Origin of the sequence: Wolbachia endosymbiont of Diaphorina citri (genome assembly GCF_013096535.2) — a bacterium.
GTDB lineage: Bacteria > Pseudomonadota > Alphaproteobacteria > Rickettsiales > Anaplasmataceae > Wolbachia.
Genome location: NZ_CP051265.2, coordinates 865,073 through 1,326,445 on the forward strand (window position 1 = coordinate 865,073; position 461,373 = coordinate 1,326,445).

The 461,373-nt window shown below is 34.1% G+C and carries 434 protein-coding genes, 17 tRNA genes, 3 rRNA genes, 1 other RNA gene, 25 pseudogenes and 1 riboswitch (2 of these 481 only partly in view); of the genes and pseudogenes, 276 read left to right on the forward strand and 204 right to left on the reverse strand.

All coding sequences use genetic code 11. The features are described from left to right. The 9 genes from dapA to elbB all read right to left on the reverse strand — a co-directional run. Positions 1–587 carry the 5' portion of a 4-hydroxy-tetrahydrodipicolinate synthase gene (gene dapA, locus HGO49_RS03895; protein WP_026092622.1) on the reverse strand. 301 nt of this gene lie to the left of the window's left edge, so the window shows 587 of its 888 coding nt (coding positions 1–587); it begins with the start codon at positions 585–587; its stop codon lies beyond the left edge, outside the window. A gap of 9 nt (positions 588–596) precedes the next feature. Beyond that, complete coding sequence (gene ssb / locus HGO49_RS03900) at positions 597–1,079, reverse strand: single-stranded DNA-binding protein (RefSeq protein WP_017531924.1); 483 nt, start codon at positions 1,077–1,079, stop codon at positions 597–599. A gap of 68 nt (positions 1,080–1,147) precedes the next feature. After that, positions 1,148–1,221, reverse strand: a tRNA-Arg gene (locus HGO49_RS03905). Between the two features lie 12 nt (positions 1,222–1,233). Further along, the gene (locus HGO49_RS03910) at positions 1,234–2,022 is read right to left on the reverse strand and encodes a hypothetical protein (protein WP_010407002.1); all 789 of its coding nucleotides are present in this window, start codon (positions 2,020–2,022) and stop codon (positions 1,234–1,236) included. Next, on the reverse strand, positions 2,019–2,627 hold the full coding sequence (locus tag HGO49_RS03915; protein WP_017531923.1) for a hypothetical protein: 609 nt from the start codon (positions 2,625–2,627) through the stop codon (positions 2,019–2,021). The genes HGO49_RS03910 and HGO49_RS03915 overlap by 4 nt, the downstream gene beginning before the upstream one ends. Before the next feature lie 4 nt (positions 2,628–2,631). Next, the gene (locus tag HGO49_RS03920; protein ID WP_017531922.1) at positions 2,632–4,071 is read right to left on the reverse strand and encodes a hypothetical protein; all 1,440 of its coding nucleotides are present in this window, start codon (positions 4,069–4,071) and stop codon (positions 2,632–2,634) included. 270 nt (positions 4,072–4,341) lie between these two features. Continuing rightward, positions 4,342–5,268 (reverse strand): 4-hydroxy-3-methylbut-2-enyl diphosphate reductase, encoded by a 927-nt coding sequence (gene ispH, locus HGO49_RS03925; RefSeq protein ID WP_015588050.1) that lies wholly within the window; start codon positions 5,266–5,268, stop codon positions 4,342–4,344. A gap of 58 nt (positions 5,269–5,326) precedes the next feature. Next, positions 5,327–5,635, reverse strand: coding sequence for a hypothetical protein (locus HGO49_RS03930; protein WP_015588049.1), 309 nt, complete (start codon positions 5,633–5,635; stop codon positions 5,327–5,329). Between the two features lie 137 nt (positions 5,636–5,772). After that, a complete protein-coding gene (gene elbB / locus HGO49_RS03935; RefSeq protein WP_017531921.1) occupies positions 5,773–6,471 on the reverse strand; it encodes an isoprenoid biosynthesis glyoxalase ElbB in 699 nt (232 codons plus the stop codon). 141 nt (positions 6,472–6,612) lie between these two features. Here elbB and HGO49_RS03940 point away from each other — a divergent pair, with 141 nt between their 5' ends. Next, on the forward strand, positions 6,613–7,617 hold the full coding sequence (locus tag HGO49_RS03940; protein WP_017531920.1) for a glycine zipper family protein: 1,005 nt from the start codon (positions 6,613–6,615) through the stop codon (positions 7,615–7,617). Positions 7,618–7,698: 81 nt separating this feature from the next. On the opposite strand, the pseudogene HGO49_RS03945 reads toward HGO49_RS03940, so the two are convergent. The 7 genes and pseudogenes from HGO49_RS03945 to HGO49_RS03975 form a co-directional block, all read right to left on the reverse strand. After that, a pseudogene (locus HGO49_RS03945) lies at positions 7,699–8,183 on the reverse strand (transposase); the annotation flags it as partial. A 360-nt stretch (positions 8,184–8,543) separates the two neighbouring features. Beyond that, a complete protein-coding gene (gene petA, locus HGO49_RS03950; protein WP_017531918.1) occupies positions 8,544–9,143 on the reverse strand; it encodes a ubiquinol-cytochrome c reductase iron-sulfur subunit in 600 nt (199 codons plus the stop codon). A gap of 94 nt (positions 9,144–9,237) precedes the next feature. Further along, positions 9,238–11,940, reverse strand: a complete 2,703-nt coding sequence (gyrA, locus tag HGO49_RS03955) for a DNA topoisomerase (ATP-hydrolyzing) subunit A (protein WP_017531917.1) — start codon at positions 11,938–11,940, stop codon at positions 9,238–9,240. 43 nt (positions 11,941–11,983) lie between these two features. Beyond that, positions 11,984–12,056, reverse strand: a tRNA-Val gene (locus tag HGO49_RS03960). Positions 12,057–12,120: 64 nt separating this feature from the next. Then, a complete protein-coding gene (locus tag HGO49_RS03965; protein ID WP_026092620.1) occupies positions 12,121–12,987 on the reverse strand; it encodes a tetratricopeptide repeat protein in 867 nt (288 codons plus the stop codon). Positions 12,988–13,059: 72 nt separating this feature from the next. Continuing rightward, on the reverse strand, positions 13,060–13,419 hold the full coding sequence (locus HGO49_RS03970; protein ID WP_237398614.1) for a DUF1284 domain-containing protein: 360 nt from the start codon (positions 13,417–13,419) through the stop codon (positions 13,060–13,062). Between the two features lie 23 nt (positions 13,420–13,442). Beyond that, complete coding sequence (locus tag HGO49_RS03975; protein WP_017531914.1) at positions 13,443–13,970, reverse strand: biotin transporter BioY; 528 nt, start codon at positions 13,968–13,970, stop codon at positions 13,443–13,445. Positions 13,971–14,082: 112 nt separating this feature from the next. On the opposite strand from HGO49_RS03975, the gene HGO49_RS03980 reads away from it, so the two are divergent. Then, positions 14,083–14,640, forward strand: a complete 558-nt coding sequence (locus HGO49_RS03980; protein ID WP_160142694.1) for a nitroreductase family protein — start codon at positions 14,083–14,085, stop codon at positions 14,638–14,640. Here HGO49_RS03980 and HGO49_RS03985 read toward each other — a convergent pair. Continuing rightward, positions 14,616–15,815 carry a glycoside hydrolase family 5 protein gene (locus tag HGO49_RS03985; protein ID WP_237398534.1) on the reverse strand — a complete coding sequence of 400 codons (1,200 nt, stop codon included), beginning with the start codon at positions 15,813–15,815 and terminating at the stop codon, positions 14,616–14,618. The genes HGO49_RS03980 and HGO49_RS03985 overlap by 25 nt on opposite strands. Positions 15,816–15,834: 19 nt before the next feature. On the opposite strand from HGO49_RS03985, the gene dapF reads away from it, so the two are divergent. After that, positions 15,835–16,629, forward strand: a complete 795-nt coding sequence (gene dapF / locus HGO49_RS03990; RefSeq protein WP_026092618.1) for a diaminopimelate epimerase — start codon at positions 15,835–15,837, stop codon at positions 16,627–16,629. 6 nt (positions 16,630–16,635) lie between these two features. On the opposite strand, the gene sucD is transcribed toward dapF, so the two are convergent. From sucD to hemF, 9 genes are all read right to left on the reverse strand, one after another. Beyond that, on the reverse strand, positions 16,636–17,517 hold the full coding sequence (gene sucD / locus HGO49_RS03995) for a succinate--CoA ligase subunit alpha (RefSeq protein WP_017531910.1): 882 nt from the start codon (positions 17,515–17,517) through the stop codon (positions 16,636–16,638). 3 nt (positions 17,518–17,520) lie between these two features. Beyond that, positions 17,521–18,681, reverse strand: coding sequence for an ADP-forming succinate--CoA ligase subunit beta (sucC, locus tag HGO49_RS04000; RefSeq protein WP_017531909.1), 1,161 nt, complete (start codon positions 18,679–18,681; stop codon positions 17,521–17,523). A 30-nt stretch (positions 18,682–18,711) separates the two neighbouring features. Beyond that, complete coding sequence (rpsU, locus tag HGO49_RS04005) at positions 18,712–18,912, reverse strand: 30S ribosomal protein S21 (RefSeq protein ID WP_015588134.1); 201 nt, start codon at positions 18,910–18,912, stop codon at positions 18,712–18,714. A 198-nt stretch (positions 18,913–19,110) separates the two neighbouring features. Continuing rightward, positions 19,111–19,184 (reverse strand) — tRNA-Pro (locus HGO49_RS04010). A gap of 122 nt (positions 19,185–19,306) precedes the next feature. Next, positions 19,307–20,002, reverse strand: a complete 696-nt coding sequence (locus HGO49_RS04015; protein WP_017531908.1) for a 16S rRNA (uracil(1498)-N(3))-methyltransferase — start codon at positions 20,000–20,002, stop codon at positions 19,307–19,309. A 32-nt stretch (positions 20,003–20,034) separates the two neighbouring features. Next, positions 20,035–20,106: transfer RNA gene (locus HGO49_RS04020), tRNA-Glu, on the reverse strand. Between the two features lie 60 nt (positions 20,107–20,166). Continuing rightward, a complete protein-coding gene (locus HGO49_RS07310) occupies positions 20,167–20,397 on the reverse strand; it encodes a hypothetical protein (RefSeq protein WP_237398535.1) in 231 nt (76 codons plus the stop codon). 46 nt (positions 20,398–20,443) lie between these two features. Further along, the gene (locus HGO49_RS07315; protein ID WP_017531906.1) at positions 20,444–21,298 is read right to left on the reverse strand and encodes a hypothetical protein; all 855 of its coding nucleotides are present in this window, start codon (positions 21,296–21,298) and stop codon (positions 20,444–20,446) included. Positions 21,299–21,380: 82 nt separating this feature from the next. Next, positions 21,381–22,205, reverse strand: coding sequence for an oxygen-dependent coproporphyrinogen oxidase (gene hemF / locus HGO49_RS04035; RefSeq protein ID WP_017531905.1), 825 nt, complete (start codon positions 22,203–22,205; stop codon positions 21,381–21,383). Between the two features lie 159 nt (positions 22,206–22,364). Between hemF and HGO49_RS04040 the strand changes: the two genes are divergently transcribed. From HGO49_RS04040 to HGO49_RS04050, 3 genes are all read left to right on the forward strand, one after another. After that, complete coding sequence (locus tag HGO49_RS04040) at positions 22,365–24,845, forward strand: response regulator (RefSeq protein WP_017531904.1); 2,481 nt, start codon at positions 22,365–22,367, stop codon at positions 24,843–24,845. An 85-nt stretch (positions 24,846–24,930) separates the two neighbouring features. Next, the gene (locus HGO49_RS04045; protein ID WP_017531903.1) at positions 24,931–25,773 is read left to right on the forward strand and encodes a ParA family protein; all 843 of its coding nucleotides are present in this window, start codon (positions 24,931–24,933) and stop codon (positions 25,771–25,773) included. After that, entirely contained in the window at positions 25,770–26,645 is an 876-nt protein-coding gene (locus HGO49_RS04050) for a ParB/RepB/Spo0J family partition protein (protein WP_017531902.1), read from the forward strand. Before HGO49_RS04045 ends, HGO49_RS04050 begins: the two co-directional genes overlap by 4 nt. A gap of 84 nt (positions 26,646–26,729) precedes the next feature. Here the strand turns inward: HGO49_RS04050 and ispD are convergent, their stop codons facing one another. Continuing rightward, positions 26,730–27,935: a 2-C-methyl-D-erythritol 4-phosphate cytidylyltransferase gene (ispD, locus tag HGO49_RS04055; RefSeq protein ID WP_017531901.1), complete on the reverse strand. Its 1,206-nt coding sequence runs from the start codon at positions 27,933–27,935 to the stop codon at positions 26,730–26,732. Between the two features lie 101 nt (positions 27,936–28,036). Between ispD and HGO49_RS07570 the strand changes: the two are divergent. From HGO49_RS07570 to HGO49_RS04090, 7 genes and pseudogenes are all read left to right on the forward strand, one after another. Continuing rightward, positions 28,037–28,924: pseudogene (locus tag HGO49_RS07570) on the forward strand (alpha/beta hydrolase family protein). Positions 28,925–28,973: 49 nt separating this feature from the next. Then, positions 28,974–30,047 carry an AI-2E family transporter gene (locus tag HGO49_RS04065; RefSeq protein WP_026092617.1) on the forward strand — a complete coding sequence of 358 codons (1,074 nt, stop codon included), beginning with the start codon at positions 28,974–28,976 and terminating at the stop codon, positions 30,045–30,047. Between the two features lie 105 nt (positions 30,048–30,152). Further along, a complete protein-coding gene (locus tag HGO49_RS04070) occupies positions 30,153–30,788 on the forward strand; it encodes an HdaA/DnaA family protein (protein WP_017531897.1) in 636 nt (211 codons plus the stop codon). Positions 30,789–31,159: 371 nt separating this feature from the next. Further along, complete coding sequence (locus HGO49_RS04075; RefSeq protein ID WP_017531895.1) at positions 31,160–32,146, forward strand: tyrosine-type recombinase/integrase; 987 nt, start codon at positions 31,160–31,162, stop codon at positions 32,144–32,146. Between the two features lie 56 nt (positions 32,147–32,202). Beyond that, positions 32,203–32,928, forward strand: coding sequence for a lysophospholipid acyltransferase family protein (locus HGO49_RS04080; RefSeq protein ID WP_026092616.1), 726 nt, complete (start codon positions 32,203–32,205; stop codon positions 32,926–32,928). Positions 32,929–32,979: 51 nt separating this feature from the next. After that, positions 32,980–33,249 (forward strand): 30S ribosomal protein S20, encoded by a 270-nt coding sequence (rpsT, locus tag HGO49_RS04085; protein WP_017531893.1) that lies wholly within the window; start codon positions 32,980–32,982, stop codon positions 33,247–33,249. An 80-nt stretch (positions 33,250–33,329) separates the two neighbouring features. Next, a complete protein-coding gene (locus HGO49_RS04090; protein WP_017531892.1) occupies positions 33,330–34,571 on the forward strand; it encodes a citrate synthase in 1,242 nt (413 codons plus the stop codon). 44 nt (positions 34,572–34,615) lie between these two features. On the opposite strand, the gene HGO49_RS07325 is transcribed toward HGO49_RS04090, so the two are convergent. From HGO49_RS07325 to HGO49_RS04100, 3 genes are all read right to left on the reverse strand, one after another. After that, positions 34,616–35,158, reverse strand: a complete 543-nt coding sequence (locus HGO49_RS07325; protein WP_237398538.1) for a hypothetical protein — start codon at positions 35,156–35,158, stop codon at positions 34,616–34,618. Then, positions 35,115–35,900, reverse strand: coding sequence for a hypothetical protein (locus HGO49_RS07330; RefSeq protein ID WP_237398619.1), 786 nt, complete (start codon positions 35,898–35,900; stop codon positions 35,115–35,117). Before HGO49_RS07330 ends, HGO49_RS07325 begins: the two co-directional genes overlap by 44 nt. Positions 35,901–36,077: 177 nt before the next feature. Continuing rightward, positions 36,078–36,257 carry a hypothetical protein gene (locus HGO49_RS04100; RefSeq protein WP_172758385.1) on the reverse strand — a complete coding sequence of 60 codons (180 nt, stop codon included), beginning with the start codon at positions 36,255–36,257 and terminating at the stop codon, positions 36,078–36,080. Positions 36,258–36,555: 298 nt separating this feature from the next. Between HGO49_RS04100 and HGO49_RS04105 the strand changes: the two are divergent. Next, positions 36,556–37,415, forward strand: a pseudogene (locus HGO49_RS04105) (IS982 family transposase). A gap of 37 nt (positions 37,416–37,452) precedes the next feature. Here HGO49_RS04105 and virB9 (HGO49_RS04110) read toward each other — a convergent pair. Further along, on the reverse strand, positions 37,453–38,238 hold the full coding sequence (virB9, locus tag HGO49_RS04110) for a P-type conjugative transfer protein VirB9 (protein WP_017531859.1): 786 nt from the start codon (positions 38,236–38,238) through the stop codon (positions 37,453–37,455). 93 nt (positions 38,239–38,331) lie between these two features. Further along, the gene (locus tag HGO49_RS04115; RefSeq protein WP_409350570.1) at positions 38,332–39,144 is read right to left on the reverse strand and encodes a transposase family protein; all 813 of its coding nucleotides are present in this window, start codon (positions 39,142–39,144) and stop codon (positions 38,332–38,334) included. A gap of 241 nt (positions 39,145–39,385) precedes the next feature. Here HGO49_RS04115 and HGO49_RS04120 point away from each other — a divergent pair, with 241 nt between their 5' ends. From HGO49_RS04120 to HGO49_RS04135, 4 genes are all read left to right on the forward strand, one after another. Further along, positions 39,386–39,814, forward strand: a complete 429-nt coding sequence (locus HGO49_RS04120; protein WP_017531959.1) for an ankyrin repeat domain-containing protein — start codon at positions 39,386–39,388, stop codon at positions 39,812–39,814. Beyond that, positions 39,763–40,152, forward strand: coding sequence for an ankyrin repeat domain-containing protein (locus tag HGO49_RS04125; RefSeq protein ID WP_083852047.1), 390 nt, complete (start codon positions 39,763–39,765; stop codon positions 40,150–40,152). Before HGO49_RS04120 ends, HGO49_RS04125 begins: the two co-directional genes overlap by 52 nt. A 36-nt stretch (positions 40,153–40,188) precedes the next feature. Beyond that, entirely contained in the window at positions 40,189–40,473 is a 285-nt protein-coding gene (locus tag HGO49_RS04130; protein ID WP_017531961.1) for a hypothetical protein, read from the forward strand. A 76-nt stretch (positions 40,474–40,549) separates the two neighbouring features. Further along, positions 40,550–40,696: a hypothetical protein gene (locus HGO49_RS04135; RefSeq protein WP_017531962.1), complete on the forward strand. Its 147-nt coding sequence runs from the start codon at positions 40,550–40,552 to the stop codon at positions 40,694–40,696. A 37-nt stretch (positions 40,697–40,733) separates the two neighbouring features. On the opposite strand, the gene mlaD is transcribed toward HGO49_RS04135, so the two are convergent. After that, the gene (mlaD, locus tag HGO49_RS04140; RefSeq protein ID WP_017531963.1) at positions 40,734–41,189 is read right to left on the reverse strand and encodes an outer membrane lipid asymmetry maintenance protein MlaD; all 456 of its coding nucleotides are present in this window, start codon (positions 41,187–41,189) and stop codon (positions 40,734–40,736) included. A gap of 2 nt (positions 41,190–41,191) precedes the next feature. After that, complete coding sequence (locus HGO49_RS04145; protein WP_017531964.1) at positions 41,192–41,497, reverse strand: NADH-ubiquinone oxidoreductase subunit NDUFA12 family protein; 306 nt, start codon at positions 41,495–41,497, stop codon at positions 41,192–41,194. Between the two features lie 64 nt (positions 41,498–41,561). Between HGO49_RS04145 and HGO49_RS04150 the strand changes: the two genes are divergently transcribed. Then, a complete protein-coding gene (locus tag HGO49_RS04150; RefSeq protein ID WP_026092623.1) occupies positions 41,562–43,010 on the forward strand; it encodes a proton-conducting transporter transmembrane domain-containing protein in 1,449 nt (482 codons plus the stop codon). Between the two features lie 45 nt (positions 43,011–43,055). Beyond that, positions 43,056–44,159: a rod shape-determining protein RodA gene (rodA, locus tag HGO49_RS04155; protein WP_017531966.1), complete on the forward strand. Its 1,104-nt coding sequence runs from the start codon at positions 43,056–43,058 to the stop codon at positions 44,157–44,159. Between the two features lie 43 nt (positions 44,160–44,202). On the opposite strand, the gene HGO49_RS04160 is transcribed toward rodA, so the two are convergent. The 8 genes from HGO49_RS04160 to mnmE form a co-directional block, all read right to left on the reverse strand. Next, entirely contained in the window at positions 44,203–45,444 is a 1,242-nt protein-coding gene (locus HGO49_RS04160; RefSeq protein WP_017531967.1) for an IscS subfamily cysteine desulfurase, read from the reverse strand. Between the two features lie 171 nt (positions 45,445–45,615). Then, positions 45,616–46,173 (reverse strand): ankyrin repeat domain-containing protein, encoded by a 558-nt coding sequence (locus HGO49_RS04165; RefSeq protein WP_017531968.1) that lies wholly within the window; start codon positions 46,171–46,173, stop codon positions 45,616–45,618. Positions 46,174–46,406: 233 nt separating this feature from the next. Then, positions 46,407–47,351, reverse strand: coding sequence for an IS110 family RNA-guided transposase (locus HGO49_RS04170; protein ID WP_017531969.1), 945 nt, complete (start codon positions 47,349–47,351; stop codon positions 46,407–46,409). Between the two features lie 89 nt (positions 47,352–47,440). After that, positions 47,441–47,935, reverse strand: coding sequence for an ankyrin repeat domain-containing protein (locus HGO49_RS04175; protein WP_172758383.1), 495 nt, complete (start codon positions 47,933–47,935; stop codon positions 47,441–47,443). A gap of 176 nt (positions 47,936–48,111) precedes the next feature. Beyond that, positions 48,112–49,488 (reverse strand): phage terminase large subunit, encoded by a 1,377-nt coding sequence (gene terL / locus HGO49_RS04180; protein WP_017531971.1) that lies wholly within the window; start codon positions 49,486–49,488, stop codon positions 48,112–48,114. A gap of 644 nt (positions 49,489–50,132) precedes the next feature. Continuing rightward, entirely contained in the window at positions 50,133–51,137 is a 1,005-nt protein-coding gene (locus HGO49_RS04185) for an NAD(P)/FAD-dependent oxidoreductase (protein ID WP_017531972.1), read from the reverse strand. A 168-nt stretch (positions 51,138–51,305) separates the two neighbouring features. Continuing rightward, positions 51,306–51,393, reverse strand: a tRNA-Ser gene (locus tag HGO49_RS04190). A gap of 47 nt (positions 51,394–51,440) precedes the next feature. Continuing rightward, positions 51,441–52,769, reverse strand: a complete 1,329-nt coding sequence (gene mnmE, locus HGO49_RS04195) for a tRNA uridine-5-carboxymethylaminomethyl(34) synthesis GTPase MnmE (RefSeq protein ID WP_017531973.1) — start codon at positions 52,767–52,769, stop codon at positions 51,441–51,443. A 124-nt stretch (positions 52,770–52,893) separates the two neighbouring features. Here mnmE and nuoI point away from each other — a divergent pair, with 124 nt between their 5' ends. The 3 genes from nuoI to infC are packed head-to-tail and all read left to right on the forward strand — an operon-like array spanning position 52,894 to position 55,864. After that, entirely contained in the window at positions 52,894–53,376 is a 483-nt protein-coding gene (gene nuoI / locus HGO49_RS04200; protein ID WP_026092624.1) for an NADH-quinone oxidoreductase subunit NuoI, read from the forward strand. Between the two features lie 55 nt (positions 53,377–53,431). Beyond that, positions 53,432–55,333 (forward strand): threonine--tRNA ligase, encoded by a 1,902-nt coding sequence (gene thrS / locus HGO49_RS04205; protein WP_017531975.1) that lies wholly within the window; start codon positions 53,432–53,434, stop codon positions 55,331–55,333. Between the two features lie 12 nt (positions 55,334–55,345). Beyond that, positions 55,346–55,864, forward strand: a complete 519-nt coding sequence (infC, locus tag HGO49_RS04210; RefSeq protein WP_017531976.1) for a translation initiation factor IF-3 — start codon at positions 55,346–55,348, stop codon at positions 55,862–55,864. Between the two features lie 5 nt (positions 55,865–55,869). Here infC and nuoF read toward each other — a convergent pair whose 3' ends face one another. Both nuoF and HGO49_RS04220 read right to left on the reverse strand, forming a co-directional pair. After that, positions 55,870–57,135 carry an NADH-quinone oxidoreductase subunit NuoF gene (gene nuoF, locus HGO49_RS04215; RefSeq protein ID WP_017531977.1) on the reverse strand — a complete coding sequence of 422 codons (1,266 nt, stop codon included), beginning with the start codon at positions 57,133–57,135 and terminating at the stop codon, positions 55,870–55,872. A 17-nt stretch (positions 57,136–57,152) separates the two neighbouring features. Further along, positions 57,153–57,225 (reverse strand) — tRNA-Lys (locus HGO49_RS04220). Between the two features lie 294 nt (positions 57,226–57,519). Here HGO49_RS04220 and HGO49_RS04225 point away from each other — a divergent pair. The 4 genes from HGO49_RS04225 (at position 57,520) to HGO49_RS04240 (ending at position 60,220) form a co-directional block, all read left to right on the forward strand. Continuing rightward, a tRNA-Ala gene (locus HGO49_RS04225) sits at positions 57,520–57,595 on the forward strand. A gap of 164 nt (positions 57,596–57,759) precedes the next feature. After that, complete coding sequence (locus HGO49_RS04230; protein WP_017531978.1) at positions 57,760–59,226, forward strand: magnesium transporter MgtE N-terminal domain-containing protein; 1,467 nt, start codon at positions 57,760–57,762, stop codon at positions 59,224–59,226. A gap of 81 nt (positions 59,227–59,307) precedes the next feature. After that, positions 59,308–59,661, forward strand: a complete 354-nt coding sequence (locus tag HGO49_RS04235; RefSeq protein WP_017531979.1) for a hypothetical protein — start codon at positions 59,308–59,310, stop codon at positions 59,659–59,661. An 85-nt stretch (positions 59,662–59,746) separates the two neighbouring features. Further along, positions 59,747–60,220: a hypothetical protein gene (locus tag HGO49_RS04240; RefSeq protein WP_017531980.1), complete on the forward strand. Its 474-nt coding sequence runs from the start codon at positions 59,747–59,749 to the stop codon at positions 60,218–60,220. Between the two features lie 78 nt (positions 60,221–60,298). On the opposite strand, the gene ccmE is transcribed toward HGO49_RS04240, so the two are convergent. From ccmE to HGO49_RS04280, 8 genes are read right to left on the reverse strand one after another with little or no spacing between them, the layout of a single operon-like run. Then, positions 60,299–60,691, reverse strand: a complete 393-nt coding sequence (ccmE, locus tag HGO49_RS04245) for a cytochrome c maturation protein CcmE (protein ID WP_017531981.1) — start codon at positions 60,689–60,691, stop codon at positions 60,299–60,301. Next, positions 60,675–60,812 carry a CcmD-like small membrane protein gene (locus HGO49_RS04250; protein WP_017531982.1) on the reverse strand — a complete coding sequence of 46 codons (138 nt, stop codon included), beginning with the start codon at positions 60,810–60,812 and terminating at the stop codon, positions 60,675–60,677. Before HGO49_RS04250 ends, ccmE begins: the two co-directional genes overlap by 17 nt. Further along, positions 60,809–61,531, reverse strand: coding sequence for a biotin--[acetyl-CoA-carboxylase] ligase (locus HGO49_RS04255; RefSeq protein WP_017531983.1), 723 nt, complete (start codon positions 61,529–61,531; stop codon positions 60,809–60,811). The genes HGO49_RS04250 and HGO49_RS04255 overlap by 4 nt, the downstream gene beginning before the upstream one ends. Before the next feature lie 4 nt (positions 61,532–61,535). Then, entirely contained in the window at positions 61,536–62,921 is a 1,386-nt protein-coding gene (locus tag HGO49_RS04260) for an NADH-quinone oxidoreductase subunit N (RefSeq protein WP_017531984.1), read from the reverse strand. Beyond that, positions 62,918–64,360, reverse strand: coding sequence for a complex I subunit 4 family protein (locus tag HGO49_RS04265; RefSeq protein ID WP_026092625.1), 1,443 nt, complete (start codon positions 64,358–64,360; stop codon positions 62,918–62,920). The genes HGO49_RS04260 and HGO49_RS04265 overlap by 4 nt, the downstream gene beginning before the upstream one ends. 3 nt (positions 64,361–64,363) lie before the next feature. Continuing rightward, complete coding sequence (nuoL, locus tag HGO49_RS04270) at positions 64,364–66,211, reverse strand: NADH-quinone oxidoreductase subunit L (RefSeq protein ID WP_017531986.1); 1,848 nt, start codon at positions 66,209–66,211, stop codon at positions 64,364–64,366. A 4-nt stretch (positions 66,212–66,215) separates the two neighbouring features. Then, on the reverse strand, positions 66,216–66,524 hold the full coding sequence (nuoK, locus tag HGO49_RS04275; protein ID WP_017531987.1) for an NADH-quinone oxidoreductase subunit NuoK: 309 nt from the start codon (positions 66,522–66,524) through the stop codon (positions 66,216–66,218). Continuing rightward, the gene (locus HGO49_RS04280) at positions 66,515–67,102 is read right to left on the reverse strand and encodes an NADH-quinone oxidoreductase subunit J (protein WP_017531988.1); all 588 of its coding nucleotides are present in this window, start codon (positions 67,100–67,102) and stop codon (positions 66,515–66,517) included. Before HGO49_RS04280 ends, nuoK begins: the two co-directional genes overlap by 10 nt. A 232-nt stretch (positions 67,103–67,334) precedes the next feature. On the opposite strand from HGO49_RS04280, the gene HGO49_RS04285 reads away from it, so the two are divergent. Then, positions 67,335–67,571 carry a WD_0964 family protein gene (locus HGO49_RS04285; protein WP_017531989.1) on the forward strand — a complete coding sequence of 79 codons (237 nt, stop codon included), beginning with the start codon at positions 67,335–67,337 and terminating at the stop codon, positions 67,569–67,571. 222 nt (positions 67,572–67,793) lie between these two features. After that, on the forward strand, positions 67,794–69,710 hold the full coding sequence (locus HGO49_RS04290; protein WP_017531990.1) for an ATP-dependent helicase: 1,917 nt from the start codon (positions 67,794–67,796) through the stop codon (positions 69,708–69,710). Positions 69,711–69,753: 43 nt separating this feature from the next. Here the strand turns inward: HGO49_RS04290 and HGO49_RS04295 are convergent, their stop codons facing one another. Next, positions 69,754–70,509 (reverse strand): alpha/beta hydrolase, encoded by a 756-nt coding sequence (locus HGO49_RS04295; RefSeq protein WP_017531991.1) that lies wholly within the window; start codon positions 70,507–70,509, stop codon positions 69,754–69,756. A gap of 1 nt (position 70,510) precedes the next feature. After that, positions 70,511–71,035, reverse strand: a complete 525-nt coding sequence (locus tag HGO49_RS04300; RefSeq protein ID WP_017531992.1) for a c-type cytochrome — start codon at positions 71,033–71,035, stop codon at positions 70,511–70,513. A 292-nt stretch (positions 71,036–71,327) separates the two neighbouring features. On the opposite strand from HGO49_RS04300, the gene ruvA reads away from it, so the two are divergent. From ruvA to HGO49_RS04325, 5 genes are all read left to right on the forward strand, one after another. Continuing rightward, a complete protein-coding gene (ruvA, locus tag HGO49_RS04305; RefSeq protein WP_017531993.1) occupies positions 71,328–71,900 on the forward strand; it encodes a Holliday junction branch migration protein RuvA in 573 nt (190 codons plus the stop codon). Next, the gene (gene ruvB, locus HGO49_RS04310; RefSeq protein WP_017531994.1) at positions 71,897–72,886 is read left to right on the forward strand and encodes a Holliday junction branch migration DNA helicase RuvB; all 990 of its coding nucleotides are present in this window, start codon (positions 71,897–71,899) and stop codon (positions 72,884–72,886) included. Before ruvA ends, ruvB begins: the two co-directional genes overlap by 4 nt. 267 nt (positions 72,887–73,153) lie before the next feature. Next, positions 73,154–74,353 carry a hypothetical protein gene (locus tag HGO49_RS04315; RefSeq protein ID WP_172758382.1) on the forward strand — a complete coding sequence of 400 codons (1,200 nt, stop codon included), beginning with the start codon at positions 73,154–73,156 and terminating at the stop codon, positions 74,351–74,353. A 324-nt stretch (positions 74,354–74,677) separates the two neighbouring features. Then, positions 74,678–74,851 (forward strand): hypothetical protein, encoded by a 174-nt coding sequence (locus HGO49_RS04320; protein WP_017531996.1) that lies wholly within the window; start codon positions 74,678–74,680, stop codon positions 74,849–74,851. Positions 74,852–74,877: 26 nt separating this feature from the next. Further along, on the forward strand, positions 74,878–76,287 hold the full coding sequence (locus tag HGO49_RS04325) for a hypothetical protein (protein ID WP_172758381.1): 1,410 nt from the start codon (positions 74,878–74,880) through the stop codon (positions 76,285–76,287). Positions 76,288–76,514: 227 nt separating this feature from the next. Here HGO49_RS04325 and HGO49_RS04330 read toward each other — a convergent pair whose 3' ends face one another. From HGO49_RS04330 to mraY, 4 genes and pseudogenes are all read right to left on the reverse strand, one after another. Continuing rightward, complete coding sequence (locus tag HGO49_RS04330; protein WP_172758380.1) at positions 76,515–76,781, reverse strand: GIY-YIG nuclease family protein; 267 nt, start codon at positions 76,779–76,781, stop codon at positions 76,515–76,517. Further along, positions 76,774–77,633, reverse strand: a pseudogene (locus tag HGO49_RS04335) (IS982 family transposase). Before HGO49_RS04335 ends, HGO49_RS04330 begins: the two are co-directional and overlap by 8 nt. Positions 77,634–77,704: 71 nt before the next feature. Next, positions 77,705–78,307 (reverse strand): ribonuclease HII, encoded by a 603-nt coding sequence (locus tag HGO49_RS04340; protein ID WP_017532356.1) that lies wholly within the window; start codon positions 78,305–78,307, stop codon positions 77,705–77,707. A 5-nt stretch (positions 78,308–78,312) separates the two neighbouring features. Next, positions 78,313–79,293 (reverse strand): phospho-N-acetylmuramoyl-pentapeptide-transferase, encoded by a 981-nt coding sequence (mraY, locus tag HGO49_RS04345; RefSeq protein ID WP_026092679.1) that lies wholly within the window; start codon positions 79,291–79,293, stop codon positions 78,313–78,315. Between the two features lie 155 nt (positions 79,294–79,448). On the opposite strand from mraY, the gene HGO49_RS04350 reads away from it, so the two are divergent. Both HGO49_RS04350 and HGO49_RS04355 read left to right on the forward strand, forming a co-directional pair. Then, positions 79,449–80,444 carry a hypothetical protein gene (locus tag HGO49_RS04350; protein ID WP_017532358.1) on the forward strand — a complete coding sequence of 332 codons (996 nt, stop codon included), beginning with the start codon at positions 79,449–79,451 and terminating at the stop codon, positions 80,442–80,444. A 60-nt stretch (positions 80,445–80,504) separates the two neighbouring features. Beyond that, positions 80,505–81,056: a DNA-3-methyladenine glycosylase gene (locus HGO49_RS04355; RefSeq protein WP_017532359.1), complete on the forward strand. Its 552-nt coding sequence runs from the start codon at positions 80,505–80,507 to the stop codon at positions 81,054–81,056. A gap of 207 nt (positions 81,057–81,263) precedes the next feature. Here the strand turns inward: HGO49_RS04355 and HGO49_RS07335 are convergent. Together HGO49_RS07335 and HGO49_RS04365 are read right to left on the reverse strand one after the other, a co-directional pair. Beyond that, positions 81,264–81,500 (reverse strand): annotated as a pseudogene (locus tag HGO49_RS07335) (helix-turn-helix domain-containing protein); the annotation flags it as partial. A 148-nt stretch (positions 81,501–81,648) separates the two neighbouring features. Next, on the reverse strand, positions 81,649–82,647 hold the full coding sequence (locus HGO49_RS04365) for an Mrp/NBP35 family ATP-binding protein (RefSeq protein ID WP_017532360.1): 999 nt from the start codon (positions 82,645–82,647) through the stop codon (positions 81,649–81,651). A gap of 360 nt (positions 82,648–83,007) precedes the next feature. Here HGO49_RS04365 and HGO49_RS04370 point away from each other — a divergent pair, with 360 nt between their 5' ends. Then, complete coding sequence (locus HGO49_RS04370) at positions 83,008–83,163, forward strand: hypothetical protein (RefSeq protein ID WP_017532361.1); 156 nt, start codon at positions 83,008–83,010, stop codon at positions 83,161–83,163. A gap of 43 nt (positions 83,164–83,206) precedes the next feature. Here the strand turns inward: HGO49_RS04370 and HGO49_RS07550 are convergent. Beyond that, a pseudogene (locus tag HGO49_RS07550) lies at positions 83,207–83,296 on the reverse strand (hypothetical protein); the annotation flags it as partial. A 95-nt stretch (positions 83,297–83,391) separates the two neighbouring features. On the opposite strand from HGO49_RS07550, the gene HGO49_RS07340 reads away from it, so the two are divergent. Then, on the forward strand, positions 83,392–84,255 hold the full coding sequence (locus HGO49_RS07340) for a WD_0033/WD_0034 family tandem repeat-containing protein (RefSeq protein WP_017532362.1): 864 nt from the start codon (positions 83,392–83,394) through the stop codon (positions 84,253–84,255). Positions 84,256–84,334: 79 nt separating this feature from the next. On the opposite strand, the pseudogene HGO49_RS04380 reads toward HGO49_RS07340, so the two are convergent. Then, positions 84,335–84,717: pseudogene (locus HGO49_RS04380) on the reverse strand (IS4-like element ISWosp8 family transposase); the annotation flags it as partial. 504 nt (positions 84,718–85,221) lie between these two features. Here HGO49_RS04380 and HGO49_RS04385 point away from each other — a divergent pair. Next, the gene (locus HGO49_RS04385; RefSeq protein ID WP_017532364.1) at positions 85,222–86,076 is read left to right on the forward strand and encodes an ankyrin repeat domain-containing protein; all 855 of its coding nucleotides are present in this window, start codon (positions 85,222–85,224) and stop codon (positions 86,074–86,076) included. Between the two features lie 174 nt (positions 86,077–86,250). On the opposite strand, the gene tyrS is transcribed toward HGO49_RS04385, so the two are convergent. Both tyrS and rsfS read right to left on the reverse strand, forming a co-directional pair. Next, positions 86,251–87,513 carry a tyrosine--tRNA ligase gene (tyrS, locus tag HGO49_RS04390; RefSeq protein ID WP_017532365.1) on the reverse strand — a complete coding sequence of 421 codons (1,263 nt, stop codon included), beginning with the start codon at positions 87,511–87,513 and terminating at the stop codon, positions 86,251–86,253. Between the two features lie 230 nt (positions 87,514–87,743). Beyond that, entirely contained in the window at positions 87,744–88,061 is a 318-nt protein-coding gene (gene rsfS, locus HGO49_RS04395) for a ribosome silencing factor (protein ID WP_007302263.1), read from the reverse strand. Positions 88,062–88,189: 128 nt separating this feature from the next. Between rsfS and HGO49_RS07345 the strand changes: the two genes are divergently transcribed. From HGO49_RS07345 to HGO49_RS04410, 3 genes are all read left to right on the forward strand, one after another. Then, positions 88,190–88,351 carry a hypothetical protein gene (locus tag HGO49_RS07345; RefSeq protein ID WP_017532367.1) on the forward strand — a complete coding sequence of 54 codons (162 nt, stop codon included), beginning with the start codon at positions 88,190–88,192 and terminating at the stop codon, positions 88,349–88,351. A gap of 170 nt (positions 88,352–88,521) precedes the next feature. Next, positions 88,522–89,010: an RNA pyrophosphohydrolase gene (locus tag HGO49_RS04405; RefSeq protein WP_007302261.1), complete on the forward strand. Its 489-nt coding sequence runs from the start codon at positions 88,522–88,524 to the stop codon at positions 89,008–89,010. Beyond that, on the forward strand, positions 89,000–89,788 hold the full coding sequence (locus HGO49_RS04410) for a TatD family hydrolase (protein ID WP_017532369.1): 789 nt from the start codon (positions 89,000–89,002) through the stop codon (positions 89,786–89,788). The genes HGO49_RS04405 and HGO49_RS04410 overlap by 11 nt, the downstream gene beginning before the upstream one ends. 5 nt (positions 89,789–89,793) lie before the next feature. Here HGO49_RS04410 and mdh read toward each other — a convergent pair whose 3' ends face one another. From mdh to HGO49_RS04445, 7 genes are read right to left on the reverse strand one after another with little or no spacing between them, the layout of a single operon-like run. Continuing rightward, the gene (gene mdh, locus HGO49_RS04415) at positions 89,794–90,738 is read right to left on the reverse strand and encodes a malate dehydrogenase (RefSeq protein ID WP_017532370.1); all 945 of its coding nucleotides are present in this window, start codon (positions 90,736–90,738) and stop codon (positions 89,794–89,796) included. Positions 90,739–90,741: 3 nt separating this feature from the next. Beyond that, positions 90,742–91,317: an NADH-quinone oxidoreductase subunit C gene (locus tag HGO49_RS04420; protein WP_017532371.1), complete on the reverse strand. Its 576-nt coding sequence runs from the start codon at positions 91,315–91,317 to the stop codon at positions 90,742–90,744. Between the two features lies 1 nt (position 91,318). After that, positions 91,319–91,822 (reverse strand): NuoB/complex I 20 kDa subunit family protein, encoded by a 504-nt coding sequence (locus HGO49_RS04425; RefSeq protein ID WP_017532372.1) that lies wholly within the window; start codon positions 91,820–91,822, stop codon positions 91,319–91,321. Further along, entirely contained in the window at positions 91,813–92,166 is a 354-nt protein-coding gene (locus HGO49_RS04430; protein ID WP_026092682.1) for an NADH-quinone oxidoreductase subunit A, read from the reverse strand. Before HGO49_RS04430 ends, HGO49_RS04425 begins: the two co-directional genes overlap by 10 nt. A 17-nt stretch (positions 92,167–92,183) precedes the next feature. Beyond that, positions 92,184–92,552: an HIT domain-containing protein gene (locus HGO49_RS04435; RefSeq protein WP_017532374.1), complete on the reverse strand. Its 369-nt coding sequence runs from the start codon at positions 92,550–92,552 to the stop codon at positions 92,184–92,186. Positions 92,553–92,558: 6 nt separating this feature from the next. Then, entirely contained in the window at positions 92,559–92,840 is a 282-nt protein-coding gene (locus HGO49_RS04440) for a hypothetical protein (protein ID WP_017532375.1), read from the reverse strand. Between the two features lie 3 nt (positions 92,841–92,843). Then, positions 92,844–93,578, reverse strand: a complete 735-nt coding sequence (locus tag HGO49_RS04445) for a hypothetical protein (protein ID WP_017532376.1) — start codon at positions 93,576–93,578, stop codon at positions 92,844–92,846. 184 nt (positions 93,579–93,762) lie between these two features. Between HGO49_RS04445 and HGO49_RS04450 the strand changes: the two genes are divergently transcribed. Continuing rightward, positions 93,763–95,139, forward strand: a complete 1,377-nt coding sequence (locus tag HGO49_RS04450) for a UDP-N-acetylmuramoyl-tripeptide--D-alanyl-D-alanine ligase (protein ID WP_017532377.1) — start codon at positions 93,763–93,765, stop codon at positions 95,137–95,139. 48 nt (positions 95,140–95,187) lie between these two features. Continuing rightward, a complete protein-coding gene (locus HGO49_RS04455) occupies positions 95,188–96,138 on the forward strand; it encodes a complex I NDUFA9 subunit family protein (protein ID WP_026092683.1) in 951 nt (316 codons plus the stop codon). An 8-nt stretch (positions 96,139–96,146) separates the two neighbouring features. On the opposite strand, the gene HGO49_RS04460 is transcribed toward HGO49_RS04455, so the two are convergent. The 4 genes from HGO49_RS04460 to rpmF all read right to left on the reverse strand — a co-directional run bounded on the left by HGO49_RS04460 (position 96,147) and on the right by rpmF (position 98,540). Continuing rightward, positions 96,147–96,220 (reverse strand) — tRNA-Arg (locus HGO49_RS04460). A gap of 142 nt (positions 96,221–96,362) precedes the next feature. Next, on the reverse strand, positions 96,363–97,319 hold the full coding sequence (locus HGO49_RS04465) for a beta-ketoacyl-ACP synthase III (RefSeq protein WP_017532379.1): 957 nt from the start codon (positions 97,317–97,319) through the stop codon (positions 96,363–96,365). Further along, a complete protein-coding gene (gene plsX / locus HGO49_RS04470) occupies positions 97,312–98,349 on the reverse strand; it encodes a phosphate acyltransferase PlsX (RefSeq protein ID WP_017532380.1) in 1,038 nt (345 codons plus the stop codon). Before plsX ends, HGO49_RS04465 begins: the two co-directional genes overlap by 8 nt. An 8-nt stretch (positions 98,350–98,357) precedes the next feature. Continuing rightward, a complete protein-coding gene (gene rpmF, locus HGO49_RS04475; RefSeq protein ID WP_017532381.1) occupies positions 98,358–98,540 on the reverse strand; it encodes a 50S ribosomal protein L32 in 183 nt (60 codons plus the stop codon). A gap of 231 nt (positions 98,541–98,771) precedes the next feature. Here rpmF and HGO49_RS04480 point away from each other — a divergent pair, with 231 nt between their 5' ends. Continuing rightward, a complete protein-coding gene (locus HGO49_RS04480) occupies positions 98,772–99,554 on the forward strand; it encodes an MlaE family ABC transporter permease (RefSeq protein ID WP_017532382.1) in 783 nt (260 codons plus the stop codon). Next, positions 99,547–100,248 (forward strand): ABC transporter ATP-binding protein, encoded by a 702-nt coding sequence (locus tag HGO49_RS04485; protein ID WP_017532383.1) that lies wholly within the window; start codon positions 99,547–99,549, stop codon positions 100,246–100,248. Before HGO49_RS04480 ends, HGO49_RS04485 begins: the two co-directional genes overlap by 8 nt. Before the next feature lie 279 nt (positions 100,249–100,527). Here HGO49_RS04485 and ffh read toward each other — a convergent pair whose 3' ends face one another. The 3 genes from ffh to HGO49_RS04500 all read right to left on the reverse strand — a co-directional run bounded on the left by ffh (position 100,528) and on the right by HGO49_RS04500 (position 104,269). Next, complete coding sequence (ffh, locus tag HGO49_RS04490; protein WP_017532384.1) at positions 100,528–101,871, reverse strand: signal recognition particle protein; 1,344 nt, start codon at positions 101,869–101,871, stop codon at positions 100,528–100,530. Continuing rightward, on the reverse strand, positions 101,856–103,415 hold the full coding sequence (locus HGO49_RS04495; RefSeq protein WP_017532385.1) for a proton-conducting transporter transmembrane domain-containing protein: 1,560 nt from the start codon (positions 103,413–103,415) through the stop codon (positions 101,856–101,858). The genes ffh and HGO49_RS04495 overlap by 16 nt, the downstream gene beginning before the upstream one ends. Before the next feature lie 614 nt (positions 103,416–104,029). Continuing rightward, positions 104,030–104,269, reverse strand: coding sequence for a hypothetical protein (locus tag HGO49_RS04500; protein ID WP_017532386.1), 240 nt, complete (start codon positions 104,267–104,269; stop codon positions 104,030–104,032). Positions 104,270–104,490: 221 nt separating this feature from the next. Between HGO49_RS04500 and HGO49_RS04505 the strand changes: the two are divergent. Next, positions 104,491–105,350: pseudogene (locus HGO49_RS04505) on the forward strand (IS982 family transposase). A gap of 132 nt (positions 105,351–105,482) precedes the next feature. On the opposite strand, the gene HGO49_RS04510 reads toward HGO49_RS04505, so the two are convergent. From HGO49_RS04510 to rseP, 5 genes are read right to left on the reverse strand one after another with little or no spacing between them, the layout of a single operon-like run. Continuing rightward, on the reverse strand, positions 105,483–108,263 hold the full coding sequence (locus tag HGO49_RS04510; RefSeq protein WP_017532387.1) for an FAD-dependent oxidoreductase: 2,781 nt from the start codon (positions 108,261–108,263) through the stop codon (positions 105,483–105,485). A 45-nt stretch (positions 108,264–108,308) separates the two neighbouring features. Next, positions 108,309–108,740, reverse strand: coding sequence for a 3-hydroxyacyl-ACP dehydratase FabZ (gene fabZ, locus HGO49_RS04515; RefSeq protein WP_017532388.1), 432 nt, complete (start codon positions 108,738–108,740; stop codon positions 108,309–108,311). Between the two features lie 4 nt (positions 108,741–108,744). Next, positions 108,745–109,296 (reverse strand): OmpH family outer membrane protein, encoded by a 552-nt coding sequence (locus HGO49_RS04520; RefSeq protein WP_017532389.1) that lies wholly within the window; start codon positions 109,294–109,296, stop codon positions 108,745–108,747. Continuing rightward, a complete protein-coding gene (bamA, locus tag HGO49_RS04525) occupies positions 109,297–111,630 on the reverse strand; it encodes an outer membrane protein assembly factor BamA (protein WP_026092684.1) in 2,334 nt (777 codons plus the stop codon). A 7-nt stretch (positions 111,631–111,637) separates the two neighbouring features. Beyond that, on the reverse strand, positions 111,638–112,753 hold the full coding sequence (rseP, locus tag HGO49_RS04530; RefSeq protein ID WP_017532391.1) for an RIP metalloprotease RseP: 1,116 nt from the start codon (positions 112,751–112,753) through the stop codon (positions 111,638–111,640). A 98-nt stretch (positions 112,754–112,851) separates the two neighbouring features. Between rseP and HGO49_RS04535 the strand changes: the two genes are divergently transcribed. After that, positions 112,852–113,118: an FAD assembly factor SdhE gene (locus HGO49_RS04535; protein ID WP_017532392.1), complete on the forward strand. Its 267-nt coding sequence runs from the start codon at positions 112,852–112,854 to the stop codon at positions 113,116–113,118. Here the strand turns inward: HGO49_RS04535 and HGO49_RS04540 are convergent. From HGO49_RS04540 to HGO49_RS04550, 3 genes are read right to left on the reverse strand one after another with little or no spacing between them, the layout of a single operon-like run. Continuing rightward, the gene (locus HGO49_RS04540) at positions 113,096–113,413 is read right to left on the reverse strand and encodes a cell division protein ZapA (protein ID WP_017532393.1); all 318 of its coding nucleotides are present in this window, start codon (positions 113,411–113,413) and stop codon (positions 113,096–113,098) included. The two genes, HGO49_RS04535 and HGO49_RS04540, sit on opposite strands and share 23 nt — an antisense overlap. A gap of 43 nt (positions 113,414–113,456) precedes the next feature. After that, complete coding sequence (locus HGO49_RS04545; protein WP_017532394.1) at positions 113,457–113,735, reverse strand: HU family DNA-binding protein; 279 nt, start codon at positions 113,733–113,735, stop codon at positions 113,457–113,459. Between the two features lie 19 nt (positions 113,736–113,754). Then, positions 113,755–115,407: a 30S ribosomal protein S1 gene (locus HGO49_RS04550; RefSeq protein WP_017532395.1), complete on the reverse strand. Its 1,653-nt coding sequence runs from the start codon at positions 115,405–115,407 to the stop codon at positions 113,755–113,757. Between the two features lie 103 nt (positions 115,408–115,510). Here HGO49_RS04550 and trmB point away from each other — a divergent pair, with 103 nt between their 5' ends. Then, positions 115,511–116,155: a tRNA (guanosine(46)-N7)-methyltransferase TrmB gene (gene trmB / locus HGO49_RS04555; protein WP_026092685.1), complete on the forward strand. Its 645-nt coding sequence runs from the start codon at positions 115,511–115,513 to the stop codon at positions 116,153–116,155. 208 nt (positions 116,156–116,363) lie between these two features. On the opposite strand, the gene HGO49_RS04560 is transcribed toward trmB, so the two are convergent. Beyond that, positions 116,364–116,885, reverse strand: a complete 522-nt coding sequence (locus HGO49_RS04560; RefSeq protein ID WP_006013204.1) for a pyrimidine dimer DNA glycosylase/endonuclease V — start codon at positions 116,883–116,885, stop codon at positions 116,364–116,366. Positions 116,886–117,015: 130 nt separating this feature from the next. Further along, the gene (terL, locus tag HGO49_RS04565; protein WP_017532397.1) at positions 117,016–118,413 is read right to left on the reverse strand and encodes a phage terminase large subunit; all 1,398 of its coding nucleotides are present in this window, start codon (positions 118,411–118,413) and stop codon (positions 117,016–117,018) included. A 61-nt stretch (positions 118,414–118,474) separates the two neighbouring features. Here terL (HGO49_RS04565) and HGO49_RS04570 point away from each other — a divergent pair, with 61 nt between their 5' ends. After that, the gene (locus tag HGO49_RS04570; protein ID WP_017532398.1) at positions 118,475–119,566 is read left to right on the forward strand and encodes an alpha/beta hydrolase family protein; all 1,092 of its coding nucleotides are present in this window, start codon (positions 118,475–118,477) and stop codon (positions 119,564–119,566) included. Between the two features lie 38 nt (positions 119,567–119,604). On the opposite strand, the gene HGO49_RS04575 is transcribed toward HGO49_RS04570, so the two are convergent. The 15 genes and pseudogenes from HGO49_RS04575 to HGO49_RS04645 all read right to left on the reverse strand — a co-directional run bounded on the left by HGO49_RS04575 (position 119,605) and on the right by HGO49_RS04645 (position 130,097). Continuing rightward, positions 119,605–120,843 carry an IS256 family transposase gene (locus HGO49_RS04575; RefSeq protein ID WP_172758362.1) on the reverse strand — a complete coding sequence of 413 codons (1,239 nt, stop codon included), beginning with the start codon at positions 120,841–120,843 and terminating at the stop codon, positions 119,605–119,607. Between the two features lie 490 nt (positions 120,844–121,333). After that, positions 121,334–122,023, reverse strand: coding sequence for an ATP-binding protein (locus HGO49_RS04580; RefSeq protein WP_237398541.1), 690 nt, complete (start codon positions 122,021–122,023; stop codon positions 121,334–121,336). After that, complete coding sequence (locus HGO49_RS04585; RefSeq protein WP_172758531.1) at positions 122,014–123,480, reverse strand: IS4 family transposase; 1,467 nt, start codon at positions 123,478–123,480, stop codon at positions 122,014–122,016. Before HGO49_RS04585 ends, HGO49_RS04580 begins: the two co-directional genes overlap by 10 nt. A gap of 119 nt (positions 123,481–123,599) precedes the next feature. Continuing rightward, positions 123,600–124,459, reverse strand: a pseudogene (locus HGO49_RS04590) (IS982 family transposase). 112 nt (positions 124,460–124,571) lie between these two features. After that, a complete protein-coding gene (locus HGO49_RS04595) occupies positions 124,572–124,730 on the reverse strand; it encodes a hypothetical protein (RefSeq protein ID WP_017532017.1) in 159 nt (52 codons plus the stop codon). Between the two features lie 17 nt (positions 124,731–124,747). Next, complete coding sequence (locus HGO49_RS04600; protein ID WP_237398542.1) at positions 124,748–124,891, reverse strand: GDSL family lipase; 144 nt, start codon at positions 124,889–124,891, stop codon at positions 124,748–124,750. Positions 124,892–125,207: 316 nt separating this feature from the next. After that, a complete protein-coding gene (locus HGO49_RS04605) occupies positions 125,208–125,396 on the reverse strand; it encodes a hypothetical protein (RefSeq protein WP_017532015.1) in 189 nt (62 codons plus the stop codon). Between the two features lie 112 nt (positions 125,397–125,508). Then, entirely contained in the window at positions 125,509–127,407 is a 1,899-nt protein-coding gene (rpoD, locus tag HGO49_RS04610) for an RNA polymerase sigma factor RpoD (RefSeq protein ID WP_017532014.1), read from the reverse strand. 139 nt (positions 127,408–127,546) lie between these two features. Further along, complete coding sequence (locus HGO49_RS04615; protein ID WP_026092627.1) at positions 127,547–127,849, reverse strand: cation:proton antiporter subunit C; 303 nt, start codon at positions 127,847–127,849, stop codon at positions 127,547–127,549. Next, positions 127,846–128,265 carry a Na(+)/H(+) antiporter subunit B gene (locus HGO49_RS04620; protein WP_017532012.1) on the reverse strand — a complete coding sequence of 140 codons (420 nt, stop codon included), beginning with the start codon at positions 128,263–128,265 and terminating at the stop codon, positions 127,846–127,848. The genes HGO49_RS04615 and HGO49_RS04620 overlap by 4 nt, the downstream gene beginning before the upstream one ends. Then, entirely contained in the window at positions 128,258–128,782 is a 525-nt protein-coding gene (locus HGO49_RS04625) for a DUF4040 domain-containing protein (protein WP_017532011.1), read from the reverse strand. Before HGO49_RS04625 ends, HGO49_RS04620 begins: the two co-directional genes overlap by 8 nt. A gap of 11 nt (positions 128,783–128,793) precedes the next feature. Then, positions 128,794–129,066 (reverse strand): monovalent cation/H(+) antiporter subunit G, encoded by a 273-nt coding sequence (locus HGO49_RS04630; RefSeq protein ID WP_017532010.1) that lies wholly within the window; start codon positions 129,064–129,066, stop codon positions 128,794–128,796. 6 nt (positions 129,067–129,072) lie between these two features. Then, the gene (locus HGO49_RS04635) at positions 129,073–129,318 is read right to left on the reverse strand and encodes a monovalent cation/H+ antiporter complex subunit F (protein ID WP_017532009.1); all 246 of its coding nucleotides are present in this window, start codon (positions 129,316–129,318) and stop codon (positions 129,073–129,075) included. Between the two features lie 29 nt (positions 129,319–129,347). Further along, positions 129,348–129,740, reverse strand: a complete 393-nt coding sequence (gene rpoZ, locus HGO49_RS04640) for a DNA-directed RNA polymerase subunit omega (protein ID WP_017532008.1) — start codon at positions 129,738–129,740, stop codon at positions 129,348–129,350. Between the two features lie 60 nt (positions 129,741–129,800). Next, positions 129,801–130,097, reverse strand: coding sequence for a helix-turn-helix domain-containing protein (locus HGO49_RS04645; RefSeq protein WP_017532007.1), 297 nt, complete (start codon positions 130,095–130,097; stop codon positions 129,801–129,803). A gap of 881 nt (positions 130,098–130,978) precedes the next feature. Here HGO49_RS04645 and purE point away from each other — a divergent pair. From purE to HGO49_RS04685, 8 genes are all read left to right on the forward strand, one after another. Next, the gene (purE, locus tag HGO49_RS04650) at positions 130,979–131,479 is read left to right on the forward strand and encodes a 5-(carboxyamino)imidazole ribonucleotide mutase (RefSeq protein ID WP_017532006.1); all 501 of its coding nucleotides are present in this window, start codon (positions 130,979–130,981) and stop codon (positions 131,477–131,479) included. Continuing rightward, positions 131,479–133,296, forward strand: coding sequence for a DNA mismatch repair endonuclease MutL (gene mutL / locus HGO49_RS04655; RefSeq protein WP_017532005.1), 1,818 nt, complete (start codon positions 131,479–131,481; stop codon positions 133,294–133,296). Before purE ends, mutL begins: the two co-directional genes overlap by 1 nt. Before the next feature lie 414 nt (positions 133,297–133,710). Then, positions 133,711–134,736 carry an FtsH protease activity modulator HflK gene (gene hflK / locus HGO49_RS04660; RefSeq protein WP_017532004.1) on the forward strand — a complete coding sequence of 342 codons (1,026 nt, stop codon included), beginning with the start codon at positions 133,711–133,713 and terminating at the stop codon, positions 134,734–134,736. 2 nt (positions 134,737–134,738) lie between these two features. After that, positions 134,739–135,611 carry a protease modulator HflC gene (gene hflC, locus HGO49_RS04665; RefSeq protein WP_017532003.1) on the forward strand — a complete coding sequence of 291 codons (873 nt, stop codon included), beginning with the start codon at positions 134,739–134,741 and terminating at the stop codon, positions 135,609–135,611. Positions 135,612–135,614: 3 nt separating this feature from the next. Then, positions 135,615–137,072 carry a DegQ family serine endoprotease gene (locus tag HGO49_RS04670; protein WP_017532002.1) on the forward strand — a complete coding sequence of 486 codons (1,458 nt, stop codon included), beginning with the start codon at positions 135,615–135,617 and terminating at the stop codon, positions 137,070–137,072. A 372-nt stretch (positions 137,073–137,444) separates the two neighbouring features. Beyond that, complete coding sequence (locus HGO49_RS04675; protein ID WP_017532001.1) at positions 137,445–138,509, forward strand: collagen-like triple helix repeat-containing protein; 1,065 nt, start codon at positions 137,445–137,447, stop codon at positions 138,507–138,509. Between the two features lie 81 nt (positions 138,510–138,590). Then, positions 138,591–140,057 carry an IS4 family transposase gene (locus tag HGO49_RS04680; RefSeq protein WP_172758531.1) on the forward strand — a complete coding sequence of 489 codons (1,467 nt, stop codon included), beginning with the start codon at positions 138,591–138,593 and terminating at the stop codon, positions 140,055–140,057. Beyond that, the gene (locus tag HGO49_RS04685; protein WP_017532400.1) at positions 140,048–140,257 is read left to right on the forward strand and encodes a hypothetical protein; all 210 of its coding nucleotides are present in this window, start codon (positions 140,048–140,050) and stop codon (positions 140,255–140,257) included. Before HGO49_RS04680 ends, HGO49_RS04685 begins: the two co-directional genes overlap by 10 nt. A gap of 476 nt (positions 140,258–140,733) precedes the next feature. Here the strand turns inward: HGO49_RS04685 and HGO49_RS04690 are convergent, their stop codons facing one another. Continuing rightward, the gene (locus HGO49_RS04690; RefSeq protein ID WP_026092687.1) at positions 140,734–141,351 is read right to left on the reverse strand and encodes a hypothetical protein; all 618 of its coding nucleotides are present in this window, start codon (positions 141,349–141,351) and stop codon (positions 140,734–140,736) included. Between the two features lie 153 nt (positions 141,352–141,504). Between HGO49_RS04690 and HGO49_RS04695 the strand changes: the two genes are divergently transcribed. The 19 genes from HGO49_RS04695 to rnc all read left to right on the forward strand — a co-directional run bounded on the left by HGO49_RS04695 (position 141,505) and on the right by rnc (position 161,466). Then, positions 141,505–143,008 (forward strand): 16S ribosomal RNA (locus HGO49_RS04695). Positions 143,009–143,110: 102 nt separating this feature from the next. Beyond that, positions 143,111–143,488, forward strand: coding sequence for a succinate dehydrogenase, cytochrome b556 subunit (sdhC, locus tag HGO49_RS04700; RefSeq protein ID WP_017532402.1), 378 nt, complete (start codon positions 143,111–143,113; stop codon positions 143,486–143,488). Then, complete coding sequence (sdhD, locus tag HGO49_RS04705) at positions 143,485–143,850, forward strand: succinate dehydrogenase, hydrophobic membrane anchor protein (RefSeq protein ID WP_083852057.1); 366 nt, start codon at positions 143,485–143,487, stop codon at positions 143,848–143,850. The genes sdhC and sdhD overlap by 4 nt, the downstream gene beginning before the upstream one ends. Positions 143,851–143,926: 76 nt before the next feature. Continuing rightward, entirely contained in the window at positions 143,927–145,159 is a 1,233-nt protein-coding gene (locus HGO49_RS04710; RefSeq protein ID WP_017532403.1) for a hypothetical protein, read from the forward strand. A gap of 99 nt (positions 145,160–145,258) precedes the next feature. Continuing rightward, positions 145,259–146,560 (forward strand): sugar phosphate nucleotidyltransferase, encoded by a 1,302-nt coding sequence (locus HGO49_RS04715; protein ID WP_017532404.1) that lies wholly within the window; start codon positions 145,259–145,261, stop codon positions 146,558–146,560. A gap of 116 nt (positions 146,561–146,676) precedes the next feature. Continuing rightward, positions 146,677–147,906 carry a lipoprotein-releasing ABC transporter permease subunit gene (locus tag HGO49_RS04720; protein WP_017532405.1) on the forward strand — a complete coding sequence of 410 codons (1,230 nt, stop codon included), beginning with the start codon at positions 146,677–146,679 and terminating at the stop codon, positions 147,904–147,906. Beyond that, positions 147,899–148,630 carry a hypothetical protein gene (locus HGO49_RS04725; protein ID WP_017532406.1) on the forward strand — a complete coding sequence of 244 codons (732 nt, stop codon included), beginning with the start codon at positions 147,899–147,901 and terminating at the stop codon, positions 148,628–148,630. The genes HGO49_RS04720 and HGO49_RS04725 overlap by 8 nt, the downstream gene beginning before the upstream one ends. Then, positions 148,627–149,847, forward strand: coding sequence for a heme biosynthesis protein HemY (locus HGO49_RS04730; RefSeq protein WP_017532407.1), 1,221 nt, complete (start codon positions 148,627–148,629; stop codon positions 149,845–149,847). Before HGO49_RS04725 ends, HGO49_RS04730 begins: the two co-directional genes overlap by 4 nt. Positions 149,848–150,066: 219 nt before the next feature. Continuing rightward, positions 150,067–150,939 (forward strand): ATP synthase F1 subunit gamma, encoded by an 873-nt coding sequence (atpG, locus tag HGO49_RS04735; RefSeq protein WP_017532408.1) that lies wholly within the window; start codon positions 150,067–150,069, stop codon positions 150,937–150,939. A gap of 18 nt (positions 150,940–150,957) precedes the next feature. Then, a complete protein-coding gene (locus HGO49_RS04740) occupies positions 150,958–152,292 on the forward strand; it encodes a TldD/PmbA family protein (protein ID WP_017532409.1) in 1,335 nt (444 codons plus the stop codon). Positions 152,293–152,465: 173 nt separating this feature from the next. Continuing rightward, positions 152,466–152,717: a cold-shock protein gene (locus HGO49_RS04745; RefSeq protein ID WP_017532410.1), complete on the forward strand. Its 252-nt coding sequence runs from the start codon at positions 152,466–152,468 to the stop codon at positions 152,715–152,717. A 34-nt stretch (positions 152,718–152,751) separates the two neighbouring features. Then, positions 152,752–153,978 (forward strand): DEAD/DEAH box helicase, encoded by a 1,227-nt coding sequence (locus tag HGO49_RS04750; protein WP_026092688.1) that lies wholly within the window; start codon positions 152,752–152,754, stop codon positions 153,976–153,978. A 297-nt stretch (positions 153,979–154,275) separates the two neighbouring features. Beyond that, positions 154,276–156,555 (forward strand): AAA family ATPase, encoded by a 2,280-nt coding sequence (locus tag HGO49_RS04755; RefSeq protein WP_017532412.1) that lies wholly within the window; start codon positions 154,276–154,278, stop codon positions 156,553–156,555. A gap of 56 nt (positions 156,556–156,611) precedes the next feature. After that, entirely contained in the window at positions 156,612–157,610 is a 999-nt protein-coding gene (locus tag HGO49_RS04760; protein ID WP_007302459.1) for a hypothetical protein, read from the forward strand. Positions 157,611–157,668: 58 nt separating this feature from the next. After that, complete coding sequence (locus HGO49_RS04765) at positions 157,669–158,559, forward strand: class I fructose-bisphosphate aldolase (RefSeq protein ID WP_007302460.1); 891 nt, start codon at positions 157,669–157,671, stop codon at positions 158,557–158,559. A gap of 5 nt (positions 158,560–158,564) precedes the next feature. Beyond that, positions 158,565–158,636, forward strand: a tRNA-Cys gene (locus tag HGO49_RS04770). A 107-nt stretch (positions 158,637–158,743) separates the two neighbouring features. Continuing rightward, a complete protein-coding gene (locus HGO49_RS04775; RefSeq protein WP_007302461.1) occupies positions 158,744–159,541 on the forward strand; it encodes a hypothetical protein in 798 nt (265 codons plus the stop codon). A gap of 72 nt (positions 159,542–159,613) precedes the next feature. Continuing rightward, positions 159,614–160,681: a quinone-dependent dihydroorotate dehydrogenase gene (locus HGO49_RS04780; RefSeq protein WP_017532414.1), complete on the forward strand. Its 1,068-nt coding sequence runs from the start codon at positions 159,614–159,616 to the stop codon at positions 160,679–160,681. A 92-nt stretch (positions 160,682–160,773) separates the two neighbouring features. Then, the gene (gene rnc, locus HGO49_RS04785; protein WP_026092689.1) at positions 160,774–161,466 is read left to right on the forward strand and encodes a ribonuclease III; all 693 of its coding nucleotides are present in this window, start codon (positions 160,774–160,776) and stop codon (positions 161,464–161,466) included. 52 nt (positions 161,467–161,518) lie between these two features. Here the strand turns inward: rnc and HGO49_RS04790 are convergent, their stop codons facing one another. Genes HGO49_RS04790 through HGO49_RS04800 form a run of 3 tightly spaced genes read right to left on the reverse strand, consistent with a single transcriptional unit; the run spans position 161,519 to position 163,532 of the window. Continuing rightward, complete coding sequence (locus tag HGO49_RS04790; protein WP_017532416.1) at positions 161,519–162,118, reverse strand: SCO family protein; 600 nt, start codon at positions 162,116–162,118, stop codon at positions 161,519–161,521. A gap of 35 nt (positions 162,119–162,153) precedes the next feature. Further along, on the reverse strand, positions 162,154–162,858 hold the full coding sequence (gene dnaQ, locus HGO49_RS04795) for a DNA polymerase III subunit epsilon (RefSeq protein WP_017532417.1): 705 nt from the start codon (positions 162,856–162,858) through the stop codon (positions 162,154–162,156). A gap of 14 nt (positions 162,859–162,872) precedes the next feature. Further along, on the reverse strand, positions 162,873–163,532 hold the full coding sequence (locus tag HGO49_RS04800) for a Tim44/TimA family putative adaptor protein (protein ID WP_017532418.1): 660 nt from the start codon (positions 163,530–163,532) through the stop codon (positions 162,873–162,875). Positions 163,533–163,697: 165 nt separating this feature from the next. On the opposite strand from HGO49_RS04800, the gene secB reads away from it, so the two are divergent. The 14 genes and pseudogenes from secB to uvrC all read left to right on the forward strand — a co-directional run bounded on the left by secB (position 163,698) and on the right by uvrC (position 184,191). Then, positions 163,698–164,201: a protein-export chaperone SecB gene (gene secB / locus HGO49_RS04805; protein WP_017532419.1), complete on the forward strand. Its 504-nt coding sequence runs from the start codon at positions 163,698–163,700 to the stop codon at positions 164,199–164,201. 6 nt (positions 164,202–164,207) lie between these two features. Further along, positions 164,208–166,811: an aconitate hydratase AcnA gene (acnA, locus tag HGO49_RS04810; protein ID WP_017532420.1), complete on the forward strand. Its 2,604-nt coding sequence runs from the start codon at positions 164,208–164,210 to the stop codon at positions 166,809–166,811. Positions 166,812–166,938: 127 nt separating this feature from the next. Then, complete coding sequence (putA, locus tag HGO49_RS04815; RefSeq protein ID WP_017532421.1) at positions 166,939–170,079, forward strand: bifunctional proline dehydrogenase/L-glutamate gamma-semialdehyde dehydrogenase PutA; 3,141 nt, start codon at positions 166,939–166,941, stop codon at positions 170,077–170,079. Positions 170,080–170,241: 162 nt separating this feature from the next. Beyond that, positions 170,242–170,883: a protocatechuate 3,4-dioxygenase gene (locus HGO49_RS04820; protein ID WP_017532422.1), complete on the forward strand. Its 642-nt coding sequence runs from the start codon at positions 170,242–170,244 to the stop codon at positions 170,881–170,883. Between the two features lie 124 nt (positions 170,884–171,007). Then, positions 171,008–172,465 carry a leucyl aminopeptidase gene (locus HGO49_RS04825; protein WP_017532423.1) on the forward strand — a complete coding sequence of 486 codons (1,458 nt, stop codon included), beginning with the start codon at positions 171,008–171,010 and terminating at the stop codon, positions 172,463–172,465. A 245-nt stretch (positions 172,466–172,710) separates the two neighbouring features. Continuing rightward, entirely contained in the window at positions 172,711–172,923 is a 213-nt protein-coding gene (locus HGO49_RS04830) for a hypothetical protein (protein ID WP_017532424.1), read from the forward strand. 5 nt (positions 172,924–172,928) lie between these two features. Then, positions 172,929–174,977: an NADH-quinone oxidoreductase subunit NuoG gene (nuoG, locus tag HGO49_RS04835; protein ID WP_026092690.1), complete on the forward strand. Its 2,049-nt coding sequence runs from the start codon at positions 172,929–172,931 to the stop codon at positions 174,975–174,977. Further along, positions 174,961–175,986: an NADH-quinone oxidoreductase subunit NuoH gene (nuoH, locus tag HGO49_RS04840; protein ID WP_017532426.1), complete on the forward strand. Its 1,026-nt coding sequence runs from the start codon at positions 174,961–174,963 to the stop codon at positions 175,984–175,986. The genes nuoG and nuoH overlap by 17 nt, the downstream gene beginning before the upstream one ends. Beyond that, positions 175,979–176,977, forward strand: coding sequence for a porphobilinogen synthase (hemB, locus tag HGO49_RS04845; RefSeq protein ID WP_017532427.1), 999 nt, complete (start codon positions 175,979–175,981; stop codon positions 176,975–176,977). The genes nuoH and hemB overlap by 8 nt, the downstream gene beginning before the upstream one ends. 476 nt (positions 176,978–177,453) lie before the next feature. Next, a pseudogene (locus HGO49_RS04850) lies at positions 177,454–178,313 on the forward strand (IS982 family transposase). A gap of 322 nt (positions 178,314–178,635) precedes the next feature. Continuing rightward, positions 178,636–179,394, forward strand: a complete 759-nt coding sequence (locus tag HGO49_RS04855) for a hypothetical protein (RefSeq protein ID WP_017532429.1) — start codon at positions 178,636–178,638, stop codon at positions 179,392–179,394. Between the two features lie 44 nt (positions 179,395–179,438). Beyond that, on the forward strand, positions 179,439–180,278 hold the full coding sequence (locus HGO49_RS04860) for a glycine--tRNA ligase subunit alpha (RefSeq protein WP_017532430.1): 840 nt from the start codon (positions 179,439–179,441) through the stop codon (positions 180,276–180,278). A gap of 3 nt (positions 180,279–180,281) precedes the next feature. Beyond that, entirely contained in the window at positions 180,282–182,390 is a 2,109-nt protein-coding gene (gene glyS, locus HGO49_RS04865; protein ID WP_017532431.1) for a glycine--tRNA ligase subunit beta, read from the forward strand. After that, the gene (gene uvrC / locus HGO49_RS04870; RefSeq protein ID WP_012481994.1) at positions 182,374–184,191 is read left to right on the forward strand and encodes an excinuclease ABC subunit UvrC; all 1,818 of its coding nucleotides are present in this window, start codon (positions 182,374–182,376) and stop codon (positions 184,189–184,191) included. Before glyS ends, uvrC begins: the two co-directional genes overlap by 17 nt. A gap of 11 nt (positions 184,192–184,202) precedes the next feature. On the opposite strand, the gene HGO49_RS04875 is transcribed toward uvrC, so the two are convergent. Continuing rightward, on the reverse strand, positions 184,203–184,694 hold the full coding sequence (locus HGO49_RS04875; protein ID WP_017532432.1) for a Smr/MutS family protein: 492 nt from the start codon (positions 184,692–184,694) through the stop codon (positions 184,203–184,205). Between the two features lie 92 nt (positions 184,695–184,786). Between HGO49_RS04875 and rlmB the strand changes: the two genes are divergently transcribed. Beyond that, positions 184,787–185,554 carry a 23S rRNA (guanosine(2251)-2'-O)-methyltransferase RlmB gene (rlmB, locus tag HGO49_RS04880; protein ID WP_007302490.1) on the forward strand — a complete coding sequence of 256 codons (768 nt, stop codon included), beginning with the start codon at positions 184,787–184,789 and terminating at the stop codon, positions 185,552–185,554. Positions 185,555–185,644: 90 nt separating this feature from the next. Here rlmB and HGO49_RS04885 read toward each other — a convergent pair whose 3' ends face one another. Together HGO49_RS04885 and HGO49_RS04890 are read right to left on the reverse strand one after the other, a co-directional pair. Further along, positions 185,645–187,186, reverse strand: coding sequence for a hypothetical protein (locus tag HGO49_RS04885; protein ID WP_172758379.1), 1,542 nt, complete (start codon positions 187,184–187,186; stop codon positions 185,645–185,647). A gap of 569 nt (positions 187,187–187,755) precedes the next feature. Beyond that, complete coding sequence (locus tag HGO49_RS04890; protein ID WP_017532436.1) at positions 187,756–191,148, reverse strand: peptidase M2; 3,393 nt, start codon at positions 191,146–191,148, stop codon at positions 187,756–187,758. Between the two features lie 512 nt (positions 191,149–191,660). Between HGO49_RS04890 and HGO49_RS04895 the strand changes: the two genes are divergently transcribed. The 3 genes from HGO49_RS04895 (at position 191,661) to HGO49_RS04905 (ending at position 194,593) form a co-directional block, all read left to right on the forward strand. Then, positions 191,661–191,733, forward strand: a tRNA-Val gene (locus HGO49_RS04895). Positions 191,734–191,760: 27 nt separating this feature from the next. Next, complete coding sequence (locus HGO49_RS04900) at positions 191,761–192,657, forward strand: cation diffusion facilitator family transporter (RefSeq protein ID WP_017532437.1); 897 nt, start codon at positions 191,761–191,763, stop codon at positions 192,655–192,657. A 55-nt stretch (positions 192,658–192,712) separates the two neighbouring features. After that, positions 192,713–194,593 carry a hypothetical protein gene (locus tag HGO49_RS04905; protein WP_017532438.1) on the forward strand — a complete coding sequence of 627 codons (1,881 nt, stop codon included), beginning with the start codon at positions 192,713–192,715 and terminating at the stop codon, positions 194,591–194,593. Here HGO49_RS04905 and plsY read toward each other — a convergent pair. Genes plsY through HGO49_RS04930 form a run of 5 tightly spaced genes read right to left on the reverse strand, consistent with a single transcriptional unit; the run spans position 194,588 to position 199,455 of the window. Continuing rightward, complete coding sequence (gene plsY, locus HGO49_RS04910; protein ID WP_017532439.1) at positions 194,588–195,166, reverse strand: glycerol-3-phosphate 1-O-acyltransferase PlsY; 579 nt, start codon at positions 195,164–195,166, stop codon at positions 194,588–194,590. The two genes, HGO49_RS04905 and plsY, sit on opposite strands and share 6 nt — an antisense overlap. A 9-nt stretch (positions 195,167–195,175) precedes the next feature. Next, on the reverse strand, positions 195,176–196,642 hold the full coding sequence (locus HGO49_RS04915) for an alanine/glycine:cation symporter family protein (RefSeq protein WP_017532440.1): 1,467 nt from the start codon (positions 196,640–196,642) through the stop codon (positions 195,176–195,178). Beyond that, entirely contained in the window at positions 196,632–197,981 is a 1,350-nt protein-coding gene (locus tag HGO49_RS04920; protein WP_017532441.1) for an alanine/glycine:cation symporter family protein, read from the reverse strand. The genes HGO49_RS04915 and HGO49_RS04920 overlap by 11 nt, the downstream gene beginning before the upstream one ends. An 8-nt stretch (positions 197,982–197,989) precedes the next feature. Next, positions 197,990–198,775 (reverse strand): CDP-alcohol phosphatidyltransferase family protein, encoded by a 786-nt coding sequence (locus HGO49_RS04925; protein WP_017532442.1) that lies wholly within the window; start codon positions 198,773–198,775, stop codon positions 197,990–197,992. After that, positions 198,772–199,455, reverse strand: coding sequence for a phosphatidylserine decarboxylase (locus HGO49_RS04930; RefSeq protein ID WP_017532443.1), 684 nt, complete (start codon positions 199,453–199,455; stop codon positions 198,772–198,774). Before HGO49_RS04930 ends, HGO49_RS04925 begins: the two co-directional genes overlap by 4 nt. A 233-nt stretch (positions 199,456–199,688) precedes the next feature. On the opposite strand from HGO49_RS04930, the gene HGO49_RS04935 reads away from it, so the two are divergent. From HGO49_RS04935 to HGO49_RS04960, 7 genes are all read left to right on the forward strand, one after another. After that, complete coding sequence (locus tag HGO49_RS04935; protein ID WP_017532444.1) at positions 199,689–200,555, forward strand: ankyrin repeat domain-containing protein; 867 nt, start codon at positions 199,689–199,691, stop codon at positions 200,553–200,555. 70 nt (positions 200,556–200,625) lie between these two features. Further along, on the forward strand, positions 200,626–200,979 hold the full coding sequence (locus HGO49_RS07350) for a hypothetical protein (protein WP_017532445.1): 354 nt from the start codon (positions 200,626–200,628) through the stop codon (positions 200,977–200,979). Then, on the forward strand, positions 200,957–201,862 hold the full coding sequence (locus HGO49_RS04940; protein WP_017532446.1) for a hypothetical protein: 906 nt from the start codon (positions 200,957–200,959) through the stop codon (positions 201,860–201,862). Before HGO49_RS07350 ends, HGO49_RS04940 begins: the two co-directional genes overlap by 23 nt. A gap of 226 nt (positions 201,863–202,088) precedes the next feature. Continuing rightward, positions 202,089–204,461 (forward strand): DNA topoisomerase (ATP-hydrolyzing) subunit B, encoded by a 2,373-nt coding sequence (gene gyrB, locus HGO49_RS04945; protein ID WP_017532447.1) that lies wholly within the window; start codon positions 202,089–202,091, stop codon positions 204,459–204,461. A 189-nt stretch (positions 204,462–204,650) separates the two neighbouring features. After that, the gene (gatA, locus tag HGO49_RS04950; protein ID WP_017532448.1) at positions 204,651–206,117 is read left to right on the forward strand and encodes an Asp-tRNA(Asn)/Glu-tRNA(Gln) amidotransferase subunit GatA; all 1,467 of its coding nucleotides are present in this window, start codon (positions 204,651–204,653) and stop codon (positions 206,115–206,117) included. Positions 206,118–206,228: 111 nt separating this feature from the next. Then, entirely contained in the window at positions 206,229–208,757 is a 2,529-nt protein-coding gene (polA, locus tag HGO49_RS04955; protein WP_017532449.1) for a DNA polymerase I, read from the forward strand. A gap of 617 nt (positions 208,758–209,374) precedes the next feature. Further along, entirely contained in the window at positions 209,375–210,355 is a 981-nt protein-coding gene (locus HGO49_RS04960; protein ID WP_017532451.1) for a hypothetical protein, read from the forward strand. Between the two features lie 8 nt (positions 210,356–210,363). Here the strand turns inward: HGO49_RS04960 and HGO49_RS04965 are convergent, their stop codons facing one another. The 4 genes from HGO49_RS04965 to HGO49_RS04980 form a co-directional block, all read right to left on the reverse strand. Then, positions 210,364–211,146 (reverse strand): exodeoxyribonuclease III, encoded by a 783-nt coding sequence (locus HGO49_RS04965; protein ID WP_017532452.1) that lies wholly within the window; start codon positions 211,144–211,146, stop codon positions 210,364–210,366. Continuing rightward, entirely contained in the window at positions 211,146–211,853 is a 708-nt protein-coding gene (locus HGO49_RS04970) for a uroporphyrinogen-III synthase (RefSeq protein ID WP_017532453.1), read from the reverse strand. Before HGO49_RS04970 ends, HGO49_RS04965 begins: the two co-directional genes overlap by 1 nt. A 227-nt stretch (positions 211,854–212,080) precedes the next feature. Continuing rightward, positions 212,081–213,646 (reverse strand): actin-bundling T4SS effector WalE1 family protein, encoded by a 1,566-nt coding sequence (locus HGO49_RS04975; protein ID WP_172758378.1) that lies wholly within the window; start codon positions 213,644–213,646, stop codon positions 212,081–212,083. A gap of 198 nt (positions 213,647–213,844) precedes the next feature. Continuing rightward, positions 213,845–215,908: a hypothetical protein gene (locus HGO49_RS04980; protein ID WP_017532456.1), complete on the reverse strand. Its 2,064-nt coding sequence runs from the start codon at positions 215,906–215,908 to the stop codon at positions 213,845–213,847. A gap of 129 nt (positions 215,909–216,037) precedes the next feature. Between HGO49_RS04980 and HGO49_RS04985 the strand changes: the two genes are divergently transcribed. After that, complete coding sequence (locus tag HGO49_RS04985; RefSeq protein ID WP_017532457.1) at positions 216,038–217,363, forward strand: phosphomannomutase/phosphoglucomutase; 1,326 nt, start codon at positions 216,038–216,040, stop codon at positions 217,361–217,363. 131 nt (positions 217,364–217,494) lie between these two features. Here the strand turns inward: HGO49_RS04985 and HGO49_RS04990 are convergent, their stop codons facing one another. The 3 genes from HGO49_RS04990 to HGO49_RS05000 are packed head-to-tail and all read right to left on the reverse strand — an operon-like array spanning position 217,495 to position 220,131. Then, positions 217,495–218,082 carry a CvpA family protein gene (locus HGO49_RS04990; protein ID WP_026092693.1) on the reverse strand — a complete coding sequence of 196 codons (588 nt, stop codon included), beginning with the start codon at positions 218,080–218,082 and terminating at the stop codon, positions 217,495–217,497. Between the two features lie 57 nt (positions 218,083–218,139). Further along, a complete protein-coding gene (locus HGO49_RS04995; protein ID WP_017532459.1) occupies positions 218,140–218,736 on the reverse strand; it encodes a riboflavin synthase in 597 nt (198 codons plus the stop codon). A 33-nt stretch (positions 218,737–218,769) separates the two neighbouring features. Next, entirely contained in the window at positions 218,770–220,131 is a 1,362-nt protein-coding gene (locus HGO49_RS05000) for a hypothetical protein (RefSeq protein WP_017532460.1), read from the reverse strand. Between the two features lie 682 nt (positions 220,132–220,813). Here HGO49_RS05000 and pheS point away from each other — a divergent pair. The 13 genes from pheS (at position 220,814) to ruvC (ending at position 230,033) form a co-directional block, all read left to right on the forward strand. Then, positions 220,814–221,857 (forward strand): phenylalanine--tRNA ligase subunit alpha, encoded by a 1,044-nt coding sequence (pheS, locus tag HGO49_RS05005; protein ID WP_015588323.1) that lies wholly within the window; start codon positions 220,814–220,816, stop codon positions 221,855–221,857. After that, complete coding sequence (locus HGO49_RS05010; RefSeq protein WP_017532461.1) at positions 221,858–223,084, forward strand: NTP transferase domain-containing protein; 1,227 nt, start codon at positions 221,858–221,860, stop codon at positions 223,082–223,084. 78 nt (positions 223,085–223,162) lie between these two features. Next, positions 223,163–223,723, forward strand: a complete 561-nt coding sequence (locus HGO49_RS05015) for a porin family protein (protein WP_026092694.1) — start codon at positions 223,163–223,165, stop codon at positions 223,721–223,723. Positions 223,724–223,958: 235 nt separating this feature from the next. After that, positions 223,959–224,429 (forward strand): P44/Msp2 family outer membrane protein, encoded by a 471-nt coding sequence (locus HGO49_RS05020; protein WP_017532463.1) that lies wholly within the window; start codon positions 223,959–223,961, stop codon positions 224,427–224,429. Between the two features lie 235 nt (positions 224,430–224,664). After that, a complete protein-coding gene (locus HGO49_RS05025) occupies positions 224,665–225,144 on the forward strand; it encodes an outer membrane protein (protein ID WP_017532464.1) in 480 nt (159 codons plus the stop codon). A 217-nt stretch (positions 225,145–225,361) separates the two neighbouring features. After that, the gene (gene rplU / locus HGO49_RS05030; RefSeq protein WP_015588327.1) at positions 225,362–225,664 is read left to right on the forward strand and encodes a 50S ribosomal protein L21; all 303 of its coding nucleotides are present in this window, start codon (positions 225,362–225,364) and stop codon (positions 225,662–225,664) included. Between the two features lie 10 nt (positions 225,665–225,674). After that, positions 225,675–225,944: a 50S ribosomal protein L27 gene (rpmA, locus tag HGO49_RS05035; protein ID WP_017532465.1), complete on the forward strand. Its 270-nt coding sequence runs from the start codon at positions 225,675–225,677 to the stop codon at positions 225,942–225,944. 8 nt (positions 225,945–225,952) lie between these two features. Beyond that, positions 225,953–226,029: transfer RNA gene (locus HGO49_RS05040), tRNA-Ile, on the forward strand. Positions 226,030–226,060: 31 nt separating this feature from the next. Continuing rightward, a complete protein-coding gene (metK, locus tag HGO49_RS05045; protein ID WP_017532466.1) occupies positions 226,061–227,239 on the forward strand; it encodes a methionine adenosyltransferase in 1,179 nt (392 codons plus the stop codon). Between the two features lie 65 nt (positions 227,240–227,304). Continuing rightward, the gene (locus HGO49_RS05050; RefSeq protein WP_017532467.1) at positions 227,305–227,970 is read left to right on the forward strand and encodes a TenA family protein; all 666 of its coding nucleotides are present in this window, start codon (positions 227,305–227,307) and stop codon (positions 227,968–227,970) included. Positions 227,971–228,009: 39 nt separating this feature from the next. After that, positions 228,010–228,669, forward strand: a complete 660-nt coding sequence (locus HGO49_RS05055; protein ID WP_017532468.1) for a TenA family protein — start codon at positions 228,010–228,012, stop codon at positions 228,667–228,669. Between the two features lie 47 nt (positions 228,670–228,716). After that, a complete protein-coding gene (locus HGO49_RS05060; RefSeq protein ID WP_026092695.1) occupies positions 228,717–229,544 on the forward strand; it encodes a cytochrome c oxidase subunit 3 in 828 nt (275 codons plus the stop codon). Continuing rightward, on the forward strand, positions 229,545–230,033 hold the full coding sequence (gene ruvC / locus HGO49_RS05065) for a crossover junction endodeoxyribonuclease RuvC (protein WP_017532470.1): 489 nt from the start codon (positions 229,545–229,547) through the stop codon (positions 230,031–230,033). Between the two features lie 12 nt (positions 230,034–230,045). Here ruvC and ruvX read toward each other — a convergent pair whose 3' ends face one another. From ruvX to HGO49_RS05080, 3 genes are all read right to left on the reverse strand, one after another. After that, positions 230,046–230,513: a Holliday junction resolvase RuvX gene (ruvX, locus tag HGO49_RS05070; protein ID WP_026092696.1), complete on the reverse strand. Its 468-nt coding sequence runs from the start codon at positions 230,511–230,513 to the stop codon at positions 230,046–230,048. A 65-nt stretch (positions 230,514–230,578) separates the two neighbouring features. Continuing rightward, a complete protein-coding gene (locus tag HGO49_RS05075; protein WP_017532472.1) occupies positions 230,579–232,363 on the reverse strand; it encodes a ribonucleoside-diphosphate reductase subunit alpha in 1,785 nt (594 codons plus the stop codon). 48 nt (positions 232,364–232,411) lie between these two features. Further along, positions 232,412–233,482, reverse strand: coding sequence for a methyltransferase domain-containing protein (locus HGO49_RS05080; protein ID WP_017532473.1), 1,071 nt, complete (start codon positions 233,480–233,482; stop codon positions 232,412–232,414). Between the two features lie 331 nt (positions 233,483–233,813). On the opposite strand from HGO49_RS05080, the gene HGO49_RS05085 reads away from it, so the two are divergent. The 3 genes and pseudogenes from HGO49_RS05085 to HGO49_RS07355 form a co-directional block, all read left to right on the forward strand. Next, positions 233,814–236,578 (forward strand): 23S ribosomal RNA (locus tag HGO49_RS05085). A gap of 67 nt (positions 236,579–236,645) precedes the next feature. Beyond that, positions 236,646–236,752, forward strand: a 5S ribosomal RNA gene (rrf, locus tag HGO49_RS05090). A 181-nt stretch (positions 236,753–236,933) separates the two neighbouring features. Beyond that, positions 236,934–237,729, forward strand: a pseudogene (locus HGO49_RS07355) (IS66 family transposase); the annotation flags it as partial. 123 nt (positions 237,730–237,852) lie between these two features. Here the strand turns inward: HGO49_RS07355 and HGO49_RS05095 are convergent. The 3 genes from HGO49_RS05095 to rpmH form a co-directional block, all read right to left on the reverse strand. Further along, positions 237,853–238,062 carry a hypothetical protein gene (locus tag HGO49_RS05095; RefSeq protein ID WP_017532474.1) on the reverse strand — a complete coding sequence of 70 codons (210 nt, stop codon included), beginning with the start codon at positions 238,060–238,062 and terminating at the stop codon, positions 237,853–237,855. A gap of 73 nt (positions 238,063–238,135) precedes the next feature. Continuing rightward, positions 238,136–238,513, reverse strand: a complete 378-nt coding sequence (gene rnpA / locus HGO49_RS05100) for a ribonuclease P protein component (protein ID WP_083852059.1) — start codon at positions 238,511–238,513, stop codon at positions 238,136–238,138. After that, positions 238,497–238,631 carry a 50S ribosomal protein L34 gene (gene rpmH, locus HGO49_RS05105; RefSeq protein ID WP_015588337.1) on the reverse strand — a complete coding sequence of 45 codons (135 nt, stop codon included), beginning with the start codon at positions 238,629–238,631 and terminating at the stop codon, positions 238,497–238,499. The genes rnpA and rpmH overlap by 17 nt, the downstream gene beginning before the upstream one ends. Before the next feature lie 107 nt (positions 238,632–238,738). Here rpmH and pstC point away from each other — a divergent pair, with 107 nt between their 5' ends. The 3 genes from pstC to HGO49_RS05120 all read left to right on the forward strand — a co-directional run bounded on the left by pstC (position 238,739) and on the right by HGO49_RS05120 (position 241,707). Beyond that, positions 238,739–239,827, forward strand: a complete 1,089-nt coding sequence (gene pstC / locus HGO49_RS05110) for a phosphate ABC transporter permease subunit PstC (RefSeq protein ID WP_026092697.1) — start codon at positions 238,739–238,741, stop codon at positions 239,825–239,827. Positions 239,828–239,923: 96 nt separating this feature from the next. Next, positions 239,924–241,360, forward strand: coding sequence for a F0F1 ATP synthase subunit beta (gene atpD / locus HGO49_RS05115; protein WP_026092698.1), 1,437 nt, complete (start codon positions 239,924–239,926; stop codon positions 241,358–241,360). A 5-nt stretch (positions 241,361–241,365) separates the two neighbouring features. Next, positions 241,366–241,707: a F0F1 ATP synthase subunit epsilon gene (locus HGO49_RS05120; RefSeq protein ID WP_017532478.1), complete on the forward strand. Its 342-nt coding sequence runs from the start codon at positions 241,366–241,368 to the stop codon at positions 241,705–241,707. A gap of 401 nt (positions 241,708–242,108) precedes the next feature. Here the strand turns inward: HGO49_RS05120 and HGO49_RS05125 are convergent, their stop codons facing one another. Then, a complete protein-coding gene (locus tag HGO49_RS05125) occupies positions 242,109–245,309 on the reverse strand; it encodes a hypothetical protein (protein ID WP_017532479.1) in 3,201 nt (1,066 codons plus the stop codon). Positions 245,310–245,718: 409 nt separating this feature from the next. Between HGO49_RS05125 and fsa the strand changes: the two genes are divergently transcribed. Continuing rightward, the gene (gene fsa, locus HGO49_RS05130; RefSeq protein WP_017532480.1) at positions 245,719–246,363 is read left to right on the forward strand and encodes a fructose-6-phosphate aldolase; all 645 of its coding nucleotides are present in this window, start codon (positions 245,719–245,721) and stop codon (positions 246,361–246,363) included. A 540-nt stretch (positions 246,364–246,903) separates the two neighbouring features. Here the strand turns inward: fsa and HGO49_RS05135 are convergent. Next, complete coding sequence (locus HGO49_RS05135; protein WP_017532481.1) at positions 246,904–247,371, reverse strand: hypothetical protein; 468 nt, start codon at positions 247,369–247,371, stop codon at positions 246,904–246,906. A 149-nt stretch (positions 247,372–247,520) separates the two neighbouring features. On the opposite strand from HGO49_RS05135, the gene carA reads away from it, so the two are divergent. The 36 genes from carA to HGO49_RS05315 all read left to right on the forward strand — a co-directional run bounded on the left by carA (position 247,521) and on the right by HGO49_RS05315 (position 268,346). Next, positions 247,521–248,609 (forward strand): glutamine-hydrolyzing carbamoyl-phosphate synthase small subunit, encoded by a 1,089-nt coding sequence (gene carA, locus HGO49_RS05140; RefSeq protein WP_017532482.1) that lies wholly within the window; start codon positions 247,521–247,523, stop codon positions 248,607–248,609. Between the two features lie 109 nt (positions 248,610–248,718). Then, positions 248,719–248,801, forward strand: a tRNA-Tyr gene (locus HGO49_RS05145). 4 nt (positions 248,802–248,805) lie between these two features. Continuing rightward, positions 248,806–248,876 (forward strand) — tRNA-Gly (locus HGO49_RS05150). Positions 248,877–248,954: 78 nt separating this feature from the next. Next, positions 248,955–250,127, forward strand: a complete 1,173-nt coding sequence (tuf, locus tag HGO49_RS05155; protein WP_017532483.1) for an elongation factor Tu — start codon at positions 248,955–248,957, stop codon at positions 250,125–250,127. Positions 250,128–250,141: 14 nt separating this feature from the next. Next, a complete protein-coding gene (gene rpsJ, locus HGO49_RS05160) occupies positions 250,142–250,462 on the forward strand; it encodes a 30S ribosomal protein S10 (RefSeq protein ID WP_017532484.1) in 321 nt (106 codons plus the stop codon). 9 nt (positions 250,463–250,471) lie between these two features. Beyond that, a complete protein-coding gene (gene rplC, locus HGO49_RS05165) occupies positions 250,472–251,194 on the forward strand; it encodes a 50S ribosomal protein L3 (protein WP_017532485.1) in 723 nt (240 codons plus the stop codon). A gap of 2 nt (positions 251,195–251,196) precedes the next feature. Then, entirely contained in the window at positions 251,197–251,811 is a 615-nt protein-coding gene (gene rplD, locus HGO49_RS05170) for a 50S ribosomal protein L4 (RefSeq protein ID WP_017532486.1), read from the forward strand. Further along, positions 251,808–252,095: a 50S ribosomal protein L23 gene (locus HGO49_RS05175; protein ID WP_017532487.1), complete on the forward strand. Its 288-nt coding sequence runs from the start codon at positions 251,808–251,810 to the stop codon at positions 252,093–252,095. The genes rplD and HGO49_RS05175 overlap by 4 nt, the downstream gene beginning before the upstream one ends. A gap of 1 nt (position 252,096) precedes the next feature. Beyond that, positions 252,097–252,921, forward strand: a complete 825-nt coding sequence (gene rplB, locus HGO49_RS05180; RefSeq protein ID WP_017532488.1) for a 50S ribosomal protein L2 — start codon at positions 252,097–252,099, stop codon at positions 252,919–252,921. A 3-nt stretch (positions 252,922–252,924) separates the two neighbouring features. Then, the gene (gene rpsS / locus HGO49_RS05185; protein ID WP_017532489.1) at positions 252,925–253,209 is read left to right on the forward strand and encodes a 30S ribosomal protein S19; all 285 of its coding nucleotides are present in this window, start codon (positions 252,925–252,927) and stop codon (positions 253,207–253,209) included. 9 nt (positions 253,210–253,218) lie between these two features. Beyond that, positions 253,219–253,569: a 50S ribosomal protein L22 gene (gene rplV, locus HGO49_RS05190; RefSeq protein WP_017532490.1), complete on the forward strand. Its 351-nt coding sequence runs from the start codon at positions 253,219–253,221 to the stop codon at positions 253,567–253,569. A 39-nt stretch (positions 253,570–253,608) separates the two neighbouring features. Further along, positions 253,609–254,229 carry a 30S ribosomal protein S3 gene (gene rpsC, locus HGO49_RS05195; protein ID WP_017532491.1) on the forward strand — a complete coding sequence of 207 codons (621 nt, stop codon included), beginning with the start codon at positions 253,609–253,611 and terminating at the stop codon, positions 254,227–254,229. An 11-nt stretch (positions 254,230–254,240) separates the two neighbouring features. Further along, positions 254,241–254,654, forward strand: a complete 414-nt coding sequence (rplP, locus tag HGO49_RS05200; protein ID WP_006012233.1) for a 50S ribosomal protein L16 — start codon at positions 254,241–254,243, stop codon at positions 254,652–254,654. Positions 254,655–254,665: 11 nt separating this feature from the next. Beyond that, entirely contained in the window at positions 254,666–254,869 is a 204-nt protein-coding gene (gene rpmC / locus HGO49_RS05205) for a 50S ribosomal protein L29 (RefSeq protein ID WP_040754783.1), read from the forward strand. Then, complete coding sequence (rpsQ, locus tag HGO49_RS05210; protein WP_010404696.1) at positions 254,862–255,092, forward strand: 30S ribosomal protein S17; 231 nt, start codon at positions 254,862–254,864, stop codon at positions 255,090–255,092. The genes rpmC and rpsQ overlap by 8 nt, the downstream gene beginning before the upstream one ends. Positions 255,093–255,110: 18 nt before the next feature. Continuing rightward, positions 255,111–255,470, forward strand: a complete 360-nt coding sequence (rplN, locus tag HGO49_RS05215; RefSeq protein ID WP_007302542.1) for a 50S ribosomal protein L14 — start codon at positions 255,111–255,113, stop codon at positions 255,468–255,470. Next, on the forward strand, positions 255,470–255,787 hold the full coding sequence (gene rplX, locus HGO49_RS05220) for a 50S ribosomal protein L24 (RefSeq protein ID WP_010404700.1): 318 nt from the start codon (positions 255,470–255,472) through the stop codon (positions 255,785–255,787). The genes rplN and rplX overlap by 1 nt, the downstream gene beginning before the upstream one ends. 6 nt (positions 255,788–255,793) lie before the next feature. Further along, positions 255,794–256,330 (forward strand): 50S ribosomal protein L5, encoded by a 537-nt coding sequence (rplE, locus tag HGO49_RS05225; RefSeq protein WP_017532493.1) that lies wholly within the window; start codon positions 255,794–255,796, stop codon positions 256,328–256,330. Positions 256,331–256,342: 12 nt separating this feature from the next. Further along, entirely contained in the window at positions 256,343–256,651 is a 309-nt protein-coding gene (gene rpsN, locus HGO49_RS05230) for a 30S ribosomal protein S14 (RefSeq protein WP_017532494.1), read from the forward strand. 22 nt (positions 256,652–256,673) lie between these two features. Then, positions 256,674–257,069, forward strand: a complete 396-nt coding sequence (gene rpsH / locus HGO49_RS05235) for a 30S ribosomal protein S8 (protein WP_006012252.1) — start codon at positions 256,674–256,676, stop codon at positions 257,067–257,069. Between the two features lie 16 nt (positions 257,070–257,085). Beyond that, the gene (gene rplF / locus HGO49_RS05240) at positions 257,086–257,631 is read left to right on the forward strand and encodes a 50S ribosomal protein L6 (protein WP_017532495.1); all 546 of its coding nucleotides are present in this window, start codon (positions 257,086–257,088) and stop codon (positions 257,629–257,631) included. A 5-nt stretch (positions 257,632–257,636) separates the two neighbouring features. Then, positions 257,637–258,008 (forward strand): 50S ribosomal protein L18, encoded by a 372-nt coding sequence (gene rplR, locus HGO49_RS05245; protein WP_006012258.1) that lies wholly within the window; start codon positions 257,637–257,639, stop codon positions 258,006–258,008. 12 nt (positions 258,009–258,020) lie between these two features. Next, a complete protein-coding gene (rpsE, locus tag HGO49_RS05250) occupies positions 258,021–258,533 on the forward strand; it encodes a 30S ribosomal protein S5 (protein ID WP_010404712.1) in 513 nt (170 codons plus the stop codon). Between the two features lie 3 nt (positions 258,534–258,536). After that, complete coding sequence (gene rplO, locus HGO49_RS05255; protein WP_006012263.1) at positions 258,537–259,007, forward strand: 50S ribosomal protein L15; 471 nt, start codon at positions 258,537–258,539, stop codon at positions 259,005–259,007. 3 nt (positions 259,008–259,010) lie between these two features. Further along, positions 259,011–260,339, forward strand: a complete 1,329-nt coding sequence (secY, locus tag HGO49_RS05260; RefSeq protein WP_017532496.1) for a preprotein translocase subunit SecY — start codon at positions 259,011–259,013, stop codon at positions 260,337–260,339. Continuing rightward, entirely contained in the window at positions 260,336–260,977 is a 642-nt protein-coding gene (locus HGO49_RS05265) for an adenylate kinase family protein (RefSeq protein ID WP_017532497.1), read from the forward strand. Before secY ends, HGO49_RS05265 begins: the two co-directional genes overlap by 4 nt. 59 nt (positions 260,978–261,036) lie before the next feature. Then, on the forward strand, positions 261,037–261,405 hold the full coding sequence (gene rpsM / locus HGO49_RS05270) for a 30S ribosomal protein S13 (protein WP_017532498.1): 369 nt from the start codon (positions 261,037–261,039) through the stop codon (positions 261,403–261,405). Positions 261,406–261,429: 24 nt separating this feature from the next. Further along, positions 261,430–261,816, forward strand: a complete 387-nt coding sequence (gene rpsK / locus HGO49_RS05275; RefSeq protein WP_017532499.1) for a 30S ribosomal protein S11 — start codon at positions 261,430–261,432, stop codon at positions 261,814–261,816. 20 nt (positions 261,817–261,836) lie between these two features. After that, positions 261,837–262,904: a DNA-directed RNA polymerase subunit alpha gene (locus HGO49_RS05280; RefSeq protein ID WP_017532500.1), complete on the forward strand. Its 1,068-nt coding sequence runs from the start codon at positions 261,837–261,839 to the stop codon at positions 262,902–262,904. A 7-nt stretch (positions 262,905–262,911) separates the two neighbouring features. Beyond that, a complete protein-coding gene (gene rplQ, locus HGO49_RS05285) occupies positions 262,912–263,340 on the forward strand; it encodes a 50S ribosomal protein L17 (protein ID WP_010404731.1) in 429 nt (142 codons plus the stop codon). An 11-nt stretch (positions 263,341–263,351) separates the two neighbouring features. Beyond that, on the forward strand, positions 263,352–263,705 hold the full coding sequence (locus HGO49_RS05290; protein WP_017532501.1) for a YraN family protein: 354 nt from the start codon (positions 263,352–263,354) through the stop codon (positions 263,703–263,705). Positions 263,706–263,743: 38 nt separating this feature from the next. After that, positions 263,744–264,295 (forward strand): ATP synthase F1 subunit delta, encoded by a 552-nt coding sequence (gene atpH, locus HGO49_RS05295; protein WP_017532502.1) that lies wholly within the window; start codon positions 263,744–263,746, stop codon positions 264,293–264,295. Continuing rightward, the gene (gene atpA, locus HGO49_RS05300; protein WP_017532503.1) at positions 264,292–265,833 is read left to right on the forward strand and encodes a F0F1 ATP synthase subunit alpha; all 1,542 of its coding nucleotides are present in this window, start codon (positions 264,292–264,294) and stop codon (positions 265,831–265,833) included. Before atpH ends, atpA begins: the two co-directional genes overlap by 4 nt. A gap of 9 nt (positions 265,834–265,842) precedes the next feature. Then, positions 265,843–266,337 (forward strand): transcription elongation factor GreA, encoded by a 495-nt coding sequence (gene greA / locus HGO49_RS05305; RefSeq protein WP_007302559.1) that lies wholly within the window; start codon positions 265,843–265,845, stop codon positions 266,335–266,337. 3 nt (positions 266,338–266,340) lie between these two features. Then, the gene (gene ribB, locus HGO49_RS05310) at positions 266,341–266,985 is read left to right on the forward strand and encodes a 3,4-dihydroxy-2-butanone-4-phosphate synthase (protein WP_007302560.1); all 645 of its coding nucleotides are present in this window, start codon (positions 266,341–266,343) and stop codon (positions 266,983–266,985) included. Between the two features lie 71 nt (positions 266,986–267,056). Continuing rightward, positions 267,057–268,346: a M48 family metalloprotease gene (locus tag HGO49_RS05315; RefSeq protein WP_017532504.1), complete on the forward strand. Its 1,290-nt coding sequence runs from the start codon at positions 267,057–267,059 to the stop codon at positions 268,344–268,346. A gap of 1 nt (position 268,347) precedes the next feature. On the opposite strand, the gene HGO49_RS05320 is transcribed toward HGO49_RS05315, so the two are convergent. Beyond that, on the reverse strand, positions 268,348–268,683 hold the full coding sequence (locus HGO49_RS05320; protein WP_017532505.1) for a TrbC/VirB2 family protein: 336 nt from the start codon (positions 268,681–268,683) through the stop codon (positions 268,348–268,350). 97 nt (positions 268,684–268,780) lie between these two features. Next, positions 268,781–269,515 (reverse strand): 3-oxoacyl-[acyl-carrier-protein] reductase, encoded by a 735-nt coding sequence (gene fabG / locus HGO49_RS05325; protein ID WP_017532506.1) that lies wholly within the window; start codon positions 269,513–269,515, stop codon positions 268,781–268,783. A gap of 460 nt (positions 269,516–269,975) precedes the next feature. Between fabG and HGO49_RS05330 the strand changes: the two genes are divergently transcribed. From HGO49_RS05330 to HGO49_RS05340, 3 genes are all read left to right on the forward strand, one after another. Beyond that, positions 269,976–270,119, forward strand: coding sequence for a hypothetical protein (locus tag HGO49_RS05330; RefSeq protein WP_017532507.1), 144 nt, complete (start codon positions 269,976–269,978; stop codon positions 270,117–270,119). 93 nt (positions 270,120–270,212) lie between these two features. After that, positions 270,213–272,855 (forward strand): pyruvate, phosphate dikinase, encoded by a 2,643-nt coding sequence (ppdK, locus tag HGO49_RS05335; RefSeq protein WP_017532508.1) that lies wholly within the window; start codon positions 270,213–270,215, stop codon positions 272,853–272,855. A gap of 142 nt (positions 272,856–272,997) precedes the next feature. Next, entirely contained in the window at positions 272,998–274,395 is a 1,398-nt protein-coding gene (locus HGO49_RS05340; protein ID WP_017532509.1) for a hypothetical protein, read from the forward strand. A gap of 420 nt (positions 274,396–274,815) precedes the next feature. Here HGO49_RS05340 and HGO49_RS05345 read toward each other — a convergent pair whose 3' ends face one another. Further along, positions 274,816–275,079, reverse strand: a complete 264-nt coding sequence (locus HGO49_RS05345) for a hypothetical protein (RefSeq protein ID WP_017532510.1) — start codon at positions 275,077–275,079, stop codon at positions 274,816–274,818. 216 nt (positions 275,080–275,295) lie between these two features. On the opposite strand from HGO49_RS05345, the gene HGO49_RS05350 reads away from it, so the two are divergent. Continuing rightward, positions 275,296–276,378, forward strand: a complete 1,083-nt coding sequence (locus HGO49_RS05350; protein ID WP_026092699.1) for an efflux RND transporter periplasmic adaptor subunit — start codon at positions 275,296–275,298, stop codon at positions 276,376–276,378. Positions 276,379–276,505: 127 nt separating this feature from the next. Here HGO49_RS05350 and grxD read toward each other — a convergent pair whose 3' ends face one another. Genes grxD through HGO49_RS05365 form a run of 3 tightly spaced genes read right to left on the reverse strand, consistent with a single transcriptional unit; the run spans position 276,506 to position 278,422 of the window. Beyond that, a complete protein-coding gene (grxD, locus tag HGO49_RS05355; protein WP_017532512.1) occupies positions 276,506–276,829 on the reverse strand; it encodes a Grx4 family monothiol glutaredoxin in 324 nt (107 codons plus the stop codon). A 16-nt stretch (positions 276,830–276,845) separates the two neighbouring features. Further along, positions 276,846–277,064 carry a BolA/IbaG family iron-sulfur metabolism protein gene (locus HGO49_RS05360; protein ID WP_006012412.1) on the reverse strand — a complete coding sequence of 73 codons (219 nt, stop codon included), beginning with the start codon at positions 277,062–277,064 and terminating at the stop codon, positions 276,846–276,848. 38 nt (positions 277,065–277,102) lie between these two features. After that, positions 277,103–278,422, reverse strand: a complete 1,320-nt coding sequence (locus HGO49_RS05365) for a malic enzyme-like NAD(P)-binding protein (RefSeq protein WP_017532513.1) — start codon at positions 278,420–278,422, stop codon at positions 277,103–277,105. Between the two features lie 121 nt (positions 278,423–278,543). On the opposite strand from HGO49_RS05365, the gene pgsA reads away from it, so the two are divergent. The 8 genes from pgsA to HGO49_RS05405 all read left to right on the forward strand — a co-directional run bounded on the left by pgsA (position 278,544) and on the right by HGO49_RS05405 (position 284,609). Beyond that, positions 278,544–279,086, forward strand: a complete 543-nt coding sequence (pgsA, locus tag HGO49_RS05370) for a CDP-diacylglycerol--glycerol-3-phosphate 3-phosphatidyltransferase (protein WP_017532514.1) — start codon at positions 278,544–278,546, stop codon at positions 279,084–279,086. Positions 279,087–279,185: 99 nt separating this feature from the next. Beyond that, positions 279,186–280,142 (forward strand): hypothetical protein, encoded by a 957-nt coding sequence (locus HGO49_RS05375; protein WP_017532515.1) that lies wholly within the window; start codon positions 279,186–279,188, stop codon positions 280,140–280,142. Between the two features lie 67 nt (positions 280,143–280,209). Continuing rightward, positions 280,210–280,896, forward strand: coding sequence for an outer membrane protein assembly factor BamD (bamD, locus tag HGO49_RS05380; protein WP_007302577.1), 687 nt, complete (start codon positions 280,210–280,212; stop codon positions 280,894–280,896). Positions 280,897–280,903: 7 nt separating this feature from the next. Beyond that, positions 280,904–281,644 (forward strand): YebC/PmpR family DNA-binding transcriptional regulator, encoded by a 741-nt coding sequence (locus HGO49_RS05385; RefSeq protein WP_017532516.1) that lies wholly within the window; start codon positions 280,904–280,906, stop codon positions 281,642–281,644. A gap of 3 nt (positions 281,645–281,647) precedes the next feature. Beyond that, complete coding sequence (locus HGO49_RS05390; RefSeq protein ID WP_026092700.1) at positions 281,648–282,586, forward strand: M23 family metallopeptidase; 939 nt, start codon at positions 281,648–281,650, stop codon at positions 282,584–282,586. A 7-nt stretch (positions 282,587–282,593) separates the two neighbouring features. Next, a complete protein-coding gene (locus HGO49_RS05395) occupies positions 282,594–283,505 on the forward strand; it encodes an SPFH domain-containing protein (protein WP_026092701.1) in 912 nt (303 codons plus the stop codon). A gap of 76 nt (positions 283,506–283,581) precedes the next feature. Further along, a riboswitch (TPP riboswitch) is annotated at positions 283,582–283,684 on the forward strand. Then, the gene (locus HGO49_RS05400) at positions 283,673–283,957 is read left to right on the forward strand and encodes a SemiSWEET family sugar transporter (RefSeq protein WP_017532519.1); all 285 of its coding nucleotides are present in this window, start codon (positions 283,673–283,675) and stop codon (positions 283,955–283,957) included. It overlaps the preceding riboswitch by 12 nt. Next, positions 283,929–284,609, forward strand: coding sequence for a thiamine diphosphokinase (locus HGO49_RS05405; protein WP_040754787.1), 681 nt, complete (start codon positions 283,929–283,931; stop codon positions 284,607–284,609). The genes HGO49_RS05400 and HGO49_RS05405 overlap by 29 nt, the downstream gene beginning before the upstream one ends. A gap of 725 nt (positions 284,610–285,334) precedes the next feature. Here HGO49_RS05405 and HGO49_RS05415 read toward each other — a convergent pair. The 3 genes from HGO49_RS05415 to HGO49_RS05425 all read right to left on the reverse strand — a co-directional run bounded on the left by HGO49_RS05415 (position 285,335) and on the right by HGO49_RS05425 (position 287,952). Next, the gene (locus HGO49_RS05415; protein ID WP_017532521.1) at positions 285,335–286,318 is read right to left on the reverse strand and encodes an ankyrin repeat domain-containing protein; all 984 of its coding nucleotides are present in this window, start codon (positions 286,316–286,318) and stop codon (positions 285,335–285,337) included. Further along, positions 286,267–286,725 carry an ankyrin repeat domain-containing protein gene (locus tag HGO49_RS05420; protein WP_017532522.1) on the reverse strand — a complete coding sequence of 153 codons (459 nt, stop codon included), beginning with the start codon at positions 286,723–286,725 and terminating at the stop codon, positions 286,267–286,269. The genes HGO49_RS05415 and HGO49_RS05420 overlap by 52 nt, the downstream gene beginning before the upstream one ends. A gap of 78 nt (positions 286,726–286,803) precedes the next feature. Then, positions 286,804–287,952: a Bcr/CflA family efflux MFS transporter gene (locus tag HGO49_RS05425; protein ID WP_017532523.1), complete on the reverse strand. Its 1,149-nt coding sequence runs from the start codon at positions 287,950–287,952 to the stop codon at positions 286,804–286,806. 149 nt (positions 287,953–288,101) lie between these two features. Between HGO49_RS05425 and ubiE the strand changes: the two genes are divergently transcribed. The 4 genes from ubiE (at position 288,102) to argS (ending at position 292,940) form a co-directional block, all read left to right on the forward strand. Beyond that, entirely contained in the window at positions 288,102–288,800 is a 699-nt protein-coding gene (gene ubiE / locus HGO49_RS05430; RefSeq protein WP_017532524.1) for a bifunctional demethylmenaquinone methyltransferase/2-methoxy-6-polyprenyl-1,4-benzoquinol methylase UbiE, read from the forward strand. Positions 288,801–288,966: 166 nt separating this feature from the next. Then, a complete protein-coding gene (locus HGO49_RS05435; RefSeq protein WP_017532525.1) occupies positions 288,967–290,667 on the forward strand; it encodes an ABC transporter ATP-binding protein in 1,701 nt (566 codons plus the stop codon). Between the two features lie 234 nt (positions 290,668–290,901). Beyond that, the gene (locus HGO49_RS05440) at positions 290,902–291,120 is read left to right on the forward strand and encodes a hypothetical protein (RefSeq protein ID WP_017532526.1); all 219 of its coding nucleotides are present in this window, start codon (positions 290,902–290,904) and stop codon (positions 291,118–291,120) included. A gap of 113 nt (positions 291,121–291,233) precedes the next feature. Then, positions 291,234–292,940, forward strand: coding sequence for an arginine--tRNA ligase (gene argS, locus HGO49_RS05445; RefSeq protein WP_017532527.1), 1,707 nt, complete (start codon positions 291,234–291,236; stop codon positions 292,938–292,940). Positions 292,941–293,002: 62 nt separating this feature from the next. Here the strand turns inward: argS and ccmA are convergent, their stop codons facing one another. The 6 genes from ccmA to secG all read right to left on the reverse strand — a co-directional run bounded on the left by ccmA (position 293,003) and on the right by secG (position 297,185). Next, positions 293,003–293,626: a heme ABC exporter ATP-binding protein CcmA gene (gene ccmA / locus HGO49_RS05450; RefSeq protein WP_017532528.1), complete on the reverse strand. Its 624-nt coding sequence runs from the start codon at positions 293,624–293,626 to the stop codon at positions 293,003–293,005. Positions 293,627–293,825: 199 nt separating this feature from the next. Continuing rightward, positions 293,826–294,257: a hypothetical protein gene (locus tag HGO49_RS05455; protein WP_017532529.1), complete on the reverse strand. Its 432-nt coding sequence runs from the start codon at positions 294,255–294,257 to the stop codon at positions 293,826–293,828. A gap of 242 nt (positions 294,258–294,499) precedes the next feature. After that, a complete protein-coding gene (locus HGO49_RS05460; RefSeq protein ID WP_010404879.1) occupies positions 294,500–294,907 on the reverse strand; it encodes a nucleoside deaminase in 408 nt (135 codons plus the stop codon). 17 nt (positions 294,908–294,924) lie between these two features. Then, on the reverse strand, positions 294,925–295,218 hold the full coding sequence (locus HGO49_RS05465; protein WP_007302591.1) for a hypothetical protein: 294 nt from the start codon (positions 295,216–295,218) through the stop codon (positions 294,925–294,927). 39 nt (positions 295,219–295,257) lie between these two features. Next, the gene (locus HGO49_RS05470; RefSeq protein WP_017532530.1) at positions 295,258–296,865 is read right to left on the reverse strand and encodes a CTP synthase; all 1,608 of its coding nucleotides are present in this window, start codon (positions 296,863–296,865) and stop codon (positions 295,258–295,260) included. After that, on the reverse strand, positions 296,865–297,185 hold the full coding sequence (gene secG, locus HGO49_RS05475) for a preprotein translocase subunit SecG (protein ID WP_007302593.1): 321 nt from the start codon (positions 297,183–297,185) through the stop codon (positions 296,865–296,867). The genes HGO49_RS05470 and secG overlap by 1 nt, the downstream gene beginning before the upstream one ends. A 116-nt stretch (positions 297,186–297,301) precedes the next feature. On the opposite strand from secG, the gene HGO49_RS05480 reads away from it, so the two are divergent. Further along, a complete protein-coding gene (locus tag HGO49_RS05480; RefSeq protein ID WP_017532531.1) occupies positions 297,302–297,826 on the forward strand; it encodes a gamma carbonic anhydrase family protein in 525 nt (174 codons plus the stop codon). On the opposite strand, the gene HGO49_RS05485 is transcribed toward HGO49_RS05480, so the two are convergent. Continuing rightward, on the reverse strand, positions 297,816–298,868 hold the full coding sequence (locus HGO49_RS05485) for a hypothetical protein (protein ID WP_017532532.1): 1,053 nt from the start codon (positions 298,866–298,868) through the stop codon (positions 297,816–297,818). The genes HGO49_RS05480 and HGO49_RS05485 overlap by 11 nt on opposite strands. A gap of 228 nt (positions 298,869–299,096) precedes the next feature. Further along, entirely contained in the window at positions 299,097–299,840 is a 744-nt protein-coding gene (locus tag HGO49_RS05490) for a hypothetical protein (RefSeq protein WP_017532533.1), read from the reverse strand. 213 nt (positions 299,841–300,053) lie between these two features. On the opposite strand from HGO49_RS05490, the pseudogene HGO49_RS05495 reads away from it, so the two are divergent. Then, positions 300,054–300,207: pseudogene (locus HGO49_RS05495) on the forward strand (IS481 family transposase); the annotation flags it as partial. A 255-nt stretch (positions 300,208–300,462) separates the two neighbouring features. Here the strand turns inward: HGO49_RS05495 and glmS are convergent. The 3 genes from glmS to HGO49_RS05510 form a co-directional block, all read right to left on the reverse strand. Further along, complete coding sequence (gene glmS / locus HGO49_RS05500; protein WP_010407205.1) at positions 300,463–302,274, reverse strand: glutamine--fructose-6-phosphate transaminase (isomerizing); 1,812 nt, start codon at positions 302,272–302,274, stop codon at positions 300,463–300,465. Positions 302,275–302,282: 8 nt separating this feature from the next. Beyond that, positions 302,283–302,696, reverse strand: a complete 414-nt coding sequence (gene yajC / locus HGO49_RS05505; RefSeq protein WP_006012489.1) for a preprotein translocase subunit YajC — start codon at positions 302,694–302,696, stop codon at positions 302,283–302,285. A 130-nt stretch (positions 302,697–302,826) separates the two neighbouring features. Continuing rightward, a tRNA-Asp gene (locus tag HGO49_RS05510) sits at positions 302,827–302,903 on the reverse strand. Between the two features lie 181 nt (positions 302,904–303,084). On the opposite strand from HGO49_RS05510, the gene rpsB reads away from it, so the two are divergent. The 5 genes from rpsB to HGO49_RS05535 all read left to right on the forward strand — a co-directional run bounded on the left by rpsB (position 303,085) and on the right by HGO49_RS05535 (position 307,244). Continuing rightward, positions 303,085–303,900 carry a 30S ribosomal protein S2 gene (gene rpsB, locus HGO49_RS05515; protein WP_026092703.1) on the forward strand — a complete coding sequence of 272 codons (816 nt, stop codon included), beginning with the start codon at positions 303,085–303,087 and terminating at the stop codon, positions 303,898–303,900. After that, positions 303,897–304,742 carry a translation elongation factor Ts gene (gene tsf, locus HGO49_RS05520; RefSeq protein ID WP_017532535.1) on the forward strand — a complete coding sequence of 282 codons (846 nt, stop codon included), beginning with the start codon at positions 303,897–303,899 and terminating at the stop codon, positions 304,740–304,742. Before rpsB ends, tsf begins: the two co-directional genes overlap by 4 nt. After that, a complete protein-coding gene (gene pyrH, locus HGO49_RS05525; RefSeq protein ID WP_017532536.1) occupies positions 304,726–305,469 on the forward strand; it encodes a UMP kinase in 744 nt (247 codons plus the stop codon). The genes tsf and pyrH overlap by 17 nt, the downstream gene beginning before the upstream one ends. Before the next feature lie 7 nt (positions 305,470–305,476). Next, the gene (gene frr / locus HGO49_RS05530; protein ID WP_017532537.1) at positions 305,477–306,034 is read left to right on the forward strand and encodes a ribosome recycling factor; all 558 of its coding nucleotides are present in this window, start codon (positions 305,477–305,479) and stop codon (positions 306,032–306,034) included. Between the two features lie 193 nt (positions 306,035–306,227). Further along, positions 306,228–307,244 carry a substrate-binding domain-containing protein gene (locus tag HGO49_RS05535; RefSeq protein ID WP_017532538.1) on the forward strand — a complete coding sequence of 339 codons (1,017 nt, stop codon included), beginning with the start codon at positions 306,228–306,230 and terminating at the stop codon, positions 307,242–307,244. A gap of 102 nt (positions 307,245–307,346) precedes the next feature. Here the strand turns inward: HGO49_RS05535 and HGO49_RS05540 are convergent, their stop codons facing one another. Then, positions 307,347–307,937 carry a hypothetical protein gene (locus tag HGO49_RS05540; protein WP_237398620.1) on the reverse strand — a complete coding sequence of 197 codons (591 nt, stop codon included), beginning with the start codon at positions 307,935–307,937 and terminating at the stop codon, positions 307,347–307,349. Between the two features lie 47 nt (positions 307,938–307,984). Then, on the reverse strand, positions 307,985–308,587 hold the full coding sequence (locus tag HGO49_RS05545) for a hypothetical protein (RefSeq protein ID WP_017532540.1): 603 nt from the start codon (positions 308,585–308,587) through the stop codon (positions 307,985–307,987). Positions 308,588–308,765: 178 nt separating this feature from the next. On the opposite strand from HGO49_RS05545, the gene HGO49_RS05550 reads away from it, so the two are divergent. Beyond that, positions 308,766–310,223: a TrkH family potassium uptake protein gene (locus HGO49_RS05550; protein WP_017532541.1), complete on the forward strand. Its 1,458-nt coding sequence runs from the start codon at positions 308,766–308,768 to the stop codon at positions 310,221–310,223. 71 nt (positions 310,224–310,294) lie between these two features. Beyond that, positions 310,295–310,852, forward strand: coding sequence for a dCTP deaminase (gene dcd / locus HGO49_RS05555; protein WP_017532542.1), 558 nt, complete (start codon positions 310,295–310,297; stop codon positions 310,850–310,852). Between the two features lie 155 nt (positions 310,853–311,007). Here the strand turns inward: dcd and HGO49_RS07360 are convergent. Both HGO49_RS07360 and HGO49_RS05560 read right to left on the reverse strand, forming a co-directional pair. Next, positions 311,008–311,348 (reverse strand): annotated as a pseudogene (locus HGO49_RS07360) (transposase); the annotation flags it as partial. Positions 311,349–311,363: 15 nt separating this feature from the next. Beyond that, positions 311,364–312,599: a metallophosphoesterase family protein gene (locus tag HGO49_RS05560; protein WP_017532543.1), complete on the reverse strand. Its 1,236-nt coding sequence runs from the start codon at positions 312,597–312,599 to the stop codon at positions 311,364–311,366. Between the two features lie 190 nt (positions 312,600–312,789). Here HGO49_RS05560 and HGO49_RS05565 point away from each other — a divergent pair. From HGO49_RS05565 to HGO49_RS05600, 8 genes are all read left to right on the forward strand, one after another. Beyond that, positions 312,790–312,877 (forward strand) — tRNA-Leu (locus tag HGO49_RS05565). Between the two features lie 20 nt (positions 312,878–312,897). Then, positions 312,898–313,983 (forward strand): GTP cyclohydrolase II, encoded by a 1,086-nt coding sequence (locus tag HGO49_RS05570; protein WP_026092704.1) that lies wholly within the window; start codon positions 312,898–312,900, stop codon positions 313,981–313,983. Between the two features lie 72 nt (positions 313,984–314,055). Then, a complete protein-coding gene (locus HGO49_RS05575) occupies positions 314,056–314,736 on the forward strand; it encodes a VirB8 family type IV secretion system protein (protein ID WP_017532544.1) in 681 nt (226 codons plus the stop codon). After that, the gene (virB9, locus tag HGO49_RS05580; protein ID WP_017532545.1) at positions 314,723–315,514 is read left to right on the forward strand and encodes a P-type conjugative transfer protein VirB9; all 792 of its coding nucleotides are present in this window, start codon (positions 314,723–314,725) and stop codon (positions 315,512–315,514) included. The genes HGO49_RS05575 and virB9 (HGO49_RS05580) overlap by 14 nt, the downstream gene beginning before the upstream one ends. A 16-nt stretch (positions 315,515–315,530) precedes the next feature. Continuing rightward, positions 315,531–316,991 carry a TraB/TrbI/VirB10 family type IV secretion system protein gene (locus tag HGO49_RS05585; protein ID WP_017532546.1) on the forward strand — a complete coding sequence of 487 codons (1,461 nt, stop codon included), beginning with the start codon at positions 315,531–315,533 and terminating at the stop codon, positions 316,989–316,991. Position 316,992: 1 nt separating this feature from the next. Further along, the gene (virB11, locus tag HGO49_RS05590) at positions 316,993–317,985 is read left to right on the forward strand and encodes a P-type DNA transfer ATPase VirB11 (RefSeq protein ID WP_017532547.1); all 993 of its coding nucleotides are present in this window, start codon (positions 316,993–316,995) and stop codon (positions 317,983–317,985) included. 30 nt (positions 317,986–318,015) lie between these two features. Next, entirely contained in the window at positions 318,016–320,007 is a 1,992-nt protein-coding gene (locus HGO49_RS05595; RefSeq protein ID WP_017532548.1) for a type IV secretory system conjugative DNA transfer family protein, read from the forward strand. A 100-nt stretch (positions 320,008–320,107) separates the two neighbouring features. Beyond that, positions 320,108–320,920 carry a P44/Msp2 family outer membrane protein gene (locus HGO49_RS05600; protein WP_017532549.1) on the forward strand — a complete coding sequence of 271 codons (813 nt, stop codon included), beginning with the start codon at positions 320,108–320,110 and terminating at the stop codon, positions 320,918–320,920. A gap of 174 nt (positions 320,921–321,094) precedes the next feature. On the opposite strand, the gene topA is transcribed toward HGO49_RS05600, so the two are convergent. Then, positions 321,095–323,545 carry a type I DNA topoisomerase gene (gene topA, locus HGO49_RS05605; RefSeq protein WP_017532550.1) on the reverse strand — a complete coding sequence of 817 codons (2,451 nt, stop codon included), beginning with the start codon at positions 323,543–323,545 and terminating at the stop codon, positions 321,095–321,097. 553 nt (positions 323,546–324,098) lie between these two features. Between topA and HGO49_RS05610 the strand changes: the two genes are divergently transcribed. Both HGO49_RS05610 and radA read left to right on the forward strand, forming a co-directional pair. Further along, the gene (locus HGO49_RS05610) at positions 324,099–325,370 is read left to right on the forward strand and encodes an MFS transporter (RefSeq protein WP_017532551.1); all 1,272 of its coding nucleotides are present in this window, start codon (positions 324,099–324,101) and stop codon (positions 325,368–325,370) included. Between the two features lie 66 nt (positions 325,371–325,436). Further along, a complete protein-coding gene (radA, locus tag HGO49_RS05615) occupies positions 325,437–326,780 on the forward strand; it encodes a DNA repair protein RadA (RefSeq protein WP_006012557.1) in 1,344 nt (447 codons plus the stop codon). Between the two features lie 770 nt (positions 326,781–327,550). Here the strand turns inward: radA and ftsY are convergent. After that, positions 327,551–328,462: a signal recognition particle-docking protein FtsY gene (gene ftsY, locus HGO49_RS05620; RefSeq protein ID WP_017532552.1), complete on the reverse strand. Its 912-nt coding sequence runs from the start codon at positions 328,460–328,462 to the stop codon at positions 327,551–327,553. Positions 328,463–328,639: 177 nt separating this feature from the next. Between ftsY and iscU the strand changes: the two genes are divergently transcribed. From iscU to hscA, 4 genes are read left to right on the forward strand one after another with little or no spacing between them, the layout of a single operon-like run. After that, entirely contained in the window at positions 328,640–329,023 is a 384-nt protein-coding gene (gene iscU, locus HGO49_RS05625; RefSeq protein ID WP_007302620.1) for a Fe-S cluster assembly scaffold IscU, read from the forward strand. A gap of 5 nt (positions 329,024–329,028) precedes the next feature. Then, the gene (locus tag HGO49_RS05630; RefSeq protein ID WP_006012614.1) at positions 329,029–329,415 is read left to right on the forward strand and encodes a HesB/IscA family protein; all 387 of its coding nucleotides are present in this window, start codon (positions 329,029–329,031) and stop codon (positions 329,413–329,415) included. Then, positions 329,408–329,866: an iron-sulfur cluster co-chaperone HscB C-terminal domain-containing protein gene (locus HGO49_RS05635; RefSeq protein WP_017532553.1), complete on the forward strand. Its 459-nt coding sequence runs from the start codon at positions 329,408–329,410 to the stop codon at positions 329,864–329,866. The genes HGO49_RS05630 and HGO49_RS05635 overlap by 8 nt, the downstream gene beginning before the upstream one ends. Further along, complete coding sequence (hscA, locus tag HGO49_RS05640; RefSeq protein ID WP_017532554.1) at positions 329,844–331,616, forward strand: Fe-S protein assembly chaperone HscA; 1,773 nt, start codon at positions 329,844–329,846, stop codon at positions 331,614–331,616. Before HGO49_RS05635 ends, hscA begins: the two co-directional genes overlap by 23 nt. A 3-nt stretch (positions 331,617–331,619) precedes the next feature. Here hscA and lepB read toward each other — a convergent pair whose 3' ends face one another. Next, the gene (lepB, locus tag HGO49_RS05645) at positions 331,620–332,342 is read right to left on the reverse strand and encodes a signal peptidase I (protein ID WP_409350571.1); all 723 of its coding nucleotides are present in this window, start codon (positions 332,340–332,342) and stop codon (positions 331,620–331,622) included. Positions 332,343–332,601: 259 nt separating this feature from the next. Between lepB and HGO49_RS05650 the strand changes: the two genes are divergently transcribed. Next, entirely contained in the window at positions 332,602–332,955 is a 354-nt protein-coding gene (locus HGO49_RS05650; protein WP_017532556.1) for a TrbC/VirB2 family protein, read from the forward strand. A 5-nt stretch (positions 332,956–332,960) separates the two neighbouring features. Here HGO49_RS05650 and HGO49_RS05655 read toward each other — a convergent pair whose 3' ends face one another. From HGO49_RS05655 to HGO49_RS05665, 3 genes and pseudogenes are all read right to left on the reverse strand, one after another. Beyond that, complete coding sequence (locus tag HGO49_RS05655) at positions 332,961–333,959, reverse strand: pyruvate dehydrogenase complex E1 component subunit beta (RefSeq protein WP_017532557.1); 999 nt, start codon at positions 333,957–333,959, stop codon at positions 332,961–332,963. Positions 333,960–334,020: 61 nt separating this feature from the next. After that, positions 334,021–335,343, reverse strand: a complete 1,323-nt coding sequence (locus HGO49_RS05660) for an ankyrin repeat domain-containing protein (protein ID WP_017532558.1) — start codon at positions 335,341–335,343, stop codon at positions 334,021–334,023. A gap of 96 nt (positions 335,344–335,439) precedes the next feature. Beyond that, a pseudogene (locus tag HGO49_RS05665) lies at positions 335,440–336,299 on the reverse strand (IS982 family transposase). Between the two features lie 340 nt (positions 336,300–336,639). On the opposite strand from HGO49_RS05665, the gene uvrA reads away from it, so the two are divergent. Together uvrA and HGO49_RS05675 are read left to right on the forward strand one after the other, a co-directional pair. After that, positions 336,640–339,453 carry an excinuclease ABC subunit UvrA gene (gene uvrA / locus HGO49_RS05670; protein WP_017532559.1) on the forward strand — a complete coding sequence of 938 codons (2,814 nt, stop codon included), beginning with the start codon at positions 336,640–336,642 and terminating at the stop codon, positions 339,451–339,453. Between the two features lie 51 nt (positions 339,454–339,504). Then, positions 339,505–340,209 carry a ComF family protein gene (locus HGO49_RS05675; protein ID WP_017532560.1) on the forward strand — a complete coding sequence of 235 codons (705 nt, stop codon included), beginning with the start codon at positions 339,505–339,507 and terminating at the stop codon, positions 340,207–340,209. 115 nt (positions 340,210–340,324) lie between these two features. On the opposite strand, the pseudogene HGO49_RS07365 reads toward HGO49_RS05675, so the two are convergent. Continuing rightward, positions 340,325–340,606 (reverse strand): annotated as a pseudogene (locus HGO49_RS07365) (transposase); the annotation flags it as partial. A 482-nt stretch (positions 340,607–341,088) separates the two neighbouring features. Here HGO49_RS07365 and HGO49_RS05680 point away from each other — a divergent pair. The 8 genes from HGO49_RS05680 to HGO49_RS05710 all read left to right on the forward strand — a co-directional run bounded on the left by HGO49_RS05680 (position 341,089) and on the right by HGO49_RS05710 (position 351,756). After that, the gene (locus HGO49_RS05680) at positions 341,089–342,147 is read left to right on the forward strand and encodes an ankyrin repeat domain-containing protein (protein ID WP_017532562.1); all 1,059 of its coding nucleotides are present in this window, start codon (positions 341,089–341,091) and stop codon (positions 342,145–342,147) included. A gap of 317 nt (positions 342,148–342,464) precedes the next feature. After that, positions 342,465–343,799: an AAA family ATPase gene (locus HGO49_RS05685; protein WP_172758377.1), complete on the forward strand. Its 1,335-nt coding sequence runs from the start codon at positions 342,465–342,467 to the stop codon at positions 343,797–343,799. 480 nt (positions 343,800–344,279) lie between these two features. After that, positions 344,280–347,492 (forward strand): glycoside hydrolase/phage tail family protein, encoded by a 3,213-nt coding sequence (locus tag HGO49_RS05690; RefSeq protein WP_017532564.1) that lies wholly within the window; start codon positions 344,280–344,282, stop codon positions 347,490–347,492. A 50-nt stretch (positions 347,493–347,542) separates the two neighbouring features. Beyond that, positions 347,543–348,433: a hypothetical protein gene (locus HGO49_RS05695; RefSeq protein WP_017532565.1), complete on the forward strand. Its 891-nt coding sequence runs from the start codon at positions 347,543–347,545 to the stop codon at positions 348,431–348,433. Positions 348,434–348,734: 301 nt separating this feature from the next. Then, positions 348,735–349,883: a hypothetical protein gene (locus HGO49_RS05700; RefSeq protein WP_017532566.1), complete on the forward strand. Its 1,149-nt coding sequence runs from the start codon at positions 348,735–348,737 to the stop codon at positions 349,881–349,883. A gap of 105 nt (positions 349,884–349,988) precedes the next feature. Next, a complete protein-coding gene (locus tag HGO49_RS05705; protein ID WP_322742803.1) occupies positions 349,989–350,573 on the forward strand; it encodes a hypothetical protein in 585 nt (194 codons plus the stop codon). Beyond that, entirely contained in the window at positions 350,563–350,799 is a 237-nt protein-coding gene (locus HGO49_RS07515) for a hypothetical protein (protein WP_322742804.1), read from the forward strand. Before HGO49_RS05705 ends, HGO49_RS07515 begins: the two co-directional genes overlap by 11 nt. Positions 350,800–350,919: 120 nt before the next feature. Beyond that, positions 350,920–351,756: a hypothetical protein gene (locus HGO49_RS05710; RefSeq protein ID WP_017532567.1), complete on the forward strand. Its 837-nt coding sequence runs from the start codon at positions 350,920–350,922 to the stop codon at positions 351,754–351,756. Positions 351,757–351,836: 80 nt separating this feature from the next. On the opposite strand, the gene dnaQ (HGO49_RS05715) is transcribed toward HGO49_RS05710, so the two are convergent. The 8 genes from dnaQ (HGO49_RS05715) to rpsD form a co-directional block, all read right to left on the reverse strand. Continuing rightward, positions 351,837–352,454, reverse strand: coding sequence for a DNA polymerase III subunit epsilon (gene dnaQ / locus HGO49_RS05715; RefSeq protein WP_026092705.1), 618 nt, complete (start codon positions 352,452–352,454; stop codon positions 351,837–351,839). A gap of 809 nt (positions 352,455–353,263) precedes the next feature. Continuing rightward, a complete protein-coding gene (locus tag HGO49_RS05720; RefSeq protein ID WP_017532569.1) occupies positions 353,264–353,719 on the reverse strand; it encodes a hypothetical protein in 456 nt (151 codons plus the stop codon). A 98-nt stretch (positions 353,720–353,817) separates the two neighbouring features. Next, a complete protein-coding gene (gene lipA, locus HGO49_RS05725) occupies positions 353,818–354,681 on the reverse strand; it encodes a lipoyl synthase (RefSeq protein WP_017532570.1) in 864 nt (287 codons plus the stop codon). Continuing rightward, a complete protein-coding gene (gene rpmB / locus HGO49_RS05730; protein ID WP_006012685.1) occupies positions 354,674–354,988 on the reverse strand; it encodes a 50S ribosomal protein L28 in 315 nt (104 codons plus the stop codon). The genes lipA and rpmB overlap by 8 nt, the downstream gene beginning before the upstream one ends. Before the next feature lie 54 nt (positions 354,989–355,042). Beyond that, positions 355,043–355,366 (reverse strand): DUF721 domain-containing protein, encoded by a 324-nt coding sequence (locus HGO49_RS05735; protein WP_017532571.1) that lies wholly within the window; start codon positions 355,364–355,366, stop codon positions 355,043–355,045. A gap of 267 nt (positions 355,367–355,633) precedes the next feature. Beyond that, on the reverse strand, positions 355,634–355,828 hold the full coding sequence (gene iscX / locus HGO49_RS05740) for a Fe-S cluster assembly protein IscX (RefSeq protein WP_006012689.1): 195 nt from the start codon (positions 355,826–355,828) through the stop codon (positions 355,634–355,636). Between the two features lie 20 nt (positions 355,829–355,848). Continuing rightward, a tRNA-Leu gene (locus HGO49_RS05745) sits at positions 355,849–355,935 on the reverse strand. Positions 355,936–355,945: 10 nt separating this feature from the next. Continuing rightward, complete coding sequence (gene rpsD / locus HGO49_RS05750) at positions 355,946–356,560, reverse strand: 30S ribosomal protein S4 (RefSeq protein ID WP_006012690.1); 615 nt, start codon at positions 356,558–356,560, stop codon at positions 355,946–355,948. A 113-nt stretch (positions 356,561–356,673) separates the two neighbouring features. Here rpsD and tkt point away from each other — a divergent pair, with 113 nt between their 5' ends. Further along, positions 356,674–358,638, forward strand: coding sequence for a transketolase (gene tkt, locus HGO49_RS05755; RefSeq protein WP_017532572.1), 1,965 nt, complete (start codon positions 356,674–356,676; stop codon positions 358,636–358,638). Positions 358,639–359,222: 584 nt separating this feature from the next. Here the strand turns inward: tkt and HGO49_RS05760 are convergent. Next, on the reverse strand, positions 359,223–360,605 hold the full coding sequence (locus HGO49_RS05760) for a hypothetical protein (RefSeq protein ID WP_237398544.1): 1,383 nt from the start codon (positions 360,603–360,605) through the stop codon (positions 359,223–359,225). Between the two features lie 20 nt (positions 360,606–360,625). Further along, a complete protein-coding gene (locus HGO49_RS07370; protein WP_237398545.1) occupies positions 360,626–361,315 on the reverse strand; it encodes a hypothetical protein in 690 nt (229 codons plus the stop codon). 334 nt (positions 361,316–361,649) lie between these two features. On the opposite strand from HGO49_RS07370, the gene HGO49_RS05765 reads away from it, so the two are divergent. Further along, complete coding sequence (locus HGO49_RS05765; protein ID WP_017532573.1) at positions 361,650–362,615, forward strand: IS110 family RNA-guided transposase; 966 nt, start codon at positions 361,650–361,652, stop codon at positions 362,613–362,615. 137 nt (positions 362,616–362,752) lie between these two features. On the opposite strand, the gene HGO49_RS05770 is transcribed toward HGO49_RS05765, so the two are convergent. The 9 genes and pseudogenes from HGO49_RS05770 to HGO49_RS05810 form a co-directional block, all read right to left on the reverse strand. Then, positions 362,753–363,259 carry a phage major tail tube protein gene (locus HGO49_RS05770; RefSeq protein WP_017532574.1) on the reverse strand — a complete coding sequence of 169 codons (507 nt, stop codon included), beginning with the start codon at positions 363,257–363,259 and terminating at the stop codon, positions 362,753–362,755. A gap of 278 nt (positions 363,260–363,537) precedes the next feature. Next, positions 363,538–363,810, reverse strand: a pseudogene (locus HGO49_RS07375) (phage major tail tube protein); the annotation flags it as partial. 20 nt (positions 363,811–363,830) lie between these two features. Next, positions 363,831–365,015 carry a phage tail sheath subtilisin-like domain-containing protein gene (locus HGO49_RS05780; RefSeq protein ID WP_017532576.1) on the reverse strand — a complete coding sequence of 395 codons (1,185 nt, stop codon included), beginning with the start codon at positions 365,013–365,015 and terminating at the stop codon, positions 363,831–363,833. Further along, positions 365,008–365,559: a hypothetical protein gene (locus HGO49_RS05785; protein WP_017532577.1), complete on the reverse strand. Its 552-nt coding sequence runs from the start codon at positions 365,557–365,559 to the stop codon at positions 365,008–365,010. The genes HGO49_RS05780 and HGO49_RS05785 overlap by 8 nt, the downstream gene beginning before the upstream one ends. 10 nt (positions 365,560–365,569) lie before the next feature. After that, a complete protein-coding gene (locus HGO49_RS05790) occupies positions 365,570–367,003 on the reverse strand; it encodes a hypothetical protein (protein WP_017532578.1) in 1,434 nt (477 codons plus the stop codon). Then, positions 367,000–367,194, reverse strand: coding sequence for a hypothetical protein (locus HGO49_RS05795; RefSeq protein ID WP_017532579.1), 195 nt, complete (start codon positions 367,192–367,194; stop codon positions 367,000–367,002). Before HGO49_RS05795 ends, HGO49_RS05790 begins: the two co-directional genes overlap by 4 nt. Positions 367,195–367,199: 5 nt before the next feature. After that, positions 367,200–368,384, reverse strand: coding sequence for a hypothetical protein (locus HGO49_RS05800; protein ID WP_017532580.1), 1,185 nt, complete (start codon positions 368,382–368,384; stop codon positions 367,200–367,202). Between the two features lie 12 nt (positions 368,385–368,396). Further along, positions 368,397–370,331 (reverse strand): DUF4815 domain-containing protein, encoded by a 1,935-nt coding sequence (locus HGO49_RS05805; RefSeq protein ID WP_017532581.1) that lies wholly within the window; start codon positions 370,329–370,331, stop codon positions 368,397–368,399. A gap of 6 nt (positions 370,332–370,337) precedes the next feature. Next, positions 370,338–371,021: a hypothetical protein gene (locus HGO49_RS05810; RefSeq protein WP_172758376.1), complete on the reverse strand. Its 684-nt coding sequence runs from the start codon at positions 371,019–371,021 to the stop codon at positions 370,338–370,340. A gap of 251 nt (positions 371,022–371,272) precedes the next feature. On the opposite strand from HGO49_RS05810, the gene HGO49_RS05815 reads away from it, so the two are divergent. From HGO49_RS05815 to HGO49_RS05840, 6 genes are read left to right on the forward strand one after another with little or no spacing between them, the layout of a single operon-like run. Next, entirely contained in the window at positions 371,273–371,761 is a 489-nt protein-coding gene (locus HGO49_RS05815) for a sigma-70 family RNA polymerase sigma factor (RefSeq protein ID WP_017532023.1), read from the forward strand. Positions 371,762–371,813: 52 nt separating this feature from the next. Further along, on the forward strand, positions 371,814–372,626 hold the full coding sequence (locus HGO49_RS05820; protein WP_017532024.1) for an ATP-binding protein: 813 nt from the start codon (positions 371,814–371,816) through the stop codon (positions 372,624–372,626). A 23-nt stretch (positions 372,627–372,649) separates the two neighbouring features. Beyond that, complete coding sequence (locus tag HGO49_RS05825; protein ID WP_017532025.1) at positions 372,650–373,456, forward strand: AAA family ATPase; 807 nt, start codon at positions 372,650–372,652, stop codon at positions 373,454–373,456. 33 nt (positions 373,457–373,489) lie between these two features. Then, positions 373,490–373,981, forward strand: coding sequence for a hypothetical protein (locus HGO49_RS05830; protein ID WP_017532026.1), 492 nt, complete (start codon positions 373,490–373,492; stop codon positions 373,979–373,981). After that, positions 373,978–375,153 (forward strand): AAA family ATPase, encoded by a 1,176-nt coding sequence (locus tag HGO49_RS05835; protein WP_017532027.1) that lies wholly within the window; start codon positions 373,978–373,980, stop codon positions 375,151–375,153. The genes HGO49_RS05830 and HGO49_RS05835 overlap by 4 nt, the downstream gene beginning before the upstream one ends. Before the next feature lie 35 nt (positions 375,154–375,188). Further along, positions 375,189–377,330: an AAA family ATPase gene (locus tag HGO49_RS05840; protein ID WP_172758375.1), complete on the forward strand. Its 2,142-nt coding sequence runs from the start codon at positions 375,189–375,191 to the stop codon at positions 377,328–377,330. Positions 377,331–377,960: 630 nt separating this feature from the next. Here the strand turns inward: HGO49_RS05840 and HGO49_RS05845 are convergent. After that, the gene (locus HGO49_RS05845; RefSeq protein WP_172758374.1) at positions 377,961–379,076 is read right to left on the reverse strand and encodes a hypothetical protein; all 1,116 of its coding nucleotides are present in this window, start codon (positions 379,074–379,076) and stop codon (positions 377,961–377,963) included. Next, complete coding sequence (locus HGO49_RS05850) at positions 379,042–380,274, reverse strand: hypothetical protein (RefSeq protein WP_172758373.1); 1,233 nt, start codon at positions 380,272–380,274, stop codon at positions 379,042–379,044. The genes HGO49_RS05845 and HGO49_RS05850 overlap by 35 nt, the downstream gene beginning before the upstream one ends. Before the next feature lie 217 nt (positions 380,275–380,491). On the opposite strand from HGO49_RS05850, the gene HGO49_RS05855 reads away from it, so the two are divergent. From HGO49_RS05855 to HGO49_RS05950, 21 genes and pseudogenes are all read left to right on the forward strand, one after another. Beyond that, positions 380,492–380,950: a crossover junction endodeoxyribonuclease RuvC gene (locus HGO49_RS05855; RefSeq protein ID WP_172758372.1), complete on the forward strand. Its 459-nt coding sequence runs from the start codon at positions 380,492–380,494 to the stop codon at positions 380,948–380,950. 103 nt (positions 380,951–381,053) lie between these two features. After that, positions 381,054–382,268 (forward strand): DNA modification methylase, encoded by a 1,215-nt coding sequence (locus HGO49_RS05860; RefSeq protein WP_010405490.1) that lies wholly within the window; start codon positions 381,054–381,056, stop codon positions 382,266–382,268. A gap of 35 nt (positions 382,269–382,303) precedes the next feature. Next, positions 382,304–382,786 (forward strand): hypothetical protein, encoded by a 483-nt coding sequence (locus HGO49_RS05865; RefSeq protein WP_017532591.1) that lies wholly within the window; start codon positions 382,304–382,306, stop codon positions 382,784–382,786. Positions 382,787–382,805: 19 nt separating this feature from the next. Beyond that, positions 382,806–384,272: an ankyrin repeat domain-containing protein gene (locus HGO49_RS05870; protein WP_017532592.1), complete on the forward strand. Its 1,467-nt coding sequence runs from the start codon at positions 382,806–382,808 to the stop codon at positions 384,270–384,272. Next, a pseudogene (locus HGO49_RS05875) lies at positions 384,269–386,087 on the forward strand (phage terminase large subunit family protein). Before HGO49_RS05870 ends, HGO49_RS05875 begins: the two are co-directional and overlap by 4 nt. Continuing rightward, positions 386,080–386,304 carry a gpW family head-tail joining protein gene (locus HGO49_RS05880; protein ID WP_172758371.1) on the forward strand — a complete coding sequence of 75 codons (225 nt, stop codon included), beginning with the start codon at positions 386,080–386,082 and terminating at the stop codon, positions 386,302–386,304. Before HGO49_RS05875 ends, HGO49_RS05880 begins: the two are co-directional and overlap by 8 nt. A gap of 1 nt (position 386,305) precedes the next feature. Beyond that, positions 386,306–386,431 (forward strand): hypothetical protein, encoded by a 126-nt coding sequence (locus HGO49_RS07465; RefSeq protein WP_255419729.1) that lies wholly within the window; start codon positions 386,306–386,308, stop codon positions 386,429–386,431. A gap of 205 nt (positions 386,432–386,636) precedes the next feature. Continuing rightward, a complete protein-coding gene (locus tag HGO49_RS05885; protein ID WP_017532054.1) occupies positions 386,637–387,608 on the forward strand; it encodes an IS110 family RNA-guided transposase in 972 nt (323 codons plus the stop codon). Between the two features lie 179 nt (positions 387,609–387,787). After that, the gene (locus HGO49_RS05890; RefSeq protein ID WP_338116486.1) at positions 387,788–388,321 is read left to right on the forward strand and encodes a glycoside hydrolase family 25 protein; all 534 of its coding nucleotides are present in this window, start codon (positions 387,788–387,790) and stop codon (positions 388,319–388,321) included. Then, a complete protein-coding gene (locus tag HGO49_RS05895) occupies positions 388,318–389,730 on the forward strand; it encodes a phage portal protein (RefSeq protein WP_172758533.1) in 1,413 nt (470 codons plus the stop codon). The genes HGO49_RS05890 and HGO49_RS05895 overlap by 4 nt, the downstream gene beginning before the upstream one ends. A 14-nt stretch (positions 389,731–389,744) precedes the next feature. Continuing rightward, entirely contained in the window at positions 389,745–390,806 is a 1,062-nt protein-coding gene (locus HGO49_RS05900; RefSeq protein WP_172758370.1) for a S49 family peptidase, read from the forward strand. 46 nt (positions 390,807–390,852) lie between these two features. Then, complete coding sequence (locus HGO49_RS05905) at positions 390,853–391,221, forward strand: head decoration protein (protein WP_172758369.1); 369 nt, start codon at positions 390,853–390,855, stop codon at positions 391,219–391,221. Between the two features lie 24 nt (positions 391,222–391,245). Next, positions 391,246–392,250: a major capsid protein gene (locus tag HGO49_RS05910; RefSeq protein WP_172758368.1), complete on the forward strand. Its 1,005-nt coding sequence runs from the start codon at positions 391,246–391,248 to the stop codon at positions 392,248–392,250. A 96-nt stretch (positions 392,251–392,346) separates the two neighbouring features. Next, a complete protein-coding gene (locus HGO49_RS05915) occupies positions 392,347–392,652 on the forward strand; it encodes a head-tail joining protein (RefSeq protein ID WP_172758367.1) in 306 nt (101 codons plus the stop codon). 11 nt (positions 392,653–392,663) lie between these two features. Beyond that, a complete protein-coding gene (locus HGO49_RS05920; protein ID WP_409350574.1) occupies positions 392,664–393,152 on the forward strand; it encodes a phage tail protein in 489 nt (162 codons plus the stop codon). Further along, a complete protein-coding gene (locus tag HGO49_RS05925; RefSeq protein ID WP_172758366.1) occupies positions 393,149–393,622 on the forward strand; it encodes a hypothetical protein in 474 nt (157 codons plus the stop codon). The genes HGO49_RS05920 and HGO49_RS05925 overlap by 4 nt, the downstream gene beginning before the upstream one ends. Further along, positions 393,609–394,073 carry a phage baseplate assembly protein V gene (locus tag HGO49_RS05930; protein ID WP_172758365.1) on the forward strand — a complete coding sequence of 155 codons (465 nt, stop codon included), beginning with the start codon at positions 393,609–393,611 and terminating at the stop codon, positions 394,071–394,073. The genes HGO49_RS05925 and HGO49_RS05930 overlap by 14 nt, the downstream gene beginning before the upstream one ends. Then, a complete protein-coding gene (locus HGO49_RS05935; RefSeq protein WP_026092586.1) occupies positions 394,070–394,324 on the forward strand; it encodes a PAAR domain-containing protein in 255 nt (84 codons plus the stop codon). The genes HGO49_RS05930 and HGO49_RS05935 overlap by 4 nt, the downstream gene beginning before the upstream one ends. 2 nt (positions 394,325–394,326) lie before the next feature. Then, complete coding sequence (locus HGO49_RS05940; RefSeq protein WP_172758364.1) at positions 394,327–394,662, forward strand: GPW/gp25 family protein; 336 nt, start codon at positions 394,327–394,329, stop codon at positions 394,660–394,662. Between the two features lie 2 nt (positions 394,663–394,664). Continuing rightward, entirely contained in the window at positions 394,665–395,456 is a 792-nt protein-coding gene (locus tag HGO49_RS05945) for a baseplate assembly protein (RefSeq protein ID WP_172758363.1), read from the forward strand. Further along, positions 395,441–396,207 (forward strand): annotated as a pseudogene (locus tag HGO49_RS05950) (phage tail protein); the annotation flags it as partial. The gene HGO49_RS05945 and the pseudogene HGO49_RS05950, both read left to right, overlap by 16 nt. Before the next feature lie 31 nt (positions 396,208–396,238). On the opposite strand, the gene HGO49_RS05955 reads toward HGO49_RS05950, so the two are convergent. Further along, positions 396,239–397,477 carry an IS256 family transposase gene (locus HGO49_RS05955; RefSeq protein WP_172758362.1) on the reverse strand — a complete coding sequence of 413 codons (1,239 nt, stop codon included), beginning with the start codon at positions 397,475–397,477 and terminating at the stop codon, positions 396,239–396,241. Between the two features lie 346 nt (positions 397,478–397,823). Then, entirely contained in the window at positions 397,824–398,768 is a 945-nt protein-coding gene (locus HGO49_RS05960; protein WP_017532282.1) for an IS110 family RNA-guided transposase, read from the reverse strand. A gap of 221 nt (positions 398,769–398,989) precedes the next feature. On the opposite strand from HGO49_RS05960, the pseudogene HGO49_RS05965 reads away from it, so the two are divergent. From HGO49_RS05965 to HGO49_RS05975, 3 genes and pseudogenes are all read left to right on the forward strand, one after another. Further along, positions 398,990–399,364 (forward strand): annotated as a pseudogene (locus tag HGO49_RS05965) (phage tail protein); the annotation flags it as partial. Positions 399,365–399,532: 168 nt separating this feature from the next. Then, complete coding sequence (locus HGO49_RS05970) at positions 399,533–400,237, forward strand: ankyrin repeat domain-containing protein (RefSeq protein WP_172758361.1); 705 nt, start codon at positions 399,533–399,535, stop codon at positions 400,235–400,237. A 25-nt stretch (positions 400,238–400,262) separates the two neighbouring features. Then, positions 400,263–400,427, forward strand: a pseudogene (locus HGO49_RS05975) (ankyrin repeat domain-containing protein); the annotation flags it as partial. 90 nt (positions 400,428–400,517) lie between these two features. Here the strand turns inward: HGO49_RS05975 and HGO49_RS05980 are convergent. The 4 genes and pseudogenes from HGO49_RS05980 to HGO49_RS05995 form a co-directional block, all read right to left on the reverse strand. Beyond that, the gene (locus HGO49_RS05980; RefSeq protein ID WP_096616077.1) at positions 400,518–401,606 is read right to left on the reverse strand and encodes an IS481 family transposase; all 1,089 of its coding nucleotides are present in this window, start codon (positions 401,604–401,606) and stop codon (positions 400,518–400,520) included. 49 nt (positions 401,607–401,655) lie between these two features. Next, positions 401,656–402,345, reverse strand: a pseudogene (locus HGO49_RS05985) (integrase core domain-containing protein); the annotation flags it as partial. A gap of 7 nt (positions 402,346–402,352) precedes the next feature. Continuing rightward, positions 402,353–403,145, reverse strand: a protein-coding gene (locus HGO49_RS05990; protein ID WP_160142696.1) for an IS5 family transposase whose coding sequence is annotated in 2 segments (ribosomal slippage) — positions 402,353–402,880 and positions 402,882–403,145 — 792 coding nt in all. Because the reading frame shifts where the segments join, the coding sequence is not laid out codon by codon here. Between the two features lie 62 nt (positions 403,146–403,207). Continuing rightward, positions 403,208–403,618, reverse strand: a pseudogene (locus HGO49_RS05995) (helix-turn-helix domain-containing protein); the annotation flags it as partial. Positions 403,619–403,692: 74 nt separating this feature from the next. Between HGO49_RS05995 and HGO49_RS06000 the strand changes: the two are divergent. The 5 genes and pseudogenes from HGO49_RS06000 to gatC all read left to right on the forward strand — a co-directional run. Beyond that, positions 403,693–403,995 (forward strand): annotated as a pseudogene (locus HGO49_RS06000) (ankyrin repeat domain-containing protein); the annotation flags it as partial. 106 nt (positions 403,996–404,101) lie between these two features. Continuing rightward, positions 404,102–404,377, forward strand: a complete 276-nt coding sequence (locus HGO49_RS06005) for a hypothetical protein (RefSeq protein ID WP_017532679.1) — start codon at positions 404,102–404,104, stop codon at positions 404,375–404,377. After that, entirely contained in the window at positions 404,286–405,935 is a 1,650-nt protein-coding gene (locus HGO49_RS06010) for a recombinase family protein (RefSeq protein WP_083852060.1), read from the forward strand. Before HGO49_RS06005 ends, HGO49_RS06010 begins: the two co-directional genes overlap by 92 nt. Positions 405,936–406,009: 74 nt before the next feature. Further along, a complete protein-coding gene (locus tag HGO49_RS06015; protein ID WP_017532677.1) occupies positions 406,010–406,930 on the forward strand; it encodes a ribose-phosphate diphosphokinase in 921 nt (306 codons plus the stop codon). Continuing rightward, entirely contained in the window at positions 406,920–407,273 is a 354-nt protein-coding gene (gene gatC / locus HGO49_RS06020; RefSeq protein ID WP_007302647.1) for an Asp-tRNA(Asn)/Glu-tRNA(Gln) amidotransferase subunit GatC, read from the forward strand. Before HGO49_RS06015 ends, gatC begins: the two co-directional genes overlap by 11 nt. Before the next feature lie 38 nt (positions 407,274–407,311). On the opposite strand, the gene HGO49_RS06025 is transcribed toward gatC, so the two are convergent. The 6 genes from HGO49_RS06025 to HGO49_RS06050 form a co-directional block, all read right to left on the reverse strand. Continuing rightward, on the reverse strand, positions 407,312–408,568 hold the full coding sequence (locus tag HGO49_RS06025) for a Tol-Pal system protein TolB (protein ID WP_026092717.1): 1,257 nt from the start codon (positions 408,566–408,568) through the stop codon (positions 407,312–407,314). Positions 408,569–409,014: 446 nt separating this feature from the next. Beyond that, positions 409,015–410,649 (reverse strand): ribonuclease J, encoded by a 1,635-nt coding sequence (locus HGO49_RS06030; RefSeq protein WP_017532675.1) that lies wholly within the window; start codon positions 410,647–410,649, stop codon positions 409,015–409,017. Between the two features lie 169 nt (positions 410,650–410,818). Further along, a complete protein-coding gene (dnaJ, locus tag HGO49_RS06035; protein ID WP_017532674.1) occupies positions 410,819–411,937 on the reverse strand; it encodes a molecular chaperone DnaJ in 1,119 nt (372 codons plus the stop codon). Between the two features lie 82 nt (positions 411,938–412,019). Next, positions 412,020–412,097, reverse strand: a tRNA-Arg gene (locus HGO49_RS06040). A gap of 254 nt (positions 412,098–412,351) precedes the next feature. Beyond that, complete coding sequence (locus HGO49_RS07380; protein ID WP_237398546.1) at positions 412,352–412,660, reverse strand: hypothetical protein; 309 nt, start codon at positions 412,658–412,660, stop codon at positions 412,352–412,354. 281 nt (positions 412,661–412,941) lie between these two features. Next, complete coding sequence (locus HGO49_RS06050) at positions 412,942–416,031, reverse strand: phosphoribosylformylglycinamidine synthase subunit PurL (protein WP_017532672.1); 3,090 nt, start codon at positions 416,029–416,031, stop codon at positions 412,942–412,944. Between the two features lie 107 nt (positions 416,032–416,138). Here HGO49_RS06050 and HGO49_RS06055 point away from each other — a divergent pair, with 107 nt between their 5' ends. The 3 genes from HGO49_RS06055 to fumC all read left to right on the forward strand — a co-directional run bounded on the left by HGO49_RS06055 (position 416,139) and on the right by fumC (position 422,176). Beyond that, positions 416,139–418,970: a PD-(D/E)XK nuclease family protein gene (locus tag HGO49_RS06055; RefSeq protein WP_026092716.1), complete on the forward strand. Its 2,832-nt coding sequence runs from the start codon at positions 416,139–416,141 to the stop codon at positions 418,968–418,970. A 311-nt stretch (positions 418,971–419,281) separates the two neighbouring features. Then, entirely contained in the window at positions 419,282–420,595 is a 1,314-nt protein-coding gene (locus HGO49_RS06060) for an ankyrin repeat domain-containing protein (RefSeq protein ID WP_017532670.1), read from the forward strand. A gap of 192 nt (positions 420,596–420,787) precedes the next feature. After that, complete coding sequence (fumC, locus tag HGO49_RS06065; RefSeq protein ID WP_017532669.1) at positions 420,788–422,176, forward strand: class II fumarate hydratase; 1,389 nt, start codon at positions 420,788–420,790, stop codon at positions 422,174–422,176. 25 nt (positions 422,177–422,201) lie between these two features. On the opposite strand, the gene HGO49_RS07385 is transcribed toward fumC, so the two are convergent. Both HGO49_RS07385 and HGO49_RS06075 read right to left on the reverse strand, forming a co-directional pair. Then, positions 422,202–424,931, reverse strand: a complete 2,730-nt coding sequence (locus HGO49_RS07385) for a hypothetical protein (RefSeq protein WP_237398547.1) — start codon at positions 424,929–424,931, stop codon at positions 422,202–422,204. A gap of 278 nt (positions 424,932–425,209) precedes the next feature. Further along, positions 425,210–426,385: a hypothetical protein gene (locus HGO49_RS06075; protein ID WP_017532667.1), complete on the reverse strand. Its 1,176-nt coding sequence runs from the start codon at positions 426,383–426,385 to the stop codon at positions 425,210–425,212. A 143-nt stretch (positions 426,386–426,528) separates the two neighbouring features. Between HGO49_RS06075 and HGO49_RS06080 the strand changes: the two genes are divergently transcribed. From HGO49_RS06080 to cgtA, 7 genes are all read left to right on the forward strand, one after another. Continuing rightward, positions 426,529–427,170 (forward strand): HAD family hydrolase, encoded by a 642-nt coding sequence (locus HGO49_RS06080; protein ID WP_007302658.1) that lies wholly within the window; start codon positions 426,529–426,531, stop codon positions 427,168–427,170. Further along, positions 427,170–427,643: an RDD family protein gene (locus HGO49_RS06085; protein ID WP_017532666.1), complete on the forward strand. Its 474-nt coding sequence runs from the start codon at positions 427,170–427,172 to the stop codon at positions 427,641–427,643. Before HGO49_RS06080 ends, HGO49_RS06085 begins: the two co-directional genes overlap by 1 nt. Positions 427,644–427,696: 53 nt before the next feature. Beyond that, positions 427,697–428,173, forward strand: a complete 477-nt coding sequence (bfr, locus tag HGO49_RS06090; RefSeq protein ID WP_017532665.1) for a bacterioferritin — start codon at positions 427,697–427,699, stop codon at positions 428,171–428,173. A gap of 1 nt (position 428,174) precedes the next feature. Further along, on the forward strand, positions 428,175–428,786 hold the full coding sequence (locus HGO49_RS06095) for an SURF1 family protein (protein ID WP_026092715.1): 612 nt from the start codon (positions 428,175–428,177) through the stop codon (positions 428,784–428,786). A gap of 9 nt (positions 428,787–428,795) precedes the next feature. Then, positions 428,796–429,794 (forward strand): recombinase zinc beta ribbon domain-containing protein, encoded by a 999-nt coding sequence (locus tag HGO49_RS06100; RefSeq protein WP_017532663.1) that lies wholly within the window; start codon positions 428,796–428,798, stop codon positions 429,792–429,794. 320 nt (positions 429,795–430,114) lie between these two features. Beyond that, a complete protein-coding gene (gene eno / locus HGO49_RS06110) occupies positions 430,115–431,389 on the forward strand; it encodes a phosphopyruvate hydratase (protein ID WP_017532661.1) in 1,275 nt (424 codons plus the stop codon). After that, positions 431,377–432,390 (forward strand): Obg family GTPase CgtA, encoded by a 1,014-nt coding sequence (cgtA, locus tag HGO49_RS06115; RefSeq protein WP_017532660.1) that lies wholly within the window; start codon positions 431,377–431,379, stop codon positions 432,388–432,390. The genes eno and cgtA overlap by 13 nt, the downstream gene beginning before the upstream one ends. A 52-nt stretch (positions 432,391–432,442) precedes the next feature. Here cgtA and HGO49_RS06120 read toward each other — a convergent pair whose 3' ends face one another. Beyond that, positions 432,443–433,336, reverse strand: a complete 894-nt coding sequence (locus tag HGO49_RS06120; RefSeq protein ID WP_017532659.1) for a hypothetical protein — start codon at positions 433,334–433,336, stop codon at positions 432,443–432,445. Between the two features lie 552 nt (positions 433,337–433,888). On the opposite strand from HGO49_RS06120, the gene ssrA reads away from it, so the two are divergent. The 9 genes and pseudogenes from ssrA to HGO49_RS06165 form a co-directional block, all read left to right on the forward strand. After that, positions 433,889–434,226: a transfer-messenger RNA gene (gene ssrA / locus HGO49_RS06125) on the forward strand. Between the two features lie 16 nt (positions 434,227–434,242). Further along, the gene (locus HGO49_RS06130; RefSeq protein WP_017532657.1) at positions 434,243–434,671 is read left to right on the forward strand and encodes a ClpXP protease specificity-enhancing factor SspB; all 429 of its coding nucleotides are present in this window, start codon (positions 434,243–434,245) and stop codon (positions 434,669–434,671) included. Positions 434,672–435,161: 490 nt separating this feature from the next. Further along, positions 435,162–435,440, forward strand: coding sequence for a YggT family protein (locus HGO49_RS06135; protein WP_010401649.1), 279 nt, complete (start codon positions 435,162–435,164; stop codon positions 435,438–435,440). Next, complete coding sequence (locus HGO49_RS06140) at positions 435,441–437,552, forward strand: DNA translocase FtsK (RefSeq protein ID WP_017532656.1); 2,112 nt, start codon at positions 435,441–435,443, stop codon at positions 437,550–437,552. Positions 437,553–437,733: 181 nt separating this feature from the next. Beyond that, on the forward strand, positions 437,734–438,291 hold the full coding sequence (locus tag HGO49_RS06145; RefSeq protein ID WP_017532655.1) for a hypothetical protein: 558 nt from the start codon (positions 437,734–437,736) through the stop codon (positions 438,289–438,291). 176 nt (positions 438,292–438,467) lie between these two features. Then, positions 438,468–439,112 carry a TRP75-related protein gene (locus HGO49_RS06150; protein ID WP_017532654.1) on the forward strand — a complete coding sequence of 215 codons (645 nt, stop codon included), beginning with the start codon at positions 438,468–438,470 and terminating at the stop codon, positions 439,110–439,112. A gap of 16 nt (positions 439,113–439,128) precedes the next feature. Next, positions 439,129–440,409: a flavodoxin-dependent (E)-4-hydroxy-3-methylbut-2-enyl-diphosphate synthase gene (gene ispG / locus HGO49_RS06155; RefSeq protein ID WP_017532653.1), complete on the forward strand. Its 1,281-nt coding sequence runs from the start codon at positions 439,129–439,131 to the stop codon at positions 440,407–440,409. A gap of 155 nt (positions 440,410–440,564) precedes the next feature. Beyond that, on the forward strand, positions 440,565–441,779 hold the full coding sequence (locus HGO49_RS06160; RefSeq protein WP_017532652.1) for an ankyrin repeat domain-containing protein: 1,215 nt from the start codon (positions 440,565–440,567) through the stop codon (positions 441,777–441,779). Between the two features lie 68 nt (positions 441,780–441,847). Further along, positions 441,848–442,214 (forward strand): annotated as a pseudogene (locus HGO49_RS06165) (transposase family protein); the annotation flags it as partial. Between the two features lie 53 nt (positions 442,215–442,267). Here HGO49_RS06165 and HGO49_RS06170 read toward each other — a convergent pair. Together HGO49_RS06170 and HGO49_RS06175 are read right to left on the reverse strand one after the other, a co-directional pair. Next, positions 442,268–443,356, reverse strand: a complete 1,089-nt coding sequence (locus HGO49_RS06170; protein WP_096616077.1) for an IS481 family transposase — start codon at positions 443,354–443,356, stop codon at positions 442,268–442,270. Positions 443,357–443,452: 96 nt separating this feature from the next. Then, a complete protein-coding gene (locus HGO49_RS06175) occupies positions 443,453–443,830 on the reverse strand; it encodes a TraR/DksA family transcriptional regulator (protein ID WP_017532649.1) in 378 nt (125 codons plus the stop codon). A gap of 107 nt (positions 443,831–443,937) precedes the next feature. Between HGO49_RS06175 and HGO49_RS06180 the strand changes: the two genes are divergently transcribed. Further along, positions 443,938–444,585, forward strand: a complete 648-nt coding sequence (locus HGO49_RS06180; RefSeq protein WP_026092714.1) for a heme exporter protein CcmB — start codon at positions 443,938–443,940, stop codon at positions 444,583–444,585. Between the two features lie 175 nt (positions 444,586–444,760). Here the strand turns inward: HGO49_RS06180 and HGO49_RS06185 are convergent, their stop codons facing one another. Next, the gene (locus HGO49_RS06185) at positions 444,761–445,471 is read right to left on the reverse strand and encodes a class II aldolase/adducin family protein (protein ID WP_017532647.1); all 711 of its coding nucleotides are present in this window, start codon (positions 445,469–445,471) and stop codon (positions 444,761–444,763) included. 235 nt (positions 445,472–445,706) lie between these two features. On the opposite strand from HGO49_RS06185, the gene HGO49_RS06190 reads away from it, so the two are divergent. Then, complete coding sequence (locus HGO49_RS06190; protein ID WP_017532646.1) at positions 445,707–446,291, forward strand: adenylate kinase family protein; 585 nt, start codon at positions 445,707–445,709, stop codon at positions 446,289–446,291. Here HGO49_RS06190 and tsaB read toward each other — a convergent pair. The 3 genes from tsaB to ubiG all read right to left on the reverse strand — a co-directional run bounded on the left by tsaB (position 446,261) and on the right by ubiG (position 449,270). After that, entirely contained in the window at positions 446,261–446,866 is a 606-nt protein-coding gene (gene tsaB, locus HGO49_RS06195; RefSeq protein ID WP_017532645.1) for a tRNA (adenosine(37)-N6)-threonylcarbamoyltransferase complex dimerization subunit type 1 TsaB, read from the reverse strand. The genes HGO49_RS06190 and tsaB overlap by 31 nt on opposite strands. Further along, entirely contained in the window at positions 446,866–447,996 is a 1,131-nt protein-coding gene (locus HGO49_RS06200; RefSeq protein ID WP_017532644.1) for a cation:dicarboxylate symporter family transporter, read from the reverse strand. Before HGO49_RS06200 ends, tsaB begins: the two co-directional genes overlap by 1 nt. A 107-nt stretch (positions 447,997–448,103) precedes the next feature. Continuing rightward, positions 448,104–449,270: a bifunctional 2-polyprenyl-6-hydroxyphenol methylase/3-demethylubiquinol 3-O-methyltransferase UbiG gene (ubiG, locus tag HGO49_RS06205; RefSeq protein ID WP_017532643.1), complete on the reverse strand. Its 1,167-nt coding sequence runs from the start codon at positions 449,268–449,270 to the stop codon at positions 448,104–448,106. 144 nt (positions 449,271–449,414) lie between these two features. Here ubiG and dnaG point away from each other — a divergent pair, with 144 nt between their 5' ends. The 7 genes and pseudogenes from dnaG to HGO49_RS06235 all read left to right on the forward strand — a co-directional run bounded on the left by dnaG (position 449,415) and on the right by HGO49_RS06235 (position 457,057). Next, on the forward strand, positions 449,415–451,166 hold the full coding sequence (gene dnaG / locus HGO49_RS06210) for a DNA primase (protein ID WP_017532642.1): 1,752 nt from the start codon (positions 449,415–449,417) through the stop codon (positions 451,164–451,166). Positions 451,167–451,264: 98 nt separating this feature from the next. Beyond that, a complete protein-coding gene (locus tag HGO49_RS06215) occupies positions 451,265–452,563 on the forward strand; it encodes a Na+/H+ antiporter NhaC family protein (RefSeq protein ID WP_017532641.1) in 1,299 nt (432 codons plus the stop codon). A 259-nt stretch (positions 452,564–452,822) separates the two neighbouring features. Beyond that, positions 452,823–453,104 (forward strand): annotated as a pseudogene (locus HGO49_RS07390) (DnaJ domain-containing protein); the annotation flags it as partial. A 138-nt stretch (positions 453,105–453,242) separates the two neighbouring features. Further along, the gene (locus HGO49_RS06220; RefSeq protein WP_237398591.1) at positions 453,243–455,063 is read left to right on the forward strand and encodes an ankyrin repeat domain-containing protein; all 1,821 of its coding nucleotides are present in this window, start codon (positions 453,243–453,245) and stop codon (positions 455,061–455,063) included. A 240-nt stretch (positions 455,064–455,303) separates the two neighbouring features. Beyond that, complete coding sequence (locus tag HGO49_RS06225) at positions 455,304–455,651, forward strand: ferredoxin family 2Fe-2S iron-sulfur cluster binding protein (RefSeq protein WP_017532639.1); 348 nt, start codon at positions 455,304–455,306, stop codon at positions 455,649–455,651. Positions 455,652–455,658: 7 nt separating this feature from the next. Then, on the forward strand, positions 455,659–456,672 hold the full coding sequence (locus HGO49_RS06230; protein ID WP_017532638.1) for a hypothetical protein: 1,014 nt from the start codon (positions 455,659–455,661) through the stop codon (positions 456,670–456,672). Then, complete coding sequence (locus HGO49_RS06235) at positions 456,656–457,057, forward strand: cytochrome c-type biogenesis protein (RefSeq protein WP_010401557.1); 402 nt, start codon at positions 456,656–456,658, stop codon at positions 457,055–457,057. Before HGO49_RS06230 ends, HGO49_RS06235 begins: the two co-directional genes overlap by 17 nt. 59 nt (positions 457,058–457,116) lie before the next feature. Here HGO49_RS06235 and HGO49_RS06240 read toward each other — a convergent pair whose 3' ends face one another. Beyond that, a complete protein-coding gene (locus HGO49_RS06240; protein ID WP_017532637.1) occupies positions 457,117–460,389 on the reverse strand; it encodes a UvrD-helicase domain-containing protein in 3,273 nt (1,090 codons plus the stop codon). A 74-nt stretch (positions 460,390–460,463) separates the two neighbouring features. On the opposite strand from HGO49_RS06240, the gene HGO49_RS06245 reads away from it, so the two are divergent. After that, the gene (locus tag HGO49_RS06245; RefSeq protein ID WP_017532636.1) at positions 460,464–461,330 is read left to right on the forward strand and encodes a 4-(cytidine 5'-diphospho)-2-C-methyl-D-erythritol kinase; all 867 of its coding nucleotides are present in this window, start codon (positions 460,464–460,466) and stop codon (positions 461,328–461,330) included. Positions 461,331–461,333: 3 nt separating this feature from the next. After that, positions 461,334–461,373, forward strand: partial view of an Mth938-like domain-containing protein gene (locus HGO49_RS06250; protein ID WP_017532635.1) — the 5' portion only. The gene runs 308 nt beyond the window's last position; the window shows 40 of its 348 coding nt (coding positions 1–40); its start codon is at positions 461,334–461,336; its stop codon lies beyond the right edge, outside the window.

The following is a 461,373-nucleotide window of genomic DNA, read 5'->3' on the forward strand; positions in this document are numbered from 1 at the left end:
TTAGCAGCCATATCAAATATCATATTATCGTCCCCACAAAACACCTCAATATTTGGTGCAACTTTCTTATACTGAGTTAAAGTATCAACGGTGCCACTTGAATCTTTGATAGCCCAAAATTTTTCGTGGCTGGATAAGTTGCGTACAGTTTCAGCGTGAAGACTCACTCCTGCTCTTGATGGAATATTGTAAAGCATGGCTGGCACATGTGCTTTTTCAAGCAGCTTTTCAAACCATAAAGTTTGCCCCATGATTCCAGGCTTTGCATAAATGGGAGTTGTCATTAGATAGCCATGAATAGGCATACCCTTGCAAAAATCAAGCCATTCAAGAGTCTGATATAGATTCACTCCTGGTACACCAATTATAATTTTCGTATTTAATTTTAGCTCACATACAAATTCAACTAATGTGCGCTTTTCAGAATCAGTAAGTGATAAGCTTTCACCTGTGCTACCTAGCAACACTACACCATTTTCAGCTTCAGCTTGCATTGTTAGTAAACGCTGCAAGCTTTGGTAATCTATACTATCTCCACTGCAATTAAAAGGAGTAACACAAGCAGTCCATAAAAATGTAGATTTCAATTGAAGTTATTAAAATGGTATTTCATCATCGATTAGTTCGTCTTTTATATCGTTGTCAAAACTTCCGTGTTTATCTTTTTGTTCTGTTTCATTTTGTTTGTATTCACTTGGCTTGTAATCAGAGTTTGACATACTGTTTCGTGAATCTAAAAGGGTAAGGGCACTATTAAAGTTATACAGCACCACCTCTGTCGTATGCCTTTCGCTACCATTTTGGTCAGTCCATTTTCTAGTTCTCAGAGAACCTTCAACGTAAACTTTACTACCTTTGCGCGCAAAATCCTTAACAATTTTTACTAATCCTTCACTAAAAATTACAATATTATGCCATTCTGTCTTTTCAGAGCGCGTACCAGAAAATTTGTCAGTCCAACTTTCAGATGTGGCTATCGAAAAACTTGCCATCTCTTTTCCATTTTGTGTAGTCCTAATTTCAGGATCTTTTCCTAAATTACCAACTAATATGACTTTATTTATAGTACCACTAGACATAATTATGCTTTAAAATAAATCCCTTTATTATCTTACGTGAGAGTATTATTGTCAAATTTAATTAAAAACGCGCTTGGAGGGATTCGAACCCACGACCTTTGCCTCCGGAGGGCAACGCTCTATCCAACTGAGCTACAAGCGCAGATGTATTAGATTATTTAATAGATAAACTATCTAAATCAAATTTTTGTTCTGGATAAAGCGTAAACATAATACCTCCATGTCCAAAATGTACATTTTTAGAATTGCTTATCCGTTCTTTTGTTATCTTTTGGTTTACAGCCCATGAAAAAGTTACATAATTTTCAGTTACTGAGTGCACTTTTAAATCCTTAGTATTTATAAACAACTTTCCATTTACCCATATTTTCCATGTATCGGGGGAAAAGTATAAAATTGAATCTAAACTGACTACTTTACAATTGAAATTTTCTTCCTCTGTAACTCCTGAAGACTGTAAGTTAAACTTTTCCATCTCACTAACTATTCTATTAACCTGCTCTTCATCAAAAAAAATGCTTTTTATGCTACCATATTGCGATAAAGTACTCTCTGCTGCCTCTTTTATTATATCGTCTCGATCTATATAATAATTGTTGATAAAAAAACACTCCTTCGCACGCAAATTTGCTATATCAATGAAGTCATTTATTTCTTGATTTCCAACTTTTAAAATACTTTTTAAGTACTTCTTTTCTATAATCATTCCATCATTAGAATGATGACAGACCATTTCATCATTGCCTTGTCTTTCTATATATACACATAAATTTTCACTATTTAACCCTAATATTTTATGCTCAATAAAATCTTCATTACTAATATGCTGTTGGCAAGAATATTTTTTACAAATCCCTATATTTTCTACAAGATCTTCGCAATTGCAATATGCACTAAAATTAAAAAATAGCAGCGTAAAAATAAAAAACAACTTTATATTCATCTACTTAATATGGTATACCAATCAAAAACTATACTAGCTCTCACTATCTCTATCATATTACCACTTAAAATCTGGTTTATAACTTTAGCATCTATATTTCTCTGCTTATTCAAGGTAAGAGATCTGATCATAACATAACCAGGAAGATTTGGAATAGACTGTAGAAATAAAAAAATATGCTTATCGCTAATTGAGCTTAAACTTAGAACCACTTCACTTCTTATTACTTTTGTATGTTCACTTTTATTGTGGAGTTCAGCTTCTTCAGGTATAGAAATTGATATTTCAGGTTCTAACATGTAGTGTTTTTTATATAGCTTGTTAAGCTCAAAATTTAAATTTGTAATGTATCTGCTACTATGTAAGTTTGAAGAAGAAATTCTTTTCCATAAATCTAGGTTTTTATTTAGAACGACTTCTTTATTTTGAATTTCAATGATCTGTAAATTAATAGAGCGTATTTCCTCAGCTGCAGTTTGATTTTTATTATAAACCTTTTTGTTATAGATAATAAAACACGTTGATAACCCTATTAATACAATAGATAACAATAAGTAATATATGCACTGAATTGTAGCTTTTCTTTTTAGTTGAGAGATAGTCATCAATCTACATTGCCTCTCCTATTTCAACATCAATAGATAGATTTTTCTCTTTAGTAGTAGGTAAGCTAGAAATACTAATATCATGAGTACGGAAATTATCGTTTAAATTTTTCTGTAGTTTCTCATATTGATAAGAAATGTCTTTACCAGATTGAAAATTAAACCTTAAAGTTGTGGTAATATAACTTTTTGCCTCATTATAATTCCACTCAAATAATTGAAGCTCTACATCTGGTACTTTTAGCTTTTCTACATACTTAACTTGTGTGAGAGGAGAGTACTCTATTTTTGATAAAATATTATTGATATTAATAAAATCGTAAACTTCATCTATCTTTTTTACATTATAGCTTTGGCTAAGTTTTATTAGTTTGTTATTTAAAGCACTCCGCTTTGCAGATAAATTATCAGCAATATTAAAATTCGAATACAAATTCCGCAAACAAAAGGTGTTAATTACAATTAAAGTCAAAAGGAGGTATAGAAAAATCCGAGGAGAGTTTAAATAAAGGTAATTGAATAGATAAAATTCTTTAGTTTCTTTTGTATTAAAAACATCTGTTGGCTTATTCTTAAAGCTATGGAACAAAATTATGGTATCACAAAAGCTATCTTTTTCGCTTATAGCTAATTCTGCTACCAATAGTTTACCTAGCTCATATGGAGTCAATATGTTCACACTATTCTCTGAAAAATTTATAACTGATAAACTAGATTTAATAGCTTCTGATACTATGATGCAAAGGTCGATAGGGTCATTTTTTTCAAATCCAAACTTAGTTAAAGATTGAATTGTATTTTTCACTTCTTGATATATTTCACCAGCAATGATTCCTGGTAAATTATCATCAGTAAATGGTATTAAACGTGTAAATATCATTTTGTTCTCTTTAAGAACCACTTGTCTATAGCCACCTGTTTTAGTTGCAGCAACTATAATTTTCCAGTTACTAGGATCTTTGTGTAGAATCTTTTTTGCTATACTGACTAGTTCTATAGGAAACATTAATATTCCTTTAAAGTTAGAGCCTATTTCAACAAACACGTCCAACCAATATTCTATTAAATGATTTGCTTTTGATGAAACAAATAGATACCACCAGTTTTGATTAAATTTATTCGGCTTTTCGACCAAGAGAATAGAATTTATATCGTTATTATGAGCAAAATGCTCTACTTTTGTTTTTGCTGATAGATAAGCACTAATCCTATTTACTCTTGGGATAGACTGTAGCAAATAGTTCTGATCAGTGTGATTGAGAACCAGATATAAGGGTGCTTTTTTATCTGATGAGAGACATGAAATTAAATCAGAAACAACTTTATTATTTTTGTCCTTAGCAAAATATCTTTTATTTAAAGTATCATTTTTAAAATATAGTAACATTGTGCCTTCTTTTCCTATAGAAAGCATAAACTTACTTTTGGGTTTTGACCCAAACATATTAACAAAGTGTATACTCATCTAGAATTAAAAAGGTAATTTATTGAAATTCATTAAACATTAGATGACAATATTACTTATATTATAAGTTTTTGATAAAATTAGTAGTAATATTAACCCTTTTGTATGATGAAGGTTTTTTATATTTGTGCTAGACACAACTTAACCTGACAAACGAGGATTAATTATATCTCAGCTTGATATTTTATTCTCCAACAGACTGAAAATTGAATTGAGCTAAAGACTTGATTTGACGCACGTTGTTGCACATTACCATTTAGTATACTTGAACTGAACATTTTCAGTGAATCCATCTGGCATGACTGAAACTTTTGTATTCATATTTATTTTTAAGTAATTTACTAGCTCATCAACTAATATATCAGGAGCAGAAGCACCTGCAGTAATTCCTATTTTTTCTGCGCCCTGCAACCAATTTTTGTTCATACATTTATAATTATCAATCAAATAGGCTCTTTTTCCTCTGGAAATACACAGGTCTAATAAACGGTTTGAATTTGAACTGTTTTTGCTTCCTACAATTAACACTACGTCTGTAATTTTAGCCAATTTTTTAACAGCGTTCTGCCTATTTTGTGTTGCATAGCATATATCTTTTAAGTCGGGGCCTGTAATGCTTGGAAATCTGAGCTTCAGTGTAGCAATAATTTCTTTGGTATCGTCAATACTTAACGTGGTTTGTGTTACATAAGATAAATTATCTGGATCTTTGATTTGTAAATTGTATACGTCTTGCATAGTTTGCACTAGAGATATAGGATTACTTACTCTTCCCATAATTCCTTTAACTTCTGGATGATTTTCATGTCCAATTAGAATTAATTCTTTACCACTATCCTCATACCTTTTTGCCTCTTTATGTACTTTGCTAACTAATGGACATGTTGCATCAATCACTTGAACACCCTTTCTTTTTGCCTCATCCTCTATACTTTTCGACACTCCATGTGCGCTAAAGATCAATATCCCTCTATTGTCTTTAATGTCTTCTATGCTGCTTACAAAAACCACTCCTTGTTTCTTGAAGTCCTCTACTATATACTTATTATGAACGATTTCGTGTAGTACATAAACTTGGCGTTCATTTTTGTATTTCTCTAAAGTGATTGCTAATATGTCTACAGCTCTTTTAACCCCTGCACAGAAACCGCGTGGTTCAGCTAAGATAATCTCCATTTTTTAAGTAAGTATGCAAACATTGCTAAAAAGTAAGCTCCGCTCACTATGTTTCATATCATGACTGCTTTACTATAATTTCAAATTTATCATTACCAAGATTCTTATTAATATACCAGGAACCGTCATCTTTAATTACAAATTCAGGACCCTTGAGGTCTCTTGTTATTGTCCTTCCATTTTGGTCATCCATGGCAATATGGATATCGAATGTAGCGATGTCTAGATTTATTATAGCTTTTTTCCCACTGTATGAATTTAGACTAAACTTGCCCAACATGACATCATTAATACTCACTTCTCCTGCATAAGTATCACACTGACCATCTACACAACACTCACTTTCAATATAAAAAAGGTCTGACATATTTATATCTATAAAAAAAAGAACTAAACTTACATACTAAATATAGCTTAGCGTTAATAAGCAATTACAGATTACTTTGGCTACAACAATAATGCAACTGAAAGTATAACATAATTAATTGTATAAGAAACTACACTTTAGAGAAATGGTTGTTTGGTTTTTTTATTAATTTTTTTCACCATACTGTCAATCATGTGTTTTATTCCTTGATATACAGAGTGTGTACTTTCATCACTACGCATATAAGCAGAGCAGGAAAATATATTATGCTTTTCGTCTTCTATTGATAGCTTTGTATCGCATGTTATATGTTCGCCGCCGAGCTTCTCTATCAACTGGTCTTTGTCGTCTCCTATAGTTACCTTAATCTTACTTTCTTCTTTACCTATCTTGCTACTTAAAATTAAAACAATAATGGCTGGAGATATACATATAGTTCCTATTGGCTTTTTTGCAACAAAGAACTCTGAGACTAATCTTTCAAACTCAGGCATTACTGTTTTATTTTCAGCCAAGTCAGATAAATTTTTTGCAACTCCATATCCACCAGGTACGACTAGCATGTCAAAATTTTCAGCTTTAGCTTCTCTTAAATCATTTATCTCACCTCTTGCAACTCTTGCTGCTTCTACAAGTACATTCCTTTTTTCTTTTACTGCTTCTTTTGTTTTGTGATTCATAACTTGTGTAATATCAATGTTAGGAGCAAAACATGTGACTTCAACTTCCTGCTGATCAAGCACAAGCAGAGTTAAGACCGCTTCTCTCACTTCTGTGCCGTCGAGGTGGCCGCATCCTGATAAAACCACAGCGGCTCTTAATTTTTTCTCACCCATAAAATACCTTGATTTCATATAATCTAGGTATTGTAATACAAATTCCATATTTGGAAAGGAGTAATTATTTTATGTTAATTATAATATAATTAATAATTAGTATATATAATTAGGCATATTTATAATTGATGCGAGTTAAATATGGTACAAGGTGGTACAACACATCCAACCAATTTGGATGTGTTAATTGAAGATGTAGTAAGATATATTAGTGGAAAAAAAGATTTGTTGCAAGCATTCAAGACTCTATTACAAGCAAATGAATTTGTAAAAAGCGGTGAAATTTTTAATGAATCAACCATCAAACATGTGTTTCAATTGCTGATGCAAAATCCAGATCTTTTGAAGAGCACAATAGATATTGTAAAGGAGCATCTTGAGAAAGACGATAATCAATTAAAAACACTTCTTGAACAAGTAAATAAAGTAAAAGGCATGGAGAAAGAGCTTGAAACTTTAGGCAATCAACTGTTAGCTCAAGGATTGATAAGTGGAGCAGCAGTGACAACACTAACAGGTGCACTAGCAGGTTTATTAACAGTAGGAGGAGTGACCGGTGCATTAATTGTTGGTGTAGCAGCATTCGTAGGGTTTGTAGCACTAGTTGCTATAGCTGCTATCGGTTATGCTATATATCAGCATAGAGGTGAGATAAAAGAAGGTGCGATTGCAGTAGGGAAAGCAGTGAAAAGTTTTGTGAAAGATTTTATCGATAAATTCCCTACAATTCAAGCAAGAGAGAATAATTTTGGAAAGTTAATAAGCAATTTGAGAAAACAGGTTCTTAAAGCTAATGACGAAGAAAGAACAATCCTTAAGAATAAAGTACAAATAATAGAAATGCTTCAAAATGAAGGGCAGCGATCTGCTATACAAGAGTTAGTAAAGGATAGAGAAATTAAAGAATTTTCAAAACAGAATATGAACAAACTTCTGGAAAAGGGCATCAGTACTCATGAGGAAGATAGGGAGAAACTTGTAGGTTTTATGAGTGAATTTCAACCTGCAATTATGGCCATTGGTGATAATGACATAGAGAAGGTAAGAGAAAAAGTTAATGAGAAAGTTAAACAAATGAAGCCAAGTCCTGAAGTGAAGAATCCAAGTTCTGAACGAGTGAGTGAAGAAGGGAAAGAAATGAATTGATACATTTGAAGAGCATTTTGATGTGAAAATTACTATCGAAAGGGTGGCACGCTACTTTTTGGGAGTGTTCAAACCGGATTTTTAGTTCAACTCAATTTTTAATCTATTAGGAAAGAAAATATTGAGCTGAGAGATAGTTAAAAGGCAAAGCTGTAGTCCATTTTTGCTCTGTCTTTTTATAGCACAATATACCAACTTGTACAAGCTGGTAAATGAACCTTTGGTTTTAGCAAATTTTCTTCCTCGATAGAATTAGTGGAGCCGCCTAACTGGCCCTGAATACTAGACAAATTTTTCCAATTGTTTTGCCACGATTTTATGACCAAAGGATATTTTTTACCCATCAGCTCAAGCAAATAATTTTCAGCGATTTCTTTACTTGAAGCACGATATATTTTTTTTAATCATTCATGAAAGTTTTTGCTACTTCAGTGAATTTCTTATCTGATGTACAATACATTTCTGCTTTAGCTATTTATAGCTGCAGGAAAACTTTTTAACACATGCAATCAGAATATCCTCTATTCCTCTCTCTCTTTTAGGTCGTTTAACACTTCTAACCAGAACCTCACTTTCAGCTTTTTCTTGCTTTACCATATCTCTTCCCCTCTTGTCTCTATCTTTATGTATTAAGCTATATAACTCAAAATCTTGATAAAATGCAGAAAAGTTTTTTTAATTTCAGCTCCATCCTCGAAGAGTTAGAAAATAACTTTAAGCAAGTTAGTCAGAATTTTTCTGACGCAAAGGAACAAGTTTTAAATTTAGCTGTCAACTCTGAAGATTTGGCAGGCAAGTTTCTTAATTATCACCCGAATATGTGCATAGTATAAAATTAGCTTGATAGACCTCAAGAGCTTTGCCCATGAAACCAGTGTGCTTCTTAAAATACAATATACTTTCGTTACTTTAATTATGAAAATCCGTTAAGCCTTCTTGCCAATTACTACAATATTTTCACTTGGAAAAAAGTAGTCAGGTATAGCCATGTTTTTTGGTGCAGGACCGCCAATTACTCGGCCTGATGTGTCATAATATGAACCGTGACAAGGGCAGAACCAACCGTTGCCGTCTTTTGTAGCGTGATCAACTGGTACACATCCAAGATGAGTGCATATTCCAATCATAATTAACCATTCATCTTTCCCTTTGTATACTCTTTTTTCATCTGATTCAGGATCTCTCAAATTTTCTGCATTTATGGCTCTTGCAGCCTCAATCTCTTGTTTTGTGCGCTTGCGGATAAATACTGGCTTACCTTGCCATTTTACTTTTTTTCCTTGTCCTTCTTGAATGTCAGATAGATTAACCTCAACCGTAGACATTGCTAAAACCTCAGCAGAAGGATTCATAGACTTAACCAATGGCCAAAAACCGCTTGCAGCTCCTATACCTGCCATGGCACACGTAGTTAATGTGATAAAATCTCTTCTACTCTTATTTTTGGCAAAATCTTTAACAAGAGATGTTTTTTTATTCTTCTCATTCGTCAATGATTTTTTATTTTTAGTTAACTTCTTATCCATCAATCTCTACTTGAACATAGACATATATTTTAATTTAAATATTATAGATTAATCAATAGAAATTTGCACTGTTTGCTTAGCCTTTGCTACATAATTAAGAAGAAGTAGCACTTTCAACCTCAGGCATATTCTCTTCAGTGGAGCTAGGATCTTCAATTTTTGCTACCGATACCACCTTTTCTTTATTTTCTGTTTTAAACAGAGTAACTCCCTGAGTGCTGCGTCCTGCAATTCTAATTTCATTAACCGAAATGCGAATTAACTTTCCTTTATCTGTAATAAGCATTATGTTGTCATCCTGCTCAACTGGAAAACTAGCAACAACATTGCCATTTCTACTAGTAGTAAGGATATTTGTAATACCAACACCACCTCTACCTGTTACCCTATATTCATATGCAGAAGTTCTTTTACCAAAGCCATTTTCAGTAATAGTTAATATGAATTCCTCATTAAGTGCGAGTTTTGAGAATAATTCGTTCTTTATTCCTAAATCATTCAAAGTTTTTTCTGATTTAGAATCAATTGAGTTATTGGTTGCAGCTTCCATCCTTTTTGCAAGCGGAACTCTTAAGTAAAGTTCTTTTGTTTCTGTTGCAATACCTATGCCGTTTAGTATGGTCGTGGATATCACGCTGTCATTTTTTGCAAGTTTGATACCTCTTACTCCATCTGAATTGCGACTCTTAAATTGACGCACATCGCTTACAACAAATCTAATGCTTTTTCCAAGCGTTGTTGAAAGTAGAACGTGATCAATTTCGCTACATACTTTAACTGACACTAATTTATCCCCTTCATCGAGCTTTATTGCTATTTTTCCATTGCTTGGAATATAGTGAAAATCCGCTAAGGAGTTACGCCTTATGTTCCCATGAGCAGTAGCAAAAACTATATTTTGATTTTCGTCATTCTCACTTGGAAGCGGCATGATGTTAGTTATAGTTTCACCATCGCTAAGCGGGAATATATTAACAAGCGCTCTTCCACGTGCAGTTGGCTCTGCAAGAGGCAGTTTGTAAACTTTTAATCTGTAAACTCGACCGATATTAGAAAAGAATAAAAGGCTAGTATGAGTATTTCCAACAAATAATTTTGTGATTACGTCCTCCTCTTTTAATCCCTGTCCTAGCTTTCCTTTTCCACCACGATGCTGGGTTCTATAGTGAGAGAGCTTCACACGTTTGATGTAACCATTCATAGTTACGGTCACTACCATATCTTCTTGTGGAATTAGATCTTCAGCTTCAATGTCCATGTCTGATTCTTCTATTGAAGTTCTTCGAGGTACGGCAAATCTATTCTTTATTTCTTGTAAATTGTTTTTTATTTCTTGCATCAATTTCTCTTCTGAGCCAAGAAAAGCGATATATTCTTTTATCAGGCTAAGCATTGAATTTAACTCATTTTCTAATTTGCTTTTTTCAAGGCCTGTTAAGCGTTGCAATTTCATATCAAGAATAGCTTTTGTTTGCAGCTCAGTTAATCTATACACTCCATCTTTCAAAAAGCTCATACTGTCTGAGATTAATTCAATAATCGTGTTTATTTCAGCTGAGGTTTTCCATTCCTTGTTTAAAAGCTCTCTGCTTGCTTCTTCAGGATCTTTTGCACCACGGATGATTTTTATCACTTCATCTATGCTGAGGACCGCAATGTAGAGCCCTATGTATATATGAGCTTTTTCTCTCGTCTTTTTTAGACGAAACTCTGTTCTCCTGATTAGTACTTCTTTTCTAAAGTCAATAAAAGCAGCTATGATTTCTTTCAATGACATCAAAGCAGGCCTGTTGTTGTTCAGAACTAAAGTATTAACACTAAAGCTACTTCTCAGAGGAGTAAGTCCTAGTATTTGATTCAATATAAAATCTGCTTCAGTGTTTTTTTTGAGATCAATTACTACTCTAATACCAGACTTATCAGACTCATCCCTAATCTCTGTTATGCCCTCAATTCTTTTTTCTTTTGCGAGCTCGCCTATTTTCTCAATTAATTTTACTTTATTTACTTGGTAAGGTATTTCATCAATAACTATTGCTTGTCTATCTTGTGGCAGATTTTCTATATGAGTTTTACCCTGAACGACAATTGAACCTCGGCCTTTAGCAAACGCTGATCTTATTCCAGATCTGCCAAGAATTATTCCTCCCGTTGGAAAATCCGGCCCTGGTATTACTTCAAGCAACTCATCTAGAGTAACTTCAGGGTTATCTATATATAACATGCAAGCATCAATTATCTCACCAAGATTATGAGAAGGAATATTGGTTGCCATACCAACTGCAACACCACTTCCACCGTTTACCAACAGATTAGGAAATTCTGCCGGCAATACGACAGGCTCCGTTTCATTTCCGTCGTAGTTTGCCCTAAAATCAACTGTATCTTCATCAATATCATTCAGTAAAAAATGCGACACCCTGTGGAGCCTTGCTTCTGTATATCGCATTGAAGCTGGCGGATCTCCATCTATCGAACCAAAGTTACCTTGCCCATCAATAAGTGGTAAAAGAAGAGAAAAATCTTGAGCCATCCTGACCAAGGAATCGTAAATAGCTGCATCACCATGTGGGTGATATTTTCCCATTACATCTCCAACTATACGAGCTGCCTTTTTATATGGCTTACCTGCATCGAACCCAGCTCTTGACATTGCATATAATATACGCCTATGTACAGGTTTAAATCCATCTCGCACGTCAGGTATAGCTCGGCTTATGATTACACTCATTGCGTAGGAGAGATAAGAATCTTCTAGCTCTTTTACTATCGAAACTGGTACTATATTGTCTTGCATTTTCTATACTTTGATTGAAGATATTAACATTTAGTTAGACAAATGGGCAATGACAGACTTGAACTGCCGACCTCCTCGGTGTAAACGAGATGCTCTACCAGCTGAGCTAATTGCCCCTCTAGATATAATTCTATAGTTCAATGTTGTTATTGTAAACAAAAATAGCTATGAAAGTAGCTCTTATGAAATTGCTGGGTGCGCACTATGGAGTTGTATAAATTTTAGTCTTGCTGCTACCTTATATAAAGGTATTCTTTCACTTGCATTTTTTGACATGTTCAACAACTTTAAATAAAATGCTGTAGCATTTTTAAAATCTGAGAGTTTATCTAAAATAACAGCTAAATTATAGATATAAAAAATATTGTTTTGATCTAGAGAAATTGCCTCTGTCATATACTCTCTAGCTTTTACGTAGTCTCCTTTTTTCATATAGGTCAAACCCAAATTTGCTGATAAAGGGGCGTAATTTTTGTGTATATCATACAATTTCAACATTTCACTTAATGCCAAATCAGGATCATATTGTGAGATTATCGTCAGAAAATTTTTAAATATATAGGGGTTATTAGAGTATTCTTTTAACAGTTTTGTGTAAATCTCTATAGCCTTTTTAATTTCTTTATTAGCGTAATAGATATTCCCTAGTCCAATTAAAGCACTTTCATGATAAGGAAATTTTGCGATAATCTGATTAAGGAGAGAAGTAGCTGTCTCATTATCTCCTGATTCAAAGGAGTCTTTTGCTTTTTTTAAAATAGAGTATATATCAAGATTCTTGCCAGAATTCTGCGAAATTTTGATATTAAATTTGTCACTTTTTCTCTCAATCACATCAAGATCTTTATATTTTTTATCAGCTTTTATATGCTTGACAACATTATCGAAGGCCTTTTGTATCTCTAAATTTTTGCTAGCATAGGTAATAGAAGACCTACATAAAATCACAACGCAAATTAACATGCAGATAAACATAGGTCCTAGTGTTGTGGGATTAGTTGCAGCGCGTAACCAGTAAATCTTATTTCTTTGAACTATACGCAACACATTACAAATTCATAAATGCTAAATTACTTATCTAATATAATAATAAAGATATTATTAATTGGCAGACACTATTTAGAATGAGTTCAAAAGAGCGCTTCTGCACATTCCATATTTCTGCCAATTACACCCCTCACATGCGTAGTCGAATTTTTCTAAAGACATTTTCTCTCTAATTCTTTTTACTGCTTCATTCCAGGTTAAAGTCTCTCCAATTTTTATTCCTAAAATTTCCATATGCCTTCTATCTAGCTCTAAAACTTTAGCTTGTGTAGTGCACTCACCTTGTTTTGTCTGATTTGGGCAGGCACTACAGATACTATCAAGATTGCCGACTACTTCGATTTGAGTGCTAATTACTTTACTTGCTATCTTTTTATAATTTTCTACAAAACCCTGAGAATACCCATATCCCCGAAACGCGAGGGTGCACATGAAATGATGAGGGCGGAATTTTATCATTTTTTCAAATATTGCAAAACTGCCACAAGTAGAAAAATTTTTACCAAACCAGGAAGGATAAATGGTAAAACACCTACCATTATTGCTTGTTCCAGACCCAAGTAAACAGCAAGCCAACTAACACCACAAATAAAGATTACAACTGTACCAGCCAGACAACTTAAAGAATTACACACAAATGATTTATACTTAGAGTTCAGTAATTCATTTACTTTGCTCATTACCATAACAGCAGCTGAACAGCCAATTAAATATCCACCTGTTGGCCCTAGAAAAATGTGATAACCACCAGAAAAACTTGCAAGAATAGGCAATCCTGCTGCACCAAGTGATAGATATGTAAGTACAGAATAGAATGCTGTTCTGCAGTTAAATTTAAGCCCAATAAGCATTACCCCCAAAGTTTGCAATGTGATGGGTACAGGCTGCAATGGTACGTTTATTTGAGCCATCAAGAATAAAAGTAAAACGCAAGACAGTATTTCAGCCAGTGTTGATCTACTGCTAGATTGTGTTATAAACATACCTTTCCAATAAAAATAACTTATTAGATTTAATGTATGTCTATAGGTTTTGCAATTTAAATTTTGCTTATATTGTGCTACAATAAATTATTTATGCGCTATTAAAAGTGAAATGACAAGTAAACAAGATCTATTATCGTTGATGAAAGAAAGACACAGCGGACGTTTATACGATCCTACAAGAGCAATATCTCAGAAAGAAATGGATATTTTAATAGAAGCTGTAAGGCTGACTCCCTCATGTTTTGGTGATGAACCTTGGAGATATGTAATATGCAACAAACAGAACAATCAAAGCGCATGGAAAAAATTGCTCGATTGTCTTGATGAATCTAATCAAAAGTGGGCAAAAGATGCACAAGTGTTAATCATATCTTTAAGTGCTAAAAACTTCCGAAAGCCAGACAAAGGGGGAAATTTTTGGGCTAAGCATGATACTGGTGCAGCAAATTATGCACTTATGCTGCAGGCTGCAGCTATGAACTTAATGGCTCATCAAATGGGTGGATTTAATAGAAATAAAATAGTTGAGAGATTCAATATACCTGATGATTTTAATGTAATGTCAGTGATAGCAGTTGGTTACGAAAAAGAGGGTGCTGAAGTCAAAGAAAAACAAAGAAGATCAATAAAAGAAATATTCTTTTATGACGGATGGCCAGCGAGCTGACTTGACCATTCTTCTCTTAATATCTTAAAAATTGGATTATCTGGTAAGTAATACTTTTTCATCCTATCCTCTTCAATTGCTTGCCAATCTTTCCCTGGTAATTTCTTACTTCCAAGTTCATAGTCCATGCTATCCAACGTATCTTCTCGAAAGCCATAAACAGCAAAGTGCCAATTATATTCATTAAAAATAGAAGTAAGATCTTGAAAATAGTGCTCTAATCCTTTTGAACAGCGATGCCCGCCAAACTCTCCAGCAAGGATCTTATAATCTGGTATATTATATCTCTCTTGGAAAATTTTTACGGGTTCTATGTATGATCTTAACTTACCCTTATTCCAGTACTCTACTTTTTTCGCATCAAAAGATTGAATATGCCCAGGGTAGGAAAAGTTACCCTGGTTTAATTTTAAGTTTGTATAAGCAAAAGGCTCATACATGTGAAAAGAATAAAGAGTATTAGAATCACCAACTGGTTTGAATTTATCAAAAGTATTAGAGTCAGCATAACTGCTGCTATCAAGTATTATTGGGGTCTCTGAGTCAACTTGGCGGATACTGTTCACCACGCTGCTATAAAAGCCAAATAGATTCTTTTGAACTTTGCTTTGCTCTACATTATAAATAGCCGAATTTGTGTTATTATAAAGTCTTTCTGGATGTGGTTCATTTAAGATATTATATCCAACAATAGCAGGATGATCTTTAAGCTCTTTCGCAAGATCTTGCCAAAATTTTGCTGCTTGTTTTTGAAAAGCTTGATCTGACCATAAACGTAAATCATCTTTATCGTTATTATTTTGCTTCCATCTAGATCCAGGTAAGCTAAGCATCGTTAATATTACTGGTATTTTTTGTTGATGAAAAGCATCTAAAACATCTTTAAGAACTTTCAGGTCTTTGGAAATCAGGCCCGGATAATTGTCTGCATTGCCTAAGAGGAAGTCACGTTGCGTAGTTTCAAATTTGTCAGGAGCAAGACGAATAAAACCGATTTTGTATTCCTTTGCTGCTTTGATTAAGTCACTATCAACTTTTCTATTGAAAACATTTGCTCCCTTTCTAACTCCAGTTTGCCAAAAGAGCATTTTGCTATTCTCCGGTATTGACTTAGCACTCACATTACAGAAAACTATAGAATACAAAACAGCTGTAATTAGAAGAAAAATTTTCACTTATATAATTTTTACTATAATGATGAGCAACTTAACGGATAAAATTCCTTTTGTAAAGATGCACGGAACTGGTAACAACTTCGTTATCATAGACTCACGTTCAACAGATGATTTAAATTGGAACTATAAAAAAATTGCTAACCAAGATAGTTACGATCAAGTTATAGTGATAACAAACTCCAGTTTAGCCGATTGCTTTATGCATATCTATAATGCTGATGGTAGAAAAGTTGAAATGTGCGGAAACGCGGCACGCTGTGTTGGGTATTTGATAATGTCAGAAAAAGGTGCTGAATATATCACTATTGAGTTGGTAAATAATCGTATCTTAGAATGTTTTAAAGTAGGTGATAAATCCATAAAGGTTAACATGGGTAAACCTTTGCTAAAATGGTATGAAATTCCCTTATCTACTGAGTGCAACACTCTTCACTTACCCATAGAGATTGAAATGCTAAAAGAGCCAGTTGCAGTAAATATTGGTAATCCTCACATAGTTTTTTTTGTTGATAACATAAGCGAAATACCATTGCAGAATTTAGGACCAAAGCTAGAAAATCACGAATTATTTCCTCAGAAAACAAATGTTAGTATTGCACAAATAGAAAAATCTGGAGAAATAAACTTAAGAGTTTGGGAAAGAGGAACAGGTATTACTGCTTCATGCGGTAGTGCGGCTTGTGCAGCATTTGTTGCATCTATACTTCGTAAGTGTTTGACTACTAAACAAACTTCAGTACATTTACCAGGAGGTCAGTTACTGATTGAGTGGTCAAAAAATATACTGATGACTGGGGATATAGGGTTTTTATGACTTAGACTAGGCACTGACACTCATTACTTCTAATACCTTTTTACCAATCACAGCAGGGGTTTCTGCAATCGCAACCCCAGCACTGCGCATAACCTCTAACTTTGTACCAGCACTTCCGCCACTAGAGGAGATAATAGCACCAGCGTGCCCCATACGTCTCCCTGGAGGTGCTGTTTGGCCAGCTACAAATCCAACAATTGGTTTTTTAGTTTTTTCCGCCTTTATAAAATGCGATACATCCTCTTCTTCATTTCCACCTATTTCACCAATAACTACAATACCATGAGTATCATCGTCTTTTAAAAATAACTCCATACAGTCAACAAACGTCATACCGTGAACAGGATCACCTCCAATTCCTATACATGTTGACTGACCAAAACCAACAGCGGTTGTTTGTGCTACTGCCTCGTAAGTTAAAGTTCCGGAGCGAGACATAATTCCTATGTGTCCACGCTTATGGATATGGCCAGGCATAATTCCTATTTTGCATTCTTCAGGTGTAATAATTCCCGGGCAGTTGGGACCAATCAATCGGCTTTTTGAGCCAGTAAGTGTATTCTTCACTTTCACCATATCAAGTATAGGAATGCCCTCTGTAATACAAATTATCAATTCTATTTTTGCATCTATTGCTTCAAGTATTGCAGCAGCAGCAAATTTAGCAGGTACATATATAACTGTAGCATTTGCACCGGTTTTTTCTTTGGCTTCTGCTACAGTATTAAAAACCGGTAAATTAAGGTGAGTGCTACCACCCTTTCCAGGAGTTACACCTCCCACCATTTTCGTTCCGTAATCAATTGCTTGCTCTGAATGAAATGTGCCTTGTGCACCAGTAAAACCCTGGCATATTAATCTTGTATCTTTATTTACTAAAATGGACATGCTCTACTTCACCTCTTGTACTATTTTCTGTGCAGCCTCGTCAAGTTCATCTGCAGCAATAATATTTAGCCCTGACTCTTCTAAAATTCTTTTTCCTTCTTTGAAGTTAGTGCCTGATAATCTAACCACTAGAGGAACTTTAATGCTCATTTCTTTTGCAGCCGCAACAATTCCACTTGCAATAATATCGCAACGCATTATACCACCAAATATGTTAACCAGAATTCCTTTTACGTTGCTATCAGACAATATGATTTTGAATGCTTCAGTTACAGTTTCTTTACTCGCTCCACCACCAACATCCAAAAAGTTAGCAGGCTCTGCTCCGTAGTATTTTATTATATCCATTGTTGCCATAGCAAGACCTGCACCGTTTACCATGCAACCAATACTGCCATCCATTTTGATGTAACTGAGCCCATACTTTGAAGCCTCTATCTCTTCTTTCACTTCTTCATCATAATCACGAAGTTCCATAATTTTTGGGTGACGATATAAAGCATTGTCATCGAAATTAATTTTCGCATCGAGCGCAATGAAATCTCCAGAACTTGTTTCAACCAGTGGATTAACTTCAATTTGGCTCGCGTCAGTTGTAATAAACGCATCATATATATTTTTTGCAATATTCGTTATCTTTCCTATTTGTTCTGAACTCAGATTAAAGCTATTACAAAGCTTATTGTTATCAAGACTTGTAAAACCAGTAGCAGGGTCAATATCAAACTTCACAATTTTTGTAGGAGAATTTTTTGCCACTTCTTCGATATCCATTCCACCTTCTGAAGAAAATATAAATACTAGCCTGCTAAGCTTTGGATCGACTACTAGACTCAAATAGTACTCTTTCTTAATGCTTGAGCCTTCTTCAATGTACACTTTTCTTACTTGCTGCCCGCTTGGCCCTGTTTGATGAGTAACTAAAGTCATACCAATCATGTCCTCTACAAACTGTTGAGTTTCTTCAACTGACTTTGCTAGCTTTACGCCACCGGCTTTACCCCTACCACCTGCATGAATTTGAGCTTTAACCACAAACACATCAGATTTTAGTTGATTTATTTGAGTTTCTACTCCTTCTGCAGATGTAGCAACAAAACCCTTTGGTACCGGGACATTAAACTTGTGTAAAATTTCCTTTGCTTGATATTCGTGAATATTCATAAGATAACTAATTATTAACCTTAGTAAAAACTACCAACCATAACGCTGTCTTCTGCATTCTTGCTGATACCTCTTTTTCCTTGCTTCAGCTTTTTTTTTAGCTGTTTTCTCTGATTTCTTTTCGTGATATTTTTTTTTCATTTTGAGCCCTCTTCCTTCCTTTTGAATTATTTTTTTCAACACTGGAAGAGCTCTATCTACATCACCATAATGGACTGATACTTCAATCAAACTCTATACCTCCTTCGGTAATCACTTCAAAATCCATTTATAAATTAGAAAATTAACATTGTCAATTATTTTATAAACTTGAGCGATAGAATATGATATGCAGTGATTCATATGAAAAAAGCTTCATTCTGCTGTCAATCATTTACTTGCTGATAAAAATTGCTCTTAGGTTACAGTGCTCTTGTAATTTTTCTAATCTCGGGGCGGAGAGATTTGAACTCCCGACCCTTTGGTCCCAAACCAAATGCGCTACCAGGCTGCGCTACGCCCCGACTTCTTTACTAAGAGTATCGATAGTTCGGAAAAATGCAAGTTTCATTTATTTCTTTTAGGAAAAATATAATGCAGATTTCTTTATATAGAGTGTCAAGTTGCACTAGCCATATTAAAAAATCTAGCTATACCAATTGGTGAAGGTTAATGCAGCAACTACAGCAGTATCAACTCTCAAAATTCTTTTTCCTAGACTCAGTTTCTGACAAAATTTATTGGCAGAATCAAGTTCGTAGGATGAAAAACCACCTTCGGGGCCAACAATAATAGCAACGTTTTTCTTGCCTTTTAGAACTTTATTAGGAGGTTGTCCTTCACCTGTTTCATCACACAAAACAAAATTTTTATTCTGAGAATCGTATAATTCACAAAAATTAATAGGAAAAAAAACCTGTGGTATACTTGTCCTACCGGATTGTTCCGCAGCTTCAATTGCCTGTAATTTCGCTCTACTTAGGTTAATGTTTTTTACTACTGTACGTTCTGTTGAAATAAATTGAATGCAGGTTACTCCCATTTCAGTTGCTTGTCTTACTATGTTGCTTAAGGCGCCGCTTTTTACCAGAGCACAATACAAATATAGATTTTTTTCATGTTGTTGTTGTTTAGTGCGTTCTTTTATTATAATTTTTGTCGATTTACTTGATATATTCACTACTTCTCCTAACCATTCTCCATCCTTTCCATTAAAAAGATAGAGGTTATCATGCTTCTTAAGCCGCATTACATTGTAAATATAGTGACTTTGTCGTGGATGAAGCGCCAAACTTACATTTTGTGATAAAGCTTCTTCAACATAAAGCCTAATTTTTTTCATTCAAAACTTTAGTTATTTTCATTCTGTTTGAGTGACTCTTACGGGATTTGAACCCGTGTTACCACCGTGAAAGGGTGGTGTCCTAACCACTAGACGAAAGAGTCGACTTGAATCTAACTGAATTATATCGATTATACATATAAAGTCAATTCAATTATTTTGAATCACACAGTTAGAGTAGTGATTTTATATCGACAGCCTCCTATTACTCCATGTTCAATGTTTACTGAACCTATCTCAGATTTAGGAGCTTTAGATCCTAATTCTAATTTTTGTTCAACTTTTGTATCTGAATCATAGCCAGAATCGTATCCAGAATCTCTACGCTCAAAATTTTGCCTTATTTCTTTTTCGTTAAAGCCAGCCTTGGTCTTGACTCGTTGGCTTATTAGCACTTTGCTCATTTAGTTTTACTTGCAAATTATTCACTTTATCCTGCACTCATCCATGATAAGTCCCAGAATTATCTTTTATATGTTTTGCTTGTCTTTCTGATCTCTTTTTCGATAAATCTACCTTAGCATAAATAGGCTCTGGTTGCTCTTTATGATTTAAGCTAGTGGGCTTTTTTTGCTCTGAGAAATCATCTACATCTTCATAAATAGGTTCTCCTGATATACTAGAACAACCACTATCTTTCAATGATAAATTTTCAGTAGATCTTTTATGCGAATCATATACTTCAGCATAAATGGATTCTTCCGATACGCTCAACTCTTCTAATGAGTTACTAACCTTAGCGTCATATACCTCATCATAAATGGGCTCTTTTAAAAGTAAAATATCATCATGCTCAAAAATTATAGGAGGTTTTTTAGGTGAGTTGGCCTTAAATTTTAGCTCTACTTCCTCTTTAAGCTTGTCACAACTTTCCGTTTGTTTCAAAATCTCCAATATTTCTTTTCTTTCTTTTTTTATTAGCTCACCAAGCACTAAACAACATTTTTCTTTACGATCTTTGAGACTGTCCTTATCTCCGTAATGCATAGCTTCTGATGCTATTTTGTATTGAAGGATTACATTTCCTATACTATTATTTATTTCATTAATATTTGCTCCAGCACTAATAAGTAACGTAATTACATTATGATCAAGATTTGTTACTGCATACTCTAAAGCTCGATTTAAAGTTTGATCATTATTCAAGTCAAATGACCCCTTGTTCCTAAAAGGATTAATTCTAGAAAAGAGTTTTTCAAAGATGTTTACTATATTATGAAGACTTAAAGCTAGCCTCACGCCTCTTATATTGCTATTTCTAGCAGATTTAATTAAAAAACTATCTACTATACCCATGATTGTACCCCTCTATACAAAAGCTCACCATTGTGGTACAATTTAAAACTATAACGATTTATTTTATATTAATAACCGCTTTTCACACCCACTTAACAAGAGGCGGCATCGACATCATAATTGCATCGGGGTTACCATTAGTCATTAAACCAAACCTTGTACCACGATCATAAAGAAGATTGAACTCTACATATCTGCCACGTTTTATCAATTGTTCTTCTCGTTGTTCTTTTGTCCAAGATTTTTGCATATGTTTGTGTATGATGTGTAAGTAAATTTCTAAAAAGGCTTCACCTACTGCTTTTGTGAACTCAAAATTATTTTTCCAATCGTCAGAAGTTAGATTGTCATAAAAAATTCCACCAATACCACGTGGCTCTTTTCTATGTTGTAAAAAAAAGTAATCATCACATTGCTTTTTAAATTTCGGATAATATTCGATGTTGAACTCATCGCAAGTTGCTTTAATTGATTCGTGAATATACTTGCAATCTCCCTCATCTTTATAAATTGGAGTAAAGTCCATTCCTCCACCAAACCATTGTTTTGAGGTATATATCAGCCTTGTGTTCATATGTGCTGCAGGGATAAGGGGAGATTGCATGTGAGACACTAAAGATATACCGCTTGCCCAAAACTCTCCATTGCTTTCACTTGCACCAGGAATTTCATTAATGGCTGAGTCTGCGAGCTTTCCGTATACTCTTGAAACGTTTACTCCAACTTTTTCAAAAATATTACCAAAGATAATTGTAGATTCACCACTTCCTCCACCTGGTCGGTTCCACTTTCTTTTTTCGATCTTTGGCTCTGCGGATGGTTGTTTTTCAATTAATAAGAAAGATTCTATGATCTTATCTCTTAGTGCGCAGAACCATTCAAATGCTTGTGTCCTTTCTTTTTCCATAATGCCTTCTGTTGGCTTATTAATATTATTGTACTCTATATTTACAGGACTTAATTAGATTGGGATAGTAACTACCCATCAAGGATGTTAATAAATCTATAATAATTAAATCAATATAGTAGAATATTTTTATATGTGCAAGGATGCCAAGCAATAATAATGAGTAAAAGATACATAGATAACAAAAAAGAGAACAGAGTTGACTTCATACTAAGAAATTATGGGGTGTCAATTATTGTGATGGCAGTCATTATGTTCTTACCTCCAATAGCAATATCAGTACTCTATTTTTCTAATGTATATAGTCAGCATGTTAATATAGAGATTAATTTATTAATTAGCATTCTAATGACTCTCTTTGTGGTATATAGTATAAAACGTTACAAGTATCTACTTAATATCATAGAATTTCAAAATGCAATATTTGCAAATGCGCTGAATCATAATACAGAGTTTTGTCTCATTTTACATAAAGATGAGGGTATTATTTATGCTGATGCAAGGTTCTATGAAAGGTTTAAAGATCACATAAACGATGATGTTACGCTAGATAAAATTCTTGAAGCAGGAGATGTTTCAGAAAAAGACAGAAAATCACTCTATCATGCGTTAAGAAATAACACTTCTGTAAAAGTATGCATTTCCTTAAGCAAGAAGAGTAGAATATCTAACTTTCTTTTGCTCTCTGAACCAATACCGGATAATCCACAAATTGCTATAAATAGTAATAAGACTTTAAATTTATCATTAGCCCCAATAGCAAGACCGAATGGGTATTTTGTACTGAAGGCAACACAGGTAAACAAAGAGCAGGTATATGAAGAGTTGATAGAGAAACACAATATAGCAACTTACGTTGCAAATACAAAAGGAGGTATCTTATCTGTAAATAAAAGATTTTTAGACATGTTTGAACTAAAAAAATTGGAAAAAGGTAGCTCAATCAATGATTTTATATCTCAATCTAAGTATGACGATACAATAACCAAAAATGAAATTATGTTTTTTACTATAAGCGGTGCTCCATTTAAGGCTTATATGAGTACTGCTATATTTTGTGATAAATACAATCATAGCTATATACACGGCTTTATAACACCAACTGAATCAAATATTGTTGATTATCAACTACACCCTTGTTTTACAAATTCGTCAATTGCTATTGCACAATGCGACATAAATGGCAATTTTATAAAGAAAAATATAGCATTAGTAAAACTTGCGGGGTCAAATAATGGTTCTATCTTTGCATTGATATCAGATGGTTATCATATGAAAGTGCGTGAATATTTTTCAAGTAATAGGATAAATAATGCGTCCTTTGATGTGCAGCTCAATAGCGGTAATAACATGAAAATATATTTTAATAAGTTTCTTCATAATAAAGTGATGTTCATACTTTGTTATTTTATTGATAATACTGAACGTAAAAAACTAGAGATAAAACTTGAGCATTATCAAAAGGTGCAAGCTATAGGGCAGTTAGCAGGTGGTATTGCACATGATTTCAATAATATATTAACCGGAATAATAGGGTTTTGTGATTTGCTTTTACTCCAGCACTCAGCTAGCGATCCATCTTTTGGAGATATAATACAGATACAGCAAAATGCAAAACGTGGATCAAATTTAGTAAGACAACTGCTTGCTTTTTCAAGAAGACAGACTTTGCAGCCAAAGATTATTAATGTAAATGGTACGATAGCTAATCTTTATGAAATGATCAAAAGATTAATAGGTGAAAATATAAAATTTAATATTTATTATGGTAGCGATTTGGGTGCTGTTAGGGCTGACCAAGGACAATTAGAGCAAGTTATGCTTAACTTAGCAGTTAATGCTAGTGCTGCTATGGAAAAGGGGGGAGAGTTAACTATACGAACCTTTAATCAAAAGGTTGATTCATTAAATTCTACACCTCAGGATATGTTTTCTCCAGATAAGGAAACGATTGAACATGGGAATTATGTTGTGATCGAAGTGATTGATACTGGATGTGGAATGACGAGTGATATAATTGAAAAGGCATTTGATCCATTTTTTTCTACCAAAGATATTACTTCTGGTACAGGTCTTGGCCTCTCTACTGTATATGGCATTATTAAACAAACCGAAGGATACATCTATGTTGCTAGCAAAGTGAATCATGGAGCTAAATTTAGCATATTTTTGCCCGTAGTTTACATATCGGATGAAAATGATAAAGAAGAAGATAGTAAAGAAATAGAGAAACCAGTAGAGATTAAAGGTAATGGTATAATTTTATTAATTGAAGATGAAGATTCAGTAAGGGAATTTACTGCTAAGGCTCTTACAAGAAAAGGATTTAATGTAATAGAAGCGAGTATAGGCAGCGAGGCACTAGAGATCATTAGAAAAAAAAATCAACACATAGATCTAATAATCACTGATGTAATCATGCCAGAGGTGAGTGGTCCAGAAATAGTTAAAGAAACATTGATACATAGACCAAACATCAAAGTTATTTTTATTTCTGGATATGCAGAGGATGCTTTTTTAAAGAGCGATGAAATCAATATAGAAGACTTCCATTTTTTACCCAAACCATTTACTCTGAATGAGCTAGGAAATAAGGTTCAAAGTGTGTTACACAAGACAAAAAAAGGCAGTTTACTTTGATCATTATTGGCAACAAAAAAAAATTCTAATGCAAAAATTTCTTGCATATATACAATAGAGTTATTTTATACATAAGATAAAAGGCGTGAGCAAGATCATTGCAATAGTAAATCAAAAGGGTGGAGTTGGTAAAACTACAACTAGTATAAATTTATCAACAGCCTTTGCTGCTGTGGGAAAAAGTACTTTACTGGTAGATCTTGACCCTCAAGGAAATGCTAGTACAGGACTTGGGATTTCTTATCGTAGCAGGGAAGAAAAAAATATATATAAAATACTGCTGAGCAGCGAAAGTGAATTGGTGGAATCTGCAATTTTCAATATAAAGGAAATTCCAAATCTATCGCTGATTTCATCAGTGGTTGACTTATCAGCTGCAGAAATTGAGCTATCACAACTTGAGCAGGGAAAATTCGTACTAAAAGATACGCTGGAGAAAGTACGTAATAATTATGAGTACATAATCATCGACTGTCCTCCATCACTTGGTCTGCTTACTATCAATGCCCTGACCGCTGCTGACTCTATTATTGTTCCTCTCCAGTGTGAATTTTTCGCTCTGGAAGGATTGAGCCATTTAGTTAAAACTGTAGAGCTAATAAAAAGAAATAACCTAAACCCTTTCCTGTTAATAGAAGGAATATTGCTCACAATGTATGACAGACGCAACAAACTTAGTGAGCAGATTAAAAATGATATTTGCCAGTATTTAAGTGATAAAGTATATAAAACTATTATCCCATTGTATGAGACCATTATTCCACGTAATGTACGGTTATCAGAAGCGCCTTCTCATGGAAAACCTGCTATTGTATATGATCTTAAGTGTCCTGGTGCACAAGCATATATAAGTTTGGCAAAAGAAATTTTAAAGAAACATATGAGCATCTGTAAAGAGAAAAAGCTGATAAGTGAAGGTGCAGCGTGAAGGACAGTAGGCGTTTAGGTAGAGGTCTTGCTGGCCTCATAGGCAATAATTATGATAATAAAGAAGATCGACAAGAGTATTTGCCTATTTCATTACTGCACCCAAGCAAATTTCAACCGAGAAAACATTTTGACGAGGAGTCATTAAGAGAACTTGCAAATTCGATAAAGAAAAGTGGCATTATACAGCCTATCGTGGTACGCAAAGATTCAAATGATGATGGTTACGAAATAATAGCTGGGGAACGTCGTTGGCGAGCAAGCAAGATTGCAAATCTTGATAGTGCACCCGTTATCATAAAAGATCTGAGCAACAAGGAATGCTTGGAAGTATCCATTATTGAAAACATACAAAGGCAAGATATTAATCCAATAGAAGAAGGTGAAGCATATAGTAGACTAATAGATGAATTCTCCTATAAACATGAAGAATTAGCCTTAATTTTAGGCAAAAGCCGCAGTCACATAACCAATATGATTCGAATGTTATCACTTCCTGATGGAGTAAAAACAATGATCAACGAGAAAAAATTGTCTATGGGCCATGCAAGAGCGCTGGTTAATGTTAAAAATGCGGAAAGTATTGCAAAGAGAATAGTTTCTCAGGGCCTGAGCGTTAGACGAACTGAAAAATTGATAAAAGACTTACAACAAAATAATGATCAAAAAGAGCATAAGTGTACTAAAAATCAAGATATGGCAGTACTAGAAGGAGCTATATATTCTCAGCTTGGGTTAAAGATCAAAATTAATGACAGTAATTCTAAGGGTAAAGTCATGATACGTTATAACAACTCAAATGAATTGGATTTTATATTGAAAATTTTGAATAGAAAACTTGAATCAGCTATTAATGTCGAAAGTAGCTCATAGGAATTTCTTGACAAACCTTTCCACTTTCCTTGTAATGAAAGTGAAATAGTGGAGTTTGTCAAGTAAGTTATTTCTTTTCTACCTTCAATAAAAATTTGCATGCAATAGCACAGAAGCATACGTTGCTATTCCCTCATTTCTTCCAATAGAACCTAATTTTTCTGCTGTGGTTGCTTTGATATTTACGAATTCATCATTAATTTCTAATATTTTTGATATGAATTCCTTCATTCCTGCTTTGTAAGGCGATATTTTAGGCTCTTCACAAACTATAGTAATATCTAAATTAGACACGCTATATCCTTTTTCCTGTGCTTTTTTAGCAGCAAAGTCAAGAAAGTGAGATGAATTGCAATCTTTCCATTCAGAAGCATTGGAAGGAAAATGTTCTCCTATATCCCCACATCCCAGCGCTCCAAGTATTGCATCAACGATCGCATGTATTGCAACATCACCATCGGAATGTGCTTCTATTACCATGTTGTGCTCAATTTCTACACCACAAATCTTTATAAAACTCTTAGCATCATTTTGAACTTTAACAAATTTATGTATATCATAACCAGCGCCAGCGCGAAATTTTGGCTCTTCAAAGAGAAGTTTTGCCATATTGATATCCTCTTTTGTAGTTAACTTAAAATTGTTTTTCTCACCTTTAATAATCTTAACATGTTTTTTGTACTCCACCATTATTGATGAATCATCAGTAAATTCTTTGACTGACTGATGGCACGATAATAATTCTCTGAAATTAAAAATTTGAGGGGTTTGTATGGCTCTAAGTTTTTCTCTTGAAATCGTAGATTCAACGAAATTATTACTCACCAACGATATAGTATCCTCGACTTCTATTGCTGGAACTACTCCTGTATATTGACCATTAATCATAGATTCAATCAAGTTATCTATTAGAATATTTGACACAAAAGGCCTACAAGCATCGTGTATAACGACGAAATCTGGATTGATCTTCTGCAAACTCTCCAGTCCGAGTTTAACTGAACTCTGCCTACTTTCTCCTCCGTATATTGGACTTAGTAATTTAGTATCTATAGTTGATGACGTAACTTCTTTATAGAAATCTTTTTGACTTTCATTTACTACCACTCTTATGTAACTTATGTACTGATTAGCTAAGAATTTTCTAATTGTGTGAAATAAAACAGACTTACCTGCCAGTTTTATATACTGTTTAGGGATTTTGGCATTGCATCTACTGCCTACTCCTGCTGCAACTATTAATGCTGCTATCTTGTATTCCTCAAGTCTGTTAGTGTGCATTCTTATCATTTTCGTTGTTAATACAAGTTATCTAGCATTTTAAAAAAGTTGATCCAATTCTCAAAAAAGAATATTCTTTTACTAGGTGTAATATATGCTAGAGGGAAATAATGCACGTTGCTAAGTATAATAAAGAAAATAAGATACATCTTATATTTTTTCATGGAATAGTGATAATTATAAAAATGCATCCAGGTATATACAAGATAGATCTACATATCTCCATAGGTCTAATTTCTACACTCATGCACATAAATACCCAATTGCATTTCAAAACTATATAACTTACGCAATAGCTAGTTTCTTGTTTTTAGGAACATCAATACTATTACCAACTTTAATGTTACTTACTAATCCAATGACATCTAGGACAGCAAGTTTAGCCATCTTAGCAGCTTTAACTTGACCTTTTTATCTGTACCACCACTCATGATTCCGTTTATAAATAAGAATCAAAGCTTGTCTCAGCTTTCAATAAAAGAAATCAGTAAATTAATTGACAATGGTGTGAAGCCTGAAAACATTATCTTCTCGGCCATTCCTTTGGAGGAGCAATTGCATCAGAAGTGCTGAAATATTTTATAGACAGAGATATTAAACTTGGAGGTATTATTTTTACCAGTACTTTCAGCTCTTTTCACAATGCAATAAAGCATTTTCGAATTCCTCAGACAAAAATTCTAAGCATACTACCCTCTTGTTTGTTAAAAAAAATGCTTAAGGTCCTAAATTTAGATTTTGATATAGTAAGCAATATACAAAGGCTACAAAATGATAATATATCAATAGTGGTCATTAATCATGAAAGAGATACCTTAATACCATATCCTGCACAATTAGCAAAAGGACTAGAAGATAATCAATCGTTAAATAGAAATTTGACCAAAATCGTTAATTTGAAAAGCTTTGAATATGACCCGCACAACGGGGTTTTATCTGGTTGGGAATTGGATGAAAATTTAGCTGATCTAATACTTAATAAAACAATGAATAGATAGTATTTACAAAAAACTGTATATTTTTTGGTAAATCGGCTATGTTAAACATATGCAAAAACGTCATATAACTATTTGTTGTGTAATACTTTTTATAATAGGGGCATTATTTTTGATGCGTCCTATGATTGTTCCGTGTCTAATATCCCTTTTTGTTGCACATTTGTTTAACCCGCTAGTAACCAAGTTTGAAAAATATAGAATACCGCGTTCATGTTCTGTAGTTTTTATAACACTTGCCTTATTGATAGCTTTTATATTAGTTATTACATTTGTTTTACCTATTATATATTTTCAAATTACTTTAATATTAAATTTCTTAGTGAATAAGATACCTTCATTAAAGCTTAAAGTGATTCCTTCTGTATTAGAATTTCTTAATATAAAAACTGAAGATAGTTTATTTGATCACTTGTCTAAAAATCTAGTAGAAAATTACAGTGATTATATATCTTATTTTATCAATGCTCTTAGCATGGGCAGCAATCTTATAATTCAAGTGTTAAGTTCAAGCTTTAGTCTGATTTACATTACATCATTAATATCTATTACGCTTGTGGTGTTTTTCTATGTATTACGTGATTGGCCTTTAATTGTAGAAAAAGCTAGTAAACTAATTCCCATTAGTTACAGAGAAAAAGCTGCAGATTATTTTTTCAAAGTAGATTTCATTATATCTAATTACCTAAAGGGACAGTTAAACGTATGTATATTCATGATGATCTTTTATTCCGTAGGCCTTAGCATAATCGGGCTGAAGCATTCTGTATCTATTGGAATTTTATCAGGAACATTAACATTTATACCTTACATAGGGCCATTATTATACACTATTATCGGATTTTTGAGCGCCATTACTCAATTTAGTGGATGGTTTGAAAGTGCTGCTGTCTTGCTATTATTTAGTGTTGGACAATTAATAGACTCAAGCATATTAGTTCCTTTATTAATAGGAAAAAAAGTTCATATACATCCAACTATCATTATTTTGGGAGTTGTCATATGTACCTCATATTTTGGGTTTATAGGTATATTATTTTTTATTCCAATAATAGCAATGTTCAGTGTATTAGTAGAATATGCAGTCAATAAATATTTTGAAAGTGAGCTTTATAAAAATGGCTAATTAGTTCACGATAAAAAGAAAAAGGATCTCTGATACATTTGAGAAATGCAAGTAAATTCTTATGCAAAAATTATTATCAAAAAGTAGAGATGTTAGAGGCTTTACGTGCAATTAAATTTATTTAACAATAATCAAGTTGATTATTGCTGGCAAAACTATATCACCTTAGACGAAAATAAGCACGTATATAACTCAATAGTTAATGATTTATCTTGGAAATGCCTGATTCTTTTTGGACCTAACAGCTCTGGAAAAACTCACCTTGCTCATATTTGGCAATCAATAAACAATGCAATTTTTATCAATGTGAATAATTTTGTAAGCGAGATTAGGTATAGCAATGCGTTTATTTTAGAAGATGTACAAAACATAAAAGATGAGGCAATGTTGTTACATTGTTACAATTATATGAAAGAAAATGATAAGAGATTGCTAATCACTTCTTCAATTTCACCAAAAAAGCTTAACTTCAAACTCAAAGATTTAAGCTCTCGAATATTGTCAACTATCAGCGTAAAAATTTTACCTGCAAGCGAGGAATTATTAAGAATTATGCTAATAAAACAATTTTCAGATAAACAATTAAAAATTGATCTAAAGGTAATTAATTATATTCTAGCAAGGATAGAACGTTCTTTCCACAGCATTAATAAAATTATAGAAAAAATAGATAGTGAATCTATAGGATCAAATGTAACCATTCCTTTTATTAACACTTTATTAAAAAAAAGTCCCAAGTGATTCCTTTTGCTGCAAGACATTTGTTATATATATTAAAAATTTATTAATACCCATACAATAATGAAGTTGAAATCACTATTTCTTTATGTTAAAATTATAATAAATACTATGATGTAATAAGAATGAACAGACATAGCTAAGGGATATTTTATATGATAGTAAAACTTACTTTACAGGATGTTTTTTATAGATTTGATGTTATAATTAAAATATGGTAAAAATAAGATCAAATTTGAAAAAAAGGTTAAAACAAAGGTTTGTAGTACTTACTTTATTGGTAAATGTTTTATTTATCTCATATTTTCTTATAAAAAATACAAAAAATACTTTTAATCAAATTATAGTCAAAGAAATAAATATAGGAGATGATAATGAAAAATAAACAACCACAAAATAAAAAAGAGGATCTTTACATAACGTATTACATAGATACTTTGGTTTCCGAAAAATCTTCTACACAAAATACTTGGGAAAGTTATCGCTCAGATTTACATCAACTTGAAAAATTTTTATTAGAAGTAGGCACTACCTTAGTTGGTGCAAGTAAAGCTAATATTAAAGATTATGTAAACTTTTTACGTACACAAAAGAAATATAAAACTAGCTCTATATCAAGAAAAATATCTGCTATCAAAAATTTCTATAAGTGCCTATTTAATGATGGAATAATAGATTTTAATCCAGCACCGGCTAATGATAATGAATTAAGAAATCCAAAGGTTTCCCGTCCTTTGCCTAAGTATTTAAGTGTTCAAGAAATATTTTTGCTCATGGAAACAGTAAAAAAATCAGCAAGCGGATCGAATAAAGAGATAAGCAGTAAAAGGCTATGTGCAATTTTAGATATTCTTTACTCTTCCGGGATGCGTGTTTCTGAACTAACCAATATGAAGTTATGTGAAGTATCACATTTAGTAAACAGTAATGGTAAGGAAGGCTACATAATAATAAAGGGAAAAAGTGGCAGAGAAAGGCAAATCTTTTTTAATGAGCAAGCATTGCAAAGCCTTAAAGATTATTTATCACTTCGTGACAATCTGCTCCCTAACAACAAAAAATCTGATTGGCTATTCCCAGGTGATAAACCTAATAAACCAATTACAAGGCAAAGAGTTGGTCAATTAATAAAGGAATTAGCAAGAAAATGCAATATTGATGAAAATAAAATCTCTCCACATGTGATTAGGCATTCTCTTGCTACCCATCTACTGAATAGCGGAGCAAATATTGTGCTGATACAAAAAATTCTTGGCCATACTAATCTTTCTACAACACAAATATATACTCATATTGCTAACGAAAAGTTAAAGGACAAATTAGCTGATTCTCATCCTATTACTCAGATGATCAATAATTAAACTTATTGCTTTTAGTTTTGTAGTAAAGTTAAATTCAAATAAGTTTACGTGTGTTTGTGATTGCAAGTTTATTGTTTAATTTACTCCTTATATTATGGGAAGTATTCTATACTTTAATTACTCTCCCTGTAATTTTCTTTCCTGAGTGTGTAATAACCATTTTCCTTGTTTGCTCGGTGAGAGTTGTATTATTCATGTTGCGTTTATTATGTGGCATTAAATATGAAGTGAGGGGAATGGAAAACATTCCTAAGCAACCTTTTATAATTGCATCTAAACACCAATCTCCATTTGAAACATTTATTTTTATACTACTCTTTAGAAAAGCAGTTTTTATTTTAAAACGTGAATTGAAATGGATTCCATTCATTGGTTTGCATCTTATGGCATTAAAAATGATTTTTATTAACCGCTCAGATGGTATTAGTTCTATGCGTCATATCGTTAAATTAGCAAAAATGCGTATAAAAGAAAATAGAAGCATAATAATATTTCCTGAAGGCACAAGAACGACTATAAACCAAAATATAAAATATCAACCAGGTATTGCTGCTTTATATAGCATATTATCTGTTCCTGTGTTACCGGTTGCTTTAAACACAGGTTTGTTTTGGCCAAAAAGCATACTTTCTCTGAGAAAAAATTCCGGGAAGGCAATAATAGAGATATTGCCTCCAATACATCCTGGGTTAAACAAAGATGAATTTTTGCAAAATTTAGAAAAAACTATTGAAGAGAGAAGCAGTAGATTAACCATAGAAAAAACTGATATTGCAAATTAACAAAAAAACTTTATAATTAAAAGAAAAGTATAGTATTTTGGGTATTAATATATGGCAAATCATAAGAGTGCTAAAAAAATGATAAAGGTAATAGCAAAGCGCACTTTAATAAATAAGATGCGGAAAAGTAAAACTCGCACTGCTATTAGAAAATTGGTTGATATAATCAAGTCTGGCGACAAAGAAAATGTTGTTCTGGCATTTCAAAACGCTGAATCCAATTTACATAGATGTGTAAATAAAGGTGTTATTCATAGGAATACTGCTGCGCGTAAAATAAGTCGCTTAAATGCAAGAGTAAAAGCATTGATGACAGCATAATATGGTTAATGTAAGGTTAACCGGATTAATGTATACTCTTCAATTTGTATACCTTGTATAAAATTTAAATAGCTCAAGTGATGGATGAAAAAGCATTATTGGAACTAAGTAATGGGTTAAAAATTGATCTGACCGTATCAAGTGTAAAAGAAGGTCCTGGTGTGTTAAATGTTCAGGATTTATATAAGAAGACAGGATTATTCACTTACGATCCAGGATTTGTTTCCACAGCTTCATGTTCTTCTTCGATTACATTTATTGATGGAGATGCAGGAGTTCTTAAATATAGGGGACATAATATAGCTGATTTGGCAAAGAATAATAATTTTACTGCTGTGATTTATTTATTGCTCTATGGTGAATTACCCAATTCAGAACAACACAAAAAATTTATTCTCAAAATACAAGAATTGTCCAAAGTATCAGAGCAAGTTACAAATGTAATCAAAGCATTTCCAAAAACTGCTCACCCTATGTCGATTTTGATTGCATGTTTTGCAAATTTGTCAGCATCTTACCATGAAACACATGGCAACAATGTCAATGGTGAAGATTTAGATTTTGGAATTTCTGCAATAGCACAAGTTCCTGCAATTGTTGCAATGATTTATAGACATATCAACAATCAGGAATTCATAAATGCTAATAATAAATTAAGTTATAGTGAGAATTTCTTAAATATGATATTTGGCAGTGCTGTTAATAATACCCTTTTTGTAAAAACTCTGGATAAAATATTTACTCTCCATGCTGATCATGAACAGAATGCTTCTACGGCAGCTGTCAGATTGGTAGGGTCAGCTGGTTCTAATATATTTGCAAGCCTGTCTGCAGGAGTTGCTACACTTTGGGGTCCAGCACACGGTGGAGCTAATGAGGCAGTTATAAATATGCTAAAAGAGATAGAGCAAAGTGGAGATGTAGATAGATTTATTGAGAAAGCTAAAGATGATAAAGATCCATTTAAGCTAATGGGATTTGGACATCGTGTTTATAAAAACTATGATCCGCGCGCGCTTATATTAAAGGATGCTTGTCATGAGATTTTAAGCAAATTAGAACAAAACAATGAATTACTTGAAATTGCAAAAAAACTTGAAGAAATAGCTTTAAAGGATGAGTATTTTATTACACGTAAGTTGTATCCAAATGTTGATTTTTACTCAGGTATAATAATGAATGCTATCGGTATCCCTTCAAGTATGTTTACACCCATTTTTGCACTTGCAAGAACCACTGGTTGGGTTGCCCAGTGGTATGAAATGGTAAACGATAAAGAAACCAAGATTTGTAGGCCAAGGCAGCTCTACATTGGCAAATAAACTTTCATTCACAATTCGTCCTCAAATAGTCTAATTTCCTTTAGCTATAAAATACAGCAAGATGATTTTGTACGCGGTTCTGCGGAAGACTGTTCAAGCTTTGTTTTGGGCTTATTAAAAGAAGATCGTGCTGAAGAAGGGACAAAGCCACTATCTTTAGCCGAGGCACCATCCCCACCTTTATCTTCACCACAGTAGTTGGGACTAAGGAATTTGCTTAAGTTTCCAGCACGTGATTTACCTATAGTTAAATTCTTAGGTGAACCACCAAAACCACTATCTACACTTGGTTCATCCATCCCTACTTCTTCTTCAGAAGGGTCAAGAGTTTGTGGTTTCATAGCTCGCACACGCGCAGGATCAATAGATAGCTTATGATCCTCATTGATTACAGAGCTCTCTATGATCTTATCCATCACACAGTAAGCAATGTCTGGGTTAGCAAAATCTATTCCGTACAATCCTTTACTATCACTATTCAATAGAGACTCCTGCGAAGTATGACCCTCAATATTATTTAATATATCCATACCAAACATATTATTAACGTGATTCACTTCTTCTCTTGTTGAAATATCCCTCCTCATTATTATAACTTACAATAGGAATTAAAATTGAATCTTCGTCACTGTTCAAGTAAGAGTCACGCAATATACGATCAACTGGTATGTTTGCTTTACAAAACAAATTAACCACTGAAAACTTCAGAATCTCATTCACTTTATCCTCGGCACTTGGAATATCAAAACAACGGCATGTCAGAAATACTTTATGCTTTACTATGTCTTTAATAAGCTTAGGATTATCAAAAATGCTTTTCTTTAGATATACATAATTTCCTTTCTCTTCTAAAAAATCCTTAGTTTTTTTAGGACCATTTTCATAACCTGTTATCCTTGATGAGAGCAAATCTACAAAAGAACGTTGCAAATTTCTATCAACACACTCCGCACCATATAGATAAGATCCCTTATCAAAAACTTCATCGATTATATTATAATCTACATACTCTCCTATCTCCTGCTCTATATCATCTGGTAGATCCTCACAACCTAGTTCCAATTTTTTGTCTTCTGTTTTTTGCTCTATAATACTAGAGCTTGCAAATCGCGCAATTTCATTAGCTAGTAAAAACTTTAGATTAGAAACCACCTCTTTCCTAATTGGCATCAAAAATTTATTATCTTCAGCCCATTTCCCTTGATCAAAGCTAAAAGGAAAAAATTTTGTATAAAAAATATCATCAAGAATACTTTGATCCGGACAAAATCTTTCTATTACTTTTTCTTTCATACTCTTCAAGTACTCTCTGTGCTGATCAATAGTCATATTTTTATCAAACAAGATAATAATATGATCTTCTTTGTAAGAAAAAGTACCGTCTACAGTACAATTAGTAAAAACATCATCACTAAAACGAAGAATACTATTAAATGCTTTTACTAATTCTCAATTTATTTCACTTTTATTAGGCATAACGCCACCCCCGCAATCAAATTAACATAATTACTTACTACTGCCCTGACCACTCTTACTACTACTGGATTGATTTTGCTTCATTCGTTCTTGTTCACGCTTAATCATGTCTCTAAAATCATCTATTTTCTTTGGATTTATTTTACTCAGATCAATCTTTACTCTCCCTGAATCAGGTGCTTTTTTATTTGGATCATTATTACCATGCATATCAACCTCTAAATTAAAATATTATGTAATTAGCATATTAAGGATCAATTATCAGCACAAGCAGTTTTTTTGCATAAACTTTATTTATCATTTTTATACTCCTGGATCCCAGTGCTTGCACTGGGATGACACTGAAGGAGCTACTCGCATAACACCAAAGAAACTACTCACATGACACGAAGGGGCTACTTGCATTACAGCCTTTTAAAACCCCAGTTGGGGATTAGAAGTCAGTGAAAAAGCCGGGAAAATAGGGTAAACTCCGGAAACATATTATCAAAAAATAGAGAGGTTACCCATGAATAAAAATGTAACAGAATTATTTTGCTTTGTAGACGATTTTTGCAAGGCTATAAACAAAAATTTCGCAGAAAAACTCCTGCCAAACAGTAAAAAACCTACCAGAACGCCAGGGATTACGCATTCTGAAATTCTTACTATAATTTTACTTTATCAACAATCTAGATGTGAGGACTTTAAATCTTTCTATACATATTATTTGAAAGCACTACATGGATCTGAGTTTCAAAATTTGCCAACATATAGTAGATTTATTAGGCTAAAAGGTATTTAGTGCTCTTGTTAAAGTGGCTTTGTGAGCAGTCAAAAATGACCGGAATTTCGTACATAGATGCAACTTCTATCGCTGTTTGCCATCCAAAAAGAATCTCAAGAAACAAAGTTTTCAAAGGATTGGCAAAGCTTGGAAAGACTACATATGGCTGGTTTTTGGGTTTTAAATTGCATATGGTAATTAATGAAAAAGGTGAAATTCAAGGAGTTACAATGACTAAAGGTAACGTTGACGACAGAAAACCAGTACCAAAATTAACTGAAAAACTGACTGGTCTTTTGTTTGGTGATAAGGGCTATATAAAGAAAGAGCTCTTTGCAAAACTCTTCGATAGAGGAATAAAACTCGTTACCAAAGTAAAAAAAGGTATGAAAAATACATTAATGCTTCTTGAAGAAAAGATTTTTTTAAGAAAAAGGTCGATTATTGAAACAGTTTTTGGTTACCTCAAAAACAGACTTGATCTTGAGCATTCAAGACACAGGTCTCCAATAAATTTCTTGGTGCACATCTTTTCCACATTAGTTTCATATTCTATGAAGCCTAAAAAGCCCTCTATTTCTACATTTTACTGTATTGATTAATCCGCAACTGGGGTTATAAGAATACTATAGCCTTTAATCACTTACCTTTTTTGAAAGGTATGTTTTCATTAAACAGGCAGACTGTGCTTGATCCGTTTCTTAAGGTAAATACCGAGCTTACTCTTTCAATTATCAGGTAGTCATCAACTGTACGAAAATTTATCAAGGATTCATATCCTGCAGAATCAACCATAAAAACTGCCGGGAAATCAGAGTTTATTTTATTAAATTGTAGATATGTAAATTTTCCGTCATCAAAAACCTTAATTGGTATTATTGATTGACTGCCTTTAACGTGCGAGATGGAATAGTTAAAATTCAAGCCTTTCTTTATAACCTCAATATCACTTATATCAGGGATAGTGGTATGAATAGCTTGCTCTAGAATATCACCGTTACTCGTTGAATAAATTTCATCACTGTTGAACAGTGGATAAAGAAACCTTACTTCATATGCTAACCTTGGATCATCTAGCCCGTTTGCTTCTTCAGCATGAAATTCGAAATAATAAACTCTTTTATTGGTAATTATAGTTGCATTAGTATCGGCAATATCATCTATAGGCTTAATAAATAATCTATTACCTTGAGGAAGGAGTTGCCAACCGGTTGCATCACCCATTGAAAGACTCTCTATTACCTCCCCTGGCTCAAACAATATGCTGGATTGATAACCATAAAAGCCCGTGTACTTATGTATAGCCTGTGGATTATAATTCATTACCTTTATGTGGTTATCACCAGCTATTGGTCTTGGTTCCTGTTTTGCAAGTGCATAACCACCACAAAAAAATAATAGTGTAACAAAGAGTACCCTAATCATAGTATCAAAATAAACTGATTTTCATTTTATCATTAGACCTGCTGCGAATCAAGGGATAAAAAAAGGAAGGAGAGTAGCTAAAATCAAGATTAACTAAAAGGCGTGCTTAAGATTCACAATACCAGCAATAATATTGAACCTCAGGTTGTATTTTTTCTGAAAATTGCGGTAAACATGGGACATAATCTTAAATATCTTTACCTCACGGATCTTATTTTCTACTCTCATTCTAAATGATGCTAATCGTCTATTATGCTCTTTTTGCTCTGAAGTTAATGGCTTTTTACGATACTTTTTATATGGAATTATAACATTGCTTTGCAATTTTTGCCAACCTTGATATCCAGAATCGGCATGTTTTATGCTGTTAATTGGTAAATATTTTTCTTGTTTCCTTATGCGAAAATCACTAATTCTACCACGATATGACTTTGACACTGATAAAATTCTTCCATCTTCTTCGATAACAATCTCAGTTTTCATAGTGTTGGTTCTTTTTTTTCCTGAATATGATTTCTTCCGTTTTTTACTATCTTCTGGCCTCTGTATTTGCTGTTCTGTAACATCAGCCAGAATCTTTAGTATTTTTTCTGATGTCATACTTCTATCTTTTGTTATAGTAACTTTCTTGGCAAGTAATGGCTCTATTTTCTTCAGTAACCTACATACATTTGCGTTGTGCATATTGAACAGGCACCCTAAAAATCTATGTGTTATGTAAGTGCGATAGTACAAAATTACGCAAAATAACTTATCTTCCAGAGTTGGTAGTTGTGATCTTCTACCATGGCACTTTTTCTGTTTTTCAAGTTTTTTCCACTCAGACCTCACTTTTTCCACCACCTTTTCAAACTCCTCTATAGTTAAACCTGTTATACTACGAAAGTTTCTTGGGTGCTTCTTCATTTTATAGTAACTAAAGCTCATTTTTTACCTTACTCAATCTCCTTATTCTTCTTCTATCTCTTTCACATCATTTTTTCAATCACTTTTCGCAGCAGGTCTATTGATAGACATGCACTGCAACTGTTAAGCTATCCCAGTAGTAAGCGACAGAAAATGCAAGCTTCATAATAATTCATTACTGCAGGAAAAAATTCTTTAAACATTATTTTCATATATGTTAAAATAGGTTGTGAGGTAAATTATGAATGGAATACAACAAGTGAAGTTGAATGAGCAGCTTTTCAGTGCTGTTCTTAGTAATAATATAGAAGAAGCTGAAAGATTAATAAACGCTGGAGCGAGTGTATATTCAGTAGATAAGCATGGGAGGACCCCTTTACATCATGCTGCTCAGCGTGGCTATGTAGATCTAGCAGAGTATTTGATAAAAATAGGAACAGATGTCAACTCAGTAGATAATTTTAGAAATACTTCTTTGCATTTAACTGCGCATAGCGGTTATATAAAAGATAATGGTGTGTGGGTCAATATAGAAGAGACTGCTAAATTCCGTCATAAAAATACAGTGGAGTTGTTGCTTAAAAAAAAAGGGCAAATATTAATGCAGCGAACCATCAGATGCAGACTCCTTTACATATTGCAGCAGAAGGAGGACATAGTTATTTGTTAGAGGCGCTGCTTAAAAAGGGAGCTGCTGTTAACTTAGCAGATGATGAGAGAAATACTCCACTTCATTGCGTTGGTGGTATGGGCGGCGGTGAAGACGATAAAGAAGTAATAAAACTTTTACTTAAAGCAGGGGCAGATATTAATTTAGTTAATGCAGAAGGAGATACTCCTTTAAGTAGTTATGATTTAAGAAGTAGTCATCTTAGTACAGATATGAAATTGATGATAGTTCACATTACAAAACTAAAAGCTGCTGGATTGTTTATCAATCAGCAAAATATTCAATTTACGGATGAGTTAGTGAGGTTCTGGAGAGGAAGAAATAACAATTTCTTGTAGAATTTACCAAGGTGGTTTTCAAAATTTAGTAAAGAAGTGTCAAAGCTCAAGAAAGAGAATAGTGTGCTATATACCTTTCTGAAAGAAAGTAACATTAATGTGCTAGTTAAAATGTGGGAAGAAAGCGAATATATAAGAAACCAATTTATTGGTAGAGATTTAAATAAGGAATTAAAAGAGGTTTTAAAAGAACGGTATTCAAAATATGCTGACATTCTAATCAATAAAGCTGATGGAGTGAGAAAAGAAATATCTCTATATAATAATAAGCTGCTACTTGACCCTTTGTCAGAACATTACAATATAACTTCAAAGATATGACGTTTACTGATATCAGAAATTTTTTTGACGTTCATAAAGAGGATTTTAGAAAAAATCACAAATATCTCTAATTGACTTGATAGATCTAAGTGATGTAAGAAAAAACACTCTTATACTGAAAGTACAAGTATTTGTTGAGATTATTAGGAATGTAGAACCTAGCAGAAATCTTGATAATTCAAACGCTGAACAACTTCAAGCTATTGATAGAAAAATCCCTTAATTGTACATAGGTCAAGTTGGCTTATGTGTTCTTATTCTCACTTTGTAAACATGCCAATAATTTTATCCACTATTCCACCCATATTTGCTTCAGCTTGAGTATGCGCTATTTTACCACCGTGTGAAATTAATTTAGGATCTGCACCAGGTGATATATTAACAAACTTACTACCAACAACTCCACTGCTAGCGATTAGAGCTGAGCTATCAATTGGCAACTTTATTTGTCTGCTTATGCACATATCGATTCGTGCTATGTAGGTAGCTTTGTCAAGCGATACACCAGTTATGCTTCCGATTTCTACACCAGAGATCTTGACACTATCACCAACCCCTACACCGTTAGCATCAGTAAAAAGGCCATGTATTTTATAGCAATCCTTATAGTTTCTCTTTATGTAAGATAGCTTATTAATAGCGAAGAAGACAAGAAAAATAGTGAAAATTAATACAAATGATCCAGCAATTATTTCAAATATATTTGACCTTCGCATCTTTAATAATTAGGATTCCAGCTTTCATAGTAGTTTTTCACCTTTTGATTTGGGTAGTATGCACCTTTCTTACCTGTTAAGTTAGGAGTTTTTCTTTTGTTATTATTAACTGGTACTTCATTATTAGTATAATGCAGCCATATATGCCATTCTGGAGGAATTGTTGTGGGCTCAGAAACATTACCATGTATTACCCATCTTTTCCCTTTACTTGACTCATAGTAAGAATTTCCGTTTTCATCCCTACCTATAAATTTACCTTTTCTCCTTAATAAGTTTGTTACTGCATTATAAATTTTAGATAACATAAAGGTATTAAAACAAAAAGTATTATATATACTAATACTTTAACGATGTATTAACAACAGTTTAATGCAATTACCAATTCTACAAGTTATTATACCAATAATTGCATCGATGTTCTGCTTTCTTACCAGGAAACATAGGGTGTCCTGGTTTATCTCTTTTTTTACAACGGCAGCTACTTTCTTTATTTCATTAACGTTGCTAGTGAAAACATACAATGGTGAAATTATAACTTATTATCTTGGAGATTGGACTCCTCCATACGGAATAGAATTGAGAATCGACATATTGAACTCCTTGATTCTAACTTTGGTGAATTTTATAGCGCTGATTAGCGTGCTTTATAGCTTTTATATTAACGAAAAAGAAATTAGCAAAAACAAGATCACTGGTTTTTACTCTCTATTTCTACTGTGCTTAAGCGGACTACTCGGGATTCTAGTAACAAACGACATATTCAATCTTTATGTTTTTCTGGAAATTTCATCTCTTTCTTCTTATGTATTAGTTTCAATGGGAAGGGACAAAAAAGCCCTGATGGCAGCATTTGAATACCTCATTAGTGGTACTGTAGGAGCAACATTTTACTTGTTTGGCATCGGCCTTTTATACTCTATGACCGGAACGCTCAACATGTCTGACATGGCTGAAAGAATAGTACCATTATACGATAATAACATCATAAGACTTGGTACATTATTCATTTTTGTTGGTCTCTCAATCAAAATGGCACTGTTTCCACTCAGTAGATGGCTGGTTAACGCATATAGTGAAGCACCTAGCTTCATTAGCGTATTCTTTTCAGGCACAGTGACAAAAGTGATGATATATGTTTTTATCAGAATCTTTTATACTGTTTTTCAGCAAAATTTTTTCTTACCACTGCATAATGTGATAATTATCCTCGCACTTTGCGCTATTGTATTTGGATCAATATCTGCAATAATCGAAAAAGATATAAAAAGACTGTTTGCTCACTCCAGTATCAGTCAGATTGGCTATATAATTTTAATGCTGGGTTTAAATTCAAAATCAGGTTTGTTTTCAGCAGTTCTCCACATAGTAAATCATAGCATGATAAAAACGTCTTTATTCATGGTTGCAGGGTGTATTTCTTATAAGGTTGGTATGACAAAAATAGAAAATTTATCAGGACTAAAAAAGTCAATGCCCTATACAACACTCGCATTTACTCTACTTAGTTTAGCATTAATCGGTGTACCCTTGACAAATGGCTTTGTAAGTAAGTGGTATATGATGCAAGCAATTCTTGAATCTCATGCATGGGTCTCTCTGATGGTTTTTGCTGTTAGCTCTTTTTTTGCATTAGTATACATTTGGAAAATGGTTGAGAAAATGTATTTTGAAAACAGTACAGCATCAAACGCTGGAATGACACTTAATGAGGTACCATTGCTTATGCTCTTTTGTCTATTATTTATGGCAATTTTAACGGTAATAACTGGGATATATAGCAGTCCAATTCGGTTGGTAATTAATAAATTTGCTTTTTGATTTTCTTATGTTTTATTGTATCTCAAAGTCTGTAAAGTTTTCGCTGTGGATAAGCTGAAGAAAATTCACTTATTATTAGTCATTAACGTAATAGCTCTGTTTTGCGTTGGCATTGTTGTGCAATATTCTTCTGCTGGAGGAAAGTGGGCTCCATTTGCAATTCACCAATTGGTCATATTCTCTTTCTTCCTTTTGCTTGCTATAGCTATGTCATTTATAGAGATAGATTTTTATTTGAAGCACGCTTATTTTTTTTACATAGCAGCAGTAATTGCGCTGTTAGCAGTAAATTTTTTTGGCTCGCATATAATGGGTGCAACGAGATGGATAAGAATTGGGTCAATTAGTTTACAACCATCAGAATTTGTAAAAGTGGGCTTAATACTTGCACTTGCTCGTTATTTTAATAAACAAAGTGTGTATAAAATGATGAAATTTCAAAGTTTATTTAAGCCACTTATAATTATTTTCTTACCTGTATTCCTTGTATTGAAGCAACCTAATTTAGGAACAGCTGTAATAATATTGTTTATAGGAGCATCAATTATATTCACAGCAATAATGGAGAGACCTCATTTAATAATTTTTGGAACGCTTGGTATTTTCGCAATACCAGCTATTTGGCCTTTTTTGCGCCCTTATCACAAGCAAAGGATATTATCATTTTTGGATTCATCAGTAGATCCACTTGGAATAGGTTATAATGCACAGCAATCTCAAATAGCTATTGGTTCAGGAGGTTTGTTTGGTAAGGGATTTGTTAATGGGAGTCAAACTCAACTTGGATTTTTGCCAGAGAAACGCACAGATTTTGCTTTTGCGGTACTTAGTGAGGAATGGGGGTTCTTAGGCAGCATGGCTTTGATTTTACTCTATACCACATTGCTTGCTATAATATTCTCCATTGCTTACAGGTCAAAAAATTACTTTTCTAAGTTAATATCTATCGGGGTTTTCGCCTTTTTTGGTGCTCATTTCTTTATAAACATTGGAATGACAATAGGCCTATTACCTATAATAGGTGACCCACTTCCATTTCTATCCTATGGCGGAAGCACAACTGCTGCGAGCTTAATATGTATAGGATTGCTACTTAGTTCCGTGGCATCTACAAAGAACTTAAAGCTAAGTTTCCGATTTCACCCATAGAAAGAGCTTAGACAACCATCACTCTGCTAATGGTTAACGTTCTTCAATGAGAATCCCATTTTACGGTGCTTAAATCTATTCCTTCTTGTACCATTTCCAAAAGTGGGCTCATCTCTCTTAGCCGTCCAACATTTTTAGTAACAAGATCTGCTGCGTATAGAACTTCATCTTTAGTTGTAAATCGGCCAAGGCCAAATCTAATTGATGAATGCTCAAGATCGTGGCCATTGTTTAGTGATCTTATAACATAAGAAGGCTCAAGGGATGCAGATGTGCATGCAGAACCAGAGCTTACTGCTAAATCCTTGATTGCCATGATAAGAGACTCACCCTCAACATAAGGAAAACTTAAGTTAAGGTTACCTGGAATCCTATTTTCGTAGTCACCATTTAAAACAACATCAGGAAATGCCTCTTTTATTTTGTTGTACAAAACATCTCTCAACTCTTCTAATTTGCTTGCTTCTATTTCCATTTCTTTTTTAGCGATACGTGCTGCTTCACCAAAACCAACTGCAAGGGGAGTAGGAACTGTTCCAGAGCGCATGCCTCTCTCCTGTCCACCACCACTAATTAGTGGCGTCAACCTAACACGAGGATTTTTTCTACGGACATATAATGCGCCTATTCCCATAGGTCCATAAATTTTATGGCTAGAAAGGCTCATAAGATCAATGTTCATTTCATTTACGTCTATTGGAACTTTTCCAAAGCTTTGGGCAGCGTCTGTATGAAAAAATATATTATGCTTTCTACACATTGCACCAATTTCTTTGACAGGTTGCATTACTCCGATTTCATTATTTGCCATCATCACTGAAATCAGAATTGTTTTATCAGTGATTGCCTTCTCAAGTTTCAACAAATCTATAATTCCGTTTTGCTTAACGGACAAATATGTAACTTTAAAGCCTTCATTTTCCAGATGTCGACAAGAATCTAAAACGCACTTATGCTCCGTGCAGACAGTTATTATATGATTTCCCTTATTCTTATAAAAATGAGCAACACCTTTGATAGCCATGTTATTTGATTCGGTTGCACCCGAGGTAAAGACGATTTCTTTGCTGTCTGCATTCACTAAATCAGCAATGTGCTTCCTTGCTTTTTCTACTGCTTCCTCAGCTGTCCAACCAAATGAATGGCTACGAGAGTGTGCATTACTAAACTCACCAAAATAAGGTATCATCACCTCCAAAACACGAGGATCTACTTTAGTAGTAGATTGATAATCGAGAAATATTGGTAATTTTATTTTAGCATTGCGTATTTTTTCCACATTCATAGTCAGATTCCAGCATAGAAGTTACTACATTTAGTAGCACTAAGGCTTAATTTTTTCAAGATATAATCTTGCCTAAACGAAAGTTGTCAGCGCTCTCTCCTACGTTATTCCAGTGCCCCTGTAATGTCATTCCCTATGGTCAGTGTTTGACACTGGTAGGTCGAATACGCGCTAGGCAAACCTAGCAGCGCTAGCAGCTTCTTGACGCCCATCCATTAAGACTGCTACTCCATCAACTTTAGTACTGGGCTTTAACATCATATATGTAGCACCACCAACTGCTAGTGCTACTGCTATAACTGCAACCACTGCTATAGCTATAGGTATTGCAATTGTTTCAGTTGCAAAAAGTACCGCTGCTATAGCAGTGCCTAATAATGCAGTTTTTACAGCGGTAGCAATCCCTTTATTAAATGCTTTCACAAAAGAACGTCCTCCTGCCTTTAATAGAACTTCTACGTTTTGACCCTTGGCATAATCTAAAGGGGTCATTCCATGTGTATTTACTGCATTAACATTTGCTCCTTTTTCGAGTAAAACATCTACTGTCTCTTTGTGACAATAAGAAACAGCATAATGTAAAGGAGTTCCATACAAATGTTGCGCATCAACATTTGCTCCTGCTTGGAGTAAAACCTCTACTATCTCTTTGTGATCTTTATGAACAGCATTGTGTAATGGGGTAAACCCATGTTCATTCCTTTCATCAATTTTAATTCCTTCGATCAACTATGTTTTTTGAATTTAGTCTCATTACAACTCTTGTTTATAATTTTGCATTCTTATTCAATTAAAAAATGTATTTTTGGCAATAAAAATCCTAGTTTATTACGGAAAGAAATTTATACCAAACAACTACCACTGCTTAGATCTTGTGGTTAACGAATATGTGCATAAGTACTTAAAGTGTGTGGTGACGTACTTACACACATATTCGTTAACCTATTTTCTATGCAGATTTTTTAATTCATATTGACTGCTTCTTTAAGCCTTGCATTAGCAATCACTATAATTTTTCGCATTAGAGCTGTTATAGCTACCATCTTCTTTTTACCTCTACCAATGAGATCAGAGTAAAAAACACCAAGTGAAGATTTAGACCTTGCAGCAGTCATCGCAGCTGTAAAAAGCTTTGCACGAACATTGCTTCTACCACCTGTTATACTTCGGTAACCAATAGATTTTCCACTTTCTTTTGGATGAGGGGCAACTCCAGCAAGACTAGCAACTTCTTTTTTGTTTAAGTAGCCAAGTTCTGGCATCAAGCATACAAAATCTTGAGATAACTTTTTACCTATTCCTGGTACTGTTTTAAGGATTTTTTGGCGTTTTTGTAACTCTATACTTTCATCAATAATTTTTTGTATAGCATTATTGAGCTCATTTATCTGACTGTTAAAAAAGTCGATGGTTTTTTGGCAACTTTCTTTTATATAGTCATTTTCAGGTGCTTTCAGTCTACATTTCTCTTGAGCTCTCATTTGCGTAATGTCATCACGACGTTGACAGAATGCAACTAAGGCTGTTTGTTCTTTTGACATAGGCACAAATGGAGATAGGGTACTATAACGTTCAAATCCATATTGAGCAAGGGCTCTTGCATCTGATTGATCAGACTTTGCTAAAGTTCCATGAGATAGGATAAAGCTTTTTACTTTACGAGTATTAGCTCGATGTACAGCAACATTTTTATCAACAAGAAAATGTGCTAAACCAAGCTCATATTTTCCTGTATTTTCCAAAGTTACAAAAGAATTAGGTAGAATATTTGAAAAATTTTGAAACAATTGTTGCCAACCAGCAGTATCATTATCAAACTTGATAGTGTTCTTTTGGTTGTGCACTGCAGCAACATTTTTAAATTTTCCGATATCGATGCCAATAAAATTTTGATAAGATATAATCATAATAACCTCGATAGTTTAATTAATTTAAGATTGTAAACGGACGCATACATATGTTCCATGCAACTATTCAAACGTATCGAGGGATAGGGCTAGTGTACCTTGATCGAAGCGGTTGTAATACCAATCTTTAGTCGGTCGCACACGCCCGTGATAGCCCTATTCCTATAGTGAGTAGGGTTATCTTTCCCTCTTGTTTTTTTTATATCATATTTTTGACTTACAATCTTTAATAGAGCTTCTACTGTTCCTATATGGCCATGTTTAGCTGCTAAATTTAATACAGGAGTCCAACCTTTTCTACTCTTATCGCTAATGTTTGATCCTGATGATATTAGAGCATCCAACACATTTGCATAGCCTGCCTCAGCAGCTATCCTTGATAACGTAAACTTTAAATATTTAGGATGATCTGAGGTAAATTCATGATTTATATCGAATTTCTCATCAATCCACTCTTTATGTAAATCTTGATCCTGCCTCTCTAGTTCTTCTTGTATTTTCTCAATTATGTTATCTTTATTAAAATCTTGCTTATCGTTAATTACATTCAATACTTTTTTCAGTGTTTCATATCCTTTTGCCATAACTTTACCTTTAAACTAGAGTAAAATATCTAACTATCACATATTATACTAGAAAAGCAATATTTATTTTAAATGAGCTTATAATCGAAATTGTGGGTAGCAAATTATTGCCTCTTGAATCACAATGTTCGTATAGCTGCAACCCTGAAGCTACTATCTCTCATCCACTGAAGGTATTACACAGTGCTGTCTACTTGATCGTCGTGGCGGGTTTCTGGGAACATTAAAATTTCATACTCAAAATCGCTGAGCCATATTGCTTGATGCGGCAGAAAAACCTTGCCGGATTCTATTATCGGAACAATCTGGTGGAATCGAGCGATTTTACTGTTATGCGGCACTATCTCAATAACAGGTATTGTCTTTAGCTCTTGAATCAATTGTTGACCGCTTGTTTTTGCTTCGATTAAAATTGCGTGTGGCTTCCACCTTGCAGCTAGTGATAGAACTTGTTCTTTAAGTTTTGGATACTCAAGCTTCGCACGGTATACATCGAGTAAATAAAACTTATTATTCACCTTTGTCCAGGTGGTGCAGACACTAAAGCCGCTAGAATCGTTTTTTGAAACTGCAGTATCCCAGCTCTGAGTTATATGTAAGAGATTGTCAGGAAAATTTCTATAGCGTTTCAACCATTCTTGCTTAATTATACCACTTGAAAGTGGCAGAGGATTTTGTTGATATTGAGCAGCAAAAGCGTAACTCCCAAGTTCAGCCTTTATCATTTCAATTTCTCCTCCATCTAGGGGATATAGCAGCTGACCTTCCTTTTTTAAGTATAAAATCCTTGAAGATGTAGCGCCTGTTGAGCTTTTGCACTCATTTGTAGTTACTTGAATAATAGGAACAGGAGAAGGGAGAATTGATCTTTTGATTGAATAGATAATTTCCTTATTTTCAGAGATCATTGGCAAACAAATATGATGCCATATATTTCTTGGTTTGGAGAGAAGATGCGCAGTCAAATCCTCTTGATGTAGTCTGTGCATTACAACAACGATAACTCCTTTTTTCCTATCATTGAGCCTGGTTATTAGAGTCTGATCGAACCAGTTTGTGGCACGTTTTCTAAACGTCTCGCTCAAAGCTTGAGAGGAACTCAGTGGATCATCCACGACGATAAAATCTCCACCTTCACCAGTCAGTGTTCCACCAACAGATGTTGCAATCCTACATCCTCTCTGCACTGTTTGAAATTTATATTTAGTGTTCTGGTCTTTGCATAGTTCTACCTCTGGAAATAGCACTCTATACCAACTAGACTGCATCACGCACCTGGTGTCAAGCGAATGCTTTTCGCTAAGCCGCTGAGAATAGCTTGCAACTATTATTCTTGCGGTTGGCTGATTACCAAGTATCCATGCGGGCCATGCAACACTCACGCACATAGACTTCATCGAGCGCGGAGGCATATTGAATATTATTCGCTTCACTTCACCAGTGCTTGCTGCTTCAAGCCTGTCTGCTATAATTTTTATATACTGATAATTGTTATACTCACATCCCGGCATCACCGTTTGAAAGCATAGTTCGATAAATTTTAAAAAGTTCATGTTAGTCTCCTATAGTGTTAGTGGAATTTACTTTATGGTGGTGTCAGCCTCTTTGGTGTCATATCAGCGTCCTTTTTCTTGTCATCCAAGTAGCCCTTTCCTTGTCATTCCAGTGCTTGACACTGGTTCACCTTATGATGGTGTTATTCAAGTAGCCTCTATCCAAGGGCCCCTTTGGTGTCATCCGAGTAGCTGACACTGGTTTCTTACCAACAAAACCTAGCATAACTTTTGTGCTCAAAAGATTTCTGGATTCCAGCATCAAGTGCTGGCCTGAAGCTTTAGTTACAAGTATTAAGAAATTCACCAAATGAAGAAAAAAGGCAAAAGAATCCCCGTATAACGAGTTTTGACCCTATAATAATGTAAATTGGCATTGTAATAATGTGCTAACGCTTATTTAAAGCGCATTTTGGCTGAATGTAGAAAAAATAAAAAAGACATGCAGCCGCTATAATTTTATGTAATCTGCCAATATATACCTGAGTTTTTTACTGAATTTTGTTGTTAAATCTGCAGAGATTAAAAACAAGGATAAATACTCTTATTGATATGATAAGGGAGTTGGGGAAATTTGTAAAGTAATCTTTTTCGTTTGTATTCCCTTATGCTTGAGATAACTCCATGTAGGTTCATGTTACTCTTTAATTTCCATGAATTCCCTTTGAAGTTGAATATTGAAAATTAACTGGAGAATTGTGAATTACTTTGTATATGTCATAACAAGCCATGGCGCTCTCAGCAAAACCATTTAGTATCAATTTTAGTTTGCCTGGATAAGTAGCTATATCTCCGATTGCATATATTCTATCTCTACTAGTTCTAAGCGTAGCTGAATTAACAACTATGCGGCTATGTTCTAACTGTATACCCCAATTGTTTATTGGACCAAGATTCATTGACAGTCCAAAAAATGGCAGCAAAAAATTAGCGGATATTTCTTTTTCTTCCTTAGAGACAATGTTTTTTACTATCACTGCTCTCAACTGCCCATTACCTCCTGCTAGTTCGTGTAATTGATATGGCACTACCAGTTCTATCTTTCCATCATTTTCAAGTGATTCTAATTTATTTCTAGTTTCAGGAGTGCAGCGAAATTCCTTTCTCCTATGTATCACATAAATTTTCTTCGCAACCTTAGAAAGTTCTACAGTCCAATCAGCCGCAGAATCACCCCCCCCTGCAATGACTATAGTTTTGTCCTGAAAATCAGAAATTTTATTTACACTATAAAATACAGATTTATTTTCATATTCTAATATACCACTTAAGGGTGGACGGTTAGGTTCAAACATTCCATTACCTGCAGCAATGATAACGGCTTTGCATTTTACCTCTGTACCTATGTTAGTTATGATAGTAAAGTTTTCACCTTCGTTATTTGAAATCTTTTCCACTTTTTGACTTAAATGGTAAACAGGCTCAAATGGTGAAGCTTGCTCCATTAGTCGCTCAATTAATTTTTGGGCAGTAATTACAGGATAACCAGGTATATCATATATTGGCTTTTCTGGGTAAAGAGCTGTGCATTGTCCTCCTGCTTGATCCAAAACATCTATTATATGACATCTCATATCAAGCATTCCCGCTTGAAAAGCAGTGAATATTGCAACAGGCCCTGCACCTATTATTACGATATCGGTTTCCATATTCAGATGGTGATCTATTTATAGATGTTAGCTTTCTTTGCTAACAAGGTCAATTTACAAAGGGATGTATTTTTAAAAGATGTGGCTGGATTAGATAAGATTTCCAGCGTTATGAACCACATAGTCCAAATAAACTCTAAAAATCAGCTATCATAGTGAGATGCTGTGCGGACGGAATGGGATTCGAACCCATGGTACGCTCATCACGTACGTCAGTTTTCAAGACTGGTGCCTTAAACCGCTCGGCCATCCGTCCATTTCTTTTCTATCACAATATTTGATTTTAAGCAATCTATAAAAGCTTTACTTGCCCACGCAAAAGTTGCTAAATATACTGTCCAATATTTCCTCAACATTAATAATTCCAATCACTGCACCAAATTCAAATGCAGCAAGCCTCAAGTCTTCAGACATCAACTCAATTGGATTATTGATATTAAAACGCTGTAAATGTTCCAGTGCTTTCTGCATGTGATTCCTATGTCTTTGCCGAGTAATCACAGGAGTGTCTCTATCATGCCCAAAATTTTCCTTTGCCTTCTCTTTTATGAGAGAGATCAATTTGTTTGTACCTATTTCCTTTAGAATAGAAATGGGTAAAAGATCTATGCCATTAATTTTTATATTGTGATTATTGATAACATCATCAGCTTTGCTCAATACATAAATAGTATCGCTATTTACAACGTTGCAATTGATATTATGACGCTGTTCAAAAGGAAATAGTTCTATTCTTAAATCAGCTTCAAAAGACCTTTTTTTCGCTCGACTTATACCTTCTGATTCTATTGGATCTGAACTCTCACGAATTCCAGCAGTATCAGAGAGAATGATTGGGTATCCGCCAATGTCAATATGAGCTTCAAGTATATCTCTTGTTGTGCCTGCATATTCAGAAACAATAGCAATATCACGCTTGGCTAAGAAATTAAACAGAGTTGATTTACCGACATTTGGTTCACCAGTTATTACAATATGTAAACCCTCACGCAACCTTTCGCCCCGTCTATTATCATTTAAATGCTCTTGTATCAACTGCACGAGAGATTGCACTTCATTATTAATTTTTTCCAATTCACTTTTTTCTGCCCAAATGTCCTCTGGAAAGTCTATATATGCTTCGATTTTGGATTGTATCGTTATTAATCTTTGCCTCCAATTGCTGTATAGTCTCTCCAATTCTCCTGATATCTGCTTAATCGCTTGTTTAGCTTGCATTTTCGTCTCAGCATCAATTAAGTCTGCAATCCCTTCTATTTGCGTTAAGTCAAATTTACCATTTAGAAAAGCTCTAAGTGAGAATTCTCCAGGCCTGGCCATAACGAAAATTTTTGATAATTCCTCCAAGAGGATTTTTATGACGGCCTTGCTTCCATGCACTTGTAACTCTATAACATCCTCGCCAGTGAAACTGTTTGGAGCAGGGAAATAGATGATTATTCCATTATCTATCAATTGACTGGAATCATCATATAGATCAACTAAAGTAGCAAATCTTGGTTTAATTTTTTTCTTAATATGAAAATGATTTAAAGCTTTAAGCGCGTAGTTGCCTGAAATTCTGATTATTGCAACTCCTGACTTACCAAATACGGTCGACAAAGCGAAAATAGTTTCATTTGTGTTTGTCATTATTTATATAAACTACTTAGCAATTTAAGAAACCAAAATACCTAAAAAGTCACCCAGGTGAAAATATTTATTTTGAAAACTGATAATATGATTTATAATGACTGACACAAGTTTTAAATATTTTATGCTCAAGAAATTAGCTTGGTACTGGTCTTTTGTAGAGTTAATTAAAGGGTTTGTTATTACATTAAAATATATGTTTAAGCCAAAGGTTACTTTGAGGTATCCTATGGAGAAGGGCCCTTTAAGTCCAAGGTTTCGTGGTGAGCATGCATTGCGTAGGTATCCAAACGGTGAAGAACGATGCATAGCTTGTAAGTTATGCGAAGTTATCTGCCCTGCTCAAGCAATAGTTATTGAAGCAGAGGAAAGAGAAGACGGTAGTCGCCGCACCACACGCTATGATATTGATATGACAAAATGCATATACTGCGGACTTTGCCAAGAGGCATGTCCAGTTGATGCAATTGTGGAGGGTCCTAACTTTGAATTTGCTACTGAAACAAGAGAGGAGCTAATGTACAATAAAGAAAAGTTATTGCATAATGGTGAAGTTTGGGAAGACGCAATTGCACTCAGGTTAAAAAAGAATAGGCCGTATTACTAATGTTTCAAACTTATAGCAAACCACCTTCAAGCTACATATCTGTATAGGTCTATTCATGATTAGGATTACTTTTTCAACCGAACAAAAAGTAAAAGAATACAGTGGTAGAGTCACTGGCTTTGATATATTACAACCGGATGCTTTGAAAGAAGCAGTTGCATTGAAAGTAAACGGTGAGTTGTATGATCTCTCACGTGAAATTGAATCTGATGCAGAGATAGAGGTGATACAACTGAGTGACGAAGTGGGTTTGGACATAATAAGGCACGATGCTGCTCACATAATGGCACAGGCAGTGAAAGAGCTATTTCCTAATACTCAGATTACTATCGGCCCAACAATTCAGGACGGTTTTTACTATGATTTTGCTACAGATCGTACCTTCACTACGGACGATCTTACCGCAATAGAAAAGAAAATGAAAGAGATTGTAAAAAGTAACCACAGATTTGTTCGAGAAGTTTGGACTCGCAAGCAGGTAATTGATTTCTTTAGTGGTATAGGCGAAAAATATAAGGTTGATATTATCTCATCCATACCAGAGGGTGAAAATCTAACTGTTTATAGGCAAGGTGATTTTGTTGACCTATGCCGTGGTCCGCACTCACCATCAACTGGCAGAGTTAAAGCGTTTAAACTTATGAAAGTAGCAGGTGCATACTGGCGTGGCGATTCTAAGGGCCCAATGTTGCAAAGAATATATGGCACCGCGTGGAGAAATAAGGATGAATTAAATATTTATCTTAAACGTCTGGAGGAAGCAGAAAAACGCGACCACCGCAAAATTGCTAAGGATATGGATTTATTTCACATTCAAGAGGAAGCTGTTGGGCAGGTTTTTTGGCATGAACAAGGATATACTTTATATAATGTTCTTGAGTCTTACATCAGAAAGAAGCTAATAAATAATGGCTATTTTGAGGTAAAAACTCCTATTTTAGTAAGTAAAGAGCTGTGGGAAAAATCGGGACATTGGGATAAGTTTCGTGAAAATATGTTTATTGTTGATGAATCTGAAAGCAAAAAGCTAGCAATAAAACCCATGAATTGTCCTTGCCATGTGCAGATTTTTAATTATCACACCAGAAGTTATCGTGATCTACCAATACGTATGGCAGAATTTGGCACGTGCCATAGGAATGAAAGCTCAGGCTCATTGCACGGACTGATGCGAGTGCGTGGTTTTACGCAAGACGATGCACACATTTTTTGTATGGCAAAACAAGTGAATTCTGAAACTGTAAAGTTTTGCGGCCTTTTAAAAGAAGTATATTCAGAGCTTGGATTCAATGAAATTTCTGTGAAATTTTCAGATCGTCCAGATACTAGATCAGGTAATGATGAAGTGTGGAATAGAGCTGAAAAAGCTCTGCTTGAAGCAGTTAAAGAAGCAGGGCTTAGTTATGAACTTAATCCTGGTGAAGGTGCATTTTATGGTCCAAAGTTAGAGTTTGTTTTAAAAGATGCAATAGGCAGAAATTGGCAATGTGGAACATTACAAGTTGATTTCATTTTACCAGAACGTCTGGGAGCTTTTTATATAGGGGCAGATGGGCACAAGCATCACCCTGTCATGTTACATAGGGCAATTCTTGGGACTTTTGAGCGTTTTATCGGAATTTTGATAGAAAATTATGCAGGAAAATTTCCAGTTTGGCTTGCTCCAACGCAACTTGCTATTCTGACCATTACAAATGAAGCTGACGGTTATGCTACAGAAATCAGCAACGTTTTAAAAGCACAAGGTGTGAGAATCAAAACTGATTTGACCAATGAAAAAATTAGTTATAAGATACGTTTGCATAGTTCAAACAAGGTTCCTATATTGTGGATTGTAGGCAAAAATGAAGTTACAAGTAAAACTGTGTCAGTGAGAAATTTAGGGTCAGAAGAACAAGAGTCTTTTCCTTTGGAGAAAGCTACTGAATTGCTGTTAAAAAGTATTAATTTGAATTAATGGAGATAAAATTTGCAAGTCAAAAAGAACAATAAAAACAGAATTAATGAATTCATCACAGCTAAGGAGGTACGCTTAGTTGATCATAGTGGTGAAATGGTCGGAATTGTGCCAATAGAACAAGCTTTAGAAGTTGCACAAAGTGTCAATTTAGACTTGGTAGAAATCGCACCTGATTCAACTCCTCCAGTATGTAAGATTCTGGACTATAGCAAACAAAAGTATGATATAAAAAAGAAGGCAAGTGAAGCAAAAAAGAAACAAAAAACATTAACTATAAAAGAAATTAAACTGGGTCCTAATATTGGTGATCACGACTACGAAACAAAATTGCGTCAAACAAGGGATTTTCTTGTGAATGGACATAGAATTAAAGTCACAATGAGATTTAGAGGAAGAGAGCTTATAAACACTGAAGTTGGACTGGAAAAATTAGAACGGCTAATTAGAGATGCTGAAGATATTGCGAAAGTAGAATTAGCACCTAAAAGGGAAGGAAATCAATATTCTTTAACTTTAGCTGCTAAGTAGTAAAATCACTTAAAAGTATAAGTTACTATCCTCTCTTCAATTATATGACGAAAATGTCTGATTAATCCTTGAACTGGCCAAGCTGCAGCATCGCCAAGTGCACAAATTGTATGCCCTTCTATTTGAGTTGTAAGGTCAAGTAGCTTATCTACTTCACCAGGTTTAATATTTCCTGCTACCATTCTTCTCATAATTCTCCACATCCATCCAGTGCCTTCACGGCATGGTGTACATTGTCCGCAGGACTCATGCATATAGAAATGTGATAATCTTTCTATTGCAGCTATTATGTCAGTTGATTTATCCATCACTATTACAGCAGCAGTACCAAGCCCTGATTTTGCAGCCCTTAATGAATCAAAATCCATTTCAATAGTATCGCATATAGATTTTGGAATTAATGGTACTGAAGACCCACCAGGTATTACAGCAAGTAAGTTATCCCAACCTCCTCGCACTCCACCTGCGTATTTTTCAATTAATTCACGCAGTGAAATTCCGAGCTCTTCTTCAACATTACATGGATTATTTACATGCCCTGAAATGCAAAAGACCTTAGTGCCAGTATTATTTGGTTTACCCAGAGATGCAAACCACTCTCCTCCGCGATTTAGAATATCTGGAACCATGGCTATAGTTTCAACGTTGTTTATTGTGGTTGGGCAGCCAAAAAGTCCAACACCCGCAGGGAATGGAGGTTTCATTCGAGGAAAGCCCTTTTTTCCTTCAATTGATTCAAGTTGAGCTGTTTCTTCTCCACATATGTAAGCTCCTGCACCCCTATGAATAAACACATCAAGATCATAACCTGATTTGCAGGCATTTTTTCCAATTAAGTTTTCTTTATAGGCTTCCTCAAGTGCTTTTTTTAGAACTAAATATTCATTATAAAATTCACCCCTGATATAAATATACGCAGCTGACGCATTGATTGCTCTTCCAGCCAGGAGAATTCCCTCAAGTAACTTATGTGGCTCATATCGCAATATATCTCTATCTTTACACGTACCAGGTTCTGACTCATCTGCATTGACTACCAAGTATGCTTTTATAGAATTTTTTGGCATAAAGCTCCACTTAAGGCCAGTAGAAAATCCTGCACCCCCTCGACCTCTCAAGCCAGATTTCTTTACTTCATCAATGATTTTTTCTGATCCTAAATCCAGTAATTCCTTTGTTTTTTGCCAACTACCACGTTTTTTTGCACCTTCAAGTAGTGGTGTTTCTCTACCATTTAAGTTTATGAATATTTTATCCTGTTCTTTTAGCATGCTTTTAAGATTCTAAGTGATCCCGACGCGATTCGAACGCGTGACCCACTGATTAAAAGTCAGTTGCTCTACCGGCTGAGCTACGGGATCATTTTATTTTTCAGCTACACTAAACAGTAATATAGTTTTTATCTGTTTTAATCAAACTAAAATTTTCATGCGTGATTAAATAAATTATATAATGTACTGCGTTAGTGATAATTTAGTTAAAAATTTTTGAAGACTTCTTATTAATTTTCAATTCACAGATTCATTTGGCAAAGCTGACGTACAACTCTAAAAAGATAGAGAATTTTACATAACTGCAGAATTTGTGAACTATTTAGCAATAGATAAATATTTCTTGCATTTCAGCCTGAGTGATTTATGCTTTAAGCAAGAATTGGGGGCATAGCTCAGCTGGTAGAGCATCTGTTTTGCACGCAGAAGGTCAGCGGTTCGATCCCGCTTGCCTCCACCAATATAGGTTTCAACATACCATAAAGCCAGCCTATCTATTCTATCGGGGTTTTATACTAATTCTCTAGTGATATTTGTTATTATGACTCCAATACATGCTAATTTAATTATAAATTAATCAGTAAATGCTATAATAGCTATAATTAAATTAATTAGGTAATACTTATGAGTGGAAAAAAACATGTCTTTAAGATGGTACCCGGAGAGGAATTATCAAAAGGATTTGGTAGCAGCGTCTGCTGGCCTGACTTTGTTCGTTTTCAATCTGTTAAAAAAGTTAAGCTTATGCAACTGGGAAAAGAAGATGAAGCAATAGAATTACCAATAAGATTATGTGGCAATAACATCTCTAGAGGTGGGTTTTATTGCATAAGGGACGAAGAGGGGAATACCCTGAAAAGTACTCTTTCTAGAGATAAACCAGGTTATTCAGAAAACAATTGTGCATTTGTATATTACGGTGATATGTTGGTCAAGCTATCAATGGAATCGAAGCTTATAAGTAGAGAAGATGGTGGTCTCAGGTTGCGTAATAATGTTAAATCTGAGAGATCGGAACATGGTTATGTAACACAGGAAGAGTTGGATGATACTTACAAATATTATTTCTCAGATTATCAAGGAAATATTATTAATTCACCTGACAATCAGGCATTACAATATATTGGACTGGATGTCAGTGAAGAAACAATAAAAGATATATTATCTAAAATACCAGAGAATATAGTGCTATCAAAGATGTTTGCTAAAATTTTTGTTGAGGAACTAACAGAAGATCAGTTAGCAACTCTTGCCAATACTCTTCGTCCAGACCAAATAGAGTATTTAGTAGAGCACTTAACAGATAATCAATGGCAAGCTTTGATGAGTCATTTTACCAACCACCAATTACGTATTCTTGTTCATGAATTAAATCAAGAAAAGTTAGGAATAATAGTCCCCTTATTAAATAAGGATCAGGTTGTGAACTTAGTAAAAGACTTAAATCTAGATCAAGTAAAAGAAATTTTCCCTCACCTTAAAATGGATCAGTTTATGGAGGTCATCAAGACAATAAGCGATGATCAGTTTGTAAAATTAATAAAAGATGCAGACGAGAAAACTTTAAACACTCTTTTTAATGAAGCATTAACAGATCGACTTCCAACTCTAGTAAAAACTTTAGAAGAAGATACATTACATAATTTAATTAATAAGCTAGACCATGAGAAACTTGCAATAGTAGCTCGAGAGTTAACTGATGATTCTGATAAGATTCAGATGGTTGTTAAGTCTTTAGCTAACAACCCAGAAAAACTTCAAGCTTTTGCTCGCAATATGTCTAATGAGCAGTTTAAAGAACTTTTGGACAATTTAGGTGCAGAAGAGCTGAAAGATATTATTCACAAGTTGCCTCATGAGAAAGTTATATCTGTGATTGGTGATCTTGATAGTAAAGATCAGTCTAATGCTATTATTGATGCATTGAAGGAGAAATTTAACGAGCAAAATGAAAAAATGAAAGACCTTATGAGTAAGGTTGACCGAATGCTTCCTGAGGAGAGTGAAGCAAATTGGAATGATGCACATCCATCAACTTACGTTCTTCAAGATGTTAATGCTGAGTTTGCAGTAATAGATAATTTATTGTGAACTTGGATATTGATAAATCAACAGTGTGCATGTGAAACTAAAAAATAATTTAAACTTTAATAATTTATGGAGGTAATTTATATGAGTAAGAACTCGCAAAACCTTTTACAAAATGCGGATAATGTTAAACAACTTATAAGAGATCTTGATTTTATTACAATTAAGGGAGTTAGTGGTAGCGATATAACGAACCTTAACCAAATGGTTACTGGTAATACTCTTAAAACAACAGTTGATCAATTAGTTAACAATATTAATGAACAGCTTATTAGTAGCTTGAATACTAAGTTAGGAGAAGAGCAAGCTAAAGTTGTAAGTTTGCAAGAGATTATAGGCAACGAAAGTAAAGGATTACAAAAAGATCTAATAGATTTAGCAGCTAAATTAAATAATATGTTACCTGAGGAGGCACCACCCTATTATGACATGTTGTAAAGTGTAAGAAAGTAACAGCCTCATATCAGTCTGTACATACCATTTCATATGACTGAGTTAATTTTAAAATTTTATAGGAGTTAATATGAGTAACAACAGTAAACAAGAAAGTGAAAATAACTTTGAAGTAACAAGAGAAATGAGCGATTTCAAATTTAAAGAAATAGACAATATAGAAGTTGAAGTTAAGCCTACAAACTTTGAGGATATTGCAGATAAAATTGCAACAATTCATTACGTCGATCAAGTTATGGATAAGTTAATCTATGATTTAAACGAGAAGTTTGTCGTTGATTTAAATGCCTCGTTTATGGAAAATATAGTACAACTTCGAGAAGGGTTTCTTGATATGAGCCAAAAATTAACTCGGGGTTTATCTCATTTGAGTGAATTAATTCATAACAATCCACGGGATGGATTTATTGATAATAATCAAAATTATAAAACATGGACAGAAGAACTTGATCACCTAAGGGGAGAAGTTGAAGGATTAAAAGCAGCAATAATTGACCATAATGACGTAAAATGGGAAGAGCCAGCCAGCTCTGATATATTGTAGTAGTTAAGAAAGTAGCAGTTTGCTAGCAGGCTGTTGCTTTCTTTCACATACTATTTCAATACAGCTGAATTAGGGAATCTATTTTAAAACTTTCGGCATATAGTTCTCATCATGTTTTGCAAACACCGTATTTGCAAGAAAGGTATTATTATCAGACATTTTACCTTGCACAACAACACCACTTTTTTCTGAAAACATCGGTGGAAGTATTCCCTGATATTTCACCATAACGCTCTTGTTAAAATCTGTCATTTGAAAAACTACTTCACTTTCGCTCCGTATCACGCTCTTTTCAACAACCATTCCACCAACACGGATTGGCTTTTGATTATTTGGCAAGACTATGGCTTCACTTACTGTATAGAAAAATGAGATATTTTCTTTGAGCGTTGTTAAAATAAAAAAAACTGCACAACTTAAAAAGCAGAAAATTCCTGAAGTTATAAGTAATCGCTTATGTTTCTTCTTCATTATTATCTTTCAGGCTTTCTAGAATTTTTTTACTTTTAATATAGCAAGAAATGGTAAGAATCAGTTCTCCGGTAATCAACGTAAAACTAATAAGGTAAGCAAAAATTACATATGTATTCATAATGCATTATCAATAAATAACTCACCTGCATCAAAATAAATTAAGCTTCCATCCTTTTGCTGCAACACCAATTTACCACTGTTATCTATATCAGCAAAAATTCCTTCATACAATTTGTCAGCTAGCTTTACACTGATTTGCTCGTTCATTTTGAATGCTTTTTTTAACCACATTTCTCTTATAGCATAAAACCCATCAAATAGCCATTGCTTTCTTAGCTTATTAAAATTTATTATTAATTCCTTTAACAGATCCATGTTAGACACAGATTCACCGTAATTGCTAATGCACGTTGTGCCTGGAAGTGGCGCATGATTGACATTAATTCCAATTCCTATAACAAGCCAATGCGAATTGGACTTTCTTTCAAGCAATATTCCACTGATTTTTTTATCATCAATCAAAACATCATTTGGCCATTTATATTGAACATTACTATCAGCTATAAATGACAGTAATATGTTGCCAACAGCAACAGCAGTCACAAAAGTCAGTTCTGTTAATTTGCCAATATCTGTGACTTGATTTATCACCAAACTCGCATAGAGATTACCTTCTGGAGAAACCCAACTTTTTCTAGTGCGTCCCCTACCTTCTGTTTGTTTATCAGCAATAATAACGGTTTCATTTGATATTCCTTTATTAATTAAATCCAATGCTTCCGTATTAGTGCTTGAAACTTCTTTGTAATGATAAATACGAAAACCTTCGAGGATCACCTTGTCAGCCCTTTAGTTTAATGAGTGAGTCAAGATCTTCTGCGTACAAGAAAAGAACGAGGTTGATCAGTGAAGCCACTGAAGTGATAATGAATAGACTCTTAGAATAAGCAACCTTATTACCACTAGCTTTATCAAAATACATAACTTTCATGATATTTAAATAATAGTAGCATGATATCACACTCGCTATTACAAGGATCAAAGACAGGCTGATAAAGCCAGAATTTATTAAACTTTTGAATATAAAAAATTTAGCGATAAAACCTGCAAGTGGAGGTATTCCCGACATCGAGAGTAACAGTACAGAAAGATGAAATGCTACAATTGGGTGTTTCTTCCCTATACCAGATAAATTTGCAATATCACAATCGTCATCGTCAATTTGTACGAGATATGAGAATAGCCCTATGCTTGTGATGATATATATCACCAAATACATTAAGGCACTATCTGTTCCTGCTTGTGTAAAAATAGAAAGTGAAGCAAATATAAAACCAATGTGACCAATTGAACTGTAAGCAAGCAGCCTTTTTAAGTTTTGCTGACGCAAGGCCCCAAAAGCTGAGATAAGCACAGACAATGCTGAAACGTATAAGAAAATAGGCTGAACATAACTTTTTACATTTACTAACTCTTCATTCATCAATCGAATTAAAAATGTTACAAGTGCAGCTTTTGGAGCTGTAGAAAAAAAAGCAGTTACTATGGTAGGTGCGCCTTGATAGACATCTGGAGCCCACATATGAAAAGGAGCAATAGCAAGCTTGAAACACAAACCAATAAGGATAAAAACTAACCCAAAAACTATTCCATAAGTTATCTGATGGTTTTGCAAGAATGAACCGAGCTCAGAGAAATTAACTTGTCCTGTATATCCATAAAGCAGCGACATTCCATATAGCATAATGCAGGAAGATAGTGCACTAAGTGTAAAATATTTCACTCCTGCTTCACATGAATAAGCTGAATCTTTATTAAAGCTCGCAAGAACATACAAAGATATACTCATCAACTCAAAAGCTAAATAAAAAGAAATCAGACTATTTGCTGAAACCAAAGTTATCATGCCAAATAGCGCAAAAAGAATCAGTATTGAAAATTCATATTTATAGTCATATTTTGATAAATTCAGCATCAAAAGTATTAAAATTCCTGTGCTGAGAATTAACCCTTGGGCTGACCTGATGTATAAGTTGAGTTTTAACAACGAATTAAAGAGAAAAATTTCATTGTTTTCTGCCGAAATAATTAAAATAATCAAAGTTACCACTGTGCAGCCAAGTGCTAATAAGTTGATAGTTCGGCGGTTAAATATAATTCCAAGCAGTAGCAACACTAACGAGGAGATAATAGAGAACATTTCCGGCAATATCTGTATATAATTCATAGCGCATTATATTTGACTAACAAATTTGCCATACATGGCTTCAAATAGTTCAGTGCAAGGATTGGGTAAAATCCAAGCAAAATAACAAACACTGCAAGCAGAATTAAGACAGAAAATTCTATGTTATCCAGGTGATGATTTAACAATTTAGAATCACTAACTCCCCATATTATTTGCTTACATAAATTCAGCATATAAACTGCGCTTAAAATAGTGCCAAGTGCGATAAATCCTGTAAAAAAACCTATGCTCTTAAACATTCCAACCATAGCCAAGAACTCACCTATGAATCCAGATGTTCCGGGTAAACCTATTGAAGCCATTGAAAATAAAATGAACATGAAACCAAATTTTGGCATTGTGTTTACTATGCCAAAATATTTTGCAATCTCCAAAGTCCCAGTTCGAGTATATAGCATTCCAACACATAAAAATAAAGCAGCAGAAATAAGGCCATGACTAATCATTTGAAATATACTACCCAGTACTCCTTCCTCACAAAGTGAAAAGAGGCCAGCGGTAACGATCCCCATATGTGCTATTGAAGAATAAGCTATTAACTTCTTTATATCATCTTGAGCAAACGCAACTAGCGAAGCATATATCACCGCAATAATGCTCAGCACAACAACGAAATTTGAAAAATACAAACTTGCCTGAGGAAGCATTGGAATAGAAAACCTTAAAAATCCATATCCCCCCATTTTAATAAGCAAGCCAGCTAAAATCACAGATCCAGAAGTTGGTGATTGCACATGTGCATCAGGAAGCCAAGTGTGAAATGGAAACATTGGAACTTTTATTGCAAAGGAAATAAAAAATGCAATCCACAGCAATGACTGCACTTTAAGATCAAGGCTTGGCACTAATGTAGCTAATTTTTGTATATTAAACGTTCCAAAAATGTTATAGATGTACACCAATCCAAGTAGGAATAATAATGAGCCAGTTAATGTATAAAGAAACAGCTTAAACGTCGCATATACCCTTTGCTTCCCTCCCCAAATGCCAATAATAAAGAACATTGGTATTAAAACAGCTTCGAAAAACACATAAAAGCTTATAGCATTCAGTGAAACGAAAAAACCGACTACAAAACTCTCAAGCAGTAGAAATAATGCCATATATGGCTTGAGAGTCGTATAACTCATTTTGCAATTATAGAGCATACAAATAACAAACAAGAAGGTCGTAAGTAGAAGGAAAAGCAACGATATACCATCTATCCCTATACCAACATTTCTAATTGGGTAGCTGACAAACTGAAAGTCCGCATCGTTATAATCAAATTCTATACAAGCTACAATGCTAAGCAAAAATGGAAGTACAGCAAAAAATAGAGCAAGGAATCTTAAGTGTATAGATTGATGATTAATCCTGATTAAGGATAAAATCAATGCTCCTATCAGTGGAAGCAAGAATATACTAAGTAACAACACCTTCTATTTAATTCCAATAATATATAAAGCACCGATTATTAGAGTAACAAACATAATAAATGCATAATCAAATATATAACCAGTTTGCAACTTTATAGAACTTTTTGAACATTCATTAACCAACCTTACAACACCATTTGGCCCAAATGAATCAATAGCCTTAACATCAAATTTCCATAAAAGCCTAGACATAAACCTTATCGGTGCAATGATAACAAACTCATACACCTCATCAAAGTACCATTTATTCTGCAAAAACTTAAGTAAAAATTTACTCTTAATTTGCCTAATTACTTGATATTGGTAAATTAGGTACGCAAGTGCTATTCCACTTAGGCTTGCTAAGGTTGGCAGTAGTTTTATAAAGAAATTATGAACTCCATGCTCATCAATAACTACTAAACTTGATTTCCAAAACGCATTACTAGTTATGTTCAAAATATTTGCTCCCCACACTCCAGAAAATACCGAACCAAAAGCAAGTATCAGTAATGGTATAAGCATAATCTTTGGTGCCTCATGTACATTAATTTTACTTTGTTTTTGGCTGTGGAACACAAGAAGCAATAACCTCCAAGAGTAAAACGCTGTGAAGAATGCAACAACTAAGCTTATTACAAAAGCAAAGCTATCCGTGCTATAAGCATGTTCAATTATCAAGTCTTTTGAGTAAAAACCTGCAAATGGAAATATTCCAGAAAGTGCAAGAGACCCAATCCACATGAGAGTGTAAGTGCAAGGGATTTTCTTCCAGCAATTTCCCATTTTCTGAATATTTTGCTCATGATGCATTGCATGAATCACATTGCCAGCACCAAGAAATAGTAGAGCTTTAAAAAAAGCGTGTGTCATTAAATGAAAAATAGCAACATTGTAAGCAGAAAGCCCACATGCCATGAACATATAACCAAGTTGACTGCAGGTTGAATAAGCAATTATTTTCTTTATATCGTTCTGAGTAATTGCAACGGTGGCTGCAAAAAAAGCAGTGAGTGCTCCAACGATAACTATTAATTCTCGTGCCACATTTGATAACTCAAACAATGGAGAACACTTTGCTACTAAAAATATACCTGCTGTTACCATCGTTGCTGCGTGAATGAGTGCAGAAACAGGTGTTGGCCCTTCCATTGCATCTGGCAACCAAACATGTAAACCAAGCTGTGCAGATTTACCCATACAGCCAATAAAAAGTAATATGCATATTATATGAATTATTTTAAATTCACAGCAGAATGCTCTAATGTTCTGCGTGCCAAGAAAATCAGCTGTGTCAAAAATTTCAGTAAATTTCAAAGAGTGAAATGTATAATAAATGAGAAAGATCCCAATCAATAGTGCAAAGTCTCCTACCCTATTCACAACAAATGCTTTAATTGCCGCATTATTTGCAGAATATTTTTGGAACCAAAATCCTATGAGTAAATAAGAACATAGGCCAACCCCTTCCCAGCCCAAAAAAAGCTGCACGAAATTATCGCTTACAACCAGCACAATCATGCAAAACGTAAATAGCGATAGGTAAGAAAAAAACCTCGACTTCCCTTTGTCATGCTCCATATAACCGATAGAATAGAGGTGGACTACTAGTGAAACGGTGGTAATAACAATAAGCATTAAGGATGAGAGAGCATCCACACTAATTGCCCAATTTACTTTTAATACACTTAATGAAAATAGAGGAAATAAACTCAAGTGATAATTTTCAGAGAAGGTGAGAAAAACATACCAAGATAAAACTGCAGATATTCCAATCCCTGCCGTTGTAACTAACTGACTTTTTCTAAAAAATGCTCCAAACAATGAACCAAAAAGTGGCAGAAATACTATTAATTTCAGTATATCCATCATACTTTCATTCTTTCATTAAATTTGCTTGTTCAACTTCTATATTGCCACGGCTTCTATAATATACAACCAATATTGCAAGCCCAACTCCTGACTCTGCTGCCGCAACAGTCAACACAAACATCACAAAAATTTGCCCAACTATATCATTCATAAAGGCAGAAAAAGCAACTAAATTGATGTTAATCGCCAGCAATAATATTTCTATTGATAACAGTATGTTGATTATGCTCTTACGGTTAATGAAAATACCACACACTCCAATAGTGAACAAAAGAGCAGCAATTATCAAAAAGTGATTTAATCCTATTTCCATTCCACTCCTTTTCCAAATTTAGCCTTAATCAATTTTACAGATGAAGATTGTGTCAATTGCTTTAACACGTTCTGTTTTCTAACTCCTTTTTTCTTTTCCTGCAAAGTAAGAGCAATTGCACCAACAATTGCAACAAGCAGCAGAATACCAGAAAGATGAAAAGCGTACATGTAGTCAGTGTAGAGCAAATTACCGATAGCTTTCACGTTATTGGTATTATAGTTTATAACATTACTTATATTCGGTGCTGAGCTGCGAATTACAAAGCTGATGATTAGAAAAAACACAACACATAATATAGCACCAAGAGTGAAATGCTTTGCAAAACCCTGATGCAATCTTATGTAGTCGATATCGAGCATCATAACTACAAAGAGGAATAACACTGCAACTGCACCGATATATACTATTAGCACCATCATAGCAATGAATTCAGCTCCAAGGAGAATAAAAAGCACTGCAGAGTTAACGAAAGTGAAAATTAAAAATAACACTGCATGCACAGGATTCCTTACGCTAATTACACAAACAGCAGATAAGATGCTTAGAATTGCAAAAGAATAAAAGAAAAAAGGCATTGATACTTTAACTGCAACAATAGTTACTAATTTAAAGTGACTATTGTTGTGAAGTCAATATTATATTAAACGTTTGAAAACATTGTACTATAAAACCCTAGCTCCATTTTAAGTGATTATATAGAGCGTTTCCTAAGCGTTTCATCAATACAATAAACACTTAACTTACTCTTGACCATTTTAATTTATTAACATATAATATATGTATATTAATAATCAGCGGTAGCTCAAAATGTACAACATATTTGGTTATTTAAAAAACAACAATAGTTCTAACACACAAAGTAGCAGACTAGATGGAGAAAGTTATCAATACACTACAAGAGACTATATGACAATTTACTTTAATAACACACTAGCAAGTTTCAGTAGATCATTGAGAGAATTTAAAGAAAAAGCGTATGGATTTATGTATGATATCGGAACTTGGTTGAAAGAAACAAATGAAGGAACTAAATCGTACATATAAGCCATTCCAAACTCCACCTACTCACCCAACAAGCAGAAGTTTTGGTGCCAATAACTCAAATCAAGTTGTTGTTACTCGACATACACCTGAAGCTACTAAAACAAGATAGATCTACGCTTAAATATCTAGTACTTGAATAAGTTGAATGTTATGTTCAATAAGACCTTTACAATATTTGGATCATAGGTTTAACTTTATGAAGTTATAATCTATAGAGCTTCAATGAACGATTATCTCTCACTGTTAAATCCAGAGCAACAATTAGCTGTAACTAACGTGAATGGACCAGTTTTGATACTAGCAGGAGCCGGAACCGGAAAAACAAGAACGATCACTTCAAGAATAGCGCACATAATTAGGAACGGTCACGCTTATTCTGATGAAATATTAGCAGTTACATTTACAAATAAAGCAGCAAATGAGATGGTATCAAGGGTACTTGAGCTAACAGGAACAAACATACCATCGCTTGGCACTTTCCATGCAATTGCAGCAAAAATTCTACGTCATCATGCTGAAGTCGTGGGGCTGAATTCCAATTTTACAATTATTGGTGTGGATGATCAATTACAGGTAATAAAAAACATCATGAATGAAATCAGCCCTGATTACCTATCAGAAAAATGTAAGACCATTATGAATATTATTCAGCAATGGAAAGAGAAGTGTTTGTTGCCGTCTGAAGTAGAAGACGTTCAATCATTTAGGCCAGTGTACGTAACTGCACTCAAAGTCTATTACCAGTATCAGGAAAGGTTAAAGTTCCTTAACTCTGTCGATTTCGGTGACCTACTGCTATACAATATACAACTTTTTAATCAAAAGACCGAAATTTTGTCCTACTACCAAAACAAGTTTAAATATATCATGGTAGATGAATATCAAGACACAAATGCAATACAATATCTTTGGCTAAAATACCTTGCAAAAGAGCACTCAAATATTTGTTGTGTAGGAGATGATGATCAATCGATATACAGTTGGCGTGGTGCAGAAGTTGAAAATATTTTGAAGTTTTCTGATGATTTTAAAAATGCAAAAATCGTAAAATTAGAATGTAACTACAGGTCAACATCACATATACTTGCAACTGCATCATATATTATCAATCACAATAAGACTCGATTAGAGAAAAAGTTGTGGACAACAAATATTGAAGGAGAAAAGGTAAGTCTAATAAAATTGTGGGACGGAAAAGCTGAAGCAAGGTTTATAAGCGAACAGATATTAAAGCTCAATAAATACAGATTTAGTGACATTGCAGTGCTTGTAAGAGCTACTTTTCAAACTAGAGTCATGGAAGAGTATTTTATAAAGTATTCAATTCCCTATAAGATTATAAGTGGCGTAAAATTCTACGAACGTCAAGAAGTAAGGGATATAATCACATATTTAAGGCTTGTTACAAATAATAACGATGACCTTGCCTTTGAAAGGATCGTAAATCGTCCAAAAAGAAGTATAGGAGCTACAACTCTCAAGAAGATATACACAACTGCCCAAGATAACAAGACTTCTTTTTTTGAAGCAGCAAAAATATTAGTTGATGGTAATCAGGTGACTGAGAGAATAAAACTCTCACTAAATGATTTTTTAAATAAAATAAAAGCTTGGGAAGAAATGGTAAATGTGAAACCACTCTATGAGTTTGTAAAAAATATAGCAAGTCAATCAGGGTATATTGAAATGCTTGAAGATGAAGGAGTAACAGGTTTAGCACGAATAGAAAATGTCAAAGAGCTTATTTCATCTTTGAAGAATTTTGACAACGCTACAACCTTCTTGGAGCACATAAGTTTAGTGATGGAAGTGGATAATATGAATAGCGATGACACTGTATATGTTATGACTCTTCACGCATCTAAAGGGCTAGAATTCCCTTGTGTGTTTTTACCTGGCTGGGAAGAAGGATTATTCCCTCATCAAAGATCTTTTGAGGATAAAAGCGGTAAAGCTTTAGAAGAAGAAAGAAGACTTGCATATGTTGGCATAACCAGAGCAAAGGAAAGGTTGATCATTTCATGTGCAGACAGAAGGGAAATGAATAACCAATGGCAACCAATGTACACTTCTCGATTCATCAAAGAGTTACCAAGGGAAAATGTTGAAGTCATTAAGAGTAACATTGCTTACTGCTGAAGCTATAATTCCAGATAAACATACCTTGCAAATCTGAGCTACCTCAATTATATATTTCTTCTGGTAAAAATTCTCTGATGGTCTTAAATAAAATTTTCAGTGAATGATTATCAGACATATTGTGCTCTGCTGATTTTATTAAGTGTACTGCAACGTCTGTTGATTTGATTTTTTTAGCTAAATTTAATGAAATTTGATAAGGAATATCTCTATCGTTAATGCTATGCAATAAACGCACAGGACAGTTTATATCTATTGTTTCTTGATTTAAAAGGAGATTCTTTCTGCCATCCTCGATCAAATTTTTAGTTATTTTGTATGCGCAGTGCCCTGAAGTAAAATCTATTACACCTTTAGAACATAGCTCTTCTTTTTGCCTACCCGACAATTGATTAAATATTAAATCTTCAGTGAAGTCAGGAGCAGACGATATACCAATTAGCGCTGCAGTTTTTTCTGGAAATTGAAGAGCAGTGAGCAACATCAGCCATCCCCCCATACTTGAGCCTATAATTATTTGTTTGCTGCTAGTTAATTCGCTTATCACTTTAGCACAATTTTTTTGCCAATCACTTATTGTATAATCAGCGAAGTCACCGCTTGAATTACCGTGGCCAAAATAATCAAAGAGCACAAGTGCTACATCATTTTCTTGGCAAAATTTGTAAATGGCAGTTGCTTTAGTTCCATCCATATTGGATGCAAAACCACCAAAAAAAACTATGGAAGCTTTCTTTCCTTGTAGCTTTCGATATGCTATATGGTCATTACTTCCATTAAGTAATTTACAATAATCCATACTACTTTGGCAAGGCAACCGGACTATCGCTCACCGAACGCAAATAGCTGACTAGATCTGCAATTTCTTGTGGATTGGAAATGCCTGCAAATGCCATACGTGTACCTTTTATATAGGCTTTTGGATTTTTTAAAAAAGTAAATAATTCTTCATATCCCCATATTCCACCTTTTTCAAGCAGTGCTTTTGAGTAATTGAACGAATTGCCAAGATGGGCCTTTTTATTTCCAACTACGTTCCACAAGTTTGGTCCTACTTTATTCATTCCACCTTTCTCAAAACTGTGGCAAGCTATACATTTTTTTGCTGCTGACTTCCCCTTTTCAAAGCTAGCATTTTGCATGAGCTCCCCAATATCAAATGCCACTTGTTCAATCTTTTGCTGAGGCTCATTGCTGGCTGCTACTATTGTTTGGTGTTCAATTTTATAATCCTCTGGGTTATAGAGCATATCAACTACATTACTAACTATCATAATTATTAATCCAGAAAGTAAAATCGATGCTGCAATCTTATTAAGCTCCATAGTTAATTCTTATCAAGTAATGTTACTTAAATTATGCAAATATTTTCGCGAACAGCAAACAATTACCTTTATTCCACCAAAGATAGAAATTTCTATTACTTAGTTAATAGATCGCAATTCTGATGCTAAAGTAACTCCGTGGTCCAGTCACATACTGGTCCGGAATAATATATTCAAATAGATTTCCTGCAAACCTGTCTGCAATGATTGAAACTGGAACCACTGCTATAATGTTCGTTTGCTTGACCTAAGATTCAGGAGCATTTAAACTGAACTTTATAAAGTACTAAAAATGATAGGAAATCTAAGTGGAATAATTGATGAAGTATGCAGCGATCACATAATACTGAATGTGAATGATGTTGGCTATATAGTATATCTTTCAGCCAAAATTTTAAGTACTTGTTCGATTGGAAGTAGAGTAAAATTACTTATCGACACTTATGCAAATAGCAGAGAAAACGTTGCTCAGCTATATGGCTTTATAAGTAAAGAAGAACAGCAGTGTCTGCGTTTATTAGTTAAAGTGAGCGGTGTCAGCTATAAAACCGCAATGTCAATTTTGAGCAAATTAACTCCAGAGCAACTGTTTTTGGCAATTATAAACGAGGATAAACTAGCACTTAAGGTGAGTGGACTTGGCCTGAAACTCATAAATCGAATTATTACTGAGCTGAATGGCAAAGTAAGTAAATTAGAGATAAATAACGATCATTTTCACTCAATTAGTGAAGATGCTCTTTCAGCTTTGATCAATCTTGGATATGAAAGAACAAAAGCTTATGATACAATAAAAAAAATAGAAGATGAATCACCAAACTTGGACACTAAAGATATTATTCGTATGGCGCTTAAAACAATATGAAGTCAATATCATGTAGTAAGGAATACTCTGAAGATGTACGTAATTTAAATATCAGGCCTGAGCAACTTGATGATTTTGTCGGGCAAAAAGACTTAATACAAAATTTAAAAGTGTTTATAAATGCTGCACAGACGAGAGCTGAAGCTTTGGATCACGTATTGCTCTATGGTCCTCCAGGGCTTGGCAAAACAACTTTAGCACAAATTGTTTCTAAGGAGTTAAGGGTTAGCTTTCGTGCAACTTCTGGTCCATTGCTTAGTAAAGCTGGGGACTTAGCTGCAGTTCTCACTACTTTAAATGCAAAAGATGTTCTATTTATCGATGAGATCCATAGATTAAATCGTAGCATTGAGGAAGTTTTATATACTGCTATGGAAGATTTTTGCCTAGATATACTAGTAGGTGAGGGCACATCTACCAGAACTTTAAGAATAGATTTACCACCATTTACACTGATTGGGGCAACAACACGGCTTGGACTGCTTTCTGCACCGCTGAGGGATCGTTTTGGTATTCCCCTGCATCTTGAGTTTTATTCTTTTGAGGAACTGGTTGATATTATAAAAAGAGGTGCAAGAGTTCTTTGTGCTGAAATCGAAAAGGATGCTGTGCAGGAAATTGCTTGCCGTGCCCGCGGTACTCCAAGAATTGCTTTGAGATTACTCAGAAGAATAAGAGATTTTGTTGAAGTCAAAGATGATAAAAAAATTACCTGTGAAATTGCCGGTTCTGCACTATCAAAATTGGGTATAGATAAAATGGGACTAAATAAATTAGATATGGATTATCTGAGATTTTTGTTTAACACCTCAGGACCTGTTGGAATTGACACCATATCTATTGCACTATCTGAAGATGTTGGCAATATTGAAGAAACAGTAGAACCTTATTTAATCAAGGTCAGTTTTGTAAAGCGCACACCAAGAGGACGTGTTTTAACTGATCAAGCAAAGGAATATCTCAGCATCAATTCAGTAGTATGCTAGCATTATAATATATTTTATACATTGTATAATATTACACTCAACATTATAATATTCTCTTATTATATGATTTGTAGGTGTTTTTGAGGCAAATAAGAAAGTCTTCTATTATAGTGAATATGTTCTTGAAATATTACATAATATATGATAGTCTTTATATGGCATAAATGTAAAAATCTCAATAATTTGTTGATATTTTTTAAGATTAATACTTATTAAATACTTCATATTGTAAGATTGAGTTATTGCGTTTTATAGACTTAAGATAAAATGGTAAAAAGCTTTGTAAACAATTATAGAAACAGTAATTCAATTAATGGAGAAAAAGCAATAGAAAATTTTTTAATCAATAACAACGAGGAAGACGGTAGCTCAATCTTCATTAATCGAATCAGGGAGCAAGATCTCTCTGCAGAGCAGAAGCTCAATGAATTAAAAGGATTCATTGAGGAGCTTGCTAGGAAAGCTGAGTTCAAGAAAATAGAGCTTGAGCGTCAGGCTGCGAGTTGCATTGATGAAACATTATCTCAAGTAGAGCTACAGATAAAAGATAATGAGGATTACTTTACTGATAATAATCAAGGGGTATTCGCAAATTTCTTTGAATCCCTCTTTAATCTTTTTGAAGTAAATGTAGATCCGAGAGTCTACAAAATGCTCAAGGAGAAGAAAGAGAAAAATCTGCTTCTTTCGATAATTAAGTTTTTGCGTGATAAGTTTAAGGAATTAGTCAAAAAGATCTTCAAAAAAGATTTAAGTTGGGATAAAAGGCTAGACAAAGAGATAAAAGAATTGCAGGAGAAATTACTCAGTGGTGGGTTATCTCCGGAAGAGGAAATAGCAATACTCGAACGTTTGCAAGCGTTGCAAAATTTAAAATTGAAGCTTCAAACTTTCTTTGTTGGCTTTGTTATTGCAATGTTTGCAGAAATTTTTGCAGTTGATTTAGCAGCAGTAGTAGAGCAAGATGCAACCGAGAAAAAGGAAAACAAAAAAGCAGAAAAAACAGAATCAAAAGAAGTTCGTAAAGAAGTAGAAACAAAAGTGAATGAAATCACACCAATTTCCCTATTTGATTTTTCATCTCAAGTTCCAATGCCAATCACTCTGAGTAAGCAAGAACGTGCTCTTTTACCAAAGCCTATAGAAAAATTAGTGAACATTCCGCCTAAACCTGTTATAAATCACAAAAATAGTGAAGTACAAAAACAGGAAAAAGTGAATAAAAAAGAAGAGAAAACTGAAAAACCAAAGCTAGCTGTCTGTCCACCTGCTCCACAGCAAAAGGAACACAGGAGAATTAGAAGAAATAACAAAGAGAGGGATACTTATGGGACGAAACGAATAAAAGAGCCTTCTGCTAAGAGTCAGCAAAAAGCTGCTAATGCTGCTGTGGAACTGCCAGGAGGATTAACTGGTGGTGTAAGAGTTGAAAACCACGCTTCTTCAGTCAAAGAGAGAGGTGTGTAAAGGTTCTCTTTAATTTGCGTGTGATTTCGGAGTGCTTTTTTTTAGTGTGTGCTGCTCATCTTTATTGTCATGCCAATTTTAAAAGGGTGTCATTTAAGTAGCCCTTTGATGTCATCCCAGTGCGTGACACTGGTTTTTATCTGGATTCCAGCATCAAGTGCTGGAATGACATTCATCCCATTACCTACTCTCTTGTCATCCCAGTGCAAGCACTGGGATCCAGAAATATAAAAATGATAAATAAAGTTTATGCAAAAAAACTGCTTGTGCTGATAATTGATTCTTAATATACTCATTACATAATATTTTAATTTAGAGGTTGATATGCATGGTAACAATGGTTCAGACAAAAGAGTATTTGATAATACTGCTCCAGGAGGAGGAAGGGTTGATCTGAGTAAAATAAATCCAAAGAAAATAGATGATTTTAGAGACATGATTAGACGTGAAGAGGAAAGAAAGAAAAATCAATCTAGTGGTCAGGGCAGCAGTAAATAATTATATTAGTTTAGGGGGGTGGCGTTATGCCTAATAAAAGTAAAATAAATCGAGAATTAGTAAAAGCGTTTAATAGTGTTCTTCTTTCTGATAATACTGCTATTACTAATCTCACTATAGAAAAAGATCATGTTGTTCTCTCATTTGATAAAAATATGAATATTGATCAGCGCAGAGAGTACTTGAGCAATATGAGAGAGAGCATAGTAGAAAAGTTTTGTGGAGATGAAAGTGCTGCCAATGATCTCTTTTATACAGACTCTTTTCCTTTTAACTTTAATCAAGGAAAATGGACTACAGATAATAGCAGACATAGGTTTTCAGTGCCAATTGAAAAAGAGGTAGTTTGTAATCTAAAATATTTGCTAGCTAATGAACTTATACGATTTACAATAGCACGTATTATAGACGATCATCCTGATGAAGATTATGTGAATGACAATGTATTCGATGTGAGCTTTGACAGAAAATCTTATTTATACTGTAAGGGCTTTGATGATCAAGAATTACAAGACTCTTTTGTAAAATCATTCTTATTGAGAATGGAAAGTTATGAAAATAGTCCTAAAAGATTTAAGGATTTTTTAGAAGAGAAGGGGAATTATGTATATCTAAAGAAAGGCGTTTTTGATGATCTTAAATTCATCAAAGACATAGTAAGGCATGAAGCACACTTGACAGGTCGTTGTTTTGATACTCCACAAGGCGAGATTGGAGTTAATGACATGATGAAATTTACAGTGGTTGATTTGTTTCGTAAAGCAAACATACAAGTTGATTTTATGGTGCGTAATTCTTACTTAGGGGGTGATGAAGATTCAGTTTTAACTCCTATTGTAAATGATAGTAATGGTACTAGATATTTAACAAGAGAAGAAGTGAATCATGTTAATAATATGTTTGGTATGGATGTATTAAATAATGTTGAAGCTTATACTTCGCAGAAGTCTCTATTGAATAGTGATAGTAAAGGATTGTACGGAATAGATTTTGCTAACCCAGACATTGCTTACTGTGTGATGGATAAGATCATAGAGAGCTCTGTAATCAATGAGGATTATAAACTATCCATTGATCCTGCGCGTGTGCGAGCTATGAAACCACAAACTCTTGACCCTTCTGAAGAAGAAGCAGAGATAGATGTACCAAGTGTAGATAGTGGCTTTGATGATTCACCTAAGAAATCACATGCTGGAAACTTAAGCAAATTCCTTAGTCCCAACTACTGTGGTGAAGATAAAGGTGGGGATGGTGCTTCGGGTAAAGATAGTGGCTTTGGCGCTTCTTCAGCACGATCTTCAGCACGATCTTCAACACGATCTTTTTTTAATAAGCCCAAAACAACATTTGACCAACCGTCTGTATCACAGTCTGACCAGTGTTCTGCAAAAAAGCGTACATCAATTAGTAAAAAATCATCTTGCTGTATTTCATAGCTAAAGGAAATTAGACTATTTGAGGACGAATTGTGAATGAAAGTTTATGTATCCGTTCAGATGTATGTCAGACCATTGCTTTCTTGTCATTAAAGTAGCTTCGTCATCCCAGTACTGGAATCCAGGAGAAAAAAGAAGAGTGGATGTCGGCAGTGTTAGCTACTTTTATGACATCTTTCCTGGTCTGTTTGATTACAGTATTCATAAAGTTGTGTACTCAGACACTGTCATCCAGATAAGATTTCATCATATAAATCTTTCCATTCTTGATTTGTTTTTTCAATTAAGTTTATTTTCCATTTTCTCTGCCAGCTTTTTAGGAGTTTTTCTCTACTAATTGCTAAATTTATGTCTTGAAATTCTTCAAAATAGACTAATTTACAAATATTGTACTTTGACGTAAAACCAGAGATGGCTTTGCTTTTGTGTTCCCAAATTCGTTTAGTCAAATTTGACGTTATACCTGTATATAACCCCAGTTGCGGATTAATCAATACAGTAAAATGTAGAAATAGAGGGCTTTTTAGGCTTCATAGAATATGAAACTAATGTGGAAAAGATGTGCACCAAGAAATTTATTGGAGACCTGTGTCTTGAATGCTCAAGATCAAGTCTGTTTTTGAGGTAACCAAAAACTGTTTCAATAATCGACCTTTTTCTTAAAAAAATCTTTTCTTCAAGAAGCATTAATGTATTTTTCATACCTTTTTTTACTTTGGTAACGAGTTTTATTCCTCTATCGAAGAGTTTTGCAAAGAGCTCTTTCTTTATATAGCCCTTATCACCAAACAAAAGACCAGTCAGTTTTTCAGTTAATTTTGGTACTGGTTTTCTGTCGTCAACGTTACCTTTAGTCATTGTAACTCCTTGAATTTCACCTTTTTCATTAATTACCATATGCAATTTAAAACCCAAAAACCAGCCATATGTAGTCTTTCCAAGCTTTGCCAATCCTTTGAAAACTTTGTTTCTTGAGATTCTTTTTGGATGGCAAACAGCGATAGAAGTTGCATCTATGTACGAAATTCCGGTCATTTTTGACTGCTCACAAAGCCACTTTAACAAGAGCACTAAATACCTTTTAGCCTAATAAATCTACTATATGTTGGCAAATTTTGAAACTCAGATCCATGTAGTGCTTTCAAATAATATGTATAGAAAGATTTAAAGTCCTCACATCTAGATTGTTGATAAAGTAAAATTATAGTAAGAATTTCAGAATGCGTAATCCCTGGCGTTCTGGTAGGTTTTTTACTGTTTGGCAGGAGTTTTTCTGCGAAATTTTTGTTTATAGCCTTGCAAAAATCGTCTACAAAGCAAAATAATTCTGTTACATTTTTATTCATGGGTAACCTCTCTATTTTTTGATAATATGTTTCCGGAGTTTACCCTATTTTCCTGGCTTTTTCACTGACTTCTAATCCTCAACTGGGGTTCTTATAGGTGCAAAATTCTTTCTATGGTGCTTCGTAATTCCATGAAGGCCAATAGCGCTGAGGTGTTCTTTTGTTCCATATCCCTTATTTTTATGCCAATTATATTGAGGATGTTTATTATGCAATTCTTCCATAAGCCGATCTCTTGTAACTTTTGCAACGATTGAAGCAGCTGCGATTGATATACTTAAGCTATCACCATTCACTATAGATTTTACTTGCCATTTTACTTCAGGTGGTTGATTACCATCAACTAGCACATAATCTAGTTCTAGATTCAAGTTTGCCAATGCACGTTTCATTGAAAGCTTTGTTGCTTGCAAAATATTGTATGAGTTTATTTCTTCTACGCTTGCCATTCCTATACCAAATTTTGCAACAGACGTTATTTTTTCGTATAGAACTTGCCTACACTTAGGGGTTAGCTTTTTTGAGTCGTTTATTCCATCAATAACCGTATCTCTATCAGTAAATATTACAGCTGCAGATATCACTGGACCGGCAAGCGGACCTCTTCCTACTTCATCTACTCCTGCTATAATTCCTGATAATGTATTTTCTAATGAAAAGTCTGGATATTTCATAATTCCTATAATAAGAAAGTTAAAGCAAAAATCGAACAAGCAATAGAAATTATCCAAAATTTTATAACTATTGTATTTTCTGACCACCCTTTCTTTTCAAAGTGATGATGTATTGGTGTCATAAGGAAAATTCTTCTTCCTGCTCCATATCTAAATTTTGTATATTTAAAATATGATACCTGAATAATCACAGATAAAGTCTCTATTACAAAGATTATTCCAATAACGGCAAAAAGCATTTCTTTTTTAATTAGAACACTAGTGAGTCCTAAAGCTGCACCGATTGATAGGCTTCCAACATCACCCATAAATATTTTTGCTGGATGTGTGTTAAACCACAAGAAACTTAAAATAGCTCCTATAAATGCAATGCAGAATAAAGTAATGTTTACATCTGTCTGAGTGATGTATGCAATTAGCCCCAAAGAAGCAAAAGAAGTAATGACTTGAGTTGCAGCAAGGCCATCTAGGCCATCTGTGAGATTCACAGCATTAGCAGAGCCGACAATTACAAATGCAGCAAACGGAAGATATAGATAGCCAAGGTCGATTACTATTTCTTGAAATAAGGAAGTTTTTGTGAAACCTTCAGCAGTTTGTAGCTTAAGTATAAACATACCGACCAGAGCAACGGCAAACTGAACGAGTATTTTGGTTTTCGCACTTAAACCTCGGTGGTGATTTGTCTTCAATTTTAAACAGTCATCAATAAATCCAAGCAGAGCAAAAAATAGAGTTATAAATATCAGCAATGAAATTTCTGGTGTTAATTGAATCCAAAACAGAATTGGTAGTAGAGCAGAAGTGAGTATTATTATTCCACCCATAGGTGGTATATTCTTTTTTGTTATTAAATGACTTTCTGGTCCATATGATCTGATTGGTTGTCCATCTTTACTTATCTTTTTTAGAAGTTTTATAAAATAGGGAAAGAGAATAAACCCAAAAATAAATGAGATAAAGAACGTCTTTGTAGCTAAGATCACTTGCCTATCCAAATTGACTAGGTATTATACCAAAAGCTTTACCTAACCTCAATTTATACCTTTTTAGCAGCTCATTTTATTTATGATAAATTAGTTGTTGATGAATTATGACAAAATTTGTATGCTAATATTTTGTTAATGGTAAGAGGTGGCATATGTTAGATCATATTAAAAAGCTTTTGTGGGCTACTACAGTACTTGATAATGAGAGTAGAGTTAAAAATTCTTACACGCATATAGTAGAGAAACCTTCTTTTGGTGATGCAGCTTCAAAGTTGAGTAAGGAAGAAAGGTCAGAAGAGCATCTTGTTCTTCTAAAAGGTAAAAGCAATAGCTCTGGTACAACTGTAACAGAAGGATCATCTAGTATTCAGAATGCAGCATCAGGCAAGAATAAGCGTGGATATATCAAATTAGACAATGATGAAGAATGGGATGAATTCTTTGAGTTACAGAATGATCCAGACACTAATACTACGAACAAAGAGCCTTTTTCTCCGAAGAAAGGAGAATCTTACTATCATGGCAAAGAGATCATAGGTAAAATTGCTGACCAAATTAAAGCAGAGATATCTGAAGGTATGAAAAATCATACTATAGGATCCATAATGATAAAAGAAGGCAAAAGGGAAGGTAATATTGTTTACCCCACCGTGAGAGTTGTGCTACATACCAATAAAGAAGGAGTAGATATAGCTAAACTTCTAGGCGGTAGTATATGTAAAGAGTATGGTGTAAGAACAATTACATTTTGTCATCCTAATCAAGAAAAAAAGAGAGGGGCATGTTGCTATATTAATAATGATAGTGATAATGAGGAAAGAGTTTATGAAATAATTAGTGGGTTATATGAAATGACTTTAAAGTGGTATGTTGATGGAAGAGAATGCAAAGTTAAAGTTAACATTGATGGTAAGAATGGTGTAACTCTCCTTGAAGGCAACGGTGTTACTGCAGAGCAGTTGCGTGCAAATAAAGAAGTCAAAATAGGTAAGAGACGTGAACCAAAATCTTTATATGAAGCGTTAGCACCACAACTGCAACAAAGAAGCTCTGAATCAGTTAAAGTTCTGCAGCAGCCTACAACAAGTATGGAAAATGCAACAATAACACCAACTTCTACTTCTCAAGATGTATTTTTGACTAGATAAATGAGAAAAAGCAAAAATAGTATAAGTTGCTTACAAATGTAAGTAACTTATACTTCTATGATGAACAACACAATACTACCAAGAAATTTCTATGAACGACCAACTTTAACCGTAGCTGGGGAGCTTTTAGGAAAAACGCTAAAATTCTTTAATTTTAGGGGAATAATAACTGAAGTTGAAGCATATATAGGAATGGATGATCCAGCTTGTCACGCAGCAAGAGGATATACTAGTCGAACTTCAGTAATGTTTGGTACGCCAGGGTTTTCATACGTATATTTTATATATGGAATGTATTATTGTCTAAATATTGTAACAGAAGCAGAAGGATTTCCAGCAGCAGTATTAATACGAGGATTAAAGCTCACTGAACCACTTGAAGAAAACTTAGGAGGACCAGGAATACTGTGCAAAAGACTAAACATTACAAAAGAACATAATAAACAAGACCTTACTGTAAGTCATGAATTTTGTCTCTATGAATATCACCTCAAACCAGATTATGTGTGCACTCCAAGAATCGGAATTAGTAAAGGTAAGGAGAAATTTTGGCGATTTAAAAGTTGCGTTTTAGCAGAAATGCCTAAAATCACACTCGACAATAAATATTAGACCTCCTATATAACCTAGATAAAAAGGCAAATAGCCTTTATGTTTACCAACAATAGACTTCTTGGATAACCTAAGGATATTTTTTGATCTTCTATGGGGGAGTTGAACATTTTTATAAAACTTTTGCATACCCCTATTTAACTTTAATAGCTCTTTATCTTCCTGAAATCTGGATGTTTTATCAATGCATCTTCTATTCAGCCGTTAGCAAGCACTTTCACTTATTCCATAGCTTTGCGCTATATGGAAATATGTACGGTATTTACACAAATATTCGAGTGCTATTAATAAATATGCATTGTTTATTTGGTTTTCCTCCTTTTGCCTTTTTCTTGGCCTCTTCCTCTATTAAAATTTCTATTATTTTTCCAATGTTTTTCTTTTTACTCCTCTTAGTCTTCGAAGCTTCTCTTCATCAAGTTTATTTACCTGCTCAAAATTCATACCTTCCCTAATATTGCTTCTACTACTTGTTTCTTAAGTTATCCAAGAAGTTTATTGTCTGTTCAGATACGAGGTAGCTGCTGCCATTTGAAATATTTTATTCACCTAAAATTACATTCTACCTGTTTTAAAAGTAGTTAAACAAACTTTATGGACTGCATACACAAGACCTAACATCTTTAGCAATGCCTTCATAAATCCTTACTAAATCCTCACTTAGCATTGAAGGGTCTCCACAATCAGAAGCACGACATATTTGTGAATCCAGGGGAATTCTGCCCAAGAGTTTGATTTCTAACTCTTCAGACATTTTTTTTGTACCATCTTTTCCAAATATGTATATTTTTGAACTGTCTTGAACAAAATAGCTCATATTTTCCACAATGCCGATAATTGGCACGCTGAGCTTTTTGAACATATCATAAATTTTTCGTGCATCAATTAAAGCAACCTCCTGTGGAGTGGAAACTATTATTGCCCCAGTTAAGCTAAAATTCTCCATCAGACTTAAATGCACATCACCGGTTCCAGGTGGTGTATCAATGATTAAATATTCTATATCAGACCACCTTGTTCCCATTAGCAAATTGTAAAGTGCTTTTGTGATCATAGGTCCACGCCATATTGCTGCGCAGCCCTTATCAATAAAATAGCCAATTGAAATAGTATAGAGGCCATAATTCTCTATAGGCGTTGCTTTTCCATTCTGTATTTCTGGTTTTAATTTTTCAGTACCAAGCATTTTAGGAATCGAAGGACCATATATATCTGCATCAACTAGCGCAACTTTATGCTTTAATTTTGCGAGTGAAAGAGCAAGATTTAGCGCAACTGTAGACTTGCCCACACCTCCTTTACCAGAGGCAACGACAATTATATTTTTTACTCCTTCGATGTGAAGTTTAGCTTTTTGCTGCCTAGTTTGTTTTTGGCCAGTAGAGACTACAGTAACCTTTCCTACTCCCGGTATCGCCTTAACAGCTTCCTCACAATTTCTTCTTAATTCTTCATTTGCTTCAGTAACCTCAAGTGCGAAGCTAACATCTTTGCCCTTAATAACAATTGAGGATACTATGCCAACATCTTTGTCATTTTCTCGTTCTATGACCTTTGCTAAGCTCTTTCTTACAACTTCTTCGTTAATCATTGTGTATTTTTCTAGAACATGAATATACCCATTATAAAACTTCTTTAATATTAATATGCAATAATTAAACCACATTTATTTTGAAGTGAGGTTATAAAAAATATGTTGAACAATCAAAACTTAACACAAGAGCAACATAATTTGTATTATCAATTGAAAAATGCAATACAGATTAGAAAGAACATTAGTGATATCTTGTAAGCAACTTCAGTCGATAATTTATTAGCAGTTTTTACTACTACATATACTCAACAACATGGAGATCTGATACATACCTTCACACCACTTGTCTATGCTATATACGAAAATTATGATCAATACATTGATCCTATTTTAACAAAAGCTCAAGAAGGTGGTATAATGAAAGACATCCTTGTTGCTGAAAATACTCTTGATACAGATACTTTAAGTACTTCTGGGCTATATAAAACTATAAATAGGGATAAAGCTGATATTAACAGTAGATTAGTTAATGCATCTATTTTTCCTAGACTGCAAGAAAATAGCAGAATTTAATTAAATTATTAAGTAGTACTTGTAAACAAGCACTACTTTCTGATTACTCCTTATTCTTCTTCCTTCCTGCACGCTTGCGCAGACGTATAGATTTCGGCGTTACTTCCACCAATTCATTATCGTCTATATACGCTCTCTACAAAAACCCTTTAATATTACTCCAGTGTATATTGACACATTAATTTTAATAATTAAACTACATTAACTTTAAAGCGGGGTTACAAAAATATGCTAAATCAACAAAACTTAACACAAGAACAAAAATATTTATATTTTCAGCTAAAAAAGTCCATATGGAATAGAAGGAGCATCAGCGATATCTTGAAAGCAGTTTCAGGAAATGATTTACTAAAAGTTCTTATCACTGGATATACTACACGATTTCCAAGAGGTGGAGGACGCACTTTAACACTGCTTAGCCTAGCTATACATAGAGACAATAATGAATGTGTTAATTCTATTTTAGAACAGGCTCAAAACAATGGTATACTACAAGATATTCTTACTGCTGCAAATATTATAAACTATCAAAATGGTTCGATGTACACCTTAACATCACTTGGCTTTGCCATACATCACAATAAGCCAAGATATATTAATGATATTTTAACAAAAGCCCAGGAAAATGGTATATTACAAGATATCCTTGATTCTAGAAATATTGTACAGTATTTAGGTATTAGAGTGTGTGCTTTAACGCCACTTAACTTTGCTATATATAAAGGCAATAACGAATGTATCAATTCTATTTTAATACGGGCTCAAAATAGTGATACACTGCGAAATATCCTTACTTCTAAAGATATTGTGCAGCTTCCAGGTATGATGTATGTCATCAAACCAATTGCCCTTGCTATATATAAAGGTAATAATGAATGTGTCAATTCTATTTTAATACGAGCTCGAAATAGTGGCATGATACAAGATGCATTTACTGAAGTAAGTACTGTACTGTTTCCATATGGTAGATGTACTTTGAATGCTTTTGAGCTAGCTGTAGTTGTTAATGAGAACAATTCTAGTATTAGGACTGCATTAGATAATGTATCTATTTCTTCTAGATATGTTAGAGAAAATAGCAAAATTAATTAATTTCTTAGGTAACTCTTTCTTGCAAGTACTACTTTTTTATGTATCTGTTCAGGCAATGGCGTTAACTTAAGAGAATAAATTAGCAAGCTCTCCTAAAGACATGATGGCGTTTAGGCTTATCTACTTTATTGCAGCTATACAATCTTCACGTTAACTTTAGTGCTTATACTTAAAAAGGGCTTGAAAATTTTTTGGTTCCAACAAGCACCTGATAAAGTTTTTGTTTCATTATACCAAATAAAACTGAAAAATTTAAACGATACTCAGCAATTTGATCTGGGTTCCAAGGCCCTTGTGAATAACACATATGAAATATTGCGCATGACCAAGTTTGCACAAAATTCTTGTTTCTAAATTTATCCCAGAAAAATTCTCTAATTCTGCTTCTACTTTGGGTCGTTTATAGCACTCCTCTATGTGACACCTTAATAGATAAGCTTTACTGATATCTTCTTTATTGAAATAAAATAGAAACCAAAGGTCCTATTTTTTACAGTATTTTACTCCTTAACATCTTTCCTTAAGTTGACGCTATTGGACTTTGTTGCATCGCTATCTACGATGGATAAAAGATAAAAATGTAGAATATCAATAGCTTATTATTCTAGCATTTATAGTAAGGACAGTCAGTAAATATCTAAATTTAAGTAAAAGAAGTTTTACTATTATTCACTAATCTAGCTAGAATTCAAGAATTTCAATGCTTTAGCTATTTTAAGTAGAATTAAATTTACTAGTACAAATAATAAATTACTATTCTTAAATTTGGTCAGATTGATTGCAAAAAATAAGATTTTCAATAAGCTGCTTGTATAGTTAGCCTTTCATAGATAGTGATGCAACAAAGCCCGCTGGAATCTAGTTCATATTATATATTTATCTGATAAGTTCCATGTATGTGTAATTTATTCAAATTGACTTCTTATCATATAATTAAATATATTATTGAAAATTAAAGGTAAGGTTATGGCAATGGAAATTTCAAATTGGCACGAATTATTGAGTTTAGTTAATGTTGACAAAGATTTAAGCAAAGATAACGTAGTTGAAAAAATACAAAATGAGCTGAAAAGATATTCAAAGGAATATGAAGAGTGGGAAAAGTCTGGCTTTGATATAAATTATGTGTTTAAAGATGGTGAAAAAGTAACTCTTTTGCATTTAGCTGCTTCCTGTGACCTAGAAAATATAGTGAACGCTCTCATAGAAAAAGGTGCAAATGTTAATGAAAAAGGTGCAGGAGGAGAGACTCCTTTACATGAGATTACTCATCTTAAAAGTATAAACATAGCAAATATTCTAATAAAAAAAGGTGCCGATGTTAATTCAATAGATATGTGGGGAGAGACTCCTTTATGTGGTGCTGTTTTATGTGACAACATGGTCATGGTAGATGTTCTAATAAAAGAAGGTGCCGATGTTAATGTAGTAGATACATTTAGAAGAACTCCTTTACATTGGGCTGCTTTACGTGGCAATATGGTCATGGTAGATGCTCTAATAAAAAAAGGTGCCGATGTTAATTCAGTAGATATGTGTGGAGAGACTCCTTTACACTATCTTAATCGTCCAGCAATTAAGAAAGGGCAGATTGCTGCTGGAGCAGCTACATTATTAGGTGCTGCTATATCAGTAGCACTTTTTGCAGCTCGAACAGTGACAGCTGAGTTCATACCTATAGTTATAGCAGTGGTTGCAATTACAGTAGCAGCACTAACGGTTGGCAGTGTAACATATAAACTGTTAAAGCCTAATACTAAAGTTGATGGAGTAGCAGTCTTAACAAATGTGCATGAAGAAAGTGCTAGCATTACTTTATAGTAAGGTTTCCTAGTGTTGAGATTTTAGATCAGGTACTAAGTTGATAAATACGAAAGCTCTTTACAATATTTTTGTGCGAAAGGAAGTATCAGCTACTCGTATAATACCCATTTGTTCCTGTAGTTGTCTTTTTCCGCCTACCTTATTTTACCACTCTGCTGAACAGATACAAATTTACTTTCTTACTTCATCCAGCACAACTTTTATATGACGTTTCTTTCCTGCAGATAATTTGATAAATGGCTGACCTTTAAAGCTTTCAGAGTTTATTGTATAGTTAACATCGTTTATAGTATTATCATTAACTTTACATCCATTTCCCTGTATTAAACGCTTTGCTGCACCTTTTGAAGGTTCAAAACTGGTGTCATACAGCAGGTCTATCAAGGGTATACCATTTGCGATTTGTTCTTTTGTAATAGTGTAACTAGAAAGCAATGAACTGTCTTCATTTTCAAAAGCAGAGATTGCAGCAGATCGTGCAAGTTCAGCTTCTTTGCAACCATGACATATTTTTGTCACTTCTGTTGCCAAGACCTTTTTTGCTTCATTTATTTCTTGATCCTTCAAGGACTCTAGTTTTTTAATTTCATCAGTTGGTAAATCAGTGAAAAGTCTCAAGAAACGACCAACATCTTGATCATCAACATTGCGAAAATATTGCCAGTAGTCATAAGGCTTTAACATACTGCCATCAAGCCATAATGCCCCACTTTCAGTTTTGCCCATCTTTTTTCCTTGTGCGTTTAATAAAAGAGGTGTGGTAAGACCAAACAGCTCAGATAAATTCAACTTTTTGCCAAGTTCAATTCCGTTTACTATATTTCCCCATTGGTCTGACCCTCCAATCTGGAGACGACAGCCATACTTTTTATTCAACTCGACAAAATCATAGGCTTGTAACAACATGTAGTTAAACTCGAGAAAGCTTAGATTTTGCTCCCTGTCTAGCCTAATTTTCACACTATCAAAGCCTAACATGCGATTTACAGAAAAATGTGCCCCTATATCACGCAAAAAGTCTATATATTTTATGTTATCTAACCAATCTGCGTTGTTTACTATGATTGCACCGGTTTTTCCATCATTGAAAGATATCATCTTCTCGAGGGTTTTCTTTATACCAAGTATATTTTGATTGATATCTTCTATCGGCAAGACGCTTCTTGCTTTGTCTTTACCAGATGGGTCACCAATTTTTGTTGTGCCACCTCCAAGTAGAACTATTGGCTTATAACCGAATTTTTGTAGGTGACGGAGCATCATGATTTGAATGAGACTGCCAATATGCAAACTTGGTGCCGTACAATCAAACCCAATGTATGCAATTATATAATTATCTTGTGATAATAGCTGGTCTAACCCGTCAATGTTTGTACATTGATATAGGTATCCTCTTTCTTGAATGAAGTTTAAAAACTCAGATTTATGTTTCATAATATGTTATTTTGTGTGTAAATGGTGTTGTTAACGATGGCGTCATTCCAGTGCTTGACGCTGAAATCCAGTTTATTATGAAATTTCATCAAAAATGTTGTATAGTGTGCTCGTTTATGATTAAGTTTTCTAGATTCCAGTGTCAAGCACTGGAATGACACCACCAACTTCATAAGGGTTGCCTTCAAAATTACAACATTTGAGCAAGTGTATACCAGCTACCTGGATAATCAATTCCATAACTCTTCTATCTTATAATATTCTCTTACTTCTGGCCTGAATAGGTGAACCATTATACCTTGAAAATTCACAATCACCCAGTTACCTTCATCCATACCTTCTACATCTATTTTATCATATTGCTTGAGATTTTTCATCACGTGCTCAGCTAATGCTTTTACATGGCGGCTCGAATCACCGGATGCAATGATCATATATTTTGCAATGACAGTTTTATTCTGTACATCAAAAGTAACTATATCTTGACCTTTGTTTTGATCTATTACATCTACAATTGTATTTTTTATTGATTCTGTATCACCATTCATTATTCTAAATTATATAATTTATCTGTAATGATACACTCAAAATTTCTGAATATGAACTATTTTTGATATGCTTCTAGTGTAACGTTTATAATACATATATTTGTAATATATGATAGTTTTCTGATGGTATGATCATTTACTTAATCGGATTTTCGGGTAATGGCAAACTTACGATTGCAAAAGAGCTGTGTAATATTATTGATGGAGTGATAGTAGACAATAACCTGTTTAATAATAGCATATTTGATATGATTGATTTCAGAAAAACTGAGGTTACAAGTGAAATATGAGAAAAAATTTTTGTGATTAGAGAGAATATGTTAGCAATATTGGAAAAATACCATAAAGCATTATATATTTACAAATGAAAGGAAGTTGCAAAAAAAAATTGTTGAAAAAATGAATAGTAAAAAAGTAGTTGGAACTTCTATGATAGATAATTTAGCAATAGAGAGTATTTGTGATTAGTGAGGAGAAAGAGTATCGCCCTTGTGTTGGCATAATGTTATTTAACAAACAGGGAAATATTTTTATTGGAAAACGTTTTGATAGTGACTCTTATTGGCAGATGCCACAAGGAGGAGTTGATGAAGGTGAAGAGCTAGAGCAGGCAGCGCTACGTGAGCTATTGGAGGAAGTTGGTACTGATGAAGCAGAAGTTGTGGCTCAAAATAAAGAGTGGATATATTACAACTTACCCGAGGAAGTTATACCGATATGTTGGAATGGGAGATATTCTGGCCAAAAGCAAAGGTGGTTCTTAATGAAATTTTGTGGGAAGGATAAGGATATTAATATTAACTATACTGATCATCCAGAGTTCAAAGAGTGGCGTTGGCAAAATGTGGATGATTTGGTAGCCAGTGCCATACCGTTCAAAAAAGAAGTTTATAAAAAAGTGATAGAAGAGTTTTCTTCTATCATAAAAGGATCTATTTATGATAGTTGATTCTCATTGTCATCTAATTTATTTTTCTGATGATGAAATACCAAAGGTAATTTCAAGAGCAGAGCAAAATGGTGTGAGAATTTTGCATAACATATGTATAAGCATTAATGATATCCCTAAATTATTAAAAATCTCTTCATCCTATGATCAAGTCTACTGCTCCGTTGGTATACATCCGCTTGATACTAATGTGGAAAAAGGTGAATATATAAATGCTGATGAATTGATTGAATTTACTAAGGGCAAAAAGGTAATTAGTATCGGTGAAACCGGATTAGATTTTTATAAATCTGATAATAAAAGCAATCAAAAAAAAAGTTTTGCATCACATATAGAAGCGGCAAAAGTAACAGGATTACCTTTAGTTATTCACACTAGAAATGCTGATAGTGAGATGATTGATATGTTAAATTCAGAAATGAAGAAGGACGCTTTTAGTGGAGTAATGCATTGCTTTGCTTCTTCTAAAGAGCTTGCTTATAAGGCTATGGACTTGGGATTATACATTTCATTTTCTGGAATTATTACTTTTAAAAATGCGAACTTACTAAGAGAAATTGCACAAAATGTGCCACGTGAGCGTGTTTTAGTTGAAACTGATGCACCTTATCTATCTCCTGAGCCTTACAGAGGAAGAAAAAATGAACCGGCAATGGTGAAATATGTTGTGAATTGTTTAGCAGAATTATGGAATGAATCGCCGAAACAAGTAGCAAAAATAACTACAAATAATTTTTTTAGACTGTTTTCGAAGCTTGAGCTCAAAGAAATTCTATAGGGCAATTAATTTAGCTGACAGAGCTCTTTTACTGCACTTACAGATTTATAAAACATCTCTTGTTCACTATCGTTGATTTGAACTTCTAGAACTTTCTCAACTCCATTTTTGCCAATAATAGTAGGAACACCAATGAATAAGTCTTTCACATCATATTCACCATTAAGATAAGCAGCGCATGGTAATATACGCCTTTTATCTTTTAAGTATGATTCTAGCATGCTTATGGCTGAAGATGCAGGAGCATAGTATGCAGATCCAGATTTAAGTAGATCAACTATTTCTTTTCCACCATTACGAGTGCGCTCAACTATTTCATCAACTTTTCCTCGCGTAATCAAACCCATCTCAATGATTTGGGTAAGTGGAATGCCAGCAATTGAAGCATAATTGATTAGTGGTACCATAGTGTCACCATGTCCTCCAAGCACAAAAGCAGATACATCTTCGACAGAAATATTTAACTCACTTGCAAGAAAATAACGAAAACGAGCAGAGTCAAGCACTCCTGCCATACCAACAATCATATTAGTTGGCAGACTTGAAGATTTGTATACTACTGAAACCATAGCATCTAAAGGATTGGTAACCACTATTACAAATGCGTTTGGAGAATGTTTTTTAATATTTTCCCCAACCTCTTTCATTACTGCAGCATTAGTTTGCAGAAGGTCATCTCTGCTCATTCCAGGTTTTCTGGCAATGCCAGCAGTTATTATAATTGCGTCAGAGTTTTTTATATCTTCATACCTATTTGTACCAGTAATATTGATATTATATCGATCAATAGGAGATGATTCTGTAATGTCAAGCGCTTTACCTTGTGGTATTCCATCGCTTACATCAAGCAAAATAACATCTCCTAGCTCTCTTAGTGCAATCACATGGGCAAGAGTCCCACCGATATTTCCTGCACCAATCAAAGATATTTTTTTTCTTTGTGCTGTCATTTTCTACTCCTTTATATTTACTTTTGTGGCTTTACTACCTTCCCAAGGGGATAAGCTGTCAAACATACGAAAATCTTGTGGTAAGTCTATAGGATTATATACAACCTTTTTTGCCTCTATATCGTATCTTACTTCCTCGTAGCCAGTGAGAGGAAAATCTTTTAACATTGGATGACCTTTGAATCCATAATCCGTTAAAATCCTACGTAAATCTGGGTGATCAGAAAACTCTATTCCATACATATCAAATACTTCACGCTCAAACCACGAAGCTGCGTTAAATATCTTTGCTACACTTAGAGGTATATCACCTTCACATAACTGAAGCTTTATGTGCACTCTGATATTGTGTACAACGCTGAGCAAATTGTATATTAGCTCGAAACGTTTTTCTCTATCTGGGTAATCAACTCCAAAAACGTCAACTAATAATTCAAGCCTACACTTTTCATCATCACGTAGAAAGAGTAAGTGATTTTCAATGTCATTCAAAGCTGAATATATTACAATAGTGCCATCATTTTTCTGAATACATTCACATTTAGTCTTTTTTTGTATGTATTTTGCAGTTTTATCCATGCTATATATTTTTAGTTCTTTTTATTTTATTTTGTAGACATAGCATTCCATATAGCAACGCCTCAGCAGTTGGAGGGCATCCAGGAACATACACATCAACTGGCACAATTCTATCGCAACCACGGACTACTGAGTAAGAATAATGATAATAGCCACCGCCATTTGCACAACTTCCCATAGAGACGACGTATTTGGGATCTGCCATTTGATCATAAACTTTACGCAATGCTGCTGCCATTTTATTAGTTAACGTGCCAGCAACAATCATAACATCTGCTTGCCTTGGGCTTGCACGAAAGATTATGCCATATCTATCAAGATCATAACGACTGGATGCAGTGTGCATCATCTCTACTGCGCAACATGCAAGACCAAATGTCATTGGCCACAATGAACCAGACCTTGCCCAGTTCATTATATAATCTATTAAATCGCCAAATTTAGTGATAAGAAAACCTTCTCTTTTGTAACGATTCCAGTCGCCATTAGATAAATTTATTCCCATTCCAATGCACCTTTACACCACTCATAAATAAAGCCTATAGTAAGTATTGCAAGGAATATCATCATAGACCAAAATCCGCAATAGCTTATTTTAGATAAAGAAACGGCCCAAGGGAAAAGAAAAACAATTTCTAAATCGAATATTATGAACAATATTGCAACTAAGTAAAATTTTATGTCGAAACTTTTTCTGGCTCTTGATAAAGGATTAAAGCCACACTCATATGTAGAAAGCTTTTCACCATCTGGGTTACTGACTGCAAGAAACATAGGTAATACACCTAAAGTAAAGGATACTACAATTGATACACAGATAAAAATTAATATGGTTAAATATTCACTCATTTAAAAAACATATAACACTATGAATTTACATGCTTTCCTAATCTTTTACCACCTAAAATATGTATGTGAAAGTGCGGTATAACTTGCTCTCCATCTTTACCGTGATTAGTAACTAATCTATATCCTGTTTTTTCTAAGTTATATTTATGTGTTATTTCTCTAACAGTTTTAAAAAAACTTACTATTTTCTCTCCTGAAGCTTTCAGAATAAAATCATCGTATGAAACGTATTGAGCTTTTGGTATAACTAGAATATGAACTGGTGCATCAGGATACTTATCACGAAAAGCTAGCACATTTTCATTTTTATGTATTTCCTCATAAGGCAATTCACCTCTTAATATCTTAGCAAAGATATTAGTATCATCATAAGCTGTACTACCCATACTTTATTAAATTCCTGGTCCTCTTCTATTTTGCTTATGATTTGGTGTAGAAGGTGGGCTTATTGCTGCTTCGCTAGAAGCATCTTCAAGACTTGAAACGTCTTTTAGCTGTATATCTTGTCCACGCAAAACTGACCCATAGTCCATTTGGTGTCTTTTTGAAAACGTTTCTATTCTATTTGCCCTTCTTGCAGCAATAACTTCTGGTTGTAAATGATACATATCTCCAGGAACAGTTAGGCTATGATACCTTTCCTCTATTTTAACTTCTTTCATAACACTCTCCATAATTTATCTCCCCCTACCCCTTATGCTTTCGCAACTTTCAAAATCTTGTTTAATAGCTTTTTGCCAATTATCTGAAGTTTTCTCTGATGACTTTTCTTTATCCATAGGCCTTACAACTTCTTGTGATTGTTGCTTTTTACTATCGTATACACTATACAACTTTTCTGCAATACCATACAGCAATTTCCGATCTGTGTGAACTTTAAACTCTCTACCAGTAATTTTTGCCAAATTTTTAAGATCACAATCAATCTTATTATAAATTCCTTCAAGAGCGTACTTTTTCATTACTTTTTCATCCATACCTAGATTTTTATCTTTTATTTCTTGGATAATCTTCTCAACATCAACTTCAATTAAAATTTTGTTTTCTTCTCTAAATATAGTTATATTGGGCAGATCTTTCCTTATTTCATCTAATTTCTCTGAACTCAAGTAAGGTATATCCCCCGTTAAAGTTCTTGACGCTAAAAAACTTACCTTACCTTTTTCTTGTTTTATTATTTGTATGCCAAGGTACTTACTAGCTTCTGTGGTTTTTATAGGTGGGTCATATTTCTCTTCTTCTTTAGGTACATCACTAACAGCCTTTTTTAATGAAACTTTAGCATCATGCTTCATTTCATCAATTGAAGCAAACGGTTTCTTTATAGGATAAATAAGTGCTTTAGGCACAAGAAAAAACACGCCTTTTATCTTAGCCAAAATAGACTTTTTATTTGACTTATCTTTTGCCATACATACCTCCAAGTCACTTTCTACAACCAAATAGTAAAATACACTTAATTATAGACGAAAACATTTAAGCTTGTATATCTATTATAAGATGAAATTATAGAGATTGCAATCTTTATTTGCACATTACCAAAGCATGTAGTATTTTTGCTGCTTTTCTTGTTCAAATTACCTTTAAAGATAAATTATGTTAAAATGGAACGCAAATAATATTATCGATGCTACTGGCGGAAGAGGGGAGAGTGTTTGTAATTCGGTATATAGCTCAAATATTTCAACGGATACAAGAAACATAAAAAAAGGTGATTTATTTATTGCTCTCAAGGGAAAGAAATTTAATGGGCATGATTTTCTACATGAAGCATTTTTAAAAGGAGCTGTTGCTGCGGTAGTAAGCGAAGATAAATATAGAAATTTTCCTCTAATTATTGTGCAAGATACTCTAAAAGCTTTGCATAATATGGCATCATATTACATTAGAAATATTCTTGTTAATGCTAAAGTTATCACAATTACAGGTAGTGTTGGGAAAACCACTACAAAAGATATGCTTAACACTGTTTTGTTGCATTATGGAGTATCTCATGTAAATGAAGGTAACTTGAATAATAATATAGGATTGCCTTTTACGATTCTAAAAGCGCCAGAAGAATGCCAGTACTTAATCCTTGAAGTAGGAATGAGTAGAGCTGGTGAAATAAAAGAGTTATCGGAGATTAGCAATCCGGATATTGCAGTTATTACCAACATTGAACCTGCTCATGTTGAAAATTTTTCATCTCTCCTTGATATTGCGCAAGCGAAATTAGAAATTCTACATGGTATGAAAAATAATGGTACTTTGGTTTTGAATAAGGATAATGAACATTATGATTATCTCTTATCAAATGCTAACAGAAATGTAGTAAGCTTTGGTAAGAATGAAAGTGCTACTGTTTGTTTGTTAGACCTAATAAGAGACGATAACGGTCTAAATTTAAAAATCAAACTGAACAATGGTCAAATTATGAACTGTAATTTACCTGTACAAGGCGAACATTTTGCATACTCTGCATTAGTTGTTACAGCAGTTTTGCAAAGTCTCGAACTTGATTTATCTAAATTACCACTAGCACTGGAGAATTTTACTGTAACAGAAGGTAGAGGTAATGTTCATCAAGCTAAATACAATGGAAAATTAGTACATTTGATTAACGACTCCTATAATGCTAACCCTACTTCAATGAAGGCTGCAATAAGAACTTTAGGTACATATTCTAATTTAAGAAAAGTGGCACTACTTGGCGATATGTTAGAACTTGGTAATGAAAGCATAGTATTTCATACAGAATTGCTTGACTCTATAGTAGAACAAAATGTGAATAAAGTTCATACGGTTGGTAAATTTATGTTAGAATTGAATAAACTTTTACCGGAGAATATAAAAGGCATGCATTTCGATGATTCTAACAAATTGAAAAGTAATTTAGCTAATATTGTTCAAGGTAATGATGTAATTTTAGTTAAAGGTTCTCATGGAATGAGAATGGACCTTATAATGCAGGAATTCACAATAGAATATTAAATAAAACTATTGTATTAATTTAAAGTTAAGTTATTGGAAGTTTTAACTGTGATAAAACGTATAGTTATTTTTGGTGGAACGGGATTTATAGGAAAACACATCGTAAGACGCTTGGCAGCGGCGGGGTATTTAATAAGAATATTTACTCGTGATCAGGAAAAAGCTGCTTGTCTAAAGTTATGTGGCAACTTAGGGCAAATATCAATACTTGAAGGAGATTTTTTTAATGAAAAATCAATTTTAGAAAGTACGGAGGGGTGTGATGTTGTTATAAACTTAGTAGGAATATTATATGAGAAAAGAAAATACGATTTCTATACAGTTCATGTTGGAATAGCTGAAAGAATAGCAAAAGCTGCGCAAATAAAAAATGTATCCATGATGATACATTTTTCTGCCATGGGAATAGAAAATGATAAGTTATCAAAATATGCCCAAAGTAAATTGAAAGGTGAGAAAGCTGTAGCTTCGGCGTTTCAAGGAGCAATGATAATTAAGCCCAGTCTTGTATTTGGTAAAGAAGATAATTTCTTTAATAAATTTGCAAGATTAGCAACAATTCTTCCTTTTTTGCCGTTGATCGGTAGTGGAATAACGAAGTTTCAGCCGATATGTGTAACAAACTTAGCTGAAGTGGTATACCGTATTATCAGCTTTAATAAGCAAGATAAAAAAATTTATAATATAGGTGGATCAAAAGTTTACTCTTTTAAAAGCTTATTAAAGTTTATTCTGAATGTGACTAACAGAAAGTGTCTACTGATCAATGTACCTTTTCCAATGGCAAGATTGATAGCCTTTTTCTTAGAAAGTAAAGTTGTTTCTGTGCTGTTAAAACCTATAACTGGAGATGCAAGCCCTATACTTACTCGAGATCAGGTGAAAGTTATGATGAGTAGTTCAATCGAAAAGTCAGATGATCTCGAAACAATGAAAATTAGACCACTAGCAATTGAAAATGTGGTACCAGAATACTTGAAAATTTATAGAAAGCATTGATAGAAGAATGTGCCCGGTAGGATTCGAACCTACGACCCACAGCTTAGAAGGCTGTTGCTCTATCCAACTGAGCTACGGGCACACATCATATATAAAATGCTTCTTAGTACACGTGAAGTCAAGTATTTCTTGTGAATATAATGTTTGTGATAATATCTCAAAACTTTGTCAGTACAGCATGTAACGATAAAATTGAGAAAAAAGAAGCGTGGATAATAGGAAGTCTAATAGCGCAGTAACACAGAACCCCAGGCTAAACCTGCACCTATTGAAATCAGCAATATCAGATTTCCTGACTTTATTTTTGATTCTTGTACTGCATAGTCTAAGGCTAGTGGAATTGACGCTGCTGAGGTGTTTGCATGCTTATCAACTGTATTAATTACTTTTTCTATAGGAAAATCTAATTTCTTTACTACTGCTTCAATAATGCGAATGTTTGCTTGATGGGGAATTAACCAGTCAATATCAGTAATCTTCAAACTATTGCATTTTAGAGTTTCCTCTACTGAGGCTGTTAATTTCTCTACTGCATGTTTAAACACTTCTCTTCCATTCATAAGTATCTTTCCAGAATCACGAGTAGAGGATATTCCTCCGTTTGTACATAATAAGTCCACATTGCCATCAGAGTGTAAGTTTGTTGATATAATGCTACTGCTACTCATTTCTGATTTCATTATCACTGCACCAGCACCATCACCAAAGAGTACACAAGTTGACCTATCTTCCCAATCAACAATCCTAGACATTATTTCAGCACCAATAACAAGCGCGTATTTAATTCTATCGTTAGACTTTATAAGTGAATCAGCAACTGTAACTGCATATATAAAACCAGAGCATGCTGCCTGTATATCAAAAGCAAATGCGTTTTTACACTTTAATTTACTTTGTATAATCGTTGCACAGCTAGGAAAAGTTTTGTCAGGTGTTGTTGTTGCAACTATGATCAAACCAATTTCATCTATTGAAATTTTCCCTTTTTCTATAGCATTTCTCGCTGCATTAACAGCTAAATCTGACGTTAGTTCTCCTTCATCTGCTATATGTCTTTGAACTATTCCTGTTCTTTGCCTTATCCATTCATCGTTTGTTTCAACTATCGATGCAATTTCGTTATTACTCAAAATTTTTTTTGGTAGGTAAGAACCAGTGCTCAATATGAAACTTTTATTCAATATGACTTACCCCGTTAATTATCTTCTGGTTTAAATTTTCACTGATTGCATTTACTGCAAATTTTATAGCGTGAGCAAAAGAAATAGCATCAGAATTTCCGTGGCTCTTTATAATGATACCATTTAGCCCTAAAAACATAGCTCCACTTCTAATTTTAGGATTAAAACGCTCTAATGCTTTATTTAGCTTGGGTTTCAACAATATGCCGACAAGCATTTTTGTCATCCATGAATTAAATACTTCCTGTTTTATTAGACTGATAAAAGTACCAGCAGTTGCCTCAGCTGTCTTGAGCATTACATTACCAACAAAACCATCAGCAACAATTACGTCTATATTACCATCTAAAAATTCACTTGCCTCTATATATCCTTTGAAGTTAATACTTGGAGCATTTTTGAGTAACTCAAAAGCTCCTCTTACTGAGTCAGTACCTTTCACTTCTTCTGTACCAATGTTTAGCAAAGCGACTTCAGGATTTTCAACTTTTAATGCTATTTTTGCAAATATACTCCCCATTAATGCAAATTGAAATAATGAGTCAGTATTACAGTCAACATTTGCACCAAGATCAAGCAATGCAAAGCTTTTTGTCTTAGTTGGACAGACAGATGCAATAGCAGGACGATAGATATTGGGTAATGTTCCTAAAATAAATCTGGAGATAGCCATCAATGCTCCAGTGTTGCCTGAAGACACCATTCCAAAAGCTTTACCTTTTTTCACTGCTTCAACAGCTGCCTTCATACTTGAATCTTTGCGATGTCTTAGTGCAAAAGAGGGTTTATCATTTGGAAGAACATTATCAGAGCAATGGGTAAATTCGGAGTTATCGATTACTTTTTTGTATTTTGAAAGCAAAGGAGATATTTCTTTCTGATCTCCATAAATATGAAAAAAAACTTTGACACCTGGGTCAACAAGATTATCCAAGAAAAAACCAGCACCCTGAATTACGGAAAGAGGCGCAAAATCCCCCCCCATAGCATCAAGTGCGATAACTATGTTATTATTGACCGTGGGTAACATACCATGAGTTACTCCGCCTTTTGTTTAATGAAAACACGTTTTCCTTTGTAGCTGTTGTCAACTGCTATGTTGTGAGGCAACATGAATTCTCCAGTTGTTGCACATACCACAATATTCTTAGGCTTAATAGCATGGTGAGAACGATGCATATTACGCCTTGACCTTGACTTTTTTCTTTTTGGAACTGCCAAAACTTACTCCAATCCAATTATATAACACAATTTATTAGTAGCATGTTTTTTACAAGAAGTAAATAGCGAAATAAATAAGGTTTTCTTATACAATTTAGTCTTATAAACTTAAACTCAAGCATTTTGATCAAAGTATATTGAACTTAAGACATATTTTGACTATACTTCGGTGAAGTTAATAAAAATTTTAATAAAATCAGTAAAACTAATTTTAGCTAAGATAAATGTAAAGTGAGTTTCTTTGATATAGACAGCGTTAGAATAATCGGTAGATGCTTTATTAACTTTCTGTTGAGGATTGGTAACGCATTTGTATTTTTTATTCAATCTCTATACCACTGCTTTATTCCTCCATATTATTTTAGCAATGTTGCAAAACAAATTATAGAGATAGGCTTTTTCTCTTTGCCAATTGTTGGGCTTACTGGAGTTTTTATAGGAGCGGTGATAGTTTTACAAAGTAGCTTAAGTGGTCTCTTGATTAATCAAGAACAAGTAGTACCTAAACTTGTTACGATCACTATCATTAAAGAGTTAGGGCCAGTTTTGATTAGCTTAATAATGGTAGGAAAGGTTGGGTCCTCAATTGCAGCAGAAATTGGCACGATGCGCATCACTGAACAAATAGATGCACTTACAACTTTGGACATCAATCCTTTCAAATATTTAATTGCACCAAGAATTCTAGCGTCAGTTATAGTATTTCCAATACTTACAGTATGTGCAGATCTAATAGGAATATTTGGAGGGTATGTCACCGCAGTCTTTGAATTTAACCACAATTTAAATATATACATAAAATATACAGCTCAATTCTTTAATATAAACGATTTTGTTGTTGGGCTAATGAAAGCGACTGCTTTTGGCGCTATAATTTCTGTTTCAAGTTGTTATTACGGTTACCATTGTAGAGAAGGTGCACGAGGAGTAGGTGTTGCTACAACATCAACTGTTGTTTTTTCGTCCATATTGATCATTTTAGCAAACTACTTGATTACTCTGATACATGTATAGCCCCATAATATCAATATTGAACCTAAGCTTGTCTTTTGATGATAGAACGATATTAAACAACATAAGTTTTAATATATCGAAGGGGGAATCATTAATCATACTTGGTGGTTCAGGAAGTGGTAAATCTGTATTAACAAAAGTAATCATTGGATTGCTAAAACCAGACTCAGGGTCTATTAAAATAAATAGTGAAAGCAAAAATAAATTTGGAGTTTTATTTCAAAATTCTGCTTTATTTGACTATGTTACAGTGTGGGAAAATATATCTTTTAATTATAAAAAACGCTTTAATCTCAACATAAAGGAGGCAAAACAGCTAGCAATCGAGAAGTTAAATGATGTTGGATTGGAGGAAAACATAGCAGATATGTTTCCAATAGAACTATCAGGTGGAATGAAGAAAAGAGTAGCACTTGCAAGGGCGATTGCGCACAATCCAGAAATTATTGTATTGGATGAGCCAACTTCAGGATTGGATCCAATTATATCAGATGTAGTAAATGAGATAATAATAAAATTATCTCAAGATCTTCGCCCTACAATTATCACGATTACACATGATATTCATAGCGCATTTAAAATAGCTGATAGAATAGCAGTATTGTATGAAGGGAAGATCATTTCTCACGGAACTGCTCAGGAAATACAAAATACTAATAACGAATATATAAAAAAATTCATTCGTTATATATAGCTATAGGCTTACAAACGATATTATGGATGCTATAACTAGCCTAACTTGAGCTATCGACAACTTTCGGTCTGTTACTAGTGTAGTGCTACGGTGGTATAGTGTGTTAGCTATAAAACAACGCATTAAATATAGATAAAGTAACTTATATCAATTTTTATTATCATGCCAATTCCAACTGCAGAAATTTATTGAATTTATTACTTCACGCTAAAATAATATACTTTACTATTCAACAGCAATTACAACTGATGATTTTATTTCATTCCACTACCTGCTGACTTACTTTCTGCTTAGCATATCCATCAAATCAGATTCTTTGAGTTTACTATGGTCAACTTTACTGAACTTATTCACCATAGAGCTCATTTGATTATACTGCTTAATTAGAAGATTAACGTCAGTTACGCTTGTTCCGGACCCTTTAGAAATTCTAAGTCTTCTTTTGCCATTTAAAATATCTGGATTTTGTCTTTCCTTTTCAGTCATTGAGTTTATAATAGCTATATATTTTTTCACTTTATTATCGTCTGGCACACCGCTACTTAGCTTTTTTGTGAATGAGCTAGGAATGAATTTCATTATGTTGCTAATACCATCCATTTTATTGAGGGTTTTTAACATGCCTACTAAGTCATTTAGATCGAACTTACCCTTTTTTACTTTCTTTTGCAGTTTATCAATTTCTTCCTGACCAACAATCTCAGCAGCTTTCTCAACCAATGAGACAACATCACCCATACTCAGTATTCTTTTTGCAATTCTATCAGGATAAAAATCATCAAGGTCACTTAATTTTTCACCACAAGCAATAAATTTAATTGGACAATTGGTGATCATTTTCATAGAAAGAGCAGCACCGCCACGTGCATCACCATCAACACGAGTGAGAATAATCCCAGTTACACCTATTATTTCATTGAATGATTTGGCAATGTTTACTGCGTCTTGACCTATCATTGCATCGGTTACTAAAATAATTTCTGCAGGTAAAGCTATTTCCTTTACAGCTTTCAACTCACTCATCATATTATTGTCAATATGAAGCCTGCCTGCTGTATCTAGTATTAATACGTCATAAGTATCATTTTTTGCTGCTGCTAATGCCCTTTTTGTAATTGCAATGGGCTTCTCGTCTATCATTACAGGTAAAGTTTGCACATCTATTTGTCTGCCTAGCACTTCAAGCTGTTTTTGGGCAGCTGGTCTATAAATGTCCAAAGAAGCAAGCATCACTTTTTTCTTTTGCTTTTTTAGCTTTAAAGCAAGCTTTCCTGAGGTAGTTGTTTTACCTGCACCTTGTGAGCCCACCATCATAATCACAGCAGGGGGTTTAACTGCTAGATTTAAGTCACTTTTCTCTGATCCGAGAACTGCAACTAAATTATCTTGCACAATTTTAATTATCATTTGTGCTGGAGAAACACTTTTTATGACTTTTTCTCCAATCACTTTATCCTTAATGTCGTTGATGAATTTCTTTGCAACTTCAAGTGAAACGTCAGCTTCAATTAAGGCCATGCGTATTTCTCGCATGGCAAGGTTAAAATCATCTTCAGAAATGATTGACTTTCCTCTCAGTTTATTAAATACAGAATTTAAACTTTCAGTTAACGATTTAAACATAATAAAATTAGTAGAATACTCATTAGAAAGAGAGAAGAAGCTGAAACGAAACTCACTGAGTTATAACCCAGCACTTCTTTAAGTTTAGTAACATCATTAAAGTATAAACTAGTAAGTGAATTAGTCAAGTTTTGCAGTAGGTTGGCAGACATTTCTCTCACTTTAAGGACCAGTTGATTGAACAGCAAGGCAATGTAGGGTATGAAAGCTCTAAAAATCCAATCAACATCCATTTTAAAATTTATTCTCGGGTAAAATAACTTGCGTAAAGGAATAAACAATAAAGTGGTACATAATAACAAATTAAATTGCGACAAAATATTTTTTGTGTTGTACACAAAATCGAAAATTGAAGATTTATTGTAAATAGGCAAGTAAGGATTGCCAGCAATTACACATATGAATGCTAAAATAATCATAGTCATTTTGCCTCCTCTCTCTGCTAAAGGTTTTGACTTACTTTTTGCAATAAATAAGTAATAAAGAAACTTTAGCCCCACGCTTAAATGAAGCAGCAAATTTAGAAGCTTATATAAATTTTTATACCCTTTTAAGGCAACAGTGTTCATTTCAATTTCAGCTGTGATATATGATTTACTGATAAATCCAACGGTTCCAGGAAATGCAGCCATTGTAAGTATTGCGATTATAGCACACATGCCTTCCACTGACATCAGTTTACCCACTCCATTAAAACTAATTGTTTTTGTTTGTGAAATAATCGAATTACTGACCACAAACAATAATGATTGATAAACAAGAGAGAAGATTATATGCAATATCAAAATTGGTATTGCTTTTTCCGAAGGACTGAGCAAACTTCCTGCAATAATCAGCAAGCCCATTTGTCCTACAGCATTATAGCATAAGAATCTACGAATATTTTGCTCAAGGGAAGCAAATATAATGCTGTAAATTACAGTAATGGCGCCTACAAGTGCTAATATTTCAGTACAATCTTGCCATAGGGTATAAGTGTGTAAAAGCATCACTAAAAAAGAGACTTTAGTGGTAAATAAAGAGAGATATGTAGTGCCATGTAGCGATGCAGCAGGATATGAATCAACAACCCAAAATGAAAAAGGGAAACAAGCACAGTTTATCAATAAACCCAAAATTATCAGGTTAGTGCTTTGAAATGCCAATCCTGCTATCAATATAACTCCAACGAAAAAGTGTATACAAGCGTACCTTATTGCAGATCCACTATCTTTACAGCTAGCTGCGATAACAAAAAATGCACTGATGGTCATTAACTCAAAGAATATTATAACTAATATTGTCTGCTCAGATAATATTGCACTGAGTGAACTGATAGTGTAAGCAGCAAAGGAAAGCATCTCTGAAGAACTCAAATTTTTTGCTGGTAGAACAGCTAAAAATGCAACTGATAGAAAAGATATTAGTACGATACGAAAAGATAAATCATAATTTAGAACTGGATGAGACCAATTTAATATATTACCTAAATTTTCAGGTAATGTTAGGACTATAACTATTAATGTAGTCAATAGAAATAGAAATGAAAATTTATAAAGTTGCACAGTGATGTAAACCAGTATGGTTTATGCTACCTCAACATATAAATAAAATCAATTTGCATATTAACCACTAGTTAAGCTAATTACCATATAATTATATCAGGGTTCAGAGGGTTATAGAGAAACCGGTCAGATTAGGTTTTTAATCTAATCTGACCGATAGCTTTAATAGTGAGGTAAGCTTTAATATAGCACTCCTAATTCATAGTGCTACACTCGTGCATAATTTATTTTTAACTTGTGCACGAGCGTTAATAAATTATTTACTTTTTGAAATAAAATTTGGCACCACTTTAATATCTAGAACTTCAGTAAGTCTGTCAGTTGAGAGTTATTTACTTGCTTTCTCTTCAGTATTTGCATAAATATAATGGAGCTGCCAGTTTTTAATGCACTCATTCGACTTTTATGCTCTTCACAATATCTGATTCTATTAAAGAATTCTTTGTTAATTTAGTTTTTTATGTTTTTTGGATAATGATATAGATAGGTTCCGCTAACATATAGCGGAATATTAAATTGTTTAGCTATAGATCCCTGTATCAAGCACTGTAATGACGGCATTCGAGTAGCAGATAATGGAACCAAGAGAGCTCTGAGTAGCTGTATAATGAAAATTAGATTATAAAATCCTCTGACAGCACATTCTGTGTTGTATCATTATCCATAACTGTGTAATTAATATTATATTTATCGAATTCATTGTGCATCCTAGTTAAATGTCCTTTATCATGATCCAAAAGAACACTTACGTAGCTAGAGCTATCATTAAAAAGATCATTATAAATTACTGGAAATTGAACTATGTAGGATGTTGTACACTCATCTTGACCGTTATTATCTTTACAAAGGGACATTTTTCCTGTTTTGCCAGTATCATCTGTAGTAGAAATAAGAAATTTAATACCTACTCGTTTTTTGCTACAAACTCCTTACATTTTCTACTTTTTGCAGAACACGGTCCTATAGCTATAGAGTAGCTTTCTTTTACCCCAGTTGGGGATTAGAAGTCAGTGAAAAAGCCAGGAAAATAGGGTAAACTCCGGAAACATATTATCAAAAAATAGAGAGGTTACCCATGAATAAAAATGTAACAGAATTATTTTGCTTTGTAGACGATTTTTGCAAGGCTATAAACAAAAATTTCGCAGAAAAACTCCTGCCAAACAGTAAAAAACCTACCAGAACGCCAGGGATTACGCATTCTGAAATTCTTACTATAATTTTACTTTATCAACAATCTAGATGTGAGGACTTTAAATCTTTCTATACATATTATTTGAAAGCACTACATGGATCTGAGTTTCAAAATTTGCCAACATATAGTAGATTTATTAGGCTAAAAGGTATTTAGTGCTCTTGTTAAAGTGGCTTTGTGAGCAGTCAAAAATGACCGGAATTTCGTACATAGATGCAACTTCTATCGCTGTTTGCCATCCAAAAAGAATCTCAAGAAACAAAGTTTTCAAAGGATTGGCAAAGCTTGGAAAGACTACATATGGCTGGTTTTTGGGTTTTAAATTGCATATGGTAATTAATGAAAAAGGTGAAATTCAAGGAGTTACAATGACTAAAGGTAACGTTGACGACAGAAAACCAGTACCAAAATTAACTGAAAAACTGACTGGTCTTTTGTTTGGTGATAAGGGCTATATAAAGAAAGAGCTCTTTGCAAAACTCTTCGATAGAGGAATAAAACTCGTTACCAAAGTAAAAAAAGGTATGAAAAATACATTAATGCTTCTTGAAGAAAAGATTTTTTTAAGAAAAAGGTCGATTATTGAAACAGTTTTTGGTTACCTCAAAAACAGACTTGATCTTGAGCATTCAAGACACAGGTCTCCAATAAATTTCTTGGTGCACATCTTTTCCACATTAGTTTCATATTCTATGAAGCCTAAAAAGCCCTCTATTTCTACATTTTACTGTATTGATTAATCCGCAACTGGGGTTCTTTTGGAAGTGTGAATATTAACTGATGTGTCATAATGCTACTATAATAAATATTTATTATAGTATAGATTTGTTAACAAATAATATAGATTGTGGTATAATGAATACAAAATAGATTTAATGAACCTCAGTAGAGCATCCAGTTGGGCCCATAAGGATTATTTTCTCTCCTTCTCTTAAGTGTCTGCACAAATTAGTGGAGCCACCAGTTTCTAGCACAATAGTTGAAATAATCCCCTTTTTTTTGTCTACTTCAGTGCCAGTTACAGCTATACCTTCCATGGCAAAGTTAGTTTTTTTGCTATTGGTTTCAAAATTTTGCAACCTAAAGAATTGTCCAGGTTTAAAATTCTTTGCTGCAAGGGGTGCTTTGATTACTATTTCCACAACTTTGTCGTTTAAGTATTGGACTTTTATAACATTTGCACTGAATTTTTCTTTAATTTTATTAAAGAATTCTTCATTGGCCAGGTGTTTTGAAGCACGTTGATTAGCTACTCGACTCAAAAGCTGAGAAATAAGAGGATAACCATTCTTGGCACTTGCCATAGCTTTGACTACACTGCCGCTATACGAGGGATGAAGATCACCAAAAAAGCTGATTGTTTTATTGCCTTCCTTATACACTAATATTCTATCTTTATCTCGCATCTTAGGAGAAAAGATAGGATCTATTTCTTTTCCCGATGAATTCAAGTGAGTAAAATATCCGTTACTTAATTTAAAATGCTTTTTATCTTCTGTTGCAATAACTGTATTTGGCTCAGTACCTGCTGCTATAAAAATAGAACGTGCTTTTATATGCTTGATTTCATCAGATTTTGTGTCTATTAGTTTTATTGATTCAGCGTGGTTATATTTATCTGTTACAACTTCAATCGGCTCTAAGTTTTCAATAAAGTAAATCCCTTCTGATAGTGCATTTTGCACCTCTTCGCTATTTAATCGATAACTTGGTGAATCTTTTAGCTCTTTTCTATATACAATTTTCACTCCCCCTAGACTTTGCATTAGTTCCAATATTTTTGCTTCTCTATCCTCTTTTTTTGCTGATTCTTGCTCTTTTCGGATCAATTGTGCATGCGATATCAGCTCATTTGCAATTTCATATTCCTCTTCTGTCCAATCTTTTTCGACATATTTCTTTCCATACTTATCAACCAATATTTCATAACGAAGAAGAAATTTTTCTACTTGAATTGGATAGTAAGCTAAAACTTCAGTAGCAGTATCAATTGCAGTGAGTCCTGCACCTATGACAACTATCGGCATGCGAACTTGCAGATTTGCTATAGAATCACACTTAAGAGCACCTGTTAGTTGTAACGACATGAGAAAGTCGGATGCCATGCGCACTCCACGAGCTAATATGTTTTTTATTTTGATCATTCGTGGCTTACCAGAGCCAAGTGCCAAGGAAATGTGATCAAAACCCAAGTTGAACGAGTCATCAACAGTTATCGTACCTCCAAAACGAATTCCTCCATAAAGTGCGAAATTCTCACGTCTTTCCAGTAACAGTCTGATAATTTTTAGGTAATTTTTGTCCCATCTGGAAGTTATACCATACTCTGCTACTCCACCAAATCCGCCAGCTATGCGTTCACTTAGTTTTTCATGCTCGAAATCTTTAATTAACTGGAAATGATCAATCAAAGGTTCTATCTTTAATCCATCGATGGCGATAACGTTATGCCCATCATTTAATAAATGATGAGCTAAATTAAAACCCGCAGGACCAAGTCCTACAACTAGAACGTTTTTTCCGGTGTTTTCTCTTGGCAATGAACGCTGAAAATTTAAAGGATTCCAACGGCTAAGCAGAGAATATATTTCAAATCCATACGGTAAACTGAGCACATCATCTAGAATCCTTGTTTCAATTGCTGGCACATTTACGGGTTCTTGTTTTTGATATATGCACGAATTCATGCAGTCATTGCATATTCTGTGTCCAGTAGCCGCACATAATGGGTTATCTATCATCACAATTGCAAGACTTGCTATGCTGTACCCTTCGCTTTTTGCTAAATTCATTTCTGATATTTTCTGCTCTAGTGGGCAACCGTGCAGCTCAACCTTGAGTGGGGACTGTTTAAAGGTATTGTCGTTATTAATTATCCCCTTTGAACAACTGTCCTTATTTTGCTTATGACAAAATACGCAGTAATGAGCGTTATCCAATGCTGTATTCAAACTCACCTTTTTGCTTGTTAGATCAAAACCATATCGTCTTTTTACTTCATTTGAATACAGCACTTCAACTTTATCTACTTCTTTTTTAGAAAATGGTATGAGGTTTTCGTGGTCGATTTTTTTATGAATACTGAATAATATACTCTGTTTATTTTTTACTCTCCACACTGCATATTGTGCTGCAAGTTCTATTTCTTCTTTGTGATTTTCTTTATCTTCAAACCAATGCATCACCTGCTCAGCAAAATTTTTTTCTGTTGTTGGCAAAGTGAGAAAATGACTTAGTTTGTTAGTAATATCTATATTCGCCACATTAGTGTATTTTTTCAATGCATAGCGTTGGACAAATAACCTTTTGCATTTATATATTACAGCAAAGTTGTTGTGTTTTTTCTTTAGCTCCTCTATTTCTTTTTCAACATTGAAAAGTTTTGCAATAAATTCATCAAGTAAATATGAGAGGTCTATTATTAACTGACTATCTGTCATCCAAGATGGAATCCATCCTTCTTGTTTTCTAGATCCCAGTGTCAAGCACTGGGATGACATCGAAGAAGAAGCTGCTTTTTCTCTTGCTTCAATTAATGAACAAAACAAGCTTTCATCGGACGATTTTATGTAATCTAAAAACGCCTCATCTAACTTTATTAATTCACTACGAGTGTATAAGTTTGAAAATGAGATTTTGAAATTCAGTTGCATCTTTATACTATACAGCGTACATACTGTTTCTTACAGATGAAGATTTTATTTATTTTTTAATGCTGCTGAGATTATTGCTTCTGCAACCTTTTCTTCCTTAACATATGCAACACACTCAAATTTGTGTAGACCTAAACGCACACTTTGAATATTAGCTTGAAGAATCAATGCGTCTCCTGGAGTAACTGGCTTTGTGAATTTTGCATTTTCAATTGATCTCAAGTAAACAACTTTATTTTCCATTACCTTTTTACCGAGAACACATATTGCAGATGCCTGAGCTAAAGATTCAATTATCAAAACTCCTGGCATTATCGGATGGCCAGGAAAATGACCAATAAAAAATTGCTCGTTGAAAGTCACGTTTTTAATTGCTTTTATACTCATACCAGGATCGCATTCTATAACCCTATCTACTAAGAGAAAAGGATAAGAATGTGGTAGTATTTTGATAATATCACTGATATTAAATTTCATAAGCCTACTCAATGCTTTGCAAAGCAAATTCAGGTATTTCCTTGTTTACATTTTTTAATACCACATCCGATAAATCAACTTCATCCATAGAGTACAAAACTTGATTCTTTTTTGAAATAAATAGTACCAAATCTATGTTGTTTTTTTCTGCTGTTTTTTTAGCAACTTCTTTTATCTTGTTAAAGACACTTTCTACTGCTTCTCTATAATTTTCTTCTAAATGTGATATTTTCTTAGCATAATTATCCCTAACACTTACAGTATGCTTACTAAATTGTTCTGTCTTTTCCTTTTTTGCTTCTTCTGACAAAAGGTCAAATTCTTCTTTCGATGGCTTAAATTTTTCTAACTGATTTTCAAATTCTTGCTGTAATCTAGAATTCTGCTCCTTTATTTGTTGTTGTATATTTTGCAGAGCCAGAGATTCATTGATAACTTTGTCACTATCAATAATAGCAGCCTTTGTGTTCTGAGGTTGATACCCTACAAACTTATACCCTACAAATAAGGAAACAATTAAGGCAATGACTGATGTAAATAACTGTATATATTTCATTTAAATCCCCGCTTCAATAGAAATTTTAACTTTTGTTGATGGTATTATGTCATAAGCTTCCTTTACTAAAGGAAACCCAAAATCTAATCTAATTCTACCAAAAGGAGAAGGCATTGAAAAGCCAAAACCTGGTGATACTCTCATAAGCTTACTATCGTAATATTCTCCACTATATCCCTCTCTTTCATCTAAACCAAAAAGTGTTGCATAGTCAACAAATAGTGAGCCTTTAATACCAGTGTAGTCGTATAATTTAGGTAATGGAAAATCTACTTGCTGTGTTAAATTAAAATAAGTTTTGCCTCCCAATGAGCTTTTATTTTTATCTTCTGCTCTTGGTCCAATACCAGAGAGGTCAAATCCTCTAATTTCATTACCACCTTTAAAAAAGTGCTGGCCAATGTTTAGCTCTTTATCGGTATAAGAGAAAATATGACCTGCTGCCATTTTAAAGCGCAGTGTTATATCATCATCAATTTTGCTTAGTATAGGGTGTGTATAAAAAGACAAAAACTCAGATTTTAGAAAATTTACATTTCCTCCCAATCCTGAAATATCCTGATTTAAGCGCAACAAGTACCCCTCCTTTGGAGTATATAGATTATCCAATTTATTATACGCTAACGTGTATCCAACTGATGAGATCTGATACTCCCTTTTTTGATCTCTTATTATATTAGAGATGTCCTCATCTTCTCCACCCTTATTGTCCATGTGTATGTGATTATACTTATAAGAATATTGAAAGGAATTGGTTAGATTTTCTGAGATTTTATATGATATTTTTGCTATTCCTCCCCAGTTGCAGGTATCGAAAGTAGTGTTTGGTTTATCTTGTTTTTCATAAAAAATACTTATGCCTAATGAAGTATCAGAGTCGTTAAAATTATTTTCAATAGCATCTATACTAGTAGAAAACACATATTGACTCTTTTCAAGAGCAAAAGATAACTCTTTACCACTACCAAATAAATTACGATCTGTGAAATCGGTTTTAACAAACACTCCACCAGGAAGAGACATACCACCTGTTAAAGATAACGAGGCAGTTCTCTTTTCTTTAACATTTAAATCAAGATTTACTGCATTTTCATCCACTGTATAACTATTTATTTTTACTGTTTCAAAAAAGTCACTGTATATCAATTTTCTACGTGATTTTTGAATCTCAGATGTGTTATATGCGTCACCTTCTGCTATGCTGAGCTTTCTTCTAATTACTTTATCTAAAGTGCGGTCATTACCATCAATAGTAATTTGGTTTATATAAATCTTTTTACCTGGTAGCACTTTGTAAGTTACATCCATAATATTGTTATGTTGTGTATATTCTGGATTAACTTTTGCAAATATATATCCTTTTTCGTTTAAATGTTTACTTATTTTTTCTGCTGTATTGTTAATTTTAACTCTATTAAATATTTGATTATTTTCCTCTTTGATCAATTCTAATATTTCTTCTCTTAAACTTAAATCCTGAATCTCAGTTTCAATATCAACTTCATTATTTCCAAATAAGTATTGCTGCTTTTCGTCAATCAAAAAAGTTAACTCTATTTGGTTGTTATTATCAACCTCAACAATTGGTTGGATATTATTTTGAATATATCCCCTAGATGAATAGAAGCGATCAAGCAGTTCTGTGTTAATTAGTAGATATTGAGGTGAATAATGAGTTCCGCTTTTAAAAATGGCTCTAAATAACTTACTAAATATATCATTGCTATGCCTTTTGATAGCTTGCTCTAGCTCATTTCCTGAAAAGTTTTTGTTACCTATGAATCGCAAACCCTTAATTCTAGAGGTTTTTCCTTCTTTTATCTTTAAAATTAGGTTGATTCTATTGCTACCAAGCTTATCTAGCTCATATGAAATTTTAACACCAACTTTACCACTGTTCCTATAAAGAGTAACTAGATTTATCAAATCGTTTTGTAATTTTGTTTCAGCAAAAATAGTTAGTGATTTTGACTGAATAACGTTATTTAGCAACTCTTTACTTTTAAATAACTTATTGCCCTTTAATATTACTTTGTTAATCAATGGATTCTCATGAATTTTTACTACTAAGTTTTTTTCATTATCCATGTAGGCGTTAACACTAGCAAATAACTTTGTTTTATATAAACGTTTTATAACTGAATCTATATCATCATCATTTATATAACTACCTGGTTCTAATTTTGTATAAAACCTTAGTGTTTGATCGCTTACTCGCTCATTGCCAACATACTTAATATTTTTTATCTGTACTTTCTCCTTATTTTCTAGAGCAAAAAGTAGATTAGGAGAAGAGATAAAAATTATTATTAGTATGCGAAATAACTTTTTCATACGTATCTTAAAAAAGATGCCTAATATCATTTGAAAACGCAATTGCCATCAGCAAGAGCAATACAGATGCGCCCAAAATGGCCGCATATTTTTGATATTTTAAACTCAAATCTCTACGTATAACAGACTCTATAATATAGTAAAATAAGTGTCCACCATCTAGCAATGGTATTGGTAGTAAGTTAATTGCAGCTAAGTTAGCTGAAATGATTGCCATAAAATATAGAACCATAATAAATCCCTTTTTGGCTGATTGCCCTGAATATTTTGCAATTTTTATTGGCCCACCTATTTCATTTATACTCCTTTTACCAACAATAATTTGAAAGAGTGCTTTGATTGTTAAACACATAGTGTGGTAGGTTTCACTCACTGATAGGCTAGCAGCTCCAAGAAAAGATGATTGTTTTAATCCTATCATATTAATTGAGGTAATTCCTATAGTTTTTCTTTCTATTATGTTACCAAAGACATCTCTATCCTCAACTGTAAAAGGAGTTAGGGTAGTTGTATGCTCTTCGTTATTCCTGCTATATTTAATTTCCATTCTTGTTTCAGGGTTTGACATTATCACGCGTGAAATATCTTCAAAGTATTTTATTTTATACTCATTGATTTGTGTAATAGTGTCACCTGGTAACAGGCCAACTTGCTTTGCTGCACTTTCTTCAATTACATTACCAATTACTGGTGGAGTACGATAATAACCTGCCACGCTGAAAAATACTGTAAAAGCTATAACAGTAAATATCATGTTTGCAAAAGGCCCTGCAAAAACTATTGCTGCTTTTTGATATCTAGGTTTTGTATGGAATGAGTATAATTTTTCTTCTTCAGTTAATTTTTGTTGATCAACAGGAACGCTTGCTGCATTCGTATCCCCTAACATTTTAACGTAGCCACCCAATGGAAAGGCACTTAATTTCCATCTAGTTCCAGACTTGTCGTTAAAACCAAAAATTTCAGGACCAAAGCCTATAGAAAAAGATTCAACTTTAACCTTGCATGCTTTAGCGACAATATAATGCCCACATTCATGCACGAATACTATGATAGAAATTATTAAAGAAAATGATAAAAAATAATATATTCCAGCGCTAAGTTGATGAGAAATTAATTCCACCTATGTTTTAAATCTTAATCAAACGTTGAGTATATTAAAATGCGCCTTGCTTGACAAGTATTTAGTTTAGTCTTTAAATTAAAAAAAGTTTAATGACAATGATAGATATCTCCTTATTAAGAAGAAAACTGATGTATAGGAGTTGGCATAGGGGTTGTAAAGAAACTGATATACTTTTAGGGCATTTTGCATTGAAATATCTTGATAAATTTTCCTTAAGTGAACTAATTGAATACGAAAAAATAGTTGACCTTGATGATTGCGAATTATATTGTTACATAACTCGTAAGAAACTTCTTCCACCTGATTTGAGTAGTGAGATAGTCGATTTGATTGCTTGCTTTAATCCCTTATGCACCCAATAATCTTGTTTACCCTATCTAATACTTCAGCATATTCTACTCTTTTTTTCTCCCTATACTTTTTGCATTCTTGATTTATTTCATCTAATCGCTTTGTTAATTCTAGAATTTTGTCTTCGAGAGTCAATGCTGCAAGTAAGAAATTTAATGCATCTGAGCCCTTACCTCCAGTTCTTTGAGATATGGAGCTAACTAGCTTGTTGAAGCTATTAGCAAGTTGTAATAAATGGTCCTTCTTTTTACTTTCACAAGATATTTTATATGTGTTATTATGTATAACTATTTCTACTACTTGCATATGATGCTATATTGTATAACTTTCAAATTTACAATATAGATTTTCATTCATTTATCAAGAGGGATAACTTTTTACTGCTACGAAAATAAGTTTTAAAGTATTGATGTTTTCCAACCTTCTGTGACATCAAATTACTTGCTTCTTTCAAGTTATAGCTTCTAATTGAAAAAGAACCAAACCCCCTGATTTCAACTCTATTATGATATTTCAACGTGTTTGAAAACACTCGAAAAAAACTATCAACTATGGCTGCTATAATGACCTTATCTAACAAAAGGTGTTTTTTTGCCACTCTTGCTATTATATCAGATTTCGTTGCCATTTATATGAAGTACAAGAAGTTATTTGGCAGATAATATGATATTATATTTTTCAACACCTACTACTTCCACTTGTATTTTTTCTGATATAGAAAACTTTTTATTTTCTGGTAAATGCTCTTGATCTACTAAAAGGGTTACATTGTTCTCAATTTCAACGATTAGACCATTTTCCTCTCTCTTATTTACAGTAACCTGCATTTTATCCCCTACTTTAACTTTCTCTATCAGTTCTTCAAGAGGATCATACTCTATTTGCTTTACTCCAAGATAAATTCTTGTTCGATCTACGTTAGCCCTTATCACTTTTGCTTCTATTTCATCACCTACATTATACTTTTTTATTTCATCTGAATTGTTTTTCGACCAACTTAGATTTTGCATATAAATTGTTCCTTCTACGTCCTCAGATATCTCAGAATCATCAAAAGTCACAGATATTTGTGAATCATTGTTGCTTTTAACTTTACCAGAAACAATAGAACCAAGAGGATATTTATCAATAAATACTTGCCAAGGATTCTCTACGCACCTTTTTGTGCTTAAACTCATCTTATTTTTAATAATGTCAATACCGAGAATTTTTACATCCACTTCTTGTCCTATTGTTACAAAACTACTGATTGGTAAATTATTCTTGCTCCAAGTGATTTCTGATGAGTGTACCAAACCCGCAATCCCAGGTTTAATCTCAACAATGAATCCACAATCTTTTATACCCGTTACACATCCTTTGTGTAAGCTGTTAATTGGACATTTTAACTCTAGATCTTGCCAAGGATTATCTCCTAATTGTTTTACACCAAGGGAGATTTTTCCATTTTCTCTATCTATTTTTATAATTTTAGTTTTTATATGCTGACCACAAGAAAAAATTGCAGATGGATGACTTACATTACTCCAAGAGATATCTGTAATATGTAGCAGTCCATCTATAACTCCCACTGTATCTGATTCATGAATGCCAACAAATGCACCGTAGTGAGTGATGCTTTTTATTTTGCCTTCTACTACATCACCTTCATTTAAAGATTCTAAAAACTTAATTTTTTCACCAGCATGCAATTTCTCTAATACCAGCTTTCTTGATACTACAATATTTCCCTGCTTCTTATCCATTTTAAGCACGATGAATTTTTGTTCAGTTTCAATAAGGTGATTAGCATCTTTTATTTGCTTCAAATCCACATGACTCAGCGGTAAAAACGCACTTATTCCATCACCAAGATCAACAATAAAACCGCATTTAATTGAGCGTTTAATGATTCCTGTTACTTCATCTTTTGTAACTGCGCTTTCTTCCAATTTATTCCATTTTTCGTCTCTGATTGCTTTCTCACGACTAAGAACAACATTACCATGGTAATCTTCAATTCTTTCAACATAAACTCTAATTTTCGAGCCAACAGTGATATCATCATTACAACTGAGCTCCTTAATCAGAATTCTTCCGTCTGACTTTAAACCAACATCAACCACAATATCATTAGAATTTCTTCTTGTGATTATACCTTCTACCACATCTCCTTCTTTGATTTTGTTAGCAAAAGAATCTTCACAAAAGTCATTGTCTTGATTATCAAATTGATCTTGAAATATCTCTTCTATGAACCTATTTGATGATAGCCTCTTGATAGCAACTGTACTTTCCATACCTTTTAATTTTAACTTCATTAGAACTCATATATTATATAATATTAATAATTAGTGACAAGTAAATTCTCATTAATTCATTTCGAGAATTGTTTAAGCTATAAAAGATTAAGTTATGTAAGATATGTTATCTAGGAATAATAATTGGATTAGGTCATTTTCCAGAAGATCTAGGTTGAAGTTGAATGTTCTGGAGAAGTATTCTATTAAAAACAGCAAGGAATCTATAAAAAAGATCGTAGACTTACAAAAAAGAATACGGGTAGAAATAGGTTTCGGTAATGGTGAAAATATGCTCCATCAGGCATTCAATGAATCTGATCTATTATTTATAGGATGTGAGCCTTATTTAAAGGGGGTCTCTTCCTTGCTAAAAAGCATAGAAGCACACAGCATAAAAAATATTTTAATATGGACAGAAGATGCAAGAGAATTAATTGTCAATTTTCCTGACCACAGTGTTGAAAAATTCTTTATTCTCTTTCCAGATCCATGGCCAAAAAGAAGTCACAACAAAAGACGGTTAATTAATACGGAATTTTTAAATTTATTAGCAAAAAAAATACTTGTCACAGGTGAAATATTTATTGCAACTGATCATCAGGATTATGCAGAGTGGATAGAGTTACATATAAAGCAGTGTAATTTTTTAACCTATAAGGAAGATAGTTTTGCAAATTATACCCCAACAAAATACCACAGAAAAGCGCTAGAATATCAGAGTAAAATAAAGTTTTTTAAAGCAAATGTTATATCTAAACTGACTTAGATTTACCTCTGCTTGTTAGTACAGATGTGTACATGACACTCTATAGTGCAAGTAGCCTACCATATACTGGGAATAACAGTTTACTGAATTCTTTAATCTCACAAATAGAAAGATCAATAAACTTGATAAACATCAACATTATCAGCCAGCATTGCTTTTGCAACTTCAATTCTACCTTTTTTATGATCGGTTTGGATAATTTTATAACCTATAGCATTTTGTCTAGCAACCAATCTGGTGCTTCTCTACCTTTTTCCCACTTAGCAAATCTCATCTTTTCTTTTAGGTAATATTCTCTATATGCTTCTATTGGGTTACTACATTTATATCGATCAGGTAACGCTTGTGTAAAAGCTTGTATATCAGCTGATCGAAATATTAGCAAATCCTTGTTATTATCGCACCAATCTATAACTTCTTCGGATTTATGCGTTCTTTTGTATCGCAAGCTATATTCTATACACAATTCTTTTCCATGTTTTATTAACCAATCAAAGTTTCCTTTTGATTGTCTAGCCCATAAAGAACAAGGATGGTTTTTGTGAGTAAGTTTATATGGAACTTCTATATTCTGGTTTGTAATGCTGACTAAAGGATTTGGCTCTTTTAATGCTATTGAAAAAACACTGCTAAGCAATTGAGCAGTTTCTAGCGGCATTTTTACTATGTGCTTATCGCATAACATTTGTGCTGCAGTTACAGGATTTTCGTCTAATATAAAGATATTCATCTAAGCACCCAGAGATAGAATTTTTGCGTAGTATTTATTTCAATAAACCCTAAAATATCATTCAGAAAATGGATAAGTTAAATAAGCTCAGTTAAAAAAATTATACACAATTCCGAGGAACCTTTTCAAGCTACAATGAACGTATAGCTACCACTCTAGCAATATTATTTCTCACCCACTGAAGATATTGCACGGTACTGTCTACTTGATCGTCGTGACGGATTTCTGGAAACATTAAAATCTCATACTCAAAGTCGCTAAGCCATACTGCTTGGTTAGGGAGAAAAACTCGCTCAGATTCTATAATTGGGACAATTCGGTGAAATCGAGTTAATTTGTCATCATGTGGTACTATTTGAATAATAGGTAAATCACTGTTTTTCCTGAGCTCCTGAACCAATTGCTGACCGCTTGCTTTTGCTTCGATTAAAATTGCGTGTGGCTTCCACCTTGCAGCCAGCAACAGAACTTTCTCTTTAAGTTTTGGATATTCAAGTTTTGCGCGATATACATCGAGTAAATAGAATGTATTATCTACTTTTGTCCAGGTAGTGCAGACACTAAAGTCACTTGTATTGTTTGTTGAAATTGCAGTATCCCAACTTTGTGTTACATGCAAGAGGCTATCAGGAAAATTTTTATAGCGCTTCAACCACTCTCGTTTAATTATACCACTTGAAAGTGGCAGAGGATTTTGTTGGTATTGAGCAGCAAAACCATAACTCCCAAGTTCAGCTTTTATCATCTCAATTTCTTCTTTTCCTTCAGTTAGGGAATACAACAATTGACCTTCTTTTCTTGAGTATATTTCCTGTTCATGCTCTGGAATATGATTATTAACTGAATAAATAATCTCCTTATCTTCAGCTATTATTGGTAAACAGACATGGTGCCATATGTTTCTTGGTTTACAGAGGAGGTGAGCAGTTAAATCTTCTAAATGGAGTCTGTGCATCACAAGAACGATAACTCCTTTTTTTCTGTCGTTGAGCCTGGTTACTAAAGCCTGATCAAACCAGTTTGCAGCACGCTTTCTAAATGTTTCGCTCAAAGCTTGTGCGGGACTTAGTGGATCATCCACGATGATAAAATCTCCACCTTCACCGGTTAATGTTCCCCCAACTGATGTTGCAATTCGACATCCTCTTTGCACTGTTTGAAATTTATATTTAGTGTTTTGATCTTTGGATAATTCTACTTTCGGAAATAGCTCTCTGTACCAATCAGATTGCATTATGCACCTGGTATCGAGTGAGTGCTTTTCGCTAAGCAGCCGAGAGTAACTTGCAACTATTATTCTTGCAGTTGGCTGATTACCGAGTATCCATGCAGGCCATGCAACACTTACACAAATAGACTTCATTGAACGCGGAGGCATATTGAATATTATTCTTTTCACTTCACCTGAACTTGCCGCTTCAAGCCTATCCGCTATGACTTTTATATATTGATAATCATTATACTCACACCCCGGTACTACCGTTTGAAAGCATAATTCAATGAATTTTAAAAAGTTTATATTGTTCATAAAATTGAGATTTTGTTGATTTTTTAAGATTTTTTTGTATAATTATAGTGAGGGTTAAAATATGAAAGAAATAAGAGAGCAAACTGAGAGAGAATTTATAAAAACTCAAAACGGGATGAAAATAGAGACAATTACGCTTCTTGGTAAAAATCAAAACAATAATCAAGGTGAAAAACATCTGATATACTTTATTGGTGGGAATAGAGCATTAAGTCCTAGTAAAGATTATTCCCAAAATTGGAATTGGGCTACAGAGCAAGGAATTACTGTACATCTCTTTAATTATCCTGGACTTGGTTTAAGTAAAAACACCTCATTGATACGTAGCAACAGAGTTAAGTCTGGTATAGCAGTTGTAACTAACTTGTTGGAAAAAGGTATAAAACCAGATGATATTATATTGTTTGGAGACTGCCTAGGTGGACATGTGGCTGCAGAGGTTCATAAAAATTTTAAGTATAAGGATATACATTTAAGATGCATCGTTAGCAATGCTGCAAGTTCACTTAAACAAGCTTCTCTTTATTATTTTGGATTCATAGCAAAATTAAAAATTTTTCTTGCTCCGATAATCAAATTGGTACTAAAGATTTTTGGCTGCCACTGGAAGACATATAAAATCGTAAATTCAATTACTCCTTATACAATGTACTTTAATCGAGAGGGAGATAAAACGATAAAACAGCCAGCGCAACTTGCAACAAAAATAGAAAAAATAGATCAAAGCGGTAGAAGGAAAGATTACCAAAAAAAAGAAGTATTCGAAGGATTTGAGGAATATGAAGGCTTTTTTAAGCAGCATACAACATTAAGAAAGAATGATAAATGTATTGATTCTAAAAAAGCTGATAAAGATATACATAAATTGCCAATTACGTGTTTAAAGTCTTCCAACAAAACTGATTACACTTTTCCTGAGCTGATTAGTTTATATATTCAAACGACAGATGAATATTTTTCTAAACATGGCTCGCTAAATAATGAAGAGAAAGTTAAAGCATTTAAAGAAAGCAAACTGTATAAAGATTTTTCAAGCTGTAAAAATTCAAAGGGCTTTTTGCATAATCACATGAAGAAGCAAGAGCATCCTTCGATGTCATTTCAGCATGTGATAATAGAATCTGGGGAAAAAAGACCTTTCTTAACAAGTTAAAGAAGAGGATGTTCAAAAAAGTGTGTCAAACCGAATTTTTAATTCAACTCAATCTTTAATCTACTAGGGAAAAAAATATCGAGTTGAGATATAGATAATGCCCAATCATGTACAGGCATCGTCCATTTCTCTTCCACCTTTCTTATAGCACAATATACCAGCTTGTACAAGGCATTTATGCTGGTGAATGCGCCTTTGGTCTTGGTAAATTTCCTAATTTGCCTGTGTAGCCCCTCGATGAGATTAGTGGTATAAATTAGCCTTCTAACAGGACCTGAATACTTGAAGTAACCAGATAAACTTTCCCAATTGTTCTGCCAAGATTTTACAACTAATGGATACTTTTCGCCCCATTTTTCCTCCAGCTCAAGCAAATAATTTTCTGCAATTTCTTTACTTGTAGCGCGGTATATTTTTTTTAAATCATTCATGAAAACTTTTACATCTTTGCTTGATACGTATTTCAGAGAGTTCCGTATTTGATGCACTACACATAGCTGTACTTCCACATTAGGAAATACGCTATTTATAGCTGCAGGAAAGCTTTTTAGGCCATCGACACAAGCTATCAAAATGTCTTCTATTCCTCTCTCTTTCAAGTCATTTAATACGCCTAACCAGAAGCTAGCTCCCTCGCTTTCTGCTAAGTAAAAACCCAGTACTTCTTTTCTGCCATTTTGGTCTATTCCTAATATGTTATACATGCACTTACTTACACAGCGACCGTCTTCTTTTACCTTAAAAAACATCCCATCCATAAATACTATTGGATACACTGATTGCAGTGGACGGCTACGCCATTCATTGATTATAGGTAGTAATTTATCTGTAATTCCAGATATCTCTGCTGCAGATATTTTATGGTCATAAATTTCTTCCACATATGATGCTATATCTCTGTATCCCACACCACTTGCAAACATGTTCAAGACCTTTGTTTCAAGTTCTGGATGTAGGCTTGTTTGCCTTTTTTTCACTATCTGTGGTTCAAAACTTCCCTCTCTGTCTCTTGGTGTCAATAGTTCAAATGAACCTGCACTTGTTTTCAAAGTTTTTCCATTCCTTCCGTTTCTACGATTGTTTTCTTCGCTTTCAGTAGATAAATGATGTTCTATTTCACCCTCCAAGCTTGCTTCAAGTAGCCTTTTTACAAATGGCGTTAATGCACCATCTTTTCCCATTAATGGTCTACCTTCTCGTATAGACGACAAGATATTTGTTTCTAATTCTTTATAATCTACCAAACCAGTAGTTCTATCTGCTATTCTTTGACTCATGTCAAACCTCCATTTTTATCTCAATTATATTTTACTTCTCGGTTTGACACACTTTTTTGAACATCCCCTTAAAGAAGGCTAGTTGCTCTTAACTTGACGCGTATACTTTCTTCAATATTTTAGCCATCTGTATCTGTTCAGATGTATGCAAATATTGAAACCAGTGTTTCTTTTCTTATCATCCGAGTAGCTTACACTGGGATCCAACTAAATTGGTAAACACTTTACAGCATTTTTGATGGAAAGGACTAGATGCCAGTGTCAGCTACTTTTGTGACACCCATTTAGTTGTCTTTTCTCATCCACCTCATTTTGCTGCTCTGCTGAACAGATACAAATAAATTTGCCAAGTAAGTTTTTGCAGCTTGCGTTCTATTATAAGTATTTCATACCACTGCGGTACTAACGAGTGGCAAAATGATAGCAAATCCAAGTTTTAAATTTTATTTTCAATAACGAAATTTGGCACATCTTGCTACACTTCCAGTTTTTATTGTATAAAAGAGGCTTCTGTCTGTGTCTGACATGAAGCTAATGTTATTCTCCCTCTTCCTTGTCCTGGATTTAGCTTGTCAAACGCGTGGTTGAAATCTTCCTTATTCACTACTTTGGACTTTCTTTCAAGAGCAGAGTGTATTTTTGCTTCATTGACTAATTGTTCTAACTCAGCTCCAGAATAGCCTTCTGTTTTTTCTGCAATATCTTGAATATTTAGCCTTCCATCAGTTTTTGTATTTTTGGTATAAAGCTCCAATATCTTTTGTCTCGTTTCCACATTTGGATTAGGTATATGAACCCTTTGACCTAAGCGTCCAGGCCTAATAAGTGCTGGATCTATCTCATTGACCAGGTTAGTTGCACCAATTACTATTATATCTTTTCTGCTCTTAAATCCATCTATTTCAGTTAGTAACTGTGTTAAGCTCTCTCGACAGTGGTAAGCTGAGTTATTAGCGGTACTTCTTTTTTGCGCAACTGCATCTATTTCATCTATGAATACTATACAAGGAGAATGTTTTCTCGCTACTTTAAAAAGCTCGCGTACAGCATGTGCACCATGACCAATATATACTCCAATAAGTTCTGGACCTGAGATACTTATAAAATTCATATTTGATTCACCTGCAATTGCGCGGGCGATAAGTGTTTTACCATTTCCAGGACTTACTATTACCCACAAGTATAGAATTCATGAGCAAGTCTCCATCCTTCTGCTAAATCAAAGAGACGTTTCCATCCCTTCCACAAGGCTATAGGACCTGGTTCTAAGTCATTTTTGCGAGCTAAAAACCCTCCTAACTTGGCCACCCACCTCACAATTTCTCTTATAGGTGGTGGAGTCTCAGGATAGTTTTTTGTCTTAAGCATTTTGGTATATAAAACCTTCCATTCGTCATCAGTCAGTATGACAGTGCAAGAAAGATTCGGATTTGTTCTAGCTACCAATGTAATAAAAAATATTCTCCATGCAATTATACTCATAATTGTAAGAAAGCGGATCAATCTATCTGCTGTTTGGAGCCTACATTCTTCAACTTTAAGACCGGATTTCAAAATTTTATGAAAAACCTCTATTCTCCATCTTAAGCAATACCATTGTATTTTTTCTACTGCTTCTTCAAAATTATTAATATTTATATTTGTTAACAAAATCCAGTTTATGGGCTCTTCGCCAAATGGGGGATATCTTTCTATAACATAGACAGCATTTAAATTTAAATTAGGAAGTTTTTGGGTTTTACGTCTAGCGTTGTTTTTTGATGCATTCATCACAAAGTTACTAAACTTTACTTCTAAAACTGTTGTTCTTTGAGGTTTTTTATCGCGAGCAGGAATACTCACTTGAATTTCTCCTTGACAAGACATGCGATTCATCAAATCCCACAATCTTTCACCACCTTTTTCAGAATAAGTCGACTTCTTGTTTACTGTTCTGTTTTGATTTCCTCTTACTACAAAAAGAGATTGATTAGTGGAAGCAACTTCAAATAAATCATAAATATCTGCTTCTCTATCACAAACGGTAACTACCTTAACATCCTTTAATCCAGGATGTTTAGTAGAGTCTTTAAGTGATGCTATCCACCGTATGCTTTCTTTCTCTTCTATGGGAAGAGCAGTATTATGGCTTCTTCTTTTCAACTCCTTTAGGTCTTCAGTTAAGGAAGGTCTAGTACTAATTTTTTGATCCAATAATCCTATAGGTAGTCCTTCTGTTGTAACTGCAAACGTTGTATGCATCACTAATCCATGGGTTTTAAAATTAGTTGTTTTAGATGTTAATCTTGCTGCTATAATCCCTAATCCTTCGGTCTTTTTATGATTTTTATATGAAATATAACTCGTATCCTGGATAGCTAAGATAGTTGAGTATTCTTTAGCTCTTTCAACAGTTTTAATTATATGACTGTCTAATATTTTTCTTTCAGAAATGGCATCGTTTTGGAAAAATCTATAAGCTGCTTTACTTTGATGCCAATCTTCACAAGCTTGATTTATTGAACGCTCAGGCGATTCAGCAAAACTATTAACTATTTTTAGAAGCCTTTTACTTAATCTTATATCACCAAAATTAACAATTCCAAATTCACTTTCTGCCCATTCGCCAGTTGAGGTATTTATAGTTCTTTTCATCATATATTCCATTTTTAGACCATAGATCTATTTATAATAGAAAGTTGAATTAGTAAAATAGCAGCTTTTTCTCCATTTTTAGATTTATGGGTAATAGTAAGCCTTTAAACCCCAGTTGCGGATTAATCAATACAGTAAAATGTAGAAATAGAGGGCTTTTTAGGCTTCATAGAATATGAAACTAATGTGGAAAAGATGTGCACCAAGAAATTTATTGGAGACCTGTGTCTTGAATGCTCAAGATCAAGTCTGTTTTTGAGGTAACCAAAAACTGTTTCAATAATCGACCTTTTTCTTAAAAAAATCTTTTCTTCAAGAAGCATTAATGTATTTTTCATACCTTTTTTTACTTTGGTAACGAGTTTTATTCCTCTATCGAAGAGTTTTGCAAAGAGCTCTTTCTTTATATAGCCCTTATCACCAAACAAAAGACCAGTCAGTTTTTCAGTTAATTTTGGTACTGGTTTTCTGTCGTCAACGTTACCTTTAGTCATTGTAACTCCTTGAATTTCACCTTTTTCATTAATTACCATATGCAATTTAAAACCCAAAAACCAGCCATATGTAGTCTTTCCAAGCTTTGCCAATCCTTTGAAAACTTTGTTTCTTGAGATTCTTTTTGGATGGCAAACAGCGATAGAAGTTGCATCTATGTACGAAATTCCGGTCATTTTTGACTGCTCACAAAGCCACTTTAACAAGAGCACTAAATACCTTTTAGCCTAATAAATCTACTATATGTTGGCAAATTTTGAAACTCAGATCCATGTAGTGCTTTCAAATAATATGTATAGAAAGATTTAAAGTCCTCACATCTAGATTGTTGATAAAGTAAAATTATAGTAAGAATTTCAGAATGCGTAATCCCTGGCGTTCTGGTAGGTTTTTTACTGTTTGGCAGGAGTTTTTCTGCGAAATTTTTGTTTATAGCCTTGCAAAAATCGTCTACAAAGCAAAATAATTCTGTTACATTTTTATTCATGGGTAACCTCTCTATTTTTTGATAATATGTTTCCGGAGTTTACCCTATTTTCCTGGCTTTTTCACTGACTTCTAATCCCCAACTGGGGTTTTAAATATCAACAAGAGTATGTTTATACTTTTTCCAAATCACCTCCCCCAAACTGGTCTGTGATGTTTGATAGGTATACATCTCGATCATTTAACCCTTTGCTCTTATATTTACCAAGCATACTTTTCATTTTAGAGTTAAGATCGAATGCTTTTATTTCAAGATTTGCACCTTTCTTCATATAATCTAAATCATTATCTAATTTTGTATTGAAACTCTGTGTAAGCTTTGCCAGCCAGCTCTCTTGCTTTTCGTCTTTATTAAAGCTAGTATCAAAACAACCTCAGTCACATTTTCAACAATCACATGCTTTACACCATATTCATTTAGAACCAAATGCATTACATATTTCACTAACCGCTTTATTTCAATACTTTTTCTGCTTTAACATTGGTATAAGCAGTGGCACCCATAATATTATTTCCGTCGATTATAATGAAAAATAAATCTCCTTTACCTACGTCTGGATGATGTTTAATTACTGCGTTTAGCTGATTAACTAAACGAAATTTATTGAGGAAATAAGAAAAAATAGAGTTAAGAATTTCAGATGCTGTTGCATATAAAATCGCATAGTTATGACCTTGCTGTTCATAGTATCGATCAAAAAATGAGCATCTCCATGATGGCTTAAATTCTTCTAAACCTAAATACTTTGCTACATATTCAACAACAGCAAGGCCATTACTAAAAGATCCTCCTTAATAAAAATGGGCATTAAGTTCACGTTTCTTACAAAGGATAAGTTATTTAAAATTTCAATAATTGCACCATCATCAGATAAACTATCACCCAGAACACAAAAATTTTTACACTCTGAATTAGAGTTATTATTTTTATTTGCCATAACATTCAACACCTAATCATACTGCTCTATGAAGCCTATAAAAAAAGAAAAATAGGGTAAAATTATAGAACTTTGGCTGAATTTTACCTATTTTTTGAGCAGCCCTTCTGCCTTAAAAGAAACCCCTAAGTTTTTTAGCACGGCTTGGATGTTTCAACTTACGTAGTGCTTTCGCCTCTATTTGCCTAATTCTCTCACGTGTAACATTAAAAATTTTTCCTACTTCTTCTAAGGTATGCTCCTTTCCATCTTTACCAAGGCCAAAGCGCATCCTTAGAATTCTTTCTTCTTTTGGTGTTAAAGTTGCAAGAACATTGGTCGTAATGCCACGCAAGTCGGCAAGTATTGCAGCATCCTCTGGTTTAGAAACTCGCTTATCTTCTATACAATCACCGAAGGTACTACTATCATCCTTTCCTGTTGGAGCTTCAAGACTTACCGGATCTCTTGCTATCTTCATAACTTTGCGTATTCTTTCTATCGGCATCGCCAATTCTATACTCAATTCCTCTAATGTAGGCTCTCTACCCATTCCATGAGTCATCTTTCTTAATGCTTTGTTGATTTTACTGATAATTTCCACCATATGTACTGGTATTCTAACTACTTTAGACTGTTCAGGTATTGCCCTAGTGATTGATTGTTTTACCCACCAAGTACCATAAGTCGAAAATTTATACCCACGTTTGTAATCAAACTTATCCACAGCCTTCATAAGACCAATATTACCTTCTTGTATCAAATCAAGCAGATCAAGGCCTCTTTTTGAATACTTTTTAGCAATCGAAACCACCAGCCTTAAATTAGCCTTAATCATTTCTTGCTTTGCTTGAGAGACTTCTTGTTCATGTTTCTGTATTCTCTTGATTAGCTTCTTAAACTCCTGAACTTTATCTCCTTGTACATAACTCTTAATATTGCTTAAAGCACTAGCTATATACTCATAGCTATCGTTTATAAACCTTAAGAATTTATTTTTTAATTCACCTGTAAAAAGAGATTGATTTTCATTAATCTTGAGAAGACTTATTTCACTAAACTCGTGCTCTAAAAGCACATCATCATAAACATTATAAAAACTTTCTCTATCAATATCGTACTTTCTAGCTTCAGTAATAAGATTAGCTTCTTTAAACGTGATTAGTCTATTTATTTCGTAAAGTTTTTGTGTAATTCTGTTAATAGCAGCATCACTAAACTGAATTTGTAATGCTACAGACCATATTTGATTATATAAATTTTCTAGCTCATTAGAGAAATCTTTAGAACTTTTTTTCAATACCAATGCTTCATTTGTTAAAGCAATGATCTCATCCAATGCCGTGATAACCTTTGGCAATAAATCACTTTCCATTTCAAGAACAGAAATATTTAAGTTAGCTGAACTTATGTCTTCACTCTCATTTCCCTTTTCATCATCACCTTTTTCCTCATCATTAACACAATCTCTAACATCTTCAGCTTCACTTTCTTCTTTGTCTACCATGTTGAAATCAGAGTTATAAATTGCATCCAGATTTATAATTTCTCTCAGCAAAAAAGTTCCACCACTTAAATCATCACGCCATGTTTTGATCATGTTGAATGCCACTGATGTTTCAATTATCGCACGTAACATGTTATGCTTTTCAGATTCAATTTTTTTTGCTATCTTAATTTCATCTGCTCGTGACAAAAGCTTTACAGAGCTCATATCTTGTAAATAAATCCTTACTGGATCATCATTTTGCACTAAAATTGTAGTAGTATTCAACGATGTCTCATCATCATCAAGCTTATTACCACCATCATTAGAAGGAGCTTCTTCCTCATCTTCACTACTTTCCAGTATGTTAATCCCAGAGTCTTGCAATAGAGCTATAGTATCATCTATAAAATCAGGTGAAAAATTTTCATCTGACAACTTATCATTTATATCATCAAAAGTGATAAAACCACCCTTTCTCATACTTTTAGCTACAAGATCTTTGATGATTTTTTTCCTATCTTCCGTATCATTAATAGTTGACATCATTACCTTTACAGTTTATAATTTTATTTCTTAATTATCAAATAAACTTACAATTAGCAAGCTTATAGTTTTATTCTTAATTTATAGTTACTTCCTACTTCATATAGTTTAAGATACTGTCAATTTATTCATACTCTTCTTAATCAACTAATCTCTCCATTCTTACCGCTATGGACAATCCAACTGAAAATGTTGCAATTCCAACCACTATAGCAGTAAGCATTAAGACGTGAGGTATAGGATTGGTATATAAGTGAAAATTTGAAGTCAATATAGGAGGTAAAGAACTTTTTATATACCCTAAAGATATGTAAAATAACAAAACAGATGCTTGTAAGACACTTAATCCCATCATTTTTTTGATTAAGTTTTTATCATTTACAATGATATAGAAAGCTAGCACCATTAATATAGTAATGCCTACATAATTATATAGAGTCATTGTTTTTTCTTACGAGCAAAATTTATATATATGATTAACATGGAAGAAGAGACGGTAAGTAATACACCCAGCTCCACTAAGAAAATACCCAATTTTTGACCTGTTCTACTATCAGCTGATAATATACTATAGGATAAAAAATTTTGGCCAAATAAAACTGTTATAATACCAGCTCCTCCATAGGTTAAAATACCTAGTACGTTAGTAAATTTGATCATAGAGTAAGGTATTGCTTTTAAAGTTGTAGGTATATCAAATAACATAGAATATAATATTATCCCAGAAGCAATAATTATTCCCGCCTGAAAACCTCCACCTGGAGTATAGTCACCATGAAACTGTATGTATAAACCAAACAAAATGATAAAAGGTATCATCAAAAATGTTACTGCACTTAATACCGGATCTTTAATCACTTTCTTTCTCTTCTAATATTAACATTATACAAAGTGCAGCAGTAAAAACTACTATAGTTTCTCCAAATGTGTCATAACCACGAAAGCTTGCTAAAACAGCTGTCACTATATTAGGAATACCAATAGCTTTTTCAGTATTTTCTACATAATAAGGAGCAACGTGCAAGTGAACTGGAGCATTATGACTGCCAAAATCTGGTAATTGAATCATAAAGTATGATAAACATGCAGTCAAAAATAACATAAAAAAAAGTGTTGTGGGGCTATGAGATAAATTTGCTTTGTAATTCTTTACCAAAGAGAGTGCTGCAAACGTAAAGACTGTGCTCAATCCTGCACCAACAGAAGCTTCAGTAATTGCAACATCTGGAGCATTCATAATCAAGTACATAAGTGAAATAAGTGAACTAAATACACACATTAGAACAGCACTTACAACCAAATGTTTCGAAAGAACTATAAAAACTGTAACCATGAGTAACAGCAAAAGTAATATTAGATTCAGTATTTCTAGCATCTTAACCTTCTTTAATAGTCTTTACTTTTATAATAAGTACGCGCTAAAATATAACTGTTAGTTGAATTGGCTATCCATATTATAAAAATTAATAGTATAACTTTAATAGTATTGATTGAAAATTCATTTTGCCAAGCAAAACCAATCAACAACAACATTGCGCCACTAGAATCTGCAATACCTGCAGCATGTAGTCTAGTATAGAAATCAGGAAATACTACTACTCCTAAGCTTGAAATGACTATTAAACAAATACCTAAAAATATGAGAATGGATGCTACCATAAATTATCAAAACAACATTAATCTCATTAGCGCTATAGTTGATATAAAGCTGATGCTAGCATATAGCAATGCTATATCAATTAAAAAAAAATCATTCAGAATAATCGATATTGCTGTTATGAGTAAAACTACTTGTGTTGATAAACTATTGAATGCTAAAACCTTATTGTACACATCACTTGACCTAAACACTATACAACATAACATTACACTCATACAGAATAAAAGCGCATAGATAGCAATACTAATCATTTATAAGCTATTATAACTTCTGCAGATTTCTAAATCGGCACTTCTTCACCACTATCTTGATCATCTATTTCATCATCTTGACCTTTTTGACTTATATCCAGACTTGTGTTAAGTTGATGATCAGAAAAATTTAACAAATTTGCTAGCTTACTTGGACTACTACTATAAGCATTATCTGTATTTCCTTTCATGTGCTCCTTGCACCTTTTCACCAAAAGGTTAAACAATTCATGAGTATTCACCTTCTTTTCTGCTATTTCATATAAAGAAACTATCGTATCCTTATGATCTTTAAACTTAACCATTTCAACGGGATCGCTTGCCCCTGTACTCAAATCATGTGTTCTTTGACTTGCTAGCAGAACCAATTTAAAACGGTTGTGTACCTGTTCTACACACTTTTCTACAATAGACTCAACCATAAAATACTACCTTGATAAGCTTTATACTATATCACAAAAAATAAGATGTCAACTTCGGATCTATTGAGATCCAATTCTACATTCTACTTTTTCTGCTTTAGCTTTTACTGATTGATTTTCTGTTATTGTAATTGTTATTTCATGATCAAGCTTTTTCAAAAAACCTAACAGTCTCTCTAAAGAAAAACCACTTGTCTTACCACTTTTAATTTGTGACACCTTTGGTTGATCAATACCAAGTTTCTCGGCCGCACAAGCTTGAGTCCAAGTATTTTTTCCTATAATTTTACTTATTATTCCAAGCAATTTTTTTTTTATTGCTTCACTATCCAGATTGTTTAATGATATTATTTCCATAATTTTTACTCTCACATACTAACTAGCTTTATTAAATATTATATCATAATATTTAATATACCAATATATTAATACTATATAATTTGTCAATAACTATAATGATATACTGATACTCAAAATTTTAAATTGACTATAATTTTTATCAAAATACTAGTAATTTCAAACTATTATTTTGTAAAAAACTCACTATTAAAGAAAATAAGTTAAAATTGCAAAGTTTAAAATACAGAAATAATCATTTTACAAACTCGTTTTAGAGACTGTACATAATCTCAAGAAAGGAATAAAGCAGGAGATAGAGTATGTAAATTATGAAAACAGAGCAAGATGAGTAGGAGAAAAACTGAGTAAAGTTCTGTAGAAAGAAACAAAATCAAGAAGATTTAGGATGTATTTTACATAGTGTTGCAGGTCCTAAAAGTGGCCTTCAGTGAATCAACAATGTTTTCAAAATGGCAAGATTATTTTAATAAATGAAGTAAAAAACATAGCGGAAGTAAAGAAAGTGTTTTGAAACATATATAAAAAAGTAGTTGCAAAGAAACAAATAAAAGGATGTAACTGTCGAGATCTTTGCCGTATTGTCAAAAGGTAAATCTCTAATACTCTTATAGATAAGTGTAGACAATTGTGATAAGCAAAATTCAATACTAGCTTACAAATCGTCTTCTTGCTTCCACCGCTTTGCTTCTAAAAAGATTATGAATAGACCCTTATATCCGAAATTTATACCTCTATATTTTAATATAGGATTCATTATTTTAATATAGGATTCATTTCAATTTTTAAAGTTTCTATTTAATGAGAATGCTATATCATATTCGTAATTTAATTTAAATATTTGTTGCTTCTGAAATACTATTTGGTTAGTAAATAAAATCATGTCTAATACAGAAAAAATGAAAAAAGATGTTGCTATAATTATGGGAAGCGAGTCGGATTATGGCACTATGGTGCATGCTATTAACCTATTAAAAGAATTGGAAATTTCACATGATGTATTTATAATATCCGCACACAGAACACCAGAGAGACTCTTTAATTTTGCTAAGTCTGCTCAAGAAAAAGGCTTTAAGGTTATTATAGCTGGTGCAGGAGGAGCAGCTCATTTGCCTGGTATGACTGCGTCGCTTACTTATTTACCTGTTATCGGTGTTCCTGTACAAAGCAAACAATTAAATGGACTAGATAGTCTATTATCTATAGTACAGATGCCAAAGGGTGTTCCAGTTGCAACAATGTCTATAGGGGAGAGTGGAGGATGCAATGCTGCTATTACTGCTGCATCTATATTATCAATTTCTAACAATGAAATTGCAGATAGATTAAAAAAATGGAGAGAGGAACAAACTGAAGCAGTAAAAGAGAAACCAAAATTATAATGGCAATAGTTCTTTTAGATACAAAAACCATAAATCGTATAGCAGCAGGAGAAGTAATAGAAAGACCTGCAAGTGTGGTAAAGGAATTAGTGGAAAATGCAATAGATGCAAAAAGCTCAGAAATAGAAATTAAAATAGAGAGTGGTGGACGTAATCTTATTACTGCAATAGATGATGGAAGTGGAATACGAAAGGACGACCTAGAATTTGCATTTATGCGCCATGCCACTTCAAAATTGAGTGACAGCGAATTGATAGAAATCAAATATCTTGGCTTTAGAGGGGAGGCTTTGCCTTCAATTGCAGCAGTAAGCAGGATAAAGTTATCATCTAAGGCAAATGGAACAGATACAGCATGGTCTATAAGCTATGAGGGAGGAGAAAAAATAGGAAAGGTTATGCCTTATTCTTTATCAAGAGGCACACATATTGAAGTAAGAGACTTATTTTTTGCTACTCCCAATAGATTAAAATTCTTAAAAACTGAAAGGGCAGAAACACAAAGCATTGTTGATATCGTAAACAACTTAGCAATGATTAATTATGGAATTGGGTTTACTCTTACCTCGGATAACAAGAAGCTTTTAAAATATGCTAAGCAGGAATCGTTATTTAGCAGGGTATGTGAAATAGAAGGAGAATTTTATGAAAACTCTCTTGAAATTCTTGAAGAAGACAGCATTAGGCTTACAGGACACATCTGCAAACCAACTGTCAATCGTGGCAATTCAACTCAAATCTATACATTTGTTAATGGTAGACCAATTAAAGACAATCTACTTATTGGCGCAATCCGTTATGCGTATCATGATCTTATTCCAAGCAATAGATATCCCTTTGCAGCGTTGCACTTAGAGATACCGTATGATCAAGTAGATGTAAATGTTCATCCGAATAAATCAGAGGTAAGGTTTCAGAACAAGAGGCTAATATATGAAATAGTGAGAAGAGGGCTAATAAAAGTGCTATCAAAGAGAATAGATCTTGCAGAAACTGTAGTAACCCAGACTGAGATAACAAGGAATCATCTATCATCAGATCCTTTTTGTGGGTCTAATCTTCAAAATAAATTTTATGGAGGAAGGTCAGATCCTTTTGAAAATCAGCTAATTAGACAATTTGCTTCTCCAAGTGTAGAATTATCAGAACGATCAGAATCGTTTAACTATACAGGAATGCAAAAGTCTCAACCACAAACAGAAGCTATAGTACTAGAAGAGAAACAAACTGATTTGATCGAAAGTGATCCTCTTGGATTTGCATGCTGTCAAGTCCATAATACTTACATTATTGCCGAGGCAAAAGAGAAACTCATTATAGTTGATCAACACGCAGCCGATGAAAGGTTAGTGTACGAGTGCTTAAAGCAAAAATCAAATATAAAAAGGCAAAAGCTGCTACTTCATGAAATGGTTGAAATTAAAAGTCAAGCCGGTATGGAAATGATAGAAGTTTATAAGGATAAGCTTTTCGAAATGGGCTTTGATATCGAAATTAAATCAGAAAATGCGATCATAGTAAAAGAAATACCTGCAATCTTAGGGGCAATAGATGTGAAGGAAATGCTAATTGATATAGTGGATAGATTAATAGAAACAGAAGATACTCTACCTATAGAGGATAAAATAAATAAAATACTAGCTACAATTGCTTGTCATGGATCAATTAGAGCAGGTAGAAAGATGAAATTAGAGGAGATGAATGAGTTGTTGAGGCAAATAGAAAAAACACCATATTCTGGACAATGCAATCACGGAAGACCAACCTATATAGAAATGAAATTAAGCGATATTGAAAAGTTATTTGAGCGAAGGTAAGAAATTGTCACAAATGTGTATAGATTATACAACCCTAGTTTCGTCATCTCAAAACTCAGATACACAATTGTTCGAACATTGCAATTTGCAGGTAATTTGTATAGTAGATAATGTCATTCTATTACTTGACGATGATTTATTATGCAGCTACTTGATTAAAATTAAGTTTCCTAAATCCCAGGCATTGTCTTTTATGTTAATAACTAATATACAACTAAAGATACTTATCAAAAACGACAATAAAGAATTCAAAAAAAGCCAGAAATTCTGTAGAATTGACCATATCATATAAAGAAAAAGGAAGTGTATGATCACATCTTTCACTCCGATCATTAATCTGCAAACAAAATAGTTTTGCATTTTTTGATAAAATTAAGTAATATCAGCGTATTAGTTATACAATTAATAATTTTTATGGATGAGCGTAATCCTTGGAATCTTGGAAAGAAATCGTCAGGTTCAAGTAATGAAGATATTTTAAGTAAAGCTGTGTCTGATATAAGATGCTTTTTTAATGGCTTAACCAGAAATAGAGGAAAAAAACCTTATTTCATCATTTTTATTGTTTTGTTGTTTTATTTTTGTACTGGTTTCTATATTGTCCATCCGAGTGAGGAAGGTATAGAACTTACTTTTGGCAAATATTCCAATACAGAAACATCTGGTTTGCGTTATCACTTTCCCTACCCTATTGGTAAGGTTTTTAAAGTGAACGTTAAGGAAGTAAATCGTGAAGAAATTGGGATAAGCAGCTCTTATGGGCGAGATACAGATCGTGGTGAAGGAGTGATGCTTACCGGAGATGAGAACATAGTCAACGTTAACTTTGAGGTCCAATGGAGAGTCAGGGATGCTAAAGATTATTTATTCAAAGTGCGGGATTATAAACCTGGTTTTAGCGTTAAAAATGCTGCTGAAAGTGCTATGAGAGAAATAATAGGTAAGAATACTATCTCTTTTGCACTCGAAGGTCAAGGCAGGGCTGAAATTTCCAGAGATACCAGAATTTTATTGCAACAGATTCTTGATGGATATCAAATGGGTATAGAGATTTTATCCGTTCAAATGAAAAAAATTGATCCACCAGAAAAGGTGATTAGCTCATTTAGGGATGTACAAAGTGCTCGCGCAGATAAGGAGCGTACCATAAACGAAGCATACGCTTACAGTAATGATATTATACCTCGTGCAAAAGGTGAAGCAATAAAGATAAAATTAGATGCAGAAGCATACGAGAATGAAATAATAAATGAGGCAAAAGGTAATGCAAATCGCTTTTTATCTCTTCATAAAGAATATAGACAAAATCCTTCTCTTGTTAAGAATCGTATTTATCTTGAAACTATGGAAAATATTTTTAGCAAGGTAGATAAGTTTGTTATAACAGACGATCTGAAAGGTATGTTCTCTTATTTACCCCTTACAAATCTAGGAAAATAGTCATGAGTAGTAATATTAAAATTGTTTTTGCTTTTGTATTTGTTGCGTTATTGATTGCATTATCTAATTCAATCTTCGTTGTTCAAGAAACAAAACAAGCAATAGTTATACAACTCGGTAAAGTCGTAAAAGATGTTAGGAACAGTGGTTTATATTTTAAATTGCCATTTATAAATAACGTAGAATTTCTTGATAAGAGAATTTTAGATTTAAGTCCTGATAAAACTCCAAGGGAAGTGATAACTGCAGATCAAAAGCGTATTATAGTAGATGCTTATGCAAAATATAAAATAATAGATCCTATCACTTTTTATCAAACTGTGAAAAATGAATCAGGGCTAGTTAGAAGATTATATCCTGTCATAGAAGCTCACATAAGGGAGAATATAGGAAGATTTTCATTAATTAGTTTATTGAATGAAAAGAGATCAGAAGTTATGCAATTAATTCAACGTGGAGTTTATTCTGAAGCTGGAAAATTTGGCATAGAAATAATAGATGTAAGAATTAAGAGAGCAGATCTACCAGAAGAAAATAGTTCTGCAATATTCCACCGCATGCAAACTGAAAGGGAAAAGGAAGCAAAAGAAATTAGAGCAGAAGGAGAACAAGCTGGACAAGAAATTAGATCAAAAGCTGATAAATTAAAAAGGGGAATTGTCTCTAGTGCAGTAAAAGAATCGCATGAAATAAGAGGCCGTGGTTATGCTGAAGCAACTAGAATCTATAATGAGGCATTCAAGGTTGATGAAGAGTTTTTTAACTTTTATCGCTCTATGAAAGCTTATAGTAAATCATTTGCTGAGGATAATACTAAATTTGTGCTTTCACCAAATAATAATTTCTTAGATATTTTGAACAAGGGATGGAAATAGTTTATGAAAATTATTTTATCTATATTTGCATATTTTTTAATTTCGTTTTCTTCATATGCTAATCTGTTTACAAAAACAGTTGCAGATCCCGTATGCAGTTGTAATAAAGGGCTTGCTGATATAGTGGAGGAACTTATTCCTGCAGTTGTAAATATTTCAAGTGAGCAAATAGTTAAGCAAGAAAATAACAATAGAACTAAAATTCCTTTTACACCAAGAAATAATTTCTTTGATGATTTTAGAGAATTTTTTGAGCACTTTGATCAGTTTTTTATGGATAGGGGTCCTAGTGTTAACAGAGAGGTAGTTTTGCTTGGCTCTGGATTTATTATAGATAAAGGTGGAATCATAGTAACTAATTATCACGTTATTAAAAACGCCCAAGATATTACAGTTACTATGAACGATAATACTTATTTCAAAGCAGAAGTTTTAGGCTATGATGCAAAAACTGATCTTGCTGTGCTTAAGATTAATTCTGATAAAGATCTTCCTTTTGTTGAATTTGGTAATTCTGATAAAGCAAGAGTTGGTGATACAGTTATTGCAATAGGCAACCCTTTTGGTTTGGGTGGCTCTGTAAGTACAGGAATTGTGTCTGCAAGATCTAGAGACATTAGTATTGGTACTATGAATGAATTTATTCAAACTGATGCTGCAATTAATAGGGGTAACTCAGGGGGACCACTATTTCATCTAAATGGAAAAGTTATAGGCATTAATACTGCTATTTATTCCCCATCTGAGTCTGGCGGTAACGTGGGTATAGGCTTTGCTATACCATCTAATCTAGCTATTTCAATTATTGACACATTAAAAAGTGGTAAAAAAATAAAACATGGTTGGCTTGGCGTGCAAGTTCAGCCTATAACAAAAGAATTTGCTGAATCCTTGGGTTTAAAAGATATCAAAGGTGCATTAGTTGCAAGCGTAGTAAAGGGCAGTCCTGCAGAGAAAGGAGGAATCAAAGTAGGTGATATACTATTAGAGTTTGACGGCAAAAAAATTGATAGAATGACGCAATTACCTCATATGGTTTCACGAACTGAGCCCGGAAAGAAAGTACAGGTTAAGTTACTTAGAAAAGGTAAAGAAGTCAATATCAAGGTTGCAATCGAGGAATCTACAAATGATGATTCAGGTAATAATCAAGAAGAAAATAAATCAACATCTAGTTATATAAGTGGTTTAACCGTTTCAAATTTGCCAAAAGAACTAAAAAACAATGCACCCACAAAGGGTGTAGTAGTTACTAGTGTAGATAGTAGTAGTAATTCTACACTACGTGTTATTAAGAAAGGTGATATAATTATTCAACTAGATGGAATCGATATTGAAAATACTAATGATTTTCAAAAACAAATTGATTCAGCAGTAAAAAAAGACGGCAAAGATTCAGTAATGCTGCTTATTTACCGCAACGGCAATCAATTTTTCACCTCAATCAAATTGAAGAAGTAGCTATTTATCTAGCTGGTCATGAAAAAATTGCTTGACAAATTTAACTAGCTTCTTTATCCTGAGGGTAAGGGTGTTTCTGTAGATTAATAAAATTTGTCCCTATACTGAAAACCTTTCCAACGAGGTTATGGAAGAACTAGATTTCAGTATCAAGCACTGGAACGATATCATCCATAAGATGAAAGAGCTGGAGTGGTAAGAAGTTCGATAATACAAAGCATTTTTATGCTCAGTTGTAAAAAAACAACTTTCTTTCACAAGTTAATTTATAACTAAATTAGTGTAAAATATAATTATATTTACTGATCATCAGTATTAATCAATAATTAATACCCATAAATTAATTATATCTAATCGCAAAGGGAGGTGGAGATGCGTTTTAAACTAGAAAAGGAAGATATTCCACAAAAAGATTGTAATAATAGAACTGGTCGTAGGATACCTGCACAAATAAGATTAAATAACAAAACAACATTTAGCCTGCCTAGTGTATCTTACATTATCATCGACAACAATATTGGCCTGAGTTTTCAAATTTGGGATTTGAAGCATGACGTGGCAAGTATACTAAACAACTTATCTGAATGGCCACAATTAAAGCTAGAAAGGGTAGGAAATGATTACAAATTCGCTTTAGTTACTACCTCTGATCAACCTTATTATTATTACTATGATGGCAAAAATACTATCATAGCTACTATTGATCGTATACCTCATGGTTACACAAATGGTTTACATGTTAAGGCATATAATCGTGAAAGCTGTAGTATTTATTATGAACTACTAGAAAATAGGAAGGTTTTAATAGATCCAAAAGACATAATTAGTAGCGAAAATGTCAGTCTTATTTTGGAAGATCTTAAAAGTTCACCTGATAAAAGACTCAAAATAGAAATAGGAGACTATTTGTTTAAAGAATCAAGAAATATATACAAATTATATAGGAGCGCTCAGGTATATAATTTAACTGGTGGAAAAGTTGGCATATTGAATGATATCCTTTCAGCATTTACTCGTATAAGCAATACATTCGAGTTATTCCCTTTTCATGAAATGGAGAGCTTGAAAGCACAAGATACCTATTTCGCAGTAAAAAAGTTAGGCAATAGTTATGTTGGTTGCATATCGTATGAAAATAGCACATGCAAAAATTTTTATAATTTTAACCCTAATTCTTTTGGGTATGAGCACGACAATAGACCAGGTCCATATCCTTATTATTATAACTTAGAAAATTTTGATAACTTTTTGGAGGTTGATGTGAATATTCAAGAACATATAAATTTAGAAACAGAAATTGAACTTTTAAAACGCAGAATTGAAAGATTAGAACATACTGGTGTACAAAGTCCTAAAGGTGAGCCAGGTGAAAGGGGACAAAAAGGTGATAGAGGCTTCGATGGAGCGCCTGGTCCTCAAGCTTACTATTACCCATAAATCTAAAAATGGAGAAAAAGCTGCTATTTTACTAATTCAACTTTCTATTATAAATAGATCTATGGTCTAAAAATGGAATATATGATGAAAAGAACTATAAATACCTCAACTGGCGAATGGGCAGAAAGTGAATTTGGAATTGTTAATTTTGGTGATATAAGATTAAGTAAAAGGCTTCTAAAAATAGTTAATAGTTTTGCTGAATCGCCTGAGCGTTCAATAAATCAAGCTTGTGAAGATTGGCATCAAAGTAAAGCAGCTTATAGATTTTTCCAAAACGATGCCATTTCTGAAAGAAAAATATTAGACAGTCATATAATTAAAACTGTTGAAAGAGCTAAAGAATACTCAACTATCTTAGCTATCCAGGATACGAGTTATATTTCATATAAAAATCATAAAAAGACCGAAGGATTAGGGATTATAGCAGCAAGATTAACATCTAAAACAACTAATTTTAAAACCCATGGATTAGTGATGCATACAACGTTTGCAGTTACAACAGAAGGACTACCTATAGGATTATTGGATCAAAAAATTAGTACTAGACCTTCCTTAACTGAAGACCTAAAGGAGTTGAAAAGAAGAAGCCATAATACTGCTCTTCCCATAGAAGAGAAAGAAAGCATACGGTGGATAGCATCACTTAAAGACTCTACTAAACATCCTGGATTAAAGGATGTTAAGGTAGTTACCGTTTGTGATAGAGAAGCAGATATTTATGATTTATTTGAAGTTGCTTCCACTAATCAATCTCTTTTTGTAGTAAGAGGAAATCAAAACAGAACAGTAAACAAGAAGTCGACTTATTCTGAAAAAGGTGGTGAAAGATTGTGGGATTTGATGAATCGCATGTCTTGTCAAGGAGAAATTCAAGTGAGTATTCCTGCTCGCGATAAAAAACCTCAAAGAACAACAGTTTTAGAAGTAAAGTTTAGTAACTTTGTGATGAATGCATCAAAAAACAACGCTAGACGTAAAACCCAAAAACTTCCTAATTTAAATTTAAATGCTGTCTATGTTATAGAAAGATATCCCCCATTTGGCGAAGAGCCCATAAACTGGATTTTGTTAACAAATATAAATATTAATAATTTTGAAGAAGCAGTAGAAAAAATACAATGGTATTGCTTAAGATGGAGAATAGAGGTTTTTCATAAAATTTTGAAATCCGGTCTTAAAGTTGAAGAATGTAGGCTCCAAACAGCAGATAGATTGATCCGCTTTCTTACAATTATGAGTATAATTGCATGGAGAATATTTTTTATTACATTGGTAGCTAGAACAAATCCGAATCTTTCTTGCACTGTCATACTGACTGATGACGAATGGAAGGTTTTATATACCAAAATGCTTAAGACAAAAAACTATCCTGAGACTCCACCACCTATAAGAGAAATTGTGAGGTGGGTGGCCAAGTTAGGAGGGTTTTTAGCTCGCAAAAATGACTTAGAACCAGGTCCTATAGCCTTGTGGAAGGGATGGAAACGTCTCTTTGATTTAGCAGAAGGATGGAGACTTGCTCATGAATTCTATACTTGTGGGTAATAGTAAGGTTTAAAGGAGGGCTTGATACTTACTATAATTCTGGATGCAGCAAAGAAATACTAAAGGATTATTTCTTTTTTGATTGTTTTTATCCAACAGCAGAACCTTATTGTGAAGTTGGTAATGAAATGTATGAGTTGATAAAAATTAGATTTCTTTTAAACATCTTTGCGGTTTGTGGTAACTATCTGCGTAGCTGAATGGTAAAGGGGGGGGTAAACAAGGTAATCTAAAACATAGAGAAAATACAACGGTGCTTGATACGTAGCTATTGCGATTTTATTCTCTTTTTGTCATTCCAGTGCTAGAATGATATTCTACTAGTAAAGTTTATTCTTTGATAAACTATAAATATAGAGAAGTCTTACTAAATAAAAAAGGTAAAAGAACCTCTGATTAGTAAAGTTTTGACTCTATATTACTGTAAGTAGTGCTGTAATAGTGTTCTAACAAGCGTGACTTGGCTGAGTATAGAAAAAATTAAAAAACCGCTATAATTTTACGTAATCTACCAATAATTACCTAAGTTTTTACTGGATTTTGTGATTGATTCTGCAGGTCAAAAACAAATTTTGAGTCATAAATACTTTTAGTGCCATAATAAAATAGGGAAGTTTGTCAAGTAAAGCTCTTTATTTCATCGGATGCGCTGCCAAATTGTTATGCAAGCAAGTTTTTAGTTTTCGTATACCAGAAGTAATTCTTGTGCATTGGCCTTGATTAGAGTAGGACATTCTCTATCATTTAATAATGAATGCAATATTTCAATTGCACCTTTAATGTCGTTATTATGTATCTTTACTACAGCGATAGCTTCTTGGCTTGAATAAGGATATACTGCACTTGATTCTAAATTATCAATTTTATCTTTATTTATTTTTTCACCGTTGGAGTGAAGTAAGCTCATTACCTCTAAGTATTGTGCTAATTCACGCAAAACATTAGGAGCATCTTTATCATCTGCCAAATCATTATAAATAATAGATGCTGTGTCTGTTGGCATTGAATCTGAGATATGATTGAATGCGTGTTCAAAATTTGCTAAATATCCCCAATTTGAATCTATTTCTTCTAGCAGCGGCTTACTATCTTTTTTTAAGAATAATACTTCGTAAAATTTGTCACCTGCAGTTATAGATTGTTTTGTGTTATCAATGTTGCGCAATAAGTATAATGTGATGCCAACTAACATTGGTGCGAATGCAAGCAGAAAGATATATTTTTTCATGATAATATTCCAAATAGTTATATATTTATACATTAATGCTTTTGATTTGCAAAAACATATTGACATAGTGATTATATCATATAATAATGTTCTCAAAGTTGTTTGAGTAGTTGGAGATTAAAATATTTCTAAAGTAGAAATAAAGACAGCAGTATTAAGCTAAATTATTTTTTGTCGGATTTATCCGATGTACCCTCAACCTTTTATAGGTTGAAGTCTAAATTTGAGAGTTTGATCCTGGCTCAGAATGAACGCTGGCGGCAGGCCTAACACATGCAAGTCGAACGGAGTTATATTGTAGCTTGCTATGGTATAACTTAGTGGCAGACGGGTGAGTAATGTATAGGAATCTACCTAGTAGTACGGAATAATTGTTGGAAACGGCAACTAATACCGTATACGCCCTACGGGGGAAAAATTTATTGCTATTAGATGAGCCTATATTAGATTAGCTAGTTGGTGGAGTAATAGCCTACCAAGGCAATGATCTATAGCTGATCTGAGAGGATGATCAGCCACACTGGAACTGAGATACGGTCCAGACTCCTACGGGAGGCAGCAGTGGGGAATATTGGACAATGGGCGAAAGCCTGATCCAGCTATGCCGCATGAGTGAAGAAGGCCTTTGGGTTGTAAAGCTCTTTTAGTGAGGAAGATAATGACGGTACTCACAGAAGAAGTCCTGGCTAACTCCGTGCCAGCAGCCGCGGTAATACGGAGAGGGCTAGCGTTATTCGGAATTATTGGGCGTAAAGGGCGCGTAGGCTGATTAATAAGTTAAAAGTGAAATCCCGAGGCTTAACCTTGGAATTGCTTTTAAAACTATTAATCTAGAGATTGAAAGAGGATAGAGGAATTCCTGATGTAGAGGTAAAATTCGTAAATATTAGGAGGAACACCAGTGGCGAAGGCGTCTATCTGGTTCAAATCTGACGCTGAGGCGCGAAGGCGTGGGGAGCAAACAGGATTAGATACCCTGGTAGTCCACGCTGTAAACGATGAATGTTAAATATGGGAAGTTTACTTTCTGTATTATAGCTAACGCGTTAAACATTCCGCCTGGGGACTACGGTCGCAAGATTAAAACTCAAAGGAATTGACGGGGACCCGCACAAGCGGTGGAGCATGTGGTTTAATTCGATGCAACGCGAAAAACCTTACCACTTCTTGACATGGAAATCATACCTATTCGAAGGGATAGGGTCGGTTCGGCCGGATTTCACACAGGTGTTGCATGGCTGTCGTCAGCTCGTGTCGTGAGATGTTGGGTTAAGTCCCGCAACGAGCGCAACCCTCATCCTTAGTTGCCATCAGGTAATGCTGAGCACTTTAAGGAAACTGCCAGTGATAAGCTGGAGGAAGGTGGGGATGATGTCAAGTCATCATGGCCTTTATGGAGTGGGCTACACACGTGCTACAATGGTGTCTACAATGGGTTGCAAGGTGCGCAAGCCCAAGCTAATCCCTAAAAGACATCTCAGTTCGGATTGTACTCTGCAACTCGAGTACATGAAGTTGGAATCGCTAGTAATCGTGGATCAGCATGCCACGGTGAATACGTTCTCGGGTCTTGTACACACTGCCCGTCACGCCATGGGAATTGGTTTCACTCGAAGCTAATGGCCTAACCGCAAGGAAGGAGTTATTTAAAGTGGGATCAGTGACTGGGGTGAAGTCGTAACAAGGTAGCAGTAGGGGAATCTGCAGCTGGATTACCTCCTTAGGCTTTGTACGTAATTCACCATTTCAAATAATAGTGTTATTATGTACTATACTGCTGTCTTTACTTCTACTTTATTTTTTAATTTCTCGATAATGAAATTTTATGAGTAATAGGCCTCTTTCTCCATATTTACAAATATATAAAGTGCAAGTTACTAGTTTTTTCTCTATTATGCATAGATTGACTGGTATCTTGCTATTTCTTTTATTAATCATACTTTCTTGGTATTTTATATTATATGTTTACTCCTCTAAGTTACTTATAGTAAGGTGCTTAAATGCATTATTGTTCACTCCTGTTGCTAAATTAGCTTATATCTTATGTTTTGTAAGCTTTATGTATCATTTTCTTAATGGTATTCGGCATTTATTGTGGGATGCTGGGCTTAATTTAGAAATTGCTAGTATTTCAAAAAGTGCTATGTTACTAACAATAATGCTATTTCTTTCTACTATGGCTTTTTTATTTATGTTTATATGAGTCAATCTGTAAATTCAGTATATCATTGGTGGATCCAGCGTGTTTCTGCGGTGATCTTGTTGTTTTTATTTCCTTGGTTTATTTACTCATTTTCTTGCACATTTTATGTTGATAGCCCTTTGTCTTTTAATGAAAAATTATTTCAGGCTATTAATCATCCCCTAGAGCTTTTGTTTTTTGTTATACTGGTGTTTTGCATTTTTTGGCATGCAGTTCTTGGAATGCAGGTAGTGTGTGAAGATTATATAGAAAGCGTACCTCTAAGGATTTTGACAATTACATGCATAAAATACTTATCAAGCATTACTTATATAGTCCTTGCTTTTACGACTTTTTTCTTTTATAGGCATATCTTCTTGTAAAATTGTTAGTTCTGTGTTAATATATTATTAGTTTACTAATTTTATTATTGAACTATAGCAATTTTGGTTTGACAACATGTTTGGAATGTTAAAAGAAGGAGTAGCAGATTTTACGCTTAAAGCAAAAGGTTTATTTGCTTCATCTGAATCTCAAATTTATGTCAAGGATCTTAGAAAGGTAATGACATATACAGATGGAAGAAAATGCAAATATCCAAAGAATTACGATCAGATTGTAAAGTCTGGGAAAGTTGTAGAAAGTGAGAATAGTAATGGTGAGACTATATATAAACTTTTGTATGGCAAGAAAATTTTTGAATTAGCTCTTGTCGAGAAAACGGATGATAGGTCCTATTTTACCATTGACTTTTTAGTTGATCGGGAAAAAAATAAGGATGTTAAGCATTGTGATGGCTACTATAAACCATTTGGGTTTTCAAAAATCGATCTTGAAAAACATATACCAATTTTTGAAGTTGATACTCAGTCACTTGAATTAACTAATTCTCGTGTGCTTGCTAAAAAAGGTTCTTCTCTCAACGATAAAGGTGAGGTTGACGAGAAAGATAGAGATGAAAAAGGAAGAAATGGAAAATTATTATACACTAGTGATTATAAGAAATTAAACACTCATTTTTCTGAAATTAGAGATCAAAATGGTAATCTAGAGCTAGATAAAAGTCTTATATCTGTTCCTATTGTTTTTGCTGCGGGCTTAGCTAAAGTTTGTGCTAAATTGCTTGACTATTTACTTATGAAACCAGTGGAATATCTACTCAGTAAGCAAAGCGTAATTGCAAAATTTCCTGGTTATCTTTTGTTCACCCTTGTAGCGGCAGTAAAAAATTTAGTGAATATGGGAGCTACCATACTTAAGGCTCTAATTTTATTGTTTGTAGCAAATGAGAAAAAGTATGGTGATGCTTATCTTACTATGTGGAAACACCAATTGAAAGAATGTTGGAAAGAAGTAAAAAGCGACTTTAATGTTGTTACAAATGGGGAAAGGCCAAAGCCGAAGCAGAAGGATCATAAGCCACTTAGCATAGCGGGTACATGGAAAGAGCTTAACGCTAGAAGGCCAGACATTGAGAAAGAATTAGAAGAGGGGCTAAACAAAAGTAGTGAAAGTATAGATAAATCTAGAGAACTAGGTGTTGGAGAAAGCTTAAAGGAAAAGTTGCAAAACAAAACTGATGAAAAAGTAGCTGCAGCCGTTAATCAAAAAAGCAACACTCTTCATATTGATAGAGAGATAGAAAGAAGACAAGACTCATCACGAAATGTAGGGACTTCATCACTCCCGTAATCAATCGTTACTTTTTACTTTAATCATCTCACAACAAAAACTTGCATGTATCTTGTCCTTAGTATAAGATATTAATCGAATAATTAATATCTTAATTAAATGCGCCCTGTAATACTGTGTGGTGGTAGTGGTAGCAGACTGTGGCCTTTATCTAAGCCAAAGCAATTTCAGAAAATATTTAATCAGAATACTATGTTTCACAACACTTTGTTGAGGATAAAAAGCGATTATATGCCACCCATCATTACGACAAATATACAGTATCAGTCGTTGGTGATGGAGGAATTGAATACATTACAGGAATATAAAGTAGTTTTTGAATCAGTGAAAATTGGAACAGCGGCGGCGATACTAATTGCTGCACTTCTCTGCGATAAAAATGAGACAATCTTGGTGCTTCCTTCAGATCATTTTATAGGTGATTTGAATGATTTTTATGTTTCTATTGAGAAAGCATCTAAGCTAGCCTCTCACACTGACTCTATAGTTACTTTTGGAATAAAGCCTCGTGAATTCAATTCTGAATATGGCTATATAAATGCAGTTTATGATCAGAGAGGGAAATATCATATAGTAAAGAGCTTTATCGAAAAGCCTGAATATGAGCTGGACAATAATCATTATTGGAACTCTGGAATATTTGTGTTTAGAGCAAAACGCTATATAGATGAGATAAAAAAAACTGCTCCGACTCTCTATAATTTATGTTGTGAAAGTATGAAGCATTTTGTACCACGAGAGAGATTTCTGTATTTAGAACAGCAAAATTGTGCAGGAATGGGTGATACATCTATTGATCACCTAGTGATAGAAAAAGCAGAAAATATTGTAATGATAGAAGCCAATTTTGATTGGATGGATGTTGGCACTTGGGGTTCAGTTTTAGAGTTAAGTAAGAGATTTAATAGGAATTTTGAGTCGTTTCAAGCTGTAACCAAGGGAAGAGAGCCAGTTTTGATGACAGAAAATGATGCAAAAAATTTACTAGGTAGAGTTTATAAACGGCCAAGTAAGAGCCTAATGTTGTTCATTAATAAAGTTAAGGAAGTAAAGCCAATAAGGAAAGAGATTAAGCCATGGGGATTTTATAGTGTAGTTTTAATGGGCAAGGATTTTCTTATAAAATATCTTTTTATAAATCCACTAAGCTGCACTTCTAAGCAATTTCACCACTATAGAGATGAGTACCATATAATACTATCAGGAGTTGGATATGTTAGTTTAGATGACAAAACATATGCTATAATGAAAAATCATGTAATAGAGATTCCAAGGAAGGTGTTTCATAAAATTGAGAATAAAAGTACAAGATTTCCTCTTGAGATAGTTGAGTTTCAGGTAGGAAAGTTTTTATCTGATAATGATATAGTAAGATTGGACGATATATATGGAAGGTCTTAATATAGAATATTGAATATATTCTATAAGCTTGCTAAATTTAGACGACCTAATTTGAGGTAAAGGAAAAATTACAGTTATATGAAGCATAAAAAGTATGATATTTAAATCTTAGTATAATGTCTATTGCCTTTGAATTTACTATGGCTATTCGCTATTTGCGAGCAAAGAATTCTAGATTTTGCTCTATAATGGCCTTGTTTTCTATTATTGGTATTGCTCTTGGAGTTGCAACGCTAATAGTAGTAATGTCTGTAATGAATGGGTTCAGAGCAAAGCTGCTCGACTCTGTACTTGGCATTAATGGCCATATTAATGTTTACTTTGATAGAAGCATAAATTCAGATTACCACGCAGTGTTAAAATCTATTGAGAAAATCCCAGGTGTATTAAAAGCTACTTCTATGACCAATGATCAAGTGGTCGTTGCAGCAAATGGTGGAATTGCAGGTAGTGTAGTTCGTGGTGTATCAGCTAAAGACTTATTTAATAACACTACCGTTACAAATAATGTGATTGTGGGTAATGTGGAAAAATTCGATGAAGGAGTAATAATAGGGGCACGATTGGCAGAAGCCTTGAATATTGATTATGGTGATAATATTATACTTGTATCTCCTGAAGGATTTGATGTATTGCTTGATGAAATGCCAAGAATGAAAGAATATAAAGTTGTAGCAATATTTGATATGGGTATGTTTGAGTACGATAATACCTTGATATATATGCCCATGAAATCAGCTCAGGCTTTTTTTAATTATAAAGATAGTGTGAGAAATATAGAAGTGTTTATAGACGATATTGCTGTGGCTAATAAGCTAGCAAATGCTATAGTAGAAGAAACAGGAATGAAAGCTGAAAGTTGGCAATCTCAGCAAAGCCATTATGTTAATGCTTTAAAAACTGAAAGAAATGTGATGTTTTTAATTCTTACTTTGATTATAGTTGTGGCAGCATTCAATATTGTTTCAAGTTTAATGATGATAGTGCAGGAAAAGAAATCTGCAATTGCAATTATGCGTACGTTTGGTGCAACAAGCGGAAGCATTATGCGCATATTTTGTGCTTGTGGACTGCTCATTGGTTTTACAGGAACTTGTCTTGGCTTTACTATAGGAATTATTTTTTCTCTCAACATTGAAAATATCAGAGTGTTTTTAGAAAACATTACCAACATCAAGCTGTTTGATCCTATGATATACTTTTTCTCAAGTTTGCCAGTGATATTAGTTTCTAAAGATGTAGTGAACATTTCTGCGCTTGCATTGTTCTTGTCATTTTTAGCGACAATTCCTCCTGCATTGAAGGCAGCTGCGCAAGATCCTGTGGAGATATTACGTTATGAATGATGCTTGGCAAAAATATATAGGTTGGTTCCTAATTATATTGTTATTTGCCAGCTATATTACAATAAATAACATAATATTTTTTAAAATAAATCAGCAAGAAAGTGAAGACAGTATAAGTGTTTTAACGGAAAAGATAGATGAACTTAGAATGTTGCTTGAAGTTAATCAATCTAGGGTAGAAAAAAGGATGTTTGACCTAAAGAGAAATCTTCACACTCAATGTGAGCAGGGTGATAGTAGCTTAAGGCATAAGAATCTCGCAAAATTGCTGCTACTTGTGGTTAAGATGAAGAATTCGTTATTGCGAGAAGTCAAGTTTGATAATCATATAAATTCAATAAAGCCTTTGATATCAGAGCTTGACGACCCAGAGATAGAAAATGCAGTAAATGAACTGGAAAATTTGAAAGAAGTAGATACTTTACACGAGTTAAAATTATCTTTTGAGAAGAATATTACTGTTATTAACTACAATAAAAGTACATTGTTTAAAAAAATCATTTCAAATTGGATAAAAATAGATAATCAAAATGACCCACTTAAGGTAAAACTTGCAGAAATTGAAGAATCAATAAGCGATAATGATTGGCAGAGCATAGCTACTACAATAGGCGACTTAACACATCCAGAATTCAAGCCGTGGCTTAATAAATTAAATAACTTTATTGTAGCTTTCAAGAATACGTCAACAATATATCATCACTTATTACAATACATCTCATGATTTATTTTATAATTTTTGCTTTTTCGTTTTTATTTGGCATATGGATCAAGGTAAGTGATGAAGTAATAAAATTGGAACTAGGCAATTATGCTATAAGTATTGATCTATATTTCATTATTCTTGCTTGCGTAGTTTTATTATTTTTATTGATTGCAATTGCACGCTTTTATTTTTCTATTTCATCAACATTTGCCAACATAAAAAATAGAAAAAGAAGTAAGGAAGAATTGCTTCTCTTTGAAGCTTTCTTTAGTTTAGATTTAGGTAATATAGAGAACACCAATAAACTAATTAAAAATCTAAATGAAGAAAGTGATAAATTATCTTTGCTAAAGCTCTTTAATTCAGGTAAAACAGGAAATTACAGCTTTTTCAGCCATAATTTGACGGGTATTGCAAGTAAAAATCGCAACTTAGCTCTACTTTTGGTCAATAAGCTGATTATTTACCTAAAGCAAGAAAGGTCTGTCTTTAAAAAATTTATAGAATATTGCTCTAGTTCAATTAATGATAAAATTCTCTCCATTCCCTTTCAAATAGAGCATTGCATATTGCAAGAAGATTGGGTGAATGCAATTTTGAAATTAAAGGAAGCTATTAAGTTCAATATTTTTCTTCCCTTTGATCGTAAAGAGATGTTATCAGTCTTTTATTGTGCCTTAGCAAGTCAATGCGAAAGTAAAGGAAATTTCAAAGAAGCTATAAAGTCTTTATTTAAAGCGCAAAGCTGTTGCGCAGATTTTCAGCCCATCAATTATTTAAAGGCAGAATTATATATCAAACTTGAAAAAATCAGAAAAGCTTCCGCAGTATTAGAGGAAGAGTATAGGGTAAACCCTACTCCTCAATCAGCCAGAATGTATATCAAGTTAAATAATAAAGGTGCTGAAAGACTATATAACTTGCGTCCTGATTATTATTTTAGTTACTGTTTGCTTGCTTCGTCTTCAATTAGCTTAGGTAAATATGATCTTGCAAGTCAACACTTAGGTATTGCTATGAAAAAAGCCAATTACATATCAATCTACCTTGTTATGATACAGCTCAAGATTGTGCTGCAAGAGCATGATCAAGTAATTTTTTGGCTAAACAAAATAGAATCAGAGGCTTTATCTGATCCATGTTGGAGATGTAAAGATTGCAACAAAGAACTAGAACGATGGAGTTATAAGTGTTCAAATTGCAGTAGTTTTAATTGTATTTGTTATATATTATGAGGTTCTACAAAGTTTGATAGTAATAATATCTTAGATTACGGAACTTTATAAATAATCTTTGAAATCGATCCTTCTTAATGTAACTCTTGTTTTAAGGCAATAAACCTGCAAATTTTTTAGTGATATTTTTTCTTGACACAGTCGATTTAGCTTGTTCGATCAAAAAAACTTGCTTTTAGACACTAGCGATTATATATTTTAATAAATTGAAATTATAAAATGAAGAGCTTAAAGGAACTATCCTTAAGAATTAAGAATATTAAGTCTGTGCAGAAAACCACGAAAATAATGCAAATGGTTTCTGCAGCAAAGTTGTTACAAAGCCAAAAGAAATTATTAAATTCAAAACTGCATATATCTAAGCTGCATAGCATCATTTCTTCATCAATGACATCGGTTGATCAAGATTTACTGGCAAGAATTCTCAATGTCAGTGGCGACAATTCTTACCTAGTATTTGTTATTGCGTCTGATCGTGGCTTATGTGGTAACTTTAACTCTTCTGTTATCAGATTTAGCCAGAAGCATATAAATAAATTAATTGCAAATGGCAAGAAAGTAAACATTGTATTTTTTGGTAAAAAAGCTTTTGAGATGGGTAAGAGTAGATTTGACTCTAAAAGTATTTTGAAGGTTGAAAGTAATAAGGAAATCACGCTAAAGCATATAGAAGCTTTGGTTAGTGATGTAGATCTAGGTAAATACGATAAGGTTACAATTTTGTATAGCAAATTTTATAATACCTTTACGCAAAAACCAATGTTGGAAACAATAAAACCATGGAATAAATGCTCATCCTTGATTGATAACTCTCTAGCTGGTTCAACAACAGATTATAGCTATGAATATGAACCACAAAATATTGAATTTATTTTAAAATCTTTGATTAAAGATTACATTGCAGTTGCTCTTTACTCCGCTTTACTTGAAAGTGCAACAAGTGAAAATAGTGCTAGAATGGTTGCTATGGAATCAGCAAACAGAAACACTAAAGAAATGCTGAATAAATTAGCACTGCTTTATAATCGTTCTCGTCAAACAGCGATTACAACTGATTTGATTGAAGTTATAGGTGGTGCAGAATCTTTATAGAAACCCAAGGAATGAAAAATGAATATATTAAATATTGTATCAGATATCACTAAACTAATAAAAAAGCAGAATCAAGACGCAGAAGTTACAATATATGAAACTAATAAGACCTCGGTTTCTCAGCGTCTATCAAAAATTGAACAAATATCACAATCTAAAAACTGTACTGTAGGAATTAGAGCTATAGCAGGTAAGAATAAAGCTGCGTATATTTCTACAAACGATTTGAATAATCTGAGTGGTGCGGTGAGACAAGTGGTGGAAATGGCAAAGAATGCTCAGGAAGATCCTTATATTAGTTTTGCTATAGATGATAGTAGTTATATCTTTTCTGCAGATTTAAATATCTCAGATAATAATATTGTAACAATTGATAAACTAAAAGAAATTGCTGAAGCTGCAGAAAATTCAGCTCTTGCACATAAAAATATTATTAATTCCGAAGGAGCTTCATCCTCACATACTTCAGTAAATACAGTATTATCAACCGTTTCTGGTTTTGTTGGTTCATTTAGTAAATCAACTTTTATTAATCAGGTTTCTGTCGTTGCTGGAGAAAAGGGTGAAATGAAGATAGGCTATGATTACGATGTAACATGCAACTTTAATGATTTGAAATCGCCAGAGTTAATAGGGAAAGAAGCAGCAAAAAGAGCAATAGATCAATTAAATTCATGTGCAATCAAAACTGGTAAGTTTCCAGTTCTTTTTGAAAGAAGAGCAGCAAAAGAGTTGGTGAAAAGTTTTGCTTCTGCCATCAATGGAAGCAATATTGTGAATAATAGCTCTTTTTTGAAAAGTAGTTTAAATACTCAAATTTTTAATGATAGGATTAACATTATCGATGATCCATTGTTACCAAGAGGTATAGCATCAAGACCATTTGATGGGGAAGGAATGATGAGCAGGAGAAATGAATTTGTAAAAAATGGAGTGCTACAAAAATGGATTTTAGATCTATATTCGGCTAAGAAATTAAACTTGGAAACGACCGCAAATGCAACTCGTACAAGTAATGCTGCAATTATTCCTTCAGCTAGTAACTTCTATTTCAAAAATGGTAATAGGTCATTTAATGAATTAATTGAGGAAGTAAGAGAGGGAGTATATGTAACTGATTTATTTGGTTTTGGTGTTAATTTAATCAATGGCGATTATAGTCAAGGTGCGTGCGGCTTTTTTATAGAAAATGGTAAAATAACTTACCCAATACACGAGATTACTGTTGCTGGCAATTTGAAAGATATGTTTAGCAATTTGGTCGTTGCAAATGATCTAACTTTCTGTGGCCAATTTAATTCACCAACGATTAAAGTTAGTGAAATGACAGTTGCAGGTTCACTTAGTGGTTAAAAATTTAGTTGCATCAAGTACAATAATTGTGTATCATTACTATGTAATGTTAAGAATAGACTATGGAGTATAGAAGTTTAGTCGCAATAACTAAGCTTAAGGCATTCTAAATCGTAATTTCAAAGTTTTTCATCACATTAATAATATTAGTTAGTAGTTTAGGAGTTATCCACATGGAATTTGGTAATATAAAATGGTTTAATGTTGAAAAAGGCTATGGTTTCATCAAGCCAGAAGATGGAGGTGAGGAAGTTTTTGTACATATTAGTGCATTAGAACGTTCAGGAATAAGACCTGATGCACTTCGAGGAGAGGATAGAAAGAGAGGAATGAAAGGGGAAAGAGTAAGTTATGAGCTTAAAGAGGAGCGTGGTAGGAACGGAGAAGATAAAAAGTCTGCAATAAATTTAAGATTGGAAGATTAGTCTATCGTGAAGCTTTTTAATAGGGTAATGTATTGTGAGTAATTTTCATGAAATGGGGCTTCCAATTTTGCTTAGGCAAGCTCTAAGTAAAAATAATCTTTGTGTTCCAACCCCGATTCAAATGCAAGCGATTCCTCTAGCTCTCCAGGGCAAGGATATTCTTGGGTCTGCTCAAACGGGAACTGGAAAGACTTTGGCATTTGCTATTCCACTGGTTGCTAAATTGCTGAATGAGCCAAGCATTGGTTCAGCTTTAGTCATCGTGCCAACCAGAGAGCTTGCTCATCAGGTAACAAATGAGATAAGAAAACTCTTATCTCAAAATTCCGTACTAAGAGTTGCTTTGTTGATTGGAGGTGAGCCTATTTTTAGGCAGCTAAATCAGCTTCAGAAAAAACCACAAATAATAATAGGTACTCCTGGTCGTATTATAGACCATATTGAGCGTAAAACTTTAGTTACTCGGAATGTTAGTATTCTTGTGCTTGATGAGACGGATCGTATGTTTGATATGGGCTTTGGAATTCAGATTGAAGAAATTATGAAGCATTTGCCTAAAATAAGGCAAACTCTTATGTTTTCTGCAACTCTTCCTGGAGAAATAGTAAAACTTACTGAAAAATATCTTAATCAACCAGAGCGTGTTTCTGTTGATTGCCAGGCTACAACTTCTGTAAAAATTAAGCAAGAAGTTGTTTATGCATCAGAATCGGAAAAATATGACAAGCTTGTTACACAGCTATGTCAGCGTGAAGGATCAATCATTATCTTTGTTAAAACAAAGCAAGGAGCAGATCAGCTAGCTAATAGATTGCACAAAGATGACTATAGCGCTTTAGCAATGCATGGTGATTTAAGGCAGCACAAGCGCGAAAGAGTCATTAATTCTTTTCGTCGTGGCCGTAATCAAATCATGGTTGCAACTGATGTTGCTTCTCGCGGCCTTGATATTCCCCACATTCAACATGTTATCAATTATGATGTGCCACAATCGCAAGCTGATTATGTTCATCGTATAGGTAGAACTGCACGTGCGGGAGCTGAAGGATTTGCATTATCTTTTGTTACACCTCAAGATAAGAGAAGACTGCCTGCACTAGCAGATAAAGAAGGAGAGCCAAATTTTGATTGTAGTATGCAATCTCAAAAACGTAACAGCAAAAAGATCTTTAAAAGGCCAAGTACGTTAAAGGCTAAATACGATAGAAAAAAGATCAATGTATTTAAGAAGAAAAGCAGAGTACTAGAACAAGCGTATTAATGTACTTAACTATTCTTCTATTCTTTAAAAGCTCCAGTAAACTTGCTGCAAAGCGAAGTGATTGGAGGATGGTAGAAAGAATATATAGCTAGTCCAAATTAGATTTACCTACAATTTGATAATCTTAATTCTGCTGCTTATAACGTTTTGAGATTATCACAACGTTATAATGTGAGGCTGTGTGGACTATAATCTGTAGCGTAATTCAATTTGGCTACAACGAGCTGCTAGATTTCAGTTTTTTTAATAATTGTGTGCTACTAATTATATATAAATTTACACTTTTAAAGAGAATAGATGATTTCTAAAAATTTAGAGGCAAGTTTAAATAGAGCGTTACAGATTGCTTCTGATTGTAAGCTTAAATATGCAAAAGTGGAACATTTGTTGCTAGCATTAACCAAAGATGTGGATGTAAATTATGTTTTATCAAGATGTAACATCAGAGCTGATGAAATCATAAATATAGATAATATTATATTAAGAAATGATCATGGTAATAATACAAAAGGTTTTTTACAAGACAATTCCGAATTAACTGTCAATAAAGTTGAGCCTGATGTGCTATTTCAACGCATAATACATAAAGCCATGATACGGGCTCATCGTCTGGGAAGAAAAGAAATAAATGGAGCAAGTATTCTATTAGAGATTCTGTCTGAGCAAGATTTATACATTGAAGAGCTATTAAGCAAACAGAATGCAAAGGATTCTAATTTGATTTATAATATATCCAATATAAAATATTCAGGTGATATAGAAGAATATGTAACTAATCGCAAGATAAAACTTGATAAGAATAACGATATCTCTACTGTAGCAAATAAAGGTGAATCATTAAAAGATGAAGAAGTTCTACAAAATTATTGTAGAAATTTAAATGATTGTGCAAGAAGCAAAAAAATAGATTATGTCATTGGTCGTGATTGTGAATTAAATCGCACTATAGAAATCTTACTAAGACGCAGAAAAAATAACCCTTTATATGTCGGAGAACCAGGTGTTGGTAAAACAACAATAGTTGAAGGCTTGGTATTGAAAATTATTGAAGGTAGTGTTCCGAGTGCACTGAGATCCAGCATAATTTATGCTTTGGATTTAGGATCACTTCTTGCAGGAACACGCTATAGAGGTGACTTCGAAGAGAGAATAAAATCTATAATAAAAGTAATTGAGGCAAAACCTGGCGCTATTCTTTTCATTGATGAAATACACACTATTATTGGAGCGGGTTCAACAAGTGGCAGCTTTCTTGATGCTGGCAATCTGCTCAAACCTGCACTTGCAAGAGGTACGTTGCGTTGTATAGGTGCAACTACATATAGAGAATATAGCAATAGCTTTGAAAAGGATAAAGCATTAGCAAGGAGGTTTCAAAAAATTAATGTAAAAGAGTCTTCCATTAATGATACAGTAAAGATACTAGATGGTATAAAGCATTACTATGAAAGGTATCATGGAGTATATTACACGAAACATGCCATTAAATCTGCAGCTGAGCTTTCACACAAGTATATTACTGGGCGAATATTACCTGATAAAGCAGTTGATGTTATAGATGAAGCAGGGGCATATTGTAAGTTACAAAAAAACAGGCGAAAAATTATAAACAGTAGAGACATTAAGAGTACTATCGCTAGGATTACAAACTTACCTTGCGGTCTTGATGATATGCAAAGAGTAAAATCTTTGAAAGAAAATCTCAATAGGGCCATTTTTGGTCAAGAGCAAGCGATAGAGTTTCTCGTTAATTCTATTAAAATTGCTAAATCTGGTCTGAGAAGTTACAATAAACCCTTGGCAAAGTATCTTTTTGCAGGGCCAACTGGTGTAGGTAAGACTGAGCTTGCGAAGCAGCTAGCACAAAATATGGGTATGAACCTTATTCGGTTTGATATGTCTGAGTATATGGAACCTCACACAATATCTAGAATGATTGGTTCCCCTCCTGGATATGTGGGTTACGACCAAGGTGGATTGCTTACAGAATCTGTATCTAATAATCAATATAGCGTAGTACTTCTTGATGAAATTGAGAAAGCTCATAGTGATATTTATAATATATTACTACAAATCATGGATTATGGTTGTGTTACAGACACTTACGGACGTAAGGTTAATTTTTCCAATACGATTTTAATTATGACAACCAATGCAGGGGCATTTGAACGTAACAAAAGTTCTATTGGCTTTGGGTATAAAAACTTTAACATCAGTGACAGCGAAAAAGCAATGGAACGGGTTTTTAGCCCCGAATTTCGTAATCGTCTTGATGCAGTCATTTCCTTTTCTGATTTGGATGCGGATGTCATTTTGCACATTGTGGATAAATTTATTCAGGAATTAAAAAAACAACTTGTGCAAAAGGGTATAAGCTGCTCAGTGGAAGAAGAAGTAAAGTCTTATCTTGCGCAAACAGGTTATAGCAAAGAAATGGGAGCACGCCCAATAGAGAGGCTGATTGAAAAAGAGATAAAAAGTCATTTGGCTGAAGAAATACTGAATCGTCGATTAATTAAAGGAAAGAAATTAAGGATTTATATTGGTAAACACGGAATTGCTTTTGATATAGTTTAAATTCTTGCTTGAGTATTAAATTTGTAGTATAGTCACTATTTTTTAATGAGGCTATAGTGGCAAGTTTAACCAGAAATCAATATTACAGTAATCAAGATTTACGGAATTTATTTTCAAGGCTGGGAATAAAAGCGGAAGAAGTAATAAGCCAGGAGTTTGATGATGTACTTAAGTTAGTTGAGCGGCGCTTTAGAAGAGCTTCATTAAAATGTCACCCTGATAAAGTAGTAGGAGAGAAAGAGAAAAAAATAGCTGAAGAAAAGTTTAAAAAACTTAGTGCAGATAAAGATAAGCTAGAGAAATATCTTAACGACTTAAAAGCAGCTGGCATATCTATAACATTACAGCGAGAAGTGCAGGAAAAACAAAGGAGAATCAATGAGATTCTATTGCGTAGAGAGAAAGCTGTGAATAGAGCATGTTTATTTTTTATATTAGCAAATGTGGTACTTGGTCCGTCGCCTCAAGTCAAATATTGCTTATCACAACTTGCTAACAGTGGCAAAGTGCAAAATATTGCTTATAAATTTTATGCATTCAGCATTGGAGTTTGGCCATGGTTATTTATTATATCCTTTTGTAGTATTATCTATGCAGCAAGTAAACAAAGAGGCTCACAAGAAGGAAATCTAGATAGGTTAAATAGAAGATACAATCTACTTATTGCTGCTGATAATTATGTAATATGTATATCAGCAGCGTTTGCTGTATGCAGTTTAATGTCGGAAGTTGCACAAAATGGCTGGCCTGTTCAATATGGAACGATGCTAATAGCTAATTTAGCATTAGATTTATTACTTATTGCTTTACTTAGGACTTTTGTGAAAGCTTTTGAACTATATGGTGAATACTGTACCCAGTGTTTATATGAAGAAGATGCGGAATTTAGTTATAAAGAAAAATTTGCATGGTATGACTACAAATTAGTACTTATGCCGCTCGTTCTTCCTATTGTTAAAATGTATTTTGAAGATTTAGTTCAAGAAAAACCACAACAGCATACTACTGATCCTAAAGTTACACCTTTAAATATAGGCGTAGGAACAAGAGCATAAAAAGGTCTTTGCTTCAACTATAGTTTTTGCTACACTTTGAGTAAATTTGAAGATATTAATGAGTGAAGAAGTAAAACAAATCCTAAGTTACTACGAAAGTGAAAACCCTGGAGTAAAAGCGAATCTTACTCGCATTCTTATGCATGGGAAACTTGGTGGAACTGGCAAGTTAGTAATTCTCCCTGTAGACCAGGGATTTGAGCACGGACCAATAAAAAGTTTTGAAGTTAACCCTGATGCTTACGATCCACATTATCATTTTCAGCTTGCAGTTGATTCAGGAGTAAGTGCATACGCTGCTCCGCTTGGTATGATCGAAGCTGGTGCTTCAACTTATGCTGGAATGCTACCACTTATTTTGAAGCTTAATAGCGCTAACTCTTTGCACTCAAAAAGCTTAACTTCAGATCAAGCAATAACTGCCTCTGTAAAAGATGCGCTGCGTTTGGGCTGCATGGCTGTTGGGTTTACTATATATCCTGGTTCTGCTAAGTGTTTTGATATGATGGAAGAAGCTCGCAAAATTATAGCTGAGGCTAAATCTTGTGGCCTTGTTGTAGTGCTATGGTCTTATCCACGTGGTGAAGGGGTTTCCAAAGAAGGTGAAACAGCAGTTGATGTGATTGCCTATGCTGCGCATATAGCGGCTTTGCTCGGTGCCAACATAATAAAAGTAAAACTTCCAACCAATCATCTGGAAAGAGAAAAAATAGAAAATATTGAATCATTATCTAAAAGAATTGAATATATTAAAAAGTCTTGCTTTGCAGGAAAAAGAATAGTAGTTTTCTCTGGTGGTGAGTCAAAGTCAGTGGATGATATATACAATGAGGCAAAAGAAATTAAGCAAGGTGGTGGTAATGGTTCAATTATCGGGCGCAACACTTTTCAAAGAAAAAAAGAGGATGCTTTATCTATGCTAAAAGATATAATTAATATCTACGCATAAAAAACGGCTGGGTGGCAGAATGGCTTATGCGGAGGACTGCAAATCCTTTTATACCGGTTCAATTCCGGTCCCGGCCTCTTACTCCAATTAGATCGTTTTTTCTTCTCAAATTTTAACAAGAAGTGTGGCTTTTAATGAAATATTTAAAAAAATAAGATACTATATTCAAAATATAAGCAGTAAAATGCCAAAGAGATTAACAGAAGTTTTATTATTGATTGGTTTGCCCTTCTTGCTTACCAGTTGCACTTTTCACTATTTATTAAAGAGCTCGTATACTCATCTTGCACCAGAAAAGTACCCTTCATCCAACAAACAGCCGGTTTACGTCGGTACAGCTTACAGTGCACAGACTATATATAATGCGTTATTTAATGACTTTCTGTTAATAGGTAAGTCATCATTCACAGCCAAACATGGGCGTGCTAGTCAATATGTTAACTATGGAAGAGAAGTTGGAGCAGATGTGATAATCGTATCATTTCAAAATATGCAAAAGGATAAAGAGCATTTTAGCATCACAGAAAAACTATTATGGGACACAAGCTTAACAACATTTCATACAAGGACCATTATAAACTTTGATCAGGACGTACTCTTTCTAAAAAAGTTAGGTGATGCAAAAGCTCCATGGGAATATGTCAAAGGAGAGTTCAAGCTTCACGAAAAAGACGATACTGATCCATATCTAGGGAATTGGGTAGGGTATAGAATATGCGAGATTGCAATATCTTCTTCAGAAGATGAATACTTAGGATTTGTAAATGAAGATAATTGTAAAGAAAAATCTGGAATAAATAAGATGCTTGCTTGGAAAAATGGGGATGTAAGGTTGCGGATTAATAAACAATCAAAACAGGGATTTTATTTAAATCGAAATAAGATTCCTATACTAATAAAATCTCAAATTAACAAATTTGGCTACCTCGAATTAGTAGATGAAAATACTGATCAAGTTCTGGTTTCCCTTCAGAAAAATTAGTTTTTACTACCCATAGAAACTATATACTTACTATTTTGATAAACCTCAAGCTTTCTAAGTTATTCTTGTTGCATGGTAAAAAATAAACTAAAAATAAGCAAAGTGTTTTACAAAATGATATTACGTAATTTATTGTTTTTACTGCCGCCTGAAATCGCTCACTCCTTGGTAATAACGGCGTTAAAAAAGATGCCCTGTAGGAAACCTATAGAACTACCTAAGTCTTTAAATGTAAACTTTTTTGGTAATAAAATTAGGAGTCCTGTAGGTCTTGCTGCAGGTTTTGATAAAAATGCGGAAGTTGTAAAGCCGATGCTCTCATTTGGTTTTGGATTTATTGAGGCTGGTACTGTAACTAAACATCCCCAATATGGAAACAAAAAACCGAGAATTTTTCGATTAATTAAAGATGAAGGAATAATTAATAGATTGGGATTTAATAATAAAGGAGTAGACTATTTTCTTAAACAGATAAGTGAAACTAAACTTGGTAATTGTATTTTTGGTATAAATATAGGAAGAAACAGTACATCAAAGGACCAAATCAGCGATTATGTTGACTTAATAAAGATAGTATATGGAAAGAGCAATTATATAGTACTGAACATCTCATCCCCAAACACACCTAACTTGCGCGATTTGCACAATAAACAAGAATTATCCAAATTGTTGAAATCTATCACTCTAACCCGGAAATCAATCGATAGCTCTGAATCCATACCGATAATATTAAAAATTTCTCCAGATATAGATCAGCAAACAAAAGAAAATATCGCTGAGCTTACACTAGAATATAAAATTGACGGCTTAATAGTAAGCAACACTACGATAAGTCGAGATTCTTACTATAATGAGAGTGGTGGGTTGAGCGGCAGGCCATTATTTCAACTTTCAACCGAGTTATTGAGTGACATGTACAAGCTTACCAAAAGCAGAATTCTATTGATAGGATGTGGAGGAATTTCAAGTGGTGTTGACGCATATGAAAAAATAAAGGCAGGAGCCTCTTTAGTACAACTGTACACTGCTCTTGTATACCAGGGGCATCAAGTTGTGAACAAAATCAACCTGGAACTTGCAGAATTGGTAAGAAGAGATGGATTTAGTAACATTACTGAAGCAGTGGGTTGTATACATTAATTTTGGAAGTTATTGATATTGTTTTAGTAAAGTAGAGCTAACTTTTTAGTGTAAAGGTATGATAGGGAGTGCTTTTCTTTTGAATGATGAACATGAAAGTTTTGAACGATATAATATCTAAAGTTATTAATTATAAATTTACAGATCATGCAATATTAGAAGAGGCATTAACCCATCCAAGCGTAAATAAAAGGAATAGCGAAGACCAGATCGTAAGCTACGAAAGGCTAGAGTTTTTGGGCGATAGTATTTTGAACATGGTTGTATCTGCTATGCTGTTTAAAATGTTTCCTGAAGAAAAAGAAGGAGCATTGGCAAAAAGAAAAACGGATCTAGTTTGTGGCAGTACCATTGCTAATGTTGCTAAAGAAATAGAGTTAGGTAACTTTATCATAATGAATAATAGTGAACGTTGCAACGGAGGGAAATGTAACTTAAAAAATTTAGAAAATTCGCTTGAGGCACTAATAGGTGCAATTTATATTGACGGTGGACTTGAGAGTGTTGAAAAATTTATTATCCAACATTGGGAAAAGCTAGCTAAAGATATCCTCGATCCTCCTCAAGATCCTAAAACTTCACTGCAAGAATGGACTCAGAGAAATAAATTACCTTTACCAAAGTATGAGCTTGTAAAACAAACTGGACCAGCACACAATCCTGAATTTACTATATCAGTTTGCATAGAGAGTTATGACAAAGTTTCTGCATGCGCTCCTAGTAAGAAAATTGCTGAACAAAAAGCTGCTGAGTTGATCCTAGAAAAAATTAAAAAAACGACTTAGTTTAATCAAAATAGCCGTTAGCATAAATTTAAAGTAAGCTAAGCTCTTTAGTTCAGCTTACATATTTTTTTATCTCAGCCAGAATCTTATCAGGTTGACTTTCATCTGAATTTAAATCAGCTACAAAGTGTGTGACATATTTTCCTTCAGGGCCGATAAGGTATATTATTGAAGAATGGTTAATTTCCTCTTCTCCACCTACTTTGTTTGCATATACTTTATACTTTGCAACTACTTCATCTATTTTTTGTCTTTCACCAGTTAGCATTTGTATTCTATGGTCAAATTGCTGCTGAAATTCTTTAAGCCTTTCTATGTTATCGCGCTCAGGATCAACTGTGATAAAAAATGTTTGTATCTTATTGTCAGTTTTCTTATCTAACTTTGCAAGTGTTTCTGAAATTATTCCGAGGTTCATAGGGCAAATTCTTTTGCATGAGGAAAATCCGAAAAAAATCATCATATACTTATTTTTAAAATCACTACTGCGTACTGTTTGTCCGTCTTGATTAATCAAAGAAAAATCCCCACCTATTTTAATTTCTGTATTTTGTGAAACAAATATGCCTTGCTTGGTAAAATAACAATAACCTAAGAAGACAGCTGCTACTATTATTAATAAACCAGACAATAACCTTATGAATTTTACCATTAAAGCGTTTCCAATAAAATTAAATCATATCTTGATTAGCTGATTGATTCAACATATTCCTTCCAAAGTGGATTGTTAATTTTATCTAACAATTTCTTATGCTCATCAATTTCTTCGCTGCTTGGTGAATGTTCTCTGCGAGCTAAATTTCGCACTTTATGCTGAATAAACGTAGAGCTATTGTCCTGATCACATTTATTATTAAACAAAAAGGTTTGCAATCCTCCTGTAAGCTCAACGTAGACCTTTGCAAGCAATTGAGCATCAACTAATGCTCCGTGCAACTCTCTACCTTCCAGCGATATGTCAAAACGTTTACATAATGCATTTAAAGAAGCAGGTGATCCTACAAACTTTTTTCTTGCAAGCGGCAATGTATCTAGCACTCTATCTGAGGAAATTAACCCAGCATTTAACTTGCCTAACTCCATATTAAGGAACTTAACATCGAATTCAGCATTATGAATCACCAAAATGTCATTAGATATGAAGTCGAGAAATTCAAATGCAACATCTGAAAATAGTGGTTTATCCTCTAAAAACTCCTCACTAATACCATGAATCTTAAATGAGTGGTAAGGTACATCTCTTTCTGGATTAAGATATCGATGAAATGTTTTACCTGTTGGAACACGATTAATTAGTTCTACACATCCTATCTCGATAATTCGATGGCCAGATCCAGTATCAAGACCAGTAGTTTCAGTATCAAGTACTATTTCTCGCAACCTACTTTCCATCAGTGTAATTAATCTTATTTGTCATTTGTTGTTAAATTTTTATCAGTACTTGCCTTCTTATAGTTAATAGAAACAAGCATCCAAGTTGGGTCTGATGAATTAATATTTTTTTTGAATTGCCATACATCCTCAACTTTGTTAATAGTAGACATACTACCTGATATGACGTCCCCTTCATTATTCTTAACAAAGTTAATTTGCTCTGAAAGGAAATATACTGCAATAAATGCTACATTTTTCACTAACTTTATTTCTAAGATTTTTTGTGAAACGATAGAAACAATTATAGACTCATGTATCTCTTTACGATGTTTAATCTTATCCACAAAACTGTTATACAAGTCTTTGTCCAGAAGGGGTTTTAATTGAGGTAAATTTCCTTGGTTAAAATATTTTATTATTAATTCAAAAGCTATGCTTGAACCTTGTATAAAATTGGAAATAGAGAACTCTCTGTTTTTTTGTAATATTTGTTCATAAGTAGCTTCTATTGAACTTTTGTCATTGCTATAAGTATAATCTTCGATATTTTCTACCACATCCTCTTTACTTTGACTTACATCCAATACACCTGTTAGCTTTTTTAGATTGAGACTGGCTGATCTTCCTAAAGAGTTATATAAGCGTGAAAAAATAAACGCCGCTAGTAAAGCATATATTACAAGCTCTATCATGGTAACTTGCTCCTTTTGATATATAAAGTATCTAAATATTATTAATTATTGATAAAAATATGTTTTTCATATTAACCTATAGTTAGGTTTACTATTCGTTTATAAATGGATATATTATATAAGAAAGTATTAAACATCTCAACTTAATTAAAGGAGACTTAAGAAATGTTACAACATAAAATGAAAATTCATGGTCAATATGTCAAAGATTTTTCGTTTGAGAATCCAAATTCGCCATTCCTTTCTTCTAGTAAAGCTCCCGATATTAATGTAATGGTTAATATTAATTCAGCAAAATTAGAAGGAACAGAAAATAAAAAAGGAATAAGTGAAGAAAAGCCTTTTCATGAAATTACTTTGCATATAGAAGCCAAAGCAACGGTAAAAGATGAAGATGTAAAAGATGATATAGCTTTCATTTGCGAGGTAAAGTATTGCGGTATTTTTTCAATAGAAAACTTTACAGAGCTAAGTGAAGAAGAGGTGAGACAAGCTTTATTTATTGGTGGACCTACTTTTCTTTTCCCTTTTGCAAGAGAAATAATTGCAAGAACTACAAGTAGTGGTGGGTTTCCTCCACTTATGCTAGATCCTATAGATTTTGAAACTATGTATCAGCAGCAAAGTCAACAACAAAAAAGTAGCGCTAGTAATTCCAATTTTAACTAATACAGGATGAACAATTCTTTAAATGCAAAGACGACTTTAAATATTGATGGAAGGTTATATAACTACTTTAACCTAAGTAACGCTGGTAAATTCTTAGGAGTAAATTTAACCAAATTGCCTTGTTCACTCAAGGTATTGCTTGAAAATTTATTGCGCAACGAAGATGGAGTAAGCGTTAAATTAGATGACATAAAGATATTAGCAAATTGTGTCAAGAAACACATTAATCACGAAATTAGCTACAAGCCAGCAAGGGTTTTGATGCAGGATTTCACAGGAGTTCCTGCTGTCGTTGACTTAGCTTCAATGCGTAATTATGTGAAGAAAAACGGAGGTAACCCAAGCAAAATAAATCCATCTGTACCTGTTGATCTTGTGATCGATCACTCTGTTCAAGTAGATAGTTACGGAAGCACTTCTGCATTTGGTAAAAACGTTGCACTGGAAGTAAAAAGAAATTTGGAGAGATATCAATTCTTAAAATGGGGAGAGTCATCCTTCATAAATTTTAGAGTAGTGCCACCAGGTACTGGAATTTGCCACCAAGTGAATCTTGAATATTTAGCGCAAGTTGTATGTAATGATAGTGGAGTTCTATATCCAGATACCTTGGTCGGTACAGATAGTCACACTACTATGGTAAATGGTTTATCGGTTCTTGGTTGGGGTGTTGGTGGAATAGAAGCTGAGTCTGTGATGCTTGGTCAACCAATTAGTATGGTAATTCCAGAAGTAGTAGGATTTAAATTAATAGGAAGACTTTCAGAGGGAGTAACAGCAACTGATCTAGTGCTAACGATTACTAATATCCTGAGAACAAAAGGCGTTGTTGGCAGATTTGTGGAATTTCATGGTGATGGCTTAGATTGTTTATCTTTGGCAGATAGAGCAACCATAGCTAATATGGCCCCAGAATATGGTGCAACTTGTGGATTTTTCCCAATTGATCAGAAGACACTAGATTATTTAAACTTAACCGGAAGGCAAAATGAGTTGGTTAAATTAGTTGAAATCTATGCAAAAGAACAAGGACTGTGGCGTAGTAATGACGAATTAGCATTTTCTGATACATTGGAACTTAATTTATCGAGTGTGAAGCCAGTAATGGCCGGTCCAAAAAGACCGCAAGATAAGGTTTTTCTTTCACAAGTGGCAGAATCCTTTTCTAAATCGTTTCCAGTTAATGAGTCAAAGGAAAGCGATAAATTCCAAGATGGAAGCGTAGTGATTGCAGCAATAACAAGCTGCACCAATACTTCAAACCCAAGCGTGATGATTGCTGCTGGCCTTGTAGCGCGTAATGCAGTCAATCTTGGATTAAAATCAAAGCCTTGGGTTAAAACTTCTCTTGCTCCAGGGTCACAAGTTGTAACAGAATATTTAGAAAAGTCAGGGTTACAAGAAGATCTAAATACTTTGGGCTTTAATTTAGTTGGATATGGATGCACAACTTGTATTGGAAATTCCGGTCCGCTCAATAAAGATATAGAGGATGATATTAAAAACAAAAATTTAACCGTTGCTGCAGTTTTATCTGGTAATCGTAATTTTGAAGGAAGAATCCATCCTTTAGCCAAAGCTAACTACTTAGCATCTCCTCCACTTGTTGTTGTGTACGCACTTGCGGGCACTGTACAAATTGACCTGACAAAAGATCCTATATGCAGAGATAAGAATGGAAATGATGTTTATCTCAAAGATATATGGCCAACAAATAATGAAGTTGAGAGCTGTGTTAAAAGTGTTGTGACACGTGAAATGTTCATACAAAAGTATAAGGATATTTTCTCTGGTGATGAGTATTGGCAAAAGATAAAGTGTGAGAAAAGTGAAATCTACAACTGGGATGCGAAAAGTACTTATATACAAAACCCTCCTTATTTTGATAATTTATTGACTGGCAATGATAAAAGCAACATTTTTGATATAAAGGATGCACGAATACTCGCGATGTTTGGCGATAGCGTGACTACTGACCACATTTCTCCTGCTGGGAATATTGCTTCAAATAGTCCTGCAGGCATATATTTAAAAGGTCTTGGAGTTGAACCACAAGATTTCAATTCATATGGATCTCGCCGCGGTAACCACAACGTAATGATGCGTGGAACCTTTGCTAATATCAGAATAAGAAATGAAATGGTGAACACTGAGGGTGGCTATACAAAACATATTCCTTCTCAAGAAACTATGTCAATTTTTGATGCAGCAATGCAATATAAAAGAGAAGCTGTTCCATTAGTTGTCATTGCAGGAAAAGAATATGGTACAGGTTCAAGTAGGGATTGGGCAGCAAAGGGTGCTGCATTACTGGGAATTAAAGCTGTGATTGCAGAAAGTTTTGAACGCATACATAGGTCCAATTTGGTCGGTATGGGTGTTCTTCCACTTGCATTTCAGGATGGAGTAACGAGAAAGATATTTGATGGTAGTGAGATAGTGAGCATGAAAGGTGAAGTAGTACCAAATGGAAATCTAGAATGTATCATTAAAAGAAAGGATGATTCAGAGCAATCCATTCAACTCAAGTACTGTGTACAAACTGCAACTGAGGTTAAGTACTTGATGAGTGGTGGAGTGTTGAGCTATATACTTGCGCAGTCCTTTTGAGCTATCACAGTCATTAACTAGGTTTTTTGAATCGATTCTGGCTCTTTATTTAAATAATAATTTATTCGATGCAAAGTTATGATATAATCTTACCTTACATATGATAAAGGGTGTTTTGTAGATAATTATGATCAGTTCTATACAAGAACCTAACGCATTACGAAAACGATTGCAGGCATTTTATCGTGCTGATGAAAAAAGTCACGTACGTTATCTTGTAGAAAAATCAGAACTTTCGGCTGATTCAAAAAACATAGTTTACAATATTGCAAAACAAATTGTCGAAAAGATTAGAGGTAGTAAATTAGGCATTATAGATTCTTTTATACAGCAGTACTCACTTTCTAACGACGAAGGAGTAGCGCTAATGTGTCTTGCTGAATCATTACTTAGAATACCAGACGATTACACAATAGATGAATTGATAAAAGATAAAATTGCCAACCAAGAATGGAATAAACACTTGAGGCGTTCCTCTTCATTGTTTGTTAATGCTTCTACATGGAGTTTAATTATAGGAAGCAGTATATTAAGAAACAATGAAGAGGATTCAAAATTCTATCACATAATTTCCAGGTTATTGAAAAATTTAGGAGAGCCAATAATCCGCAAAGCGGTGAAACAAGCAATATCCATTCTTGGCAAGCATTTTATTGTTGGAGAAACTATAGAAAAAGCATTGGAAAGTGTGAAATCAGATGACTACAGTAAGTATTTATGCTCTTTTGATATGCTTGGTGAATCTGCTTGCACAGTTGAGGATGCGGAAGAGTATTTTAATTTATACATGCATGCAATAAAAGCCATAGGTGAATCTGCTGACATAAATGATTGCTTTAAATCTCAGGGGGTTTCAATCAAATTGTCTTCACTGCACTCACGTTATGAGTTTAGCCAATTTGGTAATATAGCTGAAGAGCTGAGAGCTAAGGTGTTGGAGCTTTGCCATGAAGCAAAAAAATATAACATTTCATTATGTATAGATGCAGAAGAATCAGAAAGACTTGAGATGTCATTAGTTTTATTTGAGCAATTGCGTCTTGATGAATCACTTTCTGAGTGGGAAGGGCTTGGCTTGGCTGTGCAAGCGTATCAAAAACGTGCTTTGTCTGTTCTTGATTTTGTTGAAGATGTTGCCATTCGGTCAAAGCATAAAATTATGGTGAGACTTGTGAAAGGAGCATATTGGGACTCAGAAATCAAGCGCACACAAGAATTAGGGTTAATTGGTTATCCAGTGTTTACTAGAAAAAGCTACACGGATGTATGCTACCTTGCCTGCGCGCAGAAACTTTTAAGCAAAGCAAGTCACTTTTATCCATGCTTTGGAACTCATAATGCTTATACTTTTGCTACTATAATAGAGCTTGCTGATAAAAATCATCCTGGATTTGAGTTTCAGCGCTTACATGGAATGGGTAAAAGCTTGTATGATTATGCAATGTCAGAACTTGCAACAAGCATCAATTGTCGTATATATGCACCAGTTGGTAAACATAGTGATTTATTGCCATATCTTATTAGGCGCCTTCTTGAAAATGGAGCTAATAGCTCGTTTGTCAATCAAGTAAATGATTCTGACGTTAAAATTGAAGAATTAGTCTCAGATCCATTAGAAAAAGTAAAAAGCTTAGAATATGAGCCTCATCCAAGCATTCTGTTGCCACGAGATATTTTTGGAGAGGAAAGAAAAAACTCCTTGGGGATGGATATTAGCGATTCAATTACAGTTTCGCAATTCGCAAATGATATAAGAGAATTTAGTGAAAAGAAATGGCAGGTTGGCCCTATAATTGATGGAGAGTCGCTTTTTGACAGTGCGAAATTTACTGAAGTAGTCAATCCTGCACATTTGGAAAATGTAATTGGAGAGGCGTCAAGCACAACAAGTGATCAAGCTTTAAATGCTCTTAAAATAGCAGATATTGCTTTTACTGAATGGCAGAATGTTTCAGCAGAAGAACGTGCTAAGCACCTTGAAAGAGCTGCGGATTTGCTTGAAGAAAGAATGAAAGAATTAATTTACATTCTAATAGTGGAAGCAGGAAAAATTTTGTCCGATGCAATAGCAGAAGTAAGAGAGGCAATCGACTTTTTGCGTTATTATGCAGTGATAGCAAAAAATAAACTGAATGACTGGAAAAAATTGCCAGGTCCAACAGGTGAAGATAACTTCATCTTTTTTGAAGGCAGAGGAGTTTTTTTGTGCATATCACCATGGAATTTTCCACTTGCTATCTTCATTGGACAGATTTCAGCTGCGCTTGCAGCAGGTAATGCAGTGCTGGCAAAGCCGGCAGAACAAACACCAATTATTGCCTATGAAGCCATTAAGATACTACATGAAGCTGGGATACCAAAGAATGTATTGCATCTTGTTCCAGGAGATGGTCAATATTTAGGTAAAATATTAGTGCCAGATAATAGAATTTCCGGTGTAGCTTTTACTGGTTCAACACAAACTGCTCAAATAATCAATCGAATGCTTGCTAGCAGAGATGGTCCTATTGTGCCACTTATCGCTGAAGCTGGTGGATTAAATGCTATGATTGTTGATAGCTCTGCTCTTTTAGAGCAAGTGACTACGGATGTTTTGCTTTCTGCATTTCGGAGTAGCGGTCAACGCTGCTCCGCGCTTAGAGTGCTATTTATTCAAGAAGATATAGCAGAAAAACAGATAAAAATGATATGCGATGCGACTCAAGAATTAAAGATTGGTGATCCAATACAACTGAGCACGGATATTGGGCCAATAATTGACAAAGTATCTATTGATATGCTGACTAAACATACGGAGAAAATGTCAAGGGACAAAGATTCAAACCTTCTTTCCAAGGTCCCTATGGGTACAAATTCTCATAACGGTTATTTCTTTCCTCCATATGTTTATGAGATACAAAAAATTTCGCAATTAAAGCAAGAAGTGTTTGGACCTATTTTACATATCATACGTTTTAATAAGTCGCAGTTAAATGAAGTTATAAGTGATATAAACAATACAGGATATGGACTTACGTTTTCTTTGCAAAGCCGTGTACAAAGTCAGATCGATTTAATAAGCAAGAAAATATCAGTTGGAAATGTATACATCAATCGCAATCAAATAGGTGCAGCAGTTGGAATACAACCATTTGGTGGCAGAGGACTATCGGGTACCGGACCAAAAGCTGGTGGTCCTAATTATCTGCAACGTTTTTCTACAGAAAAGGTTGTAAGTGTCAACACTACAGCATGTGGCGGTAACATTACACTTGCGTGTTTGGATTGATTTGCAATTTCTAAATTGGAAGTCCGTGCAGTTGTGTATGCAGTGTTGAAATCTGAAATACACTGAAGGGATAGCTGTGATTCTAAGGAGGCTTCAAAGAAAGTCTTATCTTTAATAAAAGAAAAAGGTTGCTATAATTCTGATAAAAGCACTATAAACAAAATGAATGTGAAAAATATCTTATTAGCGTTTTTAGTACAATCTGTATTAGGTGTATCATTATTTGCAGCTGATCCTATTTTGCTTAATTGTATTGAAACTCCAGGGATTTATGATCTTGAAACAAGGCCAAAAAGCTTTAACTCTTCAAATAATTTAAGAAGAAAGCCTGGCTCTCCAAATAGTGCAGCAGGAGAATTAATAAATGTAGTGGGTAGAGTTACTGATGTAAACTGCTTACCAATACAAAATGCTGTGGTTTCTATATGGCACGCAGACTCACTTGGCATGAGCTATTATGATGAAAGTGTGGAGCTTGATCCAAATTTTGCTGGATCAGGAAGATTTGTAGTAAATAACCTTGGCTATTATAATTTTATTACAATAGTACCAGGTAAAATTGGTGATAGGGCTCCACACATCAACTTTTTGGTCCAACATCCAGATTTTCCAGAATTCACAACACAAATGTTTTTTGCTGATCATAATTGCGATAACTGTGATGATCTTCTTCTTGGTAATCTTATTGAGAGTGGACTTGCAAGCCTTCTGATAGCACCATTTACTTATAACAATCAGGCCATGAAGACCTACACATTTAATATAACCCTAGGTGGGCATAACAAATTTTCTGATAAAAGATAAGGACCTTGCATATCAGGGGAGTTCATAGTAGTCTTAAGGGCTATTGTACTTAAAATGTATATGAAAAATATCTTACTAATGTTTTATGTGCAGCTTACAATTATTTGCAACGGAGATGTCAACGATGAAGATAACAATTTCTAAAGCTTTACCCGATTTTGAGACGCTAGTGGTAGGTTTGTTTGAGGGTGATAAGCTCATAACTAGTGTTCTACAAGATAAGCAAGCTATAGATAACATCAAGAAATTTAGTGGTTTTAGTGGAGGTTTTGGTGAATTTTTCTCCGTCACTTCATCAGAGGGAAAAAATATTATAGTTGCTGGTCTTGGAATGAGAGATGAATGGGATGAAAGCAAAGGATTAAATATTGGTGGTAAAATATATTGTGAGCTAAGCAGATTAAAAATTAAGAAAGCAGAGATTTTAATCGAAGGTAGTGCAGCAAATGTTGCATATGGTGCGTTTCTGCGTAGTTTTAAGTTTGATAAGTATAAAACTAAAAAGGATGAGAAAATTACAGAGGTAGAGGAAATTACCGTATTAGTAAAAGATGAGCAATTAAGTAATGCTGAAAGATCATTTCAGCACTTAAGGCAAGAAGGTGAGAGTATATTCCTTGCGCGCTCTTTTATAACAGAGCCTCCTAACATTCTATATCCAGAATCCTATGCTGATCATATAAAAAAAGAACTTACTAAGCTTAGCCTTGAAATCGAAGTGCTTGATAAAAAGCAGATGGAAGAGAAAAAAATGGGAGCCTTGCTTGGAGTCGCACAAGGAAGTAGTAAAGAACCAAAATTAGTAGTGATAAAATGGAATGGGGCTTCTAAAGAACAAAAGCCAATAGCTTTTGTGGGCAAAGGTATAACGTTTGATACTGGTGGAGTGTCACTAAAACCCTCACGTGGTATGGAGTCAATGAAATATGACATGGCAGGCTCTGCTGCTGTAGTTGGGGTGATGCATGCTTTAGCAGGACGAAAAGCAAAAGTAAATGCAATTGGCGTGGTCGCACTTGCAGAGAATGCAGTGGGTGGTAATGCTCAAAGGCCGAGTGATGTAGTAACTTCAATGTCTGGACAGACGATAGAAGTGTTGAACACCGATGCAGAAGGAAGGCTCATACTTGCAGATGCTTTATGGTATACGCAAGACAGATTCTCACCAAAATTTATGATTGATCTTGCAACTTTAACTGGTGCTATAGTGGTTGCACTTGGAAATAACGAATATGCTGGTCTTTTTTCAAATAATGATGAATTAGCAAACCGTCTGATTGATGCAGGAAATGAAGTAAGTGAGAAGTTATGGCGTTTTCCTATGAATGAAACTTATGACAAAATTATTGATTCACCGATTGCTGATGTTCAAAACATCGCTCCTGCAGGCTCTGGTGGAGATAGCATAATGGCTGCACAGTTTTTACAGCGTTTTGTGAATGAAACTTGCTGGGCACATTTAGATATCGCAGGCACTGCTTGGCATGAAAAAGGTACTGACATTTGTCCAAGAGGAGCAGTAGGTTTTGGTGTAAGGTTACTTAATAAGTTGATTGAAAAGTACTACGAAGCCAATGATTAAAGGTCTTTATACTGGATTTATGGCTTGACTCACAGCTACATGAACGTTTGTTTTCGAGGCGCAGCAAATGAAAGTAGCTGATGCATATTTCTTTTTTTCTGGTCAAGCACTGGAATGATATTAAGGAGTAACTTTTTATTTAAGCAATGATTATAATAAGAGATCTATTGAAATTTTAAAGTTATTAAATATTGACGCTATATACTTAAGTGTTAAAATAGAATGAAAAGTTTTTAGGAGTTTATATGGCAGCAGGTGGGAAAGCAAAGACAGCTAGTAAAAATAACCCTACTCAGCGTAAGAAGGCCGAGCAAAAAATGTATAAAGATAAACCGGTAAAACCTGTTAGATATATAGATCGTGACTCGCGCATGAATTATATGTCTGCTCAATATGACAACGGCAATCTGGTTGAAGATGAGATAAGCGGCAATCCTATAAAGTGGGAAGCTGTATAATAGTTGTGGTTAAAGTTACTATTAATTCTAAGGAATGTGAAGTAGAGCATGGGCTCACCATAATTCAAGCTTGTGAAGTTGTGGGCGTTGAAATTCCGCGTTTTTGTTATCATGAGCGTTTAGCAATCGCTGGTAACTGCAGAATGTGTTTGGTTGAAGTGGAGGGTGGACCTCCCAAACCAGTAGCCTCTTGTGCAATGCCAGTTGTAGAGGGAATGGTTATTCATACTGATACCCCTAAGGTTAAAAAGGCACGTGAAGGAGTACTAGAGTTTTTGCTAATTAACCACCCGCTTGATTGCCCAATTTGCGATCAAGGTGGTGAATGCGATTTGCAAGATATCACGATGGCTTATGGGAAAGGAACCAGCAGACTTGATGAGCATAAGAGGGCTGTGCCAAAAAAACACTTCGGACCACTGATTGAGACTGCGATGAATCGATGCATTCATTGCACTCGGTGTGTTAGATTTTTGTCTGATGTTGCAGGTACAAATGAACTTGGAGGAATCGGAAGGGGAGAAAATGTGGAGATTAGCACTTACATAAAAAGGCATATTAGTTCTGAATTATCTGGAAATATCATAGATCTCTGCCCGGTAGGGGCTTTAACTTCAAAGCCTTACTCCTTTACAGCGCGTCCATGGGAGCTATCACATTGTGAGACTATAGATGTGCTAGATGCTGTGGGAAGTAGCATTAGAGTTGATTATCGTGGCCTGGAAGTTATGCGAATATTACCAAGGCTGAGCGAAGAGGTAAATGAAGAATGGATATCAGATAAAACCCGTTTTGCCTATGATGGACTAAAAGTTCAGCGTCTTGATCGACCTTATGTAAAAAAAGATGGTAAATTAGCCCCAGTTGATTGGAATGAAGCATTAACTGTTGCTGCAAAGAAATTAAAGAATACAAAATCAAATAAGATAGCTGCAATTGCAGGTGATTTAGCAGATTGTGAGTCTATGCTTCTACTCAAAGAAGTGATGCAGAAGCTCGGCTCGGGGAATATAGACTGTAGGCAAGATGGAGCAAAGCTTATACCAAATAATCGTGGGTCATATGTATTCAACACCACTATTGAGGGTATAGAAAATGCAGATTTATGTCTGCTTATAAATACAAATCCAAGAATAGAAGCACCAATAATTAACGCAAGATTGAGAAAGAGATATTTACAAGGTAATTTCACTATTGCAAATATTGGTCCTAATCTTGAATATCTATATAATGTTGAAAGATTAGGTGATGGTCCAAACGTTCTAAAAGAAATAGAAGAGGGAAATCATAAATTCTGTGAGTTACTGAGTGTGGCTCAGAACCCTATGCTAATTATCGGTCAAGATGCATTAATAAGAGATGATTCTGAATCAGTTTTAGCTCTAGCTGGCAAAATTGCAGAAAAATTTAACATGATCAGAGATGACTGGAATGGCTTTAACGTACTGCATAAGGCTGCAGCAAGGGTTGGTGGACTCGATGTTGGATTTGTTCCTAAAAAAGATGGAAAGGATATTAGTCAAATATTAAAGCAAGCAGAAAATGGCGAGGTAGAAGTTGTTTATCTTCTTGGTGCAGATGAAATTGATACATCAAAATTAGAAAATACATTTGTAATTTATCAAGGACATCATGGTGATAGGGGAGCGCATATAGCAGATGTCATTCTACCTGGAGCTGCATACACAGAAAAATATGCAACTTATGTAAATACTGAAGGGCGAGTACAGAGAACAAATTTAGCTGTTTTTCCTCCTGGTGAAGCAAAGGAAGATTGGTTGATTATAAAAAATTTATCCCAATATTTGGGTCTTTCCTTTCTATATGATAGTCTATTTGATGTTAGGAAAAAATTAGACACTATTGGTCCACAGTTTAGAGATGCTGACCAAGTAGTAGAAAATAAATGGGTATCAATTGCTTGTAATGAGATCAAATTAAGTAATATCCCTTTCACTCTAAAAAAGTATGATTTTTATATGACAGACTCAATAAGTCGCGCTTCAAAAATAATGGCAGATTGTACTAAAGCTTTCCATGGACACGCTGATTAATATCTTATTTGTTTTAGTACCGCTACTGCTTTCAGTAGCATATTTAGTGTACTTTGAGCGTAAAGTTATTGGTGCAATTCAACTAAGGCATGGTCCAAGTGTAGTAGGGCCATTTGGGCTACTACAGCCATTTGCAGATGCTATCAAATTGATAATTAAAGAGCCGATAATACCATTTAGAGCAAACACCATACTGTTTATTATGGCTCCAATGCTCACCTTTATTTTAGCATTAATTTCCTGGGCAGTTATACCATTTGGAGCTGAAATAATTACAGAAAATGGACAGCAGGTAATAATCCCTAAGGTAATAGCAAATATTAATGTTGGAGTGCTTTATGTGCTAGCTATATCCTCTTTGGGAATATATGGCATTATTATTGCAGGCTGGTCTAGTAATTCTAATTATGCATTTCTTGGCGCTATAAGGTCAGCTGCTCAAATGATTTCATATGAAGTTTCAATAGGTCTAATAGTTGCTACAGTTGTTATTACAACTGGCACATTAAATCTTGGAGAGATGGTGGTAGCGAAACATAATATGCCATTTTGGATTGATTTATTACTAATGCCTATAGGAATAATATTTTTTATTTCTTTGCTTGCCGAAACTAATCGTCACCCATTTGACTTACCAGAAGCTGAAGCAGAGCTCGTCTCTGGGTATAACGTCGAGTATTCATCAATGCCTTTTGCTCTCTTTTTCTTGGGAGAATATGCAAATATGATTTTAGCAAGTGCTATGATGACAATATTCTTTCTAGGAGGGTGGTATCCTCCGTTAGAACTTGGTTTGCTTTATAAAATTCCAGGTTTAATTTGGTTCGTTTTGAAGATAATTATACTTTTATTCGTATTTATTTGGATTAGAGCAACAATACCTCGTTATCGATATGATCAGCTAATGCGCCTTGGTTGGAAAGTGTTTCTGCCAATATCGGTGCTTTGGGTGGTACTCATTTCAGGAGTGTTGCTCTTTACTGGGAATTTACCTGGATCCAATGTTTAATTTTCCAAATACAAGATTAAGACGCAGGCGCTCGAGCAAATGGGTTCGCAATTTAACAAGTGAAAATAGCTTATCAGTAAATGATTTAGTTTTTCCTCTATTTGTTCACGACAGAGAAGAAACAACTGAACCAATTTCTGGCTTACCTGATATCAAATGTTATTCAATAGATGGATTAATTTCTATAATTCAGAAAGCTAAGGACTCGGGGATTAATGCTGTTGCAATTTTTCCTGTAGTTGATAGTAAACTAAAATCTGAAAACGCTGAAGAAGCATATAATTCTGACAACTTAATCTGCAGAGCAATTTGTGCTGTAAAATTAAAGGTACCTGAAATTGGTATTATTGCAGACGTTGCACTGGATCCATACACTATTCATGGCCATGACGGCATTTTAAAAGATAATCAGATGGATGTAGAAAACGATGAAACTATATCAGTACTGTGTAAGCAAGCACTTGTTTTAGCGAAGGCAGGATGTGATATAGTTGCTCCTTCTGATATGATGGATGGTAGGATAGGAAAAATAAGAAAAGCATTGGATGATAATGACTTTCAGAATGTATCAATATTGTCCTATGCAGTGAAATATTGTTCTAGTTTCTATGCGCCGTTCAGGCAAGTTGTTGGTTCGTGCGCTTCATCGAATTTCATCGACAAAAGTGGTTATCAAATGGATTATCGAAATGTACGCGAAGCAATCTGCGAAATTGAAATGGATATAAATGAAGGTGCAGATTTTATTATGATAAAGCCGGGTATGCCATACTTAGATGTAATAAAAACAGCAAGTGAAAAGTTTAATTTTCCGATTTTTGCTTACCAAGTAAGCGGTGAATACGCAATGATAAAAGCTGCAGCAAATAATGGCTGGCTGGATTATAACAGAGTGATTTATGAGTCCTTAATTGGTTTTAAACGTGCAGGTGCAAGTGCAATATTTACTTATGCTGCACTTGATGTTGCAAAAAATTTGGTATCTACTTAGCAGTGTGGAACATCTAAGTAGGTAGCTGGCCGAAGTGACTTGACAAACCTTCCCACTTTCCTTATCATATCAATAAGAGTATTTATCCTTGTTTTTAATCTCTACAGATTTAATAACAAAAATTCAGTAAAAAACTCAGGTATATATTGGCAGATTACATGAAATTATAGCGGCTGCATGTCTTTTTTATTTTTTCTACATTCAGCCAAAACACGCTTATTTTAAGCGTTAGCACATTATTACAATGCCAATTTACATTATTATAGGGTCAAAACTCACTACTGAGGGATTTTTTTGCCTTTTTTTTGCTTGGTAAATTTTTTAATATTTATAGTTAAAGCTTCAGGCCAGCGTGTGACCAGTTCTTATTACCTGTTCTGGATCCCAACCCCAGTTGGGGATTAGAAGTCAGTGAAAAAGCCAGGAAAATAGGGTAAACTCCGGAAACATATTATCAAAAAATAGAGAGGTTACCCATGAATAAAAATGTAACAGAATTATTTTGCTTTGTAGACGATTTTTGCAAGGCTATAAACAAAAATTTCGCAGAAAAACTCCTGCCAAACAGTAAAAAACCTACCAGAACGCCAGGGATTACGCATTCTGAAATTCTTACTATAATTTTACTTTATCAACAATCTAGATGTGAGGACTTTAAATCTTTCTATACATATTATTTGAAAGCACTACATGGATCTGAGTTTCAAAATTTGCCAACATATAGTAGATTTATTAGGCTAAAAGGTATTTAGTGCTCTTGTTAAAGTGGCTTTGTGAGCAGTCAAAAATGACCGGAATTTCGTACATAGATGCAACTTCTATCGCTGTTTGCCATCCAAAAAGAATCTCAAGAAACAAAGTTTTCAAAGGATTGGCAAAGCTTGGAAAGACTACATATGGCTGGTTTTTGGGTTTTAAATTGCATATGGTAATTAATGAAAAAGGTGAAATTCAAGGAGTTACAATGACTAAAGGTAACGTTGACGACAGAAAACCAGTACCAAAATTAACTGAAAAACTGACTGGTCTTTTGTTTGGTGATAAGGGCTATATAAAGAAAGAGCTCTTTGCAAAACTCTTCGATAGAGGAATAAAACTCGTTACCAAAGTAAAAAAAGGTATGAAAAATACATTAATGCTTCTTGAAGAAAAGATTTTTTTAAGAAAAAGGTCGATTATTGAAACAGTTTTTGGTTACCTCAAAAACAGACTTGATCTTGAGCATTCAAGACACAGGTCTCCAATAAATTTCTTGGTGCACATCTTTTCCACATTAGTTTCATATTCTATGAAGCCTAAAAAGCCCTCTATTTCTACATTTTACTGTATTGATTAATCCGCAACTGGGGTATTCCAGTACTGGGATGATGCCATCATAGAGATCAGCTACTTGAATGATGCCCATATTCCAGTACGTATAACGGTGTTATTCCATAGTTTGAGATCAGATGTAAGAATATTGAAGATGTCATTCCAGTACTGGAATCTAGAAAAAAAGAGCCAATCCCTGGGCACTGGGATGACGATAGAAGGGGCAATGGTTATTGCTAAACTTAGATCGTTTTTAACTATTTGTCTTTTTTCTATGCAAGAAGTGTATTGATAAGTCCATTACAATTCAGTATTGTGAAAAATATAAGTCAAGTGTTAGTTAGGACATGGGGATTTTTTTTCAATTTTTGGGTAAGGTGCTAGGCAAGGTTTTTCCTGCCAAAATAGTAAGCTCTTTTTTAGGAGTAGGATATTTACCGGGTTGGCAGCATTATTGGTCTTCTTTTCTAATATTATTTATTACCGACATTATATTAATGCTTACATACGGAGGTGATTTTATACTATATAAAATGCCGAATTCAGGCATAGTTGTAGCTGCTATTTTTACCAAGCTAGCAATAGTTATGTTAGTGCTGCAATTAGTTGCAATATCCATTTTTCACATTCAAGATCCTTCAGCCAGCAGTGATGAGAATATAGTAGTACAAATAGCATCAGGACAGGTGATGACTGTTGCGCTTTCGATGCCGGCAATAATGTCAATTTATTATATTGTAAGTAAATTCTATTTAAGTATATGCAAGGCAATACTTAAATGTCCATTTTGGTTTAATGATCTTATGCATTTGTTCTTTTTCTTTATAATACCTTATTTATTTTTTAATATTGTAGAAGTAATAAAACCATGGCCGATAAGTACGATACAGCTTAGTTATAACAATGCAATATCAATCACATTTGAAGGGATTTTTCATGTGTTTTATGCAGTGATTTTATTGTACTTGACTGCATTTATATTCTGCGATCTGACTATGCATGATGCGATTGTTCTAAACAAAAGCATATTTGAGTATGTAAAAGAAAGTTCAATAGCCTTGAGTGACTATTTTCATGGCACTATTAAAAAAATAAGTATAGAATAGTACTTATTTGCTTATGTATTCAGTTTAAAAGATATACAGTTTGCGTGAATCTACAGGATATAATAAAGGTATTACAAGATTTTTGGGCAGATGAAGGGTGTACTATACTTCATTCATATACGTCTGAAGTTGGAGCTGGAACACTACATCCCGCAACAATCATGTCAGCAATTGACGAAAAATCAACAAAAATTGCGTATCTACAACCAGTAATAAGACCTACAGATGGGCGTTATGGCGACAACCCTAATCGCTTATATCAGCATCATCAATACCAAGTTATAATAAAACCATCTGGCAGCAATTTGCAAGATGTTTACTTAAATAGCTTAAAAGCTCTTGGTGTATCGACAAAAGAATATGATATTAAGTTTATTGAAGATGATTGGGAAAACCCAAGTGTTGGTGCATCCGGTCTTGGTTGGGAGGTTACATGCAACGGAATGGAAGTAACACAACTTACTTATATACAGCAAGTGGGAGGTATTGACTGCAGAATAATTCCTGGTGAAGTAGCATATGGGTTAGAGCGTTTAGCAATGTGCATACAGGGTGTAGATAATGTTTACGACATAATGTGGAACGGTAGCGGTGCAACTTATGGAGATATTTTTAAACAAAGAGAGCGAGAGTTTTCTTACCTGGCACTTGATTATTATGATACTAAAGTAGTACAACAGCAGTTTGAGGATACAGAAAAACTGTGTAAATTCCTTGTTGAAAAAGAATTGCCGATAGCAGCTTATGACCAATGTATTAAAACGAGCCATCTACTTAATCTACTTGATGCAAGAGGTGTGCTTGGTGTGAATGAACGTACAGCCTATATTGGTAGAGTGAGAGAGTTAACAAAAAAATGCTGTGAATTATATAGAGCAAAGTAGAATATGTTGTCACAATTATTGTTTGAATGTCTTTCAGAAGAAATTCCATCAAGAATGCAGAATTCATCTGCAGCTCAGGTTAAGAGCTATATCACTAATGCTTTTAGTAAAAATAATGTGAAATTTGCATCTATAGAAGTTTATGTGACTGCACGTCGCATTGCTCTTTTTATTGATGGCATAAGTGCTTTAGAGCTAAAAGATTCTAACAATGAAATTAAAGGACCAAGAGTTAATGCACCGAAAAGTGCTATCGAAGGTTTTTTGAGAAAAAATCGGAAAGGTGAAGAAGATTTACTCATTCGCAAAGTAAATGATGAAGATTTTTACTTCATTAAGAGAGAAAGCTGCTTATTTAACATCAACGGGTTTCTCAAAAATCAACTGGAGGAAATGCTAAAAAACTTTTCTTGGCCAAAGAGTATGAGATGGAGTGAAAGAAAAGAGAGATGGGTTAGGCCAATTAAAAATATTCTATGTATTTTAAATGACGAAATAATACCTATATCTTTTGCAGGGGTTACAGCATGCAACGTGACGTATGGTCATAGGTTTCTTTCAGGTGATGCAGTACTTACTGTTAAAACACCCAAAGACTATTTTGAATTGTTAGAAAAAAATAATGTCATTCTCCAGTTGGACAAAAGAAAGCAATTTATACTAGATCAGATTAATAAGTTTACAAAAGAGGAGAACTTACAACTTGAAAAAAATGATTATTTACTTAATGAATTGGCAGGGCTTATAGAGTGGCCAATAGTATTATTTGGTAAAGTAAAATCATCAGAATTACCGAAGAAAGTAATACTTAGTATAATTAATACGCAGCAAAAGTATCTTGCTTTAAGTGATGGACAGAAAATATCACATTTTGTTACTGTTGTAAATGTTAACAACAATGAAGTTGTCAAAGGCCATGAAAGAATATTAGAAGCACGTCTTGCTGATGCCCAGTTTTTGATATCTCAAGACAAGAAGGAAAACCTAGATTACTATGTCAAAAAATTGAGCTCTATTTCATTTCATGCTTCGCTCGGTAGCGTAGAAGAAAAAGTGAAGCGTATTATCGCTCTTTCAAAGTATATAGCGATATTTATTCCACATGCTTCATTAATTAAAGTTGAACGTGCTGCATATTTAGCAAAGGCAGATCTTGCAACGTTGATAGTGAAAGAATTTCCGGGATTGCAAGGAGTAATGAGTGGATACTACGCTTCTTATTTTCAAGAGGATAAAGAAGTAGTGGAAGCTATAACTGAGCACTATAAGCCAATTGGATCGGACCAAGAATGCCCTAGATCTCCTACTGCGATTGCTGTAGCTATTGCAGACAAAATGGATAGTTTGGTTGGCTTAATTGCAGCAGGTGAGAAAATCTCTGGTTCGTATGATCAGTTTGGTTTGCGTAGAATGACAATTGGTATAATTAGAACAATACTTGAAAATAATTTGCATATTCCAATTAGATTGCTGATAGATAAGTCAGTATCTTTATGTTCAAGGCTTCTATTGAATAAAAATATAACTCCAGTTGATAAGCCAAGTGAAAAACAAATTTTAAAACTAGTATTTAAATTCTGCTTAGAAAGGTTCAAGATTATTTTAAAAAATAGAAATATAAGGCAAGATGTTGTAGATTCAATACTATATAAAGTCGATATTAATGATCTGCTGAAAGCGGAAAAGCAAACTGTGATATTGGATCGTTATCTTAGTACAAAAGAAGGTGAACAGGTTCTAAGCACTTATAAAAGAGCCAGTAACATGATGAGCAAAGTGAGAAAAAGTGATGGCACTACTTATAATGCATCTTACAGTAAGAAGTTTTTGATTGAAGATGAGGAGATTGCGCTATCAAATTGTGCTATATCTGCTTGTAAAAACATCAAACAAGCGATAGAAAATAACGACTTTAATACAGCGCTTGATGAACTTGCTCGTTTTGCTCCATTTATCAATCAATTTATGGACAGTGTAAAGATTAACTGTGATTCTAATGAGCTTAGAATAAACAGGTTATCTTTGCTTGCAAATGTTGTTTCTACCTTTCATTTAGTAGCAGAGTTTAACCTTATACAGGTTAAACAATTGATAAATGCTCAGGCAATATAAGGAACAAATCAAATCATCTCCACAATCCTGTGGCGTTTATAAGATGATTGGAGATAAGAGTAAGGTTTTATACATTGGTAAAGCAAAAAACTTGAAGTCGAGATTATCTGACTACCTTCAATTCGAAAACCTTTCTGAACGAATCAGAGTAATGATCTCACAGGTTATTAAGGTTGAAATATTCATCACTGAGAATGAAATCGAAGCATTGCTTCTTGAAGCACAGTTAATAAAATCGTTAAAACCATCTTATAATATTTTGCTTAGGGATGGAAAATCTTATCCTTATATAACAATTTCTAAGCATGATTATCCAAGAATAGCGAAATATAGAGGTAAGTTTAAGAAGAATGAGTTTCATTACTACGGCCCTTTTCCATCTGCTGCTGCTGTTAAGAACACTATATTATCATTGCAAAAAGCTTTTCTCTTAAGAGTATGTTCAGATCAATATTTCTCTTCAACAAAAAGACCATGTCTTGAGTATCAAGTTAAGCGCTGTTCAGCACCATGCGTAGATAAAATTACAAAAGATGATTACTGCAAATCAGTAAAACAAGCACAAGATACTCTGCTAGGAAGGAATAAAGAAGTGCAAAGACAGCTATTTTCTACAATGGAAAAGTGCAGTAGGGAGATGAACTACGAGCTTGCTGCTGTCTATAGAGATCGATTGAAATTTCTTCAGCAAATTCAAATGCAGCCAATGGATTTTTCTTTTGAAGAAGATGCAGATTTCTTTAGCGTTGTACGTGAGGCAGACTTAGCATGCATTGGTGTACTATCTTTCAGAGATAAAGGTAACTATGGAAGCATTCCTTACTTCATTGAGAATTGTAGTGATCATTCAAATGATGAAATTTTATCCACCTTTTTGGTCAATTTGTATAATCCAGTTAACACACCACCAGCGCAAATTTACGTTCCCGATTTTATTAAGGATAAGGAAATTATAGAACAAGCACTTTATGCTCTTACTCAAAAATCAATAAAAGTTTTGCATGCGAAAAATAGTAAAGAACGTGATTTATTGAATTTTATTTACAATAATTCTCAGCATAGTCTAGAACAGAAGCTTACTGATTATAGAAATAACCTAGAAAAGCTCGAAGAGCTTAGGAAGATTTTCTCGTTACCAAATATTCCAAAGCGTATCGAGGTTTATGATAATAGCCATATATCTGGAAATCAACAAGTTGGTGTGATGATTGTTGCAGGGCAGGAAGGTTTTTTAAAAAGTGAATACAAAAAATTTACTATAAAAGAAGAAATTTCAGGTGATGACTATAAAATGATGAGAGAAGTGCTGACTAGACGTTTCTCTGGCAATATAAAAGATATAATCCCTGATTTTTTACTGATTGATGGCGGTCCAGGACATGTTTCCATAGTGCAGAATGTGTTGGAAATATTGAATATAAAAGTTCCTTTTGCTTGTATGGCAAAGGGTCATGATCGTAATGCAGGAAATGAAAGATTTTATGTGCCGGACAGAGAAGAATTTACTCTAGCAAGTGACAGTAAGGTCATGCTTTATTTACAATTGCTGCGTAATGAAGCTCACCGTTTTGCGATAACTTCGCATAGAAAAAAACGCGATAAACAGTTTTTTGCTTCACAATTAAGTGAAATATCCGGTGTTGGCAGTAAAAGAAAGAAGGCACTCATGTCTCATTTTGGTTCTGTAGAAAATATAAGCAAAGCTTCTCTAGCTGAAATTCAAAACGTACCTGGAATTAGTAAAGGTTTAGCAGAAATCATTCTTCAACACGTGAATTCTAAGAAAGGTACTCCTAAATAGGTACTCTAAAATTAACCTTTATTTCTTCTTAATAAGACATAAAAAGCTCCTTTGCCACCATGTTTTTTTATGGCTTGCTGATAGTATAAGATCATATTTCGAACTTTTGTGTCATTCAACCACTTATTTAAGCTATTCTTTATAGTGTCTATTTTATCTGTACTATTACCATGCCCCGTAATTACCAATAAGCACCTATTCCTTGCTTGATAATTTTTGATAATAAAATCTATCAATTTACAATAAGCATTATCTATACTATAGCCATGCAAATCGAGTTTATCGCTTATAAAATATTTGCCCCTATCGATCTTTAATTTTGTATTGTAGTCAAGACAAAATGATGAATAACCATTATCAGTATTAAGAAAATTTTCTTGTAAACTAGAGGCACCTTTATCAATCATAGATTTTATATTTACTTTGTGATCAACTTTCAAAGTAACTTTTCCACATTCTATTGGCTTAACATTTTTTTGCCAATCTAACTCATCATCTGACATAAATTCATTAATTGAACTGCATAATTTTACAACAATATATAAACACAGTAAAATATTGCTTATTCTATAAAAAACTGATTTTCAATAATGAGATGAAATCATCAAAAGCTAATGAAAACTGTTGGATATATGGAAAGCACACTTGTATTTCAGCATTAAGAAACAAAAATAGGCGGTGTATAGAACTGTTAGTAACAGAAAATTTCTACAGAGAATTTGAGAAAGAAATTAAACAATGTGCAGATAGTAAGGGCATTAAACCTCGACTGGTAGAGAACAAAATGTTCAATGATGTTTTACCCAAAGGTGTCAATCATCAAGGAATTGCTTTAAAAGTTGCTCCTATTTTTCACAGCTTAAATATCGAAGAAATAGCTGAAGGTTCAGGTGACAGCTCTACTATAGTCATTTTAGATCAAATTACTGATACACACAATATAGGGTCGATTTTAAGAACCTCAGCTTGTTTCAACATTGATGCACTGGTTTTACCACATCACCATTCACCGAGCGAAAATGCATCTATCGCAAAAGCAGCAAGTGGAGCACTGGATATTGTTCCTCTAATATACGTTACAAACATAGTAAAAACGATGGAGTCTTTAAAAAAGATAGGCTACTGGTGTTATGGGTTTGATTGCAATGCAAAGGAAAATATAGATGAAATAAAGAATTTTGGGCAAAAAAGAGTAATTATTTTTGGTTCTGAAGAGAAAGGAATGCGGAGATTAGTGAAAGAAAGTTGTGATTATCTTTTAAAAATTCCAATGTCAAACGTAATTGATAGTCTAAATGTTTCAAACGCAGCAGCAATAGGACTATATTCCATTTACATTAAAACAAAAATCACTGCAAATTAGTTGCAATAAAACAAGGATGTCATTCCAGCATGTGATACTGGAATGACAACAGTGAATGACATCTTGCGATGTCATTCACTAGCACTTACATTACCAATCCCAAGAAAGAGGTGAACTTGAATCTGTTGGAATCTCGAAGGATGGCTGTGACACTATCTCTTTTATCTCATTTTTAAGCCATTCACTACCTTCTTGCCCAGCATCCGTGATAGCTTGCTTGAAACTGCTCTCTAGTACAGCTTTAGCAGCTTCAGTGACGTTACCATTACCATTTATAGCATTTCCTATTGTAGTTAACTTAATTAACTCAGCGTTTAAGTCAGCAGGCATCTTATCAGTCTTAGCCTTTATAGCAGTGACATCAGCTCCTAAGGTATCTGTAATCTTATCGGTTTTAGTTTGTATTGCAGTAACCTTATCTCCTAAATTAGCAGCATTTGTAGCGGTTTCTATAGAAGTTACTTTAGCTGTTAAGTCAGCTGGAATAGTATCAGTTTTAGCCTTTATAGCAGTGACATCAGCTCCTAAGGTATCTGTAATCTTATCGGTTTTAGTTTGTATTGCAGTAACCTTATCTCCTAAATTAGCAGCATTTGTAGCGGTTTCTATAGAAATTACTTTAGCTGTTAAGTCAGCTGGAATAGTATCAGTTTTAGCCTTTATAGCAGTGACATCAGCTCCTAAGGTATCTGTAATCTTATCAGTCTTAGTTTGTATTGCAGTAACCTTATCTCCTAAATTAGCAGAATTTGTAGCAGTTTCTATAGAAGTTACTTTAGCTGTTAAGTCAGCTGGAATAGTATCAGTTTTAGCCTTTATAGCAGTGACATCAGCTCCTAAGGTATCTGTAATCTTATCGGTTTTAGTTTGTATTGCAGTAACCTTATCTCCTAAATTAGCAGAATTTGTAGCAGTTTCTATAGCAGTTACTTTAGCTGTTAAGTCAGCTGGAATAGTATCAGTTTTAGCCTTTATAGCAGTAACATCAGCAGATTTAGCTAAAGGAGCTAGTTCAGCAGATTTAGCTAAATTACCTAACTCAGTTCCTAAATCAGCAGGCATCTTATCAGTCTTAGCCTTTATAGCAGTGACATCAGCTCCTAAGGTATCTGTAATCTTATCAGTCTTAGTTTGTATTGCAGTAACCTTATTTCCTAAATTAGCAGAATTTGTAGCAGTTTCTATAGCAGTTACTTTAGCTGTTAAGTCAGCTGGAATAGTATCAGTTTTAGCCTTTATAGCAGTGACATCAGCTCCTAAGGTATCTGTAATCTTATCAGTCTTAGCCTTTATTCCTGATATCAGATCTGTTCCGACTTGAGTTTTTATGGTAACTAAGTCAGCGCTTAAGTCAGCTGGAATAGAATCAGTCTTAGTTTTTATTGCATCTACATTAGTTCCAATACCTAATAATGTAGCAATTGCACCTCCAGTCATGAACTTTGTTGCTGTAGCACTGTAATCTATTTCAGCAGCACCATTAGGTTCATACTTAAAAGTGTTGAAAACATTAGTAGCATTGTCTACACCAAAGGTATACTTATTCTGTGCAGCATCTTCATAAATTATGCTTTTAATGTTAGGGGATGGTACATTTCCTCCAGAGTTGTCTTTAAAAGTTAAACTAGCCATATCACTTTCCGTTAATTATAAAAACCATAATGTGCATGAAAATAATATAAATTCCGTAAATACTAGATTTTGCATAAGATTTCCTTGAAGCTTTTCGCTTCAGAATTCTTCTCTTGTGATCTAAGTATGTAGCAGACTATGTCATCCTAGTAGTCCCTTTGGTGTCATTACAGTGTGTGACACTGATTTTTCATAATCATCAAAACGTTGTATTTTTATATAACTTCTGTACTCACCAGCTTGATGTATGATCAGAATTCCTGGATCCCAGTGTCACGCACTGGGATGACATCTTTTTTCTGGAGACAAATACATCTCAATCCTCATATAGTTATGTGTCTGGACACCGTAATGACACCGAAGGAGCTATCTGAATAGCGCTGAAGGGGCTACTCAGATCTGTCATTCAAGTACTGGAATCCATTTTTCCATCATAAGAAATGTTGATTACTTTTATACTAGCAAATTTAAATGGATGCCAGTGTCTGAGCACTGGCATGAAACCATCATAAGGTGAACCAGTGTCAGCTGCTTGAATGACAAGAAGAGGGCAGGGCCCTCCTTGTGTATTAGATATAGGCTGAGTTATGATCGTGATAAACATGATCGCTTGCGCAATCAAACATTGTCACAAAACCATTCTCTAGATAGAGATTGTATTCATGATGTTGATCTGATAACTCAATGTTATCTTGCGTTTCTAAGCTGAAGTGACTTGAATCTGACAGCAATTCGTAATTTGGATTATCTATTTTACTAATGCTACTTATTACTTTGCCATTACCATTTGATATAGCCAAACTATAACTATCACCATCCTTCATTATTTTGACGGATACCTTATCTTCAGGTAACACTATAAGCTTTTTTGTGTCACTATCGTGAATTAGAAATTTGCCATCTTTAAAGTAATACTTGTCTTCTGGCAAAGCGCCAATCTTATAATCCGATGTATGCAGTTTGTTCCAAAAATCTAACACAGATTGCTTATCTGCTCCTTCTGCTCTATTATACAAGGCTTTCACATCATTATAATCTATGATTACATTTGCCTTATGCTTTCCTTCTACATCTCTATCATAGCTCTTTTCTATTTTCAAGATTGTGTCTTTCAACACTACCTGCTCTTTCTCCTCCACTGAAGCTGACCTTTTTGCCCTTGTTGGAATTTGTGGTTGATCAGACTGTATTTCACTGTTGTCGTTTCTCTCTTCAGCAACAACATTAGTAGTACTATGAACTTCTGTCTTAGTTTCACTTACTTGCCCTTTTGGACTTTCGGTTTGTTTCTCTTTTGTGAATATTCTCTGATAGTCCGTGTAGCCTCTATTAGTGTCACCGATATCACCACTACCTTGATCGAAAGTTATTTTTTTGCTTCCATTTCCCATATTCTCAATTTCAACTTGAGGAGAAACAGATGCTAGGAAATCATTATAACTGTAGTTGTAGTCAGCGGAAAAGAATATTTTCCCTTTGAAATTATGGAAGTTATTAGATAACATTCCAATTTCTTCATCACCATCAAATAATTTTACCTTAGTGAAATATGTTTGATCTTTTATTCTAACTATTTCACCACTGGAGTTTCTTTGTATGTGGTAATCATTTGGGTCGTACTTTATAGCAAAAAGTTTGCCAGAGCCATATTTCTCTAAGTTTATAAGGCCCACATTTACATGTTTATGGGAATAATCTCTCTTTTCATATTCATGTGCAAATATTGGATCTATATATCTATATTCATCTGGTATATCATCACCTCGAACATCATACCTGTATTCAGTACCATATTTATCAGATGGTGCTAGTTTATATGCTCCGTCTTTTTCCACTAATTTTAGATGAGTGATACTAGTTGGTAATTGAAACCTTACATTTACTCCGTGATCATGAATAAATAGATCACCTTTCTCGGTAATATAAAAGCCCATATTTTTGAACTCATGTAAGCGCTCGTCTCCTTGCTTTACGACAGCTTCATATACATCATCGTCTGTCCTATCTGTTCCCTTATTATCCAGTAATTTTCCTTTTTCCACGATTACTCCATTTGCCTTTTGCTCATCAGAATATTGGGCATGCTCTGAATCCTGATGATTCAAAATTTTGGTACCTCTAAGGAGCAGAGAATCTAAATCTTTTTGAATATGTCCAGTGCTAGGATGCAACAATTCGTTTTCATGTAAATGTGCTTCATCAAAGTATTCATCGCGTTCAACTGTTCTGCCATCTATTAAAGAAGCTTTATACTGACCATTTTCTTTTGTGACCGCCATATAAGCACCACCATCATATTGAGTATTTAAGTTGTGCAATATATCCTCAAAAACAAAAGTTTCTTTAGTTTGACCTTCAACTTGCTTAAAAAATCCTGATTCACTCGATAATTCTCCAAGCTTTGTATTTCCCTCATATATAGACAGTGCACCCATATCTCCGTGACCAAGAGCTTTGATAGAGAAAACTTTACCTTCTTGTAGATTAATATGAGCACCTCTGATTAGGTTTGGATCGATATTAACCATCTCTTCTAACATCTTTTCTACGTCAATGTTCTGAGTTGCCTTTAATTGTTTTGAACCAGTGTCTATCATCTCATCAAGTAAGGATTTTTTCAATTCTTCATATCGAGAGGAAGAAGTAATGAAGTTATATTTTTCCAAAAGTTCTTCATAGGAAATCTCTTGCTTATGGTATTTTTCACGTACTTCAGCGGATTCCTTGCGAATCTGCTCATCCAGGTCTTTTAATGCATTATCATAAACTTTTTTTAGATTCTCATCGTAATTTGACAATGTCCTTAAAGCCTGATTTTTATACTCTTGACTGTTTTGATATTCATTACCTTGTTGATCAGAGTAAGTCAGCTTAACCTGCCCATCAGTAGTTTTTACTGCCTTTAAGAAATGATATTCCTTTGATATATCGAGGGTATCATTTGTTGCCCTATTAACAGCACGAGCATAATCGTAAAATGACACATGCTCTACAGCAGAGAAACTTCCTACGTTTTCTCCATCTATCTTTTCTATATTTGCTTTATAGTAGGATATGTTTTTAATTTCTCCACCCACTATTTCTTGACCAGTTGCTATAAAATCTCCTTTTGTAACTTGCAAAGCGTTGAGATGTTCCATTGCAGTTTCTGTGTCATTCAAATCAAGCCAGTCTTTAAAGGCATCATTATGGCCTCTTATTTGATCTAGAAAATTTCCTGACTTATGTGAATCACCTTTACACAAAGCTTCTAGGTAGTCTCTTAATAAACTAGGATCTTTTTCCTGTAAGTACATTATCAACGCATGACCAGTTTTATAAACCAAACTATTTTCTTCACTGTTATTTGAATATTTTAAACTTAAAATTTTATCTAAATCTAGATTTGCAGCTTCAGTTTTGTCGATACTTGATCCTTGAGCATTGAACTTATGATCTGAATGGTGCTCAAAGTAATCTGCAATTCCCTCCATTAATACTGTAGGTAGAGGTTTACCTCCTGTAGCTAAGTAAGTTAAACCATGTGCAAATTCATGCTGAAGGTTATGAACGCCACCTTGCTGATAGACATACATCTCAGCAAAAATATCAGCTTCTCCTTTGTAGTAACATTTACCACCTTCATCTCCAAGGTAAGAACCAAAACGTTCGCTTCCGCCAAGATGAGTGTAATCAGCCTTATCATCAAACACATAAATTTTGAACGTTTGTTCTGAGCTACCAGGCTCCAACTTAAATGCATCTTTAAAATTAGTAGCTGTTTCTCTTATTTCACTTTCAATGTGAGCAACTTTACTTGCTCTTAAATTATGAGAATAAACTTCTACTTTAATATTTAAATCTTTAACTTCTATGATATGCTTGTTGTTAAAATATTCATCTTTAGATATATTTTTATTTACTTGTCGATTGATTGTCATTACTTTAACCCCTAGTTTATTAGTCTTTACAATATCAAGCATAAAGTGACTCATCTGAAAAAAACGTAAATTCTCATGTTAGTATAATTTATATCTTAATAAAAAAGTATAGATAGTTAACTTAATATGCAACATTTAGAATGTGGCTAAGATTCTATAGCTAACCTTAGGTGGCTGCTAACAAGTAACGGAATTATAAATATTAAGAAATTTATCAATTTTAAAAAAGGCAAAAAAATCCCTATGTAGCGAGTTTTATAATGTAAATTGGCATTGTAATAATGTGCTAACGCTTATTTAAAGTGCGTTTTGGCTGAATGTAGAAAAAATAAAAAAGACATGCAGCCGCTATAATTTTCATGTAATTTGCCAATAAATATCTGAGTTTTTTACTGAATTTTTGTTGTTGAACCCGCGCGGATCAAAAACAAGGATAAGTACTCTTACTGGTATGATAAGGAAAGTGGGAAGGTTTGTCAAGGAATTTCATTCAACAAGAAGTCTAAAAGCAAATTGACTTCCATTCCACTAAAGCACTATACTAAAGCTACGATGGGTAATTAGCTCAGTTGGTAGAGCACTTGCTTGACGTGCAAGGGGTCGCTGGTTCGAGCCCAGTGTTACCCACGATTTTTGCTCATAAAAAGATTTTGTATGACAGCAGTGCACAATGGCAAACACTCAATAGCAGAGTCCAAGCGCTTAATTTATTCCATAATAATAGTTGCAATAACAATGCTTATGGAGATAGTAGGTGGAGTAATTTCACATTCGCTTGCTCTACTATCAGATGCAGGGCATATGCTCACTGATCTTTTTGCCTTGATTTTAAGCTGGATAGCGCACAAATTTTCAGCTAAGAAATCTGATTTACAGAGGTCATATGGGTATCACAGATTGCAGATAATTGCAGCATTTGTTAATGGTTTAACTCTATTTCTCATTGCAGCGGTCATTATAATTGAATCAATAAAAAGATTTATTTTTCCAGTCAATGTTGAATGGAAAGTAATGTTAATAATTGCTACACTTGGCCTAATTTCTAACATTATAGTCTTTTTTATATTACATAGTAAATGTGAAAGCAATATAAACATAAAAAGTGCTGTATTGCATGTTATAGGAGATATTTTAGGTTCTGTAGCTGCTATACTTGCATCCATAATTATCATGTTTACCGGATGGCAAATAGTGGACCCTATTTTGTCAGTATTTGTCAGTGTAATAATCTTAAGCAGTGGCTATAAAATTCTCAAGAATTCTTGTCATATACTTCTTGAAGGTACACCCGAAGGTGTATCCGCTGAGGAGGTAAAAAGTGAGATTGTATCTAAGTTACCTGAAGTGATAGATGTGCATCACATACATGCATGGTCACTATCTGATAATTATTTTATACTTACTATGCATGCCAAGATAAAGCAAAATGGACAACACACTAATATTTTGTATGAGATAAAAAAAATACTATTAAATAGATTTGAAATTGCACACTCTACAGTTGAAATTGAATACGATGAGTGCGTAGACAGTAAAATACTTAAGCATTGACATCTATAGGCTATTTGTTATTACTACAATATCATAATATTATAGAGAGTAGGCTATGATAGGTATTTCTCAAATACAATTTCCTGGAAAGGATTCTTACAGATTAAAGACAGCAAGTTACTTCGCAGCTTTTGTTTCTTTAAGCATTTTAGTTAATCCTGCCAATGTCTTTTTATCTTTTGCCACATTGTTTTTTAGATCTGAAATAAAAACTTTTTACGTTTATAAAGACATAAAAGCTGCAAAGCAGGAAAAAATAAGTAAAAAGGAATATTGGGAAATATTTTTTGAAAAAAATAAAATTAAGATAGCATCTTTCCTTTTGTTTTTTGCTTCTGTAACATATCTAACCTTTACAACTACTTTTCTGCTCGTTTCGTTACTTGCAACAATACCACTTGCAATGGTTTTAATTCTATTACAAAGTGAATTAAGGCCAAAGGATTTTAATCCATTTACGTTACTCAAAGCTGCTATAAGTTTCTTTTTAGAAGGCATAAAAGAAAATACTCGCAGTATGACAAATAAGTTTGATGATACTTATGAGCATTTACTGCCCCATCAATTGAATGACGATATTAGTAATAATATTGGTAAGTTAATACGCAAATATGATCCAGTACCAGAAGACGCTATTAATAATGAGGGATTTAAAGAATTTATTGAATATATAAATCACTTACATATGCTTGATGGCCAACCATTTAGTAATGAGAATAAGGGAAAATTAGTAATGTTTTTGCAAGATTTTTGCAAAGGTAATGAGAAACATAGCTCTGGCTTCACTGGTGGACAAATTCTTCTGTTAGTTCTTAGAGCCTGCAATGATGGAGATAGAGAAGCTGTAAAAAATAAAAAAGACGCGTTGATTGCAAATTTACTAGATAGCCAAACTTTCTCTAGAAAAGAACGAATTCCTAACACATGTTTTACTGGTATTATCTACAGAATGTTAAGTACATTAGAGGGTATTCATTCCGATCCAGAGATTAAATTTACACCACCTAGACAAATGCTCCTTACAGAAGCAGAAAATGAAGCACGTAAGTTTATGTTAGACAGGCTAAAAAATAGGAAAAACGGTAAAGAAATTCTTAGGGCTTGGCATAACGCCCAAAATAATTATGAAGATGATAAAAGTCAAAAAATAGTTGATGATTTTATTGCAGAAGTAAGCATTACTTTAATGAGAAGATTACTGAGTTTTACTTCTCAATATAGTGAACAAATTGTGCTGACGTTAATGAAAAATATTAACTCTGTAAAGTTAAATAAATTAGAGCACTTTGCGCTGTCTCAGCACATAACAAATAAACTACAGGGGGATGGTTTAGACGATCAACTCGAAAACATCAAAGGAAAAGTCTTTTTGGAGCTTTTAAACCAAAATTTACTTAGAACAGATTTTTTTCTCAAGGACTCATCTTTAACTGAAGCTAAGAGAATAGCTAGCAAAATAATAAAAGAAGAAGTAAAAGAATTAAAATTGAAAGCCAAGAAGACTATTAAGGGTCAAGTGGACAGAATGTTAGATAGTTTAAGAATGTTACCACTAAAGAAAAGGTGTTATAGGGTATACACGGAACTGAGTAAAAATAGCAGAGACGATAAAGAAGAAATAAAGAAAATTCTGCAAGAAAAGCTAGCAATAACAGAAGCAGTGATAAATAACATGTTAAAAAAAGAAGCTTCACACAGGCTAGAGATAGAGATTGAAGATATTTATAATCAAAATAAGCGCAATGTAACCACACTTTATGAAAAAATACAAGAAGTGAAGCAAAGATTCATTGAAGATGAATTTTTAATACCTCAAGAAGTAGAGAATATAACAAGAGTAAAAATTACAATCTTAAATAAAGAAGATAAAATAATACCATCAAGCAGTTTATCTCGTAGTTTAAGTGTCAGTGATTTAACATCTCATCGCTTATAAAAACTTATGCTCTCTGCCTTGCAGAAGATTTGCAATATTTTTGTAATGCTTCAAGAAAATTAATATCGCTACAGTGAGTAGTATAAGGAATAACTCCTTTTGAAAAAAGAAAGATGCTATAACAGCTGCTGCAGTAGAAGCCAAGGAAGCAAGAGAGGAGTACCGAAAGATAAAAAATACTATTAGCCAGACAAATACAAATGCTAATGCTATAGAAATGTTAAGTGCTATCAAAACTCCTAAAGTTGTTGCAACCCCCTTTCCTCCATTGAACCTTAGCCAAATGGGAAACATATGCCCTAGAACTGCTAAAATTGCAGATACATATATATAAAAATCGTTATTATCACAAAATTGTTGTGCTGTATAAACTACGATAAACCCTTTAGAGGTATCCAGAAATAACGCAAGAGCAGCAAGAAATTTATTTCCTGTCCTTGCAACATTTGTAGCGCCAATGTTTCCTGAACCTACTTCTCTTAAATTTATACCATTTATTTTTGCAATAATTAGGCTAAACGGTATTGAACCTAATATGTAAGATAATACAAAGACTACAAATATCTCTATCATAGCAGAAATCTAGCTAATTTTATTATTCCTTAGCCTTTTTAGATAACATTGGACTTCATTGTTAATCTGATTGCTAAACAGTATAAGTGCTGTCATATTGATGAGTGCTAAACAAGAGAATAAAGCCCCACCAATATTAGCAATAGCCATTATATCTTTAGACAAACCTGACAAAAATGAAACTACTACCACCGCTATACGATATATTACTACACTTTTTACACCAAACAAATACAGCCATCCCATTTCACAACAATATACAAATGAAATTACTGAGGAAAACGCAAACAAAGGCGCAGCGATGGTTAAAAGTATAGGAAACCAAGAAGAAACTGTTTCAAATGTTTTTTGGGTGATCAATATTCCCTCGCCAATGCCGGTCTGGTATGCACCTGTTATTACTATTGTTATTCCTGTCAAGCAACAAATTAACATTGTATCAAAGCATGGTTCTATCATCGCAACCAGCCCAGTTCTCACTGGCTCCTCATCTTTAGCTACAGCGTGAGTAATTGCAGCAGAACCAACACCTGCTTCACTGGCAAAAATTGCCCTTTGAATCCCAGCGACAAATGCTCCTACTACTCCACCACCAACAGCATTGAAGTCTATCATACTGGAAAACAATATTTTTAATGTATTGCTAAAATTGTGAATATTGAATGCAATAATCGTGAAACAACTCAAAATATATATGAGTGACATAATAGGTACTAGTGCAGAAGATACTCTAGCTATTCTCCTGATTCCACCGATAATCACTAGAGCAAGTAATGTAGAAATTATGAAGGAAAGAACCCAAGGATGACTATCTATCCAGCTTGAATAGCCAGATAATATTGAAACCATTTGATTAGTCTGAAATGCTACACTTCCACCAAGACCTGACAATACAAAAAACACTGCATATATTGCAGCTATCACAATACCAAGCTTCTTAAATCCAAATTCCTCTAGTCCATTTCTTATATATTGAAAGGGACCACTGAATAACTGCTCCTGGCCTTCTGTTCTGTGTCTGAATGCTAAAGTTACTTCAGCAAACTTTGCAGACATACCAAAAAAGCCTGTGATCATCATCCAAGGTACCGCTCCTGGCCCTCCCATTGAAATTGCAATTGCAACACCAGCAACAGTTCCAAGGCCGACTGTACTTGAAAGTGCAGTTACAAATGCCTGAAAATGAGTAATGTGACCATCGTGATGATCTGTGTCATATTTTCCACATAAAATAGCGAACGCATGCTTAAACATCCTTATGTTGAGAAATCTAAAACGTAGTGTTAGAAATATATAACCAAAGGCCAATAAAAGAATTATAAATGGTACGTGAAAGATCTTGAAAAACAACACTTCATTCATGAAGTTGCTTATTCCATTTAATGCAGTGTCATAACTTTTATAAAAAATTGAAGCAGCGTATACATCATTAAATGATAGGCAAAATAACACTATATAAAGCATTCTATAAATCATGTTTATACCTTTTGTAATAAGAATCTATTGTATTTAAGACTTCCCTTCTCAGTAGATATATCGCAACAGCATTTGGAATCATAAGGCACATAAACAGACTGTCACCTAAATAAGATATAAATTCTATATTTTTTGATATACAGCTGATATACACTGAACCCACTATAAAAAACTGAAACAATATCAGTACTTTTTTGTTACCAAATAAGTACACCAGGGCAACTTCGCAGTAGTAATAGTAAGCTATTATCGTGGAAAATGCAAAGGAAAACATTATCAGCGGAAGAGCTAGCTTGCTAAATAAAGGCAAGGCTGTTGAAAATGCTGAACTAACTAGAGTAATATCACCAATTTCATTGGTATTGTGCATACCAGTAATAATTATCACAACACCAGTCAAAAATGAGACTAATATTGTGTCTACAAATGGTGCAATCATAGCAACACTTCCAACTTTAACTGGATCTTTCTCTTTTACAATCGAATGTGCTATAGCTGCTGTTCCAGTACCCGCTTCATTAGCAAATACTGATCTTCTCACCCCCGCTATTAATCCACTCAATACTCCACCTTCTATAGCCGATTTGTTAAAGATATCTTGAAATATTATAGATAGAGCATTCAAAAGATTACTTCGGTTTACGCAGATTAAATACATGCACATGCCTAGATATAACATTATCATAATAGGCGCTAAACCTGTTGCAACGAAAGCAATTCGCTTTATTCCTCCCAATATTACAATGAAGACAAGCAGGGATATAATAATGGACGCATTGTATTCGAAGAGGTTATTTGACAATGCTGCTATCTGATTCGCTTGAAATGGTATACCGCCCAAAATCATTGCAATAATTAGCATAATCGCATAAGTGAAGGCAAGAAATCTACCAGTTTTTGCAAATCCAATTTTTGCAAGCCCGTACTTCATGTAATAAAAAGCCCCGCCAGTTGTATTTTCAGAGCGATAAGTGAATGCAAGCACCACCTCGGCAAACTTTATCGACATACCAAGTATTCCGGTAATTACCATCCAAAAGACTGCACTTGGGCCTCCTATTGTGATAGCTATTGCAACTCCTGATATTGTTCCAAGACCAACTGTTCCTGAAATGACTGTTGCAAACGCTTGAATATGAGTGATTATACCATTGTTATTACCATTACATTTTAGGTTGAATAGTGTTTGTATCCCATATTTGAACAACCTAAAGTTAATGAATTTGAATCGAACCGTACAAAAAATCCCAGTTGCAATTACCCAAATAATTATAAATGGTATGTTGAATATCTTCATATATAAAAGAGAGTTTAATAGATCAGTTACTTTTATAATCATGCTGCTCACTATTTTTTATATAGCTGACTAGTTTTATATGCGTAATGTATATAGAGTCCGGTACTTATTGGGATAGTCAAGATATAAACCCCACCTAAAATTGGTAGTGTTACCCAGGGCTTACTTATAAAAAATATGATCAATATTCCAAAAAATGACACAAATATATAGGATAAACTTTTAGGGACATAAATGTATTTTGCAGAGAAAGTTGGAATATGACTTATCGAAAAAAATGAGATGGTCAAAAAGTAACAAGCTGTATTCTTTACGTTAAAAAATTGCTCTATAAGAAGTAGATATTCACTTTCATGAGATTGAAAGGTAATAATTATTGGTAACAGAGCAAGTAAAGCACATACAGGAGCTGGAACACCGGAAAAGAAAAATTTTTTCCAGTATAATTGTTCTGAATGTAACGAAACATTGAATCTGGCAAGTCTTATTGATATGCAGATTACATATATCATTACTAAAATCCATCCTACAACTTTAATTTCATTTAACTTCCAAAAATATAAAAGAAAAGCAGGTGCTGAACCAAAATTTAGAAAATCTGCAAAAGAATCGAGTTGTGCTCCAAAATCGCTAGTTGATTTTAAAATTCTGGCTATTCTGCCATCCATTCCATCTATTATTGCTGCAATGATAATAAAAATTGCTGAAAATTCCCATTGTTCATTAAATGTGAATTTAAGTGAAGTAAGGCCAGCACATAAACCCAGTAAAGTTATAAAATTCGGAAATAACTTGGTAATAGGTAAGGATTTACCGTTACTTTCATCGTTATTCATACAATGTCAAAGGTAAGCTTCTCTTGTTTATTTAAATCTGCTATAACTGTCTCACCACCAATAACAGTTTGGCCTTCTGAGACTCTTACCTCTATTCCAGCAGGGATATAAATATTTACTCTGCTACCAAATCTTATAATTCCAAATCTTTCACCTGCTTTTACGCTCTGAGATGTCCTCAAATTACAAACAATGCGGCGTGCAATAAATCCAGCTATTTGTTCCACAATGATTTCTTTTCCCTTTTCATATTCAATCACAATAATCTGCTTTTCATTTTCATTACTGGACCTATTACTCATTGCAGAAACAAACTTGCCTTTCTTGTAGCTCATTTCCTTTATCGTACCAGATATTGGTATACGATTCACATGGACATTCAAAACGCTTAGAAATATGCTGACAAGTGTAAATTTCTTTTCTTCTTCATTCTCTTCTGATAAAGAGTAACTAACTTCTTCTATCTTTGAAATTACACCATCAGCAGGGCTTAATATAAAGTCCTTATTGTTTGGTACAGCTCTTGCTGGATCACGAAAAAAATAGGTACATAATAACGTTGGAAATAAGCAAGTAATTCCAGCTCCCCAGGATATAGAGAATGCTATACATGTTACGATAAAGGAAACAACTATAAATAAATAACCTTCTCTGTTTATATTAGGCAAACCAAAGCACATAATTTATTCTCGATAATTCATTATTAATAATTTATCATTTATAATTTCTCATGAAAAGCTTTTTTTCACTGCTTCACTTTTGGAATGATTATATAAGCATTTGCTTATATAATCATTGATGGGTATTAAATTTTTAATAAAAATTAAGGATTTTTACTGTTGTTAATATTATTTTAATAAAAACTTAATAATAATCCTTAATAATCTATGAATTAATATGTTCGCAATTTCGTATGACAGGGGAAATAGAAAAAGATGAATCTCCTTCCTTATACTCTGCAATTCGGATGGGTGATATTGAAGCTACAGAGCTACTAATAAAGTCTGGTGCAAACGTCAATGATAATTATGAACGTAATCGTACACCACTACATATTGCTATCGGGTATAAGCAGTTTGAAATAGCGAAATTGCTGATAAATAACGGAGCAAACGTTAACGCAAAAACTGGAAATCATGGCAAAGATGACTTAACACCAATGCACCTTGCAATTTTTGCAGATACACCAGAGTTTATAGAATTTCTAGCTAGCCATGGTGCATTGATTAATGAAAGAGAAAGCACTGAAGGACACATACCTCTTCACTTCGCTGCTTTATATGGAAATAAAAGTGTAATACAAGCCTTGGTTGATAAGGGACAGAATATTGAAGATATTGATAATAATGGGCGTACAGCTTTATTTTTAGCTATTAGGCAATGCACTGAAGCAGAGGATGATAGCAGAATAGAAGTTATCGAGTATTTGATAAATAAACTCAAAGCAGACATAACGAAAAAAGATAATAATAACAACACAATACTTTTTCCTGCTGCTAATAATTGTCTTGGAAAGGTAGTGAAACTCATCATTAAACAATATATAGAAAGCTTTGGTAGAGATCGGTTGAAGAATTTTATCAACCACAAAAATAAAGCTGGAATGGATGCTTTGGATATTGCACTCAATAGTGGAAATGAAAAGGCCATTGAAGTACTTAGCTCATATGGAGCAGATATCGAGAATAAAGTAACTCCCAAGATTACTGTAGAAAAACCAAATAGTACCTTAGATGGAGCAGAAAGTATAGAAGTGGTATCCCCAATCAAACAAAAATAAAAGCAGCTCTAAATTTCTTGCTTTATTTACATTCTTTCTATAGTATGATATATTAATGTTAGAATAGGGTATGTTTGCAGGTCAAAATAATAATCAACAGCAAAATAGAAATAGAGCACAGGCTTTAATAGAAAGAGTGCAAAATGCTTACAACAACACTAATAAAATTAAAAGATTCATTAATATAGTTTTATTAGTAAGTATGATTCCTTCATTTTTTCTTCTTGTACAGCTCTCTTTGTATTTATCATTAGTAAATTATTTTTTCAAACCAAGGGAAAATGAAAAAAGATTATCAGCGTGGCCAAAAAATGTTATTAGAATAACATTAAGCATTTTTTTAATTAATACACATTATCAATTCCTGTGTGCTTTTGGTACTGCCTATATTGTGCTTATGGTTGCTAAACAAATCACTCATTGAAGAAATACAGCAGTTTAACGATTTAATACAACAAATTCCAGAGGAAGAAAGGGGCCTTTTTGCTGCTGATATAGTCAATATTCTTCCCTTTGCTGCGCAAACTACTCATGATCCAAGTGCAGTTGCTAGTATAAACTTGAGTGTTGATAGACTCATAGAAAAGTATAAAGAGAATTTAAGCAAAGATGAATTCTATGTACAGCTAAATAGAGGCAACACAACCGACATTGAAGAGTACATCAAACAGTCAAATGAATTTACAGAAGGCGATAAACCTCATGCACTTGAATGCTTAAGATTTATCAATAGAACAGGAGATAATTTTAAAGACAACCATAGTAAGTTAACACTAAAACAGGCAGCTATTTTATGTTGGAAAGCCTGCAATGATAGAAATACAGGGACAGAAAATCAAAGAACTCCTTTGAATGATGAAGACATAAAAAACAGAAAAGATATGTTTTTAAAAGGTCTTGTAGACGCTGCAACAACTTACGGTAATCAAGGTCAAAGTTGTGCAGGTGGAACATACAATAAATTATTTGAGTCTTTATCTGGTTTACATCCATCAGTGGTTATTACACTCGATGGAGAAGAGGCTAGAGCAATGATAAAAGAAACGATCACACAAAAATTCCCTGAAATGGCCAGAGCCAATTTCACCAATTTCTCTGGAACAGAACAAGAAAGGATACGTAGCGAGTTACCAGAGTTATCATCTGAAACAGTAAGGTATATTATGACTACGCATTCAGCTCTTGAGAGAAGGTGTCAAGAGTTCAGCAGTAGATTAAACAATGATAAAAAGAATGAAATATTAGAAGAGTGTATGAGCAACTTATCCTGTGTTGAGCTAGAAAGTCCAATTGAAAGAAGAAGGTAAATTGTATTTGATTGTAGCCATTTATCTTGAAATATGAAGCAGAGTTTTGTATGACGGTTTCAATTTAAGTATATGTATTGGAATAGCATGTAAAATTGCTCTGTTTAGATAATCTGTTGTACTTTCCTATGTATCAAGGTCAAGGGTCCTTCCTTCAACTTAAAAATGTTGCTAATCAGCACATACAAATGTAATATTAATTAATATTTATAAATAAAGCAATTCCATGGAAAGTAACTACAACGCTGACGCAATAAAAATCCTAAGAGGTCTTGATGCTGTAAGAAAGCGTCCGGGTATGTATATTGGTGACACTGATGATGGATCAGGCTTGCACCATATGGTGTATGAGGTTGTTGACAATGCGATAGATGAATCTTTGGCTGGTTATTGTAGTAAGATTGAAGTTAGCATAAATGAAGATGGTTCAGTTTCTGTAACCGACAACGGTCGTGGCATTCCAACAGACATTCATCCAGAGGAAGGAATATCAGCAGCAGAAGTAATAATGACCCAACTACATGCAGGAGGTAAATTTGACAGCAATACCTATAAGGTTTCCGGAGGATTACATGGTGTTGGAATTTCAGTTGTTAATGCGTTATCGAGTTGGCTGGAATTAACCATCTGGCGCAATAAAAAAGAACATTTTATGCGCTTTGAAGATGGTGAGTCTGTTGAATCTTTAAAGGTAGTCAATGAAAACACAAGTAAAAGAGGAACTAGAGTAACGTTTATGCCATCAACGGGGACTTTTAGTAGTATTGATTTTAGTTACTCCACTCTTGAGAGTCGCATCAGAGAATTGGCATTTTTAAACTCAAATATTGAGATCATTTTGTGTGATCTCCGTAATAAACCACATGTAAAGTCTCATTTTAACGATAGTAAAGAGTCTGAAGATAATTTTGGTACAGCTAATTTTGTACGGTACTTAGACAAGAATAAGACACATGTTACTAAAATTGCCAGCATTAGAGATAATGTAAAAGATCTAGGTACCAGTGTAGAAATATCAATGGAGTGGAATGATTCCTACTATGAGAATATGCTATGCTTCACAAATAATATAAGACAACGGGATGGTGGTACGCATTTGGCGGGGTTTAGATCTGCACTAACCAGATGTATCAATAACTATGCAAACAATGAAGGTTTTTTGAAGAAGGCAAAAGTGAATTTGACTGGAGAAGATGTTAGAGAAGGCTTAACTTGTGTTTTATCTCTCAAGATGCCTGATCCTAAATTTTCTTCACAGACAAAAGATAAATTGGTCAGTTCTGAAGCGCGGGCAGTTGTAGAGAGCATAGTTTTTGACAAGTTGAGTACAATACTTGAAACTGACCCCAAGTTAGCAGCAAGTATAGTAGAAAGAGCGATTAGGTCAGCAAAAGGAAGAGAAGCCGCAAGAAAAGCACGAGAGTTAGTTAAAAATAAAAACAATATTAATATTGCAACTCTACCTGGAAAGCTTGCCGATTGTCAGGAAAAAGTTCCTGAGTTATCGGAATTGTTTATAGTAGAGGGTAATTCCGCAGGTGGTACTGCAAAGCAGGGACGTAATCGTAAAACACAGGCGGTACTTGCTTTAAGAGGGAAAATTCTAAACGTAGAACGTGCAGGGCTGGATCGTATTTTTTCATCTGCAGAAATTGGCTCTCTGATCACGGCAATTGGAGCTGGAATAGGGAGTGAGCACTTCGATATTGAAAAAACTAGGTATCATAAAATTATCATTATGACAGACGCAGACGTTGATGGCTCGCATATAAGAACTTTGATTCTAACTTTCTTTTTTAGATATATGCGTGAAGTAATTGAGAAAGGATATTTATACATAGCGCAGCCACCGCTCTATAAAGTTACAAAAAATGCTAAAGATACTTATATCAAAGATGATGAAACTTTTGAAGAGTATATAGTAAATTCAGCGATTAAAAGATTAACATTAAATGGTGTAGGCAAAGATTTGCGTTTCGTTTTGAATAAGTGCCTCAGTATTTCAAACATTAGCAAAAATTATGATAGGGAAATACCAAAAGATCTCTTAGAATCATTGCTAATTTTAAGCAAAAAGAATGCTCTATTGTCTGCTGATGAGATATTAAAATATTTAAAATTGATGTATAGTGAATATAATTGGGAAGTAGAAGTAAAAGATGAGGAAATTCACATTGCTAAATTGTTTCAAGGGTTAGCAGACAAATATGTATTCTCGCTTAGTATGCTTGAAAGCAAAGAAATACGGAATATATTGAGTTCTCTTGATAACATAATTGACTTATTTAATGGTGATTCATTTTTACAGTTGCAAGAAACTGAAATAAAAATAAAGTCTCCAAGTGCACTCGCAAAAATAGTGATGGATTATGGTAAAAAAGGTTTAACTCTGCAGAGATTTAAAGGCCTTGGTGAAATGAATGCTGATCAGCTTTGGGAAACTACACTCAATCCAGAAACTAGAACTCTGTTAAAAGTTGAAATAAAAGATTGTGAAGAAGCAGATAGTATATTTTCGGTGTTAATGGGTGATATAGTTGAACCACGTCGTGACTTTATAAATAACAATGCACTTAACGTACATGATGTTGATATTTGATTTTAGAAACGCTAAACCCTTATGGCTTAGCATTGTGTGCTAACCCGGCTATTTAAAACATACTACTAACCAATCCATTTCAGAAATCTGAATTGATCTCGGTTGTATTCCCATTTTCGATCATAAATATATAGATTTTCTTCCCTATTGTTGTTATAATTAATGCCTCGCTAAATTGAATATTAATGGATGAATGAATTAAGAAAGCTAAGTATTACAGAGATGCATGATGGACTTAGGAGGAGGAATTTTTCTGCTGTTGAGCTTGTAGAAACGCATATTAATGCAGTTGAAAATGAGCAACTAAATGCATTTATAACAAAAACTCCAGAAATCGCAATAAAAGCCGCTAAAATAGCAGATGAACATTTCTTAAAACAAAAAGATGATATTCCACCACTTATGGGCATACCAGTTGGTGTTAAAGATTTATTCTGTACAAAAGGAATAAAAACAACAGCATGTTCAAAAATGCTGGAAAATTTCATCCCGACTTATGAATCTACGGTATCTAATTTGCTTTTAAAAAGTGGAGCAGCCGTGCTTGGTAAGCTTAATATGGATGAATTTGCTATGGGTTCTGCGAACACAAATAGCTATTTTGGTCCTGTTGAAAATGTGTGGATTAGAAAAAGTGATGGAGCAAAAGTTGTTCCTGGTGGATCTTCCGGTGGATCTGCAGCATCAGTTGCTGGGTTTTTATGTGCTGGAGCATTAGGAAGCGATACTGGTGGGTCTGTACGTCAACCAGCAGCTTATTGCGGAGTAGTGGGAATAAAGCCAACTTATGGAAGGTGTTCACGTTTTGGTATGATTGCATTTGCGAGCTCTCTTGATCAAGCAGGAGTAATTACTCGTTCCGTTTCTGATTCAGCGTTAATGCTGGAAACAATTTGTGGCTATGATGAAAAAGATTCAACATCGAGCGAAAGACCAGTGCCTAAATTCTCTAATCTTATAAATGGTGATATCAAGGGTAAGCGCATTGGTATACCAAAAGAATATAGAATGGATGGAATTTCAGAAGAAATCGTTCATCATTGGGAAAAAGTTTCTTCCAATTTAAAAGAAAATGGTGCTGAAGTTGTTGACATTGCTCTGCCTCATACTAAATATGCGATACCGGTTTACTATCTAATTTGTTCTGCTGAAACTTCATCTAATCTTGCTCGCTATGATGGTGTACGTTACGGATTTAGGGTTGATGCTGATACCCTTGAAGAAATGTATTCGCTAACAAGAGCAGAAGGTTTTGGTAAAGAAGTGAAAAGGAGAATTTTAATTGGTGCTTATGCGCTTTCTTCAGGTCATTACAATGAGTATTATGAAAAAGCACAGTGCATTAGGGCATTAATTAGAAATGATTTTACAAAAGCGTTTGAAAAAATAGATTACATACTTGTGCCATCTGCTCCAACAGAAGCTTTTGGCTTAAATGAAAAGCCAGACCCGCTAATTATGTGCATCAATGATGTGTTTACCGTGCCGGCAAGCTTATCAGGGTTACCTGCTATTTCTGTTCCTGTTGGACTTTCCAATGAAGGCTTACCACTTGCTTTGCAAGTAATTGGAAATTATTACGATGAAGCTGGAATATTAAATATGGCAAGTGTGATAGAGCAAAATTGTGGCAGAATAGTTAATTCCCTTGCGTAATATGTTTTCTTATAGTAACTATAGCATTATGATTATTTTGGCTATAGGAAACAAGAGCTTGATTTTTATAGCTAAATAAAAGACCATCAAAGGCACATATAAATATCTACAATGAAAGAAAAAACTTTCACAATCATTGATGGTTATGGTTTTCTTTTCAGAGCTTATTACGTTTTGCATCATTTGACTACCACAGCTGGTATTCCAGTAGGTGCTGTGTACGGTTTTCTTAATATGGTTCTGAAGTATATTTCCCATTCGGACTACTTAACTATAGCACTTGATTCTGGCAAAAAAAATTTCAGGCACAGTTTATATTCTGAGTATAAAGCAAACAGAGTAACGCCTCCTGAGGATCTAATTCCACAATTTACAATACTGAGAGAAGCGGTAGAAGCTTTTAACTTCAGCTATGAAGAGATTGAAGGCTATGAAGCAGATGACATAATTGCAACACTAGCTGCAAAATATGCCAACCACGAAGACTTTAAAGTAGTAGTAGTCTCATCAGATAAAGACTTATTTCAACTTTTGAATTACAACATTCTAATATTTGATCCTATCAAAAATATATACGTAGATGAAAAACAAGTGATAGAAAAATTTGGTGTAAATTCAAATAAGCTTCTTGATTTATTTTCTCTAACTGGAGATGCATCTGATAACATTCCAGGCGTTCCAAGAATAGGCCCAAAAACTGCAGCTAAATTGCTGGATAAATTTGATTCGTTGGATAACATTATAGAAAACATCAATAACATTGAGCAAACAAGAGTTCGTAATATTCTTACTGAGCATAAGGAAAAAGCACTAATTTCAAGAGAACTTTTGTCACTATGCAAAAAAGTAGATCTTCAACATGATATTGTAAAATATGAAGTCCATCCTCCAAATATGGAAAAATTGTTATCCTTTTTGAAGAGATATGAATTTAATTCATTGATAGGAAAAGTAGAAAAGCTTTTTTCTTATAGTGGATCTAGCACAAAAGAGAAAACAGAATATAGCGGTGAAGAATTAGAAAAATTTTTGGAGCATTGCAGATATGAAGGTAAAATTGCAATTCATTGCCACTTTGAAAACAATGCATTAAACGAAATCTCCTTATCTTGCAGTGAAGATAATATTTTCTACATAGATCAAAGCTGCCTACAAGATGCACTCACTATAATAAATTCAATTTTATTTTCAAATGGGGTGCTTAAAATAATACATGATATTAGAAAGATCAGAGAAATATTTCCTACAATAGAGAGAGTGCTAGACTCAATTGATGACTTGATGATCATGTCATATAGTCTTGACACAGGTAAGCATGATCACAGCATTCCAAACATAATTGCACACAATTTAAGTAAAAATGTAGAAACTTTCTCGGCAAAAATTTTAATAGCGATCCATGAAAAACTGACACAAAGATTATTTCAGGAAAAACTTTTTACGATTTACGAACGCTTCGACAGGCCTCTCATGAAAGTAGTATTTGATATGGAGAAAAATGGAATACTGATTAATATTCAAAAACTACAGGAACTGTCTGATAAGTTTGAGCAGCTAATTGCTGTACTTGAAAACGATATACATAATTTAGCAGGAGAAAAATTCAACATTGCATCGCCAAAACAATTAAGTGATGTTTTGTTTAATAAAATGGAGCTAAGTAAAAAGAAAAAGTCAAAGTCTGGGTCTTATAGCACAAACTCTGAAGTTCTAGAGGCACTTGAAGAGGAGGGGACAGAAATCGCAGGTAAAATTTTAAGTTGGCGACATTCAAGTAAATTAAAGGGTACCTATACTGACGCGTTAATAAAACAGGTTGATCCGCTTGATGGTAGGATACATACAAGCTTTTCAATCACTGTGACTGCAACTGGAAGGCTGAGCTCTAGCAATCCTAATTTACAAAATATTCCTATCAGAAGCGAAGAAGGTAGTCTTATCAGGCAAGCCTTTATTGTGCCAAAAGGTTGCAAGATAATTTCTGCTGACTATTCACAAATAGAATTAAAACTCCTGGCACACGTTGCAAATGTTACCGCATTTAAAGAAGCTTTTGCAAACAGGCAAGATATTCATGATATCACTGCAAGACAAGTTTTTGGAGTGCAAGAAATAGATGAGCAATTAAGACGCAAAGCAAAAACCATTAATTTTGGCATTATATATGGCATTAGTCCATTTGGCCTTGCAAAGCGACTTGGCATTACCTTTCAAGAGGCTGCTGAATACATTAATTACTATTTTTCTTGTTACCCAGAAATAAAGGTCTATATGGAAAAAGCAGTATCTATCGCGAGAAATCATGGTTATGTAGAGACTTTGTTTGGTAGAAGATGTTTTGTAAGAGACATAAATAATAAAATTCCTTATCTAAGACAATTTGCAGAAAGGGCAGCAATAAATGCACCGCTGCAAGGAACCGCCGCTGATATAATAAAACGTGCAATGATTCAGCTTTTTGATCAATTGAAAACAGGTAAAATAATCCTCCAAGTCCACGATGAGCTACTGGTTGAAGTAGAGGACGACAAGGTACAAGAAACAGCAAAACTTATGAAAGACGTAATGGAAAATGCGATAGAAATCTCTATACCACTTGAAGTAGAAATAAAAATTAGCGACAACTGGGGCTTTTCTTAATTATACCGTAGACCCTAAGAACCTGTCTTGAAAGGACTTAATTAACAAGCATAGTCATATTAAAGAGTTCTTGAAGTAAGGAGAGCACGTCAAGCAAACAACGTTTACCTAAAATTCTGTAACATTAGCAGCTTTCTTGCCCCGTTTTCAGTAAACAGTGATTTTTCTATATATTAGAAAAATTTTTATTTTAATTAGCCATAGGCGCCTATGGTTTTTAGCTAAAGTAAAGGTCAAATATCTGGAATTCTGGACATAAAATCCCCCTGTGTGAAAAAGATTAGAAAAAAGTGCAGCGCACATACGACAGAAATTAAGCACACTTACATGCTCTGAAGAAGATACGCTACGCTTTTTGATTAAAAGTTTGACCGAAAAGTCTGCAGACAAAGATAGATTTTGAGCTCTTAAAATATCTCTAACTGTAATTATAATCAGATTTAAAATATATGGAAGCAATTTTTTACGTTCCCTTATCACTTATATCATTTGTTACTCTTCTATTTTTTTTTGCTTTATTCTTTTCTTTTTTCCCTTTTTAGATAGGTTCTAAGAAATTTGAACTAATGTGAAAAATATGCTATAATTATAGCATAGGTTAGTACAAATAGATCATTATGACGGTTCCAAAAGCAAAAAATAAGCCTTTAGAGTCATCTACTCAGGTGACCGAGCAAAATGAGATACTCTTCAAGAAGGAACATAAGGAAATTTACGATTACTTTGTAAAAGTATTAGAAGTTAAAGCCGAATTAAAGAAGGACAAAGGAATAACTGATTATTTTATATTAGCTTATAAGAAGATACTACTAACTAATGTCAATCCAGAAGAGATAAGACCACTCAGTGAAGAGAATTTTTGTCAGTTTTTACTTTCTGTATTTAAAGAAGTTAGAGAGAAAAATTTAGCGAACAAAGAGAATGTCAAGAATGTTGAAATAAAGAAATTAGTAGATGATTGTGTAGCTGATATACGTGGTACAGAAGCTAAAGATTCATTCATAAAGTTCGTATTGGAAATGCCGCTGCTGCTAATTGGAGGGATCAAAATAGACCCGAAAAATATTTCTGGCTCCTTTATGGATGGAGTGAAAGAAAAAATACCATTTTTAGGTGGGGATAAAAAAGAAGAGGATGAACCACTACTTAGTGATGAAGAGATGGTAATAAAGTTCTTATATAAAGTTTTTCTTCCTATTCTTTTTTCCATTGCTTCAATATTAATTTTTGGTCCTACTACACTTGCAATAGTTGCTGCTGTTATTGGTACAATATTTGCTGTAAAGGGAGGAGTTGAGGTTCTTTTTTCAAATAATAGGCCAGGTACTTTATATGACCCTAGCTCACCAGATAAAGATGATACAGAAAAGAGAGAAAAATTGAATGAAAAAATTCGCAATGGCATTGATGATATTTTAAAAACCGAAATCAAAGAGATTACTGAACAAATTTCTCAGGGAGACGGAGAGAATAAACAGCATTTTACTTCTGAGCGAGTTTGCAGTCCACGAAAAGAAACACCTGCTACCCTTAAACAACCTACTTTAGATCAGCCAGCTAAAAGTACAGGACAGCAAACAGATTTACCAAATATGTAAGAGGTCTTTTATTGTTTTATAACACATACAACAGGAGTATGATCAGATGGGTTTTCTAGTTTACGCAACCTATCATCTATGTAACATGTTTCCAATTTATCTGCAGCTTGTGGCGATAGCAGCATATGATCTATTCGCATTCCTTGATTGTTTCTGAGTGAATTACCTTGATAATGCCACCAAGTGAATTGTTGTAAGTTGAGGTGAGATATTCTAAATGCATCTTTAAAACCAAGATTCAAGATCGCTCTTAATTTCTCACGCTCTTTTATATGAAAGCACACTTGGCCATTTAATAAATTTGAATCAAAAACATCAATTTCATCCAGTGCAACATTATAATCGCCAGCTATAATAGTTAACTCTTCATTTTTCAACAAAGTGCCCATCCTTTCATATAGGTTATCAAAAAACTTGAGTTTATACTCAAAAGTATGAGAGTCTGGGCTTTGACCGTTTGGAACGTATACACTTCCTACCCTTACCTTATTATTGGTGTGTTTTATCACACACTCTATATAACGTGCTTCTTGATGACTCTCTACAATATCAATTTTAAACTTCTCCAGTATTGGATATTTAGATAAAACACAAACACCATTTCTTGCAACCTGTCCATAGACAGCATATTCATATCCTAATTCTTCTATCTCTGCATAAGGAAATTGCTCTTCTGTACATTTTATCTCTTGCAGCAAAACTATATCTATCTGACTATCAACTATAAAACTACAAAGTTGGTTAATTCTTTTACGTATGGAGTTTACATTCCAAGTTGCAATCTTTAGCATCAACAATCCTTATTAATTATATCAATTAAACTCTCCCCTGTAGGCAACCTCGATGTTATAATTTTTTTCCACTTGATTAACTTTAAACTATCAGCAATGTTTTTACTCATGGTATATGCAACTGTATTATTCATCACAGGAGATAGCCCACTTTTTAGAACTAATGAACAAAATACCCTTGCAGTTTGTGAGGAAAAAAAAGCAACGCTATCAATTTTACCGTCCAATAGTAAATTTTTACACCTATTAGTTAGACTCCTTTTAGTAATTGTTTTATAGAGTACAACTTCTCTTACGTTAAAACCTTCTTCAGATAATCTCTTTTTTAGGTCACATGATACTTCTTGTCCCCTTATATATAAGAACTTTATTGCATTTGAATAATGAGATTTTATGAATGATATCAGACCATCAACGTTGCTGTCTGCTGAGATTATATCGGAAAATCCCAAATTTTTTGCAGCCTGCATAGTTGAATTACCAACCGTAATAATTGGAAAGCCATCCTCTTTGCATATTTGACTGAAAGCCTTCACACTGTTTTTACTTGTAGATATCACAACGTCAAATTCATACGTAGATATATCAGGATTTAAGTACTTTATTGTGAATACTGGCTCTATAAAAACTTTGTATCCATATTTTTTTAGCGTGCTTCTTGTGCTCAACGAATCTAATAAAGGCCTTGTCAATAAAATAGACTTCATTCTGGTTTATTTCACTAGCAGTAAAATAATATCCCTTATACACAAATTATTGAATAAAAACTTTTATTTTTTAAGTTTCTTGCATAACCTATGAAAAAGGCAAGAGAAACTCCATAAATTGGCCTAGTGCTAGAAAATTGATATTAAATAAGCGAACGTTTTGATCAAATGGAAAAAGGATGTTACTCATTGAGTAACATCCTTTTGAAGAAAGTGGGTAATTTTGTTTACTTTCCATTTATTTTTGAAGCTTGCTGCTCTACTCCATTGTTAACAGTTATTGCTGAAGAAGGCTGTGCCCCTCCTGTAAATTTCAGTGGTGATTTATTGAATTTTTCTACCAATGCTTTTACACAAGGAGATTGTTCTTGTGGTGTAGAAGAACCAGATGAATCTATTCCACTATCAAAAGATTTACTGCACGTTAATCTAGTGTTCGAAGTAAGGATGTTTGAACTAGGAACAGTAGCAGTACTGTCAGTGCTTAAAGAACCCGTTGAATTTCTTCTTGACGGGTTCTCCGGAGCAACATAAAAACGGCTATTTCCTATCTCTGCTAATGTCACCTCATTCTCAGAAATCCTTTTATATCCTGTGCAAGTAACTTCCTCTGGCTTTTTGCTACCTTTTGACGAGAACATCCTACCAAAGAGTGAAGTAGGTGCTTTTACTTCCTTGTGCTCACTAGGGTTTAACAACTCCGCTTCGCTGCTAGTAGTGCTGTAACTACTTAAAGAATTCATTGAACTACTTCCTAATAAGCTATTTTCCAATGAATTCATAGAACTTGCTTTATGCCTTTTTGCTGACTTATTAAGCCTTTCTAAAGTATTAAAACGAGTATGCTCTTCCTTGTATTCTTTAATAATTTCCTTAATCTCATCATGATATTCAGAAAAAATTTCATATAGGCTGCTATTATCTTTAGCTAACAAATGTTGCAACTTCTTAGCATCTAATTTATTGATAAAATCTATTTGCTGCTTCAATCGGTTGATCAACTGGTCCTTTTTGGCACTGTGTTGACCATCAACAGAATAAGCTTTGTCTAATATTTTTTCCCCCAGCTTAGAAAATATTTTCCTAGTTAAAGCAGAGCTATTCACACCTTTGTCTTCAAAAACTTCCTTGACAAACATTTCCTTTACACTATTAAAACTTCTCGTTTTTTCTTTTGTTTGCAAAATAACAGTTTGATCTTCATTACCTATTGAATATGCGATGCCATCTAAACTAGACATGCTTGCACCATTATCACTCATCTTCCTTCCAAGGTTTTGAATGTTATCCCCCATTTTTCTTAATGTAGAGCTAGCTCTCTCTTGTGTTGCCTGTTTTACAGAACTTGCAGTTTCTTTTACCGAATTCTTGGCATATACAGCACCATCTTTGATTTTTCCGCCAATATGCTTCGCTCCTTCAACTGTTTTTTCTGCTGACCATTTGAGCCCTTTATATCCAGATTGAACTGCTTTTACAGCAACTTTCGCAGCGAAAAATAAAGTAAGACCAACTATAGCACCTGGTATAGCAAGCGTTGCACCAACTGCCAAAAGTGGTAGCACTGCTGCAAATAATCCACTTGCTGTACCTACTACAAGAGCCTGTTTTCCTGTAGACCACGTAGAGAAACCTTTTATTGACTGTGCTAATAATCCAGAAAGTTTTTTTTGTTGAGCCTGTGGATTATCAATAAGCTCTGCATTTGATGGATCTTGCATCATTTTACTCAAATCAAGATCATCTTGATTAGTTTCAACAAAATTTGAAGAGTTTTTTTCACTAGATAACATTTTAAACCTCACTATTAATTAAACATACTAATATTGTATATATCTGATTCTTAAGTTAGGGTTAATTCATCTAACAATGTCCACTTACTCTCAAATGATTTTACTTGATGTGTTTTTTTGAAAGCACAGAAAATTAGTGATTATTGCAATATAATATCTCGTTTGGACTGGCTATAGTTGAAGCAAAACTTATCCTTTTCAAGAAATAGATTTTTCTGAACCCTTAGCAGGGGTTGATTTTGGATCTAATAAGACCTTAGTCGGCTTTGCTGGATCTGCCCCCAGTCCATCGCATGGAATTGGAGTAGGCCAATCCATAATGTTTTCTGGTCTGTTTGTTCGATTTTTCTCTTTTTGATCTGTGAAAGATGGTGGATCAACTGGAACAAGATTATTCACAGATTTCGTTCTATTTATTTGATCTTCCTCTTTCTTAGACTCTTTTTGATCTGTTGAAGATGATGCATCAATCCCTGCATTTGTACCTTGGTCTTGTGTTTTAGGAACTATAATTTCTTGAGTATTTGCCTGGATTCCTCTACTTTCATATTCAACTTCAGTTTGAGTTGAGATAGCTGCCAGATCTTTTTCCTGCTGTAATATGTCCTGCAATTTCTCTAGAGCTTCTTTAACAGACTTCAGCTCTTCTTGTAACATACCCTCCTTTGCCTTAAACTGTTGTTTAAGCTTATCTATTTCCTCATTCGTATTTACCTCACTCATCTCATCTGCAAGTGATTTTCCAGATTCAAGTTGTTGAATTTTCCTTTCTAAATCTTCGTTTTTCCTCTCTAAATATTCTTTTTCCCCCTCTAAATCTTTGTTTTTTATTTTTACTTCATTTAATTCTTTAACCAAATTATCGATTTTTTCCTTCAATTCTTCTACCAACAGCTTTTCATTATTATCTGTTTTCGGTATTCTTTTTGTAATATTTATCAGCTCTGTGTTTTCTTCTTTCAACTTACTTAGTTCAGTCTCACCTTGATCCAATTTTTTCTGTAGTTCCTCATTTATTCTATTTGTTGATTGAATCTCACTTTCTTTATCTTTCAATTGATCAGTTAAATCTGTTATTCTAGCATTTTTATCTTTTTGACTTTGTTCTAGTACAGTTACTTTTTGTTCTAATCGCTCTATGTCTTTATCCTTTTCAGCTAACTCTTTTTCCTTTCTTTTCAATTCATCTTTAAGTCTTATAACTTCTTTTTCCAAATCTTGATTTTCCTTGGTTAATTTACTTAGTTCCTCATCACTTTCTCCTGTTATCCCTGTATTAATGCTTTTTAACTCTGCATTTTTCTTCTTGAGATATGTGTTTTCTTTTTCTAATTCCGCTACTTTCTCTTCTAATCCATCTTCTTGTTTATGCTTTTCTTCATCACTAAACTTATCACTCTCAAATATTTCATCTTCACCATTAAATTCACTACTAATAGACAAAGAACTTCTGCGTGAAGAAGGTGTATTAAGAGAAGAATATCCACTGCTACTTGGTATAGGTGACTGCAGTGAATTTTTTGTAAATGTTTCCTCTGCTGGTGTTTGCTGATTGTTCACACTTTTGCCCATGTCAGTGAAAGCTTGATGCAGAGTTTTGCCATTGATAAAAACTTCTTTATTCTGCTCAACTAATTTTAATACCTCTTCTGGGTCAGTTATTTCTCCAAATTTTGGTTCATCAATCACTCTTTTTATGCCCTTAGAATTTACTTCTACAGTCATGCTACAATCTATGCTATTGCCTTTAGAATCCTTAGCTTGCCAGTTAATGGTCATCTCACATGAGCTTGAACCAGTAAAATAATAGTGCCTTTTGCTGCCTTTTTTGGTTGCAGTTATTTGACTATCTTTCCCTAAAGATAGGTTATAAACCTTGCCTTCGTCACTGGCTCTTAAAAGGGTGCTAATCTCTATTGGTTTTTCTTTATTTTCAAATCTAATTTGAAATTCATTATCTTGTGTTGTATATACTAAGAAATTTTCACTTGGTAGAGATTCTGCGAATTTTTTATGTGTTGCATTTATTGATTGCTCAAACTTTTGAAACTCCTCTTTCCACTTTGAACTTACCTGTTCTTTAATGTTCTCATCTTTGTGTAAAGGACCAATAAAGTACCAGATTAAATTTTCTTCTTCTAGTTTTCTGATAAAATCCTGAAAATCGTTGCAAGGTTCAATGAAACTTAAAATATTATTTTTCTTTTGCTCATCTACATCTAAACCTTGATTTTCAGCTATAAATAAGTTTTCTTTTAGCATAATTTCTATTTTTAGAGAACTATATTATAATATTAGCATATTTTCTTAAAAAATCAACTAATCTTATAGTTAAATAAACTTGAGTATTTGGCGGGAATGTTATATATTAACCACTCCAAGAAGTGCAGTATGGACAATACTATTATAAGAAAATACGATATTAGAGGTGTGGTAGGCAGAGACCTGCAAATCAGTGATGGGTATGAAATAGGTAGAAAATTCGGTCAAACTGCAGCTAACGTTTGTGTAGGCTATGACAGCAGGATAGATTCACCAAGCATAGAAAAAGAATTAATCAGAGGCTTGATTTTATCCGGTGCGAATGTTATACGAGTTGGGCTCTGTTCTTCACCTATGCTCTACGCTGCAACAATGCAGGCAGATCTTGGGATTATGATCACTGCTTCTCATAATCCCAGAGAATATAACGGCTTTAAATTTTTCAGTAGTAAAAAAGTTTACTCAGATCAAGAAATGAAGGAAATTATAGGCAGTACAATTAAAAACAGCACGAAAATTGGAAGCTTAATTAACACGAATATATATAGTGAGTACGTTAACATATTAAAAAATGCGCTCAAGAATAACGCTACACAAAAACTAAAAATAGCTTGGGATTTTGGCAATAGCCCAACAATTGTAAGGTATATTGAAAAGATTTTACCAGATCATATACACATCTTAACCAATAGCTTTATAGATGGAACGTTTCCACTGCATGACCCAGATCCCATAGAAGAGAAAAATCTTGCTCAGTTAATAGATATTGTCAAGAAAGATAAATGTGATCTTGGTATTGCACTTGATGGTGATGGTGATAGGGTACGCTTGATTGATAATAAAGGTAATGTTGTTTCCAATGATCACTTGTTTATGATTTTTGCACGTGAAGTATTGGCGGAACACCCAAAAAGCAAAGTTATTGCCAACGTAAAAATGAGTATGAAAGTGCATGATTTCGTTAGCAAATTAGGGGGGCAAGTAATTACCTGTGCCACTGGACACTCACTAGTTAAGAAAAAGATGGTAAAAGAGGAGGCAAAGTTTGCCGGTGAACTGAGTGGACATTTTTTCTTCTCTGAACTGGGCTTCGATGATGGACTATATTCTGCTGTTAAAGTCATTAACATTTTACTTAAGAAAAACCAAAGCCTATCTGAGATGATTGAAGATTTACCAAAGTTATATATCACTCATGAAGTGAAAATTGTAGTGAAGGATGAGAAAAAATTTCAAATAATTGAGTCAGTAAAGGAGACGCTAAAGCAGAAAAATATTGTATTTTCAGAGCTTGATGGTATTAAGGTAACCGATAATAAAGGTTGGTGGCTTCTTAGAGTATCAAATACGCAAAACTGCATTACAGCAAGATGTGAAGGAAATACCTTAGAAGATTTTGAACTCACTAAAAAAGTTTTGTTTTATTACATTGATGAACTAAAATTATACATTTAAATTTTTTTTGATGGTTTACTTATTCGTCAATGTTTGCAGTTTTGTTTGATTAGTCATAGGAATTGGTAACCTATGGCGAATTGCTGTGGATAATAGCTGTCTAAGCTAATTTAGCTATAGAAAATGAACACTCACTTTTCTTTATTGTTTTGAGATTTTTCTTGATCAACCATTTCCTCACCGATCTCTTTTATTTTTAGTATCAATGACTCTGGTACATACATGTTAATTACTTCTTCTGTTGTCACAAATAAAGCCTGATAAGAGTGTGAATTTATTATCCAATTGGGCAATATGTCTTCTGCTTCTACTTTAGACTCTCCCTCTTTTTTATCATATACTGTGTGGCAATATAAGTGCACAGCAAAAAATAGTACATAAGAAAGCAATATTCCTCTGAGTGCTCCAACAAAGATTCCAGTAACTCTATCCATTAATCCCAACCTTATAGGTGATAATATGTACATTAGCCAGTTATTCATTGTCATGAATGTAAGATTAAGTATGGTAAATACAGAGATTATAGAAAGTATGTTTTGTGTAACTTTAGAGTCAAAATACTTACTATAATTTATAATAAAAAAATCATAGTAACTAGCTGTCAAAAAGACTGATAAGAGCAAGAACATTAATGCACATAGCTCTTTTATAAAACCTCTAGTTATCGATATTATTACACACAAGACAATAATAAAGATAATTAGGCTATCGAAAAACATATTTTGTATCTATATGATTTTCAAAATATAATAATTGTAAATAGTAAAGTTGTAAAATTAATTGTGTTGATATTTTATCAGCTGATCTAAGTACCGAGCAATCATATCAACTTCTAAATTTAGGTAATTACCTGTTTTATTATGCTGAAAAGTTGTGTTTTTCCACGTATAGGGAATGATATTCACAGTGAATTCTTGATCGACAACTGAATTTACTGTAAGGGAAACTCCATCTAGCGTTACAGAACCTTTTTTTGCAACAAATTTAATTAATTCTTGTGAGCATGATAGTCTGATTTCATGAGATTCTGAATTTTGATTAATTGTTAAAATTTCTGCTGTGTCATCTACATGACCCTGAACCAAATGGCCGTCAATTCTGTCACTCAGTTTCATTGCTTGTTCTAGGTTTATTTTTTTTCCTATTTTCCACATATTTAAGTTAGAAACCTTCATAGTTTCTTGAGATACTTGAACTATGAATACATCGTTCATTATGTCGACAACAGTTAAACACACTCCGGAGCAGGCTATTGAATCTCCTTTGTTTATAGAGGATAAATTTTGTGTCTCAATATGGAAGATTTGATCAGAGTTAGGGTGGATAGTGATATCAGTTATAGTGCCAATATCTTTGATAATTCCTTTAAACATGCAATAAAATAAATAATTATATCACGAAAGATCTTATTTGTTAGGTGCGCAAACTTTTTTACTTGTCTGCTCAATAGATTCTACAGAATATTCAGAGTATAGAAAGTAAGCCAGGTTCAAAACGCACAGTGTAATTAATATTGGTAACCCTATGTTTAATGTTAGAACGATACTTTCCCTTTTTTCTGTTGGCACCAATTCCTTTAAAATTGACACTTTTCCCAGCGGCAAGTGCCATAGGCAGAGTGCTGATATAGAAGCTGCTACTAAAAATAGACAAAAATAAGTTTCTTTCGAGGAAAATACAGTTTTTAATGATGATTTTAAAGTAATATCGGTGGGTTTATTTATTTCCAGTAAAGGGTCTACAGCTTTGCTTGGTAAAATTTCATGAGAAACATTTTTAGGCTGTGGAGAAGGTTGGCCTGAAACTAATTTGAGTAATTGCACTTTTTTTCTATATACTTGCTTTTGTAAGTATTCTTTACCTAGAAGTGAGTTATTAGGAGGTTGTGGCCTTTTGAGTACCTTTAGCACTTCTGATATCTCATTCGGCTCTAATATTTCATGTAGTTGTTTATCTTGGAAATAAATAATATTAAACACTGAGTTGAAAATATTGTAAAATGCATCTGAATCTTGATTTTTATATTCACTTATTACTTCTACGAATATTTCATCAAGTTTTTTTCCCTTGTGCTCAGCAAAATTATCTATCATAGCTACTCTAGCATCAAGTTGAACTTGTTTTATGATTGATTGTTTTTCTTCTTGCAATAATTCTTTAGCCTGCTTTTTGGATTTCTTTTTTCTATTAGCCTTAAAATAATCTGTGTGTGACCTAGTTTGACCTATATCCCGCTCTATTTCTTGAGACACTAAATTTCTTGTAGTATCCTCATTTTTAGCTTTTTCTGCATGTTTTAGCTGCTCATTCAAGAATATCTCGATTTGTTGTAAGCCATCGAGGTTGATGTTTTTAACGTTTGTTTGTAGCGTTATCGTTATGCCCTGCAGGAGGATTTGAATTGGAGCATTACTTATGAATTCTTCTACAGTTTTATTAGCTTTATGGTAGTTGTTGTGTAATTCTTCACTTTCTTTTGGTACTTTTATATTGGCTGTGAAGTTTTTCTCCTGAGAAAGGCAGATTTTAAAAAAGTCAATTAAATGTTTTATTTGAGGTAATATTGTATTATGGTTTACCTCTGTTAGCAGCTTGAGCTTAAATGAAAACTCTTGCGTATCACTTGTAATATTTTTTGAGCGAATGGTGCTAATCTCCAGCACTTCATTAGAAAATGCTTTACTTATTTCTTTAGATCTATCCTTAAAAAACTTAGGTAAATCCTCAATTTCGTATTTTTTCTTAGTTTCTATGTTACTACTATGCATGAGTAAATTTTTTAATGTAGAGTGAAATAAAAAACATCATTAGTCAATAAATTAATAATTATAGCACCCTTGCATAACAGCGGCGTGTTGGATTCAATAAGAGCAGAAAAAGTTACTTTACAAATCTCATCAATCTTCTTATCATGACAATAAGAGTGTTTATCCTTGTTTTTAATCTCTGCAGATTTAACAACAAAATTCAGTAAAAAACTCAGGTATATATTGGCAGATTACATAAAATTATAGCGGCTGCATGTCTTTTTTATTTTTTCTACATTCAGCCAAAACGCGCTTTAAATAAGCGTTAGCACATTATTACAATGCCGATTTACATTATTATAGGGTCAAAACTCACTACTGGGGGATTCTTTTGCCTTTTTTTCGCTTGGTGAATTTTTTAATATTCTGGATTAGTTAGTAGTCCTATAGAGATAGCACTTGATGCTGGAATTCAGGAATTTTTTGAGCACGAAAGTTATGCTAAGTTTTTATTGTTAAGTAAAGGCTGGATTCCAGTGTCGGAGCACTGGAATGACAGAAGAAGGAAACACTCGGATAGGGGCAATTTTAATGATACCAATCATAGAGATCAGCTACTCTGATGACAACTTTTTATTCAAATAGTTTTATTGATGATATTAAAGATTTCACTATAATAAAAATTTAAGCTGGCGTTTTTAAGGTGAACAAAGAGCTAATAAGTGAAATACCTTTACTTGAAGATAAGGCAGTTTCTGAAATTGAAAATGCTGCTTCTTTGCAGGATTTAGAAAAAGTTAGGTTGTCATACTTGGGGAGAAAGGGTGTAGTAAAAGCTTATTTCGATGACTTAAAGAATATAGATGATGCAGGAGAAAAACGCGACCTAGGTGCAGTGATTAATGTTTTACGCAATAAGATAGACCAGCTTATAACAAGCAAAGAAAATGAACTAAAAGATAAAGAAGTTAAGTTAAAACTGCAAAATGAAGCAGTTGATATCACACTGCCTGTCAGACCAGAAAGAATTGGCAAGATTCATCCATTGAGCAAAGTTATAAGTGAAGTAAAGCTCATTTTTGCACATATGGGTTTCAAAGCAGTTGATGGTCCTGATATTGAAGATGAATTTCACGTGTTTGATGCGCTAAATACTCCAAGTCATCATCCTGCGCGAGAGGAGCAAGATACCTTCTACTTAAAGAATAAAATAAACGATAAAAGAATGGTGCTGCGCACTCATACCTCATCTGTGCAGATTAGAACCATGGAAAAGACAAAAACTTTTCCAATTAAAATAGTGGCTGCAGGCAGGGTATATAGAAATGACTTTGATGCAACTCACACTCCTATGTTTCATCAGATAGAAGGGCTTTATGTTAATGAAAATGTCAATATGGGCCAATTAAAATTTACTATTCATCGCTTCCTTAGTAAATTTTTCGGAGATAAAGGTCTAAAAATACGCTTTCGTAATAGTTTTTTTCCTTTTACTGAGCCTTCTGCAGAAGTGGACATAAGTTATAAAGATAGTAAATGGATTGAAGTACTTGGGTGCGGTATGGTACACCCAAATGTCTTTAAAAATGTTGGAATAGACCATACTAAATACAGTGGCTTTGCATTTGGGATTGGTATAGAAAGGCTAGCAATGCTGAAATATCAAATTAGTGATCTAAGGAGCTTTTACGACAATAGAGTTAGTTGGCTCAACCATTATGGTTTTCATTTTTCGTCTTTAAGATAAGTGACAAATAAATCTTATACATTTGTTGTACTTGCTGCTGGGCATGGTAAACGAATGAATTCAAGCTTGCCTAAGGTTCTGCACAAAATAGGTAATTTCTCCATGCTTGAGCACGTCATTTACAATGCGAAGCAGTTAAATCCTGAAAATATTGCTGTTGTAGTTGATCAGCCTTTAATTGAAAGACTAAAGTGCTTTGAGGATATAAAATTAATTACACAAGAGTCAACGCTCGGCACGGGAGATGCAGTCAAAATTGCAATGAGAAACCTGAAAGAATTATCAGACATAGTTGTTGTGCAGTATGGAGATACTCCGCTGATAAAAAGCAGCACAATAACTAAAATGATAAGCTGCTTAGGAGAGAGCAATGCTTTAGTTTGTCTTGGGTTTAAAACTGATAATAAAGGATACGGTAGACTAATTATTGAGAACGGTTCCCTAAAAGAAATCGTAGAAGCACAAAATGGTAGAAATAATGATTTTGCTAATGCCGGAATAATGGTTGCACGTGAAAAGAATCTACGTGAATTGGTGGAGAAAATAGAGTGTAATAACCAAGCTCATGAATATTACTTGACCGATATCGTTGCCATTGCAGTAAAGAGTAATTTAAATGTCGGCTATGTTATTGCTGATGAGGAGGAGGCAACTGGCATAAATAATAGGAATGACCTTGCAACGGCCGAGTTTTACTTTCAAGAAGAAAAAAGAAAGTTTTTCACTAACTCTGGAGTAACGCTTGTTGCTCCAGAAACTGTTTTCTTCTCTCTTGATACGCAAATTGGTATGGATTCGATTGTTTACCCATACGTTTTTTTTGGTCCTGGAGTAAAAATAGGATCTGGTGCTCAAGTTGGTCCATTTGCCAAATGTGAAAATACAACAATAGGTGATGGTGCAATCATAGGTAATTTTGTTGAAACAAAAGCAAGTGATATAGGTATAAATACTAAGATAAAGCATTTAAGTTATATAGGAAATACTCAGGTAGGGCAGGGGAGTAACATAGGTGCAGGTACCGTTATTTGTAATTATGATGGGAAAAAGAAACATAAAACAAATATTGGAAGAAATTGTTTTATTGGTGCTAATAGCTCATTAATTGCACCGCTTAATGTTCATGATGACTCTCTAGTTGCAGCAGGTAGCGTTATAGTAGAGGATGTGCCAGAGAAAAGTCTGGCAATTGCAAGAGAAAGGCAAATAACTAAGAAAATAAAATAACTCTAATTTTTATTACGCGGATTATGTTATTTTTAATATATGCATTAGTATACATGTATATCAATATACATGTTAAAAATGAAAAAGTTGCTGATTTTGGTGGTCTGTTGTTTCCTGTCAGTACCGTCTTTTGGAGTTGATTGGATTAAAGATAGAATTTATACTTCTTTGTCATATAGCCGACTTGGTGTTAATTATGACGTTGGTTTTCACTATACAGATAGCACTAAAATTTCAGTTGGCTATATAATCAAACCTATTATTAATTCTCTAATCAGACCTACTCTTGATGAAGAATTTGGAGGAGTTATGGGGCTTATGGCAAAGCTTCATTATCATCATAAATTTGAAGGTACGGATATTACTCCTTATATTACTGCTGGTGTTGGTACTGTTATAGTTCGTACAATGAAGGCTAAACCTAGAATAAGTAGAGCTGATAATGTAGATGAAAACATAAGTCTTCTACTGGGAGAGATTTTTGAAACTATAGTCAATGATAAATTTTTTTCTTATCAAATAGGTTCTGGTATTAATCTTCCACTTTCTGAAAGAACAAGTGTTTTTGCTGGCTACAAATTGCAAAGGTTTCATAAAATTTTCCATGGAATTGAGCTAGGAGTGAGTTTTAATTTATGAACTCTGATTGAATATTTTTAGTAAAGGCTAGTGGGAAATTATATTGAAGCGAAAGTAAGTGATGTAGACTCAAATGCTGATTGCAGCAGATAGTGAAAGATATGCCAATTTGCAATTGCAAGAGAAAGACAAATAACAAAAAAAATAAAATAATTCCAATTTTTTACTTGCAATTTATACTATTTTTAATATTTATATGCTTGTATATGCATATATTAATCTTTGGAGGATAAAAATGAAAAAGTTACTTACTTTGTTGGCTTGCTGTTCTTTGTCAGCACCGTCTTTTGGAGTTGATTGGGTTAAAGATAGAACCTACACCTCTTCGTCGTATGGCATGCTTGGTATTAATTATGATCTTGGCTATCATTGTACAGATAGCATTAAAATTTCATTTGGTCCTGCAGTTAAACTTGTTATGAGTGAAGGGATTTTAGACGCGGGACTTATGACAAAGCTTCATTATCATTATAAATTTGAAAATACAGATATTACTCCTTATGTTACTTTTGGTGTAGGAGGAGTTGCTAAAATTCCTCTTTCAGAAAATCAAGGGCCAGACGTAGAAGAATTTTTTTCCTACCAGATAGGTTCTGGTATTAATCTTCCACTTTCTGAGAGAACCAGTGTTTTTGCTGGCTACAAGCTGCAGAAGTTCCATGAACTTTCGCATGGGGTTGAATTTGGAATGAGTTTTAATTTGTAAGCTACGATTGAATGTTTTTAGTGAAGTCTGGTTTGAATTTTTGTTGAAATAAAAGCAAGTTATATAGGCTAAAATGATGATTGCAGTAGGTAATAAAATGTGAAAAAGAAAAGTTTGGCAATTGCAAGAGAAAGGCAAGTAGCTAAGAAAGTGATTCCGATTTTATTATGTAAGTTATGTGATTTTTAACTTTTCTGTGAGTATATATGCATATATTCATGGTTAGAGGGTGAAAATGAAAAAATTACTTACTTTAGTAGTCTGCTGTTCTTTGTCAGCACCGTCTTTTGGAGTTGATTGGATTAGAGATAAAATCTATACTTCGTCATCATATGGCAATCTTGGTGTTAATTATGAGCTTGGCTATCATTATACAGATAGCATAAAAATTTCAGCTGGTCCTGTAGTCAAATCTGTTTTGTTTGGAGGATCTTTGGCAGAGCTAGGATTCATGGCAAAGCTTCATTATCATCATCAATTTGAAAATACGGATATTACCCCTTATGTTACTTTTGGTGTAGGAGGTGGAGCTAAAGTATCTCAAACAGCACCGCAAAGTCAAGAGCTAGACGTAAAAAAGTTTTTTTCTTACCAGATAGGTTCTGGTATTAATCTTCCACTTTCTGAGAGAACGAATGTTTTCGCTGGCTATAAACTTCACAAGTTCAGTAATTTTTCTCACGGGTTTGAACTTGGAATGAGTTTTAATTTATAAGCTCCGATTGAATGTTTTTAGTGAAAGCTTGAGTTTTTATTAACGTCGTAAAGTTTTCATGATACTAAGAGAATTTGAGAGTAGTCAAGTTTAAAACTTGACTACTCTCCACAAGGAAAAGCAGATAAAGGTAGAAGTATTTCATGTTTTTATTTATATTGACAGTATGTGTAACATCATTTACGATTACTGTTAATAACAATAATTGATATTTGTCATGTTTGCAGTAATCGAAACTGGTGGAAAGCAGTATTTAGTAAAAAAAGGCAGCATAATTAAAGTAGAAAGATTACAAGCTGAAGAAAAAGAGGAAGTGGAAATCAATAAAGTGATTTGTGTTTCAAGTAATGGCTTATCTTGTTCATCTAATGCTGTTGTTAAAGCTGAAGTACTAGAGCAGTGTAGAGATAAAAAAATTATAATCTTTAAGAAAAAGAGAAGAAAAAATTACCGTAGGAAAAATGGTCATAGGCAGTATATTACTGTTCTTCGTATCAATGAAATTAGTCTTCAAAAGTAAGAGGTAAGATATGGCAACTAAAAAATCAGGTGGTAGTTCCTGTAATGGTAGAGATTCGGCAGGGCGTCGGCTCGGGATAAAGAAGAATGGTGAGGTTATTCCAGGTAACATAATTGTACGTCAAAGAGGTACAAAATTTCATCCTGGAAAGAATGTTGGTATGGGTAAAGATCATACGATTTTTGCTAAAACGAAAGGCTGGGTGAGTTTTAGAAAATCAGCAAATAAAAAGACGTTTATTGATGTTGTGCCTACAGATAATATGCAAGCCTTGGCTTGAATAGATACGGGTCTGTAGCTCAGGTGGTTAGAGCGCACGCCTGATAAGCGTGAGGTCGGAGGTTCAACTCTTCCCAGACCCACCATTTAAATTTGCAATAGTTTTGTAACTAAGTGATGGTTTTACACAAGAATTCAGTAACCAGTGAATCAGTAGCAGCCGGTCATCCGGACAAAGTAGCAGACCAGATTTCAGATGCAATACTTGACGAATACCTTTTTAATGACTCTTCCTCTCGTACTGCAATAGAGACTTTAGTTACTAAAGATAATGTTATTATAGCTGGGGAAGTATTTGGGCCGAACATTGAAAATAGCAAGATTGAAAGTATTGTACGGAATACAATAAAAGATATTGGTTATGAGCATGATGGTTTCCACTGGGAAACAGTGAAAGTAAATATATTACTACATGAACAATCAAATGACATTGCAATAGGTGTGGATCAAGGTGCTGGGGATCAGGGCATAATGTATGGCTATGCAACAATAGAGACAGAAAGCCTCATGCCAGCACCTATTTTTTATGCACACTCGATTCTGAGAAATATCATGAGTATGGTCAAAGAGGTAAAGCTTGGTCCGGATGCAAAATCGCAAATCACTTTGGCGTATGAGAATAACCTTCCAGTGCGTGCTGAAAGTATTGTTGTTTCAATACAGCATCTTGAGGATCTGAGTCAATCGAAAGTGAAGGAAATAATTTATCCTTACATAGCTTCATCTTTACCTGAAGGGTGGATGTGCCCCAAAGAAAATCTCTTAGTCAATCCAACAGGTAGATTTGTTATTGGTGGACCAGTTGGTGATTGTGGATTAACCGGACGAAAAATTATGGTTGATACTTATGGAGGCTATATTCCACACGGTGGAGGAGCGTTTTCTGGAAAAGATGCAACAAAAGTTGATAGATCCGCAGCTTATATGGCTAGATACCTTGCTAAAAATATTGTCTTTGCAGGTTTAGCTGAACGTTGTCTTGTACAGCTTTCTTATGCAATTGGTGTCTCAAAACCTACTTCATTTTACATCGATACATTTGGCACGAATACAATAGATGAAGAGAGGATTAAAGGGTTTATTGAAGATAACATAGATTTATCAACTAAAGGCATAATAAGACATTTATCACTTAATCGTCCTATATATAAACGTACAGCCTACTATGGGCATTTTGGTAAAGATTCGGAAGGTGATGGTGGATTTTCTTGGGAACGTACGGACTTATCTGCTGATTTTTGTAGAGAATTCAATATGAAAGACAAAAAGAGAATTTCTTTAAACTTTGATTTATAACTCGATATTGATATAATAACTTATTATTAAAGCATAATTAGCTTTTATATTTGTGAGGTTCATACATGTCTAACAAACCGAAAGAAGAATTTTATGATATTGCTATAAAAGAATCATCTGATCTTATTGAAGAAATAAAAGAACATCCTTTCAATGTTGAATTGATAAACAATACGCTAGATTATGAAAAGTTCAAAATTTATCTTCAGCAGGATTTTTTATATTTAGTGGACTGTACTCGTGCTTTATTGATTATTGCAGCTAAAGTTCATGACATTGAAATAATGAGCAGCTTAATAAATGTGGCAAGAGGAACATTTGATGTTCGGAGGCAATATAAAGAACATTTTGGAGATTGTGATTTATCTGATAATCACAAAAAATCAAGAGCCTGTTCTGCCTTTACTGACTTTTTCATGCGCGCTGCATATCACAGTTCTGTTGCTGAAGCTTTATCAGCATCTTACCCTTGCTTTAACATATACCAAATCATTCTACATAATATGATGAGTGAGGTAACACCCGATGAGATTAAAAATAGCAAGTACGAAGGATGGATCAATATTTACAATAGCAAAGCAATGAATGCTGCAATTGATGAGTTTACTAATGTTACGAATAAATTTTATGAGAAAGCTGGCAATTGTGAAAAAAGAAGGATGCATGAGTTTTTTAAGAGAGGTCTAGAGCTAGAAATATTGTTTTGGGATGAGATGTATTCTCTAGCATAGTCTGTAGTATTAACACTAAATTATATTCTAGTTTATGTGATGTTCAGTGGTATAATTAAGGGCTATTACGGGTCAAATCTTTTAAAGGATATTATTGAGCATCCTTTCAATGTTGAATTAGAAAATAATACTTTAAACATAGAAAACTTCAAATTTTATATACAACAAGATGCATTCTTTTTAGCTGATTATGTTCGTACTGTTTTAATGATTGCATCAAAAATGGAGAGTTGTAATAACATTGTTCCATTGATTGGGGTGGCTAAAGGAGGAATAGAGATTATGAGAGTGTTATACGACCACTACTTTACTGTATACTCCATAAATCGTGGAGAAAAGTCGCTTGAGTGTTTCAATTTTACTAACTTTCTTTTGTCTACTTCATATAGCGATGTTTATGAAGCTGTAACAGTTCTTTACTCTTGCCATTTCATATATAAAATTGTTGTTGATGATATGAGAAATAAAATTAAAAAAAATAATAGGTATAAGGATTGGCTTGATTTTTTTGGCAGTAGCTTGATGGAATCTGGATGTGTTGCTTTGGAAGATATTGTTGACGAATATTGTAACAAAGCAAGGGAAAGTGAAAGAACCAGAATGCTCGAATTATTTAAAATAACTGCACAATTTGAGTTAGGCTTTTGGAATAGCGCATATAATTTTTCAAAATTTGATCAAGATTTTAAGAAATATTGACAATTTTGAGCTAATTTGTATGCTTGGTACGTATTTTTGAAGATGATATGAAAAGTAAAGAACATGATTTTCATTTAGTAGATCCAAGTCCCTGGCCAATTGCTATATCAGCAGCAATTCTTGTTCTTGCACTTGGATTAGTTGGTGCACTCCATAAACAAATTTCTGGAATATTTGGTTTAGTTTTGGGAATCTCTGCGGTATCAGGAGTGCTATTTTATTGGTGGAGAGATGTAATAAGAGAGGCGGTTTATGATAAATGTCATACTGTCATTGTAAAACATGGATTCAAACTTGCAATGTACTTGTTTATCCTCTCGGAAGTTGTGTTTTTTATAGCGTTCTTTTGTTCATTCTTTAAAGCCTGGCTTGATCCGGTTTTTTTATTTGAAGCGTTTTCTCCTACAAAAAAAGTTGAATGGCCTCCTGAGGGAATTTTACCACCGGATCCGTGGTCGTTACCATTTATGAATACACTAATATTATTGCTTTCTGGTACAACAATTACTTCAGCACATCATTTTTTACTTGAAAATGATAAAAAAAGCATGGTTAAAATGCTGTCTATAACTATATTGCTTGGAATGTTCTTTATAATAGTGCAAGCAATCGAATATCATGAAGCAAGTTTTTCTTTACGAGAAACAGGAGAAAAACTTATTTATACATCCAACTTTTACATGATTACTGGTTTTCATTGTGTGCATGTTATAATAGGTATAATATTTTTGTCAGTATGTTTATTTAGAGCTCGAAAAGATCAATTTACACCTCAAGATCACTTATGCTTTGAGTTTGCTTCTTGGTATTGGCACTTTGTCGATCTAGTCTGGATATTTTTATTTCTGTTTATTTATTGGCTCAGCGTTTATTAAGTGATTAAAATAATAGGTCTAGATCCAGGAATAAGCAAAACTGGTTGGGCCATTATCAACCTGAAAGAAAAAAATAGTATTAAATTTTTGGGTGGTGGTACCATATCAACTGATGGTAAATTGGGTACAGGTGAACGTCTACATATAATTTTTAAAGAATTAAAGAAAGTAATTTCTCTATATTCTCCAAATGAAGCTGCTGTAGAGAAAATTTTTGTTAATAAAAATCCAAAATCTTCACTAACTTTAGGATATGCAAGAGCAATTACAATTTTGGTATTACAAATGACGAAGTTGACCATGAATGAATATGATGCAAATTATATAAAAAAGAGCATTACCGGAGATGGTCATGCTGGTAAGGATCAGATTATATTTATGGTGAAGCAAGTAGTTAAAGACTCAAATATAAAATGTCACCATGCTGCTGACGCTCTTGCTACAGCAATTTGTCATGCTTATACGAGAAGTTCTTGTTTGATCGAGTAATTTTACATGAATTCATTTGATGGTGTTTATCTTATCTAATGTTCGTTGCAGAATAATACATGCGGCAATTTTATCATCTATTTTTTTTGATTTTGTGATTGATATTTCAGTAATTTTTAGTGCATGAGTTGCAAGAGATGTTGATAAACTTTCATCTTGTAGATATATGTTTATCTTACATTTTTTTATTATTTTATTTGCAAATTGGATTATTGCTTTACACCATTCGGTCTCTTGGTCATCTATTGTGAATGGTAGCCCTATTACCATTGATCCAGCTTCATTTTCTTTAAGTACTCTATTTAGATAACCTAAATCTTTGCTCATATTTCTTCTATAATATATACTATGAGCTGTAGCTATAAGCTGTGTTTTATCACTAAATGCTATGCCTATTTGTTTTTCTCCCATATCAAGGCACATTAACCGCTTATCTTTTGGGATGGATTGTAAAAATTCATCTAGGTTTCTATAGAGCATTCATGAGATTTTTTGTTTTTTACATCGTTATTTGTTACATGATCTGTAAATTCAATATCATAAATCTATTGACATGATAGACATTCATCATAATTAATATCTGTTTTTTGCTGCAGTATTTCGCTTTTTTTGAATATATCATGAGAAATCTTGTCAGCTCTCTGCATTGATTGTGATCTGCAGTAGTATAAGCTCTTTAATCCTTTTTTCCAAGCAAGCATATGTATTTTATGTAAGTAACGTTTATGCACGTTGGCAGGTAAGAACAGATTTACTGATTGAGATTGACAAATATAAGGAGTTCTATCACTTGCATGTTCTATGATCCATTGTTGATCAAGTTCGTATGCTGTTTTAAATGTCAATTTTTCATGCTCGCTAAGAAAATCTAAATGTTGAACAGAACCCTCATTTGTTGAAATTGAGGACCATATTTTATCATTGTCTTGATTCTTTTCTGCTAATAATTTTTGTAAGAATTTATTTCGCACTACAAATGAACCTGTAAGTGTCTTCTGTATGAATACGTTTGCTGCATACGGCTCTATTCCAGGGGAAGTGTTGCCTGCGATAATCGAAATTGAGGCAGTTGGAGCGATAGTGAGCTTATGTGTAAACCTTTCCATTAGATCGATTTCTTTAGCATCAAGACATGAACCTTTGTCTTCTGCTAATTTTTTAGACACTATATCTGCTTGCTTGCGCAAATGCTTAAATAATTTTTTATTCCATTGTTGTGCTGTTGCTGATTCAAAAGGAACCATTTTACTTTGTAAAAATGAATGAAAACCCATCACACCAAGACCGATACTACGCTCTCTTATTGCCGAATATTTTGCTCGCTGTATTTCATTGGGTGCTTGATTTATGAAATCCTCTAATACATTATCAAGAAAACGCATTATATCTTCTATGAAAAGCTCATTATCTTTCCATTCTTCGTAGTACTCAAGGTTTACGGATGATAGACAACACACAGCAGTACGTGACTTATTCAGGTGATCATAACCTGTGGTTAAAGTTATTTCACTGCATAGATTTGACATCTTGATGTCTAAGTTGAGCTTTTTGTAAGATTCTGGCTTATTGTTATTTATTGCATCAAGGAAAATAATGTAAGGTTCTCCAGTTTCAACTCTTGCTGTTAATATTTTGATCCATATATCCCGCGCTTTTACAGTTGAAATAACTTCATTGCTATGAGGGCTTATTAAATCCCATTCTTGATCATTCTCAACAGCTTGCATAAATTTATCTGTTACTATTACAGCATGATGTATATTTAACGCTTTGCGATTTGGGTCACCACCAGTTGGCTTACGTAAATCTAAAAACTCTTCTATTTCTGGGTGAGATACAGGAAGATAAACTGCTGAACTTCCTCGCCTTAAGGATCCCTGACTAATTGCAAGCGTTAGAGCATTTTGCACTACAATAAATGGAATAATTCCTGATGTTTTGCCGCTGCCTTTGACACTTTCACCAATTGAACGTAGATTTCCCCAGTAACTACCTATTCCTCCTCCACGTGCAGCGAGCCAAACATTTTCATTCCATAAATCAACTATTCCCTGCAAGCTATCTTCAGTTTCGTTAAGAAAGCAGGAAATAGGCAATCCTCTCTTGGTACCGCCATTACTAAGTATTGGTGTTGAAGGCATGAACCACAAGTTGCTCATGTAATCATAAAGACGTTGTGCATGCTCCTTATTGTCAGAATAATAATTAGCAATACGTATAAAGAGATTTTGATAACTTTCATTTTTTATTAAATACCTGTCCGATAGAACTGCTTTTCCAAAATCGGTTAATTTACTATCCTTTGCGTAATTAATAGTAATGTAATTCATAAGGCTCCTTTTATGATAATATAGACATTTATTTGAGCGATTTCTCGATTAAGTTGTTGAATTTGTTTGTGGATGTTGTAACGCAAACAAGATACCATCAACCTGGCTACCATATATTTTACAGTAACTCATCTGACTTATTTGCATATTTGTTTCTTTTGCAACATGCTGAATATAATCTTCTGAATGACGAAAATAATCTCCTTTGTTTACAAAGTCAATACCTTTACCTTCCTTTCTTCTTACTAAACATACAATAATCCCTTTTTTGTTTGTCAATACTTTTGCTAGTTCCAATTCTGCTAGAAAATCATGTAAATAGTGTAGAACTTCAGCAAAGATAATTACATCATACTGCCGGTTCTTCTCTTGTTTAAGGAACTCTTTCATTTCTGTATGTATTAACTCATCGTAAACAGGTTTACCTTTTATAAGGCATCCTCTTGCAATATTGAGCATTCTATTTGAGATGTCAACTCCTGTTATGCGACTTCTAATATTATTTATTTTTAGGAAGTGACCACATATTCCAGTACCGCAACCAAGGTCAAGTATATTCAGTTCAGAAGTGGAGTTGTGAAAGATTTTTTTGATTATCATATGTACTAGTTCATGTCCTCTGTATTGTTTGGCAATCAACCAATGTTCAACAAAATATTCACCTGTGTAATCAAAATATTGCTTTATGAGATTTTTAGGCAATTCTACGATATCTGATGTGTTTGTTATTTTTTTTATGTAGTAAGAAGCTTCTTTGTGACTGCTATCTAATTTTAGCGTCTTTGTTAAATAATTATAAGCTTTATTAGTATTTCCTACTGCAAAATGACATCTTCCAATATTATACCAGATTATAGGTAAATTGGGGTAGAATATGCTAATTAACCAAAATCTTAACTTTGCATCTGATATATTACCTTTATAGAAGTGATATAACCCGATTTCAACGTTGGTATTTAACAGGTTTTTAGATTTTTCAAGAAGCACTACAATTTCTTTATGGAGAGTATTGTATTTATCCATAATGAAGTTTTTTACTTTTTTAATATTTAATAAGCCAGTAAGCTTAGATATACAATTTAAAGTAAAGTTTTTTATAAAAGATAGATTACTTTTCATACATTAGAAATACTCCAAATGTTCATTGTCGTTTTTAGGTAACTAATTTTAACACATTTTATCTTACAAAATATCTTTTTCATTAATTTTTCTGTACATATCAATTTGTCGAATATTTCTCAGATTGTACTGTTTAAGATTGCTGGTATATTGTTGTTGATAATAATAGGTAAATGTTTTGTGTAAAAAGGCGTTGACATATGATTTATCAGATTGTAACATATAAGAGATTAGTTTTTAGATGTTTGAAAAGTTTTATGGTAGAGATTATTTAATCTCAATTCAATTGTAAGTTAATATTTAACTCTGCATATTCTACATATAGTCAGATAAATAAATTATTAAGAGCACTTGATGGATGCCTTGGCGTTAAGAGGCGATGAAGGACGTGGCAGGCTGCGATAAGCTGTGGGGAATTGTCAACAAATTTTGATCCGCAGATTTCCGAATGGGGGAACCCAACTAGCTTAGCTAGTTATTATATACTAAGTATATAAAGCAAACTTGGTGAACTGAAATATCTAAGTAGCCAAAGGAAAAGAAATCAACCGAGATTCTGTTAGTAGTGACGAGCGAAAGCGGAAAAGGCTAGTGGTTTAAAAATAAGAATTAGAATACTTTGGAAATGGTAACCATAGAAGGTGATAGTCCTGTATAAGTAGAAAGTTTTTAAATCCTTGAGTAGAGCGGGGCACGTGAAATCCTGTTTGAATATGGGGGGACCATCCTCCAAGCCTAAATACTCCTTAACGACCGATAGTGAACAAGTACCGTGAGGGAAAGGTGAAAAGAACCCCGGGAGGGGAGTGAAATAGAATCTGAAATCAAGTGCTTACAAACAGTTGGGGCTCTATATCAATTTATTGATATTTAGAGTGACAGCGTACCTTTTGCATAATGGGTCAGCGAGTTAATCTGTGAAGCAAGCTTAAGCCGTTAGGTGTAGGCGTAGCGAAAGCAAGTCTGAATAGGGCGTTTAGTTTTACGGATTAGACCCGAAACCAAGTGATCTAGTCATGACCAGATTGAAGGTATGGTAAAACATACTGAAGGATCGAACCAGTTAATGTTGCAACATTATTGGATGAGTTGTGATTAGGGGTGAAAGGCCAATCAAACTTGGAAATAGCTGGTTCTCCGCGAAATCTATTTAGGTAGAGCGTTGTATGTATGTTGTTGGGGGTAGAGCACTGGATAGACTAGGGGGATTCATCATCTTACCAAATCTAACCAAACTCCGAATACCAACAATTAATTATACAGCAGACACACTACGGGTGCTAAGTCCGTGGTGGAAAGGGAAACAGCCCAGATCACTATCTAAGGTCCCAAAATTACAGCTAAGTGGGAAAGGAAGTGGAAAAACCATTACAGCTAGGAGGTTGGCTTGGAAGCAGCCATCCTTTAAAGAAAGCGTAACAGCTCACTTGTCTAAATAAGTTTTTCTGCGCCGAAAATGTACCGGGGCTAAAGCTGTATACCGAAGATGTGAGTGCTTATTAATTTCGATTAATAGGCGCGGTAGCGGAGCGTTCCGTAAGTCTGTGAAGGCAGTTTGTGAAAACTGCTGGAGATATCGGAAGTGAGAATGCTGACATAAGTAGCGTAAAAGAGTGTGAAAAACACTCTCACCAAAAATCTAAGGGTTCCTACGTTAAGTTAATCTGCGTAGGGTTAGTCGGTTCCTAAGGCGAGTCCGTAAAGGAGTAGTCGATGGCAATTAGGTTAATATTCCTAAACCTCTTAAGTGTGACGGGTTTTGTATTTGTATAGGTCTTATTGGATTGATCTATGCTTAAAAGAAGCTCCAGGAAATAGCACTTATATTTATGAGGCCGTACCGTAAACCGACACTGGTGGATGAGTAGAGTATACTAAGGTGTTGAAAGAATGATGTTGAAGGAACTCGGCAAATTATACCTGTAACTTCGGAAGAAGGGTAACCTGCTTTTAGGCAACTATGAGTAGGTGGCACAAAATAGGGAGTAGCGACTGTTTACTAAAAACACAGGACTCTGCAAACACGTAAGTGGAAGTATAGGGTCTGACGCCTGCCCGGTGCTGGAAGGTTAATAGGAAGGGTGCAAGCTCTGAATTGAAGCCCCAGTAAACGGCGGCCGTAACACTGACGGTCCTAAGGTAGCGAAATTCCTTGTCGGGTAAGTTCCGACCCGCACGAATGGCGTAACGATTTCTCCACTGTCTCCAACATCATTTCAGCGAAATTGAATTCCCCGTGCAGATGCGGGGTACCCGCGGTTAGACGAAGAGACCCCGTGCACCTTTACTATAGCTTTACATTGCTATTAAAGATGTGATGTGCAGGATAGGTGGGAGACTTTGAAGTTATGGCGCTAGCTGTAATGGAGTCGACCTTGAGATACCACCCTTTACATTTTTGATATCTAACTATGTTTCATTATCTGAAACTAGGACATTGTATGGTGGGTAGTTTGACTGGGGCGGTCGCCTCCTAAAAAGTAACGGAGGCGTGCGAAGGTAAGCTAGAGCTGGTCGGAAATCAGCTTGATAGTATAATGGCATAAGCTTGCCTAACTGCGAGGCTGACAAGCCAAGCAGAGACGAAAGTCGGTCATAGTGATCCGGTAATTCTGTATGGAAGGGTTATCGCTCAACGGATAAAAGGTACGCCGGGGATAACAGGCTGATGGTGTTCGAGAGTTCATATCGACGACACCGTTTGGCACCTCGATGTCGACTCATCACATCCTGGGGCTGGAGAAGGTCCCAAGGGTTCGGCTGTTCGCCGATTAAAGTGATACGTGAGTTGGGTTTAGAACGTCGTGAGACAGTTCGGTTTCTATCTGCCGTGGGTGAAGGAAATTTGAGAAGATCTGACTCTAGTACGAGAGGACCGAGATGTATATACCTCTGGTGTACCAGCTGTTATGCCAATAGCATCGCTGGGTAGCTATGTATAGATGGGATAATTGCTGAAAGCATATAAGCAAGAAACCCTCTTCAAAAAAATTTCCCAATTAAGGCCGTGGGAGACTACCACGTTGATAGGCTAGGTGTAGAAGCATGGTAACATGTGAAGCTAACTAGTACTAATAGCCTGATTGATTTATTTCCTTTCTATATGTGCATATGCAGTGTTAAATATTAAATTGAAATTTGTTAAGTCAGAAATTTTTATTGACTTGGTGGCTATAGCAAAAATGAACCACCCGATCTCATTTCGAACTCGGAAGTGAAACTTTTTAGCGCCGATGATACTTAAAAAGGGAAAGTAGGTCGCTGCCAAGTTTATAAAAATTTCTTTTTTATTTGTATCTGTTCAGTAGAGTGATCAAACAAGGTAAACATAGAGTAGCTGTACTGATCTTTTAGAACTCTGCGAAAACTTTAAAATAAAAGTAGAAAACTTAAAAGTAGAATTTGTTACCTACTTGCAAATGATGAGGAGAGATAGCAATATTTAACAAATCATCAAAAAGTTGATCTTCCGAAAATCAAACTTTATATAATTGAATATTAATTAAGTTGTTGGAGATGAGGAGAAAGAAGAAGTAGAAAACTACTAAAAAGCAGATACATTTGGCTCAAGAGTTAGGTTGATAATTGTAGCACTTAGTGGATTTTATAAAAATTTAAAACGTGGGAATTATAAGTAATTTTTTTAATGTGAATTGGAAGCGTATCAAATAGTGAGTATAGAGTTGCTTCAAAATGCAAAAAGGTGTATGAGCAAATCGAATAAGAAAGGTGAGGTTTTGCGCATCAACCTATTATAATAAAGGTAAGCTTTGTTAGTGCTGAAGTAATACTGAAAGTTTTAAAGGGAAAGAAGATTTTAAAAGACAGTGTATGTTGCAATCGTAATAGTCGCTGACAGATATGCAGCGTACAATTATTTTGCTGATAAAAAAGGTAAATTTGTTGGGCACACTTAGCAAGGTACTTTCAAACATAGTTGGACTATTGAAGTTAAAGTTCTGGGCTGTTACTTAAAAAACGCATCCACTGAATTATTTGTACTAAAAAAAGCTTTATTAAAAAGTGAAATAGATATTTTAACAGAAGTGTAAGAAAGTTGCAAAACGTATAAGGTATTAATTGAAGCTACTTATCTGAAGCAATTGGAGCTTCTCAAGTTGCGAAAAATATTTTAAAATCTGAAAGAATGATGTGAAATTTTTTAAGTGAACCAAAAAATATTCCATTACCGCGCTGAACAGCAAATTAGGCATTATATCGTTTACTGTAAAAGCTCATATTTTACGTAATCAGAGCTAAGAATTTGAAAAGACAACTTCATTATACTTAACATGAAAACAAAGAGAACTATACAATCCCCTGCCTATCGTTTCTTGAACGACTCCCCTGAACGGGTACTTTTACTTTTATCAAACTATTCTCTTATTGTAATAAGTTGCTTCTATATTCAAATTTAGCAACTTCCCTCTAGGATTATCCTTATTTTGCTCTAAGTACTGGCTTTGTTCAAATGCCATTCCCCATTGTGTACGGTAGCTAGACTCTCTATATTTATAAAAACTCTCCTCAGCATTATTTGTATCGAGCTTTTTATCTTGTTTTCTTATACTCTCTACCATCAAGCACCCACATCTATTAATTTATTTTAAAAACTTTACTTATCTTATCATAAAAAATATAGCTGTAAATACTTTAGTGAAAATTTCTTCTTATTTTATCTTTCTTTAAGCAAATATTGAGATCTTTTTGTAAATTTTTATAGCTTGCTTGCATAATGTTTTTATGGGTTAGTATTATGTAATAGCACCCTACATTACTTATATTAGAAATGCTAACTTTAGCTAGCACTCGTAATTGCCTTTTTATTTTATTTCTTTTTGCTGCTTTTCCGACTTTTTTACTGATAGCCAGACCTACTCTAATAACATGAATATACTTTTCAGGTTCTCTTTCTTTTATAGCATATAGTGATATATATACCCCTCGATAAAAAAGACTGTCAGGTGCTAATCTGTTTTTAAAAGCAAAGGAAAACTCTTTTTTTTTATGCTTACTATGCGCATAATTTATTACACCCTAATGAACGACGCTTATTAAGAATTTTTCTTCCAGCTTTTGTTGACATACGTGAACGAAATCCATGTCTGTGCTTTCTTTTTAAATTTTTTGGTTGAAATGTTCTTTTCATTGTTTTTATATTAATATGATTATTTATTTTAAATTATTTTGCTCTATTGTCAAATAATGGTCAACTTCTATGGCATTCTTGTCGAATAAAATTTGATGTATGGAAAAATGAATTTAATTATAGGCATACCTATTTTACTAATCCTTTTATTTTGTTTGAGTAAGTTTCAAGCAGTAAGTAAAGTTAAGTCTTATATATATTTGAGTTGTATGTGGATGCTATCTTGTTTGTTAGCATTCTATGATGGTTATTTTATAACTTCTATTTCTACAGCGTTACTTTTTTTTATGCTGATTTTTATCTTTAAAGGTAAAAGAAATAAGATGGTAAAATTTTTGTTATTTATGGCTTTAGCAATATCACTTTTTATCACTTTATTTATAATGCTATCTATTTTTGTTCAGTCCATTTCTTTTTTTAATAAAGTAGCTATTTCAGAATTCTTATTTTGCTTAAAATGGAAGCATAATGTAGCTATTATTGGTGAAGGAGAGGTGGGATGTTTTGGTATAGCGCCACTTTTAGTGGGGACATTACTTATAACTATTGTAGCAATGTTAGTTGCGGTGCCGCTTGGTTTGTTTTCTGCAATATATATTAGTGAGTATGCGAGTGAAAAAGTGCGTTATGTTATTAATACAGCCTTACAGGTTTTATCTGCTATTCCTACTGTTGTATATGGATACTTCTCAGTTGTATTTTTGTCTTTTTTTATAAAGCAGGTAGCAAATTTTTTTAATTTAAGTATACACTCAGAAAGTGCTTTGATTGCTGGTTTATCGATCGGGGTAATGATTCTTCCTTTTATTATTTCTTTGCTTGAAGATGCTATAAGATCTGTTCCAAAAAGTTTGCGTTATGGTTTTATGGCGCTTGGTGCAACACCAGCGGAAACTATATGGCATATAACAATACCTTATGCAATGCCTACAATTTTAAGTGCAATTTTATTATCAATTTCAAGAGTGATAGGCGAAACAATGATTGTACTAATGGCTGTGGGAATCAATGCAAATTTGACCTTTAATCCTCTCAATTCAGTTACTACTATCACTGTACAAATTGCTACATTACTTACCGGAGATCAGGATTTCAACAGTGTGCAAACTCTTGCTGCTTATGCGCTTAGTTTGGTGCTGTTTGTTATTACTTGGCTATTGAATGCATTTGCATTGTTTATAATGAAACGTAACTAGTAAGTGTTTTAATATTGCAAAATTTCTGTTAATAATATAAGATTTATTTTCTTTAGAAGTTCTTTTATAGAATTGTAGTGTTAGGTGATGAAAGAGATGGGTACAGGTAAAGTAGTTAAAATAACTCAAGCAGTTGTTGATTTGAAATTTGAAGACGAATTGCCTAGGATATTTAATGCTTTAAAAAGCAAACTAAAATCTAAGGGCAAGGAGATAGTTCTAGAGGTTTCACAGCATATAGGTGACAATATAGTCCGTTGTATTGCTATGGATAGCACAGATGGTATGTCAAGAGGTGATGAGTTTGTTGATACAGGTGCACCAATATCAGTTCCGGTTGGACGCTCAACTTTAGGAAGGATTTTTAATGTTGTAGGGGAGCTTATAGATGAGTGTGGTCCGCTAAAAGGAAAGTATGATTTAGAACCTATACATAGATCACCTCCAAGTTTTACTGAGCAGAAGATACAGGAAGAAGTTTTAGTTACAGGAATAAAGGTTATAGATCTTCTTGCTCCTTATCTTAAAGGAGGAAAAATTGGCTTATTTGGTGGAGCTGGTGTTGGTAAAACAGTTCTGATAATGGAGCTGATTAACAACATAGCAAAAGCTCATAAAGGATTTTCTGTGTTTGCTGGAGTAGGAGAGAGAACGCGTGAAGGTAATGATCTTTATAACGAGATGATTACTTCGAATGTAATAGATATAAATGAGCACGAAAAATCTCAAGCCGTTTTGGTTTATGGTCAAATGAATGAACCTCCTGGAGCAAGGGCTAGGGTTGCTTTAACAGCACTAACTATGGCAGAGTATTTTCGTGATTGTGAAAATCAAGATGTTCTATTTTTTGTGGATAATATCTTCCGTTTTACTCAAGCTGGTTCTGAAATTTCTGCTTTGCTTGGAAGAATACCGTCGGCTGTTGGTTATCAGCCAACCCTTGCAACTGATATGGGCGCTATGCAAGAGAGAATAGCCTCAACTACTGCTGGTTCTATTACTTCTGTACAGGCTATATATGTTCCTGCGGACGATTTGACCGATCCAGCTCCGGCAACGACATTCTCTCATCTTGATGCAACCACAGTGTTGTCAAGGCAGATAGCTGAAATGGGTATATACCCTGCTGTTGATCCACTTGACTCAACTTCTCAGTCTTTATCTGCTGAAATCATTGGTGAAGAACATTATAATGTGGCTTCTGAGGTGAAACGTATATTGCAAACTTATAAGTCGCTGCAAGATATTATCGCAATACTTGGTATGGATGAACTATCTGATGAAGATAAAATTATTGTTGATAGAGCTCGTAAAATTCAGAAGTTTCTTTCTCAACCTTTTCATGTTGCAGAGGTATTTACTGGCATGTCTGGCAAATTTGTTTCACTTTCTGATACTATTTCTAGTTTTAAAGGAATTATTGAAGGTAAATATGATCATCTGCCAGAAGCTGCTTTTTATATGGTGGGAAGTATAAGTGAAGCAATAGAAAAGGCTGAATCAATAAAAGCTGAAGTTGGAGCCGGACATTAAAGATTATGAACACTTTTAAGGTGCAATTTTTTTCTCCTGATAATCGAATTTCATTCGATGAAGTGGTTTCGCTTTCAGTGAATGGGCTTGAAGGAGAGCTAGTGATTTTAGCTTACCATTCTCCTTACTTAATTTATTTATTGCCTGGTATAATTACTGTTCAAATGAGTAACCAGACAAAGGAAAAAGTTGTAATTGATAATGGTATATTGGAGGTTGCAAATAATAATTGTAACATTGTAACAAATCAAATTCAGGTTTTTGATCATTTGACTCATGATGAGGAATCATTAAAAAATAAGAGAGTTGGTATATATTTAAGTTATCTTGATGTCAAATCTCTTTAGGGGCTCTTTTTTTGTTCAAGAAATGGGTTTACTCTTGTCATCTCAATGTTTGTCGTTCAAGTAGCTGACACACAACTGTACGAACATTAGAAGGATATCATCCCAGTGCTCAGACACTGAAATCTAGAAATTTTTACAACTAGGATCGTATGGTCAAGACTACAATTGTGCAAAAGTTGCAGCTTTGAAGGTAAAAGTACAAAAAATAGTGTCATCCCAGTGCGTGACACGGGATCTATCTTATTTTAATCGTGGATATTATTTTAACATATGTTCCTAGAATTTGTTGTCCATTGCGTAATTCACAAATGTTTTTATCCAGTGTCACGCACTGGAATGACAAGAGTTGAATGACAGGAAAAAAAGCACTGATTTTACATGCATCTAAATAAGTATGTTTATTAAACACTTCCGTGCTGACTTTGGCTACACACCTTTGAGGGACTGCTGATGAAGTCTAGAAGTGAATTACAACAATCATCATCACTATAAAATGCACTATCAGAGCTTGAAGATCTAGATTTTCTTTCTGCATTATCAACTTCCCCTACAAGCTGATCAGATATTTTTGCACGATTGTTCAAAGGTTCCTGTTGAGAAATCTCTGTACTTAACATTTCTACTTGGTTATTTAGATGTTGCTCTTTACCGTTTAGCTCTTCTCTTTCTCCCGTTATTCTTTCAATTTCCATATCTTTAATCTTTTCTTTCAATATTTCAATCTCATTCTCATACTCTTCAAACTTTGGTTCTATAAATGAACGGTATTGATCCATTATTTCTTCTTCCATCTCCTGCCGTAACTGTTCTCTTTGCCTCTCAATTTGCTCATCTTTAGTCTCTAGCTCTCCCTCTGACGATTTAAAATCCCATTTTTCATCCCACTCTAGCTCACTTACCTCTTGTTCATCAGATTCTAAATGTGCGTTATGCTCACTTTGCAAATTTTGCATTTGAGGTTTTAAATTCGTTAAACGTTCATCCTGCCGTAACTGTTCTTCTTGACTCTTAATCTGCTTATTTTTAAGCTCTACCTCGTTCTTTAACTCTTCATATTTCCACTTTAGCTGATCTACCTCTTGTTTATAAGATTCCAGATTTGTGTTGTACTTATAATCTAAGCATTGAATTGTAGATTTTAAATTCTGTATATCTTTCCAATTTTCATCTAATATATCTCCTACTTCCTCTTCCTCTTTTTTAAACTGTTTCAATTTATCTTCCAGTTTTTCATTTTTTGCATTAGCAATTGTTAACTTTTTCTCTAGATCTTTCTTTCCTTCATGTGCACTTTCAAGTTCTTGTATTTTCTCTTGCAGCTCTGTTGATATATTTTCTAGCTTCTCATCTTTTTGTGTTAGTCCAATTTGCAATTTTACGTTTTTTTGCTTTTCTTCTTCAAGTTTATTCTGTAAATCACTATTGCACTTCTCTAATTCTTCAATTTCTTGCTTAGCCTCCATGAGTTCCTGTTCTGATTTTTTTTGCTTTATTATGCAATTACTTAACAGCTGGTCTAATTCCTCTTGCAATTTTCTTACCTCACTTGTCAACTCTTCTTTTTCTGCATTAGCAACTTCCAGCCTCTTCTTTAGATCTTCTTTTTCTTCTTCATACACACTCTCAAGTTTTTGCGCTCTTTCTTCCAGCTCTGTTGACATATTTGCTAGCTTTTCATTTTTTTGTGTCAGTTCAGCTTGCAATTTTGCATTTTTTTGCTTTTCCTCTCCAAGTTCATTCTGTAAATCACTATTATGCTTTTCAAATTCTTGCTCAGCCTTGTCGAGCCTATATTTTAAATTCGTTAAGCGCTCATTCTCTTCGATCATTATACGTTCTGCTTGCTCGCTCTCTATCTGCAATGTATCTTCCAGTTTCTTATTTTTTACATTGGCAACTTCCAGCTTTTTCTTCAGGTCTTTCTTTTCTTCATATGCACCTTCAAGTTCTTGCGCTCTTTCTTGCAGCTCTGTTGACATATTTGCTAGTTTTTCATCTTTTTGTGTCAGTTCAGTTTGTAATTTTGCATTTTTTTGCTTTTCTTCTCCAAATTTATTCTGTAAATCACTATTATGCTTTTTTAACTCTTCAAATTTTTGCTCAGCATCTTCGAGTCTACATTGTAAGTTGTTTCTCTGCTGATTTAACTCTCTAATTTCTTGCTCAGCCTCATCGAGCCTATATTGTAATTTATTCTTTTGCTCGTTTAATTCTCTAATTTCTTGCTTTTCTTCTCCAAGTTCATTCTGTAAGTCACTATTGTGCTTTTCTAACTCTTCAAGTTCTTGTTCAGCCTTGTCGAACCTATATCGTAATTCGTTCCTCTGCTCATTTAATTCTCTAATTTCTTGTTCAGCTTTTGTAAGCTTTTGATCTAGTTGTTGTGAGTTAACTTCTGTTTGCGCTGCAGCTTCTTGCAAATTAACTTCTGTCTGAGTTTCAGTTTCTTGAGAGCCAATTCCTGTTTGAGTCTTAACGTGTTGCACAGAGACCTCTGTTTGAGTTGCAACTTCTTGTAAACTTTGAATTTCAGCCTGTTGAGAGCCAATTTTCGTTTGAGTTTCAGTGTGCTGTAAACTAATTCCTGTTTGAATTGCAACCTCTTGTAAATCAACTTTTGTCTGAGTTTCAGTCTGTTGAGAGCCAATTTCTGTTTGAGTCTTAACGTGTTGCACAGAGACCTCTGTTTGAGTTTCAGTGTGCTGTGAATTAACTTCTGTTTGAGTTGCAATTGCCTGAGTTGCAATCTGCTGTGGATTAACCTCTGATACATTGTTGCTAGTGAAAGAAAGAATAGGATTGCTTTTAGCATCATTTTCAAGATCTTTCATCTTTTCGTCTTGATTGATTACGATATGTTCGTTATTTTGCAGATTACTAACAGCCGGTGCAATGTTAGCATTTTTGTTCTTTTTCAATAATGCTTTTACAGCATCATGTAGAGAGAGGTCTTGAATATATAATTCCTCATTTTGTCTTATTAATTCCCAAAACTCCTCAGGTGGCGATTCAAAATCTTTACCATTAAACTGTAGTACTTTAGTTATACCAGAATTACTTACATTCATAACCATAGTACAGGTAAAAGTTTTCCCATCCTTGTCCTGCACAGGCCAAGTGCTTGTCATTTCATAATATGCACCCTCTTTAAATTCATAATGTCTTTCCTTATCTTTTCGGTAAGCGTATATGTCATGCTTTTTATTGCAATAAATATTCAATGTGCTAATATCCCTTTCTTGCTGTAAGATATCACTAATTCTTATTGGCTCACTTCTATTGTAATTAATAAGATTAATGTTTAACACTTTATCAGAATTGTTAGTTTCTACATAAAAAGCTTGAAGGTCTATGTCTTTGTCTCTAAAATACTTACTTACAGCTTTTTTTGCCTGATTTGCTAATTCTATAAAGTTTTTTTTAAAGCTCTTGTTGAAAGATAGATCTATATATGCTTGCTTAAAATTTTCATCATTTGTCAAATCCATGAGCAAGTCATAAATCTCCCATTTGTCCTGATAGTATTCTTCTAAAACAGTAATGCTATTTTTTCTTTTCAGTTCTGCTAATATGTTTTTCAATGTCAGGAAATTTGTTGACATAGTATACCCCCTATTACTATTGTTTTGATAATATATTTACTTTGGGAGTGATTAACTCCTTTTGTATTAACCTTTTTAGTTGAATTTAATTGCGAGCGTTAAACTAGATCTTAGTCATTTTGTTTATTGTTCCCCACTATCTATTTGTGTTACTATACTAATAGTAGCACTAAGTTTTAGGCTATGCAAGAATTTCTATTGAACGTAAAGCTAGTAAACTTCAGAAATTGGTTATGCTAATTTTGTTAATAAAATGCAACCAATTAAGGAAAGCGCTATACTGTGTCTCAGTGCAATATTTTCTTTCCTAACGGACTGAAAATTGAGTTGAGTTAAAAATCCGATTTTATTTAATACTTTTCAAAGATGACAATATTTTGTAAAAATAGGTTTTTAATAGGACAATAATATGGAAATTTTTCTTGATAGTGTTGATTTGAATGAAATTAAGGAGCTAAAAGAGTTCATTGATGGTATAACAACTAATCCTTCTTTAATAGCAAAATCTGGACATAAAGATAAGTACGAAGATTTAGTAAGCGAAATATGTTCTATTATAAAAGGACCTGTTAGTGTTGAAGTTGTTGCAGATAGCCATGAAGATATGGTTAAGGAAGGCCTTAAGTTAGCGAAAATCGCTAGTAATATCGTAGTAAAGTTACCCCTTACACATGAAGGATTAATTTCTTGTAAAAAGTTGTGGACAGAACATACAATACCTGCTAATATCACATTATGTTTTTCTCCTGGACAAGCACTGTTTGCCGCTAAGGCCGGTGCTTGTTTTATTTCTCCCTTTGTTGGTCGCCTTGATGATATAAGCTATGATGGCTTATCGCTAATAGAAGATATATGCACTATATATTCTAATTATAATTTTAAGACAAAAGTTCTTGTTGCATCAGTAAGAAGTCCAGCGCATGTAATAGAAGCTGCACGGCTCGGTGCTCATTCAATTACTGTGCCAGCAAAAATACTTAGACAGTTAATTAATCATCCACTTACTGATCAAGGGCTCGCAATATTTGAAAAAGACTGGGGCGTAAAACAATAAATGACATTGCTAAAAAAGACATAAAAACACAATAATTTATATAAAAAGGACATAGGTACCATCTGTCCTTTAAAGACATGTAGGTCAATGATATGCGTAATTCAGTGTTTTAAACATGATAGTCCTCCACTAATAAAAAAGATTGAGAAAAATGTATACAGCTACGACCGAAGTATAGCTAAAATATATTTTAACTGAAGATTATAGATTAATTGAATTGAAAAGTCTGCAGACGAAGATAGATTCCGAGCTCTAGAACACCTTCATTACGAATAGTAAAAATACTATCAGAATTTGTCAAGTAATTTTTATCGTAATTTTATGAACATGACGTACATCTGTATGGAGATTGAATATGTCATTTAGGTAGCCTCTTTGTTGTCATTCCAGTACTGAAATCCAGTTAGATTTGCGAGTATAAAAGTAATACAACATTTTTGATGATGGAAGCTATTACTAGGATGACAAGAAAGGAAGTACTGGTTTCAGTTTTTGTACGTTGGCCATGTATCTCAAATTTAATTATTTATAAATAAAAGATCACACTCCTTGGCTTTGTGATGGAATAAGTTTTTCAATGCTGTCTACACAAAACTCAGCCGTGTTGTTAGCTATTTCATCGAATTTATCATTTATATCCTTACCTATTTTTTCATCTTTAATATATTCATACAGAGCTAAAATAGCTATAGTTGAGCATATTGCGATGAAACCAACTTTTGCTGTAATAAGTAATGATAGCCCACCTGCAAGTATGGACACTGCTCCAATAGCTAGGTTTATAATTTTATTTTGTGTTGATTGATTCTCTTTATCCTCTAAGACATTTGATATTGCTTTTGAGGCCACTTTTATTGCTATTGCTGTAGTTGAGATTATAATGAACATTATAGCTATTTTTGCTAAAAGCAAAATTGATGGTAGCATTATTGTAAGCAACAATGAGCCAGCTCCTATCAGTAGCCACTTCTCATTTATTTTTTTAGACTGATCTATATTGCTAAGCACTGCACCCTCCACTTTAATTAATAGTTTATTCATATAGTATGAAATATGCGATAGTCAAGATATTTTTATGTGGAAAAGTTTGCGATTGAGTTTTGGCATGTTATTTAAAATTCTTATATAATATTGAAATGAGTTTAAGAGAGAGTTAAATGCAGAATGCAGCTTTAGTTTTACAAGATGGCAAGTGCTTTTTGGGAAAATCGATAGGTAAAAAAGGCAAGTGTATAGGTGAGGTTTGTTTTATCACTGGTATGACCGGTTATCAACATACTATAACCGATCCTTCTTTTGCTGATCAAATAATAGCGTTCACTTTTCCTCATATTGGTAATGTTGGAATAAATCACAAAGATAATGAAGGAGAAAAAGTTTTTGCAAGTGGTGTGATTATGCGTGAACTTTCTCCTATGTCTCACTCTTCTTCATATATTAGTTTAAATGATTGGTTGGAGAAAAATAATGTAGTTGGGATATCGGGAATTGATACTAGAGCTTTGACGAGATATTTGAGAAAACATGGATCTCAAAATGGAATGATATGTCCGTCAAGTGAGGCACATATATTAGATGAATTGAAGAAATACAAATCTGTAAATGGAGTAGAAATAACTAAGAAAGTCAGTTTAAGTAATAACTTTCAAAGCGCTCTTAATGCAAAATATAGGGTTGTAATTGTTGATTTCGGTGTAAAAAATAGTATAATCTCACGCTTAGTAGAACTTGATTGTACGGTTGAATTAGTCAAACCAGATACAGGTTTTGCTCACAAAATATTAAGCATGAATCCAGATGGTATAGTGCTTTCAAATGGCCCTGGTGATCCACAAGAGATAGGAGAGAGTGTAATTTCAGAAATAGAAATTATTGTGAAATCTAAAATACCAGTTTTTGGTATATGCCTGGGCCATCAATTACTTGCAGTTACTTTGGGGGCAAAGACTGTTAAGATGGATATTGGTCATCGAGGGAGTAATCATCCAGTTTATGATCTGGAGAGTAAAAAAGTTGAGATAACTAGCCAAAATCATGGTTTTGTTGTTGATTCAGCTTCTCTTCCAAGTAACGTTGAAGTTACTCATATTTCTCTATTTGATAATAGTGTAGAGGGAATAATGATGAAGGATTACCCAGTCTTTTCTGCTCAATACCATCCAGAAGAAGCGCCAGGTACGCATGATTCACATTATTTATTTAGGCGTTTTATTGATAATATTTTGTTATATAAAAGTAAAATCTAACTGAAATCAGTTAGATTAGCTTTTATTACTTGATCTTTTAGATTTGGATGTTTAATATTAGGGATAATAAAACTTAAGTTAAGGTAGTGTTCTCTTAACAGATTTTTGTGGAGGAGTGACCGAGTGGTTAAAGGTAACAGACTGTAAATCTGTCCGCGTGAGCGTACGTAGGTTCGAATCCTACCTCCTCCATTGTGCGGGTATAGCTCAATGGTAGAGCTCTAGCCTTCCAAGCTGGTGACGTGGGTTCGATTCCCACTATCCGCTCTTTTTTTTGTTGTATTTATATAAAATCAACATATTATTTATTGATGTATTTGTATTTTAGGTAGAAGAGTTAAAGTTATGACAGCGATAGTAGAAGCATTTGGAAAGCCGCATGTAAACGTGGGAACGATAGGACATGTGGATCATGGGAAGACAACGTTAACAGCGGCGATAACAAAGCATTATGGTAATTTTGTAGCATATGATCAAATAGATAAAGCGCCAGAAGAAAGAAAGAGAGGGATAACAATAGCAACAGCGCATGTTGAATATCAAACAGAAAAGAGACACTATGCACACGTTGATTGCCCTGGGCATGCTGATTATGTAAAGAATATGATAGTAGGTGCAGCACAGATGGATGCAGCGATATTGGTAGTGTCAGGGGTTGATGGGCCGATGCCACAAACGAGAGAGCATATATTGCTGGCAAAACAGGTGGGTGTTGGATATGTCGTGGTATATATAAATAAAGCTGATGTTGCTGATGCTGATATGATAGATTTGGTGGAAATGGAAGTGAGAGAGTTGCTGAGTAAGTATGGATTTCCAGGTGATGAAGTGCCTGTGATAGTTGGATCTGCATTAAAAGCATTAGAGGATGATGGTAGTGAGTATGGAAAGAAATCAATAGATAAATTGATGGAGAAGTTAGATGAGTATGTGGCAGTACCTCCAAGGCCTATAGATTTGCCGTTTTTATTGCCAATAGAAGATGTATTTTCAATATCGGGGCGAGGAACGGTAGTAACAGGAAGAATAGAGAAGGGGGAGATAAAGACAGGGGATGAGATAGAGATAATAGGTCTGAAAGCGACGCAAAAGACGATATGTACTGGTGTTGAGATGTTTAAGAAGTTGCTAGACAAGGGAAGTGCAGGACTCAATGTAGGAGTACTACTAAGAGGAACAAAGAGAGAAGAAGTGGAGAGAGGGCAAGTATTGGCAAAACCAGGAACAATAACCCCGCATAAGAAATTTAATGCGGAGGTGTATATATTGAAGAAAGAAGAAGGAGGAAGGCATACACCATTTTTTGGAAATTATCAGCCACAGTTTTATTTAAGGACAACGGATGTAACTGGGAGCATAAAATTGCGAGATGGAAAGGAGATGGTAATGCCAGGGGACAATGTAAGTATAGAAGTGGAGTTGCAAGTACCAATAGCAATGGATAAAGGATTGCGTTTTGCGATAAGAGAAGGTGGTAGAACTGTTGGTTCTGGAGTTGTTTCGGAGATTTTAGAGTGAGTATAGTAACTAAGATGAAGCAAGATATATATATTAGAATTAAAGCTTTCGATTGTTCTTTATTGGAAAAGTGTGTTCGGGAGTTTATTGATCAATTAAAGCAGTTTAATGCAGATTTATCTGGTCCGATTCCGTTGCCAAGAAAAAATTCTAAATTTACTGTTAATAGGTCTCCTCATGTTGATAAAAAATCTCGTGAGCAATTTGAAATGAGAATTTCTAAGCGGTTAATTATTCTACATAATCCTACTTCTACTATGATGAAGATGCTTGCAGATTTATCTTTTTCTGCTGGTGTAGAAATGGATTTAAAGGTTAAGGAAGTTAATATTTAGGAAAAGAAAATGAAGAGAATAAATTCGCTTAGGAGAATTGGGTTGTTAATGACGAATGTTGGCCATACTGCTATGTATTTTGATAATAGTCGCATGGCTGTAACCTTATTGCATCTCAGCGAAACTTATATTATCGATATAAAAGGACAAGATAAATGTGGCTACAATTCAGTCATTTTAGGCGCGGGAGATTTAAAAAAAATAGCAAAACCTCAGTTGGAATATTTAAAGAAAAAGGGTATAAATAGTAAATGTAAATTATACGAAAGTAGATTAACTGATCTATTTGGAATAGAATGTGGTAAAAAGGTGGGGGTTAATCATTTTGTAGTTGGTCAATATCTTGATATTACAGGTTATTCTTTAGGCAAAGGGTTTGCTGGTGTGATGAAGCGGCATAACTTCAGTGGGCTTAGGGCGTCTCATGGCGTTTCTATTGCTCATAGATCACAAGGTTCTACTGGTCAATGTCAAGATCCTGGTAGAGTATTCAAGGGGAAGAAAATGGCTGGTCATTTAGGTAATAGCAGAGTAACTGTACAGAATATGAAAATATTATCCATTGATTATGAAAATAGCATAATTGCTGTAAAGGGTAATAATGTTCCTGGGTTTAAAAACTCTTATGTTTTTGTGAGAGATGCAGTTAAAAAGCCTTTACATAAAGATGTTCCTTTTCCAGTAGGTCTGCTGTTGAATACGAGTGATGATGCTAATAATTTGGTGAGTTAGTTATGGAATGTGAATTAGTTGATCTATCTAATAATAATGTAGGTAGTGTTGAGCTTAATCCTTTGATATTTTCTGCCAAGCAAAAATTGAGTATTTTGCATGATATAGTGAGATGGCAATTAGCAAAGAGAAGAGTTGGTGCTCATAAAACAAAAGGTATCAGTGATGTTTCTGGTACAACAGCTAAACCGTATGGTCAAAAACGTACCGGTAGGGCGAGACAGGGGAGCTTGCGATCTCCTCAGTTTAGAGGTGGTGGAATTATTTTTGGTCCTGTTGTGAGGAGTCATGCTTATTCTCTTAATAAAAAAGTACGCAAATTTGGTTTGAAAATTGCTTTATCTCTAAAATATTTAAATAATCAAGTTATTGTTCTTGATAGTTTAAATATTGATGTGAAGAAAACATCTAAAATGTGTGAATATATTAAAAATTTTAAATTTTCCTCTTTTTTAATAGTTGGTGATTATGGAGATGATTTGTTACGTGCTGCTAAAAATTTGCACTATGTAGATTTAATTAAACCTATTGGGTTAAATGTTTTTGATATATTGAATCACGAATGCGTGATGTTAACAAAAGACACTTTAAAGCATCTTGAAGGTAGATTGTTATGATTAAATATAATAATATAATAAAATCTCCTGTAATCACAGAAAAGACTTCTCTTTTAAGAGAGAAGTTTAATAAATACTCTTTGTATGTTTTTGTAAATGTAAATAAGCGTCAAATAAAATCGGCAATAGAGTCTTTATTTAATGTCAGAACTTCTTCTATAAATGTTATTAGAGTTAAACCTAAATATAGACGTTTTAGGGGTGTGATTGGTTGTAAAAAACAGAGAAAAAAGGTTTATTTTTCTTTGATGGATGGTCAAAAATTAGATATAATGAGCGTTTAGTATGGGTATGAAATTTTTTAATTCTGTTACTCCGTCTTCTCGTGGGACTGTATTAATAAGTAAAGTTGGTTTATCAAAAGATAAGCCGGAGAAGTCTCTTGTATTTGGTAAGAAATCCAGTGGTGGAAGAAATAATCATGGTATAATTACAACTCGTCACAGGGGTGGTGGTCACAAGAAGAAGTATAGACTTATAGATTTTAAACGTAATAGAAGTGATCAGGGTATAGTTGAGAAAATAGAGTATGATCCAAATAGAAGTGGGTTTTTAGCATTAATATCATATAAGGAAGATGATACTAGGTCTTATATATTAGCTCCTCAAGGTATGAAGCCTGGTGATGTTGTGACAGCTGGAGATGATGCTGATATTTTGCCAGGGAATTGTTTACTACTCAAGCACATACCTGTTGGTTCTTTCGTTCATAATGTTGAGCTGAAGCCAGGTAATGGTGCTGCGATTGCTAGAGCTGCTGGTTGTTATGCACAAATCGTTGGTCGTGATGGTCAATATGTTTTATTGCGGCTTAGATCTGGTCAAATTAGGTTGATTTTATCTTCTTGCAAGGCTACTATTGGTGTAGTATCTAACCCTGACCATAAGAATAGAAAGTTGGGTAAAGCTGGGAGAAGTAGGTGGCTTGGGATTAGACCTACTGTACGTGGAGTTGCAATGAATCCGATTGACCATCCTCATGGAGGTGGAGAGGGAAAAACTTCTGGCGGTCGTCATCCTGTTACTCCTTGGGGTGTTGCAACAAAAGGAAAGAAAACTAGGAAAAAAAATAAATCTAGTGATAAGTATATAAAAAAATTGAAAGGTTAATTTATGAGTAGATCTGTATGGAAACCACCTTTTTTACACCCATCTGTACTAAGATTAGTTCAGAGAACTTTAAAAGAGGGTTCTATTAATAAGGTGATAAAAATTCATTCCAGGGCTTCTGTAATTCTTCCTAATTGTTTGGGTTTAAAGTTTGCTGTTTATAATGGTAAAGATTACATTCCTGTTAGTGTTGATAATCAGAATATGATAGGTCATAAATTTGGTGAATTTTCACCTACTCGTAAATTTACTGGGCACGGTGGTGATAAAAAGGCAACAAGAAGATAGGTAATTGATATGAAAAATAGGGATATAATGGTTGAGGCTGGTTCTAGGGTTTTAAGATCGACTCCTCGCAAATTGAATTTGGTTGCTGATTTAGTACGTAATAAAAAAGTTTCTTTTGCTAATGTACAATTAAGATTTTGTGAAAAAAAGGCTGCTGGTTTTATAATGAAGGTGTTGAATTCTGCAATTGCTAATGCTCAAAATAATTATGGATTGAATATTGATAATTTATATATAAAGGAAATTTTAATAGGTAAGTCCCTTACTTTGCGTAGAGTATATCCAAAAGCTATGGGTAGGGCTAATAGAATGAGTAAATTTTATAGTAATATAACTATAAAATTGAAAGAAATTGTATGATTTATAGAAATGGAAAGTTAATAAGGAAAGTGTAAAAATATGGGACAGAAGGTTAATCCTAAAGTATTTAGATTACAAGTAAATAGTAATACCTGGGATTCTGTTTGGTGTGCTACAGACGATTATAAACAGAAATTGCATCACGATCTATTTATTCGCAGTTATATAAATGAATCCTTTAAGCATGCTGGTATTTCTAAAGTAATTGTAGAGCGTACAGTTAATTTAGTGTCTGTAATAATACATTCTTCTAAGCCTGGAGTTATAATAGGTAAGAAAGGTTTGGATGTTGAGAAGATAAAGCAAAAAATAGCTAAAAAAGTAGAAAGTAGTGTCGAAGTGAATGTAGTAGGAGTTAAAAAGTCTGAAATAGATGCAACTTTAATATCAAGGAGTATTACACATCAGCTAGAAAAAAGGATTTCATGTAGAAGAGCGATGAAAAAAGCTATTCAAAGTTGTTTGAAGATGGGTGCTGAGGGTATTAAAGTAAGTTGCTCTGGGCGTCTTGGCGGAGCTGAAATAGCTCGTACTGAATGGTACAAAGAAGGTCGTTTGCCTTTACACACTTTGCGTGCTAATATAGATTATGCTTTTTGTGAAGCGAAGACTATATGTGGTATTATAGGAGTTAAAGTTTGGGTTTATGTTGGTAGTTAAGGTATATTGAAATGTTTGTTCCCAAAAAGAGTAAGTATAAAAAGGTATTTAAGGGGAGAATCAAGGGTAATGCTAAGGGTGGTAGCACGCTGTCTTTTGGAGATTATGGATTAAAAGCTATGGAAGTAGGTAAGGTTCAGTCTAAGCATATTGAAACTGCAAGGCGCGTAATATCTAGAACGTTAAAACGCTCTGGTAAAGTGTGGATAAGAATTTTTCCTGATACCCCGGTTAGTAAAAAGCCAGCAGATGTACGTATGGGTAAAGGGAAAGGTAGTGTTGAATTTTGGGTATTTAAAGCTAAGCCCGGTAGGGTTTTGTTTGAAATTAGTAGTGATGTTCCCATGCATTTAGCAAGATTGGCGCTTGAAAAAGCGACTGCTAAGCTTCCTATGAAGTGTAAATTTATATCTAATCATAATTGAATGGAGTTGTAATGGATATAGTTAAATTTGAATCAGAATCTTCACAAGGATTACATCAACTTCTTGTGAATTTGAGGAAAGAATTTGTTAATTTGTCTTTTCAAAAAAAGCTTGGCCAGTGCAACAATTTTTCGCGTTTTAGCTTAATAAGAAAGAGCATAGCTCGTAGTCTAACTGTATTAAATAGAAGAAAGAGAGAGGGAAAAAATGCCTAAGAAGGTTTTTTGTGGTGTCGTAACTAATGCTGAGTCTGATAAGACTGTAAAGGTTTCGGTGTTACAAGTGTATAAGGATAGGCTGTATAAAAAAGTTATTAAAAAATACAAGAAGTATACAGCACATGATGAGAATAATAGTTGCAAAAAGGGAGATAGGGTTTTAATACAGGAACATAAGCCTATTTCTGTTACTAAAAAATGGGTTGTTATTAATAGCTAAAAAGGAATAGATATTTATATGATTCAAAAAAATACATTATTAGAAGTAGCTGATAATTCTGGTGCGCGTGCAGTGCTTTGTATTGGCTTGTTAGGTGGTAGGAAATCTGCATCTGTAGGTGATACGATTATTATATCTACTAAGTCTATTAACCCAAAAGGTAAAGTTGAAAAAGGAAAAGTATATAAAGCAGTTGTTGTTAGAGTAAAAAATAGTGTTAAGAAATCTGATGGTTCTGTAATTCGTTTTTCTAGCAATGCTGTGGTTTTAATTAATGATCAAGGTGAACCACTTGGTACTCGGGTGTTTGGTCCAGTAAAAAAGTTATTGTCTGGTTCTTTTATGAAAATAATGTCATTAGCTGATGAGGTTTTATAATGAGTGCTAAAATAAAAAGTGGTGATGATATTATAGTTTTAACTGGTAAAGATAAGAGAAAAATTGGTAAGGTAATCAAAGTTATAATACGTGATGCTAAAAAGAAAGTAGTTGTTTCTGGCGTAAATGTGTGTAAGAGACATACTAAACCAAGAGCTGGTAGTGGTGGTGGTATATTGAATAAAGAGTTAGCTATTGATGTATCTAATGTTGCAATATTGGATCCTAAGTGTAAAACTCCAACTAAAGTAGGATTTAAGATTATAGATGGTAGAAAAGTGCGTTTTGCAAAAGTTTCTGGAGAAGTGATAGATTAGGTTGATATGTTTAAACAATTGTATAAAGATAATATAGTAAAATCCTTAAAGGATAAGTTTAATTACGGCAATGTAATGCAAGTGCCTAAACTTGTCAAGGTGTGTATCAATATGGGCGTTGGAGATGCTGCTACGGACAATAAAGCGATAAATGAGCCATTTGATAATCTACATTTGATTGCTGGGCAAAAGCCTGTGTTAACCTTTGCAAAAAAATCTATTTCTGGTTTCAAAATTAGAAAAGGTGCAACTGTAGGTTGTAAAGTGACTTTGCGTAGGAATAAAATGTATGAATTCTTAGAAAGATTAATATATATTGCTTTGCCAAGGGAAAAAGATTTTAGAGGGTTTAGTGTGAAGCAATTTGATGGTCATGGTAATTTTTCCTTTGGTATCAAGGAGCATATATCATTTTTAGAAATAGACTATGATAAAATAAGTAAAATTAGAGGTATGGATATTAATATTATAACGACTGCAGTTAGTGATAAGGAAGCAAAGGAATTATTACTGGCTCTTAAATTCCCTTTTTTTGATAATTGAGAGAAAATATATATGGCAAAAAAATCCATGATACAGAAGAATCTTCGTAGAATAAAGTTATGTGATCAGTATAGGGAGAGAAGGGAAGAATTAAAATCTATAATGAATAATAAGGATTTATCTATTACAAAAAGGTTTGCAGCTCAAAGTAAGCTGATTAAAAAATTGCCTAGAGATTCTTCTAAAATCAGAATTAGGAATAGATGCGCTTTAACTGGTAGGCCGAGAGCAGTATATAGAAAATTTGGTTTATGTAGGATTGTTTTACGTGATTTGTGTTCTTTTGGACAAGTTCCAGGGGTTACAAAATCTAGTTGGTAAATGTGATATAAGGAGTGTAATAGTGTCGTTATCTGATAGTATTGGTGATTTTTTAACAAGAATACGTAATGCTCAATTGGCAATGCATAGGGAAACAAGAGTCCTATTCTCTAAAGTGAATTCTTCTATATTGAAGATCTTAAAAGAGGAAGGCTATATTCTTAATTATAAAAAGCAAGAGAGTGATAGTGTCCCTTCGCTTGTTGTGCAGTTGAAGTATTATGATAAATCACCTGTGATTAATGATATAGCTAGGGTATCAAAGCCCGGTTGTCGTTATTATTCTAAGTGTAAGGACATTTCTAAAGCATATAATGGTCTTGGAATTTTTATTATATCTACGCCGAAAGGAGTGATGACCGATTATAATGCACGTAGATTAAAAGTTGGTGGAGAAGTTTTGTGTCGTGTATTTTAAATGATAGGAGAAATGTATGTCTCGTATAGGTGCCGCACCTATCAATATTCCTGCTGATCTTTCAGTTGAATATAATGATCGTAGGGTATTAATAAGAAGTGTTAGGGCAGAAAAAGAGCTGAACTTGTGTATTGGCATTCTGTGTCAGATAGTTGATAATCAATTGTTACTTTCTGTTGATCAAGGCAGGGATGATTATGATAAAATAAAATCTATATGGGGCACTTATAGAAATAATATTAATAACATGATTAACGGTATGGTTAATGATTTTTCTGTTGATCTTGAGATTAATGGTGTAGGGTATAAAGCAGAATGTGATGATAAGTATTTGACTTTATATCTTGGTTATAGTCATAATATTAAGTATAAAGTGCCTAAAGAAGTTGAGATTAAGTGTATAAAGCCAACTCATTTAGTGATTCGCGGTATGGATAAGCAAAAAGTCTATATGGTGGCTTCTGATATATGCAAAATTAGAAAATATGATCCTTATAAAGGTAAGGGTATTGTAATAAAAGGCAAATTTATGCTGCGTAAGGTTGTAAATAAAAAGAAGTAATTAAAATGAAAAGATTGCATAATTTTTTAAGTAGCTATGAAAAAAGGAAACTTCGTAATAGAGCGAAGCTCGATAAGAGCGCTGGGCGTTTACGTATATCCATATTTAAGTCTAATAAACATTTTTACGTTCAGTTGATTAACGATGCAAAAGGAACAACCCTAGCTTCTGCTTCTACTTTGGATGATAAAATTAGGAATGTATGTAAAGGTAGGGTCAATGCTGAAACTATAAAACAGGTTTCTTCTTTATTGATTGAGCGTCTGTCTAGTACAAAATTGCAGCAGCGGTTCGTCTTTGATCGGGGGGCATATAAGTATACAGGATTGATTTCTCAATTTGCTGAAGCTTTAAGAAGCTCTGGATTTGAATTTTAGAAGGTTTGAAGTATGGCTGTAAAGAATTTACAAAATAATAATGATTTATCAGAACTTTTGGTTTCAGTCCGAAGGGTAACAACGGTTACTAAAGGTGGTAGAAGATTTTCATTTTCAACTTTGGTTGTTGTTGGTGATGGTAAGGGTAGGGTAGGATGTGGAATAGGTAAACACGCAGAGGTTGCTGAAGCAAGAGTGAAAGCTGTAAATGCTGCAAAGAAGTCGATGATTAGGGTGTACTTACGTGAAGGTAGAACTTTACATCATGATATTAAAGCTAAATTTTGTTCTGGTGAGATAGTTTTAAGAGCTGCAAGAACTGGAACAGGTATTATTGCTGGTGGAGCAATGAGATCGGTTTTTGAGGTATTAGGTATAAAGGATGTGGTAGCTAAGTCTACTAGATCAAATGATCCTCATAATATTATATGTGCAGTATTTAAGGCTTTTGATGTTATGTTATCTCCTCGCCAAGTGGCAGGTAAGAGGGGCAAAAAGATTAGTGAGATAGTTGGAAATAGGTAAAGTATGAATGATGCTGTAAAATTAAATTCTGTATTTACCAAATTATCTAAAAAAAAGAAGCCTAAATTATTAGGTAGAGGTATTGGTTGTGGTAAAGGTAAAACATCTGGTAGGGGGCATAAAGGGCAAAAAGCGAGAAGTGGCGTTTCTATAAATGGTTTTGAAGGTGGACAGCAGTCTATATATACTCGTTTACCTAAAAGAGGTTTTAAGCCTATACGCAAAAACTTATACTCTATATTTAATGTTGGTGATGTACAGTGCTTAATGGAAGCTAAAAAAATAGTCAAGGATTCTATCATAGATAAGGAGCTACTGCATAAATTAGGTTTTATCAGATCTGTTAAAAGTAAAATCAAACTTCTTAATAAGGGTAAATTAAGCGAAAAATTTGTGTTTCATGTTGATTTTGCATCAGAAGCTGCAAAAAGATCTGTAGCTTCAGTTGGTGGTAGTGTAGAAATACTATCGTAAATCATGAACAGTAAATTTGCATTTAATAGTTTGGATTCTACCTTGTTATATAAAAGTGATTTACTAAAGCGTATATTTTTTACGCTAATGGCTTTAGTTTGTTATCGTTTAGGCACTTATGTTCCTATTCCTGGAATTAATCTTGATATAATCAATGATATATTTCCAAAAGAGAGTTCTGGTGTTTTTGGAGTATTTAATTTATTTTCTGGTGGCGCTTTAGCTAGAATGACGATCTTGGCGTTAAATGTTATGCCATACATAGTTGCATCCATAGTTATGCAATTATTGTCTTCTGCCGTTAAAGGAATCAATGAAATTAAAAATGACGGAGAGTTAGGACGTCGAAAGATGAACTCTTATATACGCTATATGACTATAGTGTTTTGTATCTTTCAATCAATTACGATCTTAATAGGGTTAGAAAGAATGAATAGGGAAGGGGTATTAGTTGTAGTTGAACCTGGTATTATGTTTCGTACTATAGGTGTCTTTAGCCTTTTAGGTGGAACTATATTTTTAATATGGCTTGGTGAGCGGATCAGTGTGAGCGGTATAGGCAATGGTATCTCATTAATCATTTTTACCGGCATAACATCTGAATTACATAATGCTTTATCATCTCTGCTAACATTAAATAAAAATGGTAGTATGTCGTTTTTCATTACCCTTTTTGTTATAGCATTGTTTTTTTTACTGCTCCTTTTAGTCATTTTTACAGAATCTTCTTATAGAAAGGTAATTGTTCAATATCCCAAAAAACAGTTTAAAAAATTACATAATGATGATTTTACTTACATTCCATTGAAGATCAATTTATCTGGTGTAATACCAACTATTTTTGCTAACGCAATTCTATTAACGCCTATTTCAATTGCAAATTTCTATAAAGGTCATGCCATTGCTGATTTTATTTTAAATTACTTTATGGCAAATAAAGTGATGTACATTATAACTTACTTAATACTCATAGTACTTTTTAATTTTTTCTATACCAATTTTATATTTAATCCAGAGGAAAATGCTGATTTTCTTAGGAAAAATGGTGGTTTTATTCCTGGTAGAGGGCCTGGAAAACATACTTCTGATTATCTTCAAGATATAGTTTTTAAATTAACATTTATTGGGTCTGCGTATTTGGTGGTAATATGTACTATACCTGAAATTATGAGGTATCATTATGATATACCATTTATTTTTGGTGGGACGAGCTTGCTGATTATAGTTAACGTTATTACTGATACTATTATGCAAGTACAATCTTATGTTTTTTCAAATAGGTACGATAGTTGGATAAAGAAATATGAGTTTAAAACAAGGAGACTAAAGTGATTATTACAATTTTTGGTCCTCCTGGCTCTGGTAAGGGTACTCAGTCCAGTTTGTTAATAGCAAAGTATAATTTTAAATTAGTTTCAGTAGGAGATTTATTAAGGAATATTATATCTAGTGGGAGTAAATTAGGTAAAGGAATAAAGGATACTGTCGAATCTGGTAACTTAATTCAAGATGAAGTTATATGTAAATTATTGTGTGACCAGCTTGCATTAATAGATGGTGATTTTTTGTTAGATGGTTTTCCAAGAAATTTAAATCAAGCTCATTTTTTAACTCAAGTTTTGCAAAAAAGATGCAATAGGGATGTTGATCTTGTAATTGAGTTGCAGCTTGACGATAATATTGCAATTGATAGATTAAAAGATCGTCTTACTTGTTTGGATTGTAAAAGTATATATAGTATATCTTCTTTTAAAAATACTACTTGTGCTAAATGTAAAAGTACGAGATTGGAGAAGAGAATTGATGATGCTAATATGCTTGCAATTAATAAGAGGATAAGAGAATATCATTTTCAGATGAAGGGTTTGCGCGAGTATTATAAGTGCAAGTTGTTAACAATTAATGCTAATTTGAGTGTTGATAGAGTAATGCAAGAGATTGAAAGTAAAATTTCTTGTAATTTGATTTGACTATAAGTTGTTTTATGGTATAAATTAAGAGTTATTATTAATAAAGTATCGAGGTATCAGTGGCACGTATTGCAGGCATAAATGTTCCGGTCAAGAAGTGTATTCCTTTTGCATTAACTTATATACATGGTATAGGTATTACTACTGCGAATATAATTTGTCGTAGCTGTAAAATTGATGAGCGTAAGCGTGTTTCAGAATTACAAGATGAAGATATAGAGAAAATTAGTAGTTTTATTAGGCAAAAATATGTCATAGAGGGTGAGCTCAGAAAAAAAGTGGCTATGGATATAAAATCTTTAATAGAAATCGGTTGCTATAGAGGATTAAGGCATAGAAAAGGTTTGCCTTTGAGAGGACAAAGAACCCATACTAATGCTAAAACTCGTAAAGGCAGATCTAAATTGCCTATTGCTGGAAAAAAATAAAATTTGTTATTATCGTGAATTTTTATGAAAAAAGTTAAAACGGTTGGTAAGAATACAAAAAAGTTTATTACTGGTATTGCCCATATTCGTGCAACTTTTAATAATACTTTTGTAAATGTGACTGATGTTTGTGGTAATACGCTTTACCAGACTTCTGTTGGTGCATGTGGTTTTTCTGGTTCGAGAAAATCCACACCTTATGCTGCAGGTAAGGTTGCCGATTCTGCTGCGAAGAAAGTAGTAGAGAGATTTGGTATGAAGGTTGTTTCTGTAATAATTCGTGGTCCTGGTTTTGGTGCAGAAGCTGCAGTTAAAGCACTTCGGAATTGTGGATTGACTGTCACTTCAATTGCAGATAAAACGGCGATACCTCATAATGGGTGTAGATTAAGGAAAAAAAGAAGAGTATAGGATATTTGAAAGGTTTTTGTATGTATTATAGTGATAATGTTTCTTTCTATGGAAATTTAGATAGGTTAATTAAGCCTAATGCGACTAAGGTAATATCAGGTGATTCAAGTAAAAAAAGTGATATAGTTCTAGAACCTTTGGAAAGTGGTTTTGCTTTAACGTTGGGTCATGCATTAAGGCGTGTAATGTTATCTTCTCTTCGCGGCAATGCTGTTTATGGAATAAAAATTGAAGGCGTGAATCATGAATTTACTTCGATCCAAGGAGTTAGGGAAGACATAACTGATATAGCATTAAATATCGGCATGTTGAGATGTAAGTTAAATAACACGTCTAATAAGTGCTTAAATTTGAGCGCTAAAGGGCCTTGTCAAGTATTAGCTGGAATGATAGAAACTGATGACCAATGCTCTATTGTTAATAAAGATTTGGTGATATGTACACTAGGTCAAGATGTAGAGCTTAACATTACTATATATGTTGCTAGTGGAAAAGGTTATCTTCCTGTAAGTAAATATAAAGAAAATGAATGTTTAAAGTTTATGAATGAACAAGATTTAATTGGCTTTATTCCAGTTAATGCTTTATATAGTCCTGTCGAGAGGGTTTCGTATAAAGTAGAGAATAGTCGTGTTGGTCAAGTTACTGATAAAGATAAGCTGACATTGTCAATTGAAACTGATGGTACAATCTCTCCAAGTCAAGCTATTGACTATGCTGCAAGAATATTACAGGAGCAATTTCAGCCTTTTATTAGTTCTGATATGAATTATAAAAAATCGCAGGCTTCTTTGTCTAGTGGTGCTAAAGGTTTAGAGTATGATCCTGTTCTATTGCGTAAAGTAGATGAAATGGAATTATCTGTTAGGTCTCATAACTGTCTGAAAAATGAAAGTATCATTTATATAGGTGATCTTGTGCAAAAGACGGAAGTTGAAATGTTAAGAACTTCTAATTTTGGCCGAAAATCTTTGACTGAAATCAAGGCAATTTTAAATAATTTAGGTTTGTCTTTGGGTATGAATATACCAAATTGGCCGCCTAAGAATATAGATGAACTGGCTAAACAACATACTGATGAGGATTAGGTAGTATATGAAACATGGAATAAAGAAAAATAAACTGTCTCGTTGTACCGAGCATAGGTTATCAATGTTAAAGAATCTATCTATCTCGTTAATTAATCATGAGCAGATTGTAACTACTTTACCAAAGGCTAAAGCACTTCGTCCATATGTGGAAAAGTTTATTACAATTGCTAAGAATAACGATTCTTTACATGGTAGAAGGCTTTTGCTTTCACGTCTTCATAATAGTAAGTTAGTAGTTGATAAATTATTAAGCGTTCTAGCTAATCGTTATCAAGACCGTAAAGGTGGATATTCTAGAATAATAAAATTTGGTACTCGAAAGGGTGATTGCGCTCCAATGGCAGTGATAGAGCTAGTTGATAGAGATATTTCAGCAAAAGGTGAGATTTATAGTAAAAATAAAAAAGGAAGCAAAGTAGTTACACAAAGCTAAATATTCTTTTTATGGTAAGTAGGTTACGCTATTTTGTAGGTTACTTTGGAGAATTGTTAGTTTCGATATATTTAAAGCTGAAATTCTATAATGTTATAAAACGTCGCTTCCGTTGTAGGTTGGGTGAAATTGACTTAATTGTATCTAAAAAAAGGGAGCTGATTTTTATAGAAGTTAAAACAAGTTTATTTGGAAAAGAAGTACCGATATCTCATTTTCAGTGTCAGTCTATTATAAATTCTTCTAAATATTTCTTAAGTAAAAATCTTGATTTTTTAGATTATTCAGTCAGATATGATTTATGTTTTCTTTCCTTAAGGAGAAGACCTATTTATATAAAAAATGCTTGGATTGAGGGATGGTAGCTTAAATAACTTAGATTTACTAGAATAGGTAATTTAATATGAAAAACAATAATTTAGTTTCATCTTATGCTAGAGCACTGTTTCATGTCTCAGGAAGCAGATTAGGTATTATAAGAAAAGAAGTAGAATTTTTGTTAGCTTTTTTTAAAGATCAAAGTGATGTTTTTGTGTATCTATCTCATCCTATGGTTTCTCTTCTGCACAAAAAAGAAGCGATACTTTCTATAAATGAGAACTTGAGTGAAAACTTAGTCAAATTTATTATGGTTACACTTGCAAACAAGCGCTCCCGTTTATTAATTCTTATATTAGAAAAATTCTTAAATCTTGTAAGGGAAAGTGAAAACGAATTGGAAATTACTATAAAATCAGCAGAGGTTTTAAAGAAACCTGATATAAAAATAATTACTGAATCTTTGAACTTTCTTGGTAAAATAATAAAAGTCAATAATGTGGTTGATCCTTCTATACTAGGTGGCTTTGTAGTTAGGTATGGTTTTAACTTGATTGATGCTTCGCTTAAGAGTTATTTGGATAGATTGGTTGATTTGAGTAAAATGGAAATGTTGAAAATAAGGAATTGTATATGAAGAATAGCATAAATGCCTCTGAAGTAGTAAACATAATAAAAGAGAAGGTTGAGACATTTGATAATCCTATAAAACGAGAAAATATAGGTGAAGTAATTTCAGTAACGGATGGTATCACATTGGTTTATGGGTTGGAAAAAGCAAAGTTTGGTGAAAAGGTATCTTTTGCAAGCGGTGTAGAAGGAATAGTTCTTGATTTAGATCATGATACAGCTGGAATAGTTGTGCTTGGCAATGACCGTGATGTAAAAGAAGGGGACGTTGTAAAATGTAGTGGTGATGTTGTACAGGTGCCTGTAGGTCATGAATTATTAGGGAGAGTTGTAAATGCATTAGGCGATCCTATAGACGATGGCAGAGAAATTAGAGCCAAAAACAAAATGTATATAGAATCTAAAGCACCAGGTATTATTGACCGTAAATCTGTGCATGAACCTCTGCAGACAGGAATTAAAATTATAGATTTGTTGATTCCTATAGGTAGAGGGCAACGTGAATTAATTATTGGCGATAGACAAATTGGTAAAACCACTATTGCGATTGATACTATTATCAATCAGAAGAAGATTAATGATGAGGTAAACGAAAATCAAAAAATTTACTGTGTTTATGTTGCTATTGGACAAAAAATTTCGACAGTAGCAAAAGTGGTGAATAAGCTAAAAGAAAGTGGAGCATTAGAGTATACAACCGTAGTTGTGGCTAGTGCATCTGACTGCGCGCCTATGCAATTTTTAGCACCTTATACCGGTTGCACTATTGGAGAATTTTTCCGTGATAATGGAATGCATTGCTTGGTGGTATATGATGATTTATCTAAGCATGCTGTGGCATATAGGCAGATGTCCTTATTGCTAAGACGTCCTCCTGGTCGTGAAGCTTATCCTGGAGATATATTCTATGTACACTCTCGCTTGCTTGAAAGAGCTGCCAAAATGTCTGATGAAAAAGGACAGGGATCTTTGACTGCTTTGCCGATTATTGAGACTCAGGCTGGTGATGTATCTGCATATGTCCCAACTAATGTGATTTCAATTACCGATGGACAAATTTTTCTTGAGTCTGAATTGTTTCACAAAGGATTTCGCCCTGCAGTGAATATAGGTTTATCGGTTTCTCGGGTTGGCTCTGCTGCACAATTGAAATCTGTGAAAAAAGTTGCTGGTTCTATAAAGCTGAGTTTAGCCCAATATAGAGAACTGGAAGACTTTGCTAAATTTGGTTCTGATCTTGATGCTACTGTTCAATTGTCCTTAAACAAAGGTAAATACCTTATTGAATTATTAAAGCAAAAACAGTATTCACCTATGCAAATAGAAGAGCAAGTATTGCTTATGTATATCTTTTCTAATCTGTATGGTCAATTAAGTAAGGTACAGGTGAGCAACATCAATAAGTTCGAGTGTGATCTTATCAATTATTTTCAAACTGTTCACCCTGGAGTTTTAAAAAAGTTGTCAGGTGACATTAATGATGATATAAAAGATGATATTCTTGGTATTGTGAGTGATTTTGTCACTCAATTTAATTGCGTTTAGGCGGTGATTATGACTTCATCCATTGTTAACAAGTTTCCTATTACAAGGGAAGGCTTTGAGAGTATGCAAGTCGAACTTGAGAAATTAAAGGAAGAAAAACCTTCTATCATACAGGCTATTTCTGATGCTCGTGATCAAGGCGATTTATCTGAAAATGCAGAATATCATGCAGCAAGGGAGAGATTAAGTTTTATTGAAGGCCGTATAATTGAGGTAGAAAGTAAACTTTCACATGCAGAAGTGATAGAAGTAAAAAATTTGTCTGGTGATACAGTAATGTTTGGTGCAACTGTTACGGTAAGCATGCTCGGTGATGATAACAGTGAAATAGAATATGTTTATAAGATTGTAGGTGGGTATGAAGCTGATGCTTCAAAGCAGTTGATCTCTACGGATTCACCACTCGGTAGTGCTTTAATTGGCAAAAAAGTTGGTGAGTATGTGGAAGTGATAGTGCCAAATGGAGAGAAATTGTATAAAATAGTTAAGATTGAGTTTAAGTAAATCATGGTACAAGTAACTTATCCTTCAATTAGTCTACCCGGTATTTCTTCTGTCGAAGATGTATTGAGGGATGCTAGTTCTGGTAAATTATTCATTTTAGTTGACGATGAAAACAGAGAGAATGAAGGTGATCTGATTGTATTAGCTGAGAAATTAGAGCCAGAACATGTGGCTTTTATGGTTAGATACGGTACAGGGATTGTTTGTTTAGCAATGACTAAAGTTCACATGAAAAGGTTAGGCCTTAGTTTCATGGAAAAAAAAAATGTTGGTGAAAATCATACTGCTTTTACTACATCAATTGATGCACGTTATGGTATTACTACGGGTGTTTCAGCTGAGGATAGAACAAAAACTATACATGTTGCTATTGATAAAAATAGAACTCAGGATGACATTATAACTCCCGGTCATATTTTTCCTGTGATTGCACATGAGGGTGGAGTAGAGCAACGTGCTGGTCATACTGAAGCAAGTGTTGAGATAGCTAAGTTAGTGGGATGTAATCATTCTGCAGTTATTTGTGAATTAGTGAATGATGATGGCTCTATGATGCGCTTACCCCAGTTGCTTGAATTTGCTGAACAACATAATATTAAGTTAACTACCATTGATAAACTTATCAGTTACGTTCAAAATTTAAACTAGCGTTTATAGATTCGTATAGTTTAAGTGTTAAAATATAAAATTCCTCAAAGTTATACAAACAAGGAATTTCCATGTCTAAGCTTTTTGTTTTACTATTTTTTTTCGTATACTGTAATAGCGCTTACTCTGTTAGTATTATTAGAGATAGTGAAGTGGAAGCGGTAGTTAAGGATCTAGCGCAACCTTTATTTTCTGCTGCGGGTATTGATAATGATAAAATAAAAGTTTTTATAGTTGATGATAGATCGATTAATGCTTTTGTAATTAACAATAATAGCATTTTCATTCATTTAGGGCTTTTACAATATTCGACTGAACCTTATGTCTTACTTGGTATATTAGCACATGAAATTGCTCATATATCTGCTGGTCATGTATTACAAATGAGTAGTGCTGTAGGTTATTTTCAATCAATAGCAATGATTAGTTATATGGTAGGATTAGTTTCTAGTATTGTCATTAACCCTCAGGTTGCGAGTGCAATCTTGCTTAGTGGTGTAACGCTTAGTTCAAGGTTGTTTTTTAACTATTCTCAAGAGCAAGAGAGTGTAGCAGATAGCTATGCTTTAAGATACCTAGATGAATCTGGCTATGATAATTTGGGTATGAAAGAGATTTTTGACTATTTTAAGAGTATTGAGCATGAAAACACTGAAGAGTATTTCCGCACTCACCCACTTAGTGATAAGCGTATATTTGCTGTACAGAATTATAAGGTTAAAAACAATATAAAACCAATCCTTGCAGATAAATTGCTGAAGTTTGAGCGTATGGTTGCAAAGCTAGACTCTTTCTTTGCTCCTATTCATGTGTTATCTAATAAATATGAAGGTAGTTCTAAGTATGTAAATTCTGTAATTCACTATAGGCAAGGAAAGATCGAAGAGGCTATTACTAAAGTTAATTCATTGATTCAAGAGTCACGCAATGATCCTTATTTATATGAATTAAAAGCGGAGATGTTATACAAAGCTGGAAATTTAAATGAAGCAATAAAAATGTATGAAGAATCACTTAGATATTTATCTGAGAAGAATAACTATTTAGTGAAACTTGCATTATCTCATACTTTATTGTTATACGGTGACGTAGAGAAGGCAATTTTTTACCTGGAGCAGATTGCAAGCGTAGAAGCAAATAACGCTTTTGTCTGGAAGTATTTAAGTATTGCATATAAACGTAGCGCTGATATGGCAATGTATTACTTTGCTTTGACAAAGAAGGCTTGTATTGAAGGTAATTTAGAGAAATTTATGAAGTACGCTGAGTTAGCTATTAAAACTTTACCGAGAGATAGCTCTTGCTTGCTGCAAATTGAAGACATGAAGGAACAATACACACAAAAATATCCTGATTTTTAAGTTATTTTTCCCCACACTTGCTCAACATACTATCTTGTTTAATGCTATCGGGTATAATTTTCATTATAATCGCTTTGGCACCAAAAAATACACCACAAAACATACCTAGGGCAAAGAGAGCTGGCCATGGCATTCTACCAAATATTGCAAGCAAAGCTGCACCTATTATGACTACAGTCATAAGTGGCCCACCTATTCCCCAAATATAACCAATAATATTGCATATTACTTGGGCAGTTGTATCATTTATCTCATTAGCAGCATTTGCGTAATCTGAAAAAGATAGAAACAACACTATACATAAAGCATTAAAAAATTTTTTTATTATATAGCTCATTCTTTTGCCTCCAAGTAATAAACTAGTGTGAATCTAAATTTATATATATATATTTATTTTAGGGTAAAACTCATAGTTTGTCCATAAATAAGTGTTGCTACATAAATAGCCCACCATTGATGTTAAGCACATGCCCCGTTATATATCTTGCTTCGTCGCTTGCTAAAAACAATACTCCTGCTGCTATTTCTTTCCCTGTTCCCATTCTTTGCATTGGAATATTATCTAATATTTTTTCTTTTTGTTTTTCATTTAAAACTTCAGTCATTTTAGTATCTATAAATCCAGGAGCAATACAATTTACTGTTACATTACGACTTGCAACTTCTTTTGCTATAGATTTACTCATGGCTATTATCCCAGCTTTAGAAGCTGCATAATTTGCTTGCCCGGCATTTCCTGTCAATCCTACTATTGAGGAAATATTTATGATTCTTCCCCAATTATTTTTAATGAATTTCTTGCATGCTTCTCTATTTAGCTTAAATGTGGAGGTCAAATTAATGTCAATCACTTTTTGCCATGCTTCATCTGTCATTCTCAACAATAAGCTGTCTTGTGTAATTCCTGCATTGCATATGAGTCCATCAAAGCCTTTCATCAACTCACTTGCTTTATTTATTAGTTGATTTACCTCTTCAGGATTTGATAAGTTGCAAGGAAGTACGTGAATGTTTTTTTCATATTTTTTAGCAACTTCTTCGATTATTTCTTTTTTTGTACTAGAAATACATAAAGTTGCTCTGGCCTTATGCATAATTTCTACAATTGCCTGGCCTATTCCGCCTGATGCACCAGTAATCAGAAATTTCTTATTCTCTAATCCAAACATAATAATTTTTATTTGTTCCAGCTCTTAACAGAATATTAAAAGACTTGCAATAGATTTTTTCATAACTTTCATTTAATAGAAGCTTCTTGACAAATCTTGTATTTATTGGCGAAATTATGGCGGCTGCATGCCTTTTTTATTTTTTCTACATTCGGCCAGATCGCGCTTATTTAAAGCGTTAGCACATTATCAATTACAGTAATAAAATTAGCACCATGTGGATTCTTTTGCCTTTTTTTGATTGGTAAATTTCTTAACACTTATAGTTAAAGTAATTTAAGAGAGCCAGCGCGTGACTAGTTCTTATTACTTGATCAGTTTTCTGGATACCAGTACTGGGATGACAGGAGTGTGAGATAAGGCTACATTCATACTCCAACAGGTATGACGGTGTCATTCCAGCACTTGATGCTGGAATCCAGAAGTCTTTACTATAAATAATCATATTGAGCACAAAATTATGCTAAAACACAACGTTTTTGTTGAGATTATGGACGAACTGGATTCCAGCGTCATGCGCTGGAATGATATCATAGAGTTCATTGAGATGACAGACTTGAATGACAATAGGGACACTAGAATGAAAGGAAAAGAGGCTATTTAATTGTGCTGAATTTTACAAAATTTATTACTCCTGCCTGACAAATTTATTAGAATAGTATGTATAGTATGTTTATTAGTGAAAATCCGAAAAAAAATGCAAGAAAAGTTAATATATTACTTTAGCCAAAGCAACTGTGAAGGCAATGCAGCAATGAGAAATCTACTAGGAGGGAAGGGAGCAAATCTGGCAGAGATGTGTAACATTGGCATTCCTGTTCCACCTGGTTTTACAATTTCCACTGCTGTTTGTCAGGCCTATTGTCAAGATAATGAATTGTCGTGTGATCTACGTAACGAGATAAAAAACTACATGGCGATGCTCGAAAGTGACATCGGTTGTAAATTCGGGGATTCAAATAATCCTTTATTAGTTTCCATACGTTCTGGTAGTGTGAATTCAATGCCGGGCATGCTCGATACAGTCCTAAATGTTGGCCTAAATGATGCAACCGTTGTTGGTCTTGCAAAAAAAAGTGGCGAACGTTTTGCTTACGATAGCTACTGCCGTTTCATCATGATGTACTCGAATGTTGTACTACAGCTTGACCACAACCTATTTCAAGACATTATTGATAGTGAACAGCAAAAAAGTGGAGCAAAAAGCTTAGCTGATCTTGATGTTGATGTTTTAAAGGGGATTGTTAATGATTTCAAAGATGTAGTATATGAGAAAATAGGAAAAAATTTCCCGCAGAACGTTGAAGAACAGTTACTCAATTCAGTAAATGCAGTGTTTTCTTCTTGGCAAAATGATAGAGCTGTTTCCTATAGAAAAATAAATAATATTCCTGAAAACCTTGGAACTGCAGTTAATGTACAAGCAATGGTTTTTGGTAATCTGAATGATAATTCAGCAACTGGTGTGATATTTACAAGGAATCCTTCAACTGGAGAAAAAAAGCTTTTTGGTGAGTTTTTAATTAATGCTCAGGGTGAGGATGTGGTTTCTGGTGTTTATACTCCTATGCCAATTGACGGGGAGCAAGAAAACACTATGGAGAAGTTTTTACCAAGTGTCTACGGCGAATTATGCTCGGTATGTGAAAAACTTGAAAGGCATAATAAGGACATGCAGGATATCGAATTTACTGTACAGGACGGTAAGTTATGGATTTTGCAGACTAGGTCTGGTAAGCGCACAGCCGAAGCTGCTATTCGCATAATAGTTGATATGGTAAACGAAGGAGCGATTACAAAAGAGGAAGGAATATTGAGAATTGACCCAAAAACCTTTGACAATTTATTGCATCCAGTTCTTGATGTTAAAATCGATCAAGAAGTAATAGGCAAAGGACTGCCAGCTTCTCCAGGTGTTGCTTCTGGATGTGTAGTATTCAGTGCAAGTGATGCTGAAAAAGCTGCAGAGCAGGGTAAAAAAGTAATTTTGGTAAGATCAGAGACGAGCCCTGAAGATATTAATGGAATGAATGTTGCAAGTGGAATAGTAACAGCGAGGGGAGGTATGACCTCCCATGCCGCTGTTGTAACTCGTGGAATGGGTAAACCATGTATTTGTAGTCTAAGTGGACTTTATATTGATAAAGATGAAAAATTTCTTTCTATGGGGGATATAAAAGTAAATAAAGGTGAACCAATCACCATCGACGGAGGAACAGGAGAGGTTATGCTTGGTATTCTTCCGACAGTTTTGCCTGAATTATCTCAAGAGTTCAAAACGATAATTAACTGGGTAGATAAAATCAAAACAGTGAAGGTGAGAGCGAATGCTGATACTCCAAAAGATGCAAAAATTGCGAAAGAATTCGGTGCAGAAGGTATAGGATTATGTCGCACAGAACATATGTTTTTTGCTAGTGATAGAATCGAATTCATTCAAAAATTGATAATAGCTGATGATGAAAATGAAAGGGCAAATGCATTAAATAAACTCGAAGAAATGCAAAAGTCTGATTTCAAAGAAATATTTTCTATTATGGAGGGCAGGGAGGTTACTATACGTTTACTTGATCCACCTCTACATGAGTTTTTGCCCCACAATCAATCTATTATAGAGAAAATTGCCAAATCACTGAATAAGTCAGTTGAATCAGTAAAAAATAAAATAGTACAGTTATCAGAAAAAAATCCAATGCTTGGCCATCGAGGTTGTAGGCTTGCTATTTCTCATCCTGAAATATATAAAATGCAGATTAGGGCAATACTCAGTGCTGCAAGTGAATTAAGGAAAGAAAAGAAGATAGAAGTGAAACCTGAAATCATGATTCCTTTTATCATGAGCGAGAAAGAGTTTGTTCTGATATGCGAGTTAGTAAAGAAAGAGGCTAAAAATTTCGATGTGAGTTATTCAATCGGAACGATGATAGAACTACCAAGAGCAGCACTGATTGCTGATAAATTAGCAAAACATGCAGAGTTTTTTAGTTTTGGCACTAATGATTTAACGCAAACAACCATGGGACTTTCACGAGATGATTCAGTTAATTTCCTCGATTCTTATAAGGAAAGCAATATATTTGACAATGATCCATTTGAAGTGCTGGACATCGAAGGGGTAGGGGAGTTAATCAAGATAGCCATTGAAAGAGGCAAAAAAACCCGAAGAGAAATAAAGCTGGGTATATGTGGAGAGCATGGAGCAGATCCAAAATCTATAGAGTTTTTCATCAAGTCAGGGGTGGATTATGTTTCATGCTCACCATATAGAGTACCGGTTGCAAAATTAGTGGCAGCACAGCTTAGCATAAGTTTGTTGGGCAGCACAACTGTACGAACATAGATTTCGCTAACAAGTAGCGGAATGATGATTTTTCAAATTGTCGATAAATCTAAGTCAGTTTAGCTATTTTGCTGCTACTTTTTTTCTTAATATCTTAAGAAAGATTGACTTTTTGTTTAAAATAATAGTGGGTGAGGTAAAAATGTCAGTATCAAAAGAACGTAAGGAATATTTACTAGAAAAGTTTAAATATGCTGCTAAAGAATTTGGCAAATCTGGTACAAAGTCCAATCATCTAGCAGTACCAAAGGAACAGCAACTCTCTATTGATCTAGGTAATAGAAAGGTTTTTGGTATCATAAATAAGATTCTGTATTGGATAGAGAATAATTTTACTTATTTTTTTCCACGATATAATTTGTTTCCAGAAGTTGGAGTTGAAGGAAGAAAAATTCCTGGAATTAATACAAGGGTTAAGTATTTTACGCCAGATGAACAAGCAGAATATACCAACATTCCTTATAAAGGAAAATTATACGTTGACTTAATGCCAGAAATGGAAGGTAACAAGTTAAAAGGCTTTAAAGGTAAACTATATGATACAACTGATAAAATTAGTAAGGATAAAAAAGGTTGTGTAGCTTATGTGATCACGCTTGACGGAAAGCTAGTAACTCATGAACATATTAATGTTAACAAAAGCGAATGGGCTTATCGTCATTCAACTCTTGCAGGCGGTAAGCCGATTTTATGTTCTGGTTTAATGAAAGTGGTAAATGGTAAAATAACTTATATAGACAATAATAGTGGGCATTATAAACCAGAATCAGCAAACTTATACAATGCAGTGAAAAAATTAGAAGGTCTATTTTCGAAAGATGCAAAAGTTGTTTGCCTACCATATTGGGTTAGCTTGAAAAAACAAATTCCGCTTATACGCAAAATTAGTCTAGCCAAACGAGAACCTGTAGAGAAATTCTTGAAAAAGATGGAGAAAAAAGGAAAAGAGGGGTTGACTCAATATGAAAGACATTTTGAAAGGGTAAAAGAATGTAATGAACAGTATGAACAAAAATTGCTTCTTGCAAGCTATAAGTCACCTACAAATGAACTGTCTTATAAACCAACTATACATAAAAAACACAGATTGAAATACTCTGAATATATTAACTTACACCTTAATTTTTTGAAAGAGTTTGATGAAAATCCTGAAGTGCAAAAAATAGCAATAGAACATTCAATAAGAAGGGTTATTGGAGCAAATTATGGCCATAAGCCTACAGTTGCGCTTGCTAAGGCACAGGTAATAGATAAAGATGGAAAGCTGCAAGAAACGGAGGAAATAGTAGGTATAAATGTTGCTTTTCACCATGAGGATGATCGTGATGGCTTTGCTAAACTTCTAGATTTTAAAAAGTATAGCTATATTTGCGAACCTCATTTGCAAGATAAAAAAAATAGAGCAGATATGGAAAAATTAATGCCCAATAAACATACAGTTTTTATGAGTACAGACCAGGCTAATAAATTTATAAAGGGCACTTTACAAATTAAAATTGATAGTGTTGAGCAATTGGGTGTTGGTTTAGTGATGGGCTAAAGCTCTGTTTAAATATATGCTAATATATCCTCATCAGGGTGGCAAAATAGGTGGAAGAGAAAAGACAACCATATAAACAGATGGATGTCATGGAAGTAGCTACTTGAATGACAAGAAAGGGAGCACCGAAAATAAATAGGTGTCATCCCAGTGCTTGACACTGGGATCCAGGAATTCTGAGTTTTTGACAAGATTATAGATTCCAGCGTCACGCGCTGGAATGACACCCTTTTAGTTGCTGTACGAACATTGTTGTACAACAGACCAAGATAGAGTTAATAGGATCTCCTCTTCCTGAAAATACGGAAAGTCAGTAAAAAAAAGCTCAGGCATTAGCACTTCAGCGCTGCAGTTGAGTCAATATGAGAGAGTAAGTCTACAAAAGTAGACTTACTAATTGAACTTTGATCCTTTATTTTACTATAGAACAGACACTGAATCTGCAAGATCATAGAATTTATTTCCAATCTCTCTGAATGTACTACTTATATCAATAGGTGTCGACTCTTCTTGTGAATCAGATTTAAATAAGCCATGAGTATCTTTCAGACGACAGTACCACTTGCAGTTATTTCGCTCCGCTGTTACCTGCCAACTATTACCTGGTGATTTTTCTTCACATTCTCTATAGCAATCATGAAGTGCCTTCCATTGAAATGGAGGATTGAGTATAAGATTTGTCATAATATATTCCTTAATTATAGAACTAATACCACGTTAGTACTTATATGCTAATATAATGTTAATTCTTATATTGACATAATAACTTTTCGGATAAGGTTTCTTGATTAAAAATTGCATTTTAGCAAACTTACTTAATTTTAGGAAAATTTGCTCACATAAAACTGTTTATAGAGTGACAATAGATGTATTATACTTACACTTTTGATTCGAAAGTTTATGCAGTTATTTCTAACAAGATTGGTCAATAAATTTTACTGCTTAAGGATGAGAAGCAAAGTAATCATTGTTTCCAGTATTGCTCTTATTCTACTGTTTTTTATCAACAGTACGTTTTTAAAAAAAGATCAAGCAGTTAATAGTGATAATCCAACTAGTAGTTTTTCAGTAAAAACTCAGGATTATACTCCACAAAGTCGCACTGTATATTTAAATTTTTCTGGTACAGTAAATCCCTTGCATAGGGCAAGCCTTGTCTCAAGAACAAGTGGTCAAGTTATTGCTATTTATTTGTCTGATGGTGAAAAAGTAAAAAGAGGCGATGTAATTTTAAAGATAGAAGATTATGACAGAGTTGCACAAGTTGAGAAAGCCAAAGCTTTATTAAATCAGCGTGAAATTGAGTATGATTCCTCTCGAAAATTGAATAAAAAAGGGTATGGAGCACAAATAAAAGTGGAATCAGCTTTTACTGCATTGCAGAGTGCAAAAGCTGACCTAAAAAGGCTAGAATTGGATTTAGAAAACACTGCGATTAAATCTCCTATTGATGGTTATGTAGATAAGATCAACGTAAATGAAGGGGATTTTGTTAATCTTGGACATAAGATAACTGACATAGTTAATTTTGATCAGGTTCTTGTAGTGTTGTATGTTTCAGAAAATGAAGTAAATAAAATAAAACTGGGTAGTGCAGCGCAAATTAATTTGCTAGACGGAAGGGAATTAGTAGGTGAAGTGAGTTTTATTAGTAAAATTGCTGAGCCTAAAACTGGATCTTATAGAGTGGAGGTAAAGGTAACTGATAATGAGATTATATCCTTGCAAGGACTGACTGCTAGTGTAAGCCTCCCTTCAGGTGAAAGATTTGCATATAAAATTCCTTCTTCGGCCTTGAGCTTAAATGACGATGGTATTATTGGAATAAAGATTGTTGATGACAATAATTATGTAGTATTTACAGCAATAGAAATTGTTGATCATGAAGATGATGGTGTTTGGGTGGTGGTAAATAACGAAGATAAGCCTATAAAGTTAATAACATTGGGCCATCTATTTGTTAAGCCTGGTGATAAGGTATAACTCCAGTGTCAGCTACTTTCATGACATCGAGTTCTGTCATTCAAGTAGCTGACACTGAAATCCAGAAAAGAAGGCAGTGTCTGGACACTGACACTATGTTTTTATTTTGCCACTCTGCTGTGTAAACTTACTCCGCAATAACCTTTTTTTCTTTTAACAAATTTTGTAATTCACCTTTTTCATACATCTCACGGGTAATATCACAGCCACCAACAAATTCTCCCTTTATATATAATTGTGGAATTGTTGGCCAATCAGAAAAACTTTTTATGGACTGACGTATTTCATCATTCTCAAGTACGTTGATGCATTTGAACTTTACATTCAATTTTTTGAGAATTGACACGACGAGCCCAGAGAATCCGCATTGAGGAAAGTCAGAGGTGCCTTTCATATACAGCACTACATCGTTTTCTGCTATGTCTTTTTTTATTTGTTGAAAGTTGTTCATAAATATTACCTTAATTTTAAGCTCCAGTTTCTAGTTGCAATGCATGTATAGACTGACCTTCAAGAGCCTTATATACCATTCTGTGTTGTTCTATTTTTGTCTTTCCAGAGAAACACTTGGAAGTTATTTTTAAATGGTAGTGATCATCATCTCCAGCAAGGTCTTTAATTTTTATATCAGCATCAGGAAATGATTGTTTGATAATTTTCTCTAACTCGTGAATTGTAATAGTCATCAGTTTATTTTAATTATAAGTCTAAAATATGCAATTGATTATTGTGAAGACAATAGATTCAGCGTGCTGAGAGCACTAGCAAGACGAGATTTTAATTGACTTGCATACTCATTCCAGTCCTTTATTTCCTTTCTTGCTACACCTGAGGTAACTGCAGCTTTTGCAACAGCAGGAGATACTATAGAAATTAATCTTGGGTCAAATGGAGTAGGTATTATATATTCACGTCCATAGCTCATTTTACGACCACCATAGGCTGCAGATATCTCGTGCGGCACTGGCTCGCGAGCAAGCTTTGCTATTGCATCTGCAGCGGCAATTTTCATTTCATCATTTATTGTCGTTGCATGTACGTCGAGTGTTCCTCTGAATATGTAAGGAAATCCCATTACGTTATTGACTTGGTTGTTATAGTCTGACCTACCAGTTGCAATTATTGCATCTGGCCTTACAGATTTTGCAAATTCAGGCCTTATTTCTGGATCAGGGTTAGCAAGAGCAAAAATGATTGGGTCTTTACCCATGCTTTTTAACATCTCTTCACTGAGCACATCCTTTGCAGAGAGTCCGATGAATACATCAGCATCTTTTATGGCATCGAGCAAGGAACGTTCTTTAGTGTCAATTGCATATTTTTCTTTCCACTCATTCATATCCTCTTTTCTGTCTTTGTGTATTACTCCTTGTTTGTCACATAGTACTATGTTCTTAGCACCCATAGACTTCAGTATTTCCAAACACGCAATACCAGCTGCTCCAGCACCATTCATGATGATCTTTACATTTCCTAATTTCTTTCCAACAATATCGAGGGCATTTTCTATACCAGCTGCAACAACCACTGCAGTTCCGTGTTGATCATCGTGGAAAACTGGAATATCCATCAATTCATTTAGACGTTTCTCTATTATGAAACAATCAGGAGATCTTATATCTTCTAGATTTATTCCCCCCCAACTTGAGCCAAGATACCTTACTGCATTGATGAAATTTTCTATATTTTCTGTGTCAACTTCTATATCGATTGCATCAATGTCAGCAAAACGCTTAAATAAAACAGCTTTGCCTTCCATGACGGGTTTTGAAGCAAGAGGACCGATATTACCAAGTCCCAGTACTGCGGTGCCATTTGAAATAACAGCTACATAATTGCTTTTTGCTGTGTAATCATAAACATCCTCAGGATTTTTAGCTATTGCAAGGCATGGGGCTGCAACACCAGGAGAATAAGCAAGTGATAGGTCATGCTGTGTGGATAAGGGTTTTGTTGGTATAACTGATACCTTACCAGGTTTACCACTTTTATTATGGTACTTAAGTGCTTCTTGTTTTGTGGTGTTATCTAAATCATTATTCATGCTTTGAGCTTATTGTTAGTAATTTCCTAAGTATATGGGGTTTTTATGAATGTTCAACTATTAGCTTGTGAACTCTATTGTACTTCTGTATAAATTTATCTACTACGTAGGGTGATGTGACATGCTTAAGAAAAACGTGCCTAATTTGCTAACAATTTCTCGTGCGCTCGCAATACCGGCAATAATATCAAGCTTTTATATAGAGAGTAAGTATGCAAGTCTAATAACAATATTGATCTTTATGTTTGCGTGCATTACAGATTTTTTTGATGGTTATTTAGCGCGTGCATGGAAAGTCCAATCGAATTTTGGCAAGTTATTTGATCCAATTGCCGACAAGTTAGTAGTAGCTTCAACAATAATCATGCTAGTTTATAAGCATAAGATAGATGATATTACAATTATACCGTCAGTTATAATTGTTTGTAGGGAGATATTAGTTTCAGGCTTGCGGGAGTTCTTGATAGCTACAAACGTTAGTTTACCTGTGAGTAAGGCTGGGAAAATTAAAACATTTTTGCAGATGGTTGCTATAGTGGCGTTAATAATGAGTGATTATGAAATAACTAAATACATAGGTGTGATTTGTTTGTGGGCTGCAGCTGTTATGACTATGTGGTCAGGCTATAATTACGTTCTAGCTGGCATCAAACAGATTGACTGAATCGCTTAAGAGTATACAAAGAAAGTTAATAATTTTATAATATTGACTTAGTAATTAAAATCCTATATAATGTATTAGTTCATAAGTTGGTCTGTTCATATGACTAGTATTACAGGCACTAAGTTTTTTTTAAAAAGATCCAAAGGTAAAAAAGGTGCTAAAATGGAAGATTTTTTCTGGGATTTTTGGCCAACAGTTGATGAAGAAGTCAGAAAAGAAAGAGAGGAAGAAAAAAGCAAAAAGCTCGAACAAGAACTATTAACACTAAAAAAAAGAGAGCTACATAGGAAATGTGTATCATTGGTAACAATGGTTCCATTTGCATTATTGATGGCAATTGAGCTCGAAAAAACATGTAGCGATCAGGTATTACTTGGCCTTATAAGCAGCTCATTAGGCCATACTATATTACCTTTCACAGTCTTATCCCTTATTTGCACGCTATATTTAATTTATAATAATAGAAAAATAGCACAAAAAGAACGAGAATTGGAGAATATTGAAAGTGGGAAAACAGTAGAAAAAGAAAAGAGAGACCTTCCTTGTACCGTTGATGATTACTTTAACTATGCTGATGCTGCTTTAGTTACATTAGTTATTGTGGCTAGCATAGTAGGTGAAGCATTGGAGCAAGGAATAATAGGAGACGTAGCTTTTTCAATTTCTAGTCTATTTTACTTTGTAGCGAATGCTACTTTCTGCTATCGCGAGTACAAGAAAAGTAAAAAATATGAAGTAGAAAAAGAGCAAGACTTTGATGAGAAGTTTGAAAAAAAGACAAGCAATATGTCTTCAGCTAAGTTAATGCTCGCTGGTTCTTCTTTATTACTAATCAGGAAAATAATATTGATTTCTGGAGTAGCATTAGCATCATCTGCTGTTGGGCCTGCTTTAGGTCTGGTAGGTATTGCTCTTTTGATGGTAGGAAGTGGATTGATCACACATTCTTATAGTAGAAAGCTAGAGAACGTAGAAGTGAGTGGAAAGGGTGTTGCAATAGGTGGTGGTGCGAGCAATATAGGTAATGGTGGCCAAGAGACGCTTTTCGTTCGATGATAATGCCAAAAATTTGTTTATTTAGGTAATATTTAGTCTATACTTTATTTTGATCAAAAAAAATCTTATGTATAAGACTTTAATCATATGCTTTTTTCTTCTGACTTGCCCCTTCACGCAGTTATATGCGAATGATCTTGAACACACTGAAACTGAACTATATGAGGAGGCAGTTAAGCTTTATGATCAGAAAAAATATAAGCAAGCTATTAGAGCATTTCAAAAGATAGAGGATTTGTATCCTTTATCTTATTGGGCAATGAAAGCAAAATTATTATCTGGAGTTTCTTACTATAATATGGGTAACTACAGCAGTGCTGCAAGTGATATGGATGATTATATATACGTTTATCCAAATGGTGAAGATTTGCCATATGTATATTACTTAAGAGTATTATCTTATTACATGCAAATTAATAAAGTGCAGCTTGGGCAACAAATTGCATATAAAACTTTAGAGCTAGCTACTGAATATATTAATCTTTTTCCGAATAGCGAATATATAGAAGAGATCAAAGAAAAAGAAAAATTAATCACAGAACATATATCAAAAAAAGAGTATTCTATTGGTGAATTTTACCTAAAGCGTGGTGAATATTTAGCAGCAATTAAGCGTTTTCAAGATATGATAAGCAATAAAGATTCTAAATATTCTTCTAGAGTTATTAGTTATTTAATAACAGCTCACTTAGCTCTTGGCCTTGACTTAGAAGCTGAGCAGTATGAAAATATGTTAGTAGAAGGGGTGAATTAGTTTTCTTATGGCTGGTCATTCACAGTTTTCAAATATAAAATATCGAAAAGGTGCTCAGGATGCAAAGCGCTCGCAAAAATTTACGAAGCTCATTAGGGAAATAACAGTTGCTGCAAAACAAGGGCTGCCTGATCCCGAACTCAATCCACGTCTTCGCTCTGCTATCTTTGCTGCGCGAAAGGAAAATCTACCAAAAGATAAAATAGAAACAGCAATAAAAAATGCAGCTGGTAACGTTGCTGGAGAAAGTTATGAAGAAATACAATATGAAGGCTGCGGACCTTCTGGTACTGCACTTATTGTTCATGCTCTGACAAATAATCGCAACCGAACTGCTTCTGAGATACGTTATATCTTTTCTCGCAAAGGCGGTAATTTGGGAGAAACAGGAGGTGTGAGTTACCTTTTCGATCATGTAGGCTTAATTGTCTATAAAGCAGAGGATATGAATTTTGAAGATTTATTTAACTATGGAATTGAATTAGAAGTATTGAATGTTGAGGAAAATGACAAAGAAGGATTACACGTTATAACTTGTGAAATAAAAGATTTTGGTAAAGTACGCGATGCCTTTTATGCAAAATTCGGAGAACCAGAACTTGCTCGTCTTTCATGGCAGCCAAAAGATCTGATTGAAATTAGCGATAAAGAGTTGATTGATAAATTATCTGCATTGGTTGAAGAATTAGAAGATAATGATGATGTACAGTATGTGGAAGGTAATTTTACTTTTGTTGATGCTGTTTAAATGATGAAGCTGATTGTATTTATGCTGCTCTTTATCTTACCGTTATATACCGCTGAAACATCAACAGATCTTGCACAGCCATTCCAGCATGGAATCAGAAAAAAAAAAGCTACTTTGACGACAGAAAGTGATAGAAAGTTGTTATTCATATCCAGTACCATAAAATCTTCCTTTTTTGCCACGGAAGGGTTGGCGCCAAATACATTGGTGAAATTGATCAACATATATAAAGATTTCGGTGTTGATTTTAAAAAAGACATTGTGCCGAAGAGTAAATTGGAGGTTCTTTTTGAGAGATTGCCTAATAATCAGAAGACTGAAGAAAAAATTTTATATGCTTCACTGACAATAAACAAGAAAGCTATTAGTTTATATCATTATAAATCGCAAGATGGTAAAGAAAGGTATTTTAATAAAGAAGGAATAAGCTTAAAAAATGGCGAAATTTTTGCAAATCCTTTAAATGGAGATTATCGCATATCCTCAAAATTTGGCAATAGAAAGCATCCTGTTCGCGGTAAAATTGCTTTTCACAAAGGAGTGGATTATGCAGCTAAACTTGGCACTCCCATATACGCTGCTGCAGAGGGTGTGATAGAATATATAGGAAAGAATGGTGGCTATGGAAATTACATCAAAATAAAACACAAAAATGAATATTCAACCTGTTACGCGCATATAAGCAAATTTAGTGGCGATATAAAGTTAGGCTCTAAAGTAAAGCAGGGGCAGATCATCGCTTATGTTGGTAGCACTGGTGTTGCAACAGGACCTCATTTACATTATGAAGTTATATATAATGGTAAACATATTGATCCGCTTACGATAGCTCATGGCAATGAGATAAAGTTGTCTGATCGTGAATTAAGAGAGTTTAAATTATTTGTAAGTAAGGTAGATGAAATAATCGGCAGAGAGGGTGCAAGTGAAAAAGAAGTTTAAAGACAATATGGATAAGAATACGATAAACGATAGAAATTTGAGTCAAATTCGGTTTTTTCCTGCATTAATACTAGCGGTAATAGTAATGGCAATACCGTTATCACTACTTGCGATGTATGATACTCTGGCTTTAATACACAATAGCCTGGTTTCAATGGATGGTACTGCTTTAGTATTAATAATCCCATTTGTGATCCTATTCGTGATCCTATTCATAATTTTACCTACAGGGTTTTTTATCAATCATCCTAATGAAGCAAGAGTGATAGAATTTTTTGGTCATTATATTGGAACTTATTTTAAACCAGGAATGTTTATCACAATCCCATTTACAAACAAACATGTCATTTCTCTAAAATTTCAAAATATCAATACAGAAAAAATTAAAGTTAATGATGCTAATGGAAGTCCGATAGAGATTTCAGTAGTAATTGTTTGGAGAGTGAGCAGTCCTGCGAAGGCATATTATAATGTTAATAATTATCATGATTTTGTTTTTGTGCAAAGTGACTCGGTAATTAGAGAACTGGCAAGTAATTATCCGTATGATAGCGAAAATGATGAAGAATCTTTGCGTAAAAACTCTGACAAAATTTCAAATGAATTGCGGTCAATGCTACAACAAAGATTGAATATTGCTGGAATTGAAATTGCAGAAGCAAGAATATCGCATTTGGCCTATTCATCTGAGATTGCACAAGCAATGCTGAGGCGTCAACAAGCGCATGCTATCACCTCTGCAAGAAAGCATATAGTGCAAAATGCAATAGGAATTATCGAAGAAGTAATAGCCCATTTTGAAAAAAATAAAAGCTTACAATTGGATGGAAAACAAAAGGTTCAATTGATAAACAATTTGCTAGTTGCTCTGATCTCTGAGCAAGATGCACAACCGACGATTAGCTTGGATAATAATTAGCATAGAAGCCGATTGGGTTTCATGAATGCAAGTCACTGTTAATTTCTTGATTAATAGACTAAATGATGTTATAAATTACACGCATTAGGGGTGCTCTAAAAAAGCTGAGAGTACATAAAGTACAACCCTTTGAACCTGATCTTGTTAAAACAAACGTAGGAAAATGTATGTATATAAATATTGAAGAATGCTTTGGCTTCATCGCGTTCATTACATCTCTTATTGGGTTATTGCCTCAAGTATATAGAGCATATATCACAAAACTTACTCGTGACGTATCGATGCTAATGTTGGTGAATTATCTTATTTGTTCATCATCTTGGCTTATTTACGGTATTTGTCAGGGTTTAACTTTTGTGATACTCAGTAATATTGCTGGATTAGTGATCAGTATAATATCAATTGTTCAAAAATGTTACTACGATGCAAAAACTGCACGAAGCGTTTTATAACCATATGCTACATTGTAGCGTGGAGCAAGAATATCGTTCTATTGTAGTATTAAATGGAGAAATACCTGATTCATCGTTTTTTAAACAAGATATACCTGTTATTGCTGTAGATGGAGGGGCAAATAAGCTTCTATCAATTGGCGTAAAACCTGATCTTGTAATAGGAGATTTGGATAGTATAAATCCGAATTTACGTGCTAATTTAAATACAGTATATCTACCTGATCAAGATTATTGCGACTTTTCTAAAGCAATGGCTCACTTAAAAACAGTAAAGTTATTGCCATCAATAGTAACGGGTATTACTGGAGGAGCAATTGATCATATACTACAAAATATTAACGTTTTTTTAAGTACAGATAGTATCTTTTACACCCCTATACCTCCTATGGTAGGTTGCATTCTACAAAAAGGTATGACACATTTTTCTTCCCTGCAAAAAAATACTAAAATATCCTTGCTTGGTATACCAAGAGCTCAACTGTCAACTAAAGGATTAAAATGGGAACTGTACCTTAGTAACCTTGCTTTTCCAGGAAAGAATTCTTGCTTTAATCGAAGTTTAGGCAATGAGTTATCTATAGAAATACACAGTGGCGTGTGTTTAGCAATGATATATTTAGAAGCAGTAAATGATGATGGTGTGTATTGAGTTAAAACATTAAGAAAAAAAAAGTAGAAAAACCGTGTTAACACTAATTATAAAAACTACAGGCGCCTGTTATTAGCTAAAGTAAAGGTCAAGTATCTGGAATTCTAGACATAAAATCCTCCTGTATAAAAAAGATTCAGAATGTACACACAACAGATGTGGCTGAATTTTTATTGAAAAATTGGTTAAAAGGTCTGCAGACCGAGATAGATTTTGAGCTCTCTAAATATCTCTACCATCATTATAATGGCATCTTGAATATGCGGAAGCAATTTTTTCATTAAAATAAAAAATTTTATTCTACAGCGAATAAAAAGGAGTTTGCTAATTTTCATACTGATCGGATTTCACTACTCAAACCTAGAAACTTTAATGTATCAAGGTATTTGTTCAGGGGAATGTGCAAGCCAATGCTCCCTTTTTTGTCATTCAAGTAGTCTTTTCTTGTCATTCAGGTAGCTCCTTATTGTCATCCCAGTGCTTGACACTGGGATCCACTCTTTCGTAATCTCATCAATAAAAACTTAGGATTACTTTTGTACCCAAAATTTCTGGATCCCAGTGTCAAGCACTGGGATGACATTGTCTTGAATGGGAATCGTTTCGTAATACACCAAAGGTTGTGCACCAAAAGAGCGTCATTCCAGTCTGGAATCCATTATACTCCGTAAATTTAATTGGTTTCATGACATCAACTTTTGCATTCCAGTTATGCAAGAAATCTATTATATAATATTATTATCACCCTCTTGATAGTTTGTTAGCTCCTCTCCTCCTGAGTTACTTGGTGTAATTATTTGATCAGATTCAGTTGATGGTTCATCAGATCCAAACAACCATGAAAAAAAACCACCAAAAAATGATGCAATTAAAGAAAAGGGCTTCATAATTATATTAAGCAAATTATCAAAAAAAGAGCTCGGCTGTTCTTCATTTGTTGATGATTCACTTCGTGGATTAACACCATTTTGTGTAAGTGCTATGTCAATAGAATGTCCATTATCAGCATCTTCAATTTGTACATCACTGACTTCTTCTACAATGATTTCCTGTGATTTTTCCTCTACTTGTATCACTGGTTGCACATTACCTTCTTGCTCAGTATCTTCCTCTTGATCTCCTTCACTATCTGTCGATGCTGAACTGTCATCAGTTTTTTCTATGATTTGTAATAATAGAGCTTTTATTTCTTCTGTTTTAGCTAAATCAAAAGGAGTTTTTTCATCCTTGTCTTTTACATTGATATCGATTCCGTCTACTGCTAATAGAATTTTTACTATTTCTATATGACCATTTTTAGCAGCATAATGTAAAGGGGTCTCTCCATAATTATCTTTTATATTAACACTCGCTTTTTTGCCTAATAGAGTGTTTAATATCTCTATATGACCTCTTTCAGCAGCCCAATGTAAAGTAGTCTTTCCAAAACTATCTTTTTCTGAAACACTAATTTGTTCTGCTGTTAGTAGCGCTTTTACTATACCTTCACGACCATTTGCAGCAGCAAAATATAGTGCTGAAAAATACCTATCAACGTCGACTTGTTCTGCTGTTAGTAGCGCTTTTACTACACCTTCATAACCATTTTCAGCAGCCAAGCCTAGTTCCTCAGAAAGTGTTTTAATATCTATTCCTTTTGTTCTTAATAATACTTTTACTACGCCTTCATGGCCATTTCTAGCAGCAAAACGTAATGCTTGAGGATACATGCTAATATCGATTTTTCTGCTGTTAATAACACTTCTACTAAACTTTCATGACCATTTTGAGCAGCCAGCCATAAAGAAGTCATTCCACTAAAACTTTCTACTCCATTAACATCTGCTCCTCTCTTCAATAAAATTTCTACTACATCTTCATGTCCTTCCATAGCAGCAAAGAGTAGAGGAGTTATGTCTAGAAATGCTACTGAATTAACATTTGCTCCTTTCTTTAATAGAATTTCTACTATCTCTTTATGGCCTTTTTCAGCAGCCCAGTGTAAAGGAGTCTTTTCATAAACGTCTTTTGCATTAACATCTGCCCCTTCGTTTATTAGATGCTTTACTTTATCAATATCACCTCTTTCAGCAGCATTAAGTAGCTTAGAATCTATATCTCTGACTGAATAATTCATTTAACACTTCTCTATAAAATTGCATTACTATAGTAAGGTAATTAATAATTCATGAAATCTGGGTTGTAGAAATAATGATTATCCTTCGTGTTTTTCAGTGTATTTGAGTAAAACATATACAAAAACTGCAACTGTAGAACATGCAACTGTTAACAGTAAATTTGGTAAAATACTATAGTGAAAAAATTTTCCTACTATATATATTCCAATAGCTCCAAACATCATATTGCAGAATGAGAGGACTGCACTACCAAGCCCTATACCCTTGATTGTTTCTAAAGCAGAAGTTACGTTATTGCTGATTACGAGTGCAAGGCCAATATTGCTTGGAATCCAAATAACTTGAAGAATAAGTACGCTCAACTTGTTTATGAAATAAAAATATACCAACAAACCATCGGATATTATTGGTAGTACCAAACCTATTATTAGCATCTTGCTAACCCCTATTTTTGGTACGTACCTTCTGTTAATTAAAGTTCCAATTATGTAAAATATAACTATGATTGATATAAGATAGCCAAAATATTGTACTTCAACGCCCATTGATTCAAATATGAACGGGTAGTTAGCAATGTATGCCCAAAGCCACATGAAAGTTAATCCATGAATGGTTGAAAATCCAAGGAAACGATAATTCTTAAATATTAATATATACTGCTTGAAGATATTAATACTGGCTTTACTTTTATTTACAGTCAGCGTTTCTTGCAGCTTCAAGTAAATAAAAATGAGCATAATAATTGCGGCAAGTGATATGATAAAAAACAAAAACTTCCAACTATAACCATGTGAAATTATATAACTGCCTACCACTGGAGCTATTCCAGGTGAAAGTGCTACTACCATATTTAACTTTGAGATTACTCTTGAGTATTCACTACCTGAGTACATATCCCTGATTGCTGCATATCCGACAACGCCTGCAACACCCGCTCCTGCTCCTTGTATAAAACGGATTAATATTAAAAGTATAATATTATCAGCTATGCAACATACAATACTTGCCAAAGTAAAAATTGTCATACCAATAAGCATTATTAGGCGCCTACCATAATAGTCTGACAATGGGCCATAAATTAATCCAGATATTGCAACTCCTACTAAATTTAAACTGATCGTAAGCTGCGCTATATTACCTTTCACCTTAAAATAGTTGGCAATACTTGGCAATGCAACTGAGTATAAGTCTGTTGCCATATCAACAACTGCTACAGATAATATCATAATAAGAGAGATGATATTTTGTGAAAAAGCTGTCGACACTAATGATTTACTGGATTAAATATGTTTAATTGTAGTATATTTTTCTCATTAGTATATTAATTTAACTGCTAAAGTTTAAAATAATTATGTAAGCAATCTCTATATAAAATATGGATAAATCACAACTAGTTAAAGAGGTTTTCGATTCTGTAGCAAATTGCTACGACATCATGAATGATATAATGAGCCTTGGAATGCACAGGCTATGGAAAGAGAAGATGGTAAGTAGTGTGCATTTTAAAAAGAACTCCAAGGTTTTGGATATTGCTGGAGGAACCGGAGATATAGCTATAAGAATAGCAAGAGGGGAGCCAAGTGCTCAAGTTACAGTATGTGATATAAATCAAAACATGCTGGACAAAGGGCGTGATAAAGCTATAAATTCAAATCAGCTAAATTTCAATTGGGTATGTGCAAATGCAGAGAGTTTACCATTTGAAGATTCCGAATTTGATTATTATACAGTAGCTTTTGGTATTCGAAACTTTTCCGACCGTAAGAAGGCTTTAAGTGAAGCATATAGGGTACTAAAGCCAAATGGACAATTTGTCTGCTTGGAATTTGCCCCTATGCATTATCAAAATGAGATATTCACCAAATTTTATGACTTATACTCATTTAAAGTAATTCCTAAAATTGGTAGCATAGTTGCTAAAGATAAGGGTTCTTATGAATACCTAGTAAGAAGCATAAGAGAATTTCCAACTCAAACTAATTTTAAAATGGAAATTGAAGAGGTAGGCTTTAAGAATGTTGAGTTCTATAATATGAGCTATGGAATAGTGGCGTTACACATTGGAACAAAATAAACTCTGGTCTATTCAGTAGTTTTTTGCTAACTTTCTGTAATTTCGCAGCGTTTTTCCTTCAGTAGAAATCAAGCTAAAGTTTCTTGAACGTATTGTTCTAAGGAAGTACACTGTAGACTAATGCTGTAACTTTTTCCTGAAGCTAAATACTTAACTTTAAAATAAAATGCAATCTAACATTAAGCAGTTATTTTACTATATAAAACCTAGTTTACATTATTTTACCGTAGCGTTTATTGCAGTTCTATTTTCAGCTTTAACGATTCTTCTTTTTGGCAAAGGCTTAAGTAACATAATTGATTCTGGTGCAGAGCATGATTTTATTACTAAATTATTAGTTGCAATACTGATAGTTTTAGGCATCTCTCTCACTGCATTTATTCGGTTATATTTCATTGGCATTGGCAGCGAAAAAGTTATCGCAAGAATCAGATATGACTTATATAGCAGTATTACTGATTTACAACCAAGCTTCTTTGAGAATACAGGTGTGCAAGATGTTATCTCAGCACTCATTACTGATACCTCTGCATTGCAATCGATAATAAACAGCAGCTTATTGACAATATTGAGGAATTTTGTGGTACTAACTGGTAGTGTTGCAATGCTGTTGTATACAAATCTACATCTAACCGCATATGCGGCTGCAATAATACCTATACTGCTCATTGTCATGACTTCACTTGGGAAAAAAGTACGCAATTATGCACGCTTTGCTCAGGATAAATTAAGTGAGCTTGCATCATTTAGTGAGGAAAATTTTAGATCTATAGTAACCATTAAATCATTTGTACTAGAAGAAAATGAAAAAATTCGTTTTCAGAAACATCTAAACTCAGTATCAAAATCATACGTAAAATTAGTACTCTTGCGTGCTATTTTAGTAACTCTAGTTATCACGTGTGTGATAGGTTCGCTAGTTATTTTGCTTTTTTTTGGAATAAAAGAAGTCTTAAGCAATAATATAACTATTGGAGAACTCTCCTCATTTGTGTTTTATTCAGCGCTTGCGGCAGGAGCTGTCAACAATTTGAGCGATAACGTCAGTGACCTACAACGAGGTCTTGGAATTGTAGAGCGTTTGTTTGAGTTTACGAACATGAAAAGCTCTATAGTAAATGGCGAAAATCCTATAAGAATTGATAGTATTCAAAAAGAAATTGCGTTTAACGATGTAACATTTTTTTATGCTGATAAGCCAGCATTAAATAACGTATCATTTTCTATAGAGGCAGGCCAATCAGTATCAATTGTTGGACCATCTGGCAGTGGCAAGAGCACCATTTTAAAGCTTCTGCTCCGTTTTCACGATCCAAGTGAAGGCAGTATTACTATCGATGGACAGAATATTAAGACAATTGCGCTAAATGATCTAAGATCGCTGTTTGGCTTAGTACCACAAGATCACATGATATTTTCTTGCTCAATAATGGAAAATATACTATATGGTAAACCAGATGCTGAATATGAAGAGGTGAAGCAAGCAGCTATCAGCGCTTATGCGATCGAATTTATTGATAAGCTGCCGGATAAATTTGATACATTTGTAGGAAAAAGAGGACTGAAACTTTCCGAAGGACAAAAACAACGTATTATAATAGCAAGAGCAATACTAAAGAATCCTCAGGTTTTAATACTGGATGAAGCAACCTCTGCCCTTGATTATAAAAGTGAGAACCTAGTGCAAAAAGCACTTAGCAAGTTGATGCAAAACAGAACAACAATTATAATTACGCACAGGCTATCAACCGCACTCAAAACTGACAAGATTATAGTGATTAATTGCGGGAAAGTGGAAGAAGTCGGTACTCATGATTCTCTAATGAGTAAAGATGGGCTGTATACAAAACTGGCGAAGATAAAGTAGGCATGAAATATTGTGTAAATTAAAAGAGAATTTAAGCTATATCGTTGTTGATTTAATGAGTATGCTAGATTTAATGTTAAAGTTTTTAATTTTTTAATTTTTTAATTTTATTATTTTATAATGGTTCCATAGTTATCCGGAAATTTCGTGATCTGTAGTTTCTTTCATTCACGTTATATTCATAGCTTGTTCTATCTTAATGTAATTCCAATTTTGACTGTATAGGAGGTCTCTATGTTAAAACATAACTATAGTGATAAAATCAATAATCGCTATTCATATACTAACAAATTTTCTTATAGTGATGAGGGTGTAGACGAGACGATCAAGGATAAAATCACAACTGAAGATCAGGTAGTAACTGATGATGTTGAAGAGTCTGATGCTGGTAATGATGGTTACAGCGAAGGTATGGCTTTCTCTTACCATGATTACGACAACGTCTTAATATAAACTATAACTTTCCTAGATCATTTAATCCAGGAAAGTAAAATAGTTAAGATAATTCTTCAACTAGCCCCACTTATTCGCTATATTGTTGGAGGTTTTCATAGTTTTTCTAGTTGATGAACATTTTTAAGCAGATTTCCTCTCTAATCTTTAGTAAATTGAATGAGTTGAAACAAAGGGGTGTTATAAGCACAAGTGCAGCAAACTTTATCATAGAGCCTCCAAGCAATAGAGTCCATGGAGACATTTACACAAATGTTGCTATGGTGCTTGCAAAGCATGAAAAGAAGAATCCCATTGAAATTGCAGAGGTTTTAGCCAAAGAATTTGAACTTTTTGATGAAGTTGCAAAAGTGGAAATAGCAGGCTCTGGTTTCATCAACATGCACTTAAAAATAGAAGTGTGGCATGGAATTTTAAAACAAATAAATGAGCTAAAAACAGAGTTTGGCACCCTAGATATAGGGAACAATCAGGCCATTAATGTTGAATTTGTATCTGCAAATCCAACTGGTCCACTGCATATTGGTCATGCAAGAGGGGCAGTATTTGGTGACGTTCTGGCAAATTTATTGAAAAAAGTTGGTTATAAAGTTACTAAGGAATACTATATTAATGATGCTGGAGCGCAGATAGATACGCTAATTCGGTCAGTATATTTGCGGTATAAGGAAGCTCTGGGAGAAAAAATCAGCATCGAAAAAGGTTTATACCCAGGTGAATATTTAAAACCAATAGGGACTGGGCTGGCCAAAAAATATGGCGCAGAGCTTCTAGAAAAGCAAGATAATCAAGTGATTAGAGACTATACTTTAAGTTCTATCTTAGAAATCATAAAGGAAGACATGAACTTACTTGGAGTAAATCATGATGTTTTTACTTCAGAGTATGAGCTACAAAAAAGTGGCAAAATTGAAGAGAGTATAAAGATATTGTCTGGCAAGGGTCTAGTGTATGAAGGGTACCTGGAGAAACCAAAAGGCAAAGAAAGCGAAAATTGGACTGCCAGAAAAGAAATGTTGTTTTGCTCCACAAAATTTGGTGATGATGTTGACCGCGCACTAAAAAAAGAGGATGGTAGCTGGACTTATTTTGCCTCGGATATCGCTTACCATTTTAATAAGATATCGCGTGGTTTTAACAATATGATCGTAGAGCTCGGCAGTGACCATGGCGGTTATATTAAAAGGCTTAGAGCAGTTGTCTCTGCGCTCAGTGATGATCAAGCAAAGATAGAGGTAAAACTGCATAATATTGTGAATTTTTTTGAGAATGGCAAACCTGTTAAGATGTCCAAAAGATCAGGAAACTTTCTTACAGCCAGGGATGTAGTGGAAGAAGTTGGTAGGGATATCACTCGTTTTATAATGTTAACACGCAAGAATGATATGGTCTTGGACTTTGATTTTGCTAAAGTTAAAGAACAATCAAAAGACAACCCTATTTTTTATGTGCAATATGCGCACGCCCGTGCTCATTCGTTAATGCGTAATGCTCCAAAAGAGCTCCCAACAGCAGATCCTTCACTTTTAAAGACAGGTGGAGAGTTATTCCTCATAAAAATCTTAGCAAAGTGGCCAGATGTGGTAGAAATAGCGGCAAGGCTCTATGAACCACACAGAATCACTTTCTACTTACTTGAAGTTGCAGAAGCGTTTCACGTTTTATGGGGATATGGCAAAAGTGATTTAAATATGCGGTTTATACTGGAGAATAACTTAAACCTCACCGCTGCAAGAATGTTTCTCGTCCAAGCCTTAGCACACGTCATTGCTTCTGGACTTTCGATTTTTAATATAGAGCCTTTGAAAGAGATGAGTTAATTTTAATGCGTAATATTAAATGTGATAATAAATTATTGATGTAAGTACAATAAGGCCAAAAATTATACAAGAGGTCTGTTAAAATCACGTATGTCGATTGTCTTGAAGTCACATAATTGTTCTGTAGAGCTATGTCCTGTAATAATTACTATACCGTTTTGCTCAGAGCGTATTGAGATCAGATTCAATATTAATTCACACGTTATACTGTCGAGGTTACAGAATGGTTCATCTATCAGCCAAATGTTTGCATTAGAAATTAAAAGGCGAGCAAGCGCAACTCTTCTTTTCCATCCTGCAGAAAGTTCACCATATCTAATGTTAAATACAGGCTGCAACTCTAAACAATAAGCAGCTGCCGTAATTAATTCTTTAGTATTCCGTATTCTTGCCCAGAATTCTATGTTTTCACTAACTGTCAAGCTATCTTTACAGGCATTTTTATGGCCTATATAGACCATAGAGGGTATATAGGATTTTGGGTCATCATATATGTCTTTTCCGCAATATCTTACATTACCTGATACTGGCGGTAAGAGTCCGGATAAACTTCTGATTAAGCTGGTTTTGCCGCTACCATTTGGACCAGTGATTAAGATTTTTGATTTTGGCTCAGCTTTAAAATTGAGGTTTTTAAATAATACTTTGTTATTACGAGCACAGGATAGATTTTTACATTCAAGCATCTACTGAACCTTTAAAAAGAACTTGGAGCTAAACACTTCAGTGTATGAACATTGGATAGCTTGCACAACAAACAGTCAGTGTTTGAAATACAACTACGAACATTGGGTTTGTAGGTAGCAGATGGTGTCATCTCATTGCTTGACTGACTATAAAACTTAAGAAGTTTAATGCTAGAAAGCATATTAGACAATGGATACGTCATCTGCCTTTTCCTTTATGTTTACCCTTAGTTGAAGACTGAGCTTTGATAAACAGCTCCCAAAATCCTTTTTTCTCACCTTCTCTGTGTATCAATTGTGCAAAATGCTTCATTAAACCACTACCCATCATAACCATCTTTGTCCATTTACCTAGCGGTTTTGCTATATCAATTATTTCTAGATCTTCTTTGTAAACTTGCATATCTTTTTGCTTCTCGCTTAGCATTTCCTGTTGTTTCATCAACTCTTTTTGCTTATTTTTTTGATATAATTCATTAAATTTTCTATTTTCTTCCCACTCTTCTTTGAGAACTTTTAGAGGAAATATAATTTTTCTAATGTGATTTTTGTATATTTTTCTCAAAAAGATAAATACTGCAATTATAGCAAGTAATATCGTGCTATATGTAATGATCTGTCCGAACGGCATTTTTATACTCAGCTTATTGGCAAGCGGTATTTACAATTATACCATAACTATAGAAATTTTACAATTTTTTTTCTGAATAAAGATAGTAGACAAAAACTTTCTGAAGGATAAAAGGAATGCATAAGCTTAAAAACTCTCAGGTTTTAATGCTGGATAAAGCAACTTCTGCGCTTAAGTGATAACCTCGTACAAAAAGCAAGTTAATGCAAAACAGAACAATAATCATAATCACACAGCTTAAACTAAGTTCTCAATTTCTCAAAGAAATCTTTTAACAAAAGAGAACATTTTGTTTCTAATATTCCACCATAAACTTCAGGTATGTGGTTACAGAATTGAAATATTCTAGTGCCGTTTTCAACTCCTCCACCTTTGGGATTGTAAGCCCCGAAGTACAGACGTTTAATTTTTGCAAAAGAGATAGCTTGAGCGCACATCGGGCACGGCTCTAACGTTACGTACATTTCAGCTTCATAAAGCGTGGAAGTTGAAAATGCTTGTCTAATTGTTAACATTTCTGCATGTGCAGTTGGATCATTAGATATATTGTGTGCAGAGGAGATGATATTGTTTCCATTAACTATTACAGCACCTATTGGCACTTCGCCATCTTTCTGAGCAAGTTTTGCTTGCTCTATGGCAAGTTCCATGTATTGGTACTTAAACATTAGGTGCTTGGGTAAATATAATTTTCTTTTCTTGGCTTTTCTATTTTTTCTAGGTTATAGAATTCACTAAGGACTATTGTCCTTTTTACAAGGCTATCTATTTCTCGCTTTAAATATTTTTTTATTTCTTCTACCGATTTTAGTTCGTTTATAGCTACAACTACTTCTTCCATTATATCCTCTATAATTTGATCCTCCTCTAATTTATATATTATTTGTTCTACATGCCTATTCAATTCCTCGAAGGTCGCAGATCCATATGTAATGCTATCTTTACTATTTCTTAGTAACATTTTTTACCTCTCTATTAGAATAGAGTTTATTCAGTTCTATTAAACTCTATTGTCAATAGCTGCCTTAATAAATGATGTAAAGAGAGGATGAGGAGAAAATGGTCTTGATTGAAATTCTGGATGAAATTGCACACCAATAAACCATGAGTGATTTTTTAGCTCCACTGCCTCTATGCATGTTTTATCTTCTGATATACCACTGCATGTCATTCCATTCTCTTCTAAGTTATTTTTATAATCTAAATTAACTATATATCTGTGTCTGTGTCTTTCTGAAATAGTGACACTACTATACACATTTGCCATTTTTGAATTTGGATTTACATTACATTTATATGTTCCAAGTCTCATAGTCCCACCAAGATCAACGTTCTTATCGCTAGCTAGCTTAATGATTGGGTGCTTACAGGTACAAAATTCTTCAGAGTGTACATCTTCAAGCTTAATGACATTGCGAGCAAATTCAATCACTGCAAGCTGCATACCAAGACATATTCCTAAAAAAGGAATGTTATTTACACGGGCATAGTTTATTGCTAATATTTTACCTTCTATTCCATTATCACCAAATCCTCCTGGAACAAGGACTGAATTGGAGCTTTGTAATTTTTCTCTGATAAACTTTGCATCTATAGATTTTCCATTCTCTTCTCTTGAGTTGACCCAATTTATCTTCACTCTAGCTTTATTAATAATTGCACCATGGTTTAATGCTTCAATCAGTGATTTATATGCGTCAGGAAATTCAGTATATTTTCCTACTATGGAAACGATAACTTCTTGTGTTGGATGTTTCATAGAGTGTACTATTTGGTCCCATTCAGGTAAGCTTGGTTTTGGCTTACTTAAGTGAAAGTGATCCAAAATTTGTGTCCCGAGCCCACATTGATTATACAAGGACGGTAACTCGTATATATGGTTTACATCAGGAGCAGGTATTACGTTAGATAAAGAAACATTGCAAAGATTGGCTATCTTTTCTTTTTGATTATCGGAAATTTCTTTTTCACTGCGACATAATATAATATCTGGTTGTAACCCCGCAGAGTTTAACTCTCGAACTGAATGCTGTGTCGGTTTTGTCTTTAATTCTTGTGCTGCAGTGAGATATGGTATTAAAGTTAAGTGAATAAGGATAACTTTTTGCTTTCCTAGTTTATAATTAACTTGGCGTATAGCTTCCAAAAACGGTTGGCTTTCAATATCACCTACGGTTCCGCCTATTTCGCATATTACAAAATCTAAATCTTCTGTACCATTAAAAATGAAAGATTTGATTAAATCTGTCACATGAGGAATGATTTGCACAGTTTTGCCTAGATAATCACCACACCTTTCCTTCTTTAATAATTTATTATATACTTTACCAGTTGTTATATTGTCGTCCTTGGTTGCTTTAATTTTAGTAAAACGCTCGTAATGTCCAAGGTCTAAATCAGTTTCAGCACCATCCTCAGTAACAAATACTTCCCCGTGCTGAGCTGGGCTCATTGTTCCAGGATCAATGTTGAGATATGGGTCAAGCTTTCTGATGCGAACATTGAATCCATGAGCTTGAAGAAGTGCTCCCACACTTGAAGCAACTAAACCCTTACCAAGTGATGAAACAACTCCACCTGTAACAAAGATAAACTTGGTTTCTTTCATTAATTTTCAAATGGAACAGAGGTTGATTGGCCTTCTTGCTTCTTTTCTGATATAATCTTCTCTGCAATTGATTTTTTATGTACATCTTTTGAACATAATCCTGATAGTAACAGTGTATTTATAATGAACAATCCAGCAACTATAGAAGTTATTCTACTGAGTGGATTTTCAGAAGACTTTACCGGAATTATTGAATTCATTCCCTGTTGTGAATTACTAAAGCCACTTAATGAACTACTTCCAGGTGGCTGCAGGAGTACTAAAATTACCAATACAACAACTAATATTATTTGAAGTACACTAAGTACTGTTACTGACATTATTAATAGAGCTAAAAATAAAGATTTTAGGAGCATAAGGATCATAAGTCAAGAATATCTTTACCCGAGTAACTTGACTACTGGAATCCAAGTATGTATTAAACCTCATTTAAATTATGAGCTATCACATTTTAAAATACAAAGATTATGAACCAAAAATGGATGAAAGTTCTTTTATCGCAGATGGTGTGCATATCATAGGTAACGTTGAAATAGGAAGGAATGCGAGTATCTGGTTTAATTGTGTGATCAGAGGAGATGTTGGATCAATCAAAATAGGTGATGAAACGAATATTCAAGATGGCACCGTAATTCATGTAGATAGAAATCCAGGCGGTGACACGATTATTGGTAGTATGGTGACGGTTGGACATTTTTGTGTGTTACATGCATGCACGATACATGATAAAGCATTTATTGGTATGGGCTCTGTTATAATGGATCATGCGATTGTGGAGTCTGAAGCTATGGTAGCTGCTGGCTCACTGGTAACGCATGGGAAAGTGATAAAAAGTGGTGAAGTATGGGCTGGCAGGCCAGCACAATTCTTCAAAAAAATGTCAGATGAGGAAATTAAACATATTACACAATCTGCACAAAATTATATCATGCTGATAAAAGAATATAAGGCTATATGCTAGGTTGAGAAATCTTCAGCTCTGATGCACATTCTACGTTAACTACTTCAAAAGCTTCTTCAACTATAGAATGCTTATCAATATAAGGCTCAATCACTTTTTCAACTCTAGTTTGCTTATCAATATGCTGATTAATAAAACTACCTCTGACTAGAATATCCTTTATTGGCCAGTTTGTTTCTGTTGGAGTACCTGATAATCTAGCTGCAAATTTTATCGGTGCTGACGTTAGAAAAAGAGATATAGTATTATTTGAATTAAGATAGAAGTTTACATGATCTTTGCAATCTTTGAGATCTATATCTTCTGGGGAATCTGGTATTTTTGACTGTATCTTTGCTCTTATGGGATTCATCCAGCCGAACTTTTCAGTAAGTATGCTTACCTCTTTTGGAACTTGTAATGGGATGATAATATCATTTCTAATTTCATTTTCTTCTTGAGAAAAAAGTTCAGTGTATGCTCCTTTTCTACTGTGTTTCTCAAAATACTTAGGAAAATAAATATTGAGATATTCAGAGTGTAATTCTATTCGATTTTTCTGATCATTTTCTAAGATAAACGTATATTTATCACCATTTTGCTTAAGTTCGCATAACTTAAATTTACTAAGGTCAGAGTCTGGAAATGGCTTTTCAATTTCAAAAGCAAGTGTAAGAGTGTGCGTTGTGTGATCAAATTCATTTTTTTCTTGTAGACCATCTTGTAGACTATAGTACTTATTTTTTTCATACTCTTTTCCTTCTATGTTAGCACTCACTTCCTCTTCATCCAAATTTTCAATAGCATCAAAAAATTCTTCCTCATCCAGATCTCTTTCTTTTTCACCTGGCTCTTGTTCTTTCAGAGAATTATACCATACATCCTCTTCATTAACTTTCGCCTCTATTGTATTTTCTACACTTATTTTTCTTGTATGATCATTTCCATTGCTAGCAGTTGTTTGATAATGTGTATCGTTAGTTTGAAAAAAGCTCTTTACTTTTGATATTAAGCTAATCCATGAAAGTCTGACTCGATTAAGTAGCAATTTAAAACTCTTCATTGTTTTACCCCAATCTAATTACTAAAAATTGTAACAGAATAAATTAAATATGTCAATAAGATACACAAATTGTACTAACTGGGAATTAGTGGCAGCACTTAACATCTGTGTAAATTTTTGACATAGGCGTTTTCTGCATTTTAACCAAATCAGTAAGGAGAACACCATTGATATTCTCCTTTTAGAAGCAACTTGAATAAAACTGATAAAGCTTGAATTAAAGTGTGATTAGGAAAGTGAGTGATGAGAACTCTTTATTTGGACTTCTTTTGATTCATCTATTTTAGTATTAGGTCTTAGTGTTGCGTATGTAGCACAACCAGCTACGAATGCAGATGCTGTAGCTATGATAATTATTGCTAACATACTTAGTCTAGTTGTATGTTCAAGTATAGTACTTGCTACCAGCCCAACAGCAAGACCAACACCAATAACAGCAGTGTACAACATTATCGGATTTGAATCAGATACGTAGTTTGTGAGCTCTTTGGAATACTCTTTTGCTAATCCTTTTACTGCTATCTTGAGTTTGTTTTGATCTTCTTCTGTTCCAGTACCTGATTTTAGTTTCTTACATAACTCTTGTATTTTTTCACCTTGTACTTCTGCCAGCTTTTTTAGCTCCGTAGACAATTTCTCTATTTTTGTTCCTTTCAATTCTACTATTATTTTCTTGAAATATGGCATCATTATTTGCTCTGTTTCTTCTGCTGCTTGATTTTTTAATGCTATTATTTTATTTAATTGTTCTTCTGATATTTCATCTTTTTTTAGTTCCACTGTAACCTTTGTTTCTTCTAGCTCCGATATTACGTTCATTAATGCGTGAAATGCATTCCATAGCTTTTCACCGGAATTCTGACTCCGTTTTGGTGACATAAACTGACTGCCCTTGAACTTTTTTGGCGACATAGGCTGATTTTTACTATTTTTGAGCTTTTTTGAGTTTTCACCAGCACTTACTTTAGCCATAATAAACCTCACATATTAAATAATGCTATCACATAATATCTTTAAAGCTCAATGTCAAATAGTATCTTTACATAATATAACTCATAAACAGAAAATTTTAGTATAAATTGCCATATTTACTTTGTGCTATGGTTTGAGATGGAATAACAACTTGCTTCAAATATGAAAAGGCAGTACAACTCTACATCAAGTTACTGAACTCTCATTTTACTCCTCTTTTTTTGTAAAACAATCTACAATTCATTAGAAGATCTTCAGATAGACGTTGATCATTGGTTGTGTTTTTACAGTGAGACAAGACCTCATTCTAGTAAATATTGTTATGGCGATGTAGACTTTCCTGAATAGAAAACATATTGCTTTTTAGAAAAATATTGGTAGCATTACATTAAGAGGCTGATATGTTTTCAATTTTTCTGTTAGTTAATTCTTGCTTGCTAGGCTAAGTTGTGTCTGGTAACCATAATGGCAAATCTTGTTAATTTGAGGCGTGGATTTTAGCCTCTTTCATCCTTACATTAGTTACATATTCTTTCGCAGAGGGCTAATGAATTTATTAGTAAAATTCAGTAATTTATAACTGACAATGAGAGCTGTTAATTAGCAACTCACTTTAAATAAGTTACTCAACTGTGACAGATTTAGCTAAATTTCTCGGGCAATCTACATCTAACCCTTTTTTTTCTGCAATAGAATAAGCAAGAAATTGCATAGCAACACTGTAGATAATTGGAGAAACAAAATTGTCAACTTCTGGAAGTTGCACCACATCTATGCAAATTCCCTTTAAGAGCGGTGCTCCTTGCTTATCACTAAAGGCAATTACTTTACCTTTTCTTGCAATAATCTCTTGTATATTGGATAGCGTTTTAAAGAATAAATTATCGTAAGGAATAATTGCGATAACAAGTACAGTAGAGTCTATCAAAGCGATAGAACCGTGCTTCATTTCTCCCGCTGCAATACCAATTGTGTTGATATATGAAAGCTCTTTTATCTTCAATGCACCTTCCATTGCAACTCCATATGAGCTTCCTCTCCCAATTATAATTATATTATTGTGCTCTAATATACTGCCTGATATATGTTGTATTTCCATCACATTCAAAACATGCTCTACATGTTCGGGAATGGAATTAATAGCACCGCTTAGTTCCTTTATCCTCTCTCTACCCAGTATACCTTTTATTTTTCCAAGCTCTACAGCAAAGCATGCTAAAATTGCAAGCTGCGTAGAAAAGGTTTTTGTCGAAGCAACACCAATCTCAGGTCCAGCAAGAGTATGCAATACAATATCTGAGGCTTTTTCTATGCTGCTATTAAATGTATTAATTATGCTAATGATCATTTGTTTCTGCAATCTCGCATAACGTAGTGCTTCCATAGTATCTGCAGTTTCACCAGATTGAGAAATGAATAAGCCAATACTACCTTCTTCGAGCTTGACGCTGCTATACCTAAATTCTGACGAGATTTCTAGATATACCCGAATTTGAGCAATACTTTCCAGCCAACACTTTGCTATTAGTCCAGCAAAATAGGATGAACCGCATCCAACTATAGTAATGTAACCTAGTTCAGAAAATAATTCTTTGTTGATTTCTTTATATTGTTTATAAAATTGATTTATTGTTTTGTTTAATGCATACGGTTGCTCAAAAATTTCTTTTAGCATAAAGCTAGGGTAACCATTTTTACTAATTAGAAAATTTCTTGGACTGCTATTTTCTGTTCTGCGTTTAACTTGTATACCATTATTATATATACTGAATTCGTTAGATTTTATTACTGCAATATCATTATCTTCTAAATGCAATATTTTTTCTACAAATGAATTCAAAGTATTAGTATCAGAAGCAGCAAACACTTTATTACAGTTATATCCTATTGCTAAAGGCAAATTTCTTTTTGCAACAAATAAAGTATCTGGATATTCTGCAAATAATAAAGCCAAAGCAAGTGAACCTTGTAAATTGTTTAGACACTGTAATATAGAATCAACTGGTGATAACCCTTCATCAAGATATGAAGTTAATATGTTTGGTATCACTTCTGTATCAGTATCGGTGTGGAAAGATACTCCCTTTTCCTCCAGATCCTTTTTTAATATATTGTAATTTTCAATTATGCCATTATGAGCAACAACAACATTATTTATATAAATGGGATGAGCATTTTTAAGATTTGGAGCTCCATGTGTAGCCCAACGAGTATGTGCTATACCAACTTTGCTACTAGATATCTTGCTCTCATGAACAACTTCACACAATCTTTCAACTTTACCTTCTGATTTTTTTACTTCTATCTTACCTCTATTATTTATAATTGCTATACCTGAAGAGTCATAACCTCTGTATTCCAATTTTTGCAACGCGGTTAGTAAAGTTGGTATTACTGAATCACCGCTACTTACTATACCTAATATTCCACACACTTCTTAAATTATGAAGCATTTTTGTCTTTTTTACTTTCCTCTAGTTTATTTTTCTTGCCATTCTTTTCAACTTTGCTTTTTTCAATAGATTTAGCTACTGGCTTTTGAATTTCTTTATTTAAGATTTCAGATATAGCAGACTTTAGGATTTTTATTTCAATTTTTGGTGCTATTTCTAGTATTAGTTGTGCATTTACTTCGTCAACTTTGTTTACTTCACCTATTATTCCACTAGAAGTAATAACCGTATCACCACGTTTTATTTGATCTATCATCCTTCTATGTTCTTTTAGTTTTTTGTGATTGGGGCGAATAATGAGAAAATAAAATACTACAAATATTAAAATGAGTGGAATAAAGCTAGCAACAGATGCTGATACATTGTTAGTCGCATCTGCCGCAAAAACCTCAGAAATGAACATATTTAATCCCAATTATTAACGATAAAGTTAAATAGATTAAGCAGCAATTACAATATCATGTCAAGTCTCTGAAAGAAATTAATTCAAATTAATAAGAAACTTAAGGAATTTTAAGGTGTTTCTGCTGTAATGGCGGGAGTGATGAGACTTGAACTCACGACCTCATGCGTGACAGGCATGCGCTCTAACCAACTGAGCTACACCCCCCATTGCTTTTTAACGTTTGCAATCTTAAAGCTAATCAACGTGTTGCTACTTGTCAATATTTTTTGTTTGCGCTTTTTTGTCTTTTTTATTACTATGTAAATAACTTAATTTCACACATGGCTTATGCAAGTAGTCCCGTTAGGGTTATGCCATGGAGGATAAACTATTTGGAGGAGTAAATATGACAAATTTGCCTAAAGTCACTATACGTGATTTAGCTGAATCTGGTGTGCATTTTGGCCATAAGGTTAGTCGCTGGAATGCGAAAATGGCCCCATATATATATGGTGTACATCAACAGAATCGTATACACATAATAGACTTACGAAAAACATTACCATTGTTAGAGGCGGCGATGAAAGCTTTATACGATGTTGCATCTCAAGATGGTCGCATTTTATTTGTTGGTACGAAATTTCAAGCTTTAGATATTGTTGCAAGTGAAGCGGTTCGTTGTGGTCAATATTATGTAAATGATCGATGGCTTGGTGGTATGCTTACTAATTGGAACACTGTTTCTTCTTCGATAAAAACTTTGATACAATATGAGAAAATATTAAATGATGAAGATAGTATCTTAACAAAAAAAGAATTAGGAAATATTGAAAAGAAAAGAAAAAAGCTTGATAAAGAATTGGGTGGCATTAGAGAAATGGGAGCAGTTCCTGATATTTTATTCATTATTGATACTAACAAAGAGCATATAGCGGTTAAAGAGGCTAAAAAATTAGGTATTCCTGTAGTTGGAGTACTTGATACCAATTCTGACCCAGATGATATTGCCTATCCTATACCAGGAAATGATGATTCAAGAAAATCAATAGAGCTCTACTGTAAATTAGCTGCTGATTCTATATTAGCTGGAATAGAGTCTAGTTTGACAAGGTCTAGAGTTAAGGATGATGAGCTTATTCAAGAAAAAGAAGGGGGTATTGTGCAAACTAAAAAGAAGCGTATGAAGGATGAAACAGAAAGGGAGGTAATAGTAAGTAAATGAAGATGGATTCAAGTAGTATAAGGGAATTACGCGATAGAACAGGGCTTGGCTTAAGCGATTGTAAGAAAGCGTTAGAGGAGTGTGATGGTGATATTAAGAAAGCCGTTGATAGGTTACGTACAATAGGATTTGCTAAAGCTGACAAAAAGTCTGATAGAGTAGCTTCGGATGGGCTTATTGCTATGTGCTTGGCTAAAAATTATGGTGTATTGGTTAAAGTCAATTGTGAAACTGATTTTGTTGCTAGAAATGAGAAGTTCATAGCATTAGTTTCAAGTTTAGCATCAATTGCTTGTCAAGAACGTTGTACTAGTCTTGATGAGTTAAAAAATGCCAAATATGAAGATGTTGGTACAGTGCAGGAAGCTATTATGAGTGGTACATCGGTTCTTGGTGAGAAGTTAGAGTTAAGCAATCTTTGCTACCTAGAGACTGAGGATGGGATTATTGCTGGCTATGTACATGGTGATATGCATGGCTTAGGTAAGATTGGTGCTTTAGTAGCATTGCAATCATCCGGTGATAAACAAGAGATTGGAAAGCAAATAGCTATGCATGTAGTTGCTATGAAACCTGAAGCTTTATCTATAGATGATTTAGATCAAGAAAAATTAAACAATGAGCGTTCTATAATTGAGGAGCAAGTAAAGAGCTTAAATAAACCTGAAGAGGTAGCGAAAAAAATAGTAGATGGACGAATGGCTAAATACTATGAAGAAGTTGTTCTGCTAGAGCAGAAGTTTATAAAAGATGATAAAATGAAGATTGCTGATTTTATAGAATCAAGTGCTGTTAAATTAGCTAATTATAAGTTACTTACTTTGGATGATGCAAATAAGTAACAAAACTTCAGAAGTAAAATACCCCAGAGTGTTATTCAAAATCTCTGGGGAGGCTTTGATGGGATCAAAGCTATTTGGCCATGATATGGAAGTGATAGATAAACTATCCAAAGACATAGTTGAAGTTTGTGATCTCGGAGTTCAAGTTTGTATTGTTGTTGGTGGTGGGAATATTTTTCGTGGTGCATCAGCATCTTTAAGCGGCTGCGAAAGAGCAAGTAGTGATTATATTGGAATGCTTGGCACTGTCATTAATGCTTTAATTTTGCAGAATTTTTTAGAAAGAAGCTCTATAGTTTCTAGGGTACTATCTGCTATACCTATGACTACCATATGTGAGCCTTATATAAGAAGGAAGGCTATTCATCATTTAGAAAAAGGTAGAGTTGTCATTTTTGCAGCAGGTACAGGTAACCCATTTTTTACCACAGATACAGCTGCAGCTCTACGTGCTGTTGAAATGAATTGTGATGTTATTCTAAAAGGTACGCAAGTAAGAGGTGTATATTCTGCTGATCCAAAAAAAAATGAGGATGCTGTGATGTATGATAGGCTTTCTTATACAGATTTGCTAACTCGTGATTTAAAAGTTATGGATGCATCAGCAATTTCACTTGCTCGTGAGAATTCTATCCCGATTATAGTTTTTTCTTTAAAAAGAGAAAAAATGGTCGATATTATTAAGGGTCAAGGTACTTATACTATAGTCTCAGATTATAAACATTAGGTAATTTATGTTAAACGAAATAAAAGCTAAAACAAAAGAAAGAATGCTAAAAACTATTCAGTCTTTTCACGATGATATGAAAGGTGTACGTACTGGTAGAGCTAACGCATCATTACTTGATGGTATAGTTGTAAATATCTATGGTGGACATCAAAAACTGAACCAAGTTGCAGGCGTTTCAGCTATAGATAACAAAACTCTATCAGTTAAAGTTTGGGATGCTACTGTTATCGGTGAAGTAAAAAATGCGATAATCAATGCTAACCTGAATTTAAATCCTGTTGTTGAAGGAAATACTATACGTATAGTTCTTCCAGACTTAACACAAGAAACTCGTGAAAAATTAGTGAAATTATTGCATCAATTTTCTGAAAATGCACGAGTTGCAATTAGAAATATACGCAGAGATGTTATGGAAGAAATAGAGGAAATGAAGAAAAATAAGGAAATCTCAGAAGATGATTTTCATGTTGCCAAAAAGGAAATACAAAACATTACTGATGATAATGTAAAAAAAGTCGATGATGACTTATCTATTAAAGAAAAGGATATATTGCATCATTAAGTTAATATGAAAGAATTTTTCAGTATTGAAAAACATAAGAGGATTCGATACAGATACAGTTGTATGAATGCTGTGATTCATATCTCATCATTACGCACACATTTGATCGTTATACCTTTTGAAATCTAGAAAAAAAGCTTTTCAGTTTGATTTTTTATTACGATAATTAAGTTTACACTCTTGAGCGAAAACGATGCTGAAACGCCTTTTCCTTATTTTTGCATTTGTATTACTCATCCCACTGTCAAATGTTGATGCTAGAAGATATATCAGAATTGTTGGATCTTCAACTGTTTTTCCTTTTATCTCATTTGTATCTGAGGAATTCAGTCGTATATTTCCCTTTAAAACTCCAATTGTAGAATCGATAGGAAGTGGATCAGGGTTCAAAATGTTTTGTTCAGGAATAGGGAAAGGCACACCAGATATCACCACTTCATCTCGCCCTATGAAGGAAGTAGAGAGAGAATTATGCAAAAGAAATAAAGTGAATGAGGTAATAGAGATCATAATCGGCTATGATGGAATTGTTATTGCAAATTCAAATCAAAGCCATAGATTTGATTTTACAAAAAATGACCTGTTTGAAACTTTATCTGCATATTCTGAAGACAATGATAGATTAGTAAAGAATAACAAGAAATTTTGGTCTGATGTAAATCAAGCTCTACCAAAAACAGAAATTAAAATCTATGGTCCACATCAAAATACAGGTACACATGAAACTTTGATTAATTTTATTATGCTTGATCAATATTCATGCATGAACTCAAGGATTTTCAAAGAGAATTATCAAGACCAAGAAAAAAGAAAGAAAGCATGTAGTAATATCAGAGATGATGGAAGGTATATAGAAGTTGGAATTAATGAAAACATAATAATACAAAAATTGAAGAGCAATAAAAATGCTTTAGGAATATTTAGCTTCAGCTTTTTAGCGAAAAACCAAGATGAGATTCAAGGGAGCACAATCGCAGGAATTGAGCCAACTTATAAAAATATATCATCGGGGGAGTATATGTTAGCAAGGCCTTTATATCTTTATATAAAGAAAGAACACTTAGATACTGTTGATGGATTAAGGGAATTCATTAGAGAAGTTGTAGACTCTATTAGTACTGAAGGTGGATATTTATCTAGGCTTGGCTTAATTCCACTTTCAAGCGAAAATATAAAAAAAGTCTTGGAAAAGGTTCGTGATATAATATGATGACTTTGATATTTTTTTATTCTGGATACTAGGTTAAAAATAGAACGTTTAAATTTCTTGTTTTTATTGTTATCATACTTAGGTTTCCTAAGAACTTATTTACTACAAAATACAACAAGTTCTATTTATTTGAGGAAGTTGTGCGTCTTGTAGAACAGATTTTGTTGTAGGTTTCTCTGTAGCTATTTCAAGGTTTTCTTCTATGCTTTTTTGTTCTGTGTAATCTTTAACTTCTTGAATGAAATCTTCAAGCCACTTCTCACTACCTATCTTAGCATGTCGTTGTTGCTCACCTTTAAGAAGTTTTATTACAGCTGCATCTTGATTTTCAGGAGCTCTTTGATTTTTAAGCCACGAGTCACGAATATCAGGAGGAGCTTTTTTCAAATGAGCTTCAAAGGTTGCTTTTGTGTCTTTTGTACTTTCTTCTTGTTGATCTTGATGGAATTTAAACCAGAAATTGCGAATATCAGGAGAAGCTTTATCCCAAAGAAGTTTAGTAATTTCTTTTATATTTCTCAGATCTTCTTGTTTCAATCTTTTACCATCACCTATATATCGTTTATTAAGACCAACTTGCAGAGGATAAAGTAAAAGGGTAGTTTTGCTCTGTGAGTATATAGGTCTATTTAAAATCATTTCTAGATTTGTATCACAATCTTCTAATACTGCTTTAACTTTTTCAATTTTCAAAGAATTTATTGCTTCACATAATTTGCAATGAAGGGTACCTATTCTTCCTAAATTTTCCACTTTTTGCATAGCTCTATCACGAATATCATTTTTCTGATGAGATTCTTCATAAGTTCGTTTGGTAGCTTTTTCAGTGCACTTTCTATTATAATTCTCAATTTCTGGAATAAATTTTTAACATCAAAATTTGAACTATAATTAGCTGATTTGATTGCACTATCACTCAAGAAGACACGAGTGTTTTTATCAGCTTTATCCCAAAATGCCTTAATGATATCTCCTTCTTGTTTTAAAATAGCAAAATCTAAGATAGTATAATTACCATCGAACTTACTCCTTAAAACCTTTTGTGTATAATCTATATCCTCCTCAGAATTAATTTTTTTGATTATGTTTAGGACTTCTCGAAGACTGCTATTCACAACTGCAAAACGTAATGAATTTTGAGTTGCTTTACGCTTATTCCATAAAGCATTAGTGTATTCATTAGCTTTCTGCTGAAGTGTCTGAATGATTTCTTCATTTCCTATGGATTTAGCAACATCAAAGATTGTACGACCACTCGGGAATTGGCTTCTGAAAACCTTTTGTATATTACTGTAAGAATTAATATTTAATATATTCTGGACCTCTTGAAGATTGTTATTCAAAATTGCAAAATATAATGATTCTTGAGTTTTAATAAGGCCACAATCTAATACTATACCCTACCTCTATCTCTTATGGCAAATTTAGCGCTATAATTATACGTATTTATAATCAAGTCAAGAGAAAAAATTAGCAAAGCGGTTGAAGTTTTAATAACATATAGCTTTCACAGTACTGTCTATGGAAAGTCTGCAAGTTTTACGTTCAATTGCGTTTATTGTGGGAATTTTTCTATTGTTGTTTGGCGTAGCAATGCTTATTCCTGCTATTACTAATAATTATCTAGGTTACGAATGGAAAAATTTTCTGGTTGGATTTATAGTTACCTGCACATTTAGTGCGATTTTTATTTTACTGGGTAAACTAAATAGGGTACATGGAATGCCGGCAATTTTTGCGATTACCAGTTGTACCTGGATTGCATTATCTCTATTTGCAGCTATTCCATTTTATCTTGATAGTTTAAGCTACATTGATGCACTGTTTGAAGCAGTATCTGGGATTACAACCACAGGAGCAACTGTTCTAAGTTACATCGAGCAACAATCTCCGGGGATACTACTGTGGAGAGCAATGCTGCACGGTATAGGTGGTTTTGGAGTAATTACAGTAGGAATTGCAATTTTTCCCATATTTAAGGTTTTGAGCTTAAATAATTTACTCTATTCTGAGTACTCAGATGCTCTTAAAAGAAAGTTACCACATACGCGAAGCGTAGTAATACATATTGCAGAAATATATTACTGCCTAATTTTATTGTGCATATTTTCCTACTATCTAGCTGGCATGCCATTATTTGACGCAGTATGTCACGGAATGTCCGCTGTATCAACTGGTGGATTTGCTAACTATAACGATTCTATAGGCTACTACAATAACCCTATATTGGAGGTCATAACAATTATCTTTATGATTTTAGGCTCTTTACCTTTTCTGAGCTATTTAAAAATTATAAGACGATTAGATGTTTGTTATGATGAACAGGTCTCTTACTTTATTAAGATAGTTGTTATCTCATCTTTGCTTGCTTGTTTTTGGTTATATAAAAATTTTGACTTAGGAGTATTTTTATCATTTAGGTACAGCACATTCACCATTACCTCCTCTATCACATCAACTGGCTATGTAATGTGCAACTACTTGAATTGGAGCTTTATTTCAGTCTTAGCTTTCTTTTTAGCCTTTATTGGTGGATGTGGTGGTTCTGCTAGTGGTGGAATCAAAATCTTCCGTTTAGTCATTTTTCTAAAGTCTATAAGGAATTACTTTAGCTCTTTATTAAATCCAAGTGAAAGCGATAGAGTAAAACTCAATGGTAAAATACTGGAAAATGATGAAGTTCAATCCGTCTTTACGTTTTTTGCGATTTACATGTTAACGTTCACTATATCATCAATAATGATGTCTTACTTGAGCAATGCGGACTTTATAACTAGCATCAGCTCTGTTTCTGCAATGCTTACAAATTCTGGCCCAGGATTTAGTAACCTAATAGGTCCTTCAGGTAATTATTCCTCCTTTAGTGGTGGAGTAAAGCTATTTCTATCGTTTTTGATGCTGCTTGGCAGGCTTGAAATATTGCCAATTTATTTTTGTATAGGTAGTTTATACTGGAAACTTTGCCATTCCAGAGTGTAACGCTAATTCAGGTTTACATTTAAATTCTATTACATATTATTATAAATATTACAAAACTTTAAGGGACAATTATGGCAGTTATGCCAGATAAATGGATAAGGGAAAAGGCTGAAAACTCTAGAATGATAGAGCCTTTTGTGAATCATAAAAGCAGTAAGGGTGTTGTATCTTTCGGGTTATCATCTTATGGGTATGATGCAAGAGTTAGTAATAAGTTTAAGATTTTTACTAATGTTAATTCAGCTATTGTGGACCCCAAGAATTTTTCTGAGAATAGTTTCATAGATAAGGAAACAGATGTATGTATAATCCCGCCAAATAGTTTTGTACTTGCCAGCACAGTGGAATATTTTCGTATACCAAGGAATATACTGGTAATTTGTGTTGGTAAATCAACTTATGCAAGATGTGGTATTATAGTAAACGTCACACCTTTGGAGCCTGGATGGGAAGGTCACGTCACACTTGAATTCTCGAACACCACTCCACTTCCTGCAAAAATTTACGCTAATGAAGGCGCATGCCAATTTGTGTTTTTAAGCGGCGAAAGTGAATGCGAGAAATCATATGATGATATGAAAGGAAAATATATGAACCAACATGGTATCACTTTGCCGTTAGTTAAGTGATTACTTTAGATGCATTTCTTTATTAATTGATATCCTTTCAAGCCGCTAATACTGATTGCATTTGCCTAGTTACAAAAATAATGTCTGTGCTAAAACATGCTCATATATAGCTCTTTTTCTAATAGTTCGAATAGCTGGATATTCTTTCTGGCTCAATTTTTTATAACAAACCAATGGTTTGATTAAAATCAGGAGAATGTGTAGGCAGATATATAACTTCAGCACCGACACTTTTAACAAATTCACTTGTTTTCTATGAAAAGTTGCATTATCCAAAATCACCCAGCAAAAAGTTTGAACTAGCTATTAAAAACGTCTGTATCGCAGTAGCCTTCAAAAATCATAGGCGCCATAATTTTTCCCTTATTCAAAGCTGCAATCATACTAATACGCTGACTTTTGTGTTATCAATTCCAGATTAGTCGATATATACAAGAATTTCAGTGTTTTTTGTTGCTATGAGTTTTTTAAGCTCAGCACGTTTTTTCTGCGTCCTTAAATAGTCCTAATTTTAATTTGTTTTAAGTTTAAAGTCTTTCGTTAGGTTTGCAGAATACATTTCCTTATTATCTTGGTTATAGAAAGTAAATTTGTGATCGTCTAAACCTAATATTGCAAAGCCAAAGCCGAAAAAGTTTCTAACTTCGTGTGCTAAGTAATTTCTACTATTTGGATAGTTAAATTCTACGTTTTGATAAACAGGTTCTTGATCTTGAGCGTGTAATAATGCACCGCCGTTTCCAACTATAATCTGATCTGGAACATTATCCATTAATAAAATCTGGGCTATATGAATGTGGCCAGAAACTATGGTAGTAACATTGCTTGGAAATTTATCTCCAAAAGCTTCAATTTGTGTAAGATTACCATGGCTTTTTAATGTCAAAAATTCTTTTTTTGGAGATCTCCAAAGTGGTTTATGAGTCAAAAACCACGTGGGCTTATCTTGTATCAATTTATCAAACTGCCTCTCAAAAGCATCAACTGTGCTTTGGGTTGTAAAAATTTCCTCACCGGATGAAGAGTCGAAGATAAAAAACTTCATCGGCCCAGCATCTAAGAACCAACTGGAAATAAGATCTTCACATTTTTGAGGGGAAAAGGGGTATGAATCTAAATATCTGAACCATCCTTCATAAGCTCTATTACAACTCTCATGATTTCCACGAACAAAAAGAAAAGGAGATTGTATTAAAATATCTTTTGCAGGCTCAAACCAATCAGCGTACCAAGCTTCTTTGCTATATCCATAAATATCGCCGCACTTTTTTGTGTTTCTACATTTTGTTTGTCTATAATGATAATCACCAACATGGATAATTAAATCTGGTTTATGAAAAGCGATTGAATCTAAATTTTTTTTCAAAGGCCAGCTATCTACAGAATTACATTCTTGCTGAAATAACATATTTATTCTACATCCTGTATCGCCAATGAAGGCAATTTTGCTGATCTTTTCCGCTAATACGGGAACTTTTATATTGTCAATACTAATGTTTTGAGCATTTGTTTCTACTATCAGTTCACAAACTGTTTCGGTATTGTTAATTGAGCTGCGACTTAGCATTTCTACTTCCTTATTATCGACGTAAGCAATGGGACACATGTTATTGTCTATAATCGCACGTATGCTTAATTTATTTTCTGGAATGATTTGAGACCATGTGTACAATATTTGTGCATGAGTGGAGTGAAAGCTAATTGTAAGAGATAGAATTAAAAAAATGAAGATATTAGCTACTTTCATTTGTATAAAGACCTAAATTAAGAATTAGTATTAAGATTATCTTAAATGATTAAAGTTTGTAACCATAAAATTCATAGTTAAATTATACAGGCATTTCCTAAATTATCCTAGTATCAGATTGACACTTTAGATGAAAAACCCTAAAATGATTAAGTAATTTAAAGTAATTATATAGAAACTAGAATAAAGTGCGGTCGTGGTGGAATTGGTAGACACGCAGCGTTGAGGTCGCTGTGGCTCACAAAGCCTTGGAAGTTCAAGTCTTCTCGACCGCACCAAGTTGTTTGGTGTAGGTGAAATGTTTATAGGAAATCAAAGTAGAAATAAAGTAGAAAGGGCCATCAGTGAAGTCAGGCGTGGTCTTCCAATTTTAATATATGATGATGAAAATAACTATCTATTGCTTGCTGCTGCTGAAACTTTAGAAAAAAATTTATTTAGTCAATATAAGCTTATATCAGGTAATGTGTATGTTACTTTGACTGCAAGTAAGGTAAAATACATATGTCAGAGTAAAGAACATAGTAGCAAACGTCTGTTGATAAGCAATTTTGATGAACTGCTCCATTTAATAAACTGTTCAAAGGAAGGTAGCATAAAAGAGTTGCAATGCTCAAAGACAATAGATGCGTATGCTGTTGCCTTGCTTAAGTTCTCAGAATTATTGCCATACGCGTTAGTGGCTGATATGACTTTTGAGAATAAACATGAAATGCGAAATTGGTGTGAAGAAAATGACATTATTGTACTAAATACGTTACTTGTGAATGATTTTCAACAAAATCATAGTGTGTATGAAGTGTGCAAAACATCATTATTTTTAAAACAGACTCAAGAAGTAGATATCATATCTTATAGAACCAAAAGTGGCGGAAGAGAACATTATGCAATTATCATTGGCAATCCAGATAAAGATAATGAGCCATTAGTGAGAATTCATTCTGCATGCTATACAGGAGACTTATTAGACAGCTTATCATGTGATTGCAGAAGCCAGTTACATCAAGCGATTCAAATAATGACCGACTTTGGGAATGGCATTATATTATACTTGATGCAAGATGGGAGAGGCATTGGTTTAACTAATAAGTTAAGAGCATACAGTATGCAAAGAAAACATAATCTTGATACTGTTGATGCAAATAGAGTATTGGGTTTTGAAGATGATGAAAGGAGCTTTGCTGTTGCAGCTAAAATACTTAAGAAATTGAACATTAACAAAATACAATTACTTACAAACAATGGTAGAAAGTTATCAGAGTTGAAAAATAACGGTATAGAAGTTACAAAGTGTATACCACTTATTATGGAACGCAATGAATATAATGATTCATATATGGAAACAAAATTTAGCAAGTTAGGCCATGGATTAAGGGTTTGTTAGCTTTTTTGTTATAACTACTTTGTTAGCTTGCTATGTTAATTAATATAAGTTAAGATTTTTAAGAATATTGAGATGCTGAAATTTTTAAAACAAGAAAAAAGTAATGAGTCATTGGATAAGGATATAAATTGGAATTCAAGTCGCTATAGCACAGTTGTTGCTCAGAGAAATACTTTACTTTTATTTACATTAATATTACTAGTTGCAATTTCTATAAGCATATTAGCTATATTTAAAATTAGCACAAGTAGCACTATTGAGCCATTCGTTATAGAAATTGACAAAAAGTCAGGAATAGTGCAATTGGTTGATCCTGTTACAATAAAACAATATTCTGCAAATGAAACGCTGAACGATTATTTTATTTCAGAGTATATAAAAGCAAGGGAGGTTTTTGACCCATATAATTATAATTATAATTATTATACAAAAGTAAGGTTGTTTTCTTCACCTAGTGTATATAGTGAATTTAGCAATTATATAAAATCGCAGAATATGAATGACCTTTTTAATTTATATTCAGATGCTAAAGGTGAGTTGAAAATTCGTTCAATTCAAAAATTAGGTAATGATGCTCTTCAAGTGAGATTTTCTATAGAATTTACACGAAAAGATGGAAATTCCTCAAGGAAAAATAAGATAGTTGTGATGTCGTATAAATATGCATCGCTTGAAATGAATGATCAGCAAAGATATATTAACCCGTTAGGGTTTCAAGTTATTTCATATAGAGTAGATGATGAATATGTGTAGGATATTGTTAGTTTTAGCTTTACTAATAAGTGGCAGCTTAAATGCATCTATTAATAATAAACCTATTTCTGTAGATAGTAGAATAAAGACTTTTGTATATAGCCCTAATGAGGTGTTTACAGTAATTTTTAGTCAAGGTTACTATTCTTATATTGAGTTTGCAGAAGGGGAAAAAGTCAAAAACATTGCTGTTGGTGATGCATCAAGTTGGAAAATTAATCCTTATGATAATAAACTGCTTGTCATGCCATTTGAAGTCAGTAGTCGAACTAACATGATTATTACGACAACTAAAAAGAGAAATTACATTTTTGATCTAATTTCAAGACCAAATTACGATAAATACCCAGATGATGATGCTAAAAAAGTGGATCATGATTATTCCGTCGAAAAGGATATATCTTACGTAATACGTTTTTATTATCCTCAAGAAGAAGATGAATTTGATGTTGATTTAGATGAGGTTTCTTTACCTACTCAAATGCAATACATTACAGAAAAGCCAGAAAAAATAATACAAGAAAATAATACGAGGTACAACTATACATATATTGATGAAGGTGGTAACGTAGATATAGTTCCAATTGAGTTATTCGATGATGGTTATTTAACCTATTTAAAGTTTAGAAATAGTAATAAAATTCCTCAGGTTTTTATAGAAGGCGAATCCTGTAAAAGGCTGTTATTGGATGGTTATGTTATAATAAAAGGAGTACATAAAAAGCTATTAATGCGTTATGAAGATAGTGAAGTTGAAGTTATAAATAGGTCACTTTAGTTGTGGTACATATAATATGAGTAAAGAAAGGCATAATAGTGTAGAAGATGAATCAGAGATAGAAAGCAAGGTAGTAACAGTTGGCTCTAATCAAGGTTATAAGGCATTGATTATAGTTATGGTAGTGCTCTTAGTTGGTGGAGTGTACTATCTTTATTTTAGTCCTTCTAATAAAGAGGGTCCAGAGATTGTTAAAAAAGAGGAAACAAAGCAAAACATTCAAGAATTGAAAGGAAAGTTAGAACAAGTTCCAGATAATGTAGTAGTTTCCGAGAGGATAGCAACTGATCTCTTGCCACCCTTACCTCCTCTTCCTATTCCACAAGTCATACCAGAAGTAAAACAAATCAAAAAAGAGGAAGTGATAAAAAAAGAAGAGCAACTAAAAGAAATTCCCTTGTCAAATATACCTGTTTTGCCAAAGCAAAATTTTCCTTCTAGTAATGTTATGGGCAATTTACCTACCTCTTTTCCTACAATAGGGGGTGGCGGTTATCCTAAAGAAAGGCGTAGTGCACAAATGTTAGCAATTTCAGGTAGTAGTGGGGAAGGTAAAGCTACAGATGCTGTTTTATCTGACACTTCAGCACAATCGAGCAAAGCTACCAAAGCTGGAAAGCTTGGTTTAATGATTATTCAAGGTAAAGTTATTGACGCTATTCTTGAAACTGCAATAAGTTCTGACTTACAAGGAATGCTCCGTGCTGTTGTTAGTAGAGACGTTTATGCAGAAACTGGTGATACAATTTTAATACCAAAAGGTTCAAGGTTAATAGGTGGTTATTCATTCGACTCGAATGTTGCAAAAGCCCGCGTGAACATAAATTGGAATAGGATCATTCTTCCTCATGGTATAGATGTTGCTATTGCATCATCTGGTACCGATGAGCTTGGAAGGGCAGGGATAGCTGGAATAGTTGATAATAAAATAGTAAGTGCATTATTCTCTTCAGTGGCACTTGCTGGTGTTTCGATTGGTTCAGCTGTTATAGGGCAAAAGGCTTCTAATATTGTCGATACGCTAACTGCCATGGATGCAGTGAAGTCTATTACTGCAACTGAAATAGATTTTTCTTCACTTAAAGATGTTATCAGTGATGTACCAGAAGGTACATCTAGTGACAAATGGAAATTGGGTTTTGGAGCTATTGGAAGAATTCAGAATGCTAAAAATGAGCAAGAGTTGCTAAGAATAATGAGAAAGGAAATAGCAAAAGCACTAGGAATTGGAGAAGATAAAGTAAATATAAGCCTAGAAGACATAAATCAGCTACTACGACAATTTCAAAAGAAAAGCAAGTCTGTTTATGATGAAGCAATCGGAAAATCAATCAATGATTTTTCTAAAGATATGCGAGATATAGTAGGCAGATACACAGATAAAAAACCAACTATTTATGTTAATCAAGGCACTGCGTTGAAAGTATTTGTTAACCAAGATATAGTATTTCCTCCACAGGCAATATTAAATAACTGAGATGAACTATGCTGCACTTGATACATATTTGGAGCCATTACAAGGGATATTTCAAGAGGAAGGTGTAAATGAAATATCAATAAATAAGCCTAAAGAAGTATGGATTGAAAATCGCGGTGAAATAAGATGCGAAAAGTTAGAAATATTTGATCTTAAACATTTAAAATCTCTTAGCAGGTTGATTGCTCAAGCTACAGAACAAAAACTGAGCGAAGAGGCACCGCTGCTTTCAGCTACATTACCAAATGGTTATCGTATACAGATAGTGTTTCCTCCAGCATGTGAGCCTGATAAAGTAGTCATGTCGATTCGTAAGCCTTCTAGCATGCAGTTAGCACTCGATGATTATGAAAAAATGGGGGCTTTTTCTGAAACTGTTGTAGGAGTAACCGATAATCCAGTAGATCGTCACCTAGATTTGCTACTGAAGCAAAAAAAAATAAAAGAGTTTTTAGAATATGCTGTAATAAATAAGAAAAATATCATAATCAGTGGTGGAACTTCCACTGGTAAAACCACTTTTACTAATGCTACTTTGCGTGCTATTCCATTTGAAGAAAGAATTATTACTGTTGAAGATGCAAGAGAGATAGTTTTGAATGATCATCCCAATAAAGTCCATTTAATTGCTTCTAAAGGAGGGCAAGGCAGAGCAAGAGTGACCACTCAGGATTTGATAGAGGCGTGTTTACGTTTAAGACCAGATAGAATAATAGTTGGTGAGCTGCGTGGAGCAGAAGCTTTTAGTTTTCTCAGGGCAATAAATACTGGCCACCCAGGGTCAATATCAACTCTTCATGCGGATAGTCCGGTAATGGCTCTTGAGCAAATAAAATTGATGGTGATGCAAGCAAATCTTGGTATTCCCCCAGACCAGATTATACCATACATTAGAAATGTGATTGACATTGTTATTCAACTCAAAAGGACCAGTGGTGGAAAAAGAAGCATTTCTGAAATATTATTTACTAGATCTTCAAATGAAAATACTTAAATTTATACGTAAGTTAAGAAAAAGTAGTTTATGAGTAATGGAAATCACCTACGGAATATTCTCATAGGAGGTGTAGTATCTTTTAGCATACTTGAATTTTGCTTTTATTTGTCTGGTATATTATTCTACTTGTTTGTTGACGGTCCAGATGGCGTGGATTTTAGAGCGATTAATCCTAGTTTGACGCCTTTTCCTCAAGCTCTCTGGCCAACAATTTTTGATCATATACAATATTGTTGGCATCATCCAGAGCTATATAGCTTTGAGCTCAAAATTAAATTAGTTGTATCTTCTTTACTGCCTATAATTGTTTTGATGATTATTTTGTGGAATGTGAGAGAAAGACTAATTGAGTGGCGGCCATTTAAAAAGAAAGAATCACTTCATGGAGATTCACAGTGGGCATCAGAGAAAGACATACGAAAAGCGGGATTAAGGAGTAAGAGTGGGTTGTTGCTTGGTAAAGATAAAAGGGGCTACTTCATTGTTGATGGGTTTCAGCATGTATTGCTCTTTGCGCCTACAGGTTCTGGTAAGGGTGTTGGTTTTGTAATTCCTAATTTGTTATTTTGGAATGATTCAGTAATTGTGCATGATATAAAATTAGAAAACTATGAAATAACAAGTGGTTGGCGAGAGCGACAAGGGCAAAAAGTATATGTATGGAACCCAGCGCAGCCAGATGGGATAAGCCATTGTTATAATCCACTGGAATGGATTAGTGAAAAACCTGGACAGATGGTTGACGATGTGCAAAAAATAGCTAATCTAATCATGCCTGAACAAGATTTTTGGCAAAATGAAGCAAGAAGCTTATTTGTTGGAGTGGTACTATACTTACTTGCTGCACCGGAGAAAGTTAAATCTTTTGGTGAGGTTGTACGTACAATGCGTAGCGATGACGTGGTTTACAATCTTGCTGTAGTTTTGGATACAATGGGTAAAATAATACATCCAGTAGCGTATATGAACATTGCAGCTTTTTTGCAGAAGGCTGACAAAGAAAGATCAGGTGTTGTGTCAACCATGAACTCATCTCTTGAATTGTGGGCAAACCCATTGATCGATACTGCAACTGCATCAAGTGATTTTAATATTTTGGATTTTAAAAAGAAGAAAACTACAGTTTATGTTGGTTTAACTCCTGATAACTTAACTAGGCTCAGGCCTTTAATGCAGGTTTTTTACCAACAGGCAACTGAGTTTTTATGTAGAAAATTGCCATCAGATGACGAGCCTTATGGTGTACTATTTTTAATGGATGAGTTTCCAACACTTGGAAAAATGGAGCAATTTCAAACGGGCATCGCGTACTTTCGTGGCTATCGAGTAAGGTTGTTTTTAATTGTTCAAGATACTGAACAGCTTAAAGGGATATATGAAGAAGCAGGAATGAACTCCTTTTTATCAAACTCAACCTATAGAATAACTTTTGCAGCCAATAATATTGAAACGGCTAATTTGATATCTCAGCTTATAGGAAACAAAACTGTACAACAAGAATCATTAAACAAACCTAAATTTTTAGACTTGAATCCTGCATCAAGATCATTGCATATCTCTGAAATACAGAGGGCATTGCTCTTACCTCAAGAAATTATTATGCTGCCACGTGATGATCAGATAATTTTGATAGAATCGACTTATCCAATTAAGTCAAAGAAAATTTTGTACTATAGTGATAGCACATTCACAAGAAGGCTGCTTAAGCCAACACGTGTGCCTACACAAGAGCCATATGACCCAAACAAGGTCTTTTCTTCTGCTAGCAAAGATAAGATTAGTAATGAAGAAGAGAGTAATGCTATTGAAGCTGCTGATTATCCTGTTGAGGCTAAAACTGAAGATGCAATATACGATGAGCCAGAGATTGAAGATGGGTTTGAAGACGAGGATATTGATGATAAGTTTGAAGGTGGTGATGGGTTTGATGATGAAGACAGTAAGGATGAATTTGAAGATGATGATGAATTTGAAGATGAGGACGAACTAGACGGCAATAAAATCGAGGATAGAGGTTAATTTTACCTATTTTTTAGCTTAGAAAATCATTAGGTTTTTCATATTAAATCATTTTTAATTAATTAGTACTAGATTAGCTATTTTAACTAGAGGAATAGTCATGATGAGTAAAAAAACATTAGCAGTTACAGCACTTGCTTTATTGTTGTCACAACAATCTTTTGCAAGTGAAACAGAAGGATTTTACTTTGGTGGTGGATATTACGGTCAATATTTGAACTTGGGTAAGTTGAAAGCAAAAATTGGAGATAAGGATGCTACAGATGATAATAAGGTATTTATAAATGACAGAAACACTGAAAAAACAGAACCTCAGCAAATAAGTAAGTATAAAGCAGATTATAGTCCACCTTTTGCTGCAAATATAGCATTTGGTTACACAGGAGAATTGGGTAATAATAGTTATAGAGCCGAATTAGAAGGGATGTATTCTTCTATAAAAGTGAATAATATTGGTTTAGCAAACACTCAGATGAATATTAAGTATGAAAAAGAAAACAATGAATATGGTATTACGATTAATCATGACAAAATTGATAACATATCTGTAATGGCAAATGTTTATCATCATTGGAAAAATGATAGTTTCTCTTTTTCTCCTTACGTTGGTATTGGAGTTGGTGCAACAAGAATGACAATGTTTGAAAAATCGTCAATAAGACCTGCAGGTCAATTAAAGGCTGGCTTTGATTATCATATAAATGAAGATGTAAATATGCATATTGGATATAGAGGTTTTGGTGTTATTGGTAGCAGTGAATACAAACCGGAAACTTTAAAGTTGGATGCTAAAACAAACAAAATGGCTCAACAAACAGGTGATAATAAAATGACTACTACCATACAGAACAGCTTTTTTCACACACATGGTATAGAAGCTGGACTCACTTTTCATTTTGCAAGCAAAGCTTAACTCTGATAGAGACTATTTTCCTGGTAGCACGTCTGCATTACACTACTGCAGCTGCTGACTTAGTAGCGGCCGCAGTAACTTCTTTCCTGTCATTCAGTCTCTTTTTTTCTCAGTTCCAGTGTTTAGGGCTGGAACAATAATAAAGAACATATAAAGAATGGTTATGCAAGAAGTCTATTTTTTATTCTTAATCAACTCTAAAGCCTTCTTCAAATCTATACTCTCAATATCTGCATTCTTGCCCAAAGCAACGTTTGTTTTACCGCATTTTATATAGAATCCGTACCTACCGTTGCAGATAAAAACTTCTTTTCCCTTTTCATTAAAACCAAGAGATTTTAGCTCTTTGCGTGGGCTGCTCTCAATAATTTGTATAGCTTCGTTTAATTGTGTGTCTAATACCTCCTTAGAGCTTTTTTTAAGAGAAAAGTATCGACCATCATAGAGAATATAGTACCCAAATCGTCCAAGACCTATTTTTACTTCTTTTCCAGTTTCAGGGTGCTCTCCGATTATTTTCGGCAGGGAAAGTAATCGAGTGGCGGTATTTAGATCAATATCATTAACATTTATATCTTTTGGTACAGAAATCTTTTTTTTCTTTTCTGACTCACTATTAAACTCCAGATAAAGTCCAAAAGGACCTTTTTTGATCATTACCTCTTGGCCTGTCACATCATCTATACCCAAACTTTTTGGATATTCTGAATTGTCATTACTGCCCGTAATTTCTTTTGTATGATTGCATGCAGGATAGTTAGAACATCCAAGAAACACACCGGCTTTTCCAAAATTTAATTTCAATATACCACCAGAGCAATTAGGACATTTCTTACCTATTTCTTCCTTTCCTTCCTCTGAGCAAAACCAATTGACTACCAAATCATGAATACCACTAAAAATCTCATCATGTGTCATTTGCTTAACAGAATTTACATGATTAAAAAATGGCACCCAAAAATAGCCTAGTTCTTTTTTCCAATCTGCATGTCCATTTGAGATTGAATCAAGCCTTTCTTCCATTTGTGCTGTAAAGTCATACTCTACACAACGCTGAAAAAAAGTTTCCAAAAATATAGTCACGATTTTACCGCGGCTGCTTGGAATAAATCTTTTGTTATCCAATGAAACATATTCACGATCTTGTAATACCGAAATAATTGTTGCATAAGTTGATGGGCGACCTATACCGACTTCTTCCATTTTTTTTACTATACTCGCTTCACTATAACGAGGTGGCGGTTGAGTAAAGTGCTGTTTCGGATCAACAGAAATCAACTTGCACGCTTCCTCTTCTTTCATGGCAGGTAACAGGCCTTCATTTTCGGCTTCTATGTTATCTTGGTAGACTCTATAAAAACCATCAAAGAATATACTCGATCCACTTGCTCGCAGAATCACTTTCTGGTCAATAGAACTAATTTCAACTACCACTTGATCAAGAATCGCCGATTCCATTTGACTTGCAATGGTTCTTTTCCAGATTAAATCGTACAATTTAAATTGCTCTGGCGTTAAGTAATCCTTAATACTACCCGGCGTTCTATTAATATCAGTTGGCCGGATTGCTTCATGTGCTTCTTGAGCATTTTTGACCTTTTTTACATATTTACGAGGAGACTGCGGTAAATATTTATCACCATATAACGACTTAATTGACACTCTAATTGAGTTTATAGCCTCATCTGCAATATGAAACCCATCTGTACGCATGTAAGTTATCAACCCTACGATTTCACCACCAATATTGATACCTTCATATAAATTTTGCGCTACTCGCATAACATTTTTCACATTAAAATACAGTTTATTCACTGCATCTTGCTGAAGACTTGAGGTGATAAATGGAGGAAGCGGGTTTCTCTTAACTTGCTTGCGTTCTACTGTGCTTACAGCATACTGCCTTGACTCGATCTCCCTGACTAAGTTCTTTGCCTCTTCTTCATTTTTAATATCAAATTTTTCTAGCTTCTTATTGTCATAGTGACTCAGCATAGCAAAAAAAGCCTCATCTTTGCTATTTTGCATTTCTGCCTTTATGCTCCAATACTCCTGTGTTATAAACTTACTGATTTCATCCTCTCGTTCGCATATAAGCTTTAATGCAACAGACTGCACTCGCCCTGCAGATTTGCTTCCCGACAATTTTGTCCACAGCAGCGGTGACAAGCTAAATCCAACTAGATAATCCAAAGCTCTGCGTGCTTGCTGTGCACGCACTAAGTCCATATTAATTTCACGTGGATTTTTTATAGCTTCTTGCACTGCTTTTTTTGTTATTTCGTTAAAGACTACTCTATGAATGTTGCTTTCATCATTGATTGCTTTTCTTTCCTTTAGTGCCTCTATCACATTCCAAGCTATTGCTTCCCCTTCTCTGTCTGGATCTGTTGCAAGGTATATATCTGATGTTTTACTAGCTTCCTTGACTAACTCTTTTACATACTTTTCTGCTTTTTCAATAATCTCATACTTCATGGCAAAGTCATTATCAGGATCAACAGAACCATTCTTCGCTGGCAGATCTCTGACGTGGCCAAAGGATGCAGCCACTTTAAATTCTTTACTCAAATATTTACCTATCGTCTTTGCCTTTGCCGGCGACTCAACTATCAATAATGCCATACTTATTAGTACTTAAAGGTAATATGTTGAAATATATAGAATAAAAAGTAAAAAAATATTTTAATGGTCTTCTCAGTTTTTTAAGTGAATTGTTTTAATGTTAGCAAAAAACCTAATGAAAGAGCCTACTTTACAAATTTTCCCAACTCCCTTACCATAAGGATAACGCTATACTATTTATCTTCGTCTGTGGAGATTAAACGACAAAAGCATAACGCAGTTGTCGTCTTATTTTTAATTTTTTGCACTATGTGCATCTTATTTCTTTACAAAACTTCCAGTTTTTTAACCATATAAGCTGAAACGGGCTGTTTAAGACAGGCCAATTTTCAGGATTAGAGCTAGCTAATAGGGGGTTTCTTTTGTCTTTTTTCTACTTGGTAAATTTCTTGATATTTGTAGCTAAAGTAATTTAAGAGAGGTGTCATCCCAGACTGGCTGGTTATGCAAGTTCCAATTTTAATAATATTTACATGTAAGCCATACGCTTGAGTTGCAAAGTTCTAAAAAGCAGCCAAAATAAAAATAAGTAGACATTTACAAATTAAACTAAGTGTACAATCAACAAACAAGAGTATTGATTGCAACAATACTCTGTAGAATCGCAATATGGTATGACCATATGCTCTTTATTGATCTGGTTAATATAATTAGTAGAGAATTTTGTTATGCAAAAGATATCTACTACAGCATATTGCAATTGTTTGGAATTGCAGGACTGGGTGCAATGGTAAGACCACTTGGTGCATCTGTATTTGGTCACATTGGTGATAGGTATGGAAGGAGAATGGCGTTAACGATTGCTATCTTGCTAATATCGATTCCTTCTAGTCTCGTTGCGTTTATTCCAAGTTATAGCAAAATAGGAATAACCTCTACTATGTTGCTTCTTACAATCCATCTGATACAAGGGGTTGCACTTGGCGCTGAGCAAGGAGGTAGCTCTGTTTATCTCATAGAGCATTTACCTAATAAGAAAAAACTAGGAATGTTTTTTGGAATAATAAGTTTTGGTCGCTCCATTGGCATATTGCTCTCTGTGGTTGCAGTGATCATCTGTAAAAAAACCACTGATTTTAACGCTTGGGGTTGGAGGCTACCGTTTATTTTTTCAGCCATTTTAGGATTAATAAGCGCATATAGTATATATACACTAGGAGAAACTCCAGCGTATGAAAAAAATCGAGAACAAAGAAATTTACCTAATGTACCAATAATAGAGCTTACGAAACGCTATAAAAGAGCCCTGATACTTGCCATTTTAATATCTGTACCTGTTAATGTTGCTGTTGGATTTACCATATTTCTTAGAACAATTGCAAAAGAAATAGTGTCTGTTGAAACTTATGTCACAACGTATGTCAACGAAGTTGTACTCATTATAACCAGTATATTAATGCCGATATCTTCAATAGTGCTTGGAATTTTAGCTGATAAAACAGGAAGAGAACGCACTGCAATCTTATTTATAGTGATAACAATGGTAATATGTTGTCCTATGTTATCTATTGCATATTACTATAAAAGCTACCTAATAATTATGTTGAGTGTGATGGCTCTTTCTATAATCGAGAGGGGTATTAATCCTATAGGGATAGTTACTGCTGAGCTTTTTCCTACTAATGTTAGATTTAGTGGTGTGAGTTTATCACGTAACATTTCTTATGCCCTGCATGGTGGATTTACTCCTATGATATGCACTTGGTTTACTATAATGTTTCCTAAAATAGACTTTGCTGCTGGGCTTTATGTAATTTTTTGCTTATTAGTCAGCTTAGTAGCAATATTGCAAATAAAACCACAAGATAAAAAGTGTGATTGGTAATTTTCTCTATTTAAATTTATTTCACTTATTTAGCTAATTTTTATTACAATTATAATTTTGGCTTTTATGAAAACTGCATACGTATGTCAATTTTGCGGTCATAGCACTGGAAGGTGGGTAGGAAGGTGTATTGCATGTGACAGTTGGGATACGGTTGTCGAAGAAATAGTACTAAAAACAGAAACGAGAAGTACATCTGCACCAATTTCAATAAAAGCGTTATCAGATAGTGAAATTATTACCCCCGATCGTTTTTTAACAGGAATAGAAGAGTTAGATAGAGTTTTTGGTGGAGGTATCGTTCAAGGTGCTAGCATTTTAATTGGTGGTGAACCTGGAATTGGAAAATCTACTCTTTTGCTTAGGATTGCAGCTAATGTTGTACAACTTTCCTCTTTTGAATGTCTTTATGTATCTGGCGAGGAATCTTTAGAGCAAGTGAGCCTCAGAGCAAAGCGTCTTAAGATAAATGAACCTAAAATTAAGCTTTTATCTACAGTATCTTTAACTGATGTAGTAGCAACAATAAGGAAAAATAAAAGTATTAAGTTCTTGATAATTGATTCTATACAAACTATGTATGATAGCAAAGTCACATCAGCACCAGGAACTGTAACTCAAGTCCGTACCTGCGCTCATGAATTGACTGTTCTTGCAAAGCAATATGGTGTTTCTCTCTTAATAGTTGGCCATATAACAAAAGATGGACAAATAGCGGGACCTAAAACTCTGGAGCATATGGTAGATACGGTACTATATTTTGAGGGTGAAAATAGTAATCAATATCGCATTTTACGCACTATTAAAAATAGATTTGGCCCTGCAAATGAAATTGGTGTTTTTGAGATGTCTGAAGCAGGACTCATGCCTGTTGATAATCCATCATCATTATTCTTGACCGTACATGATAGAGAAGTAGTTGGCAGCGCCGTATTTGCAGGAGTTGAAGGCTCAAGACCAATCTTAATGGAAGTGCAAGCATTAATAGCAAGGACTAATATGGCAACTCCAAGAAGAGCAGTAGTTGGTTGGGATATTAATAGATTAGCTATGATAATCGCGGTTCTAAGTGCTCGTTGTAAAATGTTTTTGCATGATAAAGAAGTATACCTAAACATTGCAGGAGGACTCAAAATACAGGAACCATCAGCTGATCTTGCTGTTGCTGCTTCTCTTATTTCAAGTTTAGTAAATTTACCGCTACCAACTTCTTCAATAATCTGCGGTGAGGTTGCACTTTCAGGAGAAATTAGAAATGTTTCGCATGCTGATCTCAGACTAAGGGAAGCACAAAAGTTAGGATTTAAAAAAGCGATTATGCCTAAAAATGGCAATTATTCTTCTCATGATATTGAGATAATTAAGCTTGGTCATATAAAAGAGTTAAAAGAGATCTTCAATCACAGTTAAATATTATCTGCATGAACATTTTGCTTGTGGGAAGGATGTTATCCCAGCTTCCATAATGTCATCTGAGTAGGTGACACTGGCTTCTTTTTTTACTGTTTTTACTGTAATTAAAAATTCATTGGATCTTGATTATATATTTCCTCTGCTATAAGCAATAATTTTTCGCTCTCATCAAAGAGACTTTTTGCTCTAGCTGCTAATTTCTCACTAATTTGTGGTAGACATTGTCATAATATACTCCTTAAATTTTTAAAATATATTTATGTTAGTATACAAGTATCAATATTACATTAATATAATAACTTTTTAAGCATGAGTGACAAGCTGAAGTGGTTTTTAATTACTCAAAAAACAGAAACGTTTCTATTTCCTACACTTTCTAAAACCATAGGTACCAGTTGGTTTTTAGCTAAAGTAAAGGTCAAGTATCTGGAATTCTGGACATAAAATCCTCCTGTATAAAAAAGAGTTAGAAAAAAATGCAGTGCACATACGACAGATATACACTGAAGAATACATTTTTTAATAAGTTTGATTAAAAAGTCTGCAGACTAAAGATAGATTTTGAGCTCTTAAAATATCTCTATTTGTAATTATAATGAGATTGAAAATATGCGGAAGTAATTTTTATACGTTAACGGCTCACCCAACCCACTTGCAATCTGGATCCCAGACTGGGATGACAAGAAAAGGCTACTCAAATAGGAAGTACTGGAATGACACCATCTAAAAATTGAAGCTTGGTCATATGAAAAAGTTAAAGGAAATCTTCAATCACATTTAAATAGCGCTTCAGCAAACTCTTTGCCAGTAAATTCCCTCAGGTCTTCTATACTTTCACCAATTCCTATAGCATGTAATTTCACCTTATAAATTTCTGCAAGCCCAATCACTACTCCACCTTTGGCAGTACCATCTAGCTTTGTTACAATTAATCCGGTAATACCAACCATTTTACTAAAGGTCTCTAATTGGCTATAAGCATTTTGGCCAGTAGTTGCATCAAGAACTAAAATAACATCATGAGGAGCAGTATCATCCAATTTCTTTATCGTTCTATGTATTTTTGATAGCTCTTGCATGAGATTTACATTGTTTTGTAGCCTTCCTGCTGTATCAATTAAAACAACATCAACGCTATCTTTTATCGCTTGATTTACAGCTCTATATGCCACACTTGCAGAATCGCTACCGTGCTCTCCAGTAATAATGGAGCAACCAGCTCGTTCTGCCCAGATATTTAGCTGTTCACTAGCAGCAGCTCTGAATGTGTCGCACGCAACAAGCATAACGGATTTTCCTTTTTCCTTATATTTATAGGCAAGTTTACCTATAGTTGTGGTTTTACCATTACCGTTTACTCCGCATACCATTATTATGTGGGGTTTTTTATTCAAAATGAGCGGCTGCACGACAGGGTTTAATATTGTTTCTATTTCGCTCATTAACTGCTGTGTAATAACGCTATGCTCAACTTCTGATTCAAATTTGATACTTGCGAGCTTATCAATAAGCAATCTAGAAGTTTTATGACCTATATCCATGCTAATCAGCAGCTCTTCCAGATCATCTAAAAGCGACTGATCTAATTTTTTTTTGCCAGAAAAAATATTTTTTACTCCATCACTAAAACGGGAGGAGGTTTTTAATAGTCCTTGATAAAGATTACTTAATAAACTCAAGAAATACTCCTTCTAAAATTACCATATAAAGAATGACATGCACTATATGTATTTGTAAAGTAAATACACTAGTAACCTATATATTTTGTGAGTAAAATGTACCGCTTGCTAGTGTATTTTACTTTAGTTTTTAACCTAAATATGTTATAATGTAAGTAATGGTTTACGGGTAGTTCTATGAGTTATAATGAGAAAATTTTAGATCATTACGAAAATCCAAGGAATGTTGGTTCTCTGGATAAAAATGATCCAAATGTTGGTACTGGTTTAGTTGGTGCACCATCATGCGGAGATGTAATGAAACTGCAAATAAAGGTCAACGATAAAGGTGTTATTGAAGACGCAAAATTTAAAACTTTTGGTTGTGGTTCTGCTATAGCTTCAAGTTCTTTGCTTACAGAAATGATCAAAGGAAAAACTATTGAGAATGTAACAAAGATAAAGAATACTCAAATAGTGGAAGAATTGTCTTTGCCGCCAGTAAAAATACACTGTTCAGTACTTGCTGAGGATGCTATAAAAGCTGCTATTCATGATTATCAAAATAAACAAAAACATTGAGGAATATGAGTGAATTTCAAGGAGTAAATTCTGTTAAAAAACCTATCACTCTAACTGCAAATGCAGTAGAGAGGGTAAGGTTTTTATTGGACAAAAAGAAGCATGCTAACCTTGAAGAAGCAATAGGAATAAGAGTTCTAATTAAGCAAAAAGGATGCTCTGGTTTAAAATATGATATTGAATATGCATATGATGTTCGTCCTTTGGAGTCGGTAATTGAAGAAAGCTGCAGTGATGATCAAAAAGTCAAGGTGCTGATCGATCCAAAATCTATTATGTTTATCCTTGGCTCTGAAATGGATTATGTAGAGGAAAAATTCTCATCAGGTTTTATTTTCAAAAATCCTAATGAGAAAGGAAAATGTGGTTGTGGAGAGAGTTTTCATGTCTAGCAACCATTTTACATTATTTGGAATTGAAACGGCTTTTCATATCAACTTTGATGAGCTGGAAAAAAAATATATTGAGCTAAGCAGAGCTGATATAAATGAAAGAGAGTCCAAAAATATGGAAAATATCAACAAAGCTTATCAGATACTGAAGTCGCCGTTAAAACGTGCCGAGCATTTGCTGAGTCTTCTTGATGTACAAAGCCAAGAGAATCATTCAAATTCTGAAATATTAAATGAATCAATGGAAATAAGAGAGTACTTACTAGATTGCGATGATCTGCAATTTGCAAATAGAATGATTAATGAGAAAATAAAAGATTGTACCAAAAATCTAATTAATGCTTTTGCTACAAAAAATTTCGATGAAGCTACTACACAAGTTTTAAGGTTGAAATATTTATATAAGTCATTTGAGGAGATAAAGGAAAATGCGGCCAGTTCAAATTTCTGAACCCAATTCAAATGAGGTGGTTTTTGGTATAGATCTCGGTACTACCAATTCTTTGATTGCTGTGGTAAATAAGTCTGGTGGTATGGAGATATTTAAAGATGAGCAAGGACGTGAATTACTGCCTTCCGTCATTTCATATGAAAATGATGTACTAAAAGTAGGGTACGATGTTGGCAAAAATGCTATCTCTTCTATAAAACGCTTAATGGGTAAAAGTGTTAAAGACTTGCATAAAGAAGGTACCAATTTTGAAATAGACAATGAAGGTGAAAAAGTCATTCGGATAAAATGCTCAGAGGAAAAGTATCTCACTCCTGTTGAGATTTCTGCTGAGGTATTAAAAGCTCTATGCAAGAGGGTAAAAAAATCCACAGGAATGAAAGTGAACAAAGCAGTGATTACTGTACCAGCTTATTTTGATGATTCAGCACGTAACGCAACCAAATATGCAGCAAAATTAGCTGGTATAGAGGTTTTGCGACTTGTTAATGAGCCAACTGCTGCAGCGCTTTCTTACTCCATTGAAAAGAATAATAACAGTGGAATATACGCAATTTATGACCTCGGTGGCGGAACATTTGATATTTCAATATTGAAATTACATCAAGGAGTGTTTCAAGTCCTTGCAGTTGGTGGCGATACTAAACTTGGCGGTGATGATTTTGATCATCTGCTTAGCCTTATTGTGCTTGATAAGTATAGAAAAAAGGTAGGTTTAAGCGAAAGTGTCATCCCAGCGTCAGCTACTTGTATGGCAGGGCCATCACTTATTGAATCACGTATTGTAAAAGAATATCTGAGCGAAAACACCGTAGGTACTTTTGAATTCAACATTAACGGCAAGCCATTTAAATGTGAAATTACCAAAGAAGAATTCGAGCAAGCAATCGGTCCTTTGGTTAATAAGACTATCAATATAGTCACTCGTACTATGAGCAACATAGATCTTAAAATCGATGATATAAAAGGGTTAATTTTAGTTGGTGGTGCAACTAGAGTGCCATTAGTGCAAAATTCACTAATCAAACTCTTTGGCAATAAAGTGCTGAATGATGTGGATCCGGACAAAGCAGTTGCCAATGGGGCAGCTTTGCAGGCTCATTATTTAACTTCAAACTCAAAAGATAGGAATATTCTCCTTGATGTGCTGCCTTTATCACTTGGCATAGAAACTATGGGGGGAATAGTTGAAAAAATTATACCAAGAAATACACCACTACCAGTTTCAGAAATAAAAGAGTTTACAACTTACGCTAACGGGCAAACAGCAATGAAAATTCACGTTTGTCAAGGAGAACGTGAAATGATAAAAGATAATAAATCTCTAGCACGATTTGAACTCAAAGGTATACCACAATTGCCTGCAGGTTCTGCAAAAGTTGAAATAGGATTTACAGTTAGCATTGATGGAATATTGACTGTCACTGCAAGAGAAAAAACTACTGGAGTCGAACAGACAGTTGAAATAAATTCAAGCTCTGGCTTAAATGAAGAAGATATTCAAGATATGGTCAATCAGTCAGTAAGTAACTTTGATGAAGACATGAAGGCTCGTTCCCTTGCAGAGGCTAAAATTAACGGTAACAAGCTCATACATCTAGTTGAAAATGTTTCCACTGAGCAAAAGTTAAAAATTTTACTACAGAACGTAAAAGACGCTTTACAGAAAAATGACTTAGACAACATTAATAATGCTATCGCTGAGTTAGAAAATTCTGCTTTAGAATTATGCGAATCATCAGACAGATAGAATTTACACAACTTTGTGCAGTATCCTGTCAAATCTTAGGGCAACAGGTAATCTAAAGTTAAATGGTAACCAATCAACTTTGCCTAATTTAAATGATAAACCAACCATGTTCACGCGTCCAATTATATTTTCCGCTGGTATGAACCCAATTTCAGGAAATCTACTATCAAAAGAATTATTTCTATTGTCTCCCATCACAAAAAATTGATCATCAGGTACATAATAAACAGGAGTGTTATGTGATAGCTTATTGGATGCATTGTCTATTAAAATCTCATGTTCCTTACCGCTCGGAAGTGTTTCTATGTATCTTGTTATATCACGCTTTGACTCATAATCAAAAAAACTTTCAATTTGCCGCCACTCTACTTTTTGATTATTTAGGTACAATTCTCCCTCTATCATTTGCACTTTATCGCCAGGTATTCCTATTACCCGCTTAACAAATCTAATGCTATCATTTCTTGTAGGTTTGAAAACTATTACATCACCACGCTCTGGAGGGGTATAAAAAATTCTGCCGCTAAAGATGTTTGGAGAAAACGGGAAAGAGTGTTTACTGTAACCATATGAATATTTACTAGTAAAAATGTAGTCCCCCTCAAGTAGAGTGCTTTTCATTGAACCAGAAGGAATGTGGAATGGCTCAAATAAGAGACTGCGTATTGATAGAGCAATCAGCAGCAAAAAAAACAGTGAAGATAAAAACTTCCTCGTTCTTGCCATCCTACTTTCTCTCAACTTTTTCAATTTTATTTCTTTATAAACAGCTTCACTATAACACATAAAAGTAGTGATATCAAATTTTACTCATAGGTATTATTGCTCTTTTTCAAAAGTCGAAATAAGCTCTCAAGTAATTGACAGTGATTGACAACCAATAGACATCATTTGCTATGCAATATTGTATAAATCACAATGCTAGTTTTACTGAAAATTATACTATTTTAGATATAATTATAATATTTAAACTTAAGGTATAGGGATGAACCCTACAATTAGAAAGGTTTTTTGTATTCTAGTTATAGTATTATTTACTTCTTTTTCTCATGTTGGAAGTGCTGCTGACTCTAATGACGATACAACTGCTCAAGTAATATGTAATATTATTGGCTACGTTTGGGGAATAGGTGGACCGCTTATGACCGTAGTGATAATAGGAGCAGCTTTACTTGCAATATTTGGTAGAATGCCGTGGCCTGCTCTTTTCGCCCTCGGTGTATTTTGCGCTGTGTTTTTTGGCGCTAAAACTATTGTCATAAAAGTAATGGGTGGTATAAACTCTACAAATGCCTCTTTTATGGAAGAATGTGGAACGGGAGATAAAAAAAAGAGTTAATAGGGCTATTTCTTTCTAAAGCAGACTTGGTGCACAGCTTCAACTATATCTTCCACTTGTGGTAATGCTTGCTTTTCTAGGTTTGCAGCATAAGGTAAGGGGACATCCTTGCCGGTTACCCGTACAACCGGAGCGTCGAGGTAGTCAAATCCTTGTTCCATAACCATGGCTGAGAGTTCTGCTCCTATTCCTGCAAATGGCCAACCCTCTTCTATGCTTACTAATCTATTGGTCTTCTTAATAGAGTTAATAACTGTTTCAGTGTCAAGTGGTCTTAAGGTTCTGAGGTCAATAACTTCAGCTTCTATTCCTTCACTAGAGAGTAAATCTGCTGCATTTAATGCATCCATTAATTTCAATGAGAAAGCAGTAATAGTTACATCCTTTCCTTCCCGTATAATAGCGGCTTTGCCTATCTCAAGTAGATAATCTTTATTTGATAGCTCAGAATCAGGAATCTCATGCTCATGTCCGTAAGCAATCTCATTTTCTAGAAATATTACTGGATTTGGATCACGAATTGCAGCTTTAAGCAGACCTCTGCAATCAGAGGCAAAGTAAGGTGCTATTACTTTCAAACCTGGAACATGCGAATACCAAGATGCAAAGCACTGAGAATGTTGTGCGGCAACTCTTGCCGCAGCTCCATTTGGTCCACGAAACACTATAGGGCATCCAAGTTGTCCACCTGACATATAATTTGTTTTTGTTGCGGAATTCACAATTTGGTCAATAGCTTGCATAGAAAAATTAAAAGTCATAAACTCAACAATAGGTTTGAGCCCAGCAAACGCTGCTCCAACAGCAAGACCAGCAAATCCATGTTCGGTAATAGGTGTATCAATTACCCTATTTTCTCCGAACTCTTTCAGTAATCCTTTTGTTACTTTATAAGCACCATCATACTCTGCAACTTCTTCACCCATGATAAATACATCATGGTCATTTTGCATTTCTTCTCTGATTGCCGTGCATAACGCTTCTCTTACACTTAAGCTTGCCATTTGTAAATCTGTAAATTTCAACTGAAGTAACTATATCAAAATTACCAGGAAGTGCACAAGTTTAAGTTTTACAAACATCATGTTGCATCAAGCCTTGAATACTTACTTCTTTTAATTCACTAGGTTTCGTTGATATTACATATGTAACTCCACTGACTATTAATGAAGACATTATAGAAGTTGCAATCATCAATAGAATTGGTAATTGGAAAGCTACACTAAAGATAATACTTACTGTCAACATGGTGACAAAATTTACAGAAGCAATTTTTAAGAAAGACAGTTGTGTTTTTTCTAGTAATACTTTATTTGCTTTGGTTTTGCTTAATTCACTATTAAGTGTTGTATTCTCGTTTTCCAGATCTTTTATTTTTTGCTTTAGTGATTGATTCTCTTCACTGAGTTTATCAAATATTTCTAACCGAGTCTCATGTCCAGCTAAGTCACTCTTTAACTTTTCTAGTTCTTTCTCAACATGTTTTAATTCTTTACCTGGCTTTTCTAACTTCCGAATTTGTCTATCTTGCAGCTGAATTTGAGGTTGCAGACTTTCTAAAATTTGGTCATCAACTTCATTAGCTGTTCCGTCGTGATTTATTTCGGAGCAGAAAGAAGTATCAAATGTAGCCTCAGACTCTAGACCGCTGTCGTCACTACTAACGCTTTCACCAATAGGAGTCTGTTTACCACTACATGTAACACTTCCTCTTTGCGGTGACTCAAATTTTTCTACAATATTCTTAACACCAGCATGTAAGTATTGCTCACTTACTATATTGTCACTACTTCCACACGTAATGGGAGCCTGTTCACTACTACGTATGGTATTGTATTGTTTCACAGAATTTATAACATCTGCTGATATATCAGTTTTTTTCTTATGCTTTACATAAAAATTTTCTTCTGCTTCCTCTAACATTTGTAATATTGCTTCCTTATTTTCTGTATTGCCTACCACCTCTCTTGGAGTATTATTTTTGCTTTTTAATGAAGGATTCACTCGATCATCACTTAGTAGTTGTTTTACCATGCTTTCATGTCCACAAGAAGTGGCAATATGCAAAGCAGTTAGCCCATCATTTTTAGAACCATCTTTTACTCGAGCGTTAACACTTGCTTTCTTTTTTAGTAAAAGTTCCACTATTAACATATTGTTGCATGCTGTAGCAAGATGTAACAACGTCCAATCTTCTGCAGCTTCTTCTGAAATTTTTATACTAAATTGATGTTCTTTACTAAAATTTCTACTAAACTTGTTGTACTCTCCTGCATCTTTTCCTTTTAACTCATTCTTTATTTTTTCAAGTAAATTATCTTCATCCAAATCGCTACTTTCACCTACCTCATTTATTATTTCAAAAAACTTCTCCTTCTCTATTGCCATAACCTTTCCCTCTAAATTTATTTTTATCGCTGCATGATCTCACAAAAAAGTTAAATTTATCAAAATTCTATATTTTATATAAACCCCAGTTGCGGATTAATCAATACAGTAAAATGTAGAAATAGAGGGCTTTTTAGGCTTCATAGAATATGAAACTAATGTGGAAAAGATGTGCACCAAGAAATTTATTGGAGACCTGTGTCTTGAATGCTCAAGATCAAGTCTGTTTTTGAGGTAACCAAAAACTGTTTCAATAATCGACCTTTTTCTTAAAAAAATCTTTTCTTCAAGAAGCATTAATGTATTTTTCATACCTTTTTTTACTTTGGTAACGAGTTTTATTCCTCTATCGAAGAGTTTTGCAAAGAGCTCTTTCTTTATATAGCCCTTATCACCAAACAAAAGACCAGTCAGTTTTTCAGTTAATTTTGGTACTGGTTTTCTGTCGTCAACGTTACCTTTAGTCATTGTAACTCCTTGAATTTCACCTTTTTCATTAATTACCATATGCAATTTAAAACCCAAAAACCAGCCATATGTAGTCTTTCCAAGCTTTGCCAATCCTTTGAAAACTTTGTTTCTTGAGATTCTTTTTGGATGGCAAACAGCGATAGAAGTTGCATCTATGTACGAAATTCCGGTCATTTTTGACTGCTCACAAAGCCACTTTAACAAGAGCACTAAATACCTTTTAGCCTAATAAATCTACTATATGTTGGCAAATTTTGAAACTCAGATCCATGTAGTGCTTTCAAATAATATGTATAGAAAGATTTAAAGTCCTCACATCTAGATTGTTGATAAAGTAAAATTATAGTAAGAATTTCAGAATGCGTAATCCCTGGCGTTCTGGTAGGTTTTTTACTGTTTGGCAGGAGTTTTTCTGCGAAATTTTTGTTTATAGCCTTGCAAAAATCGTCTACAAAGCAAAATAATTCTGTTACATTTTTATTCATGGGTAACCTCTCTATTTTTTGATAATATGTTTCCGGAGTTTACCCTATTTTCCTGGCTTTTTCACTGACTTCTAATCCTCAACTGGGGTTTATATAAAATAAAATTTGCTGTTTCCAAGAATTGGTAAGCATGTTTTTGATGAGATTGTAGAAAACATACTTTTATGACACCATTTGTTGTACGAACTAACTTGGCGAAAACAGATGTTTATATAGTTGTATGGCAAAATGTTTTGCACTAGTTGTGCTACTTCGTTTTCCGTAATAGTTGAAAAAATTAGTAGAAAGTTGTTGTAAGTTTATGTATTTTGAGGCTGTAATGGTCAAAGGTACATGAAGTATGATCAGAGTTAAAGGTGCAAGAGAGCATAATTTGCAGGGTATTGATGTCGATATACCAAAAAATAAGTTAGTTGTTATAACTGGACTAAGTGGTTCTGGTAAGTCTAGCCTCGCATTCGATACGATTTATGCAGAAGGCCAACGCCGATACGTCGAAAGTCTATCGGCTTATGCACGTCAATTTCTTAATATTCAAGATAAACCAGATGTTGAGTCAATCACAGGCCTCTCTCCTGCAATATCAATTAATCAAAAGTCGATCTCAAAAAATCCAAGATCAACTGTTGGAACCGTTACTGAAATTTACGATTATGTACGTTTGATATATGCACGAGTGGGAATACCTTATTCGCCTGTAACTGGGTTGCCAATAACGAAACAGGCTGTATCTCAAATTGTAGATACTATTATAGCATTACCTTTAGAAACTAAAATATATATACTTGCTCCTATTGTGCGTGGCAGAAAAGGAGAGCACTTCAAAGAGATATTGGAAATTAAAAAGCAGGGTTACGTGAGACTAAAAATAGATGGTGAAACATACAATATAGATGACTTGCCTAAACTCGATAAAAACAAGAAACATGATATTTTTGTTATTGCAGATAGAATCTCCATATCAGATGATATAGGAAATCGACTACCAAGCAGTGTAGAATCAGCATTGAGGCTGGGCCATGGCTTAATGTATGCAGAAATAGTGAACTTACCTGATAACCACAGTTCCGAGTATAAAAATGGTCAAACTTTAACTTTCTCAGAGAATTTTGCATGTCCTGAGTCTGGCTTTACTCTTGAAGAAATAGAGCCAAGATTGTTTTCTTTTAACAGCCCCTACGGTGCATGCAGTTCATGCAATGGGCTCGGTAAAAAACTAAGTGTTGATGCAAAGCTAATAGTGCCAGATGAAACGCTCTCGATATCTGAAGGTGCTTTAAAGCCAATTGGATCAATATTCCGTCAAGTGCATACAAACTATGGATTGCTAAAAAATGCAATTCTATCACTGGCTGAAAATTGCAAATTTAGCCTTGATGTTCCGTGGAAGAATATAGACCAAAAAGTGAAGGATTTAATACTTTTTGGCTCTAGAGAAATGAAATTTCAAGGTTTGGTCAGTATCCTAGAACGCCAGATGGATTACGATTCATCACTTATTGATAGGTATTGTTCTGTTACTGACTGCAAAGAATGTGCTGGCTATAGATTGAGAAAAGAAGCACTTACAGTGAAAATTGACGAAAAACATATAGGTGAAATATCAAGGCTCAGCATCGATGAATCCCTTAAGTGGTTTGGAAATTTATCAGACAAACTTACAGAACAACAAAGGCAAATTTCAAATAAAATATTAAACGAAATAATCAAAAGGCTGACATTTTTAAAGAATGTAGGGCTAAATTACCTTACACTTGACCGTGAATCTAGCACTCTCTCTGGTGGTGAAAGCCAGAGGATCAGGCTTGCTTCGCAAATTGGCTCTGGTTTAACAGGAGTGCTATACGTGCTTGATGAGCCCTCAATTGGCCTTCATCAATGTGATAATGATCGATTAATTACCACACTTAAAAATCTGAGAGACATGGGTAATACTGTGATTGTTGTTGAACATGATGAAGATACAATAATGGCTGCTGATTATGTGATTGATATTGGTCCTGGAGCTGGCGTGAATGGAGGAAAAATCGTTGCAGAAGGAACACCAGATCAGGTACAAAAAAATTCAGAAAGCATAACAGGACAGTATTTAAGTGGAAAGAAGGAAATTTCAATTTCAAAAAGAAGAAAGCAAACAACTCAGTTCATAAAGGTAGTTAATGCTTGTGAGAACAACTTAAAAAATATAAATGTTGAATTTCCTATAGGGAATTTTATTTGTGTTACTGGAATATCAGGAGGAGGGAAATCAAGTTTAGTGATAGAAACATTATATAAATACTCAGCACACAAGATAAATCATTCATCTGCAAGGCATGGTCAATGCGACAAAATAGAAGGCCTTGAGTATATAGATAAAATTATAGAAGTTGATCAATCGCCAATTGGTAGGACCCCAGCATCAAATCCAGCAACATATGTTGGTATGTTTACTCACATCAGAAATTGGTTTGCAGGTCTCCCAGAGTCGAAGGCACGAGGTTACAATATAGGCCGATTTTCATTTAATACCAAGGGAGGAAGATGTGAAGCTTGTAAAGGTGATGGGCATTTAAAGATCGAGATGCATTTCCTACCGGACGTTTATGTGAAATGTGAGCAATGTAGAGGACAGAGGTATAACCGAGAAACATTGGAAGTTACTTACAAGGGAAAATCAATTTCTGATGTGCTTGATATGACAATAGATCAAGCATGTGACTTTTTTGAAAATCTTCCAATGATAAAGGAAAAGTTGATTTCTTTACAGGAAGTAGGGCTTGGCTATATAACGCTTGGACAGTCGTCAACAACGTTGTCCGGGGGTGAAGCACAACGAATAAAGCTGTCTAAGGAACTATCAAAGCGATTTACCGGGAAAACATTGTATATTCTCGATGAGCCAACAACTGGGTTACATTTTGAAGATGTAAATAATTTACTGAAAATACTACATAGGCTAGTTGATTTAGGAAATACTGTTATAGTTATTGAGCACAATTTACATGTTATAAAAACTGCTGATTACATAATAGATATTGGTCCAGAGGGTGGAGTAAAAGGTGGCGAAGTGGTTGCTGTAGGAACTCCAGAAAAAGTTGCACAGACTCCAAAAAGCGTTACAGGCAAGTATCTTAAAACATATTTATTGGATCAAGTATCGACTATTTCTTAATAATTAGGTTATGAGGAGCATTTTAAAAGGTATACCTAACATATTTAATTCATGAATCTTCTCTTATTAAAAAAAGCTACAGATCTCATATTTCCAAACGTATGCGTAAGTTGTGAACGTATAATTGATAAAAGTTATGATTTATGTAGTGAATGCAATAAAAAAATCAATTTTTTAACTAAGCATTACTGTAATGTTTGTGGTGTAGTAATTCCAGATAACATTGATACATGTGGTAAATGCATCAGTAACCCTTCACCATTTAAAGTATTAAGATCAGTTTTTGCTTATGATGAACATAGCAAAAATATGATTATAAATTTTAAATTTTTTGATAATTTAAATTATGTGAAAGTCTATGCAAAGTGGATGTACAAAACTAACAAAGACATATTTCAAAATGCAGAGGTCATAGTTCCCATACCGCTACATAAAATACGCTTATTTAAACGTAAATATAATCAAGCAGCGTTGCTCGCGAAGGAATTAAGTAAGTTATCTAATTTATCTTATACACCATTTGCAATAAAACGTATTCGTCACACCAAACCTCAAGCTGGTCTTTCACTTAAACAGCGTGAAAAAAATTTGAAAAATACTTTTAAAGTAAGTAACAGCGAAATTATCAAAAACAAAATCGTGATATTGGTTGATGATGTAGTAACAACTGGCGCAACCGCAAGGTCTTGCTCTCAGGAAATTTTAAACTCTGGTGCAAGAGAAGTGAGAGTGCTATCGCTTGCAAGAACTGTATGAAAATCAGCTTTAAGGTATAATTTTCATTTTTGAAAACTGTTTAGTGTCTTAGTACTAACTTCTGTATCATTCCTCTTAAAAAAAAGTCTAGTTATAGTGTATACGGAGTCTATAATTATAGCTCTTTTTCTAATAGTTCGAATAGCTGAATATTCTTTCTGGCTAAATTTTTTATAACAAACCAATGGTTTGATTAAAATCAGGAGAATATGGAGGCAGATATATAACTTCAGCACCGACACTTTTAACAAATTCACTTATTTTCTATGAAAAGTTGCATTATCCAAAATCACCCAGCAAAAAGCTTGAACTAGCTATTAAAAACGTCTGTATCGCAATAGCCTTCAAAAATCATAGGCGCCATAATTTTTCCCTTATTCAAAGCTGCAATCATATTTTTGAATACTCACTGCATTCAGAAAAAAATAGGTACATGCTAGTGTAATAGCACTGGATATAATAATTGGAACAAGTAAAAAAGCCTCTATTAGTTTTCTTATAGAGCTGGCTGGTTTAATGCTGTTATTATTCAATGATGCAAAATAATTTTCACTAAGGTTGGCCATCCATTTTGCGCCAGATAAGACCCTCTCACTATTTTTTTAGATAAGTTGACTTGTATTTGCTTTCCCATGTTTATAATCATGCTAATAATAAATATGATAAGATCAACATAAATTTTTTACTTCCGTGTTTTTTCTGTTGTTGTTTATAATTGCTATAGTTACATCACATATTTCTTCCAATTAAATGTATCAGTTATTTATTGTAAATTACTGACTTTTTCAGTGGTTTCTTTTTCTAAATAATTCCTAAAAATGTGTTTACTTTTGTTTGTAATTGTGTAGTAACTGCAACGTAAAGTTATAGGAGGTAAAGATGGATTTTGAAAATCTGAAAAAGATATTAAGTGCAATTGATAAAGATGCAAGTGTAAATAAAGATAACGTAATTAATAAAATAAAAGAGGTATTGCGAAGGGAAGATACAATAGCGTATCAAGAGTGGGAAAATAAAAATTTTAGTATAAATCATACATTCATCCAAAGTGATCCTGATGCCGAATTTACATTATTAATTGCAGCTGCAGCAGCTGGCTGTGAGGATTTAGTGAATGTTTTATTAGATAGGCATGCGGATGTTCATGTAGAAGATGAAAATAGAGAGACTGCTTTGCATCATGCCGTTTATAGTAGATGTGTAGGTGCAGTAAATGCTCTACTAAAAAAAGGTGCGGATGTTAATGTAAAAGACAGAAGTGGTAGTACTCCTTTGCATTATGCTACTATATATAAATTCATAGATGTAGTAAATGTTCTACTAAAAACAGGTGCAGATATTAATGTAAAAGACAGAAGTGGTAGTACTCCTTTGCATTATGCTACTTTAAGTAACCATGTAGAGGTAGTAGATGCTCTATTAGCTGAAGGCGCAAGTGTTCATGTAAAAGATGGAAATGGTAGTACTCCTTTGCATTATGCTGCTAAAAATGGCTATTTAGAGATAGTAGATGCTCTACTAGACAGAGGTGCAGATGTTTATGAAAAAGATAGTTTGCAGAAAACTCCTTTGTATTATGCCATTATAAATCACCAAGAAGATACGGTAGAGAGTATAAAAGGGTTTTTAAAAAATAAAGTAGTTCAAGGTAGTGTAGTTGTTGGTGGCTTAGTTGCCATGTTAGGGAATTTTGTAACATCGACGCTTTTTATAACCGAGACAATGGAAATTACATTAACGTCTGTTATGGTAGCAATAGCTGTATCTGCATCAACAGCATTAACATCTGGTTATGCTAAATATCTAATGTCAAAATTCGATAACGAAATAAAAGAAATAAAAGAGCGACAAGACGTAATGGAAGGGAGGCAAAGCTTAACAGAAGGGTGGCAAAATGTAGGTCTACAAAGCATACGTATACATAATGCTCTTTCGTAAATTTTTACTTCCGCACTTCTTTAGTGTTGCTTATAATAACTATAGATTTAGATCTTAATTAGAAGCTTTAATTACCTACTTTAAGTTATTGAATTTCTTATCATAGCATCTGTCATTCCAGTACCCTGGAATGACAGAAAAAGAACACTGAATTAAAAATACAACATACCATCTTATATCTTAATACTGCATAATACCTCGATCATAGATTGATTAAGGACACCTTGAGTTATCTCTTTAATTAGTCTTGCTTTACTATGAAAAGCTTGTATTCTTTAAATGTATTATTTATAAATTAACTTTTTATAAGCTAAAATATGTCTAGTAGAGCTAATATACCTTTTTTTATAGCTGGTGCTATTGCTTCTCTTACACTGCTTACATCTGGAGTTTTTGCTGTAGCTCCTTACGTTGCATTTTTATCTTCAGTTGCAGCTTTAAATATAGCTCCCCCTGTTATTTTTATTTTATTTGCGCTTTCTGCAGTAGTAATTGTGTTTTCATATAAAATGATTAAACAAAGTAAAAAATCTCAAGAAAACTCGAAAGCTGAAGTCGAAGAGCCGAATAAAGGGTTAAGGAAAGAAGAAAATAAGCTAACTCCAATTAAAGAAGAATTAGAAGATGGAAAGGATAAAGAAAATAAATACGGGTTTAGTGGTCTAGAAGAAAAAGTCCATAGAATTTCAGAGAATTTTGCAACGAAAGATGAAGTGGAGGGGTTAAAAAAAGAGGTTAGTGATCTTTCTGCAAAGTTAATTAATAGTCCTGCAACAAAAAATGAAGTAGAAGCAAATCTGAATATGGAATTTTACGCAAAAGGTGAAGCAAGAGGATGGAATACAACATTTGATAATATTATATTACCAAGTGACATAAGAAAAAAGTTGAGAGGAATTTGTAAGTCAAAAAGCGGAGGATATCTCTTGTACGGTCCATCAGGAACTGGTAAGACTAGTATTAGTAAGGCAATTGCAAATCAAACTAAATCTCTGTTTGCGTTTATATCTGTTTCTGCGTTTTGCTTGTCTAGTCAAAGGAATATAGATCAAGTTTTTGAGAAAGCAGAGACAAACAGTCCTTGTATGATTTTTATAGATGAGATTGACGGAGTTGGTAAAAAGCGAACTGTTAATGAGGATGCAGGGCCTTTAACTTATTTACTCACTAAATTGGATAAAGAGTTTTTATCCTCAAAAAATATAACGGTGATTGCTGCAACTAATTATAAGGATCATTTAGATCCTGCGCTTATTAGGGGTGGTCGTTTGGAGTGTATTGAGGTTCCTGGGCTGGATAAAGAAAGTACACGTAGGGAAATGCTAAAAGAATATCTCAAAGAATTAAGCATTACAAATATTGGAACTATTGTAGACCATACTAATGGTTTTTCACCAGCAAATCTGATGGCTTTAGCCAATTATATACGAGGGGAGAAAAGTGAAGGCAAAAGCACTCCTATTTCCACTTTATGTAGAAGATTTAATGGGGAACATAAAATTGAAGGTAATAAGAATAAGAAACGTAGTAACGGAAAAACTAAAAACAAGGATACAAGGCTATCATCTGGAAGCTTATCTAGAAGTTCATCAGTAAGCTCTTCATTGAGTGATGTATCTTCTCGAGGAAGTAAGCGGCAAATCGAGGAATAAAGAGAATTACTACACAGTCTGGTCATGCAAGTCGAATCATGTCATTCCAGTGCTTGACAATAGTTTTTATCCAGAAGGAACTTCTAAAAGGGTGTCATTCCAGTACTGGAATCTAGGAGTTTTTTGAGCACGCAAGTTATGCCAAGTTTTTTGTTGGTAAGAAAGGCTGGATCCCAGTACTGGGATGACAGGAAGAGGGCTACTCGGGTGACATCGAAGGGGCTACTTGCATGACAACAAAGGAGCTGCTTGCATAACTCAAATTCAAAGAAAAATCATTTAATGTCATTCCAGCGCGTGACGCTGAAATACAGAAATAAAGAACAATGGATCCCAGTACTGGGATGACAGGAAAAGGGCTACTCGCTTTTTTTCCTGGATACCAGTCGCATGACACTACTATACAGTAGGTCCCAATTTTATCCCAGTCTGGGATCTTCTTTCAAAAATTCAAAACAATCTATTAAAAAGGAGAATATTATGTCTACAATAATTTTATCATCAATTTTAAGTAAAGCGGGCAGTATTTTTGGGCCAATTGGCCAGATTGCTGGCTCAGAACTCGGTGCTCTGCTTGGTGCACAGCTTGATAATGCAATATTTGGTCTTGATGCCGAGCAAAAGATAACGCATGGGGCGAGGCTGAAAAATCTGCAAGTTCAAACCTCAACTTATGGCAAAGCAATTCCAATTATCTATGGTACTGCTCGCATTGCTGGAAACATTATTTGGTCACAGCCAATAAAAGAGGAGGCGATAACCACTGAAAATAAAACAGGAAGAGGTATAAATATTACATATAACTACTATGCAACACTCGCAATTGCAATTTGCAAGGGGAAAGTAGAAAAATTAAATAGAATCTGGGCGGATATAAAATCGCTTAGTTTTGATGAAATAGATTATACTTTTTACCACGGCAGAGAAGACCAAAACCCTGATCCGTTTATGTTATCAATCGAAGGTGAGAAGAATGTACCAGCTTATAGAGGAATATCTTACATAGTCATCAAAAATTTTCCTTTGGCAGACTATAGTAATCGTGTTCCGGTGTTTACATTTGAAGTGCAAACTGCACTGAAGCTCAGTGGATTCTCAGTAGCAGAAAACATTAAAAATATCAATATCATACCAGGTTCAGGGGAGTTTGTGTATGATACGAAAATACAGAAGAAAATTGCACGAGAAAAAATAAGCAGTAGTCAATATATTCCCTATGGACCGGTACAAAGAGTAAATCACAATAATCACACAAAAAAGAGCGATGCTATGCTTTCTTTGGACCAATTGAAGGAAAGTTTACCAAATGTTGAATGGGCATCGGTAGTGGTTAATTGGTTTGCAAGCAGTTTGAATATCAAAGATTGTAAAATATATCCTGCAGTTGAATTTCAAGACGATTCTGCTATAGTGCCTGATGATTGGCAAGTGGGAAATATAACCAGAGATAATGCTCAGCTAATTTCAAAAGATGAAGGTGGAAACCCAAGATATGGTGGTACAGTTAGTGATTTAGCGCTAATAAGATATATAGAAGAGCTGCATAGCAGAGGTTATAAGGTAATGCTCTACCCAATGTTCTTGCTTGACACAAAAAATAAAGAGTGGCGAGGAAAATTGAGCGGTGCTCCTCAGGATATAAGCGACTTTTTTGAGAATCAGTATAGCAAATTCATAGGGCATTACACGAGCATTGCCAAACAAACTAAAGTGGAAGGGTTTATCATCGGATCTGAATTTGCGCAGCTCACCAGAGTAAAAGATGTAGAGGGTAACTATCCCGCAGTAGCAGAGCTAGTTAAAGTTGCAAAGCAAGTAAAGCTTCAGCTTGGAAAAGAAGTAAACGTAACTTACGCTGCCGATTGGAGTGAGTATCATTCATATGATGGTTGGTATAATATGGATGAACTATGGTCTTCAGAGTTTATCGATGTTGTTGGCATCGATGCTTATTTTCCACTCACCGATGGCGAAGAACCTCCTTTTGGCTATTCCGCGGAAGATGTAGCGGGTGGTTGGAGCAGTGGGGTAGGGTATGATTATTTTTACGATTACTCAAAAAGTGATCCTGAGAAAATAAAGTATAATGACAGCGAATATGCGTGGAAAAATATAGAAAAATGGTGGAATGAAGCTCATGTAAATCCTGATGGCAGCAAAACAAAATGGCAACCAAAAATGAAGAAAATATGGTTTACCGAATATGGATTTCCCAGTATGAACGGCTGCACTAATGAGCCCAATGTGTTTGTTGATAAAGGTAGTATAGAGAGTAAATATCCACGATACTCAAATGGAGAGGTGAGCTTTCTTTCGCAGAAAACTGCAATCGAAGGAACATTAAAAAAGTGGCAAAGCTCAGAAATGGTGGAGAAAATGTTCCTCTGGGCGTGGGATGCAAGGCCATTTCCTTATTTCCCCAATTTATGTGACATGTGGGCTGACTGCCATAACTGGCAGACTGGGCACTGGGTTCAGGGAAAAATTTCACAACTTAATGTTTCCGATGTTTTGTCTGATCTGTTGCAAAAGGTAGGTCTCAAAGGCGATCAGTTTGATACAAGTGATGTTAAAGGATTACTATCTGGGTGTGTAATCAATGATCAGCAACCCGTACGTTCAATTATTAAAATGCTGCGAAGTTGCTATTTTTTTGATGTGGTTGAACAGAACTCAAAACTGAAATTTATTCAAAAGGGCAGGGGAGTGACAACTGAAATACCCATAGATGAGATAGTTTGCAATAACAGTTTAAAGTTGATACAGCTTAGCCAATTAGATTTAAACAATAGGATTAACATCGTTTATTTTAACCGCAATTTTGGCTATCCAATTGATGTGAAATATGCTGAGCTGCCAAAGCAGGGCAGTACTGCAACAGTTGAAATACCGCTAATCATGGAGGAGGGGGAAGCACAAAATATAGCTGAAGTTTTACTTTATTCTTCGTGGCAAGAAAGAAATGTATACAATTTTAAGCTGCCAATAAAATATGCATGGCTTGCGCCAAGCAATGTCATAACCATTTCAGATGGTGAGAAAAAGCATACGGTGAGAATTGTCAAGACGAAATTTGAAAGCATGTCCATTCAAGTAATTGGTGTTGGTTATGATAGCTCTATATATAAGCTCTCTTTTTCTTCAACAAGATCACTCATGCTGAAAGAATACCCTCCTTTTCACATCAGCAAAACTATTATAGAAATGATAGATTTACCGCATATTAAAGGTAATATCGCAAGTTTTACTTTAATTAGTGAAGAGGAAGGTTGGAAAGGAGCAACACTTTTTATTTCGTATGATGATAAAGATTATAAGCCTATCGCAAGTGCAAATATACAATCTACTTACGGATATGTAATCGAATTTACCGATGACGAGATTGTAGTGGTATTACGCTTTGGCCAGTTGGATGTCATTAATTCAACTGCGTTAGCATTGATTGGCAAAGAGGTAATACAATTCCAAGATACCAAGCTTATAGATAAGAATAAATACAAATTGAGCAATCTAATTAGAGGGCAAGAAAGTACTAAGAGATATGAACACACCACAGGTGAAAAATTCGTTCTGCTTGATGATTCAATAATTTCTTTTGAAGTGCAAAAGGGAAAAAAGCTTTATCTCAAAGCAGTCACTTATGGTGATTCATTAGATAATACGGAGACAAAAGTTCTTACAGTTGACAATTAACGCAGTATATGTTAATATTATATACATATAAAGTAATTATAAAGCTTATTATGTCAAGGAAAATAGTTAATACATTAAAATCTCAAGTAAAAGAGCTCAAATATGCTGATTTAGGAGCTAAAGGATTAAGCTCAAGTGGTTGGTATGACATTTACTCTGGCAATGTAACATATAAAGATCTCAATAGATGCAGTGATATCACTATTAATGGACAAAAAGTAACTAATGAGTTTATTAGAGAACTATACTCAAAGCATGAAAGCCTGCTTATAAGAGATGAAAATAAGGGAGACAACTATCGTCCATTTCTTAAAGCAGTTTTTACAGAAATGTTTGAACACGCTGGTGCAATAGTTCCAAATGATTCTATTATTGAGGAGTTAATAACTAATTATAATCAGGCAGGATATACTAAGTTTTTTGTTAATTATAATTTAACGGAAATGTCTGAACTCGGTTTGCATCTAAGTTATAATGATGGAAGAGCCTTTTGTATGAACTGCAATGATCCTGATTGTTTAGAATTTAGCTTTTGTATGGAAAGCATTCCTGTAAGTAATACTATAGAATATGTTAATGCTGGAGGTAATTGTCTTCTTTATAAGGTATGCGATTTATCAAGCTCAGTAGAATTTAATCTGAAATGTAAGGGCGAAAATGTGACATATGAAGATGGTAAAGTGCTGCTTACAATTCCTAAAGAGTTAGAAGATTATAAAGCTGGCGATGACAGTCTGCTCGATAAGCTTACTGATATTATTAATAAGCTTGTTGAATACTTTAAAAAGCTCTGCGAGAGGTTGGGCCTTAAGTTTGACACAAGGATAGAGTACGATTCTGAGCGTAATATAAAGATAGAGCACAAACTTGGCAAGCCACTGCAGGTGATAGATGAACCAGATGTGTATGCCGTCAATGGCTTAAAGTGCAAAGCACAATAAAAGTATTTGTTTAGGCGAATGAGGACTTCCTTTATTGTCATTCAAGTAGCTAACACTGGGGTCCAGAGCAGGCAATAAGAATTGGTTACGTGCTGGAATGACAAGGAAGGAAGTGCTGGTTTGAAATTAAATTTTCTGGATTTTAGTGTCACGCATTGACCCTATAGTTTTCTTTTCTCGTCTAACTCACTCTGCTGAACGGATGCCAATAAAATTGGCTGCTTTTAAAAGAATACGAAAGCAATTGGTTGAATTTTTTTACTAATGTTTTATTATGCCGTGAATGTTGTGAGGTAAAACAATGACCGGTAATGTAAAAAAATTATCAAATAAAGCACCAATAATACTAACATGGGTGCCAAGAGTACGTGGTGCATCTCTGCCAGATGGTAAGAACAGCAACCTTAATTACTTAGATATAATCAAAAACCATAAATTAATAAATAAAGAAGAGAGGGGCATATATTTGGTTATCAATGGCCCTGGATTCAAAGAAAATCAAATGGATGATTTAAAGCGTGAACTGAAAGGAATGGAAGGAGTGCATGTTGTAGATTTACACCAATACGACTGGAGCGAAATAGATACAGGATGGAAGATAGATGGTGAAGACATTAGCATAAAGGATTTCTTTAAGAATATGTATAATATGTCAGAGGAGCAAAGGATGTATTTTGCTGTTGAAATAGATACCTTTAGATTGATTGCTCTGTCACTCTTAAAGCAGTTTACGGAACATGAGGGTGGAATATATATAGACTTTGATTCTTTAAAAGCCATTGACACTCATATAGGGAAGGATATAACAATTCCTGAGAGAATTTTGTTAGGGCACATTACTGCACATGTTGATCAAGAGAACGGCAAAATTATTAAAACGAATTTAAATAATGACTTGATTGCAGTAAGTTGTCCACGTATAGCGATTAATATTTTATCTCAATATAAAAGAGAAATACTGAGTCAAGAAAAAATGTGCTATGAGTTGGCAGAACGTTTATCTCGGTTTATGCAAAGAGAAGAATCACAAATTTTTACCACATGTAAAAGATTGGAAGAAGAACAGCTGTGGGATTATGAGACGAAGAGATTAGTGAGAGTTATTAAATACGGATTAAAAAAGATAGAGTGTACAATAGGTGATCTCAAAAATGGTGAGATAAGAAAATTATATGAGCCACGGGTGTTAAGGTATATGCAACATTGTGAAGTAAGTATGAATTTGGGTCAATTTTATACTGTAGAAGTAATTCGTAGTGAATTAATTGGTCAAGACGAAAGTAAACTGAAGCTGTTTTGCTTCGAAGAGAACAATGGCAATTACGTTTATATAATAGATAGTGACCTATCTTGGGCGAGAAGAGCAAACTTATACCATAAGCAGGTAAAAAGTGAGTTAGAAAAAGTACAAGTAGATCAGATGGAATTGGAAAATCTATCGTTAGAGTAATCAAGTGTAAACCGGAAAGTAACTCAGGTTACAGTTGATAGTCTATATTATTAAAAGGTTAATAATTATATATGTATTATAGTATAAGAGCTATTAATAGTATATATGTCAAAAAAAATGATTAATGAGTTGAAAGCTAAGGTGAAGGAGAGAGGATATGCTCATTTGAAGTCTACAAAAAGTTCTGATTATAGAACATATAAGGATTTGGATATGGACTTCAATAGTGAATATGAATTTGCTTGTGATCTTGTTATTAATGGGAAGACAATAACTAATGATTTCATTAAAAATTTATATTTAAAACATGAAAATCTCATTACAGAAGATAAGGACAAAAAAGGGAGTTATCGTCTGTTTCTTAAGCAAATCTTCACAGAAGTATTTGTAAACGCCGGTGCAGCAGTTCCAAATGACCCTATTATGGAAGAATTGATAACTTATTATAACAGTTCTGGGTACAAGCAATTCTTTTCTTCTCAAAGTCAAGCACTTCGTTCTTTTGGATTGTGCATATATTCATTCCATTATTTAATTCCTTCTTACAGAGAAAGGACCTATATAAGTTGTGAAGATCCAAATTGTCTGAAGTTTAGTTTTAGCGTAAATGATGGCATATATAACGATAATAAAACTTTAATATGTGATTTACAAAACTCAGTGGAGTTTAAACTAAAATGTGAAGTATGAAGAAGGTAGAGTGTCTCTTACTATTCCTAAGGAGCTGAAAAACTACAAAGCAAATGATAAGAATTTGTTTGACGTTATTATTGAGTATTTTCAGAAATTTTGCGAAAAATTTGGATTTCACTTTTTTGAGGAAAAATTTGAGCATAATCTGGATAAGCCACTTGGAATATTAAGTGATATAAATACATCCCAAGATAAGAATCTAAACTTGAAGAGTTTAAAATAAGATATTGAAATCTCTGCTTTTTTTAATAAGGTGGGTATAATAAAAAGTAAATCAAGTTTTACAGAAAACCTTTACTTATGATGAAAAGTACGTAATACGTATATAATATAAGATTGTGATATGTCAAAAAAAATAGTTAACGCATTGAAATCTGAAGTAAAAAAGCTCAAGTATTCTGATTTAAAATCTATACCAATGAAATCAGGTGGTTGGAGTAGCATAAACTCTGGTTACAACACATATATTGACCTTGGTAGATCACACAACCTTACTATTAATGAGAAAGAAGTGCCTAATGAGCTTATTGAGAAGCTATATTCAAAACATAAAGATCTCATTTTAGAAGATGAGAATGGAAGAAAGAACTATAGTCCATCTCTTAAGCAAATTTTCATAAAAATATTTGAACATGCTGGTGCAGTAGTTCCGAGTGACTCTATCATAGAAGAATTGATAACTAACTATCATCAAGAAGGGTATAATCATTTTCTGTTTCTTCATATATTAAAGGCTCTTTCTCCATTTGGCTTGCTTGTGTTAGATTCTAACGTAATAATAACTTATAGTATGTATTGCCGTGATTCCAATTGTCTAAAACTCAATTTTAGCATGGATTGTATAAAGGTGTGCAGCAGTGATCTTGTTAATGATATCAAAACACCAGGTTTTTACAGCTCAGTAGAATTTAAGTTAAAATCTAAGGGTAGAAGCATAACATATGAAGATGGTAAAGTGCTTATTACTATTCCGAAAGAGCTGAAAAATCATAAAGCAAGTGGTAGAAATTTTTTTGATATTGCTACTGAACGTTTTCAAGAATTTTGTGAGAATTTAGGATTTAATTTTGAGACAAAAGTGGAACATAGCATAGATAAACCACTTACAGTATTAAAAGATGCAAATACATCCCATGATAAGAATTTAAGCTTGAACCAACAGTTAAGTAATTCAAGATAAGATATTGAGATTCGCATTTTTAAAGCTAGAAAACATATTCATTGAGAGAATAATTTCGCTACTGAAAGCAAAAGGCGTTTTTACAATCTTCTATCTACTACTCCCTCATGAACAGATACGTTTAACTGCTCACTAACTTCTTCATTACTTGGCAAGTGTCCTCTAAGAGATAAGTTACGTACTGCATGCTCCAAAGGAGTTTGTAATCGCTCAACATATACTTTTGCTAGCAACTCAGCATCAATTAGCGCTCCATGCAGCTCCCTACTCTCTAGTGATATACCAAAACGCTCACACAATGCACTTAAAGAAGCCGGTGGTCCAAATTTCTTTCTTGCAAGCGGTAATGTATCTAACACTCTGTCTGAAGAGATTAATTTGGCATTCAGTTTACCAAGTTCCATGTTCAAAAATTTAATGTCAAATCCAGCATTGTGAATTACCAAAGTATCGCTAGATATAAAATTAAGAAATTCAGATGCAATCTCTGAAAATAGTGGCTTATCCTTTAGAAATTCTTCGCTGATACCGTGAACTTTAAATGCACCTTTGTCTATGCTCCTTTCTGGGTTGATGTATCGATGGAATACTTTGCCTGTTGGAATATGATTAATTAGTTCTACACACCCTATTTCGATAATTCGATGGCTATTGACATCAAGACCTGTAGTTTCAGTGTCAAGTACTATTTCACGCAGCCCATCTTGTTTGACACTTAACCTACTACTAGGATCTGACTGACTATTGGTAGCTTGTATCGTTTTTTTTCTTTTAGCTACTAATTTTTTTGTAGCACCTTCACCATCTTTTACTCTAAAGTGTCCAGGCGCTTCGGTTATTGAGCTTTTTTTTATACTATCAAGGATAACTTCTTTATCATTTAAGAATTTTTTACCGTTACCTTCTACATAAAGTGAGGTGAGATTTTTGAGTGCTATATCTCCTCCATAGTGGTGGCGCCACACTCCAACAATGTTGTTGTTTTCTACATTTAATAAAGTAAGATTTGGGAGACGTTTGCTGCCAATCAAAAATGCAAAACCTATGTCGCCAATATGATTATTGCTTATTTCAAGTAAAGTAAGGTTTGGTAGATTGCCTTGACCTATATATCCTGCACCTTCAAAACCAAGTTTATTGTTCCTTAGAGTAAGCGAAGTAAGATGTGTAAGTTTACCTAACTCTTTTATATCTTTAGAATCAACCTCTACATTTATTAAATTAAGCTCTTTAATGTCTTTTTTACTCTGTAGAAAGTTTGCTAGCTCTTTTACATTAATCTTAGTATTTATATCTGATATTGTTAAAGCTTGATTATGTACATATTTGCTAAAATCCACCTTACCCTCTGTTAATATACTATGTAAATATTTTAACTGGCATCTCAGTAGCTGTCAATTGCTTATATAAGATCTTAAACAGCTGGTTTAGGTGCTGTAAAATTCATACTTTTTGTGATCAGCTAGTAAAAAGTCAAGCCTAGGGCAACTCACTAAGCTTTTCTGATTTATTGTGATACAGTTCTTGAGTTTTTTTCTTCCTTTACAAAAGAATCTGTTACTAAATCCTTTAAAGTTTTACCAGGCTTTTCTAGCAATTCAGGTTTAAGTAAATACTCAAGTTCATATATTGCTGCTGTAATTGCTATAGCAGCTAAAGCTGCAATTAAAAATGGTTCTTCTGTTATGAGTGTTAAAGTTATTAAACCTCCTAGAAGCCCAATTACTGGTGGAACAATAATTGCTGCACCTCTTTCCCATAATTGTGGTTTTTTATTGAGCTTATGTTTTTGTTTCTCTTTCTTTTCTTTGTATCGTTTACATGCTCCTTTTTTTCCTTCAAGTGGAATTTCTTTAACTTGGACTTGCTGACAAAATGTGACCTTTTTTTTTGGCTTTATTTTGTCAGAAATAGAAGATTTTGATAACTCAGTGTAGTCAACTTTTTCGTTAGAACCACCCATAACTTTTTCGCTTCATCAATACCTATATTAAATTATATTCTAAATAAAGTCAAGATATTAATTACTATATTAAACTGTACTCTGAAAAAATTAAGATATTAACTACAAGCCTTGAGCCTGTTAAAATCTTCTTCAGCATGGTACGATGACCGAGTCAATGGGCTTGATGCAACTACCAAAAAGCCTTTGGAATAAGCAATATATTTATAATGTTCAAACTCTTCTGGGGTAACATATCTATCAACCTTTACATGCTTTGGAGTTGGTTGCAAATATTGACCAATTGTAATGAAGTCAACTTCGGCGCTACGTAAATCATCCATAACCTGAAAGATTTCTTCTTTTGTTTCTCCAAGACCAACCATAAGCCCTGACTTCGTGAAAAGTTTAGGATTAATCTGTTTCACCATCTTTAGCAAATATAGTGAATGAAAATAACGAGCTCTTGGTCTTATTTTTGCATACAGCCTTGGTACTGTTTCGATGTTGTGGTTATAAACATCAGGTGATGCAATAGCTATTGCTTCAAACGCTCCTTTCTTATTTAAAAAATCAGGAGTAAGAATCTCTATTGTTGTTTCCGAAGTTATCTTTCTAATTTCTTCTATACACCTTATAAACTGATTTGCACCACCATCTGCTAAATCATCGCGGTCAACAGAGGTAATGACAACATGCTTTAAATTTAACTTTTTTATCGCTTTTGCTAAATTTTCTGGTTCATGAGGATCGAGCTTATCAGGAATGCCAGTTGCAACGTTGCAAAACGCACAAGCACGAGTACAAACAGAACCCAGAATCATCACAGTAGCATGACGTTTATTCCAACATTCACCAATATTTGGACACGCAGCTTCTTCGCATACTGTATGTAAGTTATGTAGCTTAACAGTGTTTAAGGTTTCATTGAATATTTTACCAGCTGGAGCTTTTGCTCTGAGCCATGTAGGCTTACTATGCATTTGAAACAGCTAGCTCTACCTCTTGTTTTGCTAAAACTTTCTTTAATCTTCTTTTTATCTTTTGCGCTTCTTTACTTAGTTTAATTGTTTTTGTGTTGAGCAAGAAAGCATCAAGATCACCTTTGTAATCTATAGTTCTTAAAGTTCTTGTCGCTATACGAAAGCTAAACTTTTTGTCTAATATATTACTCGTCAATGTAACTTTATGTAAATTTAAGAGAAAGGTACGCTTTGTTTTACGATTTGAATGCGATACCTTATTACCAAAAGACTTTTTTCTATTTGTTAACTCACAAATTCTACTCACTTCAATATACCAATTTATCCTATGTAACTAGGTTAACCTTATATAGTTAAATAGTCAACTCCCTTGCTTGATTTTTATACCGTATACTGCTTTATAGCCAAAAAACACTGTAATTTTTTCTATTACAAGAGAAACCATATGCTGCATTTCTAATGCTTTACTGCCATTTGTTACTAACAGATGCAGAACACCAGAATTTACGTTTTGTGCGTATGAGATCTTTTGTGGTTTTGTACATTCTGCTAATTCCTCTCCAACTATACTTTTCCAGTTTAAAATAAGACGTATTTCATTTTTGCTGATCTTATTTTTCATGCATTTTAATGCATAGTTTTCTACTATAGATTTTAATTTCTTTGGCCCGCTATATTTAAACATCTTTCCAGTGCTTAAAATTAAATTATATTACAACTTTCTTATACAAAAAACTAACTTATTGTTTTCATAATCCTCGGCCTCACACATAAAAAGCAGTATTTGTATATCTAGCATTTGCCAGAATTTTGTGTTTCCTATCTTGTAATCATTTTTAATTTTAATTTGTTAAATTATTATGAAGCTAATTAAAATTCGAGTAAAGTATAGTATTTCCAAGAAGATTATCTTTTTACTGTATGCAGTAATTTTCTTATAGCTATCTGTTTTTTAAGATCTTTCTGCAATCCAAGCTGCTTGAATGGCCTCTAATATTTTTTCATTACAATACTTTTCATCATCATCAAACTCTTCTAAATCCAAGACTTTTCTTTTAAGTTCAGTGAATCTAATACTAATTATATCTTCATTTGGAAATTTCTCTTCTAGAGCTTCTCCAATATCTTCTATATCAAGCCATTTCATACTTTTTTAATAAATTAAACTGGTGCCCATGGGGAGACTTGAACTCCCAAGGTCGCAAAACCCACGGATTTTAAGTCCGCTGCGTCTACCGATTCCGCCACACGGGCCTTATGTTGTTTATCTAGAGTAAAATTCTACTACTAAATTGACTTCCATGTCTGCTGAATAGGGGACTTCGGAATATTGAGGCGCTCTCAAATACTTCACTGAAAGTGCTTTGCTGTCTGCCTCTAAATAATCTGGAGCCTTACGTTCTTGTTTTTGTTCAGCCTCTATTAATATAGGAATTTTTGCTGCTCTTTCCCTTATTTTTACTATATCACCAGGCTTCACTCTATAACTTGATATGTTAACCACCTTATCATTAACTGTAACATGTTTATGAGATATAAGCTGTTTTGCCGAGTAAATTGTTGGCACAAAACCAGAGTGATATAAAACAGAACTTAACCTTGATTCTAAGGCACCAATAAAATTATCAGCCGTATAACCTTTTCTTTTGTAGGCATCTAAGAATGTACGTCTAAGCTGCTTACTTGAAATTGCATAGTAGAACTTAAATTTCTTATGTGCAGCAAACTGCTTACCAAAATCAGATAACTTCTTAAATCCAAGAATACCATGCTGACCTGGAGGGTATTTTCTTTTATTGACCGAATCTTTTGCTCTACCCCATAAGTTTACACCAAGCCTGCGACTGATTCTATACTTTCTATTGATAACAGTTGTCATACAAAAATTCTCACAATCTAACTATAAATTATTAATGATTTTAACATTAAGTGTCAACTTGTTTTTGCCGCTATGATATAGTATACTTCACTTTTAAGTTTTCCTATTAATACATGAATCATCTACTACTAAAATCCATGGCAAATGCTGTCCGCTTTTTATCAATTGATGCAGTACAAAAAGCAAATTCTGGACATCCAGGTATGCCACTTGGCATGGCAGATGTTGCCACTGTATTATTTGCTAAATATCTAAACCATAACCCTGATGATTCTCAATGGATCAGTAGAGATCGTTTCGTCCTATCAAATGGTCACGGTTCAATGTTGCAATACTCTATATTATATCTGACAGGCTACATTAGTATAGATGAACTAAAAAACTTCAGGCAACTTACATCAAAAACTCCAGGTCACCCAGAATTTGGCTTAACTTCTGGTATAGAAGCAACAACAGGCCCGCTTGGTCAGGGATTTGCCACTGCTGTTGGCATGGCACTTGCTGAATCGATTCTTGAAAAGCAGTTTGAAATCAGTCACTACACTTATGTAATGCTAGGAGATGGCTGTCTTATGGAAGGTATAAGCCATGAAGCAGCGTCCCTTGCTGGGCATCTTAAATTAAATAAGTTGATAGCACTTTTTGACGACAATGACATCTCTATAGACGGCTCTACTAGCCTCTCTTGCTCTGATGATGTAGAAAAGCGTTTTTCAGCGTATGGATGGAATGTTGACAAAATCGATGGGCATGACTTTGATGCTATATCCCTTGCAATAGAGCAGGCGCAAAAGTCTGATAAACCTACACTAATCTGTTGCAAAACTATTATCGGAAAATTTTCAAGCCGTGCTGGCACATCTTCTGCTCATAGTGGTGCCTTTACAGAGGAAGATGTAAAACAGATGAGAGAAAAATTAAATTGGGGCTATGAACCATTTCATGTACCAGAAGATGTGAGAAACGCTTGGATAGAAACAGTTAAGAGGGCAAAGCAAAACTATACATCCTTGATCAATAAAGAACTACAAAGAAGACTTGAGAAACGTTTGCCGAATAATATCGAGAGTGATTTGGCTGATCTGAAGAAACAAATATGTAAGCTAATGCCAAACGAAGCTACTCGATCTTCTTTCGGCAGAGTAATGGAACTATTAACTAAGTCTATGCCAGAACTAATTGGTGGTTCTGCTGATCTTACCGGTTCAAATTGTACTAAATATAAGCACATGCAGGCAATAGATAGTAATAATTATGGTGGTTCTTATGTACACTATGGAGTGAGAGAGCACGCTATGGCAGGTTGTATGAATGGTATGGCTCTTCATGGTGGGATTATTCCTTATGGTGGAACTTTTTTAGTATTTTCCGACTACTGCCGCCCTGCTATACGTCTTTCAGCCTTGATGAAACAGCAGGTTATATATGTGATGACTCATGACTCAATTGGAGTAGGGGAGGATGGTCCAACTCACCAGCCAGTAGAGCATTTAGCTTCTCTGAGAGCTATACCAAATCTATATGTTTTTAGGCCAGCAGATGCAATTGAAACTTTGGAGTGCATTAGCATTGCATTGGAAAAGAAAGAATCTCCATCATTGTTTGCACTTTCAAGGCAAAATATCAATTATATGAACTCTGGTGCTGAAAAATTGGCCAACCTATCAAAATTTGGTGCATATATACTATGCGAATATTCAGGGAAGCTAGAAGTGACGATATTTGCTACCGGATCTGAAGTTGAAATTGCAGTTGAGGCAAGAGAAAAATTACAGGAAAAAGGTGTAGGAACAAGGGTCATTTCTATGCCGTGTTGGAGGCTTTTTGACGAGCAAAGTGATGAATATAAAGGGGTAATATTAAATAATGACAGTATTAAAGTTGCAATTGAAGCTGGAAGTGAAATGGGTTGGCATAGATATATAGGTTCAAACGGTATATTTATTGGCATGAAAAATTTTGGAGAATCAGCACCTTATGAAGCTCTTTATAAGCATTTTAATATTAGCGCTGATTATGTAGTAAAATGTGTTTGTGAAAACGCTTTTTATCATTCCACTGCGCATAAAATTACTTAATGCACTCAGCAAGTGCCGTTATTATGATAAGTATAACAATGTTACAAAAAATAATATCATAGAATTCAGTAGGATAATTCCTAGAAAACCCCTACATACTAAAAAAAGCAAAATGCTGTTAAAATGAGCTTAAGAATAAATAGCAAACATCTAACATAACGAGTCTATTTGTAAATCAGGTGAGGCTTATCCTATAGAAAGCTTTCGAACTACGCAAGCGTATCTTTTGCCTTTAGTATTTCTTTATTGTTTAAGATAACTGTCTGAGCTCCTCTGCCTTAGCATTATATCTCCACTTTCTGCAAGTTATTCCATTAAGTAGTAAAAATATTAGACTTGCCGCAAAACTAAGAAAAAAAGACCAAAGATAGAGCAGATTGAACTTACAGTAAAAATAGAACAAAAAAACTCCAACAATAAATTATACAAACTTCATCAGGTTAACTTTAACTTAAGAAAACATAAATCAAATTTTCTTGCTCAAAGACCTTGCTTTTTCTCCAACCTTACTCAACCGTACTCTAGCTTAATGCATAATTTTACCCATAAACAACCTTATCTTTGGTACTTTTATTAGTTACAAGTCATCTAGAAAACCCAGATGCTCTACGAAGCCCACCAATCAATATCAGATCCTGCTCTTGTCCTACAGCATTTAATATAGCGTATAACAAAACCATCGCATCTCCCCCAGTAATACGCTTGCATCCTCCACAAAATTCGTATTCACTTAACTGTCGATTTGCCTCCACCCTTTTTCGTTCAACTTGTTCTGCGGTGTTAGCATACTTCAACTCTATTCCAATTGGATGAGTATCATCATTTTCCGCAGATTTTGATAATACTAGGTCTATTTTCCTTCCTCTCTGTAGCTGGAACTCAATAATTACCTTGGCAGGATTATCGCAACTTTGAAATATCCCACGCAATAAAGCCTGAAATTTAGCTTCATTATTCACGAGTAGACGGTTTCCATTTAATAACGGAGACAACAGACGAGAAATCTCATTAAATAAAACTTCATACCTAGCCCTGTACTCACCATTAACATTACTATCATTACTAAAATTAGGCTCAGCACTCATCAATTCATCTGCAAATTGATGTAAGTTCCTAACGTTACCCATTTGTTCTGAGAACCTACCCTCAAAATAACCTTCTCTATGAGAACGTGAGTAAGCACGTAGTGATTCGAATTTCTTTGCAGAAAGCACTTGCAGATGACTCTGGACATTTACCTCACAAAGTACTTCACGCACATTAGCATTATCTTCTGCTTGAGGTAATAATGACAGGTCTAATGCTTTATCTGGTAAAGTCTGCGACCTTAAATAACGAAAAATGTGAAGCACAACAAAACCAATATTTGATACAAACAGAGCTAAAGTTAACGCATGCCTTACAATGGTTGCTGCATCTCCCCTACCACCTATACGTTTCATTTTCTCTTCCTCAGAGTGGTTAAATAGATATTTGGTGATTATTACTCCCCTTCGCCTACCAGCTACTCTTAAAAGATCGGCTGTGGACAAAACATTTCCAAAGGCAAACGATGACATGCAGGAAAAAGTGTCACAATGAGGCGATTGAGTGAACTCTGAGGCTATGGGTTGTAAAAAACGTATTACATTTCCCCTAACTCCATTTCCATGAGGATGTAGTAAACCAGGTATTAAGGAAAGACCACCTTCTGAAAAGGGCTGCACAGAAGTTCGGAGACCTGCACCTCCACGTAATTGAAAATTTAACGCTATACAAACAGCACTTGGTGATGAGGTATGAATAGGCAAAGACGACACAGAACAACTTTTAGCATAATCTTTAGCTTGTTCTAACCCTTCCTCATCACCAACCTTCAGCTCAATTATAACTGGAACTGAATCATTTGCCTGATCAACACCACGAACAAGCAAAACAACATCTGCATAACCTTTTCCTATGAGTAGCTCTGGGTAGACATCAGCCACAGACCGGTATCTAAAATTTACTAAAAACCACACAGAAAACCGTGGTAATCAGACTCTGCACCGAACACTAAGCTACCTTCATGTTCATCATGTATATCAACAATGTATTGCAAAATCCTTTTAACATTAGTACGCACTTCTCCTGCGTTATCATTTGCCAACTCATTTATCAGGTCTAACAATTCACCTGGTGCTCTGATTGGGTTAATTTCGTGAAAAACTGGTGCTTCATATTCATCACGTTGAGGGAAACTGTGTCCTTCATCAAAATGCCTACATTCCTCTCCAAATCGAAATATTTTATGCTCTTCCCAGTCCAGATCCTCACCTTCCTGTAATTCTTGTGGAAGATTTTCTTCTACCTGCTGCTTCTCTTCTGCACTAAACCTTGACCCAGGGCTGTTCTCATTATCAGCAATAGTATAACACCTTACTATTCTTCTATCTTCTTCATTAGTAAGAACTGCAACTTTCAGATTTCCACAACCGTCAAAACGAAAATAGACTCTTTCATCTTCACCTAAAATACCTGCATCATGTGCAGTAGAAAACATACCAAAAAAGAATGCAGGAAAAAAGCCAGGCTTATTAGCTGAATGCAAAAAGGATGGACAATTGTTTAAAAAACCTACAAATTGTCTACTAAACTCATCACAACCTCCACTTAATAAAGCCCTAACTAATTCACGATCTTCATTATTACCATGCATAAATACTCCTATTTGTTAACAACTGCAGCAGGCGAAATACTAACACTAGTACCCACTAACATAGATTGAGGACCTTCAGAACTAGCAGAGGATAAACTCAAGCTTTTCGCCGATTTGCACAACTCTTCTTATATGTTGGAAATATGTTCTTACAAATTAAAGTAAGAACTGAAGAGAAGAGGAACCGTTTCCCATCTTGGTCACAAGGACCGTTTGATAGCAAGGTTCTCTTCTTTGATTTATTATACTGAAAGTTCCGAACAACTGATTGAGCTTTTAGGCTCGTATATAAGAGTGGAAAATGCAGTATTACATATTATTTTATGGAGGAATTATGAATTCATCAAACATTATTGCTGGCGTTGATGTTAGCAAAAGTAAATTAGATATCCACATTCACCCACTTGAGCATTATAAAATATTTGAAAACAATGTACAATCCATTGATGAAATGCTGGACTTTTTACGTTTGCATAATGTAACCAAAGTTGGTCTTGAGGCAACTGGTGGATACGAAAAATTATGTGCCTATACTTTACTAAGCAATGGTTTTGAAGTGTACATCATTCAACCAAGGTGGGTAAGAGACTATGCTAAAAGCCTCGGTATTACTACAAAAACTGACAAAATAGACTGCAGTATCATCTCACGTTATATTAATAACACAGATATGCGTGCTATTCCTTTAAAAGTTGATAATGGTAATATTGATTACTTGAAACAAAAGCTATCTCGTAGGAACCAGCTAGTAGAAATAGCAAAAATACAAAAAAACCAAATCCAACAGATAACTGATACATCTATAATCAAACAGATAGAAGAACTTCTTGCAATTTTACAAAATCAAATAAAAACTTTAGAAGATGAGATAATTACATTTATTGATCAAAACCAAGAGCTTAAGAAAAAATACATATCAATAACCAGTATACCAGGTATAAGTAAAATCACAGCCACCACTTTGATTTGCCATTTGCCTGAACTTGGAACCCTTCAAAAAAAACAAATATCTAGCCTTGTCGGACTTGCACCTTTTAATCGAGATAGTGGCTCTAGTAGAGGAAAAAGGTGCATCCAGGGAGGTAGATCACAAATCAGGAAAGTTTTACACATGTGTATTCTCAGTGCACAAAAAGTTAATTCTTATATCAAACCTTTCTTTACTAGATTATACAATCAATATAAAAAGCCATATAAAATTGCTTCCACTGCTGCTATGAGAAAGTTACTTTTACTTGCTAACTCTTTAGTAAGAGATGGCAGGGTTTTTACTGAGGAATACAGCCCTAAATCTGCTTAGATCTTTAGTAGAGTGTGGTTGTGCTCTAATTGCGTAAAAGTCAATAATAATTTTTATATCATTGAAAATATTTTTTGATGTAAAATTCAACTCTAATAGGGTTATTATTGTCCGCATTTTCTATAAAAAATAAAAACTTAAATACCTAAAACTGTCTGCAGTAAGGCCATCTGATCAACGCCATTAATTTTACGGATCATATTTTCTGCATCAATTTCAATAAGCTCCTGACCAGAGATGATAAGTTTATAATAATGAGCTGCAACCATGCATCTAAGTGTTGCTTTCTCGGCAGGTTTCCAGCTACCAAAGTCAAATTCTTTGAATATTCCCCTAAGATTTATAACTACTGCTTCAATATCATTACTACCACTTCCTTGCATACCACCCCTGAGTGTCAAAGCTACTGAATTTCCATTTATTAAACCAAAAAGCCTAAATAGCTCTGAATCATATTCAGCAAAAGTAAACTCAGCTTCAAGCTTTTCCATGCCCATGTCAATGCTTATTGGAATATCCATGCCACCTGCACGATATTCTTCTGTTTTGATAGTAAGCTTCGGCAGAGTGATTTCATCGATTTTCCCAGCATAACCTTTACCATCAACAAACACGTTAAAGTTCTTTAAGATTTTTGGCAACATCTTTTTATACCTTTAAAATATAAAATATTTTTTTATTAACCAACCTGACCATTACCTCACCCTAAAGGCTGATAGCTAAAATACTGACATTCTATCTTAAAATTAACCTTCTTTAAGTTAAGGAATATGTGCGTCCACACAAACTATAAGCACATATTCCTTGACCTGTTAAATCTAAAGCTTCATATTTTCCTTAGTTGTTAAAAGAATTTAAGCTCAGAATTACAACTTAAATTACGTAAAAATGCGTTAAAGCATCTTTGACCCACCAAGTAAAAATTATTTTTAGCATTTTTCATTTTTTTATTGATTTTTAACACAACTGCTATCAAGCCAAAAAGTCTAAATAGTTCTGAATCATACTCAGCGAAAGTAAAGTCTGCTTCAAGCTTTTCCATGCCCATGTCAATATTTATTGGGATATCCATACCACCAGCACGGTACTCCTCTGTTTTTATGGTAAGCTTCGGCAAAGTTATTTCATCTATTTTCCCTGCATAGCCTCTACCATCAACAAATACGTTAAAATTTCTCAGTATTTTCGGTAACATTTTTCCTCTTTCTCCCCTTTTTATAATATTGTACCACTCACAAGATGTGACCTGAAAGTAATCTGTTCAGCTGGATATGATGGTGTAAATTCGAAATCAAAATATACTTTCCCGCTTGCAATATTTGCCGGTGTATTGAGTTCAGGTGTTGCATAACATTTTCCGCTAATAATAGCTCCTTGTGCTTTTAAATTGGCCAAATAAGAATTCACCCCCTCAATTACATCATCTATATAAGTTTTGGTAATATTTCGATCAACTGCCCAGAGATGAGCTCGAAGTAAACTATCATTGATTAAATCTGCAGTCCTTCTCACTGATAAAAAAGCCCATTTTGAGTCATTTGAACATGTTCTATTGCCCCAAAGCCTATAGCCATTTTGATGAATTATCGTTGTTACTTCATTTTCATTCAAGTGGTTTGCTCTACAATTTGTATTACCGAGCGTAAAATCAATAGGCCTGCTTGTTCCAACAATACCATTTATCTCTTTGTTTGAAGGTGAATGCCAAAATCCTTGCTCACTATCTACTTTCGCTATTAAACCAGCTACAAATGGGCTTGCTGGCAAAATTTCTTCTTTTCCTTCAATAAATACCTTAACCCAAGGATCAACTACGTAAACTCTTGAGCTGCCTACACTTTTTCTCCATTTGATTGCTTCTTCATCAACAGTATTTGGTCCGTCTGCAACAATAATTGCTCTTAATTTTTCTGCTATGGAAATTAAAGCACTCACTACTGGATTTACTCCATCTATTTCAGGTAACTGATGAGTAAACTGAGGTGCAATTAATATTCTTGGAGCAATATGAACTATGCTTTCACTACTGAGGAATGCCTCTATCCCTTGATACTCTCCAGTCTCTTTATCAACACCGCCAATTATATTCTTCAGCGTCTCTTCTTCTTTTAATTTTGGATCGCTGTTTTCACTCTCTTCAACTCTAATTACTATAACTGTTACACCAATCTGGGAAAATATTCCATTTACTGCAGAAGGTAAACTTCCACTCTTTCCGAGCTTTACTGCTTCCTTTAAGCTTCCTGCAACTAACACTGGTTTATTTAGCGGAAATTTTTGCTCATCTGCTTCAGGTGCAGTACCAATTACACCTATCACTGATGATTTAGCTGTACGTACTGCTTTGGCCCCTGAGGTTACCTCAATAACATTTACTCCGTGCAAAAATTCTTCAGCCATTTCTTTGCATCTTTTGTTTAAAATCGTTTAGTAAGTTCTCTACACTTTTGGCTTCTGCAATTTTCTTCTTGGTAATGTCTTCCAACTCTTCACATTTCATTATTTCTTTTACTGCTTTTTTTACTTTTTCTTCAATGATTCTTGCCATTTCAGTAACTGTAATACCACGTACTTTTGCTAATGGCTCTATAATTTCTGCATCTTTTTCGTCTATAGATTCTGGTGCTGCTAGAATGTTTTCTGCGGCTTTTGCTTGTATTTCGTACGACTTAAGCTTCTGATGAGAATATCCTGCGTATTGGTGAGTATAGTTATTATAATAAGTACGGAGACTAGAAAGTGCAGAAAGTTTTGCATTTTCCAATAATTCCAGCTCAATATCTTCCTTATTCCTTTCAACAATTTTCTCCCCTTCTGTTAGACAATAGCTTTTTTGCCAATCAAAATCTTCTGGTGCTTCATACCAATCATTTCCAGTTGGTTTGTTTTCAAGTGTTGTTGTTTCAATCTGCTTGTGGTTTTCAAAACGTATATAAATAGTCATAAATTCCTCCTCATTGCCATATTTGATTAGTTCGTTCTAATCCTGGACATTGCCAAGCTTTTAGCGTTCTCTCCACATCTACTTCAAGTCCTGTAGTTAGAACATTGCTACGTATGTTATAAATCCCCCACTGAATAAATTGACCATAGTTGTGTACATAATTTGATGCAAGCATACCTTGACTAACTTGTGTTCTGGAATACAGATAAGATGATGTGTAAAGTAATATTGCAACTGTTTTTCCTGCTGGAATCTCCACATTACCAGATCCGGCTAACTTGCTATCAGAACTCGTGTATTGGTAAACATTTTTCCATACTATTTTTGAAATACTTGATTTATTAGAATTAGTGTTATCAGGAGTTCCCACAAATAATCCTGCTCCCCCATACTCCGTACTCGAATACGATGATCCAACAAATTCCATTGTTTTATTTATGTTCACATTGGTTGTATTTTTTACAAATACTACTCCAAGTGCAGCATACGGATAATAGTATATCTCATCATAACTACCAGAAAAACTTTTTGTGCATAACTCTCCGTAAATAAATGTTCCTTTACTTCCCTCTATAAAACTGAGTTGTCTTGGCCGATAAAAACTAACGTAATCTGTATTGTACGTATGGCTACCTGCTAGTAGTTGTAACATATAGTCAGTTTTTGTTATATCACTACTCCACTTTCCAAGCTCTGTCGTAAAAGTTCCGTGGCCAAAATAATTATTTTTTCTGCCAAGTACACCAAATAAGAAAGGTAATGACCCTGGTTCAACCATGTTGCGCTTTCTTATTTCATCTATAAGAGACACTTTTAACTGTTCATCCCGAGTTTTTACCTCATTTATCAGGGATGTTTTTAATTGGTTATCACGAGTTTCTATTTCCCCAATAATTGATGAGCCAGATGGTACATTATTAACAGCACGAAAATCTTCTACTAAACCTTTAAGACCATCTTTATGACTATTACTAATGCTATTTATTGCTGCAATATTGGCATTCTTTCTCGTATCAAGTAGGGATAAATTTGTTGTCCCTTTTTCATCAATTCTCTTTAATAACTGCTTCTCTGATTCAGAGATCACTGCTAAAGAACTAGCTTTTTTATTATCCAGATCAGTTAAGTGTTTTTTTGCACTATCAAGAAGTTCTTTTAGCTTACCATCAGTCATCTGTACAATTTCAGAAACTGCACTTTTGTCGACTATTGATTCCAATGCTTTAGCAAGATATGCTAATTGATCTGGTGTACTGTTTTCTGCTAAATCCTTAAGCCTCTTTTGTAGTGCATCAATTATCTCTTTTACCTCAGTCATCTGCACAATGTCAGCAATAGCTTTTTTATCTGCTATCAATTCCAGCGATTTTGCAAGATATGCCAGTTGATCAGGTGTGCTGTTTGCTGCTAAATCCTTTATCCTTTGGTATATTGCTTCTTTCATTTCCAAAAATTTAAAAAAGTCTCAAAATTAAACCGCTCAAAATTACTCTTAAGTTGATTATGCTCATCTTCTCTTTCGGTAATATCTTCATCTATTTTCTCAATTGTGGTACGGATACGAACAACATCCTGCACAGCAATATTTTCTGGATGCGGTAAAGGATATCCACGCCTTGTTTTATCATTTGGCATTTTTCTTATGTTATAACAATCCGCAAGTTTTTTACCTTTGGCCGATAGATAACCGTACTACTTAAAACCAATTTTACCCTTGTTTCACTGGCATTAAAGTTTGTCAGTACGTGGGTTCTTTCCACCCAATTTTCTCCAATTGGTTTTCCTGATGTTAAATTTACTAATTGCCAATCCACGTTTTTTTGTACATATGCTTTAACATCTGCAGTGCCAGGTATTAGCGCATCATAGGTAATTGTTATCTTAGTGTTAGCTCCTGCTGTAATGCTTCTTGTAACATAATCCCCAGACTCTGAAAGATTGCCCATAACTAGCTGTAACCCAGAATATAGCACTGGACTTTTTTCTCGCCCTCCTTTTAGGCTTGCTTTTACCGTTAATTCCCCATTTATTCTTTCACGCAGTGCAAGCGGCAAATTATCAGACAAAAAGTTTTCTCTTCCCTCTTCATCTGTTAATATAAATTCTACATTAGTATCAAATGCTACTTTTTCGACGTTCGTCAAAACAATTAAATCTGATACATTATTTGCAGTAACTTTACCCAGATCAATAATGTGAGAAACTTCGCTAAATTTTGCAGCTAGTAATCGAAACGTTAAATCTAAATTTTGATGTGGTGTCCAAGTACTTGCATTGCTTGATGATAGTAATACTCCTACTTGATATGGTTGACTTGTTACCCAACGGCTATTTACTGCATCATATTTGCCAAGTTCTGCTATTTTTACTGCAGTATCTGCATCATCAGTGAGTAGCACTATTGCATACTCTTGTCCTGCATGGCAAAACACTGGTGACCACTCTATAAGTGTTGCTGTGCCATCTATCTTTATATCTTTTGGCTCAATATAGCTTTCAGCAATGACAGTTTGCGAGGGCACTCCCACTGCTGTTTCTCTAATCTGCACAACAACACGTTTTTTGCCTTTATTTACAAACCATAGTTCCACGCCTCCTATGTGCCTACTTTCATTTAGAGTAAATGTTTGCGCTAAAGGATCAACTCTTCTTGCTGCGATAACTCTTCTTCTTTCCTCTATGGTAATTGTTTTTTTACCAGTATAAGTTGTCTCTCCATAGCTTCCTTTATCCCCATAAAATTGTACTAATTTAGTACCTGCTGGAATATTTGCCGGCACTTTCACCTTTCCCTTTAATTTTCCCTGGTTGTTAGCTGTTATCATATTTTTCACCTCTTATGCCATAGGCTGAATGACGATACCATCAAACTTCACTTCTTTGAGCTTTTCGTTTGGGGAAAAACCTTCAATTTCAAAATTCTGTACTGCTTCTCTCATAAATTCAGCTTCGTATGAAGTACTTGACAGCAGCTCTGTTGTTTCTTTAACATTAAATACTCTAGTTACTGGACTTTTCCAATTCGTGGTAACCTCCGTCCAGTGGTCTATATTTTTATTTAGAGTAATTTGTGCCGGAACTGGATCAAAAGCTTGATACGGATTAATTTTTTCACTTTTAGTCTGTAAAAGCTGTTCCAATACCGGCTCAAGTTCATACGGTAAAAGATAAGGTTTTGTGCTCTTTTCAACATCAATAATTTCTACATCTATTGGTAAAATTAGTTCCTTATTTACTATTGCTGCAGACTGTGAAACTCCTTGATCACGCATATCATCGTCAAAAAACGAATCAACAAATACTCCTTTTTTCGTTGTAGGTTCTCTTGAATTTGCATCATTGCGTAGACGTTCCTCTGCAACCAGCGCATAAAGATCATTTATTCCTTTTTTCATTGCTTCAAGCTCATTCATCGGTACAGCATGAATAGCACTATTCACTATTTTTACCCCTTCTTTTTCTCCGTTTTTCCATGTCTGATGAATGTAGCAGAGCAAAAGTTGTCCGCTAGGTGCTTTAGGCATTGATGGTCGCCAAGGGTGAGCTATACCTTTTATTCTCCTTACTACTCCTTTGCTATCGATAGTAATTAAATCATAGCGGGGCATTTTCCAGGTGTAATCAATCAGAACCAAGCTGTTATCAACTGCTCCTTTTACTTTGCATCCCTGTTCACTTATATCTTCAGGGCTTACATGAGTACGACAGCGGTAAGTTATTTGATAACTACTTCCAGGAGCTGGTTCTTTACCTGGTAATGACCAATCAACGTTTCCTGCATTTAACTTATAGTCTATACTATTTTCATAAATAACATTGCCTTGTTTAATTTGAATAATCTCAAGTACCGCAGAGTCAGGTATTGGATCAACAGCTCCTGAGTATGAACCGTGAGTAATGGTAATGGTTTTTTGAACAGTTATATCTACTTTTTTAATTTCACTTATTGGAAAATCATTAACCTTCAGTTCCATTACTCTTTGGCTATTTGGCTGAAAAGTATGTGGTTCTGATTCAACTGATTTTATATCTGGATCTTCATCAAAAGAAATGCGAATACTGTGAGGTACCTCAATTTCATAACCATCAACATGAGCTTTGCCCTCATTAATTACAAATATTTTTTTTCCTCCTTCCCCCTCTTCCTTTTGCAGGAACATTACTTCAAGGCCATTTACAACGTAGGAACCATTTGCCTCTTTGTCATAACGAGCAAGAGCAGTAGTTACTATATTTGCTTGTGGTGGCGGTGAATGTTCTATCAATACTCCATTTTCAATATTGTAAATTGGGTAAAATTCGCCATTTGTAGAGTTAACAGTAACACTTTCTACTTGGTATCCCCAAATGGTGGAAACTTTAAGCCTTGCTGCCCCTACTTCTTGATAATTACGTGTACCAACAGCAGGATCACGAAGATTTTCGTCCTCAAGTTCTGTAATCGTAGATTCTAGATAATAAACACCTATGCGAACTATAGTACTCAGTGGAATAACAAACTCTTCTTTTTCGACTTTTCTAACTGCTCCACGAAGATAGATTTTTCCTGACTCAAGTGTAACTTTACCAGTTTCCCCATCTATAATACAATTGCTTCCTGTTATAACATCGCCATCACGAAATATTGCATCACCTATGCCTTTAAGCTTAGAAAGAGCATACTCCTGAGTCTCATTTAATTCTGCAGACTGTAGACCTCTTCCAGCAAGAAATAAGCTTTTTTCGTATTCTTTGTCAGGATTAAAGCGGTTATAATAACTATTTAAGGTCATTTTTTTTCAAAAAGTTACAACAAATGAAAAAGTTTCCCGAGTTGCAGATGTTCTGATAAGTGGTACGGTATGTTCTAAAACTAACAAAATTCCAGGATTTTCCACGTCTTTTGGTTCAAAATATCTCTGTCCAGGAGGCAACTTTTCTTTTACCTTTGTACCAACCATAACTCCTAATTCCCGTATAACTTGATTTGCTGCGTCCGTGAAATTGAAAGTGAATTTGAGAAAAAGATTATTGGTTGGTACATTTGAGGGTCTAAACCTTCCAGAAGGAGTTACAAGTTCTCCATTCTCATCACCTGTGCAGAAGAGAACCTCATCTGCAGTACGTCTGCCAAGTTCATTCAAGAGCTTTATAGAATTTATAGATTCAGGTGGTGTGCTTTGAGTATATTCTACAGTAACTGCACTATTTGCCGTGATAGAGCTATTTTCCGTAAGTTTTATTACACCAGTACTGCTATCAACTGTATAGTCAACACTTGACTGATACACTGTTTGTCCTGTAAAAACCCTTACATCTTTAATAGTGTGGTGATCTAGAGCTATTTCACCCTCAACAAAAACTTTTTCGACCTGATGGCTACTTCCAGAGCTTGAATCACCACTTCCCCAAGCAAGATGTAGAGATTGCTCTTTTATGCTGGCTGCTATTGCTGCTCTTCCTGATTGTGTAAGAATTGACACCTGTGATGAGTTTGAAAGGCTTATATAATATATATTCAGGATTTGGAAAATTTTTGTCCAAAAAAAATGAATTTTTGCCTAATTTTTTGTTGCAGTATTATTTAAAAATCGAACTGTATTATTCTCGAAAAAAAACAATAGAATATCAATAGGTTAAAAATTGCATCTGTATTATTTATTTTTGCTCCTGTCCTACAAAGTGCACCTATAAGTTCTCATCCTTAAAGCATTAATTGTTTTAGGGACAAGTTATGAAACTAAAAACTGCCATAGTTGTTCAAAATATACGGTATCAAGCTAAGAGATTAAAACTTTTTGAATGCTTTGCTCATGAAACTCATGAAGATCTTGAGCAAGAACTTTTCTGTGAAATTTGGACTTATCTTGATAGATATGATGAAAGTAAAGGTAGCTTTAACACTTTTGTAGCAAGATTAACTGAACGTCGTGCCAATAACTTATTGGAGAAACAACTATGTATGAAGCGCAATATTAATAACTATGTCAATATTGAGAAAACAGAAGCTTTTGAAGATGAAGTAGCGAAACGTACTGATGTAGATTACATGATTTCAACGCTACCAAGAAAGATGCAAAAGATATGCGAACAACTCAAGTACTTTAACTTATATGAAGTTGCTAAGATGAACAACATATCAAGAACTACTTTAAATACTATGGTAAGAAAAATACGTATAAAACTCTCTTCCATCTACTACAAGAGCAAAAAGAAAAATTGAACATAAATTCTACCTTTCCTGAATATATAACATATACCATTGAGGTGAATAAATGACTTTTAAAATTTTAAATAATAATGAAAGATTGAAAACAACTACAGGCATAAAAGTAGTAATTTTTGGTCCTTACGGTATTGGTAAAACCAGCCTATTAAAGACTATAAGTGAACCAACACTATGTCTTGACTTTGAAGCAGGTCTGCTTGCTGTTCAAGATTGGCAGGGAGATTCTATTAGTGTTCGTACTTGGAATCAAGCTCGGGATATTGCCTGCCTAATTGGTGGTCCAAACCCTGCGCTGAAATCTGACCAAGCATACAGTCAAAAACACCATGAACATGTATCTGGCAAGTATAAAGATCTTCTTTCTGAAGTTTCTAAATACCGATGCATCTTTGTAGATAGTATAACCGTTGCTTCACGTTTATGTCTTTTATGGGCAAGGATGCAACCTGAGTGTTTTTCTGATAGATCGGGAAAAGAAGACAAAAGAGCTGCTTATGGGTTACTTGCTCAAGAGATGATGGCTTGGCTCAATCAGTTTCAACATATCAGAGATAAAGACATCATCATAGTTGGCACATTAGGTCAATATCTCGATGACTGCAATCGTCCAACTTGGCTACCTCAATGTGAAGGAACTAAAACTGCTAGTGAGATTCCAGGGATAGTTGACGAAGTAATCAGTATGGTTGGAATCAAGAAAGATGATGGCACGGAGAAACGTTCATTTGTCTGTCAGACTATTAATAGTTGGGGATATCCAGCTAAAGATCGCAGTGGCTGCTTGAATATGGTTGAAGAACCACATTTGGGTAAATTACTTGCAAAAATTAAAGCCAAAACTTTGGCACCTATTGCTTAATTAAAAATTGGAGAATAATTATTATGGAACAAAGCTTTTTCAATATCGGTCAAAAAATTCCCTTTTTCAGTGTGAAAGAATACTTGAATGATCAATCACCAATACCAGAAGATATAATCTCGCCAAGGATTCTGACAAAAAGAGGTCTATTAGTACTGGGTGGCCCACCTAAGATTGGCAAAAGCGACTTTTTGATCTCTTGGCTTGTTTACATGGCTGCTGGAGTTTCATTTTTGGGTATGACTCCAAGCAAACCTATGAAAATTTTCTATCTGCAAACTGAAATTGAATATGAATATATGAAAGAACGTTTGCAACAACTTCAACTGGATAACGAACTTTTGAATATAGCTGCCAATAACTTAATCATTACACCAAGAGTACAATTATCTTTCAGCAGTGAAGAAATAGATGAAATTAAAAATGTTATTAAAGAGCGTTTTAAACCTGATATTATTGCAATCGATCCTCTTCGCAACATCTTCAACTCAAGTGAATATGGCAATGAAAATGACAATAGCGCTATGCTATTCTTTTTGCAAAAAACGCTTGAAAGACTGAGAAATGTTATCAATCCAGATTCGGGCATAATACTCACTCACCACACAAAAAAATTATCGAAAAAGATGCTGGAAGAAGATCCATTTCAAGGCCTAAGCGGTGCTGGATCTTTACGTGGATTTTATAGCACTGGCATGGTGATGTTTGCTCATGATGAGGAAAGCACTGTCCGTCAAATAGTATTTGAGCTTCGTAATGGTGAACGTGTAGCAAGTAAGCTTGTTGATAAGATAGATGGTCGTTGGAAGCTTGCAGACCAATGGAGTTGATTCCTTTTTTTCACTTAATTTATAGGAGACAATATGTTATCAGATTTTTTAACTGATTTTAATACTGCAAAATTACAAAGTAATTTAATACCAAAAGGTACAATAGTCAAGGTAAAAATGGCAATTAAACCAGGAGGTTATGAAAATTGGTTCACTAAAAGCTACACTACTGGCAGCATCTATTTAAACGTTGAATTTACTGTCACTGAAGGTCCATATGCAAAACGCAAGATTTTTCAAGTAATTGGTATTAAAAGTGGCAAAGCAAGAGTTGAAGGAGAAGATACTTGGGGAGAATCTGGACGTTCTATGCTTAGAAGCATTTTGGAGTCAGCACGAAATATTCATGCACATGACACTTCAGAGAAAGCGGTTACTGCTAGAAAAATCAACTCTATAGCTGATTTTAACGGGTTAGAGTTTACTGCAAAAGTTGGTATTGAAGCTGATCGGTATGGAGAAAAGAACAAGATTGCTACGGTTATTACTCCAGAACAATCTGAAGTTGATTGGTTGCCATTTTGAAGTACGACGAAGAGAAGCTCTGGATTGCTGTAATTGAGAGAGCTATCAAAGATGCAGCAGGAAAAAATCCAGAGCTAAAGAAAGAAGCAATTAAATGGTTTGATTCAGAGTCTTTTGAAACTGTTTGTGAGCTAGCTAATCTCAGCTCTAAACGTATGAAAAGTATGTATGGGGGTTTTATGCAGAGAAAGGAAATAAAAGGATTATTGATTGATAATATTAAGAAGTGTGTACCTTACCTAATTCCAAACGGTAATTTTTATCGAGAGAGGACTTATGTTGGCAATTTTGATGGGAATACGATTACAGTTAAAATAGTAGGTAAAGAAACTGGAAACTGGCGTAATTTTACTAAAGGAATTAGTGGTGATATTATCGATCTTTGGACTTTAGTTAAAGGTGATATAAATTCCGCTAAGAAGTGGTTAAATACTAAAGAAAACACAACAGAACATAAAATTACATCGTTTTCAGCAAAGCATTACTTAAATGATAAATCACCAATGCCAAAAGATATAATAGGCCCAAGAATTCTAACTCCAAGTGGTCTTTTGGTCATAGGTGGAGCTCCTAAAATAGGAAAGAGTAATTTTCTACTTTCCATGTTGGTACATTTAGCTGCTGGAGTATCATTTCTTGATATGAAGCCTGCAAGGCCACTTAAGATATTCTATCTACAGAATGAAATGGAATATAGAGAGCGCTTACAGAAGCTAAGAATCAGCAAGAAAATCCTTGATGCAGGAACAGAAAACTTAGTTATTACTAAAAAAGTACAGTTAACTTTGAATGTGGAAAAAATAAAGGAAATTATGTCGGAAAATCTCGATGTAAAAACAGTTGATCTTATAGTAATAGACTCTGTTTTTGATTATAGGAGTATGATCTCTTTTCTGCAAAATAGTATTGATGAACTACGCTCTATAACTAATCCTGCTGCTGGAGTAATAGTTACACATTACACCAAAAAAGTGTCAACAACCACGTTAAAAAAGAATCCATTTCAAGCATTGAGTGGTGCTAATGTTTTAAGAAGTTTATATACATCTGGAGTAATGATATTTAGGCCAGAAAGGAATACTCTGCAATTGATGTACGAACTTAAAAACGGCAAACCAATACCAACAAAATTCATAAATATGGTTAACGGACGCTGGATAGCTACAGCTTAACCAAATTTCTAAACTTTAAATATATTGGAGATTTTATGGGTATCTATTGTGATTTTAATACTGCAGCTCCACGAAAAAATGCACCGTTAGTAGAAAAAGAACAACTTAAAGCTCAGCTTCTGTTAAATATCAGATCATGCCTTTCTTATCTATTGCCAAGAGGGATTTTTTGTGGTGATAAGTTTTATGTAGGCAATATACAAGGTGATAAAGGCAAGAGTCTAGTAGTAGAATTAAGTGGCAGTGAAGCTGGCCTATGGCATGATTTTGCAACAGGAGAAGGTGGTGATATCATTGATCTTTGGGCAGGAGTACATAGAAAAAGTACGAGAATAGAGTTTCCTGAAGTAATGACTTCTATAGCTCAGTGGCTTGGTCATTTCAAAACTTCAAGTAGTCCAACTGCATATTGGGATTATTACGATGAAAACGGCCAAGCTATTGTTAGAGTATATCGTTATGATGATGATAGTGGAAAGAGATATCTTCCTTTTGATATCAAAAAATCCACCTTTAGTGTACCAGAGATAAGGCCACTATATAATATTCCAGGTATTTTAAAGTCCGATAAAGTTGTTCTGGTTGAGGGAGAAAAATGTGCAGAAGCGCTGATAGAGAAAGGAATAACTGCAACAACAGCAATGTCAGGAGCAAATGCACCTATTGAGAAGACAGATTGGACTCCACTTAAAGGTAAACATGTTATTATTTGGCCAGATAATGATGAACCAGGTAAGAAATACGCTGAAAAATCTGCTATGAAACTTACTTGTCTTGGAGTTGAAGAACTTTGCATTTTGGAAATACCTAAAGATAAACCAAAGGGTTGGGACGCTGCTGATTGCGTGAAAGAAGGTATAAATGTTGAAAAATTCTTATCTTTAATTCTTCAAGTTCCATATGTGAAAAAACTATCAACTACCGAGGAATTCTCGAAAGTTCAAAAAGCAGGACGTTGCATTTCACTTTCAGCAATTCCAGTAATAAAGTATTTAAAGGATAAATCACCAATGCCGAAAGACATAATAGCTCCAAGAATTTTAACTCCAGGAGGACTATTGGTGTTTGCAGGTGCACCTAAGGTTGGAAAAAGTGATTTTCTTATTTCTTGGTTATTACACATGGCAGGAGGAATTCCATTTTTGAACATGATGCCCACAAGACCTTTGAAAATCTTTTACTTACAAACTGAAATTGGCTATCACTATATGCGTGAACGTCTTCAGCAGATTAAACTAAATGAAGAACTTCTTGAAATTGCTGGATATAACTTAGTTATTACACCACAAGTGGAGTTACTTCTAAATGATGATAGTATAGAGATTATTGTAGATAAAATAGAAAGTTCATTTGGCTCGAATGCAGTTGATATAATAGCAATAGATCCACTACGCAATATTTTTGATGCCGGCGAGAATAGTAGTGAAAATGACAACAATGCTATGTTATTCTTTCTACAAGAAAGGGTTGGTAAATTGAGAAAGCTGGCTAATCAAGATGCAGGAGTTATTTTAGTACACCACACAAAGAAGATGCAAAAGAAATCATTGGAAGAAGACCCATTTCAAAGTTTTAGCGGTGCAAGCAGTTTAAGGGGATTTTATACTACAGGAATAATTATGCACAGACCAGATGAACAACAAAGTAAACGTCAGCTAATCTTTGAGTTACGCAATGGTCATGCTATTGCATCAAAATACGTTGATAAAATTAACAATAACTGGTACGTGGTTGATTATGAATCGCAAAGACTTGTGAATAAAGATTATGGTCAAAGGTTAGATGCAGAACGTTCGCGTAGGTATGATACTATTCTACAATTAATTTATGATGAAGCACGGAAGGGACGTCTATATACAATAAATTCGTTCTGTCAGGCATTTGAGAATAAAGCAGGTCTTGGTAGTCAACATTCGATCCGTGAACGTATTGATACTTTAGCTACAAAGGGCTATATAAAATTTAATAGAGAAGGTAAAAATGGAGCAAGAACTAGATATGGGGTGCTTTGTGTTGCAGGCATGGAAAAGAAAAGTAAGGTATTTGATCATCAACTGAATAAAGAAGTGACAATTTATGAAAAGGTCTTACCAACCGACTATAAATCACTGGAGAATGGTAGCATTTTACCAGTTGAAAATCCGAATACTTGGGTTCATCATAGCATCTGCAATTAATAAAATTAAAATAGAAAATATGAGTTATTTCAGTCTTCGGATTTGCTCAGTTTGTCTTCAGAATTTGCTTAGTCTATGCAGACTGAATTTAGTAAGGGTGAAAGAAATGCGGGATTTTCAACAACTTAGAGGGATTGTTGAATTTTATAGCTGCAGACTGAGCAATAGGGAAAAAGTTCAGGAATATAGAGGGTTTTGTTCAACTCTCAGTTTTCAGAATAACTCCTATTATTATATAATAATATAGTAGTATGACTTTAAAACATACTACTCTGTTCGTTTCTCTTTTACTTACAATAATAAGTTATGTATATGTGTAAAGCTCTCTTTCAAAGTTATCTAATAAAAGAAATGAAAGAAAACGCTTAAAAAAAACAAATGGCCCGTAATTGCGTTTTAAAGCCATTCTACAACTTCAGGGTACAATTAACCACCTTGACCTAAAGAACGCTTATAACAGCCCTTAAAAGCCGATTAACACCATGTCTTAACTTATAAGAAAGACCATATGCTAATTTTATCACGTTTTACTTTAGTTGTAAAGAAATTTTTTTAATGTATGACAGATTTGTATAGTCGATATTTTACGTAACTTATGGCGTTTAATTGGTTATTTAGTATCTCTAAAACTTAACGAGTTGCTTTTATAACCAAAGTAAAAGGGTTAATACGGTAACCATAATCTCTACGCGATGATCCAGGCCAACCAACTGTTTGAATCACATCATTACGTTCGATGTTTAGTCCTAATTTTTTAGCTAAGGTGGTTTTTATTGTTCTTTGGATTGTGTTTAGTGGTTTTCTGATGTGATGTTCTGGATCTGCTTCTGGATCAAGATTTAGGCGTTTTTCTATTTCATTTATGCTAAGCAACATGTGTTTTTCAGGAGGTAATTCTTTTTTACAATCATGCAAAAATTGTTCAAATAATATGCGAAAAACCTTCATACATGCTGCAGCTTTCTTATTTAGAATCTCTATATTGTTTACGTAAAGTGAGCCCTCTATCAATTGCAACTTTAGTAATTCCTTCTCTTTAGGAGGTTCAATTAGATTAAGTGCAGTATGTAAGATTTGCATTGAAGTATTTGGTATGAACTCTAGTACTCCTCTTTGTGCTGCTTCTTGGAATACTTCAATTAAAGTCTTATGCTGAAAGAAAAGGTCAACCATTTTTACTGTGGGCAAATCAAGAGGTATGTTTGATGGATTTTTTCTCAGTATTATTAATACAGTTGGATTAGCTTTAAGCTTATCTATCGTTAAGAATGTTGGATTGGTGCAAAAATCAAGTATGATTAAACTTACAATCTTACCTTGTCCACCAACATGATAAACTCCACTTTCCACTTTTTGCCACATAAAATTTGTATCACTTAGCTGACCTTCAAACCAATTCATAAATTTCTCTGGGTTAAAATATACAGATAAGCGATGAAATCTTTGCTTCTTGTAGGTATTAGGTAAAATATCACGGTTGCAATTTTCACAAATTATATTATCGCATGCTTCGTTAAAGTCCTCATCAATGAAAATCTCATTGTTACAGTATGGATCAACTATATTTGGCCAATCTAATTTATCTTGTCTACGAGAGCAGATAATGTAAGACCTCTCTTGCATCTTAATTAACTCAAGATCTGACAAATACCTTGCTGCTTTGATGTAATTTTGATTTGGGTTAACCCAAGAGCTGCCAGAATTAAGAAGATCAGAGATTTGCTCTTGGCAAGATTGTAAGACCATAAAATTGTTTTATGTATGTTTTAAAATCCTCTCTTTCCCTTTTATTCAGAGGATGTTCAGAGTAGTAAATTGCTATATACTCATCACTTCGCTTGAAAAATAAGCCTATCTTTTTGCCTTGAAATATTACTTTAATCGACTCTATAAATGGAACTATGTCTCCTACAAATGGCTTTAAAACATGCAATTCCGGTGCAATAGGATCATATGGAGCAACAGTCAAAGTGATATTAGTATAGCTGTAATTGAAACGATTTGACTGAAACTTTAACTCAAAAACACGAATATTTGAATCAGATTCATTAATACAAGTTTCTATAAATTTATGCACCTGTTCCGCGAAGTTTTTATCCTGCACATCTACAAAAATACATTCGCAGCCAAAGTAACAACTTGCAATGCTATTTGCTATTTCTATAGCTTGATCGATATTTCTAGCACCAAGATCTACCTGAGTGCCATTTAGTAGAAAATCCAAAATCATCCACTCTGCCTTATGGCCATGAATAACTTTGTTTGAATTTAACAACAAATCTATATCGCTAGCTTTGCGTATTAACACATATAAACGATTCTGATGATAGAAGAAACCTTGTAGTTGATTCTCGAAACTGTCATTTCTCTTAATGTTATCTTCTTTCAGTATTTGTTGTATGATTTCCTCTGAGATAAAGTCCTTAAATGGAGTACTTGGTCGTCTTGGTGTTTTTTGTAAGGCAAAAGACATGAAACTCTTTCTTTGTATTTTTTCAAAGTGATAGACAGACTTTAAAAGATTGTAATCTGCATGAAACAGTAGAAACAGCAAAGACTTCTTATCATATTTATTATTATTTTTTACAAGGTAGGATTTCATGAGTTCTGTAGTTAATGCAGATCTTGCAATTTCACTGACAGTAACTTCTAGTTTTGCACGATCAAAACAGGTAATCAAGTAGTAAGTAACGAGAGAATCGGAATAATTAGCAATAACTTTACGTTTGTATTGTACAGATGTATTATCGTAACTTTCATCATCAAAGAGTTGAGCGTTTAATTTATCTTTAAAGGAGTTTTGAAAAATAATATTTAATTGCTTACCAGAAAGTGAATCTATCCAAGACTGACGTATTTTTGTATTGTGAAAACGATCAAGCAAATGGTTAACAGGTACTTCTAAATCATCTTCCCAAAATTTACGATTTGGATAAATGTTCATAAGAAACTAACCACACCATAATAGCATAATAGACTATTTAAATAGTTAAGATAGAAATTTGAAAGTCTTGACCAATAATTATGCAATGGCTGTTTACTGATTTTTAACCAAGTTTTTTCTAAAAAGTTTGCTTAAGAAGAAGATTTTTTGGACAAAAATTTTTCAAATCCTGAATATATATTATATAGCACTCTAGCGAAACAAATTCTGAATATAAATGTCAATCCTAACACTGGACCTTGGCAAACAAACAGGCTGGGCAATTCTAACAGATGGAGTAATTGAAAGTGGTAGCAAAAGCTTTCATGGTAGCCGTTTTAGCGGAGGTGGCATGTGCTTCTTGAATTTTCGTAATTGGCTTAATTCTTTGAAACATGAGTTCACTGCAGTGTATTTTGAGGAAGTGAGAAGACATCTAGGAACTGATGCAGCGCATTGCTACGGTGGTTTTCTTGCCGTTCTCTCTGCTTGGTGTGAAGAACATCATGTGCCGTACAAAGGTGTTAATGTTAAAACTATAAAACGCTTTATAACAGGCAAAGGCAATGCAAGTAAGAGTGAAGTTATTGAAGCGATACGTGAAAAAAGTTTTTCACCTAGAGATGATAATGAGGCCGATGCTTTGGCATTAATGTTCTATATTAGTAAGGATATTAATAAGACAAAAAACCCATAAAAAGTGGGTCCTTTCGTCCATAATGGCGGGTTTGGTAGGTTTGACCCCAGGCCTTCTCTAGCGTCAGATATATTTTGAATATTAACTTTTTAATTATTAAGATATGAATTTAGCAATCCACTACTATCCTATTCGAAATCTAGTTGAATATGAGCGTAATCCTCGTAAAAATGACGATGTGGTCAACAGAATGTGTGCTTCAATCAGGGAATTCGGCTTTCGTATTCCAATAGTTGCAAAAAGTGATGGTACTGTGGTTGATGGTCATTTAAGACTTAAAGCAGCAAGAAAACTTGGTATGGAAAGTATTCCCGTAGTCTTAAGTGATAATTTAAATGGACCACAAACCAAAGCTTTTCGACTGCTTGCCAATCAATCAGCTAACTGGGCAAAGTGGGATGATGATCTTTTGAAGGTGGAAATTCAAGAGTTAGAAGATTTGCAATTTGACCTTAAAATGACAGGATTTGAATTGGAAAAAGTTCAAAGGTTTCTCGATGATTTTGATGGTGAAAAAGAAGATCTTTCTGATTTAGCTGTTGATAACAAAAAAGTAACAAAACCAGGTGATCTTTGGATTTTAGGTGATCATAGAATCTATTGTGGTGATAGCTCTGTAGTTGAATCATATAAAGCGCTGTTAGATGATAAAATGGCAGACATTACTGTTTGTGATCCTCCATATAACGTTGATTATGGTAGCAGTCAAGAAAGAGAAGATAAAAAAATATTAAATGATAATCAAGGTGAAAAGTATGAGCTTTTTCTTTACGACATCTGTTCCAATATTTTAGCATATACGAAGGGAGCAATTTACATCTGCATATCATCATCAGAGTTTTCAACGTTACAAAAAGTATTTGAGGAAGCAGGAGGAAAATGGTCGACATTTATCATTTGGGCAAAGAATCACTTTACGCTAGGCAGGTCTGATTATCAAAGACAATACGAAGCAATGCTCTATGGATGGAAAAGCGGCAATAAACGTGAGTGGCATGGAGGAAGAAATCAAAGTGATCTGTGGTTTTATGATAAGCCAACACACAATACACTACATCCAACGATGAAGCCAGTAGAGCTAATGGAGAGAGCAATAGTTAATAGCAGTAGACCAGGAGACATAGTACTTGATCCATTTAGCGGTTCTGGCAGCACACTGATTGCATGTGAGAGAACAGGAAGAATTTGTAGGACAATAGAGCTAGATTCAAAATTTGTAGATGTAACCATAAAACGTTGGCAAGTGTACACAGGTAGGGAGGCAATTCTTTCTGGTACTGGTAAAACTTTTTCAAAGATTCAAGAAGAAAATTCGTAGAAAAAAGGTAAATAAAGAGAGAGAGGAGAAAAAAAGTGAAAATCACACAAACAGAATGGGCAAGAGAGATAGGAGTATCAAAGCAGTATGTCTGTTATTTAGTAAAAAAAGGAATAGTTGAGTTGGAGGATGGTTTGATCAATAGAGAACAAGCAAATGAAGCAGTAGCGGCAATAAGAGATCCAAGTCAGCCACTGAGGAGGAAAAATCCAGAAAACGAAAATACAAGTAACCTTTCCACAATGTTGCTAAAAACGCGAATAAAAAATGAAATGGAACGAGGTAAACTACTTGAGGCAAAGGCAAAAGCTGAGATTGGTGAACTTGTAGCAGTAGAGGAAGTAAAGAGCGAAGCATTTAATGTAGCAAGAGTTGTCCGTAATAATCTGCTTAATATTCCAAATAGAGTTTCAGCACTGCTTGCATCACTGAGTGACACTGAAAAGATTCATATGGCGCTAACCGAAGAGATTACAAACTCATTACAAGAATTATCTAATACTAAATTTCAAATATAAAAAAGATTTTGAATATAAAATGGCTGATAACTTAAGTTTGGAGTTAATAAAGTGCCTCATCAATCAACCTGGATTAGATGTTAATGTCAGAGGGTTAAACGGAAAAACTCCACTGCATTGCGCTATAGAGTTTGATGAATTAAGCATGGTAGATTTGTTACTCACGAAGAAGAACATTAATCCTTTTGTGGAAGATAATGAAGGTAAAACATCTCTTGATTATGCCAAAGAAGGGAAAAAAGCAGAAATATTACAAGCGCTAATTAATAACAAATACGGATCAGAGCAAGATAACTTACTTCATTTAGCTGCAATGATAGGTGAAGTTAATGCAGTTAGATATTTGATAGGAAAAGGTGTTGACGTTAATGTACGAAATGCTCTGCATCATACTCCATTACATCTAGCAGCAGGAATAGGACATGCAGAAGTTGTAAAGATTTTGATAAGAGAAGGAAACGCTGAAATAGATGTCTTTGATGTACGAAATCAGACACCGATGCACTATGCAGTTAACAACAAAAAATTGGAGATAGTAAAGTTATTACTGGAGCTAGGAGCAGATGTAAATAGCGCACGTGTAGGACAAAATTCGATGAAATTATCACCAGTGCATATAGCTGTAAGTAACACTAATTACGATGAAAGAGATTTATGTCTCGATATTCTCAAATGCTTAATAAAGGAGCCTAATGCTCAAGTCAATTTGCAGGACTACGAAAATAAAACACCACTACATTATGCTGAAAGACTGAAAACAATAGAAGTTTTACTAACGCGAGAAGATATAGACCCTCTGGTAAAAGATGATAGCGGCAAGACACCATTTGATTACGCTGAAAATAGACCTGAGATCAAGAAGGCTTTGATGAACAATAAGTACGGTTCTGAAAAGAATAGTCTATTGCATTTAGCCGCACAAAAAGGAGTTGTAGATGCAATCTTAAAGGAAGAAATTGATATTGATATCTTAAATAACAAAGGTCACTCTCCAATTTACCTTGCTGCAGAAAAAGGACATTTACATGTAGTAAAATTACTACTGGAAAAAGGAGCAAACTATACACCTGTTCTGCACTCAGCAATCAAGTCAAATAATTTAGAATTGTTAAAAACTTTATTTAAAGAAAAGAGTATCAAATTACCAGATGAGATAGGCAGATCTGTACCAATTTATTATAGGTGTATAGAGCATAGAGATGCAAAAGTAAGAAAATACAATAATGTGATCTGTATTTTTACCTCAGTAAGTGCAGTAGCAATAGCGGTATATATAGGGTTAACAGCAACAACAATAAGTAGTGCAATCATTTTTGCAACAATAACAGGAATACTTGCACTTATTATAGCAATAATGATAAGTGAGATGAGCAAAAGATATATAGAAAACGAATTTCAGAAAAAGATGTTTATGGAACTGGAGGAATGTAGTTCTACTGTTAATGATGTTGAGATAGAACCAGCAATAAGTAGGGTTAAGGTATGATCTATGCTACATCTTTTTCTGAAGGTTTAAGACCAGATCCGCAGCTTAAAGTATCAGAGTGGGCGAATGAGTATCGAGTTTTAGCGCCAACTGCAGCATCAGAGCCAGGAAAATGGAGAACGGAAAGAACTCCTTATTTAAAAGAAATCATGGATTCACTATCTCCATCTTCACCAGCGGAGAAAATAGTATTCATGAAAGGAGCACAAATTGGAGGAACAGAAGCTGGTAATAACTGGATTGGCTATATCATAGATCAGACACCAGGTCCAATGCTGGTAGTACAGCCAACAGTTGAAATGGGAAAGCGTTGGTCGAAGGGAAGATTTGCACCGTTAATAGAGAGTACGCCATGTTTAAAAAGTAAAGTAAAAGACCCAAGATCAAGAGATTCAGGGAATACTGTGCAAAGTAAGGAATTTCCAGGTGGAATAGTAGTAATAACTGGAGCAAATAGCAGTGTAGGACTCCGATCTATGCCAGTAAAATACCTCTTTCTTGATGAGATTGATGCCTATCCAGGAGATTCAGGAGGTGAAGGAGATCCAGTACTGCTCAGTATTGCACGAACTAATACCTTTGCAAGGCGAAAGATTTTTTTAGTATCAACACCAACGATTCATGAGAATTGAGAAAGAATTTGAAGCAACAGATAAGAGATATTTTTTTGTTCCCTGTCCGTATTGTAATTACTATCAAGTTCTAAAATGGTCACAAATAAAATGGGAAAACAACGACTCAAGAACAGCACATTATGTCTGCACTGAATGTAGCGGCAAAATAGAAAATCATCAAAAGACAGAGATGCTTGAGCGTGGAGAATGGAGAGCTACAGAGGCAAAAGAAGGGGAGAAAAAAGGATTTCATCTTTCAAGTCTTTATAGCCCAGTTGGTTGGTATAGTTGGCAACAAGCAGTAGAAGATTTTCTGCATGCAAAGGAAAGTGAACAATTACTAAAAGTATGGATAAATACCACTTTAGGAGAAACTTGGGTAGATAAAGGAGAAGTACCAGACTGGAAGCAATTATTTAACAGGAGAGAATTTTTTCCCATAGGCACAGTACCAAAAGGCGAAGTAGTTCTCACAGCAGGTGTTGATGTCCAAAAAGACCGGTTAGAAGTAGAAGTTGTAGCATGGGGAAAAAGCCGTGAAAGTTGGTCAATAGACTATCGAGTATTTGAAGGAGATACAGGAGGAGGAGAAGTATGGGGAAAACTCTCTGAGCTCTTAAATCATCATTTTATCGGTGAAAATGGGCTTGAATACATGATAAGCATGATGGCGGTTGATGCTGGATATGCAACGCAAGAAGTGTATAATTGGGTAAGAGGTCATCAAGGATCTGGAAGAGTAATGGCAGTTAAAGGTGTAAATAAAGCATTAGTACCACTTAGCAGCCCAAGTAGAGTTGATATAACAGTTGGTGGTCAAAAGCTAAAAAGAGGAATAAAGCTTTGGCCAGTGGGAGTATCGATATTAAAGTCAGAGCTTTTTCAATTACTTAATGTTTTAAAAGAAGGTGAAGAAGCTCCAGCAGGATATTGTCATTTTCCGGAGTATGCACCTGAATATTTTAAGCAGCTAACGGCAGAGCAATTAGTCAGCAAGGTAGTAAAAGGATACACCAAACAGGAATGGCAAAAGGTAAGAGAGAGAAATGAAGTACTAGATTGCCGAATTTATGCGAGAGCAGCATCTATTGCGCTTGGAATCGATCGTTGGCCAGAGAGTAAATGGAATAGTTTGAGTGGAAAAATAGAAAGTAAAAAACCTAAAAAAGTAAGACAGAGTAAGTGGCTGGAAAATGTATAACGAAGAGTATTTAGTTCAAGTCGAAGAAGCGATAAAGAAGCTGCAAAACGGAGAGCGAGTAGTATCAATTGCATATGGTGACCATGTTGTGCGGTACGGGGAAGTTCAAATAAAGGATTTATTGGAGCTCAGGCAACGAATAAAAGCGGGGTTAAAAGTTGCAGGCATGAAGCCAAAGAGGCAAATTGTTTTTGCAACAAATAAAGGAGTGATATGAGATGGTAGAAAGCAAGAGGATTAAAGTGAGCTCAGATATGATTATAAATGCAGTAATAGATTTATCGCACTGGAATGAAAACATAAATTTTAAATTAGCAAAAGAAGATTGTAAGTTAAAAATGTGATATAAAAGAGATAAGAGGGAAAGATAGCCCTACTCACTATAGGAATAGGACTATCACGGGCGTGTGCGACCGAAAAAAAAGTTGGTATTACAACCGTTTCCATCAAGGTACACTAGCCCTATCCCTCGATACGTTTGAATAGTTGTGTGGGACATATATATGCACCCGTTTACAATCTTAAATTAATAAAACTATCGAGGTTATAATGGTTAGATCTTATCAAAATTTTATTGGTATTGACATCGGAAAATTCAAGAATGTTGTTGCAGTTCACAAGCAGAAGAATGCTGTTGAATTTGACAATAATACTTCTGGTTGGCAACAATTGTGTCAAAAGTTCTCAGATATCTTACCTAATTCTTTAGTGACTTTAGAAAATACAGGAAAATATGAGCTTGGTTTGTCACATTTTCTTATTGACAAGAATATCACCGTACATCGAGCTAATACCCGTAAAGTAAAAAGTTTTATTTTATCTCACGGAACTTTAGCAAAATCCGATAAATCAGATGCAAGAGCTCTTGCTCAATATGGATTTGAACGCCATAGAACTCTCTCTCTATTTGTACCTACTTCTGAAAAACAATCAACCTTGGTTGCACTTTGTCAACGTCGTGATGACATCACGCAAATGAGAACTCAGGAAAAATGTAGACTGGAAGCACCTGAAAACGACCATATAAGAGAAAGTTGTCAAAAAACTATTGAATTTTTTAATAGCCAAATAGATGAACTAAATAATACTATACAAAGAATCATTGATGAAAGTCATGAGTTACAAGAACATCAAAAAATCCTTAAAACAGTTCCTGGAATAGGTAAAAAGTTATCACAAGATTTTCTGTGTTTAATACCGGAGCTTGGTTACTTAAACAGAAGGGAAGTAGCAAGTCTTGCTGGAGTTGCACCTCATCCTAGGGAAAGTGGTAAAGCTGTTGGTTATCGAAGGATTATAGGTGGTAGAAGTAATGTCCGTAAAAAGCTTTTTACAGCTGCGATGTCTACTGCAAGGTCCAAATCTGTACTTGGTGCCTTTTATTCTAAGCTTGTTGAAAGTGGTAAGAAGAAAATGGTAGCTATAACAGCTCTAATGCGGAAAATCATAGTAATTGCTAATGCAAGACTTAAAGAAGCAATTAATTTGCATACTCTCACAACGGTGGCTGAAATTGGCTAATGAATATGTGCGTCTACACAGACTTAAAGCACATATTCATTAGCTAAACAGAAATTATTATGGCAGCTGTTTGATATAAAATTTTATTTCTATGACACACGGGTTTTTATTGTCCACATGATTGAACAAAGTTACAGAATTACACAAATAAAAAATTTTTAAAAAACATAGTTGATGGAATATTGGGAGTTATTCATAAAGCAACCCAGGGGCTAAAATACATAGATCCAACTTATACAGAAAGAAGGAAAGCCGCTGAAGAGGAAGGACTTTTATGGGGTTCATATCATTTTGGTGTAGGAGAAGATGGAAGAGATCAGGCAAATCACTTTTTGAATACAGTGGGTGAAACTAAAAATACAATTGTTGTGCTTGATATTGAAGAGAACGAAAGTGGAAAAAATATAGAACCAAGACAAGCAGAAGATTTTGTTAAAAAAGTTCAAGAAGAAACAGGGCGTTCACCTTTAGTGTATGGAAGTGCTAATTTTTTGAAAGATTTTGCCACACCAATTTTGACTAAATGTCCATTATGGATAGCAAGATATGGAGATCAACCTGTTTTACCGCAAGGCTGGAATAAGTGGATTTTATGGCAATACACCGACGGTAAAAATGGTCCAGAGCCACATGAAGTAAGTGGAATCGGAAAATGTGACAGAAATAAATTTAACGGCACATTAAAAGAATTAAGAGAATTTTGGTTAGTATGATGCTGAAAAATTTCAAACAACTATTTAGCAAGCCAAAAATCAAAAGTTCAGCCTGGGATGCAGCAGGTTCAGGAAGAAGATTTTTTCACTTTCAACCAGAGTTAGGAAGTATAAACAATTTGCTGTCTCAAAACCTTGAAACTTTACGTAGTAGATCACGTGATATGGTGAGAAAAAATCCATATGCAGCAAATATTATTGATACAATAGTAAGTAATTCTATTGGAACAGGAATAAAACCGCAGTCAAAAGCAAAGAATGCAGAATTTCGAAAGAAAGTGCAAGAATTATGGCTAAGATGGACAGATGAAGCAGATAGTAACGGAGTAAGTGATTTTTATGGATTACAAGCTCTAGTATGCAGAAGTATGATAGAGGGAGGAGAATGTTTTGTACGACTCCGAACAAGAAAGCTAGAGGATGGATTTTCTGTACCATTACAACTGCAAGTACTTGAGTCTGAACATTTAGACAATAAAACAAATCAGACTTTAGGAAATGGTAATGTAATAAGAAACGGGATTGAGTTTAACAGACTTGGGCAAAGAGAAGCATACTACCTATTTAAAGAACACCCTGGTGAAAGTACGTTTGGAGAGTCAGTGAGAGTACCAGCAAACGATGTTTTACATATTTATAGACCATTAAGACCTGGGCAAATCAGAGGGGAGCCTTGGCTTTCTAATATACTACTGAAACTTTATGAGCTTGATCAATACGATGATGCAGAATTAGTGAGAAAAAAGACAGCGGCGATGTTTGCAGGGTTTATTACAAGACTTGATCCTGAGGCAAATATTTTAGGAGAAGGCGAAGCGAATGAGCAAGGAGTAGCACTATCTGGCCTAGAACCTGGAACAATGCAGCTTTTAGACCCAGGAGAAGATATAAAATTTTCAGAGCCATCAGATGTTGGAGGAAGTTATGAAGCGTTTATGAGACAGCAACTGAGGGCAATAGCAATAGGCACAGGGATAACATATGAGCAGCTAACAGGAGATTTAACAGGTGTTAATTACTCATCAATCAGAGCAGGATTAATAGAGTTTCGCAGAAGGTGTGCAATGTTACAGCATAACGTGATAGTGTTCCAGTTTTGTAGACCTATTTGGAATAGATGGCTAGAATTAGCAGTACTTTGTGGAGAACTCTGTATAGATGAAAAAGTAGTAAAAGCAGCGAAAGAAGAAGTAAAATGGATACCACAGGGATTTGATTGGGTGGATCCACTGAAAGACCAGCAAGCACAGCAAATGGCAGTAAGAAATGGATTTAAGAGTCGATCGGAAGTAGTATCAGAAATGGGTTACGATGTTGAAGAAATTGACCAAGAAATAGCAGAAGATCAAAAGCGTTCTGATTCTCTCAACCTTTTCTTTGATTCTGATGTCAGGACACAAACAAAATAAATCTCGTTTACTTTATGGAAATTTTACAAACCAACTGGCTATGTAGGCCGATGATGATAGAGCAAAAAAGCTTTGACCTGTTGTCACTATATAACGGAAAACAACCTATCTTTAAAAACGTAAAACACTATGTAAAGAACAATATAGAAAAGACAGCAATAATACCAATACATGGAATTTTAACCAAAAAACCAGGAGCTTTTGACGATTTTCTGGGAATGACATCATATGAGAAAATTCAAGAAGAAATAGAAGAAGCATCATCAAACAAAGATATAGAAACTATTCTGCTTGATATAGATAGTCCAGGCGGAGAAGTAAACGGTTTATTCGACTTGGCTGATTTTATTTACGAATCAAGAGCAAAAAAGAGAATTGTGGCAATAGCAAATGATGATGCGTACTCTGCTGCATATGCTATAGCTTCAAGTGCTGAAAAGGTATTTGTGAGCAGAACTTCTGGTGTTGGCAGTATAGGAGTAATAGCAAGTCATATAGATCAAAGTAGGTTTGATGAAAAGCAAGGAATAAAATACACAACTATTTTTGCAGGCAAGAGAAAGAATGATTTAAATCCACATGAGCCTATAAGTTTAGAAAGCTTAAAAAGTTTAGAGGAGGAAGTAAATCGCTTATATGAAATTCTGACTGAACTTATAGCACGAAACAGAGGACTTTCTGTACAAGCAATAAAAAATACTGAAGCAGGTCTATATTTTGGTGAGAAAGCAGTAGAAATAGGTCTTGCAGATGGAGTTACAACATTTTTTGAATTTATTAACAAAGGAGAAAATACTATGAATAAACAAACTACAACTGACCTAGAAACTGATAATTTAACTAAGTATCGTACTGAAGTTGTTGAATTAATACGTTTATGTAACTTATCACGAATGCCAGAGAAAATAGGAGAATTTATTGAGCAGGGTGTAAGTATTGAGCAAGCAAGGGAAGTTTTAATGGAATTACTTGCAGAGAGAACGAAGAAGACAGAGATACTGAGTGCAATACCACAGAATTCAGGAGAAGATTTGATGATGCAAGTAGCAAGAAGTCGTGCGCAATCTGGCATTTAGAATATTCGTAGTATAACAAAAGTAGAAAATAAAGGAGAAAAGCAAAATGAGTACTATAACCGAACAAAATAATCTAGGTGACCTATTAAAATATGAGGCATCAAGTCTATATTCAAGAGATCAGATAACAGTAGCCAAGGGACAAAATCTTAAACTTGGTACAGTAGTGGCTCTCGATAAAGATAACATGATTAAGATAATAAATCCAACTGCCACAGATGGTACACAAACAGCGATAGGTGTGATAATAAGCGATGTAAACGCAAAGGAAAATACCAAAGCAGTAATTATTACTCGTGGTGCAATGCTAGCAGATCATGCAGTGGTGTGGCCAGCAAATATCACTGAAGAGCAGAAAGCTGCAGCAATAAAGCAACTTGAAGCACGAGGGATCATTGTCCGCAAGGGAGTGTAACTTAAATTAATAAGGAGAAAAAGAATGCAAAATCCATTTACAAATACAGCATTTAGTATGACGGCACTAACAAATGCGATGAATATATTGCCGATAAATTATGGACGGGTTGAAAATTTAAACTTGTTTCCAAGTAGGTCAGTAAGATTTAGACATATTACCATAGAAGAGCAAAACGGAGTATTAAGTTTACTACCAACGCAGTTACCCGGAGCACCAGCAACAGTAGGAAAACGCGGCAAAAGAAAGGTAAGAACATTTACAATTCCACATATTCCACATGATGATGTAGTTTTACCTGAAGAAGTTCAAGGAATCCGTGCTTTTGGCTCAGAAAACGAACTTGTAGCGCTTGCCGATGTAATTACAGATCACTTGCAAACAATGAGAAACAAACATGCAATCACGCTAGAACATCTTCGTATGGGAGCTTTAAAGGGAATAATTTTAGATGCAGATGGGTCTGAATTACTTAACCTATATACAGAATTTGGTATTACAGCAAAAACAGTAAACTTTGCTCTTGGCACAGCAACAACGGATGTAAAGCGTAAGTGTATGGAAGTACTAAGGCATATTGAAGATAATTTAAGTGGCGAGTATATGGAAAGAGTACATGCTCTGGTAAGTCCTGAATTTTTTGATGCATTAACCTCTCACCAAAAAGTAAAAGAAGCATACGAAAGATGGCAGGAGGGAGCAGCACTTCGAGACGATATGAGATCAGAATTTACGTTTTGTGGTATAACATTTGAGGAATATAGAGGACAAGCAACTGACCCTGAAGGAACCGTGAGAAGATTTATTGAGAAAGATACAGGGCACTGTTTTCCAGTAGGAACAGCGAGCACATTTACAACATACTTTGCTCCAGCAGATTTTAATGAAACGGTAAACACTCTCGGACAGCCACTATATGCAAAACAAGAGCCAAGAAGATTTGATAGAGGAACAGATTTACATACGCAGTCAAATCCATTGCCAATGTGCCATAGACCTGGCGTATTAGTAAAAGTCGCTATAGCATAACATACTGGTAGAGTAACTACAATGTGGTGAGGCACAGAACGACTCTACCGGTATGCGCTTTCTTAGCATGTAAAGGTTAGTATATCAAAAAGAAATATGCAAGAGAATATTAAGCGATTATTAGAAGATTGTTTTGCCCATTTAGGAGAAGTGGCTTTGTATAAATCAAAGGATAAGTCATATATGGTACAGGTATTAAAGCAAGAGCCAGATAAATTATACGAGATTGGTGAAGGACAATTTGTGGAAGAAACTTTAGCGTTAGAAGTAAGTGCGTTTGATGTGTTAAAGCCAATAGTAGGAGATGTTTTTGTTATAGGTGATCGAAGATATAAAGTACACTCACCGCCACTTAGAGACAAGTCTGGAATAACGTGGAAAATAAAAGCGTCTGGGGTGTAAAATGTCTGTGCATAGAAGTTGAGGTAATAGAAAGTGTAAATGCTAAAAGAAGAAAAGTAGAATTAGCAACGGTAAAGGCATTAAACAAAACGGCACTATGGTTAAAAGCGCAAGCAGCTAAGGAAATTAGTGAGGAAAAGAAGATAAAATTGACGTTAATGAGAAGAAGGCTAAGAATTTTTAAGGCGAAAACTAGCAGATTAGAAGTGTTAATTAGAGCAAATCTCTATGACATTAGAGCATCGGCAATTGGCAAAATACAAAAAACAAGAAGAGGATCGAAAGTAGGAAAGCATGAGTTTATAGGAGGATTTGCAGCAGTTATGCCAAAAGGAAATAGCGGTATGTTTAAACGTGAAGGAAGAGCAGCATTGCCAATAAAGGAAGTTAAATTGTCACTCGAACCTGAGGCTTCAAGGATAGTAGGGAATCTTGTTAATTATGAAGTTGAGAAAGTCTTTACAAAATTTTTTGAACGTGAATTGAGCTATAAAGGATGAATTTGAAAGATTTACATGATAAAATTTGTACCACGCTGAAGAGAGAAATACCAGCAATTCAAACTTGTGAAATTTATCCATCGATAAGAAAAGAATTAGTAGCGCCAGCGTTATTTGTAGAGCTTGTGAGTTTAGAATCGGGAAAAGATCCTGGAACAGAGGAATTAGCCCTAAAAGCAAGATTTGAAGCGAGAATTGTAGTTGATGGAACAGTCGAGGATTCCTCGTTAGTTGTAAGGTCATTAGCAGCAGAAGTAGCAAGAGTAGTGAACAAGAATACCTGGGAAAAGAATGTATCTCCGGCTGAATTTCTTTCTGCAGAGCCTGATGGATTTAGACCCGAATTAGATGCATATTTGGTGTGGATGGTTGATTGGAATCATCAGCTTCATTTAGGTAAATCAGTATGGGAAGAGGGGAAAATTAAACCACATACAATAAACGTAGGAAATATAAATGCTGGATCATAGTTTTGCGATTTCAGAGCTGAATAGGAAGCTAGCAAACGTTATTCGTATAGGAATTGTAAAAGAAATAGATTATGAAAAAGCAAAAGTAAGAGTGAAAATAGGAGAATTTTTAACAGATTATTTACCGTGGATAACAAGTAAAGCAGGAAAAGATAGAGATTGGTCTCCGCCAGATATTGATGAACAGGTTATGATATTTTCTCCTCTTGGTGAACTGTCATTAGGAGTGGTATTAGGAGGAATATATCAGGAAAAATACCCTGCACCAGAGAATAAAAAAGAAATAGATAGTGTGAAGTTTCAAGATGGAACAAGATTGTTATATGATAAGGAAAAACATCATTTAGAGATTGAAGTAGTAGATAAAATAACACTGAAAGCTGGGGGATCAAGTATAGAAATGACAAAAAGTGGAATAAAACTGAAAGCAGAAAGGATCGACTTAAATTGAACAAAGGAATAGTGAGGTTAGGAGACTACTGTGGAGAAGCTATACCACATTTCTGCATTAGCGGCAGTAATAATGTTTTTGTAAATGGTAAGCCAATGTGCAGACAAGGAGACAGTTTTAGTGAAGGAAGAGCATTAACTGAAGGATCAAAAACAGTGTTTTCAAATGGTCTTGGTATAGGAAGAGTAGGAGATATAGTTTCATGTGGGTTTAAAGTAATAAAAGGCAGTGAAAGCGTCTTTGCAAAATAGAAATGAAGGGTATGGATGCTAAAACAGGAAAAACGTTAGAAGGAATAGAGCACTTAAAGCAGTCGATAATTGATATACTGACCACTCCTATTAATAGTAGAATAATGAGGAGAGATTATGGGTCAAGATTATTTGAATTGGTGGATAAGCCAATAAATAGAGATTTAACACTTGAGATATATGCAGCAACAGGAGAAGCTTTGGAAAAATGGGAAAAGAGATTTAAGTTAGAAAAAGTAAAAGTTGAAGGAGTAAAAGAAGGGAGAGTAACATTGAATTTAGAAGGTGTCTATCTTTCAGAAGGTAAGTTCATAAATATTAATGGAGTAGTTGTTTAAAAATGCAGCAGCCAAATATTATCGAACGACTGAACTTTGAAGAGATTTTTTCTCGGATGAAGGAAGAGTTAGTGAAGTGTGATGCAAGTTTTACAGCATTAGTAGAAAGTGATCCAGCAATGAAGGTATTAGAAGTAGCAGCATGGAGGGAATTGTTATTAAGACAAAGAATAAATGAATCAGTAAAGAGCAATTTACTAAAATTTGCGACAGGAGAAGATCTTGATAATTTGGCTGAGTTTTATGGAGTAGAGAGAGAAAAAGAAGAAGAGGACGAACGATTTAGAAAAAGAATTAAAGCAAAGATAATAGGTTGGAGCACATGTGGGAGCAAGGAGTATTATAGGTATCATGCACTGTCAGCAGATAGAAGAGTAAAGGATGCATTAGTAGAATCACCAGTGGCTGGAAGTGTGCAAATTTCAATCTTATCAACACAAACTGGCATAGTGTCAGAAGAGCTACTAGAAATTGTAAAAAAGCAGGTTACTAGAGATGATATAAGGGTTTTAACCGATACAGTAACAGTAATTGGTTGCAATATTACGGAAATAGATATTCACAGCAGAATGAGCATAAGTCCTCTGATATCGAAAGAGGAAATCAAGAAACAGTTCATTAAGAAGTTTGAAGCAAGTAGAAGGCTGGGATGGAACGTTACAAGATCATGGATAATAGCGAATTTGTTTGTGGAAGGAGTAGAAAACGTAGAATTAATCGAGCCAAAAGAGGATATTGTGATACTAGGGAACGAGTGTGCAAATTTGCGAAATTTAAAATGCTATTACCACTAAACGCAACAAAACAAGAAAAAGCGCTGGTAGATGCGATGGATTATAAAGTAGATCCAAGCTGTATAAGAGGGTTTAAATTTAGATTAGAAGAAAGAATATTACCTTGGCTAATTGAGGAATATGAATTGGGGGAAATATTACGCTGGGTAAAAGATAGAAGAAAAGCCATAGTAGAAGGAGTAAAATTTCAGCGTTTAAGAGGAACCCCAGCATCACTCAAAATAGCACTAAAATGGGCAAATATAGAAGATATTACAATCATTGAGGAGCCACCTGGAAAACATTTTTTGAGCTGCAGATAGGTATAAAAGATGTTCCAAATGACTTTTTTGTAGATGCAGTAGTAGAACTTGCAAAGCTGTCATTGCCAGCAAGATCGCGGCTAATGAGGATGTTTAATGATTACTACAACGTTGATAGGTTTATTTTAGATGAAAGCTTTTTTGGAAATTTGTTATCGGAGTACTCAGGGATAAAGGTTGAAAAGGATGGACCAGTATTATCGTTTGGTCGGAAGAATACATTTGAGCTAAAAAGCTTAAATCCAAATTTTAAGTTTAGTACTTTTCGTGTTCATTATGAGCAGGCATTTAGTAATGACGTATATCGGTTAGATGTGGCAGTACTTGGAGAAACAGAACCTCACATAAAGGATTACCAAGGCATTTATGAAAGAAGTCATCAGTGGTATAACGTAAAAGCACTATATCCATTACCACAGAGTTTATTACCATCGATTAAATTTGCAGAGGATGTTCAAAAAAGTGTGTCAAACCGAATTTTTAATTCAACTCAATCTTTAATCTACTAGGGAAAAAAATATCGAGTTGAGATATAGATAATGCCCAATCATGTACAGGCATCGTCCATTTCTCTTCCACCTTTCTTATAGCACAATATACCAGCTTGTACAAGGCATTTATGCTGGTGAATGCGCCTTTGGTCTTGGTAAATTTCCTAATTTGCCTGTGTAGCCCCTCGATGAGATTAGTGGTATAAATTAGCCTTCTAACAGGACCTGAATACTTGAAGTAACCAGATAAACTTTCCCAATTGTTCTGCCAAGATTTTACAACTAATGGATACTTTTCGCCCCATTTTTCCTCCAGCTCAAGCAAATAATTTTCTGCAATTTCTTTACTTGTAGCGCGGTATATTTTTTTTAAATCATTCATGAAAACTTTTACATCTTTGCTTGATACGTATTTCAGAGAGTTCCGTATTTGATGCACTACACATAGCTGTACTTCCACATTAGGAAATACGCTATTTATAGCTGCAGGAAAGCTTTTTAGGCCATCGACACAAGCTATCAAAATGTCTTCTATTCCTCTCTCTTTCAAGTCATTTAATACGCCTAACCAGAAGCTAGCTCCCTCGCTTTCTGCTAAGTAAAAACCCAGTACTTCTTTTCTGCCATTTTGGTCTATTCCTAATATGTTATACATGCACTTACTTACACAGCGACCGTCTTCTTTTACCTTAAAAAACATCCCATCCATAAATACTATTGGATACACTGATTGCAGTGGACGGCTACGCCATTCATTGATTATAGGTAGTAATTTATCTGTAATTCCAGATATCTCTGCTGCAGATATTTTATGGTCATAAATTTCTTCCACATATGATGCTATATCTCTGTATCCCACACCACTTGCAAACATGTTCAAGACCTTTGTTTCAAGTTCTGGATGTAGGCTTGTTTGCCTTTTTTTCACTATCTGTGGTTCAAAACTTCCCTCTCTGTCTCTTGGTGTCAATAGTTCAAATGAACCTGCACTTGTTTTCAAAGTTTTTCCATTCCTTCCGTTTCTACGATTGTTTTCTTCGCTTTCAGTAGATAAATGATGTTCTATTTCACCCTCCAAGCTTGCTTCAAGTAGCCTTTTTACAAATGGCGTTAATGCACCATCTTTTCCCATTAATGGTCTACCTTCTCGTATAGACGACAAGATATTTGTTTCTAATTCTTTATAATCTACCAAACCAGTAGTTCTATCTGCTATTCTTTGACTCATGTCAAACCTCCATTTTTATCTCAATTATATTTTACTTCTCGGTTTGACACACTTTTTTGAACATCCCCAATTTGCAAAAGCGCAGATAGTCTTATCAGATCAACTATGTTTTTTAAAATTTTTTGAATTTAGTTTCATTACAACTTTTGTTTGTAATTTTGTTTTTTATTCGAGTAAAAAGTGCATTTTTGACAATAAAAACCCTAACTTAATCATAGAAAAATTTTGTATCAAACAACAGTTACTGCTTAGATCTTATGGTTAACGAATATGTGGATAAATACTTTAAATGTGTGTAGACGTATTTATCCACATATTCGTTAACCTATTTTCTATGCAGATTTTTTTAATTCACATTGACTGCTTCTTTAAGCCTCGCATTGGCAATTACTATGATTTTACGCATTAGAGCTGTCATAGCCACCATCTTCTTTTTACCTTTACCAACAAGCCTTGAATAGAAGCCACCAAGCGCAGACTTAGACCTTGAAGCAGACATCGCAGCTGTAAAAAGCTTTTCACGAACGTTGCTTCTGCCACCACTTATTCTGCGATAACCAATAGTTTTACCACTTTCTTTCGGATGAGGTGCAACTCCAGCAAGACTTGCAATTTCTCCCCTACTTACATAACCAAGTTCTGGCATTAGACACAGAAAATCTTGAGATAATTTTGCACCTATTCCTGGAACTGTTTTAAGGATTTTTTGGCGCTTTTGTAACTCTGGATTCTCATCAATAATTTTTTGTATGGTATTGTTGAGCTCATCTATCTGGCTATTAAAGAATTCAATAGTTTTCTGACAGCTTTCTTTTATATGGTCGTTTTCAGGTGCTGCAAGCCTAGATTTCTCTTGAGCTCTCATTTTTGTAATGTCATCACGACGTTGACAAAGTGCAACTAAGGTTGTTTGTTCTTTTGACATAGGTGCAAATAGAGATAGAGTACTATAGCGTTCAAACCCATACTGAGCAAGGGCTCTTGCATCTGATTGATCAGACTTTGCTAAAGTTCCATGAGATAGAACAAAGCTTTTTACTTTGCGAGTATTAGCTCGATGTACAGCAATATCTTTATCAACAAGAAAATGTGCTAAGCCAAGCTCATATTTTCCAGTGTTTTCCAGAGTTACTAAAGAATTAGGTAAGATATTTGAAAAATCTTGAAACAATTGTTGCCAGCCAGCAGTATCATTGTCGAATTCGACAGCATTCTTCTGTTTGTGAACTGCAACAACATTTTTAAATTTTCCGATATCAATGCCAATAAAATTTTGATAAGATGTAATCATAATAACCTCGATTAGTTTTAATTAATTTAAGATTGTAAACGGGTGCATACATATGTCCCATGCAACTATTCAAACGTATCGAGAGATGGGCTAGTGTACCTTGATCCGAACGGTTATAATACCAACAGTTGGTCGGTCGCACACGCCCGTGATAACTCTATTCCTATAGTGAGTAGGGTTATCTTCCCTCTTATCTCCTTTATATCATATTTTTAACTTACAATAGTTGGGATTTAGGAGACATAAATACGTGCTTTCCAGTTAGTAGCGTAGAAGAAAGAGGAAATAAATTTGTATTGGGAAGCGATAAACTTTCAGGGCAATATTGGAATTTAAAACACAAGCCAATTTTAGAAAGATTTAGCGTTACTCACAACTATAAAGTAGAAAATTATACAGATCAGAAGGTCAGAAAATATGTTTTAGCAGAACACAACGTTTACTATAAAAATGATTTGGATTCAGAGCAAAAAGACTCAATACACGAATTAGAAAAGCACATTTTAGTATTTTACCTGGGAGTACTGAAGTGGCATGAACATCGACATTTGCACAGAAGTTGGAAAGATAGTCGAATAATATCTCTAATAAGTTAAGTACTTATATTTAGATACTCATATATTATATTAATAATAGGTAAAAGTGTATGAAATAAAAAGAAAAAGACTTGCTTTCTCATGCTAAAAAGGACATGACTTGAATAGCAGCAGGTAAATATAAGAAATTTGTCTGGTGCTAGAAAAGCTAATTTTGTGAGGTATGAAATGAGTTTTAGCAAGTTTTTTAAAGAAGTATCAAGTAACGGATTTAAAGACATTAATAAAAGAAATGAAGAAGGAGAGACGATCTTGCATCAAGCAGTAGAAATCTCTGATTACAAAACAGTGAGATTATTAATAAAAAAAGGAGCAGAGGTAAATGCAAGAGATAAAAATGGTTATACACCTCTACACTGTGCAGTATTCGCAAAGAGTTTAGAAAATGTAAAAGTGCTGCTAAGGTCGGGAGCAGAAGTAAATGCCACTCAATATGTCACTGGATGTACGCCACTCCACTCTGCGTGCAAGATGGGAGGAGCAGGAGTTGAAATAATAAAAGAGCTGGTAAAGGCTGGAGCTGAAGTTAATCAACTGAATAAGTACGGCGCAACGCCAATGTATTACATCTGGGAAAGTGAAAAGTATCGTCTATGTGATAGCAAAGAGAGTGAAAAGGCGAGTAAATTTTTGAGAGAAAAAGGAGGAATAACAAAAAGTAGAGAACTGACGTGCTATGGAATAGAGGGGCTAGTGGGAGAAATAGCAGACATGTTGAATGGAAGCTACATGCCGGAGCTAAAAATAATAGAGATAGGAGAAATAAGGAAGAGAGACAAATCGCTAATAAAGAAAGAATGTCAAAATTTAGCAAGCAAGATAATCAGCCAAGTGAATGCAATGATAGATGAGGTGGTAAAAAGGAAGGCTTAGGTTTAAAGAAAAGGTGGGGTAAGTTATGGTAAAGCTGGGTAAAAAAGATAAGTCACTATTAGAGAACTCGTTTAAAAATATTTATGAAAGAGACGAAAAAGGAAGAACAGCTCTACATTATGCAGTAGAGGTAAAAACAGTGAGGTTATTAATCGAAAAAGGAGTAGATGTGAATGCAGCAGATGTAAGATGTACTAGACACAACTTAATCTGACAGGGATGAATTAACTGACAGAAGAATTGAGGTGTACTAGACACAACTTAATCTGACAGGGATGAATTAACTGACAGAAGAATTGAGGTAGTTAAAACTAATATCAGTCTCTTGTTTCATGCTACTAATATTTTTCTGAAAAGCAATGTGTTTGCTATTAAGAAAAGTCTGAGTAGGCGTTTTGCCATAGCAATATTTGCCTGAATGAGGCCTTGTCTCATTATAAGAACGCAACCAATGATCAACATCTATCTGCAGATCTTCCAAAGAATTGTAGATTTTCTTGCGAAAAATAATATTGTAACACTCATCTTGCATAGTCTTATGGAATCTCTCGCATATGCCATTAGTTTGCGGAGAATTGGCTTTAGTTCTTGAGTGATCAATATTTTCGATTCCTAAGTATAACTGATAAGCGTGATTCTCTGGTTTGCCACAATATTCTGTACCTCTATCGGTCAAAATGCGCAATAATGGCACGCTTTGTACATCAAAAAATGGTATTACTCTATCATTCAGCAAGTCAGCAGCGGTAATAGCAGTTTTATCTGTATAAAGCTTAGCAAAAGCCACTCTCGAATAAGTATCAATAAAAGTTTGCTGATAGATTCTTCCTATACCCTTGATGTTGCCTACATAATAAGTATCTTGAGAACCTAAATAACCTGGATGCTCTGTTTCAATTTCACCATGTGCTTCCCTTTGTTCTTTAACTTTTTCTAAAGCCGCAAGTTGCTCCTCTGTTAGAATTATTCCATCTTGCATAACTTTTGCCTCAAGAGCCCTCAGTCTTTTTTTGAAGGTCTCAAGGTCATTTCTCAGCCATACAGATCTCACTCCACCTTCAGAGATTATTATGCCCCTTTTTCTCAGTTCATTTGCAGCTCTTTGTTGTCCATATGCAGGAAATTCTGTTGCAATATTAACTACAGCTCTTTCCATGTCTTCAGAGACTCTGTTTGCCATAAGTGGTTTTTTCTTGCTTATCTCATGCAGCGCTTCTTCTCCTCCATTTTCATATAGTTCTTTGAATCTATAAAATGTATCCCTTGAATATCCCATAACCTTGCATGCTTGAGACACATTTCCAAGCTGTTTTGCTAGCTCTAGCAATCCTAGTTTCGGCTTTAGTATTTTTGTTTGTATCGTACTCATTTCTAACACTCCTTTCTTTTATTATTTTATAACTTACTTTTTTAAAGTGTCAGATCAAGTCTTGTTTAATACAATTGAGGTAGTTAAAACTAATATCAGTCTCTTGTTTCATGCTACTAATATTTTTCTGAAAAGCAATGTGTTTGCTATTAAGAAAAGTCTGAGTAGGCGTTTTGCCATAGCAATATTTGCCTGAATGAGGCCTTGTCTCATTATAAGAACGCAACCAATGATCAACATCTATCTGCAGATCTTCCAAAGAATTGTAGATTTTCTTGCGAAAAATAATATTGTAACACTCATCTTGCATAGTCTTATGGAATCTCTCGCATATGCCATTAGTTTGCGGAGAATTGGCTTTAGTTCTTGAGTGATCAATATTTTCGATTCCTAAGTATAACTGATAAGCGTGATTCTCTGGTTTGCCACAATATTCTGTACCTCTATCGGTCAAAATGCGCAATAATGGCACGCTTTGTACATCAAAAAATGGTATTACTCTATCATTCAGCAAGTCAGCAGCGGTAATAGCAGTTTTATCTGTATAAAGCTTAGCAAAAGCCACTCTCGAATAAGTATCAATAAAAGTTTGCTGATAGATTCTTCCTATACCCTTGATGTTGCCTACATAATAAGTATCTTGAGAACCTAAATAACCTGGATGCTCTGTTTCAATTTCACCATGTGCTTCCCTTTGTTCTTTAACTTTTTCTAAAGCCGCAAGTTGCTCCTCTGTTAGAGCCTGTTCATAATCTTTTCAGAAGCAAAGCAGCGAAAGCAAGAACGACCATTTGCAGGCTAGTGTTGAGTTTCCGCTCGCAATTTTTCCACAATCGCCTATATTTTTGCAACCAAGCAAAAGATCTCTCAACAACCCATCTTTTCGGCAATACGACAAAGGTGTGTAATTCGTTTCGCTTTATTACTTCAACGGTAGCGCCAATAGTTGCTTTTATTTGTGTTGCAAAATTTTCTCCTGTGTAGCCAGCATCAACTAGTATATTTTTAACTTCAGATAGGTTTTCTTTAGCATTTTTAACCATTCTCACAGCGCTACTACGATCAGTTATTTCTGCCGTTGTTATATAAATTGCGTGGGGTAAACCTTGCGTATCTACCGCAATATGGCGTTTTATTCCTGAAACCTTTTTGCCTGCATCATAGCCTTTTTCTTCAGCAGTATCTGCATTTTTTACACTTTGTGCATCAATTATGCAGAAGCTGGTTTTTTCTTTCCGACCATTGTTTTGTCGGACCACGCCAACTATTTTTTTTTAATACCAGCTCCAGAACACTTTCTTTATTTGCATCTGCTTTTTCACTCCACTTCTTAAAATAGTCGTAACAATTCCGCCATTTTGGAAACTCTTTTGGTAACATTCTCCACTGGCAGCCACTTTTTAAGACGTATAATACTCCACAAAATACATCATATAAATCAAGTGTTCTTGGCTTTGTTCTCTTCCTGCAAGACTCCAGATCTGCTACAATAATCTCAAACTTTTCTCGACTTATATCACTTGGATATAAATTTCGCATATCCTACTTTATATACTTTATCCTCTCATTCTATCCCTTTTTTGAGATCACGTACAGGTTCTTAGAATTATTCCATCTTGCATAACTTTTGCCTCAAGAGCCCTCAGTCTTTTTTTGAAGGTCTCAAGGTCATTTCTCAGCCATACAGATCTCACTCCACCTTCAGAGATTATTATGCCCCTTTTTCTCAGTTCATTTGCAGCTCTTTGTTGTCCATATGCAGGAAATTCTGTTGCAATATTAACTACAGCTCTTTCCATGTCTTCAGAGACTCTGTTTGCCATAAGTGGTTTTTTCTTGCTTATCTCATGCAGCGCTTCTTCTCCTCCATTTTCATATAGTTCTTTGAATCTATAAAATGTATCCCTTGAATATCCCATAACCTTGCATGCTTGAGACACATTTCCAAGCTGTTTTGCTAGCTCTAGCAATCCTAGTTTCGGCTTTAGTATTTTTGTTTGTATCGTACTCATTTCTAACACTCCTTTCTTTTATTATTTTATAACTTACTTTTTTAAAGTGTCAGATCAAGTCTTGTTTAATACATGTAAGAGGACATACAGCACTGCATCTAGCGATAACGGAGAAACGTCTAGAAACAGTTAGAGAATTGATAAAATCAGGAGGGAATGTAAATGCTGAAGAGTATGGCAATAAATGCACTCCGCTGCATCTTGCATGTATGGTCGGAGAAAAAGAAATAGTGGAGGAGCTAGTAAAAGCAGGGGCTGAAATAGAGCAAGCAGATAAATTTGGAATAACAGCGATGGATTATGCGAAAAATAGCAAAGAAATAGCCGAGGTATTAAAGAAAGAAACAGAGAAAATGGAAAGTTTGTTAAAAAAATAAGAGTCGTATCAGAAAGCGCAACAGCAGTTGGCAAAGGAAGGGCTAGACCAAATTTGAAGGCTGTAGCTGATAAAAGTTGGTCTTTTTCATAAGAGTAAATGGATTGATGGAAAAAAGGAGTGGTAAGGCTCCTTGCACTACAAAAACATTTGCAGGAGAAACTATGAGAAAAAGAACATTAACTTGCCGATACGAGCCAGATGAATTAGCGGAACAACATCTAGCAGACGCCTATGAGCTGTTACTAAGGTATGCGGTAAAAAGAAACAATGAAAAGGAGATAAAGAAAAATGATAACAGTGGCCTTATATGCAAGAGTTTCATCGAAGAGTCAAGCGCAGAACAATACAATAGAGAGTCAAATTGCCGAGCTCAAGCATAGAATTGCTGCAGATAAGCATGAGTTATTGAATGAGTATGAATTTAAGGATGATGGGCTTAGTGGGTGGAGTTTAGAACGTGAAGGTTTAGATGCATTACGTGATAAAGTAGGAGAAGATCAAATTGATAAAATTTATATTCATTCACCTGACCGACTATCAAGAAAATCTGCACATCAAATGATATTACTTGATGAATTTGAAAAAGCAGGAGTAGAAGTAATATTCTTAAATCATAAGACTGAAAATAATCCAGAGTCTAAATTGTTATTAGGAATGCAAGGATTAGTGGCAGAATATGAGTGTACAAAGATTATGGAACGTAGTCGTAGGGGAAAACTCCATAGAGCAAAAAAAGGCTGTGTAAGTGTAATTGGCATTGCACCTTTTGGTTATAATCGTATAAAGCATGTAGATAGAGAAAAGACAAAGTTTGAAATAAATGAAGAGGAAGCAAAAATAGTAAAGCAGATGTTCATGTGGGTAGGGCAAGAGAGAATAAGTATAAGGGAAGTGGTACGTAGACTAAGAGATAAGTCAATTAGAACAAGAACTGGAAAGAAGGTGTGGTGTCCAATAATAATTTGGAAGTTATTAAGAAATCCAGCATATAAAGGACAAGCAGCGTTTGGTAAATTAAAGAGGGTTGAAAGAAGAGAAAGAAATAAACAAAAGGTTTCTATCTGTCGCACAGATGAGGACAGCTGGATTTATATACCAGTACCAAAAATAGTTGATGAAGGGTTATTTAATAAAGTACAAAAGCAACTGGATGAAAATAGAAAAAGAGCAAGGATACAGAGAGAGGGAGGAAAAAAGAAATATCTATTACAAGGTCTAGTTGTGTGTCAAAACTGTGGATATGCGTATAGTGGTGCACAATGTGGAGTTGAGGGAAAGAAGTTTAGCTATTATCGCTGTAGTAGTACTATACGTATTACTGATGGTAGGGAGAAGTGTACTAATAAATTGGTCCGTACAGATATGTTAGAAACAGCTATATGGGAAAAGGTGAAAAATTTACTAAAAAACCCAGAGATAATAAAAAATGAGTATCACCGTAGAATTGCAGAAAATAAAAATGATGAATCATCAGATAAGAAGTTTGCAAGAAGGGAAAATCAAATAAAACAAGGCATCGAAAAGTTAATGGAAGACTATTATAGTCAAGAAAATGTAGGAGATAAAGGATATATAAGTAAGGAAGAATTTAAACAGACGATGAAAAGAATGAGGGAACGCTTAAGAGGGATAGAAGAAGAGAAGAAAAAGGTAGCTGATCAAAAAGCAATAGAGAAGGGAATGAACCTTATCATCAACAGTATAAAGAGTCTTTATTCCAGTGTAAAATCTAATTTGGAACAGCTAGATTGGCAAACTAAGCGTGGCATCATTAAAGCATTAGTAGAACGAATTCAAATTGGTTATGACCAGGTAGAAGTGGCGTTTAGAATCGAAGAACCAGCACAGGGTGGAGAGATTTTTAATTTGCAACATTGTACTGGACGTCATGATAAGGAAATTAGTGAAATGTTTCGAGTAACTTTTTCTTTTCTATGAGCTACTTGACGGCAAGAATAAAGTTTTAATCATTCCATGGTTTCTGTATAATTTTCAAAACTTAATTGGTATATATGAAGGTAATAATAGGTAGCGCTAGTAAACGATTAGGAGATTCAATAGCAAGTGGGCTAAATGCTCAGCTATTACCTACTCAGGTATCAAGATTTGCCGATGGTGAGGTAAATGTAGAAGTAGCAAATAATCTGCATAATCAAGAAGTATACGTAGTACAATCTCTTTCTTCTCCTGTAAATGATAACCTTATGGAGCTTTTGCTTACAATTGATGCAGCAAAGAGGTCAGGAGCCAAGAGAATAACGGCTATTATTCCTTATTACGGATACAGTAGGCAGGATAGGGTTATTAAAAACAATAATATGCAATCTGCTTTAAGTGCTAAATTAGTTGCAAATCTTATTCAAACTGCAGGTGCAAATAGCGTTGCTGCTATTGATTTGCATTCAAGTCAAATTGAAGGTTTTTTTGATATACCAGTTACTAATTTAAGCTGTTTTGAAGTATTTGTTAACTCTATATACAAGGAGAATTTGGCAATAGTTGCGCCTGATGTTGGAGCAATTGGCAGAGCTCGTGCTTTTGCAAAGATTTTAGAGGAAAAACACAAGTTGGATAATACTATTATTATAGTAGATAAATATAGAGAAAAAGCAGGTACATCTCAGGTAATGAATGTAATCGGAGAAGTTGCAAACAAAAATTGTGTCATTGTTGATGATATAGTTGACTCTGGCGGAACATTATGTAATGCAGCCCTTGCTTTAAAAGACCGAGGAGCAAAGTCTGTAGTTTCGTGTATTACACATGGAATACTTTCAGGAAATGCAGTTGAGAAAATCTCTTCCTCTTCTTTGGATAAATTAGTAATTACGGACACCATATTTCACAAATTCGAAAAAAATGATAAGATAGAGGTTGTTTCAATTGCAAATATTTTAATTTGCTTTATGCAAGGAGGTAAAAGTGCCAGCTAGATCAACAGAAGATGTTATCACTTCGTTAATAGAATTTGCAAATAAGAGAAAAATAACAATTACTAAAGAAGAAATGCTTAAAACTGCACAGCTTGTGAGGATTAAGTTATCCGATGATGAGATTCAATACTACTCAAAAGAACTGACAATGCTGGATTGGATACATGATACTTTGTTGAAAGTTAATACTGAAGGTGTTTCTCCTATGCGTTATGGAACTATAGATAAGGATATTCATGTACGCGATGATATTATAAATTCTCAAAACATTAAAGAAGAAATATTATCCAATACAAAATCGGAGCATGGGTATTTCGTAGTACCGAAGGTTATAAACGATTAAGATAAAGCAAGATTTATACCGATTTTATAGATCTACTTTCAAAAATAAGACCAATCTGGTAAAGAAGCATTCGTTGGAGTAAAAACCATTTTTTGATTTTTCTTTACTAAATCTACTAAATATAATTTAGAGTTGCTTGGTGATTCTGCGTTAGTAAAGATAATTTCTCTGCCATTTGGTAGCCATGCCGGAGATTCAATTTTATGTCCCTCTGAAAGCAAGCGCTCTTCTTTGCCATCTGGCTTCATAACTCCTATGTAAAATTTTCCTGACTGAATTTTTGTAAAAGCTATCAGATCTCCTTTTGGCGACCAAACAGGTGTAGCATATCTTCCATTTCCAAAACTAATTCTCTTGGGTTTTTTGCTTTTTTTAGTGAAATCTATGATATATAGTTGCTGACTTCCACTTATATCAGAACTAAAAACCATGTACTTTTGATCTGGAGACAAAGAGGGAGAAGTACTTATAGCTGAACCTTTAGTAATTTTTTTTGTTCGTTTACTGTTTAAGTCTAGAGATAATATATTTGTTTCACCACTCAATGAGTGGGAAATAAAAAGAGATTTACCATCAGGAGAAAATCTTGGTGCAGAAATAACTCCTTCAAATGCGCTGATTATTGATTCAGTGTTATCTTTTAAATTTTTTAATATTATATAACTTTTACCATTTGTGTATGAGATATAAACAATACCCTTTCCATTTGGTGAAAATCTTGGTGTTGACACAAATTTCTCACCATTTGTTAAGTACTTTATATTACTTCCATCTTGATTCATCACAGCAATTTTACGGACGGATTTGTAATTGCTATCTTTTTCTTCAGCGATATATGTAATTTTTGTATTGAAATGCCCTTTCTCACCAATCAATCTATCATGTATCAGATCTGAAACAAGATGACTAATTTTCCTCCAGTCTTTTGCTAGAAAAACAACCGACTGAGTAAGCAATTCTCTGTTTGTAAAGCTGTCAGATAAACGAAAAGATAGCTCTAAATTTCTGTTTGATACTTCACTTAAACTTACTGTGACTACAGTATCGCTTTTCCAAGACTCAACTTTCGCGTCACGTTTCACATTAAATAAGCCACAATTAGATAGATTTGTTTCAATTACTTTTGTGATGCTTTCACTTAGCTCACTTTCCACTTCTGTCTTGCATGCACATTTAGATACAACAAGATCAATATTACCAATATTGCTTTTTTTTATATCAACATATAAAACAGCTTTTGTGGAATAAGGAATAAATAACGAAATAAATAACACCAGTTGAACGAATAGCTTCATTAGATTTCTTGCATTACCTCCTGTCATCTCAGCAAATAGCTTACTTTTGAAGTTAAACTGCATGACAGTAGAGTAAATCAATTTCTGCAGTACTTGACACTGGAATCCAGAAATTTGACTGCAAGTAAGTGCACTGAGGTGGCAAGCATAAAAGTAGCTGTTTTATTCTAAAATAAACGTCTTTGACAAGGTTGCATGAAAAACTGGATTCCAGTGTCAGAGCACTGGGATGACACTCTACTGGTGGAGATTGCTCTAAAACTACAATGTTTGCCTGGGCGTTGAGATGGCACCCTTCTGGTAGATTCAAATCACAATGTTTGTATAGTTGTGTTATCTGACACTGATTTTTTTTTACGGATTCCAGTATTTCATGCTGAAATAACATCAAAGAATACATTGTTAACTTCTTACTCAAATAATGGTTAATAAAAAGAGGTGTATTTCTATACCTGTTCTATTTGGACTTCAATTATAGGTCTTTTTAGTAAATATTCTTTTAAGATACTAAATATTGAACTTTCAATCTTATTTCTTATTTTTTTTATCGGTTGTGGACTAAATGCTGACTCAACCTTCTCTATGATCTTTTGAATAATGGCTGCATCTTCTTGCGCTTCGAAAACACCAGGTGCAAATACTTTTGGCTTAGCGAGCAATTTGTTTTTCTTATTCACAATTGCTGTTACTACAATAACCCCAGCATCTCTCATTCTCTCACGCATCTTTATAACGCTGCATTCTGGATGGCGTAGCAACGTACCATCAATACCAAAGTAGTCAACATCAATTGAACTAACTTTTTCTCCATTCTCCAAATTAACAATATCACCTGGTGCAATCATTATTGCTTTTTTCACACCGCACTCTTTAGCGAACTTTACATGTGCATCCGTATGAATATACTCACCATGAACTGGAATAGCTATCTTAGGTTTTATCAAAGAATACATTTCCCTTAGCTCTGCTTTTACTGGATGTCCGGAAGCATGAACATTCTCTGTTTTTTCAGTAATAACTTCCACTCCCATCTCAATAAAGGCATTGAGCATGTTATGTGCACGAGTTTCATTGCCAGGAATGATTTTTGATGAAAAGATCATGGTATCACCTTGCTGCATTTTAAATGCTTGATGACTCTTATTAGCAAGCCTTGAGGTTGCTGCCAGTGGCTCACCTTGACAACCTGTGCAAAGTAGCACCAGCTTTTCCCTTGGAAAATTTACTGCCTCCTTTGCTTCTAGAAACTCAGGAGAATCAGTTAAATAACCACTATCCTGAGCAACTTTCACTATTCTCCATAAAGATCTGCCAAGTAAAATCACTTTTCTATTTAGTGCTTGTGCAGCTTTAGCGATAGTCTCAATTCGCGCCACATTTGAGGCAAATAGCGATACAGCAATCAATTTTTTAGACCGCTTTATTATATTGTAAATATTATCATAAATTTCACTTTCTGATTCAGGGTCGTGTTTGCTCAGTATGTTTGTTGAATCACAAATTGCTGCAAGTAGATCACCTTTATCGCCAATTTCTTTTAAACGCTCTATATTAGAAATTAATCCAACAACAGGTTTTGGATCAAATTTCCAGTCCCCAGTATGAAGTGCACTACCTGCTTCAGTGCTAATTAATATTGAATTTGCCTCAGGAATTGAGTGAGTTACATTTATAAACTCAACGGTAAAAGGACCCAAATTTATTCTGCCATTTATGTCTACCTCTTTCACAGGTACCACACCTTCCAATCGAAACTCCTTTAGTTTCTCCTTGAGAAAATTAACTGTAAACTTTGTTGTATATATGGGACATTGCAAATCTTCCCACAGATGAGGCACTGCACCACAGTGATCTTCATGTGCATGTGTAATTATTATTCCAAGCAAATCTTTTTTTCTTTGAGCAATAAAATCTACATCAGCAATGAGTAGCTCAACACCTGGCATAGTTTCATCTGCAAAACCGATACCAAGGTCGATCATAATCCACTTGCCTTGATAATGATATAGGCTAACGTTCATCCCAATTCTTCCTACTCCTCCAAGAGGAAGAAATAAAAACTCATTTTTGTTTATGTTCATTAATTTTAAATTATTAAAATGCGAGGATAGCAAAACTTCGACCTTAAATAAAGGAATTTATCACTTTTGCATAACTTAAAAAAATCTTTTCACTAAAAGAGAAGGCTTTCAAATTGGTAAAAAGAATTAAGTGTAGACAGCTACCTCTTTATATCATTTAGCAAATTTCTCATTTTTTTTTTACTTTTCCAAAGAATCCTTCAGATTTCTGCTCTACACTTTCATGTTCCTCTTCCTCAAGCGCTTTTAATAGCTCAATCTGCTTTTGGGTTAAATTCTTTGGATTTAAAGTCTCAACTATTACCTGTACGTATAAATCACCACGAGCATGTGAGTTCATATATGGCATACCCTTTTCCCTACAACGTAGTTTGGTACCAGTTTGAGTGCCTTCAGGGACCTTTACTTTTATTTTAGCTCCATCAATTGATTGGACATCAATTTCACCGCCAAGTACTGCTAATGTCATTCTTATAGGTACTTTACAGTGTAAATCTGCTCTATTGCGAGTGAAGATCTGATGAGTAGCTATTTTCACACATACGTATAAATCTCCGCTTTTTCCACCTCTTGCTCCAGCTTCTCCTTTACCACTGACCCTTACCTTAGCTCCTTCTTCTATGCCTTTTGGAATTGAAACGGAGATATTTACTTCATCTCTTTTACGCCCACTTCCACCGCATTTCTTACATTTATTTTGTATTATTTCTCCTTCCCCATAGCATGTAGTACACGTTCTTTCAATGGTAAAAAAGCCCTGTTGAGTTCTAATTCTACCGCTTCCCTGGCATGTGTTGCACTGAACTGGTTTGATTGCTCCTTCGCTACCTGTGCCTTGGCATGTATTACATTTTATATTTGTCACATAATGTATAGGTGCTTGTATTCCTTTAAATGCATCTTCTAAGGTAATTTTAAGGTCGTAGCGCAGATCTGCTCCAGATACTCCTGTTGTACTTCTTTTTGTTCTTGACCTACTTGTACTGCCGCCGAATCCTCCACCAAAAAAATCGTTAAATATATCGCTAAAATCCCCTCCAGCTTGGCTGAAATCAAATCCACCGGAAGCACCATCGTGACCATAACGATCATAACCTGCTCTTTTTTCAGAGTCAGATAGAACTTCATATGCAGCTGTTACTTCTTTAAATTTTTCCTCTGCTTCCTTATTACCAGGATTTCTGTCAGGATGATATTTTAATGCTAGTTTTTTATATGCTTTTTTTATCTCGTCAGTACTAGCATTTCTGCTCACTTCTAGCAGATCATAATAGTCTTTTTTGTTCATATATAATAGCTCAGTATTTTACCTTTAAAGATAGGTATTACACATATGAATTTCAAGCATGACCTCTATTTCCTATAAAATATGGTGCACCCTGAGCGACTTGAACGCCCGACCTTTTGATCCGTAGTCAAATGCTCTAATCCAACTGAGCTAAGGGTGCTTGCACAAAGTTGACTTTAACAGATTTTATAGCTTATTTCAATTGTTTTGGCTAAAAATAAAACTCTTATCATGTATGAAACCTGTAAGAAATTGTACCAGCTCTCTTAAAGAATAACTTAAATTAACAATTTCCGATTACTGTGATTTTAGAACCGCTATCCGAATAAGAGCTTTTCACATTATACTGCCAAGCTGCTAACAAATAGCGGAATGACGGTTGTATAAACTATTTTGGCTATATCAGAAGGCAGGTTATGCAGAAACCTTAAAATACTTCTTGCTTGCCAAGGAGAATAAATACATTCCTACAAACAAGCAGATACTCAATATCGATGCATAGGAAAACTTGAAAATTAAATCTTTAATATATATTGATAAGCATTTACCTGCAGAAATTTTGTATAGTAGTCCAACACAAATAATCGTACTATCAATGACTGATGCTATAATTAAAGCGATGAAATTTGCCATATGAAAATTCAATTTCGACTTTAATTCTTCAAAAACAACTATGCTTGAGAGAAGAGAGATTAAAATTGCAGTATATAGAACCAGTATCATAAAACTAAAATTTTGCAATTTAAAAAGACAGCATATCACTGTACACACTATTAAGCTGTAAGTAGCTTTGCTTCTACCATAAAACTCAACCATTGAGTTTACAACTAAAGTAGCTCCCACAAATAAGGCAGCACATATCATTAATTTATTTGAAGTGTTAAGTAAAGAAAAACTGATAAGCAAGAGTATTGATAAAATGGACATAATCACCTACCCAAGTTTAATAACATGCATTTATTGTAATCAGACATTACACATAATGAAAAATTTGTCTAGCGTAATCAAAAGTTATTTAAACTAGTACCTAAGTCTTTCAAATCTATTCTTATAGTATCCTTTATATTGAGAGCTTTCTCCTCTGTCACTTTTCCAATACATGAAAAAACTATACCTTTAAACAATTCTTCAAACTTCCGCTGATTTTGCGGGGCAATGGTTACTAATATTCTACTTTGCGATTCAGAAAACATTATTATCTTGTTTATTATGTCTGTATTTTGTTTTTTTCCTATTGGTACTAGTGAAAGATCAATTTCAGCACCAAGGTCTCCTGCAATTAGCGATTTTGCCAGAGCAATAATTAAGCCGCCTAAGTTTGGTGCAATTGCAGAGACAATTATGTCATCTTTTATTGCCTGGTTGTAACATTCATACAACTTTCTAGCGCTCTTTGCATCAACTTTTGGCACGTTGTTATTATCTATTCCACTATATAACTGATATTCAGATCTACCAAGCTCATCGTGGGTTGTACCAAGCACATATATCAAGTCCTCCGGCATTTTTACATCAAGCGATACCGCATTTTCAATATTGTCTATAACCCCAATTGCTGAAATGAGTAATGAAGGTGGTGCAGATATCATCACTTTCTCGCCATTTTCGTCATATCCCTTGAAGTCATTGAACATACTGTCTTTTCCGGATATGAATGGCGTTTTAAATGCAGTTGCAAAGTCGTAACAAGCCTCTGCAGCTCTCTTTAGTTGCCACAACCTTTCTGGATTATAAGCATCGCACCAGCAAAAATTATCGAGCAACGCTAGATGATTTATATTTCCTCCTGCAGCTACGTAGTTGCGTATGGCAGTGTCAATCGCACATGCTGCCATGTGATAAGTGTCAATTTCTCCATAACTTGAGCCAAATCCTTGCGATTTTACAACACCTTTATTTGAAGAAAGGATTGGTCTTGAAACAATAGCTTCACTGCACACTCTTCCCTTGCCCTGCAGTGGTTTCAGCACTGACGACCCTTGAACCTCATGATCATATTGTACCACTATGAACTCTTTGCTGCAAATGTTTGGTCTGCTCAGCATTTCTTTTAGTTCAGTTTCTTGGCTTGATGTCATGCAAGTAGCTGACACGCAAAGGGTGTCATGCAAACTGGAATCCATTTCACATTCAATTCCACCATTAGATGAATTTTGGCGTAAAATGTTTGCAGGCTTTACCTGCTGGATTCCAGTGTCAGCTACTTGCATGACAGGAAAGTATACAGCAGACTTCTTAGACCACGGTTTCGTCTGTAAATGCACTTTGGGATTACCGTCATGCAGAAATTCAGTTTCGATGTCCATTATTGCTGCCTCTGGGGGACATTTAACAACGGCTTTGCCACTTTTGTTGAATTCTCCAATTACACAGACCTCCACATCATGTGTTTTCATGATTTGCTTAAACGCAGGAAGATTTTCTTCTGGCACTGCTAAGGTCATTCTCTCTTGTGATTCTGATATCCATATTTCCCACGGAGCCATACCATCGTTTTTAATGAGAACCTTGCTCAAATCAACTTCAAATCCGTCTTTTCCCATTTCACCAATGGACGATGATAGACCGCCTGCTCCATTATCTGTTATTGCGTTATAAAGACCAAGATCTCTTGCTTCTACGACGGCGTTGGATAATTTTTTTTGTGTTATAGGGTCACCAATTTGCACAATTGTTGAAGGGCTGTTTCCCGACAATGCCTCTGAAGAAAAAGTTGCACCGTGAATTCCATCTCTTCCAACTCTTCCACCAATAATTACGATTTTATCGCCGTTTTTAGGCCCTTTGATGTGTGAAGGTACATTATTTATACTGCGCGGAATAATTCCGACACTGCCAACAAAGACTAACGGCTTTCCACAAAATCTATCGTCAAAGTATACCGATCCAAGTTGCGTTGGAATACCGGAGCAATTACCAGCAACATTAACACCGTGAATCACTTCTTTCATTATATATTTTGGCGGTAAGATCTCATCAGTGCGCTCTTTATCTCTATAAAGTTTGCCTTTTGATTCTTTGGCAAAGCAAAAGTAATAAGTATTCATGATAGGTTCTGCACCTTTGCCAAAACCGACTATATCTCGATTAACTCCAAGCACTCCAGTCATTGCTCCACCGAACGGATCGAGAGCTGAAGGACTATTGTGAGTTTCAACTTTATCTACAATCAAGTAATCGTCATCAAAAATTATTCCTCCTGCGTTGTCGGAGAAAACTGACGCGCATATGTTAGAATTTATCTCACGCGTTGCACGCTTAATATAATGAGCATATAGACCATCTTTTATTTCATCAATAGGGGAGCAAAAAATATTGTGTTTACAATGTTCAGACCAAGTCTGTGCCAGAGACTCAAGTTCAATATCATATGGATTTCTACCGAGTTTTTTAAAGTAATCCTTTATAGCTTTTATTGCTGCCAGCGAGAGCCCTAAAGTGCCATTACCATCGATTCCATCTCTGCTGATTTTTTCAAGCTCTTGGTCACTTACATTGAGTTTGACAGATTTTGCTCCATTATTACCTGGTGTCATCCCAGTGTTTGACACTGGAATCCATTCTTTTTTTTCCTGGTCACGCGCTGTAATGACACCAGGTGGGGTATTTGGTTTACTGTAATACTTCCAATGGCAATTGCCGTTTTCTTTATAGACAAGTGTGCAATATTCAGTAATAGGATTGAATTCCTGTTTTATGTCATCTTCGGTTGGAAAACCTCCTTGACTTAGAATCAATTTTGAACTTCTTGCCTTGATAGAAACACTTTCATCAATGTGGCCTTTGCTCATTAGATATTCTCTAACAATTTGTTTTGCCGTGTTGCCTACGTTATCGGTCATGCCAGGCAGAAAGCTTATCTCCAAGCCCCACTTTGCTTGTGGTTCTATGAAGTTATATTGAACTTCTTCAAGGTTTTCATTGTAGGAATAATAACGGCAGTCTTGTATGACTTTATTATAAAATAGCCCACAAATTTCTTCATGTAATTTTGATGGTAATTCTTTGCTTATGTAAATCAAGTAAACATTAACTATCCTTCTGCGGCCAACTTGTTCACATTTATTAAAAACTTCTATTCTGATGTTTGCCATGTAATATTGTGAAAGACTTTAATATATCATAGCATAAGAAACTGTGAGCACATTTATATTTTGAGTGATTTCTATATAATAAGATATTGTATTAATTGTTACTGTTAGTGGGAAGAGTTTTTACCGTTAACGTGGATGAGTCCTTTTTCAATGTATTGGTTCAACACATATTTTCTGAATATGAAAGAAGAGAAATTCCTAAAATAAAGATCATACTTCCCTGCAAGAGGGATGTGATAGCATTGTTGAGTGCATTCAAGAATTACAGAACTATAATTTTGCCAGAGATAGTTTCACTAGAGAATATTGATGAAGAAGATTTAATATTAAATCTTGATAGAGTTAAAGTTATTAACCCGACAAAGAGAACGCTGCTACTCATTCAATTCATATTGGAGTGGAATAAAAAACACAATGATAGTTTTCCAATCGATCTAGTTTACAGTTTGCCGTCATTACTTCAATATACCCAAATAGCGGATTGTTATCAGCTTGATGAGCATTCGAAGAAAATAGAGAATTTCATAAACTTACTTATCAAAACTTGGAGTAACACTTTAAAAAATTTAGGAGTAGTAGATATACTAAAGCATAAGAGTGACTACATAAACAATATGATAGCCTCCCTGCAGAAAGATCAGCATATGATCTTTATTGGAATTGGGAAGGAGGAGATTTATAAGTCGTTGATTAAAGCTGTATACGACCTGCCATTTGGAAAGATAATTTTACCTAATCTGAATTTGAAAATTAAAGAGAAAGATTGGCAATCACTTGATAAAAAACATTATCAATATTGCCTGAAAGATCTGCTCGATTATTTAAGTATAGGCAGAGAGGATGTAAGTTTTCTGCCAGAAGCGTGTTCTCCAGTGTCAAGCACTGGGATGACATCATCTACTACTCAAATTACCTGCAAATTACAATGTTCGTACACTAAAAATCAGAGGGCTGGGATGACAGGCAGTTCTGAGCTAGATTATGTCTTTGATACAACTGCCGATCTAAGTAAAGTTAGTAATGGATATATTGGCAATATTGAAGTCATCACTTGTGATTCCAGAGAGGAAGAAGCACAGGTGACGTCACTAATTATAGAGAATGAAGGTTATGAAAACGTTTCTTTGTTTGTTTTTGATAAATTACTTGCAGTTCGTATGGCGTGCCCCATATCGGAAAACTATTCTTATGTGACGCTTCTGCTTTATAGTATTGAGATTTTGAACTCAAAATGGAACGGTGTGGCATTGCTTTCTCTTCTTAAACATAGGCTAGTGACTTTTGGTTACGCTCAAGAAGAGTACACTCGTATTTTATCTGAGTTTGAGATAGAAGTATTGCGTAGCTTTGATATAAATGGTCTTAAGGATATTATCAACGCTATTAGTACTTGTAAAAAGCTAAGATATAAAGAAGATATATTAATTATTATCAGTAGATTAGAAGTTATATTTAATCTTTTACTTAATCTTATAAATCATCCTATTTCTGCTATAGTAGCAGCTCATTTACAGTGTGTTAATGTGCTTTCTAATGTGAATTTTCTAGAGCTAAATGGTGAAATAGGTAATTTTACTCGCGATTTCTTAAATGCATGTGACGGTATAGCAATTGAGTGTTCCTTAGAGTTATATAGTCAAATTCTGGTATTATTTTTAAAAAGGAAGTTTTTTTCTCCAGAAAATAACTTTGATAAATTTAGCTTATATCAAAATAAAGTTGTAATACTTGCTGGATTTAATGATATACCAAATTTTCAGAATCCGTTTTTGAGTGCACTGAATAGAGAAAAATTTAACCTTCCTTCTGTGCAAGAAGAGCAAGGGTACTTTTTGTATACTTTGCGCAATTTATTTGGTGCCGGCAAGGTTTATATTACGAGGCTAATCAGTGATAGAAAATCAATTCTATTACACCGTTGGGAGATTCTGTTACAAAGAACAAAATATCCTTACCGCGATTGGCTAAGAATATTAAATACACCTGAGTTCATTGTTCCATGTACTCAGCCTATGCCAAAACCTCAAACTGAAATTAGGCAAGCAAAAATGCAAGTGATGTCTTGCAGTGCAATAGAAAAGCTAATTCGTAATCCTTATTCATTTTACGTTGAATATATACTAGGCCTTAAACAATTAAGAGACTTGAATTTTAAGCCATCAATATTGGAATTTGGCACTATGGTACACAACATTCTTGCAAGATATTTACGCAACGAAAAGTCGCTGATGAGTATTGCACGAGAAACATTCTCGTCTAGTCGATTCCGCTTTTCAAATATGTGGTGGATAAGGTTGCAGAGGATAATTCAATCTTTTGTTGAGTTTGATAGGACTGGAAACAATCAAGTTGAGTTGGAGAAGAGCTTTTCCTATCCGATATTTCATATTCCAGCGCGTGACACACAACTGCGCGGATGCTGTACAACTTCCACTAAGAATAAGGGTGTCATCCCAGTGCTTGACTACTTGGATCCAGAAAATTTGATTGCAAATGAACACACCAGACAATTGTGTAATAAGAGCTGGTCAGATACTCGAATGACAGAAGAAATTTTATTGACAGCAAGATGTGATAGAGTTGAGTATCTACCAGGTGGGCAAGTAGCAATTATAGACTATAAACTTGGTTCACCGCCTTCGAATGAGGAAGTTATGTCAGGGTTTTTTCCGCAATTGATTTTACAAGGCTTAGCGGTAGAATATATAACAAAAAAGGAAGTTTCAGAACTTGCTTATTGGAAACTTGATTATGATAAAATAAAAGTTATTTCTATACAAAATTATAGATACAAGATGCAAGAGTTCAAAAATGATCTACCTGGTTTTTTGTCTCATTATTTAAGTAATACCACACCCTTCATTGCCTCTCCTTATTTTGATCAATTCCTGAGATTTAACAGCTATAAACAACTAGAAAGGATAGGGGAGTGGTTATAAACTCTGGTAGTCGTGTCCCTATAAAAATAGGTGATCATTTTGTACAACTGGTTCACTAAGTGCAGTAGGAGAATTACTAGATTATGATATAGACTCATCTTTGCTAGACTCAAACAACCATAAAAAAACACTTAAAAGTGATTCAATCAATTTTAGCCATTAAAACTTGAATAGTGGCTAAAATAGCTTTAAATTGTATATTTATTTTAGGAGGGGTATATGCCATCACAAAAACAGCTAAATGCGCAGCTAATTGATGCTGCTAAAAACGTGAGCTAGGTTTTGTTCAGCAAGCCATACAGGGTGGAGCAATGATTAATACAATAGATGATGATTATGGGAGAACTGCTTTAATATGGGCTTCCAGAAATGGTCAATTAGAGATAGTACAATACTTGATAGAAGAGGGAGCAAATGTTAATGCAGAATCTCCGGGAAACACAACTGCTCTAATTCATGCTGCTGTCCATGGTCATCTTGAGGTAGTACAACTTCTAATAGCAAATGGAGCTGATTTAAATGTGAAACGTAAAGGTCAATTCCCTGCCCTAACATATGCTATTGTAAATGGCCATACGGAGTCAGCAAAGCTTCTAATTAGGTGTCACTTAATAGCTAATCTTAATATGTCAATGCCTCGCTTGCCTCATCCTACTCAGATACCAGAATTATCATCTTATTGGTATGACTGTAAGGATGAGCTCAATAAAATGAAGGAAGAAGATAGTGAATTATATAATTTTCTTGTAAGTAAGGGCATTGATGACCAGGTAAGAACTTGGAAAGAGAGTGAGACAGTACAAAATGTTTCACAAGATAGATTAAATATAGAATACTCAATCTATGCTAAAGATTTAACAGGTAAAATAGAACTAGTGATATTTTTTCTTAACAACAGGGAAATAATCAATTCTTTATCGCGGTATTATGAGGTAGGAATTAAAACAATTGATCAGGTAAAAAGGCTACTTGATCGTTTCACAAGAGAACATGTAGAATTTGAGATAGAAATTGTTCCAGCACAATTAAACTTTAATACTAAAGAGTTACAACCCTCTAAACTAAAAACATTATCATTTGCACAAATGATTAACAATCATGCAGGATTATTTTCAGCTGCTAAAAGTGGTCAATTAGAAACAGTAAGATACCTGATAGAAAAACAGAAAGAGGATATTGATGCAGCAGATGATCATGGAAGAACTGCTCTAATGTGGGCTGCTGGAAGTGGCTATTTAGAGGTAGTAAAGTACCTGATAGAAACAGCAAAAGCAAATGTTAACGTGAAAGATAACTATGAGAACACTGCTCTGAATTATGCTACTAGAAACAGGCATTTAGATGTAAAAGAATATCTGAAAGGTTATATACAAAAAGAGCTACGGAAGAAATACGTCTGCATTGGTGTTAGTGGTACAATAGGTTATGTTGCAGGTATGACAATATCATGTTCTGCGGGGGCAGCGATTGCAGTTTGTGCAGCATCAGCGACCGTTAGTCTAGCGTTAGGTGCAATGTTGGGTTATGTGATTGTAGAAGTAAAAAAGGAGAAAGCAAACAAAGGTATAGCTTCTGCGCTTAAAGATGTTTTCACTATTCAAGCTCTAAGTAGAATAGCCTTATAGAGAGTGAAAGTAGGTTTATTGCTTAAGGTTGCATGATTGCCTTAATAACAATAAAAAAATAATAGAAGCAAAAGATATGGCTTGAAAATTTTCTAAGGTCTTCACTAAAAATGTCTCAACTTGACACTGAAATACAATTTGATTTAATTAATTCATATATGTAGGTAACGTCAAGCACTAGAAGGAGGAAATATGGATAAAAAAATTAGGATAGAATCAGATAGCTTAGGAGAAGTAAAAGTACCAAGTGAACGTTACTGGGGAGCTCAGACTCAGCGTTCTTTGGAAAATTTCAAAATTGGTACAGAGAAAATGCCAGAGCCCCTGATTAAAGCGCTAGCAATAGTAAAACTTGCAGCAGCACGTGTTAACATGAAACAGGGTAGCATAGATAATAGAGTAGGGGATGCAATCTGCACAGCGGCACAGGAGGTAATAGACGGTAAATTTAATAATCAATTTCCGCTTGTTGTTTGGCAAACCGGTTCTGGAACGCAGACCAATATGAATGTGAATGAAGTGATCAGCAATCGTGCAATAGAAATTTTGGGCGGTGATTTAGGTAGTAAGTCTCCAGTGCATCCAAATGATCATGTAAACTGTGGTCAGTCATCAAATGACACTTTTCCAACAGCAATGCATATAGCAGTAGCAGAGCAAATAAACCGCTTGCTTATTCCCAATCTTGAAGAATTATATAAAGCGCTAAATAATAAGGTTCATGAATTTAAAGATATAATAAAAGTAGGGCGTACTCATCTGCAAGATGCAACTCCTCTAACACTTGGGCAGGAATTTTCTGGCTATGCAGTTCAGATTAAAAAGGGAATAGAGAGAGTAAAGTCAACTCTAAGCAATGTATATGAACTTGCACAAGGTGGCACCGCGGTTGGCACGGGAATCAATACTAAAAAGGGTTTTGCTGAGGATTTTGCTAAAGAAGTGGCAAAAATCACTAATTTTCCATTTATTTCAGCAAAAAATAAGTTTGAAGCACTAGCAGCAAATGATGCTTTAGTTGAGCTCAGTGGAGCACTCAATACAGTAGCAGTAAGCTTGATGAAAATTGCAAATGATATAAGGCTACTTGGTTCTGGTCCAAGATGCGGAATTGGAGAAATAATGTTACCAGAAAATGAGCCTGGCTCTTCAATCATGCCGGGTAAGGTGAATCCAACTCAATGCGAAGCAGTGACTATGGTATGTGCTCAAGTTATGGGAAATCATGTTGCCGTGACAATTGGTGGCTCAAATGGTCATTTTGAATTGAACGTGTTTAAGCCGGTGATAATTTACAATGTTTTGCAGTCTATAAGACTTTTAGCTGATGCAAGTTTAAATTTTGCAGAGAAATGTGTAGTTGATATTAAAGCAAACGAAGAAAGAATAAAGGATTTACTAAATCAGTCGTTAATGCTAGTTACTATATTAAATACGCATATAGGATATGACAATGCAGCAAAAATAGCGAAGCTTGCTTATAAAGAAAATATCACTCTAAAAGAAGCAGCAGCAAAACTTCAACTGCTCACTGAGGAGGAGTTTGAAAGGATAGTGAAACCAGAGGAGATGGTAGGTTAAACTACCACCTTTTTTTTGTCCCTAGTTAATTGTGGTAATATGTATGGAATTTTGCTGGTTGCTCTACATATACCTCTTCTAAATCACTTAGAGCGTGGTCATTGCGATTAAAGCCATATCTTTTAACCATCTCATCTAGCGTAACAGAGCTTAGAGAGAAACTGAACTCTGGCAATGGATTCACATTTGAGGATTGCAGACTAGTTAATGGCTCTCCGACATTTATTTGAGAGTATAGGAAAGTTAGCTCACCTTCCAGGCTAGTATGTTCTTCTGGTACTGCACTATCATTAACTATTGAATCTTCTGGTACTATATTGCAGAATTGATTATGGAATTCAGCAAAACCCTCAAATGGAGGTACTGATATGCACTGGCGCTTTGCTGGTGGCTCCACTGTAGATATTTCGTCTATTCCATTATCAAACTCACGTTCAGCAACTATTTGTTCTAATGTAGCAAAACTTGGAAGAAAATTTTCTAAACTTGGCTCTGAAAATTCATTCAGATCATCTCTCTTTCTTTTGTGTACTAACGGTTCATTTTCATAAGAAAAGTCTGGTCTACTATCAAATGTATGTTCAACAACTGTTTCCTCGAATGCAGGAGATATAGGAGATAAATTTAACTCTGGCAAATCATCCACAATTGAGGATTGCAGACTAGTTACTCCATTTATCAAATAGTTATAATAAGACTCTGGGGATAATTGCTCACCTTCTAGGCTATCTGATATATTCTCATTCGACGTTAAACTACTACTCACCGTTGAATTTTCTGTTACAGTATTGCGGAATTGATTATCGAATTCAGCAAAACCTGGAAATGGAATTACTGTTTGGCTACATGATTGATTCTCTTTGTCAGAAGAAAGTTCTACTCTAGTATCAAATGAATGTTCAACAACTGTTTCCTCGAACGCAGGAGATATAGGAGAGAAATTTGCTGCTGGCAAATCATCTCTGTTTTGTACTAACGGTTCATTGGAGTTTTCAGTGCTTAAATTGTTTACACTCTCTTTATTATTTAAATAAAATTTCCTTAGGGTATACTTAGCTTTGAAAGTTGATTTTGTCTTCAAATGTACTCTATAATCTTCTTTTTGCTGAGGGTCTAGTTGATAAAGTAGAGTTTTAAATAAAGTAGATGTGGGATAAATACAATCGAGTGTATTGAAAGCAAACTCTTGAGGCAACTGATTAAAGATTAAAAGTGCTTCTTTCTTGTCTAGTGAATTTAGTATGCCGGACATAGCTTTAGAGCCTTGAGGCTTTGCTTTTACATGCTCTATATATTGATTTTTATCTAATTTACCAAATAGAGTTTTAAATAAAGTAGATGTGGGATTAATACAATCGAGTGTATTGAAAGCAAACTCTTGAGGTAACTGATTAAAGAGTCTAGATGCATCTTCCTTCTTTAGAGCATTTAGTATGCCGGACATAGCTTTAGAGCCTTGAGGCTTTGCTTTTACATGCTCTATATATTGATTTTTATCTAATTTACCAAATAGAGTTTTAAATAAAGTAGATGAGGGATTAATACAATCGAGTGTATTGAAAGCAAACTCTTGAGGCAACTGATTAAAGATTAAAAGTGTATCTTTCTCGTCTAGTGAATTTAGTATGCCGGACATAGCTTTAGAGCCTTGAGGCTTTGCTTTTACATGCTCTATATATTGATTTTTATCTAATTTACCAAATAGAGTTTTAAATAAAGTAGATGTGGGATTAATACAATCGAGTGTATTGAAAGCAAACTCTTGAGGCAACTGATTAAAGATTAAAAGTGCTTCTTTCTTGTCTAGTGAATTTAGTATGCCGGACATAGCTTTAGAGCCTTGAGGCTTTGCTTTTACATGCTCTATATATTGATTTTTATCTAATTTACCAAATAGAGTTTTAAATAAAGTAGATGAGGGATTAATACAATCGAGTGTATTGAAAGCAAACTCTTGAGGTAACTGATTAAAGAGTCTAGATGCATCTTCCTTCTTTAGAGCATTTAGTATGCCGGACATAGCTTTAGAGCCTTGAGGCTTTGCTTTTACATGCTCTATATATTGATTTTTATCTAATTTACCAAATAGAGTTTTAAATAAAGTAGATGTGGGATAAATACAATCGAGTGTATTGAAAGCAAACTCTTGAGGCAACTGATTAAAGATAGAAAGTGCTTCTTTCTTGTCTAGTGAATTTAGTATGCCGGACATAGCTTTAGAGCCTTGAGGCTTTGCTTTTACATGCTCTATATATTGATTTTTATCTAATTTACCAAATAGAGTTTTAAATAAAGTAGATGAGGGATTAATACAATCGAGTGTATTGAAAGCAAACTCTTGAGGCAACTGATTAAAGATTAAAAGTGCTTCTTTCTTGTCTAGTGAATTTAGTATGCCGGACATAGCTTTAGAGCCTTGAGGCTTTGCTTTTACATGCTCTATATATTGATTTTTATCTAATTTACCAAATAGAGTTTTAAATAAAGTATATGTGGGATAAATACAATCGAGTGTATTGAAAGCAAACTCTTGAGGCAACTGATTAAAGATTAAAAGTGCTTCTTTCTTGTCTAGTGAATTTAGTATGCCGGACATAGCTTTAGAGCCTTGAGGCTTTGCTTTTACATGCTCTATATATTCTATTTTATGGTTGGCGCTAAGGTTATGAAATACCTCTCTAAATTTCCTTCTTTGGTTACGACAAGCTAACTTGTTTAAATTTTTCACTACTTTGTCGCTTATACTACTATGCATTTCTTTACCACTATTATTAATTAATATATATTATATTAACTTTTATGAGAAAATCAATATAAATATTGAAAAATTAATTATTTTTATTATAAAAACAGGAATTCTATTAATTTTTTTCCTGATTTGTGTCTGTTTTGCTTTCTATAGCTAACCCAAATTAGGTTTACCGGAACAAATTTTATAAATAATTTAAGTTAGCGCGTGACTAGATTTTTAGATTGGATCCTATCATAGGATGACAAATTGGACCCCAGACTATGCAAGAAATCTAAGGCGAATTATCTTTCATGGTCTGTCTTTGTTTTTTCTACTTTTGTGACAGGAGTTACCAATGGATTATCAATTTGCTTTAAACCTTCACTTGCGCTTTGGTCTTGATTTGAAAGGAGCTTATTTTGTTGTTGCCCTTCATCGTTTGAAGTGCTTTTTTGAGTAGTGCCTTTTCTATCCTCTACACTCTTTTTATCTTCACCAAAAAGTTTTTTGAATATTTTCTTCAGAAAACGTACCAAAAAGCCTTCTTCTTTTTGATTTTCTTTCGGTTGAGCTATATTTTTCTTTTCACTCAACTGAGATTTTTTATTATTAGATTTTTTTTCTGTAGTATTCCTATCCACTGAGACTTGTTTTAATGAAATTTCAGGCTTTTTGTTGCTCGGTTTATCTTTTATAGGATCTTTGCTTACTGAAGGTTGTACTGTATCTGTTTGAACAGAAATCTTTTCTTGTTGAAAGTTTTTATTTTCTGAAACGGATCTTCCAGAAGTATTTGTTTCGCTAACTGAGTCACGAATTTTGTCTGTTTGTACAGAAATCTTTTCTTGTTTATTTTGATCAGAAATTTTGCCTTCTAATGTAGTTTGAGATTTTTTATTACTTTCAAACTCTGCAACTTTTTTACTTGTAAAAACGTCTTTTCCTTCGAATTTTTGTTTAAATCCAGCAATCTTTTTAAAATCTTCAGCTATTTTTTTGTCTGCACGATCCATTCGACCTTCAAGATTATGAATCAATTTTTTAATAATCTTCACTTCATCTTTACGCCCTTTTTGAGCTTTAAGCTCCCGGTGCAATTCAACAATAATTTTTACTTTATCTTCCAATGAAGAATTTTCTGGAAAAACATCTTTAAGTTCCCGATTCAATTCGACGATCTTTTCAAAATCTTTAGCTACTTTTTTAGCTGCACGGTTCATTCGATCTCTAAGACTACGATTTAATTTTGCAATAGTCTTGATTTTATCTCCCAGTGAAGAATTATCTGCTGCAGAAATATCTTTTAACCTTTTCCCGGGATTTTCTTTGGTTACTTGCCTTTTGTAAGCTTTAAGTTCCTGGCGGAAATCATTGATAATCTTCACTTTATCTTCCAGCGACGTACCTTCTGGAAAAGCACCAGCAAAGACATCCTTGAATTTCTTCTCAATATCTTGTGTATCTTTAAGCTGTGTCATACCCAACTAAATAAAAGCTTATACTAAAATCAGTATATTAGTTAATTATGTAAAAATGGTTAAGACACAAGGAGCACCTCATTTATGCTTTTTTCATCAAAATATCATTTACTTATTAACTTAAAATACGTCACAATATAAAAATGAAAAATAGCCCGTTAGCAGTAGTATTCGATTGGGATAATACCTTAGTTGACACTCAAGATAATATTTCTAATGCTATTAAGCATACTTTAGATTTGATGGGATCTGGCAGTAAAGTTGTTGATAGAAATTCTCATGAATCAAGAAAGAGCTACATGGTCAATTTGTTTGGTGATCAGTGGAAAAAAGCGAACCAGATATATCAAAAATACCTAGATAGTGCACTGTTACAAAATATTACTCTGAACGAGGGAGTAGAGGGAATGCTCCAGACGCTGAAAAGCCACAATATTTACCTAGCGATAGTTAGCAATAAGAAAAATACTAATTTACGTCAAGAAGTTGCCTACTTTAAACTAGATTCTTACTTTGAAAGAATAGTTGGATCATGTGATACTGCAGAAGATAAACCATCTGCAACTCCACTGCTATTTGCACTAGAGGAGAGTACGCTACCTGTAAATAGAGAAAATGTGTTTTTTGTTGGTGACAGCATCACAGACATTCTATGTGCACAAAATGCAAATTGCTTACCTATTGTATACGGACAATCAATAAGAGGTTATGAAGATTTGTTATATTTTCAACATTTTAATAAACTTACAGAATTCATAGTAAAGTATTTGAAAGATAGGTGGTAATGACAGAGATCGCTAGTGTACACAGGCGCTTTTGCGCATATTTAATAGATGTAGCAATTTTATTAATTCCAACCTTACTAATTGTGTTGTCATTAGGGGATTTTTCATTAATTTTACACCTGTCATGCATGTGTATAAATTGTGGCTACTTTACATATTTTATATCTTCAACAGCTCAAGCAACTCCTGGTCAACAGTTAATGAATATATATACTATCACTTTAGATAGTTCTAAAATAGGTTTGAGCTTAGCATTTGATCGCACTATCTCTCAGTTTTTTCTTCCTATGCTAAATAATTCAATTATCACCTTTATCAAACTTTTTCAAACATCAGTAAATGCTTTAAGTACACTAGAAGTGATTATAGTGATGCTTACCTTCAGTTGGTATTTAGTTGCTTGCTTCTCTCAGAGGAAACAGGCATTTCATGATGTGCTATTTGATACGATTGTTGTGAGAAAAATGAATTGATGTTGCCTTGATTGTTATGTAGATTACATTGGTATATTAGATAAAGGAAGTTTATGAATAAAGAAATAGTAGAACATTTGAATAAATTATTGACTCATGAATTAACTTCCGTGCGTCAGTACCTTTTGCATTCTGCGATTCTTAAAAATAGTGGAATCAATAAACTTGCAGAAAAGATGAGAAAGGAGCTTAATGAAGAACTTGAGCATGCAAATAGGTTGGCAGAAAGAATTTTACTGCTTAAGGGCATGCCAAATTTTCAAGATACAAATAAAATCTCAAAGTATGAAGGAAAGTTCACAAAAGATACAATGCAGAAAATCTTAGAAGATAATTCTAACTTAGAAGAAGAAGGTATCAAGGGCATCAAAGAGGCAATTTCCGTTGCTGAAAAAGAAAAGGATTTCGTGAGTGTAATGTTATTAGAAGGACTACTGAAAAATGAGGAAGAGCACTTACATTGGATCAAAGAACAGGTTGACCTTATTGAGCTTATGGGTATTGAAAATTACTTGAGAACACAAATATAGAGTGTTAAGAAAAACAGTATTTATTTTCATTATACCTTTTTTACTTCTTTTTTCACTCGGGTTATGGCAGTTATTTAGATTGAGCTGGAAGAATAATATTATCAAAAATATGGATCTTCCAGTTATTCATCTACTGCCTAGTGATAATCTTTCAAAGTTTAACTACAGAAACGTTAAAATCGACGGAATTTTAAGTGATATAGAACTATATGTTTTCGCAGGTCAACGTGGCTATCATGTGCTGTCTCCTATGTTGCTTACCACTGGAAATTACATGTTAGTGAATAAAGGAATAGTTAGAGAAAAAAAAGAAGAAAAAGCAAAAATTGAAAAAGTAGCTTTAAGTGGAGTTTTATATTGTGATGGTAGCAAAAATTGGTTTATCAAAAATGATATTGCTTCAAATACGTGGTTTACCTTAAGTACAGAAGAAATCTCCAATGATCTAGGTATTAAGCTAGAAAAATGTATATTGTGGAAAGACAATTTTGGTGGCAAATTGACTATACAGCCAATTAAGCATTGGGAATATGCAATTACTTGGTTTGCACTTTCCTTTATTTGGCTAATTATGTGTATATTTTACTATAGGCAAAATAGATATAAGTCGTAGAGATACAGTGTGGAAAAAGAAAAGCTACAAATAGAAAAAATGCAACAAAGTGGAAGAAAATACTTATTACAAGGGTTAGTGATATGTCAGTGTTGCAAATCCGTTTATTATGGAATGAGTAATGCTAAGGGAGGAAGAAGTTACTATCGTTGTCCTGGAAAACGTTTTGGTGAATGTAACAGCAAATCAATACGCGCGGATATACTAGAAGAGGTAGTATGGGAAGAAGTTAAGATGGTAAGAGAGCACATAACGAAGGAAAAGTGTGATTTATCAGAGGCAGATTGGGAGACTAAACTTAATATAATTAGAAAATTAGTTCAACGCATTGAAATTGATGATGATAATGTACATATAGTGTTTCAATTAAAAGAACTCGCTCTCGAAGGACAAAAAGAAGATATTCAACCTTGTACCAGAATTATAAAGAATGTAGTGCTATCAAATGCAATAGGAATGCATAAAGTTAGCAACGCCCTGGCTGCAATATCAGCTGCAGTGAAACTTGGAATTAGTGATGAAGAGATTAAAAAAGGTCTTTTGGAATTTAAAGGAGTAGCAAGGAGATTTTCTTTAATTGCCGATATTAAAGGTGTTAAGTTAATTGAGGATTATGCTCACCACCCAAATGAAATACAGGCAACCCTGGCAGCAGCACGTTCGATTGCTAAAAGAAAGGTAATAGGAATTATCGAGCCGCTTCGTTTTGCTCGTATTCGTAATTTTTTTGATGAGTTCGTACGAATTTTCATGATGTTTGATTATGTAATTCTCACTCCTGTCCATCCTCCAGAAGATAAGCCTATTCCTGGCTGTGGAATTGATGATATACAAAAAGCCTTGATCAGTAATGGGTTTAATGATGTGAAGATTATGAATAATACTTTACTCATTTCACATTTTATTAGTAATTCGACAAGTTCAGGAGATGTAGTATTATTTATTGGTGCTGGTAGTAATATAGCTAAACTAGCAAGAGAAGCTGCAAAGCTGCTGCTAGTAAAATAAACTTAAGCATTGGTGATTTATATGATAAAATTGTGTAGTAAAACTGGATCCCAGTGTCTAGGCAAACAACTGTACAGACATTGTGATATGGGGATAGGTTCCATTAAGAATGGTGTCATCCCAGTGCCCAGACACTGGGATCCAGAAAACTTAACTTTAAATAAGTGGCTGTATAATAAAAACTGGATTCCAGTGTCAAGCACTGACCATCCGCTACTCAAATTACCTGTATATTGCAATGTTCATACACTGAAATGTTACAGCGCTGGGGTGACATTTCCCGAACGTGCACACAATTGTGAATCTAGTAGAGGTTTAGCATGATGAAAAAGACAATTAGCAGTGTATTTGCAAGAGAAATTTTAGATAGCAGGGGTTACCCAACAATTGAGGTAGAAATAGAACTATGTGATGGAGCAACAGGTAGAGCCGCTGTCCCTTCTGGGGCTTCGACCGGTAAACTAGAAGCATTGGAGCTGAGAGATCAGGATGAAAAAAGGTATTGTGGTAAAGGAGTGCTGAAAGCTGTTCAAGCTGTAAATGGAGTAATAGCGAATGAAATCATCGGCATGGATGCAACAGATCAAAATGCGATTGATAAAGCATTAATTGAACTGGATGGAACAAAAAATAAATCTAAGCTTGGAGCAAATGCAGTTTTAGGTATATCTCTTGCTGTTGCAAAAGCAGCAGCAAACAGCTTTAAAATGCCGTTATATAAGTATTTGGGAGTGGGGGAAGAGCAGATGCCAGTTCCACTCATTAACGTAATTAATGGCGGAGTACATGCGGATAATAAACTCGACTTTCAGGAGTTCATGATTCTTCCGGTCGGTGCTGAGACTTTCAGTGAAGCAATCAGAATATCTGCAGAGGTATTTCATAACTTACGCAGCATTCTTAAGAAAAAAGGTTATAGCACAAACGTAGGAGATGAAGGTGGTTTTGCACCAAACATTGGAAGCACTGAAGAAGCTCTTAATCTGATAATTCAGGCTGTGGAATCTGCTGGTTATTTAATGCAAAATCACTTTGCACTTGGTCTTGATGTTGCTGCATCTACTTTTTATGAAGATGGAGTTTATAAATTTGAAAACAGAGAACTCACTTCAGAGGAATTGGTTCAGTATTATTTTGACCTTGTAGGCAAATATCCAATAATTTCTATAGAAGATGCAATGAATGAAGACGACTATGAAGGTTGGAAATTACTTACTGTAAAACTTGGGAATAAAGTTCAATTGGTTGGAGATGATTTATTTGTTACAAATTGTGAACTAATAAGTAAAGGAATAGAGGAGAAAATGGCAAATGCTGTACTAATCAAGCCAAACCAGATAGGAACACTTACGGAAACTTTTGCTGCTATTGAAATGGCAAAATCAAATGGCTATAGGGCTATTATTTCTCACCGCTCAGGTGAAACAGAAGATACAACGATATCCCACATATCAGTTGCGTCGAATTGTGGGCAAATAAAGACTGGCTCGCTGTCGCGTTCTGATAGGCTTGCAAAGTATAATGAATTGATGAGAATAGAAAGTTCATTAGGAGAAAATGCTAAATATTATCGCGGGTTAGCATGGATTTCATAGACGAAGTTAAATTATATTTAAAAGCAGGTGATGGTGGCGATGGCTGCGCGAGTTTTCGTCGAGAAAAATTCGTTGAATTTGGTGGCCCAAACGGTGGTAATGGGGGCAGGGGAGGAGACATAATTTTCATCAGTGATGCAAATCTCAACACTTTGCTTAATTTTCGTTGTCGAAGACATATTAAAGCGAGTAGTGGAAAAAGTGGTACGAGTAGAGATAAATCTGGCACAGCAGGAAAAGATATTATACTTAAAGTTCCAGTTGGTACACAAATAATCGATGAAGAAAGTGAGGAAATAATAGTAGATCTTGATAAACCTGACATGGAATTTCAAGTAGTGAAAGGTGGAAAAGGTGGGCTTGGAAATACTAACTTTAAATCTGCTACTAATAGGGCACCAAGACATTTTACTCATGGTCAGCCTGGCGAAGAAAGAAATATAATATTGAAGCTAAAAGTTTTATCGGATGTTGGCATTATTGGTATGCCAAATGCAGGTAAATCTAAATTTTTAACCCGCTGCTCAAATTCTGATACGAAAGTAGGCGATTATGAATTTACTACTATAAGACCACATTTAGGTGTAGCAAAAGTGGATTATAGCGAAATTGTGATAGCAGATATTCCTGGAATAATCGCTGATGCTCATCTTGGAGTTGGGCTCGGACACAAATTTTTAAGGCACATAGAAAGGTGCAAAATTTTACTGCATTTAATTGATGTAACTCACGATGACATTATTTCAGCTTATAATTGTACACATAATGAACTGAAGCTTTACAATAGCGACCTTATCAAGAAGGAAGAAACTGTTGTGTTAAACAAATGCGACTTATTGGAGGAAGCAGAAATTCTTGAGAAGAAGAATCATTTAGCCAATTATCTTGATAGAGAAGTACTGTGTTTATCAATCGACGATGATTTACAGCCCATTCTGAGGTTGTTAAATGAAAAAGTGAAAATTAAGGAAATTAATGTATATGATCCTTTTAAGACATGAATTTTTTATTTAACAGTTGGTCACTTAAGGTAAATCCGATTCTTTCAGTATATTAAACACTGCAATTGACCTTGATCCCATCTTTAGCTATATTCACATTTGTAGGTGTCAATTCTTGGCTTGGGTAGCTTTGAATTTTCTTTAAGAACTTCGTATTGTCAATAAAAGCAACATCATTATGAGACCACATTTTTTTATGATCGAACATTTTTTTATTTAGAACTGCTACTAATTCACTTAGTGTAAGGTTAAATCTAATACCATCATTAGGGTCAAAAAATGTAAAATCATCATTTCCATTCTTCCTTATTAACATAGAATGACCGTGAAATTGAGTTGGTGTTCTTTTAAAAGTGCAGAACTTGATATAATTTCCGGAACCAATACTATTAATATCTTTTTCAAGTATTTCTTTTTTTATACAATAAGATCCACTGCTACTATTATAATTGATTATTTTTAGTTGATGAGGGTATGTTAATATGTTACAAGGATAAATTCCAAATAAAAATACCAATATTTTTTCAATTAAGGATGAGGCTTTTAATATGTGTGAATGTACTGTGTGTGCTTCTAACTCACTGAGAATATTTTTATATCTACTTTTTTCTGTAAGTTTTTGTGATGAACCTATATCAAATAGTAAATCGTGTTCAGTAACATAATTGCAAAGTATATCACATAACCCATCGTACTCTTTTTGAATTTTTGCAGTTAGGGAATATTTATGGTTACAGATTATATTCATTATGTCAAGTTGTGAGAATTTTACATCTACTTTCTTTGCATAGAGATTGTTTATATCAAGCACATTTCCCAATCTGTTAATGTTGTTTCTAATAGCATAATACATTGAAAAAATACCAACCACAGCAGATAATAGAGCAACAACACATAGACTAATGATTGTAGGTAACGTTAACCTTAAGGCAATAATCAGAGACATTATTGATGCTATGAAAGCTATACCAGCTATTGTTGAAATAACCAGAAGATTAGTATTACTTTTGTTAAAGATCTCTATACTTTTCTTTATATTAATATTTTAATACTAAAAATTAATTTATTATACTATATGTAGTAGTAAATATCAATAGAAATATTATTAATAAATTAAATTCCTTTGTATAAGAAATAGAACTAGATGCTTAAAAAGCTTTTATCAAAAGCATTTGTGCTATAAAAACCTTATGTCTATTTTATTGCTAATTAAAATATATACAGCTGCAAAAAGAGCTAAATTTATTCTCATCGTAGAAAAGATTCAGAAAAAATGTAACGCACATACGACAGAGATTAAGCATATGTGTGCACCCATATGCGCTGAAGAAGATACGCTACATTCTTCACTGAGTTTGATTATTTGATAAAAAAGTCTGCAGACGAAGATAGATTTTGAGCTCTAAAAATACCTCTACTGTGATTATACTAAGATTAGATAAATAGGCGAAGTAATTTTTATATTAGTTTTTTAGCTAAGAGCCGATTTGGTGTTTAGTAACTTGACATTTATTCAATACTACTGTATAATAAACATGTGTATTTTTTATACACTATGGCAATAAAATTACCTTGTAATAGGTGTATTGGACCCGAGGGCAGTACTCGGCGCCTCCACCATATTTTTTGATTGATACGGGGGCGAGTAAGGATCGACATGCATAGTAAAGATGGTAGCTTTGCTCGGTTAGATACCACCGCTAAGAGTTCACAATTTAGATGCAAACGATAACTTTGCTGCTGAAGACAATGTTGCATTAGCTGCTTAATTTAGGCACTATAACTTCATTGCTATAAGCACGGTTTAGGGAACGCCGGGTAACAGAAGTTCCCCCAAACATGTAAGGGTTATATGGATAAAACAGATTATCAGAAGTCGCTTAGTTATGCTAAATTTCAAGTTATCAAAAAGGCTTTGAATACTATATTAGATAATGATTTTACTCCTCACTTAGAGATACTGTTTTTTACGCGATTTAACGGTGTTGTCATACCAGATTACTTGAAAGAATCATACCCTACTCAAATGCTTATTATATTACAGCACCAATTTTATGGTCTAAAAGTTCTTGAAGATAAGTTTAGCGTCAGTTTGAGCTTTCGTGGAAAACAAGAACAAGTCACTGTACCGTTTTTTGCTATTAGTGAGTTTCATGATAAAATTTCAGGAGATACTTTAGTATTTAGCGTTGATTCTGATAAAGAATATGAAAGTGAGAAATGTGCTGAAAAGTCATCAAATGGTAGTATTATATCTATAGATCAACTTTACGATAAGTAGTTACTTCATTTTATAAATAAAAAATATTGTATCTGTTCAGGATATCGACAAGGCCATAGAGTAAAAGTGAGTTTATAACAAATGGTATCATTTGAGTAGCTGACATTAGCTTTCACATAAAAAACGTTATAAAGCGCTTTCATGTTTACCAACTTAGTGCCAATCTGGATCCCAGTGTCTGGGCACTGGGATGACAACAAAGGGGCTACTTGAACAGAGGCTATTTAGGTAACAAGAGGTGACAAGAAAAGAAGCGCTGGTTTCATACGTACCTGAACACTTATCCTGCATGTAATAAACATGATCAAAAAGCTATTCATACAGTACACATCTCTCCGTTAATTTATCAATAAGTTTTTTATCCACGTGGAATCAAAGGGTATAATATCTTATAGCTTATTGTTTATATCTATTTCAGCATAAAAATTATTGTGAGGCTTGATTTTATATATATCACTACACATAATAGACTTTAGTATAAATTAGTAATATGCATCCAATCATATACTTACTTAACCTGCTACTTGATCTTTACAGCTTCATTCTAATATGCTCAGTTGTTCTCGATTTGTTGATTAAATTGAATGTAGTGAACATGTATAATGAAGTTGTAAGCAACATAATGCAAACTTTAAACCGACTTACCCATCCTCCACTAAAGGTTATCAGAAGGTATATACAACCGTTCAATGGATTAGATTTATCCGTGATGATATTGATAATAGCAATTCACTTTGTAAAATATACAATTACTTATTACTTTAAGTAGATGTTAAAAAAACAGCTAAAATCAGCGATATACCTGTTACTCTTAATGTATATATATATATCGGTTTTTAGCTATAATTATAAAGATCCATCCTTAAATACAGCTACAAATCAGGAAGTAACAAATTTGGGCGGAGTAGTAGGTTCATATTTAGCTGATATATTGGTTCAATTTCTTGGACTCGCTAGTATTACAATAGCTACAACCATAGTTTACTTTTTAATTTTCAGAGCATCATTGCTGAAAATTATCTACCTAACGTTAATCAATGTAGCAATATATGCTATATTGTCGCAACTTTCGCTTGGCATTACTGCTAGATACATGCACGGTGGAATAGTCGGTAATGCTCTAATTGACCACTGCCCGTTTTACATATTCACAGTAGTAGCATCAATAGGTATTGTAGGATTGATTGGTTGGAAGAGAACGGTTTATTCTTTGCTTTTCCTATGTAAAAAAATATTTTCCCTTTTTACAAAGGTTCTGTTTTTCAGGTTACGTAAAACTACTGATTATTCAATAGCACCATTAGTAGTAGAGGAAAAATATATAACCACTAAACAACAACCGAAAGAAAGAAAGAAAAAAGCTGCCGAAGAAATTGTTAAACCACCTTCTAGCGAGTTTGAGTTTCCAAGCATTCACTTACTTTCCAAAGCAGAAGAATCTTTGCAGAGAAAACAGTTGAATGCATTAGAGAGCAATAAGAATTTATCTCTGCTCGAACAGGTTCTGAGTGATTTTGGCGTGCAAGGAAAAATTATAAGTGTATGTTATGGACCGGTTGTGACTTTATACAAACTTGAACCACAAGCAGGTACAAAATCTGCAAGAGTGATTGGTCTTGCAGATGATATTGCACGTTCAATGAGTGCACTTTCTGCACGTATTTCAATAATTCGTGGACAAAATGCCATGGGAATAGAATTGCCAAACAAGGAGCGAGAGATTGTAATGCTGCGTGATTTACTTGAATCGCCAGAATACCAAAATGCAAACTTAAATCTTCCAATTGCGCTTGGCAAGGAAATAAGCGGAAAACCAGTTATTGCAGATCTGACTAAAATGCCCCACTTGCTTGTTGCCGGAACTACAGGGTCAGGTAAGTCGGTTGCAATTAACACGATGATTCTGTCGCTTGTTTATCGACTAAGTCCTGATGAATGCAAGATGATAATGATCGACCCCAAAATGCTCGAGCTTTCAATATATGATGCAATACCGCATCTAATAACGCCAGTGGTAACAGAGCCAAAAAAAGCTGTTATTGCTCTTAAGTGGATAGTGAAAGAGATGGAAAATCGCTATCGCATGATGTCATATTTAAATGTGCGCAATGTAATAAACTATAATCAAAAAATTACAGAAGCGATGAATAGCGGAATAGAGTTGGAGCGCGTTGTACAGATTGGCTTTAACTCAACAACGGGTAAACCTTTATTTGAAAAAATACCACTTAAAATGGAGACATTTCCGTATATTGTGGTGATCGTAGATGAAATGGCAGATTTAATGCTTGTTGCTGGCAAAGATATAGAATGCTCTATTCAACGTTTAGCTCAGATGGCTCGTGCTGCAGGAATACACATCATAATGGCAACACAACGCCCATCTGTAGATGTGATAACAGGTGTGATAAAAGCAAACTTTCCAACGAGAATTAGTTTTGCTGTTACTTCTAAGATAGATAGCCGTACAATACTTGGTGAACAAGGGGCCGAACAGTTACTCGGTATGGGTGATATGCTTTATATGGCCTCTGGTGGTAAGATTATTCGAGTGCACGGTCCATTTGTAAGTGATGATGAGGTGCAAAATATAGTTGATCATCTGAAAACGCAAGGTGAGCCAAACTACATGGAGGAAATCACTCAAGAAGATGAAAATTCTTTCGCGGAATCAGAAGGTGAAACAGAAGATGAAGAGAACGATCTATACAAGCAAGCAGTGGCCATCATTCAGAGAGATCAAAAGGTTTCAACTAGTTACATTCAAAGGCAACTTAGAATAGGCTATAACAGAGCTGCAAATATTGTTGAAAGAATGGAGAAAGAAGGTATTGTCAGTGCTCCGAGTTACTCAGGAAAGAGAGAGATATTGGTAGAATAACCCTTAACTTAAACCAAAGAAAGTTATTTTAAGATCAATAGATCTCTTGCATAACTGGAATTCAAAAGTTCCAGCGCATGACCAGATATTTCTTATTGGATCCCAGTTGTATAGTGTTTAATACTAAATTAACTACTAAAAACGTACAATAGTAATATATTAATTAGCTAGGGGGTTAAAAATGGGTATAACCAAATTTGTATTCGGTTTTGATAAATCGGATGTAACAGCATTGCAGGAAAGTCAAAATATTGATGCTAAAAAGTTTCAAGAAGTATTTAGCGCATTAAAAGAATGGCAAGAAGCTCAAAAGATAGATGCTAAACAGTTTGAAGAGGTATTTAGTGCATTAAAAGAGTGGCAAGAAGCTCAAAAGATAGATGTTGAGCAGTTTGAAAAAGTTTTTGGTGCATTAGAAGACAAGATTGGTACTGAGCAGTTTCAAGCTATGCAAGAGCACTTAAGCGGCTTGCAAGAAAAATTTACAGGCTTAGAAGAAAAAGTAGAAACATTTGCAGACATGGTAGGGGGACAAGAACAAGCAATACTAACTTGTGCCATAATCAGTGCTGTTGCTGCAATAGCTGTAACTAGTTTTGTTGCATTCTGTATCTATCAGGGAGTTAAGCTTGATAAAGAGAAGAAAAACGACTTGTCTCAAGATATGCCAAGCGGAAAGTTTAATAATGTGAATGATACCGAAAAACTGAATAATAACTTACAGCAAGGAAGAGTGTAATGCTCTTCTTGAAAGGGTGTTACGTAAAATTTGTAACACCTTAAATTTCCTTTAGATTATGTAGGTTTTGGTAGTAAATTTTTTAGAAAGATGTTTTTATTATAAAGTTGGTAGAGATTCTGATTTACTTGAAGTTTGTTAATTGGTATCTTTTAAAGCACAATATTCACTATAGTATGCTTAAGATCTTTTCTAAAGTTTTATTTATATTAATACTTTTGGTTTCTAGTTTCTTTACTGTACATAATGTTGAAGCGAAGTCTAAGGTAAAGCTCAGTAAGAGGTACATACCTCCTGGTAACCCTGGTGGTACAAATTTTCATGCAGATGAGGAATTTGCTGAGTCGTATAAATTATACGAAAAGCGTAGGGAGATTCTCAAGAAAAGGAAGTTACAAGGTCAAACTAATGTTAACGTAAATAAAGAAGATCTAATCAAAAAATTAAAAGAAAAAAAAATTGCTAGCCTTGATAACGAGCCAAACAACGTGGGAGCTTGCATAGTTGAAGATGGGGAGGATGCTATGATAAATCAGCATGGTATTAATCTTACACGTTTAAAGGGTGCTGTATTTATAGATCAAGAGCCAGTTTCTCAGTATGAAAGTAAGCAGCATAAAAGTGAACAACAAAAAGGGAAAAAAGTTAGTTCAACACGAGAAAAAAAAGTTTCCCCTATAAATGTTACTATAAAAGAAACTCCGTCAAAAAGAACATGTTCACATGATTCTATTACTGACTTGAATAACGTAGATTCTAATACACATTATAGTTTCAATGGTTCAAGTTCATTTGGCAGTGTAGCTGATGCATTAAAATAGTATCACAATTAATAATATGCTAGATAGAAACCTGATATTGAGTGATGATGCATATGAGTCATCGCCGGTTTCCAGGCATAAAACTCATACTGTAAAAGTTGGACAAGTGAAGATAGGTGGAAATAATCCTATAGTTGTTCAATCCATGGCACTTGGTGCACATATAGATTCTGACAACATAAAAAGCAGTGCTCAGAAATATGCAAAAGAAGTAATAGAACTAGCGCATGCAGGTTCAGAGTTGGTACGAATTGCTTTGAACTCAGAGGAAGTAGCAAAAGCAATACCTTATATAGTAGAGGAAATAAATAAAGAAGGCTTTGATGGTAAGATATTAGTAGGCTGTGGACAATATGAGCTCTACAGGCTGGTTCAGGATTATCCAGACAACATTAAGATGCTGGGTAAAATTAGGATAAATCCGAGTAATGTAGGCTTTGGCGACAAACGTGATGAAAAATTTGAAAAAATTATAGAGTATGCAATAACACATGATCTTCCTGTCAGAATCGGAGTAAATTGGGGTAGCCTTGATAAGTACCTTTCACAAAAACTAATGGATGAAAACTCCTTGTCTAGTAATCCAAAAACTTCTGATGTTATATTACGTAAGGCGCTTGTAATGTCTGCTCTTGGTAGTGCAAAAAAAGCTGAAAAGATTGGCCTTAATGAAGAGAAAATAATCATTTCATGTAAAGTCAGTAGAGTGCAAGATTTAATTTTAGTTTATACGGCACTTGCAAAATCTTCCAATTATGCGCTGCATTTGGGTTTAACCGAAGCTGGTATGGGTAACAAAGGCGTAGTAAATACCACAGCAGGGCTTACTTATTTATTGCAAAATGGTATTGGAGACACTATCCGGGCTTCCTTAACTCAGCGCCCTGGTGAATCACGTACTAATGAGGTGGTAGTGTGTCAGGAAATATTACAGTCTATAGGTTTGCGCTACTTTAACCCTCAGGTGAGTTCATGTCCTGGTTGTGGACGCACAAGTAGCGATCGTTTTCGTATATTAACTGAGGAAGTAAATGGCTACATAAAAACTCATATGCCGGTATGGAAGAAAAAGAATCCTGGTGTAGAGTATATGAACGTTGCTGTTATGGGATGCATAGTAAATGGTCCTGGAGAGAGCAAACATGCAAATTTGGGGATCAGCCTGCCTGGGTATGGAGAAAAACCTGTTTCAGCAGTATACAAAGACGGCAAATATTTCAAAACTTTACAAGGTGATAATATTTTTGAAGAATTTAAGGAAATTATTAGTGATTATGTGGAGAAGCATTACACGTGACAGGTTCACGCTTACTGTAAATTAAATTCAAAAAATGGTATCTTTTAATAGATAGTAGCTAACAGGGTTCCTTTTGCCTTTTTTCTATTTAGTAAATTTCTTGAATATTTGTACAGTTATGAAATAGACACAATTTGACATAAAAGCTTTACTTTTTGAAATTTTGGGTTACGTTTAATTTAACATATTTCAGTGGGGAATTTATTGTAAGTAGAAAGGAAGCTTTAAAAATATTAGGTTTTGAATTAAGCGATGCGCCCAGTGAACAAGAAATTAAATCAGCGTATAGAAAATTAGCTTTGAAATATCATCCTGATAAACATTCAGAAGCTGCAAAGAAACAAAATGAGGAGAAATTTAAAAAGCTAGTTACTGCATATGAATTTCTCACTAAGGAAAATATAGAAGGGGTGACAAATCTAACTGACGGAAATTTAAATGGAATTGATTCGCCTGAAGATTTGAGGTTTTACTTAAGTAGGGCTCTCTACAATCGGGATATAAAGTTTCTTGAAAAGCTTTTTTCCAAATTCAAAAGCAGTAAAGATGGAAGATTTGGTGATTACATCAATGAAGAACTTGTTTTTATTTACTTTCCATTATCTATTGCTTTAATGCAAGCTAAAGATTCAAGAAATTATAGTATTTTGAGACTTCTTTTAGAAAATGGTGCTGATCCTAATATAAAGCTATTACATAATGAAGCTTCGTTACACTATTATATGGTTCTCGATGACAGCAGAATTGTAGAGTTATTGTTACAATATGGTGCTGATCCTAATATGTTAGATAAAAATGGTAAAAATCCGTTGTTTGAAGCGTTTTTGTGTGATGATGATCATACTATGGAAATACTTTTGAAATATGGTGCTAATCCTAATATGTTAGATAAAAATGGTCGACGTCCATTATATCAAGCAATCAATTTTGACAACGATAAACGCGAAAAATATGTAGAGTTGCTTCTAAAGTATGGTGCAGATCCTAATCAGAAGGTTAATGGCTCCAGAGTTATAGAGTATGCTCCATATTTCATTAATAATGGTATAATGAATTGGATTAAAACGCTTACTTTGCCATACGGTAACAATGATAAAGTTAAAAGGTTGATGGCTGAGTACGGTGGAGTTGATAGACGTTATCTACGTGATCAAACGATACTGACTTGTTGTTGCTTAATCGTTGCTTCTGCTACTTTTTTTAGTATAGCTTCTCCTTTGCGCTATGTACCGACAGCAATATTTGCACTTGCTGCATGTTTTTTTATTAAAAATGCTGTACATGCTGCATTTTTTGCAAAAGAACCTTCTACTGAGTTTACCGAAGCTAGAGCTTGTCCAGAGATTAGTAAAAGAGGCTATAATATCTAAAGTTTTAGTACTGGGTAAAGACGAGAGAAAAGCACCCAGCAGACCTAAGTCAAAGGGAATGGACAAGAATAGAAAGCTACTTCAGAGTATCATACAGGAAAGGAGGAAGGTCGTCAAAGTATAGCAAAAGAGAAATATTAGAAGCAATTTTCTATGTATTGTGTACAGGTGTAAATGGCGGTATTTACTATATGATCAGTCAAGTGCTTGTATAGTAATCTGTACAGACTACAGAAAAAGGGGAATCAAAGGCTATGTAAAAAAGTAAAGGGTAGAAAAAGGCATATAATTACAGATACTCAGGGTTTTATACTAGATTGTTACGTAGGCGCTGATAACGAAAATGATAAAGGTGGTATTAAATAATATAAGAAAAAAAGATACTAAAGTTAAAAAATTTTGATGGGATACCAAGGAGAACATTTAAAAAATCATATATATGCTTGAATTTATCTGTACTAGACACAACTTAATCTGACAGGGATGAATTAACTGACAGAAGAATTGAGGTAGTTAAAACTAATATCAGTCTCTTGTTTCATGCTACTAATATTTTTCTGAAAAGCAATGTGTTTGCTATTAAGAAAAGTCTGAGTAGGCGTTTTGCCATAGCAATATTTGCCTGAATGAGGCCTTGTCTCATTATAAGAACGCAACCAATGATCAACATCTATCTGCAGATCTTCCAAAGAATTGTAGATTTTCTTGCGAAAAATAATATTGTAACACTCATCTTGCATAGTCTTATGGAATCTCTCGCATATGCCATTAGTTTGCGGAGAATTGGCTTTAGTTCTTGAGTGATCAATATTTTCGATTCCTAAGTATAACTGATAAGCGTGATTCTCTGGTTTGCCACAATATTCTGTACCTCTATCGGTCAAAATGCGCAATAATGGCACGCTTTGTACATCAAAAAATGGTATTACTCTATCATTCAGCAAGTCAGCAGCGGTAATAGCAGTTTTATCTGTATAAAGCTTAGCAAAAGCCACTCTCGAATAAGTATCAATAAAAGTTTGCTGATAGATTCTTCCTATACCCTTGATGTTGCCTACATAATAAGTATCTTGAGAACCTAAATAACCTGGATGCTCTGTTTCAATTTCACCATGTGCTTCCCTTTGTTCTTTAACTTTTTCTAAAGCCGCAAGTTGCTCCTCTGTTAGAATTATTCCATCTTGCATAACTTTTGCCTCAAGAGCCCTCAGTCTTTTTTTGAAGGTCTCAAGGTCATTTCTCAGCCATACAGATCTCACTCCACCTTCAGAGATTATTATGCCCCTTTTTCTCAGTTCATTTGCAGCTCTTTGTTGTCCATATGCAGGAAATTCTGTTGCAATATTAACTACAGCTCTTTCCATGTCTTCAGAGACTCTGTTTGCCATAAGTGGTTTTTTCTTGCTTATCTCATGCAGCGCTTCTTCTCCTCCATTTTCATATAGTTCTTTGAATCTATAAAATGTATCCCTTGAATATCCCATAACCTTGCATGCTTGAGACACATTTCCAAGCTGTTTTGCTAGCTCTAGCAATCCTAGTTTCGGCTTTAGTATTTTTGTTTGTATCGTACTCATTTCTAACACTCCTTTCTTTTATTATTTTATAACTTACTTTTTTAAAGTGTCAGATCAAGTCTTGTTTAATACAATTTATCAATTCCCGGACAAGTTCTAATCATTAATGTTATACACGTTCTTTTCTTTTTCTATTCTCTCTTGTTCTTCAATACAATACATAGCAAGCGGATTAGCTTTAAGTCTTTCGACTCCTATTTCTTCTCCCGTTCCATCGCAGTAACCATAAATGCCTAATTTTATTTTTTCTAACGCCTCCTTAATTTTTTCTTTTCTATCTTTTCGGCGCTTAATTAATTCTCCATTTTCACTATCAGAATAAATACTACTATCTTCTAGATCTTGTTTCTCCAGTTCAGAGAGTATTGATTGTAACTTTAAGCTAAAGTATTCCAGTTGTTTTACGTTCATATATTCTTCATTTTCTGAAGGAGCGTAATCTTCCGGTAATTTTATTTTTGTTAATTTTTCCATAGCATTATCAATAAAATATATTAAAACTTATATAACTTATAAACAAAAAAATTATACTACCCTCAAAGTAAACACTATAATTTATAATAAACATTTAAAATCCTGGTATGATTAGTTCGGTAAAAAAATTAGTAATAAATGATAATAATCTTACTTATATAGTATGTATTTTTATTATAATGTTAATTTTATCTTCATATACACTTGAAAACAACAGTAAACAAGAAGTCATATTAACATTAACATGGATATGTGCTACATTTGTTTTGCAGATCTCTACAAATAATTTATTTACATCTGATTATCATGATGGAATATTAGAGCAAATCTTTGTACAGCCACTCTCTTCTAGGCTGATAGTTGCTTATAAAATCTTCGCTCACTGGTTGTTATTTGGATTACCGATTTCAGTGATTTCTTTCATGTTCAGCTTTGCAATTCTAGGCAATAGTATTGAACATTCAATAGCAGTTGGAGTGTCTTTATTATTTAATACGCTGATAATCATTAATATTTCAGCTACTGGAAATGCATTGATGATTGGTCGAAATAACTTAGCATCAGGAGTATCGCAAATTCTTGTTTTGCCAATGATAATGCCAACTTTTATATATTTCAAATTGCTAACTCAATTTGAAAATTTATCCTTGAATATTTATACACTACTAATCACCATCTTAATTTTTGTCATTTTAATTGTTAACAGCACTATAACTACTCACATAGCATTAAAATTTGCTGTGGAGCAGGATTGAAAAAACTTACTAGTTATTTACTTGTATCTGCTTAGTTAAGGGTGTTAACTTAAGTAGAGATGGAGACATTAGATTTCTTGCAGAATTGAAGAGTTACAGCGTGTGAAACCATTATTGGATTTCAGACTGGCTGGTTATGCAAGAAATCTAATATCTATCGAAGAGTCAGAAACTTTTATAACTTACCTTTAATCAACCTAACCCATGCGTGCCAATCTCTCTCACCAAGATTGCTTTCGAAAGACAGAAGATCCTTTGCAGCTTTTGAGCAAATTTCTTCACTTGGAATTGACAACTCCCTATTCATTGCTAGCGTCAAGCATTGAGTTTTACAAGCTTGTTCTAAGTGATACGTATAAAACATTGCTTCTTGTATAGTCTGACCACATGTTATAGATCCATGATTGCGCATTAACATCACAAAATTTTCTTTCAAATCAGCTATTAATCTTTTTTCTTCCGTATCATCAAGTGCCAGGGAATTATAATCATGGTAAGATACCTTATTATAAAAGTGCAGCGCCCACTGACTTATTGGAAGTAATCCATCCTTGAGAGAAGAAACTGCTACAATAGAAGGTGTATGTAGATGAAAAATTGCTTGAATATCTTTCCTTGCTTGATAAATGGAGCCATGGATTACATAGCCAGTTTTATTATATTGATATTCTTTGCCTTCAATTATATTCCCATCAAACGATACTTTCATCAATGAACTTTCATCTACTTCATCAAAACGTATACCAAACGGATAAACATAAAATGACTTTTTATCTTCAGAACGTACAGAGAGATGAGTATACGTATGATCATCTAATTTAAGATAAGATAAAATCTGATAGGCGTTAACTAGGCCTCTTTTCAACTCACTATTTATTAACAACATAACCCTTGACTAAAATTTTCTAAAGATTTATACGTGAAAAAAAGTTTATTATAAACTAAAAAGTGAACCTACTTTAAAATACTAAGCACTTTTACTTGCCTTAGGTGGTTAGAGTTTACATTTCTAGATTACATAATATTTTAACTATAAAAACGGCTTTTTATGTAATATTTCATATGTTTTAAAGCCTTGTTTTTATGTTATTATAAATGTAGGTTTTAATATTAAAAGTAATATGGTAAGCATTGACATAAAAAAACAGCTAACAAAATTTTTCATATATATCACTGGTCTTCCAGGAAGTGGTAAACTTTCTACAGCAATAGTATTATCTAGTATGATAAATGCACTAATTGTAAGTGGATTTGAATATAATCAAACTTCCAAAGAAATTCAAAATAGAATATATAACATTGTGCAGGTTATGCTTCAGGCAGTAGAAGCCTATCCAATTGATTCAAAAAATTATATATTTCTTGATGACTTAATGAAAAATAATAATGACAACATAACAATATATAACTCAATAGTAGAACTTAGTAAAAAAATGAGCACAAAAATCCTTCCCATAGTACTTAGGTGCAATTCATTGATATTACAAGAGCGTACTATATTAAAAAAGCAAAGAAAAAATAGGAAGGTTACCAATATAAATAGTATTAAATTTAGAGCGGAAGATTTATTTGTGCCACCAAATGCTATAGAGATAGAAAATTCAAATATGAGTATAAAAGAAGTAGCAGAGGAAATAGTAAGTCAGATGTACAAATTTGGCCAAATTGATAGTGTTTACGAAATAGGCAACAATTTCATATACTGAGGCTCATTTAAATATAGAGCCTCAACACCATTTAATTTTTGTTTATTTTCTAGTCTATAACGGACTAATAGCCCTGCATGGCTAGCATCCAACTTTGGTAAACTGCAATCCATATATGTAATGCAGTCCGTTTCAGGCTGGAGTTCACTTACTACAGCAGGATTTAATAGCGGTAATAAATTGAAATCAAATAACTGCGTATAAAACTTTTGATCATCTTCGATTATAGCTTTAATATTTTTTTTGCTATTTGCACAAAGTAGCGATATTGCATATGCTTGAGCTTCCAGCGCACTAACCCCATATAACGGCTTATTTGTAGCAAGATTTATACCTTGTGCAGCTGATACACCAACTCTAATCCCAGTGAAACTTCCCGGTCCAACTACCACTGCTAAGTGGTCTATTTTATCGTAGTTATAACTATGCTTATCAAACAAAGTATTCAGTATTTGAAAAAATGATTCTGCATGACTATTGCTAGCGGAATTATGTTCCACAAAACAATTACCATCGTGATCAATTATTGCTATTGAACTACCAGCACCTACAGTATCAATTGCTAAAATAGACATTACTTAAGCTTACCATAAAGTTTTGAAAATATTATAGCAAAGGCGCCATTACCCATAACATTTGCTGAAGTTATTATTGGATCAAACACTATATACAATGTTGTGATTAATGAAAGCATCTCTGGAGAGAATTTAAGATATTTCTCAAGAATAGGTAGCATTACCATAATTCCTCCAGCTGGAACTGCAACAATAGCAAATTTAAATAACAAAAAATAGAGAAGAAAAGTTACATAGTCTGTTGTACACAATGAATAACCAGAAGCAATTATCATTGATAATATTATAATAAAAAAACAATCGCCTACTAAATGAAAGCTAGCAGTTATTGGCACAACAGACGAAGCTATATCAGGTTGCTTTACATTTTTTTCGCTTCCTTCAAGAGTAAGCGGCATAGCTATATTACTAGACATTGTGCTCATTGCAGTAATAAATGCAGGTATCATATTGCTTATACTAGCTATCCAGCTTGTGATCTTGAATGAATTTGCTGCTCCATATAAGAAAAAAACATAAAGGTAGGTTGCAGATGATATAATAATAAAAATTATTGAGTAATCCTTAAATATTATGGGTAAAACCTGATCATGTTCCATTTTTAAAGCAAGCCCAAGTACAAACATTGGAATAATTGGAGTAAAAAACGTCTTCAAAATAAAGAGAGTTAAATCTAATATTTTGTTCGAAAGCTCTTTGCTTTTTTTTGGTAACAGTGTTGACACTACTATGCTGAACACAAATCCACAAGCAAGAGCATGAAAGTTAGAAAGCAATACAGGTATCCTAAACGACCATAAAGGAAGAATTGTTTCTTCATACGTTATATCGTGTATTGAATAAGTGTTTTGTATGATAAAATGCCAAGCAGAATAAGCTATTAAACTTGAAGCTAAATTCGACAAGAAAATCGTTATAATAAGTAACAATATAAACTTTATAGCCGACTGCTTAAGATTGTTAACACTACTAAAGATTAATGCAAAAACAATGAAAGGCATGATAAATAGCAAAACCTCTTTGATGCTAAGGCTTACTGAGTACAAGAAGGCTTTCACTTCCATTGGAACTAGATGACCAAAAAATATAACTGAAGTGATAACAGCAAGTAAGGTTAGTAATTGTAACATATTCTAATATAGCGATATCCTATAGACATACATATGGTAAGTTAGCTGCTAAGTAAAGCAAAACTGCCTAAAGTATTTGCATTACCTTCTAGTACTTGAATGAGATTTCAAATTACAACGTTTCCACAAAGTATATAATTAACATCCACACCTTTGGTTAAGTTCCATTCACGCTTTATTACATTATATTCCATACCAGCCATGTTTTGCAGTGTTACATTGTTCTCTCTTAGGTGATTTGCAATTTCTGATGGCTTGAGAAATTTATTCCAATTATGTGTGCCTTTTGGCAGCCAATTTAATATGTATTCTGCACCAATTATTGCAAGACAGAAAGATTTAATAGTTCTATTTATTGTCGATATAAAAATTAGCCCTTCTGGCTTCAATAGTGCTATTGCTTTTTTCATGAAAAACTCTAAATTATCCACATGTTCAACTACTTCCATCAACAAAACCACGTCGTACTTCTTGTCATTGCTTAGCTCTTCAATGCTAGTGTGTGTGTATTCTATATTCAACCCTACTTTCTTCGCGTGCGACTGTGCAACTTTTATGTTTTCCTCACATATATCTATTCCCTCAACGCTAATACCAACACGTGCCATTGACTCTGACAAAATGCCTCCACCACACCCAACATCAAGTAATGATAGTTCTTTTAAATCGCATTTTTTTAACTCTTTTATTTTCTCAATAATGTATGATACTCTTACAGGGTTCATCATGTGTAATGGCTTGAATTTGCCATTTTCATTCCACCATTCACCTGCTATTTTAGCGAATTTTGATATTTCATCTTCGTTATAAGTTTTTGTGGTTTTTTTCTTGCTAATATTGCTAAGTTTATCAAGGCGTTCTTTATGTCTACTTTCTTTTGAAAATTCTGTTTCGAGGAATTGTTTTACTACATCTTTTGCTAATTCACTTGCAGTAAATCCTGCACCGAGACACAGTATATTTGCGTTACCATGCTCGCGAGCTAATTTTGCAATCTCAACACTATTACATAAAGCAGCGTAGATTCCTTCAAAACGATTTGCTACAGTACTCATACCAAGGCCCGTACCGCAAATTAATATCCCGTAATTTGCTTTTTTATTTGTTATATCTTCTACAACTTCAGCAGCATAGTCAGGGTAGTCTACACTCTTTTGCTCAACAGTGCAGCCACGGTCTATCACTGTATAACCTAAAGTTTCTAGGTAAGGCTTTATTTCTGATTTTAATTCATAACCTGCATGGTCTGAAGCAATTGATATTATTGCTGACATATGAAAAATTGCAACTTAAGGATGCTATATGAGTAATTTATTTTGAGCTTTCTGTCAAGCTCTTCTGATCTTTCTGAATAAATTTCGAGTCAGGTATGCATAAATTCTATATAATTTTTATCCTATCACTACTAATTCGGTAAAATGGATCATATAGATATTATAAAGTCAAAATTATTGTTGTCCGACATAGTAGGAAAAAAAGTTAGGTTAATAAAAAGAGGAGATAGTTTTGTTGGACTCTGCCCATTTCATAACGAAAAAACTCCATCTTTTTCGGTCAGCAATATTAAGGGCTTATATTACTGTTTCGGTTGTTCAGCTCATGGTGATGCATTTGAGTTTATTTCACAAACTGAGGGCTTAAGTTTTAAGGAAGCGTTGGAAAAATTGGCATCTCTTGCAGGTATTGAGTTACCCAAAAACCTCAGCTTTGCTAAAGAAAACGACAAACTGTTTTCAGCACTGAATTTAGCTGCAAATTGGTTTACACAAAAAAATCAGGGCGTTGTAGATTATTTAAAGCAGCGTAAGATATCACCCAAAATTATAGATAAATTTAGAATAGGTTATGCACCAAGTTCTGGCTTGAAGGAATATTTGAACTCCTCTGGTATTAAAGACGAGATTTTGATCGATGTTGGGTTAATAAATAAGAATTCTCGTGATTATTTCTATGATCGGCTGATATTTCCTATACACAACATCACGGGCAAAGTTATTGGTTTTGGCGGACGTGCGCTGAACTCTGAGCAACAGCCGAAGTATCTAAACAGCCCAGAGAGTCAGCTCTTTAAGAAAAGAGAAAATTTATATGGATTAAACTTTGCTTTGAGTGAAATACGCAAAAAACAGCATCTATTTGTTGTTGAAGGATATATGGATGTAATAGCACTACATCAAGCGGGAATTAGCAATACAGTTGCTCCGCTTGGTACCGCAATTTCTGCAGAGCAGATAAAAAATCTTTGGAAACTTGCTAAAGAAATTTCTATCTGTATGGATGGCGATAGTCCTGGATGTCATGCTGCTATTCGAATTGCAGAACTTGTTCTGCCGATACTGGAGCCTGGATACACATTGAAGTTCGTGACTTTGCCAAGCAACAAGGACCCATACGATATATGCAATGAACTAGAATATAAGACGGAAGATGTACTATCCGCTTTTAACCGCTCAACAGAACTGCACTCTGAATATTTATGGCATCACATAATTGGTAGCAATTTGCAAAATTATGAAAAATTTGCTCCGGAAAAATATTCAATTCTTGAGCACAAATTCATGGAATATGTAAACGCTATCAGTAACATCAGCATTAAAAGGTATTATAGAGATTATTTTTATAAAAAAGTTAACGAACTGAGAAGTAGCTTTAAAAAGCAAATTTTTAAAAGTAGACTCAGAGAAACAAAAGGGGAGTATCTCTACGACAAATCTCCAGAATTAATTGAAGCAGAGCAAAATCAAGCTATAACTCTGCGTATAGTAATTGAGTTTCCCGAACTTTTAAACCAGCCTATATTTTTTGAGCAATTCTCCCATTTTGAATTTACTAATACAAAAATGAAAGGATTACAACAGCGTATAATTGATTTAACAAATAATCTAAGCGAACTCAGTAAAAAAGTTTTATTACAAGAATTAGAACAACTTGACGTTATAAAGTTTATACTTGAAAAAACTAATGTACTGAGTAGCCAATTAAACGAGAGAAAATCTGCAGAAACTGTCTTGAATAACATAGTATTACAGAAAGAATTGAATGTATTACAAGAAGAAAAAATTAAAGCAAGGCTGGGCGGTAATTTTGACTTAGAGGAAAGGCTAATAGAACAAATAAAGCAAATAGAGGATAGTATACAAGAAATGCAGATGGAGTTTATTCAAAAGTAGATGGCTTAAGATGTTCAAAATTATTAGAAAAACACTGTATTAGTAGTTGCTTAAAATAGCTTATTCTAGTATATTTCTGGTTTGTTCAACTACGATAAGTGTTTTCATTTCTTCCTCTTATTATCTTTCTAGCCTTATACCTTGGAAGTGGTATTTATTTTTCTTTTATCGGACTTGGTAATCCTCTTCATCAAATTTCACCGTTAGTTTGCTTATTACCAGCATTATTTTTTGCTATTCTATTCAATAAAAACAAAATTCAGCATAGCGTTGATACTCTTATAAAAGGTATGGGTAATAAAACTACTCTTACCGTGTGTTTGATTTTTCTCCTTGCTGGGGCATTTTCTACTGTTACTCAATCGCTTGGTAGTATAAATGTGATTGCTAGCTTAACTATTTGCTTTCTTCCAGCACAATTATTACTTCCTGGAATGTTTTTTATTTCTGCGTTTATTGCAAGTGCAATAGGCACATCAATCGGAGTTATTGCACTTATAACACCAATAGCTGTGAATCTAGCACAAAATGGAGCTTTTGATTGTGCAGTGGGCGTTGGAGCTGTGATAGGTGGGTCTATGTTTGGCAGCAACCTTTCAATGATATCTGACACTACTATTGCTGCTACTTCTTCACAAGGAGCTTCAGTAAAGGATAAACTAAAACTAACCCTAAAGACAGGATCTGTTACAGGTCTTATAATACTTACTTATCTAGTGATGATTTCAAATAGCACAGAAGTTGTTTCTCTCTCAAGTCTGAATTATTTATCCATAGTCAAAATTATCCCTTATATATCTTTAATAATTATGGGTTTATTTGAAATAAACACACTGGTAACATTAGCTGTTAATATGGTTGTTGCTGGAATATTAGGAATAGCTTTTTTTGATTATTCTATTATTGATTATTCTCATGATATATGTAGGGGTTTTAATAAGATGAATGAGGTAATGATATTTATTCTTTTCAGTAGTGGATTAAGCCACTTAATGTACGAATACAGTCAGAAAAAGATAGATAAATTCACCGATGAGGTGAATCTTACAAGAAGTCAAGCTGAACTTATGATTGCAGGAATATCATCTATGTTTACTATTTTGGTTTCCAGCAATATTGTTGCTATTTTATTAACTAGTAATATTGCGAAAAGACTTGCACAAAGATATAACATTTCACCACACCGTAGTGCGTATTTATTAGAGATATTTACTGCGATCACAAAAAGTATCTTACCTTATGGTTCTCAAATATTGCTAGCAAGCAGCATTGCCTCTCTTTCACCTATTGCTGTACTAACAAAAGTATATTATTGTTTTGTTTTTGCAGCAGTTGCAATAAGTGAAATAGTTATTAATGGCAGACGTCATGCGGTTGTAGCTCCTCAATTACCATAAACAACTCTTTCTGTAGCTTTGTGGAAATTATGCTAACTGATTATGCTGTAAAGTTGAGCAATATTAATATATAAATTAATCTGTTGTTGCTAAACTTTCATTTTCACAACTCATTTTTCTACAAATTTTCACTCAATTTGTTAATAAATTGACAATTATTACAATATTTGCTAAAATGTTTATATGTCAGTACCGTGCTTTCATAAAGATGTGGTATTAGTGGTATAATCAAAAATGTATAAAAATAGTGGAGAAACAAATGCCTGATTATTATGAAATATTAGGAGTAAAAAGAGATGCTACTCACGATGAGATAAAAAAAGCATATCACAAATTGGCACTTAAGCTTCATCCAGATAAATTGCATAAGGAAGCGCAAGAGTTAGATAGGTTAGAGAAAAAAAAGAAGGACGGAGAGCTACTATCACAGTCGGAAGAAGGTCAAATGGCTGAGCTTAAAGAGAAATTGGGAAAATTCAAGCAAATATCAGTAGCATACGAAATTTTATCTGATCAAACAAACAAAGCTCAGTACGATAGGGGAGAGAATGTTAGTCAACAAGCTTATGAGAGGGGGTCGTCATGGGAAAAAGAAATGAGAAAGTTTTTTGAAAAAGCAGATGAAATAGAAAAAGGAATACATAAGTTAAACAAAAAGGCACTTAAAACCGAGGAAAAAATGAATCAAGTGGAAATTTTCAACAAAATATATAATATATATTTTCGGAAATATTCCGAGTTAAGCAGAGAGCAAGCAGGAAAGCTACCCAAGGGGATTGAACAAACAAATGAGACAGGCGAAGCTAAAGAGACTGAAGGATTCGAAGAGGTTAAAAAAGTAGAACTCAAACCTGAGTATATAATCACTATTCTGGGATTGTTGGGAAAGATCGAGTCAGGCAACCTTGAAGATTGTAGCTCTATAATAAAAGAAGTTACCATTGACACTAATGACATTGTATATCTAGTGCAAATTGCTATTGCGTACGATCGTGTGGAAATTTTCAAGCTCTTTGAAGGAAGGATAGAAATATCACCAAATGACATCTTAAACTATGCTTATAAATACCAATCTGAAGAGTTTTTGAATTATTTTTTTAATAAGTACTTAGATAAATTAGATATCAACTATAAAGATGAAGAAGAAAATACAGCTTTACATCATGTATTAGAATGGTTTGTTTGTGGTGAATCGAAGAAATACCAAGATCTTGTCGAGTCACTTCTTAGTAAAGGTGCAAGGCTTGATGTTAAAAATAAAAAAGATAAAACTCCATTTGATCTCTTGGTTAATTATGCTCAACAATTTTTTTCTAAGGAAGAAGTAATAGAAAGATTGAATAATGTTTCAGCGTTGCTTAGTTGTTGTAAAATTTATGAGCTGAAGAAGCTAGAAGGTACTTCTGCGTTAAATGAACTGGTAGAATTTGCTGCCAAGTATCGTTTCGAAGGAATTTTCAACCTCTTGGCCAAAAATAACATACAGATTTCAAATTTAAGTGATAAAGACGGTAACACAGCTTTACATTATGCCTTAAAAGAGGTTGATTATGACCGTTATGAATACGAAAGTTTTGCTAGATTTCTTCTGAGTAAAGGTGCAAGGCTTGATGTTCAAAATAAAAAAGGTGAAACTCCATTTGATCTCTTAGTTGATTATGTTAATGAGTGTTCTGAGTGCGATAATGCTTTTGAGTTTTCTCAAGGGAAGAACAAACATAGAACTATGCGAAGCTTAGATTTAGTTGTGAGGTTACTTGGCAAACATAAAGTTATACCAGAAGGTCTAAATGGTACTCCTGAGTTGAATAGATTAGTAGATACTATTGTTGAATGTAACCATAAAGAAGCTCTAGATCTCCTAGTTGAAAATAACATAAAAATTTCAAGTATTACTTTAAAAAATATCGTTACAAGCGATTGCAATAAAAAGATTTTTGGTTGCTTTTTATATAGAAATAAAGTTGACTATCAAGATGAAGTTGGGAATACAGCTCTACATCATGCTTTAAGAAACTTGCACTCCGATAAGTCAATGCTTTGCAAAGTTGAATCACTTGTGAGTGCAGGTGCGAGATTTTATGTTAAAAATTACCAAGATGAAACTTCGTTTGATCTCTTGGTTGAATATGTTGAGAAGGGGTTTTATGGTCAAGCGTCAAGGTTAAGTTATGCTTGGAAGTTGTTTAACAAATGTGAAAATAAAGATGTACTAAAAGAGCTAAAATATAAAGATGGTACTCCTGCATTAGATAAACTAAAGGAACTTCATACTAAGTGTCGTAATATTTCTATCATAATTGCTTCTACGTTAGCAGTAGTTGGAGTTGCTTTAGGTGTAGCTATTGCAGTCTGTTCAGGAATGTTAGCGGTAGGGATAGGAATTGGAGTTTGTTGTCTTGTTGTTGCTGCAATCACATATCATTATAGTAGTCCCGCAAATTTACTTAAAGATAGCAATGCTGAAATTGTAGTTGATCAAACGCTAGCGGTAAAATGATAACTTAAGATCAGGAGAAATGGCAGATCAAGTTTGATGATATTAATTCAGTAATATATTTAGTAAAATCTAAAACTAAGGAAATTCTATACTTACAATTCTGTGAGATGCTGGTGGTATCTATCTTACTTTCTTGATAGGAATATAGATGACAAGAGATAGGCAATGGAATTACAAAGAGTTTGCAAATATTAGTTATTATTTGTAGAATATAGAGAAATTAGTAGAGATTTTAATAGTATGCCATCCGTTACTTTTATTTTACCTGATGGAAGTAAGAAAAGTTATGAAGCTGCAGAGGGAGAAACTCTTCTTAATTTAGCCCATAGAGGTGATCCAGATCTGCTTGAAGGTGCATGTGAAGGTTCTCTTGCTTGCTCTACATGCCATGTGATTGTTGATCCAAAATTTTATGATGTTGTAGAAACACATAATCCTATATCTGATGAGGAGAATGACATGCTGGATCTAGCTTTCGGTTTAACAGAGACATCGAGGCTTGGATGCCAAATAAAAATCACAAAAGATATTGACGGTTTGTGCGTAACCGTGCCCAGAGGTACAAGAAATATATCATTAGATAAGTAAGAGGATCATGCGTAAAATTTTTGTCTATATTCTCATCTCCTTACCTTTGTTTATTCCTCTAGCGTATAGTGGTTTTTGGTATTTTTCTGCATTTAAGGTAAAAAGTCTTTTAACTGATTACATTAATGACGAAAAAGTTGATATTTCACATGATTTTAAGGGATTTCCTTTTAACCTAGTTTTTCGTGTAACGAATCCAAAATTTTCTAATGAGCAATTAACTGTTTCATCTGAAGCTTTAGTGATAAAAAACAGATTATTTGATAAGTCAGTATATATCTATATACCGAGCAATAAAGTAAATATTGCTGTCCGTAGTGATGAGAAAAAGAATATAAAGTGTCACACACACGTGAGTAGCCACTTTGTTGTTAAACTAAATGATTTACTATCTTCATTAAAATTCAACAGGAATAGCACTGTAATAGACTATATAGATACATTTCGTTACGAAGATTATGGATTAAAATGTGATGTTTTAGAAAATCAGCAAAGTGTTATAACCGAAGTGAATGATAAAAGTAATTACATTCAATTTCACTTTGATAAAGAACTGAATGAAAATACTAAACTAGAATTTGATTTTTATACTTACCGTTATAAACATACTGCAAGTCCTGAAAATTACCTTAGTGTCGACGCTAAATTAGATTATGAATTTGTAAACCATATTTCAGCTTCTAAGATTAATTTCAACATAGAAAAATTTTTGATTGAGAGTAATAACTTTTCTATTGCTGCGAATGGTGGAGTAACTAATTACAATTTAGTTACATCTTCATTTGAAGATAAAATTAATGTAGCCATATCAAATTATAAAGAATTAATTTCGTTTGTGACTAATGATTCAAAGACTGCAGATAAATTGGAAAAATCAATATCTTCCTTATCAGAAAAAATCACTAATAACGACATTCAATTTTCAATAAAGTACGACAATAATGTAGGTTCAGGCTTTATTGGAAAATTATCCACTACTGATTTTATCACTCAATTCACCAAGAATGAGAATAGTAATTAGCTTACTTTTTACATTGATATTCCATTTAAGCATAAATGCTTTTACTTTGGATGATAAACTAAGAGACGAAAGCATGGAAGAGCGAGCAAGTAGCTTATTTGCAGTAATAAAGTGTCCAGTATGCTCTGGTGAATTATTATCCGAATCTGAGTCTCAAGTTGCATATGGTATGCGTAAGACAATTCGCAAGAAGATCAGTGATGGATATACTAATGAGCAAATAGTTTCAGAGTTAAAAAATTCTTATGGAGATTCAATTATCATTGTACCACCTGTAAAATCTAGTACCTACATTTTATGGTTTATTCCTTTTATAATTCTTCTTATTGGATGTTTTCTAATACGAAAATCAGTTCAGAAAATAGATAAAGTAGTAAAAAGATAACTATAGAGTAAAAGTGAGTTTACAACAAATGCAAGTAGCTACTATACGAACATTTGAGTTTAGATCAAAGATTGTAAGGTTAAATCTTCCATCCAAATAACCACGCACTCTACCTGCTTATCTGGGTAGACTTCTTGCACTAAGGTTTTATAGATCAACATTTGCTTTTTTATTTCATTTGATGAGGAAATAGAAACGTTATGGTGTGATTTATAGTCAATTATGATTGATTTGTCTTCTGTTATGCACAGTCTGTCTAGCCGCACTAATACTGGTTTTCCGTCAATTGTTCCACTAAGTGGAATTTCTGATTTGCCCTCCAAGTCGAACAGGTAATCATATTTTTCATTAAAGGTTAATATTTTGCTGTAAATTTCATCCTTATCTTCACTAGTGTTTATGCTATCAAGATATTTCCTAACCCAATTTTTTCTCCTGTCTTTCTCTATCTTGGGCATATATTGCAATATACTGTGAATTATTAAGCCTCTTGCATAGCTGTCTGTCGTCCCAATGCTCCTTTTTGTCATTCCAGCATTCTCATCTGTCATCCCAGTGCTTGACACTGGCTTTTTTTCTCCAGGTTCCAGCGTTACGTGCTGCAATGACATTGATAGGTTTGATGGAGGTGAAATCACTGGAACATCAAAATAATCACGTTTTTTATAAATAGAAGGGTAGTTTGCATTCATGCATAGCACTTCAACTTTTTCTTTAAATATCGGCTGTAAGTATAGTTTTTTCCTCTCATATAATGCTCCATATTGAATAACTAGATCATACCAAGAGCCCTTTTGCACTGGCTCTTTGCCTAAAATATATAACTCATCTTCAGCACGCGTGAGTGCCACGTATAGCAAACGCAAATATTCGTTATAATCCTCTAATTTTTTCTCTCTTTTTACTTGATTACAATAAGCATTATTATTTTTGCCACACCAAAATGGTGCTTCCGTTGCATCAAACAAAATACTTTCGCTGTTTCTTGGCACTGTATTTGTGTCAACTAAAAACACTATTGGAGCTTGTAGACCTTTTGATTTATGAATTGTCATTATTCGTACAGCATTGCGTTCTGATTGCATATCATTTTTAATCTCAGGATTATTTTCTTTGATCCACTGAACAAATGCTTGAAGAGAGGGGTGCTCAAATTGCAATACGAGATTCATAAATTCGTCTAGGACCTCGAAGCACTCAAGACCTAGCCTTGCAGCAAATTTCTTCTTGCCTGTGCGCAATATATGCGTGAATAGTGTAAGTGGGGATTCTGTCTGAGATAAGTTAATCAGATAGTTTAATTCATTAGAGATAATCTCCTGATAATCTTGAAGTTTTTCCCACAACGACTGTTCTTTACGATTATATGCAATATTGAATAAATCGTCCTCAGTGAAGTTAAATAGCGGTGATTTTAAAGCATTTGCGAGAGCTAGATCATTTGTTGGAAGAAGCAAAAATTCGGCTAAAGCTATTAAGTCCTGCACAGCTATGTAATCCATAATTCTAAAATAATCTCGGCCTATAACTGGTACATTTACTTTTTTTAACTCACTTATTATGTAATCAACTAACACATTTCGCTGCCGTACCAAAATCATAATATCCCTTGGTTCTATATGACGATCTTTGGCGACTAAAATACGCCCTTCGTTTAACCAATTGTGAATTTTGCGAGCTATTGCCTGAGCAAGTAATCGATCTGCTATGACATAATCTTTTCTGTGTGTTAATTGTAAGGCTTGCTGCTCTTCCTCTTTATAACTTGGCAATAACGGCCAAATTTCAATGTATCCTTGATCATTTTCTCTATGTGGAATATGTTTTATCTCGTTATCATCGAAAGATATTTCTTCACGAAAATTGTTGAATATTTTGTCTACAAGCATCAAAACTTCTGGAGTTGAGCGAAATGACTTTTCAAGTTGACATGATATCCAATCTCTATCACCAGTTTTTGTGTGAAAATACTGCTGCATGTAATTAAATAGATGGGGATTTGCTCCTTGAAATCTGTAAATGGATTGTTTTACATCGCCAACAACGAATAAGGTTCTCTTTTCGTCACCACCGGTAAAAAATTCACTGCAGAGATTTGTTATAATTTTCCATTGACTGATACTATTGTCTTGCGCCTCATCAACAAGAATGTGGTCTATTTTTTGGTCTAGATTAAATAATATCCAATCTTTATAGCCTGGATTGCTAAGGAGATTTGTTGCTAAATTGATGATATCATCATAGTCAAGCAGTGCATTCTTTGATTTTTCATTGTTATATAGATCAACATATACTTTAAATATACCAAGCAAACTACTGGTTCTTCTGAATATTTGATAAGAATTTATGTCCTTTACATGGGTAGACAATGCATTTTGAATGCTTTCTATCATTTGCTCTGCGTCTTCAAATTTTTCCAAAGTACCCTTTGTTATAATGGATGATATGCTCTTTTTTTCGTACGATTCTGATTTGAGAAATACTTTAGCTAAGTTCTCTATCTTGGTGTTATTCAACTTTATTCTGGTGTCATCCAAGTAGCTAACACTGGGATCTACTAGGCCTGGTGTCATTCCAACTGGAATCCACATATTTTCTTTCTGGATTCCAGTTGGGATGACAGTAGCATAAAGTATCGCACTGTAACTTTGATCTCTTTTGCTGCCCTCACTTAATATTTTAGTTAATCTTTTTATCTGCTCAATCGTTTCACTCTGTAAATCGTGAATCTTATCTGGGGTACTTAGTTTATCTTTGATATACCCTAAATTATTTTCTAGAGCTGATCTCTTTACACATAAGGTATAGAGCAAATCACTCAGCTTGTTTTCATCAATTTCAGATGCAATGATATTTATATCGTCCTGCACAGTTTCATTATGAAGCGTTTTTTCAAATACGGTGGAATGCAATTCTTTACATTCGCTCAACGTACAATTTGGAGCGATACCAGTTTCTGTAGGAAAGCTGGAGATTAATTTGTAACAAAAGGCGTGTATAGTTTGAATAGTAAGACCAAGATTTTCCAATTCAGAAAAAAGCCTTCTTGCTCTTGTTAAATAATCTTTATTTTCTCTGGTCACGCACTGGGCTAATTGTTCTAAATCTGTGACCAATATACCCTCTGGACATATTGCCCACTTACTAAGTGTACTGTAAATGCGATCCTCCATTTCATTTGCTGCAGCATTGGTAAATGTTAAGCAGAGAATATTTCTCTTATTCTCTAATAGAAGTCTTAATACTCTGTCTATTAAGATTTTTGTTTTACCTGTACCAGCTGATGCACTTACCCATACAGAGAAGTTAGGATTTATGGCATTTGATCTCATTAGGAGTGTATAAAGTTTGACTGAAGTGGCATTTCAAGTATAGTAAATAAGATAGTGTTAGTGAAGATATACAGATGGAAAGTTTTTGTGTAAAGGCTCCTGCAAAGATCAATCTTTTTTTACATATTATAAATAGAGAAGAAAGAGGGTATCATTTAATTGAAAGTTTGGTTGTCTTTGCTAAACTTTTTAATTTTTTAGAGATAAAAGTAGGAGAAAAAAACTTTAGATATGATAACTCTACAGTTCAATTTGTAAACTCTGAGTTTAAAATAAATTATCGATATAATACTATAACGAAAGCATTGAGTCTACTGCTTAGGTACGCTCCTATACGAACTAAAGTCACTGTAAAGGTTATAAAAAATGTACCAATTGCTGCAGGATTTGGTAGTGGTTCCTCAGATGCTGGAGCTGTGATACGCACGCTAGGAGAGCTGTGGGATATTGATAGGCAAATTTTAAATGATATAGCTTTAAGCGTTGGTGCTGATGTGCCTGCAAGTGTAGATAGTAAGCCAGTTTTTGTTGGAGGTGTTGGTGAGGAATTATGTCCCATTAAACAATGCTCTTTACCCATAAGTCTGGTACTTGTGAAACCAAAAAAAAAGTTTTTGAATACATCAGAAGTATTTTCCAAGTATAAAGAGGATTTCTCTAATCCAATTAAGTGGAGTGATAACACTGAGGAGAATTTGTTAGAGCTTCTTAAAGAGACAAAAAATGACCTGCAAGAAGCAGCAATAAGTCTTGTACCTGAAATTCAGAATGTAATATCAACACTAGAGTCACAAAAAGGCTCTATACTTTCTCGTATGTCAGGTAGTGGTGTAGGGTGTTTTGGAATGTTTGATAGTGAAGAAAGTGCAAAAGCTGCAGCGGCAAATATCAAAAAGGAATATCCAGAATGGTGGGTGTGCGACACGGAATTAATAGTTTGATTTATGCCCTTAATTTCCAAGAAGAAAAATCTTATAGATGGTT

Bases quoted from the DNA above. Each gene is read 5' to 3' on its own strand.
- ssb (WP_017531924.1), bottom strand. From the start codon at position 1,079: ATGTCTAGTGGTACTATAAATAAAGTCATATTAGTTGGTAATTTAGGA.
- HGO49_RS03910 (WP_010407002.1), bottom strand. From the start codon at position 2,022: ATGAATATAAAGTTGTTTTTTATTTTTACGCTGCTATTTTTTAATTTT.
- HGO49_RS03915 (WP_017531923.1), bottom strand. From the start codon at position 2,627: ATGACTATCTCTCAACTAAAAAGAAAAGCTACAATTCAGTGCATATAT.
- HGO49_RS03920 (WP_017531922.1), bottom strand. From the start codon at position 4,071: ATGTTTGGGTCAAAACCCAAAAGTAAGTTTATGCTTTCTATAGGAAAA.
- ispH (WP_015588050.1), bottom strand. From the start codon at position 5,268: ATGGAGATTATCTTAGCTGAACCACGCGGTTTCTGTGCAGGGGTTAAA.
- HGO49_RS03930 (WP_015588049.1), bottom strand. From the start codon at position 5,635: ATGTCAGACCTTTTTTATATTGAAAGTGAGTGTTGTGTAGATGGTCAG.
- elbB (WP_017531921.1), bottom strand. From the start codon at position 6,471: ATGGGTGAGAAAAAATTAAGAGCCGCTGTGGTTTTATCAGGATGCGGC.
- HGO49_RS03940 (WP_017531920.1), top strand. From the start codon at position 6,613: ATGGTACAAGGTGGTACAACACATCCAACCAATTTGGATGTGTTAATT.
- petA (WP_017531918.1), bottom strand. From the start codon at position 9,143: ATGGATAAGAAGTTAACTAAAAATAAAAAATCATTGACGAATGAGAAG.
- gyrA (WP_017531917.1), bottom strand. From the start codon at position 11,940: ATGCAAGACAATATAGTACCAGTTTCGATAGTAAAAGAGCTAGAAGAT.
- HGO49_RS03970 (WP_237398614.1), bottom strand. From the start codon at position 13,419: ATGTGCACCCTCGCGTTTCGGGGATATGGGTATTCTCAGGGTTTTGTA.
- HGO49_RS03975 (WP_017531914.1), bottom strand. From the start codon at position 13,970: ATGTTTATAACACAATCTAGCAGTAGATCAACACTGGCTGAAATACTG.
- HGO49_RS03980 (WP_160142694.1), top strand. From the start codon at position 14,083: ATGACAAGTAAACAAGATCTATTATCGTTGATGAAAGAAAGACACAGC.
- dapF (WP_026092618.1), top strand. From the start codon at position 15,835: ATGATGAGCAACTTAACGGATAAAATTCCTTTTGTAAAGATGCACGGA.
- sucD (WP_017531910.1), bottom strand. From the start codon at position 17,517: ATGTCCATTTTAGTAAATAAAGATACAAGATTAATATGCCAGGGTTTT.
- sucC (WP_017531909.1), bottom strand. From the start codon at position 18,681: ATGAATATTCACGAATATCAAGCAAAGGAAATTTTACACAAGTTTAAT.
- HGO49_RS04015 (WP_017531908.1), bottom strand. From the start codon at position 20,002: ATGAAAAAAATTAGGCTTTATGTTGAAGAAGCTTTATCACAAAATGTA.
- HGO49_RS07315 (WP_017531906.1), bottom strand. From the start codon at position 21,298: ATGGGTATAGTAGATAGTTTTTTAATTAAATCTGCTAGAAATAGCAAT.
- hemF (WP_017531905.1), bottom strand. From the start codon at position 22,205: ATGGAAAAAGAAAGGACACAAGCATTTGAATGGTTCTGCGCACTAAGA.
- HGO49_RS04040 (WP_017531904.1), top strand. From the start codon at position 22,365: ATGAGTAAAAGATACATAGATAACAAAAAAGAGAACAGAGTTGACTTC.
- ispD (WP_017531901.1), bottom strand. From the start codon at position 27,935: ATGATAAGAATGCACACTAACAGACTTGAGGAATACAAGATAGCAGCA.
- HGO49_RS04065 (WP_026092617.1), top strand. From the start codon at position 28,974: ATGCAAAAACGTCATATAACTATTTGTTGTGTAATACTTTTTATAATA.
- HGO49_RS04075 (WP_017531895.1), top strand. From the start codon at position 31,160: ATGAAAAATAAACAACCACAAAATAAAAAAGAGGATCTTTACATAACG.
- rpsT (WP_017531893.1), top strand. From the start codon at position 32,980: ATGGCAAATCATAAGAGTGCTAAAAAAATGATAAAGGTAATAGCAAAG.
- HGO49_RS04090 (WP_017531892.1), top strand. From the start codon at position 33,330: ATGGATGAAAAAGCATTATTGGAACTAAGTAATGGGTTAAAAATTGAT.
- HGO49_RS07325 (WP_237398538.1), bottom strand. From the start codon at position 35,158: ATGAGGAGGGATATTTCAACAAGAGAAGAAGTGAATCACGTTAATAAT.
- HGO49_RS07330 (WP_237398619.1), bottom strand. From the start codon at position 35,900: ATGACTATTGATCAGCACAGAGAGTACTTGAAGAGTATGAAAGAAAAA.
- HGO49_RS04100 (WP_172758385.1), bottom strand. From the start codon at position 36,257: ATGCATGGTAATAATGATCCAAATAAAAAAGCACCTGATTCAGGGAGA.
- virB9 (WP_017531859.1), bottom strand. From the start codon at position 38,238: ATGATTAGGGTACTCTTTGTTACACTATTATTTTTTTGTGGTGGTTAT.
- HGO49_RS04115 (WP_409350570.1), bottom strand. From the start codon at position 39,144: ATGAAGAAGCACCCAAGAAACTTTCGTAGTATAACAGGTTTAACTATA.
- HGO49_RS04120 (WP_017531959.1), top strand. From the start codon at position 39,386: ATGAATGGAATACAACAAGTGAAGTTGAATGAGCAGCTTTTCAGTGCT.
- HGO49_RS04125 (WP_083852047.1), top strand. From the start codon at position 39,763: ATGCAGACTCCTTTACATATTGCAGCAGAAGGAGGACATAGTTATTTG.
- mlaD (WP_017531963.1), bottom strand. From the start codon at position 41,189: ATGCGAAGGTCAAATATATTTGAAATAATTGCTGGATCATTTGTATTA.
- HGO49_RS04145 (WP_017531964.1), bottom strand. From the start codon at position 41,497: ATGTTATCTAAAATTTATAATGCAGTAACAAACTTATTAAGGAGAAAA.
- HGO49_RS04150 (WP_026092623.1), top strand. From the start codon at position 41,562: ATGCAATTACCAATTCTACAAGTTATTATACCAATAATTGCATCGATG.
- HGO49_RS04160 (WP_017531967.1), bottom strand. From the start codon at position 45,444: ATGAATGTGGAAAAAATACGCAATGCTAAAATAAAATTACCAATATTT.
- HGO49_RS04170 (WP_017531969.1), bottom strand. From the start codon at position 47,351: ATGATTATATCTTATCAAAATTTTATTGGCATCGATATCGGAAAATTT.
- HGO49_RS04175 (WP_172758383.1), bottom strand. From the start codon at position 47,935: ATGGCAAAAGGATATGAAACACTGAAAAAAGTATTGAATGTAATTAAC.
- terL (WP_017531971.1), bottom strand. From the start codon at position 49,488: ATGAACTTTTTAAAATTTATCGAACTATGCTTTCAAACGGTGATGCCG.
- HGO49_RS04185 (WP_017531972.1), bottom strand. From the start codon at position 51,137: ATGGAAACCGATATCGTAATAATAGGTGCAGGGCCTGTTGCAATATTC.
- mnmE (WP_017531973.1), bottom strand. From the start codon at position 52,769: ATGACAAACACAAATGAAACTATTTTCGCTTTGTCGACCGTATTTGGT.
- nuoI (WP_026092624.1), top strand. From the start codon at position 52,894: ATGCTCAAGAAATTAGCTTGGTACTGGTCTTTTGTAGAGTTAATTAAA.
- thrS (WP_017531975.1), top strand. From the start codon at position 53,432: ATGATTAGGATTACTTTTTCAACCGAACAAAAAGTAAAAGAATACAGT.
- nuoF (WP_017531977.1), bottom strand. From the start codon at position 57,135: ATGCTAAAAGAACAGGATAAAATATTCATAAACTTAAATGGTAGAGAA.
- HGO49_RS04230 (WP_017531978.1), top strand. From the start codon at position 57,760: ATGAGTGGAAAAAAACATGTCTTTAAGATGGTACCCGGAGAGGAATTA.
- HGO49_RS04235 (WP_017531979.1), top strand. From the start codon at position 59,308: ATGAGTAAGAACTCGCAAAACCTTTTACAAAATGCGGATAATGTTAAA.
- HGO49_RS04240 (WP_017531980.1), top strand. From the start codon at position 59,747: ATGAGTAACAACAGTAAACAAGAAAGTGAAAATAACTTTGAAGTAACA.
- ccmE (WP_017531981.1), bottom strand. From the start codon at position 60,691: ATGAAGAAGAAACATAAGCGATTACTTATAACTTCAGGAATTTTCTGC.
- HGO49_RS04250 (WP_017531982.1), bottom strand. From the start codon at position 60,812: ATGAATACATATGTAATTTTTGCTTACCTTATTAGTTTTACGTTGATT.
- HGO49_RS04260 (WP_017531984.1), bottom strand. From the start codon at position 62,921: ATGAATTATATACAGATATTGCCGGAAATGTTCTCTATTATCTCCTCG.
- nuoL (WP_017531986.1), bottom strand. From the start codon at position 66,211: ATGATGGATATACTGAAATTAATAGTATTTCTGCCACTTTTTGGTTCA.
- nuoK (WP_017531987.1), bottom strand. From the start codon at position 66,524: ATGGAAATAGGATTAAATCACTTTTTGATAATTGCTGCTCTTTTGTTC.
- HGO49_RS04280 (WP_017531988.1), bottom strand. From the start codon at position 67,102: ATGCCTTTTTTCTTTTATTCTTTTGCAATTCTAAGCATCTTATCTGCT.
- HGO49_RS04285 (WP_017531989.1), top strand. From the start codon at position 67,335: ATGTACAACATATTTGGTTATTTAAAAAACAACAATAGTTCTAACACA.
- HGO49_RS04290 (WP_017531990.1), top strand. From the start codon at position 67,794: ATGAACGATTATCTCTCACTGTTAAATCCAGAGCAACAATTAGCTGTA.
- HGO49_RS04295 (WP_017531991.1), bottom strand. From the start codon at position 70,509: ATGGATTATTGTAAATTACTTAATGGAAGTAATGACCATATAGCATAT.
- HGO49_RS04300 (WP_017531992.1), bottom strand. From the start codon at position 71,035: ATGGAGCTTAATAAGATTGCAGCATCGATTTTACTTTCTGGATTAATA.
- ruvA (WP_017531993.1), top strand. From the start codon at position 71,328: ATGATAGGAAATCTAAGTGGAATAATTGATGAAGTATGCAGCGATCAC.
- ruvB (WP_017531994.1), top strand. From the start codon at position 71,897: ATGAAGTCAATATCATGTAGTAAGGAATACTCTGAAGATGTACGTAAT.
- HGO49_RS04315 (WP_172758382.1), top strand. From the start codon at position 73,154: ATGGTAAAAAGCTTTGTAAACAATTATAGAAACAGTAATTCAATTAAT.
- HGO49_RS04320 (WP_017531996.1), top strand. From the start codon at position 74,678: ATGCATGGTAACAATGGTTCAGACAAAAGAGTATTTGATAATACTGCT.
- HGO49_RS04325 (WP_172758381.1), top strand. From the start codon at position 74,878: ATGCCTAATAAAAGTAAAATAAATCGAGAATTAGTAAAAGCGTTTAAT.
- HGO49_RS04340 (WP_017532356.1), bottom strand. From the start codon at position 78,307: ATGAAATATCCAGACTTTTCATTAGAAAATACATTATCAGGAATTATA.
- HGO49_RS04350 (WP_017532358.1), top strand. From the start codon at position 79,449: ATGTTAGATCATATTAAAAAGCTTTTGTGGGCTACTACAGTACTTGAT.
- HGO49_RS04355 (WP_017532359.1), top strand. From the start codon at position 80,505: ATGAACAACACAATACTACCAAGAAATTTCTATGAACGACCAACTTTA.
- HGO49_RS04365 (WP_017532360.1), bottom strand. From the start codon at position 82,647: ATGATTAACGAAGAAGTTGTAAGAAAGAGCTTAGCAAAGGTCATAGAA.
- HGO49_RS04370 (WP_017532361.1), top strand. From the start codon at position 83,008: ATGAAAGACATCCTTGTTGCTGAAAATACTCTTGATACAGATACTTTA.
- HGO49_RS07340 (WP_017532362.1), top strand. From the start codon at position 83,392: ATGCTAAATCAACAAAACTTAACACAAGAACAAAAATATTTATATTTT.
- HGO49_RS04385 (WP_017532364.1), top strand. From the start codon at position 85,222: ATGGCAATGGAAATTTCAAATTGGCACGAATTATTGAGTTTAGTTAAT.
- tyrS (WP_017532365.1), bottom strand. From the start codon at position 87,513: ATGAAACATAAATCTGAGTTTTTAAACTTCATTCAAGAAAGAGGATAC.
- rsfS (WP_007302263.1), bottom strand. From the start codon at position 88,061: ATGAATGGTGATACAGAATCAATAAAAAATACAATTGTAGATGTAATA.
- HGO49_RS07345 (WP_017532367.1), top strand. From the start codon at position 88,190: ATGATCATTTACTTAATCGGATTTTCGGGTAATGGCAAACTTACGATT.
- HGO49_RS04410 (WP_017532369.1), top strand. From the start codon at position 89,000: ATGATAGTTGATTCTCATTGTCATCTAATTTATTTTTCTGATGATGAA.
- mdh (WP_017532370.1), bottom strand. From the start codon at position 90,738: ATGACAGCACAAAGAAAAAAAATATCTTTGATTGGTGCAGGAAATATC.
- HGO49_RS04420 (WP_017532371.1), bottom strand. From the start codon at position 91,317: ATGGATAAAACTGCAAAATACATACAAAAAAAGACTAAATGTGAATGT.
- HGO49_RS04425 (WP_017532372.1), bottom strand. From the start codon at position 91,822: ATGGGAATAAATTTATCTAATGGCGACTGGAATCGTTACAAAAGAGAA.
- HGO49_RS04430 (WP_026092682.1), bottom strand. From the start codon at position 92,166: ATGAGTGAATATTTAACCATATTAATTTTTATCTGTGTATCAATTGTA.
- HGO49_RS04435 (WP_017532374.1), bottom strand. From the start codon at position 92,552: ATGGGTAGTACAGCTTATGATGATACTAATATCTTTGCTAAGATATTA.
- HGO49_RS04440 (WP_017532375.1), bottom strand. From the start codon at position 92,840: ATGGAGAGTGTTATGAAAGAAGTTAAAATAGAGGAAAGGTATCATAGC.
- HGO49_RS04445 (WP_017532376.1), bottom strand. From the start codon at position 93,578: ATGGCAAAAGATAAGTCAAATAAAAAGTCTATTTTGGCTAAGATAAAA.
- HGO49_RS04450 (WP_017532377.1), top strand. From the start codon at position 93,763: ATGTTAAAATGGAACGCAAATAATATTATCGATGCTACTGGCGGAAGA.
- plsX (WP_017532380.1), bottom strand. From the start codon at position 98,349: ATGTTACCCACGGTCAATAATAACATAGTTATCGCACTTGATGCTATG.
- HGO49_RS04485 (WP_017532383.1), top strand. From the start codon at position 99,547: ATGTATAGCCCCATAATATCAATATTGAACCTAAGCTTGTCTTTTGAT.
- ffh (WP_017532384.1), bottom strand. From the start codon at position 101,871: ATGTTTAAATCGTTAACTGAAAGTTTAAATTCTGTATTTAATAAACTG.
- HGO49_RS04500 (WP_017532386.1), bottom strand. From the start codon at position 104,269: ATGTCCCTTTGTAAAGATAATAACGGTCAAGATGAGTGTACAACATCC.
- HGO49_RS04510 (WP_017532387.1), bottom strand. From the start codon at position 108,263: ATGCAACTGAATTTCAAAATCTCATTTTCAAACTTATACACTCGTAGT.
- fabZ (WP_017532388.1), bottom strand. From the start codon at position 108,740: ATGAAATTTAATATCAGTGATATTATCAAAATACTACCACATTCTTAT.
- HGO49_RS04520 (WP_017532389.1), bottom strand. From the start codon at position 109,296: ATGAAATATATACAGTTATTTACATCAGTCATTGCCTTAATTGTTTCC.
- bamA (WP_026092684.1), bottom strand. From the start codon at position 111,630: ATGAAAAAGTTATTTCGCATACTAATAATAATTTTTATCTCTTCTCCT.
- HGO49_RS04535 (WP_017532392.1), top strand. From the start codon at position 112,852: ATGATAGATATCTCCTTATTAAGAAGAAAACTGATGTATAGGAGTTGG.
- HGO49_RS04540 (WP_017532393.1), bottom strand. From the start codon at position 113,413: ATGCAAGTAGTAGAAATAGTTATACATAATAACACATATAAAATATCT.
- HGO49_RS04545 (WP_017532394.1), bottom strand. From the start codon at position 113,735: ATGGCAACGAAATCTGATATAATAGCAAGAGTGGCAAAAAAACACCTT.
- HGO49_RS04550 (WP_017532395.1), bottom strand. From the start codon at position 115,407: ATGAAGTTAAAATTAAAAGGTATGGAAAGTACAGTTGCTATCAAGAGG.
- trmB (WP_026092685.1), top strand. From the start codon at position 115,511: ATGTTATCTAGGAATAATAATTGGATTAGGTCATTTTCCAGAAGATCT.
- HGO49_RS04560 (WP_006013204.1), bottom strand. From the start codon at position 116,885: ATGAATATCTTTATATTAGACGAAAATCCTGTAACTGCAGCACAAATG.
- terL (WP_017532397.1), bottom strand. From the start codon at position 118,413: ATGAACAATATAAACTTTTTAAAATTCATTGAATTATGCTTTCAAACG.
- HGO49_RS04570 (WP_017532398.1), top strand. From the start codon at position 118,475: ATGAAAGAAATAAGAGAGCAAACTGAGAGAGAATTTATAAAAACTCAA.
- HGO49_RS04575 (WP_172758362.1), bottom strand. From the start codon at position 120,843: ATGAGTCAAAGAATAGCAGATAGAACTACTGGTTTGGTAGATTATAAA.
- HGO49_RS04585 (WP_172758531.1), bottom strand. From the start codon at position 123,480: ATGATGAAAAGAACTATAAATACCTCAACTGGCGAATGGGCAGAAAGT.
- HGO49_RS04595 (WP_017532017.1), bottom strand. From the start codon at position 124,730: ATGAAGAAAGGTGCAAATCTTGAAATAAAAGCATTCGATCTTAACTCT.
- HGO49_RS04600 (WP_237398542.1), bottom strand. From the start codon at position 124,891: ATGCATTTGGTTCTAAATGAATATGGTGTAAAGCATGTGATTGTTGAA.
- HGO49_RS04605 (WP_017532015.1), bottom strand. From the start codon at position 125,396: ATGGCAAATAAAAATAATAACTCTAATTCAGAGTGTAAAAATTTTTGT.
- rpoD (WP_017532014.1), bottom strand. From the start codon at position 127,407: ATGTCAACTATTAATGATACGGAAGATAGGAAAAAAATCATCAAAGAT.
- HGO49_RS04615 (WP_026092627.1), bottom strand. From the start codon at position 127,849: ATGACTCTATATAATTATGTAGGCATTACTATATTAATGGTGCTAGCT.
- HGO49_RS04625 (WP_017532011.1), bottom strand. From the start codon at position 128,782: ATGCTAGAAATACTGAATCTAATATTACTTTTGCTGTTACTCATGGTT.
- HGO49_RS04630 (WP_017532010.1), bottom strand. From the start codon at position 129,066: ATGGTAGCATCCATTCTCATATTTTTAGGTATTTGTTTAATAGTCATT.
- HGO49_RS04635 (WP_017532009.1), bottom strand. From the start codon at position 129,318: ATGATTAGTATTGCTATCTATGCGCTTTTATTCTGTATGAGTGTAATG.
- rpoZ (WP_017532008.1), bottom strand. From the start codon at position 129,740: ATGGTTGAGTCTATTGTAGAAAAGTGTGTAGAACAGGTACACAACCGT.
- HGO49_RS04645 (WP_017532007.1), bottom strand. From the start codon at position 130,097: ATGGAAATAATATCATTAAACAATCTGGATAGTGAAGCAATAAAAAAA.
- purE (WP_017532006.1), top strand. From the start codon at position 130,979: ATGTCTAATACAGAAAAAATGAAAAAAGATGTTGCTATAATTATGGGA.
- mutL (WP_017532005.1), top strand. From the start codon at position 131,479: ATGGCAATAGTTCTTTTAGATACAAAAACCATAAATCGTATAGCAGCA.
- hflK (WP_017532004.1), top strand. From the start codon at position 133,711: ATGGATGAGCGTAATCCTTGGAATCTTGGAAAGAAATCGTCAGGTTCA.
- hflC (WP_017532003.1), top strand. From the start codon at position 134,739: ATGAGTAGTAATATTAAAATTGTTTTTGCTTTTGTATTTGTTGCGTTA.
- HGO49_RS04670 (WP_017532002.1), top strand. From the start codon at position 135,615: ATGAAAATTATTTTATCTATATTTGCATATTTTTTAATTTCGTTTTCT.
- HGO49_RS04675 (WP_017532001.1), top strand. From the start codon at position 137,445: ATGCGTTTTAAACTAGAAAAGGAAGATATTCCACAAAAAGATTGTAAT.
- HGO49_RS04680 (WP_172758531.1), top strand. From the start codon at position 138,591: ATGATGAAAAGAACTATAAATACCTCAACTGGCGAATGGGCAGAAAGT.
- HGO49_RS04690 (WP_026092687.1), bottom strand. From the start codon at position 141,351: ATGTCAATATGTTTTTGCAAATCAAAAGCATTAATGTATAAATATATA.
- sdhC (WP_017532402.1), top strand. From the start codon at position 143,111: ATGAGTAATAGGCCTCTTTCTCCATATTTACAAATATATAAAGTGCAA.
- sdhD (WP_083852057.1), top strand. From the start codon at position 143,485: ATGAGTCAATCTGTAAATTCAGTATATCATTGGTGGATCCAGCGTGTT.
- HGO49_RS04710 (WP_017532403.1), top strand. From the start codon at position 143,927: ATGTTTGGAATGTTAAAAGAAGGAGTAGCAGATTTTACGCTTAAAGCA.
- HGO49_RS04715 (WP_017532404.1), top strand. From the start codon at position 145,259: ATGCGCCCTGTAATACTGTGTGGTGGTAGTGGTAGCAGACTGTGGCCT.
- HGO49_RS04720 (WP_017532405.1), top strand. From the start codon at position 146,677: ATGTCTATTGCCTTTGAATTTACTATGGCTATTCGCTATTTGCGAGCA.
- HGO49_RS04725 (WP_017532406.1), top strand. From the start codon at position 147,899: ATGAATGATGCTTGGCAAAAATATATAGGTTGGTTCCTAATTATATTG.
- HGO49_RS04730 (WP_017532407.1), top strand. From the start codon at position 148,627: ATGATTTATTTTATAATTTTTGCTTTTTCGTTTTTATTTGGCATATGG.
- atpG (WP_017532408.1), top strand. From the start codon at position 150,067: ATGAAGAGCTTAAAGGAACTATCCTTAAGAATTAAGAATATTAAGTCT.
- HGO49_RS04740 (WP_017532409.1), top strand. From the start codon at position 150,958: ATGAATATATTAAATATTGTATCAGATATCACTAAACTAATAAAAAAG.
- HGO49_RS04745 (WP_017532410.1), top strand. From the start codon at position 152,466: ATGGAATTTGGTAATATAAAATGGTTTAATGTTGAAAAAGGCTATGGT.
- HGO49_RS04755 (WP_017532412.1), top strand. From the start codon at position 154,276: ATGATTTCTAAAAATTTAGAGGCAAGTTTAAATAGAGCGTTACAGATT.
- HGO49_RS04765 (WP_007302460.1), top strand. From the start codon at position 157,669: ATGAGTGAAGAAGTAAAACAAATCCTAAGTTACTACGAAAGTGAAAAC.
- HGO49_RS04775 (WP_007302461.1), top strand. From the start codon at position 158,744: ATGCCAAAGAGATTAACAGAAGTTTTATTATTGATTGGTTTGCCCTTC.
- HGO49_RS04780 (WP_017532414.1), top strand. From the start codon at position 159,614: ATGGTAAAAAATAAACTAAAAATAAGCAAAGTGTTTTACAAAATGATA.
- rnc (WP_026092689.1), top strand. From the start codon at position 160,774: ATGAAAGTTTTGAACGATATAATATCTAAAGTTATTAATTATAAATTT.
- HGO49_RS04790 (WP_017532416.1), bottom strand. From the start codon at position 162,118: ATGGTAAAATTCATAAGGTTATTGTCTGGTTTATTAATAATAGTAGCA.
- dnaQ (WP_017532417.1), bottom strand. From the start codon at position 162,858: ATGGAAAGTAGGTTGCGAGAAATAGTACTTGATACTGAAACTACTGGT.
- HGO49_RS04800 (WP_017532418.1), bottom strand. From the start codon at position 163,532: ATGATAGAGCTTGTAATATATGCTTTACTAGCGGCGTTTATTTTTTCA.
- secB (WP_017532419.1), top strand. From the start codon at position 163,698: ATGTTACAACATAAAATGAAAATTCATGGTCAATATGTCAAAGATTTT.
- acnA (WP_017532420.1), top strand. From the start codon at position 164,208: ATGAACAATTCTTTAAATGCAAAGACGACTTTAAATATTGATGGAAGG.
- putA (WP_017532421.1), top strand. From the start codon at position 166,939: ATGATCAGTTCTATACAAGAACCTAACGCATTACGAAAACGATTGCAG.
- HGO49_RS04820 (WP_017532422.1), top strand. From the start codon at position 170,242: ATGAATGTGAAAAATATCTTATTAGCGTTTTTAGTACAATCTGTATTA.
- HGO49_RS04825 (WP_017532423.1), top strand. From the start codon at position 171,008: ATGAAGATAACAATTTCTAAAGCTTTACCCGATTTTGAGACGCTAGTG.
- HGO49_RS04830 (WP_017532424.1), top strand. From the start codon at position 172,711: ATGGCAGCAGGTGGGAAAGCAAAGACAGCTAGTAAAAATAACCCTACT.
- nuoH (WP_017532426.1), top strand. From the start codon at position 174,961: ATGGACACGCTGATTAATATCTTATTTGTTTTAGTACCGCTACTGCTT.
- hemB (WP_017532427.1), top strand. From the start codon at position 175,979: ATGTTTAATTTTCCAAATACAAGATTAAGACGCAGGCGCTCGAGCAAA.
- HGO49_RS04855 (WP_017532429.1), top strand. From the start codon at position 178,636: ATGGGGATTTTTTTTCAATTTTTGGGTAAGGTGCTAGGCAAGGTTTTT.
- glyS (WP_017532431.1), top strand. From the start codon at position 180,282: ATGTTGTCACAATTATTGTTTGAATGTCTTTCAGAAGAAATTCCATCA.
- uvrC (WP_012481994.1), top strand. From the start codon at position 182,374: ATGCTCAGGCAATATAAGGAACAAATCAAATCATCTCCACAATCCTGT.
- HGO49_RS04875 (WP_017532432.1), bottom strand. From the start codon at position 184,694: ATGTCAGATGATGAGTTAGATTGGCAAAAAAATGTTAAGCCAATAGAA.
- rlmB (WP_007302490.1), top strand. From the start codon at position 184,787: ATGAAATCATCAAAAGCTAATGAAAACTGTTGGATATATGGAAAGCAC.
- HGO49_RS04885 (WP_172758379.1), bottom strand. From the start codon at position 187,186: ATGGCTAGTTTAACTTTTAAAGACAACTCTGGAGGAAATGTACCATCC.
- HGO49_RS04890 (WP_017532436.1), bottom strand. From the start codon at position 191,148: ATGCTTGATATTGTAAAGACTAATAAACTAGGGGTTAAAGTAATGACA.
- HGO49_RS04900 (WP_017532437.1), top strand. From the start codon at position 191,761: ATGACAGCAGTGCACAATGGCAAACACTCAATAGCAGAGTCCAAGCGC.
- HGO49_RS04905 (WP_017532438.1), top strand. From the start codon at position 192,713: ATGATAGGTATTTCTCAAATACAATTTCCTGGAAAGGATTCTTACAGA.
- plsY (WP_017532439.1), bottom strand. From the start codon at position 195,166: ATGATAGAGATATTTGTAGTCTTTGTATTATCTTACATATTAGGTTCA.
- HGO49_RS04915 (WP_017532440.1), bottom strand. From the start codon at position 196,642: ATGATTTATAGAATGCTTTATATAGTGTTATTTTGCCTATCATTTAAT.
- HGO49_RS04920 (WP_017532441.1), bottom strand. From the start codon at position 197,981: ATGATTATAAAAGTAACTGATCTATTAAACTCTCTTTTATATATGAAG.
- HGO49_RS04925 (WP_017532442.1), bottom strand. From the start codon at position 198,775: ATGAATAACGATGAAAGTAACGGTAAATCCTTACCTATTACCAAGTTA.
- HGO49_RS04930 (WP_017532443.1), bottom strand. From the start codon at position 199,455: ATGTGCTTTGGTTTGCCTAATATAAACAGAGAAGGTTATTTATTTATA.
- HGO49_RS04935 (WP_017532444.1), top strand. From the start codon at position 199,689: ATGACAGGGGAAATAGAAAAAGATGAATCTCCTTCCTTATACTCTGCA.
- HGO49_RS07350 (WP_017532445.1), top strand. From the start codon at position 200,626: ATGTTTGCAGGTCAAAATAATAATCAACAGCAAAATAGAAATAGAGCA.
- gyrB (WP_017532447.1), top strand. From the start codon at position 202,089: ATGGAAAGTAACTACAACGCTGACGCAATAAAAATCCTAAGAGGTCTT.
- gatA (WP_017532448.1), top strand. From the start codon at position 204,651: ATGAATGAATTAAGAAAGCTAAGTATTACAGAGATGCATGATGGACTT.
- polA (WP_017532449.1), top strand. From the start codon at position 206,229: ATGAAAGAAAAAACTTTCACAATCATTGATGGTTATGGTTTTCTTTTC.
- HGO49_RS04960 (WP_017532451.1), top strand. From the start codon at position 209,375: ATGACGGTTCCAAAAGCAAAAAATAAGCCTTTAGAGTCATCTACTCAG.
- HGO49_RS04965 (WP_017532452.1), bottom strand. From the start codon at position 211,146: ATGCTAAAGATTGCAACTTGGAATGTAAACTCCATACGTAAAAGAATT.
- HGO49_RS04970 (WP_017532453.1), bottom strand. From the start codon at position 211,853: ATGAAGTCTATTTTATTGACAAGGCCTTTATTAGATTCGTTGAGCACA.
- HGO49_RS04975 (WP_172758378.1), bottom strand. From the start codon at position 213,646: ATGTTATCTAGTGAAAAAAACTCTTCAAATTTTGTTGAAACTAATCAA.
- HGO49_RS04980 (WP_017532456.1), bottom strand. From the start codon at position 215,908: ATGCTAAAAGAAAACTTATTTATAGCTGAAAATCAAGGTTTAGATGTA.
- HGO49_RS04985 (WP_017532457.1), top strand. From the start codon at position 216,038: ATGGACAATACTATTATAAGAAAATACGATATTAGAGGTGTGGTAGGC.
- HGO49_RS04990 (WP_026092693.1), bottom strand. From the start codon at position 218,082: ATGTTTTTCGATAGCCTAATTATCTTTATTATTGTCTTGTGTGTAATA.
- HGO49_RS04995 (WP_017532459.1), bottom strand. From the start codon at position 218,736: ATGTTTAAAGGAATTATCAAAGATATTGGCACTATAACTGATATCACT.
- HGO49_RS05000 (WP_017532460.1), bottom strand. From the start codon at position 220,131: ATGCATAGTAGTAACATAGAAACTAAGAAAAAATACGAAATTGAGGAT.
- HGO49_RS05015 (WP_026092694.1), top strand. From the start codon at position 223,163: ATGAAAAAGTTGCTGATTTTGGTGGTCTGTTGTTTCCTGTCAGTACCG.
- HGO49_RS05020 (WP_017532463.1), top strand. From the start codon at position 223,959: ATGAAAAAGTTACTTACTTTGTTGGCTTGCTGTTCTTTGTCAGCACCG.
- HGO49_RS05025 (WP_017532464.1), top strand. From the start codon at position 224,665: ATGAAAAAATTACTTACTTTAGTAGTCTGCTGTTCTTTGTCAGCACCG.
- rplU (WP_015588327.1), top strand. From the start codon at position 225,362: ATGTTTGCAGTAATCGAAACTGGTGGAAAGCAGTATTTAGTAAAAAAA.
- rpmA (WP_017532465.1), top strand. From the start codon at position 225,675: ATGGCAACTAAAAAATCAGGTGGTAGTTCCTGTAATGGTAGAGATTCG.
- metK (WP_017532466.1), top strand. From the start codon at position 226,061: ATGGTTTTACACAAGAATTCAGTAACCAGTGAATCAGTAGCAGCCGGT.
- HGO49_RS05050 (WP_017532467.1), top strand. From the start codon at position 227,305: ATGTCTAACAAACCGAAAGAAGAATTTTATGATATTGCTATAAAAGAA.
- HGO49_RS05055 (WP_017532468.1), top strand. From the start codon at position 228,010: ATGTTCAGTGGTATAATTAAGGGCTATTACGGGTCAAATCTTTTAAAG.
- HGO49_RS05060 (WP_026092695.1), top strand. From the start codon at position 228,717: ATGAAAAGTAAAGAACATGATTTTCATTTAGTAGATCCAAGTCCCTGG.
- ruvX (WP_026092696.1), bottom strand. From the start codon at position 230,513: ATGCTCTATAGAAACCTAGATGAATTTTTACAATCCATCCCAAAAGAT.
- HGO49_RS05075 (WP_017532472.1), bottom strand. From the start codon at position 232,363: ATGAATTACATTACTATTAATTACGCAAAGGATAGTAAATTAACCGAT.
- HGO49_RS05080 (WP_017532473.1), bottom strand. From the start codon at position 233,482: ATGAAAAGTAATCTATCTTTTATAAAAAACTTTACTTTAAATTGTATA.
- HGO49_RS05095 (WP_017532474.1), bottom strand. From the start codon at position 238,062: ATGGTAGAGAGTATAAGAAAACAAGATAAAAAGCTCGATACAAATAAT.
- rpmH (WP_015588337.1), bottom strand. From the start codon at position 238,631: ATGAAAAGAACATTTCAACCAAAAAATTTAAAAAGAAAGCACAGACAT.
- pstC (WP_026092697.1), top strand. From the start codon at position 238,739: ATGAATTTAATTATAGGCATACCTATTTTACTAATCCTTTTATTTTGT.
- atpD (WP_026092698.1), top strand. From the start codon at position 239,924: ATGGGTACAGGTAAAGTAGTTAAAATAACTCAAGCAGTTGTTGATTTG.
- HGO49_RS05120 (WP_017532478.1), top strand. From the start codon at position 241,366: ATGAACACTTTTAAGGTGCAATTTTTTTCTCCTGATAATCGAATTTCA.
- HGO49_RS05125 (WP_017532479.1), bottom strand. From the start codon at position 245,309: ATGTCAACAAATTTCCTGACATTGAAAAACATATTAGCAGAACTGAAA.
- fsa (WP_017532480.1), top strand. From the start codon at position 245,719: ATGGAAATTTTTCTTGATAGTGTTGATTTGAATGAAATTAAGGAGCTA.
- carA (WP_017532482.1), top strand. From the start codon at position 247,521: ATGCAGAATGCAGCTTTAGTTTTACAAGATGGCAAGTGCTTTTTGGGA.
- tuf (WP_017532483.1), top strand. From the start codon at position 248,955: ATGACAGCGATAGTAGAAGCATTTGGAAAGCCGCATGTAAACGTGGGA.
- rpsJ (WP_017532484.1), top strand. From the start codon at position 250,142: ATGAAGCAAGATATATATATTAGAATTAAAGCTTTCGATTGTTCTTTA.
- rplC (WP_017532485.1), top strand. From the start codon at position 250,472: ATGAAGAGAATAAATTCGCTTAGGAGAATTGGGTTGTTAATGACGAAT.
- rplD (WP_017532486.1), top strand. From the start codon at position 251,197: ATGGAATGTGAATTAGTTGATCTATCTAATAATAATGTAGGTAGTGTT.
- HGO49_RS05175 (WP_017532487.1), top strand. From the start codon at position 251,808: ATGATTAAATATAATAATATAATAAAATCTCCTGTAATCACAGAAAAG.
- rplB (WP_017532488.1), top strand. From the start codon at position 252,097: ATGGGTATGAAATTTTTTAATTCTGTTACTCCGTCTTCTCGTGGGACT.
- rpsS (WP_017532489.1), top strand. From the start codon at position 252,925: ATGAGTAGATCTGTATGGAAACCACCTTTTTTACACCCATCTGTACTA.
- rplV (WP_017532490.1), top strand. From the start codon at position 253,219: ATGAAAAATAGGGATATAATGGTTGAGGCTGGTTCTAGGGTTTTAAGA.
- rpsC (WP_017532491.1), top strand. From the start codon at position 253,609: ATGGGACAGAAGGTTAATCCTAAAGTATTTAGATTACAAGTAAATAGT.
- rplP (WP_006012233.1), top strand. From the start codon at position 254,241: ATGTTTGTTCCCAAAAAGAGTAAGTATAAAAAGGTATTTAAGGGGAGA.
- rpmC (WP_040754783.1), top strand. From the start codon at position 254,666: ATGGATATAGTTAAATTTGAATCAGAATCTTCACAAGGATTACATCAA.
- rpsQ (WP_010404696.1), top strand. From the start codon at position 254,862: ATGCCTAAGAAGGTTTTTTGTGGTGTCGTAACTAATGCTGAGTCTGAT.
- rplN (WP_007302542.1), top strand. From the start codon at position 255,111: ATGATTCAAAAAAATACATTATTAGAAGTAGCTGATAATTCTGGTGCG.
- rplX (WP_010404700.1), top strand. From the start codon at position 255,470: ATGAGTGCTAAAATAAAAAGTGGTGATGATATTATAGTTTTAACTGGT.
- rplE (WP_017532493.1), top strand. From the start codon at position 255,794: ATGTTTAAACAATTGTATAAAGATAATATAGTAAAATCCTTAAAGGAT.
- rpsN (WP_017532494.1), top strand. From the start codon at position 256,343: ATGGCAAAAAAATCCATGATACAGAAGAATCTTCGTAGAATAAAGTTA.
- rplF (WP_017532495.1), top strand. From the start codon at position 257,086: ATGTCTCGTATAGGTGCCGCACCTATCAATATTCCTGCTGATCTTTCA.
- rplR (WP_006012258.1), top strand. From the start codon at position 257,637: ATGAAAAGATTGCATAATTTTTTAAGTAGCTATGAAAAAAGGAAACTT.
- rpsE (WP_010404712.1), top strand. From the start codon at position 258,021: ATGGCTGTAAAGAATTTACAAAATAATAATGATTTATCAGAACTTTTG.
- rplO (WP_006012263.1), top strand. From the start codon at position 258,537: ATGAATGATGCTGTAAAATTAAATTCTGTATTTACCAAATTATCTAAA.
- secY (WP_017532496.1), top strand. From the start codon at position 259,011: ATGAACAGTAAATTTGCATTTAATAGTTTGGATTCTACCTTGTTATAT.
- rpsK (WP_017532499.1), top strand. From the start codon at position 261,430: ATGAAAAAAGTTAAAACGGTTGGTAAGAATACAAAAAAGTTTATTACT.
- HGO49_RS05280 (WP_017532500.1), top strand. From the start codon at position 261,837: ATGTATTATAGTGATAATGTTTCTTTCTATGGAAATTTAGATAGGTTA.
- rplQ (WP_010404731.1), top strand. From the start codon at position 262,912: ATGAAACATGGAATAAAGAAAAATAAACTGTCTCGTTGTACCGAGCAT.
- HGO49_RS05290 (WP_017532501.1), top strand. From the start codon at position 263,352: ATGGTAAGTAGGTTACGCTATTTTGTAGGTTACTTTGGAGAATTGTTA.
- atpH (WP_017532502.1), top strand. From the start codon at position 263,744: ATGAAAAACAATAATTTAGTTTCATCTTATGCTAGAGCACTGTTTCAT.
- atpA (WP_017532503.1), top strand. From the start codon at position 264,292: ATGAAGAATAGCATAAATGCCTCTGAAGTAGTAAACATAATAAAAGAG.
- greA (WP_007302559.1), top strand. From the start codon at position 265,843: ATGACTTCATCCATTGTTAACAAGTTTCCTATTACAAGGGAAGGCTTT.
- ribB (WP_007302560.1), top strand. From the start codon at position 266,341: ATGGTACAAGTAACTTATCCTTCAATTAGTCTACCCGGTATTTCTTCT.
- HGO49_RS05315 (WP_017532504.1), top strand. From the start codon at position 267,057: ATGTCTAAGCTTTTTGTTTTACTATTTTTTTTCGTATACTGTAATAGC.
- HGO49_RS05320 (WP_017532505.1), bottom strand. From the start codon at position 268,683: ATGAGCTATATAATAAAAAAATTTTTTAATGCTTTATGTATAGTGTTG.
- fabG (WP_017532506.1), bottom strand. From the start codon at position 269,515: ATGTTTGGATTAGAGAATAAGAAATTTCTGATTACTGGTGCATCAGGC.
- HGO49_RS05330 (WP_017532507.1), top strand. From the start codon at position 269,976: ATGCTAAAACACAACGTTTTTGTTGAGATTATGGACGAACTGGATTCC.
- ppdK (WP_017532508.1), top strand. From the start codon at position 270,213: ATGCAAGAAAAGTTAATATATTACTTTAGCCAAAGCAACTGTGAAGGC.
- HGO49_RS05340 (WP_017532509.1), top strand. From the start codon at position 272,998: ATGTCAGTATCAAAAGAACGTAAGGAATATTTACTAGAAAAGTTTAAA.
- HGO49_RS05345 (WP_017532510.1), bottom strand. From the start codon at position 275,079: ATGACAAATCTTATACTCAATCCTCCATTTCAATGGAAGGCACTTCAT.
- HGO49_RS05350 (WP_026092699.1), top strand. From the start codon at position 275,296: ATGCAGTTATTTCTAACAAGATTGGTCAATAAATTTTACTGCTTAAGG.
- grxD (WP_017532512.1), bottom strand. From the start codon at position 276,829: ATGAACAACTTTCAACAAATAAAAAAAGACATAGCAGAAAACGATGTA.
- HGO49_RS05360 (WP_006012412.1), bottom strand. From the start codon at position 277,064: ATGACTATTACAATTCACGAGTTAGAGAAAATTATCAAACAATCATTT.
- HGO49_RS05365 (WP_017532513.1), bottom strand. From the start codon at position 278,422: ATGAATAATGATTTAGATAACACCACAAAACAAGAAGCACTTAAGTAC.
- pgsA (WP_017532514.1), top strand. From the start codon at position 278,544: ATGCTTAAGAAAAACGTGCCTAATTTGCTAACAATTTCTCGTGCGCTC.
- HGO49_RS05375 (WP_017532515.1), top strand. From the start codon at position 279,186: ATGACTAGTATTACAGGCACTAAGTTTTTTTTAAAAAGATCCAAAGGT.
- bamD (WP_007302577.1), top strand. From the start codon at position 280,210: ATGTATAAGACTTTAATCATATGCTTTTTTCTTCTGACTTGCCCCTTC.
- HGO49_RS05385 (WP_017532516.1), top strand. From the start codon at position 280,904: ATGGCTGGTCATTCACAGTTTTCAAATATAAAATATCGAAAAGGTGCT.
- HGO49_RS05390 (WP_026092700.1), top strand. From the start codon at position 281,648: ATGAAGCTGATTGTATTTATGCTGCTCTTTATCTTACCGTTATATACC.
- HGO49_RS05395 (WP_026092701.1), top strand. From the start codon at position 282,594: ATGGATAAGAATACGATAAACGATAGAAATTTGAGTCAAATTCGGTTT.
- HGO49_RS05400 (WP_017532519.1), top strand. From the start codon at position 283,673: ATGTATATAAATATTGAAGAATGCTTTGGCTTCATCGCGTTCATTACA.
- HGO49_RS05405 (WP_040754787.1), top strand. From the start codon at position 283,929: ATGCAAAAACTGCACGAAGCGTTTTATAACCATATGCTACATTGTAGC.
- HGO49_RS05415 (WP_017532521.1), bottom strand. From the start codon at position 286,318: ATGTATCCTCAAGCATTACGTTTTGCTGCTAGAAATGGCCATGAAGGC.
- HGO49_RS05420 (WP_017532522.1), bottom strand. From the start codon at position 286,725: ATGAATTATTCAGTCAGAGATATAGATTCTAAGCTACTTAATGCTGCT.
- HGO49_RS05425 (WP_017532523.1), bottom strand. From the start codon at position 287,952: ATGATATTATCTGTAGCAGTTGTTGATATGGCAACAGACTTATACTCA.
- ubiE (WP_017532524.1), top strand. From the start codon at position 288,102: ATGGATAAATCACAACTAGTTAAAGAGGTTTTCGATTCTGTAGCAAAT.
- HGO49_RS05435 (WP_017532525.1), top strand. From the start codon at position 288,967: ATGCAATCTAACATTAAGCAGTTATTTTACTATATAAAACCTAGTTTA.
- HGO49_RS05440 (WP_017532526.1), top strand. From the start codon at position 290,902: ATGTTAAAACATAACTATAGTGATAAAATCAATAATCGCTATTCATAT.
- argS (WP_017532527.1), top strand. From the start codon at position 291,234: ATGAACATTTTTAAGCAGATTTCCTCTCTAATCTTTAGTAAATTGAAT.
- ccmA (WP_017532528.1), bottom strand. From the start codon at position 293,626: ATGCTTGAATGTAAAAATCTATCCTGTGCTCGTAATAACAAAGTATTA.
- HGO49_RS05455 (WP_017532529.1), bottom strand. From the start codon at position 294,257: ATGCCGTTCGGACAGATCATTACATATAGCACGATATTACTTGCTATA.
- HGO49_RS05460 (WP_010404879.1), bottom strand. From the start codon at position 294,907: ATGGAACTTGCCATAGAGCAAGCAAAACTTGCTCAGAAAGATGGCGAA.
- HGO49_RS05465 (WP_007302591.1), bottom strand. From the start codon at position 295,218: ATGTTACTAAGAAATAGTAAAGATAGCATTACATATGGATCTGCGACC.
- HGO49_RS05470 (WP_017532530.1), bottom strand. From the start codon at position 296,865: ATGAAAGAAACCAAGTTTATCTTTGTTACAGGTGGAGTTGTTTCATCA.
- secG (WP_007302593.1), bottom strand. From the start codon at position 297,185: ATGTCAGTAACAGTACTTAGTGTACTTCAAATAATATTAGTTGTTGTA.
- HGO49_RS05480 (WP_017532531.1), top strand. From the start codon at position 297,302: ATGAGCTATCACATTTTAAAATACAAAGATTATGAACCAAAAATGGAT.
- HGO49_RS05485 (WP_017532532.1), bottom strand. From the start codon at position 298,868: ATGAAGAGTTTTAAATTGCTACTTAATCGAGTCAGACTTTCATGGATT.
- HGO49_RS05490 (WP_017532533.1), bottom strand. From the start codon at position 299,840: ATGGCTAAAGTAAGTGCTGGTGAAAACTCAAAAAAGCTCAAAAATAGT.
- yajC (WP_006012489.1), bottom strand. From the start codon at position 302,696: ATGTTCATTTCTGAGGTTTTTGCGGCAGATGCGACTAACAATGTATCA.
- rpsB (WP_026092703.1), top strand. From the start codon at position 303,085: ATGACAAATTTGCCTAAAGTCACTATACGTGATTTAGCTGAATCTGGT.
- tsf (WP_017532535.1), top strand. From the start codon at position 303,897: ATGAAGATGGATTCAAGTAGTATAAGGGAATTACGCGATAGAACAGGG.
- pyrH (WP_017532536.1), top strand. From the start codon at position 304,726: ATGATGCAAATAAGTAACAAAACTTCAGAAGTAAAATACCCCAGAGTG.
- frr (WP_017532537.1), top strand. From the start codon at position 305,477: ATGTTAAACGAAATAAAAGCTAAAACAAAAGAAAGAATGCTAAAAACT.
- HGO49_RS05535 (WP_017532538.1), top strand. From the start codon at position 306,228: ATGCTGAAACGCCTTTTCCTTATTTTTGCATTTGTATTACTCATCCCA.
- HGO49_RS05550 (WP_017532541.1), top strand. From the start codon at position 308,766: ATGGAAAGTCTGCAAGTTTTACGTTCAATTGCGTTTATTGTGGGAATT.
- dcd (WP_017532542.1), top strand. From the start codon at position 310,295: ATGGCAGTTATGCCAGATAAATGGATAAGGGAAAAGGCTGAAAACTCT.
- HGO49_RS05560 (WP_017532543.1), bottom strand. From the start codon at position 312,599: ATGAAAGTAGCTAATATCTTCATTTTTTTAATTCTATCTCTTACAATT.
- HGO49_RS05570 (WP_026092704.1), top strand. From the start codon at position 312,898: ATGTTTATAGGAAATCAAAGTAGAAATAAAGTAGAAAGGGCCATCAGT.
- HGO49_RS05575 (WP_017532544.1), top strand. From the start codon at position 314,056: ATGCTGAAATTTTTAAAACAAGAAAAAAGTAATGAGTCATTGGATAAG.
- virB9 (WP_017532545.1), top strand. From the start codon at position 314,723: ATGAATATGTGTAGGATATTGTTAGTTTTAGCTTTACTAATAAGTGGC.
- HGO49_RS05585 (WP_017532546.1), top strand. From the start codon at position 315,531: ATGAGTAAAGAAAGGCATAATAGTGTAGAAGATGAATCAGAGATAGAA.
- virB11 (WP_017532547.1), top strand. From the start codon at position 316,993: ATGAACTATGCTGCACTTGATACATATTTGGAGCCATTACAAGGGATA.
- HGO49_RS05595 (WP_017532548.1), top strand. From the start codon at position 318,016: ATGAGTAATGGAAATCACCTACGGAATATTCTCATAGGAGGTGTAGTA.
- HGO49_RS05600 (WP_017532549.1), top strand. From the start codon at position 320,108: ATGATGAGTAAAAAAACATTAGCAGTTACAGCACTTGCTTTATTGTTG.
- topA (WP_017532550.1), bottom strand. From the start codon at position 323,545: ATGGCATTATTGATAGTTGAGTCGCCGGCAAAGGCAAAGACGATAGGT.
- radA (WP_006012557.1), top strand. From the start codon at position 325,437: ATGAAAACTGCATACGTATGTCAATTTTGCGGTCATAGCACTGGAAGG.
- iscU (WP_007302620.1), top strand. From the start codon at position 328,640: ATGAGTTATAATGAGAAAATTTTAGATCATTACGAAAATCCAAGGAAT.
- HGO49_RS05630 (WP_006012614.1), top strand. From the start codon at position 329,029: ATGAGTGAATTTCAAGGAGTAAATTCTGTTAAAAAACCTATCACTCTA.
- HGO49_RS05635 (WP_017532553.1), top strand. From the start codon at position 329,408: ATGTCTAGCAACCATTTTACATTATTTGGAATTGAAACGGCTTTTCAT.
- hscA (WP_017532554.1), top strand. From the start codon at position 329,844: ATGCGGCCAGTTCAAATTTCTGAACCCAATTCAAATGAGGTGGTTTTT.
- lepB (WP_409350571.1), bottom strand. From the start codon at position 332,342: ATGGCAAGAACGAGGAAGTTTTTATCTTCACTGTTTTTTTTGCTGCTG.
- HGO49_RS05650 (WP_017532556.1), top strand. From the start codon at position 332,602: ATGAACCCTACAATTAGAAAGGTTTTTTGTATTCTAGTTATAGTATTA.
- HGO49_RS05655 (WP_017532557.1), bottom strand. From the start codon at position 333,959: ATGGCAAGCTTAAGTGTAAGAGAAGCGTTATGCACGGCAATCAGAGAA.
- HGO49_RS05660 (WP_017532558.1), bottom strand. From the start codon at position 335,343: ATGGCAATAGAGAAGGAGAAGTTTTTTGAAATAATAAATGAGGTAGGT.
- uvrA (WP_017532559.1), top strand. From the start codon at position 336,640: ATGATCAGAGTTAAAGGTGCAAGAGAGCATAATTTGCAGGGTATTGAT.
- HGO49_RS05675 (WP_017532560.1), top strand. From the start codon at position 339,505: ATGAATCTTCTCTTATTAAAAAAAGCTACAGATCTCATATTTCCAAAC.
- HGO49_RS05680 (WP_017532562.1), top strand. From the start codon at position 341,089: ATGGATTTTGAAAATCTGAAAAAGATATTAAGTGCAATTGATAAAGAT.
- HGO49_RS05685 (WP_172758377.1), top strand. From the start codon at position 342,465: ATGTCTAGTAGAGCTAATATACCTTTTTTTATAGCTGGTGCTATTGCT.
- HGO49_RS05690 (WP_017532564.1), top strand. From the start codon at position 344,280: ATGTCTACAATAATTTTATCATCAATTTTAAGTAAAGCGGGCAGTATT.
- HGO49_RS05695 (WP_017532565.1), top strand. From the start codon at position 347,543: ATGTCAAGGAAAATAGTTAATACATTAAAATCTCAAGTAAAAGAGCTC.
- HGO49_RS05700 (WP_017532566.1), top strand. From the start codon at position 348,735: ATGACCGGTAATGTAAAAAAATTATCAAATAAAGCACCAATAATACTA.
- HGO49_RS05705 (WP_322742803.1), top strand. From the start codon at position 349,989: ATGTCAAAAAAAATGATTAATGAGTTGAAAGCTAAGGTGAAGGAGAGA.
- HGO49_RS05710 (WP_017532567.1), top strand. From the start codon at position 350,920: ATGTCAAAAAAAATAGTTAACGCATTGAAATCTGAAGTAAAAAAGCTC.
- HGO49_RS05720 (WP_017532569.1), bottom strand. From the start codon at position 353,719: ATGGGTGGTTCTAACGAAAAAGTTGACTACACTGAGTTATCAAAATCT.
- lipA (WP_017532570.1), bottom strand. From the start codon at position 354,681: ATGCATAGTAAGCCTACATGGCTCAGAGCAAAAGCTCCAGCTGGTAAA.
- HGO49_RS05735 (WP_017532571.1), bottom strand. From the start codon at position 355,366: ATGTTTAAATATAGCGGGCCAAAGAAATTAAAATCTATAGTAGAAAAC.
- iscX (WP_006012689.1), bottom strand. From the start codon at position 355,828: ATGAAATGGCTTGATATAGAAGATATTGGAGAAGCTCTAGAAGAGAAA.
- rpsD (WP_006012690.1), bottom strand. From the start codon at position 356,560: ATGACAACTGTTATCAATAGAAAGTATAGAATCAGTCGCAGGCTTGGT.
- tkt (WP_017532572.1), top strand. From the start codon at position 356,674: ATGAATCATCTACTACTAAAATCCATGGCAAATGCTGTCCGCTTTTTA.
- HGO49_RS07370 (WP_237398545.1), bottom strand. From the start codon at position 361,315: ATGCATGGTAATAATGAAGATCGTGAATTAGTTAGGGCTTTATTAAGT.
- HGO49_RS05765 (WP_017532573.1), top strand. From the start codon at position 361,650: ATGAATTCATCAAACATTATTGCTGGCGTTGATGTTAGCAAAAGTAAA.
- HGO49_RS05770 (WP_017532574.1), bottom strand. From the start codon at position 363,259: ATGTTGCCAAAAATCTTAAAGAACTTTAACGTGTTTGTTGATGGTAAA.
- HGO49_RS05780 (WP_017532576.1), bottom strand. From the start codon at position 365,015: ATGGCTGAAGAATTTTTGCACGGAGTAAATGTTATTGAGGTAACCTCA.
- HGO49_RS05785 (WP_017532577.1), bottom strand. From the start codon at position 365,559: ATGACTATTTATATACGTTTTGAAAACCACAAGCAGATTGAAACAACA.
- HGO49_RS05790 (WP_017532578.1), bottom strand. From the start codon at position 367,003: ATGAAAGAAGCAATATACCAAAGGATAAAGGATTTAGCAGCAAACAGC.
- HGO49_RS05795 (WP_017532579.1), bottom strand. From the start codon at position 367,194: ATGCCAAATGATAAAACAAGGCGTGGATATCCTTTACCGCATCCAGAA.
- HGO49_RS05800 (WP_017532580.1), bottom strand. From the start codon at position 368,384: ATGATAACAGCTAACAACCAGGGAAAATTAAAGGGAAAGGTGAAAGTG.
- HGO49_RS05805 (WP_017532581.1), bottom strand. From the start codon at position 370,331: ATGACCTTAAATAGTTATTATAACCGCTTTAATCCTGACAAAGAATAC.
- HGO49_RS05815 (WP_017532023.1), top strand. From the start codon at position 371,273: ATGAAACTAAAAACTGCCATAGTTGTTCAAAATATACGGTATCAAGCT.
- HGO49_RS05820 (WP_017532024.1), top strand. From the start codon at position 371,814: ATGACTTTTAAAATTTTAAATAATAATGAAAGATTGAAAACAACTACA.
- HGO49_RS05825 (WP_017532025.1), top strand. From the start codon at position 372,650: ATGGAACAAAGCTTTTTCAATATCGGTCAAAAAATTCCCTTTTTCAGT.
- HGO49_RS05830 (WP_017532026.1), top strand. From the start codon at position 373,490: ATGTTATCAGATTTTTTAACTGATTTTAATACTGCAAAATTACAAAGT.
- HGO49_RS05840 (WP_172758375.1), top strand. From the start codon at position 375,189: ATGGGTATCTATTGTGATTTTAATACTGCAGCTCCACGAAAAAATGCA.
- HGO49_RS05845 (WP_172758374.1), bottom strand. From the start codon at position 379,076: ATGGTCTTACAATCTTGCCAAGAGCAAATCTCTGATCTTCTTAATTCT.
- HGO49_RS05850 (WP_172758373.1), bottom strand. From the start codon at position 380,274: ATGAACATTTATCCAAATCGTAAATTTTGGGAAGATGATTTAGAAGTA.
- HGO49_RS05855 (WP_172758372.1), top strand. From the start codon at position 380,492: ATGTCAATCCTAACACTGGACCTTGGCAAACAAACAGGCTGGGCAATT.
- HGO49_RS05860 (WP_010405490.1), top strand. From the start codon at position 381,054: ATGAATTTAGCAATCCACTACTATCCTATTCGAAATCTAGTTGAATAT.
- HGO49_RS05870 (WP_017532592.1), top strand. From the start codon at position 382,806: ATGGCTGATAACTTAAGTTTGGAGTTAATAAAGTGCCTCATCAATCAA.
- HGO49_RS05880 (WP_172758371.1), top strand. From the start codon at position 386,080: ATGTATAACGAAGAGTATTTAGTTCAAGTCGAAGAAGCGATAAAGAAG.
- HGO49_RS07465 (WP_255419729.1), top strand. From the start codon at position 386,306: ATGGTAGAAAGCAAGAGGATTAAAGTGAGCTCAGATATGATTATAAAT.
- HGO49_RS05885 (WP_017532054.1), top strand. From the start codon at position 386,637: ATGGTTAGATCTTATCAAAATTTTATTGGTATTGACATCGGAAAATTC.
- HGO49_RS05895 (WP_172758533.1), top strand. From the start codon at position 388,318: ATGATGCTGAAAAATTTCAAACAACTATTTAGCAAGCCAAAAATCAAA.
- HGO49_RS05900 (WP_172758370.1), top strand. From the start codon at position 389,745: ATGGAAATTTTACAAACCAACTGGCTATGTAGGCCGATGATGATAGAG.
- HGO49_RS05905 (WP_172758369.1), top strand. From the start codon at position 390,853: ATGAGTACTATAACCGAACAAAATAATCTAGGTGACCTATTAAAATAT.
- HGO49_RS05910 (WP_172758368.1), top strand. From the start codon at position 391,246: ATGCAAAATCCATTTACAAATACAGCATTTAGTATGACGGCACTAACA.
- HGO49_RS05915 (WP_172758367.1), top strand. From the start codon at position 392,347: ATGCAAGAGAATATTAAGCGATTATTAGAAGATTGTTTTGCCCATTTA.
- HGO49_RS05925 (WP_172758366.1), top strand. From the start codon at position 393,149: ATGAATTTGAAAGATTTACATGATAAAATTTGTACCACGCTGAAGAGA.
- HGO49_RS05930 (WP_172758365.1), top strand. From the start codon at position 393,609: ATGCTGGATCATAGTTTTGCGATTTCAGAGCTGAATAGGAAGCTAGCA.
- HGO49_RS05940 (WP_172758364.1), top strand. From the start codon at position 394,327: ATGAAGGGTATGGATGCTAAAACAGGAAAAACGTTAGAAGGAATAGAG.
- HGO49_RS05945 (WP_172758363.1), top strand. From the start codon at position 394,665: ATGCAGCAGCCAAATATTATCGAACGACTGAACTTTGAAGAGATTTTT.
- HGO49_RS05955 (WP_172758362.1), bottom strand. From the start codon at position 397,477: ATGAGTCAAAGAATAGCAGATAGAACTACTGGTTTGGTAGATTATAAA.
- HGO49_RS05960 (WP_017532282.1), bottom strand. From the start codon at position 398,768: ATGATTACATCTTATCAAAATTTTATTGGCATTGATATCGGAAAATTT.
- HGO49_RS05970 (WP_172758361.1), top strand. From the start codon at position 399,533: ATGAGTTTTAGCAAGTTTTTTAAAGAAGTATCAAGTAACGGATTTAAA.
- HGO49_RS05980 (WP_096616077.1), bottom strand. From the start codon at position 401,606: ATGAGTACGATACAAACAAAAATACTAAAGCCGAAACTAGGATTGCTA.
- HGO49_RS06005 (WP_017532679.1), top strand. From the start codon at position 404,102: ATGGAAAAAAGGAGTGGTAAGGCTCCTTGCACTACAAAAACATTTGCA.
- HGO49_RS06010 (WP_083852060.1), top strand. From the start codon at position 404,286: ATGATAACAGTGGCCTTATATGCAAGAGTTTCATCGAAGAGTCAAGCG.
- HGO49_RS06015 (WP_017532677.1), top strand. From the start codon at position 406,010: ATGAAGGTAATAATAGGTAGCGCTAGTAAACGATTAGGAGATTCAATA.
- HGO49_RS06025 (WP_026092717.1), bottom strand. From the start codon at position 408,568: ATGAAGCTATTCGTTCAACTGGTGTTATTTATTTCGTTATTTATTCCT.
- HGO49_RS06030 (WP_017532675.1), bottom strand. From the start codon at position 410,649: ATGAACATAAACAAAAATGAGTTTTTATTTCTTCCTCTTGGAGGAGTA.
- dnaJ (WP_017532674.1), bottom strand. From the start codon at position 411,937: ATGAACAAAAAAGACTATTATGATCTGCTAGAAGTGAGCAGAAATGCT.
- HGO49_RS07380 (WP_237398546.1), bottom strand. From the start codon at position 412,660: ATGATACTGGTTCTATATACTGCAATTTTAATCTCTCTTCTCTCAAGC.
- HGO49_RS06050 (WP_017532672.1), bottom strand. From the start codon at position 416,031: ATGGCAAACATCAGAATAGAAGTTTTTAATAAATGTGAACAAGTTGGC.
- HGO49_RS06060 (WP_017532670.1), top strand. From the start codon at position 419,282: ATGATTAATACAATAGATGATGATTATGGGAGAACTGCTTTAATATGG.
- fumC (WP_017532669.1), top strand. From the start codon at position 420,788: ATGGATAAAAAAATTAGGATAGAATCAGATAGCTTAGGAGAAGTAAAA.
- HGO49_RS07385 (WP_237398547.1), bottom strand. From the start codon at position 424,931: ATGCATAGTAGTATAAGCGACAAAGTAGTGAAAAATTTAAACAAGTTA.
- HGO49_RS06075 (WP_017532667.1), bottom strand. From the start codon at position 426,385: ATGACACAGCTTAAAGATACACAAGATATTGAGAAGAAATTCAAGGAT.
- HGO49_RS06080 (WP_007302658.1), top strand. From the start codon at position 426,529: ATGAAAAATAGCCCGTTAGCAGTAGTATTCGATTGGGATAATACCTTA.
- HGO49_RS06085 (WP_017532666.1), top strand. From the start codon at position 427,170: ATGACAGAGATCGCTAGTGTACACAGGCGCTTTTGCGCATATTTAATA.
- bfr (WP_017532665.1), top strand. From the start codon at position 427,697: ATGAATAAAGAAATAGTAGAACATTTGAATAAATTATTGACTCATGAA.
- eno (WP_017532661.1), top strand. From the start codon at position 430,115: ATGATGAAAAAGACAATTAGCAGTGTATTTGCAAGAGAAATTTTAGAT.
- cgtA (WP_017532660.1), top strand. From the start codon at position 431,377: ATGGATTTCATAGACGAAGTTAAATTATATTTAAAAGCAGGTGATGGT.
- HGO49_RS06120 (WP_017532659.1), bottom strand. From the start codon at position 433,336: ATGTCTCTGATTATTGCCTTAAGGTTAACGTTACCTACAATCATTAGT.
- HGO49_RS06130 (WP_017532657.1), top strand. From the start codon at position 434,243: ATGGATAAAACAGATTATCAGAAGTCGCTTAGTTATGCTAAATTTCAA.
- HGO49_RS06135 (WP_010401649.1), top strand. From the start codon at position 435,162: ATGCATCCAATCATATACTTACTTAACCTGCTACTTGATCTTTACAGC.
- HGO49_RS06140 (WP_017532656.1), top strand. From the start codon at position 435,441: ATGTTAAAAAAACAGCTAAAATCAGCGATATACCTGTTACTCTTAATG.
- HGO49_RS06145 (WP_017532655.1), top strand. From the start codon at position 437,734: ATGGGTATAACCAAATTTGTATTCGGTTTTGATAAATCGGATGTAACA.
- HGO49_RS06150 (WP_017532654.1), top strand. From the start codon at position 438,468: ATGCTTAAGATCTTTTCTAAAGTTTTATTTATATTAATACTTTTGGTT.
- ispG (WP_017532653.1), top strand. From the start codon at position 439,129: ATGCTAGATAGAAACCTGATATTGAGTGATGATGCATATGAGTCATCG.
- HGO49_RS06170 (WP_096616077.1), bottom strand. From the start codon at position 443,356: ATGAGTACGATACAAACAAAAATACTAAAGCCGAAACTAGGATTGCTA.
- HGO49_RS06175 (WP_017532649.1), bottom strand. From the start codon at position 443,830: ATGGAAAAATTAACAAAAATAAAATTACCGGAAGATTACGCTCCTTCA.
- HGO49_RS06180 (WP_026092714.1), top strand. From the start codon at position 443,938: ATGATTAGTTCGGTAAAAAAATTAGTAATAAATGATAATAATCTTACT.
- HGO49_RS06185 (WP_017532647.1), bottom strand. From the start codon at position 445,471: ATGTTGTTAATAAATAGTGAGTTGAAAAGAGGCCTAGTTAACGCCTAT.
- HGO49_RS06190 (WP_017532646.1), top strand. From the start codon at position 445,707: ATGGTAAGCATTGACATAAAAAAACAGCTAACAAAATTTTTCATATAT.
- tsaB (WP_017532645.1), bottom strand. From the start codon at position 446,866: ATGTCTATTTTAGCAATTGATACTGTAGGTGCTGGTAGTTCAATAGCA.
- HGO49_RS06200 (WP_017532644.1), bottom strand. From the start codon at position 447,996: ATGTTACAATTACTAACCTTACTTGCTGTTATCACTTCAGTTATATTT.
- ubiG (WP_017532643.1), bottom strand. From the start codon at position 449,270: ATGTCAGCAATAATATCAATTGCTTCAGACCATGCAGGTTATGAATTA.
- dnaG (WP_017532642.1), top strand. From the start codon at position 449,415: ATGGATCATATAGATATTATAAAGTCAAAATTATTGTTGTCCGACATA.
- HGO49_RS06220 (WP_237398591.1), top strand. From the start codon at position 453,243: ATGAATCAAGTGGAAATTTTCAACAAAATATATAATATATATTTTCGG.
- HGO49_RS06225 (WP_017532639.1), top strand. From the start codon at position 455,304: ATGCCATCCGTTACTTTTATTTTACCTGATGGAAGTAAGAAAAGTTAT.
- HGO49_RS06230 (WP_017532638.1), top strand. From the start codon at position 455,659: ATGCGTAAAATTTTTGTCTATATTCTCATCTCCTTACCTTTGTTTATT.
- HGO49_RS06235 (WP_010401557.1), top strand. From the start codon at position 456,656: ATGAGAATAGTAATTAGCTTACTTTTTACATTGATATTCCATTTAAGC.
- HGO49_RS06240 (WP_017532637.1), bottom strand. From the start codon at position 460,389: ATGAGATCAAATGCCATAAATCCTAACTTCTCTGTATGGGTAAGTGCA.
- HGO49_RS06245 (WP_017532636.1), top strand. From the start codon at position 460,464: ATGGAAAGTTTTTGTGTAAAGGCTCCTGCAAAGATCAATCTTTTTTTA.